The sequence below is a fragment of the Nocardia sp. PE-7 genome (assembly GCF_030486425.1).
Lineage (GTDB): Bacteria > Actinomycetota > Actinomycetes > Mycobacteriales > Mycobacteriaceae > Nocardia > Nocardia salmonicida_A.
This window is the reverse complement of sequence record NZ_CP129614.1, coordinates 920175-1376723: the sequence shown is the minus strand read 5'-3', so window position 1 is coordinate 1376723 and position 456549 is coordinate 920175. Positions and strand designations below refer to the sequence as shown.

The 456549-nt window shown below is 67.6% G+C and carries 436 protein-coding genes, 9 tRNA genes and 4 pseudogenes (2 of these 449 running past the window's edge); 203 read left to right on the top strand and 246 right to left on the bottom strand.

Features of this window, described 5'->3' with window-relative positions:
- The 4 genes from QX204_RS06480 to cobC form a co-directional block, all read right to left on the bottom strand.
- Positions 1–987, bottom strand: partial view of a bifunctional RNase H/acid phosphatase gene (locus tag QX204_RS06480; protein ID WP_301905663.1) — the 5' portion only. It extends 144 nt beyond the left edge of the window; the window shows 987 of its 1131 coding nt (coding positions 1–987); the start codon lies at positions 985–987; its stop codon lies off the left edge, out of view.
- A gap of 16 nt (positions 988–1003) precedes the next feature.
- Complete coding sequence (locus tag QX204_RS06475) at positions 1004–1741, bottom strand: zinc ribbon domain-containing protein (protein WP_301905662.1); 738 nt, start codon at positions 1739–1741, stop codon at positions 1004–1006.
- Between the two features lie 144 nt (positions 1742–1885).
- On the bottom strand, positions 1886–3001 hold the full coding sequence (locus QX204_RS06470) for a Nif3-like dinuclear metal center hexameric protein (protein ID WP_301905661.1): 1116 nt from the start codon (positions 2999–3001) through the stop codon (positions 1886–1888).
- 100 nt (positions 3002–3101) lie between these two features.
- Positions 3102–4187, bottom strand: a complete 1086-nt coding sequence (cobC, locus tag QX204_RS06465; RefSeq protein ID WP_301905660.1) for an Rv2231c family histidinol phosphate aminotransferase CobC — start codon at positions 4185–4187, stop codon at positions 3102–3104.
- Between the two features lie 44 nt (positions 4188–4231).
- Here cobC and QX204_RS06460 point away from each other — a divergent pair, with 44 nt between their 5' ends.
- Positions 4232–4735, top strand: coding sequence for a low molecular weight protein-tyrosine-phosphatase (locus QX204_RS06460; RefSeq protein WP_301905659.1), 504 nt, complete (start codon positions 4232–4234; stop codon positions 4733–4735).
- The gene (locus QX204_RS06455; protein ID WP_301905658.1) at positions 4735–5607 is read left to right on the top strand and encodes an SURF1 family cytochrome oxidase biogenesis protein; all 873 of its coding nucleotides are present in this window, start codon (positions 4735–4737) and stop codon (positions 5605–5607) included. The genes QX204_RS06460 and QX204_RS06455 overlap by 1 nt, the downstream gene beginning before the upstream one ends.
- 24 nt (positions 5608–5631) lie before the next feature.
- On the opposite strand, the gene QX204_RS06450 is transcribed toward QX204_RS06455, so the two are convergent.
- Positions 5632–6594, bottom strand: coding sequence for a cobalamin biosynthesis protein (locus QX204_RS06450; RefSeq protein WP_301905657.1), 963 nt, complete (start codon positions 6592–6594; stop codon positions 5632–5634).
- Between the two features lie 117 nt (positions 6595–6711).
- Here QX204_RS06450 and sigJ point away from each other — a divergent pair, with 117 nt between their 5' ends.
- Positions 6712–7638 carry an RNA polymerase sigma factor SigJ gene (gene sigJ / locus QX204_RS06445; protein WP_301905656.1) on the top strand — a complete coding sequence of 309 codons (927 nt, stop codon included), beginning with the start codon at positions 6712–6714 and terminating at the stop codon, positions 7636–7638.
- A gap of 10 nt (positions 7639–7648) precedes the next feature.
- On the opposite strand, the gene ald is transcribed toward sigJ, so the two are convergent.
- Both ald and QX204_RS06435 read right to left on the bottom strand, forming a co-directional pair.
- Entirely contained in the window at positions 7649–8761 is a 1113-nt protein-coding gene (ald, locus tag QX204_RS06440; protein ID WP_301905655.1) for an alanine dehydrogenase, read from the bottom strand.
- A gap of 747 nt (positions 8762–9508) precedes the next feature.
- Positions 9509–10279, bottom strand: a complete 771-nt coding sequence (locus QX204_RS06435) for an MBL fold metallo-hydrolase (RefSeq protein WP_301905654.1) — start codon at positions 10277–10279, stop codon at positions 9509–9511.
- A 71-nt stretch (positions 10280–10350) separates the two neighbouring features.
- Between QX204_RS06435 and QX204_RS06430 the strand changes: the two genes are divergently transcribed.
- The 4 genes from QX204_RS06430 to QX204_RS06415 all read left to right on the top strand — a co-directional run bounded on the left by QX204_RS06430 (position 10351) and on the right by QX204_RS06415 (position 12756).
- Entirely contained in the window at positions 10351–11307 is a 957-nt protein-coding gene (locus tag QX204_RS06430; protein WP_301905653.1) for a GlxA family transcriptional regulator, read from the top strand.
- A gap of 8 nt (positions 11308–11315) precedes the next feature.
- Entirely contained in the window at positions 11316–11831 is a 516-nt protein-coding gene (locus QX204_RS06425) for a gamma carbonic anhydrase family protein (RefSeq protein ID WP_301905652.1), read from the top strand.
- Positions 11832–11948: 117 nt separating this feature from the next.
- Positions 11949–12131, top strand: coding sequence for a hypothetical protein (locus QX204_RS06420; protein WP_062992070.1), 183 nt, complete (start codon positions 11949–11951; stop codon positions 12129–12131).
- 13 nt (positions 12132–12144) lie between these two features.
- Positions 12145–12756 carry a TetR/AcrR family transcriptional regulator gene (locus tag QX204_RS06415; protein ID WP_301905651.1) on the top strand — a complete coding sequence of 204 codons (612 nt, stop codon included), beginning with the start codon at positions 12145–12147 and terminating at the stop codon, positions 12754–12756.
- Here QX204_RS06415 and QX204_RS06410 read toward each other — a convergent pair.
- Positions 12724–14484, bottom strand: coding sequence for an Eco57I restriction-modification methylase domain-containing protein (locus QX204_RS06410; RefSeq protein ID WP_301905650.1), 1761 nt, complete (start codon positions 14482–14484; stop codon positions 12724–12726). The two genes, QX204_RS06415 and QX204_RS06410, sit on opposite strands and share 33 nt — an antisense overlap.
- A gap of 194 nt (positions 14485–14678) precedes the next feature.
- On the opposite strand from QX204_RS06410, the gene QX204_RS06405 reads away from it, so the two are divergent.
- Together QX204_RS06405 and QX204_RS06400 are read left to right on the top strand one after the other, a co-directional pair.
- A complete protein-coding gene (locus QX204_RS06405; RefSeq protein WP_301905649.1) occupies positions 14679–16514 on the top strand; it encodes a vWA domain-containing protein in 1836 nt (611 codons plus the stop codon).
- Between the two features lie 115 nt (positions 16515–16629).
- Positions 16630–17322 carry a nitroreductase gene (locus tag QX204_RS06400; protein WP_301905648.1) on the top strand — a complete coding sequence of 231 codons (693 nt, stop codon included), beginning with the start codon at positions 16630–16632 and terminating at the stop codon, positions 17320–17322.
- Between the two features lies 1 nt (position 17323).
- Here the strand turns inward: QX204_RS06400 and QX204_RS06395 are convergent, their stop codons facing one another.
- The 7 genes from QX204_RS06395 to aceE all read right to left on the bottom strand — a co-directional run bounded on the left by QX204_RS06395 (position 17324) and on the right by aceE (position 26240).
- The gene (locus QX204_RS06395; protein WP_301905647.1) at positions 17324–17788 is read right to left on the bottom strand and encodes a winged helix-turn-helix transcriptional regulator; all 465 of its coding nucleotides are present in this window, start codon (positions 17786–17788) and stop codon (positions 17324–17326) included.
- Positions 17789–17860: 72 nt separating this feature from the next.
- A complete protein-coding gene (locus tag QX204_RS06390; protein ID WP_056821154.1) occupies positions 17861–19291 on the bottom strand; it encodes an acyl-CoA carboxylase subunit beta in 1431 nt (476 codons plus the stop codon).
- 118 nt (positions 19292–19409) lie between these two features.
- Positions 19410–20666, bottom strand: a complete 1257-nt coding sequence (locus tag QX204_RS06385; protein WP_266299014.1) for a KasA/KasB family beta-ketoacyl-ACP synthase — start codon at positions 20664–20666, stop codon at positions 19410–19412.
- A gap of 9 nt (positions 20667–20675) precedes the next feature.
- The gene (gene acpM, locus QX204_RS06380) at positions 20676–20981 is read right to left on the bottom strand and encodes a meromycolate extension acyl carrier protein AcpM (protein WP_056821158.1); all 306 of its coding nucleotides are present in this window, start codon (positions 20979–20981) and stop codon (positions 20676–20678) included.
- Positions 20982–21062: 81 nt separating this feature from the next.
- The gene (locus tag QX204_RS06375) at positions 21063–21977 is read right to left on the bottom strand and encodes an ACP S-malonyltransferase (RefSeq protein ID WP_056821160.1); all 915 of its coding nucleotides are present in this window, start codon (positions 21975–21977) and stop codon (positions 21063–21065) included.
- Between the two features lie 127 nt (positions 21978–22104).
- Positions 22105–23406, bottom strand: coding sequence for a PucR family transcriptional regulator (locus QX204_RS06370; protein WP_174551937.1), 1302 nt, complete (start codon positions 23404–23406; stop codon positions 22105–22107).
- A gap of 44 nt (positions 23407–23450) precedes the next feature.
- The gene (gene aceE / locus QX204_RS06365) at positions 23451–26240 is read right to left on the bottom strand and encodes a pyruvate dehydrogenase (acetyl-transferring), homodimeric type (protein ID WP_301907931.1); all 2790 of its coding nucleotides are present in this window, start codon (positions 26238–26240) and stop codon (positions 23451–23453) included.
- 308 nt (positions 26241–26548) lie between these two features.
- On the opposite strand from aceE, the gene QX204_RS06360 reads away from it, so the two are divergent.
- The 5 genes from QX204_RS06360 to ligD (QX204_RS06340) all read left to right on the top strand — a co-directional run bounded on the left by QX204_RS06360 (position 26549) and on the right by ligD (QX204_RS06340) (position 29452).
- Complete coding sequence (locus tag QX204_RS06360) at positions 26549–27097, top strand: Rv2240c family protein (RefSeq protein WP_301905646.1); 549 nt, start codon at positions 26549–26551, stop codon at positions 27095–27097.
- 127 nt (positions 27098–27224) lie between these two features.
- Positions 27225–27647, top strand: coding sequence for a DUF3052 domain-containing protein (locus QX204_RS06355; protein WP_056821168.1), 423 nt, complete (start codon positions 27225–27227; stop codon positions 27645–27647).
- A gap of 73 nt (positions 27648–27720) precedes the next feature.
- The gene (locus tag QX204_RS06350; RefSeq protein WP_056821170.1) at positions 27721–28185 is read left to right on the top strand and encodes a peroxiredoxin; all 465 of its coding nucleotides are present in this window, start codon (positions 27721–27723) and stop codon (positions 28183–28185) included.
- A gap of 32 nt (positions 28186–28217) precedes the next feature.
- A tRNA-Val gene (locus tag QX204_RS06345) sits at positions 28218–28289 on the top strand.
- A gap of 179 nt (positions 28290–28468) precedes the next feature.
- Positions 28469–29452 (top strand): non-homologous end-joining DNA ligase, encoded by a 984-nt coding sequence (gene ligD, locus QX204_RS06340; RefSeq protein WP_301905645.1) that lies wholly within the window; start codon positions 28469–28471, stop codon positions 29450–29452.
- A 176-nt stretch (positions 29453–29628) separates the two neighbouring features.
- On the opposite strand, the gene QX204_RS06335 is transcribed toward ligD (QX204_RS06340), so the two are convergent.
- Complete coding sequence (locus tag QX204_RS06335) at positions 29629–30744, bottom strand: serine hydrolase domain-containing protein (RefSeq protein WP_301905643.1); 1116 nt, start codon at positions 30742–30744, stop codon at positions 29629–29631.
- A gap of 728 nt (positions 30745–31472) precedes the next feature.
- On the opposite strand from QX204_RS06335, the gene QX204_RS06330 reads away from it, so the two are divergent.
- A complete protein-coding gene (locus tag QX204_RS06330) occupies positions 31473–32156 on the top strand; it encodes a DUF8020 domain-containing protein (RefSeq protein WP_301905642.1) in 684 nt (227 codons plus the stop codon).
- 480 nt (positions 32157–32636) lie between these two features.
- Here the strand turns inward: QX204_RS06330 and QX204_RS06325 are convergent, their stop codons facing one another.
- Positions 32637–33377 carry a GTP-binding protein gene (locus QX204_RS06325; protein WP_301905640.1) on the bottom strand — a complete coding sequence of 247 codons (741 nt, stop codon included), beginning with the start codon at positions 33375–33377 and terminating at the stop codon, positions 32637–32639.
- Between the two features lie 143 nt (positions 33378–33520).
- Between QX204_RS06325 and QX204_RS06320 the strand changes: the two genes are divergently transcribed.
- Positions 33521–33943 (top strand): Zn-ribbon domain-containing OB-fold protein, encoded by a 423-nt coding sequence (locus QX204_RS06320; RefSeq protein WP_301907930.1) that lies wholly within the window; start codon positions 33521–33523, stop codon positions 33941–33943.
- The gene (locus QX204_RS06315) at positions 33936–35138 is read left to right on the top strand and encodes a lipid-transfer protein (protein WP_301905639.1); all 1203 of its coding nucleotides are present in this window, start codon (positions 33936–33938) and stop codon (positions 35136–35138) included. Before QX204_RS06320 ends, QX204_RS06315 begins: the two co-directional genes overlap by 8 nt.
- 67 nt (positions 35139–35205) lie before the next feature.
- On the opposite strand, the gene QX204_RS06310 is transcribed toward QX204_RS06315, so the two are convergent.
- Complete coding sequence (locus QX204_RS06310) at positions 35206–35859, bottom strand: FMN-dependent NADH-azoreductase (RefSeq protein ID WP_301905638.1); 654 nt, start codon at positions 35857–35859, stop codon at positions 35206–35208.
- A 133-nt stretch (positions 35860–35992) separates the two neighbouring features.
- Here QX204_RS06310 and QX204_RS06305 point away from each other — a divergent pair, with 133 nt between their 5' ends.
- The 6 genes from QX204_RS06305 to QX204_RS06280 all read left to right on the top strand — a co-directional run bounded on the left by QX204_RS06305 (position 35993) and on the right by QX204_RS06280 (position 40460).
- Positions 35993–36334 carry a winged helix-turn-helix transcriptional regulator gene (locus QX204_RS06305; RefSeq protein ID WP_301905637.1) on the top strand — a complete coding sequence of 114 codons (342 nt, stop codon included), beginning with the start codon at positions 35993–35995 and terminating at the stop codon, positions 36332–36334.
- A 138-nt stretch (positions 36335–36472) separates the two neighbouring features.
- Positions 36473–38320: a hypothetical protein gene (locus QX204_RS06300; protein ID WP_301907929.1), complete on the top strand. Its 1848-nt coding sequence runs from the start codon at positions 36473–36475 to the stop codon at positions 38318–38320.
- Entirely contained in the window at positions 38320–38505 is a 186-nt protein-coding gene (locus QX204_RS06295; RefSeq protein ID WP_301907928.1) for a hypothetical protein, read from the top strand. Before QX204_RS06300 ends, QX204_RS06295 begins: the two co-directional genes overlap by 1 nt.
- Entirely contained in the window at positions 38502–38870 is a 369-nt protein-coding gene (locus tag QX204_RS06290; RefSeq protein WP_301905636.1) for a hypothetical protein, read from the top strand. The genes QX204_RS06295 and QX204_RS06290 overlap by 4 nt, the downstream gene beginning before the upstream one ends.
- Positions 38867–40195 (top strand): hypothetical protein, encoded by a 1329-nt coding sequence (locus tag QX204_RS06285; protein WP_301905635.1) that lies wholly within the window; start codon positions 38867–38869, stop codon positions 40193–40195. Before QX204_RS06290 ends, QX204_RS06285 begins: the two co-directional genes overlap by 4 nt.
- A 22-nt stretch (positions 40196–40217) precedes the next feature.
- Positions 40218–40460, top strand: a complete 243-nt coding sequence (locus QX204_RS06280; protein WP_301905634.1) for a GNAT family protein — start codon at positions 40218–40220, stop codon at positions 40458–40460.
- A 51-nt stretch (positions 40461–40511) separates the two neighbouring features.
- Here QX204_RS06280 and QX204_RS06275 read toward each other — a convergent pair whose 3' ends face one another.
- The 3 genes from QX204_RS06275 to QX204_RS06265 form a co-directional block, all read right to left on the bottom strand.
- On the bottom strand, positions 40512–40784 hold the full coding sequence (locus QX204_RS06275) for a hypothetical protein (protein WP_301905633.1): 273 nt from the start codon (positions 40782–40784) through the stop codon (positions 40512–40514).
- On the bottom strand, positions 40777–41340 hold the full coding sequence (locus QX204_RS06270; RefSeq protein ID WP_301905632.1) for an RNA polymerase sigma factor: 564 nt from the start codon (positions 41338–41340) through the stop codon (positions 40777–40779). Before QX204_RS06270 ends, QX204_RS06275 begins: the two co-directional genes overlap by 8 nt.
- A gap of 268 nt (positions 41341–41608) precedes the next feature.
- Positions 41609–43027: a PucR family transcriptional regulator gene (locus QX204_RS06265; protein ID WP_301905631.1), complete on the bottom strand. Its 1419-nt coding sequence runs from the start codon at positions 43025–43027 to the stop codon at positions 41609–41611.
- Between the two features lie 269 nt (positions 43028–43296).
- Between QX204_RS06265 and QX204_RS06260 the strand changes: the two genes are divergently transcribed.
- Positions 43297–44262: a CE1 family esterase gene (locus QX204_RS06260; protein WP_301905630.1), complete on the top strand. Its 966-nt coding sequence runs from the start codon at positions 43297–43299 to the stop codon at positions 44260–44262.
- A 57-nt stretch (positions 44263–44319) separates the two neighbouring features.
- Here the strand turns inward: QX204_RS06260 and QX204_RS06255 are convergent, their stop codons facing one another.
- Positions 44320–45081, bottom strand: a complete 762-nt coding sequence (locus tag QX204_RS06255) for a class I SAM-dependent methyltransferase (protein ID WP_301905629.1) — start codon at positions 45079–45081, stop codon at positions 44320–44322.
- A 115-nt stretch (positions 45082–45196) separates the two neighbouring features.
- Between QX204_RS06255 and QX204_RS06250 the strand changes: the two genes are divergently transcribed.
- Both QX204_RS06250 and QX204_RS34390 read left to right on the top strand, forming a co-directional pair.
- Positions 45197–45913, top strand: a complete 717-nt coding sequence (locus QX204_RS06250) for an MBL fold metallo-hydrolase (protein ID WP_367620160.1) — start codon at positions 45197–45199, stop codon at positions 45911–45913.
- 27 nt (positions 45914–45940) lie between these two features.
- On the top strand, positions 45941–46087 hold the full coding sequence (locus tag QX204_RS34390; protein WP_367620159.1) for a hypothetical protein: 147 nt from the start codon (positions 45941–45943) through the stop codon (positions 46085–46087).
- A gap of 40 nt (positions 46088–46127) precedes the next feature.
- Here the strand turns inward: QX204_RS34390 and QX204_RS06245 are convergent, their stop codons facing one another.
- Both QX204_RS06245 and QX204_RS06240 read right to left on the bottom strand, forming a co-directional pair.
- The gene (locus QX204_RS06245) at positions 46128–46547 is read right to left on the bottom strand and encodes a hypothetical protein (protein WP_301905628.1); all 420 of its coding nucleotides are present in this window, start codon (positions 46545–46547) and stop codon (positions 46128–46130) included.
- Positions 46548–46617: 70 nt separating this feature from the next.
- Positions 46618–47271, bottom strand: a complete 654-nt coding sequence (locus tag QX204_RS06240; protein ID WP_301905627.1) for a TetR/AcrR family transcriptional regulator C-terminal domain-containing protein — start codon at positions 47269–47271, stop codon at positions 46618–46620.
- 93 nt (positions 47272–47364) lie between these two features.
- Between QX204_RS06240 and QX204_RS06235 the strand changes: the two genes are divergently transcribed.
- On the top strand, positions 47365–47736 hold the full coding sequence (locus QX204_RS06235) for a nitroreductase family deazaflavin-dependent oxidoreductase (protein ID WP_301905626.1): 372 nt from the start codon (positions 47365–47367) through the stop codon (positions 47734–47736).
- A 38-nt stretch (positions 47737–47774) separates the two neighbouring features.
- Here QX204_RS06235 and QX204_RS06230 read toward each other — a convergent pair whose 3' ends face one another.
- Together QX204_RS06230 and QX204_RS06225 are read right to left on the bottom strand one after the other, a co-directional pair.
- Positions 47775–48311 (bottom strand): DUF3145 domain-containing protein, encoded by a 537-nt coding sequence (locus QX204_RS06230; protein WP_301905625.1) that lies wholly within the window; start codon positions 48309–48311, stop codon positions 47775–47777.
- Positions 48312–48414: 103 nt separating this feature from the next.
- Positions 48415–49230, bottom strand: a complete 816-nt coding sequence (locus tag QX204_RS06225; RefSeq protein ID WP_301905624.1) for a serine hydrolase domain-containing protein — start codon at positions 49228–49230, stop codon at positions 48415–48417.
- 39 nt (positions 49231–49269) lie between these two features.
- Here QX204_RS06225 and QX204_RS06220 point away from each other — a divergent pair, with 39 nt between their 5' ends.
- Complete coding sequence (locus QX204_RS06220) at positions 49270–50466, top strand: serine hydrolase domain-containing protein (protein WP_301905623.1); 1197 nt, start codon at positions 49270–49272, stop codon at positions 50464–50466.
- Between the two features lie 81 nt (positions 50467–50547).
- Here QX204_RS06220 and aztD read toward each other — a convergent pair whose 3' ends face one another.
- The 3 genes from aztD to aztB form a co-directional block, all read right to left on the bottom strand.
- Positions 50548–51708: a zinc metallochaperone AztD gene (gene aztD, locus QX204_RS06215; RefSeq protein ID WP_301905622.1), complete on the bottom strand. Its 1161-nt coding sequence runs from the start codon at positions 51706–51708 to the stop codon at positions 50548–50550.
- A 27-nt stretch (positions 51709–51735) separates the two neighbouring features.
- Positions 51736–52608, bottom strand: coding sequence for a zinc ABC transporter substrate-binding protein AztC (aztC, locus tag QX204_RS06210; protein ID WP_301907927.1), 873 nt, complete (start codon positions 52606–52608; stop codon positions 51736–51738).
- Positions 52609–52700: 92 nt separating this feature from the next.
- Positions 52701–54782, bottom strand: a complete 2082-nt coding sequence (gene aztB, locus QX204_RS06205) for a zinc ABC transporter permease AztB (RefSeq protein WP_301905621.1) — start codon at positions 54780–54782, stop codon at positions 52701–52703.
- A 48-nt stretch (positions 54783–54830) separates the two neighbouring features.
- On the opposite strand from aztB, the gene aztA reads away from it, so the two are divergent.
- Positions 54831–55508, top strand: a complete 678-nt coding sequence (gene aztA, locus QX204_RS06200; RefSeq protein WP_301905620.1) for a zinc ABC transporter ATP-binding protein AztA — start codon at positions 54831–54833, stop codon at positions 55506–55508.
- 10 nt (positions 55509–55518) lie between these two features.
- Positions 55519–55875 carry an iron chaperone gene (locus QX204_RS06195; protein WP_301905619.1) on the top strand — a complete coding sequence of 119 codons (357 nt, stop codon included), beginning with the start codon at positions 55519–55521 and terminating at the stop codon, positions 55873–55875.
- On the opposite strand, the gene QX204_RS06190 is transcribed toward QX204_RS06195, so the two are convergent.
- The 3 genes from QX204_RS06190 to QX204_RS06180 form a co-directional block, all read right to left on the bottom strand.
- On the bottom strand, positions 55876–57006 hold the full coding sequence (locus QX204_RS06190) for an NDMA-dependent alcohol dehydrogenase (protein WP_301905618.1): 1131 nt from the start codon (positions 57004–57006) through the stop codon (positions 55876–55878).
- Positions 57007–57110: 104 nt separating this feature from the next.
- On the bottom strand, positions 57111–57635 hold the full coding sequence (locus QX204_RS06185; protein WP_301905616.1) for a DinB family protein: 525 nt from the start codon (positions 57633–57635) through the stop codon (positions 57111–57113).
- 71 nt (positions 57636–57706) lie between these two features.
- A complete protein-coding gene (locus QX204_RS06180) occupies positions 57707–58696 on the bottom strand; it encodes a phosphotransferase family protein (RefSeq protein ID WP_301907926.1) in 990 nt (329 codons plus the stop codon).
- Positions 58697–58841: 145 nt separating this feature from the next.
- Between QX204_RS06180 and pabB the strand changes: the two genes are divergently transcribed.
- Positions 58842–60902, top strand: a complete 2061-nt coding sequence (gene pabB, locus QX204_RS06175) for an aminodeoxychorismate synthase component I (RefSeq protein ID WP_301905615.1) — start codon at positions 58842–58844, stop codon at positions 60900–60902.
- A gap of 3 nt (positions 60903–60905) precedes the next feature.
- On the opposite strand, the gene QX204_RS06170 is transcribed toward pabB, so the two are convergent.
- Positions 60906–61400, bottom strand: coding sequence for a hypothetical protein (locus tag QX204_RS06170; protein ID WP_194828566.1), 495 nt, complete (start codon positions 61398–61400; stop codon positions 60906–60908).
- A gap of 216 nt (positions 61401–61616) precedes the next feature.
- On the opposite strand from QX204_RS06170, the gene QX204_RS06165 reads away from it, so the two are divergent.
- A complete protein-coding gene (locus tag QX204_RS06165; RefSeq protein ID WP_301905614.1) occupies positions 61617–63380 on the top strand; it encodes a TerD family protein in 1764 nt (587 codons plus the stop codon).
- Here QX204_RS06165 and QX204_RS06160 read toward each other — a convergent pair.
- Entirely contained in the window at positions 63377–63667 is a 291-nt protein-coding gene (locus QX204_RS06160) for a hypothetical protein (RefSeq protein WP_062988118.1), read from the bottom strand. The genes QX204_RS06165 and QX204_RS06160 overlap by 4 nt on opposite strands.
- A 205-nt stretch (positions 63668–63872) precedes the next feature.
- On the opposite strand from QX204_RS06160, the gene QX204_RS06155 reads away from it, so the two are divergent.
- Positions 63873–64145, top strand: a complete 273-nt coding sequence (locus QX204_RS06155; protein WP_101469239.1) for a hypothetical protein — start codon at positions 63873–63875, stop codon at positions 64143–64145.
- A gap of 164 nt (positions 64146–64309) precedes the next feature.
- On the opposite strand, the gene QX204_RS06150 is transcribed toward QX204_RS06155, so the two are convergent.
- Positions 64310–64798 carry an FBP domain-containing protein gene (locus QX204_RS06150; protein ID WP_301905613.1) on the bottom strand — a complete coding sequence of 163 codons (489 nt, stop codon included), beginning with the start codon at positions 64796–64798 and terminating at the stop codon, positions 64310–64312.
- A 105-nt stretch (positions 64799–64903) separates the two neighbouring features.
- Entirely contained in the window at positions 64904–66010 is a 1107-nt protein-coding gene (locus tag QX204_RS06145) for an alkene reductase (RefSeq protein WP_301905612.1), read from the bottom strand.
- 66 nt (positions 66011–66076) lie between these two features.
- Here QX204_RS06145 and QX204_RS06140 point away from each other — a divergent pair, with 66 nt between their 5' ends.
- A complete protein-coding gene (locus tag QX204_RS06140; RefSeq protein ID WP_301905611.1) occupies positions 66077–66448 on the top strand; it encodes a MerR family transcriptional regulator in 372 nt (123 codons plus the stop codon).
- On the opposite strand, the gene QX204_RS06135 is transcribed toward QX204_RS06140, so the two are convergent.
- The 6 genes from QX204_RS06135 to QX204_RS06110 form a co-directional block, all read right to left on the bottom strand.
- Positions 66441–67670, bottom strand: coding sequence for a vWA domain-containing protein (locus QX204_RS06135; protein ID WP_301905610.1), 1230 nt, complete (start codon positions 67668–67670; stop codon positions 66441–66443). The two genes, QX204_RS06140 and QX204_RS06135, sit on opposite strands and share 8 nt — an antisense overlap.
- Before the next feature lie 59 nt (positions 67671–67729).
- Positions 67730–68350, bottom strand: coding sequence for a response regulator transcription factor (locus QX204_RS06130; RefSeq protein WP_301905609.1), 621 nt, complete (start codon positions 68348–68350; stop codon positions 67730–67732).
- Positions 68347–69489 carry a sensor histidine kinase gene (locus tag QX204_RS06125; RefSeq protein ID WP_301905608.1) on the bottom strand — a complete coding sequence of 381 codons (1143 nt, stop codon included), beginning with the start codon at positions 69487–69489 and terminating at the stop codon, positions 68347–68349. Before QX204_RS06125 ends, QX204_RS06130 begins: the two co-directional genes overlap by 4 nt.
- The gene (locus QX204_RS06120) at positions 69489–70301 is read right to left on the bottom strand and encodes an ABC transporter permease (protein ID WP_301905607.1); all 813 of its coding nucleotides are present in this window, start codon (positions 70299–70301) and stop codon (positions 69489–69491) included. The genes QX204_RS06125 and QX204_RS06120 overlap by 1 nt, the downstream gene beginning before the upstream one ends.
- Complete coding sequence (locus QX204_RS06115) at positions 70298–71224, bottom strand: ABC transporter ATP-binding protein (RefSeq protein WP_301905605.1); 927 nt, start codon at positions 71222–71224, stop codon at positions 70298–70300. The genes QX204_RS06120 and QX204_RS06115 overlap by 4 nt, the downstream gene beginning before the upstream one ends.
- A gap of 91 nt (positions 71225–71315) precedes the next feature.
- On the bottom strand, positions 71316–71993 hold the full coding sequence (locus tag QX204_RS06110; RefSeq protein ID WP_301905603.1) for a hypothetical protein: 678 nt from the start codon (positions 71991–71993) through the stop codon (positions 71316–71318).
- 39 nt (positions 71994–72032) lie between these two features.
- Here QX204_RS06110 and QX204_RS06105 point away from each other — a divergent pair, with 39 nt between their 5' ends.
- From QX204_RS06105 to QX204_RS06095, 3 genes are all read left to right on the top strand, one after another.
- Positions 72033–72653, top strand: coding sequence for a TetR/AcrR family transcriptional regulator (locus QX204_RS06105; RefSeq protein WP_301905601.1), 621 nt, complete (start codon positions 72033–72035; stop codon positions 72651–72653).
- A gap of 69 nt (positions 72654–72722) precedes the next feature.
- Entirely contained in the window at positions 72723–73250 is a 528-nt protein-coding gene (locus tag QX204_RS06100; protein ID WP_301905599.1) for a nitroreductase family deazaflavin-dependent oxidoreductase, read from the top strand.
- A 126-nt stretch (positions 73251–73376) separates the two neighbouring features.
- Positions 73377–74156 (top strand): ATP-grasp domain-containing protein, encoded by a 780-nt coding sequence (locus QX204_RS06095; RefSeq protein WP_301905597.1) that lies wholly within the window; start codon positions 73377–73379, stop codon positions 74154–74156.
- 7 nt (positions 74157–74163) lie between these two features.
- Here the strand turns inward: QX204_RS06095 and QX204_RS06090 are convergent, their stop codons facing one another.
- The gene (locus tag QX204_RS06090; protein ID WP_301905595.1) at positions 74164–75183 is read right to left on the bottom strand and encodes an aldo/keto reductase; all 1020 of its coding nucleotides are present in this window, start codon (positions 75181–75183) and stop codon (positions 74164–74166) included.
- 126 nt (positions 75184–75309) lie between these two features.
- Between QX204_RS06090 and QX204_RS06085 the strand changes: the two genes are divergently transcribed.
- Positions 75310–75882, top strand: a complete 573-nt coding sequence (locus QX204_RS06085; RefSeq protein WP_301905594.1) for a TetR/AcrR family transcriptional regulator — start codon at positions 75310–75312, stop codon at positions 75880–75882.
- Positions 75883–75994: 112 nt separating this feature from the next.
- Positions 75995–76471: a DUF1772 domain-containing protein gene (locus QX204_RS06080; RefSeq protein WP_301905593.1), complete on the top strand. Its 477-nt coding sequence runs from the start codon at positions 75995–75997 to the stop codon at positions 76469–76471.
- A 236-nt stretch (positions 76472–76707) separates the two neighbouring features.
- Here the strand turns inward: QX204_RS06080 and QX204_RS06075 are convergent, their stop codons facing one another.
- The 3 genes from QX204_RS06075 to QX204_RS06065 form a co-directional block, all read right to left on the bottom strand.
- Positions 76708–77313, bottom strand: coding sequence for a hypothetical protein (locus QX204_RS06075; RefSeq protein WP_301905592.1), 606 nt, complete (start codon positions 77311–77313; stop codon positions 76708–76710).
- Positions 77314–77368: 55 nt separating this feature from the next.
- A tRNA-Ile gene (locus QX204_RS06070) sits at positions 77369–77442 on the bottom strand.
- Between the two features lie 361 nt (positions 77443–77803).
- The gene (locus QX204_RS06065; RefSeq protein WP_301905590.1) at positions 77804–78808 is read right to left on the bottom strand and encodes a zinc-binding dehydrogenase; all 1005 of its coding nucleotides are present in this window, start codon (positions 78806–78808) and stop codon (positions 77804–77806) included.
- A 37-nt stretch (positions 78809–78845) separates the two neighbouring features.
- Between QX204_RS06065 and QX204_RS06060 the strand changes: the two genes are divergently transcribed.
- Complete coding sequence (locus tag QX204_RS06060) at positions 78846–79094, top strand: hypothetical protein (RefSeq protein ID WP_301905589.1); 249 nt, start codon at positions 78846–78848, stop codon at positions 79092–79094.
- Between the two features lie 234 nt (positions 79095–79328).
- Positions 79329–79832, top strand: a complete 504-nt coding sequence (locus QX204_RS06055) for a UCP032817 domain-containing protein (protein ID WP_301905588.1) — start codon at positions 79329–79331, stop codon at positions 79830–79832.
- Positions 79833–79837: 5 nt separating this feature from the next.
- On the opposite strand, the gene QX204_RS06050 is transcribed toward QX204_RS06055, so the two are convergent.
- The 5 genes from QX204_RS06050 to QX204_RS06030 all read right to left on the bottom strand — a co-directional run bounded on the left by QX204_RS06050 (position 79838) and on the right by QX204_RS06030 (position 85525).
- The gene (locus tag QX204_RS06050; protein WP_301905587.1) at positions 79838–81610 is read right to left on the bottom strand and encodes an SDR family oxidoreductase; all 1773 of its coding nucleotides are present in this window, start codon (positions 81608–81610) and stop codon (positions 79838–79840) included.
- A gap of 43 nt (positions 81611–81653) precedes the next feature.
- Positions 81654–82748, bottom strand: a complete 1095-nt coding sequence (locus QX204_RS06045) for a PDR/VanB family oxidoreductase (protein WP_301905586.1) — start codon at positions 82746–82748, stop codon at positions 81654–81656.
- The gene (locus QX204_RS06040; protein ID WP_301905584.1) at positions 82745–83644 is read right to left on the bottom strand and encodes a metal-dependent hydrolase; all 900 of its coding nucleotides are present in this window, start codon (positions 83642–83644) and stop codon (positions 82745–82747) included. Before QX204_RS06040 ends, QX204_RS06045 begins: the two co-directional genes overlap by 4 nt.
- A 115-nt stretch (positions 83645–83759) precedes the next feature.
- Positions 83760–84758 (bottom strand): YdcF family protein, encoded by a 999-nt coding sequence (locus QX204_RS06035; RefSeq protein WP_301905583.1) that lies wholly within the window; start codon positions 84756–84758, stop codon positions 83760–83762.
- Between the two features lie 101 nt (positions 84759–84859).
- The gene (locus QX204_RS06030; protein WP_357370990.1) at positions 84860–85525 is read right to left on the bottom strand and encodes a rhomboid-like protein; all 666 of its coding nucleotides are present in this window, start codon (positions 85523–85525) and stop codon (positions 84860–84862) included.
- 117 nt (positions 85526–85642) lie between these two features.
- On the opposite strand from QX204_RS06030, the gene QX204_RS06025 reads away from it, so the two are divergent.
- Together QX204_RS06025 and QX204_RS06020 are read left to right on the top strand one after the other, a co-directional pair.
- Positions 85643–85927: a plasmid stabilization protein gene (locus QX204_RS06025; protein WP_301905582.1), complete on the top strand. Its 285-nt coding sequence runs from the start codon at positions 85643–85645 to the stop codon at positions 85925–85927.
- A gap of 21 nt (positions 85928–85948) precedes the next feature.
- Positions 85949–86908 (top strand): TIGR03557 family F420-dependent LLM class oxidoreductase, encoded by a 960-nt coding sequence (locus QX204_RS06020; protein ID WP_301905580.1) that lies wholly within the window; start codon positions 85949–85951, stop codon positions 86906–86908.
- A gap of 97 nt (positions 86909–87005) precedes the next feature.
- Here QX204_RS06020 and QX204_RS06015 read toward each other — a convergent pair whose 3' ends face one another.
- On the bottom strand, positions 87006–89039 hold the full coding sequence (locus tag QX204_RS06015; RefSeq protein WP_301905579.1) for a CocE/NonD family hydrolase: 2034 nt from the start codon (positions 89037–89039) through the stop codon (positions 87006–87008).
- Between the two features lie 156 nt (positions 89040–89195).
- On the opposite strand from QX204_RS06015, the gene QX204_RS06010 reads away from it, so the two are divergent.
- Positions 89196–89876, top strand: coding sequence for a TetR/AcrR family transcriptional regulator (locus QX204_RS06010; RefSeq protein WP_301905578.1), 681 nt, complete (start codon positions 89196–89198; stop codon positions 89874–89876).
- A gap of 3 nt (positions 89877–89879) precedes the next feature.
- Here QX204_RS06010 and QX204_RS06005 read toward each other — a convergent pair whose 3' ends face one another.
- The gene (locus QX204_RS06005) at positions 89880–90797 is read right to left on the bottom strand and encodes an alpha/beta fold hydrolase (RefSeq protein ID WP_301905577.1); all 918 of its coding nucleotides are present in this window, start codon (positions 90795–90797) and stop codon (positions 89880–89882) included.
- A gap of 61 nt (positions 90798–90858) precedes the next feature.
- On the opposite strand from QX204_RS06005, the gene cynR reads away from it, so the two are divergent.
- Complete coding sequence (gene cynR, locus QX204_RS06000) at positions 90859–91740, top strand: transcriptional regulator CynR (RefSeq protein ID WP_301905575.1); 882 nt, start codon at positions 90859–90861, stop codon at positions 91738–91740.
- A 37-nt stretch (positions 91741–91777) separates the two neighbouring features.
- Here the strand turns inward: cynR and QX204_RS05995 are convergent, their stop codons facing one another.
- Positions 91778–92533 carry an ankyrin repeat domain-containing protein gene (locus QX204_RS05995; RefSeq protein ID WP_301905574.1) on the bottom strand — a complete coding sequence of 252 codons (756 nt, stop codon included), beginning with the start codon at positions 92531–92533 and terminating at the stop codon, positions 91778–91780.
- Between the two features lie 183 nt (positions 92534–92716).
- Here QX204_RS05995 and QX204_RS05990 point away from each other — a divergent pair, with 183 nt between their 5' ends.
- From QX204_RS05990 to QX204_RS05945, 10 genes and pseudogenes are all read left to right on the top strand, one after another.
- Entirely contained in the window at positions 92717–92935 is a 219-nt protein-coding gene (locus QX204_RS05990) for a three-helix bundle dimerization domain-containing protein (RefSeq protein WP_301905573.1), read from the top strand.
- 57 nt (positions 92936–92992) lie between these two features.
- Entirely contained in the window at positions 92993–94078 is a 1086-nt protein-coding gene (locus QX204_RS05985; RefSeq protein WP_301905572.1) for an S-(hydroxymethyl)mycothiol dehydrogenase, read from the top strand.
- On the top strand, positions 94072–94698 hold the full coding sequence (locus tag QX204_RS05980; protein WP_301907924.1) for an MBL fold metallo-hydrolase: 627 nt from the start codon (positions 94072–94074) through the stop codon (positions 94696–94698). The genes QX204_RS05985 and QX204_RS05980 overlap by 7 nt, the downstream gene beginning before the upstream one ends.
- Before the next feature lie 127 nt (positions 94699–94825).
- Positions 94826–96094 carry an acyl-CoA dehydrogenase family protein gene (locus tag QX204_RS05975; protein ID WP_301905571.1) on the top strand — a complete coding sequence of 423 codons (1269 nt, stop codon included), beginning with the start codon at positions 94826–94828 and terminating at the stop codon, positions 96092–96094.
- A complete protein-coding gene (locus QX204_RS05970) occupies positions 96091–97524 on the top strand; it encodes an LLM class flavin-dependent oxidoreductase (RefSeq protein WP_301905570.1) in 1434 nt (477 codons plus the stop codon). The genes QX204_RS05975 and QX204_RS05970 overlap by 4 nt, the downstream gene beginning before the upstream one ends.
- A gap of 160 nt (positions 97525–97684) precedes the next feature.
- On the top strand, positions 97685–99067 hold the full coding sequence (locus tag QX204_RS05965) for a styrene monooxygenase/indole monooxygenase family protein (RefSeq protein WP_301905569.1): 1383 nt from the start codon (positions 97685–97687) through the stop codon (positions 99065–99067).
- Between the two features lie 133 nt (positions 99068–99200).
- Positions 99201–99563: pseudogene (locus tag QX204_RS05960) on the top strand (zinc-binding dehydrogenase); the annotation flags it as partial.
- Positions 99564–99712: 149 nt separating this feature from the next.
- A complete protein-coding gene (locus QX204_RS05955; RefSeq protein WP_301905567.1) occupies positions 99713–101380 on the top strand; it encodes a fatty acyl-AMP ligase in 1668 nt (555 codons plus the stop codon).
- An 11-nt stretch (positions 101381–101391) separates the two neighbouring features.
- Positions 101392–101658: an acyl carrier protein gene (locus QX204_RS05950; protein WP_301905565.1), complete on the top strand. Its 267-nt coding sequence runs from the start codon at positions 101392–101394 to the stop codon at positions 101656–101658.
- Positions 101655–105977 (top strand): type I polyketide synthase, encoded by a 4323-nt coding sequence (locus tag QX204_RS05945; protein WP_301905564.1) that lies wholly within the window; start codon positions 101655–101657, stop codon positions 105975–105977. Before QX204_RS05950 ends, QX204_RS05945 begins: the two co-directional genes overlap by 4 nt.
- Positions 105978–105989: 12 nt before the next feature.
- On the opposite strand, the gene QX204_RS05940 is transcribed toward QX204_RS05945, so the two are convergent.
- Positions 105990–107246, bottom strand: a complete 1257-nt coding sequence (locus QX204_RS05940) for a reverse transcriptase family protein (RefSeq protein ID WP_301905563.1) — start codon at positions 107244–107246, stop codon at positions 105990–105992.
- Between the two features lie 287 nt (positions 107247–107533).
- Here QX204_RS05940 and QX204_RS05935 point away from each other — a divergent pair, with 287 nt between their 5' ends.
- The gene (locus tag QX204_RS05935; RefSeq protein ID WP_301905562.1) at positions 107534–108679 is read left to right on the top strand and encodes a DUF2254 family protein; all 1146 of its coding nucleotides are present in this window, start codon (positions 107534–107536) and stop codon (positions 108677–108679) included.
- On the opposite strand, the gene QX204_RS05930 is transcribed toward QX204_RS05935, so the two are convergent.
- From QX204_RS05930 to QX204_RS05890, 9 genes are all read right to left on the bottom strand, one after another.
- A complete protein-coding gene (locus QX204_RS05930; RefSeq protein ID WP_301905561.1) occupies positions 108674–109990 on the bottom strand; it encodes a diacylglycerol/lipid kinase family protein in 1317 nt (438 codons plus the stop codon). The genes QX204_RS05935 and QX204_RS05930 overlap by 6 nt on opposite strands.
- Before the next feature lie 9 nt (positions 109991–109999).
- Positions 110000–110353: an amphi-Trp domain-containing protein gene (locus QX204_RS05925; RefSeq protein WP_301905560.1), complete on the bottom strand. Its 354-nt coding sequence runs from the start codon at positions 110351–110353 to the stop codon at positions 110000–110002.
- A gap of 104 nt (positions 110354–110457) precedes the next feature.
- Complete coding sequence (locus tag QX204_RS05920) at positions 110458–112092, bottom strand: serine/threonine-protein kinase (RefSeq protein ID WP_301905559.1); 1635 nt, start codon at positions 112090–112092, stop codon at positions 110458–110460.
- A 222-nt stretch (positions 112093–112314) separates the two neighbouring features.
- A complete protein-coding gene (locus QX204_RS05915; protein WP_301905558.1) occupies positions 112315–113205 on the bottom strand; it encodes a DUF4231 domain-containing protein in 891 nt (296 codons plus the stop codon).
- A 3-nt stretch (positions 113206–113208) separates the two neighbouring features.
- Positions 113209–117483 carry an nSTAND1 domain-containing NTPase gene (locus QX204_RS05910; RefSeq protein ID WP_301905557.1) on the bottom strand — a complete coding sequence of 1425 codons (4275 nt, stop codon included), beginning with the start codon at positions 117481–117483 and terminating at the stop codon, positions 113209–113211.
- A 5-nt stretch (positions 117484–117488) separates the two neighbouring features.
- Positions 117489–118643 (bottom strand): S8 family peptidase, encoded by a 1155-nt coding sequence (locus tag QX204_RS05905; RefSeq protein ID WP_301905556.1) that lies wholly within the window; start codon positions 118641–118643, stop codon positions 117489–117491.
- A gap of 12 nt (positions 118644–118655) precedes the next feature.
- On the bottom strand, positions 118656–119675 hold the full coding sequence (locus QX204_RS05900) for a trypsin-like serine peptidase (protein ID WP_301905555.1): 1020 nt from the start codon (positions 119673–119675) through the stop codon (positions 118656–118658).
- A 544-nt stretch (positions 119676–120219) separates the two neighbouring features.
- Positions 120220–120375, bottom strand: coding sequence for a hypothetical protein (locus QX204_RS05895; RefSeq protein ID WP_301905554.1), 156 nt, complete (start codon positions 120373–120375; stop codon positions 120220–120222).
- A 181-nt stretch (positions 120376–120556) separates the two neighbouring features.
- Entirely contained in the window at positions 120557–120802 is a 246-nt protein-coding gene (locus QX204_RS05890) for a hypothetical protein (protein ID WP_056821808.1), read from the bottom strand.
- 210 nt (positions 120803–121012) lie between these two features.
- Between QX204_RS05890 and QX204_RS05885 the strand changes: the two genes are divergently transcribed.
- A tRNA-Asn gene (locus tag QX204_RS05885) sits at positions 121013–121085 on the top strand.
- A 345-nt stretch (positions 121086–121430) separates the two neighbouring features.
- On the opposite strand, the gene QX204_RS05880 is transcribed toward QX204_RS05885, so the two are convergent.
- Positions 121431–122015 (bottom strand): maleylpyruvate isomerase family mycothiol-dependent enzyme, encoded by a 585-nt coding sequence (locus QX204_RS05880; RefSeq protein ID WP_301905553.1) that lies wholly within the window; start codon positions 122013–122015, stop codon positions 121431–121433.
- Positions 122016–122079: 64 nt separating this feature from the next.
- Entirely contained in the window at positions 122080–123096 is a 1017-nt protein-coding gene (locus QX204_RS05875) for an RNA polymerase subunit sigma-70 (RefSeq protein WP_301905552.1), read from the bottom strand.
- A 63-nt stretch (positions 123097–123159) separates the two neighbouring features.
- Here QX204_RS05875 and QX204_RS05870 point away from each other — a divergent pair, with 63 nt between their 5' ends.
- The 3 genes from QX204_RS05870 to QX204_RS05860 all read left to right on the top strand — a co-directional run bounded on the left by QX204_RS05870 (position 123160) and on the right by QX204_RS05860 (position 125892).
- A complete protein-coding gene (locus QX204_RS05870) occupies positions 123160–124425 on the top strand; it encodes a glycosyltransferase family 87 protein (protein WP_301905551.1) in 1266 nt (421 codons plus the stop codon).
- A gap of 190 nt (positions 124426–124615) precedes the next feature.
- The gene (locus tag QX204_RS05865; RefSeq protein WP_301905549.1) at positions 124616–124969 is read left to right on the top strand and encodes a DUF4870 domain-containing protein; all 354 of its coding nucleotides are present in this window, start codon (positions 124616–124618) and stop codon (positions 124967–124969) included.
- Between the two features lie 167 nt (positions 124970–125136).
- A complete protein-coding gene (locus QX204_RS05860) occupies positions 125137–125892 on the top strand; it encodes a class I SAM-dependent methyltransferase (protein WP_301905548.1) in 756 nt (251 codons plus the stop codon).
- Between the two features lie 12 nt (positions 125893–125904).
- On the opposite strand, the gene dnaG is transcribed toward QX204_RS05860, so the two are convergent.
- From dnaG to QX204_RS05840, 4 genes are all read right to left on the bottom strand, one after another.
- Positions 125905–127830 (bottom strand): DNA primase, encoded by a 1926-nt coding sequence (gene dnaG, locus QX204_RS05855; RefSeq protein WP_301905547.1) that lies wholly within the window; start codon positions 127828–127830, stop codon positions 125905–125907.
- A 25-nt stretch (positions 127831–127855) separates the two neighbouring features.
- Positions 127856–129073 (bottom strand): deoxyguanosinetriphosphate triphosphohydrolase, encoded by a 1218-nt coding sequence (locus tag QX204_RS05850; RefSeq protein WP_301907923.1) that lies wholly within the window; start codon positions 129071–129073, stop codon positions 127856–127858.
- Between the two features lie 37 nt (positions 129074–129110).
- A complete protein-coding gene (locus QX204_RS05845; protein ID WP_301907922.1) occupies positions 129111–129689 on the bottom strand; it encodes a YdcF family protein in 579 nt (192 codons plus the stop codon).
- A gap of 119 nt (positions 129690–129808) precedes the next feature.
- Entirely contained in the window at positions 129809–130732 is a 924-nt protein-coding gene (locus QX204_RS05840) for a LysR family transcriptional regulator (protein ID WP_301905546.1), read from the bottom strand.
- Between the two features lie 83 nt (positions 130733–130815).
- Between QX204_RS05840 and QX204_RS05835 the strand changes: the two genes are divergently transcribed.
- A complete protein-coding gene (locus tag QX204_RS05835) occupies positions 130816–131232 on the top strand; it encodes a DoxX family protein (RefSeq protein WP_301905545.1) in 417 nt (138 codons plus the stop codon).
- 14 nt (positions 131233–131246) lie between these two features.
- Here QX204_RS05835 and QX204_RS05830 read toward each other — a convergent pair whose 3' ends face one another.
- A complete protein-coding gene (locus tag QX204_RS05830) occupies positions 131247–131924 on the bottom strand; it encodes an MBL fold metallo-hydrolase (RefSeq protein WP_301905544.1) in 678 nt (225 codons plus the stop codon).
- A 69-nt stretch (positions 131925–131993) separates the two neighbouring features.
- Here QX204_RS05830 and QX204_RS05825 point away from each other — a divergent pair, with 69 nt between their 5' ends.
- Both QX204_RS05825 and QX204_RS05820 read left to right on the top strand, forming a co-directional pair.
- Positions 131994–133979 carry a TPM domain-containing protein gene (locus QX204_RS05825; protein ID WP_301905543.1) on the top strand — a complete coding sequence of 662 codons (1986 nt, stop codon included), beginning with the start codon at positions 131994–131996 and terminating at the stop codon, positions 133977–133979.
- Between the two features lie 45 nt (positions 133980–134024).
- Entirely contained in the window at positions 134025–134843 is an 819-nt protein-coding gene (locus QX204_RS05820; protein WP_301905542.1) for a MerR family transcriptional regulator, read from the top strand.
- A gap of 89 nt (positions 134844–134932) precedes the next feature.
- Here QX204_RS05820 and QX204_RS05815 read toward each other — a convergent pair whose 3' ends face one another.
- Positions 134933–136243, bottom strand: a complete 1311-nt coding sequence (locus QX204_RS05815; protein ID WP_301905541.1) for a phthiocerol/phthiodiolone dimycocerosyl transferase family protein — start codon at positions 136241–136243, stop codon at positions 134933–134935.
- 205 nt (positions 136244–136448) lie between these two features.
- A complete protein-coding gene (locus tag QX204_RS05810) occupies positions 136449–137834 on the bottom strand; it encodes a glycine--tRNA ligase (protein WP_056821815.1) in 1386 nt (461 codons plus the stop codon).
- A 204-nt stretch (positions 137835–138038) separates the two neighbouring features.
- Here QX204_RS05810 and QX204_RS05805 point away from each other — a divergent pair, with 204 nt between their 5' ends.
- The 11 genes and pseudogenes from QX204_RS05805 to QX204_RS05750 all read left to right on the top strand — a co-directional run bounded on the left by QX204_RS05805 (position 138039) and on the right by QX204_RS05750 (position 145958).
- Positions 138039–138389 (top strand): ArsR/SmtB family transcription factor, encoded by a 351-nt coding sequence (locus tag QX204_RS05805; protein ID WP_056821345.1) that lies wholly within the window; start codon positions 138039–138041, stop codon positions 138387–138389.
- Between the two features lie 4 nt (positions 138390–138393).
- Positions 138394–138843, top strand: coding sequence for a Fur family transcriptional regulator (locus QX204_RS05800; protein ID WP_301905540.1), 450 nt, complete (start codon positions 138394–138396; stop codon positions 138841–138843).
- Between the two features lie 106 nt (positions 138844–138949).
- Positions 138950–139243, top strand: coding sequence for a type VII secretion target (locus QX204_RS05795; RefSeq protein ID WP_301905539.1), 294 nt, complete (start codon positions 138950–138952; stop codon positions 139241–139243).
- Positions 139243–141101, top strand: a pseudogene (locus QX204_RS34385) (hypothetical protein). The gene QX204_RS05795 and the pseudogene QX204_RS34385 overlap by 1 nt, the downstream one beginning before the upstream one ends.
- Entirely contained in the window at positions 141098–141604 is a 507-nt protein-coding gene (locus QX204_RS05780) for a hypothetical protein (protein ID WP_301905536.1), read from the top strand. Before QX204_RS34385 ends, QX204_RS05780 begins: the two are co-directional and overlap by 4 nt.
- A gap of 56 nt (positions 141605–141660) precedes the next feature.
- A complete protein-coding gene (locus QX204_RS05775; RefSeq protein WP_367620158.1) occupies positions 141661–142272 on the top strand; it encodes a DUF3558 domain-containing protein in 612 nt (203 codons plus the stop codon).
- Between the two features lie 9 nt (positions 142273–142281).
- Positions 142282–142662 (top strand): hypothetical protein, encoded by a 381-nt coding sequence (locus QX204_RS05770; protein WP_301907920.1) that lies wholly within the window; start codon positions 142282–142284, stop codon positions 142660–142662.
- On the top strand, positions 142659–143996 hold the full coding sequence (locus QX204_RS05765) for a hypothetical protein (RefSeq protein ID WP_301905535.1): 1338 nt from the start codon (positions 142659–142661) through the stop codon (positions 143994–143996). Before QX204_RS05770 ends, QX204_RS05765 begins: the two co-directional genes overlap by 4 nt.
- Positions 143983–144753: an ESX secretion-associated protein EspG gene (locus tag QX204_RS05760; RefSeq protein WP_301905534.1), complete on the top strand. Its 771-nt coding sequence runs from the start codon at positions 143983–143985 to the stop codon at positions 144751–144753. Before QX204_RS05765 ends, QX204_RS05760 begins: the two co-directional genes overlap by 14 nt.
- Before the next feature lie 74 nt (positions 144754–144827).
- A pseudogene (locus QX204_RS05755) lies at positions 144828–145025 on the top strand (DUF4172 domain-containing protein); the annotation flags it as partial.
- A gap of 114 nt (positions 145026–145139) precedes the next feature.
- Positions 145140–145958: a Fic family protein gene (locus QX204_RS05750; RefSeq protein WP_301907919.1), complete on the top strand. Its 819-nt coding sequence runs from the start codon at positions 145140–145142 to the stop codon at positions 145956–145958.
- Positions 145959–146030: 72 nt separating this feature from the next.
- On the opposite strand, the gene QX204_RS05745 is transcribed toward QX204_RS05750, so the two are convergent.
- Positions 146031–146984 (bottom strand): hypothetical protein, encoded by a 954-nt coding sequence (locus QX204_RS05745; protein WP_301905533.1) that lies wholly within the window; start codon positions 146982–146984, stop codon positions 146031–146033.
- Between the two features lie 103 nt (positions 146985–147087).
- Between QX204_RS05745 and QX204_RS05740 the strand changes: the two genes are divergently transcribed.
- A complete protein-coding gene (locus QX204_RS05740) occupies positions 147088–147696 on the top strand; it encodes a TetR/AcrR family transcriptional regulator (RefSeq protein ID WP_301905532.1) in 609 nt (202 codons plus the stop codon).
- A 111-nt stretch (positions 147697–147807) separates the two neighbouring features.
- Positions 147808–148560: an LGFP repeat-containing protein gene (locus QX204_RS05735; RefSeq protein ID WP_357217565.1), complete on the top strand. Its 753-nt coding sequence runs from the start codon at positions 147808–147810 to the stop codon at positions 148558–148560.
- Between the two features lie 60 nt (positions 148561–148620).
- Here QX204_RS05735 and QX204_RS05730 read toward each other — a convergent pair whose 3' ends face one another.
- The 5 genes from QX204_RS05730 to QX204_RS05710 all read right to left on the bottom strand — a co-directional run bounded on the left by QX204_RS05730 (position 148621) and on the right by QX204_RS05710 (position 152243).
- Positions 148621–148974, bottom strand: coding sequence for a YbjN domain-containing protein (locus QX204_RS05730; RefSeq protein ID WP_301907917.1), 354 nt, complete (start codon positions 148972–148974; stop codon positions 148621–148623).
- Between the two features lie 83 nt (positions 148975–149057).
- Positions 149058–149879 (bottom strand): isoprenyl transferase, encoded by an 822-nt coding sequence (locus QX204_RS05725; protein ID WP_301905531.1) that lies wholly within the window; start codon positions 149877–149879, stop codon positions 149058–149060.
- A 75-nt stretch (positions 149880–149954) separates the two neighbouring features.
- The gene (gene recO / locus QX204_RS05720; protein WP_301905529.1) at positions 149955–150743 is read right to left on the bottom strand and encodes a DNA repair protein RecO; all 789 of its coding nucleotides are present in this window, start codon (positions 150741–150743) and stop codon (positions 149955–149957) included.
- Positions 150744–150790: 47 nt separating this feature from the next.
- Positions 150791–151390 (bottom strand): TetR/AcrR family transcriptional regulator, encoded by a 600-nt coding sequence (locus tag QX204_RS05715; RefSeq protein ID WP_301905527.1) that lies wholly within the window; start codon positions 151388–151390, stop codon positions 150791–150793.
- Complete coding sequence (locus tag QX204_RS05710) at positions 151377–152243, bottom strand: alpha/beta fold hydrolase (protein ID WP_301905526.1); 867 nt, start codon at positions 152241–152243, stop codon at positions 151377–151379. Before QX204_RS05710 ends, QX204_RS05715 begins: the two co-directional genes overlap by 14 nt.
- Before the next feature lie 140 nt (positions 152244–152383).
- Between QX204_RS05710 and QX204_RS05705 the strand changes: the two genes are divergently transcribed.
- Positions 152384–153811, top strand: coding sequence for an amidase (locus QX204_RS05705; protein WP_301905525.1), 1428 nt, complete (start codon positions 152384–152386; stop codon positions 153809–153811).
- Between the two features lie 13 nt (positions 153812–153824).
- Here QX204_RS05705 and QX204_RS05700 read toward each other — a convergent pair whose 3' ends face one another.
- From QX204_RS05700 to hrcA, 9 genes are all read right to left on the bottom strand, one after another.
- A complete protein-coding gene (locus tag QX204_RS05700) occupies positions 153825–156665 on the bottom strand; it encodes an ABC transporter substrate-binding protein (protein WP_301905524.1) in 2841 nt (946 codons plus the stop codon).
- Between the two features lie 89 nt (positions 156666–156754).
- Entirely contained in the window at positions 156755–157666 is a 912-nt protein-coding gene (gene era, locus QX204_RS05695) for a GTPase Era (RefSeq protein ID WP_301905523.1), read from the bottom strand.
- Positions 157659–157994: a cytidine deaminase-like protein gene (locus QX204_RS05690; protein WP_301905522.1), complete on the bottom strand. Its 336-nt coding sequence runs from the start codon at positions 157992–157994 to the stop codon at positions 157659–157661. Before QX204_RS05690 ends, era begins: the two co-directional genes overlap by 8 nt.
- Positions 157987–159357: a hemolysin family protein gene (locus tag QX204_RS05685; protein WP_301905521.1), complete on the bottom strand. Its 1371-nt coding sequence runs from the start codon at positions 159355–159357 to the stop codon at positions 157987–157989. Before QX204_RS05685 ends, QX204_RS05690 begins: the two co-directional genes overlap by 8 nt.
- Positions 159354–159902 carry an rRNA maturation RNase YbeY gene (gene ybeY / locus QX204_RS05680; RefSeq protein ID WP_056821384.1) on the bottom strand — a complete coding sequence of 183 codons (549 nt, stop codon included), beginning with the start codon at positions 159900–159902 and terminating at the stop codon, positions 159354–159356. Before ybeY ends, QX204_RS05685 begins: the two co-directional genes overlap by 4 nt.
- Positions 159903–159984: 82 nt before the next feature.
- Positions 159985–161049: a PhoH family protein gene (locus tag QX204_RS05675; protein WP_056821830.1), complete on the bottom strand. Its 1065-nt coding sequence runs from the start codon at positions 161047–161049 to the stop codon at positions 159985–159987.
- Positions 161050–161216: 167 nt separating this feature from the next.
- Positions 161217–161957, bottom strand: coding sequence for a 16S rRNA (uracil(1498)-N(3))-methyltransferase (locus QX204_RS05670; protein WP_301905520.1), 741 nt, complete (start codon positions 161955–161957; stop codon positions 161217–161219).
- 4 nt (positions 161958–161961) lie between these two features.
- On the bottom strand, positions 161962–163116 hold the full coding sequence (dnaJ, locus tag QX204_RS05665) for a molecular chaperone DnaJ (RefSeq protein WP_301905519.1): 1155 nt from the start codon (positions 163114–163116) through the stop codon (positions 161962–161964).
- Positions 163117–163246: 130 nt separating this feature from the next.
- Positions 163247–164281: a heat-inducible transcriptional repressor HrcA gene (gene hrcA, locus QX204_RS05660; RefSeq protein WP_062988249.1), complete on the bottom strand. Its 1035-nt coding sequence runs from the start codon at positions 164279–164281 to the stop codon at positions 163247–163249.
- A 356-nt stretch (positions 164282–164637) separates the two neighbouring features.
- On the opposite strand from hrcA, the gene QX204_RS05655 reads away from it, so the two are divergent.
- Together QX204_RS05655 and QX204_RS05650 are read left to right on the top strand one after the other, a co-directional pair.
- On the top strand, positions 164638–165048 hold the full coding sequence (locus QX204_RS05655; protein ID WP_301905518.1) for a hypothetical protein: 411 nt from the start codon (positions 164638–164640) through the stop codon (positions 165046–165048).
- A 149-nt stretch (positions 165049–165197) separates the two neighbouring features.
- Positions 165198–166493 (top strand): hypothetical protein, encoded by a 1296-nt coding sequence (locus QX204_RS05650; protein ID WP_301905517.1) that lies wholly within the window; start codon positions 165198–165200, stop codon positions 166491–166493.
- 66 nt (positions 166494–166559) lie between these two features.
- Here QX204_RS05650 and QX204_RS05645 read toward each other — a convergent pair whose 3' ends face one another.
- The 3 genes from QX204_RS05645 to QX204_RS05635 form a co-directional block, all read right to left on the bottom strand.
- Positions 166560–166802 carry a hypothetical protein gene (locus QX204_RS05645; RefSeq protein ID WP_067456243.1) on the bottom strand — a complete coding sequence of 81 codons (243 nt, stop codon included), beginning with the start codon at positions 166800–166802 and terminating at the stop codon, positions 166560–166562.
- Between the two features lie 233 nt (positions 166803–167035).
- Positions 167036–168223, bottom strand: a complete 1188-nt coding sequence (gene hemW / locus QX204_RS05640; RefSeq protein WP_301907916.1) for a radical SAM family heme chaperone HemW — start codon at positions 168221–168223, stop codon at positions 167036–167038.
- Between the two features lie 84 nt (positions 168224–168307).
- Positions 168308–168736 carry an SgcJ/EcaC family oxidoreductase gene (locus tag QX204_RS05635; RefSeq protein ID WP_301905516.1) on the bottom strand — a complete coding sequence of 143 codons (429 nt, stop codon included), beginning with the start codon at positions 168734–168736 and terminating at the stop codon, positions 168308–168310.
- 435 nt (positions 168737–169171) lie between these two features.
- Between QX204_RS05635 and QX204_RS05630 the strand changes: the two genes are divergently transcribed.
- From QX204_RS05630 to QX204_RS05605, 6 genes are all read left to right on the top strand, one after another.
- Positions 169172–170956, top strand: coding sequence for a nitrite/sulfite reductase (locus QX204_RS05630; RefSeq protein ID WP_301905515.1), 1785 nt, complete (start codon positions 169172–169174; stop codon positions 170954–170956).
- 44 nt (positions 170957–171000) lie between these two features.
- Positions 171001–171696 carry a phosphoadenylyl-sulfate reductase gene (locus QX204_RS05625; protein ID WP_301907915.1) on the top strand — a complete coding sequence of 232 codons (696 nt, stop codon included), beginning with the start codon at positions 171001–171003 and terminating at the stop codon, positions 171694–171696.
- Positions 171675–172652: a sulfate adenylyltransferase subunit CysD gene (gene cysD / locus QX204_RS05620; RefSeq protein WP_228537684.1), complete on the top strand. Its 978-nt coding sequence runs from the start codon at positions 171675–171677 to the stop codon at positions 172650–172652. Before QX204_RS05625 ends, cysD begins: the two co-directional genes overlap by 22 nt.
- Positions 172652–173947, top strand: coding sequence for a sulfate adenylyltransferase subunit CysN (locus QX204_RS05615; RefSeq protein WP_301905514.1), 1296 nt, complete (start codon positions 172652–172654; stop codon positions 173945–173947). The genes cysD and QX204_RS05615 overlap by 1 nt, the downstream gene beginning before the upstream one ends.
- Positions 173947–174843 (top strand): sirohydrochlorin chelatase, encoded by an 897-nt coding sequence (locus QX204_RS05610; RefSeq protein ID WP_301905513.1) that lies wholly within the window; start codon positions 173947–173949, stop codon positions 174841–174843. The genes QX204_RS05615 and QX204_RS05610 overlap by 1 nt, the downstream gene beginning before the upstream one ends.
- 306 nt (positions 174844–175149) lie before the next feature.
- Positions 175150–176088 (top strand): DUF8832 domain-containing protein, encoded by a 939-nt coding sequence (locus QX204_RS05605; protein ID WP_301905512.1) that lies wholly within the window; start codon positions 175150–175152, stop codon positions 176086–176088.
- A gap of 310 nt (positions 176089–176398) precedes the next feature.
- Here QX204_RS05605 and QX204_RS05600 read toward each other — a convergent pair whose 3' ends face one another.
- A complete protein-coding gene (locus tag QX204_RS05600; protein WP_301905511.1) occupies positions 176399–177022 on the bottom strand; it encodes a TetR/AcrR family transcriptional regulator in 624 nt (207 codons plus the stop codon).
- Between the two features lie 101 nt (positions 177023–177123).
- Here QX204_RS05600 and QX204_RS05595 point away from each other — a divergent pair, with 101 nt between their 5' ends.
- Positions 177124–178542, top strand: a complete 1419-nt coding sequence (locus QX204_RS05595; RefSeq protein ID WP_301905510.1) for an MFS transporter — start codon at positions 177124–177126, stop codon at positions 178540–178542.
- A 14-nt stretch (positions 178543–178556) separates the two neighbouring features.
- Positions 178557–179252, top strand: a complete 696-nt coding sequence (locus QX204_RS05590) for an SGNH/GDSL hydrolase family protein (protein WP_301905509.1) — start codon at positions 178557–178559, stop codon at positions 179250–179252.
- Between the two features lie 21 nt (positions 179253–179273).
- Here the strand turns inward: QX204_RS05590 and QX204_RS05585 are convergent, their stop codons facing one another.
- The gene (locus tag QX204_RS05585) at positions 179274–180212 is read right to left on the bottom strand and encodes a helix-turn-helix transcriptional regulator (protein WP_301905508.1); all 939 of its coding nucleotides are present in this window, start codon (positions 180210–180212) and stop codon (positions 179274–179276) included.
- A gap of 94 nt (positions 180213–180306) precedes the next feature.
- Here QX204_RS05585 and QX204_RS05580 point away from each other — a divergent pair, with 94 nt between their 5' ends.
- The gene (locus QX204_RS05580; RefSeq protein WP_301905507.1) at positions 180307–180705 is read left to right on the top strand and encodes a VOC family protein; all 399 of its coding nucleotides are present in this window, start codon (positions 180307–180309) and stop codon (positions 180703–180705) included.
- Between the two features lie 4 nt (positions 180706–180709).
- Here QX204_RS05580 and QX204_RS05575 read toward each other — a convergent pair whose 3' ends face one another.
- From QX204_RS05575 to QX204_RS34380, 9 genes are all read right to left on the bottom strand, one after another.
- Positions 180710–181504, bottom strand: coding sequence for an HAD family hydrolase (locus QX204_RS05575; RefSeq protein ID WP_301905506.1), 795 nt, complete (start codon positions 181502–181504; stop codon positions 180710–180712).
- Between the two features lie 414 nt (positions 181505–181918).
- On the bottom strand, positions 181919–184159 hold the full coding sequence (locus QX204_RS05570; RefSeq protein WP_301905505.1) for an Hsp70 family protein: 2241 nt from the start codon (positions 184157–184159) through the stop codon (positions 181919–181921).
- Between the two features lie 546 nt (positions 184160–184705).
- Positions 184706–186292, bottom strand: coding sequence for an FAD-dependent oxidoreductase (locus QX204_RS05565; protein ID WP_301905504.1), 1587 nt, complete (start codon positions 186290–186292; stop codon positions 184706–184708).
- Between the two features lie 12 nt (positions 186293–186304).
- Positions 186305–187309 (bottom strand): AurF N-oxygenase family protein, encoded by a 1005-nt coding sequence (locus QX204_RS05560; RefSeq protein ID WP_301907914.1) that lies wholly within the window; start codon positions 187307–187309, stop codon positions 186305–186307.
- A 370-nt stretch (positions 187310–187679) separates the two neighbouring features.
- Positions 187680–188675 carry a sulfate/molybdate ABC transporter ATP-binding protein gene (locus tag QX204_RS05555; RefSeq protein WP_301905503.1) on the bottom strand — a complete coding sequence of 332 codons (996 nt, stop codon included), beginning with the start codon at positions 188673–188675 and terminating at the stop codon, positions 187680–187682.
- Positions 188672–189478: a sulfate ABC transporter permease subunit CysW gene (gene cysW, locus QX204_RS05550; RefSeq protein WP_301905502.1), complete on the bottom strand. Its 807-nt coding sequence runs from the start codon at positions 189476–189478 to the stop codon at positions 188672–188674. The genes QX204_RS05555 and cysW overlap by 4 nt, the downstream gene beginning before the upstream one ends.
- Entirely contained in the window at positions 189475–190320 is an 846-nt protein-coding gene (gene cysT, locus QX204_RS05545) for a sulfate ABC transporter permease subunit CysT (protein ID WP_301907913.1), read from the bottom strand. The genes cysW and cysT overlap by 4 nt, the downstream gene beginning before the upstream one ends.
- A gap of 98 nt (positions 190321–190418) precedes the next feature.
- Entirely contained in the window at positions 190419–191471 is a 1053-nt protein-coding gene (locus QX204_RS05540) for a sulfate ABC transporter substrate-binding protein (protein WP_301905501.1), read from the bottom strand.
- Positions 191472–191682: 211 nt separating this feature from the next.
- Positions 191683–191772, bottom strand: a complete 90-nt coding sequence (locus tag QX204_RS34380; RefSeq protein WP_019045829.1) for an Ms4533A family Cys-rich leader peptide — start codon at positions 191770–191772, stop codon at positions 191683–191685.
- A 74-nt stretch (positions 191773–191846) separates the two neighbouring features.
- Between QX204_RS34380 and QX204_RS05535 the strand changes: the two genes are divergently transcribed.
- On the top strand, positions 191847–192896 hold the full coding sequence (locus tag QX204_RS05535; RefSeq protein WP_301905500.1) for a M48 family metallopeptidase: 1050 nt from the start codon (positions 191847–191849) through the stop codon (positions 192894–192896).
- A gap of 111 nt (positions 192897–193007) precedes the next feature.
- Here QX204_RS05535 and QX204_RS05530 read toward each other — a convergent pair whose 3' ends face one another.
- Positions 193008–193244 (bottom strand): hypothetical protein, encoded by a 237-nt coding sequence (locus QX204_RS05530; RefSeq protein ID WP_301905499.1) that lies wholly within the window; start codon positions 193242–193244, stop codon positions 193008–193010.
- Between the two features lie 141 nt (positions 193245–193385).
- Between QX204_RS05530 and QX204_RS05525 the strand changes: the two genes are divergently transcribed.
- The gene (locus tag QX204_RS05525; RefSeq protein WP_301905498.1) at positions 193386–195353 is read left to right on the top strand and encodes a glycoside hydrolase family 15 protein; all 1968 of its coding nucleotides are present in this window, start codon (positions 193386–193388) and stop codon (positions 195351–195353) included.
- A 4-nt stretch (positions 195354–195357) separates the two neighbouring features.
- On the opposite strand, the gene QX204_RS05520 is transcribed toward QX204_RS05525, so the two are convergent.
- Together QX204_RS05520 and QX204_RS05515 are read right to left on the bottom strand one after the other, a co-directional pair.
- The gene (locus tag QX204_RS05520) at positions 195358–197160 is read right to left on the bottom strand and encodes a P-loop NTPase family protein (RefSeq protein WP_301905497.1); all 1803 of its coding nucleotides are present in this window, start codon (positions 197158–197160) and stop codon (positions 195358–195360) included.
- 44 nt (positions 197161–197204) lie between these two features.
- On the bottom strand, positions 197205–199223 hold the full coding sequence (locus QX204_RS05515; RefSeq protein WP_301905496.1) for a hypothetical protein: 2019 nt from the start codon (positions 199221–199223) through the stop codon (positions 197205–197207).
- Positions 199224–199504: 281 nt separating this feature from the next.
- Between QX204_RS05515 and QX204_RS05510 the strand changes: the two genes are divergently transcribed.
- Genes QX204_RS05510 through QX204_RS05500 form a run of 3 tightly spaced genes read left to right on the top strand, consistent with a single transcriptional unit; the run spans position 199505 to position 201938 of the window.
- On the top strand, positions 199505–199933 hold the full coding sequence (locus QX204_RS05510; RefSeq protein WP_301905494.1) for a hypothetical protein: 429 nt from the start codon (positions 199505–199507) through the stop codon (positions 199931–199933).
- Between the two features lie 35 nt (positions 199934–199968).
- On the top strand, positions 199969–200661 hold the full coding sequence (locus tag QX204_RS05505; RefSeq protein WP_301905492.1) for a response regulator transcription factor: 693 nt from the start codon (positions 199969–199971) through the stop codon (positions 200659–200661).
- Positions 200658–201938, top strand: coding sequence for a HAMP domain-containing sensor histidine kinase (locus QX204_RS05500; RefSeq protein WP_301905491.1), 1281 nt, complete (start codon positions 200658–200660; stop codon positions 201936–201938). Before QX204_RS05505 ends, QX204_RS05500 begins: the two co-directional genes overlap by 4 nt.
- Before the next feature lie 23 nt (positions 201939–201961).
- Here the strand turns inward: QX204_RS05500 and lepA are convergent, their stop codons facing one another.
- Positions 201962–203800, bottom strand: coding sequence for a translation elongation factor 4 (gene lepA / locus QX204_RS05495; protein WP_301905490.1), 1839 nt, complete (start codon positions 203798–203800; stop codon positions 201962–201964).
- A 106-nt stretch (positions 203801–203906) separates the two neighbouring features.
- On the opposite strand from lepA, the gene QX204_RS05490 reads away from it, so the two are divergent.
- A complete protein-coding gene (locus QX204_RS05490) occupies positions 203907–204458 on the top strand; it encodes a type II toxin-antitoxin system PemK/MazF family toxin (protein WP_056821455.1) in 552 nt (183 codons plus the stop codon).
- Positions 204459–204513: 55 nt separating this feature from the next.
- Here QX204_RS05490 and QX204_RS05485 read toward each other — a convergent pair whose 3' ends face one another.
- From QX204_RS05485 to QX204_RS05470, 4 genes are all read right to left on the bottom strand, one after another.
- Entirely contained in the window at positions 204514–205290 is a 777-nt protein-coding gene (locus QX204_RS05485; protein WP_301905489.1) for an aquaporin, read from the bottom strand.
- 66 nt (positions 205291–205356) lie between these two features.
- Entirely contained in the window at positions 205357–206199 is an 843-nt protein-coding gene (locus QX204_RS05480; RefSeq protein WP_056821458.1) for a transglutaminase family protein, read from the bottom strand.
- Complete coding sequence (locus QX204_RS05475) at positions 206196–207173, bottom strand: alpha-E domain-containing protein (protein ID WP_056821459.1); 978 nt, start codon at positions 207171–207173, stop codon at positions 206196–206198. Before QX204_RS05475 ends, QX204_RS05480 begins: the two co-directional genes overlap by 4 nt.
- A 4-nt stretch (positions 207174–207177) precedes the next feature.
- Complete coding sequence (locus QX204_RS05470; protein ID WP_301905488.1) at positions 207178–208803, bottom strand: circularly permuted type 2 ATP-grasp protein; 1626 nt, start codon at positions 208801–208803, stop codon at positions 207178–207180.
- A gap of 310 nt (positions 208804–209113) precedes the next feature.
- Between QX204_RS05470 and rpsT the strand changes: the two genes are divergently transcribed.
- Positions 209114–209374: a 30S ribosomal protein S20 gene (gene rpsT / locus QX204_RS05465; protein ID WP_056821462.1), complete on the top strand. Its 261-nt coding sequence runs from the start codon at positions 209114–209116 to the stop codon at positions 209372–209374.
- Positions 209375–209484: 110 nt separating this feature from the next.
- Positions 209485–209745 carry a hypothetical protein gene (locus QX204_RS05460; RefSeq protein ID WP_301905487.1) on the top strand — a complete coding sequence of 87 codons (261 nt, stop codon included), beginning with the start codon at positions 209485–209487 and terminating at the stop codon, positions 209743–209745.
- On the opposite strand, the gene QX204_RS05455 is transcribed toward QX204_RS05460, so the two are convergent.
- From QX204_RS05455 to QX204_RS05435, 5 genes are all read right to left on the bottom strand, one after another.
- On the bottom strand, positions 209746–211038 hold the full coding sequence (locus tag QX204_RS05455; protein ID WP_301905486.1) for an LCP family protein: 1293 nt from the start codon (positions 211036–211038) through the stop codon (positions 209746–209748).
- 81 nt (positions 211039–211119) lie between these two features.
- On the bottom strand, positions 211120–211530 hold the full coding sequence (locus QX204_RS05450) for a bleomycin resistance protein (protein ID WP_301905485.1): 411 nt from the start codon (positions 211528–211530) through the stop codon (positions 211120–211122).
- Positions 211531–211535: 5 nt separating this feature from the next.
- A complete protein-coding gene (gene holA / locus QX204_RS05445) occupies positions 211536–212507 on the bottom strand; it encodes a DNA polymerase III subunit delta (protein ID WP_301905484.1) in 972 nt (323 codons plus the stop codon).
- Positions 212504–215275: a ComEC/Rec2 family competence protein gene (locus tag QX204_RS05440; protein WP_301905483.1), complete on the bottom strand. Its 2772-nt coding sequence runs from the start codon at positions 215273–215275 to the stop codon at positions 212504–212506. The genes holA and QX204_RS05440 overlap by 4 nt, the downstream gene beginning before the upstream one ends.
- Positions 215276–215719: 444 nt before the next feature.
- Positions 215720–216718: a ComEA family DNA-binding protein gene (locus QX204_RS05435; protein WP_301905482.1), complete on the bottom strand. Its 999-nt coding sequence runs from the start codon at positions 216716–216718 to the stop codon at positions 215720–215722.
- Positions 216719–216896: 178 nt separating this feature from the next.
- Between QX204_RS05435 and QX204_RS05430 the strand changes: the two genes are divergently transcribed.
- The gene (locus QX204_RS05430) at positions 216897–217859 is read left to right on the top strand and encodes a DUF2332 domain-containing protein (protein WP_301905481.1); all 963 of its coding nucleotides are present in this window, start codon (positions 216897–216899) and stop codon (positions 217857–217859) included.
- Between the two features lie 5 nt (positions 217860–217864).
- Here QX204_RS05430 and lexA read toward each other — a convergent pair whose 3' ends face one another.
- The 12 genes from lexA to QX204_RS05370 form a co-directional block, all read right to left on the bottom strand.
- Positions 217865–218515 (bottom strand): transcriptional repressor LexA, encoded by a 651-nt coding sequence (gene lexA / locus QX204_RS05425; protein ID WP_301905480.1) that lies wholly within the window; start codon positions 218513–218515, stop codon positions 217865–217867.
- Between the two features lie 33 nt (positions 218516–218548).
- Entirely contained in the window at positions 218549–219043 is a 495-nt protein-coding gene (locus QX204_RS05420; RefSeq protein ID WP_301905479.1) for a GNAT family N-acetyltransferase, read from the bottom strand.
- 72 nt (positions 219044–219115) lie between these two features.
- The gene (locus QX204_RS05415) at positions 219116–219958 is read right to left on the bottom strand and encodes a DegV family protein (RefSeq protein ID WP_301905478.1); all 843 of its coding nucleotides are present in this window, start codon (positions 219956–219958) and stop codon (positions 219116–219118) included.
- A gap of 3 nt (positions 219959–219961) precedes the next feature.
- Positions 219962–221560 (bottom strand): diglucosylglycerate octanoyltransferase, encoded by a 1599-nt coding sequence (octT, locus tag QX204_RS05410; RefSeq protein ID WP_301905477.1) that lies wholly within the window; start codon positions 221558–221560, stop codon positions 219962–219964.
- Positions 221550–222209 carry a histidine phosphatase family protein gene (locus QX204_RS05405; protein WP_056821470.1) on the bottom strand — a complete coding sequence of 220 codons (660 nt, stop codon included), beginning with the start codon at positions 222207–222209 and terminating at the stop codon, positions 221550–221552. Before QX204_RS05405 ends, octT begins: the two co-directional genes overlap by 11 nt.
- On the bottom strand, positions 222206–222622 hold the full coding sequence (gene rsfS / locus QX204_RS05400; RefSeq protein WP_301905476.1) for a ribosome silencing factor: 417 nt from the start codon (positions 222620–222622) through the stop codon (positions 222206–222208). Before rsfS ends, QX204_RS05405 begins: the two co-directional genes overlap by 4 nt.
- A 46-nt stretch (positions 222623–222668) precedes the next feature.
- Positions 222669–223310 (bottom strand): nicotinate-nucleotide adenylyltransferase, encoded by a 642-nt coding sequence (nadD, locus tag QX204_RS05395; protein ID WP_056821473.1) that lies wholly within the window; start codon positions 223308–223310, stop codon positions 222669–222671.
- A 44-nt stretch (positions 223311–223354) separates the two neighbouring features.
- Complete coding sequence (locus QX204_RS05390; protein WP_301905475.1) at positions 223355–224146, bottom strand: hypothetical protein; 792 nt, start codon at positions 224144–224146, stop codon at positions 223355–223357.
- Positions 224147–224586: 440 nt separating this feature from the next.
- Positions 224587–224928, bottom strand: a complete 342-nt coding sequence (locus tag QX204_RS05385; protein ID WP_301905473.1) for an MmcQ/YjbR family DNA-binding protein — start codon at positions 224926–224928, stop codon at positions 224587–224589.
- An 11-nt stretch (positions 224929–224939) separates the two neighbouring features.
- On the bottom strand, positions 224940–226331 hold the full coding sequence (locus tag QX204_RS05380; protein WP_301905472.1) for a vWA domain-containing protein: 1392 nt from the start codon (positions 226329–226331) through the stop codon (positions 224940–224942).
- Between the two features lie 2 nt (positions 226332–226333).
- Positions 226334–227206 carry an AAA family ATPase gene (locus QX204_RS05375; RefSeq protein ID WP_301905471.1) on the bottom strand — a complete coding sequence of 291 codons (873 nt, stop codon included), beginning with the start codon at positions 227204–227206 and terminating at the stop codon, positions 226334–226336.
- A gap of 2 nt (positions 227207–227208) precedes the next feature.
- Positions 227209–228474 (bottom strand): glutamate-5-semialdehyde dehydrogenase, encoded by a 1266-nt coding sequence (locus QX204_RS05370; protein ID WP_301905470.1) that lies wholly within the window; start codon positions 228472–228474, stop codon positions 227209–227211.
- Positions 228475–228647: 173 nt separating this feature from the next.
- Here QX204_RS05370 and QX204_RS05365 point away from each other — a divergent pair, with 173 nt between their 5' ends.
- The 10 genes from QX204_RS05365 (at position 228648) to QX204_RS05320 (ending at position 239780) form a co-directional block, all read left to right on the top strand.
- Positions 228648–229523 (top strand): ribokinase, encoded by an 876-nt coding sequence (locus QX204_RS05365; protein ID WP_301905469.1) that lies wholly within the window; start codon positions 228648–228650, stop codon positions 229521–229523.
- An 81-nt stretch (positions 229524–229604) separates the two neighbouring features.
- A complete protein-coding gene (locus QX204_RS05360; protein WP_301905468.1) occupies positions 229605–230828 on the top strand; it encodes an RtcB family protein in 1224 nt (407 codons plus the stop codon).
- A 143-nt stretch (positions 230829–230971) separates the two neighbouring features.
- Positions 230972–233095 carry a RecQ family ATP-dependent DNA helicase gene (locus tag QX204_RS05355; RefSeq protein ID WP_301905467.1) on the top strand — a complete coding sequence of 708 codons (2124 nt, stop codon included), beginning with the start codon at positions 230972–230974 and terminating at the stop codon, positions 233093–233095.
- Between the two features lie 75 nt (positions 233096–233170).
- Positions 233171–233560 (top strand): hypothetical protein, encoded by a 390-nt coding sequence (locus QX204_RS05350; protein ID WP_245661366.1) that lies wholly within the window; start codon positions 233171–233173, stop codon positions 233558–233560.
- Positions 233561–233769: 209 nt separating this feature from the next.
- On the top strand, positions 233770–234189 hold the full coding sequence (locus QX204_RS05345; protein WP_301905466.1) for an EXLDI protein: 420 nt from the start codon (positions 233770–233772) through the stop codon (positions 234187–234189).
- A gap of 28 nt (positions 234190–234217) precedes the next feature.
- Positions 234218–236389: an MMPL family transporter gene (locus tag QX204_RS05340; RefSeq protein WP_301905465.1), complete on the top strand. Its 2172-nt coding sequence runs from the start codon at positions 234218–234220 to the stop codon at positions 236387–236389.
- Between the two features lie 78 nt (positions 236390–236467).
- Positions 236468–237427 (top strand): non-homologous end-joining DNA ligase, encoded by a 960-nt coding sequence (ligD, locus tag QX204_RS05335; RefSeq protein ID WP_301905464.1) that lies wholly within the window; start codon positions 236468–236470, stop codon positions 237425–237427.
- Positions 237428–237569: 142 nt separating this feature from the next.
- On the top strand, positions 237570–238520 hold the full coding sequence (locus tag QX204_RS05330; RefSeq protein WP_301905463.1) for a D-isomer specific 2-hydroxyacid dehydrogenase family protein: 951 nt from the start codon (positions 237570–237572) through the stop codon (positions 238518–238520).
- 118 nt (positions 238521–238638) lie between these two features.
- Positions 238639–239370, top strand: a complete 732-nt coding sequence (locus QX204_RS05325; protein ID WP_301905462.1) for an ESX secretion-associated protein EspG — start codon at positions 238639–238641, stop codon at positions 239368–239370.
- A 35-nt stretch (positions 239371–239405) separates the two neighbouring features.
- A complete protein-coding gene (locus tag QX204_RS05320; protein ID WP_301905461.1) occupies positions 239406–239780 on the top strand; it encodes a hypothetical protein in 375 nt (124 codons plus the stop codon).
- A gap of 61 nt (positions 239781–239841) precedes the next feature.
- On the opposite strand, the gene QX204_RS05315 is transcribed toward QX204_RS05320, so the two are convergent.
- From QX204_RS05315 to QX204_RS05270, 10 genes are all read right to left on the bottom strand, one after another.
- The gene (locus QX204_RS05315) at positions 239842–240243 is read right to left on the bottom strand and encodes a hypothetical protein (RefSeq protein ID WP_301905460.1); all 402 of its coding nucleotides are present in this window, start codon (positions 240241–240243) and stop codon (positions 239842–239844) included.
- A gap of 1421 nt (positions 240244–241664) precedes the next feature.
- Positions 241665–242780, bottom strand: a complete 1116-nt coding sequence (proB, locus tag QX204_RS05310; protein ID WP_301905459.1) for a glutamate 5-kinase — start codon at positions 242778–242780, stop codon at positions 241665–241667.
- A 106-nt stretch (positions 242781–242886) separates the two neighbouring features.
- The gene (gene obgE, locus QX204_RS05305) at positions 242887–244350 is read right to left on the bottom strand and encodes a GTPase ObgE (protein ID WP_301905458.1); all 1464 of its coding nucleotides are present in this window, start codon (positions 244348–244350) and stop codon (positions 242887–242889) included.
- A gap of 118 nt (positions 244351–244468) precedes the next feature.
- The gene (rpmA, locus tag QX204_RS05300) at positions 244469–244735 is read right to left on the bottom strand and encodes a 50S ribosomal protein L27 (protein WP_056821498.1); all 267 of its coding nucleotides are present in this window, start codon (positions 244733–244735) and stop codon (positions 244469–244471) included.
- Positions 244736–244759: 24 nt separating this feature from the next.
- Entirely contained in the window at positions 244760–245071 is a 312-nt protein-coding gene (gene rplU, locus QX204_RS05295; RefSeq protein ID WP_056821499.1) for a 50S ribosomal protein L21, read from the bottom strand.
- 261 nt (positions 245072–245332) lie between these two features.
- Positions 245333–248545 carry a translation initiation factor IF-2 N-terminal domain-containing protein gene (locus QX204_RS05290; protein WP_301905457.1) on the bottom strand — a complete coding sequence of 1071 codons (3213 nt, stop codon included), beginning with the start codon at positions 248543–248545 and terminating at the stop codon, positions 245333–245335.
- Positions 248546–249078: 533 nt separating this feature from the next.
- Positions 249079–249495 (bottom strand): nucleoside-diphosphate kinase, encoded by a 417-nt coding sequence (gene ndk, locus QX204_RS05285; RefSeq protein WP_056821502.1) that lies wholly within the window; start codon positions 249493–249495, stop codon positions 249079–249081.
- Positions 249496–249657: 162 nt separating this feature from the next.
- Complete coding sequence (locus QX204_RS05280; protein WP_301905456.1) at positions 249658–250053, bottom strand: DUF4233 domain-containing protein; 396 nt, start codon at positions 250051–250053, stop codon at positions 249658–249660.
- Entirely contained in the window at positions 250050–251420 is a 1371-nt protein-coding gene (locus tag QX204_RS05275) for a bifunctional tetrahydrofolate synthase/dihydrofolate synthase (RefSeq protein WP_301907912.1), read from the bottom strand. Before QX204_RS05275 ends, QX204_RS05280 begins: the two co-directional genes overlap by 4 nt.
- A gap of 107 nt (positions 251421–251527) precedes the next feature.
- The gene (locus tag QX204_RS05270) at positions 251528–254206 is read right to left on the bottom strand and encodes a valine--tRNA ligase (protein ID WP_301905455.1); all 2679 of its coding nucleotides are present in this window, start codon (positions 254204–254206) and stop codon (positions 251528–251530) included.
- A gap of 300 nt (positions 254207–254506) precedes the next feature.
- Between QX204_RS05270 and QX204_RS05265 the strand changes: the two genes are divergently transcribed.
- On the top strand, positions 254507–255199 hold the full coding sequence (locus tag QX204_RS05265; RefSeq protein WP_301905454.1) for an AAA family ATPase: 693 nt from the start codon (positions 254507–254509) through the stop codon (positions 255197–255199).
- Here QX204_RS05265 and QX204_RS05260 read toward each other — a convergent pair whose 3' ends face one another.
- Both QX204_RS05260 and QX204_RS05255 read right to left on the bottom strand, forming a co-directional pair.
- The gene (locus QX204_RS05260) at positions 255200–256147 is read right to left on the bottom strand and encodes a diacylglycerol kinase family protein (RefSeq protein ID WP_301905453.1); all 948 of its coding nucleotides are present in this window, start codon (positions 256145–256147) and stop codon (positions 255200–255202) included.
- 76 nt (positions 256148–256223) lie between these two features.
- Positions 256224–257852, bottom strand: a complete 1629-nt coding sequence (locus tag QX204_RS05255; RefSeq protein WP_301905452.1) for an FAD-binding oxidoreductase — start codon at positions 257850–257852, stop codon at positions 256224–256226.
- A 196-nt stretch (positions 257853–258048) separates the two neighbouring features.
- On the opposite strand from QX204_RS05255, the gene QX204_RS05250 reads away from it, so the two are divergent.
- Together QX204_RS05250 and QX204_RS05245 are read left to right on the top strand one after the other, a co-directional pair.
- A complete protein-coding gene (locus QX204_RS05250; protein ID WP_301905451.1) occupies positions 258049–258666 on the top strand; it encodes a TetR/AcrR family transcriptional regulator in 618 nt (205 codons plus the stop codon).
- Positions 258656–260215, top strand: coding sequence for a glycerol-3-phosphate dehydrogenase/oxidase (locus tag QX204_RS05245; RefSeq protein WP_301905450.1), 1560 nt, complete (start codon positions 258656–258658; stop codon positions 260213–260215). Before QX204_RS05250 ends, QX204_RS05245 begins: the two co-directional genes overlap by 11 nt.
- Before the next feature lie 37 nt (positions 260216–260252).
- Here the strand turns inward: QX204_RS05245 and QX204_RS05240 are convergent, their stop codons facing one another.
- Positions 260253–261335, bottom strand: coding sequence for a GNAT family N-acetyltransferase (locus tag QX204_RS05240; protein WP_301905449.1), 1083 nt, complete (start codon positions 261333–261335; stop codon positions 260253–260255).
- 183 nt (positions 261336–261518) lie between these two features.
- Between QX204_RS05240 and QX204_RS05235 the strand changes: the two genes are divergently transcribed.
- A complete protein-coding gene (locus QX204_RS05235) occupies positions 261519–262703 on the top strand; it encodes a hypothetical protein (RefSeq protein WP_301905448.1) in 1185 nt (394 codons plus the stop codon).
- Positions 262704–262781: 78 nt separating this feature from the next.
- Here the strand turns inward: QX204_RS05235 and mihF are convergent, their stop codons facing one another.
- A complete protein-coding gene (gene mihF / locus QX204_RS05230; RefSeq protein WP_019045768.1) occupies positions 262782–263096 on the bottom strand; it encodes an integration host factor, actinobacterial type in 315 nt (104 codons plus the stop codon).
- Between the two features lie 476 nt (positions 263097–263572).
- Between mihF and QX204_RS05225 the strand changes: the two genes are divergently transcribed.
- Positions 263573–264388: a hypothetical protein gene (locus QX204_RS05225; protein WP_301905447.1), complete on the top strand. Its 816-nt coding sequence runs from the start codon at positions 263573–263575 to the stop codon at positions 264386–264388.
- 67 nt (positions 264389–264455) lie between these two features.
- Here QX204_RS05225 and clpX read toward each other — a convergent pair whose 3' ends face one another.
- The 5 genes from clpX to QX204_RS05200 all read right to left on the bottom strand — a co-directional run bounded on the left by clpX (position 264456) and on the right by QX204_RS05200 (position 269506).
- Entirely contained in the window at positions 264456–265736 is a 1281-nt protein-coding gene (gene clpX / locus QX204_RS05220; RefSeq protein WP_056821517.1) for an ATP-dependent Clp protease ATP-binding subunit ClpX, read from the bottom strand.
- Positions 265737–265977: 241 nt separating this feature from the next.
- Positions 265978–266643, bottom strand: coding sequence for an ATP-dependent Clp protease proteolytic subunit (locus QX204_RS05215; RefSeq protein ID WP_194828737.1), 666 nt, complete (start codon positions 266641–266643; stop codon positions 265978–265980).
- Positions 266644–266689: 46 nt separating this feature from the next.
- Complete coding sequence (locus QX204_RS05210; protein ID WP_056821854.1) at positions 266690–267265, bottom strand: ATP-dependent Clp protease proteolytic subunit; 576 nt, start codon at positions 267263–267265, stop codon at positions 266690–266692.
- A 167-nt stretch (positions 267266–267432) separates the two neighbouring features.
- Positions 267433–268797, bottom strand: a complete 1365-nt coding sequence (gene tig / locus QX204_RS05205; RefSeq protein WP_357217723.1) for a trigger factor — start codon at positions 268795–268797, stop codon at positions 267433–267435.
- A gap of 160 nt (positions 268798–268957) precedes the next feature.
- Positions 268958–269506 carry an FKBP-type peptidyl-prolyl cis-trans isomerase gene (locus tag QX204_RS05200; RefSeq protein WP_301905445.1) on the bottom strand — a complete coding sequence of 183 codons (549 nt, stop codon included), beginning with the start codon at positions 269504–269506 and terminating at the stop codon, positions 268958–268960.
- Positions 269507–269670: 164 nt separating this feature from the next.
- Here QX204_RS05200 and QX204_RS05195 point away from each other — a divergent pair, with 164 nt between their 5' ends.
- Together QX204_RS05195 and QX204_RS05190 are read left to right on the top strand one after the other, a co-directional pair.
- Positions 269671–272139 (top strand): phosphoketolase family protein, encoded by a 2469-nt coding sequence (locus QX204_RS05195; RefSeq protein ID WP_301905444.1) that lies wholly within the window; start codon positions 269671–269673, stop codon positions 272137–272139.
- An 80-nt stretch (positions 272140–272219) separates the two neighbouring features.
- A pseudogene (locus QX204_RS05190) lies at positions 272220–272957 on the top strand (metallophosphoesterase); the annotation flags it as partial.
- Positions 272958–272996: 39 nt separating this feature from the next.
- Here the strand turns inward: QX204_RS05190 and QX204_RS05185 are convergent.
- Positions 272997–273401 (bottom strand): DUF1801 domain-containing protein, encoded by a 405-nt coding sequence (locus QX204_RS05185; RefSeq protein WP_301905443.1) that lies wholly within the window; start codon positions 273399–273401, stop codon positions 272997–272999.
- 193 nt (positions 273402–273594) lie between these two features.
- On the opposite strand from QX204_RS05185, the gene QX204_RS05180 reads away from it, so the two are divergent.
- Complete coding sequence (locus QX204_RS05180) at positions 273595–273954, top strand: hypothetical protein (RefSeq protein WP_301905442.1); 360 nt, start codon at positions 273595–273597, stop codon at positions 273952–273954.
- A 7-nt stretch (positions 273955–273961) separates the two neighbouring features.
- Here the strand turns inward: QX204_RS05180 and fabG are convergent, their stop codons facing one another.
- From fabG to QX204_RS05165, 3 genes are all read right to left on the bottom strand, one after another.
- A complete protein-coding gene (fabG, locus tag QX204_RS05175) occupies positions 273962–274720 on the bottom strand; it encodes a 3-oxoacyl-ACP reductase FabG (protein ID WP_301905441.1) in 759 nt (252 codons plus the stop codon).
- 35 nt (positions 274721–274755) lie between these two features.
- Positions 274756–274832, bottom strand: a tRNA-Pro gene (locus tag QX204_RS05170).
- Positions 274833–274874: 42 nt separating this feature from the next.
- Positions 274875–274945 (bottom strand) — tRNA-Gly (locus tag QX204_RS05165).
- A gap of 682 nt (positions 274946–275627) precedes the next feature.
- Here QX204_RS05165 and QX204_RS05160 point away from each other — a divergent pair.
- Entirely contained in the window at positions 275628–276581 is a 954-nt protein-coding gene (locus tag QX204_RS05160) for a GGDEF domain-containing protein (RefSeq protein ID WP_056821857.1), read from the top strand.
- Positions 276582–276623: 42 nt separating this feature from the next.
- Here the strand turns inward: QX204_RS05160 and QX204_RS05155 are convergent, their stop codons facing one another.
- Together QX204_RS05155 and QX204_RS05150 are read right to left on the bottom strand one after the other, a co-directional pair.
- Positions 276624–277430 (bottom strand): Fpg/Nei family DNA glycosylase, encoded by an 807-nt coding sequence (locus QX204_RS05155; RefSeq protein ID WP_301905440.1) that lies wholly within the window; start codon positions 277428–277430, stop codon positions 276624–276626.
- A 152-nt stretch (positions 277431–277582) separates the two neighbouring features.
- A complete protein-coding gene (locus QX204_RS05150) occupies positions 277583–278047 on the bottom strand; it encodes a ribose-5-phosphate isomerase (protein ID WP_301905439.1) in 465 nt (154 codons plus the stop codon).
- 327 nt (positions 278048–278374) lie between these two features.
- Here QX204_RS05150 and QX204_RS05145 point away from each other — a divergent pair, with 327 nt between their 5' ends.
- A complete protein-coding gene (locus QX204_RS05145; protein ID WP_301907911.1) occupies positions 278375–279301 on the top strand; it encodes a M48 family metallopeptidase in 927 nt (308 codons plus the stop codon).
- A 41-nt stretch (positions 279302–279342) separates the two neighbouring features.
- On the opposite strand, the gene QX204_RS05140 is transcribed toward QX204_RS05145, so the two are convergent.
- Positions 279343–279987, bottom strand: coding sequence for a mycothiol-dependent nitroreductase Rv2466c family protein (locus QX204_RS05140; RefSeq protein WP_301905438.1), 645 nt, complete (start codon positions 279985–279987; stop codon positions 279343–279345).
- Between the two features lie 151 nt (positions 279988–280138).
- Between QX204_RS05140 and QX204_RS05135 the strand changes: the two genes are divergently transcribed.
- The 5 genes from QX204_RS05135 to QX204_RS05115 all read left to right on the top strand — a co-directional run bounded on the left by QX204_RS05135 (position 280139) and on the right by QX204_RS05115 (position 284048).
- Positions 280139–281359 (top strand): NAD(P)/FAD-dependent oxidoreductase, encoded by a 1221-nt coding sequence (locus QX204_RS05135; protein WP_301905437.1) that lies wholly within the window; start codon positions 280139–280141, stop codon positions 281357–281359.
- 94 nt (positions 281360–281453) lie between these two features.
- Positions 281454–281852, top strand: coding sequence for a YciI family protein (locus QX204_RS05130; protein WP_062985225.1), 399 nt, complete (start codon positions 281454–281456; stop codon positions 281850–281852).
- Positions 281849–283066, top strand: coding sequence for an RNA polymerase sigma factor (locus QX204_RS05125; RefSeq protein ID WP_301905436.1), 1218 nt, complete (start codon positions 281849–281851; stop codon positions 283064–283066). The genes QX204_RS05130 and QX204_RS05125 overlap by 4 nt, the downstream gene beginning before the upstream one ends.
- Before the next feature lie 53 nt (positions 283067–283119).
- Positions 283120–283596: an NUDIX hydrolase gene (locus tag QX204_RS05120; RefSeq protein WP_301905435.1), complete on the top strand. Its 477-nt coding sequence runs from the start codon at positions 283120–283122 to the stop codon at positions 283594–283596.
- A gap of 20 nt (positions 283597–283616) precedes the next feature.
- Positions 283617–284048 (top strand): nitroreductase family deazaflavin-dependent oxidoreductase, encoded by a 432-nt coding sequence (locus QX204_RS05115; protein ID WP_301905434.1) that lies wholly within the window; start codon positions 283617–283619, stop codon positions 284046–284048.
- 54 nt (positions 284049–284102) lie between these two features.
- On the opposite strand, the gene QX204_RS05110 is transcribed toward QX204_RS05115, so the two are convergent.
- A complete protein-coding gene (locus tag QX204_RS05110; RefSeq protein ID WP_301905433.1) occupies positions 284103–285050 on the bottom strand; it encodes an AraC family transcriptional regulator in 948 nt (315 codons plus the stop codon).
- A 68-nt stretch (positions 285051–285118) separates the two neighbouring features.
- Between QX204_RS05110 and QX204_RS05105 the strand changes: the two genes are divergently transcribed.
- Complete coding sequence (locus QX204_RS05105) at positions 285119–285913, top strand: NAD(P)H oxidoreductase (RefSeq protein WP_301905432.1); 795 nt, start codon at positions 285119–285121, stop codon at positions 285911–285913.
- 105 nt (positions 285914–286018) lie between these two features.
- Here the strand turns inward: QX204_RS05105 and QX204_RS05100 are convergent, their stop codons facing one another.
- The gene (locus QX204_RS05100) at positions 286019–286837 is read right to left on the bottom strand and encodes an NAD(P)-dependent oxidoreductase (protein WP_301905430.1); all 819 of its coding nucleotides are present in this window, start codon (positions 286835–286837) and stop codon (positions 286019–286021) included.
- 126 nt (positions 286838–286963) lie between these two features.
- Here QX204_RS05100 and QX204_RS05095 point away from each other — a divergent pair, with 126 nt between their 5' ends.
- Entirely contained in the window at positions 286964–287320 is a 357-nt protein-coding gene (locus tag QX204_RS05095; protein WP_301905429.1) for a winged helix-turn-helix transcriptional regulator, read from the top strand.
- Positions 287321–287350: 30 nt separating this feature from the next.
- Here QX204_RS05095 and QX204_RS05090 read toward each other — a convergent pair whose 3' ends face one another.
- Entirely contained in the window at positions 287351–288187 is an 837-nt protein-coding gene (locus QX204_RS05090; RefSeq protein ID WP_301905428.1) for a phosphoribosylaminoimidazolesuccinocarboxamide synthase, read from the bottom strand.
- 185 nt (positions 288188–288372) lie between these two features.
- Between QX204_RS05090 and pepN the strand changes: the two genes are divergently transcribed.
- From pepN to QX204_RS05075, 3 genes are all read left to right on the top strand, one after another.
- Entirely contained in the window at positions 288373–290964 is a 2592-nt protein-coding gene (gene pepN, locus QX204_RS05085; protein ID WP_301905427.1) for an aminopeptidase N, read from the top strand.
- A gap of 165 nt (positions 290965–291129) precedes the next feature.
- Positions 291130–291735, top strand: a complete 606-nt coding sequence (locus QX204_RS05080; protein WP_301905426.1) for a ClpP family protease — start codon at positions 291130–291132, stop codon at positions 291733–291735.
- A gap of 40 nt (positions 291736–291775) precedes the next feature.
- On the top strand, positions 291776–292366 hold the full coding sequence (locus QX204_RS05075; RefSeq protein WP_301905424.1) for a ClpP family protease: 591 nt from the start codon (positions 291776–291778) through the stop codon (positions 292364–292366).
- An 87-nt stretch (positions 292367–292453) separates the two neighbouring features.
- On the opposite strand, the gene QX204_RS05070 is transcribed toward QX204_RS05075, so the two are convergent.
- From QX204_RS05070 to QX204_RS05060, 3 genes are all read right to left on the bottom strand, one after another.
- On the bottom strand, positions 292454–293287 hold the full coding sequence (locus QX204_RS05070; RefSeq protein ID WP_301905423.1) for an SDR family oxidoreductase: 834 nt from the start codon (positions 293285–293287) through the stop codon (positions 292454–292456).
- A 34-nt stretch (positions 293288–293321) separates the two neighbouring features.
- On the bottom strand, positions 293322–294797 hold the full coding sequence (locus tag QX204_RS05065; RefSeq protein ID WP_301905422.1) for a flavin-containing monooxygenase: 1476 nt from the start codon (positions 294795–294797) through the stop codon (positions 293322–293324).
- 187 nt (positions 294798–294984) lie between these two features.
- On the bottom strand, positions 294985–295977 hold the full coding sequence (locus QX204_RS05060; RefSeq protein ID WP_301905421.1) for a patatin-like phospholipase family protein: 993 nt from the start codon (positions 295975–295977) through the stop codon (positions 294985–294987).
- Positions 295978–296037: 60 nt separating this feature from the next.
- On the opposite strand from QX204_RS05060, the gene QX204_RS05055 reads away from it, so the two are divergent.
- The gene (locus QX204_RS05055; protein WP_301905420.1) at positions 296038–296652 is read left to right on the top strand and encodes a TetR/AcrR family transcriptional regulator; all 615 of its coding nucleotides are present in this window, start codon (positions 296038–296040) and stop codon (positions 296650–296652) included.
- 67 nt (positions 296653–296719) lie between these two features.
- Here the strand turns inward: QX204_RS05055 and QX204_RS05050 are convergent, their stop codons facing one another.
- The 8 genes from QX204_RS05050 to QX204_RS05015 all read right to left on the bottom strand — a co-directional run bounded on the left by QX204_RS05050 (position 296720) and on the right by QX204_RS05015 (position 304060).
- A complete protein-coding gene (locus QX204_RS05050) occupies positions 296720–297121 on the bottom strand; it encodes a helix-turn-helix domain-containing protein (protein ID WP_301905419.1) in 402 nt (133 codons plus the stop codon).
- Positions 297122–297302: 181 nt separating this feature from the next.
- Positions 297303–298502 (bottom strand): alpha/beta hydrolase family protein, encoded by a 1200-nt coding sequence (locus tag QX204_RS05045; RefSeq protein WP_301905418.1) that lies wholly within the window; start codon positions 298500–298502, stop codon positions 297303–297305.
- A gap of 77 nt (positions 298503–298579) precedes the next feature.
- Positions 298580–299446 carry an alpha/beta fold hydrolase gene (locus QX204_RS05040; RefSeq protein WP_301905417.1) on the bottom strand — a complete coding sequence of 289 codons (867 nt, stop codon included), beginning with the start codon at positions 299444–299446 and terminating at the stop codon, positions 298580–298582.
- 74 nt (positions 299447–299520) lie between these two features.
- Complete coding sequence (locus QX204_RS05035) at positions 299521–300627, bottom strand: MFS transporter (protein ID WP_301905416.1); 1107 nt, start codon at positions 300625–300627, stop codon at positions 299521–299523.
- A gap of 245 nt (positions 300628–300872) precedes the next feature.
- Complete coding sequence (locus QX204_RS05030; protein WP_301905415.1) at positions 300873–301337, bottom strand: DUF5130 domain-containing protein; 465 nt, start codon at positions 301335–301337, stop codon at positions 300873–300875.
- Complete coding sequence (locus QX204_RS05025; protein ID WP_194829561.1) at positions 301324–301602, bottom strand: aa3-type cytochrome oxidase subunit CtaJ; 279 nt, start codon at positions 301600–301602, stop codon at positions 301324–301326. The genes QX204_RS05030 and QX204_RS05025 overlap by 14 nt, the downstream gene beginning before the upstream one ends.
- A gap of 74 nt (positions 301603–301676) precedes the next feature.
- Positions 301677–303278 carry a glycoside hydrolase family 13 protein gene (locus QX204_RS05020; RefSeq protein ID WP_301905414.1) on the bottom strand — a complete coding sequence of 534 codons (1602 nt, stop codon included), beginning with the start codon at positions 303276–303278 and terminating at the stop codon, positions 301677–301679.
- A 368-nt stretch (positions 303279–303646) separates the two neighbouring features.
- The gene (locus tag QX204_RS05015) at positions 303647–304060 is read right to left on the bottom strand and encodes a globin (RefSeq protein WP_301905413.1); all 414 of its coding nucleotides are present in this window, start codon (positions 304058–304060) and stop codon (positions 303647–303649) included.
- A 164-nt stretch (positions 304061–304224) separates the two neighbouring features.
- On the opposite strand from QX204_RS05015, the gene QX204_RS05010 reads away from it, so the two are divergent.
- Entirely contained in the window at positions 304225–304938 is a 714-nt protein-coding gene (locus tag QX204_RS05010) for an HNH endonuclease (protein ID WP_235569835.1), read from the top strand.
- A gap of 19 nt (positions 304939–304957) precedes the next feature.
- Here the strand turns inward: QX204_RS05010 and QX204_RS05005 are convergent, their stop codons facing one another.
- Complete coding sequence (locus tag QX204_RS05005) at positions 304958–305527, bottom strand: helix-turn-helix domain-containing protein (protein WP_062985185.1); 570 nt, start codon at positions 305525–305527, stop codon at positions 304958–304960.
- A 67-nt stretch (positions 305528–305594) separates the two neighbouring features.
- Between QX204_RS05005 and QX204_RS05000 the strand changes: the two genes are divergently transcribed.
- Complete coding sequence (locus QX204_RS05000; protein WP_301905412.1) at positions 305595–306287, top strand: AzlC family ABC transporter permease; 693 nt, start codon at positions 305595–305597, stop codon at positions 306285–306287.
- Positions 306284–306604, top strand: a complete 321-nt coding sequence (locus tag QX204_RS04995) for an AzlD domain-containing protein (RefSeq protein ID WP_056821560.1) — start codon at positions 306284–306286, stop codon at positions 306602–306604. Before QX204_RS05000 ends, QX204_RS04995 begins: the two co-directional genes overlap by 4 nt.
- A gap of 15 nt (positions 306605–306619) precedes the next feature.
- Here QX204_RS04995 and QX204_RS04990 read toward each other — a convergent pair whose 3' ends face one another.
- From QX204_RS04990 to QX204_RS04960, 7 genes are all read right to left on the bottom strand, one after another.
- Positions 306620–307291, bottom strand: a complete 672-nt coding sequence (locus tag QX204_RS04990; RefSeq protein WP_301905411.1) for a DUF8185 domain-containing protein — start codon at positions 307289–307291, stop codon at positions 306620–306622.
- Positions 307292–307295: 4 nt separating this feature from the next.
- Positions 307296–307721 (bottom strand): acyl-CoA thioesterase, encoded by a 426-nt coding sequence (locus tag QX204_RS04985; protein WP_364713813.1) that lies wholly within the window; start codon positions 307719–307721, stop codon positions 307296–307298.
- A gap of 41 nt (positions 307722–307762) precedes the next feature.
- On the bottom strand, positions 307763–312649 hold the full coding sequence (locus tag QX204_RS04980) for an NAD-glutamate dehydrogenase (RefSeq protein ID WP_301905410.1): 4887 nt from the start codon (positions 312647–312649) through the stop codon (positions 307763–307765).
- Positions 312650–312881: 232 nt separating this feature from the next.
- Complete coding sequence (gene ettA, locus QX204_RS04975; protein ID WP_301905408.1) at positions 312882–314558, bottom strand: energy-dependent translational throttle protein EttA; 1677 nt, start codon at positions 314556–314558, stop codon at positions 312882–312884.
- Between the two features lie 69 nt (positions 314559–314627).
- Entirely contained in the window at positions 314628–315194 is a 567-nt protein-coding gene (locus QX204_RS04970; RefSeq protein WP_301905406.1) for a single-stranded DNA-binding protein, read from the bottom strand.
- Between the two features lie 126 nt (positions 315195–315320).
- Entirely contained in the window at positions 315321–316298 is a 978-nt protein-coding gene (locus tag QX204_RS04965; RefSeq protein ID WP_301905404.1) for a serine/threonine dehydratase, read from the bottom strand.
- On the bottom strand, positions 316295–318343 hold the full coding sequence (locus QX204_RS04960) for a bifunctional copper resistance protein CopD/cytochrome c oxidase assembly protein (RefSeq protein ID WP_301905402.1): 2049 nt from the start codon (positions 318341–318343) through the stop codon (positions 316295–316297). Before QX204_RS04960 ends, QX204_RS04965 begins: the two co-directional genes overlap by 4 nt.
- 137 nt (positions 318344–318480) lie before the next feature.
- Here QX204_RS04960 and QX204_RS04955 point away from each other — a divergent pair.
- Positions 318481–318554 (top strand) — tRNA-Arg (locus QX204_RS04955).
- A 94-nt stretch (positions 318555–318648) separates the two neighbouring features.
- Here QX204_RS04955 and QX204_RS04950 read toward each other — a convergent pair.
- Positions 318649–319620 (bottom strand): antibiotic biosynthesis monooxygenase, encoded by a 972-nt coding sequence (locus QX204_RS04950; RefSeq protein ID WP_301905400.1) that lies wholly within the window; start codon positions 319618–319620, stop codon positions 318649–318651.
- Between the two features lies 1 nt (position 319621).
- Positions 319622–320221, bottom strand: a complete 600-nt coding sequence (locus QX204_RS04945) for a nucleoside deaminase (protein ID WP_301905399.1) — start codon at positions 320219–320221, stop codon at positions 319622–319624.
- A 245-nt stretch (positions 320222–320466) separates the two neighbouring features.
- Between QX204_RS04945 and QX204_RS04940 the strand changes: the two genes are divergently transcribed.
- From QX204_RS04940 to QX204_RS04920, 5 genes are all read left to right on the top strand, one after another.
- The gene (locus QX204_RS04940) at positions 320467–322110 is read left to right on the top strand and encodes an MFS transporter (RefSeq protein WP_301905397.1); all 1644 of its coding nucleotides are present in this window, start codon (positions 320467–320469) and stop codon (positions 322108–322110) included.
- Between the two features lie 58 nt (positions 322111–322168).
- Entirely contained in the window at positions 322169–322708 is a 540-nt protein-coding gene (locus tag QX204_RS04935) for an OmpA family protein (RefSeq protein ID WP_301905396.1), read from the top strand.
- Positions 322709–323056: 348 nt separating this feature from the next.
- Complete coding sequence (locus QX204_RS04930; RefSeq protein ID WP_301905395.1) at positions 323057–323845, top strand: ABC transporter permease; 789 nt, start codon at positions 323057–323059, stop codon at positions 323843–323845.
- Positions 323838–324671 (top strand): ABC transporter permease, encoded by an 834-nt coding sequence (locus QX204_RS04925; RefSeq protein WP_301905394.1) that lies wholly within the window; start codon positions 323838–323840, stop codon positions 324669–324671. Before QX204_RS04930 ends, QX204_RS04925 begins: the two co-directional genes overlap by 8 nt.
- Complete coding sequence (locus tag QX204_RS04920) at positions 324672–325667, top strand: ABC transporter ATP-binding protein (RefSeq protein ID WP_301905393.1); 996 nt, start codon at positions 324672–324674, stop codon at positions 325665–325667.
- Between the two features lie 2 nt (positions 325668–325669).
- On the opposite strand, the gene QX204_RS04915 is transcribed toward QX204_RS04920, so the two are convergent.
- Positions 325670–325990, bottom strand: a complete 321-nt coding sequence (locus QX204_RS04915; protein WP_194829575.1) for a hypothetical protein — start codon at positions 325988–325990, stop codon at positions 325670–325672.
- Positions 325991–326321: 331 nt separating this feature from the next.
- On the opposite strand from QX204_RS04915, the gene QX204_RS04910 reads away from it, so the two are divergent.
- On the top strand, positions 326322–326852 hold the full coding sequence (locus QX204_RS04910) for a DUF4254 domain-containing protein (RefSeq protein WP_301905392.1): 531 nt from the start codon (positions 326322–326324) through the stop codon (positions 326850–326852).
- 3 nt (positions 326853–326855) lie between these two features.
- Here QX204_RS04910 and QX204_RS04905 read toward each other — a convergent pair whose 3' ends face one another.
- The 3 genes from QX204_RS04905 to QX204_RS04895 are packed head-to-tail and all read right to left on the bottom strand — an operon-like array spanning position 326856 to position 329507.
- Complete coding sequence (locus QX204_RS04905) at positions 326856–327224, bottom strand: hypothetical protein (protein ID WP_301905391.1); 369 nt, start codon at positions 327222–327224, stop codon at positions 326856–326858.
- The gene (locus QX204_RS04900) at positions 327225–328376 is read right to left on the bottom strand and encodes a fatty acid desaturase family protein (protein ID WP_301905390.1); all 1152 of its coding nucleotides are present in this window, start codon (positions 328374–328376) and stop codon (positions 327225–327227) included.
- Positions 328377–328415: 39 nt separating this feature from the next.
- Positions 328416–329507, bottom strand: a complete 1092-nt coding sequence (locus QX204_RS04895; protein WP_301905389.1) for a ferredoxin reductase — start codon at positions 329505–329507, stop codon at positions 328416–328418.
- A 170-nt stretch (positions 329508–329677) separates the two neighbouring features.
- Between QX204_RS04895 and QX204_RS04890 the strand changes: the two genes are divergently transcribed.
- The gene (locus QX204_RS04890; protein ID WP_301905388.1) at positions 329678–330298 is read left to right on the top strand and encodes a TetR family transcriptional regulator; all 621 of its coding nucleotides are present in this window, start codon (positions 329678–329680) and stop codon (positions 330296–330298) included.
- 51 nt (positions 330299–330349) lie between these two features.
- Here QX204_RS04890 and QX204_RS04885 read toward each other — a convergent pair whose 3' ends face one another.
- Positions 330350–331687, bottom strand: a complete 1338-nt coding sequence (locus QX204_RS04885) for an MFS transporter (RefSeq protein WP_301905387.1) — start codon at positions 331685–331687, stop codon at positions 330350–330352.
- A gap of 149 nt (positions 331688–331836) precedes the next feature.
- Between QX204_RS04885 and QX204_RS04880 the strand changes: the two genes are divergently transcribed.
- A complete protein-coding gene (locus tag QX204_RS04880; protein WP_056821580.1) occupies positions 331837–332391 on the top strand; it encodes a PadR family transcriptional regulator in 555 nt (184 codons plus the stop codon).
- Positions 332388–334418, top strand: coding sequence for an NADPH-dependent 2,4-dienoyl-CoA reductase (locus QX204_RS04875; protein ID WP_301905386.1), 2031 nt, complete (start codon positions 332388–332390; stop codon positions 334416–334418). Before QX204_RS04880 ends, QX204_RS04875 begins: the two co-directional genes overlap by 4 nt.
- A gap of 167 nt (positions 334419–334585) precedes the next feature.
- Here QX204_RS04875 and QX204_RS04870 read toward each other — a convergent pair whose 3' ends face one another.
- Positions 334586–335710 (bottom strand): phosphotransferase enzyme family protein, encoded by a 1125-nt coding sequence (locus QX204_RS04870; RefSeq protein ID WP_301905385.1) that lies wholly within the window; start codon positions 335708–335710, stop codon positions 334586–334588.
- A gap of 98 nt (positions 335711–335808) precedes the next feature.
- Between QX204_RS04870 and cmrA the strand changes: the two genes are divergently transcribed.
- Both cmrA and QX204_RS04860 read left to right on the top strand, forming a co-directional pair.
- Entirely contained in the window at positions 335809–336612 is an 804-nt protein-coding gene (cmrA, locus tag QX204_RS04865; RefSeq protein ID WP_301905384.1) for a mycolate reductase, read from the top strand.
- A gap of 142 nt (positions 336613–336754) precedes the next feature.
- Positions 336755–338047, top strand: a complete 1293-nt coding sequence (locus QX204_RS04860; RefSeq protein ID WP_301905383.1) for a diaminopimelate decarboxylase family protein — start codon at positions 336755–336757, stop codon at positions 338045–338047.
- An 82-nt stretch (positions 338048–338129) separates the two neighbouring features.
- On the opposite strand, the gene QX204_RS04855 is transcribed toward QX204_RS04860, so the two are convergent.
- Positions 338130–339818, bottom strand: coding sequence for a helicase HerA-like domain-containing protein (locus QX204_RS04855; RefSeq protein ID WP_301905382.1), 1689 nt, complete (start codon positions 339816–339818; stop codon positions 338130–338132).
- A 197-nt stretch (positions 339819–340015) separates the two neighbouring features.
- Here QX204_RS04855 and orn point away from each other — a divergent pair, with 197 nt between their 5' ends.
- Both orn and QX204_RS04845 read left to right on the top strand, forming a co-directional pair.
- A complete protein-coding gene (gene orn, locus QX204_RS04850) occupies positions 340016–340654 on the top strand; it encodes an oligoribonuclease (protein ID WP_063056000.1) in 639 nt (212 codons plus the stop codon).
- A gap of 55 nt (positions 340655–340709) precedes the next feature.
- Positions 340710–340782, top strand: a tRNA-His gene (locus QX204_RS04845).
- Positions 340783–340839: 57 nt separating this feature from the next.
- Here the strand turns inward: QX204_RS04845 and QX204_RS04840 are convergent.
- Positions 340840–341385: a CGNR zinc finger domain-containing protein gene (locus QX204_RS04840; RefSeq protein WP_301905381.1), complete on the bottom strand. Its 546-nt coding sequence runs from the start codon at positions 341383–341385 to the stop codon at positions 340840–340842.
- Between the two features lie 25 nt (positions 341386–341410).
- Here QX204_RS04840 and QX204_RS04835 point away from each other — a divergent pair, with 25 nt between their 5' ends.
- The gene (locus QX204_RS04835) at positions 341411–341581 is read left to right on the top strand and encodes a hypothetical protein (RefSeq protein ID WP_301905380.1); all 171 of its coding nucleotides are present in this window, start codon (positions 341411–341413) and stop codon (positions 341579–341581) included.
- Positions 341582–341690: 109 nt separating this feature from the next.
- The gene (locus QX204_RS04830; protein ID WP_301905379.1) at positions 341691–342032 is read left to right on the top strand and encodes a hypothetical protein; all 342 of its coding nucleotides are present in this window, start codon (positions 341691–341693) and stop codon (positions 342030–342032) included.
- A gap of 70 nt (positions 342033–342102) precedes the next feature.
- Here the strand turns inward: QX204_RS04830 and QX204_RS04825 are convergent, their stop codons facing one another.
- Positions 342103–343311, bottom strand: a complete 1209-nt coding sequence (locus QX204_RS04825; RefSeq protein WP_301905378.1) for a L,D-transpeptidase — start codon at positions 343309–343311, stop codon at positions 342103–342105.
- Positions 343312–343626: 315 nt separating this feature from the next.
- On the opposite strand from QX204_RS04825, the gene QX204_RS04820 reads away from it, so the two are divergent.
- Positions 343627–343702: transfer RNA gene (locus QX204_RS04820), tRNA-Lys, on the top strand.
- Between the two features lie 127 nt (positions 343703–343829).
- Positions 343830–344426 carry a TetR/AcrR family transcriptional regulator gene (locus tag QX204_RS04815; protein ID WP_301907909.1) on the top strand — a complete coding sequence of 199 codons (597 nt, stop codon included), beginning with the start codon at positions 343830–343832 and terminating at the stop codon, positions 344424–344426.
- On the opposite strand, the gene QX204_RS04810 is transcribed toward QX204_RS04815, so the two are convergent.
- Positions 344393–344884 (bottom strand): SRPBCC family protein, encoded by a 492-nt coding sequence (locus tag QX204_RS04810; RefSeq protein WP_301905377.1) that lies wholly within the window; start codon positions 344882–344884, stop codon positions 344393–344395. The two genes, QX204_RS04815 and QX204_RS04810, sit on opposite strands and share 34 nt — an antisense overlap.
- A 634-nt stretch (positions 344885–345518) precedes the next feature.
- Here QX204_RS04810 and QX204_RS04805 point away from each other — a divergent pair.
- On the top strand, positions 345519–346145 hold the full coding sequence (locus QX204_RS04805) for a transglycosylase SLT domain-containing protein (RefSeq protein WP_301905376.1): 627 nt from the start codon (positions 345519–345521) through the stop codon (positions 346143–346145).
- Between the two features lie 117 nt (positions 346146–346262).
- Positions 346263–346601, top strand: coding sequence for a hypothetical protein (locus QX204_RS04800; protein WP_056821605.1), 339 nt, complete (start codon positions 346263–346265; stop codon positions 346599–346601).
- A 10-nt stretch (positions 346602–346611) separates the two neighbouring features.
- Here the strand turns inward: QX204_RS04800 and QX204_RS04795 are convergent, their stop codons facing one another.
- Positions 346612–347232 (bottom strand): LysE/ArgO family amino acid transporter, encoded by a 621-nt coding sequence (locus QX204_RS04795; RefSeq protein WP_301905375.1) that lies wholly within the window; start codon positions 347230–347232, stop codon positions 346612–346614.
- A gap of 71 nt (positions 347233–347303) precedes the next feature.
- On the opposite strand from QX204_RS04795, the gene QX204_RS04790 reads away from it, so the two are divergent.
- A complete protein-coding gene (locus QX204_RS04790) occupies positions 347304–348200 on the top strand; it encodes a LysR family transcriptional regulator ArgP (RefSeq protein WP_301905374.1) in 897 nt (298 codons plus the stop codon).
- Here QX204_RS04790 and QX204_RS04785 read toward each other — a convergent pair whose 3' ends face one another.
- From QX204_RS04785 to QX204_RS04770, 4 genes are all read right to left on the bottom strand, one after another.
- Positions 348201–348350 carry a hypothetical protein gene (locus QX204_RS04785; protein ID WP_301905373.1) on the bottom strand — a complete coding sequence of 50 codons (150 nt, stop codon included), beginning with the start codon at positions 348348–348350 and terminating at the stop codon, positions 348201–348203.
- Between the two features lie 23 nt (positions 348351–348373).
- Positions 348374–349180 (bottom strand): alpha/beta fold hydrolase, encoded by an 807-nt coding sequence (locus QX204_RS04780; protein WP_301905372.1) that lies wholly within the window; start codon positions 349178–349180, stop codon positions 348374–348376.
- A 59-nt stretch (positions 349181–349239) separates the two neighbouring features.
- Positions 349240–350088 (bottom strand): hypothetical protein, encoded by an 849-nt coding sequence (locus QX204_RS04775; RefSeq protein ID WP_301905371.1) that lies wholly within the window; start codon positions 350086–350088, stop codon positions 349240–349242.
- A gap of 65 nt (positions 350089–350153) precedes the next feature.
- The gene (locus QX204_RS04770) at positions 350154–350618 is read right to left on the bottom strand and encodes a MarR family winged helix-turn-helix transcriptional regulator (RefSeq protein ID WP_301905370.1); all 465 of its coding nucleotides are present in this window, start codon (positions 350616–350618) and stop codon (positions 350154–350156) included.
- A 71-nt stretch (positions 350619–350689) separates the two neighbouring features.
- Between QX204_RS04770 and QX204_RS04765 the strand changes: the two genes are divergently transcribed.
- Complete coding sequence (locus QX204_RS04765) at positions 350690–351667, top strand: pirin family protein (RefSeq protein ID WP_301905369.1); 978 nt, start codon at positions 350690–350692, stop codon at positions 351665–351667.
- 134 nt (positions 351668–351801) lie between these two features.
- Positions 351802–352098 (top strand): excalibur calcium-binding domain-containing protein, encoded by a 297-nt coding sequence (locus tag QX204_RS04760; protein ID WP_056821625.1) that lies wholly within the window; start codon positions 351802–351804, stop codon positions 352096–352098.
- Positions 352099–352164: 66 nt separating this feature from the next.
- Here the strand turns inward: QX204_RS04760 and QX204_RS04755 are convergent, their stop codons facing one another.
- A complete protein-coding gene (locus tag QX204_RS04755; RefSeq protein ID WP_301905368.1) occupies positions 352165–352392 on the bottom strand; it encodes a DUF3618 domain-containing protein in 228 nt (75 codons plus the stop codon).
- Positions 352393–352473: 81 nt separating this feature from the next.
- Between QX204_RS04755 and bcp the strand changes: the two genes are divergently transcribed.
- On the top strand, positions 352474–352947 hold the full coding sequence (gene bcp, locus QX204_RS04750) for a thioredoxin-dependent thiol peroxidase (RefSeq protein ID WP_301905367.1): 474 nt from the start codon (positions 352474–352476) through the stop codon (positions 352945–352947).
- Here the strand turns inward: bcp and QX204_RS04745 are convergent, their stop codons facing one another.
- Entirely contained in the window at positions 352948–353673 is a 726-nt protein-coding gene (locus QX204_RS04745) for a TetR/AcrR family transcriptional regulator (RefSeq protein WP_062985126.1), read from the bottom strand.
- Positions 353674–353782: 109 nt separating this feature from the next.
- Here QX204_RS04745 and QX204_RS04740 point away from each other — a divergent pair, with 109 nt between their 5' ends.
- Together QX204_RS04740 and QX204_RS04735 are read left to right on the top strand one after the other, a co-directional pair.
- On the top strand, positions 353783–354736 hold the full coding sequence (locus QX204_RS04740; RefSeq protein WP_301905366.1) for an ABC transporter ATP-binding protein: 954 nt from the start codon (positions 353783–353785) through the stop codon (positions 354734–354736).
- Complete coding sequence (locus QX204_RS04735) at positions 354733–355500, top strand: ABC transporter permease (RefSeq protein ID WP_301905365.1); 768 nt, start codon at positions 354733–354735, stop codon at positions 355498–355500. Before QX204_RS04740 ends, QX204_RS04735 begins: the two co-directional genes overlap by 4 nt.
- Before the next feature lie 47 nt (positions 355501–355547).
- On the opposite strand, the gene QX204_RS04730 is transcribed toward QX204_RS04735, so the two are convergent.
- On the bottom strand, positions 355548–356729 hold the full coding sequence (locus QX204_RS04730; RefSeq protein WP_301905364.1) for a hypothetical protein: 1182 nt from the start codon (positions 356727–356729) through the stop codon (positions 355548–355550).
- Between the two features lie 319 nt (positions 356730–357048).
- Between QX204_RS04730 and QX204_RS04725 the strand changes: the two genes are divergently transcribed.
- Positions 357049–357669, top strand: a complete 621-nt coding sequence (locus QX204_RS04725; protein WP_082844012.1) for a TetR/AcrR family transcriptional regulator — start codon at positions 357049–357051, stop codon at positions 357667–357669.
- A 13-nt stretch (positions 357670–357682) separates the two neighbouring features.
- On the opposite strand, the gene QX204_RS04720 is transcribed toward QX204_RS04725, so the two are convergent.
- Entirely contained in the window at positions 357683–358111 is a 429-nt protein-coding gene (locus tag QX204_RS04720; RefSeq protein WP_056821637.1) for a holo-ACP synthase AcpS, read from the bottom strand.
- Positions 358112–358122: 11 nt separating this feature from the next.
- A complete protein-coding gene (locus QX204_RS04715; RefSeq protein WP_301907908.1) occupies positions 358123–367365 on the bottom strand; it encodes a type I polyketide synthase in 9243 nt (3080 codons plus the stop codon).
- 460 nt (positions 367366–367825) lie between these two features.
- Here QX204_RS04715 and QX204_RS04710 point away from each other — a divergent pair.
- A tRNA-Leu gene (locus QX204_RS04710) sits at positions 367826–367907 on the top strand.
- A gap of 260 nt (positions 367908–368167) precedes the next feature.
- Here QX204_RS04710 and QX204_RS04705 read toward each other — a convergent pair.
- From QX204_RS04705 to QX204_RS04695, 3 genes are all read right to left on the bottom strand, one after another.
- Positions 368168–369364 carry a PucR family transcriptional regulator gene (locus tag QX204_RS04705; protein WP_301905363.1) on the bottom strand — a complete coding sequence of 399 codons (1197 nt, stop codon included), beginning with the start codon at positions 369362–369364 and terminating at the stop codon, positions 368168–368170.
- Between the two features lie 93 nt (positions 369365–369457).
- Positions 369458–370336: an SGNH/GDSL hydrolase family protein gene (locus QX204_RS04700; protein ID WP_301905362.1), complete on the bottom strand. Its 879-nt coding sequence runs from the start codon at positions 370334–370336 to the stop codon at positions 369458–369460.
- Positions 370337–370560: 224 nt separating this feature from the next.
- On the bottom strand, positions 370561–371070 hold the full coding sequence (locus QX204_RS04695) for a DUF1269 domain-containing protein (RefSeq protein ID WP_301905360.1): 510 nt from the start codon (positions 371068–371070) through the stop codon (positions 370561–370563).
- Positions 371071–371395: 325 nt separating this feature from the next.
- On the opposite strand from QX204_RS04695, the gene QX204_RS04690 reads away from it, so the two are divergent.
- Positions 371396–371842, top strand: a complete 447-nt coding sequence (locus tag QX204_RS04690; protein ID WP_301905359.1) for a DUF7144 family membrane protein — start codon at positions 371396–371398, stop codon at positions 371840–371842.
- 21 nt (positions 371843–371863) lie between these two features.
- Here the strand turns inward: QX204_RS04690 and QX204_RS04685 are convergent, their stop codons facing one another.
- The 4 genes from QX204_RS04685 to QX204_RS04670 all read right to left on the bottom strand — a co-directional run bounded on the left by QX204_RS04685 (position 371864) and on the right by QX204_RS04670 (position 376934).
- A complete protein-coding gene (locus QX204_RS04685; RefSeq protein WP_301905358.1) occupies positions 371864–373441 on the bottom strand; it encodes an MFS transporter in 1578 nt (525 codons plus the stop codon).
- A gap of 131 nt (positions 373442–373572) precedes the next feature.
- Complete coding sequence (locus QX204_RS04680; RefSeq protein ID WP_301905357.1) at positions 373573–374109, bottom strand: hypothetical protein; 537 nt, start codon at positions 374107–374109, stop codon at positions 373573–373575.
- Between the two features lie 519 nt (positions 374110–374628).
- Positions 374629–376146, bottom strand: a complete 1518-nt coding sequence (locus QX204_RS04675; RefSeq protein WP_301905356.1) for a cellulase family glycosylhydrolase — start codon at positions 376144–376146, stop codon at positions 374629–374631.
- Between the two features lie 170 nt (positions 376147–376316).
- Entirely contained in the window at positions 376317–376934 is a 618-nt protein-coding gene (locus QX204_RS04670; RefSeq protein ID WP_301905355.1) for a TetR/AcrR family transcriptional regulator, read from the bottom strand.
- Between the two features lie 116 nt (positions 376935–377050).
- Here QX204_RS04670 and QX204_RS04665 point away from each other — a divergent pair, with 116 nt between their 5' ends.
- Both QX204_RS04665 and QX204_RS04660 read left to right on the top strand, forming a co-directional pair.
- Positions 377051–377242 (top strand): hypothetical protein, encoded by a 192-nt coding sequence (locus QX204_RS04665; RefSeq protein ID WP_301905354.1) that lies wholly within the window; start codon positions 377051–377053, stop codon positions 377240–377242.
- 82 nt (positions 377243–377324) lie between these two features.
- Positions 377325–377795: an NUDIX hydrolase gene (locus QX204_RS04660; protein WP_301905353.1), complete on the top strand. Its 471-nt coding sequence runs from the start codon at positions 377325–377327 to the stop codon at positions 377793–377795.
- Between the two features lie 31 nt (positions 377796–377826).
- Here the strand turns inward: QX204_RS04660 and QX204_RS04655 are convergent, their stop codons facing one another.
- The 3 genes from QX204_RS04655 to QX204_RS04645 all read right to left on the bottom strand — a co-directional run bounded on the left by QX204_RS04655 (position 377827) and on the right by QX204_RS04645 (position 379183).
- Complete coding sequence (locus QX204_RS04655; RefSeq protein WP_301905352.1) at positions 377827–378348, bottom strand: OsmC family protein; 522 nt, start codon at positions 378346–378348, stop codon at positions 377827–377829.
- A gap of 98 nt (positions 378349–378446) precedes the next feature.
- The gene (locus QX204_RS04650; protein ID WP_301905351.1) at positions 378447–378908 is read right to left on the bottom strand and encodes a DUF8821 family protein; all 462 of its coding nucleotides are present in this window, start codon (positions 378906–378908) and stop codon (positions 378447–378449) included.
- A 95-nt stretch (positions 378909–379003) separates the two neighbouring features.
- Entirely contained in the window at positions 379004–379183 is a 180-nt protein-coding gene (locus QX204_RS04645; RefSeq protein WP_056821658.1) for a hypothetical protein, read from the bottom strand.
- 164 nt (positions 379184–379347) lie between these two features.
- Here QX204_RS04645 and QX204_RS04640 point away from each other — a divergent pair, with 164 nt between their 5' ends.
- From QX204_RS04640 to QX204_RS04630, 3 genes are all read left to right on the top strand, one after another.
- Complete coding sequence (locus tag QX204_RS04640; RefSeq protein WP_301905350.1) at positions 379348–379842, top strand: GtrA family protein; 495 nt, start codon at positions 379348–379350, stop codon at positions 379840–379842.
- A 138-nt stretch (positions 379843–379980) separates the two neighbouring features.
- A complete protein-coding gene (locus QX204_RS04635; RefSeq protein WP_301905348.1) occupies positions 379981–380370 on the top strand; it encodes an adenylyl-sulfate kinase in 390 nt (129 codons plus the stop codon).
- The gene (locus QX204_RS04630; RefSeq protein WP_301905346.1) at positions 380367–381131 is read left to right on the top strand and encodes a sulfotransferase family protein; all 765 of its coding nucleotides are present in this window, start codon (positions 380367–380369) and stop codon (positions 381129–381131) included. The genes QX204_RS04635 and QX204_RS04630 overlap by 4 nt, the downstream gene beginning before the upstream one ends.
- A gap of 58 nt (positions 381132–381189) precedes the next feature.
- Here the strand turns inward: QX204_RS04630 and QX204_RS04625 are convergent, their stop codons facing one another.
- Positions 381190–382131, bottom strand: coding sequence for an SDR family oxidoreductase (locus tag QX204_RS04625; protein WP_301905345.1), 942 nt, complete (start codon positions 382129–382131; stop codon positions 381190–381192).
- Positions 382132–382273: 142 nt separating this feature from the next.
- Here QX204_RS04625 and QX204_RS04620 point away from each other — a divergent pair, with 142 nt between their 5' ends.
- Entirely contained in the window at positions 382274–383113 is an 840-nt protein-coding gene (locus tag QX204_RS04620) for a helix-turn-helix transcriptional regulator (protein ID WP_301905343.1), read from the top strand.
- Here the strand turns inward: QX204_RS04620 and QX204_RS04615 are convergent, their stop codons facing one another.
- Together QX204_RS04615 and QX204_RS04610 are read right to left on the bottom strand one after the other, a co-directional pair.
- A complete protein-coding gene (locus tag QX204_RS04615; protein ID WP_301905341.1) occupies positions 383114–383929 on the bottom strand; it encodes an ABC transporter permease in 816 nt (271 codons plus the stop codon).
- Positions 383926–384864, bottom strand: coding sequence for an efflux ABC transporter ATPase subunit, DrrA-related (locus QX204_RS04610; RefSeq protein WP_301905339.1), 939 nt, complete (start codon positions 384862–384864; stop codon positions 383926–383928). The genes QX204_RS04615 and QX204_RS04610 overlap by 4 nt, the downstream gene beginning before the upstream one ends.
- 118 nt (positions 384865–384982) lie before the next feature.
- Between QX204_RS04610 and QX204_RS04605 the strand changes: the two genes are divergently transcribed.
- Positions 384983–385621, top strand: coding sequence for a PadR family transcriptional regulator (locus QX204_RS04605; protein ID WP_301905337.1), 639 nt, complete (start codon positions 384983–384985; stop codon positions 385619–385621).
- Between the two features lie 16 nt (positions 385622–385637).
- On the opposite strand, the gene QX204_RS04600 is transcribed toward QX204_RS04605, so the two are convergent.
- The 5 genes from QX204_RS04600 to QX204_RS04580 form a co-directional block, all read right to left on the bottom strand.
- Positions 385638–386276, bottom strand: a complete 639-nt coding sequence (locus QX204_RS04600; RefSeq protein WP_301905335.1) for an RBBP9/YdeN family alpha/beta hydrolase — start codon at positions 386274–386276, stop codon at positions 385638–385640.
- 27 nt (positions 386277–386303) lie between these two features.
- Entirely contained in the window at positions 386304–387599 is a 1296-nt protein-coding gene (locus tag QX204_RS04595) for an MFS transporter (RefSeq protein WP_301905333.1), read from the bottom strand.
- Positions 387600–387678: 79 nt separating this feature from the next.
- The gene (locus tag QX204_RS04590) at positions 387679–388731 is read right to left on the bottom strand and encodes a beta-keto acid cleavage family enzyme (RefSeq protein ID WP_301905331.1); all 1053 of its coding nucleotides are present in this window, start codon (positions 388729–388731) and stop codon (positions 387679–387681) included.
- Between the two features lie 43 nt (positions 388732–388774).
- Positions 388775–389641, bottom strand: coding sequence for a TauD/TfdA dioxygenase family protein (locus QX204_RS04585; protein ID WP_301905330.1), 867 nt, complete (start codon positions 389639–389641; stop codon positions 388775–388777).
- 26 nt (positions 389642–389667) lie between these two features.
- Positions 389668–390639, bottom strand: a complete 972-nt coding sequence (locus QX204_RS04580; RefSeq protein ID WP_301905329.1) for a quinone oxidoreductase family protein — start codon at positions 390637–390639, stop codon at positions 389668–389670.
- A 106-nt stretch (positions 390640–390745) separates the two neighbouring features.
- On the opposite strand from QX204_RS04580, the gene QX204_RS04575 reads away from it, so the two are divergent.
- Complete coding sequence (locus QX204_RS04575) at positions 390746–391750, top strand: AraC family transcriptional regulator (RefSeq protein WP_301905327.1); 1005 nt, start codon at positions 390746–390748, stop codon at positions 391748–391750.
- On the opposite strand, the gene QX204_RS04570 is transcribed toward QX204_RS04575, so the two are convergent.
- The 4 genes from QX204_RS04570 to QX204_RS04555 all read right to left on the bottom strand — a co-directional run bounded on the left by QX204_RS04570 (position 391751) and on the right by QX204_RS04555 (position 396541).
- Positions 391751–394000 carry an acyl-CoA dehydrogenase family protein gene (locus QX204_RS04570; RefSeq protein ID WP_301905326.1) on the bottom strand — a complete coding sequence of 750 codons (2250 nt, stop codon included), beginning with the start codon at positions 393998–394000 and terminating at the stop codon, positions 391751–391753.
- 43 nt (positions 394001–394043) lie between these two features.
- On the bottom strand, positions 394044–394853 hold the full coding sequence (locus QX204_RS04565; protein ID WP_301905324.1) for an enoyl-CoA hydratase/isomerase family protein: 810 nt from the start codon (positions 394851–394853) through the stop codon (positions 394044–394046).
- Positions 394850–395863, bottom strand: coding sequence for a TIGR03617 family F420-dependent LLM class oxidoreductase (locus QX204_RS04560; protein WP_301905322.1), 1014 nt, complete (start codon positions 395861–395863; stop codon positions 394850–394852). The genes QX204_RS04565 and QX204_RS04560 overlap by 4 nt, the downstream gene beginning before the upstream one ends.
- A gap of 90 nt (positions 395864–395953) precedes the next feature.
- Positions 395954–396541 (bottom strand): TetR/AcrR family transcriptional regulator, encoded by a 588-nt coding sequence (locus QX204_RS04555; RefSeq protein WP_301905320.1) that lies wholly within the window; start codon positions 396539–396541, stop codon positions 395954–395956.
- Positions 396542–396631: 90 nt separating this feature from the next.
- On the opposite strand from QX204_RS04555, the gene QX204_RS04550 reads away from it, so the two are divergent.
- On the top strand, positions 396632–397759 hold the full coding sequence (locus QX204_RS04550) for an oxidoreductase (protein ID WP_301905318.1): 1128 nt from the start codon (positions 396632–396634) through the stop codon (positions 397757–397759).
- 48 nt (positions 397760–397807) lie between these two features.
- On the opposite strand, the gene QX204_RS04545 is transcribed toward QX204_RS04550, so the two are convergent.
- Complete coding sequence (locus QX204_RS04545; protein WP_301905316.1) at positions 397808–398836, bottom strand: phosphotransferase family protein; 1029 nt, start codon at positions 398834–398836, stop codon at positions 397808–397810.
- On the bottom strand, positions 398836–399951 hold the full coding sequence (locus QX204_RS04540; RefSeq protein ID WP_301905314.1) for an Rv3169 family protein: 1116 nt from the start codon (positions 399949–399951) through the stop codon (positions 398836–398838). Before QX204_RS04540 ends, QX204_RS04545 begins: the two co-directional genes overlap by 1 nt.
- Positions 399952–400077: 126 nt before the next feature.
- On the opposite strand from QX204_RS04540, the gene QX204_RS04535 reads away from it, so the two are divergent.
- From QX204_RS04535 to QX204_RS04525, 3 genes are read left to right on the top strand one after another with little or no spacing between them, the layout of a single operon-like run.
- Positions 400078–400686 (top strand): TetR/AcrR family transcriptional regulator, encoded by a 609-nt coding sequence (locus QX204_RS04535; RefSeq protein WP_301905312.1) that lies wholly within the window; start codon positions 400078–400080, stop codon positions 400684–400686.
- Entirely contained in the window at positions 400683–402233 is a 1551-nt protein-coding gene (locus tag QX204_RS04530) for an LVIVD repeat-containing protein (RefSeq protein ID WP_301905311.1), read from the top strand. The genes QX204_RS04535 and QX204_RS04530 overlap by 4 nt, the downstream gene beginning before the upstream one ends.
- Positions 402230–402841 (top strand): DUF305 domain-containing protein, encoded by a 612-nt coding sequence (locus QX204_RS04525; RefSeq protein WP_301905309.1) that lies wholly within the window; start codon positions 402230–402232, stop codon positions 402839–402841. The genes QX204_RS04530 and QX204_RS04525 overlap by 4 nt, the downstream gene beginning before the upstream one ends.
- Positions 402842–402874: 33 nt before the next feature.
- Here QX204_RS04525 and QX204_RS04520 read toward each other — a convergent pair whose 3' ends face one another.
- Complete coding sequence (locus tag QX204_RS04520) at positions 402875–404179, bottom strand: helix-turn-helix domain-containing protein (protein WP_301905308.1); 1305 nt, start codon at positions 404177–404179, stop codon at positions 402875–402877.
- 145 nt (positions 404180–404324) lie between these two features.
- On the opposite strand from QX204_RS04520, the gene QX204_RS04515 reads away from it, so the two are divergent.
- The 3 genes from QX204_RS04515 to QX204_RS04505 are packed head-to-tail and all read left to right on the top strand — an operon-like array spanning position 404325 to position 409395.
- Positions 404325–405317 (top strand): poly(ethylene terephthalate) hydrolase family protein, encoded by a 993-nt coding sequence (locus QX204_RS04515; protein WP_301905306.1) that lies wholly within the window; start codon positions 404325–404327, stop codon positions 405315–405317.
- A 22-nt stretch (positions 405318–405339) separates the two neighbouring features.
- Complete coding sequence (locus tag QX204_RS04510) at positions 405340–407724, top strand: beta-glucosidase (RefSeq protein WP_301905305.1); 2385 nt, start codon at positions 405340–405342, stop codon at positions 407722–407724.
- Between the two features lie 51 nt (positions 407725–407775).
- A complete protein-coding gene (locus QX204_RS04505; protein WP_301905303.1) occupies positions 407776–409395 on the top strand; it encodes an MFS transporter in 1620 nt (539 codons plus the stop codon).
- A 40-nt stretch (positions 409396–409435) separates the two neighbouring features.
- Here QX204_RS04505 and QX204_RS04500 read toward each other — a convergent pair whose 3' ends face one another.
- The 3 genes from QX204_RS04500 to QX204_RS04490 are packed head-to-tail and all read right to left on the bottom strand — an operon-like array spanning position 409436 to position 412439.
- Positions 409436–410059 (bottom strand): ABC-2 transporter permease, encoded by a 624-nt coding sequence (locus QX204_RS04500; protein ID WP_301905301.1) that lies wholly within the window; start codon positions 410057–410059, stop codon positions 409436–409438.
- A gap of 28 nt (positions 410060–410087) precedes the next feature.
- The gene (locus QX204_RS04495; protein WP_301905299.1) at positions 410088–411770 is read right to left on the bottom strand and encodes a SulP family inorganic anion transporter; all 1683 of its coding nucleotides are present in this window, start codon (positions 411768–411770) and stop codon (positions 410088–410090) included.
- Between the two features lie 12 nt (positions 411771–411782).
- Positions 411783–412439, bottom strand: a complete 657-nt coding sequence (locus QX204_RS04490) for a GAP family protein (RefSeq protein ID WP_301905298.1) — start codon at positions 412437–412439, stop codon at positions 411783–411785.
- Positions 412440–412560: 121 nt separating this feature from the next.
- Between QX204_RS04490 and QX204_RS04485 the strand changes: the two genes are divergently transcribed.
- Entirely contained in the window at positions 412561–412983 is a 423-nt protein-coding gene (locus QX204_RS04485; protein WP_301905296.1) for a DUF6325 family protein, read from the top strand.
- 12 nt (positions 412984–412995) lie between these two features.
- Positions 412996–413304: an SHOCT domain-containing protein gene (locus tag QX204_RS04480; RefSeq protein WP_301905295.1), complete on the top strand. Its 309-nt coding sequence runs from the start codon at positions 412996–412998 to the stop codon at positions 413302–413304.
- Between the two features lie 55 nt (positions 413305–413359).
- Here QX204_RS04480 and QX204_RS04475 read toward each other — a convergent pair whose 3' ends face one another.
- Both QX204_RS04475 and QX204_RS04470 read right to left on the bottom strand, forming a co-directional pair.
- The gene (locus tag QX204_RS04475; RefSeq protein ID WP_301905294.1) at positions 413360–414325 is read right to left on the bottom strand and encodes a DUF389 domain-containing protein; all 966 of its coding nucleotides are present in this window, start codon (positions 414323–414325) and stop codon (positions 413360–413362) included.
- Between the two features lie 61 nt (positions 414326–414386).
- Positions 414387–414764 carry an SHOCT domain-containing protein gene (locus QX204_RS04470; RefSeq protein ID WP_301905293.1) on the bottom strand — a complete coding sequence of 126 codons (378 nt, stop codon included), beginning with the start codon at positions 414762–414764 and terminating at the stop codon, positions 414387–414389.
- A 186-nt stretch (positions 414765–414950) separates the two neighbouring features.
- Between QX204_RS04470 and QX204_RS04465 the strand changes: the two genes are divergently transcribed.
- Positions 414951–415352, top strand: a complete 402-nt coding sequence (locus QX204_RS04465; protein ID WP_301905292.1) for a DUF7144 family membrane protein — start codon at positions 414951–414953, stop codon at positions 415350–415352.
- Positions 415353–415383: 31 nt separating this feature from the next.
- Here the strand turns inward: QX204_RS04465 and QX204_RS04460 are convergent, their stop codons facing one another.
- The 5 genes from QX204_RS04460 to QX204_RS04440 form a co-directional block, all read right to left on the bottom strand.
- Positions 415384–415773: a nuclear transport factor 2 family protein gene (locus QX204_RS04460; protein ID WP_301905291.1), complete on the bottom strand. Its 390-nt coding sequence runs from the start codon at positions 415771–415773 to the stop codon at positions 415384–415386.
- A 101-nt stretch (positions 415774–415874) separates the two neighbouring features.
- On the bottom strand, positions 415875–417680 hold the full coding sequence (locus tag QX204_RS04455) for an alkyl/aryl-sulfatase (protein ID WP_301905290.1): 1806 nt from the start codon (positions 417678–417680) through the stop codon (positions 415875–415877).
- A gap of 167 nt (positions 417681–417847) precedes the next feature.
- Positions 417848–418423 (bottom strand): TerD family protein, encoded by a 576-nt coding sequence (locus QX204_RS04450; RefSeq protein WP_056821714.1) that lies wholly within the window; start codon positions 418421–418423, stop codon positions 417848–417850.
- Between the two features lie 82 nt (positions 418424–418505).
- Positions 418506–420461 carry a hypothetical protein gene (locus tag QX204_RS04445; protein WP_301907907.1) on the bottom strand — a complete coding sequence of 652 codons (1956 nt, stop codon included), beginning with the start codon at positions 420459–420461 and terminating at the stop codon, positions 418506–418508.
- A 90-nt stretch (positions 420462–420551) separates the two neighbouring features.
- Positions 420552–421592, bottom strand: coding sequence for an ATP-grasp domain-containing protein (locus tag QX204_RS04440; protein ID WP_301907906.1), 1041 nt, complete (start codon positions 421590–421592; stop codon positions 420552–420554).
- A 346-nt stretch (positions 421593–421938) separates the two neighbouring features.
- On the opposite strand from QX204_RS04440, the gene QX204_RS04435 reads away from it, so the two are divergent.
- The 4 genes from QX204_RS04435 (at position 421939) to QX204_RS04420 (ending at position 423872) form a co-directional block, all read left to right on the top strand.
- A complete protein-coding gene (locus QX204_RS04435; protein WP_301905289.1) occupies positions 421939–422217 on the top strand; it encodes a hypothetical protein in 279 nt (92 codons plus the stop codon).
- 49 nt (positions 422218–422266) lie between these two features.
- On the top strand, positions 422267–422848 hold the full coding sequence (locus tag QX204_RS04430; protein ID WP_301905288.1) for a TerD family protein: 582 nt from the start codon (positions 422267–422269) through the stop codon (positions 422846–422848).
- 154 nt (positions 422849–423002) lie between these two features.
- Positions 423003–423332: a hypothetical protein gene (locus QX204_RS04425; RefSeq protein WP_056821718.1), complete on the top strand. Its 330-nt coding sequence runs from the start codon at positions 423003–423005 to the stop codon at positions 423330–423332.
- Positions 423333–423359: 27 nt separating this feature from the next.
- Complete coding sequence (locus QX204_RS04420) at positions 423360–423872, top strand: DUF1990 domain-containing protein (protein WP_301905287.1); 513 nt, start codon at positions 423360–423362, stop codon at positions 423870–423872.
- Here the strand turns inward: QX204_RS04420 and QX204_RS04415 are convergent.
- Positions 423869–424906, bottom strand: coding sequence for a beta-ketoacyl-ACP synthase 3 (locus QX204_RS04415; protein ID WP_062985037.1), 1038 nt, complete (start codon positions 424904–424906; stop codon positions 423869–423871). The genes QX204_RS04420 and QX204_RS04415 overlap by 4 nt on opposite strands.
- 89 nt (positions 424907–424995) lie before the next feature.
- Between QX204_RS04415 and QX204_RS04410 the strand changes: the two genes are divergently transcribed.
- Positions 424996–425577, top strand: a complete 582-nt coding sequence (locus tag QX204_RS04410; RefSeq protein ID WP_056821725.1) for a TetR/AcrR family transcriptional regulator — start codon at positions 424996–424998, stop codon at positions 425575–425577.
- A 3-nt stretch (positions 425578–425580) separates the two neighbouring features.
- On the opposite strand, the gene QX204_RS04405 is transcribed toward QX204_RS04410, so the two are convergent.
- Positions 425581–426483 (bottom strand): alpha/beta hydrolase fold domain-containing protein, encoded by a 903-nt coding sequence (locus tag QX204_RS04405; protein ID WP_301905286.1) that lies wholly within the window; start codon positions 426481–426483, stop codon positions 425581–425583.
- A 100-nt stretch (positions 426484–426583) separates the two neighbouring features.
- Positions 426584–427126, bottom strand: a complete 543-nt coding sequence (locus QX204_RS04400; RefSeq protein ID WP_301905285.1) for a YaeQ family protein — start codon at positions 427124–427126, stop codon at positions 426584–426586.
- A gap of 86 nt (positions 427127–427212) precedes the next feature.
- On the opposite strand from QX204_RS04400, the gene QX204_RS04395 reads away from it, so the two are divergent.
- Positions 427213–427644 carry a DUF8021 domain-containing protein gene (locus QX204_RS04395; RefSeq protein ID WP_301905284.1) on the top strand — a complete coding sequence of 144 codons (432 nt, stop codon included), beginning with the start codon at positions 427213–427215 and terminating at the stop codon, positions 427642–427644.
- A 32-nt stretch (positions 427645–427676) separates the two neighbouring features.
- Here QX204_RS04395 and QX204_RS04390 read toward each other — a convergent pair whose 3' ends face one another.
- The 5 genes from QX204_RS04390 to QX204_RS04370 form a co-directional block, all read right to left on the bottom strand.
- On the bottom strand, positions 427677–428015 hold the full coding sequence (locus QX204_RS04390; protein WP_301905283.1) for an MmcQ/YjbR family DNA-binding protein: 339 nt from the start codon (positions 428013–428015) through the stop codon (positions 427677–427679).
- Positions 428016–428055: 40 nt separating this feature from the next.
- Positions 428056–428940, bottom strand: coding sequence for a metal ABC transporter permease (locus tag QX204_RS04385; protein ID WP_062985031.1), 885 nt, complete (start codon positions 428938–428940; stop codon positions 428056–428058).
- The gene (locus QX204_RS04380; protein ID WP_301905282.1) at positions 428937–429671 is read right to left on the bottom strand and encodes a metal ABC transporter ATP-binding protein; all 735 of its coding nucleotides are present in this window, start codon (positions 429669–429671) and stop codon (positions 428937–428939) included. Before QX204_RS04380 ends, QX204_RS04385 begins: the two co-directional genes overlap by 4 nt.
- Positions 429668–430540 (bottom strand): metal ABC transporter substrate-binding protein, encoded by an 873-nt coding sequence (locus QX204_RS04375; protein WP_301907905.1) that lies wholly within the window; start codon positions 430538–430540, stop codon positions 429668–429670. Before QX204_RS04375 ends, QX204_RS04380 begins: the two co-directional genes overlap by 4 nt.
- 133 nt (positions 430541–430673) lie before the next feature.
- Positions 430674–431048: a cupin domain-containing protein gene (locus tag QX204_RS04370; protein ID WP_301905281.1), complete on the bottom strand. Its 375-nt coding sequence runs from the start codon at positions 431046–431048 to the stop codon at positions 430674–430676.
- An 80-nt stretch (positions 431049–431128) separates the two neighbouring features.
- Between QX204_RS04370 and QX204_RS04365 the strand changes: the two genes are divergently transcribed.
- Together QX204_RS04365 and QX204_RS04360 are read left to right on the top strand one after the other, a co-directional pair.
- Positions 431129–431569 (top strand): MarR family winged helix-turn-helix transcriptional regulator, encoded by a 441-nt coding sequence (locus QX204_RS04365; protein WP_301905280.1) that lies wholly within the window; start codon positions 431129–431131, stop codon positions 431567–431569.
- Positions 431570–431781: 212 nt separating this feature from the next.
- Complete coding sequence (locus QX204_RS04360) at positions 431782–432015, top strand: hypothetical protein (protein WP_056821736.1); 234 nt, start codon at positions 431782–431784, stop codon at positions 432013–432015.
- Here QX204_RS04360 and QX204_RS04355 read toward each other — a convergent pair whose 3' ends face one another.
- On the bottom strand, positions 432016–433440 hold the full coding sequence (locus QX204_RS04355; protein WP_301905279.1) for an amidase: 1425 nt from the start codon (positions 433438–433440) through the stop codon (positions 432016–432018). It lies immediately after the preceding gene.
- A gap of 107 nt (positions 433441–433547) precedes the next feature.
- Between QX204_RS04355 and QX204_RS04350 the strand changes: the two genes are divergently transcribed.
- From QX204_RS04350 to QX204_RS04305, 10 genes are all read left to right on the top strand, one after another.
- Positions 433548–434825, top strand: a complete 1278-nt coding sequence (locus QX204_RS04350) for an ATP-grasp domain-containing protein (protein ID WP_301905278.1) — start codon at positions 433548–433550, stop codon at positions 434823–434825.
- Positions 434822–435649 carry a hypothetical protein gene (locus QX204_RS04345; RefSeq protein WP_301905277.1) on the top strand — a complete coding sequence of 276 codons (828 nt, stop codon included), beginning with the start codon at positions 434822–434824 and terminating at the stop codon, positions 435647–435649. Before QX204_RS04350 ends, QX204_RS04345 begins: the two co-directional genes overlap by 4 nt.
- Positions 435646–436683, top strand: coding sequence for a pyridoxal-phosphate dependent enzyme (locus QX204_RS04340; protein ID WP_301905276.1), 1038 nt, complete (start codon positions 435646–435648; stop codon positions 436681–436683). Before QX204_RS04345 ends, QX204_RS04340 begins: the two co-directional genes overlap by 4 nt.
- Positions 436684–436744: 61 nt before the next feature.
- Positions 436745–438034 carry an MFS transporter gene (locus QX204_RS04335; RefSeq protein ID WP_301905275.1) on the top strand — a complete coding sequence of 430 codons (1290 nt, stop codon included), beginning with the start codon at positions 436745–436747 and terminating at the stop codon, positions 438032–438034.
- Positions 438024–438971, top strand: a complete 948-nt coding sequence (locus QX204_RS04330; RefSeq protein WP_301905274.1) for a GHMP family kinase ATP-binding protein — start codon at positions 438024–438026, stop codon at positions 438969–438971. The genes QX204_RS04335 and QX204_RS04330 overlap by 11 nt, the downstream gene beginning before the upstream one ends.
- On the top strand, positions 438968–439819 hold the full coding sequence (locus QX204_RS04325) for an ABC transporter ATP-binding protein (RefSeq protein WP_301905273.1): 852 nt from the start codon (positions 438968–438970) through the stop codon (positions 439817–439819). The genes QX204_RS04330 and QX204_RS04325 overlap by 4 nt, the downstream gene beginning before the upstream one ends.
- Positions 439816–440907 (top strand): FecCD family ABC transporter permease, encoded by a 1092-nt coding sequence (locus tag QX204_RS04320; RefSeq protein ID WP_301905272.1) that lies wholly within the window; start codon positions 439816–439818, stop codon positions 440905–440907. The genes QX204_RS04325 and QX204_RS04320 overlap by 4 nt, the downstream gene beginning before the upstream one ends.
- Before the next feature lie 50 nt (positions 440908–440957).
- Entirely contained in the window at positions 440958–441935 is a 978-nt protein-coding gene (locus QX204_RS04315) for an ABC transporter substrate-binding protein (protein WP_301905271.1), read from the top strand.
- Positions 441932–442486, top strand: a complete 555-nt coding sequence (locus QX204_RS04310; protein ID WP_301905270.1) for a GNAT family N-acetyltransferase — start codon at positions 441932–441934, stop codon at positions 442484–442486. Before QX204_RS04315 ends, QX204_RS04310 begins: the two co-directional genes overlap by 4 nt.
- Before the next feature lie 88 nt (positions 442487–442574).
- Positions 442575–444038: an AIM24 family protein gene (locus QX204_RS04305; protein ID WP_301905269.1), complete on the top strand. Its 1464-nt coding sequence runs from the start codon at positions 442575–442577 to the stop codon at positions 444036–444038.
- A 63-nt stretch (positions 444039–444101) separates the two neighbouring features.
- Here QX204_RS04305 and QX204_RS04300 read toward each other — a convergent pair whose 3' ends face one another.
- Positions 444102–445397, bottom strand: a complete 1296-nt coding sequence (locus tag QX204_RS04300; protein ID WP_301905268.1) for a hypothetical protein — start codon at positions 445395–445397, stop codon at positions 444102–444104.
- Positions 445398–445819: 422 nt separating this feature from the next.
- On the opposite strand from QX204_RS04300, the gene QX204_RS04295 reads away from it, so the two are divergent.
- The 3 genes from QX204_RS04295 to QX204_RS04285 all read left to right on the top strand — a co-directional run bounded on the left by QX204_RS04295 (position 445820) and on the right by QX204_RS04285 (position 448322).
- On the top strand, positions 445820–446380 hold the full coding sequence (locus tag QX204_RS04295) for a hypothetical protein (RefSeq protein WP_301905267.1): 561 nt from the start codon (positions 445820–445822) through the stop codon (positions 446378–446380).
- Positions 446381–446492: 112 nt separating this feature from the next.
- Positions 446493–447638 carry an acyl-CoA dehydrogenase family protein gene (locus tag QX204_RS04290; RefSeq protein ID WP_301905266.1) on the top strand — a complete coding sequence of 382 codons (1146 nt, stop codon included), beginning with the start codon at positions 446493–446495 and terminating at the stop codon, positions 447636–447638.
- Positions 447639–447716: 78 nt separating this feature from the next.
- A complete protein-coding gene (locus QX204_RS04285) occupies positions 447717–448322 on the top strand; it encodes a DUF4254 domain-containing protein (protein ID WP_301905265.1) in 606 nt (201 codons plus the stop codon).
- A gap of 54 nt (positions 448323–448376) precedes the next feature.
- Here the strand turns inward: QX204_RS04285 and QX204_RS04280 are convergent, their stop codons facing one another.
- Both QX204_RS04280 and QX204_RS04275 read right to left on the bottom strand, forming a co-directional pair.
- Positions 448377–448742, bottom strand: a complete 366-nt coding sequence (locus QX204_RS04280; RefSeq protein ID WP_301905264.1) for an Rv3235 family protein — start codon at positions 448740–448742, stop codon at positions 448377–448379.
- 257 nt (positions 448743–448999) lie between these two features.
- Positions 449000–449842, bottom strand: a complete 843-nt coding sequence (locus QX204_RS04275) for a DUF72 domain-containing protein (protein ID WP_301905263.1) — start codon at positions 449840–449842, stop codon at positions 449000–449002.
- Between the two features lie 132 nt (positions 449843–449974).
- Between QX204_RS04275 and QX204_RS04270 the strand changes: the two genes are divergently transcribed.
- The 4 genes from QX204_RS04270 to QX204_RS04255 all read left to right on the top strand — a co-directional run bounded on the left by QX204_RS04270 (position 449975) and on the right by QX204_RS04255 (position 454368).
- Entirely contained in the window at positions 449975–451195 is a 1221-nt protein-coding gene (locus QX204_RS04270) for an MFS transporter (RefSeq protein ID WP_301905262.1), read from the top strand.
- A 42-nt stretch (positions 451196–451237) separates the two neighbouring features.
- Positions 451238–451432 carry a hypothetical protein gene (locus QX204_RS04265; protein ID WP_174551936.1) on the top strand — a complete coding sequence of 65 codons (195 nt, stop codon included), beginning with the start codon at positions 451238–451240 and terminating at the stop codon, positions 451430–451432.
- A 141-nt stretch (positions 451433–451573) separates the two neighbouring features.
- Positions 451574–452782, top strand: a complete 1209-nt coding sequence (locus QX204_RS04260; protein ID WP_301905261.1) for a L,D-transpeptidase — start codon at positions 451574–451576, stop codon at positions 452780–452782.
- On the top strand, positions 452746–454368 hold the full coding sequence (locus QX204_RS04255; RefSeq protein ID WP_301905260.1) for an LCP family protein: 1623 nt from the start codon (positions 452746–452748) through the stop codon (positions 454366–454368). The genes QX204_RS04260 and QX204_RS04255 overlap by 37 nt, the downstream gene beginning before the upstream one ends.
- Positions 454369–454419: 51 nt before the next feature.
- On the opposite strand, the gene fadD32 is transcribed toward QX204_RS04255, so the two are convergent.
- Positions 454420–456300, bottom strand: a complete 1881-nt coding sequence (gene fadD32, locus QX204_RS04250; protein ID WP_301907904.1) for a long-chain-fatty-acid--AMP ligase FadD32 — start codon at positions 456298–456300, stop codon at positions 454420–454422.
- Between the two features lie 58 nt (positions 456301–456358).
- Positions 456359–456549 carry the 3' end of a KasA/KasB family beta-ketoacyl-ACP synthase gene (locus QX204_RS04245; protein WP_301905259.1) on the bottom strand. The gene runs 1030 nt beyond the window's last position, so 191 of the gene's 1221 nt are visible here — the last part of the coding sequence; its start codon lies beyond the right edge, outside the window; the stop codon is at positions 456359–456361.

Sequence of the window (456549 nt, the reverse complement as noted above, 5' to 3'; positions counted from 1 at the left end):
GATCGGGGTCACGTGGCTGACCACCACCACGTTCTGGCCCGGGTACAGCGCGACCAGATCGCGGCGCACCCCCTCGACGCGTTCGCGCACCTGATCGAAACTCTCGCCGCCGGGCGCGGGAATCGAGGGGTCGCCGAGCCAGTCGCGGTGCAGCTGCGGATCGCGCTGGGCGGCTTCGGCGAAGGTGAGACCTTCCCAGTCACCGAAGTCGGTCTCGGTGAGGCCGTCGAGGATGCGCAGCGGCACGTCGAGGGCGCTCGCGGCGGCTTCGGCGGTGGAACGGGCCCGCTGCAGCGGGGAGCTCACGACGGCGGCGATATCGCCTTTGGCGGCAAGCATTTTCGCGGCGCGTTCGACTTGCTCGCGACCCAGGTCGGTCAGTGGCGGGTTGCCTCGGCCGGAGTAGCGGCGCTCCACCGACAGGGCCGTCTGGCCGTGGCGCAGCAACAGCAGGCGGGTCGGCTTGCCGAGGGCGCCGGTCCAGCCGGGCGAAACCTTGTTCGCGTCAACCGCTTTCGGCACCGAGACTTCGTCACCGGCGGCATGTCCGGCCGCGACGGCCGCGCGCACGGTTCCGGTGAGTTCACCGTCGTCCATCGCCTCGTTCGCGAGTCGGTCGGCGTGGGAGTTCTCCGCGCGTGGAATCCAGGTGAAGCTCACCCGGTCGAATCCGGCGACCAGTGCCCGTGCCTGCTCGGCGAGCGGAATCATCGAGGCGTGCTTGATCTTCCAGCGTCCCGACATCTGTTCGACGACGAGCTTGGAGTCCATCCGCACCGTGACGACGCGCGCGCCCAACTCGGCTGACGCCGCCAAACCCGCGATGAGACCGCGGTATTCGGCCACGTTGTTGGTGGCGACGCCGATGAACTCCTTGCGTTCGGCGAGCACCCGCACGTGATCGGCGGCGAACACCACCGCGCCGTAACCGGCCGGACCGGGATTGCCGCGCGAGCCGCCGTCGGCTTCGACGATCACCTCGGTCATCGACGCGCCGATCCGGTCACAGCCCCGATTCCTTGGTACGCACCATGATCGCGCTGCACTCCGGGCAGCGCAGGACCGCGTCGGGCGCGGCCTTGGCGATGCGCTGCATCTCGCCGCGGTCGATCTCGATCCGGCAGGCGCCGCAGCGACGGGCCTGCAGCAGGGCCGCGCCGACACCGTGCGCCGCGCGCTGCTTGTCGTAGACGGCGATCAGCTCGTCGGGGAACAGGCCGATCAGCTCGGAACGGTCCTTCTCGCAACGCTGCTGCGCCACTTCGAGATCGGCCATCGCCTCGTCGCGCAGGCGTTCGGCGTCTTCGAGGTCGTGGTCGGCCTTGCTCAGCCGCGCACCCGCGTGGTCGTGGTCGGCGAGCATCGCCTCGCGCTGCTCCATCACGGTCAGCAGTTCGTCCTCGAGCACCGAGCGGCGACGCTCCAGGCTGCCCAGTTCGTGCTGGAGCTCGGAGAGCTGCTTGGCGGCGACGGTGCCCGCGGTGAGCATGCCGCGATCGCGGTCCTCACGCTTGCGGACGGCGTCGACCTCGCCCTCGAGCTTGCGGATGTCGCGGTCCAGATCGTCGATGCCGATCTCCACCGCCACGGCCGCGTCCTTGTAGCCGTTGCGCTCGGCCGCCAGACGTGCCACTTCCTGCTGCTCCGGCAGCGCGGAACGGCGATGGGCGATGCGCGTCAACTCGGCATCGACTCCTGCGAGCTGCAACAGCTTGGTCTGGACCGACGGTTCGACATTCAACGCGCACGAACTCCTGAACACAGTGGACGGATGGATCGATCAACCGTACCGCGCCGCGGGGTGTGATCACGCCATGACCCGAAGACACAGGAACCGAATGCGCTCGGCGTGCGTCGGTCTACCTCCGATATCGGCGGCGAGGGATTAGCCGCTGACCGTCCACGGGTCGGTGCGCAGGGTGCTGACGCGGGTCTGTACCGCGGGGAGGGCGGTGTTGACGAACTGTTCGGCCTGACCGCACCAGGGGAACTCGGTGGCCCAATGAGCGGCATCGACGAGGGCGGGGCCGCCGCGGCGGAGGTGTTCGTCGACGGGGTGGTGGCGTAGGTCGGAGGTGAGGTAGGCGTCGACGCCGGCGCGGATGGCCTTGTCGAGATAGGAGTCGCCCGCGCCGCCGCAGACGGCTACGCGTTCGATGACGCGTTCGGGATCGCCCGCGGCGCGCACGCCCCAGACGGTGCGTGGCAGGCCGACGCCGACGCGGGCGGTGAACTCGCGCAGGGTTTCGGGCTGTGCGAGTTCGCCGATGCGGCCGATGCCGAGCGAGGAGGGCAGGGGTGCGCGTTCGGTGACGTGGTAGGCCGGTTCCTCGTAGGGGTGGGCGGCGCGCAGGGCGGCGAGTACGGCGAGGCGGGAGGTGGGGGGCGCGATCACCTCGACGGCGTCCTCGGTGACGGTTTCGACGGCGCCGATCGCCCCGATCGCCGGGTTGGCGCCTGCGAGCGGCAGAAATTGTCCGGTGCCCGCGGTGTACCAAGCGGCCTCGCGGTAGTCGCCGATCGAGCCGGCGCCCGCGGTGAACAACGCCGACATCAGGGAAGCCGTATGGGTCTGGGGCACCTGGATGACCCACTTGTCCACGGAGGCGAGCGGTTTGGGGTCCAGCGGGCCGGTGACGGTGAGGCCGACGGCGGCGGCCAGCGCGTCGCTCACGCCCGGGTCGGCGGAGTCGGCATTGGTGTGGGCCGAGAACAGGGCACAGCCGGAGCGGATCAACCGATGCAGCAGTGCGCCTTTCGGCGTATCGGCGGCGACGGTGTCGACCCCGCGCAACAACAGCGGATGATGCACGACCAAAGCCTGTGCGCCCCAACCGATCGCCTCGTCGACAACGGCGGCGGTCGCGTCGACGGCGAACACCACCTTGGTGATCGCCTGCGCGGGGTCACCACAGACGAGCCCCACCGAATCCCACGATTCGGCGAGTCTCGGCGGGTACGCCGCGTCGAGTACCCCGATCAGTTCGGCCAGGTCGGTCACCGCTGTCTCCTTCGCTGCGTCGGAACATTCTGCACTGCCCGCAGGTCACCCGGATCGGTCTGGCCATGATCCGGTCGCGCGTCGAGCATTCGGGATCGAGTCACCACAGCGCCGCGCTCAGCGCGTGGATCAACCGGTCGACCTCGGCGGCGCCACGCACCGCGACACGGAGGTGGTCGGGACCGAGCCCGGGGAAGGTGTCGGCGCGGCGCACCGCGATGCCGAGGTCGGCGAGGTGTTTGCGCAGCAGTGCGCCGTCGGGGACGCGCAGGAGCAGGAAGGGGCCGGTGGCCGGGGTGTGGACGTCGACGCCGAGCGCGGCGAGTCGGTCGATCATGGCGGTGCGGTCCGCGGCGATGCGGTCCGCGTGCTGCCGGGATTCGGCGACCGCGGCGGGTTCGGCGGTGGCGATGATCGCCTCGAGCTGGAGGGTGCCGAGTGGCCAGTGCGGGCGGCCATGGGTGAGCCGGGCCAGGACTTCGGGAGCGCCGAGGGCGTAGCCGCAACGCAGACCGGCCAGTGCCCACGTCTTGGTGAGACTGCGGAAGACGAGGACGTCGGGAGCGGAGAGACCGGCCAACGACTCCGGTTCTTCGGACGCGGGGCCGGATCGCCCGTCGCCTGAACCATCGACGCCGTGACCGGCGACCGCATCGGCGAAGGCCTCGTCGATCACGATGGTGCGGCCTGGTCGGCGCAGTGCCCGCATCGTCTCGGCGGGATGCAGGATCGAGGTGGGGTTGGTGGGATTGCCGACGACCACGAGGTCGGCGGCGTCGGGGACCAGGACGGGGTCGAGGGTGTACGGGCGTTCGAGGATCACTCGGGCGACCGGGACATCGGCCTCACGTAATGCGAGTTCCGGCTCGGTGAAGGACGGGTGGATGACGGCGGCGAGCCGGGGTGCCAGGCGTGGCAGCATCGCGAAACCCTCGGCGGCGCCCGCCAGCAGCAGCACCTCGTCCGGCGAGCGGCCGTGGCGGGCGGCGACGGCCGCGCGGGCGGCGCGTTCGTCGTCGGAACTCGGGTAGCGGCCGAGGTCGCCGAGCCGGGCCGCGAGGCGTTCGCGCAGCCAGTCCGGTGGAGCCACGCCCTGGACGTTCACGGCGAAATCGAGCATGCCCGGGCGCGCTTCCACGTCGCCGTGGTGGCGCAACATCGCGGGGTCGACAGAGTCCTCGAGCACAACTGAACACCCTACGTGGCGGCGAATCGGCGGCACGGGCGACAATGGCTCCCGTGGGTCCCTTACATGTCTCGTTCATTTGCACAGGCAATATCTGCCGGTCACCGATGGCCGCGAAGATGTTCGAGGCGCACCTCTACCGTGCCGGCCTCGCGAACCGGGTGCGAGTGAGCAGCGCGGGCACCGGTTCGTGGCATGTCGGCGATGCGGCCGACCCCCGCACCGAGGCGACCCTGCGCCGGGCCGGCTACCCGACCGAGCACACCGCGGCGACCTTCGGTCCCGAGCACAGCGACGCCGACCTGATCATCGCCCTGGACACCGGGCACGACCGCGAGCTCGCGCACCGCGGCGTCCCCACCGACCAGCGCAGGTTGCTGCGCAGCTTCGACCCCGCTGCGGACGGCCCCGACGTGCCGGACCCGTACTACGGCGACCAGTCCGACTTCGACCTGGTTCGCGACCAGATCGAGGCCGCCATCCCCGGCCTGCTCGACTGGGTCCACGCCGAACTGGACGCCCGCGAGCCCGCCGACGTGCCGCTCTGATGCGCAAGATCGCCTTCCTGCTGCGCCCCAGCTGGCTCATCCTCGCGGTGGTCGTCGCCGCCTTCGCCTACCTGTGCTTCACCGTCCTCGCGCCATGGCAGCTCGGCAAGAACGACAGCACCGAGCACCGCAACCAATTGATCGCCGACTCCGTGCAGGCCGACCCCGTGGCCGTGACCGAGGTCCTCGACGGCGACACCGGCACCCACACCGAATGGCGCAAGGTGACCGCGACCGGCGCCTTCGTCCCCGAGTCGACCGTCCTGGTCCGGCTACGCCACCTCGACGGCGCCCCCGGTTACGCGGTCCTGGCCGCCTTCCGCCTCGACGACGGCCGCACCCTGCTGGTCGACCGCGGCTTGGTCGCGTCCGTGGACGGCACCCGCCCACCCGCGATCGCCGACCCACCCGCGGGCCCACAACGGATCGAGGCCCGAGTCCGAGCGTCCGAGGGCGTGGTCCCCGACAAGACTCCCAGCACCCAGGACGGCTTCCGCCAGGTGTACACCGTCGACACCACCCAGGAATCCACGGTCATGGGCACCCCCCTCACCCCCATCCCGACCGGCACCGACAAGGGCGGCTACCTCCAACTGGCCGCCGACCAGCCGGGCGCCTTCACCCCCACCCCGCTCCCCCAACTCGACGCGGGCCCCTACCTCTCCTACGGCCTCCAATGGCTCGCCTTCGGCTTGATGGCACCCCTGGGCCTCGGCTACTTCGTAGTCGCCGAACTCAAAGCCCGACGCCGAGACCGCGGCCGACCGTCGGCACCGACGAACCCCACACCCACGCCGACCACAGACACCCCTACCCCCGCCCCACCCACCACCGAAGCTCGCCTAGCGGACCGCTACGGGCGCAACCGCTGACAGCTGTTCCGCTTCTCCGCGCATTCAGCAGGTCCTCCGGTGGCCGGACCGGCGCGCACGGCCCCGCACCAGGCTGATCCCGACAGCCACCACAAGCGCCGCGACCTGCACGCCCGCCGACATCCGCACCGCCCGCCGCAGATCCGCGGCCGTAGGCGTGGGTCCGTCACCCAGAGTCGGCCGAAGCTCGATCCCGTGCCGATACTGCGTGCGCCCGCCGAGCCCGATCCCGAGAGCTCCCGCCATGGACGCTTCGACGACCCCCGCATTGGGACTCGGATGACCAGCCGCGTCACGTCGCCACGTCCGCAACGCCCCCGCCGAACTCCCGCCGACAAGCGGCGCGAGGGCTGCGGTCAGCAACCCGGTCACGCGAGCGGGCACGAGATTGGCGACATCGTCGGTCCGCGCGGCAGCCCAACCGAACCGTTCGTACCGCTCGTTCCGGTAACCGATCATCGCGTCGAGAGTGTTGACCGCGCGATAAGCGAGCACCCCCGGCACCCCCGCCACAGCACCCCACAGCAGCGGGGCAACCGTCGCGTCCGAGGTGTTCTCGGCGATGGATTCGAGAGCGGCGCGCGCGAGTCCATCGGCATCGAGGACCGACGGGTCGCGTCCACACAGCGACGGCAACAGTTCGCGGGCACCGGCGAGGTCGTCGGCCTCGAGGCGGTCGGCCATGGCGAACCCGGCGCGCACGAGGCTGCGGCCACCCAGCGCGGTCCACGTCGCCGACGCGGTGACCAGGACACCGCCGCGCCCCCGACCGCGGGTGGCGAGCAGCCCGATTGCGACGACCGAGCCGACCGCGATCACCTCGTGCACCACCCCGGCGCGACGATCGTCGACGTAGGTCTTCGCTTCCAATGCCGCTGCCGCCGAACCGAATCCGGCCACCGGATGCCACCGCCGCGGATCGGCGAATACCCGATCGAGCACGAACCCCAGCACCAGCCCGACCGCCGTCGATGTCGCTTCTCGCACCGGCCGAGGGTAGCGGGCGGCGGGGATGTCACACCGGCGACCGCTGGTTCGTCATCACTGTGACGGCACTTCTAGACTCGCCGGGACCGAGCAAGATCAACCGAACGGGCGCACACCATGACCTCATCGCAGCCTCTGGATCAGTCCGAACTGGCTCGCCGCTTCGAGGAACATCGCCCCTACCTGCGCCGACTCGCCTACAGCACGCTCGGCAGCCTCACCGACGCCGAGGATGTGGTGCAGGACGCGTGGCTGCGCCTGCAACGCCAGTTCGACGCGGGCAAGGCCGACGAGATCGACAACCTGCGCGCCTGGCTCACCACGGTCATCGGCCGCCTCGCCCTGGACCAGCTCGGGTCCGCGCGTGCCCGCCGCGAACAGTACGTCGGCGAGTGGCTGCCGGAACCGGAAGTCACTTCCTGGGACGATCCCGCCGACCGCATCTCCCAGGACGAACGCGTCACCACGGCGCTGCTGGTGGTCCTCGAGTCGCTCTCGCCCGCCGAACGCACCGCGTTCGTGCTGCAGGATGTGTTCGGCATGACCGGCCCGGAGGTCGCCGAGGTAGTCGGGCGCACGCCCGCCGCGGTCCGCCAGCTCGCTTCTCGCGCCCGCAAGCATGTCGAGAACGGCACGCCACGTTTTCCCGCGTCCCCGGTCGAACAGGAGAAGGTCGTCTCGGCGTTCGCGCTGGCCTGGCGGTCGGGTGATCTGAGTTCGCTGCTCGGCGTACTCGACCAGAACGTGGTCCTCACCGCCGACGGCGGGGGCAAAGTGCCCGCCATCCGTCGGCCGGTGCGCGGCGCGGAGCTCATCGCCAAGATGCTGCTCGGCTGGTACGACACCGCGAACGGCTGGGGTCGGGCGGTGCTGGTCAACGGCATGCCCGGCCTGGTCGTCTTCGACGGCACCAATGTCGGCGTCTTCTCGTTCGTCATCGACGCGGGCCGCGTCGTGGCGATCAATGTCGTCCGCAATCCCGACAAACTCCGCGACCTGCCCACCGAGGGCGACCCGGACTGGTACCTCGGCGGCGGCGAGTAGCCCGTTGCGGTCAGGCGCCGATCGAATACCCGTGCGCGGCCGCGACTTCGGCGGACAGCAGTTTGCCGTCGACAGCGGTGAGACCCGCGGCCAGACCGGGGTCCGCGGCGCATGCGCCGCGCCATCCTTTGTCCGCGATCACCAGCGCGAACGGCAGGGTGGCGTTGGTGAGTGCCACGGTCGAGGTATGCGGCACCGCACCCGGCATATTCGCCACGCAGTAGAACAGCGAATCAGCGACGGGGAAGGTCGGATTCGCGTGCGTGGTCGGCCTGGTCGAGGCGAAGCAACCGCCCTGATCGACGGCGATGTCGACGAGGACCGAGCCGGGCCGCATCCGCGCGACGAGTTCGTCGGAGACCAATTTCGGCGCCTTGGCTCCCGGCACCAGGACCGACCCGATCACCAGATCTGCCGCGACCACGGCCTTGTCGATCTCCAGCGCGTGGGAGGCGAGGGTGCCGACCCGGCCGGCGAAGCGTGCGTCGAGCACCCGCAACCGCGCGAGATTCGTATCGAGCACGTTCACCCTGGCTCCCATGCCGACCGCGATACTCGCCGCGTTCGTTCCCGCGACGCCGCCGCCGAGCACCACCACGTCGGCCGGTCGCACCCCGGGCACACCACCGAGCAGTACGCCGCCGCCACCCATCGGCGCCATCAGGTGATAGGCCCCGACCTGCGCGCTCAGCTTGCCCGCCACCTCGCTCATCGGCGCGAGCAGCGGCAGTGATCCGTCGGGCCCGCGCACGGTCTCGTAGGCGATGGCGACGATCCCTGAGGACAGGATCGCGTCGGTGCATTCCCTCGACGCCGCCAGATGTAGAAAGGTGAACAGCACCTGATCGCGGCGCATCAGCGGATATTCCCGCGCGACAGGTTCTTTCACCTTCACCACCAGATCCGATCGAGCCCAGACCTGGTCGGCGTCGGCCGCGATCCGCGCACCCGTGCCGAGATAGTCGTCGTCGGCGAATCCCGACCCGACCCCGGCGCCGGCCTGCACGAGCACCTCGTGCCCGTGCGCGACCAGTTCAGCGGCGCCCGCCGGAGTGAGCGCCACCCGGAATTCCTGCGGCTTGACCTCCGTCGGCACCCCGACGACTACGCCCGTTCGCGTCATCCGGCAAGCCTAGGACCTGCACCGGAGCTCACCCGCCGCCTCGATCGCGTGTCGCGACCGCCCCGACTACGCCGGGGCCGCGGTCGCCGGGCTCGACGTCGTTTCCGGGGCGGTCGCCGGAGCCGTGGTGGCGGACGGCGATGTTGTTTGCTCCGTTGTCGTCACCGGAGGCGGGGTGGTGGTAACCGGGGCCACGGTTGTCGTGACCGGTGGGGCCGTCTCGCCGCACTCGTTGTGACCACAGGTGTCTGTTCCACAATCCGGGCCCGGCATGCACGTGTGCCCGGGCGGGAGTCCACATTCGTTGTGACCGCAGGAATCCGTTCCACACTCCGGGCCGGGCACACAGGTGTGGCCGGGCGGAATCTCGCCCTGCGCGGGCGCGCCCGGCGCAGCCTGGGTGGGCGAGTGATAGTACGACGACTCCGGCGTCGAACCGCCGCCCGAACCTCCCGGATCAGTCGGGGCCGCAGGCGAACTCGTCGGCGTCGCCGATGTCGTCGCGGTCACCGAAGTCTTCGACGCCGAACTCGATCCCGACCCACCGGAATCGCCGCCATCCGACGAACACGCACCGACCGCGAAGACGACCAAGGCCATCAGCACGCCGAGAACTACGCGAGACAGGTTGCCCCTCAGTAACTTCCGCAACACGTCTTCTCCTCAGCACACGGACCCGCGCCTACCGGAAGCAGGCGCGGGTCGACGAAAGATGTTAGATAGCAGAACTATTCAAGGAATCGCCGCTCACACCGAAAACATTTCACCCCGCACCGGAACGATCAGTTGGTGCGCGCGATCGGCGTAGGCGAAGGTGCGCTCGAGGTAATCCAGCGACTCGCTGAAGTGACCCCAACCCTCCGCGTGCACGGCGACGATCACCGCGTCCCCGAGCACCTCGGCGGCCGCGACGGCGGTGCGGGCATTCAACGTGACATCGCTGTCGCCGAACCGCCCCACATTGGCCCCGCCGATGTTCAACACCGCGGCGTCGATTCGTCCGATCCGCTCGACGATCCGCTGCACCAACTCCACCGACGCGTTGTCACCGGAGACGTACACCGTGGGCTCCCCCGGCGCACGCAACACGAATCCGGTGACCACACCGCTGAGCGGCTCGCACCCCGGCGGCCCGTGCAGCGCGGGCACCGCCGTGATCTCCACCGCTCCGACGGTCACCGTCTCCCACGGCACCAGAGGGCGCACACCCTCGATCCGGGCCGCGGCGTCGGGGGTCGACAGGACCGTGTCGACTTCGGTGAGAAGCGCGCGACCGGCGTTGTCGAGGTTGTCGGCGTGCTGATCGTGCGAGAGGAGCACGACATCGATCGTCCCGATCTCCTCGACCGGCACAGCGGGACCGCTGAGCTTGTGCAGGGTGATCGGCCCCGGGTAGTCGCCGGGCTCATCGAAGGTGGGATCGGTGAGCCAGGTCAGTCCGCCATAGCGGAAACGCAAGGTCGGACCGCCGATATGCAAGGCGGCGGCGAGAGCGGGGCGGGTGATCATCTCGGTCATGTGGACAACTTTCGCCCAGCGAACCCTGTCTCGACAGTGGCCTGCAGGCCGTACACCGATAAGATCGGGCCATGACCTCGGTGGCCGTGATCGCGTTCGACGGAATCAGCCCGTTCCACCTGTCGGTGCCGACCCTGGTGTTCGGCAGATCCGGCATCGGCGTCGAAAACGCCTCCCCCTATGACGTACGGGTATGCGCCGAGGAGCCCGGAACACTGTCCACGGCAGCAGGTTTCGACATCACGGTCAGACACGGACTCGATATCGTGAGCACCGCCGATCTGGTGGTCTTCCCCGGCTGGCTACGCGACCGAGGAATTTCGCCCGCGCTGAACGAGGCGGTCCATAAAGCCCACGCCAACGGCGCTCGGCTGATCGGGCTGTGCCTCGGCTCCTGGGCGATTGCGGCGACCGGTCTCGCCGACGGCCGCGACGTCACCACCCACTGGGCCGCCGCCGACGCCCTCGCCCTGGCCTACCCCGCGGTCAACGTGCGCGCCGACACCCTGTGGAGCGACCTGGGCGACGTGATCACCTCCGCCGGCGTCGCCGCGGCCCTCGACTGCTGCCTGCACATCGTCCGCACCGACCTCGGCGCACGCGCTGCCACCGAACTGGCGCGATCGTTGGTCACCGCCCCGCACCGCAACGGTTCGCAGGCACAGTACATCCCGATCGCGGTACCCGACGAAGACCCCGACGACCCGATCGAATGCGCGATGGCCTGGGCCCGCGCCCGCCTCGATACCGCCGTCGACCTCGACAACTGGTCGCGCGAGGCGCTGATGTCGCGACGCACCTTCACCCGCCGCTTCCGCGATCGCACCGGCACCAGCCCTCAGCAGTGGCTGCTGCAGCAGCGCATCGACCATGCCCGGCTGCTGCTGGAGTCGACCGACGACACCGTCGACCGAGTCGCTCGCGACACCGGTTTCGGCAGCACGGTGAGCCTGCGCCACCACTTCCACCGCATGCTCGGCACCTCGCCCGCGGCCCACCGCGCGCAGTTCCGCGGCGCGGCGCAATAATGACGTTCATGATCATCAAGGTGAGCGGGTTCACTCCCGAGATCGACGACACGGCCTGGATCGCGCCGAACGCGACCGTGATCGGCCGGGTGCGCCTCGGCGCCGAGGTCGGGGTCTGGTACTCGGCGGTCCTGCGCGGCGACCTCGAACAGATCAGCATCGGCGCCCGCACCAATATCCAGGACGGCTGCGTGCTGCACGCCGACCCCGGTTTCGCCCTCACCGTCGGCACCGGCGTTTCGGTGGGACACAACGCGATTCTGCACGGCTGCACCATCGGCGACGATGTTCTCGTCGGCATGGGCGCGACGGTGCTCAACGGCGCGGTGATCGGTGCGGGCAGCCTGATCGCGGCCAATGCCCTGATTCCCGAAGGCGCGCAGATTCCGCCCGGCTCGCTCGTGGCGGGCGTGCCCGGCAAGGTGCGTCGTGAGCTCACCCAGGCCCAGCAGGACGGGATCAAGCTCAACGCGGCGGTGTATCTACACAATCTGACCAATCACCGTGATGCCGAGGTGTTGTGACTAGTCACACTGAGCAAGTGTCCAGTAGGTTTCCCTGATACCATTTGTCCTGCGTATTGCGTGCCGATCATGAGAGTGGCGATCGGCAACCGGATACGCGAGGCAGGAGGTATCACGGTGGCATACATGCATTCCGGTGTGCACCGAGCGACGGGTCGGCTCAGCGTTGCCGATATCGCCGCCCAGCCCGGTGGCATCGAGGCACTCCACATCCGCGTTCACGAACTCCGTTCTTCCGGAGTGCATTTCGCGGCCAATGCGATCGAGCAGGAGATGGCCGCGTTGGATCTTTCCCCATAGGGATAATGGGGTAATGCCTACTGTTTCGTCGATCCTCGCGCGGATACTCGACAAGCCCGTCACCGATGGGGAAAAGCTGCTCGACAGTGCGCTGTCGGCGTTCCTGGACTACGGGATCAAACGCACGAGCATGGGCGAGATAGCGCGGCGGGCCGGCATCAGCCCGGCCACCCTCTACCGGCGCTACGAGTCCAAGAACGACCTGGTCGAAGCCGTCGGCGTGCGCGAAGCGCAGCGCTACGTGACCGATATCGACGAGCGGGTACGCGCGGTCACCGCACCCGACGAACAGCTCGTCGAGATCTTCGTCGCCTTCGTCACCACCATCGCGGGCAACGAACTACTACGCCGGTTGCTCAGCACCGAACCGGAGATCATCCTGCCCCGCCTCACCACCGAGGCCGGACCGATTCTCGCCGTCGGGCGCGCGTATCTGGCCGAGAAGCTGCGCGAGCTGCAGGTCCCCGAATTCGACCCCGATCTGGTCGCCGAGATCATGGCGCGGCTGGCCCTGTCGCTGGCGCTGACCCCGGACGGGCTCATTCCGCTCGACGACGCGGAAGCCGGGCGGGAATTCGCGCGGCGCACACTGCTACCGATGGTCGGTATCCGCGACCTCCCCTGACACCCCGAACGCCGCCGCCACCACCTCATCGATGCCCGCGTCAGCCACCGGCACACCCTCTTCCAGCAGAGCGCGCACCCTTCGCACGACCTCACCCGCCGCCGCGCAGGCCGGATCGGGCAGCGGCAGTCGCGCGACGTACTGGGTGATCCAGCGGCGTCGACCGGAGTAGAGCCGGTTACCGCAGACGGCATCGTAGAACCGCAGCCCCAGCGCCGAATTCGCCACGCCCATCAGCAGATACGCCAGGTCGGTGGCCGATCGGCCACTGCCGAGATCGGTGAGCGAGATCCAGTAGCAGTCGCCGTTGACGACCGCGCCCGACCGATCGAGTGCGAAGCGTGGACGTTCGCTGATGTCGGGGAACACCAATTTCGGGGCGCCCCAGAGGTGTGGGCGCTGCGGCACCCAGATCTCGAACCACTTCCGGCCACCGTCGAGGACATAGCGTCGACCCGACAGCACCTGTTCGTGAGATCGCAGATAAGCAGCCGCACCGGGGAACTCGGCGAGATCGATCGGGGTGCGCCGGGGCTTGCGCAGATCGTAGGGATAGAGCACCCTCGTGCCACGCGCCATCGCGACTCGCCACGGTTGCAGATCGTGGTGGGTGATCAACTCCCGCAGCAGCTCGGGCTCCGGCGTCGGATCCATCTGGTCCCACCGGTCCGAGATGAACACCCGATCCGCCGTGGTCTTGATCCCCACCCTGATGCGCGCCGCCTCCCCGAACGAACGCCAGGTGCGATCGGCGATGCGGCCGAGCCAGTGATCGACCGACGGGCGCGACATGCGCCAGGCGGTGTCGCAGGGACGATCGGACCGACCACCGTCGACCGGGTCCACCACCGCAGGGCCGGGTAACGACCCGCCTGTCGGGAGCGTTGCGACGCTCGCCGATTCGCCGGTCGCCAGCACGCCGACCTCCACCGCGAACACCCGCCCTCCTTCGCGGACACGACAGGCGTCTTCGCCCGCCAGCGCGTCGAAAAGCGTGGTAGCGCAGTCGGATTCGACTCCCAGCTCCTCATAGACCGAGACATAGCGGCAGTCGGGTGGGCCGGTGGCGCGCAGAGCCACGGTGATCGCGGGCAGCACCGCGGCGGCGAAGAGTTTGGTGTCACCGAGGTCGTAGAGCTCCACCGGTGTCAGTTCGGCGGTGAGGATTCGGCGCAGGTTCGCCCCTGCCCGGGTGGTGAGAAACCGGTTGGCACAGAGCAATCCGAGCACTCCCCCGGCAGCCAACAGCCTCGGCGCGATGGCCACGAAGGGATGGGTGAGATCGATCCGACCGCGTAGGCCGAACTGCTTGCTCAGCAGTTGGGCGGTCGCCCCACCCAATTGCTGGGTCCGGACATACGGCGGGTTGCTGATGATCAGGTCGAACGAGCCGTCGGCCAGGTGAGCGGATGCCGCGAGGAAATCGCCCGCACGGCAGTCTATTTCGACACCGAGCGCGGCCGCCCGCCCGGCGGTTTCGTCGACCGCCTGTCGATCCAGGTCATATCCTGTGAGATGAACCGTGACATCCGGTGCGCTCGAGGCGATTTCCCGATGCACCGCCAGTAACAGCTCGCCGTCCCCGCACGCCGGGTCGAGCACACGCAGTTCCCCGGCGCGGGGGGCGTAGCGCAGCGCCCGTCGCGCCAGGAACCGCGCGAGCTCCGGTGGCGTGTAGTGCCTGCCGTGCCGTTTGCGCTCCTGCGCGTCGCGGGCCTGCAAAGCCATGCGGTCGATTGTGCCCCGGAACCGCCCCGATGCGGCGCAGGCGCGAGCCGGGCCGCACTGCGGCATCCTCACCTGCGCAAACGCGATCGAGTGTTTCAAACGGTGGTTTGCACCACTTCGGCAGGGGTAGAGCGACAAGTGGTCGATAGGTAACGTCTGTCCGGTTTCACCCCGCTGCACCGAAGCCGAGGACGATGTCGAGACTCAGCACGCTGACCGCCGCACTCACCGCCGTAGCCCTCGCCGCGCTGCCTGCGTCTGTCCCGGTCCTCGCGCACGCCGACCCCGGACAATATGCGCCGACCATGGTGATCCTCGACGCCTCCGGCTCGATGGAGCGCCCCGATCAGGGCGGCACCATGATGGACTCCGCCAAGCGGGCGATCCGTAGCTTCGTCGCCTCCGCGCCCGCCGAATCCTCCGTCGGTCTCACCACTTACGGCACCGGCACCAGCAATTCGGAGGCGGACAAGGCGGCGGGCTGCCGCGACGTGCAGGTGCTGCAGCAGCCGAACACCATCGACAAGCCCGCCCTCATCGTCGCTGTCGACGGCATCCAGGCACGCGGCTGGACTCCGATGGGCACCGCGCTGCGCCAGGCCGCCGACGCGCTGCCCGATGCCGGGCCGCGTTCGATCGTGCTCGTCTCCGACGGTGACGACACCTGTTCGCCGCCGGACCCGTGCGAGGTCGCCCGGGAATTGAAGCAACAGGGCCTCGACCTGATCGTGCACTCGATCGGATTCGCCGTCGACGACAAGGCACGCGCCCAGCTCACCTGCATGGCGCACGCCACCGGCGGCACCTACAGCGATGCCGCCGACGGCGCGGCGCTGGAACGCATTCTGCCGCGGGTCAGTTCGGCCGCCCTGCGCAATTACCAGGCCGCCGGCACGCCCATCACCGGCACCGACGAATACCGGACCGCCCCGGTCGCGAAGCCCGGCCAGTACCTCGACACCATCGGCCAGCAGCAGAAGCGGTTCTACGCGGTCGACGTGCCCGCGGGCGCCACCGCCTATTTCACCGGGATCGTCTCGTTCCCCCGGGCGAAGGGCGTTTCCACGACCGAGGACATGAACGCGCTGGAACTGCGGGTCTACGGCCGCGACGGCGTGGACTGCACCATCCGCGAGCGTGAACTCGAGACCAGAGCCAGCGATGGTGTGGCGCTCACCGTCGCAACATCTTTCGAGGGAGCGACCGAGGAACCCACCAGCGCTGATTCGGCGAAGTGCAAGGGTGCGGGTCTCTACTACTTCGAGCTGAACTGGGATCTGGTGGCCAAGGGCTCGCCCGCGCGACTGCCCGTGGAAGTGCTCGTCGGCGTCGAACCCGGGGTCACCGATCCCGGACCGGCCGCGGCGAGCACCCCGGTCACCTTCACCGACCCGGCCGGGCCCGCGCAGCCGGTGAGCGGTGCGGGCTCGTTCACGGCCGCCGCCACCTTGCCCGGCAGCGGCAACTTCACCGACACGCTGCAGTCGGGTGAGTACGTCTTCTATCGCGTCAGGCTCGACTGGGGACAGGGACTGGCCTACCGCGTGCGGTTCGCCGAGACCGGCGGCGCGAACAGTACCGCCGCGTCGAATGTGGAAACCACCCTGTATTCGCCGCTCGGTCGCAAAATCGACTCCGACACCGCCGCGTACACCGGCAGGTCGAGCGCCGAACTCGCGCTGGCCTCGGTGCCGGTGCGATACGCCAATCGGGAAGAGTCCGACGCGCAAGTCCAGCGGGAGTCGGTGGCCGGTTGGCACTACATCGCCGTCAAACTCGGCATCCCTCTGGGCGCGGACGCGATGCCGCCGACTCCGGTTCAGCTCGACGTCACCGTGTCGGGCACGGCCGAACCCGGGCCGACCTACCTCGGTGTCAGCACGCAGGCGGTGCAAGAACAGCCAGTCGCCGTGAGCGGTCCGGCCACAGTCGCCCGGCCGTGGGCCCTGTATGTCCTGATCGGGGCAGGAGCGGCGCTGGTCGTCGGCATCGGTGTCGCGATCGTGGTCGTCGCCCGTCGACGCGACTGAATCCGGCTCCGCCGACACCCCGAATTCGCGGTGTCGGCGGGTTCCGCGGCGGTGACCCACCTGCTAAGTTAGTCTCAAAATGAGACTAGTTTTCCGTAGCCAAGGGAGCCGCGCGATGGCGCAGACCGACCACGACAGCGATTTCGCCACCCTGCGCCGGTTGGCCGACGAACGCTGGACCTGCCGCCAATTCGCCCCCGAACAGGTCGACCGCGCGACCATCGAAGAGCTGCTGACTCTCGCGCAGCGCACCCCCTCGTGGTGCAACACCCAGCCGTGGCAGGTCGTGGTCACCACGGGCGAGGGCACCGACCGATTCCGCAAGGAACTCCTTGCCCACATCCAAACAGTCGGCACCACACCCGATTTCGAATTCCCCGCCGCCTACGAGGGCATCTACCGCGACCGTCGCCGCACCTGCGGTTTCCAGCTCTACGACAGCGTCGGCATCGTCAAGGGCGACCACGAGAAGACCATGCGCCAGATGGTGCGCAACTTCGAATTCTTCGACGCCCCGCACGTCGCCATCGTCACCTCCGAAGCCGACCTCGGCATCTACGGCGCCATCGACTGCGGCCTCTGGCTCGAGAACTTCCTGCTCGGCGCCCAGGCCCTCGGCCTCGGTGCCGCCCCCCAGGCGGCCCTGGCCTCCTACGCCCCCTTCATCCGCGAGTACTTCGCCATCCCCGACACCCGCAAGGTCGTCTTCGGCATCTCCTTCGGCCACCCCGACCGCGACCACCCCATCAACAACTTCCGCACCGATCGCGCGCCTCTGGAGGACCAGATCACCTGGCATACGTCCTGAGTCAGGCGGGACGTGCGGCCGAGGTCATTCCGGGACCGGCTTCCAGCTCGATATCGCGAGCGGTGACCTCCAGGTCGCACTTGTCGCAGGTCAGATGCGCGTGCGCCTCACCCGTGCAGCCGCGGTGCCGGTATTCCACCGGCGGCCCGTCCGGTGCCATATAGGTGTCGCCCCAGTCGCGGATCGCCATCAGGATCGGATAGATGGCGTGGCCTTTCTCGGTGAGGCGATACTCCTCGTAGGCACCGTCGTCGGCCGGGCGTTTCACCAGGATCTCGTGCTCGACCAGTCGCTCGAGGCGATCGTGCAATCGGCTCCGTGAGATGCCGAGCGCGCTCTGGAACGCGTTGAAACGACGCACTCCGGCGAAGCAGTACTTCAGGATCAGCAGGGTCCAGCGATCACCGAAGATCACCAGCGGCCGCGTGATCGAGCACGGGACATCTGCGAGTTCTTCATAGCGCACCCTGCCATTATGCGCGGTAGCCCCCGTCGCTGGTTCGAACCAGCGACGGGGGCTACCGGAGAACGGGTCGGATCAGAGCGGGATGTTCTTGTGGTGGCTCTTGCGTGCCGGTGCCGACGCCAGGGCCGCGGCGATGATGCTGCGGGTTTTCGCGGGGTCGATGACCTCGTCGACTACGCCGATGGCTACCGCGCGTTCGACGCCGCCTGCGAGCTGCTCGTGTTCGGCGGTGAGGCGCTCGTGGAGGGCTTCGCGCTCGGACTCGGGGGCGGCGGCGAGTGCCTTCTTGTGCAGGATGCCGACGGCGGCCTTGGCGCCCATCACGGCCACTTCGGAGCCGGGCCAGGCGTAGACGGCGGTGGCACCGAGGGAACGGGCGTTCATGGCAATGTAGGCGCCGCCGTAGATCTTGCGAGTCACCAGGGTGACGCGGGGAACGCGGGCTTCGGCGAAGGCGTGCAACAGCTTCGCGCCGCGGCGGACCACGCCCTCGAGCTCCTGACCGACGCCGGGCAGGTAGCCGGGGACGTCGGTGACCACGACCAGCGGGATACCGAAGGCATCGCACAGGCGCACGAAACGTGAAGCCTTCTCGGCACTTTCGGAGTTGAGGCAGCCGCCCAGGCGCAGCGGGTTGTTGGCGAGGACGCCGACGGTGCGACCGCCGAGACGACCGAGGCCGGTGACCATGCTGCGGGCGTAACCACCCTGGAGTTCCTCGAACGAGGATTCGCCGTCGACGTTGTCGAGCAACTCGTGCACGATCGGCTTCACGTCATAGGCGCGCTTGGCCGACTCCGGCAGCATCGCCTTGAGGTCGACGTCGCCGTGCTCGGCCGCGATCAGGTCGAAGTCGCCCTGCTCGGCGAACATCGAGACCAGCCGACGCGCGCGGTGCATGGCATCGGCCTCGTCGTCGGCGGCGATGTGGCAGACGCCGGACTTCTTGAAGTGTGTGGTGGGACCACCGAGGGTCTCCATGTCGACGTTCTCGCCGGTCACCGAACGCACCACGTCGGGTCCGGTGACGAACACGCGGCCCTCGGGCGCCATGATGACCACGTCGGTCAGCGCGGGACCGTAGGCGGCGCCACCGGCGGCGAAGCCGAGCACCACCGAGATCTGGGGCACGAGACCGGACGCGCGAACCATGGCCTCGAAGACCAGGCCTACCGCGTGCAGCGCCTCGACACCCTCGGCCAGGCGCGCACCACCGGAGTGCCACAGCCCGACGACGGGAATGCCGGATTCGATCGCGGTGTCGATCGCGTCGACGATGTGCTTGCAGCCCTCCACACCCATCGCGCCGCCCATGACGGTCGCGTCGGAGCAGTAGGCCACGGTGCGGACCCCGTCGACCTCGCCGATCGCGGCGAGCACGCCGGAGCGGTCGCGCGGATGCAGCGGCAGGACGGTGCCGGGGTCGAAGAAACGTTGGAGCCGACCCAGTGGGTCGCGCGGATCGGTGGTGGTGTCTTGAAACGCGGGAGCAATGATGGTCATCGCGCTCACTCCTTCGAAAGAGATTGCCGCTGCGGCGGCTGCTGTGGCGAACCGCCGGTGGGGGTCGAACCATTCAGTTGGCACGACCCCCACCGGGGATCGGAATGCAGTCGGCGGCTTATGCCCGACCGAAGGCGAGCGCGACGTTGTGCCCACCGAAACCGAAGGAATTGTTGATCGCGTACTCGATTTCCTGGCGACGGGCTTCCCCGTGCACCACATCGAGATCGATCTCCGGATCCTGGTTGTCCAGGTTCAGTGTCGGCGGAACAATGCCGTCCCGGATAGCGAGCACCGTGAGGATCGACTCGAGGGCGCCGACGGCACCGATCGAGTGACCCAGTGCCGACTTCGGCGCGTACACCGAAGCGTGCTTACCGATCGCCTTGTGGATCGCGTTCGCTTCGGCGGAGTCGCCGATGGGCGTCGCGGTCGCGTGGGCGTTGATGTGGGTGATGTCGCTCTTGGTCAGACCAGCGGTCTGCATCGCACGCGTCATCGCCCTGGCCGCACCGGTGCCCTCGGGATCGGGAGCGACCAGGTGGAAACCGTCGGACGTGATACCGGCACCCAGCAGACGAGCGTGGATGGTGGCACCGCGAGCCTTGGCGTGCTCTTCGGTCTCGATGACCATGAGCGCGCCGGCCTCACCGAAGACGAAACCGTCGCGATCCTTGTCGAAGGGACGCGAAGCGCCCTTGGGGTCGTCGTTGCGGGTACTCATCGCACGCATCATGGAGAACGCCGCGATCGGCACCGAGTCGATGAAGCCCTCGACACCACCGGTGACGACGATGTCGGCGTCACCCATCACGATCATCCGCCACGCGTTGGCGATGGCCTCCGAACCCGACGAGCACGCCGAGACCGGAGTGACCACTCCCGCCCTGGCCTTCAGCTCGAGACCGACGACCGCCGACGGACCGTTCGGCATGACCATCTGAACAGCCAGCGGCGAGATCTTGCGATAGCCACCGTTCTTCAGCTTGTCGACCGAGTCGATCAGGGCGTCGCCGCCGCCGAGTCCGGTGCCGATCGCGACGCCGAGACGGTCGTTGTCGACCTCAGGGCTGCCCGCGTTCTTCCACACCTCACGACCGAGGACGGTCGCCAGGCGCTCGACATACGCCATGCGGCGGATCTCGACCCGGCTCAACAGGGTGTCGGGGCTGACCTTCAGGTGACCGCCGATTCGCACCGGCAGGTCGTATTCCTCGATGAAGGAATCCTCGAGAACGTCGATTCCGCTCTCACCGTTGAGGAGTCCCTTCCACGTCGCATCGACATCACCTGCGATCGACGTGGTCGCCGCCATCGACGTGACGACGACGTTGGGGAAGTTCCCGTTCAAAGTACTGGGAGCAGGAGTGGTCAAAGTTCGGCCCTACTCGCCGGCGCTGTCGAACTTGGCCTTGAGCTCGGCGGCGACGTCGGCGTTCTCGGCCTCGAGCTTCTGGACGTAAGCGACGGAGTCGCCGACGGTCTTCAGGCTGGCCAGATCCTCATCGGGGATCTTGACGCCGTACTTGTCTTCCATCTGCACAGCGATCTCGACCATGGACAGCGAGTCGATGTCCAGGTCGTCGACGAAGGACTTCTCGAGGGTCACCTCGGAGGGTTCGATACCCGTAACCTCTTCGATGATCTTGCCGAGTTCTTCGACGATCTGTTCCTGGGTCAGAGCGGCCACTTTGGTGGCTCCCTTCTTGTTGCTATTTGTAGGGTTCGTGAACGGCCTGCACTTCGCTGTGCACGACCGCCGGGGGGAAAGCTAGCCCGAGGTGGTCAGTTCGACCAACGCGGGGAGGTCTTCGGGGGTCTTGAGGGCCAGATTGGGCGTGCCCTTCAATTCCCGCTTGGCGATGCCGACCAGCGTGCCCGCGGGCGGCAACTCGACCACGGCCGAGACGGCCGCGGCGCGGATGGTCTCGTTGCACAGGTCCCAACGCACGGGGCGAGTGACCTGAGCGGCGAGCTTTTCGATCGCGTCGGCGCCCGAGGTGACCGGTTGTCCGTCGAAGTTCGACAGCAGCGTCCGGATCGGGTCGCTGGGCGAGATCTGGGCGATGGCATCGGCGACAGCTTCCTGTGCCGGGGCCATGAAGACGGTGTGGAACGCACCGGCGACGGGCAACGCGCGGACCCGTGCCTTCTCCGGCGGGTTCGCGGCGAGCTCCGCCAGAGCTTCCAGGCTGCCCGCTGCCACGATCTGGCCCACCGCGTTGCGGTTGGCCGGGACGAGATCGAGTTCGGCGAGCCGTGCGAGCACGGTGGCTTCGTCACCACCGAGCACCGCGGACATACCGGTCGGCTCCAGCGCACAGGCCTTGGCCATCTCCCGGCCGCGGATGGCGGCGAGGGCGACTGCCTCGTCGGCGGTGATGACACCGGCGACAGCGGCTGCGGCGAATTCACCGACGGAGTGTCCGGCGACGACTGTATCCGCCGGAATCGACCCGGGGGCGATTTCGGCGAACGCGAGCAGTGCGGCGGCGACCACGAGCGGCTGCGTCACCGCGGTGTCGACGATCTCCTCGGCCGTCGCGGTGGTGCCGAGACGGACCAGGTCGAGGCCGGCGGCCTTCGACCAGAGCTCGAGGCGATCAGTCGCACCGGGAAGTGCGAGCCACGGCGTGAGCATGCCGGGTGTCTGGGACCCCTGTCCAGGGGTAAGCAACGCGATCACCCCCTAAGACAACACTGTGACCCCCGCCGCATGAGATGTCGGCGCGAATGAAGCTTTCCGATCGCTTTTGTAGGGGTCCCACAAAATCCGAGGTGGGGTGTCGGGATCGACCGTTTCCCCGATCCCGTTACAGGGGGTCCTTGGCCATTGGGATGGGTGGGGTTTCTGTGACAGGAGGAGACGATTCGTTATGCGTTCGTGTCAAACGGCCCACTGTTGCTGCAATTCGGAGCACATACGCGTCGCGAGGATTCATCGGATCACGGCCGGTGACTTCGCCGATTCGCTTGAGTCGGTACCGGACGGTATTTGGATGGACGTACAGCTGCCGAGCGCAAGTTTCTACTGCTCCGCCACAATCCAGGTACGCGTCGAGTGTGTCGGATAACGAAGATCCGGCAGCGGCCAACGGGAGCACAAGATACTCGTTCAACGCCTCTATCGCAGCTCTATCGCCCAGCAACGCGCGTTCGGGCAACAACTCCGTCGCGTGAACGGGCCTTGGCGCCCCGCGCCAGCCGACAACGGCCTCCATCCCCGCCAATGCCTCGATCGCCGACGCGTGCGCGGCGCCGAGGGTGCGCATCGTGGGGCCGATCACCACCGGGCCGTCGGAGAACACCTCGGCCAGCAGATCGGTGAGGAACGGCGAGCCGATGCCCGACTCCCCCAGGTGCCCGCTCACCACCATCACCAGTCGCGCACCCTGCACCACCGCCAGCGCGGCCCTGCCGTGTTTGGTCGCGATCGTGTGCACGGCGCCGACCGTCGACACGCCCTGGTCCAGCGGCGGTGTGCCGACCAGCACCGTGGCGGGCGCCGTGGCGTCCCAGTTCAACGTGGCGGCCCGCGAAAGCATGTCCGGACCTGTGTCGCCCCGGACCACCGCGTCGACCACCAGGGCCTCCAGGCGGGTATCCCAGGCGCCGCGCGACTCGGCGGCGCTGGCATACACCGAGGCGGCCGCGAAGCCGAGCTCACGCCCGTATCGCAGCACCGCCTCGGTGAGCGCCACCAGCTGACGATCGTTGCGCGCCAGCGCGGGCAGCCACTGTTCGAAGAAGTCCATGGCCACCCGCACCATGTCCACGGTCTGGCGCAGCGTGAGCCGCCGCGCCAGATCCTGCGGAATCACCTGGAACGCGTCCAGGCTGAAGCGGATATCGGAATCGGGATCCTGCAACCACTCCAGGAAGTTCACGACCGCCGTCTGCACCAGCATCTGCACGCCCGCTCGCTGCGCGGCGTCCAGATCGGCGAAGAACGGCAGCCGATCCTGCATCGACCCCACCGCCTCGGTGGACAGCCGGCCCGAGAACTGCTTGACCCGCTTGAGCAGCGTGTCGGGCAGCGGATCACGGGTCTGCCGATTCGGGGACAGAGCCCCCGTCGGCAGATAGACCTCGTGTTCGCTGGTGCCCTCGGTGATCCGACGGGGCCGCGGCGGTTTGCGCTCCACAGTCCAATAGTCCGCTACGCGAGTTCCTCTGCCGCGTCCGCACTCGGCTTCGGCGCGGCGGACACGCTGTCGATGCCGTATTTCGCGGCCGCTTCCACCGCCTTGGCCTTGTCGAACGTGCCGTCCCTGACGAGACCTTCCAGCACCGCGACCACGATGGACTGCGCGTCGACGTTGAACACCCGGCGCGCGGCCGTGCGGGTGTCGGAGAAGCCGAACCCGTCGGTGCCGAGGGTGATGTAGTCGCCGGGCACCCACTGCCGGATCTGATCGGGCACCGCACGCATCCAGTCCGTCGCGGCGACCACCGGGCCACGCGCGGCCGAGAGCGCCTGGGTGACATACGGCGAACCCGAATCGACATCGGGGTGCTTGAGCGCCGCGATCTCCTTGTCGAGCGCCTCCCGGCGCAGCTCGCCGAACGAGGTCACCGACCACACATCCGCGGCCACACCCCACTCCTGCGCCAGCATCGCCTGCGCGCGCAACCCGTCGGGCACGGTCACGCCGGAGACCAGGATCTGGGCACGGACCTCGCCCTCACCACCATCCTGGTACAGGTACAGACCCTTGAGCAGACCCGCCACGTCGAGGTCGTCGGGCTCGGCCGGCTGCTGGTAGGGCTCGTTGTACAGGGTGATGTAGTAGAAGATGTTCTCCCCGCCGAACGTGCCGACCGCGGACACCTCGGTACCGGGCAGCTCACTGGCCGGAGCCTCGCCGCCGCCGTACATCCGGCGCAGTCCGTCACGCACGATGTGCGCGATCTCGAACGAGAACGCCGGATCGTAGGTCACCACCGCGGGATTCGACGATGCCAGCAGCAGCGACTGCCCGTCGTTGTGCTGCAAGCCCTCACCGGTGAGGGTGGTGCGGCCCGCGGTGGCGCCGAGGACGAATCCGCGCGCGAGCTGGTCGGCCGCGGCCCAGAAGCTGTCGCCGGTGCGCTGGAACCCGAACATCGAATAGAAGATGTAGAGCGGGATCATCGGCTCGCCGTGGGTGGCGTAGGAGGTGGCGACCGCGGTGAACGAGGCGGTGGAACCGGCTTCGTTGATGCCCTCGTGCAGGATCTGGCCGACCGCGCTCTCCTTGTAGGCGAGCATCAGTTCCGCGTCGACCGAGGTGTAGAGCTGGCCGTTGCGGTTGTAGATCTTCAGCGTCGGGAACCACGAGTCCATGCCGAAGGTGCGGGCCTCGTCGGGGATGATCGGCACGATGCGCTTGCCGATCTCCTTGTCGCGCAACAGTTCCTTGACCAGGCGCACCAGGGCCATCGTGGTGGCGACCTTCTGCTTGCCCGAACCCTTGCGCACCGAGCGGTAGGCCTCGTCGCCCGGTAGTTTCAGCGGTGCGGCGGGCGAGCGTCGCTCCGGCACGAAACCGCCGAGTGACTTGCGCCGGGCCAGCATGTACTCGATCGCCGGATCGTTCATGCCGGGGTGGTAGTACGGCGGCAGGTACGGGTCCTTCTCCAGCTCGGCATCGCTGATCGGGATGCGCTGCAGATCGCGGAAGTCCTTGAGGTCCTGCAGCGCCAGCTTCTTCATCTGATGGGTGGCGTTGCGGCCCTCGAAGTGCTTGCCGAGGGTGTAGCCCTTGATCGTCTTGGCCAGGATCACCGTCGGCTGGCCCTTGTGCGCCATCGCCGCCGAGTACGCCGCGTAGACCTTGCGGTAGTCGTGGCCGCCGCGCTTGAGGTTCCAGATCTCGCTGTCGGACATGTTCTGCACCAGCGCCTTCGTGCGCGGGTCGCGGCCGAAGAAGTGGTCGCGCACGTACGCGCCATCGTTGGCCTTGTAGGTCTGGTAATCACCGTCGGGGGTGGAGTTCATCAGGTTCACCAGCGCGCCGTCGCGGTCGGCGCCGAGCAGCGCGTCCCACTCGCGGCCCCAGACCACCTTGATCACGTTCCACCCGGCGCCGCGGAAGAACGACTCCAGTTCCTGGATGATCTTGCCGTTGCCGCGCACCGGGCCGTCGAGTCGCTGCAGGTTGCAGTTGATCACGAAGGTGAGGTTGTCGAGCGCCTCGTTGGCGGCCACCTGGATCAGGCCGCGCGACTCGGGTTCGTCCATCTCGCCGTCGCCGAGGAAGGCCCAGACGTGTTGGTCGGAGGTGTCCTTGATGCCGCGATCGGTGAGGTAGTGGTTGAACCTGGCCTGGTAGATCGCGTTCATCGGGCCAAGGCCCATCGACACCGTCGGGAATTCCCAGAAGTCCGGCATCAGCCGCGGATGCGGGTAGGACGGCAGGCCCTTGCCAAGGCCGCCGTGGCTGTATTCCTGACGGAATCCGTCGAGCCGGTCCGTGCTGAGGCGGCCCTCGAGGAAGCCACGCGCGTAGATGCCGGGCGAGGCGTGGCCCTGGATGTAGACGTGGTCGCCGCCGCCGGGGTGATCCTTGCCGCGGAAGAAGTGGTTGAAACCCACCTCGTAGAGCGCCGCCGAGGACGCGTAGGTCGAAATATGACCGCCGACACCGATTCCGGGGCGCTGCGCGCGATGCACCATGATCGCGGCGTTCCACCGGATCCAGGCGCGGAAGCGGCGCTCGACTTCCTCGTCACCGGGGAACCACGGCTCGTTCTCGGTGGGAATCGTATTGACGTAATCGGTGGAGGTGAGCGCCGGAATCGAGACACGGCGTTCGCCTGCGCGCTCGAGCAAGCGCAACATCAGGTACCGCGCGCGGCCGGGGCCTTCGCGGTCGAGCATGTCATCGAAGGATTCCAGCCATTCGCTGGTCTCCTCGGGATCGATATCCGGTAGATACGACGCCACTCCTTCGCGGATGACCCGCACCCGTTCACCAGTGGGTTTGGTGGTGGATTCACCGCCCGCGGCGGAGGTCGCTACTGGATCGTTGGAAGCTGCAGAGTGGATCAGGTCGGTCAAATCTGCTCCTCGTGATGGGGGCTGAACTGCTTGGTCGGCGTCGCTATCCCCGGGCCTGCCCGCTTGGTGTGCGGACCACCCGTTACGAAAGGTTCGGGTGCACCCCCATCCTTACCGAAACGGCTGCCCAGGTCATCACCTGAGCGGGAATACCATTAGGTAGGTTCTGCGGGGGAATACGAGTCGCGCAGGTGAGTGAGAGGGAACGCCGAACGATGAGGGTGCTGCACGCGCGTCGGCTGGGGCTGATCTGCGCCTTTGTCGCCGTGACCGCGGGGTCGGTGATAGCCGGTTGTGCCGAGCAGATCCCCGGTACGCCGACGACCGACGCGGCCGAAGTGGCCGCCTACAAAACCGCGGCCGCCGCGTCTTCCTCGGCAGCCGCGTCCTCGCGCGCCGCGGCGGCGCGAGAGCGGGCGATCACCGACAACTGTGGGCAGTTCGCCACCACCACCGGGGCCGGCGTCACCGCCTACAACGACTTCGTCTCCGCGCACGACGCGAACGCCCCCGACTACGCCGCCAAGCGCGAGTCCGCGGCTACCACCCTCGACAACGCGGCGACCAAGGTCGAGTCGGGCATCGTCACCGCGGCGGGCGCCTTGCCGACCGAATTGGCCGACAAGTTCACCGCCTACGTCGTCGCGGCGCGTGAGCTGGCCGCGCAAACCAGAAAGATGACCTACAACTCACCTGTCGGCAAGCTCAACGAGGCCAGTCGGGCCATCAACCAGGCACGAACGGCCGTCCACGACGCCTGCTGAGACGGCCGATTTTGCCCTGCCGACACGCGGCATACGGTCCCAATTCATCCGATCAGCTTGCGCTGCGGCCGATAACCATGTTCGCTTGCACCTATCTTACTGTCGGAAGTTTAGGGAGGACACCACCGTGGTCGCCGCGGCGGACGCGCAGAACTACGCTCAGAAGCTTGGCATTTCTCACGGCTTGGTTGTTCAGGAATTGGGCTGGGACGAGGACACCGACGACGCATTGCGCGCCGAGATCGAGGAGGTCAGCGGCGGCGAAATGGTCGACGAAGACTCCGATGAGGTCGTCGACGCCGTCCTGCTGTGGTGGCGAGAAGGTGACGGCGATCTGGCCGACGAGCTGATGGATGCCATCAGCCCGCTGGCCGATGAAGGCTTCATCTGGGTCCTCACCCCCAAAACCGGTCAACAAGGCCATGTCGATCCGAGCGAGATCGCCGAAGCCGCACCCACGGCCGGCCTGACCCAGACATCCACCATCAGCCTCGGCAGTTGGACGGCCTCACGGCTCGTCCAGCCGAAGGCACCGTCCAAACAGCGCTGAATCCGCCGTTCGCTAGGGTCTCAGTTGGGCTCGCGAGCCCGGCTGGGACCCGACACGACGGAGGATTCGTAGTATGCCGCTAGAGGTTGGCACTCTCGCGCCGGATTTCACGCTCAAGGACCAGAACAACCAGCCCGTCACCCTGTCGGACTATCGCGGCAAGAAGAACGTGCTGCTGGTGTTCTATCCACTCGCCTTCACCGGCATCTGCCAGGGCGAGCTGTGCAAGGTCCGGGACGAGCTGCCCAAGTTCCAGAACGACGACGCCGAGATCATCGCGATCTCCGTCGGCCCTCCACCCACCCACAAGATCTGGGCCGCGGAGCAGGGCTACCTGTTCCCCCTGCTGTCGGACTTCTGGCCGCACGGCGCCGTCACCCAGTCCTACGACGTCTTCAACGAGAAATCCGGCTACCCCAACCGCGGGACCTTCGTTGTCGACAAGTCCGGCTACATCACTTTCGCGGAGATGAACGGCCCCGGACAAGCCCGTGACCAGGCGGCTTGGGAGAAAGCCCTCGCCGCGCTAGATTCATAACCCGACACCGCCGGTACTCCCCGGCGGTGCCAGGGCGTATAGCTCAGCGGTAGAGCACTGGTTTTACACACCAGCGGTCGGGGGTTCGATCCCCTCTGCGCCCACCTAGGAAGTTGCAGGCAGCAGACCTGCAAGATGGCCTGAACGTTTGCGTCTGCCCCACGCCATGGGCAAACGTGGGGCAGGGTAACCGTCCATAGTGGCCCTTGGCGGTTGGTCCGACGCCGCGCCGAGCATCCATCGCCCGAGCGGCACGACTCCGGGACCGGCATAAGCTGATCTTGTGGGTCTCACGGTGCCTGCACCGATGCTGGCGAAGGCCGGACGGCCACCACAGCCGCCAGGCGGCTGGTACGCGGAAATGAAATGGGACGGCGTCCGCGCGATCGCGCACTGCACCCCGACCAGGATCAGCCTGTTCAGCCGCAACTTACGCGAGATCACCGGGTCCTACCCCGAGATCGTCACCGCGCTGACCGAGATCACCGACGGACGCACCATGCTGCTCGACGGCGAACTCGTCGCCCCCGACAACCACGGCGCCCCCTCCTTCTCCCGATTACAACGACGCATGCACGTCCGACGCCCCACAGCCCTGCTGATCGACCAGGTACGAGTCGACTACATCGTGTTCGACCTCCTCGGCGTCGACGACCAGACACTGCTCGACGACCCCTACCACACCCGCCGCGCCGAACTCGCCGACCTCACCCTCGACGACGGTGAGCACGTGCGGGTTCCCCCGATGTGGCCGTTGGCCGAAACCGCCGCCGAGGAACTGCTGCGGGTCGCCGCCGATTCCGGGATGGAAGGCATCGTCTGCAAACACGGCGACTCGGTCTACGAACCCGGCCGCCGCTCGCCCGCGTGGACGAAGGTGGTCTTGCGGCGCACGACCGAGGCCGTGATCGTCGGCGCGGTCCCCGGCAACGGCGCCAACGCCGCCACCTTCGGCGGCCTCGTCCTCGCCGGACACACCCCCGATGGACGCCTGCGCTACATCGGCGGAGTCGGCACCGGTTTCACCGCGGCATCACGACGCAGCCTCCGCGCCGCACTCGACAAGGTCCGCCGCGAAACCAGCCCCCTCGACAACCCACCACCGCCGCCCATCGAACACACCGCGTGGTGGGTCGAACCGATCTTCGTTGCCGACATCGAGTACCGCGAGATCAGCGGCGACGGCCTACTACGACACCCCAGCTTCCGGGGAATCCGAACCGACAAAACTCCACAGGAGATCACCCTCCCCGATGCGGACGGATAGCGATCGGCCCCAAGCTTTTCGAGGTGTCCCACGCAGTCCGGGGCAGGAGCGCTTCCGATTTCGGCGGGTGACGATCGTCCCGGAGAGAACCGGAGCACCGCGTGATCGGCACCTGCCGTCATTTCGCGGTGATCAGCTGCACGATGACGGCCCCGGGCCGGACTTCGACACTGGCCCTAGGGTGCCGGGCAGGCGGCAGCGTCCAAGGCGCGGGAGCCTTCGTCGTAGCGGTCGTCCATCAGGTCCTGGTTGAGGGCGATGGTTACGGCGCGGCCGGTGGCGGGGACTACGCCGTCGTAGGTCACCGTGCCCGAGAGGCCGCCGGTGTGGCCCCAGAGTTCGTTGCCGCACGACATGGTGATCCGCGCCAGGCCGAGGCCGTATGCCCATGTGCTGTCCACTCCGGTCGACCGGACGTTCTTCATTTCCGCCAATTGCGTGGGGGGAAGCAGCTTTCCGTCCAGCAGGGCGATGAAGAAGCGGTTCAGGTCCGCGCCGGAGGCGACCATTGCGCCTGCCGCGCCGGCCCACGAGACGTTCTGGCTGGTGTAGTCGACTCGCACGCCACCGATTTCGGTGTAGCCCTGGGGATGTGGGCCACGGATGTCGACTTCGTCGGGACTCGGATAGTAGGTGTCGCGCAAGCCGAGCGGCTCGATGATGCGGTGGGTGATCTCGGTGCCGATCGGATTTCCGGTGATCTTCTCGATCATCATCCCGGCGACGGCGTAGTTCGTGTTGGAGTACGCCCATTGCGCATCGGGCTCGAAATCGGCGGGCGTGGTGAGCACGGTGCGGATCGCTTCGGCGATATCCGTTGTCCCCCATCGGACTTCCTCGGTGAGCCCGGCGATCTGGCCCGGTTCGGGTGGGGTCCCGAACTCGGCCGCGTATTCGGGGAGGCCACTGGTGTGCTGCAACAGGTTTCGGATGGTGATCCGATTGCCGTCGATGCCCGGCCCGTGCACCACGCCCGGAAGATACCGTTCCACCGGCGCATCCAACTCGACCTTGCCCTCGGCCACCAATTGCAGCATCACGGTGGCGACGAACGGCTTGGTGTTGCTGGCTATCCGGAGCCGAGCACCGTCGGGGAACGGCCTGCCCGTATTCAAGTCCGCTACCCCTGCGGTGACCGTCCAGGTGTGGCCGCCATCGGTGATCACCGCCTGACCGCCCGGATAGCCCTGGCGCACCGCACTGTTCAGCGCGTCGGTGACCTGTGCTCGGCCCGCCTCCATGGCATCGGGCGCATTGTCCAGGCCGCACGATGTGGCCATCACAACCGTCATCCCCAGCATCGCAAGTCTCATTCGCATCCCATGAAACTAGGGCGAACGACCTGCTCTGAGGAGCCTGCAGCCACCCCGATACCCGGTGGTGCCTGCACCACTACCGACCAGCCACCACAGGTGACCTCCCTGCAGGGAGAGATGAGCTGCTGTCCGAACCCGGAGGGATTGCGCGGCGGCAGTGACCAGTCCAGCGGCGATGGCGAGGGCCCGCGGTGCGCAATGCCCGGTTGGAGAGAGTTCACCGGACAGCGGGAGGCGGGCAAGGGCGGAACTCGTCACGCAATGGAACTCAGTCCGGGAATCGACTATTACGTATAACAACTCACGCAATAAACGTCGCTGGTGTTCCACCGACAATAAGCCGAATAGCGGCAGGTGTTGATGTGAACCATCACTGAATTGCTCGACGATGGCAACGAAATCGAGGAGCATTTCAACGAGGCCGATCACCCTTCTCAGTGTGCCCTCGGCGATACCGCCACGACGCACGGGCTGAGCGGGCTTTCAGCTCGGCCGTCGGGCCCGTCCGGACAAGTCTCCATAGCCGTCCCGAAAGTGAAACACTTCCGCTACACTTCCATTCTCGATGATGCCGATTTCGGATAATCGCAACGCGCAGTGGCTATTTCGTCGCACAGTGCGCGGTGTGGTGGTTGCGTCGCAGCCGGCTTCGGCCTTTCCAGCCGGGCTTCGTCGGATCGCCACGTGAATGGGAGAACGCAACGATGCGTAAGGTTCGAATTGCACTGGCGTCGGCTCTGACCGGCGTCGCGATGCTGGGGACAATGGTGAGTGCTACCGGATCCGCCTCGGCAGCTCCGGTAGCACAGATCAATTGGGATACCCGCGTCGAAGGGGCGACGGTGGTCGCCGAAGTCAGTTCCGGGAGTTTCCGGCGCGCTGGAAATGCGGTCGAGCTCACCGACTCGGCCGGGACGGTAGTCCTCCGGGTGCCGTTGACGTTCGAGCTCGCCGGTCGGTCGATCCCGTTCGCCGCCGATATCAGCGACGGCACACTGCGATTGACGGCCGATCAGGCACAATCAGCCGCGCTCGAGCTTGCACCTGTGTCGCCGGTACCCGCCGAAACACCGGTAGCCGCAGCCGTGACCGCAATCAGCAGCCCGTCAACCGAGAGCCGTCAGCGCGACATTCCCGGCGCCATCGAATTGGGGCGAGTCATCGGTGCCGCAGTGGGCGGTGCGATCGGTTTCGCCGCCGGCTGCGCGCTCGGCGGGCTCGGAACCGGTGCCGCAGTAGGTGCCACGACCGCTGGAATCTTGGCCGTCGCCGGTGCGATTATCGGCTGCGTCACGGCGGGAGTCAGCTTCGTGCAGGTCGGATCCGTAGCAGGTAGCGCGGTCGGCGGTGGGGTCGGCGCCGTAGTCGGTACCCTATTGCCCGCGTGATCCTCCCAACCCCTTCGGGCAGCAGCTCGTTGGGCACCGGCTCCTCCAGCCTGTTGCAGTCGGTGTTCACCGCGATCGGATGCGCCGTCGGCGCCAACTCCTGCGGGTCCATCATCATCCCCACATAATCGGCCCGCACAGCAGCTCCTTTTTCGACGGCGCAGAACTAGTGCTCGCAATCGGTGTGAATCGGCGGACAGTAGATGGTGGTGGAACAGGCGAGACAGGTGTGCGTTCGGTGATGTCCGCCGATCCGGCGGCAGGGCATCACGCTGACGAGCGAGCGCCCCGCCCCGAGTCGGTGCCCATTCGGGCAGAAGCGCGGCGCTGGTTCCGTCCAGCGTCCATTGCGCAGGTAGAGCCGAATCGAGTCGCACATATGTTCGATTATGCACTTCGTCGGATAGGTCCTACGACCGGGCACACCGACCCCGCGGCGAGCAGGGCGCGCCCGTCCGCTCATGCCCCCAACTGCGGCTGTCAGTAGTCGAGGGCGTGTTCCGGCTGGCAGACGTACAGGGGGGATGGCAGGTAGCGGACGATGGCGTCCAGCAGTGGGGCGATGTCGTCGCTCGCGAGGGGCGTGTCGCACAGGATGGGCACGACGTCACCGTTGCGAGTGCGGCGGCGGATGCGGTTGTGCAGGTCTCGGAGAAGGAGATAATCCGCGGGGTCTCGGTCGGCCAGGGTCTCGACGAGTTCGCGGTACCACCGCTCGACGGGTTCCCCATGACTTCCTACGGATCCGGGCAACACCATCGTGACCAGGTCGAGGACGCCGTCGAAGTCGGCACAGGTGCCCGCGGGGACCTGCAATACCAACGGCGCCGCCCCGCGAATCTCGGCGATCGTGCGAACACAGCGGTCGAAGTCCGCGCCCGGGCGATCGAGTCCGGTGATCAGGCACAGACGGGCGACCTGGTGGTCGTCGGCGACTCGCAGCATGGTTTCGAGCCGCGGGGTGCTGTGCGCGGCGGCGTTCACGACCGCGATCACTCCGTCGGCTACGCGGATGGCGCGTTCCAGGTCGGCTACGGGGGCCTCGCTCGACAACTCGACGACGCGAATCGTGTGCTCGAGGTGATCTGTCGACCAGTGGACCGTGTTCTCCGTGTCGCCGAAACATCGGCGCAGACGTTGGACCACCCGGGCCGTCCCGTCGGCGTCGCCGATGATCGTGACGTTGCGAATCGACTGCGGGTCAATAGCTTTCGTGCCCATCGCGCGGTACTCCAGATCGATGTCATCGCATCCTCGATCCGCTCACCGTACCCGCGCCCGAGCAGCGCTGGAACGGAATTCCGCCCCAAAGTAGAACGTGTTCCTATACCGTCGGCCACGTGCAGAAAGAACAACGCCCCGCCGTGGCTGACTGGTTCACTGCGGACGACGGCCAGGTTCGCCTCGTGGGAACTCGCTGCAACGACTGCGGCACGCCGTACTTCCCGAAGAACACTCTCGCCTGTCGCAATCCGCAATGCACGGGTACCCATGACGGCTCCGAGCTGGTCGAGTACCTGTTCTCCACGCGTGGCCGGATCTGGTCCTATGCCGACGCTCGATACAAGCCGCCCGCGCCCTACGTCTCGGCCGATCCCTTCGTGCCCTACGTCGTCGCGGCGGTGGAGCTCGAGGTCGAGCAGATGGTGGTTCTCGGGCAGGTCGTGCGCGGTCTCACGGTGGACGACCTGGCCGTCGGCATGCCGGTCGAATTGACCGTCGGCACGCTGTACGAGGACGAGGACGCGGAGCACACGGTGTGGATGTGGAGGCCGGTCAATGACTGATACGAACGATCGCGACATCGCCGTCCTCGGTGCGGGTATGCACCCGTGGGGCAAGTGGGGGCGCAATTTCGTCGAATACGGTCTGGTGGCGGCGCGCGCGGCGCTGGCCGATGCCGGGTTGAATCATCGCGACGTCGGCTACATCGCCGGCGCGGACACCATCCGCAACGGCTACCCCGGATTCGTCTCGGGCGCGACGTTCGCGCAGGCGCTGGGTTGGTCGGGTGCGCAGATCTCGAGCAGCTACGCCGCCTGCGCCTCCGGCGCACAGGCCATCGCCAACGCGCGCGCCCAGATCCTGGCCGGGCTGTGCGAGGTGGCGCTGGTGGTCGGCGCGGACACCACTCCGAAGGGCTTCTTCCAGCCGGTCGGTGGCGAGCGCCGCGACGACCCCGACTGGTTGCGTTTCCATCTGCTCGGCGCCACCAATCCCATCTATTTCGCGCTCTACGCCCGCCGCCGCATGGCCTTGCACGGCGCCACCCTCGACGACTTCGCCGCGGTCAAGGTGAAGAACTCCCGGCACGGCCTGAACAACCCGAATGCGCGCTACCGCAAGGAAGTCTCGGTCGAGGAGATCTCCGCCTCGGCGATCGTGTCGGACCCGTTGCGGCTGCTCGACATCTGCGCGACCAGCGACGGCGGAGCCGCCTTGGTGCTGACGTCGATGGATTACGCCCGCCGCCACGGCATCGCGGATCCGGTGCGCATCTCCGCGCTGTCGACGGTCACGCCGACGTTCCCGAAAACCGTGCTCGACCTGCCGGATTTCTCGACGGATTCCGCCGTGGCCGTCGAGCCCCCGTCACGCACCTTCCGGTCCGCCATCGCCCACGCCGCCTACGAAGAGGCCGGAATCGGTCCCGCCGACCTGTCCTTCGCCGAAGTCTACGACCTCTCCACCGCTCTGGAACTGGACTGGTACGAGGACATCGGGCTCTGCGAGACGGGCGAAGCGGAGGCTCTGCTGCGCAGTGGCGCAACAACATTGGGCGGACGAGTACCGGTGAATCCCAGCGGCGGCCTTGCCTGCTTCGGTGAGGCCATCCCCGCCCAGGCCATCTCCCAGGTCTGCGAACTCACCTGGCAGTTGCGCGGCCAGGCCGACGGCCGCCAGGTCGACAACGCCCGCGCGGGCATCGCGGTGAACCAAGGTCTGTTCGGTCATGGATCGGCGATCATCGCCACTCGCTGACCCTGGAGATCTACCGAAACCCCGGGCTCTGTCCGGGGTTTCGGCATCCCCGCGCACCGACGCTGGTTCAGCTCGCTATTTCGGCCGGTTCGCGCTCAGCAGTCAGGTCGGCGACTCGGCTTCGGGCATGTTCGAGAGACCGCAGTAGGCGCTCACCGCCGAATTCATCGTTGCCCGTGTAGACGAACTCGACGTCATCGACACCGATGAAGCCCAGCGCCGTGCGCAGATACGGCTCTACGTGATTCATGCTCGCCAGCGGACCACCCATCTCGTACCCGGCATCGCCGGTGCCGACGATGACGAAGGCGCGCTTGCCCGAGGTGAGTGGTGTGTACGGTGCCGCGGCATCGGGGTCGAAGGAGAACGTGCGACCGACCCGGACGATCTGGTCGATATAGGCCTTCAGCATCGCCGGTACCCCGAAGTTGTACATGGGCACTCCGAGCACCAGCACGTCGGAGGCGAACAGCTCGTCCACCAGCCGGTCGCTGTGGGCAAGAACCTCGCGCATCTGCGGGGTGCGCTGTGCCGGTGCGGTGAAGGCGGCGGCGATCCACTCCTCGGTGAGGTGCGGCGGCGGTTCGTGGCCGAGGTCGCGGCGGATCACCGTGTCACCGGGTCGGCCCTCGCTCCAGCGCGCGACGAACTCCCCGGTCAGCGTGCGGGTGTGGGAGCGCGAACGGCGTGGGCTCGCGTCGAGCTGAAGTAGCTGGGCCATCTCTGATGCTCCTGTCGGGACCGGGTCGGTGTACGGGATCGAGCCTGCCCGAGGGGGAATATCCGCGTAAGAACGCACATTTCTGTTACCCAGTACCCTTTTCCATACCTTTGCCGGTGAGACGAGGACGTGCGTGACGAAACGTAAGCGGGATCTCGATTTCGACTGCCCCGTCGAAGTCACCCTCGATGTGATCGGCGGCAAATGGAAGGGCATGATCGTCTTCCATCTGAGTGAGGGAACGGCGCGGTTCAACGAGATGCGCCGCGCCATGCCGCACGTGACCCAGCGAATGCTGACCGCGCAGCTGCGCGAACTCGAGCGCGACGGCGTGCTCACCCGCACCGTGTATCCGGAGGCCCCGCCCCGCGTCGAGTACGAGCTGACCGACTTCGGCCGCGGTCTCGTCCCGATCATCGGGCTGATGGAGACCTGGGGCGAGCAGTATCGGAAGCAGTTCCCGCAGGCCGGGTAGTCGACCGACACGCGTGCGCCGGATCCGAGCCGGACCCGTGCGCGCGGGGTATCGGTACCGCGCGGAATTCGGGATACTGTTCGTTACCCCGCAGACCGGGCGCTTCGACACATCGGAGGAACTGCCGTGGCCACAGCGATGACCGATCCGTCCACCATCATGGTCGCGCAGGGCACCGAAGGCGGTGGCGCTGCCCTCGATCAAGTCGCGCTGATGACCGGCGCGTCCGCGGTGGTCGGTGCGGTTCTGCTGTGGGTGGCCTACCTGCATCGGACGCGGCGCATCACCTGGCTGCAGCGGCTGGCCGACTTCAGCGGTCGCATCATGAACCGTCCCGGCTGGGTGGCGCTGCCGATCGCGATGTTCCTCGCGACCATCCTGACCGCGTTCCTCGGCTTCATCTGGGACGTGAGCCTGCATGTGGGCAAGGGCCGCGACGCCGGACCGCTGGCCAATCCGGCGCACTACTTCATCCTGGTCGGCCTGTTCTTCCTCTTCATGGCGGGCATGCTGGCCGTGATCCTGCCGCTCGACGAGAAGCCGGGCAGGGCCGCGGTGAAGATCACCCGCGACTGGTACGCCCCCGTCGGCGGCATCTTGATCGCCGGTGCCGGTTTGTACGCGCTGATCGGCTTCCCGCTCGACGACATCTGGCATCGACTGTTCGGCCAGGACGTCACACTCTGGGGACCCACCCACCTCATGCTCATCGGCGGCGCGGGTCTGTCGCTGATCGGCGTCCTGCTGCTCGAACTCGAGGGCCGATACAACCGGCCCGATCCCGAGCGGATCGACGGGCGGTTCCTCTGGGCGATTCAGGCCTTCGCCTTCGGCGGCCTGGTGATCGGACTGTCGGTGTTCCAGGTGGAGTTCGACTTCGGCGTCGAGCAGTTCCGGCTGGTGCTGCAACCGATGTTGATCGTCTTCGCCGCCACGATCGCCCTGATCTCGGCGCGGTTGACGCTGGGCCCACTCAGCACGTTGCTGCTCGTGGCCTTCGCCTTCTGTGTGCGCTACATCGTCGCGGTCCTGGTCGGCACCGGATTCGAGGCGCCGCGCAACGTGTTTCCGCTCTATCTCGGCGCCGCGATCGTGGTCGAACTGCTCGCCGTCGTGCCGCTGATCCGCCGTCCGCTCTGGTGGGGCGCGCTCACCGGGCTCGGTGTGGCGACGGTGGGCATCTGGCTCGAATCCCTGTGGATCGAGCGGATGTTCGTCAATCCCTGGGTCGGCGGGATGTGGGTGGAACTGCTCGCGATGGCGGTGCCGGTGGGTGTGGCGGGCGGTCTGATCGGCGCGATGCTCGGCACCGTCTTGCGCGGCGAGGCACTGCCCAAGCCCGCGGTGCGGCGCGGGATCGTGGTCGCCGCCGTGGTGATCGCGGCCGCGGCGACCGCGAACGGGGTGATCATCCGGGTGCCGGAGAACGCGTCGGCGACCGTCGCGCTCACCGATGCCGATCCCGAACAGGGCGGGCGAATGGTCACCGCCGACATCCGGCTCTCCCCCGGGGATCTCATCGGTCCCGATCCGGAATGGGTGGAGATCCTGGCCTGGCAAGGCGGTACCGGCGACGACAGTCCCGGCCACGGCCTCGTCGTGGACAAGCTGCGTCGCGTCGGCGACGACCACTTCGTGTCCACCCGGCCCGTACCCGTGCACGGCACCTGGAAAACGGTGCTGCGCTTGCAGGACGGGCGCATGCAATCCGCGCTGCCGATCTTCATGCCGCTCGATCCCGGCATCGGCGCCGCGGAGGTGGCCGCGCCCGCGAGCTTCACCCGGCCGTTCGTCGAGGAGATCTCGGTGCTGCAGCGCGAGCGGTCCTTCGACCATCCGTCCTGGCTGATCGCCCTCGCGGGCCTGGTGGTGCTGGCGTGCTCCCTGGCTTTGATCGCGGCGATGGCGTGGGGCGCGGCCCGGGTCAACGACCGCTACCTGGCGGCGGGCAGCACACCGGACCAGAAGGCAACGGTCGAACCTTGATCCGCCAGGAGAACGTCGATCTGCTCGCTGACCATTCCATCCTGCTGGCGATTCCGGCTTTCCTGCCCGCGGTCGCCTTGGTGGGTGTGATGCTGTTCATCGCGATGCGCGACCGACGCGCGGAGAAACGCGAGAAGGACGGCACAGAATCCGCGCAGACCGACCGCACCGAGGAGATTCCGTGACCCTTCGTCGGCTCCGGTTCGGCCTGCTCACGGTCGCCGCGGGTGCACTGCTGGTGGGCTGCTCGTCGAGCGAACCGACCACCGAACCCGTGACGACAGTCCGCACCATCGACATCCGGATCGCGAACGGCGCGGTGTCCCCGACCAATACCCGCACCGAAGCCCAGGTCGGGCAACGCATCGTGTTGCGGGTCGACAGCGACGCCACCGACGAACTGCACGTCCACTCCGCGCCCGCGCACACCTTCCCCGTCGCCGCGGCGGCCGGCCAGGAGTTCGACTTCACGGTGACGGTGCCGGGCCAGGTGGAGATCGAACTGCACCGGATCGGACGGACGGTGACGACGCTGCTGGTCCGGCAGTGAGTCCGCTCGCCCACGGCCTCAACGGCGCCACGGACCTGCCGATTCCGCTCACCTACGCGTTGATCGGCGCGGCGTGGGCGCTGACCTTCTCGTTCGCGCTGCTGTTCTTCGCCTGGCGTGAGCCGCGCCTCGACCCCGACTCGTCGGGATTCGTGCTGCCCGCGCCGGTACGCCGGTTCATCGACGCTCGCGCGACGCGGACGGTCATCGCCACGGCGAGCGTGCTGGCCACTGCCTGCGTGATCGTCATCGCGATGTTCGGTTCCTCGGATCCGGCACGGAATCCCGTGCCGGGAGTGCTGTACATCGGCGTCTGGGTCGGGGTGATGGTGGCGTCCCTGCTGATCGGACCGGTCTGGAAGGTCCTCTCCCCCGTCAGGGCGCTGCACCGCTTCGGTTGCCTACTTCTCCGACGCCCGCCGGAGCACGGAATTCTCCGCTATCGCGACGAATGGGGTTATCTCCCAGCCGCTCTCGGCCTGTTCTCCTTCGTGTGGCTGGAATTGGCTTGGCGCGCACCAGGGTCGGTGGGCTCGGTGCTGACCTGGCTGCTCGGCTATCTGGTCGTGACCTCGATAGGGCTCGCGCTGTTCGGCACCGCCTGGGCAGAGCGAGCCGATCCACTCGAGGTGTACAGCACGCTGCTGGCGCACCTGAGCCCCTACAGCCGCGACCGCACGGGGCAGCCGGTGTTGCGGATGCCGCTGAACAATCTCGCGGGGACTCCCGGACTCGCTGGATCTGTCGCGGTCGCGGCGACACTGCTCGGATCCACTGCCTTCGACAGCTTCTCCAGCTTCCCGTGGTGGCGCGAACTGGTCGACGACCTGGCTCCGGTCGTCGACGCGACACTGGTGCGCACGGCCGGACTGCTGGTCTTCATCGGGGTGGTCGGCGGGCTGTTCTCCGTCGCCGCGCGTGCCACCGGCGGTGTCTCCCCCGCCGATCGCGCGCTGCTACCGCGGCGGCTGGCGCTCAGCCTCACTCCGATCGTTGCGGGCTATCTGATCGCCCACTACCTCACGTTCCTCGTCGAGAAAGGGCAGGCGACGGCACTGCTGTTCGCGGACCCGCTCGACCGCGGATGGAACCTCGCGGGCCTGGCCGACCGAGACGTGGCCTACGTGCTGTCGAGTCATCCGACGGTGCTCGCCACCTGCACAGTGCTCGCGGTCCTGACCGGCCACATCCTCGGCGTAGCCGCCGCTCACGACCGCTGCCTGCAACTTCTCCCACCTCGTCACCGCCTGACCGGCCAGCTGGCGTTGATGCTGACCATGGTCGGCTTCACGTTCACCGGGCTGTATCTGCTGTTCGGTGGTTAGCCGCGCCTCCGCGAAAAAGGGGATGAGCACCGGGCTGCGGGCCACCGATGCGGTCTCGGGTGCGTTCGCCGACAACCCGTCCTCGTTCCGAGTCTCCGAGAAACTCGGCTACGAGCCCGACGGAATCCAGCGCCTGACGGTGCGCGAGAAAGTCACGGTCATGCGCCGGGTGCGGCTCTCGCGCACGAGATGGGAGAGCCACCAGCGAACAACCGTCAGGATCGACGGGCTCACCCCCTGCCTGCCCTTGTTCGGCGCCGCATGAACTGCTTCGAGCGACCGGCTGGGTTTGTCGGCCGCTCGAAGGCGTCAGCTTCTAGGAAGTGACTCGATGGGTCTCGCCGACGGTCAGCGTGCACTGGCCGTCGGCACAGGAGCGCTGCAGCCGACCCCTCGACAAGATCTGCATCAGCCCGATCGCCCAGCACGTCGGGCAGCCGCGCAGCGCGATCAGACCGACGGGCAGCAACAACACACTGAACAGCCCGGCGACCGGGATCAGGGCCACCGATCCGACCAGCGCACCGAACCCCACCGCGCCGCGCACCAGGTGCTCGGGCACGGACTTGCTCGCGAAATCATCACTCATCATGTCCTCCGGCAACGTCGGCAGACGTGACCTGTAGTGCCTGTTGAACTGCCGCCCGAGCGCGGTGCAGTCGCGATTTCATCGCCGCGGTACTGAGCCCGAGCGCATCGGCGACCATCCGGCCGCTATGGCCCTGAATGTCGCGCATGATCAACACGCTGCGCTGGTCCGCGGGCAAGCCGGCAACCGCGGCCGCCACCCGACCCGCCTCCAGGCGTCGCAATACCTCGTCCTCAGCCGAAACAGCCGAGGTGTTGTCCGGCAAAGGGATTCGACCCGACAGACTCGTCCGAGCCCGACGCAGACACTCGTTGCGAACGATCCGGAACATCCACGACGCCAGCGCACCAGAGGCCCGCAACATCCCGATCTTGCGATACAGGATGATCAGCGCCTCCTGCGCCGCGTCCTCGGCGTCTTCCGTTGTCGCACAGAGGGAATGAGCGAATCGCTGGATATGCGGATGCGAACCCGACACCAACGCCGCGATCGAATCCACGTCACCACCCTGCGCGGCGACGATCAACCCCTGGTCGGGCCAGCGCGATTCACCCACGCCCGGCTCGTTTGCGCCGCACGACGACCATGCACGTGCACAGCAGCACCACACCGACGACCACACCGATACCGATGACCACAACAAACCTCCGTGTCCCGTCCCGACGTCCGTCGCGACACACATAAGAGGCACCGGCGACGCGAAAGGATTCACCGCACCCGAAACCAGCCCGCGCTATGTTCGCTCGACCCAACCGGAGCGGCAGGAACTCTCGATAGCGCCCTGACCGATCGATCGGTGGTCACGATCGCTCTCTGCGCACGTTCTAGGTGCCGCCGGTTTCCACAGTATCCACGCCCGGGTCCGCGGTTTCCGACCGGTAAGCGCGGGCTACGAGCGCGGCGCGCAGTCCCCACTGACCATCGGCGCGGGCGGGATCGAGGCCGGTGATCCCCGCTATGCGCTTGAGTCGATGGTCGATGGTGTTCGGGTGGATGAACAATCGCCGTGCCGCTCGCTGGCGGTTCTGATCGCTGAGCATGTAGACGGTGAGCGTTCGCAGCAACAGGGGGTTGGCCACCAAAGGGTCGAGTCGGCGTGCCATGGACTCCCTGACCGCCCCCGGCCGGGTGAGCTGGTATTCGGCGGCCAGCTCAGCGAAATCGTAGAGGCGGGTCTCGGGCTCGGCCGAGAGCACGCGGGTCAGCCGATTGGCGACGTCGACCATGTCGTGCAGCGTCGGTGACATCTGCGGGATCGCGTCGACGGCCACTTCGAGGTGGACGGCGGTGACGACGGCGTCGGCGGCCTCAGCGACTACCCTGACGAGTGGTTCCAGCTGATCAGCGGGCAGCGCGGTACTGGGGATCAGGATCGTGCCGCCGCTGTTGCTCAGCAAGGACAAGACCTCCTTGCCGCCCCTTTCGGCGAGATCGGCCCGGATTCGCCGAATCACCCGCCCGGAAGCTGCCCGGCGATCCACGCCGCCCTCGACCCCCGAGGAAGAAGGCAGGATGGACAGCGCCAGCAGGTGGTAGTGCTCGGCGATCGACAAGCCGCATTCACGCGCCATCGCCGTCGCCACGCGGCCGTTGAGCAGCGCGGTGGTGAAAGTGTTGACCGCACATCGGTGTTCGTGTGCGGTGCCGCGATATTCGCGCAGGTAGGCCATGGTCACTGTGGTGGTCATCAGATCGAGCAGATCGACGGTGCGTGCTCCGATGTCCACGCATTCGGCGACTGAGTCGACCGCCGACCTGCTGGCCACCAGTTCATGGGCCATTCTCGAACCCTCGTGCAGGGCATGCAGGATCACATCGATGGGCACACCGCCTCTGGCCCACTGCGCGGCGGCCGATTCCAGTTGCGCCACTTCGCGTTCGGTAGGAGCGCCGCGCCCGTCGAGAATCGTGGTGGCGATCCGCAAGCAGTTGACGGTCACCGCGGTGATATCGCCACGGAGCGCTTCGTCGGGCAGGGTCAGGCATCTGGCGACGGTCAGCTTGAAGTGCCGGACCATCTCCTCGGCAAGAGATCTGGTGTCGCGCAACGATATCGCGGCAGGTCCGAGAGATCCCGCGGTTCCGGAACCAGACGACACCCCTGCCGGCGGCGCCGACTTTCCCGTCGGCGACGGCGCGATCAGTAGACCTCCTTGCCCATGCGTCCCGTTGCGCTCGCGCTCCTCCATCGACAACTCCTCTTCGAGTCGTGTGGTCTCGCCGGCCACACCATAACCGGACATCTGAATCCGGTTACTGACTGGTAGTGTGTCCGACATCACCTCATCAGTCAAGGTGCGACCTCTACCGCGACCACCGACCGACCCTGCGGCCGCCTGTGATCGCTCCAGGTAGGACCGTGGGATAACCGTCAGAATTTCCGACAGGTGCCGCGAACCCGGGAAGAATCGGGCATCAATCTGAGAGTCTTCCTCTCATGTTGAAGAGTTATATTTCGCGAGTCGGAGGCGGGACTTCCCGACGCCGTCGAAGCGTCCGATCCGGACTGCGGGTGGTTACCACGGCGGCTTTGCGAACGCTGTGTGTCGCCGCGTTGCTCGCCGCCGCCGGCGGCGTAGCGCACGCCGACGATCCGGCGCCCGCACCCGCACCTTCTGCTGGGTGTGGCCGACCGGTTCCCGCTCGCGGCGAAACGACCGTGCAATTCCGGGGCACCGAGAAAACGGGCCAGTATCGGCAGCATGTCCCCGCCGGAGCCGATCGCCCGCTGCCGGTCGTGATCGCCCTGCACGGCCTCCTGGAAAATATCGACATCGCCGATGCGGGTAGCGGCTTCGGCGAATACGGAGACCGAGAAGGGTTCGTCACGATCACCCCTCAGCTCGATCGGCTCGGTTTCGCACAGTGGGAGTACGGTCTCGGCTCCGCCGACATGACCTGGATCTCGGAAGTGCTGACAGCTGTGGAGTCCAGCCTCTGCGTCGACACCCGCCGCATTTTCATCGCGGGACTGTCGATGGGCGCCTTCGCCACCAGTTCCCTCGGCTGCCAGTTCGCCGATCGTGTCGCCGCCATCGCCCCGGTGTCGGGGCTACGAGATTTCAGCTGGTGTCAGCCCACCCGGCCCGTGCCGGTCATCGCCTTCCACGGCACCGATGACGCGATCGTTCCGTATGCGGGACAATCGGATTCCGGTTCAGCCTCCAGGCCTGGCGGTGGCGAGGACAGCGGCGTAGGCCGGCACCCGGTGACCGACAGTGCGGCGGCCTGGGCGCGGCGCGATGGGTGCACCGGCGCTCCGGTGCGGGCCACGATCGCCGCCGACGTCGTGTTGGATCGATACTCGTGCCCGCCCGGCGTCGACGTTCAGCTGTACACGATCACCGGGGGCGGGCACATCTGGCCCGGGACCAGTTCCCCGCTGTACCCGGAATTCATCGTCGGCAAGAACACGAAATCGATCAACGCCACCGCCCTGATCTGGGACTTCTTCCGCACTCATCCGATGAACACCTGAGCGAACCACCCCGCCGACACGAGCGCACGCAATACTTTTCCATCCCGCCACTCGCCGTCAAGGACGACGAGCGGTGACGATCCAAGCGCGGGATTCGAAGTACACGCCGCTGTCGGTCTGATGGTCGGCCAGGATCTCGCGGAGTCGCGTGCGGGCTTGTTCGGCTTCGGCGGGCCCGAGATCGGCGAGGGAGGCGGTGAATCCCGTTAGGCGGAGCAGGTTGTCGTAGGCGGCGCCACTGTCGGGGCCGTAGTACACGGGCTCGTCGATCTCGGTGAAGTCGATGTCGACGAAACCCGCTGTCGCCAGCATGGATTCGGTGACAACGGGGTCAGCGAGTGAAAACGGACCGCGACCCGGCGTGGGGATCGTGGTGGCGAGAACGTCACTGAACACAGACGCCCATTCGTTGCGGTCGTGGCCTTGCCAGACCAGCCACGCGAGACGACCCCCGGGACGCAATGCGCGCGCGATATTGGTGAACGCCGCGACCGGATCGTCGAAGAACATCACACCGAACCTGCTGATACAGAGGTCGAAAGATGTTGGAGGAAAAGGATTCACCTGGGCGTCCGCCAGCTCGAAGCCGATATTCGACGGTCCTTCGTCCTCGCTGATCCGACGGGCCCGTTCGAGCATCACCTCCGAGATGTCGACTCCCACCGCGCTCCCATCTACGGCCGCACGGGCAGCCTCACGGGTGGTCTGCCCTGTGCCACAACCGATGTCGAGCACGCGATCATCCGGGCCGACCTTCGCGGCAGCGAAGAAGCGCGCAGTGTGCAGCCTCAGTTCGGCGTCGTAGTCGAACAGATCCATCGTCGTCCTCCGGAAGCTGTGTCCTCGGTGCGAGCTGCGACAGTCGGCACGCACTCGGCCTGTCCCGCATTCATTTCTACGTGACACCGACGCGGCGACCCGCCAGGATGGGTCGATGTCGACACGAGAACTCGTCGTCCTCGGCACAGCCGGGGCTGTGCCCACCCGCCGCCGCAACCACAACGGCTACCTCCTGCGCTGGGACGGGCAGGGCGTGCTGTTCGATCCGGGCGAGGGCACACAGCGTCAGATGTCGCATGCGGGCGCTTCGGCGACCGAACTGCATTGGCTGTGTATCACCCATTTCCACGGCGACCACTCGCTGGGCGTCCCCGGCATCGTGCAGCGACTCGGCCGCGACGGGGTGCCCCACGACGTGCACGCTGTGTACCCCGCCGAGGGCGCCGAGTATTGGGAACGACTGAGATACGCGACGAGCTATTACGGCTCGCCCAGCGTCGTCGAACACCCGGTGAGCGGGCCCGGCGAAACGTTGCAGGGCAACGGTTTCACCCTCACCGCACTCGCGCTGGCCCACAGCATCCCCACCTACGGCTACCGCCTCGCCGAACCGGACAGCCGAACATTTCTGCCCGAGAAGCTCCGCGAGCACGGCATCTCCGGCGCCGCGATCCGAGAGTTGTCGGGGCCCCTGCTCGAGGAATGCTCGACACCGAGACCGGGCCAGAAGGTGGCTTTTATCATGGATACTCGCCTGTGCGACAACGTTTTCGAGCTCGCCGATGGCGTCGACATGCTGATCATCGAGTCCACCTTCCTCGACTCCGAGACTGATCAGGCGCACGAACGCGGCCATCTCACGGCACGTTAGGCGGGCGAGGTCGCACGCTCCTGCGGGGTGAACACCCTTGTTCTGACCCACTTTTCGGAGCGCTACACCGCGAGTGAGGATCACCTGTTCATCGAGCAGGCCGCCTTTCCCGGCGCCGTTCTCGCCCACGATCTCGACCGCGTCGCCCTTCCGGCACGCCGCACGGGCAGCTGAAGGCAGCCGCGGCATTCCACCGCGGCCGCCCGCGGATCCGCTAGAAGCCGAAGCTTCCGGTCGACGGCGTAGCGGTCGGAACGTTGACGGTGACCAACTCCGAGAACGCGAACTCGGCGCCGTTGACGCAGCCGCCGCGTGCGGTGATCGTGGTGCCGGGCCCGAGGCCGTCGAGCGAGGTCACGACCGTCTTGCCGGGGTCGGCCAGCGATTCCGGTGCGCTGTCACCGAAGAAGACGTGGTTGTTCTCGGGGCCGACGCCCGCTTCGGCCCAGCACTGCCCACGGTCGTTGGGGTTGCGCAGAGTGGCGGTGACGGTGCCCGCCGCGGTTCCGGCGAAGGTGATCTCGGGTGCTACGAACGGCGTTGCCGCGCCCGCGGGCGCGATCGCGACGGGACCGAATGCGACTACGGCGGCGGATGCGGCGAGGAATGCTCCAGAAATTCGTCTGTTCATCATCTCTTCGATGCTGCACGACAACGAATTTCGATACAAGGAAAGTGGTGCCCCTGCAATCAGGGGCTGGCGCTCAGCGCTGACCTCGGCGCGCTTCGAGCGCGTCCAGGATCAGGTCCAGCCCGAATCCGAACTCGCCCGAGTAGTCGTACCCCGGTTGCAGGGCGTGGTCGACGATCATCTCCGTGAGATAGGGTAGCTCGTCTGCCGGCAGGTTCGCGAGAATGCCGCCCGCGACTGCCTCGACGTCCGCCGGTACAGCCACGGGCAGGTTCGCCTCCTGCAGGACGAAACCGCCCACATAGCTGTCGATCAGCGAGACCGCGTGCGCGGCCATCGGCAGCGAGAACCCGGCCCGGCGAAGAACTCCCAGGACCGCGTCGTGATGACGCAGGGTCGCCGAGCCGGGATTCCGACGCGAATCCATCAACCCGAGCGCCCAACTGTGTTGCGCCAGCACCGAACGTGCCGAGCGGGCCCGCGCCCGGATCGCCTCCCGCCAATCAACACCTCCGGCCGCCGGCAACTCGATCGCCGCGAACACCGCGTCGACAACGCCGTCGAGTATCGCGTCCTTGTTCGGCACATGGTTGTAGAGCGACATCGCCTCCACCCCCAACTCCTGCGCCACCCGCCGCATCGTGATGGCCTCCACTCCCCCACGGTCGGCGACCCGAATCGCGGCATCCAGCACACGATCGCGACTCAGCGGTTGCCGTACGGGCATGGGACCTCCTCGGTGACGAAGCGTTGACAAGCTTACAGATGTAAGTCAGCCTTACAGTTGTAAGTCACGCTGGCCCGAACAAGGGAGCACCTCATGCCTATGCCGATCTGGTGGGGCAAAATCAACAAACGCGTCTTCAATCCCCGCGCCGTCGCAGGTGGAAAGTGGCCGGTCCTCACCCACACCGGCCGCACCTCGGGAAAGACCTACCGCACCCCGCTCGACGCCCACCCCGTCGACGGCGGCTACCTGTTCGTCCTCGTCTACGGATCGACCTCGGACTGGGTGCGCAACATCCTGGCCACCGGCACGGCGCAGCTCCGCAAAGACGGCCGAGAGATAGCCCTCACCGCACCACGCGTCGTCGGCAGAGACGAAGCATTTCAGGCACTGCCCCCAGAAATCCCCCGCCCCCCGAAACTCCTCCGCATCAGCGAGTTCCTCCGCATGGACCTCGCCGACTGACTTCGCCCCCGATCATCGGGATGGTCGTGGATCAGGTGTCAACCGACGTCCCGCCGCAACCAGGTGACTTCCGCGCCGACGCTGTCGGTCCCCTGCCGGTACGCCTCGAGGTCCTCGTCCCACGGCGCGCCCAGGGCTCGGTCGAGCTCGGTGGACAGGTCGAAAGTTCCGTGGACGTCGAGTTCCTTGGCGGCCTGGAGTAAGGCTCGTAATCGCATTTCGCCCAGCATCACGTCACCGTTGGCGCCGGTGGATCCGTGCCAGAGCCCGAGGGCGGGGACAAAGCTGTAGCGCTCGCCGTCGACGCCTTCGCTGGGGTCCTCGGTGACTTCGAAACGCAGCACAGGCCAGGTTCGCAATGATTGGGCAATCCGGGCCGCGGTACCGACGGGGCCGACCCAGTCACTGCTGGCGCGGAGGTGCCCGTCGGCTGGTTGGGTGTTCCAGCGTAATTTCGCGGGGGACGACAGCGCGGTGGACAGCGCCCATTCCACGTGAGGGCACAACGCGGCGGGCGATGAGTGGATGTAAACCACACCCGCCGTCGCGTCAGCGAACTGACTCGATGCGCGCACTTACCAACACCTCCAGCCTCGACAAGGAACGTCTTCCCCAACGGCCCGTCGTGGTCTGGCGTGGCACGAGTGTACTGAAGTGTGCAGTGTTGCGCGTGTTACTTTACTGCGTGTTATGTGTCTCTGCGATAACGGAATCGCTGAATTTCGGCCACGCTGTTCTGGCCCAGTCACCGAAATTCTCGTCGCTCAGCGCGATTGTCGCCACCGCAATTTCCGGGTCGACCCACAGGAACGTGCCGGACTGGCCGAAGTGCCCGTAGGTGCGGTCGGAATTGGCTGAACCCGTCCAATGCGGGGTTTTTCCGTCGCGGATTTCGAATCCCAATCCCCAGTCGTTGGGACGCTGGGAGCCGTATCCCGGCAGCACTCCGTTGCGGTCGGGGAATTGCACCGAGGTCGCGTCGTCCAAGGTTTGCCGAGATATCAATTGAGGTGCCAGCAACTCGGTGGCGAATAGCGTGAGGTCAGCGAGGGAGGCGCTGCCCGCGTGGCCGGCGGAACCATCGAGGACCGCGGTGGCCATGCCGAGCGGCTCGAAAACCGCTTCGCGCAGATATCGCGGAAATTCGATACCGGTCTGCGCGGTGAGGAAATCGGCGAGCAGTTCGAAGCCCGCGCTCGAGTAGATGCGGCGGGCGCCGGGTTCGGCGAGCACTTCGGGTGTGGCGAACGCGACGCCGGAGGTATGGGCGAGCAGGTGCCGCACGGTCGAACCGGGCGGGCCCGCCGGTTGGTCGAGTTCGACCGCGCCTTCCTCGATCGCCACGAGCGTGGCATAGGCGACGAGCGGTTTGGTGACCGAGGCGAGCCGGAACACCCGCTCGGTATCGCCGATGCTCGACACACCGTCCGCGGTGACCACGGCGGCGGCGGCGTTCTTGACCGGCCAGTGCTGAACCTGCTGCAACGATCGCATATCGGCAGCGTACGAGACGCGGCTACGATCGAGGACACCATGAGTCCCGCACCATCGATCCACGGCGACGTGGCGGCCGGTTTCGGCCCCGTCGCCGACGCCTTCCGCCGCAACTTCACCCACCACGGCGAGATCGGCGCCGCCGTGGCCGTCTACGCCGGCGACCAGCCACTGGTCGATCTGTGGGCAGGCCATCGCGATCGCAAACGCGAGGTGGCGTGGGAGCGCGACACGATCGTGCCGGTGTTCTCGTCGTCGAAGGGGATGTCGGCGTTCACCCTGGCGACGGCGGTCTCGCGGGGGCTGCTCGACTACGAGGCGCCGGTGGTGAAGTACTGGCCGGAATTCGGCGCGCAGGGTAAGGAACGTGTCACCGTGCGTCAGCTGATCGACCACCAAGCCGGCCTGTCCGGGCTGGACCGGATCGTGAAACTGCGCGAGCTGATCGATCGTGACGCTCTCGGTGCGCTGCTCGCCGCGCAGAAACCGGCGTGGGAGCCGGGCACCCGCCACGGTTATCACGCGCTGACGCTGGGTCTGTATCAGAGCGAATTGCTGCGGCGGGTGGATCCGGCGGGCCGCAGTCTCGGCCGATTCTTCGCCGAGGAGATCGCGGGCCCGGTCGGCGCCGATCTGTTCATCGGCCTGCCCGAGACCGAACCCATGGAACGCGTAGCCCAGCTGTCGGCGACCAAGGGCTTGGACATCTGGCGCTACGAGCGCCGCGATATCCCGCTGCGGATCGGCGGCGAGGTCTACGCCAAGCGCGGCTATTCCTATGCGGCACTGACCAATCCGCGCCCCGGCGCACCGGCGCGTGCCGCCCGGCGGGAGTTCCTCGAGATCGAGTGGCCCGGCATGAACGGTGTCGGCAATGCCCGCGCGCTGGCGAAGGTCTACGGCGCCGCGGCGGGGCGGACCGGCGCGCTGCCCATCGACGACGATGTTCTCGACCTGCTCGCCGCCGCCGACACCGCCGACGATGTGCCCGCCGATGATCTGGTCCTGCACACCAAGAGCCGATACCACCTCGGTTTCCGTAAGTCGCGCGGCACTTTCCGTTTCGGCTCGGACAAACGTGCTTACGGCACAACCGGTTTGGGTGGCTCCTTCGGATTCGCCGATCCGACGACCGGATTGGGCTTCGGTTACAGCATGAACCGCCTCGGCATGGCGATTCTCGACGATGTGCGCAGCCGTAACCTGCGCGAGGTCGTCGTGCGGTGCGCCGACTGACCTGTTCGTCAGGCACGGACGAGGTCACCACGCTCTAGGCGGAGTGTTTCCGGACAAGCGTGGTGACCTCGATCGGTGCGCTCAGTGCGCGGTGACGCCGGTGATTTCGTTCGGCGTGCCCGCCACAGTGGCGGTGGCGGTGACGTTTCCGGCGGCCAGGTCGACGCGGTGCACCTGCTTGGCGGCCGGGTCGCTTACGTAGGCGATGCCGTCGCGGACGAACAGAGCCGGGCGAGCGGCTTGCCAGTCGAGCGGCTCCTGCCAGGCGCCGAGCACGGGAACGGTGCGAACCACCTTGCCCGCCAACGGATCGATCACGTGGATCTTGCCGTCGGTGCCGAGCACCAGCGCCTCACCCTGCGGGCCGCGAGCCAGCGAACGGAAGGTGTAGCTGGTGCCGAGATCGACCAGGCGCAGTGTGCCGTCGGTGGTGTTCACCAGCGACACCTGCTGCGGGCGTTCGAGTTCGGCGTCCTTGTCCTGCTTGTAGTCACCGAGCACGATCGGCGACGCCTCGCTGCCGGCCATGTTGCCGATCCGGCCGTAAGGGGTCGGGCTGGTGACCTTGGTGATCTTGCCGTCGCGGTACACGACTGCGCCGGTCTGGCAACCGATCACGACCGCCTCGCCCTGAGCAGCGGCCTCGCCGTGCACGCCGGGGCAGTCCTCGTTACGGGTGAGTTCCTTGCGGTCCTTGTCGAGCGCGACGACGCCGACGCGCTTGTCCTCGGTGCCGAGGGTGAGCACCAGATTCCCGTTGCTCAACTCGATCGCGACGCCGTGGTGCGGTGCGGCGGCCTTGTAGACCTCCATCGGCTTACCGCTGTCGACCTGCGCGGTCTCGAGAATGGTGACCTCACCGGACCCGTCGGCGAACAACACGGTCTTGCCCGCGTGCCGGACGACGTGGCCCGGCTTGGCGGCGGGGAACTGGGTTCCGGTGAACGCGCCGTCGTAGGCGTCGAAGACGCGGAAGCCCTCCTTGGTCGACACCATCAGATGGTCGTCGTCGCCGACTGGATTGAGCCGGTTGTATCCGTCGATCTTCACGTCGGCCCGCTGGGTCAGTGACGCGCCGTCGAGGACGTAGATCCCGCCGTCGTAGGTCAGGGCGATCGGTTCGGCACCCGGCGTGCGCTGATGTTCGTGGCCGGAATCCTCTGTGCCACAACCGCTCAGCGCCACCACCGAGGCGAGTACCCCGGACATGGCCACCATCGTGGTGGTCCGTGACCTGTTCATGTAATGCTCCATCTCTTTGTGCGTGAATTAAGCTGTCGGCCCGGATAAACCACGGGCGATGGACTCGGTGTTGACGCGAGCCATCTCCAGATAGGTGCCCGCGCCGCCACCGGGTGGGGTGAGCGATTCGGTGTGCAGGGCGATCACCTGCACCTGCAGACCGGTGTGTTCGGCGAGGACGCGCGAAAGCCGGTCTGGCTGTGCGGAATCGGCGAAGATCGCCCGCACCCCGGCGGTCCTGATCGCGGTCGCGAGGTCGTCGAGATCGGAGGCGCTGGGTGAGGCGAGGGTGGTGCCGCTGGGGATCACCGCGCCGATCACCCGGAACCCGAATCGCTGTGCGAGATAACCGAAGACGTGATGGTCGGTGACCAACTGCCTGCGCTCGGCCGGGACGGCCGCGAACCGCTGGGTCATCCACCGGTCCAACTCGTCGATTTCGCCGAGGTAGCGCTGCGTATTCGCCCGCACCGCCGCGGCATCGACGCCGTCGACTTCGGCGAGCACCTCGGCGCTGATCGCCTCGACGGCCATACGCACCCGACGGGGATCGGTCCAGAAGTGCGGATCAGGTTGCCCCGCCGACTCATCGGAGGTGTACGCGATCGGATCCACCCGCTCGGCCACGGCCAGGGTGGGGACCCCGGCTGCCGCGGCGGCCCCCACATGCCGCGCGACGCCTTCCTCGAGCCCGAGCCCGTTGTGCACCACCAGCGCGGCGCGCTCGATATCAGCCGCCTGACGTGCGGAAATGGCGAACGAATGCGGATCTGCCCCCGCCTGCATCAACACCGTCACCGGCACGGTGTCACCGACGACGGCCCGGGTCAGATCGCCGAGAATGTTCGTGGTCACCACGATCCCGGACCGCTCGCTCCCGCTGGTACACGCGCTCACCAACGGCACGAGAAGTGCTGCGGCAGCCAGCAACTGAATCAGCCTGCGTAGTCGATCGGTTCGTGAGGTCCGACGGTCATCGGGGAACAGGTGCTTCACAGGCCCGTCTCCACCATCAGCGAGGGCGCGATGTCCAGTGAGAACGTGCGCGCGACGCGGAGGTTGTCGTTGTAGGCGATCTCGTGGACGACGCGTTTCCGAGAATCGTTGATATAGGCCCGTTCCGAGTCGACGCGGATCACCGGATCGCCTTCGACGGGCCCTCCGAGCAGCGGGGTACGCGCTGTTTCCGTGCCGGTTGCGGGGTCGATCCCGTGCAGCACGCCGTCGCGGGTGAGGACCAACAACGCCGATCCCTCGCCCGCGGTGTTCACCGCGATCGGTTCGGCGATCGGAGTCCGCGTCCAGTTCCTCTTCCTGATGTCGAGCGTCCAGACGGCGTCGCGGCCTGCGATCGCGGTCAGGGTGGTGCTGCCGGGGCGATGGGTGAACGCGGTCGCACGCTCCGCAGTGGGCGCCGGATAGGGGACCTTCTCGGCGACGAAAGCGTCGTCGCGCTGCGCCACCACGAGCGCTCCGTCGGCACAACCGAAGACGACTCCGCGCCTGGTCACAGCCTGGCCCTTCGGCTGCGGACACGGGGTGGACTGGACCTGCCCCGCCGCGCCGTCACGCCCGCGCACCTCGACCCGGCCCGAGCTGTCGGCGACGACGAGCCGCTCGGCATAGGGCACCGCGATGCCATCGACCCGACGTTGCGTTCGGGCGATACCGCCGTCCAGCTCGGCACGGTCGAACACGATCGTCGCACCGGAGCCGAGCACCACCGTCGCGACGGCGGCATCGCTGTACGCGCCGACCACTCCGGAACCACCCGAAGTTCCGGGGCTCGCATCCGCCGGCTCGCTTGTCGCCGTATCGCCGGCGACCGCACCGACATCGCGGCTCGGCGCGCGGTAGTAGTGCCGGTGGTCGCCGTGGTCGACGGTCCATGCCCCGCTGTCCACGATCTGTACCGACGCACCCGCGCTCAGATACGCGAAGCGCCCGTCACCGACCGCGCCGACGGTGGGGACCCGCCGGTCACCACCGCTCGGCGACGGCGCGGTACTTGGCGATGAGCTCGGGTCCGGTTGCGCTCGCACACTTTCCGGGCCGATCGGCGTGACCTCCTCGGTCAGCAGATCGATCACCCGGACGGCTCCGGTCGCATCGGCGACCACCACTCGTTTCTGGGCCTCGCTCATCTCCTCCGCGCCGGCGACGAACCCGTGCGGCACGGCCTCCTCGACGACCGGCGCCTCCCCCGCCCCGCAGCCGACCAACGGCACGGCGGCGAGGGCGAGTACTCCCACCCGACCGACCCGTTCCCGCAGCGCGGAGACGATCGCGGACAGGAAGAACGAGCCGACGGCCACGGCCGCGATGGTGGCCCCCGCCGCGGTTCCCGCATGCCACGAAATGACCAGTCCCCCCACGGTGGACAGCCCGCCGATCAGCGCGGCGATCGCCATGACCACCGGTACCCGGTTCGACCAGAACACCGCGGCGGCGGGCGGCGCGATCAGCAGTCCGAAGACCAGCAGCGTCCCCACGACATGAAACGACGCCACGATCGCCAAGGCCACCAACCCCACCAGCGCCGCGTGCGCCAGTTTCGGATGCAGTCCGAGGGTGTGCGCCTTGCGCGGATCGAAGGTCAGCGCCACGAACGCACGATGACCGAGCACTGCCACCACCAGCGAGATACCAAGGGCTGCAACGAGATACCACAGGTCGACGGCTCGCACGGCCAGCACATCGCCGAACAGGAACCCGGTCAGATCCACCGCGAACGACTGCGAGCGCGACACGATGATCACCCCGGCTGCGAGCATCCCGACGAACAACAGCCCGATCGCGGTATCCGGCGCGAAGCGCTTGCCACGGCTCAGCACCGACACCCCGGCAGCCATGGCGGTGCAGCTGACCGCGGCGCCGAGCATCAGGTTTCCCCCGAGCAACGCCGCCACCGCGACGCCGGGCAGCATCCCGTGCGCCATCGCGTCACCGAGAAATGCCATGCCGCGCACCACCACCCAGGTTCCGGCGAGCGCGCACACGCACGAAACGAGCAGCCCACCCCACAGCGCGCGTTGCACGAATGCCACCTCGAACGGGGCGAACAGCCAATCCATAGCGCGAAACGATATACTGAAAATGATTATCGTTTCAATTGAGGTGAGATGAACCACACAGATGACGCGGCGATCCGGATCGAGCGCCTGACGGCCGGTTATGCCCGACGACCCGTGCTCCACGAGGTGACCGCCACGATCCCGCGCGGGCAGGTGACCGCGATCGTGGGACCCAACGGCTCGGGAAAATCGACCCTGCTCGGCGTCCTCGCCGGAACCGTGCGGGCGCAGGAGGGAACGGTGCACCGCGGCACCACCCGGCGTCCCGCCTTCGTGGTGCAGCACACGGCGATTCCGCCCACCCTGCCGATCACCGTGCGTGAAGCGGTCTCGATGGGACGCTGGGCGCACCGCGGACCGTGGCGGCGACTGACTCGGGCAGATCGCGAGATCGCGCGCACCTGCCTGGAAAGAATGGAGCTCACCGATCTGGCGACTCGGCGGCTCGACACCCTGTCGGGCGGACAACGCCAACGCACCCTGCTCGCCCAGGCGCTGGCGCAGGAATCCGATCTACTGCTGCTCGACGAACCGGCGGCGGGCTTGGACGAGACCTCGCAGGCCGAGATCTCCCGCGCTCTGGCGCAGATCAGCGCGGCCGGTGTGACCGTTGTGCAAGCCACCCACGATCTGGACGAGGCAGGCAGGGCCGACCACTGCCTGCTCATGCGCGACGGCCGGCTGAAGGCCGCGGGTCACCCCAAGAAAGTGCTGGTCAGAGCCTAGAGTCGAGAGCATGACCGAGAAACCCGACTCCGTCGACGCCTACCTGGCGGCCCAGCCGCCGGCCGAACGCGCCATCCTGCAGCAGATCCGCGACACGATCCATCGCGCGGTACCGGACACGGGCGAGAAGATCAGCTACGCGATCCCGGCCGCCACCATCGACGGCCGGGTGTTCATCTTCTTCGCGGGCTGGAAGTCCCACGTGAGCGTGTACCCCGTCCCCGAGGGGGACGAGGCGCTCCAGAAAGCCATCGAGCCCTACAACTCGGGTCGTGGCACCTTGAAATTCCCACTCGGCGAACCGATCCCGTACGACCTGATCGCTCAGGTGGCGGTTCGTCTCGCCGAGCGGGTCGGCGAGCGCTGACTACCAGTCGGCTTCGGTGTAGCGGATGATCCCGCGAATGTTCTTGCCGTCCAGCATGTCCTGGTAGCCCTGGTTGATCTCTTCGAGCGAGTAGGTGCGGGTGACCATGTCGTCGAGATTGAGCTGGCCCGCCTTGTAGAGCGAGAGCAGTTGCGGCGCGTCCTGGCGGGCGTTGCCGCCGCCGAAGATGCAGCCCTTCACCGTCTTCTGCAACATCGACAGCAGGAAGGTGTTCATCTTGACGTCGCCCGCGTCCATGCGGCCCATCGAGGTGACGACGAGGGTGCCCGCCTTGCCGGTGAGGATCAGACCCTCTTCGACGTAGTCGCCGTGCATCTCACCCATGGTGAGGATGACCTTCTCGGCCATCCGGCCCTCGGTGGCCTCGATCATCGGCATGATCGCGGCGGCCATGCTCTCGTAGGTGTGGGTGGCGCCGAACTTCTGCGCCTGTTCCAGCTTCCACGGATTCGGGTCGATGGCGATGACCTTCGAGGCACCGGAGAGCACAGCACCCTGCAGCGCACTCATGCCGACGCCGCCGATGCCCGCGATCACCACGGTCTCACCCGGCTGCACCTGCGCGACATGGGTCGACGATCCGAACCCGGTCGGCACGCCGCAGCCGACGAGGCACGCGACCTCGAACGGGATGGTGGGATCGATCTTCACCACGGAGGTGTGGTGCACCGTCATGTACGGGGCGAACGTGCCGAGCAGGCACATCGGGATGACGTTCTCGCCACGCGCCTGGATGCGGTAGGTACCGTCCGAGATCGCCTGTCCCATCAGCAGTCCGGCGCCCAGGTCACACAGCGCCATGTTCCCGGCGACACACGCGGGACAGCGGCCGCACGCGGGGATGAACGACAGGATGACGTGGTCGCCCACGGCAAGGTCGGCCGGACAGTTCGGGCCGAGCTTGGTGATCACACCCGCACCCTCGTGTCCGCCCATCACGGGGTAGGCCGGCATCGGCGTCGCGCCGGTGACGATGTGATGGTCGGAGTGGCACATGCCCGCCGTTTCCATCCGAATCTGCACTTCACCGGCGACGGGGTCGCCGACCTCGATCTCCTCGACCGACCATTCCTGATCGGTGCCCCACAGGATCGCGCCCTTCGTCTTCATGCCGGTAGACCTCTCGCCAAGCTCGTGCCTCGTTGTGACTGCACTCACCCTAGCCACAAATCACCGGTTTCTGAAACACGTTCTAGAAAATTTCCGAGAGTTTTCTATCCGCGCACGTCATGGACGTGGTGGACGAGGTCGTGCAGGAAGTACCGACCCAGCGAGCTGACCGTGAACAGCGATCCGTCGCTGCGCGCACCCCGCAGCCCGAGCCGATCCGACGGCACCGAGGCGAACGCGGCAGCCACCCGATCAGCGGCGACAGTCAATTCCCGCGCGACGACCGCGGGGTCCTGCTCACCGTAGCGCTCGGCGACGGCGGTCGCGTCCTGATCCCAGTTCTCGAACCGCGGCACCTCGACGCCGTCGCCGCCGAGCATCAGCGCGAGCCTGGTGTCGAAGATTCGGCACACGTCGCGCACGTGGGCGCCGTACTCGAGAACAGACCAGGTGAGCTCGTCGGGACGCACCCGAGCGTCGTCGCGTTCGAGCGCCGAGCCGATCCGGGCGGCGCTGTCGACGACGATCTCGGGAACGGCCGCGTACGCGGTGTGCTCGGCCTCGAATCCACATTCGGAGCAGGCACGTTCGAGGACCCAGGTCCAGTTCTTGGTGTCGGGGACGATCATGGGAGTGAGCCTAGGATGTCTTTTTCTTGCGCTCCATCAATATCGAGCCAATTATCGGCGAGATCCGGGCATCATTCCGCGAGCTGGTTCGCTTGCTCGAAGAGTTCCAGCGTCACCGCGTGGAGGAAGTCGCCGACCTGTTTGGGCGCCTTGCCCGCGAACGCCCGCGCATAGGTGCCTTCCAGGACAATGCCCAGCTTGAAGCAGGCCAGCACGGTGTACCAGGTCACCGCGCCGAGGTCGCGGTCGGAGAACTTGCCGTAGTGCTCGATCATCTCCGCCGCGCTCGGCAGGCCGCCGACGGTGCCGAGGGTGCCCATCAGGCCCGCGCCGACGGTACCGGGTTCGGGTCGGGTCGCCAGCTGCCAGCCGAGGTCGAGCAGCGGGTCGCCGATGGTCGACATCTCCCAGTCGACCATCGCCGCCACCTCGGGACTGTCGTAGTCGAACATCATGTTCGCCAGGTGGCAGTCGCCGTGCATGATGCCGGGCGTCGGGTCCGTCGGCCGGTGCCGTTCGAGCCAGTCACCGATCTGCTCGAGACCGGGGATCTGCGGGCCGGGGTAACCCTCGTTGCCGCTGTAGGAGTCGAGCTCGCGCAGCCAGCGCGGTACCTGCCGTTCGAGGAAACCCGCGGGGTGGCCGTAGTCGTCGAGGCCCAGCGCCTGGTAGTCGAGCGAGCCGAGCCGGGCGATGGCCTCGACCGCGGACAGGCCCATCTGACGCCGGATCTCGGGATCACCGGCGTGCAGGGCGGGCAGTTCGGTCTGCGGGTTGAAGCCGTGGATGGGTTGCATCAGGTAGAAGACCGCGCCGATCACCGACTCGTCGTCGCAGGCGGCGATCACCCGCGGCGAACGCACCTCGGTGTCGGCGATCGCGCCGAGCAGCCGCGATTCCCGGCCGATCACCTCGTTGCTCTTGGCGCGCAGATGCTTGGGCCCGCGCCGCAACACGTAGTCGCGCCCGCCCCGGGTGAAGCGCAGCATCACGTTCTGCGTGCCGCCACCGAGCGCGGTGACCGCCTCGAACTCCGTCCCGGGCAAGCCCTGCTCGTCCATCCACCGCCCGATCGCCACGAAATCGGCGATCGCCGGGTCAACATCGACAGGTTGAGAAACAGCCATGGGGCACATTGTGCCCCGGCAGCGGTGGGGACTGCGAGGGAATGCGCGCGCGCACGCCCGGCGTAATGTTTCTGCCACGATGCGCACGCTCTTGATCGACAACTACGACTCGTTCACCTACAACCTCTATCAGCTGATCAGCGAGGTCAACGGGAGCGAGCCGACCGTCGTGCGCAACGACGAGGCCGAGGGCGCCCTGAACCTGGACCACTTCGACAATGTGGTGATCTCGCCCGGACCCGGCCGGCCGGACCGGGCGCGGGACATGGGCGTGTCGACCTCGCTCATCGAGCGGACCGAACTGCCGCTGCTCGGCGTGTGCCTCGGTCATCAGGGGATCGTGCTCGGCGCGGGTGGGACGGTGGAGCGCGCGCCGCAGGCCAGGCACGGCTTTCTCGATCAGGTGACCCATGACGATCGAGATCTGTTCGCCGGTCTGCCACAGGGCTTCACCGTGGTGCGCTACCACTCGCTCGCGGCGCGCAGCCCGTTGCCCGCGACGCTCGAGGTGACCGCCTCGACCAGCGACGGGGTGATCATGGGGGTGCGTCATCGCGAGCGGCCGCAGTGGGGTGTGCAGTTCCATCCCGAATCGGTGTCGAGCGAGTTCGGTGCCGCGCTGCTGCGCAACTTCGCCGACCTGACCAAGGCGCGCGCGCAGGTTTCCGCGCCCGTCGTCGTGCGCGGGCCCTCGGCGGCAGTGCCGACCTCACCCGAACGCTCATTTCGCTTGCAGCACAAGGTGATCGAACGAGCGATCGATACCGAAGCGATCTTCCTGCGCCGCTGCGCCGACGCCGCGAGCGCGTTCTGGCTCGACAGCGAACACGTCGAACCAGGACTCGACCGGTTCTCCTTCCTCGGTGACGCGAGCGGACCGCACGCCGAAATCGTCGGCTACCGGGTCGGTGACGGCTCCGTCACCGTGACGGACGTCGAGGGCACACGCACCGTCGCGGGCACGGTCCTGGACTATCTCGACCGCGAACTCCGGGCTCGGCACTGTGAGACCCCACCACTGCCTTTCGATTTCGCGGGTGGCTACGTCGGCTATCTCGGCTACGAGGTGAAAGCCGATTGCGGTGGGCGCAGTGCGCACCGCTCCCCCACTCCCGATGCCCAGTGGATCTTCGCCGACCGGCTGATCGTCGTCGACCACGAGGCAGGACGAACCCACCTGCTCGCGCTGAGCGAACCCGCCACCGAGCACGACGCGCAGCGGTGGCTGCGCGAGACCGGCGACGCCCTTGCCGATCTCCCGACCTGGGCCAACCCCGCCGACCTGCACGTGCCCGCCGATCCCGACGCCGTGCAGGCGCATCTGGTGCGTGGCCGCGACCGCTATCTCGCCGATATCGCGGTGTGCCAGGACCGGCTGCACGCGGGCGAGTCCTACGAGATCTGTCTCACCGACGCGGTCGTCGTCGCCGCGGCGCCCGATGACGGACTCGACTTCTACCGGCGACTACGCCGCTGCAATCCCGCCCCGTACGCCGCCTACCTGCGCTTCGACGGGCTCGATGTGGCCTGTTCCTCGCCGGAGCGGTTTCTCGAGATCGACCGGGACCGGGTGGTCGAGAGCAAGCCGATCAAAGGCACCGCCCCGCGCGGACGGACCGCCGACGAGGACGAGCGCCTGCGTCGCGCCCTGGCCGACGACCCGAAAACGCGCGCCGAGAATCTGATGATCGTCGACCTGCTGCGCAACGACCTCGGCCGCGTCTGTGAGGTGGGTTCGGTGCACGTCCCGAAGCTGATGGATACCGAAACCTATTCCACCCTGCACCAATTGGTGTCGACCGTGCGCGGGACGCTGCGTCCCGACGCCGGCGTGATCGACTGCCTGCGCGCCTGTTTCCCCGGCGGTTCGATGACCGGCGCCCCGAAGCTGCGGACCATGGAGATCCTGGACGAACTGGAAACGCAAGCGCGTGGAATCTATTCGGGAACCATCGGCTTCCTCGGCCTGAGCGGCACCGCCGACCTCAATATCGTCATCCGCACTGCCGTGCGCTACGACGGCGAGTGGCGGATCGGCGCGGGCGGGGCGATCGTGCTGGATTCCGATCCCGAGGACGAGTACGCGGAGATGGTGCTCAAGGCCGCGGCAACGTTCCGCGCGCTGCCGCCCGGAACGTGAGCATCACCGCCGACGGCGGCCGCGCTTGTCCGGCTCCGGTTCCGGTGCGGGTTCCTCGCCCCCACGCCCGGTGATCCGCCCGAGCAGGCCGACGCCGGGCAGCTTGGCCACCGCGCCGAACACGTCCTCACCCAGCGAGATCATCGCCTCGAGCCGCGGCAACAGCCGGTCGTAGGTGGCGAACACCGGATCGGCCAGCGCCAATGTCCGATCGAGCCGATCAATGGTGCTGTTGAGCCGATCGACCGCGATCGAGAGGTTCTCCACCAGATCCGGCAACTGCGCGGCCAGCTGCGCCGAGGCGGGCGGCAGCCGCACCGCCGCGTCGAAGGCATATCCGGCCGTCTGCTGAGCGGCATCGATGGCCTGCCCCGCCGCGGTCTGCGCAGCCCCCACCGCCGCCTGAGCCGCCGACAACAATTCGGCCCCCGGCACCTTCCGCGCCTGCGCCGCCGGAGCAGCCTCCTGCGCGCGCCCCCGTTTCCTCGGGTTCGTCATGACACCACTGTGCCGCAAGGACGCCGCAGACGCAGGGAGGAACACCAAGGCCCTTCGCTTCGTGTCCTTCCCCCTGACCGCACTCTCAACCACCACGACCCGACCTCGAGGAGGGTCCGCCGCGAAGCGGCGGTTCGCGGACCGGCGGGGCCGCGAACTCGAGCGAGCCAGCGCTCCAACAAACCTGTCGTACCGACATGGCATCATGCGAGCACCATGGAACTACGCAAGGGTGCGCACGCGCCGGTCCCGACATCGCTTCTCGCCGTGGTCGTTTCATGGCGGTCGGCACATGCCGTAGACGCGCACGCCCTGCTGGTCACCGAATCGGGCCTGGTCCGCGGTGACCGGGATTTCGTCTTCTTCAACGCGCCCCGCCACGCCTCCCAGGCGGTCACCCTCGACCAGGAGCCCGCCCCCGGCACCGCGCGACTGAGCGTTTCGCTGCCCCGCACCGAATCCGAGGTGGCACGCATCGTCATCAGCGCGTCCCTCGACGACGCCACCTTCGACCAACTCCCCGACCTCACCTTGACCGTGCACGCCGCCGACGGCCCGATCGCCCGGTTCACCATCGACGGCATCGAGGATGTCCAGGCGATGATGTTCGGCGAGTTCTACCGCCGCGACGGCCAATGGCGCTTCCGCGCGATCGGCCAGGGTTGGGCGGGCGGATTGGCCGGGTTGGCCACCGAATTCGGGGTCACGGTGGACGAACCCGGCGCCGGCCGTGCTGCCACCGAATCGAGCACCCCCGCGCGACCGACCCACGCCGTCATGGGCCGGTACGAAGGCTCGCCCGACCAACGGCACCGAGCTGTCACCCCCGCTGCCGCCTATCCACTCGACGAAGTCCCGACGACTCACGCGCCCGCACTCACCCGCCGCGTCATCGAGGTCCCCCCGCCACCACCGCCGGATCCGGAGCTCGCCGACTGGCACCCCGATCCGGAAACCCCCGATCAGCTCCGGTGGTGGGACGGCGACGAGTGGACCTCCAGCGTCCACCCACACATCCACGATCACCGCACCCGATGCACGCGGTGCGGCAATCCCTTGCGGCGCAAGCTTTTCGGCGGTCACGGACCGTGCAAGAACTGCGCCGAGGAGATCGAGGAATTCCTCACCCACTGGCGCAACAGAGCCAGGCGCGTGCTCACGGGCCCCGGCACGATGTCGCAGGAATGGACCGAGGTGTGGGCCGCCCTGCGCTTCCAGCGCATCGACGAGGAGCGCGGCCGAACACTACTGCGCGACGCGGGCTTGACCCAGGTCGAGCGCATGGTCGCCTTCGCCTTCGCCGACGGTGAGGTGTTCGCCGACGAACTGGATGCCTTCGAACACGTCGTCAGCGAGCTGGCGCTGTCGGGCGCCATCGTCGAGGATCTGCGCCGCCGAATGCATCGCGGCCGCACCCTGTCCCGCCTCCGCGCCGGCGAACTGCCCACCCTCAACACCCCCGGCCTGCACCTGGACCCCGACGAGCGCGTTCACCTCGACCTGCCCGCCGTCCACATCCGCATGCTCGCCCGCGGGCCACGCAACACCGAGGGCCGACTCATCGGCAGCTCGAAGAAACTGCGCTTCGTCGGTGACGGCACCGGCATCGAATTGCCGTGGAACCGAGTGGTTTCGGTGCATCCCGAGCACGGCACCGTCGTGCTCGCGGCGACGTCGGCGCGGGGCGGCGCGACGTTCGGCGTCACCGACCCCGACTATGTTGCGGCAGCACTGGAGGGTGCGCTGCGCGTGTCGAAACGCCTGGTCCTGACGCCGGGACAGCTCGACAGCCGCAGTATCCCCCAGGATGTGAAAGCCCAGGTGTGGCAGCGCGACGGCGGCGCGTGCGTCGAGTGCGGCGACGGCCACTACCTGGAGTTCGACCACATCATCCCGCTCAGTCGCGGTGGTGCGACGAGCGCGACGAATCTGCAGATCCTGTGCCGGGCCTGCAATCGCGCCAAGGGCGCGCGGATCTAGCTGAGGATCGCGTTCATGATGGTGCCGCCGCTGGTGGCGATCACACCGCCGATCATGGCGCCCGCGATCATCTTCGGCGACTCCATCGCGCTACCGTTCCACTTCTCCCAGGCGAACTTTCCACCGGCGACGGTGATGGCGAGCACGCCCGACAGGATCATGAACCAAGTCAGGTACTGGACCATTTTCATGATCTTGTCCGACAGCGGAGGCGCTTCCGGCGTCGGGTTGCCGATCTGCGCGTACGTGGTGATGGTGTCGGCCATCGACGTCAGAATGATGCTCATAGCCTGCTCCCCTATCGCGTGACGCGAACTGCGTTCCAGCCCTGCCGTATTCGAACGTGGTCCAGGATACGGGCGCGAACCCGCTGCACACCAACAAAACCGATCGGTTCGATCGGATGGGCGCCGACACGGCGGCACAGGACCGGATACCATCAGTGCAGAGTTCATCGTCCTCCCGTTCCTCCGAGATACCGAGTGAGACCCCATGCTCCTGGCCGCCGTCACCGATACCTTGGCGCAGATCGGCAATCCGACCCCCGAAGCACCGCCACTGGCGGACAAGATCATGCAGCTGGTCAGGTACCTGACCTGGTTCATCTTGTTGTCCGGCATCATCGCCATCACTGTCGCGGGCGGAAAGTTCGCCTGGGAGAAGTGGACCGGCAGTTCCATGGAGTCACCGAAGATGGTCGCGGGCGCGATGATCGGCGGCGTCGTCGCCACCAGCGCCGGCACCATCATGAACGCGATGCTCTAGGTTCCTGCTCCGTTCGGCACGGCCCGGGATCAGCCCGGGCCGCCTCGACCGGCCAGGAAAGAATCGACCCGAGTCCTGTCGAGGATCGACAGAACTCGGGCCTGATGAGCTATCGAGTGTCGGCGCACAGCATCTACCTCCTGTCGTCGCATGGGCCGGTTCGGCTAGGTGTAGAGCCGGTCCACGAAGGCGTTCAGGTTTTCCACCACGCGCTGCGCCTTCTCCTCCGGCGTCAGGTCCTCGCGGTACCGACTGCCCATCGACGGCCGCTTCTTGTTGCGGGCATACAGCGAACAGGCCAGATCGGTGCACATGTAGCTGCCGACCGTGTTCCCCTTGCGCCCCGACTCGCCCGTCTTGCTCGCGGTCATCAGCGAAACGCCGCCACCCGAGTGCGTGGTGAGACAGATCGTGCACATCTGCGTCTTGCCCGATCCGCCGGTCTCGTGCCGCAGCGCGACACTGACCAGCCCGTCCTCTCTCGGCACCGAGATATAACAGCGCCCCGCGTACGACGGGTCGGTCCAGCCGAGGAAGTCGAGATCTTCCCAGGGCCGTTCACCCAGGTCACGCGGCACATTCAACCGCTTGGCGTCGCCCTTCGAACAGTTGACGAACGACGACCTGATGTCGCGTTCGGTAATGGGTTCCATGCGTTGATCCTTCCAGTCTGCGAACAGCAAACGGTAGACACGCTAACGATCCCCACCTGCGGAGACAACCGAATTTCCGGCAGCCGGTGACGAGCATCGCAGTGCCTAGCGCGTTGCCGGTTCGAGTACGGGGTAGTCGGTGTAGCCGGTGGCGTCGCCGCCGTAGAAATGGGCGTCGTCGAACGGGTTGATCGGGGCGTCGTCGCGCAGCCTGGCGACCAGATCCGGGTTGGCCAGGAACGAGCGACCCAGTGAGATCAGGTCGGCGCCCGCCGCCAGGAGGTCCTCGGCCGCCGCCTTGCCACCGTCGGCGGGCAGCGGAGCGCCCCAGCCGAGGACGGGGTTGGCGATCAAGGGGCCGGTCCAGTCCTGACGGATGCGCTGGAAGACCGGCGACCGCGGATCGGCGAACACGACATGCAGGTAGGCGAGACCGCGAGCGTTCAGCGCGGCCACCAGCTCGGGATACATTGCGGCCGTGTCGCTTTCGACGATGTCGTTGGCGCCGACACCGGGCGCGATGCGCACACCCACCCGCTCGGCGCCGATATCGGCGACGACCGCGTCGACCACCTCGAGGGTGAATCGGATGCGATGTGGGATCGATCCGCCGTAGCCGTCGGTGCGCCGGTTGGTGTTGTCGGACAGGAACTGGTGCAGCAGCATCCCATTGGCGCTGTGCACTTCGACCCCGTCGAACCCGGCCGCGATCGCATTTCGGGCGGCGGTGGCGAAGTCGGCCACGGTGGAACCGATGTCCTCGACGGTCATCTCGCGCGGCACGACCGCGTCCCGCGAGCCCGCGGCGGTGTGGATCGTGCTCGACAAGCGGACCGGCGACGGCGCCAGCGGCACCGCGCCACCGTTGTCGGGATGACCGACCCGGCCGCCGTGCTGCAGTTGCAGGAAGGCGCGGCCCGATGCGGCGTGCACCGCCGCTGTGACCTCGCGCCAGCCGGCGATCTGCGCGTCGGTGTAGATACCGGGGATACCCGCGAAGGTCGTGCCGACGCGGTTCGGGCTTGCGGCCTCGGCGATGATCAGTCCCGCGGTGGCGCGCTGGGCGTAGTAGGTGGCCATGAGCGCGGTCGGGCTGCCGTCCGCGTCGGCGCGGTTGCGCGACATCGGCGCCATCACCAGTCGGTTCGGCAACGTGAGTGCGCCGAGGGTGGCCGGATCGAAAATGCTGGGTTGTGCTGCGGTGTTCGTCATGGCAGGTACCGTAAATCCTGACACCCATGTGAGATTCAAGTCCGAGCGGGAAAGACCAGGTGGCGCATGCGAATCGGAGAGCTCGCGAAGCGGACCGGGGTGAGCGAGCGGTCGCTGCGCTACTACGAGGAGCAGGGCTTGCTGGTGTCCGGTCGCACGCCGGGCGGGCATCGCGACTACCCGGACGCGGCCGTCGACCGCGTCATCCACATTCAGGAGTTGTACGCGGCGGGGCTGTCGAGCAAGAAGATCGCGCTGATTCTGCCGTGCATGCGGGACGCCGACGGCCGGGCGAACGAACGCGCCACTCCTGAACTGGTCGACGAGCTGCGCGTGGAACGCGACCGGATCGATCGCGCGATCGCCGACCTGGTGCGATCGCGTGGCGTTCTCGACGAGGTGATCGACCGGGCCGCCGACGGGCTACCCGTCAGCTGATGATGCCCGCCGTCCGGGCGGCGCGCAGCCAGTCCGGGAATTCGCCGAGCAGGCGGCGGTAGAGCTCGGCGTCGTCGACCTGGTCGATATCGTCGAGGGCGAAGAAGCCCGCGTTGTCGACGACGCGGCCATCGAGTTCGTCGAGGGTGCGCAGTACGCCGAAGTTGGCTTTGCCGAGGCCGATGAACTGCCAGAAGGCGGGCAGGTGGGCGGCCTCGCGCATCAGTGCGGCGATCTCGCGCTTCTTCGCGAAACCGCCGTCGGTGAAGAACAGCACCAGGGTGGGCTCGGTCAGGGTGTCGATGATCGCGCGCATGATCGGCAGTTCGTCGTTGCGACCGCCCATGGCGTCGTAGTCGATGCCCTCGTGCGTGCCGGTGAGGTGGAGGTAGGTCTGCGCCCATCGCTCCCCGTCCGCGACGGTGATATCGGGCAGCTTCGCGTAGGTCAGTGCGTAGAGGTAGGCCTCGAGCGTGCCGTCGTCATCGAGTTGGGTGGCAACCGGAATCATCCGTTCGACGACCCGATGCACGGTGCCGCCGCGATACATCTTCTGCATGCTGCCGGTCTTGTCGATCACCAGCACCACGCGCGCTCTGGCACCGAACGCGCTCTTGTCGATCAGCACCTTCGCGACCTCACGCTTGCGCATGTCCAGCGTCTGCCGCTTGTCGAACGACAGCGCCGCCTCCCCCGGCACGGTCCGAACCTCGGGCGCCGCGACAACGTCCGGCTCGTCGTCGACGCTCACCCCGTGATCGGTGACCAGGTCGGCGAACCCGCCCGCGTAGCCCTGCCCGACAGCGCGGACCTTCCATTGGTCGCCCCGGCGATACAGCTCGAGCGCGATCACCACCGACTCGCGATCGAGTCCGTCGATCACGTACTCGTGCAATACATTCCCCGCACGATCAGCGACCGATGCCACCGGCGACGCGGCGGTTCCGAACGTGTCGCCCTGCGCCGCGACAGTGATCACCGCGCGAATCTGCGCGATCTCGCCCGGCACCGCGCCGAGTGAGATCTCGAGCCCCGCACCGTTGAGCCGAACACCCGGCGCCTGTGGCTGATTGAAGAAGACGAAGTCGGCATCCGAGCGAACTTTCCCCGCCTCGGTCACCAACAGCGCCGAGAGATCGGCCGCGACCCCGCCCCGAACCGACAGCACCACCTCGCCCGGAGCCAGGCCGGCGTTCTGCCCCTTCACCAGCGCAGCAGCCACTGTCGCTCCTCATCTCACACCGTGCTCGGCCGTAATGCCCACACCCTAGCGAAAACGAGCTAGATCCAACCCTTCTCACGAGCTTTGAGTGCTGCTTCGTAGCGATTCGACACGCCGAGCTTGGTCATCGCCGAGGACAGGTAGTTGCGAGTGGTGCCCGGGGAGAGGTGCGCGCGTTTGGCGATGTCCTCCACCGACGCGCCGTCGGCGGCGAATTCGAGGACGTCGGCCTCACGGGCAGTGAGGACGGTGTCCCCCGCGCTGATGGCCTCGGCCGCGAGTTCGGGATCGACGTATCGACCCCCGTCGTGCACCGACCGGATCACCTCGGCCAGCGTCGCCGCCGAGGTCGTCTTGGGCAGGAACCCGCGCACTCCCGCCGAAAGGGCCCGCTTGAGATAGCCGGGCCTGCCGTGACTGGTGACGATCAAAGTGCCTGCGCCAGGGGTGATCCGCAGCAATTCGACGGCGGTGTCGATGCCGTCGATGCCCGGCATCTGCAGATCGATGACGGCGACCGCGGCGGGCTCACCTTCCTCGGCCCTGCGACGCCATGCCGCGACGAGTTCCGCACCGGAGCCGACGTGGGCGACGACCTCGAGATCGGGTTCGAGGCCGAGCATCGTCGCCATCGCGGCGCGGATGAGGGTTTCGTCGTCGGCGAGAAAGACGGGAATCACTGATTCTCCCAATGGATTTCGAGGGTGAACTCGTCGCTGGACGTGGCGATGTCGAGGGTCGCGCCGACGGCGGCGAGTCGTTCGCCCAGGCCGCGCAGCCCGGACCGTTCACCGATCGCGCCCTGCGGGCGATCGTTGCGCAGCGACATGCCCGACCCGCCGAGGGTGAGCGTCGCGGTCGTCGCGGCCGAGTGTTCGACGATATTGGTCGTGCCTTCCCGCACCACCCAGGCCGCGACTTCGTGGAAGGCCGCGGGCACCTTGGCCGCATCTCCCTCGACGACGAGTGCGCATCCCGCCGCCGACAGCAGTGACCGCGCCCCGGCCACCTCGCCACGCAGGTCGATATTGCGGTAGCCGCGCACCAGGGTGCGCATCTGCCCCATCGACTCGACCGCCAGCGTTCTGACCTCTTCCATCTCCGCTGTCGCCCGCTCGCTGTCACCCGCTCGCGACAGCGCCACCGCCAGTTCGCTTTTCACGGCGATGGCGGAGAATCCGCGCCCGACGACATCGTGCAGATCCCGGGAGAAACGCAGCCGTTCCTCGGCGACCTGGAGTTGCGCCTCGACACCTTTGGTTCGCTCCAACTCGTCGATGATTCCCAGGCCCCATACCGTGAGCCGGGTCAACACGATCGCGCATATCCCGGTGATCAGAAGCGTCGCCGTCCCTTGCAGGCCCGTGCGCAGCGGCGTTCCGAGGACCAGCAGCGGGGTGGCCACACTGAGTCCGATCAGAATCCACCACTTGTGGCGCATGAACGGGATGACGGAGAAGATCGCCATGATCACCGCGGCCATGCCCACCATGCGCGCGCTGACGACGATCGCCTCGTCGCCGGCCACTCGGGCGACCACCCCGCTGATCGCCCACAGCGCGGCCAGCACCGCGATGGCCATCGGCAACATCCGTGGTCGCGTCACCACACCGGGGTAGGTCGCGAAATCGGGCTGCGCCTCCAGTGCGACAGCGGCCGCGATGCCACCGACGACGATCCCGAGTACCGACGGCACCGACTCGGCACCGATCGCCAGCACCACGACCAGTACGGCGATCACCGCCTGGAACGAGCCCCGGGTGTAGAGCCGGAACTTGGCTGCCCCCGACAACTCGTGCCACCAGGCGGTCGCGCGCATCACCCGCGATCGTCCCAGCGGAAGCTCTTGCGGGTCAGCGCGAGCGCCAGCACGGTCCATAGCGCCAGTGTCGCAAACGGTCGGCCGGATTCGGTGACGGTGTCCACGAAGCTCAGCGCGGCGTCGGATTCGGCGACCGCCGACGTCGTGCCCGCCGCGCCGAGGGAGATGAGGTCGGAGACGGCGGCGAACGGGGTCCAGTCGGCCAGCTGTGCCAGCCGGTCCGGCAGCACACCGCGGATGGAGGACATGCCGAGCATCGCGATGATCATCACCGGCAGCGAAGTGATCTGCGCCGCCTCCGCGTTCTTGGTGTACGCGCTGGTCGCCAGCGCGAGCAGCGAGAACAGCACCGTTCCGCCGACCAGTGCGACCACGATCGCCAGCGGGTTGACCGGCGCGGGGGTGCCGGTTCCGTAGACCACCGCGGTGACGACAGCCGTGCACGCGACCGTCATGATCGCACCGGGTATCGCCGGAGCGAGCTGGATCTGCCAGTCGGTTGCCTCACCGGTGCGCAGCCGTTTCAGCACCCCTTCGCTGCGGCGGGTGGTCACCATCGACAGCACCGAGTAGTACTGCACGAACAGCAAGGCCAGCAGCGCGAGCAATTCGAAGGTCACGGCCGCCATCGCCGCTGTCGGCTCGGCATCTTTGCGGGCGATGAAGAAGGTGGCCACCGGAATGCCGATCGGGAACACCGTCGCCATGTAGACGAGAGTCTTGTTGCGCCGGAACTGCAGCCACTCCGCCTTGGCGAGAGCGGTGAGCGGTCGACGGCGGAATCCATTGGCGGGCAGGGTGGTAGTCATCGTGCTCCGATCAAGGTGGGAGTGGTGGTCTCGGCGATATCGAGGAAGACCGATTCCAGCGACGCGGCCCGTGCTTCGAGCCCGGTCAACCGCACGCCCGCTTCTCGTGCCCAGCCGAGCAGCTCGAACAGGTGGCCCTGTAAGTCGTCGGTGCTGATGGTGACTCGCGCGTGCGCGTCCACGCGGGCGCCACGGAACTGCGGCACGGGCAGTCCCGGGTGGTCGAACGCGATCCGCGCCGGATGGTCGTCGACGATGTCGCGCAGCGTGCCCCTGCGGGCGATCGCGCCCTTGTGCATGATCGCGATCTGATCGGCGAGTGCTTCGGCCTCGTCCAGATAGTGCGTGGTGAGAACCATCGTCACCCCCGACGCTTTGAGGTCGGCGAGCAATTGCCATGTCCCACGGCGACTTTCCGGATCGAGGCCGGTGGTCGGTTCGTCCAGGAACAGCAAGCGCGGCTGCCCGAGCAGGGCGCACGCCAGATCGACGCGGCGTTGCTCACCACCCGAGAGCGAGCCGACCCGCACGCTCGCCCGGTCGGTCAGGCCGACCTGGGCCAGCACGGCCTCGGCGGTGGTCGGATCGGTGCACGTGCCCCGCCACATCTCCAGCGTCTCGGCGACGGTCAACTCGGCGGGCAGCCCACCGGACTGCAACATGATGCCGAGCCTCGCGCGGACCTGGGCGCGGTGTCGGAGGGGGTCGAGGCCGAAGACTTCGACCTCGCCCGCCGAGGGGGCGACGAGCCCTTCCAGCATGTCCAGCGTCGAGGTCTTGCCCGCACCGTTCGTCCCGAGCAGCGCGAACACCTCCCCCTCGTGCACCTCGAGGTCGACACCTTTGACGGCTTCGAATGCGTCCTCGCCGCGACCGTACGTTCGGCGCAGCCCGCGTGCGGTGATGACGTCTGTGTTTCCCATGCCTTCTACGGTGGTCGATGCAAGGTGTCACCAGTAGTAAGCGCAGTCACCGATGTGCGATGGGATTCGCACGGGTCGGTCATGACATACGTCATCGGTCCCCGGCTGTGCGCAGGAGCGCGACGCCGTAGGCGATGAACCAGACTGTCCACAGCAGCCAGCCGGACAGGCCGATGAGACCGAGTGGACCGCTGTGGTCGATGATCGCGGGGGTGATCGTCGCGGCGGTGAATTGCAGTGCGGCAGCGAGGAATCCGACTGCCGCGTGCCAGGGTTTCACCAGTCCCCCGAGTCGGCCCGCGATGGTCAGGCCGACCAGTGCCGTCGCGAGGAATGTGCCGTTCAGTGCGAGCAGGGCGTCCTGCAGAGCCCACAGCACCGCACCCTCCCCGCTCGAAGCGCCCAGGGCGTAACGGATTCCGACGATCACGGTGAAAGTCGCGTTCTGCAGAAGCAATCCGGCGAAACCGACCGACGACCACCCTGTGCCCGCCGCCCGCTCGGCCGGGCGCAGCGCCGCCAGCGCACCGGCGCCGAACAACACGGCACAGAACCAGCCCAGCGGCACCGGCGCCATCGCCAGCGCGACTAGGTCACGGTGCTCGACGAAGAACGCGGCGGCCGTGTGCGAATCGGTCCCCGGCTTCGGCAAGCCCGCCGGTACCAAGATCAGATTGGCACCCAGGATCACCAGCGCGAAACCGATCCCGGCGACGCCTGCGACCCGCCGAAACGTCACACCGCTCGACAGATCAGATTTATCACTCATACTTTGAATATAAGTACCGTAAACCGAAAGAGGAACCCCGTGGCCACCGACCCACCTCGCCGTCGCTACGACTCTCTTCGCCGCACCCTGCAAGCCCAGGCGACCAGCATCGAGATCGCCCACGCCGCCCGCCGCCTCTTCGTGGAGCACGGCTGGGCCGCCACCACAGTCCGTGATGTGGCCCGCGAAGCAGGCGTCTCCGTTCCCACCGTCTACTCCGCCTACGGCAACAAAACCGGCCTCATCCAGGCGATAGTCGACGCCGCCGACCTCTCCGCCGACGCCCCTCTCATGCTCGACGCCCTCGAATCCGCCGCAGGCGACCCACGCGCCCAACTGGCCGCCATGGCCGCCTACGACCGCCGTCTCTACGAACGCGCCGCCGACGTCATCGCCCTGATCCGCGAAGCGGGTCGCACCGAACCCGCCCTGGCCACCACCTACATCGACGCCCGCCACCGGGCCGACCACACCCGCGTCGAGGTCTTCGGCTCGTGGCCTCCCGGCACCCTCCGCGAGGATCTCCCCACCTCGGTCGACATCTACGCCGCCCTCTGCACCATCGACGTCTACAACACCCTCATCACCGAACGAGGCTGGTCCCCCGACCGAGTCGAATCCTGGTGGACCACCACCCTCGCCCGCGAACTACTCGCTTGAGGATTCACGATCCACCGGTCGAGCACCAGGTCTACTATTGAACGTAGTAGAACAAACATCGGAGGGGCGATGAACGATCAGAACAATGCCGATCCCCGGCGTGCGGCCGAGAGGTCTTTGATGGCACGTCTGGTGGAGTCGAGTTCTCAGTTCCTGAACAAGCGCGGGATCTTCCTGGGCCGCCGATCGACGAAACTCCATGTGGCCCTGTACCGCCGGACCAACGGCCGAGTGGGCGGCCACCTACCCGCCTGGCCCGACGCCCGAATACTGCTCCTCGACCACGTCGGCGCCAAGTCCGGCACCCACCGAACATCACCGTTGATGTACCACGCCGACGGCGACCTCATCGCCCTAGCCGCATCCAATGCCGGCCAACCGACCCACCCGGCCTGGTTTCACAACCTCAAAGCCAACCCGGACACCACCATCCGAATCGGCGCCCGATCCCACCCCGTCCGAGCCCGCGTCGCCACCGACGCGGAACGAAACCTCCTGTGGCCGAAGTTCATCGAGTTCTTCCCGAGCTACGACTTCTACCAACGCCACGCAGGCAACCGCACAATCCCGATCGTCATCCTCACCCCGCGCACCTAGGTGCCGTCCGAGCAGCATCACCGATCGGCCCCCTCCGCTGCCGTGCGGCGAAGACTTCGATTGGCGCACAAGAATTTCCCAGCCATTTGCTGAAGCCACAACGCTTCCGAGATGCATCATCAATGCATGAGTTTTACGGTGGCCTACCTGCAGTACGCCGGATCTGGTCCGATGCGGCACGAAGAGAAGCTCCTCACGGAGGGCCTCGGAAAACTCGACGTCCCCGTCCGCCACTACAGCCTGAAGCGCATTCAGCGCAGGCAGTTGGCGTTGGGGCCCGGCATTTTCATCGCCGGGGACATGGATGCGATGCACGGCGCGATGCGCCAACTGGGCATCCCGATACCGCCACCCGACGACTATCCCGCAGTGCTTCGCGGCTTCCTCGGACGGAAGGTGTGGGCGTCGACGCTGGGTGAGATCGAGCGCTCGATGGACGGCGGCTCCTCCCCACCGGTTTTCGTCAAACCCGCGGACCGCCGAAAGGCCTTCACGGGCTCGGTCTGCTACTCGGAACACGATTTCGCCGCATGGGGGAACACCAGTCGGCGCCAGCGCGTCTGGTGCTCCGAGGTCGTCACCTGGGTGTCGGAATACCGCGTCTACGTCATCGGCAGGCAGATCGTCGCCGTCGACCACTACGAGGGTGACAATTCCGTGCCGCTGAACATGGAAGCAGTCGAGTCAGCGGTCACCGCCTACTACCGTTCCGGAACCGCCCCCATCGCCTACGCCATCGATTTCGGCGTACTGGCCAACGGTGAAACGACACTCGTCGAGGCCAACGACGGCTACGCCCTCGGCGCCTACGACATCACCGCCGACCAGTACACCGCGCTGCTGATGGCCCGATGGCGCAATCTACTCACTTCCGAGGCACGGCCGACAAGCACCACGAGCTTCTAGCGTCGACTCATCGACGCCGGAGGGAGGGGTCGAGTAGAGCCGGTGGGGTGTCGTGTTTTTCGTGTGGGGCGAGGTCGGTGCCCGGGGCGACGATGGCATCGATCGCGTCGAGGACTTCCGGCGGCAATACGGTGTCGGCGGCGGCCAGTTGGGAGTGCAAGTGGTCCATGGTGCGTGGGCCGATGATGGCGCTGGTGACGGCTGGGTGGGCGGTGACGAAACCCAGGGCTAGTTGGATCAGGGTCAGGCCCGCCTGGTCGGCCACTGTGGCGAGTTGTTCGACGGCGGTCATCTTGGCGCGGTTGGTCGGGGTGGTGGTGTCGTAGCGGTCGGGCATGAATGTCGAACGGCTGGTGGTTATTTCGCGGTCGGCACGGATCGCGCCCGAGAGCCAACCCGAAGCCAGTGGGCTCCAGGCGAGCACGCCGAGGCCGTATTCCTCGGTGACCGGCAGGACGTGAGTTTCGATGCCGCGCTGGAGGATCGAGTAGCCGGGCTGTTCGGTGACGTATCGGCTCAGGTGGTGTTCTTTGGCGGCCCACTGCGCCTGCACGATGCGGTAGGCGGGAAACGTCGAAGATCCGAAGTAACGGATCTTGCCCGCGCGCTGTAGATCGGTCAGTGCCGCGAGAGTTTCCTCATCGCTGGTTTCGGGGTCCCAGCGGTGGATTTGATAGAGGTCGACGTGATCGACATCGAGTCGGCGCAGGCTGTCGTCGAGTGCGGTGGTCAGCCATCGGCGCGAACCGCCGCGGTGGTTGCGCTCCTCGCCCATCGGCATGCTCGCCTTCGTGGCCAGCACGATGTCGTCGCGACGGCCCGCGATGGCCTTGCCGACCAGTTCCTCGGATTCGCCCTGGCCGTACATATCGGCGGTGTCGATGAGATTGACGCCGCCATCGATGGCGACGTCGATCATGGCGGTGACCTCCTCCTGTGTGGACTTTCCCAGCTTGCCGAAGTTCATCGCGCCGAGCACGAGCGTGCTGACCTGAACGCCGGTACGGCCCAGAGTGCGGTATCGCATGGCGGTTCCTCCCAGATGAGCTTGGTTCGGTTCGCCGGTTCTGGCATCCTCAACCAAGCGGAACGATGTTCCGCTATTCAACATACGGAACACTGTTCCGTTTGCCAAGAGGAAGGCTTCGCGACCGTGGTCGACAACCCGATCGAGGCGCCGCGTAAACGCGCGGACGCCCGGCGCAATCAGCAAGCCCTACTCGACGCCGCCGCGGCCGCCTTCGTCGCCTCCGGCGTCGACGTCCCCGTCCGCGAGATCGCCACCCGAGCCGGCGTCGGCGTCGGCACCATCTACCGCCACTTCCCCACCCGCGCCGACCTCATCGTCGCCGTCTACCGCCACCAGGTCGAAGCGTGCGCCGAAGCCGGTCCCACCCTCCTCGCCGCCCACGGCTCCCCTCAAGCCGCACTCGGCGAATGGATAACCCTCTTCGCCGACTTCCTCACCACCAAACACGGCCTGGCGGAAGCACTGCAATCCGACGCGGCGACCTTCGAAACCCTCCACACCTACTTCCTCGACCGCCTGGTCCCCACCTGCGCCGCCTTGCTCGCCGCTGCCACCGCGGCAGGTGAAATCCACCCCGACATCGACCCGTACGAACTACTCCGCGCCGTCGGCAATCTCTGCATCGGCGGCAGCACCCCCCGCTACGACCCGCGCCGAATGGTCGCCCTGCTCGTCGCGGGACTGAGCGCGAAGTAGACGCGGAGCCTGGCACTCCGCCTCAAATCTAGCAACGCTAGACAGACTAGCGAGCGAATGTTATCTTTGCTCCAGCTTCTAGCGTTGCTAGATTTTGGAGAGGGAGCTCGGAATGCTTATCGTCACCGGCCAGATCATCGCCGTCGTCGCCGTTCTCGCGAATGCCGTCGTCTACGGCACCGATGTCTGCGGGGCCGTCATCATGCGGTCTGTGTACCGCAAGCTCGACGACGCGACCGTGACCGTCAGCGCGGGATGGGGTCACTACTACGGCGACAAGCGGATGCCGATCGTCGGGGCGGGCGGTGTGGTCGCCGCGGTGCTCACCCTGCTGATCGCACTGCTGGCCGGCCAGATCGGCGCCGCTGTCGCGGCAGGCATCACGGTGGCAGCACTGCTCACCTGGCTCGCCTTCTACGTGCGCGTCGCCAAGCCGATCAATACCCAGCAGACAGCCGCCGCTCTGAGCGGCATCATTCCGGCCGATGCCCGTGCGCTGCAGGACAAGTGGGACAGCATTCTGAAGTACCGGGTCGCGCTGCAGTTCACTGCCCTCGCCGGACTGTGTGCCGCGCTGATCCTGTTCTGATCCCAGAAGTCACAGCGCCGCCTTGACCGTGCCTACGGCACGATGGGGTCGTGGGCGAGAACTCAGTCGGGCCGCTGCCGCGACCCTCGGCTTCCGAACGATCATGGTCGCCGACGCCAATGCCGCACGAAACGACCACGAACGCAACGCGACCCTCCACACGATCCACCGCTCGTACGGGGACGTACGCCCGTCCTCCGACGTGCTCGAGATGCTCGACCCAGCCCAACGAACTGCTAACGCGAGTAATTGATTTCAACGATGTCGTCCTCCAGCTCGGAGACTTCCACCTCTGGGTTGAGACCCGCGACAATATCGGCCGTCAGCGGACGCAGCGCGTAAATATGCTCAGCACAGGAGAGATTGACGCTGGCCCCGTAGTAGTCCTCGGCCCAGGCCTTGTACGCGTCGGGAGTGCCTTCGAGTACTAGATCGAGTAGGTCGTGAGCACCGTGGCCAGTCGCCGAAACGCTCCAAGCAGCGGCGTCGGCCGCCCGCCAGAAGCACCCGGTGACGGCCGGGGAGCCTGTGTGATCGGCGAAGGCAGGCTCGGTGACATAAGGCCCGAAGACGGAGGGCACAGCCTCGAGAACCTGTGGAGCATTGGAGGCTTCGTGGTCGAAACTCTGGCCGTAGACGCCCACCGCGGAGAAGACGATGAACCAGTTGTCGCCGGAGCCATTTCGCATCGAAGCGAGTGCCTCGCCGTCACCCCAAGCCGCGTTGTAGGAGTAGTAGCGACCCTCCCATTCGGGGCTGAGAACGGCATCGAGCATCGCCATCGCCTGACAACGCCGACGAAGAGTCGCAATGTCGGGCAGGCCGGGGATCAGCTGGTTCACGGTTCGATCCAACCCGAGGATCCACGGAGCGACAGCATCGGGTGGGGAGGGGAAGTGGGGCGGGTGGGGCTCGAACCCACGACCAGCGGATTATGAGTCCGCGGCTCTAACCGACTGAGCTACCGCCCCTCGCCGCGGGGGTCTCCGCGGGCGAGTCGCATGGTACCCGGCGGAGTGCGAGGTTGACCACTTGGCGTGGTGGTCGTGTCGGGCCGGGTACAGGAACGGCGATCGGGACGCGGCTTCCGAGGAAGGCGCGGCGACCGATCGCCGTTGTGTGCTACACCCGAGGGTAAGGGTTACGAGCGCTCGGCTCGTTGGCCTCCCCGCACTCGAACTTCGCGTTCGCGACGCTCGATGCTGCCCCCTGGGTTGCTGGCCACTTTGATGACTCCTACTACCAACAACAGAACCGCAGCTATCACTGCGACGATAATCAGTCCCTGCACGAACATAACTTAACGTGTATTCCGTTGCGGCGCACAATAAGTTACAATGACGCGCCGAGCGTCAACAAGGTACGACCAAGGGCGGAACGGTCTTCGATCGCCGCATGAGCCTGGCGCACGTCCTCGATCGGGAAGGTCTGCCCGATAACGACTTCGAGCGAGCCCGTGGCTACCGCTTCTTGAGCACGGGCGGTGATGCCGACCCAGTCGACGTCGCCGCCGACGATATCGAACAGGCCGAGTACCGTGACGTCACGCGCGACCGCCGCATCGGTGTCCCCCTGCGCGAAATCTCCTGCGGCGGAACCATATCCGAGGAACAGACCCTTGTCGGACGCGGCGATCAACGCAGCGCCACCGATGGCGCCACCCGTGCCGTCGAACACGACCGACGCTCCCCCGCCGGTGATCTCGCGGACTTGCTCCTCCCAACCCTCGGCGGAGTAGTCGACTACCGCGGTGGCGCCCAATCGTGTTGCGAGTGCCAACTTTTCCGGACCGCGAGCCGCGGCGACAACCTGCGCACCCGCCGCGACGGACAGTTGGATGAGTAGGGTGCCGAGTCCACCCGCGGCGGCGGTGATCAACACCCACGAATTCGGTTGCACTGCAGCCTTGTCGAAGACAGCAAGGGCGGTGCGGCCGTCATGGGCGAGGCCGACGGCCTGCTCGGTGGTGAGTCTGTCGGGGATCTCGGTCAGCGTGGCGGCCTTGGCAAGGGACTTCTCGGCGTAGCCGCCGATGGGCAGGCCCCCGCCGATACCGCTCGCGGCGGTCTGGGTGACCACACGCTTGCCGATCCAGCCGGGATCGACCTCGGCGCCGACCGCGCTCACCACGCCACCGATCGCACCACCGGGGACGTAGGGCAGACTCAGCGGGAAGTAGTCCTGACCCCATCCGCTGCGCAGCCGGGTGTCGAGGAACATCACGTCGGCGACCTCGACGTCGACGACCACTTCGGCCGAATCCGGTTGTGGGGTGGGGAATTCCACTACTTCCAGAACCTCTGGCCCACCGAATTCCTTGACCTGCACTGCACGCATGGCGACTCCTTCGTGACGTTGACCGAACGGGTCAAGGATGAAACCTCGAGCCGAGTTCAGGTCAAGGGCACTAGGACGTAGGTCACACGATCAGGACCCGCCGCCGCAGCTGCTGCTGCTCCCACCTCCGCAGCTGCTGCTACTCCCGCCGGAACAACTGCTGCTGCTCCCGCCGGAACAACTGCTGCTGCTCCCGCCGGAACAGCTACTGCTGCTCCCGCCGCCGCAGCCACTGTTCGAACCGCCACCGCAACCACCGGACGGACCGCCCGGATCCCAGGGCTGACCCGAGGTCCCGTCGACATATCCGGTCATCCCGGCCGACCCGGCCACCCATCGCCGATCCAGCGGCGGCGCACCCTGCGACTCAGTCGACTTCTTGATCAGCCACACGATGGTCGTCACCACCACGCCGATACCCACCGCTATGAAACCGAGCACGAGCATTATCACCATGCCCGCAGGCTAACGCCCGAACCCGCTCGCAGCACCCCCACCTCCGGTGGCCTTACAGTGAATTGTGGCGTTCTCCTTCCTCCGACCAGGCACACGGCAAGTCGACCTCCCCACCGTCGACCGCACCGTCGCCGCCCTGCGTCTGCCCGAAGCGATCTTCAAGACCTCGCCCTGGCAGCCTCGCGACCTCGTGGAAACCGGTCTGCGCCAATGGTTACGGTGCTGCGGCGCCGCCATTCGCGACGACCAGGTGATCGGCATGCCCTCGCACGCGGTCGACGAGGCGTGGCACGGATTCATTCTCTGCACCCAGCTCTACGCGAACTTCTGCGAGCAGGCTTACGGACGATTCCTGCACCATTTCCCGGAGGGCGTCGGGGAGAGCACGCAGAATCACGGCACCATGGTCGAACAACTGGGCCGCACCGTGGTCGCCTGGTCGCTGGTGGCGCACCCGGACGAAGAGTGTGTGCTGTGGGACCTGGACCGCAAGGTCGGCGTCGAGGACCCGTGGGGCGTGGACGCCCGGCACGTTGCCGCCGTGGAGGAGCAACTGCGCCGGGCGTAGCCGACTCAGACCAGCTTCATCCGGCGGGCGGCGAATCGCACCGCGCCGGGTGCGATCCGGTTGATCCGATACTGCACCCACGATTCCGGCGTCACCGGCACGATGTCGCGCCCGGTCCGCACCGCCTTCACGATCTGCGTCGCCACCCGGTCGGGGGTGTAGCCGCGCCGCTCGTAGAGCTTGTCGAACTTCTGCTGCGCGGCCGCCTCCTCCTGAGCGGAGACACCCGAGATGCGGGTGGTGGCGACGATATTCGTATGCACGATGCCCGGGCACACGGTCGACACCGAGATGCCGCGGTCGGCGAGTTCGGCACGCAGGCAGTCGGAGAACATGAACACCGCCGACTTGCTGGTGGCATAGGCCGCCATGTCACGCTGCGGACTGTAGGCGGCCATGCTGGACAGGTTCACGATGTGCCCGCCGAGCCCACGATCGGCCATCGCCGCGCCGAAAGCCCGGCAGCCGTTGACGACACCGCCGAGGTTGATCCGCAGCACGCGGTCGAACTCCTCCGACGGGGTGTCGAGGAATCCGCCTGCCTGGCCGACGCCGGCATTGTTGACCAGCACATCGGGCACGCCGTGCGCGGCGATCACCGTATCGGCGTGCGCGCGCACCGCGTCCTCGTTCGACACATCGAGCGGGTAGGAGTGCGCCACACCACCTTCCGATGCGACGAGCTCGGCGGTGGCCTTGGCGGCGAGCTCGTTGACATCGGAGACCACCACTTCGGCACCGAGCCGCGCGAAGGCCAGTGCGGTCTCGCGGCCGATGCCGCTACCCGCACCGGTGACGACAACCAGCTTGTGCTCGAATTCCCTGCTCGCAGTGCTTACTTCGGCCTTGGCCAGTCCGCGCGCGGTGCCCGCACCGTCGAGCGCGTCGATCAGCTCGGTGGTCGCGGTCGCGAGGAGCTCCGGATGTGAGAACGGCATCCAGTGCCCGGCGGGAACATCGCGACGCCAGAGCCGGTCGGTCCATTTGCTCGCATCGTCGTAGCCCGCGGGCCGTACGGCGACATCGCGTCCTGCCACGATCAACTGCACCGGCACCTCGGTGTGGCGCTCGCGCGGGGACAGCATCCTGGCCACGATGTTGGCGCGATAGATGAGCAGCCCGTCGACCATGTCGCGGCGGAAGGTCGGGCCGAGCTTCACATTGACGGCGGGGGTGTCGTTCATGAGGGAAACCGCGCGCTGCCACACCTTTTCGGTGCCGATGGCGTTGAACGTGGCGCGCGGCAGCCCGGGAGTCATGAAGAAGAAGGTGTAGGCCGAAGAGGCGAGCTGGGTCATCGGCTGCCACACATTGCGCAGGGTGGGGCGGGAGAGCCGGTCGCGCACCCAGCTGGACAGGTGGTCGAGGTTGGGGCCGGAGACCGAGGTGAACGAGGCGACGCGCGCGGTGGCCTGCGGCTCGCACACCGCTTCCCACACCTGCACCGAACCCCAGTCGTGGGCGAGGACGTGCACGGGACGGTCGGGGCTCACCACGTCGATCACGGCGAAGAAGTCGCGCGCGAGTTCGTCGAGGCGGAAGTCGCCGGTGCGCTGGGTGCGGGTGGACGCACCGTGGCCGCGGGTGTCGTAGGCGACCACGTGGAAACGCTCGGTGAGCAGCGGAATCACCCTGTCCCACAGGTGATGGGTGTCGGGCCAGCCGTGCACGAGCACGATGGTGTCGGCGGCCGGGTCACCGTATTCGAACACGGCGATGTCGAAATCACCGCTGCGGACGGTGCGCTGGTTCGCAGGCTGCGGGCTGTCGTTCGTCATGATCTGTCGGACTCCCTGTCCACTGAGTTTTCCCCGAAAAGGTTCACAGGTCGAGCACCAATCGCTCACCGCGGGAACGGGATACACACGCGAGCATGGCGCCCTCGGCACGATCGGCAGCCGAGAGCACGGTCTCACGATGGTCCGGTTCGCCTGCGCGGACCCGCACCACGCAGGTGCCGCAGAAACCCTGCCTGCACGAATAGGGCTGGTCGGGGCGCGTATCGAGAATGGTGTCGAGCACGGTGCGGTCGGCATCGACGGTGACCACCTCACCGCTGGAGGCGAATTCGATCTCGAACGGCGTGCCGTCGACGACCGGCGGCGGCGAGAACCGCTCGAAATGCAGCTCCACTTCGGGCATCTCGCGCACCGCGGCGACGATCGCCGAGGTCATCGGGGTCGGGCCGCACGCGTAGACGGCGGTGCCGGGACCGACGCCGGTCAGCAGATCCGCCGCGCCGGGCAGACCGTGTTCGTCGTCGGTGCGCACGACGACATTCGCGCCGAAACTCTCGATCTCGGCCAGGAACGGGATGGTGTCGCGGCTGCGCCCGCTGTAGACCAGCGTCCACGGCACACCCAGCCGGTGCGCGAGCCGGGCCATCGGCAGAATCGGCGTGATGCCGATGCCGCCTGCGACGAAATGCAGCCGCCGCGAAGGTGATCCGTGCCCCGGCACCGCGAACGGGAAGGCATTGCGTGGCCCGCGGACCACCAATCGACTGCCGACCGGCAGTGCGTCGTGCACCTCGATCGAGCCGCCGCCACCGCCGGCAATCCGGCGCACCGCGACCCGGTAGGCGCGCTGGTCCGCGGGGTCGCCGCACAGCGAGTACTGCCGTAGCTTGCCCGACGGCAATTCGAGGTCGAGGTGCGCGCCGGGCCGCCAGCGCGGCAGGACTCGGCCGTCGGGTGACTCGAGGCGCAGGCTCACCACGTCCTGGTCGTGCGCTTCGATCCGGCGTTCGGTCACCACCACGGGCAGGCGGCGGTCGGCGACGCGCGGTCGCAGATCATTGCGGTTGACCAGCGCGGTCCAGCGCAGCCGGGCGGTCGCTACGGCATCGATGATCCTGATCGCCGGGTCGTGGCGACGCTTGCCGTAGAGGTCGGCCGGGATGTCGCGAGTGGTCACGACGCCGCCGCACGGGCACCCGGCGAAGCGGCCAGGTAGGCGATGGCCTGAGCCGTGGAGCCGACCGACTGTGGGTTGTATCCGGGCTGGAAGGTCGACAGCGCACTCACCAGCAACGACGGAACACCGGGCAGCGCACCACGCCACATCGCCGCGAACACCCCGCCGAGCAGCCGCGTGTAGCCCCGATCGGACATCCGCGGGTCCTGCTGCACGAGGAACCGCGCCCCACGCACCAACACCACGAGGAAGATCGGGAAGACCAGCGTCATCGCCGCGCAGCGGCGCACGTACCCGACCCCGAAGTACTCCGCGACGTCGTGGGCGACATTGCGATGCTCGACTTCTTCGGCACCGTGCCAGCGGAACAGGTCGACCATTCGCGGGTCGGCGCCGAACTTCTCCAGGTCGGCATTGAGGATCCAGTCGCCGAGCCAGGCGAAGAAGTGCTCGAGGCAGGCGATGAAGGCGAGCCGTTCCACCAGCATCTGGCGGCCGACGCGATCGTCGCCGCGCGCTCCGAGCGAGATGCGGAACAGGTATTCCATCTGCCGCAGATAAGGCTCCGCATCGACGCCGTGCGCGGTGAAGACGTCCTCGAGCACCTTGCCGTGGGTCTGCGCGTGCATGGACTCCTGGCCGATGAAACCGAGCATGTCCTCGCGCAGCTTCTCGTCCTTGACGTAGGGCAACGCCTCGCGATAGGTCTCGATGAACATGCGCTCGCCCTCGGGCAGCAGCATGTTCAGCGCGCTGATCAGATGACTGGCGACGGGTTCGGCGGACATCCACTGGAGGTCGACGCCGGACCAGTCGAAGGTGACATTGCGCGCGTGCAACGCCACCACGCCCGGATCGATCTCCGGGCGTTCTCTTCCCCAAGGAAATAGCTTCATCGGTACTCCTCGATCAACCGCGCACGGTTACCCGCGCACCAGGTCGCGCCGTTGCGTCCTACTCGGTAGCTCCGATGATACAACTATCCATAACTTTACGTAACACTTAAATTTGTCAGGCGGCTTCGCCGAAGATCGCCAGCGCGACCGGCGCCGCCACCAACAACGCGCATATCACGGCATTGACGACCTTGTACTCGACCAGAATCCCGACGTATTCGCGCAGGACGGCACTGGGGAGGTAGTAGCGTGCCGTCGGGGCGCCGACGGCCTGGGCGTCGAGCCCGACCTGACGGGCGAGCACGGCGGTCCGCAGGACATGGAAATTGCTGGTGACCAGCAGAATGCGGCTGTCGATCCCGCGCCGGGCGAGCAGTTCCCGGCTGTACAGCAGGTTCTCGCGGGTGGTCGTCGAGCGGTCCTCCCGCAGGATCTCGTCGTCGCGCACACCGTGCTCGACCAGGTAGTCGGCCATGGCCGTACTTTCGGCGACCTTCTCGTCGGAACCCTTGCCGCCGCTGGTGACCAGCAGCGGCGACGGGCCGTGCGCAGCGCGCCAGATGCCCAGCGCGCGGTCGAGCCGGCTCGCCAGCAGCGGCGGGACCCGGTTGCCCAGCAGGCCGGAGCCGTGCACGACGATCGCGGCGGCGTCGTCGGTGCGGGTCACCCCGCTGTAGACGACCGAATAGAACAGGAACGCCACCAGCACGAAGCCGAGATAGGCGGCGACGAGCACGACCGCCACCAGCAACACACCGAACACCGTCCCCTCAGCGATCACCGCCATCAGCAGCAGCACATACGGAACCAGCAGCGCGAGGCCGAGGCCGAAGGAGAGCATGTTCGCCGGGCGCACACCCTCGCGGCGCAACATCACCACGCCGTTGAGCATCAACAGCCCGGCCAGAGTCAGCACCAGCAGCGGCGACAGCGCGAGCGCGAAGAAGACCAGAGTTCCGGCGGCAGCTCCTTCGGCGCCCGAACCGATCAGCGCGGCGCCGACACACAGAATTCCGAGCAGCAGCACCACTCCATTGCTGAATCGGCGCCGCTCCTGACGGAAACACAGCGCGAACACACCGAGCAGAACCACACCTATCGCCAGCAAGATCACCAGCCCACCCTAGTGAGCGCCAGGCTCGCAGCCATCGCCAGTCCTCGACGGGTGGCCTGAGCAAAACACGGAAATGGACTCGACCAGCTAATAACAAGCAATCAACGCTCGGCGGCGAACCGTCGTTTCAGCAGTACGCCGGGATTCCACCGGCGTCCGCGACCGCGCGTCAGCGGGTAGCAGGCGAACCCGATGGCGGCCGCGCTCGCGTGCCCGATATCGGTGAACGTGCGGTTGAGGAAGATCGGCGGAACCACCACCGCGAGCACCCCGAGCACGTACACCCAGCGCCACGGCGTCACGAACCGGTACGCGAGCACCGCGGCGACACCGGCCAACCCGTAGCTGACGCCCACATCGAGGATGTACATCGCCCGTTCGGGCGCGTCCTCGCTACGGATCGCCCACAGCACCACGCCCTGGCTGAGATAGGTGGCGCCCACGTGCGCGAGCACCACGACCACGAGCCAGCGCAGGGTGCCGAGCCAGCGTTCGGCATTGGCGTGAAAGAGCGTGAACAGCACCGCGTAGGCGAGCCATCCGCTGCCGTCGGTCCAGAACGCGCTGGTGATCAGCACGCGCACGGGGTCTTGGCCGAGGTGGTGCAGGTTCGTCGACCGGTGATCGAGCCACTGCCTGGCCTCCTCGGGCGGGAGGAGATCGATGATCACCGTCGTCACGGCGAGAGCGGTCAGCCACAGGTAGGTGCCGGGCGCGCTGCGGATCCACCGCCACCCTCGGTTGGCCATCCTGCTCGGTGCGCCCACCAGAACAGTGTGCCAGGCACCGATTGCCACAGCATTGCTGTGGACTCCTGTTTCCTCGGCCGATCCGCGGGTAGGCGGCCATCAGAGTCGACATCCCGATCGGAGGAGGTGCGGGTTATGCCCCAGCAAGCGTGGAGCGACAAGCGCGAACGGCAGTACAAGGACATCAAGAAATCGGAGCGCGAGCGTGGCCGCAGCGAGAAGCGCTCCGAGGAGATCGCCGCGCGGACGGTGAACAAGACCCGCGCCGAGCACGGCGAGACGAAGGGGTCGAGCGGTCAACGGAGCCAGGGCAACGGCAAGACCCGTGATCAGCTCTACGAGGAAGCCCGCCGCCGCAATATCGACGGCCGCTCCAAGATGAACAAGCAGGAATTGGCCAACGCTCTCGGCCGCAGCTGACCCCACTGCGAAAGGTGCGCCATGCAGCTCGGATTCAAGTTGGCGGCCGAGGCTTTCGGCCCGAAAGAGCTTGTTCGACAGGCGGTTCGGGCCGAAGCCGCCGGTTTCGATTTCGTCGAGATGAGCGACCACTTCCACCCGTGGCTCGACAATCAGGGCCACTCACCGTTCGCGTGGACCGTCCTGGGAACGATCGCGGCCCGCACCGAGCAGATCGGGCTGGCCACCGGCGTGACCTGCCCGATCATCCGCTATCACCCGGCGATCATCGCTCAGGCCGCCGCCACCACGGCGCTGCTGTCCGACGGGCGGTTCACCCTGGGAATCGGTTCGGGCGAGCGGCTCAACGAACACATTGTGGGCCATGAGTTTCCGCCGGTGGCGATCCGGCAGCGGATGTTGCGCGAGGCGCTCGAGATCATCCGATTGCTGTGGCGCGGCGGTTACCGCAGCTACTACGGCGAGTTCCTGGAGCTGTCGGACGCGCGGGTGTTCGATCTGCCGCAGACCCTGCCGGTTATCGCGGTGGCCGCGGGTGGGCCCAGCGCGGCGAAGATCGCCGCCGAACTCGGCGACGGGCTGTTCGCCACCGAGCCGGATCCCGAACTCGTGCGGACCTTTCAGCAGGAAGGTGGCTCCGGCCCACGCTACGTCGAAGTGGGTGTCGCCTTCGCCGAGACCGATCGCGAGGGCGCCGAAGCCGCGCTGTCGACGAACCGGTGGTCGACCGGGGGCTGGAAGGTGATGAGCGAGCTGCCCAATCCCGCGAACTTCGCCGCCGCCTCGAGCACCGTGCGCGTCGACGACATGCTCGAATCCTTTGTCTGCGGCAATGATCCGAAACGCTACGTCGAGGCGGTACGCCAGGCCACCGACGCGGGGTTCGATCATGTGGTGCTGATGAACGCGGGACCCGACATGGACGCGTTCCTCGACTTCTACAGCAGCGAACTCGCACCCCTGTTGCGGTCGGAGATCTGACGACCCGCGCTCCGGAGATGCCGGAAACGGCGAACCCCGCCTCGAGGCCGCGTGATCGAGGATTCGTCGCGCGGCCGGAGGCGGGGTCGACCGGATGTCACCAGCCGGGATCGGTGTCCAGGGGGACGTTGATCCAGCTCGGGCGGGACGGGTCCAGCTCGAGGTGCTGGGTGCGCAGGCCGCTTTCGTTCAGCAACGGGCGCAGCGGGATTCCGCTGGGGAAGTTGCTCGCGAAGACGTCGACGCGCAGGCGGTGACCGGGCAGCAGGACACCGTCGGTGGCGCGGACGCCGATGTCGATCGTCGTCGGCTCGCCGGGCACGATCGGCTGACGGGTATCCAGGGTGAGGTAGGGATACGGGTCGGTGTAGTCGCCGTTCGGTGAGCGGGTTGCTTTCGGCTCGTCGATCGTGCGCAACGACGCCGTCAGCTGACCCTGCGACCAGACCGTCGAAGTACCGTCGGGCGCCACATCGTTCACCGTCACCGTCCAGTAGCCGTCGGTGGCGTCGAGCACGGTGTTCAGGTGTGCGGCGATCGGTCCGGAGATCCTCGTCGGCTCCGATACCGGCGCCGTGGTGAAGGTGAGCGCGGCCCCTTCACTGATCCGGGCGTCCTTCGAACAGACGTCGGGGAGCGGAAGAATTCCGGCCGTGCCCTGTGCGGCGTCACGCGAGCAGATGGTGGTCAGGCTCGGGTCCACCGAGAGACGCTGTGCGGCACCGGGAGCGGTGCGCAGGCTGCCGTCGTGGCGAGCGCCCGGCGCGGTGCCGGAGGAGGCCGGGTCGAGGTACAACCGCCGGTGCTGCATGCCGGGCCGAGGGAAGGCGACGTCGGTGGTCCACTGCTTACTTCCCTGCTGCCACAACGTGACCGGGTCGTAGCGATCGATGCCGTTGTCGATTCCCTTGAGCCACTTGTCGAACCACGCGCGCTGCAACGATTCCAGCGGAGCGGGCGCACCCGGCTGACCGAGGCCCGAGCTCACCGTCACGTGGTAGACGTCGTCCATGACGAGCTTCTTCTGCTCCGCGGGCACGTTCACCGCGTTGTAGATGCGCGGGGTGGAGTAGGTGAAGATGTCGTGCCAGCCGCCGTAGAGGAAGGTCGGCACCCGCACCTGTTCGGGCGCGCCGACCCATGCGGTCCGCAGCGGGCTCTCGTCGTCGAGGATCGCGCCCATCTCCGGCGGGATCTGCTCGATGTTCGGCGTGGTCAGTGCGGCGATGAGCACGTTGAAGAAGGTGAACGGATCAGTCACCCTGTCGCGCAGCCAAACCCAGTCGAATTTCCCGTTCAGCATCGACATCAGGTCGGGCAGCAGCTTCGCGCCGTCGACAGCGAGCAGCCAGGCCGGGATGAACCCGATCCCGAGCGCACCACCGGGGGCCGCGACATCGCGGATCAGGTCGCTACCCGGCACGACCGGGAAGATCGCCTTGAGCGCCTCGGGATGCCGCTGCGCGGTCTGGAGCTGGTTGATCCCCGAGTAGGAGATGCCGCTCATCCCGATCTTGCCGTCGGACCAGCGCTGTTTCGCCGCCCAGTCGACGACTTCCACGCCGTCGATCTGCTCGCGTTCACCGAACACCTGCCAGGTGCCCTGCGAGAAACCGGTGCCGCGCACGTCGACGACCACCTGGGTGTAACCGCCGCGGATCAGGTTCCGGTCGACGCCGAAGGTGCGCGCCGCGCCGCCGGGCAGCGCGCGCATGATGTCGCTGAGGCTGCTGAAACCGAACGGCGTGAAGTCCAGGTTCTGCAGCACCGGCAGCAGCAGGTCCGACAGGCCGGGCACCGCGAGCGCCGAGTCGGCGAGGTTGGAGACCAGCTTGGTGTAGGGCGTCATGTTGACGATGGTGGGCGTCGGCTCCGCGATGGGCTGACCGTCCGCACCGGCCGGGTGATAGACGTTGGCTTTCAATACGGTGCCGTCACTCATCGTGATCGGCACGTCCCACTCGATGAAGACGTTGGGGTACTGCTGCGGTCCGTTGTGAGTGGCGACGAATTGCGCGTCGAGCCCCTCGGCGTTCGGCGATGCCTGCCCGAACGGCGCGAATGCGACGGCGCCCGCCAAGATGACGACGGACGCGGCCAGCGCGGCCAGTCGCCCACGATGTTTGATCATGCTTCGGTTCAGCCCTCCACCATCGGGAACCACGACGTTCCCGTACCGGGAAGTAACGTAGCGTGCGTCACGTTCGATCGCAAGAACATGTTCTGGGCGATCCACGATCAAGCGCCCGCGCGCACCCCGCCGCGGCCGCCTGAAACAATTGACACCGTGACAGCGTCCGAACTCGACGACGGTCGCCGCTACCGCGGCGCCGCACCGGGGCAACGTCAACAGGAACGCCGCGCTCGGCTGATCGAAGCGGCCACCGAGGCCTTCGGCGTCGACGGCTACCGCAACACCACGGTCACCACGATCTGCACGGCGGCCGGCGTCGGCAAACGCTACTTCTACGAATCCTTCACCGATAGTGAAGATCTGCTGCTCGAGGTATATCGCGAGACGGCCGCCAGGATGATCGAGGCGATCCATACCGGGCTCAGCGCTCCCGACACCGACGTCGATACCCAGGTGCGCGTCGGCCTGACCGCTTACTTCCAGCTCATCCGCGACGACCCACGGGTTCCCCGGATCGCGTTCTTCGAGATCCTCGGCGTGAGCCCCGCGGTCGACCGGGCCTACTACAGCGTTCTCGATGCCTTGGTCGACATCTGCATGGCCTTGGTCGCCCCGCACGTCGACCTGGAAACCCATCCCGCCGTCAGTGTGCGGACGGTGCTGTTCGGACTGGTCGGCGCCATCGTGATCATCGCCCAGAAGTGGGTGCTCGACGAATACCGCCTACCGCTGACCGATGTCGTCGAAAGCGGGTGTCTGGTGATCAGCGCGGTATTGGCGCGGATCGGACCGGAGGACAAGGCGACCCGCTCCGTCGAACACGGCGCGAACTGACCGTCAGAGTCCACTGGTGAATTCGGCGAATCGCCGGGCGATCCGCTCGGGGTATTCACCGTTGATCGCGTGCGACGCGTCCGGCCAGACCTCCACCTGCGCGCCGGGGATCAGGCGGGCAGTGGCGGCGGCCTTCGCCGAGTCGTGGACGATGCTGCGGCCCGCGAACAGGGCAAGAGTCGGCACCGTGAGTGCACGCAACTGGTCCTCGGTAGGGCGGGCCGGCAACGGCTGAGCGCCCCGGTAGTCCTTCATTCCGGAGGCGATCAGCCGACCTTCCGGCACCGACTCGTCGACCGGGACGCCACCGGAGATCCAGCTCAGCAGCTTGTTGCGCAGACTCGCGGGCATCATCGGGATCGCGCTGCCGAGCGAGACGACGATCATCTTCCAGCTCAACGACGCGAAGGTATTGGCCGGATCGAGCAGAGTGATCGAGGCCGTGCACTCGGGACGGTGCAGCGCGGTCTGCACGGCGAGGTTCGCCCCGATGCTCACACCGAGCAGATGTGCACGCGGAACGCCCAGTCCCGCAATGGTTTCCGCCACCCAGGATGCCTGGTCGGCCCCGTCGGTCAGCTCGCGGTGCTGGGTGCTCGCGCCCGGTTCGCCGATGCTGTCGACCGACCACACCGTGCGCTGCTCCGCCAGACTCGCCAGGTTCGACCGCCACATCGGTGTCGAAGCCTGGCGCCCGGACAGGAGCACGACGGGAATGTCACCGCCGGGTCCGAATCGATACGCGCGGACCGGACCGAAGGAGGTCGAGATCGCCGCCATCGCATCGGGTTTCGGCAGTAATGCCATGCCGTCCACGTAGGCGGCGGCGAATCGGTCGAAGCCCGGCCGATCGGCGAAGTATCCGACCTTGCCCGCGGGTCGCCCGATCGTGGGATCCAGGAACAACGAGTCCTCGGCCATGGGGCGAGGATAGCCGTCGGAGGTCCACGGTGAAGCCGGCCATCGCGCGTATTCTCGGGCGGTGACGCCAGAACTTCGGCACCTGCGCTATCTGGCCGCCGTCGCCGAACACGGGAATTTCACCAGGGCCGCCGAGGAACTGCACGTGTCGCAGCCGACGCTGTCGCACCAGATCAAGCAGCTCGAGCGCGCCGTGGGGGCGGTGTTGCTCGACCGGGCCGGGCGCAGTGTGCGGCTCACCGACGCGGGCGCGGCCTACCTCGCGCATGCCCGCCGGGCCGTCGACGAGGTCGCCGCGGCACAGCGGGCCGTGCACGACGTCACCGATCTCAGTCGCGGCGTGCTCCGCTTCGCCGCGACCCCCACCTTCACGCCGTATCTGATCGGCCCGCTCATCGCGCGATTCCGGGCGCGCTATCCGGGGATCGCTGTCGAGTTCGGCGAGTCCTCCCAAGATGTGATCGAGTCCGAGCTACTCGACGACCACATCGACCTCGGTATCGCCTTCGATCCACCGCGTCTGCCCGGCATCGCGGCCGAAGCGCTGTACGAGGAGGCCTTGGCCACCGTGTTGGGCATCGCCGCGCACCCCGACCGACCCGAGACCATCGCACCCGGCGATCTGGTCGGCCACGATCTCGCTTTGCTCAATTCGTCTTTCGCGACCCGCCGCCACATCGACAGCTACCTCCACACGCACGGCGTCTCGCCACGAATCACGGTGGAGGTCGATTCGATTCAGGCGCTGCTCGAGGCGGTATCCGACTCGAACCTGGTGACGATCCTGCCCGAGGCGGTCACCGACACCCACCCGCGGCTTGCTCGAATCCCGTTGCAGCCCGGCATGCCGCGACGAACCGTCACCCTGTTGCGCGCAGCGGAAACCTACCGCAGCGCCGCCGCGACGGCTTTCGCCGAACTGCTGCGCGAACACGTGCGGTAAGCGCGCGAAAGCGCGGTGCCCGAAACGGCGGTCCGGTTCAGCGCAGCAAGGCCACGATCGCGTCTTGATCGAGGCGTTCGGCGTTCTGGAGCGCGGTGCGGCCGTCGGCGTCGCGGATCTGCGGATCGGCACCCGCGGCGAGCAGCGCGGTGACGGTTTCCTGGTAGGGCTGCGAGCCGTCGCCGTAGACGATCGCCTCCTGCAGTGCGGTCCACCGCGGTGTGTTCACGTGGTCGACGTCGACTCCCGCGGCGATCAACATCCGCACGGTGCTCACATGCGCGTGCTCGCTCGCCGGGATGAGCGCCGTACCGCCGTAGCGGTTCACACTGCGCAGGTCCGCGCCATGGCGCAGGGTCGCGGCGAGGATCTCGTCGAGGCCCTCGGCGCCGGCGTACAGGTAGGCGGAGTCCTGGAGGTCGTCCACGGCGTTCACGTCGGCGCCCGCCTCGATCAGCGCCACCGCGGCCGCGCTCGCCGTGTTCTTGGTAGCGGCGACCAGTGGCGTGCGCCCGTTGTCGCCACGCGTCTCCATGTCGGCGCCGCGGGCGATCAGGTCGCGGACCCGGGCGGCGTCGTCGGCGACTGCCGCGTCGTAGAGGTCGTCGTCGAGTGCGTGGTCGAGCTGCCGGGTCTGCGGTGCGGCGGTGGATTCGCCTGGCGCCGCCGAAGCCGGTGGTGCGGTTTCCGGGGTTCCCGGGTCGGCGGAGCAGGCGCCGATCCCCACCGCGAGAACCGCGAGCGCGAGCACGGCCGCGCGGGGGCCACGAGCTGTCGGACGAGCCGCATTCATCAGGTGTCTCCTCTGGTCAGGTCACCCTCCACCGTGCCGACCCGGCGCCACCACGTCCAGGACGCAGCGCCGATCACCACCATCGACAGCATCTATGTCCCGAACGAGCACCACCGATCTGGTTCCCGACGAAAAGTAGGCACCGACCCGTTGATCGACGTCGTCTCCGGGTAACCCTCGAATATGACTACTCACGAGAACCGCCAACTCGACGAGGTCATCGAGCGGTTGATCATCCGGTACCCGACCATCGCGCCCGCCGAACTGGCCGACATCGTGCACCACGTGTACGACGCGTTCGGCAAAGTGCACATCCGCGACTATGTTCCGTTGCTCGTCGAGCACCACGTCAAGGAAGAACTCGGCCCGCCGACGGGCGAGATCCCACCCATCCCGAACTGATCGGGCGCGCGGCACCGCTAGCGTTGACGTCGATACGTCAACCATGAGGAGGTCCGCATGCCAGACACCGTCCGCGCGGTCATAGCCCGCGCGAAGGATGCGCCCGTCGAAACCGTCGACATCGTGATTCCCGATCCGGGACCCCATGATGTAGTCGTCCGCGTTCAGGCCTGCGGTGTTTGCCACACCGACCTGCACTACCGCGACGGCGGGATCAACGACGAGTTCCCGTTCCTGCTCGGGCACGAGGCTGCCGGTGTGGTCGAGACCGTGGGCGCGGCCGTGACCCACGTGGCCGAGGGTGACTTCGTCGTCCTCAACTGGCGCGCGGTGTGCGGTGAATGCCGAGCGTGTCGGCGCGGACGACCCTGGTACTGCTTCGACACCCACAACGCCAGCGTCCCGATGACGCTCACCGACGGCACCCCGCTCACCCCCGCCCTCGGGGTCGGCGCGTTCGCCGACAAGACCCTCGTGCACGAAAAGCAGTGCACCAAGGTCGATTCCGAGACCGACCCGGCCGTGGCGGGTCTGCTCGGCTGTGGCGTGATGGCCGGGATCGGCGCCGCCATGAACACCGGCAATGTCTCGCGCGGCGACAGCGTCGCGGTGATCGGCTGTGGTGGCGTGGGTGACGCGGCGATCGCCGGTGCGCGCCTCGCCGGTGCGGGCACGATCATCGCGGTCGACCGTGATCAGCGAAAGCTGGACTGGGCCAAAGACTTCGGCGCTACCCATACCATCGACGCGACCAGCGAGGACGTGGTCGAGCGGATCAAGGAACTCACCGGCGATTTCGGCGCCGATGTGGTGATCGACGCGGTCGGTCGTCCGGAGACCTGGCAGCAGGCGTTCTACGGGCGCGATCTGGCCGGCACGGTCGTGCTCGTCGGTGTGCCGACTCCCGACATGAAGCTGGAGATGCCGCTCATCGACTTGTTCTCGCACGGCGGCGCGCTGAAATCCTCCTGGTACGGCGACTGCCTGCCCGAGCGCGACTTCCCGATGCTCATCGACCTCTATCGCCAGGGCCGACTGCCGCTGGACCGGTTCGTCACCGAACGGATCGACATCGACGGGGTCGAGCAGGCGTTCGCCGCGATGGCGCAGGGCCAGGTGCTGCGTTCGGTGGTGGTCTGGTGACCCGCATCGAAAGAGTCGTCACCTCGGGCACTTTCGCGCTCGACGGTGGTACCTGGGATGTCGACAACAATGTGTGGCTCATCGGCGACGACACCGAGGTGCTCGTCATCGACGCCGCCCACGACGCCGACGCCATCGCCGCCGCGGTCGGCAACCGTCAGGTCACCGCCATCCTGTGCACGCACGGCCACAACGACCATGTGACCGTCGCCCCGGAACTGGCCGAGCGCCTCGACGCCCCGGTCCTGCTCCACCCCGGCGACGAGCCTCTCTGGCGCATGACCCACCCGGACGCCGACTACCGCTCCTTGGCCGACACTCCGCGAATCACGGTGGCGGGCATCGACATCGACATTCTGCACACCCCCGGCCACTCCCCCGGCTCGGTCTCCCTGCACCTCCCCGATCTCGCTGCCCTGTTCACTGGCGACACCCTCTTCGCGGGCGGCCCCGGCGCCACCGGCCGCTCGTTCTCCGACTTCGACACGATCATCGATTCGATCCGTGACCGGTTGCTCACGCTCCCGGAGGAGACGACGGTCCACACCGGCCACGGCGACACCACCACCATCGGCACGGAGCGGCCCGCGCTCGCGGAGTGGATCGCCCGAGGACACTGACCGGACGCCGCCCGATCGTTGCTCGCCATAAGCGCGGGCGCGGTCGCGGCCGTCGTCGGCGGCGGCCGTTGAGATCGCGCTGCGCGCAACCCGTGAATCCGGCATCGCCCTGCGCGATCGTGGGTGGATGACTTCCACCGCCGCGCCATCGACCACCGATTCCGAGCTGGACGCCGTCTTCGCCCCGATCTTCGACCGGATCGCCACGGGCGCGGTCGAGCGGGAGGTCGACCGGCGGTTGCCGTTCGACGAGGTGGGCTGGCTGAAGGAAGCCAGATTCGGGGCGTTGCGGGTGCCGGTCGAGTTCGGCGGGTACGGCGCCAGCGTGCGACAGCTGTTCCGGCTGCTCATCGACCTGGCCGCGGCCGAGTCGAATCTGCCGCAGGCACTGCGGGTGCACTGGTCGTTCGTCGAGGATCAGATCCTGGCGGAGGCGGGGCCGGAGCGGGAGCGGTGGTTGCGGGCGGTCGCGGCGGGCACTCTCGTCGGCAACGCGATCACCGAGCCGGGGGTCGGCGCGGTCGACCGGTATCGCACCCGGTTGACCCGCGACGGTGACCGACTGCTGCTCAACGGCGTGAAGTACTACAGCACCGGATCGCTGTTCGCCGATCACATCCTCGTCGCGGCCGACCGTGACGGTGAGCGGCTCGGCGTGCTGGTCGACGCGAATGCCGAGGGGGTGGTGCAACACGATGACTGGGACGGTTTCGGGCAGCGGCTCACCGCGAGCGGCACCACCGAGTTCACCGATGTCGTTGTTGCCGAAGACCGTGTCCTCGGCCCCGGTTACGGTGTCGCGGGCCCCACCTACGGCACCGCCTACCTGCAACTGGTACAGCTCGCGGTGCTCGCGGGGATCGCCGCGCGCGCCGAACGCGATGCCAGGGAATGGGTGAGCGCGCGCACCCGCACCTACACCCACGGCTCCGCCGATCTCCCGCGCGAAGACCCGCTCGTCCAGCAGGTGATCGGCAAGCTGTCGGCCGCGGCGTTCACCGCGCGCGCGACGGTGCTCGCGGTGGCAGATGTGCTCGACCGGGTACTCGACGCCGGAGCGAAAGACGAACAGGATCTCGTGGCCGCCGAATTGGCCGCCGCGCAGGCACAACTCGGGGTGATCGACATCGTGCTCGCCGCCACCACCCAGTTGTTCGAACTCGGCGGGGCCTCGATCGTGTCCGAACAGCTGCGCCTGGATCGGCATTGGCGTAACGCCCGCACCATCTCGGTCCACAATCCCGCCATCTTCAAAGCGCGTGCGGTCGGCGACTACCTGCTCAACGGCACCGAGCTGCCGTTCGGCTGGAGCGCGGGCGAGCGGAACACCGGCACACCGGCTTCCGCGAATCCGGAGGATTCGAGCGCGGCGCGTCCCGAGGCCGCATCGCGATGAGCAGGCCGATCCGGTTCAACGCCTTCGACATGAACTGCGTCGCCCACCAGTCGCCGGGGCTGTGGCGACATCCGGCGGACCAGTCGCACCGCTACACCGACATCGGCTACTGGACCGAGCTGGCGAAACTCCTGGAGCGTGGGCGCTTCGACGGGATCTTCATCGCCGACGTCCTCGGCACCTATGACGTCTACGGCGGCAACGACATCGCCGCACTGCGCCAGGGCGCGCAGACACCCGTCTCCGATCCGCTGCTGCTGGTGTCGGCGATGGCGGCGGTGACCGAGCACCTCGGTTTCGGGATCACCACCGGTACCGGATTCGAGCATCCGTTTCCGTTCGCCCGTCGCCTGTCCACCCTCGATCACCTGACCAACGGCAGGCTCGGCTGGAATGTCGTGACCGGGTATCTACCCTCCGCGGCAAGGAATTTCGGCGCCGACGATCAACTCGACCACGACGAACGCTACAACCAGGCCGACGAATACCTCGAGGTGCTCTACAAGCTCTGGGAGGGTTCGTGGGAGGACGACGCGGTGGTGCGCGATGCCGAACGCGGCATCTACACCGATCCGGCGAAGGTGCACCACATCGGCCACTACGGCAAGCACTACACGGTGCCGGGGATCCACGTCTCCGAACCGTCACCGCAACGGACGCCGGTGATCTATCAGGCGGGCGCCTCACCGCGCGGTGTCCGATTCGCGGCCGAGAACGCCGAGGCGATCTTCATCGCAGGTCCGTCGAAACGAGTGCTGGCGCAGACCGTTTCACGCGTGCGCGACGCGCTCGAGGCGGCGGGGCGTGACCGGTACGCGGCCAGGATCTACGCGTTGGCCACCATTATCACCGACGAGACGGACGAGGCGGCGCGGGCCAAACGCGAGGAGTACCTGTCCTACGCGAGCATCGAAGGCGGGCTCGTGTTCATGTCCGGCTGGATGGGAATCGACCTGTCGCGCTACGACCTCGACGACCCGATCGGCGACGTGCGGAGCAACGCCATCCAGTCGGCGGTCGCGGCGTTCCAGGAATTCGACGACGACGGCCGCGAGTGGACGGTGCGCGATATCGGGCGCTGGGCGGGCATCGGCGGGATGGGTCCGGTGTTCACCGGATCCGGCGAGACGGTCGCCGACCTGCTGCAGGAATGGGTCGCCGACACCGACCTCGACGGGTTCAACCTCGCCTACGCGATCACGCCGGGAACATTCGAAGACATTGTGCGCCACGTTGTTCCGGTGTTGACCAAACGTGGGGTCTACCGCACCGACTACGAGCCGGGCACCTTGCGCAACGCCCTGTTCGGGGCCGGTGATCGGCTCCCGCCCGAACATCGCGGCGCCGAATATCGTCTGGGCGGCCCCCGGTCCACCGTGCTGCCGCACTCGGAGTCGCGACCCGAATCCGTGGAGGCACCCGCCGGCTAGCCTGCCGTCGCCGCCGATGATCAGCGCCGGGACCGACCGTCCCGGCGCGATCGGCGCGCGCCGGTCAATTGTCCGAATACGTTGATGCACTGAATATTCGGATCGATTCCCGCTGATTGCAACACTCATCATCGAGCGAACGTAAGCGCACCATTCCGGTATGACATCGCAGACACCCGTTTCCCGCTCCATTCGTTCGGCCGCGGTAATCGGCGCCGGCCAAGCCGGCGTCACTGCGGCGCTAGGACTTCTCGACGCCGGTTTCACCGTCACCCTCTACAGCGACCGAGATCAACGCTCCCTCCGTAACGACGTGCCCGCCACCGGCACCGCCCTGGAATTCGGCGAGACCCAGCAGGCCGAGGCCGCGCTCGGACTCGACAGCTACACCGGCCGCGCACCCCGCCACACCGGGCTCAGCGTGCGCATCGCCGGACCGGAGAACGCCGAACTGATCGCCTTCGACGGCACCTTCGACGGTTACGTCGGCGTCGCCGTCGACACCCGCCTCAAGGCCGATGAACGCCTCACCACGTTCATCGAACGTGGCGGAAACTTCGTCGTCGAACCAGTCACCGTCGAATCCCTCGACGCGATCGCCGCCGCCAACGAGCTCACCCTCGTCGCCACCGGCCGCGGCGGACTGGCCGATCTGTTCCCGATCGACGAAGAGCGCACTGTCTACGACAAGCCGCAGCGCTCGCTGCTCACGGTCACCGTGACCGGCCTCGGCTTCGACTCCGGGGTGTTCGCGCACCGCAGCCCGGCGGGCGGCGCCCACAGCCTGTTCTCCATTCTCGCCGAACAAGGCGAGGCGTGGTGGGGGCCGTACCTGCACAAGGACGCGGGCCCGAGCTGGGCGTTCCTGGGCTGGGCCCGACCCGGCAGCGATTGGGAAACCCGTTTCGCCGCCGCCGATTCCGCCGAATCGGCGCTGCAGATCGTGAAGGACCTCTACCGCGACTACATCGACTGGGACCTGCCGGAGGTGCAGGCCACCCAGGTGATCCCCGAAGACCCGCACTCCTGGCTCAAGGGCGCGGTCCGACCGGTCGTGCGGGCCGGGGTGGGACGCACGGCGGGCGGCCATCTGGTCGCCGCCCTCGGTGACACCGCGGTCGCCTACGACCCGGTCGCGGGCCAGGGCGCGCAGAGCGGGCTGATCCAAGCCCAGCGCCTGGTCGCGGCCGCCGCCGTGCACGACGGACCGTTCGACGAGCAGTGGATCACCGACCAGTACGCCGCGTTCCTCGCCGCCCGCAGCGACGCCGCCGCCAAGGTCACCCGGCTGTTCCTCAGCGACCCCGAATTCGGCGACATCGGCGGCCAGTTCTTCGCCACCGCCGCCGTCGACCCGAAGTTCGCCTCGGCCCTGGTCGGCCTGCTGCACCGTCCACAGCCGTTCCTGCCCATCGACTCCCCCGCCGACGCCGCCGCCTACATCACCGAGGTGACCGGGGCCGACGCGGGCGAGCTGCTGGCTAAGTTCGCCCCGGCAGGCCGCTTCGAACGCTCGACGTTCGCCCCGGCCGCCGTCGGGTAACAGCCACCATCGGGCCGACCGTGGGCGTGTACGCCCACGGTCGGCTTGTTCCACAGCGGCCGAGCCCTGGGAACTAGAGGCAACACCGACGCGAGTGACCTCCCTGGCCACCGAGAAGGCGTCGATCACGAATCGCGCGATCGTCGCCCTCGCCGTGGCGGTCCGGCGAAGGCTGGGTCGAGCGGGTGCGGCAGCTCGGCCCTGTCGACGCGGCCTTCGATCTGGCGGGCTCGGGGTGATCGGCGGGCTGGTCGAGCTGACCGGGGGCCCACAGGCGGTTGTCTCCATCGCCGATCTCGATGCGCCGAAGCTCGGGGTCAGATTCTCCGGGGTCGCGAGGAGTGTGCCGGACGCACTCGTCGAGGCCGCCGCCCTCATCGCGCAGGGAAAGTTGCGCATCCCGGTCGAGAAGTCGTACCCCCTGTCCGAGGCGGCCGCGGCGCACGTCGACAGCCAGGCCGGCCACTCCCGTGGACGGCGGGTCGTCGTGGTGTGAGGCGCGGGTTCGGCTGCCACACCCAGGGGTGGACGGAGGCCACCCCTGGGTTCGCTGGGTGATACCTGCGGGCACTATCCCCATCGCCACAGAGAGCGGATAGTCATAGTCAACCCCTATGACTTTCTCCCCTGTGAAGGAATGGCGACATGCAGCCCAGTTACGTGCACCACGTCAGGCAGCAAGTTCTCGCCTACGGAGAGACCCGCTCCTACACCTACCTCCGTGAGGCGGGTCGCGAGCTCGTCGAGGAGACCGCCACCTTCCGCGACCTCGATCGCGACGCCCGGGCTGTGGCCGCGTGGTTGGCCGCCCGCCCGGAATCGTCGGAACCCGTCGTCCTGCTCTACCTCGACGGTATGGCCTTCCTGCGGGCCTTCCTCGGCTGCCTCTACGCGGGCGTCATCGCGGTGCCCGCCCCCCTGCCGCACGACGAGCGCAGCACCCGACGCGTCGCGGGCATCGTCGCCGACGCAGGCGCCCGCTTGGTTCTCACCACCGCCAACTTCCAGCCGATGGTCGCGGCGGCGACCACCGCCGTCGTCGCGGCGACCGACGAAGAATACGGCGACCCCGACGCGTGGCAGATGCCCGATATCGACACCGGGACCATCGCGTTCCTGCAGTACACCTCCGGCTCGACCGGCACGCCGAAGGGCGTCGTCGTCACCCACGGCAACCTGCTGCACAACGAAGCCGCGATCTGCTCCTCGATCGGGATCGACGACGCCTCGACCGGCGTCACCTGGATCCCGCAATTTCACGACATGGGCCTGATCGGATCGCTGCTCGCCTCGATCTACGCCGGCGCGAATCTGGTGTTCATGTCGCCCACCACCTTCCTCAAGCGCCCCGTGCGCTGGCTGCAGGCGATCGACAAGTACCGCGCGACCTGCACCGCCGCCCCGAACTTCGCCTACGAACTGATCGCCAAGCGAGTCACCGACGAGCAATTGGCCACCCTCGACCTGTCCACCCTCGAGGTGGCGTTGTGCGGCGCCGAACCGGTCCGGGAACGGACCGTCGCCGCGGTGCGCGAACGATTCGCGAGCGCGGGGTGGCGCCCGACCGCGCTGCTGCCCGCCTACGGTCTGGCCGAGGCCACGCTGCTCGTCACCGCGGGACCGATCGACGCACAGGCTGTCGTCACCGATGGGACCGACAGCGTGCTGGTCGGTTGCGGACAACCGGCGCGCGGTCTCACCGTCCGCATCGTCGACCCGCATACCGGGCAGCAGGCCGTCGACGACACCGTCGGCGAGATCTGGATCCAGGGCGACAGCGTCGCCGCCGGCTACTGGAACCGGCCCGAGGAGACCCGGCACACCTTCGACGCGCATCTCGGCGAGGAAGGACCGTTCCTGCGTACCGGCGATCTCGGAATGCTGCGTGATGGCGAGCTGTTCGTCACCGGGCGGCTCAAGGACCTGATGATCATCAACGGCCGAAACCTCTACCCCCAGGATGTCGAGGAAGTGGTGGAGCAGCTGCACCCCGCGCTGACCACCGGCGTCGCCGTCTCCATCGAGGCCGGTGGCCGGGAACGACTCGTCGTCGTGCAGGGCGTCAAGACAGCGCTGCTGCGCGATACCACCCTCGCCGAGCTGACCTCGACGATCAAGATCGCGGTCGCCCGCGGGTTCGACGTCCCCGCGCCGAGCGTCGTCCTCATCGAAAGCCGCTCCGTGCACCGCACCACCAGCGGCAAGGTCCAACGGGCCTCGATGCGCGAAGCCTTCCTCGACGACAGCCTCTCGACCGTCCTGCACGAAGATCTCGAACCGGCCCTGAGCCGATCATCGACCGCAACCCGCTGAGGAGCCGAAATATGTTCAGCACCATCGACACCCACGCCACGACCGTCCAGGACTGGCTCATCGACCGCGTCGCGGACTACACCGAACGCGCACCGCACCAGGTGGATCCCACGATCCCGCTCGCCGAACTCGGCATGGATTCGGTGTCGGCGGTGGCCCTGTGCGGTGAGATCGAGGACCGCTGGATGCTCGACATCGACCCGACCCTGGTCTTCGAATACCCCACCATCGCGGCCATCGCCACCTACCTCACCGCCGAAATCGCCGTCGCGGCATGACCGACATCGCTGTCGTCGGCCTCGACTGCCGCTTCCCCCACGCCGCCGACCCGGCGCAGTTGTGGCAGTTGCTGATCGACGGCCGCGACGCGATCTCCGAAGTCCCCTCGAGCCGCTGGAACGCCGACGACTTCCACGACCCGGCGGGCGCGCCCGGCACCATCAACACCCGCAGCGGCGGATTCATCGACGACGCCGACGCCTTCGACGCGGAATTCTTCGGCATCACCGCCCACGAAGCCGAGTCGATGGACCCGCAACAACGCCTGCTCCTGCAGGCCACCTGGCGAGCCTTCGAGGACGCCACGCTCGACCCCCGCGCGCAATCCGGCTCGCGGACCGGGGTCTACGTCGGGGTGATGGCCAACGAATGGGCCAACCTGCAGATGAGCGACTACGCCGCGATCACGCCGCAGCACGGATCCGGCAACGGATATTTCATGACCGCGAACCGGCTGTCGTATCAGTTCGACCTCGCGGGGCCGAGTATCGCCGTCGACACGGCATGCTCCTCGTCACTGGTCGCGGTTCATCTCGCGTGTAATGCCCTGGCGGCGGGCGATTGCGACCAAGCCGTCGCCGGTGGCGTCAATCTCGTGCTGACCCCGGCGGTCGGCGTGTTCTATACCCAGGCAGGTCTATCGGCCCCGGACGCGCGGTGTAAACCGTTCAGCGGCAACGCCGACGGGATCGTGCGCGGGGAAGGCGTGGCGGTCCTCGTCCTGCGCCGCCTGGCCGATGCCGAGGCCGCGGGGCTGCCGATCTACGCGGTGATCAAAGGCAGCGCGGTCAATTCCGACGGGCGCAGCAACGGCATCACCGCACCGAATCGGTGGGCCCAGCAGAAGGTGATCGGCGAGGCGTATCAGCGGGCGGGCGTCCAGCCCGAGGACATCGACTTCATCGAGGCGCACGGCACCGGAACAGTTCTCGGCGACATGATCGAGGTCAAGGCGCTCGGCAAGCTGCACGCGAGCAACCGGGCGCGGCCCTGCGGAATCGGATCCATCAAGGGCAACCTCGGCCACACCGAGGGGGCGGCCGGTGTCGCCGGACTCATCAAGGCTGTCCTCAGCCTGCATCACGGCGTGGTCCCGCCGTCGAGGTTCGCCGACCAGGAGAATCCGCGGCTACAGATGACACAGCAGGGCTTGCGTCTACTCGCCGACCCCATGCCCCTGGACGGCCCCGCGCACGGCGGTGTGAGCAGCTTCGGCCTCGGCGGCACGAACGTGCACATGGTGCTGGCGAGCGCCCGCACCACCGAGCATCCCGCGACAGCCGGGGCGGGGGTGCTCACGCTCTCGTCGGACAGCGAAGACGGCCTGCGACGCAACGCGCTTCGAATGTCCGAAGAGTTGAAGTCACTGCGGCACAACCACTTCGATCAGCTCTGCTGGACGAGTAATCAGGTGAAGTCGTCGGGCCGCCACCGGCTCGCCGTCGTCGCCCACGATCGCGACGAGGCGATCGCACAGCTGAGCAACGGTCCGCTGTCCGGTGTGGCGCGACCGGCGCGCATCGGCTGGATGTTCACCGGTCAGGGGTCGCAATTCCCCGGCATGGGGCGCACCCTGCACGCGGCGAGCCGCGGGTTCCGGCAGGCGCTCGACCTGGTCGATGCCGCGATAGCCCCCTATCTCGGCCGCTCCATCCGAGAGCTGCTGCTCGACGAGCACGCCGACGTCGACCCCACCGCGCTCGCCCAACCGGCGATCTTCGCCATGGAATACGCCGTCGCCAAGACCCTCGCCGACCTGGGCATCCGGCCCGCCTGGCTGATCGGGCACAGCATCGGCGAATTCGCGGCCGCCGCCGTCGCGGGCGTGTTCGATCTCGACGACGCCTGCAAACTGGTCACCGCGCGTGGTCGGCTGATGCAACGTCTGCCTGCGGGCGGCGCGATGCTGGCCGTCCGCGCCACCACCGAGCGGATCGCCGATCTGCTCGCCGCCGAACCCGCTGTGGTGCTTGCCGCCGTCAACGGCCCGGAGGATCTAGTCCTCTCCGGCGAGGCCGAGGCGCTGTCCCGGATCGGTTCGGCGCTGCGCGCGCGATCGGTGATCGCGAAGCCGCTCACCGTGTCCCACGCGTTCCACAGTCCGCTGATGGCGCCGATGCTGGCCGAGTTCGAAGCCGTCGCCAGTACCTGCGCCTACCGCACCGCCGCCCTGCCGATCTACTCGACCGTGTACGGCCGACCTCTCGACCCCGACGAGGTGATGGATGCCAAGTACTGGACCGAACACGTCCGTGCCACCGTCCTTTTCGGCGATGCCGCCCACGCCGCGCTCGGCACGGACCCGACCCATGTCGTCGAGATCGGACCGCGTCGGATCCTCGCCGCGTCGGTGCGCAGGATCGATCCCGAGCTCGGCGCGCGCTACCTGTCCCCGAGTCCCGGCCCGAGCGCGACCGGCGACGAACTCGCCGCCACCGTGGCCGCGCTCTACTGCGACGGTCTCGACCCCGAATGGAACGAACTCTACGAACCCGGGCAACGTGTCCGTCGGCGCCTGCCGGTGTACGAGTTCTCCGTCGCGCACCGATTCTGGGTGGAACCGCCCGCTGTCAGCGAGGTCGGCGCCTCGGCATTCGATCCGAAATCCCTACCGGCACAGGCACAGAACGAGGCAACCATGATCGATCCACTGATCGCGCTCTTCCGTGAACAGAACGCCGTGCTGGCAAGCCTGCTGGCAACTCCCGCCGAGGCACGTGGCCGGGATCTCGACATCGGCACCGCGCGCGGTGCTCTCGCGCCGGACGCGGTCGCGGGGATCGTCCGCGCGGAACTGGCCAGGGTGAGCGGGTTTCCCGCCGACCGGCTGCACGACGCCCGAACACTCGGTGACGGACTGGGTTTCGACTCGCTCATGCTCACCGACCTGTTCGCCGGTCTGGCCCGCAAACTCCCCGGCACGACCATCGACCCGACCCTCATCACGGGGGAAACGACCCTGGGCGACGTCATCGCCCACTTCACCGGGCAACTCACCGATTCGCCCGCCGAGACGAACATCCCTGCCGCCCCGCTCACCTACTCGCCCGAAACCGTCTCCCCCGCAGCCGAAGCCAGGCCGACCACCGTCGAACCCGAATATCTGATCTCCGACTTCGCCGAGGTGCGAGCCATCGCCGACCGGCTCGCGGGCGCCGAAGCGCTCGGCCTGTCCAACCCGTACTTCCTGATCAACGACGGCGTCACCAGGGACACCTCGTTCATCGACGGCAGCCGGGTGGTCAACTTCGCCAGTTACAACTATCTGGGCATGTCGGGCCATCCCGCGGTCGTCGCCGCCGTCCAAGACGCAGTGGCTCGCTATGGCAGCTCTGTCTCGGCCAGCCGCCTGCTCTCCGGTGAGAAGCCGATCCATCGCGAACTCGAGGCCGAACTGGCCGCCCTGCTCGGTACCGAGGACGCGATCGCGCTGGTCGGCGGCCATTCGACGAACGTGACGATCATCGGCCACCTCGTCGGACCACAAGACCTGGTGATCCACGACAGCCTGGCCCACGACAGCATCTTGCAGGGCTGCCAACTGTCCGGCGCGACCCGCAGACCGTTCCCCCACAACGATCACGCCGCGCTAGACGCGTTGCTGACCGAGATCCGTCACCAATACCGCCGGGTGCTGATTCTCATCGAGGGCGTCTACAGCCAGGACGGCGACATTCCCGATCTGCCCGCGATCATCGAGATCAAGAAGAAGCACCGCGCGCTGCTGATGATCGACGAAGCACACAGCGTCGGAGTGCTCGGCGAGACCGGCGGCGGCATCGGCGAATACTTCGATGTCGACCGCCGCGACGTCGAACTGTGGTCCGGCACGATGTCGAAAGCGCTCGCGGGCTGCGGCGGCTATGTGGCGGGCAGCGCGGACCTGGTCCGGTTCCTGAAGTACACCACCCCCGGCTTCGTGTACAGCGTCGGAATGACGCCGATGAACGCCGCCGCGTCCCTGGCAGCGATGCGCCTACTGCGTGCCGACCGCGAGCCGCTCGACCGCCTGCGACGCAACTCCGAACTCTTTCTGCGCCTTGCCCGCGAGGCGGATATCGATACCGGCGACAGCCGCGATACCCCGATCATCCCGTGCATTGTCGGCGACTCGATGCGGACGCTGAAACTGTCCACGGCGTTGCTACGGCGCGGGATCAACGTCAACCCGATCATCTATCCGGCCGTCCCGGAAGACCTGGCCCGACTCCGCTTCTTCGTCACGGCCTGCCACACCGACGACCAGATCCGCGAGACCGTCACCGCCCTCGCCGAAGAACTCGCCCGGATTTCCGCGCCCGATCTCGTCGACCACTAGGTCCGGTGCCGCTCAGCCGGTCCAGTCGACTCGCTCGGCCATGGCGAGGAGTTTGTCGCGGCGGTGCGGGCTCGTCTCACCGATCCAGGAGATCAAGCCGTACACGTGAGCACGAAAGTCGTTGTGTTCGTTGCGGTTCTGCGCGGATGCGCCCGTGCGCAGACAGTTGTGCAGGAGGGCGCGGACCGCGTCGTAGCGGTCGCGGGGTGCGGCCGGACGGTCGTTGACGACCAGACCGGCCAGCACCTGTCGCTGGTGGGCGCGACGGATCAGGGTCTTGCCGGTGTGCACGGTGAAGCCCTCGTCGCCGGCGATTCGGGTCACCGCCCAGATCAGCCGGGCGGTGTCGAGGTCGGCGTCGCCCGAGAGGGCGAGGTCGTCGGCGTAGCGGGTGTAGGTCAGGCCGTGGCGGTTCGCGTAGCCGGTCAGGCGGCGGTCGAGGCCGCGTGCGACGAGGTTGGCCAGGCGGGGCGAGGTCGGCGCGCCCTGCGGTAGGTGGCGGACACCGAGCAAGGTGCGCTGGGAATAGTCGAGTCCTCGCAGTTCGGCCACCGGTGACGCGGTGGTGCACAGCTCGGCGAGGACGCGGGAAACCACGGTGGAATAGCCGCAAGACGCGAACACCGCGCGCACCCGCGCTACCGCGATCGCCGGAAAGAAGTCGCGGAGATCCTGTCTGATCACCACCGCGGCTCCCGCATGTGGAGCGGCGAAAGTCGCGGCGTTGCAGCCCTTCTCGAAGCCGTGGCACGCGGGGTCGACGGGAATGCCCGCGAGAACCCGATGCAGGATCCGTCGCTGGATCTCGCGCAATCGCACCTTCGGCGCCTCGACCAATCGCAGCCCGGTGGACTTCGGCAATCGCCGATACCGGTAGTGCGACAACGGCTGCGACGCGCGCCGCAACCAGCCACCCCGATCGGCGAACCAGTCGAGCTCGGCCGGCGTCACATTCAGCAGCAGGGCCAGCGCGGCGAGATCCGGGATCTCGACCGCGCCGAATCGCATCGGCACCACTACGGGATCGAGAGCGACGATGGTCGTCGGCAGCTTCGGCAGGTCGACCAGTACCCGGCGCAGCGTGTTCACCGGATCGACCGGCTCGACCGGGATGAGGTCGATCACCCGTCCCGCGATCTCCTGTGCCGGACCCGGCTCGATCACGTCGGCGAATGCCTCGGCCAGCGGCGACAGACCCCAGTCGTCGTCGAGCAGCTCGAACGAGCGCGCCAGCCGCACAGCCAGCTCGCGCTCGATCGCCCGGCTCATCGGCATGCGACGGTGGCGGGGCGACCAGAATCCTTCGTCCGCGGTGCTGCGAGGCACGCGAAGCGTGCGCCCTTGCTCCGGACGCTGAGCCCAACTGACAAGACGCTCCCAGGGGTTACCCCTGAGGTGGGTCGACCCGACCCGCTCTCACCCCGCCACCGTCGCACCGAGCCACTGTAGCCACAACAGCGCGCAGGGAGTCATCCGTTTCGGGTGAGTCGATCCCGATGCCGACGTGTGACCATCGCAGGGTCCGCAGTGTCCTCGTGTGCCGACAGGAGCTGAGAGTGCGCGCCAGGATAGTCCGCACCCGTCGCCTGCGAGCCGGTCTGTCCCAGCTGGCCTTCATGCTCGTGGGGCTCGGGATAGGACTGGTCGTCCCGAGAATCGATTCGGGACCGCGCGCGCCCAGCGCCCAGGTGGCGGGCGCGCTGCTCTCGATCGGAATCGGCCTGCTCGGCGCGGTCGCCCTCATCTTCTCCATGCTTTTCCTGGTGGTGCAGTGGGTGGCCACCACTTTCACACCCCGGTTGATGATGTTCCGCGACGACCCGATCGTCTGGCGGACCTTCGGCTTCGCCCTCGGATTGGTCGCCTTCTGTGTGACCGCCGCCATCACCGTCGGCAGAAATCCCGAGGTATCGGTATTCGTACCGATACTGGCGATGCTGCTGTTGCTCGTGCTGATCGAGCAGTTGCGGACACTGCAGTTGCGAGCCTTCTCCGCTATTCAATTGGCGCCCGTGCTCGGCACGATCGCCGACCGCGGGCGCATCGTGCTCGACGCCGTGTACACCGGACACGACCGCGAATCGCGGCCCTTGCCGCCGTCGCCGACGACGATCGTCTGGCAGCGACCTCCCGTGGTGCTGCAACGGGTCGAGGTGACCCGGCTGATCGATGCCGCTACGGCCGCGAACGCGGTCATCGTCCTGCGGGCGATTCCCGGCGCCACACTGCATCACGGCAGTCCGGTAGCGGACGTGCACGGCGGCGAACTGTCCGCCGCGACGGTGCTCCGCGCGCTCGTCGTCGGCGACGAACGAACCTTCGACCAGGATCCGCTCCTCGCGTTTCGACTGCTGTCCGATATCGCGCTCCGCGCGTTGTCCCCGGCGGTGAACGACCCGGCCACTGCCGTACAGGCCTTCGACGAATTGGAAGATCTGCTCGGCTGGGTGGCCGCGAGACGTCTGGAACCGCTGCGCCACACCGACCACGCCGGCGTCGAAAGACTCGTCGTTCGACTGCCCGGATGGGAGGAATTCCTGCGAACGAGCGTCGACGATATCGCGTTCGTCATCAGCTCGCCGATGGTCGTCACCGGTCTGCGCGACGCGCTACGGCGAGTACGCGAGCGGGCCCTGGCCGAGCACACCGAACAGCTCGACAGACGATTGGCTCTGCTCGACGACAAGGCGGCCGAGCTATGACGAGGAGCGAGCCGTTCGCCACAGTCGGGCCCAGTCGAAGGCCGCGCTGGCGGGGCGCACTCCCGGCCTGTCCCTGGGTACTCGCACGCGCAACGCCCCCGGCCGGATGGTGCACCGTACCGGAGTGTCGAGGAGCAAGGATTCGCCGTCGATGCCCGCCGGAATCTCGGGGGCGTCGGCGTCGACGGTCAGCTCGATCGCCGTTGCCTGCGCCAGGCCACGAAGCCGGGTACGGCGCAGCAGGCCGACCGCGTCCCTGGTGCTGGTGACCGACAGCGTGACCGCGCCGAGCACACCACGATCGAGGCGGACACGACGGCTCAGTCCCGCCAGATCGTTGCTGCCGTACGGGTTGTTGCTCACCAGAATCGCCTGCGGTCCGTCCACCGTGATCTCACCGATCCGGGCGAGAAGTCTCGGGCCGCTGTGCCCGTTGAGCAGATCGGGCAGCAGTGCCAGCACCGTCGCGGTCTTGTCATCTCGGTAGGCCGGACTGCGCACGATTTCCGCGTACACCCCGAACGAGGCGTTGTTGACGAAGGGACGCCCGTTGACGATGCCGAGGTCGACGCGCAATTCCACCCCGTCACGCAGCGCGTCGAGTGACCGGGTGGGATCGGCGCGATCGAGTCCGAGGTCCATGGCGAAGTGGTTGCGGGTTCCGGCGCTGATCACCAGGAACGGCAGATCGTGTTCGACGGCCACCGCCGCGACCAGCGCCTGGGTCCCGTCGCCGCCCGCGACGCCGAGCAGATCGGCCCCCTCCGCGACCGCCCGTTGGGCCAGTGCGGTGACGTCGATTTCCTCGGGCCCTTCGAGGAGAGCGACTCGGGCACCCAACTCTTCGGCTTTGCGCACGAGGTCGAATTTCGACACTTTGCCGCCACCGGAGCGCGGATTCATGATCAGGAACGGACGCTGTGCCGGTGGAACGGAGTATTCGGGCATCGTCGAGTCCGTGCCGCTGCCGCGCAGAGCGATGCGAGCGGCGACGACGGTCACCAGCGCGAGCACGCCGGAGACCAGAACGACCCACAGCAGGTTCGCGCGCACGAACGAGACCACGACGACGATCGGCGCGAGCAGGGCGACGCCGAGGGCGATCCATCGCAGTATTCCGAACCGGGTGACGAACGAGTAGAGCGCCGCCACCGCGACCACGACACCGCCGACGCCGATGATGAGCAATGCCACGGCGCCGACGACGCCCGCGGCGAGCACGGGCACCACCGCCGCCGCGGCGGCGCAGACGAATGCCAGCCGCGCCCACCAGCGTCGGGCGTGGCTACCGGTCGTGTCGGTGTTGGTCATGGAGGCCGATCACTTGGCGGTCGTTTTGCGCGCCCTGGTGCGGCGCGCGGGCTTGGCCGGTGTCGACTTCGTTGCCGCCGACTTCGTTGCCGTCCTCGGTGCCGACTTCGGTGCCGCGGGGGCCGGTTCGGTGGCGGGATCGTCACGCCACTTGATCTCGATTTCGATCTCGGTCTCGTCGCCGTCGACTTCGATCTCTAATTCCCATCGAACCCGGTCGGCGACAACGATCTCGATCGAGTCGCCACCGGTTTCGAATTCCACTTCGGAACCGTGGGCGATAGCTCGGCCGATCGTGATGAGCCGCTCGCCTACCTCTTTGCGGGAGAGCTCGGATTTCCTCTTGATCTCCAACTTCGGCACGGCAACTCCTGACTGGATTCAGCGTGGATGTCTACTCACGCTAGCCGCGTCGGCGAGTCGGACGGATCACCCTTTTCGGATGAGCTGCGCCTGCCACCTGACGCTCAACCTGCCCGGGCGACGCTGGACACGCAGAAGCCGTTGGCGGCATGGTCGAGAGTGAGGTCGACCGCTGACGTCACACCGTCGGCACTGGTCACCGGCGCGCTCACGGTCACGACCGAGTCCGAGGAACCACGGATCGTGAGTGCCTTGTCCTCGAAGCGCCGCACCCCGGACAGGGCGTCGCCCGGCTGGGCGCCGTCGCACAGCAGTGGGTAGTCCGGTTCTATGTCGGCGGGGTTCACGGGGTAACCGACGACCCGGCTCAGATAGCGCTCGGCGGTATAGCGCGCTTGCTCCTCGGTGAGCCTGGGCGCCGATCGGTCGCTGACGATCGGGCAGCCGTAGACGGACCGCAACTCGCTGGGACGCAAGCTGACGTGGAGCGCGTCGTTCTCCCAATACGGTCCGAACCGGCCGAGGACGCCGGGCCGACGTACAGCGTCGACGATCTGCTCGACGTCGCCGTACATCCCGGGGATCTCGGCGGGTGACTGGGTCCAGCATTTGCGGATCAGCGCGCTCATATCCCCGGCGAGCACATCGTCGAGCCAGGGACGCAGAACCGTCGCCGCCTTCGGACTGCCCGGGACCGCACCGATCTGCGCGACCGGCGAGGTCATCGGCGCGTCCGGTCCGCCCCGATCCTCGGCGGTGAGCACAGCGAACGCGGTCACCCCGGCCACCACCGCCGCGCCGCCCACCCCGAGCAGGACTTTCCTCGTCAGCGATGCGCCGGAAGCACGCGAGAGTCGCGTTTCTCGCTGCAGCACAACGGTATCCCCCACCACCGGCTTGCCGGTGAGGGCAGCGGTCGCCGCGTCGGCGAGCTCGCCGCAGCTGGCGTACCGGTCGTCCGGGTTCTTCGCCATCGCCCGCGCGATCACCGCGTCCATGGCCTGCGGCAGCGCCGGATTACCGGCCGACGGGCGCGGCGGCGGTTCGATCAGATGCGCGCTGATCATCGCGGCCGGACTCTCCCGCTGGAACGGAACGAACCCGGTGAGCAGCTCGTAGAGGGTGCCGCCGAGGGCGTACACATCGGTGCGCACATCGAGCGGATGCCCCTCCAGCTGTTCGGGTGCCGCGTAGGCAAGCGTGCCGAGCACCGATCCCGCGGAGGTGAGACTGGTTGTCTCCCCCATACTTCGCGCGATCCCGAAGTCGGTGACCAGTACCTCGTCGGTGCCGTCGTCGGCACGCGCGATCAGCAGGTTCGCCGGTTTGATATCGCGATGCAGCAGCCCCTGCCGGTGCGCGTAGTCCAGCCCCGCGGCCGCCTCGGCGACGATGCGAACCGCCCGCTCCGGCGTGAGCACCGACAACCCGTGCCGCAGCAATTGCGCCGCGTCGAGCCCGTCCACGAACTGCATCGCGATCCACAGCCGGTCACCGTCGACCCCGCGATCGTAGATCTGCACGACATTCGGATGCCGCAGCCGCGCAGCAAGATCGGCCTCACGCTCGAATCGCGCCCGAAATGTCGGCTCCACCGCCAGCCGCGCGTCGAGCACCTTCACCGCGTCCTTGCGCGGCAGCCGCGGATGCTGGGCCAGATACACCGCCCCCATCCCCCCACCGCCGACCCTGCGCTCGATGCGATACCCCGCGAGGATCGCCCCAGGCCCGAACTCCATCACCGCTCCTTCGCGTCACGACCACCCACGTGACTGCGATCAGGCTATCCGCCGCGGCCCACGACTGCCGGAAGTCGGATTCGCCTGCGCCGGTTCAGCGATCACGCGAGCGAGTTCACTGCGTGCCCGCGGCCTCCGCGACGATGTCGCCGAGTTCCCGGCTGCGATCGAAATACGGCCCGAGCGGCCCGTAGAACCGGAACTAGGAGAACCATGAAGGCATCAGATCTCCGCGCGCTCGCCCCATTTCGCCATCCAGCTCGCGTTCTCCAGCGCGATGGTGTTCTCGCAGTCCGCGACGAACTCCGCCCACCGGACCTGGTCGGTGGGTGATCCGTCGGTGCGCCAGCGATCGAGCCGCCGTCGAAGCCGATCCGCGGTGGCCAGGTAGGTCATCACCAGGAAGTCGTACCGCTTGCCCGCGAGGTAGGCCAGCAACGATCCGCTCATCGTGGTCATGACCGCGACCCAAGGAGCGATCCGCCCCGACGCTTCCGCACCGACCCCGGTGTTGATCGCGGCGACGATCGTGGCAGCGAGGCCGAGGCCGATGGCGGCGCGGCGCAGCCGGGTGGCGCGGGTGCTGTAGCAGCGGGCGGCGGGTAGGTAGTAGTCGTCGATCTGGGCCCTTATCCGGTCGCGGACGTACTCATCGGGGTGCATCGATGGTGGCGCCTGGACGGCTTCGCCGCTGGGTACGAGCAGTGGCAGCAGGTCCTCGGCCGACTGCTCGATGTCATCGATATCGGCCTGCAGTCGGCCGTACTGTTGCGCGTCGCCGGTGGCGCGGCAGGTGAGAATTCGGTGCTTGATGCCTTCGGAGACGGCCCGCGCTCGGGTCCAGCGGCGGGTCGATTCCGCGGTGAGGTACTGGGCGGTGAGAAACGTCGCCACCGCCAGCGCCACCGCGCCCGAGAGCGCCACGATGCGGGTCGGTGTGCCCGCCGAGCGGAGGATGGTGGTGGTCGAGGCCGTGGCGATCGCGCCCCAACTCCCGAGGAACAAGACTGTGAGGCGCACGCGGTCCAAGCGGCGCTTCATCCGGGTAGCGGTGCTCGACCAGCGAGTTCGCCTCTGCCAGAGAGTGTTCAGAAGGTCGTCGTCGGTGAGCATCCGCTACTCCTCCTCACCGGCGATCGGTAGTCCCTCGCACAGCTCGATGTAGTCGATCTCCGAAGAGACCCAGGTCCGCCACATCTCTCGGCTCATGTTGTGCGTCAGTTTGGCGCAGAGTTGCTCGGGCGAGGCGGTCGGCACGGGCCATATCCGGATGGTCTCGTCCACACTCGCCGACATGATCCGAGAACCGTCGGGCGTGAAGTCGACAGCGGTGACGAGGGCGCCGTGGCCGACGACGGCCGGGCCGACCTGGTCGTGGGTCGCCACATCCCACAACCGCAACACATTATCTGTGCCGACGGTGACCAGTGTGCGGCCGTCCGGCGAGAATCGGACCATGCTGGCCGGTCCGTCCTGCACCATGGGTTCGTCGATTTCCTGGCCGGTCTCGGCGTTCCAGATGCGAATCCTTGTGTTTTCGTAGCCGACGGCGAGTAGGCGACCGTCCGGGCTGAAGCTGATGCTCTTGACCCACGCATCCCCGGCCATCGGCCGGCCGACCGGTTGGCCCGTGTCCGCGTCCCACAGCCGCACCGAATAGTCGGTCGCGCCGGTGGCGACGTGCCGTCCGTCGGCATCGATCGACACCGCTTGTACGGAGCTGTCGTCGTGGCGCAGCTCCGGTCCGATCGGCCGCATACCGGCCATATCCAGAATCCGGGTAACACCGTCGGCGTCGATCACCATCCTGCGCCGATCGGAATCGTGGGCGAAGTTTGTCGTCTTCGGTGGCAGCGAGATCGGCGGCCCGATCGCGGCGCCCGAAGCGGCATCCCAGAACTTGATATCGGTCCAGGCCAGGGACTTGGGGCTGAATTCGGCGGACTCCACCTGTGTGCCGTCGGATGTGTACCCCGCGAGCTCGAAGTGGCCCTGTTCGCCACGGATCGAAGGACCGACCTGCGCACCGGTGGCGATATCCCATTGCCGAATGGTGCCGTCCGCACCGCCGGAGACGATATGCCTGCCGTCCGAGCTCACGTCCGCGCCCAACACCCGCGTGCCGTGGTGCATGGTTCTCCCACCACCCATATCCCACTCGCGGACGGTGGAATCCATGCTGCCGGAAAGGATTCGACCCGAGTCTGGGTGCAGCGCGACGCTGGACACCATGAGCTCGTGTCCCTCCAGCGGCGCTCCGACGGGCTGGCCCGTCGTCGCATCCCACAGCCGGATCGTCTTGTCATCGCTTGCCGAGGCAATCGTGGTGTCGTCGCGACTGTAGGTCACTCGTTCGACAGCGGCAGTGTGCCCGCGCATCGGCTCCCCGATCCGCCGGTGGGTCCTGGTATCCCACTGTTGGAGATCGAATCCCGCCACCACCAGCCGGTCACCGTCGTGATCGAAGGCAAGACTGTTGACCGCGCTGTCGGTGTAGACGATCAGCGGTTCGCCCGAGGGCAGTCCCGACTCTGCGTCCCACAAACGAACAGTGCCACCGATGTCGCCCGCGGCGATCAGCCCACCCGCACCGAACGCCACCGACGTCACCGGCATACTGTTGCCGGTCATCTCGCCGATCTGCTGGTGCGTGTCGGCATCCCAGAGCAGAACGGATTTGTCCCAGCTCGCCGAGACGATGCGGCGGCCGTCCGGACTGAACCCGACGCCTATGACCGTCCCACCGTGGCCGCGCATTTCCGTACCGACCTGCTGCTGAGATCCGGTGTCCCACAGCCGCACCGTTCCGTCCCGACCCGCGGACACCAGACGGGTGCCGTCCGTGCTGAAGGCAATGCGCAGCACCTCGGTTTCATGGCCTTCCATCAGCCCACCGATCGGCTTCCAGGTCGCCGCGTCGAGAAGCTGAATCGCGGTACCACGAGTGGCCGCGATCCGCTTCCCGTCCGGGCTGTAGGCGACGTCGCTGACATCGGCCCCGTCCATGTGGACGATCTTGTGAAGTCTTCCTTGCTGATGAACAGCGTTGAGCAGAGCGAACTCCTGCTTGTTGTCAGTCGGGATTCGATACGCGGCCATGGCCATCTGCATTCCCAGGATGTCGTCACTCTTGCCCGGCCACCTGCCCGACAACATGAGCTGCGAATTCGCCGCCAACGCCACCACTGCCGCGCGACGGCTCTCGGCGACGGCGCGTTCCTGCGCCCGATCGGCGCGCACCCACAGGAAACCCGCGATCAGCGCGGCAACCATGGTCAACGCCAGCGCAGCACGCAGAATCCGCGACCGCCGGTGCAATGCCCGCGCGCTCCGCTGCGCGTCCTCCTTCGCCCGACTCTCCGTGGCCGCCAACGCTTCCGCCGCCTGCTGACGATCCCGCGCCGCCCGCAGCTCATCCTCCCGGTGCCGACGTTCCTCGTCGATACGCTCGTCCTCGGCCTGTCGCGATTCCAGCAGCAGACTCCGCACCGGGTTGAGACGCTCGCGAAATCCTGGTGCGGCGGCGAGTGATTCGGCATCGGTGAGTCGCGACCCCGACAGCAGCCATTCCTCGCGCCGCCCGTTCTCCTCCCACGCCTGCGCGGCCCGCTCGAGATTGTCGGCCGCCTCGAGATCGGCAGCCTCCACTCGCAGCCAGTCGGCGAGCGTATCCCATTGCCGCAGAAGGCTTTCCAACGCGACCTCGACGACAACGGCCCCGTCGCGCTCGTCCTTGACCAGCAACCTGCGCGCGACGAACGCCTCGAGCAGCGGATGACTCTCCGGCGGCAGATCGAACCAGCGGGCGGGGCGGCGCATCGGCTGGTCGTTGCCGGAGTTGATGGTCGCCAGCCACGGCACGAACGCCCGTCGCAGGATCGCCAGCTGCTCGGCGCGGACCTGGGGATCGTCGTCGAGCAGTTCGTCGACCTCCCGCTGGACCACGCGCCGCAATCCGCCGAGGGATTCGTAGTGCGCGAGGGTGATCTCCCCGTCCCCGTAGTCCTGATACAGCCGAGCGAGGGTGAGCGAGAGCAACGGCAGGGTGTCGGCGCCGCGCGACCAGTCGTCGAGCAGCCGTTCCACCAGGTCCGGGGCGAACGACAACTCCGCGCCCGCTTCGCTCGCCCGCCGCACCGGCCCGACGATGACCTCCTTGAACTGGGCCTGTGGCATCGGTTTGAGATCGTCGAACGGCCGCACCGCGACCGACGCCAGCATCGGCGCGGTCTGCAGCGGTTCGTACCGGTCGGAGCGAATGGTGGCGACCGCGATCATCGTGATCCCGCGCTCGCGGTCGAGCAGGCCGCCGAGCAGCGTGAGCAGCACGCCTGCCTGCTCGCCTGCCTCGGGACCGAACAGTTCCTCGGCCTGGTCGATGGGCAGGATCAGCGTCGGCACCGGATCCTCGTCGGAGTCCAGAACGCGCTCCCGTGCGGCCTGCTGGGCTTCGATCAGCCAGGCCCGCACCTGTTCGATGTCGCGGACACCGTCCTCGATCTCGGTGAGCCCGGGTCGACGCAGCCCGACGCCGACGCGCAACGCATGGATCGACCGCGCGAATCCGGCGTCGCCGGTGAGCGCCCTGCGGTGCGGACGCACGATGTCCATGGTGAGGAAGTGTCGGTCATCGCGTGCCAGACGAGGCAGCAACCCGGCCCGCACGAACGACGACTTACCGACGCCGGACGGACCGAGGACGACGAACAGGTGGCCGCCACCGAGGCCGCGTAGGCCGCGCACCGCGTCCATCGCTCGCCCGATCTGCGCATCGCGGCCGAAATATACTGCGGCATCCACGGATTCGAACGGTTCCCACCCTCGGTAAGGTGCGCGACCCGGGTCGCCGGGCGGTGGCCACGCGAAGGTGTCGGCGCCGATGCCCGCGGCCCGCAAGCCGTAACGGAGCCGCTGCAACCCCTCGGTCAGGAATTCGACCGTTTCCCCGCCCACCGAGATCGCGGTCTTCGGTCCGTCCCCGAACAGGTCGCAACGCTGCCATTCACTGGTCATGTCACGCCCCGTCAGCGGTTCGAGGCGGACGGTGAAGATCGGCTTGTTCATGGACTCCGCGTGGCGGTATTCGACCTTGCATTCATGAGAGCTGTCCCAGTTGTCCGACAGCAGACAGATGACCGCCTCGCAGCGGTCGCCGGCCCGACGCAATGCGTCCTTCCACCGGACACCGGCCGGAATCCCGGTGCCCGGGTCGAGATCGAGGAAGATCTCGCCTGCCAGACCGGGCTCCGCCTCGATCAGCCAGGCCCGCAACGCGACCGCCTCGCGGCTGTCGCGGCTCGAATGGCTGAGGAACAGCCGCGCGATCTTGCCCGAATGCGCTCGCGCCGAGCGCGGGTCGCCCCCGCGCTCGGCCGAACGATCGGCGTTCATGACAACTACATCCGCGAACGGTCGATGCCCGCTTCGACCAGCGCCGACCGCGCCACATCCTTCGCACAGGCGGTGAGCGCGCCGAACGCGCTGATCCGGCTGAACGTCTGCCCGGTATGGACGACATTGTCGTTCTCGTCGTCGCCGTCCACGATCGGCACCGCACCCGCCAGCAGCCATTTGCGAACATCGGCGACCGACGGCATCGTCCCGGCCACCCGCAGATGGAATTGCTGAATCAGCAACACGACGCCGGCGACCACGGGCGTGGCCTGACTGGTGCCGTGCTGGATCGACTCGCCGCTGTCGTTGCGGATCCCGGAGGAGGTCGTCGGAGCGCCCGGCGCGAAGATATCGGTCGCGCAGTCACCGCCCACGCTCACGTGCAGACGCTGGGAGAACGGCGTGATCCGGTCCGGCGCCGTCGAGAGTGCGGTCGCCCCGGAGCCGTAGCTGAACGACCCTTCGTCGGCGTCGTAGACCGCACCGACACTGATCGTCTGACGAAAGATCGCCGGGTAACTCATGCCTTGGCCACTGTTGTGGCCGAAGTAGTCGTTACCCGCCGCCACACAGCAGGCGACGCCGACGTCGGTGAGCTTCTGCATCGCATCGCCGATGCCATCGCCCGCGAAATCCGCGTCCGAGATGCTGTTGTCCGAAGCGCCGAGCGACATACACACCGCGGAGATACCGAGCGATGTTCGATTGGCCAGCACCCAGCGCAGCGCGTCGCGGATCGCCGAGAAACTACCGCCCCCGGAGTTGCCGAGGACCTTGACGGGCACGATCTTCGCGCGCGGCGCCATCCCGGTGTGCACGCCGCCGGCGCAGATGATCCCCGCCACGTTGGTTCCGTGCCCCTGCCCGTCGGTCGGATCGGTGGGCGAACCGTTGTTGTCGGAGGTGAAGTTCCGGCCCGCCCGAACCCGCCCGGCGAAATCGACGTGGGTGGTGCGCAGCCCGGTATCGAGGACAGCGACCGTCATGCCGGACCCGTCGACGTTGAACTTGGTGCGCGCTTCCGCCGCACGCACCAACAGATCGACCTCGAGCAGTTCGGGCATCACCGTCAGGTCGGTCTGCAGCGGCTTCTCGACAGGTACGACGGATTCGAACGCGACGCCGGCGACCGGCTCGGCAGAAATGGTGTCGGACATGATGATTCCTTCCTACAAAGCCGAGTACGCGACGATGAAGTCGTAGACGTCGCGAGTCATCCGCCGCCCGAAGTTGGGCTTGCTGTTGTCGCCGATCGCGCCGGTGGCGCCGCGCAGCACGCCCACGACATAGGGCCATCCGTCGGTGTCGTACACATAGAGTCCCGACCCGCTGTCGCCGTACCAGGCATCCATGAAGAAGTTGATGTACTGACCGTTGAGAATGCCGTTGCCCTCGTTGCCCCAGATCTGGGGTTGGGCCTTGTCACTCGGATGGCCGTAGAGGTACATCCGGTTGCCGCTCACCACGTTGTCGGGCGCGACCCACAGCCCCTTCCACCCCGACGCACGGCCGGGGAAGTCGCCGTATCCGGAGAATTCGATGACGGCGTAGTCGAACCGCGCGTCGCCGCCCGCGTTGTTGACCCAGCCGCCGGGGACCGTCACGTTGTACCCGCCATGGCTGCCGAAGGGCATCGGCGTCGGGTCCTGGCGATCGGTACCGGGTGCGACGGAGGCGAACGGAAGCCAGTTCGTCCCGTTGTGCACCACGTGCGCCGCAGTCACGGCGGTCGACGGCCCGACCATCGTCGCCGACCCGGAATATCCCCCGCTCGGGAGCGCGAGATAGGCGACCGTGCTCATCGGATACACGGTGTTGTCGCGGCGCACGACGCGGTTGTCCGAGCCGATGATTCCCGACAACGCGTGCAGCGACGAGGAATCGAGCTGTTCGGACCGGGAGCGCGACAGCGCGGTGTAGGACGCTGTGCGGCGTTCCCGTTCCTCCCGAAGCAGCTCGACGAACGTGGTGGTCGGCGCCTCGGTCGTGTACTCCTTGCCGTCGTTGTAGATCACCGGCCGCAATGCTTCGGCGAGCTCGTAGTCCGACATCTCCAGGACAGGGCCGAGTTCGTCGCCGTACGGCGGTTCGATACGGGGATACACCGAGTTCGGTGAGAACTTCGCGTCGCCGACCAGAGTCAGCGGTTGACCTTTGGGCGAAGTCAGCGTGGTCATTGCGGTAGACATTCGTGCTCCTCGATACTCGAGCGGCTCCGATGTCCCAAACGCCAACGTCAGCCGCAGATTTTCAGGCTGTTTCGAACGTACGAGGATGTGCGTGAGCTGACACGAGTACCGGGCTACCCCAATTTCGCGTGCCGTACTACGTGCTCCGAATGCGACATCGCACCCGCCGCGTATCGAGCCACTGACCGATCGTCGGCGAATAATGCTGCTAGGCAGACGCTTTCAGTCGAAGTCGGTAACTTTTTGCTGCGCAGGCTTCGAGCCGTCGGCGGTGGAGGTAACCAAAGGGTCTTCGGGTGCCAGCTTCAGAACCGATGGCAGGCCCGGCGAACGACGGGTGGACGCTGATGGCCGGACAGAGCCGCCATACGGGTGAACGTGGACGATGTCGTCACCGCGCAGCCACGACTCATAGACATCGACGATGAGCCGTATACCTACCGCAGCGCGCTCCAGGCAGCCGAGGACCTGGATGGCTGATCCCCACCGCGCTGTTCGAGTTTCCCTTCACGCTCGCGGTGAGGGCGAGAACGCGGCGTAGCGGTCAGGTGGGGTCTGGGTCTTCGACAGCGGCCAGGAAAGTCGGCAGGCGGTTGCCGGGGACCTTCTCGGCAGGTTCCGTACTTACGTCGCTGAGATTCTGGGCGCTGAACAATGACACCGGTGCGGTGCCGAAAACGTTCAGGTGCGGATCGGTCATGAGCATTCCCCCGTGTATCGGTTTGTCTGAGCTGTAGTTTCGCCGAGCCTAGTGGAGGGACTCCCCCACAATGACACCCGCCGACAACACAGCCACAACCCGCTGACTCGCGGTGTGATCACTGAGTGGTCCTGGTCCACCGACAGGGTCGCCGACCAGATCCGACATCGGCCCGGTGAGCTCAGCGGCGCAGCTGGTTGTGCGGGATCAGCACCGTGGTGCGCTCGTCGATCGGCTCCATCGGCTCCAGCTTCGGCTGGGTGCTCAGCTTGTCCGACAGCTTCTGCCGGCTCACCGACACCAGCTTCCTCGTCACCGGACTACCCGCGACCGCTCGCGAGGCCGCAGTGATCTGTTCGTAGCGCGCCCGACCGGCCTTCGTGCCAAGCACATAACCGGCCGCTACGCCGATGATCAACCGCAGCATCTCCTGGAGCTCCTCCCACGTCTGTGTGCGGGTCCATCCTGCCCCAGCCGCCCCACCCCTGTCGATCCGGCCACCGTTCGACAGCACATCGTTATACGCCGCATGTCCGCAGGTAGCGCCCCGATTTGGGTTCCCGCGACACGATGCGCTAAAGTTTCATCTCGGTCAGCCCGCCAAGGCAGACCGCCTGAGTGTAACCACCCAGGGCAATCCCCTATAGCTCAATTGGCAGAGCAGCCGACTGTTAATCGGCAGGTTTCTGGTTCGAGTCCAGATGGGGGAGCATAAAAAGCCCTCTACCAGCGCAAGCAGGTGGAGGGCTTTTCGGTTGTGCGGGGAATCTCCCCGTATCCACTACTTTTTGACTACAAACGCGGGACTACTTGCCCCTCCACGAACTGGTCGAGGGCCTTTCTTGCGTCAGGGCCGGCAGTTCGCCGTTCGAGGAAATGGCGCTCCGTTGTCGCCAGTTTGCGTGTGACAGTTGACCCTGTGCTTCCGAAGCGCCTAGGTCGTCACGGACCCCCGAGGAGTTCTTCGTCCGGAAGGCGTCCGCCGAGCCGCGGTGATGGCCGCAGCCGGCAGACTGTCTCAACTTGGAGCGTGAATCCCACCCCCATGGTGTCATTCACTGCGGCAGTAGGCGTCGTCCGGTGATTGTGAGCAGAATGTCCTTGGCAGGCAAGGCAATCGGGGCTCCCTCGCCGATGGTGTAATCGGCGTCGGTGGCCTGCAGTCGGATTCCGGTGAGGTCGACGCCGAAGAAGGACAGGCCCTTGGGCTCGACGTGGGCCAACACCGTGGCGATTCGGTCGGTCGGGGCGGCGGGCAGGCCGAGAGGTTCGGTGATGTCGAGGCCGTGGATGACGTAGTGGGACAGGGCGCCCGCGGTACCGCCGCCAGGGGGTCGCCAGGGGTGGGCGATGTTGTCGCGCAGGCTGTTGAGTAGTTCGGCGTCGCTGAGGCGGGCGGTGTCGGCGCGGGCGGCGATGTCGCAATAGCGGTTGATGTTGAAGCGGGCGCGGGCCAGGCCGAGCATCATCCGGGGCCCGCTGGTGCGGTACGGGACGGTGATGTGGGCGACGACTTCACGGATCGCCCATCCCTCGCACAGAGATGGTGTCCCCCACTGGTCGGCGGACAGGTCGGCGAGCAGGTCGGCGAGGCGGGCACGTTCGGCGACGGAGTGGTCGAGGATACTGGTGTCGGGCATGAGTTGTCCTTGATCGATCGGCAGTGTCACTAGTGGTACGTGCGCGGCCGCCGGAATTCATCGGTCAGGTCAGAACGGTCGGCAGTCCGAATTCGGGGAATCTCGGGCCGCTGCCGAAGAAGGTGATCAGCCGGGCAATCCGACCGTCGAGTGTTTCGAATGCGACCAGTGCGAAGGGGCGCGCTACGCCATCCTCGTCGAGCCGGTACTGCGCTGCGCCCGCTGCCCCGTTGAAGGTGACCGGCAGAACGCGGTCGCCGCGACAGGCGTCGGAGGTGGTCATGACGGCCGCGATGGACGCGCCGCCGTCCAGACGCCAACCGAAAGGCGGCATCGACACTCGCGCGTCCTCGTGTAGAACGGCGGTGAGTGCGGTGATGTCGTGGGCTTCGAACGCGGCGATGTAGCGCTGGAGCAGGTCACGGTCGTGGGGTGCGTCGGGGTCAAGCGCGGTCGGAGTGTCGCGGGTGGTTCGCAGGGTGGCGCGGGCGCGTTGCAGGGCACTGTTGATCGCAGCGGGGGTGGTGTCGAGGATGTCGGCGGTCTCGGCGGCGGTGAAGGCGAGCACCTCGCGCAGGACCAGGGCCGCGCGCTGTGTGGGTGGCAAGTGTTGCAGGGCCGCGAGGAAGGCCAGGCGGACGGTGTCGCGGCGGGTGACGATGTCGGCCGGGTCGGCGCCGAGGGTGTGGCTGTCCGGGGCGGGGCTGATCCAGTGCTGGTCGGGGAGGACGGCGTCGGGGTCGAACGCGGTGGCGGGGCCCTCCCAGTGCAGCATGCGACGTTGGGCGGCTCGCAGCATGTCCAGGCAGATGTTGGTGGCGATGGCGTGCACCCAGGTCGACAACCGGGCGCGGGTGGGGTCGAAGGTGTCGAGACGGGTGTAGGCGCGCAGCAACGTTTCCTGGGTGGCGTCCTCGGCGTCGGCGGAGCTGCCGAGCATGCGGTAGCAGTAGCCGGTGAGCGGGACGCGCAGGGCCGCGAGGTCGGTGGTGCCGGCGCCGGAGATCACTCCCCGATCGTGGCACGGCGGCAACCGCACTCCAGCATTGACGTAGGTCTTACCTGTGATCGCGGTGGTCATTACTCGCGTTTGCGGAAAGAGCAGTTCTACGAAACCGGACGGGTACGGATAGCGTCGGGAGCCGTGTCACCAGAAGATGTAGCGCAGTCCAGCCGTCTCACCGCCGCCATCCGGGTGGTCGCGGGTCTGCTCGTGCTCGCGTCGATCGTCGAGGTGGTGCGGCGCTTATCGAACCCCTACCCGCTGGTGGCGCCGCTGTTGTCCAACGATGTCTACGAGGTGCATGTCGACTTCGACACCTTCTGGAACTCGGCTGTGGCGCTCACCCACGGCACCGACATCTACGAGACGCCGGCGAAGCTGAGCAATCTCAATCCGCCACTGGTCTCGATGCTGCTCACGCCGTTCGCGGCGCTGGATGTGGTCACGGCCTACCGCGTCTTCGCGGTGCTGACACTGCTCATGATGGTGGGCTCGGTGGTGGCGGTGTGTTCGGAGCTGCGGTTGCGCCCGGCTGTCACCGCGCTGGCCACGCTGGCTGTGCTCGCGTCCTCGCCGCTGTATGGAACCCTGATGCTCGGCCAGATCTACCCGCTGCTGTTGGTCGGGCTCGTTGCCGGGTGGATCGCGCAGCGGCGGGGGCGGCCGGTGCTCGCGTCCGTTCTGTTCGGCATCGTGGTGGCGCTGAAGCCGTCGCTGGCACCGATCTTGCTGCTCGCGGCCGTGCAGCGGCAATGGTTGCCGTTCAGGGCCGGAATCGCCGGCGCGGCTGTCGCCTCGCTGATCGGGGTGCTCGTCGCCGGGCCGTCGAGCGCGGCGGGCTGGCTGCGCATCGCCTTCTCCGCGCCGGTGCCGGGCTGGGTGGACAACGCGTCGCTGCCGGGGCTCGCGGTGCGCTTCGGACTGCCCTCCGAGATCGGGACGGTGTTCGGGCTGGCGGTGCTGGCAGGCACGCTGTGGTGGTGTGGACGTCACCGCGACCGCATCGACCCGGGCGGCACCGCTCTGTGGGCGGTACTCGCCGCGGCCCTACTGTTCTCGCCCATCGCGTGGCACAACTACCTGATGCTGCTGTGGCCGGGTGTGCTTGTGCTGATCACGCTGGGCCGTGGCGAGATCACCGCCATCGCGCTCGCGGTGCCGGTCTTCCCGGTGTCCTTCGAGGTGGAATTGCCGCCTCACAGCAGCGTCACCGCGGCCGTGGCACGGTCGTTCTATTGTGCTGTCCTGGTGGGCTATTGGGTGGTTCTGGTGCACGGAGCGACACTGTCCGCGCCGGGCTCCTCGCGATCGTCTGGCACGGCTACGAGCAAGCCACCGGCGGCCGCGGCGCGCCCCATACCCAAGGAACAATCCGCGGTGACACACGTTGTCGCCTCCGAGCCCTGACCGTTCACGCAGTCGCCGTTCCAGCCCAGAACAGGACCTTGTCCCCCGAACTCCGGCGTAGCGAGCAGGTTGTCGGATTCCGCAGCCTGCGGTTCGTGCTGAAAGTTGGGATCGGTAGGGGGCGAGTGTGGCATCTACTTGCGCCATGACATCTTCTCAGCTTCCCCAGAACCAGCCGCAGTCCGCCGGCTTGGACAAGAAGACCAGCGCCATCCTGTCGTACGCGCTGGGCTGGCTCACCGGAATCGTCTTCCTCTTCGTGGGAAAGAACGATCCCGATGTGAAATTCCATGCTGCACAATCGATTATCTTCTTCGGGGCGGTCTCGGTGCTCAATATTGTTCTGAGCATCGTCGGCTCGCTGCTCGGAGCACTGGGGATCATCTTCAGCCTCGCCGGACTCGTGCTCGCGGTCTTCGCGGTCGTCGTCTGGATGATGGCCATGGTCCGGGCGAACAACAGCGGCGGCGTCCGCGTGGAGCTTCCCATTGTCGGGAAATTCACTGCCCCGTATGCCGATCAGTTGGCCGGTTCGGTCAGGTAGCGGCTTCCTCGAAATCCCCACAGCAGCCACGCCCTACACTCCGAAGATCAATGGCCCGAGGCTATCTCGGGCCATTGACGTCTGCGTATCTACCAGGGCAAACATCGCGATTTGTCCGCGGTTAATGCATTCGTGGTCTGGGCTGGTCGCTGGCATAGTGATTCCACATGGGACGGACGTTCGAGGATCTGGTCGATGAAGCAGCGTCGGCGCCGGTGGAGGGGTGGGACTTCTCCTGGCTCGATGGGCGGGCCAGCGAAGCGCGGCCTTCGTGGGGTTATCAGCGGCTGATGAGTAGTCGGCTGAAGACCGCCACCGCTGCGCTGGACATCCAGACCGGTGGTGGCGAGGTTCTGGGTGAGGCGGAGTCGTTTCCGCGGACCATGGTTGCCACCGAGTCGTGGCCGCCGAACATCGCCAAGGCGACGGCATTGCTGCACCCGCGCGGCGTTGTTGTCGTGGCCGCGCCCGACGAGCCACCGTTGCCGTTTGCTGATAACGCGTTCGACCTGGTCACCAGTCGGCATCCCGCGACCGTCTGGTGGTCCGAGATCGCCCGCGTACTGCAGACGGGCGGAACGTATTTCGCGCAGCACGTAGGGCCTGCCAGCGTATTCGAACTGGTCGAGTACTTCCTCGGTCCGCAACCGGAAGCACGGCGAGGGCGCCATCCCGACGACGAGGCCGCTGCCGCGCGCGCCGCCGGCCTGGAGATCGTCAGCCAACGGACCGAGCGCCTACGCATAGAGTTCGATGACATCGGTGCGGTCGTGTATTTCCTGCGCAAGGTGATCTGGATGGTTCCCGGGTTCACCGTGGAGGGCTACCGCGACCAGTTGCGTCGGCTCCATGATCGAATCCAGCAGGAGGGGCCGTTCGTCGCGTACTCCAGCCGCACACTCACCGAGGCCACCAAACCATGACCCCCAGGGCTGTCAGGCTCCGGCCGCGTAGCCCTCGTTGCCCATCGCCTGCGCCGCGAGGCTCTTGCGGTACTGCTCCAGCGCCACCAGGTCACCGAACAAGGTCATGTAGGTGTCGGGCTCTTCGCTGGCGGACAACCGCTGCAGCTTCGATTTGAGTTCGGCGATCTGGCGGCCCACCCAGGCTTCCTGGGTGCGGGCGAGGATGCCGGTGATGAAGCGCGGGGTGTCGTTCTGGGTGCGCACCGGGAGCTGCTCGTTGGCCAGTTCGGAGACCAGGGCGCGGATCATCAGGTCGTCGGTGTGGTCGGCGACGGCGGCGACCCATTCCGCGCCGCTGAGCCCGGCCGCCGTGCCGCCCGCCTGGGCGATCATGATGCGCACCGCCACATAGGCGGGGTGGGTGAAGGCGGCGGCGTCGATGGCGTCGAAGGCGACGCCCGCGATGCCGGGGTATTGCAGTGCGGCGCTGAGGGATTGGCGCTGCGCGAACAGCACCGGATCGTTGGGTGCAGGCCGCACCGAGGAACTCTCCTCGACGCGGGGCGCGGGAATCGCCGCGGCACCCGACTTCAGGGCAGGCGTGGCATTGCCGCCCGTGCGGTTCTTCTTCGCCTCTTCACCGACCCGGCGCACGACCAGCTGGATATCGTCCCAGCCGACCCAACCGGCCAGCTTGGTGGCATACCCCTTGCGGGTGGCGTTGTCTTTGATCTGAGCCACCACGGGCACCGTACGGCGCAACGCTTCGACGCGGCCCTCGACATCGTCGAGATTGTGTTCGGCGAGCAGACCACGAATCACGAACTCGTACAGCGGGGTTCGTCGCGCTACCAGATCACGCACGGCGCTGTCGCCGGAGTGCTGACGCAGCTCGCACGGATCCTGCCCGTCGGGCGCGACCGCGATATAGGTCTGTCCGGCCAGCCGCTGATCACCGCTGAACGCCTTCAACGCCGCAGCCTGGCCTGCCGCGTCACCGTCGAAGGTGTAGATGATCTCGCCGCGCCAGAAATTGTCGTCCATCAGCAGCCTGCGCAGCACCTGCAGGTGCTCCTCGCCGAAAGCGGTACCGCAGGACGCGACCGCGGTTTTCACCCCGGCCAGGTGCATGGCCATCACATCGGTGTAGCCCTCGACGACCACGGCCTGATGACCCTTGGAGATGTCGCGTTTGGCGTGGTCGAGGCCGAACAGCACCTGAGACTTCTTGTACAGCAACGTTTCCGGCGTGTTCACGTATTTGCCGGGCATGGTGTCGTCGTCGAACAGCTTGCGCGCGCCGAACCCGATCACCTCACCGCCGAGATTGCGGATCGGCCACAGCAGGCGACGATGGAACCGGTCGATCGGACCGCGCTTGCCCTGTTTGGACAACCCCGCCGCTTCCAGCTCCTTGAACTCGAAACCGAGGCGCTGCAGGTGCTTGGTCAGGCCGTCCCAGCCCGCGGGCGCGTAACCGCAACCGAACTGCTGCCACGACGCCTTGTCGAAGTTGCGGTCGGTCAGGTACTTGCGGGCGGTCTCGGCCTCGGGTTCGTGCAGCAAGGCCATGTAGTACTCGTGCGCGGCGGCATTGGCGGCGACCAGCCGCGAGCGGGTGCCGCGGTCGCGCTGCACCGAGGTGCCGCCGCCCTCGTAGTTGATCTGGTAGCCGATGCGATCGGCCATCTGCTCGACGGCCTCGACGAAACCGATGTGTTCCATCTGCTGCAGGAACTTGTAGACGTCGCCGCCCTCACCACAGCCGAAGCAGTGGAACAGCCCATGGTTGGGACGCACATGGAACGACGGCGACTTCTCGTCGTGGAACGGGCACAGACCTTTGATCGAGTCGGCGCCCGCGCGCTTGAGCGCCACGTACTCACCGACTACGTCTTCGATCCGGACACGTTCACGGATCGCCGCGATATCGCGATCTGGGATTCGTCCGGCCACGGTGAGCGAGTCTAGTCGGGTCTGCTCAGCGGCAGTCCAGCGAGGCGGCGACGCGTTCGAACCGGCTCTCGGTGTAGGAGGCGATCTGGTCGATCACCACGCGCACGCGTGCGGCCTCGGTGGTGGCGGCGTTGAACCAGGGCAGCATCTGATCGTCGAGGTGGGCGGGCGCGGTGGTGAGCAGGCGGTCGGCGACGGCCTGTACGCGGTCGCGCTGGGTCTGCTGGCGGGCGAGGTGGCCGGGGTCGGAGCGCACGTAACGCAACGCCACGGTCTTGAGGACGGCGACCTCGGCGGCCACGATCGGCGGCACGATCAGATCGGCCTCGTAGCGGATGAGCGGGCCCTCGCCGTAGCGCTCGTGGGTGGCCGCGATCGCGGCGGTGGCGAAGCGGCCGACCAGTTCGCTGGTGAGCCGTTTCAACGCCACCGAGGCGGCGAAGCTGCCGTCGTAGGTCGCGGCGTCAGCCACGATGTCGAGTTCGGAGAGCCGCTGGGCGGCGGCGGCCAGCGCGTCGATCGACTGGTCGGGGTGCTGGCCGTGGCCCTGTTCGGCGAGCGCGGCCTGTTCGGCCGGGTCGGCGAGGGCGCGCAGGTCGATGCGGCCGACGATCACGCCGTCCTCCACGTCGTGCACCGAGTAGGCGACGTCGTCGGACCAGTCCATGATCTGGCATTCCAGGCTCTGCTTGCGGTCGGGCGCGTCTTTGCGGACCCAGGCCAGGCGTTCGAGGTCGTCGTCGTAGGCGCCGAACTTGGTGCCGGAACCGCTTCTGCCCCACGGGTATTTGAGGGTCGCGTCCAGGGCTGCCCGCGTCAGGTTGAGCCCGAAACTTTCGCCGTCGGCGTCGAGGATCTTGGGCTCGAGGCGGGTCAGGATGCGCAGGTTCTGCGCGTTGCCTTCGAAACCGCCGTACTCGTCGGCGAATTCGTCGAGCGCGCGTTCACCGTTGTGACCGTAGGGCGGGTGGCCGATGTCGTGGGCAAGGCCCGCCAGGTCGACGAGGTCGGGGTCGGCGCCGACACCGTCGGCGATGCTGCGTCCGATCTGGGCCACTTCGAGGGAGTGAGTCAGGCGGGTGCGCGGGGTATCGCCCTCGCGCGGGCCCATGACCTGGGTTTTGTCGGCGAGGCGACGCAACGCGGCGGAATGCAGCACCCGGGCGCGATCGCGGGAGAATTCACTGCGATGACCCTTGTCCGCGGCACCGGGCCATGCGGTCTTGCCCGGCTCGTGGACCATCCGTTCCTGGTCGTGCGGGGTATAGCTCTGGGTCATCTCACTGTCCCGCCTCGTAGGGGAAATCCGCCGAGAAATGAGTGAGCTGGTACCAGAGCAGCGCGCCGGTTTCGCGGGCGATGCCGTGGAATTGCGACTCCCTCGTATAGACGGCCGGTCCGGTGCGGGTGGGTGCGGTCCACGCCTCCAAGCCCGCGTCACGAGCCATCGTCCTGGTTCGCAGTGAATGCCACGGATCGCTCACGAGTACGGCTGATGACATGTCGCGCTCCCCCATCGCTGTCGCGACGGCTTCGATGCTGCGCAGGGTGTCGGAACCGGTTTCCACGGCGAGGACATTCTCGCTGGGCACGCCCTTGTCTTCCAGATACCTTTTGCCCGAAGCGGCTTCGGTGTACAGGTCGCCCTCCTGCTTGCCGCCCACGGTGATCACCGTGGGCGCCACCCCGGCTTCGTAGAGCCGCCACGCCTGATACAACCGGGCCTCGAACACCGACGACGGCGTCCCCGAATACTGCGCCGCGCCGAGCACCACGATCGCGTTCGCGGAGGTGTAGTCGTCGATCCGCGCGACCTGCCAGACCCGGACCGCCGTCCCGGCCACCAGCACCAACCCCATCAGCACCGCCCCGGCGATCAACCGGACGAACCACACCGAGACCGTCGACACCAGCCCACGCGGATGCCTGACATCCAGGGCGGGCGTGGCCGTTCGCGAGAAACCCGATTTCACCCTCGTCAGTCTGCCAGGTCGGTCCGACGCGTCGTGTGGTCAGCGGTCACCAGCGGATTCCGTTCCGGTGAACTACCGATCGGCGTCCACGAGATCGTCGCCGCGACGTCGACGAACGAGCGGATCAGCGGGCTGTGCGCGGCGCTGTTCCAGGCCAGCACGAGGCTGCTCGGCGGCTTGTCGACGAGCGGGACCACCACCAGCCCGTCCGGAACCGGATGACCGAGCGGCGTGAGTCCCACGGTGCCGTTCCACAGGACTGTCTGCTGGCATTCGTGGACAGTCCGCACCACCGGCCCGGTGTCGGGATCGGTCGGGTGCGACCAATAGCCGCGCCAGATCGGGTCGGTGTCGGGAGGCAGCTGGAACCAGTGTCGATCGGCCAGCTCTCGCAAGTGCAGGTTCGGGCGGTCGGCGAATGGATCGTCCCCGCGCAGGACGACGCCGACGGGGTCGGTGCGCAGAACCTGTGTGGTGATGCCTGTTTCGTCGAAGGGCGTGCGGGTGAGAGCGATGTCGACCCGTCCGGCGCGCAGCCCCGCTGTCGGATCGGCGAAGTCACCTTCTCTGATGTGCACCTGTATATCGGGGTGCGCGGCTCGGTAAGCGGCCGCCAGTCGGGCGCCTGCCTGTTCGGCGAAGGTGCCGATGGTGACGGTGGTGTCCGCCCCGGCGGCGACCGCGACCCTGGTGCGCACTCGATCGGCCTGGACCAGCAGATCACGCGCCTCGTTGTAGAGCACGACACCGGCGGGCGTGAGGGCGACGCCGGTCGATGAGCGGCGCAGCAGTTCGTAGCCGAGGTCGGCCTCGAGCTGCTTGATCGCCCGGCTCAGCGGCGGCTGGGTCATATACAGCCGAGCGGCAGCGCGACCGAAGTGGAGTTCCTCGGCCACCGCCGTGAAGTATCGCAGGAGACGGAGGTCCATGAACTGCGACGATACCCGCTCGGTATCGTCCTCGTCTGATCGGACTTGGACGCGGGCCTTCTTCCGATGGTCAGGTGGAGCCCATGAGCGTCATAGTCCTGATCGGGCGAATCCTGTTCTCCGCGTTGTTCATCGGCGCGGCTGTCGGCCATCTGAGTGCGGCAAAGGACACCGCGCGATATGCCGCGAGCCGGGGAGTGCCGTCGCCCGTCCTGGCGGTGTACGCCTCAGGTGCGGCCATGCTGGTCGCGGGAACGAGCGTGTTCCTCGGAGCGTGGGGCGATCTCGGTTCGCTTGTCCTGGTGGTGTTCCTGGTGCCGACAGCCTTCCTGATGCACGCTTTCTGGAAGGAGACCGATACTGAGACCAAGCAACACGAGATGGTCCACTTCAACAAGGACCTCGCCCTAGCCGGTGCCGCGCTGGTCTTCTTCGCGGTCTTCGCCTACACCGCCGACCTGGGCCTGACTCTCACCGGACCGGCTCTCCCGCTGCGCTGACTCCCGAAGCAGCCTCACCAACCCCGCGCACGCCATTCGGGCAGATTCGCGCGATCGGCGCCGAGAGTGGTGTCGTCGCCGTGGCCCGGGTAGACGACGGTCTCGTCGGGGTAGCGGTCGAAGAGTTTGGTGGTGACGTCGGTGAGGAGGGTGTCGAAGTCGGCGGGACTGTGAGTTTTCCCCACTCCACCTGGGAAGAGTGAATCGCCGGTGAAGAGGTGGGTGTGGCCTGTGTTGTCGGTGAGGGCGAGGGCGATCGAACCCGGGGTGTGGCCGCGCAGGTGGATGACGTGCAAGACGAGGTCGCCGATTTCGAGGGTGTCGCCGTCCTCGAGCAGGCGGTCGGGGCGGACCGGGAGGTGGTCGGCGTCGAGGGTGTGGGCGGCGGTGGGGACGTCGAGGGACTTGGTGACCTCGGTCAGCGCCTGCCAGTGATCGGGGTGGCGGTGGGTGGTGACGAGTTGCTCGATCTGGCCGGGGGTCTCGAGCGTGGTGAGTTCGATGATGCGCTCGGCGTCGTTGGCGGCGTCGATCAGCACGGCAGCGCCGGTGGCGGTGCTCTGGATCAGGTAGGTGTTGTTGTCCATCGGACCCACCGACATCTTCACGATGCGGGCGCCGGGGACGTCGCGCTGCTGGGCTTCCTCGCCCGCGGTGACGTGACCTGTGTACTGGCGAGCGACTGTGACCATGCGTCCGATCGTAGAAGCCACGCGCTGCGATGTCGCGCTCGTGTCGGTCGCGACGGTTAGATTCGACACATGCCGCTGTCGAGTTCGGCCCCACGTTCGGTTTCCGTGCTCTGCGCGGTGTTCGCCGTGTTGAGTCTGCTGTGCGCGCCGAGTGCCGTCGCCGAACCGCCCGCGCGGATGGGTCCGCAGGTGGTCGACACCGCGAACGTGCTCAGCGCGGGCGACGAGGGGCACGTGCTCGACGCGGTCGATACCCTGTACCGCGATCACCAGGTCAAGCTGTGGGTTGTCTACGTGCGCACCTTCGGGTCGATGGCGGCACGGGATTGGGCCGCCCGTACGTCCGACCTGTCCGGCTTCAGCGATCGCGACCTGCTGTTGGCGGTGGCCGTCGACGATCGCGGCTACTGGCTCGACGGCACCCTTCCCGACGGTGTGACCGACAGCGAATTGGACTCGATACTCGCCGGCTCGGTGGAACCCGCTCTGCGAGAACAGAAGTGGGCGCAAGCTGCCATTTACACCGCCGAAGGCATCGGGTCCGCGTTGACGGGCACAAGCGTGCCGTGGGGTGTTCTGATCCTCATCGGTCTGGCCGTGGTTGTGGTGGCAGGCGGTCTGATGTTGTTCGCGCGCAAGCGCCGTGGCGACCGGGATAGGGCCGAACTGACCAACGCGCGTGCGGTCGACCCGACCGACTCGGCTGCCCTGGCGAAAATGTCGCTGCCGACCTTGCACGCGCTCTCCCGCGAGCGACTGGTCGAGATCGACGATGCCGTACGGACCAGCGCCGAGGAATTGACCTTGGCCACCAGCGAATTCGGTGATACCGCGGTGACGCCGTTTCGCTACGCGCTCGATGCCGCCCGCGCCGCCACCGCGAAGGCGTTCACGATTCGCCAGCAACTCGACGACGCCGTCCCGGAGACGCCGGATCAACAGCGCGCCATGCTCATCGAGCTGATCGCGACCGCGGGCAAGGCCGATCGCGAACTCGACGCGCAGGTCACCGATTTCGACGCGATGCGCGATCTGCTCATCGACGCGCCCGCCCGGCTGGACGCGCTCACCCGCGACATCGTCGAACTGACCGCGCGCATGCCGGGCTCCGAAGCCGAACTCGGCCGCCTGGGTTCGACCTATCCGCCCTCGGTCATCGCGCCGATCCACGACAACGTGCGAATGGCGCAGGAGCGGATCACTTTCGCCGAGAACAACATCGATTCCGCTCGTACAGCGCTCACCCAGCCTGTCGGGCAGCAGGGTGGGGCGGTCGCGGCGATCCGTGCGGCGGAGGGTGCGATCGGGCAGGCCAGGACTCTGCTCGATGCGGTCGACCAGGCCGCGACGAATATCCAGCAGGCCCGAGACGGCCTCCCCGCCGCCCTGGACGAATTGCGCGCTGACCTGAGCTCGGCGAAGAGTCTCACCGAATTCGGCGGCGCCGACCTGGCCGCCGCGGTCTCCTCCGCCACCGCGGCGCTGAATACCCCGAACTCCGACAGCGATCCCCTCGGCGCCTTCCACCACGCGGTCACCGCGGATGCCGAACTGGATCGGGCGATCGCGGCAGCCTCGGATCGCAAACTGGCAGTAGAGGATTTGCGACGCAGACTCGACCGCACCCTCACCGACGCGGCCGCGCGCATCGATGCCGCGTCCTCGTTCATCACAACCCGTCGCGGCGGTGTCGATGCCGAGGCGCGCACCCGGCTCTCCGAAGCGCAGCGTCATCTCGACGAGGCACGCAGGCTCGCGCCCGGTGACCCCGAACGCGCACTCGTCAGCGCACAGACCGCCGCCGACCTCGGCGGCCGGGCCATGCAGCAGGCGCAGGCCAGCGTGCAGGCCTGGGAGACCCGTCAGCCGATGTCAGGTGGCGGGTCCCAGACCGGTGCGGTGCTGGGCGGAATCCTCCTGAACGAACTGCTCCGCGGCGCGATGAGCGGCGGTTCGCACCGTGGTGGCTACGGCGGAGGCGGCGGTGGCTACCGCCCGGGCTCCTACGGCGGCTCGTCGGGATCACGACGGGTCAGCCGGGGCGGCAGATTCTGAGGGCTTGACTCTCTCACCGTGTGAGGCCGTACACCGGAAGGCGTCATGTTCAGTATCGGAGATTTCGCCAGGCACGGCCAGGTGTCGGTGCGCATGCTGCGCCACTACGACGCGGTGGGTTTGTTGCCGCCCGCCAAGGTCGACGCGGCCACCGGGTACCGGTTCTACGCGGCGGCGCAACTGGCTCGCCTCAACCGGCTCATCGCGCTCAAAGAGCTCGGGTTCACGCTGGAGCAGGTGGGCAGAATGCTCGAGCCGGGGCCCGACGCGGCAGAACTGCGCGGCATGCTCACTTTGCGCCGAGCCGAGTTGGAACAGCGGATCGCGGCCGACCGTTCGCGGTTGACCGAAGTCGAGGCGAGACTCCGAATCATCGAAAAGGAGGGCGTCATGCCCGATCAGGATGCGGTGATCAAGTCGGTGCCCGCGGTCAGGGTGGCCGAATCGTCGGGCTGGGCTTCGGGATTCGAACCCCAGGCCATCAGCCCGGTGATCGGGCCGCTGTTCAGCGAACTGTCCGACCGGCTGGCGAAGGCCGGGATCACGATCGCGGGCCCCGCGATCGCCTACTACGACGCGCGGGACGACGGCACGGTGGGCGTGCACGCCTGCGTGCCGGTGAACGTGGAACCCGCTGCGGCACCGGACTTCTCGATCGTCGATCTGCCCGCGCTCGAACACGTGGCGACCACCGTCCATCACGGGAATGTGAGCGGCATCGGCTCGGCGTGGCAGACGCTCGGCCGCTGGGTGGAGGACAACGGGTATCGCACCTGCGCACCGGTCCGCGAGGTCACCCTGCACTGGACGCCCGATCCGGATGGCTGGGTCACCGAGCTACAGGAGCCGCTCGCTCCGCGATGATGTCGCGTCAGCGGTCGGCGAGCGAGACCCGCGTCGCGGCGGACAGGCCGACGTGGATCGAATCAGTTCCGGGTTTGTGGCCGCCGATCTCAGGCGGTCGCGGCTTGCCGATCGGCGGACGACCAGGACAGCTCCGCTGCCACGGCATCCAGTAGTTCGGCGGCGAGCACGCCGCCGCCCAAACGGCCGATGGTCAGCCTGCCGAGATAGGTGTAGACGAGGAAGGTCACGGCCGCGGACGCCCCCGTCGACGGGCGGGGGTGTGCGGAGAGGTAGACGATCTCGTAGTCGTCGAGGATCACCCCGGCGGGTGCGCGGAACGTGGGCACCGTTCCGGTGTTGGTGAGGGCGATGTGGCCTGCGGTGGAGTGGATTCGGTGGGGTCCGAAGAAGTCGGGGAAGTGCAGGACGGACTGTTCGATCACGCCCTCGGCCAGGTCGTCGTGCAGGCTCGTGCCGATCCGGCGTGCGAGGACGACGAGATCCTCGGTGTCGGCGGCATCGGCGCGGAACGCGGCAAGGCCGGACAGGTTGGTGCCCGCTACCGCCTCGACCGGCGGGTCGAGGCGCCTGCGTAGATCGACCGGATACACGCACGAGACGCTGTCCGCACCGGAGAGATCGACATAGGCCCGCAACACCGCGGCGGTGACCAACCCGTTCACGCTCACCGCGTGCGCACGAGCCAGGTCGAGCACCCGCGCGGTCGCGACGGTGTCCAGCTGAATCCGCGCCGGCCGCGCCAGCGAGGCCGGCGCCGCTTCCGACCGCTCGACCCCGCTCACCGAGTCAGCGGCGAGGAGCGGACGTGTCACCGGCTCGAGCCCCGACCGCCGCGCACGCCGGATACCGCGCTGTGCCAACAACGCCTCCAGCGACGTCGGATACTCCGCTACTCCGGTAGCCGACTCCGCGACGGCGGTCACCGGGTCCGCTCGAGCCGCGATCTTCCCGGTCTCCACGTAGTCGGTGTAGTAGCCCCACAACCGCGCGAACAGTTCGACACAGTGCCCCGCGTCGGCCACGCTGTGGTGCACGAACAACGTGACCCGAGCCCGATCCTCTTCGGCGAGAACCACATCCAGATAGGCCAACTGAGCTCCGGGGTCCATGGACTCGGCCGGAACCCGAACCTCGTCGGGATCGCCGAAACTCACCCACGCCCCGACGGCCTCGATATCCCCGGGACGCAACAGGATTCCGTTCTCGTCGGCATCCTCGACGATCCGGCACACCAGAATCGGGAACCTCTGCTGCAGTGCCGCGAAGGCCGCGCCGAGCCCGGCCGCGTCCAGTTCCCCCAGCACCGTGACCGACCGTCCGGTGAAGGTCGCGTGCCGCACGAATCGTTGTTCTGACGGGTCGAGCACCCGCACCACATCTTCCGGTTCCCACAGCACAACGAAGATCGTGAGGCAAGCGCCCATCCAACGCAAACCGTCAGCTACGCAGTGTGATCAACGTAGCTCGATCAAGATCATCAGGTCGTGGTGGTTTTTTCCTCTCGGCCGATGTCTCCGCGATGGCCTGGTGATCATCCGTCCAGGCCACAGGCGTGCAGAAACCCGCGCCGGGTAGCCGACGCGGGTTTCTAGAGCGGGGAAATCAGGCGCCGATCAGACGGGCTGCCAGGTAGGACTCGACCTTGTCCAGGGCGATGCGCTCCTGGGCCATCGAGTCGCGCTCGCGGATCGTCACCGCTTGGTCGTCGATGGTGTCGAAGTCGACGGTGATGCAGAACGGCGTACCGATCTCGTCCTGACGACGGTAGCGGCGGCCGATGGCGCCCGCGTCGTCGAAGTCGACGTTCCAGTTGCGACGCAGCTGGGCGGCCAGATCCTTGGCCTTGGGGGTCAGGTCGGCATTGCGCGAGAGCGGCAGCACCGCGGCCTTGACCGGCGCGAGGCGCGGGTCGAGACGCAGGCTGATCCGCTCTTCGGTGGTGCCCTTCGCGGTCGGCACCTGGTCGACGGTGTAGGCGTCGACCAGGAAGGCCATCAGCGAGCGGGTCAGACCGGCCGCGGGCTCGATGACGTAGGGCGTGTAGCGGTCACCGCTGGCCTGGTCGCGGTAGCTCAGGTCGACGTTGGAGTGCTCCGAGTGCGTCTTGAGGTCGTAGTCGGTGCGGTTGGCGATGCCCTCGAGCTCGCCCCATTCGCTGCCCTGGAAGCGGAAGCGGTACTCGATGTCGGTGGTGCCCGCCGAGTAGTGCGACAGCTTTTCCTTCGGGTGCTCGAACAGGCGCAGGTTCTCCGGATCGATGCCGAGGTCGGTGTACCAGGCCAGGCGGGTCTCGATCCAGTACTTGTGCCACTCCACGTCCTCGCCGGGCTTGACGAAGAACTCCATCTCCATCTGCTCGAACTCGCGGGTGCGGAAGATGAAGTTGCCCGGCGTGATCTCGTTGCGGAAGCTCTTGCCGATCTGGGCGATGCCGAACGGCGGCTTCTTGCGCGCGGTCTCCTGCACGTTCTTGAAGTTGACGAAGATGCCCTGTGCCGTCTCCGGACGCAGGTAGTGCATGCCCTCTTCGTCGTCGACCGGGCCGAGGAAGGTCTTGAGCAGGCCGGAGAAGTTGCGCGGCTCGGTCCACTTGCCGGGCTGGCCGGTGTCGGGATCGTTGATGTCGGCCAAGCCGTTGGCGGGCGGGTGACCGTGCTTGGCCTCGTAGGCCTCGATGAGATGGTCGGCGCGGTAACGCTTGTGCGTGTGCAGCGACTCGACCAGCGGATCGGAGAAGGTGGCCACGTGGCCCGAGGCCTCCCAGACCTGGCGCGGCAGGATCACCGAGGAGTCGAGGCCGACGACATCGTCACGGCTGGTGACCATGGTCCGCCACCACTGCCGCTTGATGTTGTCCTTCAGTTCGACGCCGAGCGGACCGTAGTCCCACGCCGACTTGGTGCCTCCGTAGATCTCACCGCACGGGTAGACCAGACCCCGGCGCTTGGCGAGGTTGGCAACGGTGTCCACCTTCGACTTGGGTGCCACGCGAGATTTCTCCATCCACTGCGAGTCGGAATTGTTCGGCATGCCGTACCGGTGTTCGATGCGGCCTACCGTACGTAAGTGGGTCCAGCGTATCGGGACCCGTCCAGTGGGTTTGCAGCAGCCGAGGTGTCCGCGCGGCGCGTCATTTGACATGCGCAATTATGCATATCAAAATGGAATCTGTTTCCAATAAGGAGTTGGTTCATGACCACCGAGGCTGCGCCCGCGCACCCGCACAACCCGTACCACTCCCCCGCACCCGCCGCCGTGCCGTCGCGCACGGTGCTCGAGGACGCGGGCGAGCTGCTGCGGGCACTGGCCGCGCCGGTACGCATCGCCATCGTGCTGCAGTTGCGTGAGTCGCCGCGCTGCGTGCACGAGCTGGTCGACACACTCGGCGTCACCCAGCCGCTGGTCAGCCAGCATCTGCGCATTCTCAAATCGGCGGGCGTCGTGCACGGTGAACGCTCGGGCCGCGAGGTGCTCTACGAACTCGTCGACGATCATCTGGCCCATATCGTGGTCGATGCCGTCGCCCATGCCGAGGAAGGATAAACCGTTGGCAGACCACACCTCCGCGAAGCAGGTCGGGGTTCGCAGCACCCGTCAGCGCAGTGCCATCTCGGCCCTGCTCAGCGATACCGACGAGTTCCGTTCGGCGCAGGAATTGCACGACGAGCTTCGTAAACGCGGCGAGGGTATCGGCCTGACCACCGTCTACCGGACCCTCCAGTCCCTCGCCGACGCGAACATGGTCGACGTGCTGCGCACCGATACCGGCGAATCCGTCTACCGCCAGTGCTCGAGCGGCCACCATCACCACCTGGTCTGCCGCCATTGCGGGCGCACCGTCGAGGTCGAGGGTCCCACGGTCGAGGCGTGGGCCGAGAAGATCGCGAGTGACCACGGATTCACCGAGGTGAGCCACACGCTCGAGATCTTCGGCACCTGCCGCGAGTGCGTGCACAGCCGGGCCGACGCGAACGAGGACACACCGGCCTCCGTGTGACTCACATCACATAATGGAACCTCCGCTTCGTGTGCCCCGTCCAACCTTCACGAAGGGACCGGCCCGCACGGGCGCGTAGTCCTTCGGCATCGAAGGAGGGGCCATCGTGAGTCCGACCCTGGGCGTCGAGCCCGATCAGTTGAAGACCATGGCGACGACCTGGCGTCGGGAGGCAGGCGAAGTCGACGCGCTGAGCTGGTCGGCTGCCGGCGAGGCGACCGGCGACGGCAGTGATGTACTCGCCGCGGTGCGAGGGCTGTCCGACCCGGCTTCGCAGGCGATGGACTCGATCGCGACCCGGTACACGACGCTGGCCGACCTCGTCGACAAGTTCTCGGCCGACATCCAGGCCAAGGATGTCGAGACCGCGGGCGAGATCGGGAAGCTCGGTACCCGCTGATGCGGCCCACGATCCCTCAACTCGACACCTGGAATCTCGAGGGCCTGCACCGCGCCACCGAAGCCGCTCGCGCCAATGCCGATGTCCTGTCGACCTCGGTCGACGATTGCTCACGCGCGGTCTCGGCGGCGGGTAGCTGGCACGGCCAGACCAAGGACGCGGCCTCGCGGCGCATCGACGAGGAAGTCGATCACGGGTACGAGGTGCGCACCGTGCTGCTGCGGGTCGCCGACGATGCCGAAGATGCCTATCTGGGCCTGAAACACTCCAAAACCTATGTGCTGGAACAGAAGAACCTCGCGGTCGCGCAGGGTTTCTCGGTTGGCGCCGACGGGCGGGTGACGCATCCCGATCCGGGCAGGGAAGGCGACGCAGGGGTTTTCCAGCTCAACCTGTTGAGCGGGTTGGACGAGCTCGAACGCCTCGACAACTTTTTCGGTGCGCGCCTGCGCGAGTCCGTGGGCGACCTCGGCGCGATGCGCGACGGCCAACCCGACATCACTCTCGCCGACGGGTCGGTCCAGGATCCGGATGCCGTGGCGATCCAGTTGGCGGCGATGTCGCCGGATGAGCGGGCGACTTTCCTGGCCGGGTTGAGTCCTGAGGCGCAACGTCAGCTGGTGATCGCGGCGCCGGAGAAGCTCGGAAATCTGAACGGGGTGCCATTCGTGATGCGGATCGAGGCCAACGAGATCAATATCCGCAATGCGCTGACTTCGGAGAAGGCCGAGCCGAATCGGGACGAATCCCGGGTCAAGCAGTTGGAGGCGATGCTGGCGCCGATCCCGAATCCCGAAGTCGCGGAAGCTCACACGGATACGGCCACCGCAACCGGCAAGGACGCGACCCCGCAGCTGGGTATGGTCGACCGCAAGTTCGTCATGTTCAGCACCGAAGGTAATGGGCGGATGATCGAGATGATCGGGGACATGAAGCCGGGTGCGCCGGGCGTCGGTGTCTATGTGCCTGGCACCAGCACGAACCTGAACGGTTCCGGTTCCAATCATGTGGCCGCCTGGAACCTGGCAGACAAATCCGGAAGCCCGATATTGCTGTACATGGAAGGTGACTTCCCACAGCGTCTGACAAGTGTGTCCGACGGTGCGCCGAGTCCGCGGTTTGCGGCGGATATGGCACCCAGGCTGGTCGACTTCGGTCGCGAAATCGACAGAGAGGTCGCGGCGTCCGCACCGGGAACCCCGGTGTCCTATGTCGGTCATTCCTACGGCGGATCAATCGTCGGCTCGGCCGAGCAGTTGGGTCTACGGGCCGACCGAGTGCTGCACGCCTCGTCGGCGGGAACCGGTGTGTTCGACGTGGTTGGAACAATCCGAACCCGAACGTCCAGCGTTATTCGATGACCGCGCCCGGCGATCTGATCGGTGTCGTGCAGTCCTATCCGGATGGTGGGCTGACTATTCCCGGTGGGATCCATCTGCCCGGCAATCCGCACGCCTCGGACGTCCTCGGTGGCGATCCCGATGAGGTACCCGGCGTGACCCGCCTGGACACCGGCTATTACAGCGACGAATCCACCGACCACCGGAACGAGGTCGTGTTCGGAAGCGATGGGCACGGCGGTTACTGGGACGATCGGAACTCGACAGCGTTCGAGAACATCGTCGGCGTCATCAATGGATCGGACGCGACAGCCTACGTCGAGCGCGGGATCGAAACACCTTATGTCGACATCGGTTTGGGAGACAACGGCGACGGCCGCAAGGAAGGATTCGACGCCGCGAAGGCCGCCGCTGCCGCGGCCCTCGCGGACGCCTTCGGCAACCCGAACCTCGACCCGTACGCGAACCCTCGCATCACCGACAACCCCCGACTCGGCGAGAAGATCGACATCAAATGAGGATCATGACCGTGCTCGCGGTGCTCGCCACCACGACTCTGACCGGATGCGGCGGCTTCATCAACAAGGGTCCGACCAACCAGGAGATCGAGGACACAACGGGGCTCACCGTCGCCGAAGCGAGTCCGATTGTCGAGCACAATCTCGCACTCGTCTGGCCGCAGCAGGTGACGATCAAACGCGGCCCGCTGCCCTATTCCGGCGTCGGCTGTCGGACCAACGACTCGATGATGTCGGAGGGGCCGCCGTGGCACCTGCGCATCACGAAGGAGCAGATGAACCCGTCCCAGGAGTTCATCGACCGTGCGATGGCGAACCTCGAAGCGATGACCGCACGGGGATTCGCTCTCGAACCGAGCCGGCGACCGGACGCCGTCCCGGCGGATCGGTACTACCGCGATCCACGCGGCTACACCATCTCATCGTCCCTCGACACCGACGTCGGGCCGACAAAAGAGGTGCGGTTCTCGATGACCGCGACCTCACCGTGCGCGGCGGAGTAGGACGGAACTGTCGCGATGAGCATCGCAGTGACTACGATTTCGGAGGCGGGGGCGTCATGAACGAGCATCGGTTCTGTGGGAGGGACGAAAGCATGGCAGTTCGAGGCAGCGCAGTTCGGATGTTCGGCATGCTCGGGGCAGTGGGGTTGGCTGTCACGGGGTGCGGGGGTGGGGATCAGGGGACGGCTGGTCCGCAGACGAGTGCTGTGAGTGTGGCGGCGAGTCCTACTTCGGTGGATGCCGAGGCGAAGGTGTGGGATCCGTGTTCCTTGCCGGATTCGGCGGTGAGCGGGGCTGGTCTGAACGTCGGCAGTCGAAAGAACGAGGTGGCCGGGGTCGACTTCACAGGCTGGAAGACGTGTAGTTGGCAGGACTCTGCCAAGCAGTACACGTTCTCGGTCCTGTCGTCGGAACACACACTCGCCGAATCCCGTGCGCGAACAGACTTCACCGACTTCGCCGAGACGACTGTGGGCTCCCACAAGGCGCTCCAACTTCGGACAACCGGATCCACGTACGAACTGGGTTGCACTGTCGCCGTTGAGGTCCCGAATGGGTCTGTCCTGTTCAGGCTGCTGAACCGCGTCAGCGCATCCTCGCCGCCTGCGCCGTGTCCGGAGGTGCGCGAACTCACCGACAGCCTCGCTCGATACCTTCCCGAGAGCTAGTGGGTGACCATGCTTTTGAGCATCGATCCCAGCGAATGGAGCCAACTCTTGGTTCAGGCGGAAGCCGGTCAGCTCTCGCTCGATCCCGAAGTCGGCAAGGACCTGGACAGGGTGTGCGACGACCACCTGGATCGGCTGGAAGAGGTTTACGCCCAGGTTGACCAGGTCCGCAATATCTCCGGCTTCGGCTCGTTCGACTCGAGTCAGACGCTGGAGCGGAAGTTCTCGCTGACCGCGTCAGGAGGCGACCGCCCGCTGGACGAAGTCCTCAAGAAGCACATCGAGGCTGTTCAGACAGCGAAAGAGGTTGTCGCCAAGGCGATTGCGAACTTCGTCGCCCAAGACGAGGCGACCGGCGCCGCGATCTCCGCGACGGGAGAACACCTGTGACCTACGAGGATTACAAGAGCAAGGTGATCGCCGCACAGGAGCAGTGGAATATCGAACGGGCCAAGATCTACGAGCGGCAGATCGCGGGCAACTACTCCACGATCTTCGACGGCGACATCCAACCGCCGCACATCACCACCCCCGACAACTACGACAGCATGGCGCTCGAGCAGATGCAGGCAGCGGTAGCGGCGATGAAACCGCGACTCGTCGATGACGCTGTCACCGCGTGGGCGAATATCGGTGGTGCGCTGATGGGCACGTTCACCGGTTTCAACGAGCAGTTCGCGCGCACCGTCACCGGCGCCGACGGACACAGCGGGTGGACGGGCGCGGCGGCTTCCGCCGCTGTCGCCGCTGTGAACAACTATGCACAGCAATCGATTCCGCTCTCCCAGGCCGCGACCGCGATCAGTCTTAAACTGAGCGAGATGCGCACCGGAATCGAACAGACCCAAGCGTTGATGCCCGGCCTCACCGAGCGCACCGACGTCACCGGCAAGTCCCTGCCCGCCGACGGCGTGATGAAGGTCGACGACCACAATCGCGACGAAGCCACCCAGGAGGCCAGGCGGATCCTGCGCTCGGTGTACAGCCAGGTCGCCGGTCAGACCGACAATGGTGTCCCCTTCCTGCCCACAGCACCGACCATCGCCGGCGATGATGGCGGCCCCGGTAGCAATGGCGATACGAACACCGTTGGTAATCAAGGTGATTCGACGTCCGACAGCAAGAGGGACGAAGACCCGGCAACGGAAGCGTCCGACGACGGCGCGACGACCGATGATGTCGGCACCGAACCATCGCCCACTACAACATCTTCGACCGACACCGGCTCGACCGCACCCCAAAGCACCACCACCACCACAACGCAATCCACCACGACGACACCGGCGGCCACGACGCCGACCAGCCCCGGCGCGGCGACTCCGGTCGGCGGCAGTCCTGGCGTAGGCGGCAGTCCCGGCGGCGGCTCGGCCGGCGGCCGCCCCGGTGGCAGCAGCCAGGGCGGGAGCGCTTCGCCCTGGGGCAGCAGCGGGACCCCGACCAGCGCGTCCCCCGGCAAAGCAGTACCGGGCGGCCAGTCCCCCGCCGCGGCAGCGGCAGCAGCTGGAACCCGCTCGGGCACAACCGCCGGCGGCGGTCGCGGCGCGGCGGGCGTGGGTGGCATGGGCGCGCCCGGCGCGGGCCGCGGCGCCGCCGACCAGGACCGAACCAAAGATATCCCCGACTACCTGATCACCCAGGAAAACGGTGAGCTCCTGCTCGGCACGAACGAGATCAGGACCGTACCCCCCGTGCTCGGCGGAGACGGCGACAGTGCACCGAACTGAATTCACCGGAATCGAGTTCGAGATCCTGTGGTCCGGCTACGGCCGCGATCGCCTCCCTTACCCCCTCCAATACCGCACCGACATAGCCGAATTCGACGAACTGAAGCAGCACCGAGAAGCGGCCGTCGACACACTGCTCCGCAAATACGACCCCGCGGTAGAGCGCGCGCTGTCCGTCTTGCTCGACCCCGAGGCCAGGGTCGAATCCAAAGGCTATGTGGGCCAAGACAACGCGAACATCATCCGCTTCCACGGCGCGGTTCGCGGCACGATCGGCGCCACCCTGCAGCAAGCGCCGGGCCCCACCGAGGACACCGGCGCCGACGTCACCCTCACCTACTGCACCCCCATCCAGGTCGCCGCCCTCACCGTCGCCGCGCTCCCCCGCACGAAACCGGGCAAGAAACCCCCGGTCGAGGTCAGCCGAGACCAACTGGCCGCCGAAGAAGACCACTTCGAATACCGAGCGGGCCGCCTCAGCTCCGTCGAGCAACTGAACCGCGTCTTCCACCGCCCCCGCAAAGCCTTCGGCGAAATCTCCGCCCTCTCCGGCCCTGCCCTGGACTCCCGCCCGACCCCCGCCCGCACCTTCTGGTGGATGGATTACCCCGACGGCCGCTACTACGTGAAAACCGGCGATCCCATCGTCGCCGAACCCCTCCCCACCGACCGCATGATCGCCGGCGTCCACCGCATGCTCACCCGAGCCCAGCGCTACCACCAGGAATTCGGCACCGACGACTACCGCACCGGGTGACCGAGTAGCCCCTGCAGCGATTATCCTGCCTATTCGCTTCAAATTATGCAGCGAATAGGCGGTAGTATCGCTGCATGGCGAACCGTGGGTACATCTGGGAGGCGACGAACTGGCCTCGCCTCACCTACGATGCCGCGCTGCTCGCCAAACCGACGGCAGAGGTCGCGCTCGCGCAGGGGCGCCTGCACGGTCGACTCACGCACGCCGACGACGCCACACAGGAACGCGCGGGCTTGGAAGCCCTGACCACTGACGTCGTGCAATCGAGCGCTATCGAAGGCGAGTTACTCGATGCGGCGTCGGTCCGATCGTCCATCGCTCGCAGGCTGAGTGTCGATATCGGGGCGACAGCCCCGACCGACCGCAGGGTCGACGGTGTCGTCGACATGATCCTCGACGCGACCCGCCATCACGACCAACCGGTGACCGCGGAGCGCCTGTTCGGCTGGCACGCCGGACTCTTTCCCACCGGCTACTCCGGCATCTCACGAATCCGGGTGGGCGGCTGGCGAACCGACGAAACCGGCCCGATGGAGGTGATCTCCGGACCATACGGTCGGCAGCGAATCCACTTCGAAGCCCCACCCGCATCGCGCGTCGCCGACGACATGGATCGCTTTCTGACGTGGCTCGACGCGGAAACCCCCGAACCCGCGGTGCTGAAAGCCGGCCTGGCACACCTGTGGTTCGTGACGATTCATCCCTTCGATGACGGAAACGGCAGAATCGCCCGCGCGATAGGCGATCTCGCCTTGGCCCGTTCCGAACGCAGCCCTCGCCGCTTCTACAGCCTGTCCGCTCAGGTCCAGCGCGACCGCAAGAACTACTACGCCATCCTCGAAAGTACCCAACGCGGCGACCTCGACGTCACCACCTGGCTGCTCTGGTTCCTCGATGCGCTTCACCGGTCCGTCGACAACGCTGATCGCACCATCGACGCAGCGCTCGCGAAAGCCCGCTTCTGGCGCACTTGGGACGTCACGAGGATGAACCCCCGTCAGAGGGAAATGCTCAACCGAATCCTGGACGGTTTCAACGGGAACCTCACAACCCGCAAATGGGCAATCATCACCGAAACGTCCCAAGCTTCCGCCCTCCGCGACATCAACGAACTCATCGATCTCGGCGTATTGCGACGATCGGACTCGAGCGGCCGTAGCACATCCTACGAACTGACGGAAGCCATCAAACCGATCGAGAAGTAGCCGTTGGGCGAGATCAGCGCAAAAGATGCTCCGCACGAAAGCCGTTCGTGCGGAGCATCTTCGCGGTGACGGTCAGGCAGGAACTGCCACCGGTTCCGGAGCTGCGGTAGGGGCGCTCGTCTGGCGGGAGCGCAAGGCGCCGACGCCGAGGAGGGCGACACCGCCTGCCGCCCAGGCGAGCAGGACTGCGAGCGGGGCGATGGCGCCGGCACCGTCGAAGTAGGCGACCGAGCGGAGGAGCGAGGCCGCGGCGCCAGGGGGCAAGGCCTGGCCGATGGTGCCCCAGGGCTGGGGCAGGAGTTCGGGGGCCGAGGTGGCGGCGGAGAACGGGTTGCCGATCAGCAGCATGGCGAGGGCGCCGATGCCGATGCCGGGTCGGCCGATGACGGCGGCGACGGAGAAGGAGGCGAGGCCCGCGATGGCGGCCAGTTCGAGGTAGGAGCCGGGCAGGATCGAGAGCCAGGTGTGGAAGATCAGGGTGCTCAGGAGCCCGCCCGCGATGCCGAACGCGGCCAGACCGGCGAAGCGGGCGCCGAAGGCGGGGATCAGCAGGGTGAGCAGAACCCCCGCGGCCATGCCGGACATGACCAGGGGCAGGACCATCGAGCCGAAGCCGGCGCCGCGCTGGTCGTCGGGGTCGATGGCGATGACGTCGTGAACGGGAGCGGCGGCGACCCCGCTGAGCTGCTGGGCGACGGCGGTGAGCTGCTGGGCGACGGCAGGCGAGGCAGCGGAGGCGACCAGGACCTGCGGTGCGCCGTTGCCGGTGACGATGGCGCCGTAGATCTCGTTGTCGACCATCGCGCTTCGCGCCTCCTCCGCGTCGGCGACGGTGGTGATCTCGAAGGCATCGGGATCGCGCTGCCGTAGTTGCTGAGCGACCTGAGCGGAGGCAGGGCCCGCGACGGCGATCGGCAGATCGCGCGGGCTGATATTGACGGCGGGCCAGGCGAAGGCGATCAGCATCAGGGCCTGGATCGCGGTGGCCGCGAGGCCGAGAGCTACTGCTCGGCGGGTGATCGTCATGCGGTTCATCCCCTTAAAGCGAATGTTCGTTCTTTTTGGTGTTTCTACCGTGACACCGCCCACCTCACTTGTCAAGAACGGACATTCGTTTTACGTTGGATCCATGCCCCGAGTCAGCGAAGAACACCTGGAACGCCGCAGACAGCAGATCCTCGACGCCGCGCAGCTGTGCTTCGCCCGCAAGGGCTTCCACGAGACCTCGATGCAGGACGTGTTCGCCGAATCGCAGATGTCGGCGGGTGCGGTCTATCGGTACTTCACCAGCAAGAACGAGATCATCGGCGCGCTCGTGCACCGGACGATGGGGCCGTTGCGCGAGCGGCTCGCCGAGATCATCCGCAGCGAGCCCCTGCCTCCCCCGGCAGACGTCATCCGGCTGCTCACCACCGAGATCGTCAAGCGGAGTGGACCCGATGGGCCGCTGCGGCTGGCCCCGCAGGCGTGGGCGCTGGCGCTGGTCTCGCCCGAGGCGGCAGTCCCGGTCAGCACCGCCATCGCGTCGATGCGCGAGCTGTGGTTCGAGTACGCGGACCGATTGCGCGAAACCGGCTGGCTGCCCCCCGACACGGACTCCGACGTGATCGCCAAGACGATCATCGGGTTGCTGCCGGGGTTCATCCTGCAACACCTGCTGCTCGGGGATGTCGAACCGGACGATTTCGCCCGCGGTCTCGCGATCATGCTGCCGGGACCACCGCATCACCCCGGGTGAGCAATGACACTGTTGCCACCGGCGCCCAACGGGTAGGTTCGGGGGCGGCAACCGGAGGGGGTCCCGAGCGCCGGACATCGTTGAATACCGATCCGACCAGGGGAGTTTCCTGTGACATTGCACCGTCGAACCCTTCGATCACGCGGCCTGGCCGCACTGGCGACAGTGACCGTCGCGGCCGCACTGCCCGCGGCCATGGCCGGCACCGCGCAGGCTCGGATGATCGGCGGATTCGAGGTGGGCGGCGCGATCGAGGCCGAGTACGACCAGGCGGGCGGGCCTTCGCTGGGCGAGCCGACCTCGCCGGAGGCCGATGCGGCGGCCGGTGGCAAGTACCAGACCTTCGCCAACAACGCGGCCATCTACTGGCACCCCGACACCAATGCCAACACCGTCGCGGGCCAGATCCGCGACAAGTTCGCCGAGACGGGCAACGAGTCGGGCAAGCTCGGCTACCCGACCACCCGCGAACAGAGCACCCCGGTCGGCGGCGGTCGCTTCAACCACTTCCAGAAGGGCTCGATCTACTGGTCCGTCGGCACCGGCGCGCACCAGATCAGCGGCCCGATCCGCGACAAATGGGCTGCGCTCGGTTGGGAGTCGAGCCCGCTGGGCTTCCCGCTCACCGACGTCTCCGCGGCAGGCAAGGGCGACGGCCAGTTCACCATGTTCCCGACCGGCGCCATCTACTGGACGTCGAAGACCGGCGCGCACGCGGTCTGGGGCAGCATCCAGGCCGACTGGATCCGCGCGGGCGGCGAGGGTGGCCGCTACGGCTACCCGACCAGCGACGAATACGACTACCAGGGCGGCAAGGCCCAGGATTTCCAGGGCGGCAAGATCACCTGGAAGCCGGAGCGCTGAGTTCGACGGTGGCGGGGCCGGTCCCCGCCACCACCTCCGTTCGAACCGCGATCGGAGCTGTCAGGACGCGAGAAGCCCCTGACGAGCTCGGCTCGCGCCGGACAGAACCAGCAGCAGCATGGTGGTGAGGGCGCTGTCGTCGAGGCCTTCGGCGGGGAAGGTGTAGCGCAGGATGACATCGCCCAGTTGGCCGCGGGCGATCAGCGTGACCGAGCCGAACTGGATCTCGTTGTTGCGTTCGGCGACGCGCTTGTGCAGGGCCGCCTTGAGCGGGCGATCCCAGGCCAAGACGCTGGTCAGGGACAGGACGGTGAGGCCGGGAGCGAGGGTGACGGCGCGGATCGAGCACAGCGCGCCGTCGTATTCGAAACCCAGCGACCTGTCGGCGTCGACGCGGACTTCGATGTCCTGCATCTGCAAGCAGGCACCGGCCCGCGCCTGCAGGTCGAGTTCCGGGGTGAGTAGCGCATCCATGTCGGCTCCGTCTTGACTGTCGCTCATTTGGCGCCACCGAAGCGACGATCGCGCTTGGCGTATTCCAGGCACGCGTCCCACAGGTTACGCCGATCGAAGTCGGGGAAAAGCGTGTCCTGGTAGACGAATTCGGCGTAGGCGGCCTGCCAGATCAAGAAGTTCGAGCTGCGGAACTCACCGGAGGGGCGAAGGAACAGGTCGACGTCGGGCATATCGGGTTCGTCGAGATATTTCGCGACGGTGGCCTCGTCGACCTTCTCCGGGTCGATCTCGCCCGCGGCCACTCGACGCGCGATTTCCCTTGCGGCATCGGCGATTTCGGCACGGCCACCGTAGTTGACGCACATGGTCAGCGTCATCACGTCGTTGTCCCTGGTGAGCTCTTCGGCGACCTCGAGTTCCTTGATCACGCTGCGCCACAGGCGAGGTCGGCGACCGGCCCAGCGCACGCGCACACCCATCTCGTGCATCTCGTCCCGGCGGCGGCGGATCACGTCGCGGTTGAAGCCCATCAGGAAGCGCACCTCGTCGGGGCTGCGCCGCCAGTTCTCGGTGGAGAAGGCGTAGGCGGACAGCCACTTGACGCCGATCTCGATGCAGCCTTCGACGGAGTCCATGAGCACGGCCTCGCCGCGCTCGTGTCCGGCGGTGCGCGGCAGGCCGCGTTCCTGAGCCCAGCGGCCGTTGCCGTCCATCACCAGCGCGACGTGGTTGGGCACGAGCTCCGGCGGGATCGCGGGCGGGCGCGCGCCGGAAGGATGCTGGGACGGCGGGCGCACGGTGCGGGTGCCGCCGTCCGGCTTGCTCGCGGGAGAAGAGTCACGACGCAGGATCACGGCATCCATCCTGCCTGATCGCCAGGTGCGGGCTGCACGGGCTCCGGATTGAGGAGCGAGGCGGTAGGTGGGAGCGTCGAGCTGTCAGCTGACCCGGCCGACGACAGCGGCGTCGGACCGGTCAGTGGACGGGGATTCGATGCGGGATCGCTCGATCAGCGGCAGCGTGCGCAGCTGACGTTCCAGATGCCACTGCAGGTGGGCGGCGACGAGACCGCTGGCCTGACGACGGACGTTGTCGGGGACGCTGTCGATGTAGGCCCACTCCCCCTTCAACAGGGCCACGAGCAGATCGAGCACGCCGGTGATGGGCGTGCTCGCGCCCGGCGGTCGGCAGTGCACGCAGACAGCGCCGCCCGCTGCCACGTGGAAGGCGCGGTGCGGGCCGGGGGTCGCGCAGCGGGCACATTCGTCGAGCGCGGGCGCCCAACCGGCAAAGCCCATGGCGCGCAACAGGTATGCGTCGAGGATCAGTTCGTGCGGACGCTGCTTGGCGGCGATGGCGCGCAGGGCGCCCGCGGTGAGTACGTGCAGCTTCGGGGCGGGTGCGCGTTCTTCGCCCGCGAGGCGTTCGGCGGTTTCGAGGATCGCGCATGCGGTGGTGTAGCGGCCATAGTCGTCGATGATGTCGGCGGCGAACGCCTCGACGGTGATGACCTGGGTGACGATGTCGAGTGTGCGACCCGGGTGCAACTGCACGTCGATGTAGGAGAACGGCTCCAGCCGCGCCCCGAACTTCGACTTGGTGCGCCGCACCCCCTTCGCCACCGCCCGGACGAGCCCGTGTTGCCTGGTCAGGAGCGTGACGATGCGATCGGCCTCGCCCAGCTTGTGCTGGCGAACCACTACCGCCTCATCCCGATACAACCGCACGTGGCCAGTCTTGCATGCGGGCCCGACACCGCGGTCACGGACACGGGTCAGGATCGGAGCAGGCCGGCGATGAGCAGCAGCAGCGATTGCTGGGTTTCGAGGCGGGCGCGGTCGGGGTCATCGGCGTGGGCGACGATGAGCGAGGCTTCGGTGATGGCGCTGAGCAGCAGTTGCGCGAGTACCGGCACCGGGGCGACCGGGATCAGGCCCGCGTCGGTGGCGCGTTGCAGTTCGGCGGTGATGAGGCCGAGTCCGTGACGTGCTTCGAATTCACGGAAGGCGGGCCAGCCGAGCACGGTCGGGGCGTCCATCAACACGATGCGCAGCATCTCCGGGCGGGCACAGATGTCGAGAAACCGCGCCAGACCAGCGGTCATGCCGCCGATGATGTCGGCGCGGTCGGCAGCGGCCACGGCGCTCGCGATCTCCTCGGTGGCCTCGGTCTCGACCTGTTCGAGGACGGCGAGGAACAGTCCGCGCTTGTCGCCGTAGTGGTGGTGCAGGGCGCCGCGGGTGACGCCGGCGGCGGCCACCAACTGCTCGGCCGACGTACCGGCGAAGCCGCGCTCGGCGAACAGGCTGCGGCCTGCCTGCTCGAGCGCGGCTCGGGTAGTGCGGGAACGATCCTCCTGACTACGGCGCTGCATGCAGCCGAGTGAACTCCACGATCAGTTCGGTGAGCAACTCCGGCCGGTCCTCGGAGACGAAAGTGTAGGAATCGTCGATGGTGCGCAGGCTCGCCCGTGGCAGATCGGCGGCCAGTCGTTCGGCCAGCGCCATCGGGAACAACTTGTCCTCGGTGGACCACACCACGAGCACCGGCAGATCGACCGTGGGGAAACGCCGCGCAGCGGCGATGGTGCACCGGTTGTCCACCCCGGCGGCGAAACGACGCAGATCGTCGCGAATGGCGGCGTCGCGTCGGGCGGGCCCCAAGTAGGACTGGGCGATGTCTTGCGGCAGTGCGTGTTTGGTCACCCAGCCGAAGCCGAGTGGCAGGCGCTGCGCGAATTTCCAGCGCATCGGCGCCAGTAGTGGGCGGATCACGCCGGGGATCTTCGCCACCTTCAGCAGACCCGCGAAGGGCTGGGGCGGGAACACTTCGTAGCAGTCGACGGCGGCCAGCACGACGCGGGCGATCCGTTCCGGTCGGCGGGTCATCAGGATCTGGGTGAGCGCGCCGCCGGTGTCGTTGGCGACGACGGTGACATCGGTGAGGTCGAGTGCGTCGAGGAACTCGGCGATCAGGTCCGCGATGCCGGTGGGGCTCAGGTCGGCGTCGGGCAGCGGGATGGTGTGGGATCCGAGTGGCCAGTCGGGTGCGAGGCAGCGGTGTCCGGCGGCGACTAGGCCGGGCACTACTCCGCGCCAGATATCGGCGTTGACGAGCAGTCCGTGGACGAAGACCACCGGCGATCCGGTACCGGTGTCGTGATAGCGGATGCGGCCGGACGACAGGGCGATCTCGTGCGCCGGGCCGAGTGCTGAGCTGATTCCCATGGGTCCTCCCCTGGTCGAATGCTGAACTTCTCCACTGTTACATACATCCCGTATGTATGTCTATACCCACCCTAGGGGATGTGGACGGCTGACCAGCTTCGAGTTACCGTCGAGCCAAGTACCTGCAGAGATGGAGTCACATGTCCGTGCCCGACCACATCGCGCCGCATTCCTCGGCCGACCTCGGTCTCACCGACCTGTCCGCGGCCATCGCCGAGGGCGGCGTCTCCTCGGTCGCGGCCGTCGCCGACGCGCTCGACCGGATCGAGGCATCGCAGCCCACGCTCAACGCGTTCCGGGTCGTGCGTCGCGAAGCCGCACTCCGGGAGGCGGCCGAGGCGGACGCGCGCGTGGCGGCGGGTGTGCGGCTGCCGTTGCTCGGTGTGCCGATCGCGGTCAAGGACGACACCGATATCAGCGGCGAGGTCACCGCGTTCGGGTGCGGCGGCGAATTCGCGCCGAAGACCGCCGACGCCGAATCGGTGCGCCGGTTGCGCGCGGCGGGCGCGGTGATCGTCGGCAAGGCCAATACCTGTGAGCTGGGGCAGTTGCCGTTCACCAGTGGTGACGCGTTCGGATACACCCGCAATCCGTGGGATCGCACGCGCACGCCGGGTGGGTCATCGGGCGGGTCGGCGGCGGCGGTCGCGGCCGGATTGGTCCCGGCGGCACTGGGTTCCGATGGTGCGGGGTCGGTGCGAATCCCGGCCTCGTGGACGAACCTGGTCGGGATCAAGCCGCAGCGTGGACGCATCTCCACCTGGCCGCTGGCGGAGGCGTTCAACGGGCTCACCGTCAACGGCCCGCTGGCACGCACCGTGCGTGACGCGGCGATGCTGCTCGACATCGCCGCCGGACCCCACGACGGCGACCGGCACCGACCAGCGCCGATCGATGCGAGCGCAGCGGTCGGGCGCGATCCCGGCAGGCTCAGAATCGCCCTCTCCCTCAGCATTCCGTACACCGCGACCAAGACCGCGCTCGATCCGCAGATCGCGGCGGCCGTGCACGCGCTGGCGGGCACTCTGCGCACGCTCGGCCATACCGTCACCGTGACGGACCTGCACTACGGGCTGATGATCGGCGCGTCCTTCCTGCCGCGCTCGCTGGCGGGGATCAGTCGCGTGCACCGGGATATGCCCGGAGCCGTTGTCGACCCACGAACCACGGCCAATGCGCGCATCGGCCGAGTACTCAGCGGGCCCGCACTCACTGCGGCGCGACTCGCGGAACCACTGCTGCACAAGCGAATCGGATCGTTCTTCGACGACTACGACCTTGTGTTGGCACCGACAACGGCGACCCCTCCCCCACAGGTGGAACAGATCGATGGCATCGGCGTCGGCGCGACGAACAGCCTGATCACCGCCGCGTGCCCCTACACGTGGCCGTGGAACGTGCTCGGCTGGCCGAGCGTGAATGTGCCTGCGGGCTTCACCGAATCCGGGCTGCCGATCGGCGCGCAACTGATGGGCACCGCGGACAGCGAGCCGTTGCTGATTTCTCTTGCGGCCCAGCTGGAATCAGAACTGCACTGGGACCGCAACCGTCCTGCGCGGTGGTGGTGATTCACCGGATGCGCTAACGCCCCGGTTCGATCCACCCTTCGAGATCGCTCTTCGTACCCGACGGACAACCGTCCTGGCCGGTCTGCCGAGGAAACATCATCAGGCAGCGCTGCGGGCCTGATCCGCCGACCGCGGCGGTGACCAGGACCGCGATCGACGAGCCGTCGGCGACGCGGCTGGTCGAGAAGCCGAGCGTGCCGGTGACGCCGCGATAGTCGGACTCGCGTAGCTGGACCGCGATGGCGGTTCGGTTCGGTGGGAGGTCGGCGAGGACGCCACGACTGTTGCGCACAGCTTGGACGAACAGGCCGCTCACGTCGAAGGCCAGACCGGTGCGGTCGCCTGCCCAGGTGGGCCGGTAGTCGGTGAGCCCGGCGTAGCCACGGAGGTCCTGGATCAACCCGGCCAGTTCGGTACACAGTTGCTCGTGTTCGAACGGCACCGGCTGGCCGCCGAGTTTGCCGATGCCGCTGACACAATCGGCGCCGCCGAGCATGACCGGCGAGGCCTTGGACACATAGCGCACGGTGAGGTTGGCGGGGAGTGCGGCGGTGGCTTTCGGATCGGTGATCAGCCTGGTCACCGCGTCGTTGCCGAGGATCGCCGGACCCGCGCCGCTGAGGCAGCCGCGACTCACCGATTTGGCGAAGGTCGGGAAGTCGTCGTTGCGGCCCGCGAAGAACAGCAGGGTGCGGCGGTTGAATCCGGCGGTTTCGCACGGCGCGGGAAAGCGGTAGAGCTGCTGTTGTTCGCGCCAGCTCATACTCTCCTGCGCCACCCCGCGTTCGGTGAGTTCTTTCTGTACGTCCTCGACCAAAGTGGTCACGTACAGGTCACCGGCGGCCTCGGGGTGGTAGATCGCCACCTTGTCGTAGCGGGGCGCGCCGTTGAGATCGCGAGCACCCTGCACGTAGTCGGCGACGAGGCGGGCCTGCACCCTATTGCTCGGTGCCGCTTGGAAATACAGCGGAGAGGCCTCTTCGAGACCATCGGCGGACAGCGTTGTCGCTACCGCGGGCACACCCAGCTCGCCGAGACGGGTGATGGCCCTGCGGGTTTCGTCGTTGCTGCGATCGATCCCGACGACGCCGAGCACGCTGGGGTCATCGGCCACGAGCTCGCGCAGCGGATTGTCGACCACCCACCCGGCATGGCGCATATCGGAGCCGCCGTTGGCGATGATGATGCGCAGCAACGGTTCCGATTCGTCGGAGGCCAGTAACGCGCGACGCTGCTGCACCGCCAGACCGGCGAGTTCCTCCACCTGGGCGTGCGGGTAGCGCACATTGGTGTCGACGTAGCTGAGGCCGGCGAAGTACACCAGCGAGACCAAGGGACGGTTCGGATTGCTCGCCCGCGCGTCGGACGCGGCGACGTTGAGCCGGAACACCTCTCGCTGCATCGCCGACAGCTCGGGGTCGTCGGCGAAGGTCTGGCGGGGGTTGTCGCTGTAGCCGACGCATTCACCGCCGCGCAGACTCACCGAGACACCGCCGGTCCACGGCCAATGCGAACACTGCGCCCCGCGCAACGGCGGAAAGTAGACCAGCGTCGCGGCCACGGCGATCACGATCGGAATCAGCACGCACAGACCGACGAACCAGCTGCGCGCGGCGAGCGGCGGCGCGGGCGGCAGTGCGAGACCACGGAATCGGGCGTCGCTCACGCGCGGGGTGGTGTCGGGCGGCAGGATCGCGCGCAAGGGGAGGAACCACGCGTCGGCCTGGCGATGAGTGCGCCGGTTGTCGATCTCGCGCAGCCACTCCTGCAGCGGGTCGGGCGGCTGCGGGGTCGGCGTGTCGGCGAGACTTTCCAGGGTGCGCAGCGGGCGCAGATCACTGATGTGCGAGAGCTCACCGACCTCGCGGCTCGGCCCCTCGTCCCGCAACGCCACGACCACCAGCGGATCGAAAAGTCCCGTCTCGTTGCGGATTTCGTTGATCCAGGTGAGGATGCGCGCACCGTCGCTGCCCTCGGCGAGACCGCCGAGCAACGCCACCGGGTACGCGGTGCGCCGCCAGCTGGACGGGCGCCAGATCCGACGCCTGTAGGCGTCGCGCAGGTCCTCGAGAAACGCGTGTACGAGCAGCTTGGCGACCTGCTCCTCGTTCTCGTCGACCCGATGCGAAGCGGTGAGCCGGGACGCGAAACCCAGGAAACTGCCCGACAATTCGGGCGCCAGATAGCGCTGGTGCAGGAACCACCGCGTCACCTTCGACATACCGGGGATGCGCCCGGACACCCACAGCCACAATCGCAGCACCGGCCACAGGGCGAGCACGCCGAACACCACGCGCGAAATCGTGTCGCCCGCAACACCTTCGGCGGTATCGGAGCGGCTCGTCGGCGAACCGCTGCGCAGCAGTTTGGGCAGCCTGCGGCGCAATTCGTCGGGCGCCTCGGATTCGTCGGAGGTCACCCGCTGGCGGGTCAGCCAGTCGGCGGTGCGGTAGCGCGGGAACTTGATCGCGCCCATCGCGGTGTCGTCGGCGGCGAAACCGGCCACCAGATGCTGGACGATCGGCAGGCAGTGGCCCGGGATCTCCGGCTCATTGGCGTGCGGGCCCACGTCGATCGCGTTGAGGTCGGGGGTGAGCTGGGTGCGCGGCAGGTCGGGCGCGTGCAGGTCGAGCTTGACGCGCGGGGTCGCCCGCCTGCCGTCGGAGTCACTGAGCCAGCTGTATATTTCGCCGACCAACGCCGCATGCCCGGTGACGCCGACGATTTCGACGATCGGGCGGGGCAGCGCACGCCGCCGGCGTACCAGGGTGCGTAGCACGCGCGGGCGGGCGTCGGGAATCTCCAGCGCCCGCAGCAGCTCGAGCAGTTTGCCGACATCATTGGCATCGGACACTTCCACGGCCTCCCCCGGACGTTCAGTAACCACGCCGAACGAACCGACGTGTTCGCCGACGATACCCCGAACCGCCGACACTCAAACGGTCAAAAGCCCAGCTTCCCCAGCTGTTTCGGGTCGCGCTGCCAATCCTTGGCGACCTTCACGTGCAGGTTCAGGTAGATACGCGTACCGAGAATGTGCTCGATCTGTTTGCGAGCATTGGTGCCGACCTCTTTGAGGCGGGCGCCGTTCTTGCCGATGATGATCGCCTTCTGGCTGGGCCGCTCGACATACAGCAGGGCATGCACTTCGAGCATGTCCTCGTTGGCCGCATAGGGCTCGATGTCTTCGATGACCACAGCCAGCGAGTGCGGCAGTTCGTCGCGCACGCCCTCGAGCGCGGCCTCGCGGATCAACTCGGCCATGAGGGTTTCCTCCGGCTCGTCGGTGATCTCCCCGTCGGGGTAGAACGCCGGGCCTTCGGGCAACTGCGAGGCGATCAGGTCGACGAGCACCTCGACCTGTTCGCCCTTCACGGCCGAGACCGGAATGACCTCGGACTCGGGGCCGAGCAGCTTCACCAGCGCCATCAGCTGATGGGCGATCTCGTCACGGCCCACCTTGTCGATCTTGGTGACCACGCCGAGGATCTTGGTCTTGGGCGCCATCATCTTGATCTGCTCGACGATCCAGCGGTCACCGGGGCCGATCTTCTCGTCGGCCGGGATGCACAGCGCGATCAGGTCGACCTCGGAATAGGTGTCGCGGACGAGGTCGTTGAGGCGCTGGCCGAGCAGGGTGCGCGGGCGGTGCAGACCGGGGGTGTCGACCAGGATCAGCTGGGCGTCCTCGCGGTGCACGATGCCGCGAATAGTGTGGCGGGTGGTCTGCGGGCGCGAGGAGGTGATCGCGATCTTGGTGCCGACCAGCGCGTTGGTCAGCGTCGACTTGCCGGTGTTCGGGCGGCCGACGAAACAGACGAAGCCGGAATGGAATTCCTTGCCGGACTCAGCCACCGCGCACCTCGCTCAGCACGGCGCCGGTGCGGTCGGTGCGGACGATCGAGGCCGAAGGAGAGACCTCACGGACCGCGTCGATACCCGCGTCGTCGGCGTCACCGGCGACGACGACCGCCGCTTCGAACCCCTCCGCTCCACTCGAGATCGCGGCGGCCACCGCGGCCTGCAACGCGGTCAGGCGCAGGGCGGTCAGCGCTACCTCGCCCGCGGCGTAGGTGCGCCCGTCGGTGTCGCGCACCGCGGCGCCGCTCGAGCCTCCGGTGCGGCCGAGCGCGCCGCGCGCCAGCACCAGCAGTTTGTTGTCCTCGGCGTCCAGTTCACTCATGGTTTTCTCCGTTGTCGTCGGGCACGCGCACCTGGTCGGTGTCGGCGGTTGCCTCGTCGGTCGCACCCTTGCGGGGCTTGTCGGTCTTCTTCTCCGCTTTGTCTGCTTTGTCGGCGACCCGGCGCACCAACACGGTGTTGACGCGCATGCGACCGCGCGCGTCGGCGCCACCTTCGCCGCGCAGCACCAGCCCGTAGACGGTCACCTTGGAGCCGGGCAGCGGGACGCGGCCCAGCTCGTGCGCGAGCAGCCCGCCGACGGTGTCGACGTCGTCGTCCTCGATGTCGAGGCCGTACAGCTCCCCCAGGTCCTCCACCGACAGCCGCGACGAGATGCGGTAGCGGCCGTCACCGAGGTCCTCCACGGGCGGAGTCTCGTCGATGTCGTATTCGTCGTTGATCTCGCCGACGATCTCTTCCAGCACGTCCTCGATGGTTACCAGCCCCGCGATGCCGCCGTACTCGTCGACCAGCAGCGCCATGTGATTGCGCCGCCGCTGCATCTCGTCGAGGAGTGCGTCGAGCGGCTTGGAATCGGGCACGAAGATCGCGGGTCGCATGACCTCGCGCACCGATACCTTGCGCGCGCGATCGGCGTAGGGCACAAGGTCTTTCAGATAGACCACGCCGCGCACGTCGTCGACGTTCTCACCGATCACCGGGATCCGGGAATGGCCCGACCGCACGGCCAGCGACATCGCCTGGGCGGCGGTCTTGTCGTCCTCGATCCACACCATTTCGGTGCGCGGCACCATCACCGCGCGAGCCGGGGTGTCGCCGAGTTCGAAGACCGACTGGATCATCCGACGTTCGTCGTCGGCCACCACGCCGCGCTCGCGGGCCATGTCGACCACCTCGCGCAGCTCGATCTCGGAAGCGAAGGGGCCGTTGCGAAATCCCTTACCCGGGGTGATCGCGTTGCCCAGCAGAATCAGCAGCCGACTGACCGGGCTGAGCACCGCGCCGATGATCTGCAACGGCACGGCGGCGGCCAACGCGATCGAGTAGGCGTGCTGGCGGCCGAGGGTACGCGGGCCGACGCCGATCACGACGTAGGAGACAACGACCATCAGCGCGGCGGTGACCAAAAGCGCCGTGCTCTCGTTCCACAGGTCCAGCGTCGCCGCCGCCAGCAGCACAGTGGCAGTGATTTCGCACAGAATACGTAGCAGAACAACGAGATTCACATAGCGCGGGCGGTCGTCGACGATCGTGCGCAGCCGCGCGGCGCCGGGGCGCTCCTCGCGGACCATGTCGTCGAGCCTGGCCCGTGACACCGTGTTCAGTGCCGAGTCCACGCCCGCGAACACCCCGCCGATACCGATCAACACGATCGCCAGCGTGATCAGGGTCAGTGCTGTCACGCGGGGCCTTCACCGGGCGCGGTGAAACCTGCCTTGCCGAGTAGACGGTCGTCACGCTCGGCCAGCTCGGCGCGGCGCTGTTCCTCGCGCAGGCTCACGTACCACTCCTCGAGCAGCTGTGCCTGCAGCGCGAACATCTCCTTCTCCTCCTCCGGCTCGGCATGGTCGTAGCCGAGCAGGTGGAGCACGCCGTGCACGGTGAGCAGGGCCAGCTCGTGGTCGAGCGAATGGTCGGCCTTCTGCGCCTGACCCATCGCGAACTCCGGGCACAGCACGATGTCGCCGAGCATGGACGGGCCGGGCTCGGGGCTGTCGGGACGACCGCCGGGCTCGAGCTCGTCCATCGGGAACGACATCACGTCGGTGGGACCGGGCAGGTCCATCCAGCGCACGTGCAGGTCGGCCATGGTGTCGAGATCGACGAGCACCATCGACAGCTCGGCGGCCGGATGGACGTCCATCCGAGCGATCACGAAACGTGCGACGCTGACCAGGTCTTCTTCGGGAACGTCCATGCCCGATTCGTTGGCGATCTCGATGCTCACCTGTTCAGGGTACGGTGCCGACCCGACGCCGCCGGGAGCGGCATCGGGCCAGCTTGATCGTGTCCCGCCCCGATTCCGCCGGTTAGCGGCGGTCGGTACGGCCCGCTGCCCTGCGCTGGGCCCGATTGCCCGGGTAGTGCGGGCCGGGGACCGCGCGGGTCTCGGATTCGAAGCGGTCGTAGGCGTCGACGATGTCGGAGACCAGCCGGTGGCGCACCACGTCGGCGCTGGTGAGCTCCGAGAAGTGGATGTCGTCGATATCGGTGAGGATCTCCGCGGCCGCCCGCAGACCCGAGCGCTGCCCGTTGGGCAGGTCGACCTGCGAGATGTCACCGGTGACCACCATCCGCGAGCCGAAGCCGAGGCGGGTGAGGAACATCTTCATCTGCTCGGCCGTGGTGTTCTGCGCCTCGTCGAGAATGATGAACGAATCATTGAGGCTGCGACCACGCATGTACGCCAGCGGCGCGACTTCGATGACACCCGACGCCATCAGCTTGGGAATCGCTTCGGGGTCCATCATGTCGTGCAGCGCGTCGTAGAGCGGACGCAGATACGGGTCGATCTTGTCGTTGAGCGTGCCGGGCAGGAAGCCGAGCCGCTCACCCGCCTCGACCGCGGGCCTGGTCAGGATGATGCGCGTGACCTGCTTGGACTGCAGCGCCTGCACCGCCTTGGCCATGGCCAGGTAGGTCTTGCCGGTGCCCGCGGGGCCGATGCCGAACACGATGGTGTTGTCATCGATCGCGTCGACATAGCGCTTCTGGTTGAGCGTCTTGGGGCGGATGATCTTGCCGCGCCGCGACAAAATGTCCAGACTCAGCACCTCGGCGGGCGATTCGGACACGCCCTCGTCGGTGAGCATCGAGATGGTGTGGCGCACCGCCTCGGGGGTGATCACCCGATTGCGGCCGGTCAGCGCCACGAGCTGCTCGATAACCCGCTCGGCCAGCGCCACGTCGCCGGCTTTACCGGTGATGGTGACGGTGTTGCCGCGGACATGGATATCGGCCGGGAGCAGTTTCTCCAGCTGACGCAGGTTCTGGTCGGCCGAGCCGAGGAAACCGAAAACCGACTCCGGGGCGAGCTCGATGCTGGAACGCACGGTCCGCGCCGCGGGACCAGCATTGTTACCGCCTGCGCCGATGTCTGATACGGGGTTGGTGGGGTTGCCGATCTCGCCTGAGTTCTTCAAAAGTGGCTACAGCCTGCTTCCGGTTTCGACCTGGTGTTCGATGAGATCAGTTTACCGCCGAGCACTGACACCGCACAGTGGTTAAAAATGTGCCCGTGGTATGTCCGGCCCATTCCTGCTCACCAGCGCGAGGTCAACGCCCCCAGCGCACCGAGCGCGACAGCCGCCGCGGTGGAGGTACGCAGGACGGTGGGGCCGAGCAGCACGATGTCGGCACCGGCCTCTCCCAGCGCTGCCAGTTCGGCGTCGTCGAGGCCGCCTTCGGGGCCGACGATCAGGACCACTTCGCTAGCCTGCGCCAGCGGCAGCTCGGTGAACTTGCCCGCGCCGGATTCGTGCAGGGCCGCGACGATCGCACCGTCCGCCTTGGCTTTTCGCACCAGCTCGACCAGATCGCGGGTGCGGTGCAGGCCGGCGATCTCGGGAATGTAGGCGCGACGGGACTGCCGGGCCGCGGACTTGGCGGCGGCGCGCCATTTGTCGATTCCCTTGGCGGCCTTGGCCTCCCAGTTCGCGACGCAGCGCGCGGCCTGCCAGGGGACGATGAGGTCCGCGCCCGCCTCGGTCATCAACTCGACGGCCAGCTCGGAGCGGTCGGACTTGGGCAAGGCCTGCACCACGGTCACCTGCGGGGTGGGCGGTGTGGCCAGCCGGCGATCGCGGACCGCTAGCTCCAGGCGGTCCTTCTGGGCCGCAACGACTTCGGAGTCGGCGAGCACACCGTGCCCGTCGGACAGGGTGATCGGCTCGCCGACCTTGATCCGGCGCACGGTCGCCGCGTGGCGACCCTCCGGACCGTCCAGCACCGCGACGGCGCCCGGTTCGGGCACCTCGTCGAGGTAGAAGACCGTCGCGGCCACGGCCTCAGCGTCCGCTGAACGACGCGCGCAGCCGCGCGAACAGGCCGCTGTTGTGCTCGGACTGGGTCGACATCACCTCGGCGCGATCCTTGTCCCGCATACCCTTGAACTTGCGCAGCAGATCGGTCTGCCTGCCGTCGAGCTTGTTCGGCACCACGATGTCGAGGTGGGCGAGCAGGTCGCCGCGCGCGCCCGAACGCAGGCGCGGCATGCCGTGGGCACGCAACTGGATGACCTCGCCGGGCTGGGTGCCCGCCGCGATGCTGAGCTCGGTGGGGCCGTCGAGGATGGTGTCGACGACCACGGTGGTGCCGAGAATCGCGTCGACCATCGGCACCCGGACGGTGCAGTGCAGGTCGTCGCCGTCGCGAACGAAGGTGTCGTGGGGCTGCTCGACGACCTCGACGTAGAGGTCACCGGCGTGGCCGCCACCGGGGCCGACCTCACCCTGAGCGGCGAGGCGGACCCGCATGCCGCTGGCGACACCGGCCGGGATGGGCGCGGCGATCTCGCGACGAGCGCGCACTCGGCCGTCGCCACCGCACTTGTTGCAGGGGTCGGGAATGGTCTCGCCCGCGCCACGGCAGGTGGGGCACGGACGCGAGGTGAGCACCTGGCCGAGGAACGAGCGCTGCACCGACTGCACCTCGCCCGCGCCGTCGCAGGTCTCGCAGCGGATCGGCTTGGAGTTGCCGTTGGTGCCGGAGCCCACGCAGACATCGCACAGGATCGCGGTGTCGACGGTGAGATGCTTGGTGACGCCGACCGCGCATTCGGCCAGGCTCAGCCTGGTGCGGATCAGCGAGTCGGCGCCGGGCTGCACGCGGCCACGCGGCTTGCGCTGGCCACCGCCCTGGCCGCTCATCCCGCCGAAGAAGGCCTCGAAGACATCGCCTAGACCACCGAAGCCCGCACCGTTGAATCCTGCCCCGCCGCCGCCGTTTTCGAGCGGGTCACCGCCGAGGTCGACGATCCGGCGCTTCTCGGGATCGGTCAGCACCTCGTAGGCGGTGGAGACTTCCTTGAAGCGGGCCTGCGCGCCCTCGTCCGGGTTCACGTCGGGGTGCAGTTCGCGGGCCAGTTTGCGGTAAGCGCGCTTGAGCTCCTGGTCGGTGGCATTCTTGCCGACGCCGAGCAGTCCGTAGTAATCCCGTGCCACGTGAGTTCTCTAGTCCTTGGTCGGTGTGGGCCGGCCGAGCGCCGGGCGCATCCTTTAGTCGAATCCACTCAACTTTACCGGCCGAAGTATCGACCTTAACAGCCCGGTTGTTGTCGTTCCCGCGCTGGCTTCACCTTTCGGCGAGCACCTCGCCGATGTAGCGGGCGACGGTCGCCACCGATGCCATGGTGCCCGGGTAGTCCATGCGGGTGGGCCCGAGCACGCCCATACCGCCCAGTACGGCACCGGCGGCGCCGTAGCCGGTGGAGACCACCGAGGTGCCGCGCATCTGCTCGACCTGGGTCTCCTCGCCGATCTGCACCATCACCTGACCCGGCTGCTGCGCGGCGGCAAGCAGTTTGAGCACGATGACCTGTTCTTCCAGGGCTTCCAGCACGGTGCGTAGGGAGCCGGGGAAGCCGAAATCGGCGACATTGCGGGTGAGGTTGGCGGTGCCGCCCAGGACCAGGCGCTCTTCCGGATGCTCGACCAGCGTCTCCACCAAGACGGTGGAGACCCGGATCAGCACGTCGCGAATCTTGGCCGGCGCGCGTTCCGGCACCCCGGCCACCGCGGCGCTGGCCACCGAGAGCAGCTTTCCGTCCATGGCGCCGCCGAGCAGACCGCGCACAGCGACGAGGTCCTCGTCGGAGATCACCGCGCCCAGGTCGACGATGCGTTGGTCGACCCGGCCGGTGTCGGTGATCACCACCAGCAGCAGGCGGGCCGGATTGAGCGCGACGACCTCGATGTGGCGCACGATCGCGGCCGAGACGGTGGGGTACTGCACGACGGCGACCTGGCGGGTGAGCTGGGCCAGCAGGCGCACGCCGCGACGCAGGACGTCGTCGAGGTCGACACCGGATTCGAGGAACTCCATGATCGCCCGACGTTCGGCGCCGGAGAGCGGTTTCACCTCGGCGATCCGGTCGACGAACTCCCGGTAGCCCTTGTCGGTGGGGATACGCCCCGAGCTCGTGTGCGGCTGGGTGATGTAGCCCTCGGCCTCGAGCACCGCCATGTCGTTGCGGATGGTGGCGCTGGAAACACCCAGGTTGTGCCGTTCCACGAGGGACTTGGAGCCGATCGGCTCCTTGGTGGCGACGTAATCCGCGACGATCGCTCGCAGGACCTCGAAACGTCGATCCTCGGTGCTCGACGCCATCGACCCCACCTTCCTCGCTCGTGCCTGGTACGTCACGCCTGCCGTGCTGCGTTCGCACAGGGTCGCACGTCGACGCTCGCAGCGTCTTGTTCTCCAGTCTAATTGTCTTGTTCTCGATCCCCGGATCGCACGGCTGTCCGGCATCGAACTGTCATACGGGATATCCGGCTGTGGGGGCGGCGTCCGGTCCGCCGACTCGGTCGAACGCGGTGACGAGTTATCCACAGGCCCTAGTTGTCCACAGATGCGGTTCCGGGGGTTGTCGAGCTCGGGGGGCGGGCGTAGTTTCGGGGCTGAATCAGGTCATCTACCAGCGATTTTCAGCTATCGGCAAGTGGTGCGGGGAGGAAACTGCGATGCAACAGGGTGGGGTCGGCGAGGCGTGGCAGATCGGGTCGAGCGCGGTCGCGGTGCGACCGGCGGAGTTGGCCCGGATCGATGATGCGTGTGCGGAATTCCTGGGGGTGATCGCGCGGATTCGGGCACTTGCCGTGGAAGTCGGCGATCAGACGCAGTGGGGATTGGGCGAGGGGCAGGCACGGTTGATATCCGGTTCCGCTCTGGTGGCGCGATTGCGTTCCGTGGCAGCGGCGAAGGAGAACAGCATCGTCGCCGTCTCGGATGCGCATTCGCGGGCAGTCGGCGATATTCGCCGGTCGTTCCGGGATGCGCGCGATCTGATGGTGATCGCCGACGAAGAGTGGGCTTATCGACTTCGGTCGGTGGAAACCTTTGTAGGACAGCAGATTTCCACGGAGTCGGTGTGACCGGCCACGCGCCGAGCGGTATTCGGAGCAGCGGGAACACATATTCGGACTATTCGAGCGGCGCAACGAAATCCGGTGTTCCCGGCGGAGGAGAGAACACACATTCCTGGCGACACGGGGAGATCGTCGCGGCGTTCGCGGGCCTCGAGGTGACCGACGCGTTGAGGCAAGCGGACAGGTTCGAGCAGATCGCCCGGTGGTGGGACGACGGCTTACGCGCCTTCCGGCACGCGGTGGATGGGTCGCTCGCATCGGCATGGTCGGGTGTGGGCGCCGTCGCGGCCGGTTCCGCGGTCGAAGGCTATGTCGCGCGAGCGCACGATCTGACGCTCGCGTTGGAGGAGTTGCCGGGCGTGGTTCGGGCGGCGGCCGAGGCGATCGTGGCGACCAGGTACGCGGTCGGGTCGCCGGTTGTCGAGGATTCCGACGCCGCGGCGTGGTCGGTGAGCTCGGCGGTTCACGCCACGGGCTCAGCATCGGCGCACGGTGCGGCTTCGGCCGCGGAGGAGGATGCGCGAGCCGCGATGCGGCAGCGGTATGTATTGCCGTTCGCCGAGCTGGTCACTCGCATTCCCTTGCTGCCCATGCCGCTTCGGTCCCTCGACTCCGACGCGACGACAGGTGATCGACAGTCGCTGATCGACGGCGTGGGGCAGTCGCGGGGCGACAGACGTACACCGTCTCCGGTCGAGATCGCGACCGGAGGCGCAGAGAACGAGACCGCAGCGACCGGGGAGGACTCTGCCCTGCACGACGCGATCAGAGATTCGGAAACCGTGGGGCGGGACGGTCTCGGAACGGAGGTTCCGAACGATGGTTCGGAAGGGTTCGACAGCCAATCGGCGGAATCCGAGGACGGGGCGGTGGATTCTGGCACCGCTACGACGGTGACCTCGGCATCGACGGCCGCCACCGGCATGACGCAACCGGGCGGTACGGCTGCGCTGACAGTACCTGGCGGCTCCGGACTACTCACCGCGCCTACGGGGACTTCTTCCGCAGCCATCGACCCCTCGGTCGTTTCGACGGGGCGCGACCCATCGGCTGACCCAGTACCTGGGCGAGCCTGGCCGAACGTCAGCCCGAGCGGGGCCCGTGGCCTGACGCCGGGTGGCTCCGCGCAGTATCGGCCGCCCGGTCAGCGTGACGTGTCCAGGCCGGGGATCGGGCACAGCATCCCCGGTTCCGCAGGTCCGGTCATCGGCGCCGCACCGCCGTCAGGGCATACCCCGACGAGGTCGGGCGATCGTTACTTCCATTGCGGCGGAGCACTGCCGACAGGACCAGGCGTGGAGGCCACACGTGGTCTGCCGGAGTACTTGATCACGCAGGCGAACACCGCGGAACTGCTCGGTGAGCCACGACCGGCAATAGCCGGTGGGGTGATCGGGGGTGGCGATGATCTCGCACCCGGCGAGCAACGCTCATCGGCAACTCGAGGCTGACGGCGATGTCAGCGAGTCGGCGAGGGCGTCGGCAGTGGCCGCCCGAGTCGGGCGGCCGGTGCCGGATCAGACGCGGGCAGCAGCGCCGCAGCGAGCGGCGGAGTCGGGGGCGCCGACCTGCTTGCCCGCGAGTGCGTCGAGACCGAGCATCGCCAGCAGCGATGTGCAGTCTTCGGCGTCGTTCGAATGCGAGGCGACCGTCCGCGCGGCGACCGCGCATTGACGAGCGTTCTCCGCCTTCTCAGCAGAGCGCGCTTCGGCGAATTCGCTCTGCTCGTGGACGAGGGTGATGTGCCGTTCGGTGGACATATAACTCCCTAGGATCGACTCGAAGCCTACGCCCCTAATCGTTATCTTCCACCCGGAACCCACCGAACATACCCTTAGAGCACCCCACTGTTCCGAGCCGCTCACCAGGTGTGCATTGGATTGATACCCCACTACGACCGGGCATTCTCTGGTATCGATCCCAAGGCTGAAAAATTTCGAAATTCAGATCACGATGACATCACCGCCGCGCGATTCCTCAGCGGGCGAATTGATCAGTCGAGAAGGTCGCGGACGATGCCGTCGGCAAGGAGACGACCTCGGTCGGTGAGCACCAGGTTCTCGCCGGTGATGCTGGCGAGGCCGTCGGCGAGGATCCGGTCGAGGGCGGGGGCTGCGGACGGGGCCAGGTCGGCGAGGGGCAGGCCGGTACGCAGGCGGACGGTGAGCATGAGGTGTTCGGTGTAGCGCTCGTCGTCGGTGAGGGCTTCCCAGCCGGCGGCCGGGAGGCCGCCGAGGGCTACTCGGTCGGCGTAGCGGGCGGGGTGTTTGACATTCCACCAGCGAACGCCGCCGACATGACTGTGCGCGCCGGGGCCCGCGCCGAGCCAGTCACCACCGTCCCAGTAGCCGAGGTTGTGCCGGCAGCGCGCGGAATCGCTTGCGGCCCAATTGGATACCTCGTACCACGTCAGACCGGCGGCGGCGAGGCGGGCATCGATGCGTTCGTAGCGGGCGGCGAGGACATCGTCGTCGGGTGCGGGCAGTTCACCACGGCGGACTTTGCGTGCCAACGCGGTTCCGTCTTCGACGATCAGGGAGTAGGCAGAGACATGATCGACACCGGCCGCCAGCACCTCGTCCAGGCTCAGGTCCAGGTCGGCGTCGGTCTCACCGGGAGTGCCGTAGATCAGGTCGAGGTTCACGTGATCGAACCCGGCCGCGCGCGCTTCCTTCGCCGCGGCGACCGCGCGCCCCGGGGTATGCGTGCGGTCGAGCACCTTCAGCACGTGCTGTGCGGCGGACTGCATACCGAGCGAGATCCGGGTGTATCCGGCCGCGCGCAGCCGCTCGAAGAACTCGGGCGAGGTGGATTCCGGGTTGGATTCGGTGGTCACCTCGGCGTCGGCGGTCAGGGTGAAGTTCGCCCGCACCGCATCCAGCACCGAGGCCAGACCGTCGCCACCGAGCAGCGACGGCGTTCCGCCGCCGACGAAGATCGTCGATACCTCGGGGGTCGCGCTCGGCAGGGCACCGAACTCGGCCGCGGCGGTCGCGAGCTCGCCGCGCAATGCCTCCAGCCACGACTGGGGCGAGGCCGAAGTACCCAACTCCCCCGCCGTATAGGTGTTGAAGTCGCAGTACCCGCAGCGCGTGGCACAGAACGGCACGTGCACGTACACCCCGAACGCGCCGCCCCCGAAATCGCGCAACACCGGCCGATCGGCATCGGCCGGTGTCACGCCGGGAGCCCCGGAAGCAGCGCTGGTAGTCACGCCTCCAGTCTGCCGGGCCCCGGTACCGCGCCCCGCGCGACCCCTCTCGCGTCAGTCCGTCACGACCGGGGTGTTCTGGTTGGCGGTGAGCACCCAGCCGCCGTCCTCCTTCGTCATCACATACATCGGCGTGCCCTGACCGGACAGCTCGCCGTCGAGGGTGAAGTAGCTCTGGCGGATCTTGACGGCGGCGACATCGGGCCGCAGGAAGAGCACGTGCTCGACGTCGTAGGTCGCGGAGCCGTGCGTCGTCGCGCCGGGCAGCACCTGAGCGGTGAACTCGGCGATAGCCGGGCGGCCGAACAGGCGCTTGCCATGGCCGGTGGTCCAGATCGCGTCTTCGCGGAAGACGGCGACGAACTCCTCGGCCAGTTCGTTGGCCTGGGCGTGCGCGATGGTGTCGACGACGGCGCGGATAGCCGCGAGTTCGGCGTCGAGGTCGGCGGGGGTCTGACCGGTGGCAGTGGCGTCGTTGCTCATACGACTACTGTGCAACCTCGAGCGCGCTCCAGGTCAACCGAGCTGTGCGACACCGCACACGCGCCCGCTCGGGCGTATCACAGGTCGGTTCCGGGCGGTGGGCTATGACCCCCGTCACAGAACAGGACGGCCGTCCAGGGAATTTCCCCCAAAAGTGCGGGAAATATCTCCTTGCGGTCGGAACGACCCGGTTGACGTGGCACAATAGGCTCATGCACGCAACTGGAGTACGACTCGTGGCCCGTCGCCACGTCGACTTCCAGCGTGTCTGCAGCGCCTGTTGTCGGCCCGGTTTCCACCGGTAGCGCAGCGGCGTCCACGCCCGGGTATCCCCCGGTGCCTTCGACTTTCATCGGCCCGCTGACCGCCTGACGCGAGCCAGCCCCTCGCGCCTTCAGCACGGATGTCCAACCACCCCGCAGGAGCGACCCCACCATGACGTCGAGCACCGACGCCGGTTCGACCGAACAGTCGACGGCGCAGGCCCGCACTGAGCGTTCAGCTGCCCAGCGCCCGGCCCGCCCGAGCACCGATGCCCCGGTCGCACCGCGCGCCCGCACCGGAAAGCCGGTCCGCCGCCGCTCCGAAGGCCAGTGGGCCCTCGGTTACCGCGAGCCCCTGAACCCGAACGAACAGTCCAAGAAGGACGACAACCCGCTCAACGTGCGCGCGCGCATCGAGAACATCTACGCCAAGGGCGGCTTCGACTCGATCGACAAGGCCGACCTTCGTGGCCGATTCCGCTGGTGGGGTCTCTACACCCAGCGCGAAGAGGGCTACGACGGCAGCTTCACCGACGACGACAACATCGACCTGCTCGAAGCCAAGTACTTCATGATGCGGGTGCGTTGCGACGCGGGCGCGCTCAGCGCCGCCCAGTTGCGCACCGTCGGGCAGATCTCCACCGAGTTCGGCCGCGACACCGCCGACCTGTCCGACCGCGAGAACGTCCAGTACCACTGGATCGAGGTCGAGAACGTCCCGGAGATCTGGCGTCGGCTCGAGTCGGTCGGTCTGCACACCACCGAGGCGTGCGGCGACTGCCCGCGCGTGATCCTCGGTTCGCCGCTGGCCGGTGAGTCGCTCGACGAGATCATCGACCCGACCCCGGCGATCGACGAGATCGTCAAGCGCTACATCGGGAAGAAGGAGTACTCCAACCTTCCCCGCAAGTTCAAGACCGCGATCTCGGGCCAGCAGGATGTGGTGCACGAGATCAACGACATCGCCTTCGTCGGCGTGAACCATCCCGAGCACGGCCCCGGTCTGGATCTGTGGGTCGGTGGCGGTTTGTCGACCAACCCGATGCTGGCCCAGCGCGTCGGCGCGTTCGTGCCGCTCGACGAGGTGCCCGATGTGTGGGAAGCGGTGGTCGCGCTCTACCGCGACTACGGCTACCGCCGCCTGCGCACCAAGGCCCGGCTGAAGTTCCTGATCAAGGACTGGGGCATCGAGAAGTTCCGTCAGGTTCTCGAGGACGAGTACCTGAAGCGCAAGCTGATCGACGGCCCCGCCCCGGAGCAGCCTGCCAAGCCGATCGACCACGTCGGTGTGCAGAAACTGCGCAACGGCCTGAACTCCGTGGGGTTCTCCCCCATCGCCGGTCGTGTCTCGGGCACCATCCTGAGCAAGGTCGCCGACGCCGCGGAGAAGTACGGCTCGGATCGCATCCGCTTCACCCCGTACCAGAAGCTGATCGTCCTCGATATCCCCGACGACCAGGTCGACGCGCTGATCGACGAGCTCGAACCACTCGGCCTGCAGGCCCGCCCCTCGGTCTGGCGCCGGAACCTGCTCGCGTGCAGCGGCATCGAGTTCTGCAAGCTCTCCTTCGTCGAGACCCGCAAGCGTTCACAGGTACTCGCGCCGGAGCTCGAGCAGCGCCTGGCCGATATCAACGCCGAACTCGATGTGCCGATCACCATCAACATCAACGGCTGCCCGAACTCGTGCGGCCGGTCCCAGATCGCCGATATCGGCTTCAAGGGCCAGCTCGTCGACGACGGCACCGGGAATCAGGTGGAAGGTTTCCAGGTTCATCTCGGTGGCAGCCTCGGCCTGGACAGCGCGTTCGGCCGGAAGTTGCGGCAGCACAAGGTGACCAGCGTCGAGCTCGGTGACTACATCGATCGCGTCGTCCGCAATTTCGTCAAGAACCGGGAATCCGGGGAACGCTTCGCGGTGTGGGCTGTTCGCGCCGACGAGGCCGACCTCCGATAGTCGATGAGGAGATCCCCACTGTGACAACGAATCTCGCGGCAAAAATGTCCGAAGAAGAACTGCGTACGCTCGCCGAGCAGGGCGCGGCCGAGCTGGGCCCCGATGCCTCGCCCGCCGACCTGATCGCGTGGACCGACCGCAACTTCGGCAACGGCTACATCGTCGCCTCGAATATGCAGGACGGCGTGCTGGTTCATTTGGCCGCGCAGACCCGACCCGGTGTGGACGTGCTGTTCCTCGACACGGGCTACCACTTCGCCGAGACCATCGGCACCCGTGACGCGGTCGAGGCCGTGTACGGGGTGAACGTGGTCAATGTGCGCCCCGAGGCGAGCGTCGCCGAGCAGGACGAAGTGGTCGGCAAGGATCTGTTCGCCCGTGACGCCGCCGAATGCTGCCGGCTGCGCAAGGTCGTCCCGCTGAAGCGGTCACTGAGCGGCTACAACGCGTGGATCACCGGCATTCGCCGCGTCGAGGCGCCCACCCGCGCCAACGCGCCGCTGATCTCGTTCGACGAAGCCTTCGGCCTGGTGAAGATCAACCCGATCGCGCCGTGGTCCGACGACGAGATGCAGGCCTATATCGAGGCCAACGGCATTCTCGTCAATCCCCTGGTGGAGGAGGGTTACCCGTCCATCGGCTGCGCGCCGTGCACGCGCAAGCCCGAGCCGGGATCCGATCCGCGCAGCGGCCGTTGGGCCGGTATCGCCAAGACCGAATGCGGATTGCACCAATCATGACCATCACCACCACTGGGAGTGAGCCTGTGAGTACCAACACCACCGAACGCGAGCTCGGCCTGACCGAGTTCGACACCCTCGCGGCGCTGGAATCCGAGGCGATCCACATCTTCCGTGAGGTCGCGGGCGAATTCGAGCGCCCCGTGATCCTGTTCTCCGGCGGCAAGGACTCCACCGTCCTGCTGCACCTGGCACTCAAGGCCTTCTGGCCCGCGCCGCTGCCGTTCACGCTGCTGCACGTGGACACCGGGCACAACCTCGACGAGGTGCTCGAGTTCCGCGACAAGGTGGTCGAGCGCTACGGCCTTCGCCTGCACGTCGCCTCGGTCGAGGAATACCTCGCCGACGGCCGCCTGACCGAACGCCCCGACGGCATCCGTAACCCGTTGCAGACCGTGCCGCTGCTCGACGCCATCACCGAGCACCGCTTCGACGCGGTCTTCGGCGGCGGGCGCCGCGACGAGGAGCGTTCGCGCGCCAAGGAGCGGATCTTCTCGCTGCGCAACGCCTTCGGCCAGTGGGACCCGAAGCGTCAGCGGCCCGAGCTGTGGAACCTCTACAACGGCAAGCACGCCGCGGGTGAGCATGTGCGCGTGTTCCCGCTGAGCAACTGGACCGAGCTCGATATCTGGCGCTACATCGCCCGCGAGGACATCGACCTGGCCTCGATCTACTACGCGCACGAGCGTCCGGTGTACTCGCGTGACGGCATGTGGATGACTCCCGGCGTGTGGGGCGGTCCGAACGAGAACGAGGTCCTGGAAACCCGTTCGGTGCGCTACCGCACCGTCGGCGACGGTTCCACCACCGGCGCCATCATCTCCGACGCCGCCGACAACCAGGCCATTCTGGCCGAGGTCGCGGCGTCCCGACTGACCGAACGCGGCGCCACCCGCGGCGACGACCGTGTGTCGGAAGCCGCCATGGAAGACCGCAAGCGAGAGGGTTATTTCTGATGTCCGACCTATTGAGGCTGGCCACCGCCGGTTCTGTCGACGACGGTAAGTCCACCCTGGTCGGACGCCTGCTCTACGACACGAAGTCCGTGCTGGCCGATCAGATCGATGCCGTCACGCGCGCTTCGGTCGACCGTGGGCTGTCCACGCCCGATCTGTCGCTGCTCGTCGACGGCCTGCGCGCCGAGCGCGAGCAGGGCATCACCATCGACGTGGCGTACCGCTATTTCGCTACGCCCAAGCGGTCTTTCGTGCTCGCCGATACCCCGGGGCACGTGCAGTACACGCGCAACACGGTCTCGGGTGCCTCCACCGCGCAGCTGGTGATTCTGCTGACCGACGCCCGCAAGGGTGTCATCGAGCAGACCCGTCGCCACGCGGCCGTGCTGGCGCTGCTCGGTGTGCCGCGTCTGGTGCTCGCGGTGAACAAGATCGACCTGGTCGACAATCCGGCCGAGGTGTTCGCCGAGATCTCCGCCGAGTTCAACGACCTCACCTCGAAGCTTGGCTGGGCCGCCGAAGACGTCATCGAGATCCCGGTCTCGGCGCTGCACGGCGACAATATCGCCAGCCGCTCGGAGAACACCCCGTACTACGACGGTCCCTCGCTGATCGAGCACCTGGAATCGGTTCCGGTGGACGCGGATTCGACCGGCACGCACGCGCTGGGTCTGCGTTTCCCCGTGCAGTACGTGATTCGCCCGCGCACCGCCGAGTACCCCGACTACCGGGGCTACGCGGGTCAGATCGCGGCGGGTTCGGTCTCGCCCGGTGACGAGATCGTGGTGCTGCCCTCGGGCAAGAAGACCACCGTCGAGCGCATCGACACCCCCGACGGCGAACTGGCCGTGGCGCAGGTGGGACGCAGCGTCACGCTGATCCTGGCCGACGAGGTCGACATCTCGCGTGGCGACATCATCGCCTCGGCGCACGACGCGCCGGAGCCCATCGACACGTTCGACGCGACCGTGTGCTGGCTCGGCGACAAGGGTCTGCGACCCGGCGCCCGGCTGCTGCTCAAGCACGGCGCCAAGACCACGCAGGCCATCGTCGGCGCGCTCGTGGAGCGGTTCGACGAGCAGACGCTCACCGCGCAGCCGAACCCGGAATCGCTGGAGCTCAACGACATCGGTCGGGTCTCGCTGCGGCTGGCCGAGCCGATCCCGGCCGACGACTACCGCACCAACCGGCACACCGGGTCGTTCCTGCTGATCGACCCCGCCGGTGGCAACACCCTCGCGGCCGGCCTGGTCGGCGACGTGCTGGCTTCGGTCGAGGTCGGTACCGCGGTCTGATGTATCGCCTGTCCGCCCCGCCGCGTGGTGCCGTCCCGGCGCCACGCGGCGCAGGCGGGCCCGCGTTGATCGCGGTCGCCCACGGCAGCCGTGATCCGCGTTCGGCGGCGACCATGGCGGCCGTGGTCGCCGAAGTCGCCGCCGCCCGGCCAGATATCCCGGTTCGGCTGGCTTTCCTCGATCTCAGCGCCCCTTCGGTGAACGAGGTCGTCGACGATCTCGCCGCGCGGGGGCACACCGACGTGATCGTCGTGCCCCTCTTACTCGGCAGCGCTTTTCACGCGCGAGTCGACCTTCCGGCGCTACTGGCCGAGGCCACCCGTCGGCACTCCCGGCTCCAACTCTCCCAGGCACCTGTCCTCGGCCCCGACCCGCTGCTCATCTCGGCACTCGCCGATCGGGTCGCAACGGCGTGCGGACTCCCGTCACTCGCGGCCCCGATGGCGACAGATTCGCAACCGGCGGCAGGTCACGCCTCGATGGGACCACCGTGGCTCGCGCCGCTCAGCGTGGTGACTCCCGCGACCGGACCGCTAGGTGGCCCTTCGCTGGGGATCGCCGTCGCCGCTGTCGGATCGCGCGATGCCGCGGCCAATCGCCGGACCTCCGTCGTGGCGCGCCGGCTGGCGGCGGTCACCGGCCGCCCCACCGAAATATGCTTCGCGACAGTGGAACCCGGCCTCGCTCCGGCCGTGGATCGACTGCGCGCTCGCGGCGCGGAAAGCATCGTCGTCGCGCCGTGGTTCTTGGCGCCGGGGCTGCTGACCGATCGACTGATCGCGGCCGCGCCCGAGGTCGTGCATGCCGACGTCATCGGCGCGCACACCGCGCTGGTCGACGTGATCTGGACCCGTTACGACGTCGGCGTCGCCGCCGATCTCGAACTCTCCGCCTGATTCCAGCGCGAATGCCGACTTCCTTACCGATGTCGTAACTCGTCGTAACTCGACCTGCGATATCCTCTCCGCCCTCGCGAGTGCAGGCCATCGGAGTCTTCACCGTGACCCGCGCCCCCCATTCGATGGACGCCGTCGGCGACAAGGCCGCACGTCACCGAGATCGACGCCCCACCGACCAACAGGTCTACAGGCCCCACATGTCGGCACACCAGTGCCACGGCTCACACACCTACACGCCTTGCAACATACCCCCAGGGGGTATAAGTTCGAGTCAACACACAGCGAACTGCGAGAGGCGAAACGATGACCATCAACGCCCACGGCGATCATTTGAACCACAGCACTCACGAAGCGCCCGCCGACAACCACGGCCGACAGGAGGCCGCCGAGCACGCCGCACCCCTAACTGCCCACAGGGGGCACGGTCCGGCTACGCATACCGCCGAACACGGCGGTTCACACTCAGGACATGCGGCCGGTCACGCCGGACACGATGCGGGTTCACCCGGCGGACTGCAGATCACGCAGGACGGATACACGCTCGATCTCGATACCGCGATCGCCGAAGCGGGCAGGATCGACTTCCGGTTTCGGATCCTCGGCCCGGACGGATCGGCCGTCACCGAGTTCGACGCGATTCACGATCGGGAACTGCACCTGATCGTGACGCGACGGGAGTTGACCGGGTTCTGGCACGTGCATCCGCAGCGGGAAGCGGACGGCACATGGGCGATCCAGCTCGAACTGCCCGAGGCGGGGGCTTACCGGGTGTTCACCGATATCGCCCCGCGAACCCTCGGCCGGACGATCACACTCGGCGCGGACCTGGCCATCGCGGGACACTATGCACCGCAACCGGTTCCAGCGGAAACCCGCGCCATCGCCGTCGACGGCTATGAGGTGACCGTCGACGGCGAGCTGCGCGCCGAAGGCGATCTGCTGACGCTCACCGTGCGCGAGAACGGCGAGCCGGTAACCGATCTACAGCCCTACCTGGCGGCTTTCGGCCATCTCGTCATCCTTCGCGCAGGAGATCTCGCCTACATCCACGTACACCCCAACGGCGAACCCGGCGACGGCGTCACCCCCTCGGGCCCCGAAATCACCTTCCACACAGCGGTTCCCGGCCCGGGCGTCTACCGACTGTTCCTCGATTTCAAGCACGACGACGTAGTCCGCACCGCCGCCTTCACTCTCACCGCCGCTCCCCAGCACGCCCCCGATCACAACCACCACCAGTGATCCCGGCCGTACCCACGCACCACACGGAGCACAGACGGCGCCGCTACCCTCACCGGTGGCGGCGCTGTTGCGTTCCGCCTCCCCGTCGAAACAGTGTCATCTCCGCTGCGGCCCGATCACCCTGGAATCCCCAGCCATCACCATCGCAGAACTCCGCGCCGCGTATTCCAGCCGGAATCTGGACACGGGCGAGCTCGCCAGCTCCCGCGAGTGACCCATGCTCTCCGGAATCACTGACCGAAGCGGGTCGACGAAGCAGCGTTTCCCGTCGCGCCAGAGCTGAATACGCGCAGACCGCGAGGGTGCCCGGCTAGGCCCCACTCGACGCGTCCGACAACAAGCGAGTCGCGATGGTGCGGGCCGCTTCGACACGGGCCGAATCACCGGTCTGGCGAGCGATATTGGCGGCGCTCACGATCGCGTCGAGCTCGAAGACCAGCAGATCGGGGTCGACGTCGGCGAGTTCGCCCATGGCTTGGGCCTTGCGGACCTCAGCGGCGAGGAAGGACAGCCAGCTGTCGTGGTCGGCTACCACTGCGTCGCGCACGGGGCCGGGCTTGCTGCTGAATTCGGTGAGGGTGGCCACCCGGAAACAGCCGCCGGGGAAGGGGGGATTCTCGATGTGGGCGAACCAGCTGTCGACCATCGCGCGGACCCGGGTTCCGCCGCGCGGGGTGCGCAGGCCGGGGGCGACGACACGCTCGATGAAGATGTCGCGGCCGGCCTGGACGGCGGCGAGTTGCAGGGCTTCCTTGGTACCGAAGAGGGTGGCGATGCCGCTCTTACTGATGCCCAGGTCGGTGGCGAGCCGGCCGATGCTGAGGCCGTCGAGACCTTCGACGGAAGCAAGTTCGGCGGCGCGACGGGCGATGGTGGCGCGGGCACGGGCGCCCTTGGCCAACCGCTGGTCGCTCGATTCCGTCAGCTGGGTCATAGAAATCATTCTTCCACTGCGGGGTTGCGAAGGCGAACGATCGGTCGTACTTTTATTTGCGAACGAACGTACGTTCTTATTTCTCCCCCGAAGGACTCCGTATGACCGACGTGTCAGCTCGGCCCGAAGATCCGCTCGACTCCGCGACTCCCGACGCCAGCGCCGCGGGCGGCACCCTCGCAGTGGCCGCGGGCGCCGCATTCATCGCCTTCCTCGATCTCTCCGTTGTCAACATCGCGTTCCCGACGATCGCCCTGAGTTATCCCGGCACCTCCACCGGCACGCTGACCTGGATCGTCAGCGGCTACGCGATCGCGTTCGCCGCACTGCTCACCCCGGCCGGTCGCATCGCCGACGCCCTCGGCCGGCGGCGTCTGTTCGCCCTGGCACTGGCCGGATTCGCCGTCACCTCACTGCTGTGCGGGCTCGCACCCGGCGCGGACTGGCTCATCGCGGGACGAGTTCTGCAGGGCATCACGGCGGCATTCATGGTGCCCGCGGCACTCGGACTGGTCTTGGAGGCCACGCCTCGGGCGAAGATCGGCGCCGCCATCGGCGTCTGGTCGGCAGCCGGCGGGTTCGCGGCGGTGGTCGGTCCGGCGCTCGGTGGCGCGTTGGTCGAGGTGTTCGGCTGGCGTGCGGTCTTTCTGATCAATGTGCCGATCGCGGTGGCGTTGATCGTGCCGGGGCTGCGGCTGCCCGGCGGCGACAAGGCGGCGGGCGAGACGGCGCTGCCCGATCCGCTCGGCACGCTCGCCGTCGCGATCGGACTCGGCGCGATCGTCGCCGCCGTCACCGAGGGTCAGTCATGGGGTTGGACCGCGCCCGGCACCCTCGTCGCCTTGCTCGGCGGTAGCGCGTTGACGGTGTTCGCGCTGGTTCGCTCGCGTCGACATGCCAACCCCGCGGTCGCCGTCCAGCTCTGGCGTGAGCGGCAATTCGCGCTCGCGAACGCGGGTTCGTTCCTGTTCGGCGCCTCGATGTTCGCGTGGCTGCTGGCCGGGCCGCTCTTCCTGAACGCGATCTGGGGCTACTCCGTACTCGAGTCGGCGGCGGCGCTGACCGTCGGCGCCGTGGCATCGATGGTGACCGCCGTTGTCACCGGCCGGATCACGACACCGCGTGGACAACGGTGGGTGGGGGTGCTCGGCGGGCTGATGTCGACAGCCGCGCTGGCCTGGATGAGCACCGACGCGTTCGGGCCCGAACCCGCGCTGTGGACGACGTGGATCCCCGCCGGTGTGCTCGGCGGCGGTGGGATCGGCATCGTGGTGACGGTGCTCGGCACAGCGGCGGCGAATTCTGTTCCACCGCAGCAGTTCGCGGCGGGTATCGGGATGAACCTCACCGCTCGGCAGGTGGGAGGCGCACTCGGCATCGCCGTACTGGCGGCGATCTTCTCGGCGACCTCCGACGACCCGCTCAGCGGTTTCCACATCCTGTTCGCCGTGTGCGCGGGGATCAATATCGCCGTCGCCGTGGTACTCGCCTTGCCCGCACAGGCCCGTTCGACCAACTGAACCAGGAGATCGACATGTCTTCCAGCACACCACTGTCCGTAGAATTCACCGTCGAGGCCGAGGACCCGCTGGTGCCGGCGTCGGAGCAGCTCACCGCACTCCTCGCGGGGGCACCGTGGCAGCGTTTCGCGGTGCTCGGCGATTCCATCGCCGCGGGGACCGGGGATCGAAGCCCCGGTTACGCCCCGACCGGCTGGGCCGACCGGGTCGCGGCGAGCCTCGCGTCGGTGAATCCCACACTGGCCTACCGCAATACGGGGCGCATCGGTGCGACCAGCGGCCAGGTCATCGAGCGGCAGCTGTCCGAAATCCTGGATTTCGCACCGGATCTCGTGCATGTCAGCTGCGGCGGCAACGATCTGTTCACGGCAGGAGGCAATGTCGATCAGCTGCGAGAGAATCTGTCCACGATCCTCACGGCGCTGGCCGCCACCGGGGCGCAGCTGTCGATGTTCACGATGGCCGACGTGTGGGACGTCGAACGAATGGCGCCGATGCGCCCCATGCGGTCACAGATGATGGTGCTCAACGAGGTGCTGCGGGCGGTGGCCGACGAATTCGATGCGGTACTCACCGAATTCTGGACGCACCCACTGCGGTCGCGACCCGAGTTGATGAGCGCCGATCTCATCCACTTCACCACCAGCGGGCACGCGGTAGTGGCCGGTGAGGTGGCCAGGTCGCTGGCCGCGCGCATCGACAGGGCATAGTGGACGCACTGCGCGGGACACTCAGCTGTTGTCGCGCACCAGTCGAGTGCCGAGTGCTACCAGTTCTGATCTGACCTCGGCGGGGCCGACGACCTCGATGTCCCCGCCCCAGCCCGCCAGCTGCCGGGCGAGCATTTTCGTGGTGTCGGCGGTGATCTGCGCTCGCACCCGGCCGTCCGGGGCCGGGCCGAGCAGGGTGCAATGGCGGCCCTGTTGGTCGGCCAAGGTGGGGGCGAGACCGGCGGAGACGAGGACCGTCGCGGCGACAGCGGCGCGACGGCCCTCCATCCGCTCGACAATCTGTGACCACTGCGCCTGTAGATCGAAATCCGCAGGCCGCTCAGCTGTTTCCTCGAGGGTGACCACGTCGACGACACGGTCCAGCCGGAAGGTGCGCTGCCCGCGTTCAGTGCCCGCGACGAGGTACCAGACCGTTTCCTTCTCGACCAGGCCCCAGGGATCGATCGTGCGGACCGTGCGTTCACCCCTGCTCAGATAGTCGATGCGGACGCGGCGGCGATCCACCACCGCCCGTTGCACAGTCTCGAGCACCGCGGGCGCTTCCGGGTCGGGGCGCCCCCAGCGGGCCGGATCGACCACGACGGCGTCGGCCGCGGCGGCCGCATCGGCACGGAAGGTATGCGGGAGGGCCCGAACCAGCTTGCGAAGCGCGGACTTCAGTTCGGGCGCGGCCTGGGCCGCCGGACCAGCGAGCAGGAACAGCGCCCTGGTCTCCCCCGCCGTGAGTCCGGACAAGTCTGTGCGTGCGCCGCCGATCAGCGACCAACCGCCCCCGCGACCCGATTGCGGGTAGACCGGGATGCCCGCGGCCGACAAGGCCTCGAGGTCACGCCGGGCCGTCGCCACCGAGACCTCGAGCTCGGCGGCTACCTGGGCGGCGGTCACCCGCCCGCGCGCCTGCATCAACAACAGGGTCGCTACCAATCTATCGGCTCGCATACTCGGCAATTCTGCCGAACAAAGTGCTCATTCGGTGAGCACTTTGCCTGGCAAAGTCGTTTTCACACCGAAGCGACAACCGAATGGAGCAGACATGCTGCGCGGAATGGCCACCACCACCTACTACGCCGACGACCTCACCGCCGCCAAGGACTGGTACAGCGAATTCCTCGGCATCGCGCCGTACTACGAGGTCCCCGGTGGGTACTACGAGTTCCGGCTCGGGCCGTTGCAGGCCGAGCTGGGAATCATCAACCGCGCGTACGGCCCGGCGGGCGCGCACAATGCGCCGGGCGGGGGCGGGGTGGTGTTCTGGCAGGTCGACGACCTCGCGGCCACCTTCGCCCGACTGCTCGAGCTGGGCGCCACCGAGTACGAGCCGATCACCGAGCGTGGGGAGGGTACGGGCTTCGCGACCGCGGCGGTCCTCGACCCGTTCGGCAATGTGCTCGGGATCATGGCCAACCCCCACTTCGTGGCGATGACAACCTAGGAAATCAGGAGAACCAGCGTTCGAGGACGGTGGCGACACCGTCCTCGCTGACGTGACCGGTCACTTCGTCGGCCAGGGCCAGCACGGACTCGGGCGATCCGGCCATCGCCACTGAATGTGCTGCCCAGCGCAGCATCTCGCGGTCGTTGAAGCCGTCGCCGATGGCCAAGGTCGCCTCGGCCTCGATGCCGAGAAGAAGCCGAAGTTGTTCCAGCGCCCAGCCTTTGGATACCCCACGGCGGGAGACGGTGAGCCATGGGCCGAACTCACCGTGCACCCAGGACGCGTCGGGAACGTCGAAGGTTTGCAGCAGACGCAGCATTTCATCGGGGGTGCCGTCGGGCCACCAGCCGTTGAGGCGCGGCGTCGGCACACTGCTGAGCTCGCGGTGGTCGACGAGCTGGAAGTCGCCGATCGAGAACTCCCCCGGCCCGTGCCCGGTCGCCCAGATCCCGATGCCGACCCGTTCCGCGGCGAAGACCATCTCCGGGAACAACGCGCGCAGCGCGAGCACCGCCGGTCCCGGATCGAAGGATTGGACCGCGACCGGCTCGCCGCGCGCCACGTCGATGTGCACAGCGCCGTTGGAACACAACGCATGCCCCTCGGCGAGCCCGAGCTCGCTCAGCACCGGACGCGTGGTGAGCAGGGTGCGCGTGGTGACCACCACATGCGCCCCCGCCGACACCGCCGCGCGCACGGCGGCCCCCACCCGCGCACTGATCTCGAACCCTGTCGCCAGCAGAGTCCCATCCACATCGAGCGCGATCAGCTTCGGCGCTCCCCCGACTTCAGCCACTGTCCTATTGTGCCCGCCCCCACCGACACCCACCGCCGTTTCACCGCCGCCACGATGCGGACAACCCGGCATCCGTTGCGGCACTTACCGTCGCGGGCCTCGACGATGAACCAGCGCAAACCCGAATCGAGAACGTGCGCGACGATTATTCGCCGCGGCACCGTCTCATCGATCCTGACAGCACGTGGTTGCCGGCTCGGGCATCAGGCGAGCACTTGCCGCGCGGCAGCACTTTCATCGCGACGACGGAGGCAAGCGCCTGATCGCTGGCGGCACTCCATCAATGGAGCAGCGCTGTCGGCCTCTGGCCTGACCCGAGACCGCAGACCGACCCCGCAGCGACGCATCGAATATCGACGCACACCAGCGCGTTCCGCCGGATCAATACGGATGTACGCCAGCGTGGCCGGCTAGTCAGCGGCGAGAACCGCCGCCGCCGCCGCCACCGCCACCGCCGCCACCGCCGCCACCTACGGAGCCGCCCGAAGACGCTCCGCCCTTGGAGCCACCCGAAGAGGCTCCACCAGCCGAGGCACCGCTCGAGGAAGCACCGCCTGACGATGCACCACTGGAGGACGCACCACCAGACGACGCGCCACCGGAGGACGCGCCACTGTCGGCTCCACCACCGGACGCACCACCGCCCGACGCACCACCACCGGACGCACCACCACCGGACGCACCACCACCTGATGCACCGCCACCCGACGCACCACCACCGGACGCACCACCACCCGACGCACCACCACCTGAGGCTCCGCCACCCGACGCACCGCCACCTGACGCATTGCCGTCGGCTCCACCGCCGGATGCACCACCACCGGACGCACCACCATCAGATTCGCCGCCGGACGCGCCACCACCGGTCGAACCACCGCCACCGGTCGAAGCGCCACCGCCGGACGCGCCACCACCGGACGCGCCGCCGGAAGAATCTGTGCCGCCGGTGGTTCCACCGCCGGCCGAACCTCCTGACGCACCGCCGTCAGCGCTTCCGCCGGTCGGCGCTTCTCCCGGGGTGCTTCCACCAGGATGGGAAGCTGGTGTGTCGGTATTCGTTCCATCCGCCGAAGCAGATCCTCCGACTTCGGCAGAGGTACCACCGGTACTCGGTGCCGATGTCCCACCCGACGCGGGCGCGGTACCGGCCCCCGGAGCATGGCCAGGGTCTGTCGCACCGGGTGCGGTCGGAGTGCCCGGGGATTCCGGCGTGCCGGGGGTCGAGATCGGTCCGTTGTGGGGAAGTTCGGGCGTGCCGGGTTCGGCCGGGGTGTTCTGGGGTCGGTCGGGCTTCTGGCCGAAGGGCAAGGGGTTGATGAAGCGGGCCGGGTCGCCGTAGGTGGTGCGGGCCAGGAACGGCGACTTGCAGTCGTCGCGGAGGTCCTGACGCCCGAGAACGCCACGGTCGGCGCCGCTACCGTTGTGCGCGCCGGGACGTGATTTACCGCCGGGCACTGACGCGGGAGCGATGAAGTTCTCATAGGCGCTGCGCGCCGCGGCCACGCCCGCGACCTGGATGCGGCCGGTGACCGGGTCGATCTCGCTGACCAGGCCTGCGGTTCGAGCCGCGAGGAGGTCGGCACTCATGTCGTAGAGCAGCGCGTCGACCGGGGCGTCGAGAACGGGGAAACGGTCGAGGACCGGCATCAGGCCGGGATCGAAGGGGCTGCCGAACACCGTCATCGCCGACATGGCGAGCGCGGAAACGACTGCCGCGCTGGAGAACACCGCGACGTGCGGCACCGGACCACCGCTCTGCTGCTCGGGTGCGAAGGTGCGAGCCGCCAAACCCGCTGCACCGGAAGCGATCACCTGACCGGGGTCGGCCACGGTGACGAGCGGAACACCGAGTTCGGCGAGGGTGCGGGCGACTTCGGGCGGGCGCGAGGCGCCGCCGACGACGAGGATGCGCGACAGGTCGGCCAACCGCAGGCCCGCCGCGGCGACGCTCTTGCTGACCAGCGGGAAGGTGTCGCGGATGTGTTCGGCTCGCAGCGCGTCGATGTTCACCATGGAGGTGAGGGTCTGGGTCGCGCGGCCGAGCCCTGGTCCACTCGCGTAACGGGCGACCATCTCACCGAGCGGCTTGCCACCGAAATCGGTAGACCGCGTGGGGGTTCCGACCATCGGGTGGTGCGGCCAGTCCGGTCCGACACGCAACACCGTGAGGTCGAGACTGGTGGCGCCCAGGTCGTAGACGAGCACGAAGCCCGGATCCAAGGGGCCGCGATCGATCTCCAGCCATTCCGCGGCGGCGACCGGTTCGGGCACCAGCAGGACCTCACCGGCGCCCGCGAGATGCAGCGCCTGGCCGAGTAAGGAGACCTGTTTGTCGGTGTAGACCGCCGGATAGGTCAAGACGATTCCGGCCGGTGTCTCGGCCAGTTCGATCAGGCCGGTGACCACGGCGGCGATCAGATTGGTCGCCGAGTAGAAGCGCCCACCCATCACCATCGGCTCCGGCTCGCGGGTCAGATCCGCGAAATCCGTGATCGCCGAGGCGAATTCGTTGATCGCGCCGATGCGGGGCCTACCCGCGTCGTCGAATGTCAGTGCGGTGCGTCGTGTGCGCACCGCCGGTTTGGCCGGATCATCGGCGACTACCGCCGAAATCGCATTGACCGCACCGATACTCAAGCCCAGACCTCTGGTCATGTTTTTGCTATCCCGTCAACGCACCGTGACCACGTCCAGCACGCGAGCGCACCATGTGGCCGCGGTCGTCTTCCAAACAGCTCGCCTAGATTAACTGGCACGTCCGCGAATTGCTGCCAGATTGATACGGAATCCGCAACCATGCGCCACCACAAGGTGATTCATGCAGGTGAGATCGTTGAAGGTTAAATATCCACCCCCCTGAACGTGCTACCGATGATGCACAGACTCCGAGAGACAGCTACCTGCGAGTAATCGGACAGAGCGCCCAATAGATACATTCCTATGGTTTGTTATCCCGGGCAATAAGCACACTTACCGACCGGTAACCAATTCATTTACTACCGGGATGATTTCCCAGACGGCGAATCACATTCCCTCATAATGCAATTGACCCACTAACTGGTGACACGTCAACACAGCGACCGATTCCGACCAGCACGGCCCAGTGCCCGCCGGTTGACCGAAAGAACGGACAGATACCGTAGAAACGCCGAAAGCCCGCAGCGTCTGCCAGTGACGTTGCGGGCTTTCGGTTTCAGATGATCAGCTGCGAGCGAACAGTCGCCTCACCGAACGCTCGCGCGGCACCGCGGCGCCACCGGCGACCGCCTGCGGGCGACGGGCGCGAACCAGTCGGTCGAACTCCTGCGCGTCACGAGTGGGCTCGCGCAGCGTGCCACCGTTGAAATCGTCGGCGAGCTGCTGCACGGTCTCCTGTGCACACGACTTGTTGGTACCGATGAAGCCGGTCGGGCCGCGCTTGATCCAGCCGGTCACATAGGTGCCGGGGAAGACCTCGCCGCCAGGGGCGGTGAGCACCCGGCCCGCGTCGTTCGGGATCACCGCGCGGGCGTCGTCGAACGGCAGATCCGCGGTCGGCACGCCTCGGTAACCCACCGAGGTGAGCACGACACCAGCCTCGAGAAGCGTGGTATCGCCGGTCGGCCTGGCGGCCACCCGACCTTCGGCGTCGGTGACGAGCTCGTTGCGCTCCACCCGCACCCCGGTGACCGTGTCGGTGCCGACGATCTCCACCGGCGAGGACAGGTAGCGGAACACGATGCGCTTGCGCGCGCCGAACGGGCGATTCGCGACGCTGTGCAGCAGGCGCAGCTTCTGCTCGACCTTGTAGGGCAGATCGGGCGTGACCGCGGGCAGTTCACCCTCGATCGCGATGTCGATGTCGGCGGCCACCAGGCCGACGAACTCGGGCACCGTGAAGGCCGATTCGGCCGGACCACGACGACCGAGGATCACGACCTCTTCGATCTTGCTCTCGCGCAATGCCTTCAGCGCGTACGGCGCGATGTCGGTGTCGGCGAGCAGGGCCGGATCGACGGTCAGGATGCGGGCGACGTCGAGGGCGACGTTGCCGTTGCCGACGATGACGACCCGCTTCTGGTCCAGATCGAAACGGTCGTCGGCGTGGTCGGGATGGCCGTTGTACCAGGCGACGAAGTCGGTGGCCGACACATTGCCCGCCAACCCCTCGCCCGGGATGTCGAGCTTACGATCCGAGGACGCGCCGACGGCGTAGATCACCCCGTGGAAGTGCTCGAGCAGCTCGGCATGGCTGATGTGCTTGCCGATCTCGACATCGAGGTAGGTACCGAAGTCGTCCTGCTTCGACATGATGTCGAACAGATCCGCGACCTTGCGGGTGTGCTTGTGATCGGGCGCGACGCCGAGGCGGGCCAGACCGTAGGCCTGCGGCAGACGATCGAACATCGTGACCGCGACGCCGGGCTGGGTGAGCAGTTCGTCGGCGGCGTACATCGCCGACGGGCCCGACCCCACGATGGCGACACGCAGCGGGGAGCGCTGGGTGTCGATCGCGGGCGGCATCACCGGTGTGGCCAACGTCGGCCGGTCGCGCTGCACGCGGTAGAAGTCGGCGTTGATCTCGATGAACGGTTTCTGTTCGTCGGTCAGCTTCTTCGACGAGGTGATGGCATCGACGGGGCATGCGGTGGCACAGGCACCACAGTCCACGCAGGACGAAGGATCGACGTAGAGCATTTCCGCGGTACGGAAATCCGGCTCGTCCGGCGTGGGATGAATGCAGTTGACCGGGCACGCGTAGACGCACGAGGCGTCACTACAGCATGACTGGGTGACAACGTATGGCATCGATCTGCCGTCTCAGGCGGCGTGCTTGGCGGAGCGCTTGGGCTCCGAACGGTACCGGCTGGAGGGGCCGTCGATACCGAGCAGCTTCCACACCCTGCGCGCGACCGGGTTCATCAACCCGATCTCCTCGGCCAACGCACGCACGTCGACGTAGTAATCGGCGAAGGTCCGCTTCGATTCCTTGGAACCGTAGAACAGATCCTTACGCACCTCGGCGGGCATATCGAACTGCTTGAAGAACGTCTTCGGCGGCGTCGCGATCGCGCGACCGAGGATGAACATCACGATCGGCATAGCGATCGAGAGCACAGCCTTGTTCACCGCGGGCTGGGCGGGCACGTTCTTCTTCAAGAACTCGTGAGCGAAGGAGATATGACGAGCTTCCTCGGCCACATGGATCGCCATCACCCCACGCATGATCGGGTGGATATCGTCACCCGAGCGCAGGATGTCCTTCTGGATATGGTCGATCGGCTCCTCACCGGCGAGCACGGCCATGAAGAAGAAGTTCGGGAACAACGCACCGGCCGGCGCGGCCAGATGACGCAACTGACGCACGAGCGGGTTCATACCCGGCACGTCGGCGACGCGGTTCACCATCTCCTGGAACATCAGAGTGTGGTTGTGCTCTTCGATCATCTCGTGCGAGCAGTACCGGAACTCCGGGTCGTTGTTGTCCAGATTGAAGATGTGCTGCATCATGCCGATGATCAGGATGGCCTCGAACTGCAGGCCGACCTTGGCGACGTTGGCCTGACGGACCTTGCCGATCTCGATCTTCTTCTCCAGCGGCAGCGCCTGGTACCAGGGGTGGCGACCGATGGGATCGGCCGAGGTCACCAGGACCCAACGCTCGGGCTTGCAGTTCGGATCGAAGTCGGGGGCGTCCCAGTCGATGTCCTCGAACGGGTCGAAGTGGCGATCGACCGATGCCTCGGACAGCATCAGCAACTTCTCGGCGTACGCCTGAGCCTCCGCGACTACAGGATCGACGTCAGGGGTGGTGGGCGCAGACATCGTCGTCACTGCCTCTCCTCTAGGGACGTTTACTGTTTCCAATGGTTACACCTACAGCGAGTCACGTCAACTCTGCGCATTGCCGGATTTTGCGTGTTCGGCGCGTCGAAAGCCCTGTTGAGAAAGCTACTGGCCAGTAAAAGCGCTTCTACCTGTGACACTGCGTCATGCACAGTCTGCGACAGCCTGTAGTGGGACGCGGAAAATAGTTGTCCACCGAGCGCGTCGCTCAGGCCGACGGACCGCCGGTACCGGTTACCTGCGCCGATTCGCGTCCGGTGGCGGATCGCGGACCATCGGCGAATCCCCCGACAACGCGACCGGGGCCCCGCGACGTATGTCGCGGGGCCCCGGGTCGCAGCAGGGTGGATCAGGCGTGGGGAAGGTCCGGGATCCGGGTGGCACGGGCATAGACCGTCTCGCCCTCGGTCAGGTGTAGCGCCGCGGCGTCGCCACGGGTGACCTGGGCGGCGAACTGGTCGCCGGTCGCGGCATTGCGCAGTTCCAGGCGCACCTCGAAACCGAGACGCACGATCCGCTCGACCGTGGCCCTGGTGACGCCCGCCGATTCGGCGGTGCCCTCGTGTTCGGCCAGCGCCATGCTCGGATCGCGGCCGACACGGATGTCGTGCGGGCGGACCAGATGACCGTTGAGCCGGGCGACCGCGCCGAGGAACGACATCACGAACTCGTTGGCGGGCCGGTCGTAGACCTCCTCGGGCGAGCCGACCTGCTCGATACGGCCCTTGTTCATCACCGCGATCCGGTCGGCCACATCCAGGGCCTCCTCCTGGTCGTGGGTGACCAGCACGGTGGTCACGTGGACCTCGTCGTGCAACCTGCGCAGCCACTGCCGCAGATCGGTGCGCACTTTGGCGTCGAGCGCGCCGAACGGCTCGTCGAGCAGCAGCACCTGCGGGTCGACAGCCAGCGCGCGGGCCAGTGCCATGCGCTGACGCTGACCGCCGGAGAGCTGCGCCGGGTAACGGTGCTGGAAACCGTCGAGACCGACGATGCCGAGCAGTTCGTCGACGCGCTTGTCGATCTCCTTCTTCGGCCGCTTGCGGATGGTCAGGCCGAAGGCGACGTTGTCGCGCACGGTCATGTGCTTGAACGCGGCATAGTGCTGGAACACGAAGCCGATATCGCGCTTCTGCGGCGCCACGTGGGTGACGTCGTTGCCCGCGATCACCACCACGCCCGAATCGAGGGACTCGAGGCCGGCGATCGAGCGCAGCAGCGTCGACTTGCCCGAGCCCGACGGTCCGAGCAAGGCGGTGAGCTGGCCTGCGGGGATGTCGATGCTGACATCGTCGAGGGCGGCGAAGGAACCGTAGTTCTTGCGGCCGTTGGTCACGGTGATCATTCGGTACCCCGCTTGCGTTCGAGGAGAGTCATCAGGAGGAGTACGACCAAGGCCATGCCCATCAGCAGCGTGGCCGCGCTGTAGGCGCCGAAGGTGTTGTGGTCGTCGATGTAGCGGCCGTGGACCAACAGCGTCAGCGTCTGCGACCGGCCCGGCATCGCGGTGGAGACCATGATCACCGCACCGAACTCGCCGAGCGCGCGTGCCACGGTGAGCACGACGCCGTAGGTCAGACCCCAGCGGATGGCGGGCAGGGTGATCCGCCAGAACGTCTGCCAGCGCGAGGCGCCGAGGGTGGCCGCGGCCTGCTCCTGATCGTCACCGATCTCGTGCAGCACCGGCTCCACCTCGCGCACCACGAACGGCAGCGTGACGAAGATGGTCGCGATCACCATGCCGGGCAGGCTGAAGATCACCTTGAAACCGAGTGACTCCAGCCCACCGAACCAGCCGCCCGCACCCCACAGCAGGATCAGTGACACACCGACGACGACCGGCGACACCGCGAACGGCAGGTCGACGATGCCCTGCATCAGGCTGCGGCCGGGGAACTTGCTCCGGACCAGCGCCAGCGCCGTCACCACGCCGAAGACCACGTTCAACGGCACCACGATGATCACGATGATCATCGACAGCTGGAACGCCGAGATGGCCGCGGGCGTGGTGATCGACTCGATGAACGCGCCGATCCCCCGCTCGAACGTGCGCAGCAGGATGATCACCAGCGGCAGCACCAGCAGGATCAGCAGGTAGGCCAGCGCGACCGTGCGCAGCGAGATCCTGGTGAACGCGGACAGTTTCATCGAGCCGCCTCTTCCTTGCGCGACGTGCGTTCGGCGAGGATCCGCAGCACCAGCAGGCTGACGAACGAGATCGCCAGCAGCACCACCGACACCGCGGCGGCGTTGACCGGCCGGTCGACTTCGATCTGCTGCTGGATGTACTGCGAGGTCATCTGGGTCTCGCGCGGGATGTTGCCACCGATCAGCACCACCGAGCCGTATTCGCCGATCGCCCTGGCGAAGGCGAGGCCGCCGCCGGAGATGATCGCCGGAGCCAGGGTGGGCAGCACGATGCGGCGGAAGGTGACCCAGTTGCTCGCGCCGAGGGAAAGCGAAGCCTGCTCCACTTCCTTGTCGACCTCGATCAGCACCGGCTGTACCGATCGCACGACGAACGGCAACGTCACGAAAGCCAGCGCCACCACCAGACCGGCCTGGGTGGCGTTGAGATGGATGTCGACCGGGCTGTTCGGGCCGTAGAGCGAGAGCAGCACGATCGAGGCCACGATCGTGGGCAGCGCGAACGGGAGGTCGATCAGCCCGTTGACGATGCCCTTGCCGGGGAACTCGTCGCGCACCAGCACCCAGGCGATCAGGGTGCCCATCACGACATTGATCACGGCGACGATCACCGAGACGCCGACCGTGATGCGCAGCGAGTCGACCGCCGAGGGCGCGGTGACCGCGTCCCAGAAGCCCGACCAGCCGTCTTCGAAGGAACTGACGGTGAGCGCGGCCAGCGGCAGCAGCACGATGATGCTGAGCCACATCACGGCGACGCCGATGCCGAACGGGCCCACCGAGCCGGTGACGCGCAGCCACGACCAGCGGGGTCCGCGCGGGGTCGGCGGCTTTTTGTCCAGTTTCACGGCCACGCCGGAATCGGGGGTTTCCCCGGTCCCGGCGGGCCCACTGCTGTCAGTCACAGTTTTCCAGTATCACGTGTGAGCCGGGTCACCGACTACTTGGTGGCCTTGTCGTAGATGACAGCGACCTTGCCGGTGCCCTGCGCGAACAGATCCTTGTCGACGGCCTTCCAGCCACCGAGGTCATCGATGGTCCACAGCTTGGCCGGGGTCGGGAAGTCCTTGGCGAACTCGGCGGCGACCTTCGGATCCACCGGGCGGAAGCCGGCCTGCGCCCACGCCTTCTGGCCTTCGGCGGTGAACAGGAAGTCGCGGAACGCGGTGGCCTTGGCCAGGTTCTTGGAGTTCTTCAGCACGGCGACCGGGTTCTCGATCTTGAAGGTGGTCGGCGGGTTGATGTGCTCGATCGGGTCGCCGTTGCGCTCGGAGAAGATGGCCTCGTTCTCGTAGCTCAGCAGCACGTCGCCGGTGCCCTGGAGGAAGGTCTCGGTGGCTTCGCGGCCCGACTTGGGCTGCACCTTCACGTGTTCGGGCGAGATCAGCTGCGACAGGTAGCCCAGACCGGCCTGCTGGTTCTTGCCGCCGTCGCTCTTGGCGGCGTAGGGCGCGAGCAGGTTCCACTTGGCCGAGCCCGAGCTGAACGGGTTCGGGGTGACGACCTCGACACCCGGCTTCAGCAGGTCGTCCCAGTCCTTGATGCCCTTGGGGTTGCCCTTGCGGACCACCAGGGTGACGACCGAGCCGAAGGGGATGCCCTTGGTGGCGTCGGCGTTCCAGGTGGACTCGACCAGGCCGGCGTCGACCAGGCGGGTGATGTCGGGCTCGACGGAGAAGTTCACGACGTCGGCCTCGGCGCCGTCCTTGACCTTGCGCGACTGGTCGCCCGAGGCGCCGTAGGAGGCCTGGATCTGCACACCCTTGCCCGCGTCGGTCTTGTTGAACTCGGGCACGACCTTGTCGAAGCCCGGCTTCGGGACGGCGTAGGCGTAGAGGTTGAGGGTGCCCCCGCTGCCGTCGGCCACGGCAGCGCCGCCGTCGGTCGAGTCGCTGGCGCCACCGCCGCAGGCGGTCAGGGCGACCGCGGCGACAGCAGTGACAGCGATGGCGGCGGCGCGGCGGCGCGAGCCGATCCAGGTGTTGCGAGACATCGGGGTGAACCTTTCGGGAAAGGACCTGCGGCACAACGATTTTCGTGGCCGTAGGGAGTGCTCATGTCGATCGGTAGACCTGCCGCGTATGGATACGCGACAGTTGGCGCGACTCGGGCCCATCGGCCTCCGGAGTTACGGACAACGACTGCGAAAGGAAAGCGCGCGCCAGTCTACTGGGCAGAAACGCGCAGACGAGTCCGGTAGCCGATCATCGACAGAGGATGTCCGCGACCGCGAGGTTGCCGACAGCGATCAACGCCAACTCATGGCGGATCTGCGGGGCGACACTCGACGACACAGGCAGACTGTAGCAGATTGCGCCATGATGATCGCAATCGACGAGAGTTCTCTAACCAGGGGGGATTTCATCCTATGACCATGGCTCCAGACCGGGTGCGCACGCGTTTGCCGGAGATCAGCACGCGCGCTTGGGAACACCCGGCCGACCGCACCGCACTCGTGGCGCTGCGCTCGCTCAGCGGCTTCGACACGGTGCTGCGGGCGCTGTCGGGATTGCTGCGGGAGCGTCAGCACCGGTTGATGTATCTGGCCACCGCGGTGCGCGTCGACGATCGACAGTTCCGCACGCTGCACCAGTTGCGTGCGGATTGCATCGGCGTGCTCGACGCGCAGTCGACGCCGGAGATGTTCGTGCTGCAGGACCCGTCGGTGAACGCGTTCACGATCGGGATGGACAAGCCGTTCATCGTGCTCACCACCGGCCTGCTCGAACTGTTGGACACCGAGGAACTGCGGTTCGTCGTCGGCCACGAACTCGGGCACGCGCTGTCGGGGCATGCGGTGTACCGCACGATGCTCATGCACCTGATGCGCCTGTCGGCCTCGGTCGGCTGGATGCCGGTCGGCGGTTGGGCGCTGCGGGCGATCGTGGCGGCGCTGATGGAGTGGAGCCGCAAGTCGCAGCTGTCCGGAGACCGGGCGGGCCTGCTGTGCTGCCAGGACGTGGAGGCCTCGGTCCGGGTGCACATGAAAACCGCCGGCGGCGTGTGGCTGCACGAGATGAACCACGGCGCGTTCCTCGACCAGGCCGACGATTACATGCGCTCGGGCGACCTGCGCGACGGCGTGCTCAAGCTGCTCAACCTGGAGCTGCAGTCCCACCCGTTCTCGGTGCTGCGCGCGGCCGAGCTGCGCCGCTGGATCCAGTCCGGCGACTACGAGCGGGTGCTCGGCGGCAGCTACCCGCGTCGCGAGCAGGACAAGAACGCGAGTATCAGCGACGAGGTCAAGGAGGCGGCGCGCCACTATCGCGAGACATTCGATCAGTCCGAGGACATGCTGGTTCGCACGGTCCGTGATCTCGGCCGCGACGTGGGCTCGGCGGTGAACACGGTCGGCCAGGAATTCGGGCGGACGGTTACCGACCTCGGCAAACGGTTCGACGACTGGCGTAAGAACTAGCCGCTGGGTCGGCGCGGGCGATCGCCCGCGCCGGTCACCGCGTGAAGAACCAGGCGATGACGACGAGAACGAGCAGGGCGATGAGCGCGAGCTGAACGCGAGAACGTGGCATCAGCGGGCACCGCTGCCGACAGTGGGGCGTTCGGCGAGGGTGACCGGCATCGACGGTTCGATGCGATCGTCGCGGCGCAGTACCCGGAAGGCCATGCGCAAGCCACGGTCGAGCAGGAAGGCGATGGCGAAGCTGATCGGGACCATGCCGACCAGCACCACGAGAAACTGGGGAATGAAGGGCAGCCCGGCTACCCAGAGTTCGAAGCCGTCCCACCAACCTGCGATGCGTTGCACGTCGCCCAGCCTAGTCGGTCACCGTGACCGCCCTTGCCGTCCGCATCGGGTGCGGGAGAATTCCGGGCCACAACCAGCCGATCGACCGCGACCGCCGACTACAGCGGTGGACGCGCGCCCGTACCGCCGTGATGATGGGGTATGGAGTCTTCCAGCGCTGACAGCCTGCCGATTCTGAGTCCGGTCTCCGCCATCGGCCGCCGTGGCGCGTTTCCACCGATCGACGACTACGCCTTCCTGTCCGACTGCGAGACCAGTTGCCTGATCTCCAGCAGCGGCTCGGTGGAGTGGATGTGTGTGCCACGTCCCGACTCCCCCAGCGTCTTCGGCGCCATCCTGGACCGCAGCGCCGGGCATTTCCGGATCGGCCCCTACGGCAAGAATGTGCCGGCGGCACGGCGGTATCTGCCCGGCGGGATGATCCTGGAAACCACTTGGCAGACCGAAACCGGTTGGCTGATCGTGCGCGACACACTGGTACTCGGCCCGTGGCACAACAACAACGCCCGTTCCAAGACGCACCGACGCACCCCGATGGACTGGGACGCCGAACACGTCCTGTTGCGCACGGTCAAGTGTGTGAGCGGCACCGTCGAGGTCGAAATGAGCTGCCAGCCCTCGTTCGACTATCACCGGGGCGGAGCCAAGTGGGAGTACACGGGCAAGGTCTACGAGCAGGCGACCGCGCGGGCGTCGAGCGATCCCGAGAGCGGGCCGTCGCTGGTTCTCACCACCGATCTGCGCCTGGGCTTGGAGGGCAGGGAGGCGCGCGCCCGCACCAGGATGGCCGAGGGCGACGAGGTGTTCGTCGCGCTCACCTGGTCGGAACTGCCCGCGCCCGCCACCTACGACGAGGCCGCGCAGAAGATGTGGGCGACCACCGAGTGCTGGCGACGCTGGATCACCCAGGGTGATTTCCCCGACCATCCGTGGCGCAGCTTCCTGCAGCGCAGCGCGCTCACGCTCAAGGGCCTCACCTACGCGCCGACGGGTGCGCTACTCGCGGCCTCCACCACCTCACTTCCGGAAACCCCCGGCGGACACCGCAACTGGGACTACCGCTACACCTGGGTGCGCGACGCGAGTTTCGCGCTGTGGGGCCTGTACACCCTCGGTCTCGACCGCGAGGCCAACGACTTCTTCGCGTTCCTCGACGACGTCACCACCGGCGAGAACGGGGACGCGGTCCCCCTCCAGGTGCTCTACGGGATCGGTGGCGAACGCCACATCACCGAATACGAGCTGCCGAATCTGGCCGGCTACGACGGCGCACGCCCGGTCCGCATCGGCAACGCCGCCTACGACCAGGACCAGCACGACATCTGGGGCACCATGCTCGACGCGGTGTACCTGCACGTGAAATCGCGGGGGCAGGTGCCGGAATCGCTGTGGCCCCTGCTCGAACGCACCGTGCACGCGGCCATCGCCAACTGGCGCCGACCCGATCGCGGGATCTGGGAGGTGCGCGGCGAACCACAGAACTTCACCTCGTCGAAGGTGATGTGCTGGGTGGCGCTGGATCGTGGCGCGCGACTGGCGCAGTTGCACGGCCAGCACGAGCGCGCGGCCGAGTGGTTCGCGATCGCCGAGGAGATCCGCGAGGACGTCCTCGAATTCGGTGTCAACAAGGACGGCGTCTTCACCCAGACCTACGGCGGCGACACCCTCGACGCCTCGCTGCTGCTGGTGGTGCTGACCCGCTTCCTGCCGCCGGAAGACCCGCGCATCCGGGCGACGGTGCTCGCCATCGCCAACCATCTCACCGTCAACGGGCTGGTGCTGCGCTATCACACCGACACCACCGACGACGGCCTCGACGGCGAGGAGGGCACCTTCACGATCTGCTCGTTCTGGCTGGTCTCGGCGCTGGTGGAGATCGGCGAACTCGAACGGGCCACCAATCTGTGTGAGCGGCTGCTCGGACTGGCCAGCCCGCTGCGGCTCTACGCCGAGGAGATCGACTCACGCACCGGTCGGCACCTGGGCAATTTCCCCCAGGCTTTCACCCATCTGGCGCTGATCAACGCGGTGACCCACGTGATCCGGGCCGAGGATCAGCGCAACGCGGGTCAGTTCCAACCTGCGCACACACCGGCCAACCGGTCGTAGGGGATCAATACCCGAGACGTTCGGCGCGGGCTCGCAACCCGGCCACGGTGCGCAGGCCCGCGTCGATCTCGGTGATGCGCAGTTCGCGATGGTCGCCGTAGCGCAGGCCGGTTTCCTCGGCGGCGCGCAGGGCCTCGTCGGCGGTGCGGCCCACTTCGGCGGCGATCTCGGTGTAGTGGTCGCGCAGCACCCGCTGTAGTGCGCGCAGACGGTTCCGCGATTCCTTGCCCACCTGGAAGATCACGTCGTCGGCCAGGCGGGCGACAGCCACCTTGGCCTCGGCCTGCCTGCGCTGCTTGCGGTTCTTGCGATCGTCCCAGAGCGCGTTCACGCCGAGCAGCACACCCGCGCCCGCGGAGTACCAGTTGACCAGCGACATGCCGAGCAGACTGGTGGCCAGACCGACCATCAGGATGCCGCCGTAGGAACCACGCAGTGCGGTGAGCAGCTGTTGCCCCACACCGGCTTTGGCACTTTCCAGAGGTTCCAGCGGCTGGACCGGCTCCAGCACTTCGCCGGGGTTGGTCAGTCGCAGCTCGGGCAGCGGCGGAGTTCGGTTGTCGGGCGGGAACTTCGAGGCCACCTGCTCGGTGAGCTCGACGGCGCGGTAATGCGCCATCACGAAGTTCTCCTCGACCGCCTCACAGATGCGCGCGTCGAGTTCGGACGCGAAATCGGACCACTTGCGGGCGGGATCGGTGCGGGTGATCTCGGCCTCGGCCTCGCGGACCAGGCTGCGTAACCGGTGCCGCAGATCGTGTTCGATATCGGCGCTGAGCTCGGAACTGCCGTCGACGAGGGTGACCTGCCAGGTGGCGGTGCGCTGGCGTAGCTGATCGGCGGTGGTGCGCGCGGCGGCCAGGCGCTGGGTGATCTCGGCGCGCCTGCGCGGGTCGCGCAACGTGTCCGACTCGGCCCGCAGGGTGACGGTGAGCTGGTCGGTGATCAGCACGATATCGCGTACCGCGGCCGCCACGGCCACTGAATCAGCCTGGGCGACAACATATTCCCGCAGGTGATCGATGAGCTGGGGCACCCCCGACTCGGCATCGCGCTGCTGGTCGCCGCGCTCGGTGGCCTCACGATGCAGCAGAGCGGAAACGGGAGCCACCGCGAAGTTCAGCCCGGCACCGTCGAGCAGCGCCCGATTGCGCCGCTGGGTCAGCGACCAGTGCGGGTTGCGGTCGATCTTGGTGAGCACGCAGACCACCGACGGACACACCTGCTCGACCCGGCGCAGGTAGTCCAGCTGCGCTTCGGTGAGTTCGGCGGCGGAATCCGCGGCGTAGAGGACCACGTCGGCGGCGGCGATCATCGACCAGGCGGCCGCCTCGTGGGCGGTCGAACCCGGAGCGTCCATCACGACGAGACCGTCGGCCAGCAGGGCGCTCGGCTCGGCGAATTCGGCGCGCAGCACGCCGAGGGCGGTCAGCGCGGGCAGGGGGTTCAGCGGATCGACGGGTACCCGTTCGACTCGGCTGCCGGGCGCCGATTTCACCAGCGTCGCCTTCGGCGCCTGGCCGTATTCAACGATCACCGGAACGCTGGGCTTGCCCTCGGTGGCACTGACCGGAGAGCCGACCATGCTGTTCACCAGCGTGCTCATCCCCGCCTGCGGCTCACCGACGACGACGATCCGGACCCGTGGATCACTGAGCCTGGCCCGCACCATGCCGAGGCGGGCATCGAGATCGTTGCGGCCGCCCGAGCGGACCAGTTCCCGCAGTTCGTCGACCAGCGCGACAACGGGAGCCATCACATCCGGATGCTTCACCGTCGCGGTCTGCAGTCCGGCTGCGGCAGACAACTGTTCCTCACTCTCGTCACATCGACACGGCCGAAATCGTCGTGTCAGACCACGAAGTCATACCCATGGTGCTCGACGGGAAACGCGGCGGCGAGCAAATCGCCCCCACCGATGCCCGTATCGAACAGTCCGGCCGAGACGCCATGGTAACCGCCGTCGTGCTGGTCGAACTCGGCGGCGATCGGCTTGGTCTCGATGACCGGGGGTTTTACCGGCGCGACGGTGGGCTGCACGGTGACCGGCGGTGGGGTGACCACCGACGGCGGATCGATGTCGACGGTGGGCTGCTTGGTCGGCGCATCGATGGTCGGCTGCTTCGTGGGGGCGGTCGACTGGGTGGTGGGTACCGGCACGGTCGTGTGCGGCGTGGTCGGGCTCGGCACGTCGACGGTCGGGGTGCTCGTGCCGGTCGAGGGTGTCGTCACACTGCCGGAGGTGCCCGGCTTGGTGGTGAGGTCGTCGTCGGGGACGGTGGGCTTGGCCGGACCGGTCGGCGAGACGGTGGTCGGCACCGGCACCTTGGTGATTTCGGGCATGGTCGGGACCGTGGACGAACCGGGCAGCTTCACCGTGGTCGGGGTGTCGATATCGACCGTCGGGACCTTGGACGGGACGGTGACCGGCACGGTCGTCGAGGGTTGCGAGCCACCGGTGACATCGGGCAGCACAACGGGTTTGGTCGGCGTGGCCGGGGCGAACAGCGCGGGCACCGAGGCCGCGGGCGCGGTGAGCGGCGAAACACCCTGGTGGCCGAATACATTCGCGATCGGGGTGGAAGCGACGTCGGGCTGGATGGTGGTCTGCAACGGCGTGCTGACCACGGGGTTGACAGCGACCGGCGCGGGCGCGGCCGGCGCGATCGGGGCCGGAGCGGGAGCAATCGGCGCCGGAGCGGGGGCGAACGGGGCCGCGGCGACGGGTGCGGGGGCGGCCGACACGACAGCAGGGGCCACGGGCCCGGCGACGGCAGGGGCCGCGGGCGCACCCGGCAGACCGATGCCCGAGGACGAGGAGCCGGGCAGACCGGGGGCACCCGACGACGAGTTGCCGAGACCGGTACCACTGGACGAGGAGCCGCCGAGGCCGGGCCCGGTCGGCGAGGTGGCCGCCGGATCACCGGGAACCTTCAGGCCGTCGCCGAGCCACTGGCCGTAGTCGTCGAGCTGATCGCCGACCTGGCCGACCTGCACGTCGACCTTCATCTGTGAGGTCGCCCATACACCGTCGAGCCCGACATGGACATCGACCTGCCAGTCGGTGGTCACCATCGCGCCGATACCGTCGAACATGCCGTCCAGATCGCCGATTCCGTCGAATATGCCGGTGGTGCCGGACGGGCTGCCACCGGGCAGGCCGACGCCGTCATAGCCGGGGATGCCGAAACCGTGCCCGGGCAGACCGTCGTAGCCCGGAATACCGATGCCACCGCCCGGCACATGGTCGAAACCGGGCAGGCCGTTGCCGACGCCGGGCAGGTCGAAACCGGGGAAATCGCCGCCACCGGGCAAACCCTCGAACCCGGGGAGGTCGAACCCCGGGTCCGGAGTGGTGCCGGGCAGCGGGTGCGCGCTGTCGTATCCGGGTCCGGCCGGGGTGTGCCCGTAGCCAGGAATGCCGATGCCGCTGGACGACTCCTCGTCGGCGGGGATCCGGAATTCCCGATCACCATCGGAGCCGGGAATCTCGGGGTGCCAGCCGGATTCGTCCGGCGCGGCGACCATCGATATGTCGGGATTCGTCGGCGCGAAGAACGGCGTGTGCGGCGCCACGGGGGCGGGCGCGGGCTCGACGGCCAGGTCGGGGAAGGTCACGATCGGGCTCGGCGCGTCCGGGCTCGGGTCGGTGGGCACGGTCTGCTGCGACCAGCCCGCGTACCGGCTGTCGGCATTACTGGTGCCCGGTTCGCGCGAAGTCCCGTTGGCGGCGACCAAGGCGCCACCGGTGACATAGGCGCCGGCCCTGGCCACCCTGGCTACGCCGTTGGCGACCCGGTAGGCCGTGTCCGACCCCTCCGGCCCCTCTTCGCGCGCGGCACCGTCGTCGAAAGGCAGATCACGCGTCATCAAAGCTCCAACACTCGCATCGCTGTAGTTCCCCACCACAACAAGCGGCGAAGTGAGGCCCATCCAACACTATTTTCCGAATCTCGGCCTGTCATTTCGTGCAGGCCGGTTGGTACTCACCTTATGGCGAACAACATGTTTCGGCGAGCCCGGGGAATCAGGGGCGCCGACGATCCGAAGAGAACTCTAACGATTGCTCAACGGAGTGTGAAGTTCAGCGCCATAGCGTCGGGGCTCGCCGGCCGAGGGGTCGGCGAAACTCTCAGTCAGGAGCCCCGACCATGACCGCATTCTCGACCCGCCGACGCCGCACAGCTCTCGCGCTGCTCGGTGGCGCCGCCGTGATCACCGCCACCTCCGCGGGCATCGCGACCGCCGATCCGGGCGCACCGTCGCACGGCGGTGAGCGCACGACGATCATCTGCACCGATCCGGGCGGCGGCGTACCGGACCAGCCGCCGCTGCAGGACGGGCCGGACATCGGTTTCCACCATGCCGTTCCCGCCCAGCCGCGCGTCGAATTCCGCCACGTCGCGCCCGGTGAGCCTGTTCCCGGCCATGGCGGACCGCGGGGGGACGGTCCGGTCGAGTGCACACGGATCGCCCCCGACGGAGAGCGGACCATCGTGATCGCGCCGCGCGGGTTCTCCGAGACGGTGCCCGCCCCGGGTAGCGGCTCCGCCGACTCGACTCCCGCGCACCCTTTCTGACCAGCGACAACCATGACCGACACTAGGGTGAGTGCATGACCGGACAGCAGATCTTGGTCGTCGACGACGAGGTCCGCGTGCTCGCGTCATTGCGGCGCGGCCTCGAGCTCTCCGGCTTCGACGTGATCACCGCACCCGACGGCGCTCGCGCACTCACCCTGGTGGGGTCCGCCGCGCCGGACGCCATGGTGCTCGATGTGAACATGCCCGAACTCGACGGCGTCGGTGTGGTCACCGCCTTGCGCGCGATGGGCAACGACATCCCGATCTGTGTGCTCAGCGCGCGCAGCGCGGTCACCGATCGGATCGCGGCACTCGAGCGCGGCGCCGACGACTACCTCACCAAACCGTTCGATCTGGGCGAGTTGGTCGCCCGGCTGCGCGCGCTGTTGCGTCGCAGACCGGTGACGGCCGCCGTCACAGCCGACACGATCCAGGTCGGTGAGGTGGTGATCGATCTGGCCGGGCATCGGGTGCACGCGGGTTCGGCGCCGATCGACCTCACCAAACGCGAGTTCGAACTGCTGGCGATGCTGGCGCGCAATGCCGGGATCGTGCTCGAGCGCGAACAGATCCTGTCGACCGTGTGGGGTTACGACTTCAGCACCGACACCAATGTGGTCGATGTGTTCGTCTCGTATCTGCGCCGCAAGCTGGAGGCCGACGGCGTCGCGCGGGTGGTGCACACCGTGCGCGGGGTCGGATTCGTCCTGCGGGATCAGCCGTGAAGGCCTCGTGGTCGTTGCGGGTCCGGGTGGCGCTGGTATCGGCCGTGGTCGCCGCGATCGTGGCGGTCACCCTCGGCCTGACCTATGGCGCGCTGCTGAAGGTGGCGGGTACCAGCCAGCTCGATCAGACCGTGTCCAGCATGCGGGTGCAGGTCGCGCAACGATTCGACGGTGATCCGGAGAATCCAGGGGCTCCTCCCCTACCCGGACCCCCGGTCCTCGCACCGCCCTTCCCTCGTGAGCACACGATCGTGGTCCCCGGCAGCCCGACGGATCAGTCGCTCGCGCAGGTGCAGGGCGCGCCGGGTCTGGTGGTCCGGCTCGACCCCGATCGCGAACTCGTCGACGCCGCCATCACCCGCAGCCAGCTGATCGGGCTCGGCATCGGCGTGGCCGGGGTGATCGCCGCCGCCGTATTGGGTTGGGTACTGGCCGGATTCGCCGCCCGCCCGCTGCGCAGACTGGCCACGGCCACCCACGAGATCGACACACTCGACGAGTTGCCACCGCTGTCCGGACGCGGCGCCAAGGAAGCCGAGGAACTCTCCGACGCGATCAACCGGATGCTCGCGCGCCTCGAGACCGCGCACGGCGAGACCCGGCAGGCACTGGCGAGTGCCCGCGACTTCGCGGCCGTCTGCGCCCACGAACTGCGCACTCCACTCACCGCCATGCGCACCGATCTGCAGGTGCTCGCGGGCACCGAATTGCCCGCCGACCAGCGCGGCGGGGTGCTGGCCGACGTCCTGGCCGCCGAGGGCCAGATCGAGCGCACCCTCACCGATCTGGAACGTCTCGCCGTCGGCGAGCTCACCGATCATGACGCGTTCGAAGATTTCGAACTGTGTGAAACCCTCGACCGCGCGGTCCAGAACGCCCGCCGCGCGAATCCCGGCGTCGACATCACGCTCGCCGCCTGCGACCCGGTTCCGGTACACGGGTTGCCCGGCGGGATCATGCTGATCGTGACCAATGCCGTGGCCAACGCGGTGCTGCACGGGCACGCCACCGAGGTCACCGTCGCCGCGCGGGCCACCGGAAACGGCGCCGAGATCACCATCGACGACAACGGCGCCGGCATTCCGGAACACCTGTCCCCCACCGCTTTCGACCGTTTCGCCAAACGCCCCGGCTCCCCCGGCTCCGGCCTCGGGCTCGCCTTGGTTCGCCAGCAGGCCGAACTGCATTCCGGCACAGCCGAACTCGACAGCAGCCCGCTCGGCGGCGTCCGCCTGCTGGTGGAAATAGCTCAGGCGCCGGTGAGCACCGGCGCCTGAGAGTCGTTCTGGGACTTGCCCACCTACTTCTTCGGTTTGTCCGAATCCGAGGACAGCGCCGCCACGAAGGCTTCCTGGGGGACCTCGACGCGACCGATGGTCTTCATGCGCTTCTTGCCCTCCTTCTGCTTTTCGAGGAGCTTGCGCTTACGGCTGATGTCGCCGCCGTAGCACTTGGCGAGAACGTCCTTGCGGATCGCCCGAATGTTCTCGCGGGCAATGATCTTCGCGCCGATCGCGGCCTGGATCGGCACCTCGAACTGCTGACGCGGGATCAGTTCGCGCAGCTTGGTCGTCATCTTGTGGCCGTAGCCCTGCGCGGCGTCGCGGTGCACGATCGCGCTGAACGCGTCGACGGCCTCGCCCTGCAGCAGGATGTCGACCTTCACCAGATCGGCTTCCTGCTCGCCCGCCTCTTCGTAATCGAGGCTGGCGTAGCCGCGGGTGCGCGACTTCAGCAGATCGAAGAAGTCGAAGATGATCTCGGCCATCGGCATGGTGTAGCGCAGCTCGACGCGGGTCTCGGACAGGTAGTCCATGCCGCCCAGCTCACCGCGGCGCTGCTGGCACAGCTCCATGATCGAGCCGATGAACTCACTCGGCGAGATGACGGTGCACTTCACGATGGGTTCGTACACGTGGCGCGACTTGCCCTCCGGCCAGTACGACGGGTTGGTGACGACATGTTCGGTGCCGTCCTCCATCTCCACCCGGTACACGACGTTGGGCGCGGTGGAGATGAGTTCGAGTCCGAACTCACGCTGCAACCGCTCGCGGGTGATCTCCATGTGCAGCAGGCCGAGGAAGCCACAGCGGAAACCGAAGCCGAGTGCCACCGAGGTCTCCGGCTCGTAGGTGAGCGCGGCATCGTTGAGCTGCAGCTTGTCCAGTGCGTCACGCAGATCCGGGTAGTCGGAGCCGTCGACCGGATACAGACCGGAGTACACCATCGGGCGCGGCTCGCGGTAGCCGGTGAGGGCTTCGGTGGCGCCGTTGCGGGAGCTGGTGACGGTATCGCCGACCTTCGACTGACGCACGTCCTTCACGCCGGTGATCAGGTAGCCGACCTCGCCGACGCCGAGACCCTGGGTGGGCTTGGGTTCGGGCGAGACGATGCCGACCTCGAGCAACTCGTGGGTCGCGCCGGTCGACATCATCTTGATCTTCTCGCGCGGGGAGATCTTGCCGTCGACCACGCGGATGTAGGTGACCACGCCCCGGTAGGTGTCGTAGACCGAGTCGAAGATCATCGCGCGGGCCGGTGCGTCGGCGTCGCCCACGGGAGCGGGGACGGCCTCGATCACCCTGTCCAGCAGTTCGGTCACGCCGACGCCGGTCTTGCCCGAGACACGAAGCACGTCGCCCGGCTCGCAGCCGACGATGTGAGCCAGCTCGGCGGCGTAGCGATCGGGATCCGCGGCGGGCAGGTCGATCTTGTTCAGCACGGGAATGATCGTGAGATCCTTCTCCAGCGCCAGGTACAGGTTCGCCAGCGTCTGCGCCTCGATGCCCTGGGCGGCGTCGACCAACAGGATCGCGCCCTCGCAGGCCTCTAGCGCGCGGGAGACCTCGTAGGTGAAGTCGACGTGGCCCGGGGTATCGATCAGGTGCAGGACGTAGTCGGTGCCGTCGACCTGCCACGGCAACCGCACGTTCTGGGCCTTGATCGTGATGCCGCGCTCACGCTCGATATCCATCCGGTCCAGGTACTGGGCGCGCATGGCGCGCTCCTCGACCACACCGGTCAGCTGCAACATCCGATCGGCCAGGGTCGACTTGCCATGGTCGATGTGGGCGATGATGCAGAAGTTCCGGATCCGGGACGGATCGGTGAACGTCGTATCGGCAAAACTGGAAGCCACTCCACTCCTCGCGGGGTATAGGCGAACTGCGCCCATCGTCCCATGCGTGCCACCGCGACTGTGCCACCGGTGCGCTCCAAGGGTGGGTCGGCGTTATATTTCAGGGATGGCCAGCAGTTGGAACAGTCTCGGCAAGCAGCTCGGCGTCATCGCCAAGGAGCAGGGGCCCAAAATCGTGCGCAAGCAGGGGCCGCGACTGCTCGAGAAGCTGGTGGACGCCTTAGCGACCAAGTCCGGACCCGCCGTCGCGGTTCGCCCGACGGCCTCGACCCCCGTACCGACGGCTCATCGCGCCCGCCAGATCGTCTACTGCCCGCAGCTCGACGGGCGCGCCGACCCCGGCGAGATCGTGTGGACCTGGGTGCCGTTCGAAGAAGACCCGACCAATGGCAAGGACCGACCGGTGCTGGTGGTCGGACGCGACCGCAAGACCCTGCTCGGGCTGATGCTGTCGTCCAAGGCCGACCGCGCGCACGACCACAACTGGGTCGGGATCGGCACCGGGCCGTGGGATCACGACGGCAGGCCGAGCTGGGTGCGACTGGACCGGGTGCTCGACGTCCCGGAGGACGGCATCCGGCGCGAGGGCGCGATCGTCGAGCGCAAGACCTTCGACCTGGTCGCGCACCGCTTGGTCGCCGAATACAGCTGGAGCTGAACAACAATCGACCCCCGACCCGGGCGCGCCGGATCGGGGGTCGATCGTTCGGTAGCTAGGTGCGCACGACCTTGGACCGGCCGAAGATCAGGCCGTAGAGCAGTGCGCCCAGTGCCCCGCCGATCAGCGGGAACACGATGAACGCCCACACCTGCCCCATCGCCCCGACCTGATACGGCGCGACGCCGAGGCTGCGCGCCGGGTTCACCGAGGTGTTGTCGATCGGCAACGAGACCAGGAAGACCACGGTGAGGGTGACCCCGATCGAGAGCCCGGCCAGCGGCACGTCGGAGATCTGATCGGTCGAGGCCAGCACCACGAACACCAGCAGCGCGGTCAGCATCACCTCGATGATGATGGTGGCCGCCAAGCCGTACCCGTTCTGCACGACCACCTCACCGAGTGGCCCGGTCACCGCCGACGGGCTGTGCGCACCCCAGCCGTTGGCGCCGAGACCGTCGACGGTGCGGTCGTAGGCGGGCAGATTGTTGGCCAACGCGAACAGCACCAGTCCGGCGAGGAACGCGCCGACCAGCTGAGCGATGACGTAGCCGACCGCGCCGATCGCGCTGATCCGCCCGAGCAGCAGGTGCCCGAGCGTGACAGCCGGATTGACATGACACCCCGAGATCGGCCCGATCGCGTAGACCAGGAACATCAGCGACAACCCGAAGGCGAAGGCGACGCCGAGCGAGCCGACCCGATCGCCCGCCAGGACCATCGTGCCGACGCCACAGATCACGAGGATGAAACTGCCGAGCCCCTCGGCCGCCCACTTCTTCGGCTCGGGGACGACTTCGATTTCGACGAGTTCCTGTGCAGTGGGAGACATCGGCTGCCACCTCTCCGGGAGGAATCAACCCCGCGGCGAGCGGGGTCCGCACGAGCCTCTCGGACATTACGCGAGGCGGGTGACCTCCACAACGACCTCCAGGTCCGTCGAGCCGCCGCCGGAGAACACACCTTTCAACGGCGGCACGTCGGCGTAGTCACGTCCGACACCGACCGAAACGTGCTGTTCGTTGACGGCGAGATTGTTGGTCGGGTCGTATCCCCACCACTGCCCGGTCCAGGCCTCGATCCACGCGTGCGACTGGCCCGCCACCGTCTCGCCGATCTCCGCGCCCGGCTTCGGATGCAGATAGCCCGATACGTAGCGACTGGGAATTCCCATGCTGCGCAACAACACCAGCGTCAGGTGTGCGTAGTCCTGGCACACGCCGCGACGCTCGGCGAAGGCCTCCAGCGCCGAGGTGTGCACCGAGGTGGTGCCCGCGATGTAGTCCATTTCCTTGTGCACCCACTCGGCCGCGCGCACCACCGCCTTGGCAGGCTCCTCACCGCGCGAGAGCTGGCGCGCCACGGTCGACAGTTTGCGATCGCGCGGCACATAGGCGGTGGGACTGAGCATCTCGTCGAACCGGTCGATGACCCGCCCGCCCTGCAGCTCGTCCCAGCTCAGTTCCTCGGTGGGTTCGGCGAACGGTTCGGTCTCGACCACCGAGGACCCGGTCACCTCGAGTTCGGTGTGCGGCGCGTGCAGGTCGAAGGCCGTCACCGCGGTGCCCCAGTAGTCGGTGTAGCGATAAGCCCTGGTGGCGGGCACGGTTTCGACGCGATTGAGGATCACGTTCTGTCTGCTGTCGGCGCGCGGGGTGAGCCTGGCCTCGTTGAACGAGCGCGTCACCGGCGCGTCGTAGACATAACCGGTGGTGTGCACCACCCTGATCCGCCAACTCATAGCTCTCCCTCTACCTGCACGCGGCTGTCCTGCTTGCTGCGCACATCGGTCCACGCCACCCACGGGGCGGCATGGAAATACTGGCGTGACACGGCTTCACTGAGCTCGCGGCACGATTTCTGCAGAGCGAGCAGGCGGCTCTGCAGATCTTCCAACAACACTCCCGGCGGCAGGAATTCGAGTTCGCTGCGCGCGCGTCCGAGCACCCGCTGCGCCTCGTGCCGCGCGCCGACGCGGCTGCCGGGACGCTGATCGAGTTCGGTCAAGCATGCCTCGGCGACCCGCAGCGTGTGGAACACCGAACGCGGGAACAGACGGTCGATCAGGATGAATTCGGCGACCCTGGCGGCGTCGAGGGCGCCGCGATGGGTGCGTAGGTAGGTGTCGTGCGCGCCCGCCGAACGCAGCACGGTCACCCACGCGGGCGAGGAGGTCTTGTCACCGGCACGCGAGAGCAGCAGGCGCACCATCATGTCGACGCGTTCGATGGACCGGCCGAGCAGCAGGAAGCGGTAGCCGTCGTCGCGACTCAGGGTCGAGTCGGTCAGTCCGGTGAACATCGCCGCCCTGCCCTTGATGTAGGAGAAGAACTCGTGCGGGCCGAGGCCACGCGCTGCCCGCTCCGCCGCGGCCATGCCGTTGTAGGTGGCATTGAGGCATTCCCACATCTCGCTCGAGGTGACTTCGCGTGCGCCGCGGGCGTTCTCGCGGGCCTTGGTGATGGAGTCGCTGATCGAGACACCGTGGTCGTGGCTGTAGGCGACGAGATCGGTGACCGACCACACGTCGAGGCTCAGGCCCTCGGGCGGTTCGATCCCGAGCACCTTCAGCAGCACGCGGGAGGTGCGGTCCGCGTCGACGGTGGCGTCTTCGAGCAGTTGGTGGACTGCCACGTCCAGGATGCGCGCTGTATCGTCGGCGCGCTCGACGTATCGACCGATCCAGTAGAGGGATTCGGCGTTTCGAGCAAGCATTTCCCTATTCCCCGATCAACCGCTGTGTCTGCTGTTGTTGCTGCTGTTGCTGATTGGCCTGCGGCGTGCTGAGTTCGCGACCGAGCTCGAACGAATCCGCTTGCGGCGGTTCGCTGACGAGTTCGGGTCCGGCCAGTTCCCGGTCGACCGACCCCGCGCGCCCGGCCAGCACCCAGGTGTCCTTGCTGCCGCCGCCCTGACTGGAGTTCACCACGAGCGAGCCCTCCGGCAGCGCGACCCGGGTGAGACCGCCGGGCAGCACCCAGATGTCGTCGCCGTCGTTGACCGCGAACGGACGCAGGTCCACATGGCGAGGCGCGAGATCGTCACCGATCTTGGTCGGCACCGTCGAGAGCTGCACCACCGGCTGAGCGATCCAGCCACGCGGGTCGGCTTTGATCTTGCGCTTGATCGCCTCCAGTTCGCGCGCCGACGCGTCGGGCCCGATCACGATGCCGTAGCCGCCGGAACCCTCGACCGGTTTGACCACCAGTTCCCCGACCCGATCGAGCACTTCCTCGCGTTCGTCGTCGAGCCAGCAGCGGAAGGTGTCGACATTGGGCAGGATCGGTTTCTCGCCGAGGTAGTACTCGATGATCTTGGGCACGTAGGTGTAGATGAGCTTGTCGTCGCCGACGCCGTTGCCGACCGCGCTCGAGATCACCACGTTGCCCGCGCGCGCGGCGTTGAGCACCCCGGCGACGCCGAGCACGGAGTCGGGGCGGAAGTGCATCGGGTCGAGGAAGGTGTCGTCGATGCGCCGGTAGATCACATCGACCTGACGCTCACCAGCGGTCGTGCGCATGTAGACGACGTTGTCGCGGCAGAACAGGTCGCGACCCTCCACCAACTCGACGCCCATCTGCCTGGCCAGCAGCGAATGCTCGAAGTAGGCGGCGTTGTGCACGCCCGGTGTGAGCACCACCACGGTCGGGTCGACCTCGTTGGGCGCCGCCGAGGCCCGCAGCGCGCGCAGCAGGTGGCCCGGATAGTCGCCCACCGCGCGCACCCGGTGCGAGGAGAACAGATCGGGGAAGACCCTGGCCATCGTGCGCCGGTTCTCCATCACATAGGACACCCCCGACGGCGAGCGCAGGTTGTCCTCCAGTACCCGGAAGTCGCCCTTCTCGTCGCGTACGAGGTCGATGCCGGATACGTGGATGCGCACACCGTTGGGCGGCACCAGCCCCGCGGCCTCGCGATGGAAGTGTTCACACGAGGTGACCAGCCGCTTGGGGATCACCTGATCACGCAGGATGTTCTGCTCGCCGTAGACGTCGGCCAGGAACAGCTCCATCGCGGTGACCCGCTGTTTGATCCCGCGTTCGAGCTTGGCCCACTCCGCGGCGGCGATCACCCGGGGCACCAGATCCAGCGGGAACGGCCGCTCCTGACCGGAGAGGGAGAAGGTGATGCCCTGGTCGATGAACGCGCGGTCCAGCGCGTCGGAGCGTTTGGCCAGGTCATCGACGTCATTGGCCGCCATCGCGGCGTGGATTCCCTTGTACGGTGCCCGTACTTTTCCGGACCCGTCGAACATCTCGTCGAACGCGTCGGCGAAGCGGCCTGGGCCGTACCCCTCGAACAAACCGGTGTGCGTGTCTGTCGGATGGCCGTTCGTTCTCACCATGGCCGGTGATGCAGATCGAGCCGTACTCGGCGCAGTGGTGGAGGTCATGACAAAAACTCTGCATCACCCGGCGGCAGGGTCGTGTGTGACACAGGTAAATTCTTTGCATCACCTGAATCGGGTGAAATCGGCGTCGTCTCCCCGGTCGAGTGGATAGTAGGGCCGATTTCGCCGGGGGGTGCCGAGCTGGTAACCTCGATCTTCGGCGCGGTGTTACCCGTAGTTCAGCACCATCTGCTGCATCGTGGGCGCGCGCCCGACGAGCTTTCAAGGAATACCACCCAGCGACAGGAAACCAGAGGATACAGGCGTGGCCAACATCAAGTCCCAGATGAAGCGGATCCGTACCAACGAGGAAGCGCGCAAGCGTAACCAGTCGGTCAAGTCCGCGCTGCGCACCGCGATCCGCAACTTCCGTGAAGCTGCCTCCAGCGGTGACAAGGAAAAGGCTGCTGAGCAGCTGCAGTTCGCGAGCCGCAAGCTCGACAAGGCCGCGTCCAAGGGCGTCATCCACGCCAACCAGGCGGCCAACAAGAAGTCCGCGCTCGCGCTGGCTCTGAACAAGATCTGATCCTCGGCGAGCCTGGTGCTCGCTGGTAATACCTCGCAAGACGCAGCCGCCGTGGCCTCGATGACCACGGCGGCTTTTGTCGTTCCTTCCCACCGGCTACCATTCGCGCCATGTTGACGGTGTACGCGAATCAGACGGTGGTACGAGGCGATGACCTGGCCGAGGTGATCCGCGCGGCGGAGATCCTGAGCATCGGTCTCAAGGTCGAAAATGTGATGGTGCCCGACGAGGAGGGTGGCTACGGCGCCGCGTGGATCGTCACCCGTGAAGACGAAGTTCCCCTCTACGACGAGTGGGAGGGACGCTACGACGATCTCGACGACGCCGACGACGAGGATGTGGACGTCTCGCTCGTCGTCGCCGGCGAGTAGTCAGTTCACGCAGGGCACCTGCCCCGAGGTGATATCGCTGCGAACCGGCTTGCCCGCGTCGGGAGTCTCCGTCTCCGAGGTGGTCGTGCTGGTTCGCCAAGCGCCCGCGGTCGACTCCGACGACCAGGCGGCAGGCGGTTCCGTGCGTTGTCCGGTGCGCTTGGCGGTGGTGGCAGTCGGTACCGGCATACCGAAGGCCGCGGCGATCTCGCGGCGGATCGCGGACCGGTCGACGATGTTCACGTCCTGGCCGTTGATCACGTCGTAGCGCAGCACCGGCAGGGTGCGGAATTCGACCTGCGGATCGTCGGCGGCGCCAAGGGTACGCACGAATTCGGTCATGTTCCAACCGTCCGACAGCACGATATTGCGATGGGCCACATCCATCAGGGCCGAGAGTTTGCCCGGGTCGGTGAGCGTGCCCGCGCTCCGGAGCTGTCTGGCGACCGAGGTCAGGAACGCCTGCTGACGGTGCGTTCGGTCCAGATCACCGTTCTCCAGTCCGTGCCGCTGCCGGACGAAGGCCAGCGCCTGTGCGGGATCCAGCTGCTGACGGCCCGCGGGGAAATCGGCACCGGAGAACTCGTCGTCCTTCACCGGCTTGTTCAGGCAGACTTCCACGCCGCCGAGCGCGGCGGCCAGATCGTAGAATCCCCCCAGGGTGACCTCGGCGAACCTGTCGATCGGCGCCCCCGTCAGCTCCCGGACCGCCGCCACGGTCGAGGCCCGGCCCGCCTCCCTACCCGCCTGTTCCAGCTTGCGCTGATCGGTGACGCCCCGCGCGATCAGCTGATCCTGCACGGCGGCCTTCTTCAACCCGTACGCCTCCTTGATCTTGGCGTGGGTGTAGCCGGGTATGCCGCTGACCGGCACATAGTCGTCGCGGGGAATCGATACCGCGACGATCTTGTCCATCGCGGCCGGAATGTGCACCAGGATCAGGGTATTGGCGTTGTATCCGCCCTCGTCACCGTCGCCCGCGTGCAGTTGGTCGAGAACTTCGGACGGCAGTTCGTTGCCGTTCTGATCGCGCCTGGTGTCCAACCCGATCAGCAGGATATTGAGATCGCCCCCGAGTGAATGCGGTGCGTCGTCACCGATCGCCCGCGACCGCAAGAACCCCGCGTCGAAACTCCCCGCCGTCGACCACCCGTACGCCGTGACTACCACCACCGCGGCCGACAGCACCGCCGCGACGACCCTCACCACCTGCCGCGCTGTTCGCCCCGCCGAGCCCCGACCGCGTCGACCGCGCCCGCCTTTTCCATCCCGGCTACCACTCGGCTCAACCATCTCATGATCAACTGTGCCAGCCGCGATGGCGACCGGGCATCGCGATTCGATCCCGATTGGATGGCGGTGCGGCGCGCCGGTTCAGTGGGGCCGGGTGCCGAGATCCTGGGAAATTCGCAGCAGAATGCCGTCCGGGTCCTGCACCGCGAACTGGCGTACCCCGACCTCATCGGTGGCCCGCCGATACCAGCGGTCTTCCAACGGCAGGTAGAGGTCCCGGCCGGTCGAGGTGATCGCCGCGTGCAGGTCGGCGACGTCGTCCACGTCGATGGTGAGGTTGATGCCTCGCCCGTACGGATGCTCGAGCGGTGCGTGTGGGTAGAGCCGGTCGTGGCGGGTCGGTTGTTCGAGCATGAGATCGACGCCGTCGCGTTCGAGGTAGGCGAATCGCTCTTCGGGCCGCTCGTATCGGACACGGAATCCGAGTAAGCGGTAGAAAGCCAGGCTGCCCTGCAGGTCCGAGCAAATGAGTTCGGGGATCAGGCGTGGCACCTGGCTCAGCCGGTGGTGCGGAGGTCGAGGATGCGGGCGAGGGCGTGTTCCACGGCGTAGGTGGCGTCGGCGGCGCCACCCTTGACGTCGGCGTTGAGGGTGGCGACCACCTGTAGGGCGGTGCCGATGGTGGCGGGATTCCAGCCGCGCGCTTGGGCCTGGGCTTTTTTGATCTTCCAGGGGGGCATGCCGAGTTTCTGGGCGAGGGCGAACGGGTCGCCGCGGCCTGCCGAGCCGACTTTGGCGATGGTGTGGACGGAGTCGGCGAGGGCGTCGGCCAGCAGGACGTGTGGGACACCGCGGTCGGTGGCCCAGCGCAGGGCCTCCATCGCGCCGGGGCGGTCGCCGGCGACGGCGAGATCGGCCACGTCGAAGCCGGTGACCTCGGCTCGGCCGGAGTAGTAGCGACGGACCGCGTTCGCGTCGACCTTGCCGCCGGTGTCGGACACCAATTGTGAACAGGCGGCGGCCAATTCGCGCAGCTCCGAACCGACGGATTCGAGCAGGACCTGAACGACTTCGGCCGGTACCTTGACCCCGAGCGTCCGGAACTCGCCCCGCACGAACTCCGCCCGCTCGGCGCCCTTGTTGAGCTTCGTGCACTCGTGCACGGTCGCGCCCTTCTTCTGTAGCGCGGGTGCCAGCGCTTTGGCCCGGCCGCCGCCCGAGTGCAGAACCATGAGCACCACACCGTCGGGCGGATCGGCCGCGGCCTCGGTGATCACCGCGACAGCGTCCTTGCCCGCCTCGGCCGCCGACTCGAGCACGATCACCCGGTCTTCGGCGAACAGCGACGGACTGAGCAACTCGGCCAGCTCAGCGGTGCTCGCGTCCCCGGCGCGCAATCGATCGACCGGCACCGAGTCCGGATCGGGCGCACAGGCCCGCACCTGCGCGGTCACCTTCGCAACCGCACGTTCGACCAGCAGTTCCTCGTCGCCGAGGACCAGGTGCACCGAGGCAGGGCGTTCGCTCACCAGGCGATCCTACGTACGCCCACCGACAACCGGGACACGCGCCACCTCCCGCGATTCACCCTGAATCCATGGCCCCGCCATCGGGGTGCGGGTCTGTGACGCGCAGGTGGCGCGCGTCGGCGGGACGTCACAGTCCGCAGTTCGGAGGCGGTACCCACGATCACGACGTCACCGTCGACGTCGGTCCGAGCCACGGTGGTGCCGAGCGCGGCAAGGGCGGTGATCACCGTCGGGTGCGGGTGGCCGAAGGTATTGCCCGAACCGGCGCTGACCAAGGCCAGGCGCGGACCGACAGCACGAAGGAATTCCGCTGTGGTGGTGCGCGACCCGTGATGCGGCACCTTGAGGATGTCCGCCCTGACATCACCGCCACGCACGATCCGGTCCTGTGCCTCGGCCTCGATGTCACCGGTGAACAGGATCGTCCCGGCCGGAGTACGCGCCCGCATCACCAGCGACCGATCGTTGGCCTCATCGGCAGCCAATGATGTCGGCTCCTCCCTGCTCGGTGCCAACACACGCAATCCGACTGTCCCGAAAGTCATTTCGTGCCCTGCGTGCAGTTCCATGAGCGGAATGCCGGCCGCACCAGCGAGTTGCGCCACCCGCTCGACTCCGCCGGAGTCGTCACTGTGGCCGTGCGATTCTCGCTGGGAACCGGTGTGGTCCGTTGGCCGACTGTCACCCTTCGCCGGCCTCTCCCCCGGTGCTCCACTCGGGCAGACGACCTGATCGGTCCCCGTCCTCGGACGCGTAGGGCCACCCGCAGTCGGCGCTCGCTGCCTCTGGTGTGCGGCCGCGGCCGGCTGCGGTTCCCCTGGCGCGGTCGGTGTCGGTGCTGGGACCGACGTCACCTCGTGGGTTCGGTTCGCGACGGCGCAGGTTCGGGCGATGGCTGGGCGGAGTTCGCCCGGGGCGGTGGCTATCGCGTCGACGGTGCGGCCCCGGAGGGCGCCTGCGAGTCCATTGATGTGGTCGGCGTGTGGGTGGGTGAGGACGAGGAGGGGAATGTGGGCGATTCTCAGGCGGTCCAGGCACGCCCGCATCGGGCGAGGATCGGGGCCGACGTCGATGACGACGGCGGCACCGGGAGCGACCGACAAGGCCAGGCCATCGCCCTGGCCGACGTCGCACATCGCGAGCACCCACCCCGGTGGCGGCCAACCCGGCTGCAAGAAGCGCACCGGGAGCAGCACTATCGACACACCCAACGCCGCTACGGCGAGAAACCTGCGAGTGTGCGACCACCGCAAGGCGGCCACGACCGCCACGACGACCACTGCCGCGACCGCTCCCCCGGCCGCACCTCCCGGCACCGTTACCGCCGCGCCCGGCACCGCCGCAGCGCGATCGGCGACGCCGAGCAACCACCACATCGGTGGGCGGGCACACCAGAGCACCCACACCGCACCACCACCCCACCCGCACGCTACGACAGCGCCCACCGCACCGATCACCGTGATCAGCCCGACCACCGGTGCGACGAGCGCGTTCGCCACGATCGCCACAAGGCTCACCCGCCCCGACAAGGCGACCATCAGCGGCAAGGTGACGACGAACGCGGCCGCCGATACCGCGACGATCTCCGCCGGTGCGCGCCACCATCCGCGCGCTCGCAACCAGTCCGCCCAACTGGGCGCCAGCAGGATGAGCCCCGCCGTCGCGATCACCGACAGTGCGAATCCCGCGCTCACCGCCAATTCTGGTGCGACGGCGAGCAATCCGATCACGGCCGCGCACAACGCGGGTAGCGCCTGTTTGCGCCGTCCGGTGAGCAGAGCCAGCACTGTCACCGAACCCATCGCTGCCGCGCGCAGCACACTCGGGTCGGGCCGTGCGATGACGACGAACAGGACGACGACCCCCGCCGCCGCGGCGGCGCTGATCCGCGGACCTGCCGTGAGCAGTCGAGTGAGTGCCAACAGGGCCGTCAACACGATCGTGAAATTGGCTCCACTGACAACACAGAGGTGCTGCAGTCCAGCCACTTCGAACGCGTCACGCACTTCTTCTGACAATGCGACGGTATCGCCCACGACGAGCGCGGGCAGCAACCCCGCCGCGGTCGGCGGCAGGGCCGCGGCGGACGCCTCGACCAGGTCCGATCGCACGCTCGCCGCGAGCCGCTGCCACCACGGCGGCTCGCCGATTCGCTTCGGTGCATCGGTGGCGCGCAGGGTGGCAACAGTCAGATCCGCCCGGCTCGGCTCACTGACCTCGGCCCGGAACCGCACCAGCTGTCCGGGCGACAACTCCGCCCATTCGCTCCCCTGCGCGAGCACCACGATCGAACCGCCCGCCTGCGTCCACTCCCGACCATGACCGAATTCGCGCAGACCCGCGCGAACGATCCACCGCCGCTCACCACCGAACCCGCCGGCGCGCATCGGCTTCGCATCGTCGGTGACGACCGCGAACACATTCACCGATCGACCGAACGACTCTCGCAGCGGGTGTGATTGGACATGGTGCTCCTGCCAAGCACCCGCAGCCGCGAAGCCTGCGCCGAGCAACATCGTCGCCAACCCGGTTACCGCGACAACCCGCCACCGCTCCCGCCGATGCGCCATCGCCCACAACAGCACCACCCATAGCCCGATCGCCACCACCACGGCGCCTACCGCCACCACCGAGCCCGCAACCCACCCCATGGTCACCGCGACGATCGTCGCCACCCAACACCCGAGCGCCGCGGGCACCAGCCGCATATCGAGCACCTGATGCTCCACATCGGCGACGACAGCCTCCCCCTGCGGTCCTGCGCTCATCCGCCGATCCTGTTCCGGTCTTCCCGCTGCGTGCCGGAACCGCGCTACCCATGTCCGCCGAAGCTTCTCGGCCCTCACCCGCGGCGTGGACCTCGATGCTCGCCGCTCGGCTGACTCCTCCCGCGCTGCCTCCTCGCCCAGCGCCGCTCTCATCCGCCGACCACGTCGTCACGTCTGGACCTACTGCTATCCGAATGCCCCGTGGGTATGTTCGCGGCGCACTGTGTTTCGCCGAGTCCGATCGCGCAGGCCGCAGGAAGGTCGCCGGGATCCGAGGCCCGGTCGTCCAGCGTCCTCGCGGATCGGTCCGTGGCGCGCAGGCTTTCCTGCCGCACGCATGGCCACATCGGGCAGGTCATACGGCCGCCTCCGCTGGGTCAGCGACCACTTGGTGATCGGTCGCGGTGCGGCAGCTTTCGTGTTCTCCGCTACCGCACGGAGGCATCATGTCGTCACCAGCTCGCGCAGTCGGGCCAAGCGTGCCGGACCGATGCCGTCGACCTCGCCGAGTTGAGCGACATCGGTGAAACGGCCGTTGGTCGAGCGCCACGCGAGGATCGCTTTGGCGGTGACCGGGCCGACTCCGGGTAGGGCGTCCAATTCGGCTTCGGTCGCGGAGTTCAGATCGACGCGGGATTCGGCGCCCGGACCACCCCCGGTGCTGGGACCTGCGGAATCAGAACCCACTTTGCTCGGGCCTGCGCTGTTCGGCGCGGGTGGGGAGGCGCGACCGGCACCGATCATGATGCTGCCGAGGCGTGGTTGTCCGACCTGGGGGTCGGTGGCACCGACGACGACCTGGTCACCGTCGGAAAGTCGTTGGGCCAGGTTCAGGCCTGCCAGATCGGCGCCTTCTCGGGTCCCGCCGGCTTTCTCGAGAGCATCGGCGATCCGAGATCCGTCCGGCAGTCGGTGCAGCCCAGCACGCTCGACCAAACCGACCACGCTGACGACAACCTCAGCACTCGTACTCGGTCCTCGGCTCGACACGGCCGAAACTGCAACGGTCGGATCGGCCTGCACCGCAATGCTCTCCGACCGGAGTACCGGCACCGGTGGCACCGCCCGCGCCACGGGCTGATCGCGCAGCACCAGCACACCGGTCAGCACCACGGCGATGACTCCCACCAGGCCGAGGACTATCGCTCCGCGACGACCCGGATCCAGCCGTGCTTCACGAAAGCGCTCGGGCACCAGCCGGTTTCGTCCTCGCGAGGCACCGTCGTCGAGCCACCCCGGTGTCGCGACCGCTCCCGGTGGCCCGGACGAGGGTGCGAGTTCGTCTTCGTCCCACTGCCCTGCATCGTCGTCGACGCGCGAATCAGCCGTCCCGGAACCCCTCTCGGACTCGCGCGGCGGTCGACTGCTCGGTCGTACTCGCTCGCGAACCGCCAGACCACCCAGCCGCTGCCGTACCCGCTCGTGCTCCTCGTGTCGTGACATGGCAGCGACGCTATGCCGACGCCGAGCTGACGAAGACTCGCTGACCTGGGCCGGAAAGAAACCTGTGGATAACTCCGAGCCTGTGGACAACCCGCCCTCGGCGACCCTCACGCACGGATTCCGGCCTGCCCGAGTGGATACCGTGCGCCCATGGCCGACTCGAAGTACTCAGGTACGTATGGAACCCGCACAACGATTCCGCGACTTCGCACTCCACGAGGCGCGCGACAATTCCCCGCTCTATCACCGACGAGCACTGGATATCAGCACGGATCCGGCGACGCTGGCGCTGATCGCCGGATTGCCGACGGACAAGCAGCAACCCAACCTGATCCTGGCTGCCGCGCGAGTGAACGGTGCGAACGCGGTTCCCTACAGCGAGTTCCGCGCACAACTGCGCGAGAACTGGCCTGCGATCTCCGCCACGGCACTGACCCGGCGAACGCAGACGAACGAAGCGGGCCGAGCGGCGACACTACTGCCGGTGCTGGCCCGGCTACCCGGACCCCTGTCACTCATCGAGGTCGGCGCCTCGGCGGGACTGTGCCTGTACCCGGACCGTTTCAGCTATCGCTACGCCGGAGCCGCGTTGGATCCGTCCGACGGTCCGTCGCCGGTTGTGTTGACCTGCGAGACAACCGGTCCGGTGCCGATCCCGGACCGGCTCCCCCGAATCGTCCATCGAGCTGGAGTGGATCTGAATCCGCTCGATGCCGGCGACGAGGACGACCAGCAGTGGTTGTCTGCGCTCATCTGGCCGGGTCAGGGCGAGCGGCTGACTCGGCTGCGCGCGGCCTGTGCGATCGCCGCCGCCGATCCTGCGACCATCGCGACCGGCGACTTGAACGAGCTCGTCACCGAGTTGGTTCACGAGGCACCACGCGACAGCACGGTGGTGGTGTTCCACAGCGCCGTGCTCACCTATCTCTCGCCGCGGGCGCGCGCGGACTTCCGTGCGACGGTGCAGGATCTGCCCTGCCATTGGGTTTCGCAGGAGGGCACCGGGGTGATCGCCTCGCTTGTCGATCGGCTGCCGGCACGCGAGTCGGCGGCGGCCCGGTTGGTACTCGCCCTCGACGACGAGCCGTTGGCGTACGCCGGGCCGCACGGCCAGTCGCTGGACTGGTTCGGCCCGGCGTAGCGACCTCAGAGTCGGCGCATCACCGACACGACGCGGCCCAGGATGACCGCTTCGTCGCCGTCGATCACGGAGTAGGCGGGGTTGCGCGGTTCGAGGTGGACGTGGCCGTTGCGACGGCGGTACACCTTGACCGTGGCTTCCTCGCCGATCATGGCGGCGACGATGTCGCCGGAGTTGGCTTCTCGCTGACTACGGACCACGACGAGATCGCCGTCGCAGATCGCGGCGTCGATCATCGAGTCACCGCGTACTCGCAGACCGAAAACCTCACCGCGGCCGACCAGTTCACGCGGCAGCGTCATGACATCGTCGGGGTTGTGTTCGGCCAGGATCGGGGCGCCCGCGGCGATGTCGCCCACGACGGGCACCGACACCGAGGCATCGGAGTCGGCAGCGGGTGCGCCGCGCAGGAACAGGCGCACGTCGATGGGACGGGCCATGGTGGCGGCACGGCGCAGGAAACCGTCCTCCTCCAAGGCCTTCAGGTGTTGGGAGACCGTGGATGTGGAGCGCAGGCCCACCGCGTCGGCGATCTCCCGTGTGCTCGGCGCGTAGCCGTGGGCGAGTACCGAATCCCTGATCACGGCGAGGATATGTTGCCTGCGGGGAGGCAGGTTCGCGGCGTCGAGGTGGTCGAAGTCGTCGTATCCGGTCATCGGGGAATCCTAGATCCCCCCGCGATCACCACTTCAGTCCAGGTTCCTCGCGAAACAGTTCGACAACGGCAGGACGTGATACGGCGCGAACAACGGAATCCGGTGATAGCCGCTGCGTTCGTAGAAACGCACCGCGTCGGGCTGCAGATGCCCGGTCTGCAGGATTATCCGGGGCCTGCCCGCCGCTCGGACAGCAGCCTCGGCCGCGTGCAGGAGCGCGGTCGCGGTTCCGGTGCCGCGATAAGCGGGGCGGACGAACATCCGCTTGAGTTCGAGATCATCGGAGTTCCACCGCAATGCGGCGTGGCCGGCTGGTTCTTCCGCCGCGTAGGCGACGAAGGTTCGGTGCACGCTGGAAAGATCGACCGCATTGGGCGCGAGCCCACGCTCGGCGAGCTCGAGATAGGCGTAGCGAGGGCCGACCTCCGCCGACATCTCCGCGCGCAGCGTCTCGGCATCGGGATGTTCCCAGTCGACTTCGAGTACCCGCAGTGGGAGGTCGGTGCGTGGAGAGGTGGTGCCAGCCATGCCACCTACGGTAGGCACCGGATCGCCGCCTCCGACGGGTTTACCCTCAGCGAGATTCTGAACCGGCACCGCTCAGACACATCCGCCCGGCAACACCGCGACGGCGACCGCGCCGACACCGAGGTGCACACCGAGCGCGGGGCCGAATTCGGCGACATAGAGTTCCCGAACCTCCGGCAGCTGCTCACGCAGTTGCGCCGCGATGTTCTCGGCGGCCTCGGGGGCACCGAGATGCTGAATCCCCAGGGCCGCACCATCGGAGGCGGCCGCGTCCACCGCGGCGGCTACCAGCTTGGTGTAGGCGCGAGATCGGGTGCGCACCTTCTCGCGCATTTCGAGCTTGCCCTCCACCAGCTGCAGCAGCGGCTTCGTCACCAGTTCGCTGCCGAAGAACGCCGCGGCACTGCTCAGCCTGCCGCCCTTGCGGAGTTGCTCGGTGCGGTTGACCAGGATGAACGTGCGAGAACGGGTCGAGGCCGACACCGCGCACTCGTAGACATCGTCGAGCGCCTCGCCTGCCATCGCCCTGCGCGCGGCGGCCAGCACCGGCAGACCGGTGGCCAGACCGGCGCCGAGCGAATCGACCACGCGCACACGATCTTCGGCGTCCATGTCGCGCACCGCCTGGCGACCCGATTCCCAGGTCGCCGACAATCGGCGCGACAGATGCACCGCGACGACCCCGTCACCGTCGCTGTGGCTCAACGCGCGTTCGTAGGCTTCACGCAGTTCTCCTGGCGAAGCGGCCGAGGTGGTGACCGAGTCCGCCGTGTAGTCGATCTCGATCGGATCGACGCCCTCCCGGATCTCCCGCTCACCGACGAGCACATGCAACGGCACCACTTCGATACCGAGCTCGGCGACGAGATCAGCGGACAATCCCGCCGCCGAATCGGTGACCACCACAACGGCCACGGACTACCGGACCTCCTGCAGCGCCTTGGTCATCGCCGTCGCCACTGCCGCGTGCCCAGCCCAGCCCCAGTGGATGCCGTCCGGGTTCGCCGAGCCCGACTCGATGTCGTCGCGCACGGCCTCACCGAGGTCGACGAGCGGCACCGAGGTGCGACCGGACCACGCCTGCAAAGCCTTGACCGCCCGTGGCCTGCCCCGATGCACCCGCCCGTAGGCATCGCACTTGTGCACCGACGGCAATACCGCCACGACCGGCAGCTCGGGCCGCAGGTGGTTCAACGCGGTCCGCGACTGCTCCAGGTAGTCCACGCTCACCCTCGGCGGAAGGGCAACCGGGCGACCGAGTTTCGACAGCTTCGGCTGCAACCAGTTGTACGTCGCTCGCACGCCACGGCGCAGCCGCGGCGGACGGATGTAGCGGATCATCTCCCGCAGCGCGGTGGGCAGCGGAGACGGCAGGGTGTCCATGCCGCCGACGGCGAACACGACCGCCCCGGCACGCGGTACCGCGGCCCATACCCGCGGATCACCGATCAGCGCCCAGTACGCATCGCGACAGGTCCAGCCGATCCGCGCGATCAGCTCGACATCCCAATCCAGTTCCGCGGCGACCATATTCGGCCAGATTCGCGGATCGTCGGCGGGCAGACCGCCTTTCGGACCGTAATAGGCGAGCGAGTCCGCGATCACCAGCAGCACGGGGCGCGGTGCGGCGGACTCCACCGGCCTCGGCGAACCGGCTTCCTCGACGAGCAACGAACCGGCGGCTGCCACAGCAACCGATTCGCCCTGCGGTGCAACCGCGTTCGTAGCCGCCGCGACGACGAGATTCGCGTCGGCGGCAGGAGAAGCCGTCAGCAAGCTTTCTGCGGAGTCCAGGTCCGCGTCCAGGCGTGCAGCGGCGGGATCGATTGCAGAGGCGACCGCCGCGACCTCGACCGAAGCAGCTCCGGGATCGTCGACCGAGGTAGTGACCTCGGCATCGGACAGAACCGGATCGGCCGTCTCCGGTCGGAGTGTTTGTGGCACAGCCGAATCGATCGATCCGGCGGCCTCCGCGAGCGACTCGGTGACTACCGCCGGATCCTCGGCGGAGACGTCGCCGACGGGAGCCGAATCCGCAGCCGACTGGTCGGTATCCGTATCTACGACAACAGAGTCCACGCCGCCGGATTCGGCTTCCCGCACAGCGGAACTCGATGCGATCTCGACCGCGCCGAGTTCACCCTCGGCATCGTCACCGACCGAGCTCACCGCGCTGTCGGCGTCGACGCTGTCGTCCGAGGGAACCTCGACTGCCGACGACTCGGAATCCGCTGCCTCCGAGCCGGACTCGTCGGCCGCTGCCTCCGAGTCGACCGGCTCCGGTTCAGGTACGACCGGCGGGGGAACCGGGCCGAACAGGGCATCGGGCAGCGATCGTTCGCTGCGTGCGGTGACCTGCTTGAAGAGTTCGTCCGGTACCGAACGGATCGGCTCCTCGCGCTCCGCGCGAGCGGGTGGCGGACCGAATAGCGCGTCCGGCAATTGCCGACCGGCTTTGGCCGTCACCTGCTGGAACATCTCATCAGGTACTGATCGGTCGGGCTCTTCATTGGACATCGGGAGCTACCTTCGCCGCTGCGTTCCACACATCGAGGCGCCAGCCGGGTCGGTCGACATCCGGGCCGTGACTGGAAAGCTGCACCCAGCTGGTATTGGCCAACCCGCCGAGGGCAGGCCAGTTCTCCGGTGGCAGTTCCAGCAACGCGGCCGTCAGAGCAGCGATCAGCCCGCCGTGCGCAACCAGGATGATAGTCCGACCGGGCCAATCCTGCCGCTCGTTGTACAGTTCGCGCACCACAGGCAGTGCCCGCGCACCGACCTCGAGCTTGCTCTCGCCACCGGGCGGTGTGTAGGTGGCGTCCAGACGCCACTGCACACGCGCGCCGGGGTAGTCGGCATCGACTTCGAGGTGGGTCAGGCCTTCCCAGTCACCCAGGTTGGTCTCGCGCAGCCGCTGATCGGTGAGGACAGGCAGATCGCTGATGTCGCCGAGCGCCTGCGCGGTTTCCTTGGCACGGCGCAGATCGGAGGCGTGGATCGCGATGGCGTTGCGTGAACCCAGTTCGCGCGCAGCCTCTTTGGCCTGTTGGCGACCGAGTTCGGTGAGATCGGTGTCGATCTGGCCCTGCATCCGGTCGGCCGCGTTCCATTCGGTCTGCCCGTGCCGCAACAGGATCAGGTTGCGCACATGGGCGTACTTGCTCACTCGTCGATTCCCTCTACCTGCGCGTCGTCGTCCGCTGCCGGAGTCGGGATTGCGGCGATGCCCTCGACGGGAACTGCCGGGCAGTCACGCCACAGGCGCTCGAGTGCGTAGAAATTGCGCTCGTCGTTGTGCTGGACGTGCACGACGATGTCGACGTAGTCGAGCAGTGCCCAGCGGCCCTCACGGGTGCCTTCGCGACGGACCGGCTTGTGGCCGGCTTCGCGCAGCTTGTCCTCGATGTTGTCGACGATCGCGTTGACCTGGCGCTCATTGGGCGCCGAGGCGATCACGAAGCAGTCGGTGATCACCAACTGCTCCGAGACGTCGAGCACTACGACATCGGTGGCGAGCTTGTCGTCGGCCGCGAGTGCGGCGACCGTTGCCATCTCGATCGCTTCGGTAGAGGCACTCATACGGTCTCCTCCTGTGGGGTCAGACCCTCGATCATGTGGCTCAACGTCAGCTACCTTCCGTTCCTGCGGGCACGTAGAGGTGCCGCTTCGATATGTACTGCACCACGCCGTCGGGGACGAGGTACCAGACCGGCCGACCATCCGCTGCGCGGCGGCGGCACTCGCTCGACGAGATGGCCAGCGCGGGGATCTCGACCATCGTCACGGCGTCGGCGGGAAGGTCCCGCAGATGCTCCTCGAGATGGTCGGTGTTCAGTTCGTAACCCGGTCGGCTCACCCCGACGAACTTCGCCAGTTCGAATAGTTCGGTCCAATCCTGCCATGTCAGGATGTTGGCCAGCGCGTCCGCACCGGTGATGAAGTACAGCTCCGCGTCGGGATGCGTGTTTTGCATCTCCCGCAGGGTGTCCACCGTGTAGGTGACCTTGTTGCGTTCGATGTCGGCCCGGCTGACGGAGAACCTCGGGTTGGACGCGGTGGCGATGACCGTCATCAGGTAGCGATCCTCGGCGGGGCTGACCTGCTTGTTGACCTTCTGCCACGGCTGACCGGTCGGTACGAAGATCACTTCGTCGAGCTCGAACCGGTTCGCGACCTCGCTCGCCGCGACCAGGTGGCCGTGGTGGATCGGGTCGAAGGTGCCGCCCATGACGCCGAGCTTGCGGCGCGGCCGAGCTGTTTCGTGCATGAGGTCTGAGCTTAATCCGGCCGACCGGACCGGGGCGGACCGGACTACTGCGGGCCCTCACGGCGCTCGCGAGGCCGGGCCGCCTGCGCGCACATCTGGGCGAACTGGGCACGGGTGTGTTTCAGCTCTTCGACGAGGTGCGCGGCCGGATCGGCGGCGACCAGACGATTGAGTTCGGTCAGCAACACATCGATCGTCACCCACCACGGCCCGCGCACGCGCCCCTCTGGTCCGCGCAGTTGTAGCCAGGCGGCGGCGCGCAGGCAGCGGGCCCTCGGCACGATCTTGTCCAGTTCACCCCACAGCCCCGCGGCGCGCAGGTAGCCCCCGAGTGCCTCGGACTCCTGCCCACAGCACTCGCGGGCGACCGCGGCCGACCACACCAGATCGGCATGACGGCGGCGCTGCGCGGGCGAACCGGCGATCAGCCGGGCCGCCTCGGCGAACTGCCACGCGGCCTGGCGGTAGCGGCCGAGGTGATTCAATGATTCGGCGAACTGGGCACGGACCCGGGCGAGCTCGGTGGGTGGGTAGCCGACAGTTCCGGTGAGCAGCGGACGGTCGAAGGCGACCACCGCCTCGCCGTGTCTGCCCGCCCGATGCCAGGCACGCCCGGCGACCAGCCACAGATGGACAGAATCGGCCTGCGAGATCGACTGCCAACTGGCGGCAGCCGAGGCGGCGGCACGGGCCATCTCACGGTCACGCCCCGGCTGGGCGGCGACGGCGGTGACCAGCTGGGTGCGCATCGCGGCGAGTTCTCGGCCCTCCAGTTCACCGGCGCCGACAACGAGCGCCCGCCGCAGCTGCTCCTCCGCCGCGGCCGGAGCATCCACGAGCCGTGCCGCAGCGATCCCGGCCAGCCGCCGCGCGGCCCGGGCCCCCGAACCGGGCGCGGGGCCTCGAGGGGCACCATCCGGAGCGGCCGCTTCCCATACTCCGACCGCATCGCTCGTCGGCCCCGGCGCACCTTGCCGTCCCCGGTCTCCGGCCGCGGCTGCATCCGGCGCTGCGATGGTTCGACGTCCCGGATCTTCCACCGCGTCGGCCGGACCGCCGATGATGATGGGTTCGCCTCGAGCGCGATCGGTCTCGTTCGTGAGCGGGTCGGTCACCGAGCGAACCACGCCCAGCCGGCGAGGGAATGACCCGATCGCACCTTCCCTACGTCCGATATCCGTCGTTCGGATCGCTCGTCGTCGCTCGACGCCCCTGCCAGCATGGGCGTGATCTTCGTTGTGGCGCCATGTGAGGCGCTTAACGTCGGCTGAAAAGCTCAGGCAGTGGGGCGCTTGGACTTCGGGAGCTTGGCGACGACCGCGTCGTAGGAGGCGTCGATCAGTTCGCGCAGTTCGTCGTCGGGGACCGCGCCGCCGACGCGAATACTGTTCCAGCCGTAGCGGCCGATGTAGGCCGACGCGGTGACATCGCCCGGGTAGATGCTGACCAATTCGTCGGCTTCGGTACGGTCGCGGCCGCATTTGAGGCCGATCGACGTGCCAGCGCCGAGGAAGGCGAACACTTTGTCGCCGACCTTGGCGACGGTGTCGCCCTCCCACGGCTCGTCTTCCCAGGCACCCGGTTTCGCCAGGCAGTAGGCCAAGACGTCAACGCTCATCCTCAGCTCCTTCAGACGGGCAACAACCTGGAGACCACCTCGGTCAGCTGTCGAGCTGATCGGCATTCGTGCATCTCGATCACCGAGCCGTAGTCGCGAGCCGCCGAATCCCCTGTCCCCCACAGATTCTTGGGTTCGGGATTGAGCCAGTGCGCGTGCCGGGCGGTACCGACCAGTTCGCGCAGCGTGTCCAGTTGCGGGTTGCGGTAGTTGGTGCGGCCGTCGCCGAGGACCAGCAGCGAGCTGCGGCTGGTGACAGCCTCGCCGAAGTTCTCGGCGAAACTGGTGAGCGCGTAGCCGTAATCGGAGTGCCCGTCGGCGTCGATGATGCGCGACTCGGTGAAGATCCGGGTCATCACATCGTCGAGGCCGGCGTACGGCTCGAAGAAACCGGTGACCTCGTCGGTGCGGTCGACGAAGGCGAAGATCCGCACCCGCGAGAACTGCTCACGCAACGCGCTCACCAGCAGCAGCGTGAAGTTGCTGAACCCGGCCACCGAGCCCGAGATGTCGCACAGCAGTACCAGTTCGGGTCGGCCGGGGCGAGGTTTACGGTTCACCAGGTCGATCGGCACCCCACCGGTCGACATCGACGCGCGCAGGGTTTTGCGCAGATCGATCTCGCCGCGCCTGGCCCGTTTGCGTCGCACCGCCAGCCGGGAGGCCAGGATCCGAGCCAAACGCTGAGTGCCGCGCCGCAATTCGGTGAGCTCGCGTTCGGAAGCACGGAGGAAGTCGGCGTCCTCGGCCTGGCGGGCGACACCATAGGTCGCCACGCGTTCGCGCCCGATCTGTTCGGCCACGCGCCGGTTGGTCTCGGCTTCCACCCTGGCCCGGAACCCCGCGATGCGTTCCCTGGCGACACGGCGGGCGACCTCGGTGTCTCGCTCGCTCGCATCCGGCGGCAGGCCGAGACCCGCGAGTATCTTGGCCAGCAAGGACTGGGGCGCAACGTCTTTGAGTGCCTGGTACGCGGAGAACGACGGTCCGCGCGCGGACTGGTACTGCCCGAGTTGCTCGACTATCTGCCCGGCCAGCAATTGCTGTTGGGGGCCGCTGTCCTCGGCAGCGAGCAACTCGGCCAGTTGCTCGCGTAGCGCGGCGAGGTCGACCTGCCCGTCGGGGGTGCGCGGCAGGTCCGAAGCCTCGCCGGTGCGGTCACCGACGGCGACGGGGAACCACAGGTCGAACAGTCCGTCGAAGGTGGCGCGATGGGTGGGTCTGCGCAGCAGCGCACAGGCCAGTCCCTCGCGCACGGCCTCGCGATCGAGCAGGTCCAACACGGTCAGCACCCGGCCGGCGTCGACGGTTTCCGACGGGCCGACCGGCACGCCACGGGCCCGGAGCGCACCGACGAAACCGGCGACGTGGCCGCCGATTCCGTGCGGTGCCGGTGCGGTCATGATCAGGCCAGTTTCAGCTCGGCCAGCGCGCGCTGGTGATCGCTGCGGTGCTTGAGCACCACGCCGAGCGTGGCGCGCACGGTCGCGTCGTCGAGATCGGCGGCGCCGAGTGCGAGCAAAGTGTTGCCCCAGTCGATCGTTTCGGCGACCGAGGGCAGCTTCTTGAGTTGCATGCCGCGCAGCACGTGCACGACCCGCACCAGTTGCTCGGCCACGATGTTCGGGAGTTCCGGTACGCGACTGGCCAAGATGCGGCGCTCGAGGTCTTCGTCGGGAAAGTCCAGGTGCAGATACAGGCAGCGGCGTTTGAGCGCCTCCGACAGTTCCCTGGTGGCGTTCGAGGTGAGCACGACGAACGGCTTGCGGGTGGCGGTGATGGTGCCCAGTTCGGGCACGGTCACCGCGAAATCACTGAGCACCTCGAGCAGCAGGCCCTCGATCTCGACATCGGCCTTGTCGGTCTCGTCGATCAGCAGCACCGTCGGCTCGGTACGGCGGATGGCGGTGAGCAACGGGCGCGAGAGCAGGAATTCCTCGGTGAAGACGTCGGCTTTGGTTTCGGCCCAATCGTTTTCACTCGACGCCTGGATTCGCAGGATCTGCTTGGCGTGGTTCCACTCGTAGAGCGCGCGGGCTTCGTCGACGCCTTCGTAGCACTGCAGGCGAACCAGTTCGGCGTCGGCGACCTGGGCCACCGCTCGCGACAGTTCGGTCTTGCCGACACCGGCCGGACCTTCGATGAGCAGCGGCTTACCCAGCCGATCGGCGAGGAAGACCGACGTGGCCGTTGCCTTGTCGGCCAGGTAGCCGGTGGTCGCGAGCCGGTCGATGACATCGTCGACCGAGGTGAAGATCGGATCCTGTACGAGAGTCATGATCACACCGGCCGAGTCTGGCCGTCGCCCCACACGATCCACTTCGTGGAGGTGAGTTCGGGCAGTGCCATCGGGCCGCGGGCATGCAGCTTCTGGGTGGAGATGCCGATCTCGGCACCGAAGCCGAACTGCTCACCGTCGGTGAAGGCGGTGGACGCGTTCACCATCACCGCGGCGGCGTCCACACGAGCGGTGAACTCGCGGGCGGCGGCCAGGTCGGCGGTGACGATGGCCTCGGTGTGGCCGGTCCCCCAGGTGTTGATGTGCTCGACGGCGGCGTCGAGATCGTCGACGACCTTCAGCGCGATGTCCATGGTGAGGTACTCCTCCCCCCAATCGGCATCGGTGGCCGGGACCTGACCGGGCAGATCACCGTGGATGGTGACGCCCGCGTCGGTGAGTGCCTGGCTGAGGCGGGGCAGCGCGGTCTCGGCGACGGCGGCGTCGATGAGGACGGTCTCGGCGGCATTGCAGACGCTGGGGCGGCGGGTCTTGGCATTGAGCACGATGGCCTCGGCCATGTCCAGGTCGGCGCCCGCGTGCACGTAGACGTGGCAGTTGCCGGTGCCGGTCTCGATGGTGGGCACCTGCGCGTCGCGGACGACGGCGTTGATCAGGCCCGCACCGCCGCGCGGGATCACCACGTCGACGAGGCCGCGGGCCTGGATCAGGTGGGTGACGCTGGAGCGGTCGTCGCTGGGCAGCAGCTGCACGGCGTCGGCCGGGACACCCTGGGCGACAAGGGCTTCGCGCAAGACTTCGACCAGCGCCGCGTTGGAGTTCGCGGCCGAGGACGACCCACGCAGCAGCGCCGCGTTGCCCGACTTGAGGGCGAGGCCGAAGGCGTCGACGGTGACATTGGGCCGTGCCTCGTAGACCATGCCGACCACGCCCAGCGGAACACGGGTCTGGCGGATCTCGAGGCCGTTGGGCAGGGTGGAGCCGCGCACGATGACGCCGACCGGGTCGGGCAGCGTGGCGACCTGACGCAGACCCGAGGCGATGCCGTCGATGCGGGCCTTGGTGAGCCGCAGCCGGTCGAGCAGATTCTCCTCGGTACCGGCGGCTTGCGCGGTCGCGATGTCGGCGGCATTGGCCGCGAGCACGCGATCGGCGGCGGCGAGCAGGGCGTCGGCCGCCGCGTGCAGTGCGTCGTTCTTCTGCGCCGTGGTCAGCTGAGCCAGCACACGGGACGCGACGCGAGCCCTGCGTGCGGCGTCGTGCACCGCTGCGCGGATGTCCAGCTCGGGGGTCACTTCTACCGTCATGGGTATCAGCGTACGCAGTCCGCCGCGCGCACTCGACGCCGCCCGCCGCGCGGAATACGGCTCCGACCGGCGGCGGGACCGAGTTATCCACAGGTTCGACGGAGCGGTCGACGCAGATATCCACACCGACGCCCCGCAGGTCGGGTGGCGCCGTCACCGCTAGATTCAGCACTATGGATCGCACCGATTCGCCGACCGTCGTCGTGCTGGGCAGCGTCAATATGGACCTGGTCACGACGGTCTCGCGCAGGCCCGCACCGGGCGAGACGGTGCTCGGGACCGAGTTCGCGACGGTACCCGGCGGAAAGGGCGCGAATCAGGCGATCGCGGCGGCACGGTCCGGGGCGCGGGTGCGGTTCCTCGGTGCGATCGGCGAAGACGCGTTCGGAGCGGAACTGACGGCGACGCTGTCGGAAGCGGGCATCGATACCGCCCTGATTCGCCGGGTCGACGGTGCCAGCGGGATCGCCTCGATCATCGTCGACGACACCGGCGAGAACAGCATCATCGTGGTGGCGGGAGCCAACGGCCGGGTGACCGATCTGACGGCCGCCGAACTCGCGGCGATCGCCGCGGCCGACATCCTGTTGTGCCAGTTGGAGATCCCGATCGACACCGTGCTCGCCGCCGCCCGACACGCTCGCGCGTCGGGCACCGTCGTCGCGCTGAATCCCTCACCGGTTCAGCCGTTGCCCACCGAACTGTGGGCTGCCGTCGACCTGGCGATCGTGAATTCTCTGGAGTACGAACAGTATTCGGCCGAGCTGGCCCAGGTCACGCACGTGGTGCGCACGCTCGGCGGGGACGGGGCGGTGTATCGCAGCGAGGACGGGACCGAGCTTTCAGTCTCAGGACTCGCCGTCGATGTGGTCGACTCGACCGGCGCCGGCGACGCGTTCACCGGCGGACTGGTCGCTACCTGGAACCAGGGCACGACTACTGCGCTGAACTGGGCGAATGCCACCGGCGCACTGGCGACAACCCGCCTCGGTGCCAGCTCGGCGATCCCCGACCGCGCACAGATCGCGGCGGCGATCACCACCGACTGACCTGCCGGGCGCGGTGAAAATCAGATGCGCCACATCCGTCCCACCCATACCGTTGGTCCTTCATCAAGGAGAGGACCGACCATGTTTCCCGTCGAGCTGCGCGGTACGCGAGCGCAGACGCTCATGTGGGCCAACGAGCACGAGATCGAGCAGTCAGCACTGCGCCAGCTCCGCAATATCGCGAATCTGGAGTGGGTGCACGGGCTGCGCGTGATGCCCGATGTGCACCTCGGCAAGGGGGCGACGGTGGGCTCGGTCATCGCGATGCGTGGTGCGGTCGCGCCCGCCGCGGTCGGCGTCGATATCGGGTGCGGGATGGAGAGCGTGAAGACCGATCTCACCGCCGCCGATCTCCCCGACGATCTGCGATCGCTGCGCAGCAGGATCGAGCAAGCGGTCCCGGTCGGCTTCCAGGCGCACAAGGATGCCGTGAACGTGACGAAGCTCGGTGCGGAGCTCGCGGGTTCGCACGGGCAAGCCGCATTGCGCGCCAACAGCTGGGAGCGGTTCTGGCGCTCGTTCGGCGAGCTGCATCCCGGGGTCTCCCAGCTGGAGTCCAAGGCGCACAAGCAGATCGGCTCGCTCGGCGGCGGCAATCATTTTATCGAAGTCTGCCTCGACACCGACGATGCCGTCTGGATCCTGCTGCACTCCGGTTCGCGCAATATCGGCAAGGAATTGGCCGAGCGGCACATGGCGGTGGCGCGTGCGCTGCCGCACAACCAGTCGCTGCCGGATCGGGATCTGGCCGTCTTCGTATCCGGCACCGCGGAGATGGACGCCTACCGCCGTGATCTCACCTGGGCTCAGGAATACGCCGCGCGTAATCGTGCGGTGATGCTGTCGCTGGTGTGCCGGGCGGTGCGTGACGAATTCGCCGGGCGGGACGTGCGTTTCGACGAGCCCATCTCCTGTCACCACAACTATGTGGCCGAGGAGATCATCGACGGTGTGCCGATGCTGGTGACCCGTAAAGGTGCGGTGCGGGCCGGATCCGGCGAACTCGCGTTGATTCCCGGGTCGATGGGCACGCGGTCGTATGTGGTGCGGGGCAAGGGGAATCCCGCGTCGTTCCAGTCGGCCTCGCACGGTGCGGGACGCCGGTTGAGCCGGTCGGCCGCCAAGAAGCAGTTCACGGTCGCCGATCTGGTCGCACAGACCGAGGGCGTGGAATCGCGGAAGGACGCGGGCGTGGTCGATGAGATCCCGGCCGCGTACAAGGACATCGATCAGGTGATCGCGGCGCAGGCCGATCTGGTCGATGTGGTGGCGACGCTGCGTCAGGTGCTGTGTGTGAAGGGGTGAATCCGCGTCGATCACCACAAGGAGCAGCAGCGCGGCCGTGACGATCCGCAGGGTCGAGTCGAGTGGTCGGCGGCAGCACAGACGATGGTCCCCCGTCTGTGTTGCCGATCGAACCTGTCGGAGGGGTGCGGCACGATAGGCGCATGACCTCACCCGCAGGCAACGATGTGCTCGACCTGACGGCTCCTGACCTGCGCGAACGAGCCGAGGAGCTGCTCCGCGAGCTAGCCGGGCCCGACGCGCGGTTGCGGGAGGATCAGTGGATCGCGATCGAAGCGCTGGTGGTGCAGCGCAGGCGGGCGCTGGTGGTGCAGCGGACCGGGTGGGGAAAGTCGGCGGTGTACTTCATCGCGGCCAAGCTCTTGCGGGGGGCGGGGCGGGGGCCGACGGTGATCGTGTCGCCGCTGCTGGCGCTGATGCGCAACCAGGTGGCGGCCGCCGAGCGGGCCGGGGTGGTGGCGGCCACGATCAACTCGGGCAATGTCACCGAGTGGGACGAGATCCATCAGCGCGTGGCCGACGGCGAGGTCGATGTGCTGTTGGTGAGTCCGGAGCGGTTGAACAATCCGGACTTTCGCGATCAGGTGCTGCCGCGTCTGGCCGCCGACGCGGGGCTGGTCGTCATCGACGAGGCGCACTGTGTGTCGGACTGGGGGCACGACTTCCGGCCCGATTACCGCCGCATCCGCACGCTGATCGCCGACCTGGGCTCCGATGTGCCGGTGCTGGCGACCACCGCGACCGCCAACGACCGGGTGGTCACCGATGTGGCCGGCCAGATCGGCACCGACACGCTGGTGTTGCGCGGCACGCTGGATCGCGAGTCGCTGCACCTGTCGGTGGTGCGATTCGACGACGCGGTGCGGCGCACGGCGTGGCTGGGTGAACAGCTCACCCGGATGCCGGGTTCGGGCATCATCTACTGCCTCACCGTCGCCGCGGCCAACGATCTGGCCGACCTGCTGAATTCACACGGCCACACCGTCGCCGCCTACACCGGCCAGACCGACCCAGCCGAACGTGAACAGCTCGAAGCCGCGCTGCTGAACAACGAGGTCAAAGCGTTGATCGCGACGTCGGCGCTCGGGATGGGCTTCGACAAGCCCGATCTCGGTTTCGTCGTGCACGTCGGAGCCCCGTCCTCGCCGATCGCGTACTACCAGCAGGTCGGTCGTGCGGGCCGCGGCACCGAGCGCGCCGAGGTCGTCCTGCTGCCCGGCCCCGAGGACGCGCGGATCTGGAGTTACTTCGCGTCCGTGGCCTTTCCGCGTGAGCACATCGTGCGTTCGGTGCTCGCCGCGCTGGACACCGACAGGGCGATGTCGACGGTGGCGCTCGAACCGCTCGTCGAGCTGAATCGGTCCCGGCTCGAGATGGTGCTGAAGGTGCTCGATGTCGACGGTGCCGTGCGGCGGGTGCGTGGCGGGTGGCTCTCGACCGGCCAGGACTGGACCTACGACACCGAGCGCTACGAGGGTTTGGCCGCGGCACGCGACGCCGAGCAACAGGCGATGATCGACTACCAGTCGACGTCTACCTGCCGGATGACCTTCCTGCGCCGCCAACTCGACGACCCCGGCCTGGCCGGGCCGGCCACGGCGGAACTCGATTGCGGCCGCTGCGACAACTGCACCGGCACCCGCGCCGACACCACCGTCGACGATGCCGCGATCGCCGCCACCCGAGCCCGCCTCGACCGACCGGGTCTCGACCTCGCACCGCGCAAGCAGTGGCCCAGCGGCATGGCCAAATTGGGGATCCCGTTGTCGGGCAAGATCTCCGGTGGCGCCGAGACCGGCCGCGTACTCGGCCGGCTCACCGATCTCGGCTGGGGCATGCGTTTGCGCGCCCTGCTCGACGCCCCCGACGCACCGGTCCCCGACGCGGTCTTCGACGCCTGCATCGCTGTGCTCCGCGACTGGACCTGGACCACCCGCCCCACCTCGGTGCTGGCCCTGCAATCCCCCCGCTATCCCCAGCTCACCACCAGCCTTGCCGCGCGTCTGGCCCAGATCGGCAAACTCGACGATCTCGGCACCCTGCACACCAGACCTGACCGGCCGCCGGTCTCCGCGGCGAACTCCGCCCATCGAGTGGCCGGGCTGTTCGACTCGTGGGAGGTCCCCGACCTCTCCGGGGTCGACGGGCCGATCCTGCTCGTGGACACCCTCACCGATACCGGCTGGACCATGACCGTCGCCGCCCACGCCCTCCGCACCAGCGGCGCCGACGCAGTCCTGCCCTTCGCCCTGGCGACCCCCACCTGACCCACCCACACGCCAAATGGCCAACACGCCGCCCAGATTGTGGGCGCCGATGATCTCCGGTGCTTGAATGCGCCTATGACCAGGACCACATTTGCTCGAACCCTGATGGCCGTCGCCGCGGGCTGTGCGGCCGGATTCACCCTCTTGACCGTTCCCGCCCAGGCATCGAACGAGAACCCCCTCGACTGCGCCGGCGTCCCCGGCGCGCAGGCCGCCGCCGACCGCGAGAGCGCCATCCGCGGCATCGCGATCACGCCGTTGTGCTTCAGCGGCGGCCTCTACAGCGGCGTGCACGCCGGCATCCCGCTGGCCGTGCTCAATCCGCTGACCATGCCCGGTACCGCGAGCGTGTGCATCGCGGAACGCGAAACCGTCGAGGCGGCAGCCAGATTCGAATGGACCGACCGAGTCCATGTGATGCCGATGTGCATCCAGAACCGGGCGTTCGGGGTCTACGAGCTGTAGTTCGGCCCCCGCACGGAGCAGTCCGCACGGAGTTTATCCGTGCGGACTTTTTTGCCTCTTGATCTATACGTATACATCTACTTATAGTGGGTCAGACGGAATCCACGGACATCACCGAAACAGACCCACGACGACGGCCCGAAACGAGGGGCACGCCGCTCGTACACCCATGCCCATATGCGCACTGCATTATCGAATCGGAGCGATCGATGACCACCGAACCCCACCCCACGACCACCGACCCGGAGACCGACGGCTTCGCCCCGATCATCGTCAAGGTCGGGCCCGGCGGCGGCCGCACCCAGCGCTTCACCGGCCGACAGGTCGGCGAATCACGTCGGGTGACCCGCAAGGCCATCGACACCGTCCGGGTCTACCTCACCCGTAAGGGCAACTACCTGGTGCACAAGCAGACCTCCGCGTGGGCGGACTACAACGAGCTCGGCGACTGGACCGAGGACTGGAAGAACTGGCGCTCGATCCTCGGCAAGGGCGAGCAGAGCTGGGGCGACTACACCACCGAGGTGGTCGACTCGCTCGACGCGCTGCGCCCGCTCGTCTCGCCGAAGGTCCACCTGATGATCGTCGACCGCGTCCAGCACCCGCTGAACCACGACCTCGACGTCTGATCAGCAGGCCGGGAAAGGACCTACCACCATGTTCGCCAGACTGGGACGCGTCGTCGTTCACCACCCCTGGAAAGTGATCGGCCTCTGGGTGCTCGCGATCGTCGCCGTGTTGTCGACGGCACCGACGCTCACCGCGACCACCGACCAATCCGAGTTCCTGCCTTCGCATTACGAGTCGATTCAGGCGATGACATTGCAGGAGCAAGCATTTCCGCAGTACGCCGCGCCGGCTGCGCTCATCGTGGTGGTTCGCGCGGACGGCGCGGCGCTGACCGAAGCCGACTCTGCCGCGGTCGCCGCGACCGCCGACGCACTCACCGCGCGCGATATCAAGGGCGTCACCGGCCTTCAGGTGACGCCGCCGTCGGACAACCGTCTGGTCCAGGTCATCGCGGTACAGATGACCAAGCTGACCGACGCCGCCGACAAGACACAGGGCGCGGCGGTGAAGAGCCTGCGCGAGCAGCTGCGGGAACAGGTGCGTGACACCGGGTTGAAGGCAGGCATCACCGGAACGGCGGCACAGACCCTCGATCAGACCGAGGAGGGTGAGAAGGGCATGGCGATCATCGGCGTCGCCACGATCGTCCTGATCCTGGTGCTGCTGCTGATCATCTTCCGCAGCCCGGTGATCGCTTTGCTGCCGGTGATCACCATCGGTGCGATCTCGAGCACCGTCAGCGGCCTGATCGCGATGGCCGCCAAGGCATTCGACCTCGATATCGACACCTCGATCAGCGCGATCCTGCTGGTCGTGCTGTTCGGTGTCGGTACGGATTACATCCTGTTCCTGATGTTCCGCTACCGGGAACGGCTGCGGGCAGGCGACGATCCGAAGACCGCGATGGTCAATGCCGTAGCCCGCGTCGGTGAGGCCATCACCTCGGCGGCGGCCGCCGTGATCATCGCCTTCATGGCGCTGACGCTGTCGAGCCTCGGGATGTTCCGGGCGCTGGGTCCGGCGCTGGCGATCGCGGTCGCGGTGGCGCTGCTGGCCGGCCTCACGCTGGTGCCCGCGATCGTCTCGCTGTTGGGCACCAAGGTGTTCTGGCCGTCGAAAGCTTGGCAGGTCGAGCCGCGGGGCGCCCGGTTCGGCGCGATCGGCGCGGCGATGGGCAGGCGCCCCGGCGTGTTCGCCGTTGCCTCCGGCGGCGTACTGGTGGCGTTGGGGGTGTTCGCGATCGGCTTCGATCCGACCTTTGATCTGAGCTCGGGGTCCACCTCCGACGCCTCCGAATCGGTGGTCTTCACCGCCGAGCTGCTCGAGGGCATGCCCGCGGGCGCCACCCAGCCCTCCGATGTGCTGTTGCATTCGCCCGGCGGACCGCTGAGCGATGACCAGCTCACGACCTACCGGACAGCGTTGACCCAGGTCGAGGGCGTCGGGCAGGTCGAGCAGGCGCAGCTGTCACCGGATCGGACCATCGCGAGCTTCCAGGTGACGCTCACCGACACACCGGAATCCGACGCCGCACTCGACACGGTGGCCGGTCCGCTGCGTGAGATCGCGCATCAGGCGGCGCCCGCGGGGGCCACAGCGGCGGTCGGCGGGATGACCGCGATATTCGTGGACTTCAAGGATGCGATGAACCACGACTACGCGATCGTGTTCCCGGTGGCCGCGATCCTGATCATGCTCGTCCTGGCACTGCTGCTGCGCAGTCTCGTCGCCCCCTGGTACCTGATGGCCTCGGTGTTCCTCGGCTTCGCCGCGACGCTCGGTGCGACGGTGCTGGTGTTCCAGCAGATCCAGGGCGAGAACGGCCTGATCTTCACGCTGCCGGTGATCATGTACCTGTTCGTCGTCGCGCTGGGCACCGACTACAACATCCTCATGGTCGCCCGCCTGCGGGAAGAAGCCCGCGAAGGGCACACGCCACGGGAAGCGGCGGCGCTGGCCGTGCGCCACACGGGGCCGACGGTGGCCGCGGCCGGTCTCATCCTGGCGGGCACGTTCGCCTCGATGATGTTGGCGGGCAACAGCACCCTGTCGCAGATGGGCTTCGCCATCTCGGTGGGCATCGCGATCGCCGCGTTCGTCATGGCGCTGTTCTTCACTCCCGCGGTGACCGCGCTGCTCGGGCGCCGCGCGTGGTGGCCCGGCCACGGTGGTGACAGCGACGAGGACACCGAGTCGCGCTGGGCGCGGCACTCCTACGCCGAGAGCTACTACACGCCGCCGACGGAGCACAGCCGCTGACAACGAGCAGTCCGACGCACCACGCGAGGCAGGTCCGCTCCCCGTCGGGAGCGGGCCTGCTCGTCTATCGTTGGGCGGGTGGCCAAGTCTGCGGCGCCCGCGGTCGAACTCTCGGTGGGTGAGCACACGGTGCGGGTCAGCAATCCCGACCGGGTGTACTTTCCCGAGCTCGGCGTGACCAAGCTCGACCTGGCACAGTACTACCTGAGCGTCGGGGACGGGATCGTCAACGCCCTGCGGGATCGGCCCTGCATGCTGCACCGATTCCCCAAAGGTCTCCCTGGCGGAAAGGTGCATCAGAAGCGGGTGCCCGCCGGTGCGCCGGACTGGATTTCGACGGTGCGCGTGCATTTCCCGCGCTACGGCAGGCATGCCGACGAGCTGTGCGTGCGCGAACTCGCGGACGTGATCTGGGCGGTGCAGATGTCCACGGTGGAGTTCCATCCGTGGAATTCGCGGGCTTCCGATACCGAGTCACCCGACGAATGGCGCATCGACCTCGATCCGATGCCGGACTGCTCGTGGTCGCGGGTGCAGCGGGTCGCCGGGGTGGTGCACGAGGTGCTCGACGAGCTCGGGGCGGTCGGCTGGCCGAAGACCTCCGGTGGGTCCGGGCTGCACGTGTATGTGCGGATCGCGCCGGAGTACGGGTTCGGGCAGGTTCGCCGGGCGGCGCTCGCGTTCGCGCAGGAGGTGCAGCGGCGCGCCCCCGAGGATGTGACGACCGCCTGGTGGCGCAAAGACCGCGATCCCGCGCAGCTGTTCGTCGACTACAACCAGAACGCACGCGACCACACCATCGCCGCCGCCTATTCCGTGCGGGGCGTTCCGGAGGCGACCGTGTCGACCCCGGTTCGCTGGACCGAGATCGACGACATCGCCCCGCGCGACTTCACCATCCAGACCGTGCCCGCCCGATACGCCGAGCTCGGCGACCTGCAGGCCGACATGGACCAGGCCGTCTTCGACATCGCTCCCCTGCTGGAACTGGCTGATCGGCACGGCGTCGAGGAACCCGTCGACCTCGACGAATCGTGAGCCGTCCGGGTACGGGGAGGGTGCGGCTGCGCCGTCGACGGCGACGAGGAAGAATCAGAGTCCGGCGACCGTGTGGGGCGCCGATGACAGCGCGCGAGCCGTGCAGTGCGGCGCAAACAGCCGATCGACCCAGGAGGCACCAGTGCAGGATTCCGCGACCACGATCGCGATCGCCCCGGACCAGCCGGCGCCGCGCTTGCTCGAGAAAGCGGTGGTCGGGGCGGGCGCTCGGGTCGGTGAGCTCGCGGAGGCCGACGCACTGATCTGGACCGGCAAACCCGGCGACTTTCCGACGACCCTGCCCGCGTCGGTGCGCTGGGCGCAGTTGCCCGCCGCCGGGATCGAGGACTTCTTCGGCGCCGGGGTGTTCACCGCGCACCCACACGTGCAGTTCACCTCCGCGGCCGGGGCGTTCTCGCACAGTGTCGCCGAGCACGCGCTGATGATGTTGCTGGCCGGGGTGCGGTATCTGCCCGAGCAGTTGCGCGCGACGTCGTGGCAGCAGCGCGAGTTCTTCCCGCACATCGGCTCGCTGCGCGGCAAGACCGTGACGATCGTCGGCGCGGGCGGGATCGGGCGCGCGTTGATCCCGATGCTGGCGCCGCTGGGCGCCCATGTGATCGCGGTGAACCGGTCGGGACGCCCGGTGAGCGGTCACGGCATTCCCGCCGATGTGGAGACGGTGTCCACCGATCAGCTCGCGCGGGTGTGGTCGCACACCGATCATGTGGTGGTCGCGGCACCGGCGACGGCGCAGACCCGCCACCTCATCGGCGCGGACGAACTGGCCAGGCTCAAGCCGTCGTCGTGGGTGATCAATGTGGCCCGTGGCAGCCTGATCGACACCGACGCGCTGGTCGACGCGCTCACCGGCGGGTTGATCGGTGGCGCCGGACTCGATGTCACCGACCCGGAACCGCTGCCCGACGGGCATCCGCTGTGGACGCTGCCGAACGCGATCATCACCCCCCACGATTCGAACCCACCGCAGCTGCGGTTGGCGGCGTTCGCCGATCATGTCGGCGCGAATGTGGCGCGGTTCGTCGCGGGTGAGCCGTTGGAGGCGATCATCGACACCGCGCTGGGTTACTGAGGTACTCAGCGGCGGCAAAAGATTCCATTCGGGTGGATGGGACCTGATCGGCATGCCGGAATTCGATACCGCGGGTTAGGCTGTCCCTCGTCCTGGTTCGGTAAGGATGGGATCGGCAATGGGATGGACCTTCACCGCTGACGAATTCGCGCACGTCTGGCGGGAATCGGGTCAGGATCGCATGCCGTTTCCGCTGCGCGTGCTCGAGTCGCCGCGCACCGAGAACGATGCGGACCGATTGCGCGCGGGACTGCGCGACCGACTACCCGGGGGCGACCCCGACCTGGCCGCCTGCCTGCGGATCATCGCCGAACCGCACGTCAGGGTCGTGCTGGTGGGCGGCGCCCATACTCCCGGCAGCGAAATCCGACTGCTCGCCTGCGCGGTCTACGACCACGCGGTGCTGGTGGTGCAGGATCCGAGCACCCGGCCCGATTACGGTGGCAGCGTGCGTGTTTCGATCGGGCACACCGCGGGGATCGGCGCCCGCGTCGCGGCCTGTCTGCCCGATACACCGCCCGGTCGCGAACCCGCGCGCGAGGCCGCGACCGACGCTGTGCGCGACGAGGAAGCGGTCCTCGCGACCCATCCCGCCGTGCCGCGCATCCAGCGATTATTGCGCAAGCCGCACACCGCCGAGGGCCACATCCGCATCGAAACCGGGCTCGACCGTCCGACGCCGAGTCCGCCGGTGCACTACAGCTGGATCGATGTGGCCAACGATGGTCGATACCTGCTGCGAGCGGGCGAAACCGTGCACGTGGTGCCTGCGTCAACTGGGCAACTCGCGGCACAGTTACAGCGAAGGTTGGTGCCTGCGCACAGTTCACACAGCAGAAGGTCCGGCTAATCTGGACTCCACGCTTCATCTGGAGGGGAGACGCGATGACGATCGAGAGCAGTAGAGCCGAGATCTCCCGGTTCCGCAGTGCCGCCGTGGCGGGGACACTCACATTCGATCCCGATGCCGCACGTCGGTGCGCCGACCTCTACGAACAGCAGGCCGAGCATCTCGCCCAGTTGCGCCAAGGGCTCGAGAATGCCGCCGAGACAGAGGGTTTCGGCGGTTTCGTCTCCGCCCAGCAGTTGCAGGCAGGCTTCGCGCACAAGGCGCGTGACGCCGCCGAACTGCTCGACCGCTACATCGAGGCGGCCTACCGGATGAAAGAGGCGTTCCTGCTCAGCGCCGGCCTCTACGAGGAAGCCGACGCCGCCGCGGCCGCCGCCCTACGCGCGGTCGATACGAGGGTGCGCGGATGAGCACCGACCCCACCTACATCAGTGCGATGGAACATTTCGAATCCATGCCGCACGAACAGATCTACACGCGCGCCCAGCAGATCGACGCCGGCGCCATCCTCGGCGCATCGATGACCTGGCTGGAGACCGCCGCCACTCTCACCGGCTCGATGCCGCTGACCAAATCCGGCGCCGACCGGGTGATCAACGAAACCGGCTGGACCGGAACCGCCGCCGATGCCGCCGCCGCGAGCACCCGCAGCTTCGCCGCCTCCATCGACGAACTCGCCGCGGTGATGGCCGAAGTCGGCGCCCGCCTCGGTGGTGTCGCCGCGGCTGCCGAAGCCGTGAAGCTGGCCGTTGTCGCGCCGGGCGGGTCGGGTCCGATCGGGGCGATCGCCCGCCTGCTCGAGTCCGCGCAGGTGATCGACGCGCAGATGGCGGCCGAGGCGCTGCGCCAGGAAGCTGTGCTGGCGATGAACATGATCTACAAGCCGGCGTATTCGCTTGCCGGAACGGGTGTTCCAGCTTTGCCCATCGCGCCCGGGGAGTCGCAAGCGCCGTCGGGTCGAGGGGGCTCGCCCTCGCAGGGTAATGGGTCGACGCCGAGCCCCGGTACGAGTCCCTCGGCACCACAAGGCAATTCGCCGGAATCGTCGCAGGACCCGGAATCCACTGAGACCCCAGCGCCCGGCACCACTGTGACGCCGGGCGGAGAACCTACAGACCGGACTCCGGCACCGACGGAAAGCCCTGCGCCCCAGAGCTCTACTGCCCCGTCCCCGACTCCGGACACACCTGCTCCGACTACCGAGCCGCCAGCGCCATCTACCGAAGCGCCAGCGCCCACCAGCGAAGCACCCGCACCACCTGCCGAAGTGCCAGCGCCCACCAGCGAAGCACCCGCACCACCCGCTCCCACAACCGAGCCGCCAGCGCCACCCGCCGAAGTGCCAGTGCCTACCGGCGAAGCACCCGCGCCGCCTACCGTAGCGCCCGCTCCGACTACCGAGCCGCCAGCGCCGCCCACTGAAGCGCCCGTACCTACTTCTGAAGCGCCCGCGCCCCCGAGCGAGCCGTCTACCCAAGCGCCCGTGCCGCCTACGGAAGCGCCGGTGCCCGCACCGCCCAGCGAACCGCCCGCTCCACAGAGCCAGGCCCCGACCACTCCGCCGACGAGTTCGCCCAGCGAGACACCCACGCCCCCGCCTTCGTCGCCGAGCCAGCTACCGACACAGCAGGATTCGAATCCGCCTGCCCCGAGGCCGCCGACTGTGGAGGCTCCGCCGACGACGGAAACCCCAGCGCCACCGCCGGTCTCGCCGTCCCCGCAGCCGAACGTGCCACCGCCTACCTCGGAGCAACCGGCTTCCCCCGCCCCGCCCGGTCGGCAAGCGCCACAACCACTTCCGCTGCCAGGCATGCCCGACATGTCCGACCCCGGGGGTCAGCCCGGCGTCACCGGACCGGTTCCAGGGACCGAGGGCCCGGCGGAACCTGTCCGGCCCGCACCACCCACCGACACCGCGCAGCCGGGAGTGGTCCCACCACGGCGGTAGTTCGGCGATGCCGGTCCGTCATCAGGCCGACGCTCCCTGCGCGACCGCGAAGAGTTGGGCTCAGCTTCCGGAGCAAGATGCGCGCTCCGCATTCCTCGTAGCACCGCGGACGAAGGATTCTGCGGCAAATGACGCCGCAGAGCCGCTGCTGTATGCCGCCACCCGGCGCCGATCGCCCACCGGGGCGTCAGCGACGACCCACTCGGGATATCCGGCAAGCACCCCTCGAACGCGGCAGCCGGTCGTCTCGGTGGCGCCATCGCGGGAACCTCCACCGACCCGAGAATCGTGGCCTACTGCGTGCAGGTGCGGGACCTCGTGTGGGAAGCGGCGGTTTCGGTGCGGATCAGACCTTGACGAGGTCGTCGGCGTGGATGACCGGACGCTGCATGGTGTCGGGGAGGTCGGTGGTCGAGCGACCGAGCATGGTGGTGAGTTCGGTGCTGTCGTATTCGATGACACCGCGGGCGACGACCTCGTCGTCGGGGCCGAGCAGATCGACCACATCGCCGCCGAAGAAGCGGCCGCGAATGCCGGTGATGCCTGCCGCCAGCAGCGAATGGCGTTGCGCCACCGCGTCCACCGCGCCCGCGTCGAGCAGCACCGCGCCACGGGGGTCGGCGGCATGCCGGACCCAGAACTTGCGGCCGGACAGGCGGATCGGACGCGCGGCGAAAGCGGTACCCACCAAGCCGTCGGTGAGAGCGGACGAGGCGTCGGCGGCCGAGGCCAACAGGACGGGGATGCCCGCGTCGGCGGCCAGGCGGGCGGCGGAGAGCTTGGAAGCCATGCCGCCGGTGCCGAGCGCACCACCGCTGCCCGCGATGACGCCGTCGAGGTCGGCGCTGCCGCGCACCTCGGGGATGAAGTTGGCGGCGCCTTTGCGCGGGTCACCGTCGTAGAGGCCGGCCACATCCGACAGCAGGATCAGCGCTTCGGCACCCACCAGGTGCGCCACCAGGGCGGCCAGGCGGTCGTTGTCGCCGAAGCGGATCTCCTCGGTGGCGACGGTGTCGTTCTCGTTCACCACCGCGATCGCGCCGAGTGAACGCAACCGGTCGAGGGTGCGCTGGGCGTTGCGGTGATGCTCCCGACGGGCGAAATCGTCGGCGGAGAGCAGGATCTGGCCGACGGTGCGGTCATAGCGCGCGAACGAGGTACCCCAGGCGTGGGCGAGAGCCAACTGGCCGACGCTGGCCGCGGCCTGCTTGGTCGCCAGGTCCTTGGGCCGCTTCGACAGGCCGAGCGGTGCGAGTCCCGCCCCGATCGCGCCCGAGGACACGACCACCACGTCCGACCCCGCCCGCATGCGGGCTTCGACCGCATCGGCCAGCAGATCGAGTCGGCCGGTGTCGAGCCCGCCTTCGAGGCTGGTCAACGCCGACGAACCGATCTTCACCACGACGGTGCGCGCCGACACGATCGCCGCGCGCCCCTGACTCAGCTCCGAACCCACCTGCATCGTCCAACTCCCTGCACCGTGATCACCGAGCTACCTCGCCAACCCATCGCAGTATGCCCATCCAATGGTCTTGTCCGACAGTGAATTTCGCCGAACGCGACCACTCTCACCCTTTTCGTTCACCGTTTTCGTCGAGCAGACCGCGCCGCGCCTGCGAGGCGAGCTTGCGCTCGGCCGCGCCGATACGGTCGTTGGTCTCGAGCCGCAGGTCGGTACCGCGGCCGGTCGGCTGCATATCCACACCCGCCGAGATCATCGGCTCCCATTCGAAGGTGACACCGGCGATGGTGACCGGGCAACCCGGCTGCGCGCCCTGCTTGACCAGCTCGGCTTCGACACCGAGGCGAGCCAAGCGGTCGGCCAGGTAGCCGACGGCCTCGTCGTTGTTGAAATCGGTCTGCCGGATCCAGCGCTCGGGGCGAGTGCCGCGCACGATGAAGCCACCGGCTTCCTCCGGGTCGGCGATGACGCTGAAACCGGTCTCGTCGGTCGCGATCGGGCGGATGATGGTGCGCTTGGGCGCGGCCTTGGGGTGATCCTCGCGATACTGACGAACCATGTCGGCCAGCGCGAAAGTCAACGGGCGCAGGCCCGCGCGGCTCACGGCGGAGATCTCGAACACCGGCCAGCCACGTTCGGCGAACTCGGCCGACACCATGTCGGCCAGCTCGGCCGCATCGGGCACGTCGGTCTTGTTGAGGATCACCACGCGCGGGCGGTCGGCCAGATCGCCGAGGCTGGCGTCACCGGACAAAGCGGGCTTGTAGGCGGCGAGCTCGGCTTCGAGCGCGTCGACGTCGGAGACCGGGTCGCGGCCGGGTTCCAGGGTCGCGCAGTCGACGACGTGGGCGAGCACCGCGCAGCGTTCGATGTGGCGCAGGAAGTCCAGGCCGAGGCCGCGGCCTTCGCTGGCGCCGGGGATCAGGCCGGGCACGTCGGCGATGGTGAAGGTCGTGTCACCGGACAGCACGACGCCCAGGTTGGGTACCAGCGTGGTGAACGGATAATCGGCGATCTTCGGCTTCGCCGCGGACAGCACCGAGACCAGTGACGACTTGCCCGCGGACGGGAAACCGACCAGCCCGACGTCGGCGACCGACTTCAGCTCGAGAACGACATCGACCTCGTCGCCCTCTTCACCGAGCAGCGCGAAACCGGGCGCCTTGCGGGCCTTCGACGCCAGCGAGGCGTTGCCGAGGCCACCGCGGCCGCCACGGGCGATGATGAATCGGTTGCCCGCGCCGACGAGGTCGCAGACCACCTTGCCGTCGTCATCGACGACGACCGTGCCGTCGGGGACCTGCAGCACCAGATCGGCGCCGTTCTTGCCCTCGCGGTTGCTGCCCTCGCCCGGCTTGCCGTTGCCTGCCTTGGCGTTGGGGTGGAAGTGGAAATCGAGCAGGGTGTGGACGTTGGCGTCGACCTCCAGGATCACGTCGCCACCGCTGCCGCCGTTGCCGCCGTCGGGCCCGCCGAGCGGCTTGAACTTCTCACGATGCACCGAGGCGCAACCGTGTCCACCTCTACCGGCACGAACATGCAGCACGACGCGGTCGATGAATTTGGACATGGGTTGATCCTCCTCCTTCTGACTTGTCGTTTTCGGTAAGGGTGGACGAACACGACAGAGCGGGTCAGGAAATCCCTGACCCGCTCTGGTGTCCGTGGGGAGCGAAAGCTCCAGGCGGTCAGGCCTGGACCGGCTCCGGTACAACGATGTTCACGGTCTTGCGGCCACGCTTGGTGCCGAACTCGACCGCGCCCGCCTCGAGGGCGAACAGCGTGTCGTCGCCACCACGGCCGACGTTCACGCCCGGGTGGAAGTGGGTTCCACGCTGACGGACCAGGATCTCGCCCGCGCTGACCTTCTGGCCGCCGAAACGCTTCACGCCGAGGCGCTGGGCGTTCGAATCGCGGCCGTTCCGGGAGCTGGATGCGCCCTTCTTATGTGCCATTGCTTCGTCTCCTCGGGAAAATTCTTACTTGATGCCGGTGACCTTGATGACCGTCAGCGGCTGACGGTGACCCTGGCGCTTGTGGTAGCCGGTCTTGTTCTTGAACTTGTGGATCCGGATCTTCGGGCCCTTGGTCTGGTCGATGACCTCAGCGGCCACGGAGATCTTGGCCAGCTTGTCGGCGTCGGTGGTCAGATCGGCGCCGTCGACGACGAGAACCGGGGTCAGCGCCACGGCGGTGCCGACGGGACCCTCGATCTTCTCGACCTTCACCAGGTCACCGACCGCGACCTTGTACTGCTTTCCGCCGGTCTTGACGATTGCGTACGCTGCCATCGGTCGGCTTCCTCCACTCACATTGGTCCTGCACATGTCCACGCCGCAGCTGCGACGCGTATTCCTGGGCTCATCCCCGCAGAGCGGGGGAAGAACGTTTGCTGCCTGCGGTATACACCCGGCCTGTTCGGCCAGATGCTCAATCACTGGGCAGCGACCGACCTAGGTTACCAGAGCGGTATCCACTCCCCCAATTCGGCCGGTCAGGGCCCGAATCGGGAGCTTGCGTGCGCGGGGTGATCCGCGCACGCAAGCGTCGGGCTATTTCGATTCGGCGGCCGGAGCGCCCGCGGGACGGCCCACGGCGCGACGGCGCGGCTTGCGTTCCGGGATGACCACCGGCTCCGCGGCGAAGTCCACGACAGCCGCTGCGGGCGGCTGTTCGTTCGCCGACAGGACGAACACGGCTCCCGCGCTGTCCGGTGCGGGCGCCGCCGTCGACCGGGCTACGCGACGCCTACGAGGCGCCCGCGGCGCGGGTTCCTCGGCGACCGGAGCCGATTCTGGCTCCGGTGTCTCGACGACCGCGGCCGGTTCGGGCTGCGGGGTCTCCACGGCCACGGCCGGTTCGGGCTGCGGGGTCTCCACGACCGGAGTCTCGGCGGCGGCCTCGGCGGGCGCCGAGCTCACCGCTTCCTCCTCGACCTCGGCGGCCTCGGGTTCGGTCTCGCCGGAGATGACCCCGGTGAGCGGACCCTCGGTGCTCTGCTCGGTGTTCGCGGCAGCGGCGCCACGACCCGCCCGGCGCGAGCGCGAGCGCGAACGCGACCTGGTCGGCTCGGCGGGCGCTTCCTCGACGGCCTCGGTGTGCTCGTCGCTGTGCTCGTCGTCGTGATGGCCTGCCATCGCGAGCACGACCGGGTGGGCGCGCTTGACCGCGATGTCCTCTTCGGCGTGTTCGGCGGCCGGTGCGGTGCCGTTGGTCGCCGGGGCGGCGGTGGTGGCCGGCTTGTCGCGATCCTTGCCGCGGCGACGGCGCGAACCGCTCTCCTTCGACCTCGGCTCCTCGACGCCGGACCCGGAGTCCACCGGGTAGGAGTGCACGAGAATGCCGCGACCGTGGCAGTGCTCACAGGTGGTGGAGAACGCCTCGACCAGTCCGGTGCCCAGCTTCTTGCGGGTCATCTGGACCAGGCCCAGCGAGGTGACCTCCGAAACCTGGTGGCGGGTGCGGTCGCGTCCGAGTGCCTCGGTGAGACGACGCAGCACCAGGTCACGGTTGGATTCGAGGACCATGTCGATGAAGTCGACGACGATCATGCCGCCGATATCGCGCAGCCGCATCTGGCGCACGATCTCTTCGGCCGCTTCCAGGTTGTTCTTGGTGACGGTCTCTTCGAGGTTCGACGAGCCCGAGCCGGTGAACTTGCCGGTGTTGACGTCGACGACGGTCATCGCCTCGGTGCGGTCGATCACCAGGGTGCCGCCCGAGGGCAGCCACACCTTGCGATCGAGCGCCTTGGCCAGCTGCTCGTCGATCCGGTAGGCATCGAACACGTCGACGCCGTTGTTCTCGTGCCGGTTGACCCGTCCGAGCAGGTCGGGCGCCACGGTGCGGACGTAGGTCTCGACGGTGCTCCACGCGCGCTCACCCTCGATGACCAGCTTGGCGAAGTCCTCGTTGAACAGGTCGCGGATGACCTTGACCAGCATGTCGGGCTCTTCGTAGAGCGCCTTCGGTGCGTTGGTCTCCTTGGCGGCGGCCTCTTCGATGGTGCGCCAGGCCGCCTGCAGCCGCTCGACGTCGCGAGCCAGCTCGGGCTCGCTGACGCCCTCGGACGCGGTCCGGATGATCACACCGGCGTCGGACGGGACGATCTCGCGCAGAATCTCCTTGAGACGCTTGCGCTCGGTGTCGGGCAGCTTGCGGCTGATCCCGGTCGATGTGCCACCGGGCACGTACACCAGGAAGCGACCGGCGAGGGAGATCTGGGTGGTCAAGCGGGCGCCCTTGTGCCCGACCGGGTCCTTGGACACCTGCACCAGCACCTGATCGCCGGGCTTGAGCGCCTGCTCGATCTTGCGCTCACGACCACCGAGACCGGCGGCCTCCCAGTTCACCTCACCGGCGTAGAGCACACCGTTGCGGCCGCGGCCGATGTCGATGAACGCCGCCTCCATGCTGGGCAGCACGTTCTGCACCTTGCCGAGGTAGACATTGCCCACCATCGACGCCTGACCGGAACTGGTCACGAAGTGCTCGACGAGGATGTTGTCCTCCAGGACCGCCACCTGGGTGGTGGTCTGGTGGCCCGGTGCGTGTTCGGCGGGGTCGAACGCCTTCTCGCGCACGACCATCACCCGGTCGACCGCCTCGCGGCGGGCCAGGAACTCCGACTCGGTCAGGATCGGCGGACGGCGACGCCCGGCCTCCCGGCCGTCACGGCGGCGCTGACGCTTGGCCTCCAGGCGGGTGGAGCCGGAGATGCCCTGCACTTCGTCGGGGTTGTTCGCGCTGGAACGTTCGCGACGCTTGTTTCGGGGTTCGCGCTCGTGCACGACGGTGTTCGGCGGATCGTCTTCGGTGGCCGCCTCGGCGTCGCCGGACTCACCACCGACCTTGCGACGGCGACGACGACGGCGACGACGGCTCGCGCCATCGGAGGATCCGTCTTCGTCATCGGTCTCGGATTCGGTGTCGTCGGCCTGTTCGGCCTCGGCGCCGACCTGCTCGGCCGGCTGCTCGGCCTCGTCGGTGTCGTCGTCATCGGCGTCGGACTCGTTGTCCTCGCCGTCGGCGGACTGCTCGCCGCGACCGCGACCACGGCCACGACGACCACGACGACGGCGGCGCGGCTGGCCGTCGGCGTCGTTGTCACCGGACTGATCGGCGGACTCGTCGTCGGCCTCGGCTTCGGGCTCCTCGGCCTTCGGCGCGACGGGCTGCTCGTCGACCGGCGGTGCGGCGGGCTCTTCGGTCTTCTTGGGGGTCCGCTCGGCGCGACGGCGCTTGCGGGCCTCCTCGGCGGCGGTGGCGTCCGGCGGGAGGAACAGCGGCATGCCCACCGAGGCGGGCGCCTCGAAGGTGACCGGCTCGGCCTGCGCGGGGCTCTCGGACACCCGGTGGGTGAACAGATCGGTGTGCGCGTCGTCGCGCATCGCGGCGAACACCTCGTCGGTGCGCGCGACGTGCGGCGCGGAGAACAGCGACGCGGGCGCCGCGGAAGTGTCGGCCGGCTGCTCGGCGACGGGTGTGGACGCGGCGCGCTTCTTCGCGCGCGTAGTCGGTGCTGGTGCTTCGTCGGGAGCGCCGGGTTCGGCGTCAGCCGCGGCGATCGCGTCACGCACCGTTTCGGCGACCGAGCGGTCGACATTGGATTGCACGCTGCGCGCCTCGGCGCCCAACTCGGCCAGTTTGGCCAGGATGCGTTTGCTGGTCACTCCCAACCGTTTGGCCAGTGCATGAACTCGAATTCGCTCCGGCAATTGATCGGCATCCTGTTGTGTTGTGTCCAGCGGCTCTTTTTCGGCCACGAAGTCTCCTCGGGCCCCCGGGCGCGTCCTTCCCCGGTACGGGAGTGACGCGGCCGACGCGGGGGCATCGTCCGTGCACCTCGTACCCGATGGTACGAGGGTCATCTGGTCTCGCCCCGCGTGTCCGGTCGCACCTTGATCGATCGTCTGGCGCGCCAACCGGTCACACGGCGCCTGGCTGTACGGCGTGGCACCGCGCTTTCGAGCGCTCATCCAGCGTGCCGGTGCGGGCAACCCCAGCAACAGGGCCGTCCGTGGCAGCGATGATCGGCATCAACCGCGGTGTCAATCCGGTCATGTCCGCCGCCGCGTCACGTACCTGCGCGACAGGTCGGCGTCGAACACATCCATAGTCAGTATCCCATACGGTTCGCGCGGAGATCGCCATCGGCGCAACTCACGCGAACTCCGCCCCGCTCGCGGCCGTTGTTCATCCGGCGGATCCAGCGAGCGAGGGCGACCCGGCCGAGCGGAGTTCGATACCGCCTGACCGGGTGTCCTACTACCTTCGGTGCGCTACTGACCGCTGCGGGTCAGGCGGGAAATTCGGGGAACCAGAGGGCGATCTCGCGCTTGGCGGACTCGGGCGAGTCGGATCCGTGGACCAGGTTGAACTGGGTCTCCAGGCCGAAGTCGCCGCGGATGGTGCCGGGCACGGCCTTCTCCACCGGGTCGGTGCCACCGGCGAGCTGACGGAACGCCGCGATCGCGCGCGGGCCCTCGAGGATGGCCGCGACGACCGGGCCGGAGGTGATGAATTCGATGAGCGAGCCGAAGAAGGGCCGCTCGGCATGTTCGGCGTAGTGCTCGGCCGCGAGTTCCGCGGACACGTTCTTCAGCTCCAGCGCCTGGAAAATGAGGCCCTTGCGCTCGATGCGCGCGAGGATCTCGCCGGTGAGGCCACGGGAGACACCGTCCGGCTTGATGAGTACCAACGTCTGCTCAGTCACGGGGTAACCCTAGCGTCGGCCGTGTCGGCACGCCGATCGGGCCCTCGAGCGGTCAGGACTTGGTGCCCATTCGCTGACTGGGGAGTAGGCCTGCGTACCAGCAACCGTCAGGACTTCGTATGCATTCGCTGACTGGGGAGTAGACCTGCGTACCAGCAACCGTCAGGACTTCGTATGCATTCGCTGGCTGGGGAGTAGGCCTGCGTCCATGCGGCGCTGGACGTCCGAGCGCAGGACGAGGATGAATGCCCAGACCGCGATGAACACCACCGCGATGACGCCGATCGAGAGGTGGATGAACGCGCCCGCGAGCAGCAACACCTGCAGACCCAGGTTGAACGGGATCGCCCACGGCTTACGCTGCACCCCCGCGCCGAGAATCATCAGCACCGAGAGCACCACGAGGTAGGTCCCGGAGAACCAGGTGACGCCGCCGCCGACATCGGCGACCACCGGCAGCGCCAGCAGGACCACGATCGCCTCGAGGATCAACGTCCCCGCCATGACTCCGCGCAGACCCTTCCACGGATCGTTGGCGGGAGGAGGCACTTCACTCATGCCGGAGCCTTTCCGAACAGGGCGCGCGCGGCGCCCGCGGTGACGACCGACCCGGTGACCACCACGCCGGCGCCGGAGATCACATCGCCCTCGTCGCCCGCCTGCTCGGCCAGCGCGATCGCCGACTCCAGCGCGTCGGGCAGGGTGTCGGCGGTGATCACTCGCTCGTCGCCGAAGCGCTGCACGGCCAGGTCGGCCAGTGCGTCCACATCCATGGCCCGCGGTGAACCGTTGCTGGTGACGACGATTTCGTCGAAGACCGGCTCGAGCGCGTCGAGAATCCCGGCGGCGTCCTTGTCGGCGAGCACCGCGACCACTCCGACCAGCTTGCGGAAGTCGAACTCGCCGGTGAGCGTCGCGGCCAGCGCCTGCGCACCCGCCGGGTTGTGGGCGGCGTCGACGAAGATGGTCGGCGCGTTGCGCATCCGTTCCATCCGCCCCGGGCTCGACACTGTCGCGAAACCGGTTCGCACGGCCTCGATATCGAGCTGGCGATCCGCGCCAGCGCCGAAGAACGCCTCCACCGCGGCCAGCGCCAGCGCCGCGTTGCGGGCCTGGTGCTGGCCGTGCAGCGGTAGGAAGATCTCGTCGTAGACCCCGCCGAGTCCCTGCAGGGTGAGCAGCTGTCCGCCGACGGCGACGCCGCGTTCCAGCACCCGGAACTCCGCGCCCTCGCGGGCCACCGCGGCGTCCTCGGCCACGGCCCGGCGCAGCAGCACGTCCATCACCTCGGGCGCCTGCTCGGCGATGACCGCGACGGTGTCGGTGGGGATCAGCGCCTCGGGAGCGCGCTTGATGATCCCGGCCTTCTCCTTGGCGATCGACTCGAGGTCGGGGCCGAGGTAGTCGGTGTGATCGAGGCCGATCGGGGTGATCACCGCGACCTGGGCGTGGATCACATTGGTGGCGTCCCAGGTGCCGCCCATGCCGGTTTCCACGACCGCCACGTCGACCGGCGCCTCGGCGAACGCGGCGTAGGCCATGCCGGTGAGCACCTCGAACTTGCTCATCGCCGGGCCGTCGGATTCGGCGGAGCGCTGGTCGATCATGCCGATATAGGGCGCGAGCTCGTGATAGGTCGCCACATAGTCGGCCGGCGAGATCGGCGCGTTGTCGATGCTGATCCGCTCGGTCGCCAGCTGTAGGTGCGGGCTGGTGATCCGGCCGGTGCGCCGGTGCAGCGCGGTGAGCAGGGCGTCGATCATCCTGGTCACCGAGGTCTTGCCGTTGGTGCCCGCGATGTGGATCGCCGGATAGTTGTTCTGCGGGTTGCCCAGCAGATCCATCAGGGTGGCGATCCTGGTGAGCGACGGTTCGATCTTGGTTTCGGGCCAGCGCTTGTCGAGTTCGGCCTCGACCAGGGCCATCTCGGCGAGGTCGACCGGCGACGGCCCGGTACCGAGCTGGGCCGCCGTGTAGTCGGTGCCGCCGAAGTCGGCGTCTTCGGGGTCGAGGTCGCCGGGGCCCGTGTCGCTCACTTGGCGCTCAGCTCCGCCAGGCGGGCGCCGATGCGCGTGACTTCGGCCGCGGCCACGTCACGTCGCCCGGTGATCTTGTCGACCACCGGCTGCGGCGCCTTGGCCAGGAAGGCCTCGTTGCCGAGTTTCGCCGTGGTGGTGTCGAGGTCCTTCTGCGCGGCCGCGAGGTCCTTCTCCAGCCTGCGACGCTCGGCGTCGAGGTCGATCGCGCCGGAGGTGTCGAGCTGCACGGTGACGGTCGCGCCGGACAGCCGGACCTGCACTTCGGCGGTGGTGGCGAAGTCGTCGCCCGGTTCAGTGAGACGGGCCAGATTCGCCACCGAGTCGGCGAACCCGCCGAGCCCGGCCTCGTCGATTCCGACGAGGGTGGCCTTCACCTTCTGCTTGTCGGCCAGCCCCTGATCGCCGCGGAACCGGCGGATCTCGGTGATCAGCCGCTGCGTATCGGCCACCCGCTGAGCCGCGACTTCGTCGGTGGCGATGCCACCGGCCTGCGGCCACGGGGCGATCACCAACGATTCGCCGCCGGTGAGCGCCTTCCACAGCGTCTCGGTGACGAACGGGATCACCGGGTGCAGCAGGCGCAGCACCGCGTCGAGCACACTGCCGAGCACCACCGCGGTGCTCTCGGCGCGCGCGTCGGACTCGGCGAACTGCACCTTGGACAGCTCCAGGTACCAGTCGCACAGCTCGTCCCACGCGAAGTGGTAGAGCGCCTCGCAGGCCTTACCGAATTCGTAGGCGTCGAAGGCGGTGTCGACCTCGGCGCGCACCGCGTCGAGCCGGTCGATGATCCAGCGGTCGGCGTCGGTGAGGGTCTCGCGCGAGGGCACCTCGCCGGTGCGCGCGCCGTTCATCAGCGCGAACTTGGTGGCGTTGAACAGCTTGGTGACGAAGCTGCGCGAGGCCAGCGCGTGCGCGTCGCCGACGGACAGATCGCCGCCGGGCTGGGCGCCGCGGGCCAGGGTGAAGCGCAGGGCGTCGGCGCCGTAGGAGTTGATCCAGTCGAGCGGGTCGATGCCGTTGCCGCGCGACTTCGACATCTTCTTGCCGTGCTGGTCGCGGATCAGGCCGTGCAGGAACACGTCTTCGAACGGGACCTGCTTCTGGGCGCCCTTCCCGGCGGTGAGCACCGGATCGTCGCTGACGTACATGCCGAACATCATCATCCGGGCCACCCAGAAGAACAGGATGTCGTAACCGGTGACGAGCACGCTGGTGGGATAGAACTTCGACAGCTCGGGGGTCGAGTCGGGCCAGCCCATCGTGGAGAAGGGCCACAGGCCCGAGGAGAACCAGGTGTCGAGGACGTCGGGGTCCTGCACCCAGCCCTCCGGCGCTTCCTCGCCGGGGCCCAGGCACACGATCTCGCCTTCGGGTCCGTACCAGATCGGGATGCGGTGGCCCCACCACAGCTGCCGCGAGATGCACCAGTCGTGCATGTTGTCGACCCAGTCGAACCAGCGCGGTTCCTGGCTGGCCGGGTGGATCTTCACATCGCCTTCGCGCACGGCGTCGCCCGCGGCCTTGGCCAGGGTGTCGACCTTGACCCACCACTGCATCGACAGGCGCGGCTCGATCGGCTCGCCGGAGCGCTCGGAGTGCCCGACCTGATGCTTGTAGGGGAACTTGCGGCCGACGATGCGACCTTCGGCCTCGAGACGCTCGCGGATCTTCACGCGAGCCTCGAAGCGGTCCATGCCGTCGAATTCGGTTCCGCTGTCGGCGATCCGGCCGGACTTGTCCATGATCGTCGGCATCGGCAGGCCGTGGCGCAGGCCGAGTTCGAAGTCGTTGGGGTCGTGTGCCGGGGTGATCTTCACTGCACCGGAACCGAATTCGGGGTCGACGTAGTCGTCGGCGACGATCGGGATCTGGCGACCGGTGATCGGGTGGTAGAGCGTGGTGCCGATCAGCGCCTTGTACCGCTCGTCGTCCGGGTGGACCGCGACGGCGGTGTCGCCGAGCATCGTCTCCACGCGGGTGGTGGCCACGATCACGTGCGGTTCGTCGTCGTTCAGCGAACCGAACCGCATGCTCACGAGCTCGCCGTCGACCTCCTTGTGGTCGACCTCGAGGTCGGAGATGCCGGTCTGCAGCACCGGCGACCAGTTCACCAGGCGCTCGGCGCGGTAGATCAGGCCCGAGTCGTAGAGCCGCTTGAAGATCGTCTGCACGGCGCGCGAGAGGCCGTCGTCCATCGTGAAGCGGTCGCGGCTCCAGTCGACGCCGTCACCGAGGCGACGCATCTGCCCCTGGATCTGCCCGCCGGATTCGCGCTTCCAGTCCCACACCTTGTCGATGAACAACTCACGCCCGAAGTCCTCCTTGGACTTCCCGTCGACGGCGAGTTGCTTCTCCACCACCGTCTGCGTGGCGATACCCGCGTGGTCCATGCCCGGCAGCCACAGCACCTCGTAGCCCTGCATCCGCTTGCGGCGGGTGAGCAGGTCCATGATCGTGTGGTCGAGCGCGTGGCCCATGTGCAAGGTGCCGGTGACGTTCGGCGGCGGCAGCACGATCGAGTACGGCGGCTTGCCGGAGGAGGCGTCGGCGGCGAAGTATCCGGCGTTTACCCAGCCCTCGTACAGGTCGGCCTCTACCTCGCTGGGGTTCCAGCTCTTGGGCAGGGCATCGGCACGATTACGCGAGTTGTCAGGGGCTGCGCTGGTCACGTCCCAATCCTAAGGGGAGCGGCAACCAGCTTTTTCCCCGCCTACCCGAGGACAAGAAAAGACGGAATCTTCGGTGGATGAGGGACACCGAAGACTCCGCCTACAGCACTGATCCTACCGGCGATTAACCCCGCCGAGCGGAATCCATATGGAATTCTCAGCTTCTACACCGCACTGGTCGGCAAGGCTTGTGACGCGCCACGACGACACGCGGAAACCCTTGTCCCCCAAGCCTGGAACCCGAAAAATCCGGGTAACCACGGATTGCCGTTTTGTCCGTTTTACCGGACCCTGGAGAGGGTGACGCCCCCGCTCGATTCCTCGTCCCCCGTTTCCCCGTCGGCACCGAAGATCATCACCCCGATCGCGCTGGTGGACCTACGCGCGAGCGAGGTCGAAGAACTGCGCTACCCCAGCACCACCGTGCTGGTCTTCGCCGGCGTGCCGGGCGCGGGAAAGTCCACCGCACTACACCGCTTCTTCGGCGTGGGCCCCGATGCCGAACATCCGGTGCGCACCGCGTCCGGCGCCCTGGTTCTCGACTCGAACCACACCCGCAATCGCCTGCGCCACCGGTTGGGCTGGGCGCCCTATTCGCTGTGGCGCCCGCTGGTCCACTTCGCGCACTACCGCGCGATCCGCGACGCGATCCGCGCCGGCGACGGCCCGGTCGCCATCCACGACTGCGCGACCTTCCGCTGGAGCCGTCGCCTGATCACCCGCTGGGCCGAGCAGGGCCGCCGCGAACTGCACATGGTGCTCATCGACGTGCCCCCGGAGCAGGCCAGATCCGGTCAGATCAGCCGAGGGAGAAGCGTCAACAGCGTTGCCTTCACCGGACACTGTCGCCGCTGGGAAACCATGATGGATTCCCTCGGCGCCCGCGACACCACCCTCGCGCCGGACCCGAACCCGCTGTCCTCGACATCGGTGGTGATCATCGACCGTCCGACGTTGCACGCCGTGTCCCGCATCGCCTTCGACGCGGCCTGATCAGGGCACCAGCACGCTCAGCGCGCCCGGCATCGCCTGCACCGTCACCGGCAGCATCCCGGCCGGCTCACCGTCGGCCGTCGCGTACCCGCCCTCGGCGCCGACGGTGATCCGCCGGGCCCGATAGCGCTTCGTCGCGGGATGGTCGATCCGTTTGCCTGCCGACAGCGCGGGCAGCAGCCGCGCCATCTCCAGCCGCGACACCGCACCGACCACTGTGATGTCGAGATAGCCGTCGTCGGCGAGTGCTTCCGGACACACCAGCATCCCGCCGCCGTAGGTGCGGGTGTTGCCGATCGGCGCCATCACCGCGTCGGTCAGGATCACCACGTGCGAGTCGGGTGGATTGTCGAGCGCACCGGGCGCGAGGCCGGACAATTCGATCCGGAACGGCAGGGTGTAGCCGCGCATGAGTTCGACGACAGCGGCGGCGGTGTAGCGGAGCGGTCCGCGGGGGTAGCGCATCTTGTTGGCGCGCAGGGTGACTCGTGCGTCGAACCCCGTACCGACCACCGTCGCGAACCAGGTGGGTGCGGTATCCGGAGATTCGATCCGCCCCAGATCGATGGTCCGGGCTCGACCGCCAAGCACGATCTCGACGGCCGCCTTCGGGTCTCCGGTCGGTATGCCGAATTCGCGCGCGAGGTCGTTGCCGGTGCCCGCGGGCACCAGCCCGAGCGGCACCCCGCTGTGCGCGAGCGCGGCCAGCAGCACGTTCATCAGACCGTCACCGCCGACGCAGATCACCGCGTCCGGCCGGTCCTGGCCCGCGACGAGCGTCCTGACCTGCGTCACCGACTCGTCAGCGCTCGGCGCCCGCACCTCCACCACCTCGACACCACGGGCCAGTAGGTCGGCCAGCACCGTCTCGGCGACGCCGTCGCCGCGGCCCGCCCCGGAATGCGGGTTCGTGACGACCACCACGCGCCGCACCGATTGTTCGCTCACGACTCCGCCTCGCTAGCGCTCGGCTCCGTCGTGCGCGATTGCGCGCTGCGCATGTGGTTCACTCGCCAAGGCTCCCTCACGGCACCAGCTTCCCAGGATTGAGCACTCCGGTGGGGTCGAGTTCGCGCTTCACCGCGCGCAACACCCGAACCCCCAGGTCACCGATTTCGGCGCCCATCCACGGACGGTGGTCGGCGCCGACGGCATGGTGGTGGGTGATGGTGCCGCCCGCGGTGACCATCGCGTCGCTCGCGGCGGATTTGGCGATGCGCCACTGCGCGATCGGATCGTCGAGCTGTTTGGCCACGACGGTGAAGTACAGCGATGCCCCGGTCGGGTAGGTGTGCGAGATGTGGCACATGACCAGCGCGGGTGTGCCCTGCGCGCCGAGCGCGTCCATCAGCGCGCCGGTGACCTTCACCTTGAGATTGGCCAGATTGGCCCAGCTGGTGGCGGTTTCGAGGGTCTCGCACAGCACGCCGACATCGAGCAGTGCGTCGCGCATGTAGGGCGCGGCGAACCGACCGTGCTCCCACTGCTGTGCGGGCGCCTCGCCGAGCGCGGTGCCACCCGAAGCCGCGAGCAAGGCACTCGCTTCGGCCGAGCGGGCGGCGACGTGGGCCCGGCTGCCTTCGAAGGTGGTGACGGCGAGGCAACCCGAGACCGGGTTGCCGCCGACATCGGCGGAACGCGCCAGGTTCAGGCCCGTCTCGGCCTCGTCGGACAAACGCATCACCGTCGGCGCGGCGCCCGCCTGCACCACCGTGCGCAGCGCGGCGGCTCCGGCGGCAAAGTCAGGGAACGACCAGGCCTGGTAGCCAACGGTTTCCGGCACAGGGTGTACCCGCAGGGTGACCGAGGTGATGACGCCGAGCGCGCCCTCCGACCCGACGAACAACTCGCGCAGGTCGGGTCCGGCCGCCGACGCCGGGGCGCGACCGAGGTCGAGGGTGCCCTGCGGGGTCGCGATCACCAGGCGTTCGACCATGTCGTCGAACCGGCCGTAGCCCGCCGACGCCTGACCCGACGACCTGGTCGCGGCGAACCCGCCGATGCTGGCGAATTCGAAACTCTGCGGAAAGTGTCCGAGCGAGAGCCCGTGCGCGCCGAGCAGCTCCTCGGCCTGCGGCCCGGTGAGTCCGGCGCCGAGGGTGGCGGTGCCGCTGGCCGGATCGACCGCGGTGAGCGTGTCGAGCCTGCGCAGATCGAGCGCGATCACGGTGTCGAACTGTCCGCGCACCGGATCCACGCCGCCGACCACGCTGGTTCCGCCACCGAACGGAACGACCGCGATGCCGTGTTCGGCGCAGTACGCGAGCAGCGCGAGGACCTGTGGGTGGTCAGCGGGGAAAACGACGGCGTCGGGGGCGTCCTGCGGGGCGCTCGCGCGGCGGCGCAGCAGGTCGGGGGTGCTCTTGCCGCCCGCGTGCCGGAGCCGGTCGATGTCGGCGGTGGTGAGATGTTCGTCACCGACGATCCCGGCCAGGCCCGCCCGATCGGCGTCGGTGAGCGTGCTGGGGATCAGCGGCACCTCGTTCTCGTCGCGGCGCGTGACCGGGTCACCCGAGATCCCGAACACCTGCGATAGCAGGCCACGGATCTGCGCCGACAGCGGCTGATGACCGGCGGCGACGCCCCAGGCGTCCCACACCATGTTCGGCGCCAGGGTGGCAGACCCGGATTGTTCGCGTTGCGTCTCGACCATGCGTTACATCATGACATATAGTGTCAAGCAGTAACCAACGATATGTCCCAGAGTCGACATCCGTACCGCTGTCGGATGTCACTACCGGCCATTCGCGACGGCAACCCTGCTGGTCCGCTCGATACCCTTGGGCGATTCCAGCCCGACCACGGCGCTTCTTTCCCGGCGCCACCGAACACACCGGCGGTGAAGCACGATGATCGATCTCGCGACCCACGCTGACCAGCTTTCGCCTACCGACGTGGCGATTCTCGATGCCACGCGGGCCTGCGTCGTCGATTTCGGCGTTCGCCGAACCACGCTCACCGAGGTGGCGCGGCGGGCGGGCGTGAGCAGGCCGACGGTCTATCGGCGCTGGCCCGACACCGGGTCGCTGATCGCCGAGCTGCTGGTCCGTGAACTGCGCACGATCGTCGCCGAGACCATGCCCGACACCGGTCTCGGCCGGGATCGGCTGGTCCACGGCATCGTGTCGGGCGCGGCGGCGATTCGGTCGAACGCGGTGTTCGCCAAGATCTTCCGCACCGACACCGACCTGATGCTCACCTACGTGTTCGGCCGGTTGGGCCGTAATCAGCGCACGCTGATCGGGCTGTTCGCGACGGTGATCAAACTCGGCCACCGAGACGGATCGATCCGGGCGGGTGATGCCGAGCACATGGCCACCATGCTGCTGCTCATCACCCAGTCGGCGGTGCAGTCGGCGGGCACGGTGGAGTCGTTGCTGGCCGGTGCGGAGTTCGACGCCGAATTGTCCAGGGCTATCGAGGGTTATCTGCTCCCGCTACCCGACAAGGACCCTGATGTCTGCTGACTCCCCCTCTTCCGGCGCCACCCTGAACGCGGCGCGACGCACCACCGACCTCACCGCGCTAGGCGAGAATCCCGAGGTCGACGTGGTGGTGATCGGCGGCGGCGTGACCGGAACCGGCGTCGCCCTCGACGCCGCCGCGCGCGGTCTGCGCACCATCCTGGTGGAGCGCAACGACTTCGCGTTCGGCACCAGCCGCTGGAGTTCGAAGCTGGTGCACGGAGGGCTGCGCTACCTGGCGAGCGGACGGGTCGGGATCGCGCACGAGAGCGCGGTCGAACGCGGCATCATGTTGCGCACCACCGCACCGCATCTGGTGCGCCCGCTCCCCCAACTCGTTCCGTTGCTGCCGGGCATCAAACTGGCCCAGAGTTCGCTCATCCGCGCGGGGTTCGCCGCGGGCGACGCGCTGCGGATCGCGGCGCACACCTCCGTCGACACGTTGCCGCGCTCGCGCCGGGTGGCCGCCGCCGAGGCCCTGCGCCTGGCGCCGACTGTGCGGCGCGACGGGCTGCGCGGCGGCCTGCAGGCGTGGGACGGTCAACTCGTCGACGATGCCCGCTTGGTCGTCGCCTTGGCTCGCACCGCGGCCTCGGCGGGCGCGACGGTCCTCACCCGCGTGGAAGCCGTCAGCGCCACCGGTGATTCGGTCCAACTGCGCGACACCCTTTCCGGCGAGACCCTGACCGTGCGGGCGCGCGCGGTAGTGAACGCCACCGGCGTGTGGGCGGGCGAGGTCGACCACAGCATCGAGCTGCGGCCCAGCCGCGGCACCCACCTCGTCTTCGACGCCGCGGCCTTCGGTGGACTCGGCGCCGCGCTGACGGTGCCGGTACCGGGCAGCATCAGCCGGTTCGTCTTCGCGTTGCCCGCCGCGCACGGCCGCGTCTACCTCGGCCTCACCGACGAGGACGCGCCGGGCCCGATCCCCGACGAGCCCCAGCCCACCGAGACCGAGATCGACTTCCTGCTCGACACGATCAATACCGCCCTGCGGGAACCGTTGACGCGCGCCGACATCCGCGGCAAGTTCGCGGGCCTGCGCCCACTGCTCAAGACCGCCGACGACAGCACCGCCGACATCTCCCGCGAGCACGCGGTCCTCACCGCCCCGGACGGTCTGATCACCGTCGTCGGCGGCAAGCTCACTACCTACCGTCAGATGGCCCAGGACGCGGTCGACGCGGCGGTGGCGCAGTCAGCGCTCACGGCCGGTCCCTGCCGCACCACCGAACTCCCCCTCGTCGGCGCGGTCTCCGGAGCCGCCCGCGATCGCATCGAGGCCCCGCCGGTCCTCATCGAGCGCTACGGCAGCGAAGCGGGCCACATCGTCTCCGCCTGGCTCGCCGACCCTGCCCTCGCCGCACCGGTCGCCCCCGGAATCGACGTCACCGCAGCCGAATTCGACTTCGCCATCACCCACGAGGCCGCCCTCACCATCGACGACCTCCTCGACCGCCGCACCCGCATCGGCCTGATCCCCACCGATCGCGAAGCCGCCACCCCCGCGGCCGAAGCCGCCTTCGCCAGGCACGCCGCGATCACCCGCTGAGTACCCCGAGTCGCCGCCGGTCCGGCCGCGAGCGCCGTCAGTCGAATCTCCAGGTCGCGAGCTCGGCCCGCATACACGCGCGAGGCCATTCGTCGAGGCCATGGGCAATTTCGGCGGCACGGATCGCGCGCAGGCCCGGCGGCTCGTCCGCCACGGGGATGTAGGCGAAGCCGAGGCGTTCGTAATACGGACCGTTCCAGGGGACTTCGGCGAACGTGGTGAGCGTGATCTCGTGGAAGTCGTGGTCTTTCGCCCACCGCACCGCGTGGTCGATCAGTCGCTTGCCGATCCGCGCGCCCGCGTGGGCCGGGTCGACGGAGACCTGGTCGATGTGGGGCTGACCGTCGACGAGACCGAGAACCAGGTAACCGACCGGGTGATCGTTGTCGTCCGGCCACACCCACGCGCGCCCCTCGCGAACGAAGGTCAGCAACACCTCTCGCGGCGGCGGGTCGTCCTCGGCGATCGCGATCATGCCCACCTCGCCGAACGGCGCGCCCGCCCGCCGCTCGATCTCCTGCAGGTCCGCGATCTCCTCCGCACGCGCGAGCCGAGCAGGTCCACCGGCCACCGGGGTGGCGACGATCCCGTTGAGCAGCGTGCGCAGAGCCCAGCGCGCCCGGATGTCACCGTCGGTGTGGGTGGCGCGCTCCACCGACTCGGCCGCGATATGCCGGTAGATCAGGTCGACGGCCCAGGTGGCGGTCGCGGGGGCGAGGCCGCCTTCGCGCAGGAGGGTCCGCAACTGTTCGATCAGGCCGAGGGCGTGCTCGGTGGTCGGGAACCGGCCGAAGGTGACGAGCGCGAGACCGTCGTGGCGGCCGAGGGCCTCGATCGCGGTCTCGACCAGCTGGGTCACCCGCGCCCGCCAGTCGCCCTCGGTGGGCACCCGGACCTGGGACAGGACGTGATCGAGCATGCCGGCCAGCAGATCGTCGCGGTGGGCGACGTAGACGTAGAGCGACGCGGCGCCGGTGTCGAGTTCCTTGGCGACCCTGCGCATGGTGAGCGCGGCCGAGCCTTCGGTGTCGAGGATGTGCAATCCGGTCTCGATGACGAGATCGCGGCTCAAGGGCACTTTCGCCGGTCGGGCCCGGCGGCTGACGGGTGCGGCGTTCATGCGCCGATCCTACGCGTCCGACGAACACCGTTTGGCACGAACGCTGTTCGAAGTTCGCCTTCGAACCTTATCCCCGGGCGTCGGGCCATCTATGCTGGCGGCGGAGAGCTAGGTCGCGGTCTGACGCACAGCTGGGGGTCGGCCGTGGCGGGCGGTAAAGGCCAGTCCGACAAGGAGGCGTTGATGCACGCGCATTCGTCCACCGTGGCCATCGTGCCGGGGACCGGGATCGTCGCCAGATTCGGCGATGTCGTCGTCTATCTGGCCGGGGAGACGCCGTCGACCGATCGGTTACTCGGCGCGGTGGAAACCGTCGCCAACAACACTGCGGCGAGCGCGCCCGGTGCGGCTTTGGCACAGCGTCTGGCGGGCGTGGTGTTCGGCGGAGCTTCTGCCCCACCGCCTTTCGGCGTACTCGCCCCGACTGCCGACGGCATGCTGATCCTGTTGCGCGGCGCGGTGATCGCCGAGATCTCCGGCGCGGAGGGCAACCGCCGCCTCGCCGGCGACCGGGCCTTCACCTGGGTCGACGAGATCATCCGCGAACCGGTCCGGCGCATCGCGGTGGGCGCCGAACTGGCCGACCCCACCAGCGCCAATCCACGCACGGACCTGCGCGCAGGCATCGTCACCGGCAACGGCTTCGTACTCAACCTGGGCCGACGTCGCAATCCCCCGCCCCGCCGGGTCGAATCCGTCGACGAACCCGCACCCACCGAGGCCACCGGCTTCCAAGCCCTTCGCGCCCCGACCTCGCGACCCACCGACCCCGGCGACGCGCTCCCCGCCACCGCCGGTTTCCCGGCACCGACGCCCGATAAGCCCGCGACCTCGGGTATCCAGCCCGACGCTGGCCGACCCGAGAGCGAAACGGTGAGCACGGGCAGCCGACCGACCACCGGCGACGGTGTCACCGTGAGCACCGGCCCGCGCAACTCCCCCAATGCCGACGCGCCCCGCGCCTGGTCCCAACCGCTCGAAGCCGCCAAGCGCGCCGAACCGGTCGCGCTGAGCAAAGGCACGGCGCCCCACAGCAGTTCGCGGGGCGCACTGGTCACCGAAGAAGGGCTGAGCTACCCCTTGGACCGGCCCTATGTCCTCGGCCGTAATCCCTCGGGAGAAGAATCGGTACGCGCTTCCGCGGCGACGCCGATCCTGATCGAGCGCGATCGGCTCGTCTCGCGGGTCCATGCCTTCGTCGCCCCCGACCGTGGCAAGGTGTTCGTCCGCGAGGCTCCCGCGACCTCCGGAACGTTCTTCGCCGCCCCCGACAGCGAACGCTGGTCTCGCGTCGGCACCCTCCCGATCGAATTGCAACCGGGATGGCGCCTGCGGATCAACGACTTCCTGCTGACCTACTGCGTGTAATTCACGTACTCCAGATCACTCACAGACCATCCCGACGCCCGTGCATCCAGCTCCACGGGCGTCGGATCGCTAATCGGCTCAGGCCTCGAGGGCGTCGAGCAGGGCCGCGCGCTGACGAGCACCGAGGCCACCGATACGGCGATCTTCGGGAATCTCGGCCTGATCCATCAGCTTGGCGGCCTTGACCGGACCAACGCCCGGCAGTGCCTTGATCACGGCAGCGACCTTGGTCTTTTTCACCAGGTCATCGCTGTCGGCTTTCTTGAGCAGATCGGCGACGGTGACCTTGCCCTCCTTCACCTTGCCGATCAGTTCCGAGCGCGCCTTGCGCACGGCAGCCGCTTTGGCCAACGCCTCGGTGCGCTGTTCGGCGGTCATCGTAGGCAGTGCCATGTCTCCTCCGCTTCCACTCGTCACTCGAACATCTGATTGACGGACCGAGTAAACAGCACGAAATCGGCAGCACCAGTCCGACACACCGCGAGGATACGCCGATGAGTTTTGCGTGCCGAACCCGTCGTAATCGATGAAGGCCCCGCAAGACGGACCAAACGGACGAAAAGACCGACCAGTTCAGGCCGGAGTAACACCCCGATGACCAGCAACGACACATCATCAGAAGCACTTTTACGGGATCAAGGTTCAACGGCGAACCACGGAGGATCAACGAAGCTCCTCGGCCCCGGGCGCGACCGATTCCCGAACGGTCGTCACCGTCTCCCGTTCTGCTGCGTCAACAGCTACACAGTTGTGCGCCAGACATTTTCAGCGCCCTCGGACCGAGTAATTCGGGCCCGCGGGTGTTCTCCCCCCGCTAGATGCGCAACAATGACGCGACCCGGCGAACCCTTTTGCTACCTGGAGTTGCGATGCGCGAGGAACACCCGCTCGATCACGAGGTCACCGCACTGCCTGTGCGGGTGGAACGGGCCAGGCGCCGCATCGCCTATCAGTCCGATCCGGCCTTGACCGACGCGCTGTCCGAAGCCGAGTTGAGCGCCGAGCGCGAACTCGCCGAGAAGATCCGCACCTACGAGCGCGACCAGCGCTGGAAACAGATCAAGGCTGCCTCCTCGCACGCCGACCGCTTGCGCGACACCACCGCGGAGCTGGAGCGTGCCGAGATGTCGGACCTGATGCTGGCCCGCAAGGCCATCGCCGCGCAGCGCCGCGAGTCCAACCCGCGCGCTCGCCTCGCCTCGCTCTATCAGCACCGCACCTGGTCGCTGCGGGCGCTGGCAGGGGTGGTGATCACGGGCATGCTGTGGTCGGCGGTGAACGTCCAGCACAACATCGCCCCCGGCGGGCCCACCGATCCGCTCTACTGGGCCAGTTTCGGCCTGGAGGCGATGATCAGCGTGTGCCTGATCATCATCATGATCGGCACCACGCGGGTGGCCGAGTGGGGCGTGATGGGCAACCGCAACCAGGTGCTGATCGCCGAGCTGTTCCTGCTCACGCTGACCATCGCCCTCAACACCTACCCACACCTGAGCGCAGGGCACTGGTACGACGCCGCTGTGCACGCGGTGGCCCCGGTGATGATCGGTGTCGCGCTACTCATCCACAATGCCGCCAGCGCCCGCTACAGCACCGCGATCGTCCGTGCCAGCGCGGAGATCCCGGCAGACGAGGCCGACAATCTCCTGTCCGCGCCGAGCATGGGCAATCCGGCCGCCACCTAGCATCCACCGATACACAGCGAAGGGCCCCTCCGGATCAGATCCAAAGGGGCCCTTCGCTGTTGGTTTGTTACGCCGACTTCTCGCGACGCTCGGGACGCTGCGCCTTCCGCGGCACGATCGTCGGGAGGACGTTGTGCACGACGGTGTCGGCGTTCACGACCACCTTGGCGACGTCGTCGCGGCCGGGGATGTCGTACATCACCGGCAGCAGAACCTCTTCCATGATGGCGCGAAGGCCACGAGCACCGGTGCCGCGCAGGATCGCCTGATCGGCGATCGCCTCGAGGGCGTCGGTGGTGAACTCGAGGTCGACGCCGTCCATCTCGAACAGGCGAACGTACTGCTTGACCAGTGCGTTCTTCGGCTCGGAGAGAATAGTGACCAGCGATTCCTTGTCCAGGTTCGTCACCGAGGCGACGATGGGCAGGCGGCCGATGAACTCGGGGATCAGACCGAACTTGATCAGATCCTCCGGCATCACGTCGGCGAAGTGGTCATCGGTGTCGACCTCGGCCTTGGAGCGCACCTCGGCGCCGAAGCCGATACCGCGGTGGCCGGTGCGGTCGGAGATGATCTTCTCCAGGCCCGCGAACGCCCCCGCGACGATGAACAGCACGTTGGTGGTGTCGATCTGGATGAACTCCTGGTGCGGGTGCTTACGACCGCCCTGCGGCGGCACACTCGCCTGGGTGCCCTCCAGGATCTTCAGCAGCGCCTGCTGCACACCCTCGCCCGAGACATCGCGGGTGATCGACGGGTTCTCGCTCTTGCGGGCGATCTTGTCGACCTCGTCGATGTAGATGATGCCGGTCTCGGCGCGCTTGACGTCGTAGTCGGCGGCCTGGATCAGCTTCAGCAGGATGTTCTCGACGTCCTCACCGACATAGCCCGCCTCGGTGAGCGCGGTGGCGTCGGCGATGGCGAACGGCACGTTCAGCATCTTGGCCAGGGTCTGCGCGAGGTAGGTCTTGCCGCAACCGGTGGGGCCGAGCATCAAGATGTTCGACTTCATCAGTTCGACGGCCTCACCGCGGCTGTCGCGGCCCTTGTCGCCTGCCTGGATGCGCTTGTAGTGGTTGTAGACCGCGACGGCGAGGGTCCGCTTGGCGGTGTCCTGGCCGATCACGTAGTTTTCGAGGAAATCCCGAATCTCCGAAGGCTTGGGCAACTCGTCGAGCTTCACTTCGCTCGACTCGGCCAACTCTTCTTCGATGATCTCGTTGCACAGATCGATGCACTCGTCGCAGATATAAACCCCAGGGCCCGCGATGAGCTTCTTGACCTGCTTCTGGCTCTTTCCGCAGAACGAGCACTTCAGCAGATCGCCGCCGTCTCCGATGCGCGCCATCTCGTAGGTCCCTACTTCCTTGTCCGAGTGCGACCGTCGTCCCCCGATTGGGCCGGAAATACGTCTCGGTGCCGTCAATCAGAGCAATGGTCCCTGAGTCGACCGTACCTGTTGTGCGCGAATGAGGTCGACAACTCGCGCATGTTTGTCATGAGTGCTGTGCGGGTCCTCACCATTGTGAGCCACCGCGGGTGAAAAAGCCGGGCCCGCCGCCCAGATCAGGACAGCGGGCCCGGGCGTGTCACTTCTGTCCGCTGAGCTTGCGGTAGTCGAAGACCTGATCGATGATGCCGTATTCCTTGGCTTCCTCGGCGGTCAGGATCTTGTCGCGGTCGGTGTCCTTGCGGACCTGCTCCTCGGGCTTGCCGGTGTGGCGCGAGATGGTGACTTCCATCAGGCGACGCATCCGCTCGATCTCGGCCGCGGCGATCTCGAGGTCGGACACCTGACCCTGCACACCGCCGGAGGACGGCTGGTGGATCAGGATGCGCGCGTTGGGCAGTGCGGCACGCTTGCCGGGGGCGCCGGCGGCCAGCAGCACCGCGGCGGCCGAGGCGGCCTGACCCAGGCAGACCGTGACCACGTCGGGGCGCACGTACTGCATGGTGTCGTAGATCGCCATCAGCGCGGTGAACGAGCCACCGGGCGAGTTGATGTACATGGTGATGTCGCGGTCGGGGTCCTGGGACTCCAGCACCAGCAGCTGCGCCATGATGTCGTTCGCCGAGACGTCGTCGACCTGGTTGCCCAGGAAGATGATGCGCTCCTCGAACAGCTTGTTGTACGGGTCGGAGGTCTTGACGCCGAACGAAGTCTGCTCGGTGAACTGCGGCAGGATGTAGCGCGACTGCGGGTTGGCGGCAGCAGTGCCGCCCAAGCCTGCGCGCGGGTCGATCAGATTGGCCATCTTGGTCTCCAAGCTTGTCTCGAGTGTGATGGGGCGCGGGCCTGCGCTACTTCGCCTGGTTCGCGTGGGCGACCACGTGGTCGATGAAGCCGTATTCCAGGGCTTCCTTCGCCGTGAACCAGCGGTCGCGGTCCGCGTCCTCGGTCACCTGCTCCACCGACTTGCCGGTGTGCAGCGACTGCAGTTCGTTGAGCTCACGCTTGGTGTGGGCGAACTGCTCGGCCATGATCGCGATGTCGGCGGCCGAACCACCGATGCCCGCCGAGGGCTGGTGCATCATGATCCGGGTGTGCGGCAGCGCGAAACGCTTGCCCTTGGTGCCCGCGGTCAGCAGGAACTGCCCCATCGACGCGGCCAGACCCATCGCGACGGTCTTGATGTCGCACTCGGCGAATTGCATCGTGTCGTAGATGGCCATGCCGGCAGTTACCGAGCCACCGGGCGAGTTGATGTAGAGCGCGATGTCCTTCGTCGCGTCCTCGGCCGAGAGCAGCAGGATCTGCGCGCAGATCTTGTTCGCGATCTCATCGTCGACCTGGGTGCCCAGGAAGATGATGCGCTCGCGAAGCAGCCGTTCGTATACGGAATCACTGAGGTTGAGTCCAGCGGTAGCGGCTGTCATGACCCCTGCCTGGTTGATCGTCACGGATACCTGCCTTCTCTTCTCACCGATTGCTACGGCCATACGAATACGGTTCGTCGTCACAAACACTAACGAAGCAGGGCGGCACCGAACTCCCGGTACCGCCCTTCTTCGCTCACAGCGCAATCAAATCACGCCGCCGAAACCTACTCAGCAGCGGCTTCGTCGAGCTCGACTTCAGCGGAATCCGCAGGGTCACCGAACATTTCGGTGGTGTCGACCACGTTGCCGTCGGAGTCGGTAACCTTCACCTGACCGACAACTCCGGCCAGCGCCTTGCCGCGTCGCACATCGGCGAAGACCGCGCCGAGCTGACCCGCCTGCTGCACCTGCTGGATGAACTGCTCCGGCGACATGCCGTACCGCTGTGCCTGGAACAGGATTCGCTCGGTCAGCTCCTGCTGGCCGACCTGGGTGTTCTCGGCCTCGGCGATGGCGTCGAGCAGCAGCTGGGTCTTCACCGACTTCTCGGCGGCTTCCTGGGTGTCCTTGTCGAACTCCTCGCGGGAGGAGCCCTGCGCCTCGAGCGCCTCGGCCAGCTTGGCCTCGTCGTGATCGAAACCGTGCACGGCGTCGTGGACCACGGCGTCGACCTCGGCCTTGACGACGGCCTCCGGCAGCGGGACCTCGACGGTCTCGAGCAGGGTGTCGAGCACCTTGTCGCGGATCGAACCGGCCTGCTCGACCTTCTTGACGCGCTCGACGCGGCCCTTCAGGTCTTCCTTGAGCTCGTCGATGGTGTCGAACTCACTGGCCAGCTGGGCGAACTCGTCGTCGGCCTCGGGCAGCTCGCGCTCCTTGACCGACTGCACGGTCACGGTGATCACGGCTTCGGAGCCCGCGTGGTCGCCGGCGACCAGGGTGGAGGTGAACTCGGCGGACTCGCCGGCCTTCAGGCCGATGACCGCCTCGTCGAGACCCTCGATCAGCTGACCCGAACCGACCTCGTGCGACAGGCCGGTGGTGGCCGCCTCGGGGACGTCCTCACCGCCGACGGTCGCCGACAGGTCGATCGACACGAAGTCGCCATCGGCCACGGCGCGCTCGACACCGGTGAGGGTGCCGAAGCGCTGACGCAGCGAGGTGAGCTGCTCCTCGATGTCGTCGTCGCCGATGGTGAAGGAATCGACACTCACCTCGATGCCCGAGTAATCGGGCAGGGTGATCTCGGGGCGCACGTCGACCTCGGCGGTGAACGCGAGCTCTTCGCCGTCTTCGATCTTGGTGATCTCGATCTCGGGCTGGCCGATGACCTTGACCTCGGTGGTCTGCACGGCCTCGGCGTAGCGGGCGGGCAGCGCGTCGTTGACGACCTGCTCCAGCACGGCGCCACGGCCGACACGGGTCTCGATCAGCTTGGCCGGAGCCTTGCCGGGACGGAAGCCGGGGATCTTGACCTGCTGCGCCAGCGCCTTGTACGCCTTGTCGAAGTCGGGCTTCAGCTCCTCGAAGGGCACCTCGACGTTGATCCGGACCCGGGTCGGGCTCAGCTGCTCGACGGTGCTCTTCACGGACATACTCCTTGGTTCGTAGTTCATGGTGGTGTCCCCACAAGGGGCGTCGCGCCATAGTCAGGCACGGCTAAGCCAGGTGCGGCGCATAAAGCGCATCCCGACCAGGGTAGTTGACCGCCCGCGCGGTCGCGCAATCGGTGTTTGGTTGAGGGTGCCGCTACCGGCCGACCTGCACGGCGTCGGTCACGAAGACCAACGTCTCGTTCGGCGGCACACCGTTGCCGCCTTCGCCGTAGCCGAGGTTCGGCGGCACGATCAGCAGCCTGCGGGTGCCCTGCTGTACGCCGATCAGGCCCTCGTCCCAGCCCTGGATGACCTGGCCCGCGCCGAGGGTCAGCCCGAACGGCTTGCCGCGCTGGAAGGAGCTGTCGAGTACCTGCTTGTCCGACCAGGTGACCAACTCGTAGTTCATGGTCAGCGGCTGTCCGGCCGCCGCGCCGGGGCCGTTGCCGACCACCAAGTCCTTGACGATCAAGGACTTGGGCGGATCGCAGGTCTCGGGGATGGTGATCTTGGGCGCCTCGCCGAAACCGCCGCTGACCTTCACGTCGTCGGCGGTGCATTCGAGACCCGTGCTCGCGGGATTCCCGCCGACCGAGCTCGAGCTCGACGAGCTGGTCGAATCCGCGTCGGAGCCGCAGGCCGCTGTCGTGATCGCGGCAGCCGCGACGAGTCCGATTCCGATGATCCTGCCGAGAGAATGCATGGCCCGCACAGTAATCGACTGTCGTAGCCGGGTCGGAAACCGGCACGACGGTAGGCTCGGCGGTGCGATTCCCTACCGGGTGTCACCGGTCCTCGATCGGCGCCCGTACATGCACCGCGGCGCGGACGGCGCTGCGAACTCACCGATTTCGAGGAGAGTCCGCGATGACCGGGAACAGCTCGGGCGACACCGCCGCCGACAACGTGGGAGACGCTCGGGGCGAGACCATCGCTCCCACGCCCTACGTCCTCACCGACGCACCGGGTCCGCTCTCGCGCACCGAGCTCGTCGCGGTCGACACGTGGTGGCGGGCGTCGAACTATCTCGCGGTCGGCCAGATCTATCTGATGAGCAATCCGCTGCTGCGCACCCCGCTGGTCGCCGAGGACATCAAGCCGCGCCTGCTCGGTCACTTCGGCACCGTGCCCGGACTGAATCTGGTGTGGGCGCACGCCAACCGGGTGATCCGCGATCGCGGCCTGAACGCGGTATACGTCGCGGGCCCCGGGCACGGCGGGCCCGGGCCCAACGCCTGCGCGTGGCTCGAAGACGCCTACACCGAACTGGAACCCGACATCGCACGCGATGCCGACGGCATGCGCAGATTCTTTCACCGGTTCTCCTTCCCCGGCGGCGTGCCGAGTCACTGCGCGCCGGAGACGCCGGGGTCGTTCCACGAGGGCGGTGAGCTCGGCTACAGCCTGCTGCACGCCTTCGGCGCCGCCCTGGACAACCCCGACCTCATCGTGTTCTGCGTGGTCGGCGACGGCGAGGCCGAAACCGGGCCACTCGCGGGCAGCTGGCACGCGAACAAATTCCTCAACGCGGGCCGCGACGGGGCGGTGGTGCCGATCCTCGCGCTCAACGAGTACAAGATCGCCAATCCGACGATCCTCGCCCGCATCCCCGAGGCAGAGCTGGTCGAACTGCTGCGCGGCTACGGCTACGAGCCGCTGATCGTCTCCGGCGACGACCCCGCACCGGTCCACCAGGCGATGGCCGAGGCGATGAACACCTGCCTGGACCGGATCGCGAAGTTCCAGCGGGCCGCGCGCGAGGACGGTGACACGAAACGTCCCCGCTGGCCGATGATCGTGATGCACACGCCGAAGGGCTGGACCTGTCCCCCGGTGGTCGACGGCGAACAGGTCGAGGGCACCTTCCGCGCCCATCAGGTGCCGTTGCCCAACGCGCGCACCGACCCTGATCACCGGCGGGTGCTGGAGTTGTGGTTGCGGTCGTATCGGCCGGAGGAATTGTTCGACCACGACGGCTCGCCGGTGCCCGCGCTACTGGAGCAGGTTCCGGCGCATCCGATGAGCCTGAATCCTGTCGCGAACGGCGGCTCGCTGATTCGCGATCTCGACCTGCCCGATTGGCGCGACTACTGCGTGGATGTCGTGGCGCCGGGGGCGGGTCAGCACGAGGCGACCAGGGTGCTCGGCAGCTGGCTGCGCGATGTCACCGCCCGCAATCCGCACAACTTCCTCACCTTCGCGCCCGACGAACTGGCCAGCAACCGGCTCCAGGACATCCTCGAGGTGACCGGGCGCGACTGGCAGGAAGAAGTCGGACGCTGGGATGTCGATCTCTCGACGGTGGGTCGCGCGGTCGAGGTGCTCTCCGAGCACATGTGCGAAGGCCTGCTGGAGGGTTACCTGCTGACGGGCCGACACGGCGTCTTCACCTGTTACGAGGCGTTCATCCACATCGTCGACGCCATGTTCAACCAGCACGCCAAATGGCTCGACGCCAGCCTGAAGGTGCCGTGGCGGCGCAAGATCCCCAGCCTGAACTACCTGCTCACCTCGCACGTGTGGCGCCAGGACCACAACGGATTCACCCATCAGGATCCTGGTTTCCTCGATGTGGTGGCGAACAAGAGCCCCGATATCGTGCGCGTGTATCTGCCGCCGGATGCCAATACCCTGCTGTCCACCTACGACCACTGCCTGCGGTCGCTGCACTACGCGAACGTGGTCGTGGCGGGCAAACAGCCGGGGCCGGACTGGCTTTCGGCCGAGGAAGCGGGGCTGCACTGCACGCGCGGCCTCGGGATCTGGGAGTGGGCGTGTCACAACGACGACCTCGGAACCACGCCCGATGTGGTGCTGGGATGCGCGGGCGATGTGCCGACCCTGGAAGCCCTGGCGGCGGTGGCGATTCTGCGAGATCGGCTGCCGGACTTACGCATTCGATTCGTCAATGTCGTCGACCTGATGCGCATGCTGCCCGCCGACGAACACCCGCACGGCCTGCCCGATGCCGAGTTCGACGCCCTGTTCACCACCGACCGTCCGGTGATCTTCGCCTTCCACGGCTACCCGTGGCTGGTACATCGGCTCACCTACCGCCGCACCAATCACGCCAACCTGCACGTGCGCGGTTACAAGGAGAAGGGCACCACGACCACCCCCTTCGACATGGTGATGCTCAACGATCTCGACCGCTTCCATCTGGTGCTCGATGTGATCGACCGCGTGCCCGGACTGCGTGAGCGGGCGGCGGGTCTGCGCCAGGAGATGGTCGACGCCCGGTTGATCGCGCGCCGCTGGACCCGCGAACAGGGCGCCGACATACCGGTCGTCGCCGACTGGGTCTGGCCCGACTCGGCGATCCCCACCGCGGGGTAACGCGGTTGCGGCGCGGGCCCGCCCTACACGACGATGGAGGGGATATGACCGAACCCCGCCGCACCGACCTACTCCCCCGCGACCGCCGCGACCTGACCGGACCGTTCGACGTGATCGGCGACGTCCACGGCTGCCGCAGCGAATTGGAGACCTTACTCGGCGAGCTCGGCTACGCCATCGACCGCGACGATCGTGGTCGTCCGATCGGCGCCTCCCATCCCGACGAGCGCACCGTGGTCTTCGTCGGCGATCTCGTCGACCGGGGTCCCGACACCCCCGGCGTGCTGCGCCTGGTGATGGGGATGGTGGCCGCGAAGACCGCCCTGTGCGTCACCGGCAACCACGACCACAAGCTGATGCGCGCACTCGACGGTCGCAACGTCCGCATCGCGCACGGCCTCGAACAGTCGCTGTCCCAGCTGGCAGACGAAGACCTCGAGTTCCGCGCCGCCGCACACACTTTCCTGCGCGGCCTGCCGAGCCACTACTTGCTCGATCGCGGCAAACTCGTCGTCGCCCACGCCGGTCTCCCGGAAAGCCTGCACGGCAGCACCTCCGGCCGAGCCCGCTCCTTCGCCCTCTACGGCTCCCCCACCGGCGAACTCGACGAACACGGCTACCCCATCCGCTACGACTGGGCACAGGACTACCGAGGCGCCGCCACCGTCCTCTACGGCCACACCCCGGTGCCCACCCTCGCCTGGGTCAACAACACCCTCTGCCTCGACACCGGCGCCGTCTTCGGCGGCACCCTCTCCGCCCTGCGCTACCCCGAGCTGACCACGATCTCGGTCCCCGCGGAACAGGTCTGGAGCGAACGCGCGGGCATCACCCCGACCGTCTGATGAGCACAGGGCCTAACCCTCACCGCGCTCCTTCTTGATCTTGCGCCAGCCACCCGCCCGGTTGTCGGCGATGATCTGTTTCAGCATCGTCGACAGCGCCCGTTCGTTGATGGCCTGACCCTCGTAGACGGCGACCGTTCGGGCGGTCTTGTTGTCGTGGCCCCCGGTGATGATGTGGTCGGGGTCGGGGACGATCGCGCCGTCGTAGAGGAAGATATTGACGTGCGTCTTGGCGGCGAGCAGCGCGCAGATATTGCCGTCGAGCACGAAGTAGGGCTGGATTCGACGTTTGACCGTCTCGGTGACCGCCGGGTCGGCGGCGTGGACGAGTTCGCGCACCTGGCGACAGATTCCCTGCTGCCAGACGGGCAGCGCGTCGATGTAGGCGTCGACTCGCGGATCGGCGACATAGGTCATCGACCGATCCTGACACATCGGATGTCGCTGTCCGACCAGGTCGGACCAGCGGTTTCTCACCAGGCGACAGGTTCGCCGCGGCCGGATCGTCGCCGAATCGTCAACGCCGAATCCGGGTGTGACGTGCGGATTCGGACCCCGATGGGCCTACGATCAGCAGCGGACGACCCGACTCATCGATGAGGAGAGGTTCATGCGCCGTACATTTCTCGCACTGTCCGTACTCGCTCCGCTCGTGGTCAGCGGTGTCGCGAGCGCCGATCCGGCGCCCGCGGGGACGGGATCGCTGACGGTGTGGACGTTCACCGGCCGGGAGCCGGTGCCGGTGAATCGGGCCGATATCGCGGTCACGCCGTGCGATGCGAAGCAGGTGGTCGCCACGCTGGTCAGTGGGGCCGACGGGCGGGCCACGGTGGCGCTGCCGGTGGGCTGCTACGAGGCGAAGGTGGTAACCGTGCCCGGCGGCTGCGGTTTGGCCGTCACAGAGCCGGTCCGGGTCACCGTGGCAGCGGGCACCGAAGCGCGCGCGGACTTCCGGTTCGGCTGCGCCTGAGGCGACTTCAGTCCTTCGGGCCACCTGCCACATAGATGACCTGACCCGACACGAAGCCGGCGCCCTCGCTGGCGAAGAACGAGGCGGTGTTGGCGATGTCGTCGGGCGTGCCGACCCGGTTGACCGGGATCTGAGCGGCGGCAGCCGCTTTGAACGCCTCGAACTCGACGCCGACGCGGGCGGCCGTCGCAGCGGTCATCTCGGTTTCGATGAAACCGGGTGCGATCGCGTTGGCGGTGACGCCGAATTTGCCGAGTTCGAAGGCGAGAGTCTTGGTGAAGCCCTGCATGCCCGCCTTGGCCGCAGCGTAGTTGGCCTGGCCGCGATTGCCGAGCGCCGAGGTACTCGACAGGTTGACGATACGACCGAACTTCGCCTCGACCATGTACTTCTGCACGGCACGGGTCATCAGGAAGGCACCGCGCAGGTGCACGTTCATGACGGTGTCCCAGTCGTCGACCGACATCTTGAACAGCAGGTTGTCGCGCAGCACGCCCGCGTTGTTGACCAGCACGGTCGGCGAGCCGAGTTCGGTGGCGATCCGCTCCATCGCGGCGGCGACGGCCGCTTCGTCGGCCACATCGGCGCCGACCGCGAGAGCTTCGCCCCCGGCTGACGCGATGGTGGCGACGGTGCCCGCGCAGGCGGCTTCGTCGAGATCGAGCACGGCGACGGCGTATCCGTCGGCAGCCAGCTTGACCGCGACCGCGGCGCCGATGCCACGGGCCGCTCCGGTGACGATCGCGACCTTACGTTGCGTGGACATCCGTCTCCTACAAGCCTGAGCTGGGCGAATGGTGATGGTCGGGGTGACAGGATTTGAACCTGCGACCCTCCGCTCCCAAAGCGGATGCGCTACCAAGCTGCGCTACACCCCGATACCTCACCGGCGAGAGAACCGTCGAGGCAATACATGTTTGAGCGGGTGACGGGAATCGAACCCGCACCATCAGCTTGGAAGGCTGAGGTTCTACCATTGAACTACACCCGCAGGCATACGACATCGATGGGATCGCCACGATGTCGTGTGCGCCACGACTGTACCGAACCCCGCGCGAAAAATGCCAATCCGGCCCCTGCCTGCCCGATTGATGCGCCTCGGCCAGCGGTGTACCCAACTTCTCCGCGATCAATCGCTGCTATGCCCGATTAGGGCCTAATGACCCTAGCCCCGAAACGTCGTCCCGGCGACGATGGTTCGTGCGCCCATGGGGACCGGCGTCTGCTCCACCGGGGGATTAAATAGGATAATTTTCCTTGAAAACCCGCCACGTGGGCGGCGAGTAGGCCACCATGAGAGTGCGCGTGACGACTACTGCCACATCGTCACAACCCGCATCCCGTGCCAGGAGGGACCCATGGCGACGCAACGTCCACCGCCCCGCGGAGGGCATCACGCTGCACGTTCAGGGCTCCCGAAAAAACTTTCGGAAAGTGTGTAACGCCCGAGGCTCTGCAGCGATGTCATAGCCGATCGCCATTCGCGAGAGACCAGAGAACACGTTTCAGAACGTGAATTTTCAGTCTCGGGTGGCTTGCTAGGATCCTTTTTGCCGGACGGGGGTATCTGGAAAGGGGGCGGTGAGCGTGTGCCGAACTCGGTGGACCCAACCGCGTAGCAGTGCGAATGATCGAGGTGGCAAGACCGTCGCCACCTGCCACCGGTGATCTCGATGACCCACATCGAGCCACCGGTCGCCGCGATGGCCCGCGCCTGGGCCCGCGCGGTATGCGCCGAACCGGGCTCTTCTACGGCGCCGCACCAGTTGGAGCCGGTGCTCGTCGACATCGTCGAGCGGCTGCTGCACCTGGCTCGGACCGAACCGTTCCCGGTACCACAGGCGCGCAAGCTCGGCGCACGGTTGGCCGAGGCACCCTTCGAACGCACCAGGATGCTGGCCCATGCCAGTCGCTGGCTGCTCGGCTTCCCCTCGGGGGTTCCGGGTTCGCTGGTGGCGACCCGCTGGCCGCTGGTGGCCAGCCAGGCCATCGACAGCTACGCACAGGCACTTCAGGAACGCGCTCTGGCGCAACAGGAACAGAACATCTCGGCGAAAGTGTCACTGCGCGTACAGGAGATCGCCGCGCTGCAGCACCGCTTGCGCCACGAGGCGACCCACGACGCACTCACCGATCTGGCGAACCGCACGCTGCTACAGGAACGGGTGCGCGCGTTCGCCGCCGACCCGAGCCGCGGTGTCGGTGTGCTGGTGGTGGACCTCGACCGCTTCAAACAGATCAACGACGGCTACGGACACGCGATCGGCGACGAGGTACTGGTCGAACTGGCCAACCGGCTGCGTGAGGTGTGCCCGCCCGACACGGTGATCTGCCGATACGGCGGCGACGAGTTCGTGGTGGCGGCCAACCCCCGCCGCGACACCCTCGGCGAGCTGGCACACCGTGTGGTCGCGGCACTGCGCGACCCGGTGTGGTCGAGCGCGGGCCCCGTACCGGTTTCGGCCAGCGTGGGCACCGCTTTCTGCCCACCGGGAAAGACGTGCGATTTCACCGACCTGTTGCGTCGCGCCGACCGCGCGATGTACTCGGCGAAGTCGGCGGGCGGGCGGCGTTTCGCGCTCGCTGAATCGGGCGACCCCGAACTGGGAACGGCGGTCGCCGGCTGAGTCGGATCGCGAAGCCTGCACTTCGCGGTCCGGCTCAGCCGATTACTCTGCGGGCTGACAGGTGGGGCACCAGAAGAGGTTTCGGCCTTCCATGACCTTGTGCGCGATGGGGGTGGCGCAGACTCGGCAGGGTTCGCCCTGGCGGCGGTAGACGTAGGTGCGGGGGCGGTCTTTGCTGTACGACGGTGCGCCGATGTCGTGTTCGGGGCGGACCACGTGCATGCGGCCGGTGGTGACGCCGATCGGCATGAGCTCGACCAGGTCGGCCCAGAGGGCGTCCCATTCGCCGGCGGTGATCGAGGTGCCGGGACGGAACGGTGAGATGCCGTGGCGGAAAAGGACTTCCGCGCGGTAGACGTTGCCCACGCCGGCGATCAGAGCCTGATCCATCAGCAACGCGCCGATTGCCCTGCGGGAGCGCCGAATTCGCGTGCCCGCGCGTTCGTGGTCGGCGTCGGCACGCAACGGGTCGGCGCCGAGGCGCGCGGTGAGCGCGTCCACTTCGGGCGGCGACAACACTTCACACGCCGTGGGTCCGCGCAGGTCGGTACCGAAATTCGTTGCGGCACCGACCATTCGCATCCGCACCTGTCCGACCGGTGCCGCCATCGGCAACTCGACCTCGCTGAAGATGCCGTACAGCCCGAGATGCACATGCACCGTCAGCCCGGACGCGTAGTGATGCAGCAGATGCTTGCCGTAGGCCTCGGCCCGCTCGAACACCTGCCCGTCCACGAGCGCGGCGCCTTCGGTGAACCGCCCCTGCGGACTCGAAACCCGTACCACCCCACCGGAAAACCGCTGCTGATGGAGCTGTGCAATCCGATGAAGAGTGTGCCCTTCAGGCAAGGAAACACACCCTCCTCGAAAACTCACCAACTGATTTCGCTAGCACACGGGTAACTCACCGGGTACGGGCTGACCTGACACGCACCTCACCGTCGGCCGCGTCAGCGACCCGGTCCGTGCCGAAGTCTGGCCAGAATACCCGGAGAGGCGGCTCAGATCTCGGGGGCGATGCCGGTCTTCTCGTAGTCGGCGAGGATGTCGATGCGACGCTGGTGGCGCGCCTCGTCCGACCAAGAGGCCGCGAGGAACGCGTCGACGATGGCGAGCGCTTCGGCGGTGGAGTGCATGCGGCCGCCGATGCCGATCAGGTTGGCATTGTTGTGTTCGCGGGCCAGCACGGCGGTTTCGACGCTCCAGGCCAGGGCACAGCGGGCGCCCGCGACCTTGTTGGCGGCGATCTGCTCGCCGTTGCCGCTGCCGCCGAAGACCAGGCCGAGCGAGCCCGGATCGGCGACGGTGCGCCGCGCCGCCTCGATGCAGAAGGCAGGGTAGTCGTCGAGAGCGTCGTATTCGAGGGCGCCGCAGTCGACGACCTCCACTCCGGCCTCCTGCAGATGGGCCTTCACGTGATTCTTCAGTTCGAAACCGGCATGGTCGGCACCCAGGTAAACGCGCATGGCTGCGATTGTCGCAGGCCCGCTTAGAGTCGTTTCATGCACCCGCACGAACCGCATTCCCCGCATTCGGCGGGTTCCCCGCCGGAGCACACGGGCAGCCAGCCCGAGCGAACATCGTCACCGAACTCCGACACTGCGCCGCCGTCGCCGTGGGCACAGTCTGATCCACGGACCGGCGGTTTCCCCGCGCACGACAGCCCACCGCAGCCGCCGACCGGCTCGTATCCGCCCGTCGCCCCTGCTCAGTACGCTCCGGGTCAGTACGCCCCCGGCTACTACCCGCCGAGCGGTCCGCCCGCGCCGCCGCAGCACCGACCGCGCGGACTGATGCCGTGGGATCGGCCCGCCCGGCATCCGTGGGAGATCCCGCTGCTGATCGTGGTCATCATGATCACCACGGTCGCGTACCTGCTCGCGCTCCTGCTCATGACGGTCGAACTGTTCACCGATCCCGTCGTCGACGAGAAGGGCGTGGAGCAGACCGGTTCCCTGGTCACCAGTCCGTATGTGCTGCTGCTGTTGTTCGCGCCGGTACTGCTGTGGGCCGGTCGTGGCCTGAACTTCGCGACCCAGCGCGTGAACGGCGTGAAGATGTCGCCCACCCAGTTCCCCGAGGGATACCGCCTCGTGCAGGAGGCGGCAGCGCGATTCGGGATGCACAAGGCACCGGACGCCTATGTGATCCTGGGCAACGGCCAGATCAACGCCTTCGCCTCCGGACACGGGTTCCGCCGGTTCGTCGTGGTCTACAGCGACCTGTTCGAAATCGGCGGCGCCGCACGCGAACCGGACGGCCTCGCGTTCATCATCGGCCACGAAGTGGGTCATATCGCCGCTGGCCACGTGTCCTATTGGCGTCAGCTCGGCATGTTCGTCGCACCGTGGTTGCCGGTGCTCGGGTCGTCGCTGATCCGCGCCCAGGAGTACACCGCCGACAATCACGGCTTCTGCTTCCGACCGCACGGCGCGGCCGGCGCGATGGCGACTCTCGCCGCGGGCAAGTACCTCAACAGCGATGTCGGCGTCGACGAGATGGCCGACCGGGCCGCACTCGACAGGGGTGGTTTCATCTGGCTGGTCAACGCCATGGCCAGCCACCCGGTGCTCACCTGGCGGATGTGGGCGCTGCGTGACCGCAGCAGGCCGGGGCCGATGTTCTGGCGACCGAGCGCACCGCACCCCGGGATGATCCCGCCGCAGCGCGGTTATCCGCTGAACTCGGCGCCGCCCCCGCTGCCGCCGAAGCCGGTCTGATCGGTCGGGGGTGCTGTGAGCGGCGCCCCCGACCCGCACGATCAGTCGAAGACCGGGTCCTCGGTCCTGGTGCGCTTGAGCTCGAAGAAGTGCGGGTACGAGGCCAGCGCGACCACGCCGTCCCACACCCGGCCCGCGTCCTCACCGCGCGGAATCCGCGAGAGCACCGGCCCGAAGAAGGCGGTCCCGTTGATGTGGATGGTCGGCGTGCCGACATCGGGGCCGACCTTGTCCATGCCCGCGTGGTGGCTGGCCCGCAGCGCCTCGTCGTAGTCGGTGCTGTTCGCGGCCTCGGCGAGTTCGGCGGGCAGTTCCAGTTCGGCGAGCGCGTCGGCGACGACCGCGTCGAAGGTCTCCTGCCGCGTCTCGCGCTCGTACTCGGCCTTGCGGTCGTGGATCCGGGTGCCCAGCGCGGTGTAGAGCGGCGAGAGGATCTCGTCGCCGTACTTCTGACCAGCGGCGGTGACGACCCGAACCGGACCCCACGCGGCGGCCATCAGCTCGACATAACGCTGCGGGAGGTCGTCTTTGCCCTCGTTGAGCACCGCCAGGCTCATCACGTGGAAGCGCGCTTCGATATCGCGCACCTTCTCCACTTCCAGGATCCACCGGGAGGTGATCCAGCACCACGGGCACAGCGGGTCGAACCAGAAATCGGCGACATCCTTGGTGGCCTGCTCGCTCACGATGGGTTCCTCTCGGGTCAGCTGTGGCGGGCCGGGTCTGCCCCACCGACTGGTGCAACCGCATCGCCGCCGGAATCGTTCCCGTGGGCGAAAACGCGCACTAAGCTCGGGTTGCGAGGAGTCCGGGTCGTCCGCGAGAAGGGGTCCGTTCATGAGCTCGAATCAGCATTTCGTCGTTATCGGTGGAGGTCTGGGCGGAGCGAAGATCGCCGAAGCCCTCCGCGCCAACGACTTCGACGGTCGCGTCACTCTGCTGGCCGCCGAAGACGAGCTGCCGTACGAGCGCCCGCCACTGTCCAAACAGCATCTGGCGGGCACCCAGCAACTGCCCGATTTCACCGTCGACTCGGCCGCCTGGTACCGCGATCACCACATCGACCTGCGGCTGGGCACCACCGCCACCGCGTTCGATCCGATCGCCAAGACGGTGACGCTGCCCGACGGTTCCACGCTCGACTACGACAAGCTGGCCCTCGCCACCGGTTCGCGAGCCCGCACGCTCGATATTCCCGGCGCCGACGCCCCGAATGTCTACACGCTGCGCACCATCGGCGATTCGAACGCACTGCTCGAGATCCTGCGCACGGATCGGCGCCTTGTCATCATCGGGGCCGGGTGGATCGGACTCGAGGTCGCCGCGCAGGCCCGCGCCAAGGGCTCCGAGGTGACGGTGATCGAAACGGCCGAGCTGCCGCTGGTCGGTGTGCTGGGTCCGGAGATGGGCAGGTTCTATGCCGATCTGCATCGCGCGCACGGCGTCGACCTGCGCGTGAACACCTCCGTCGACGAGATCCTGACCGACGACGGTGAGGCGACGGGCGTGCGGCTCGGCGACGGCACGGTGGTGCCCGCGCAGGCGGTGCTGGTCGCGGTGGGGGCGCAGCCCAATATCGAGACGGCGACCGCGGCCGGACTGGCGAGCGACGGCGGCGTGCTGGTCGACGCCGCGCTGTGCACCAGTAACCCCGATGTGGTCGCGGTGGGCGATATCGCCGAGCAGGAGCATCCGCTGTTGCACCGGCCGGTCCGCGTCGAGCACTGGGCGACCGCGCTGAACCAGCCCGCCGTCGCCGCGAAGACGATGCTGGGCAAAGCCGCTGTCTACGATCGGCTGCCCTACTTCTTCAGCGATCAGTACGACGTCGGGATGGAGTACTCCGGCTATGTCGGGCGCGGTGACGACGTGCGGGTGGTGGTGCGCGGCGATCTGGACGAGCGCGAGTTCGTGGCGTTCTGGCTCGACGCGCAGAACAGGGTGCGTGCGGGGATGAACGTCAACGTCTGGGACGTGACCGACCGGATCAAGGAGTTGATCGGATCGGCGCAACCCGTCGATCCCGACCGGCTGGCGGACACGAACATTACCCTGTGACCCAGTTCACACAGATGAGAGTGTCGAAGACCGCGGATCAGCTCCGACCAACTGTCGAACGCGCCACATGGGCGCACCGAACAGGAGCCGAACCATGAAATTCATGCTGGTCAAGACCTATTCCGAGGCTGCCTACTGTGACATCGCGCTGCCGGATTGGGCACCTGAGGACATCGCCGCCCACATCGACTTCCAGCGGGCGCTGGGCGAACAGCTCGCCGCCGCGGGTGAACTCGTCGACGCGCAGGGCCTTGCCGCACCCGATCAGGCGATGATCGTGTGCTCCGACGGCCGCTCGGCGCCGGTCGTGACCGACGGGCCGTTCCCGGAGACCAAGGAGTTCCTGGCCGGTTTCTGGGTGGTCGATGTCGATTCGGTCGAGCGCGCGGTCGAGATCGCCGCGCAGGCCTCCGCGGCGCCCGGCCCCGGCGGCAAGCCGATCGGTGAATACATCGAGGTGCGTCAGATCATGAGCGCGCCCGACGTCGCGTGACCGAGACCCTGCCACGCGTCGAGGACCTGCTGCGTGAACTCTCACCGCAGGTCCTCGGCGTACTGGTCCGCCGCTTCGGCGATTTCGACCTCGCCGAGGACTCGGTGCAGGATGCGCTGCTCGCGGCGGCGACCCAGTGGGATCGCGACGGACTTCCGGACAATCCGCGTGGCTGGCTGATCCAGGTCGCCCAGCGGCGGATGGCCGACGCGGTGCGGGCCGAGGTGGCGCGGCGACGCAGGGAAACAACGGTTTTCGTGCGGGAGGTGCCCGTCGACGCGATCGAGCGGGACGACACCCTCGATATGTACTTCCTGTGCTGTCACCCCGACCTGCCGCCCGCCGGGGCCGTCGCGCTGACCTTGCGCGCGGTCGGCGGGTTGAGCACCGCCGAGATCGCCACTGCCTTCCTGGTACCGGAATCGACCATGGCGCAAAGGATCTCGCGGGCGAAGAAATGCCTGGCCGAATCCGACCGACCGTTCGCCGACGGCGCGCACGACAGCACTCGGGTCGGTGCGGTGCTGCAGGTGCTGTACGTGATCTTCACCGAGGGCCACACCAGCAGTTCCGGTGCGGGCTTGCGGCGCGGCGATCTGTCGGCCGAGGCGATCCGGCTCACCCGCGCGCTGCGCCGGCTCCTGCCCGACAACACCGAGGTCACCGGGCTGCTCGCGCTGATGCTGCTCACCGACGCGCGCCGGGCCGCCCGCTCCGGACCGCACGGCGAACTGATCCCGCTCACCGAACAGGACCGCTCCCGCTGGGACCGCGCGCAGATCACCGAGGGCCTGCGGCTGCTCACCGCGACCATGCCCGCCGGGTTGACCGGGATCTACCAGATGCAGGCCGCCGTCGCGGGTCTGCACGCCGAGGCCCACCGCCCCGAAGACACCGACTGGGCACGAATCCTGCAGCTCTACACCATGATCGAGCGCCTGACCCCCAACCCGATGATCACCCTCAACCGGGCCGTCGCCACCGCGATGGTGCACGGTCCAGCCGCGGGGCTGGCGGTAGCCGACAGCGTCGCCGAACCACTGTCCCGCTCGCATCGCCTCGCAGCCGTCCGTGGACACCTCCAGGAGATGGCCGGTGATCACGTTGCGGCTGTCGTCGAATATCGCCGCGCCGCACAGCAAACGGCGAGCGTGCCCGAACGCGACTACCTGCTGCTCCGCGCCGCGCGCCTGCGCGTCGGCGACGCGAAGTGACACCGGCGATCGAGCGGTGTGACGCACTGTCCGCACCTGGCAGACTCGGTCGGATGACGGACGTTTTCAGCGCGGGTGTGCTGGTGTATCGGCGGGGCGAGGCCGGAATCGAAGTGCTGCTCGGGCACATGGGTGGGCCGCTGTGGGCGAAGAAGGACGCGTCGGCATGGTCGATTCCCAAGGGTGAGTACGTGGCCGAGGAGGAGTCCGCGCGCGATGCGGCCCGGCGCGAGTTCACCGAGGAGCTCGGGCTGCCGGTGCCCGAGGGCGAGTGGACCGAACTCGGCGAGGTGAGTTATCGCAGCGGGACCAAGCGCAAGTTCCTCACCGTGTGGGCGGTCGAGGGCGATCTCGACCCGGCCGAGGTCGTGCCGGGAACCTTCGAGATGGAGTGGCCGCCGAGGTCGGGCCGGGTCGCGGAATTCCCCGAGATCGACCGGGCCGACTGGTTCGACCCCACTACCGCGGCGGAGAAACTCGGCAAGGGCCAGCGTCCCTTCCTCACCCGCCTCACCGATCAGCTGAACTGAGATCGGAGTAGATTTCGACTATGCCCACCGACCTGCAGCTGAAGATCACGAACAGAGTTCACCGCGTGCTGCTGACGGTGAGCGGCGGCCGCCTCGGCAACTCGTTCTTCGGGATGCCGTCGCTGCAACTCACCACGATCGGCCGCAAATCCGGGGAACCGCGCAAGGTCATGCTGACCGCGCCGATCATCGACGGCGACACGATCGTGATCGTCGCCTCGCGCGCCGGCGATCCCACCCATCCTGCCTGGTTCCTGAACCTGCGCGACAACCCGAACGTCGAGGTGTCGTTGCGCGAGGGCCCCGAGCGCCCGATGACAGCCCGCGTAGCCACTCCCGACGAACGCGCGACGCTGTGGCCTCGGGTCACCGCTGCCTACAAGGGCTACGCCGACTATCAGACGAAAACCACGCGCGAGATCCCCTTGGTCCTGCTCACGCCGAGGAACTGACCCATCTGCCGACGGGCACACGGGGACGCGGCGGGCATCGATCACGATGCCGCCCTAAACCAGCGCGGCCCGGAACTCGGTGGGGCTGGTCCCGCGTAGGCGCTTGAAGGCCGCGCTGAAGCCGAACGCATCGGAATAACCGACGGTGGTCGCCACTTGGGCGACGCTGCGCGCCGGGTCGGCGAGCAGTTCTTCGGCTTCGGCCATCCGCCATTCGGTGAGGTAGGCCAGTGGCGGTTCACCCATCACTTCGGTGAAGCGTCGAGCGAACAGGGCGCGCGAGACCGCCGCCTCGGTGGCCAGGCCCGCCACGGTCCAGCGGTGGAACGGCCGGTCGTGGATGGCGGTGAGCGCCGGGCCGACGATCGGGTCGGCCATTCCCCGGTACCAGGCAGGCGCGCAGTGCTGCTGTTCGGCGAGCCAGGTGCGCAGCGTGCAGACCAGCGCCCAGTCGAGCAGCCGGTCCATCAGCGCCTGCGAGCCCGCGCTGAACCGGACCGCGTCGGCGGCGGATTGTTCCAGCCACAAGCACATTTCAGGGTCTTCGTGGACCACCATCACCGGCGGTAGCGCGCGCAACAGCCGTTCGTGGCGTCGCCCCGACGCCCGGTAGGCTCCGACGAGCAGCGAAGTCTCCCCTGGCACACCGGTTGTCGACGGCGTGACGATCAATTCCGATGTCGCGCAACTGGTATCGGTGGGGCCGAATCCGTCCGGCACGAAACAGGACAGCTCGTAGCGCTCGTGCGGACGGTCGAGCGCGGCGGGCGTGTCCGCCAGGTAGAAGGGTTCACCCGCCTGCACTAGCGCGGTGTCGCCGGCGACCAGACTCGTGCGTGATCCATCGGCGAGCACCAGCGTGCCGCCGCCGCGCAGCACCGTCACCATGATCAGCGGCGCACGGTCGGCGAAGCGAATCGTCCACGGCGGGCGCAGCACGGCATGGGCCACGACCGATCCTTCGGCACGAATGCCACTCAGCAATGAACTCAACGGATCCACTTCACCAGCGTAGACGAATTCCTATCGACTAGAGATGATCGCCCATAGATCGTCCACATGATTCGCGGTTGACTCTAGGGACCGGGCCGACCAGCCCGGACCCGATCGAACAGGAGCTCACCGTGACCCAGTCCGCCGCCACCACGACTGCCACCGCCGAACTGACCACCACCGGATCGAGCACCACCGAGACCTCCACACCGAGCCCCACCGCGCTCGTGGTGCTCGGTCACCACCGCTCCGACTCACTGTCGGCCCATGTCGCCGACCGCGCCGTCGGGCGTCTCACCGCCGCCGGGTACACGGTGGATTTCCTCGATCTGCATGCCGAGAATTTCGACCCGAGGATGACCGTGGCCGACCAGCCCGAGTGGGGCAATCGCGACAAGGTCTACTCCCCCACCGCCGAGGCGCACATGCGGCGGATGCTGGCCGCCGACGTCGTTGTCGTCGTGTTCCCGGTCTACTGGCAGAGTGTGCCCGCCCTGCTCAAGGGCTGGATCGATGCCGTCTGGAACTACGGTTTCGCCTACGGTCGCAGCAAGCCGCGACTGGCGGGCAAGCGCATCCTGTGGCTCGGATTGGCCGGCGCGACAGCCGATGACGCGATCGTCCCCGGGATGCAGCAGTTGCTGGAAGCCCAGCTCAACGAGGGCCTGGCCTACTACAGCGGTTTCGCGGACTCCCGGGTCGGCCTGCTTCCCGACGCCGAGGAGCAGCCCCAAAGTCTCGACGCCGAGGGCAATCTCGTGATCGGCGAGGCGATCAGCGGAGACGCGCGAACCGCCCACTACGCCGCCTTCGACGCCAAGGCCGAGGGCTTCGTCGACGCCTTGCTCAGCGCGAGTCGCGTCGCCGCCTGAACCGACCGTTCGGCCGACCGGGAACCTGCTCCGGTCGGCCGAACACGAGGCCTCACGCACTGATCCCGTCGCGCACCGAAGCTCTCGGTAGCGACGTCGAGCGGTTCAGAGCCCGGTGAGCGTGCGGCGCAGCACACTGTAAAGCTCTGTGGGCGTGCCCGATTCGACCGCGGCCTTGTCGATCAGGTCGATGGCCGCGGCGGTGAACTCGTCGCTCTGGATCTGTACGTAGTCGTCGGGGGTGTCGATGCCGACGGCCTGCCCGGCCAACGAGGTCGCTATCGCCTGCAGGAACGGGATCGTCAGCGCGGCCAGGTGCGCGGCGGTACCGCCGGTGGTGCGGACCATCGTGGCGCCCTGCTGGAACGCGGCGAACATGGCGTACATCGCGCCCAGGATCGACACGTCGTACATGGCGGCGGCGCCGAGATCCTCGCCGACGAATTCGGCCCTGCCGAACAGTTCCAGCACCGACCGGTGACGATCGAATGCCGTGCTCACCCCGCTGTAGATCACGAGGGAAGCCGGGCCGCCGATCATCTCCGGCGATGCCATGATGCCGCCGTCGATCAACTCGACCTCGGCGGCCGCGGCCCACCTGCCCAGCGAGCGCGCCTGCTCCGGAGTCGTGGTGGTCAGGTTGACCACCGTTCGCCCCCGCAACACCGCCGCGGTGGGCTCGATGTGCTCGCGCACGGCAGCGTCGTCGAGGACACACAGAATCACCAGATCGGCCGCCGCCATCGCCTCGGCCGCGCTCCCGGCTACCCGCGCACCCTGTGCCGCCAGTGCCTCGGCCCGCGACGCGGTGCGGTTCCACACCACCACCTGATGACCGCCCGCCAGCAGCGCCTTCGCCAGCGCGGTGCCCATCGCCCCGAGACCGATCACCGAAACATGCTGCGCTGCCAGTGAATTCGTCATAACTGCCTTTGCGTCGAAGTTCTCGTTGCCCGTTCGGGAACGCACTTCTAGGTTCGCCTTCTGCACTACAATCGACAAGTACCGACTATGAAGTGCAATACCCACCAAAAGGTAAGTAAGGACATCATGAAGCAGCGCGTGCGTCCGTATTCCTGCGAACTCGACGCCGCGCTCGACGTCGTCGGCGGCAAGTGGAAAGCGCTGATCCTGTGGGCCCTGTCCACCGGCACCCAGCGCTTCGGCGACCTGAAACGCCTGATACCCGGCGTGACCGAGAAGATGTTGATCCAGCAACTGCGCGAGCTGGAGCACGACGGGATCATCCATCGCGAGGTCTACGCGCAGGTTCCCCCGAAGGTGGAGTACTCGCTCACCGATCGTGGGGTGTCACTCAACGCGGCCCTCGCCACACTCGGCGCCTGGGGCAGGGAGAACATGACCCATATCTGCGCGGTCAAAGGAGTCGACGCACCCGTGCACTGAAGCGCCGACGCAAGGCCGGCGCCGCTCAGGTCACGCCTGAATTCCCGCCCACTTCTGACCGGTGATGCGCTCGTAGGCCTCTTCGTACTTGCGGCGAGTGCCTTCGACGACCTCGGCGGGGATCTCCGGGCCCGGGTATTCCTTGTTCCACCCGGTGGAGGTCGACCAGTCGCGCACGAACTGCTTGTCGAAGGAGCTCTGGGCGCGGCCCGGCTCCCACTCGTCGGCAGGCCAGAAGCGCGAGGAGTCCGAGGTCAGCACCTCGTCTCCGAGGGTGAGCACCTCACCGTCCCACCCGAATTCGACCTTCGTATCGGCGACGATCACGCCCGCCTTCGCCGCGTGCTCGGCCCCGCGCGAGTAGATCTCGAGGGTCAGATCGCGCAGCTTCTCGGCGACCTCGCGGCCCTCCTGGTTCACCACATCGGCGAAGCTGATCGCCTCGTCGTGCCCCTCGGAAGCCTTCGTCGACGGCGTGAAGATCGGCTCGGGCAGCTTGTCGCCGTCGCGCAGACCCGCGGGCAGCGCGATCCCCGACACCGTCCCCGACCGCTGGTACTCCTTGAGCCCCGACCCGGTCAGGTACCCGCGCGCGATGCACTCGACAGCCAGCATCTTCAGCGGCTTCACCCGAATCCCACGCCCGGCGAACTCCGCGGGCACGTCGGTCGCCGAGATCACATGATTCGGAATCCCGGTGAAGTACTCGAACCACCAGTTCGACAGCTGCGTCAGCAACGCGCCCTTGTCCGGAATCGGCGTCGGCAGCACCACGTCGTAGACCGACACCCGGTCCGACGCGACGAGCAGCAGGGTGTCGCCGTCCTCGTAGAGGTCGCGAACTTTCCCGGCGTGCACATGCTTCAACGTCGAGCCTCCGAATCTCCGGTGCGGTACCTGCGGGTTTCCCCGAACTCTACCGGCCCACCCGCGGCCGCTCTCAGGCCTACCCGGCCCACCCGTCGACGGAAACTCGTGAGCGGGCGCCGACGGCAAGTGGCATTGTGGACGCCGAACTACCGTGCCGTGTTCGTCGACGACGAAGGAGATCAATGTCCGCCCCGAATCTCACCCGCGACCAGGCGGTCGAACGCGCGGCCGTGGTGGCCGTGCAGAACTACCGGATCGAACTCGACCTCACCGATCAGCCGCGCGGAGCGGGGTCCGAGGTGTCGGACACCTTCGGGTCGAAGACCACTGTCGCCTTCACCGCCACCCCTGGTGCGAGCACCTACATCGATCTGGTGGCGCACCGAGTGCGGTCGGCGGTGCTCAACGGCGTCGCACTCGACGTGAGCGCCTACGACGAGTCGACCGGCATCGCGTTGCCGGGGCTGGCCGAGAACAACGAGCTGGTCGTCGAGGCCGATTGCGAGTACTCGCATACCGGTGAGGGCCTGCACCGGTTCGTCGATCCGACCGACGACAAGGTGTACCTGTACTCGCAGTTCGAGACCGCTGACGCCAAGCGGATGTTCGCCTGCTTCGACCAGCCCGATCTCAAGGCCACCTTCGACATCGTCGCCACCGCGCCCGCGGACTGGGCCGTCATCTCCAACGGCGCCGATATCGAGCAGCACGAGATCGGCGCGGTCGTGCGCCACACCTTCGCCACCACCCCGCGGATGAGCACCTACCTGGTCGCCCTGATCGCGGGCCCGTACGCGAAGTGGTCCGACACCTTCACCGACGCGAGCGGCGAGATCCCGCTCGGTCTGTACTGCCGCGCCTCGCTGGCCGACCACATGGACGCCGAGCGACTGTTCACCGAGACCAAGCAGGGTTTCGAGTTCTACCACAACAACTTCGGCGTGCCCTACGCCTTCGGCAAGTACGACCAGCTGTTCGTGCCGGAGTTCAATGCGGGCGCGATGGAGAACGCGGGCGCCGTCACCTACCTCGAGGACTACGTGTTCCGGTCCAAGGTGACCCGCGCGTCCTACGAGCGTCGTGCCGAGACCGTGCTGCACGAGATGGCGCACATGTGGTTCGGCGATCTGGTCACCATGAAGTGGTGGGACGACCTGTGGTTGAACGAGTCGTTCGCGACCTTCGCCTCGGTGCTGTGCCAGGCCGAGGCCACCGAATACACCAGCGCCTGGACCACTTTCGCGAATGTGGAGAAGTCCTGGGCCTACCGCCAGGACCAGCTGCCCTCGACCCACCCGATCGCCGCCGACATCCCCGACCTGCACGCGGTGGAGGTGAACTTCGACGGCATCACCTACGCAAAGGGCGCTTCGGTGCTCAAGCAGCTGGTCGCCTACGTGGGGCTGCAGCCGTTCCTGGCCGGCCTGCGCGACTACTTCGCCGACCATGCCTATGGCAACGCCACTTTCGATGATCTGCTCGCGGCGCTGGAGAAGGCATCGGGGCGTGACCTGTCGGACTGGGGCACGCAGTGGCTCAAGACCACCGGGCTCAATATCCTTCGCCCCGATTTCGCCGTCGCTGCCGATGGCACGTTCTCGAGCTTCGCGGTCGAGCAGGAAGGCGCCGCGCCGGGCGCGGGCGAGTACCGCGTGCACCGGATCGCCGTGGGTATCTACGACGATGTCGACGGCAAGCTGGTGCGCACCAAACGAGTCGAACTCGATCTCGACGCCGCCGGGCGCACCGAGGTACCCGAGCTCGTCGGTGTGCCGCGCGGTGCGCTGGTGCTGGTCAACGACGACGACCTCACCTACTGCTCGCTGCGCCTGGACCCCGATTCGCTCGACGTGGTCGTGCAGCGCGTCGGTGACATCGCCGATTCGCTGCCGCGCACGCTGGCCTGGTCGGCGGCCTGGGAGATGACCCGTCAGGCCGAGATGAAGGCCCGCGATTTCGTCGCGCTCGTGCAGCGTGGAATCGGCTCCGAATCCGAGATCGGCGTGGTGCAGCGGCTGCTCATGCAGGCCAACACCGCCATCTCGAGCTACGCCGACCCGGCATGGGCCGACCAGGAGGGCTGGGCGGCATACGCCGACCGGCTGCTCGAGCTGGCCCGCGACGCCGAGGCGGGTTCGGATCATCAGCTCGCCTTCGTCAACGCGTTGACCGGGACGAAGCTGGAAACGCGCCACACCGAGGTGCTGGCGCAGCTGCTCGACGCCGACCCGGCGGCGGCCGGCCTGCCCGGTCTCACCGTCGACACCGACCTGCGCTGGCGCGTCATCACCGCGCTGGCCGCGGCGGGTCGGATCGACGCCGACGGTCCGGCCTCCCCGACCATCGACGCCGAACTGCAGGGCGATCCGACCGCGGCGGGCAAGCGTCAGGCGGCCACCGCGGCCACCGCGCGCCCGATCGCCGAGGTCAAGGCTCAGGCGTGGGACAAGGTGATCGGCGACGACTCGGTGCCCAACATCACCGCCCGCGCCATCGTCGGCGGGTTCGCCCCCGCCGGTCAGGGTGACGTGCTCGCGCCGTACGTGGACAAGTACTTCGCCGAGATCCCCGCGGTGTGGGACCGCCGCTCGAGCGAGGTCGCGCAGACCGTCGTGATCGGCCTGTACCCGCACTGGGCGATCACCGAGGAAGCGGTTGCCAAGGCCGACGAGTTCCTGGCGGGCGACCACCCGCCTGCCCTGTACCGCCTCGTCTCCGAGGGCCGAGCTGGCATCGAACGTTCCCTGCGCGCACGGGAATTCGACGCCAAGTAGTTCGACCGAAGGGGCCCGGTGTCGCGATGTCGCCGCACCGGGCCCTTGCCCTGTCCGGAGCTGGATGACTGTCGCGCCCGCGCTGGACGGTCTTGCTGCTGTGAGCGGATCTGCTGGGGGCAGCAACGGCGGCGCGCGGGGGTGTGCGCGGGGCACCGTGGACTCATGGCACACGACGACAAGAACCCGATGTTCAGCTGGCGAGCCCGCGAACAACTGTTCGGCCGCCGAATCCTCGTCCTCGACGGCCCCCTCGACGACGACAACGGCACCCTGCTCATCACCCAATTACTCACCCTCGCAGCACAATCCCCGGAAGCCGGAATATCGCTGTGGATCCACTCCCCCGGCGGTTCGGTCCCCTCGATGCTCGCGATCCGCGATGTGATGCGACTCGTTCCCTGCGAGGTCTCCACTCTGGCTCTCGGCTTGGCTTGCAGCGCAGGTCAATTCCTGCTCTCCTCCGGAACGCCGGGTAAGCGCTACGCCCTGCCCCATGCGCGGGTCCTGATGCACCAGGGGTCGGCGGGGATCGGCGGCAGCGCGGTGGAAGTGGAGGTGCAGGCCGACGATCTGCGCCACACCGTCGACACGGTGCTCGGCCTCATCGCCGCCGACACCGGCCAACCCTTCGACCGCATCTACGAGGACTCACTGCACGACCGTTGGTTCACCGCGCCCCAGGCACTCGAGTACGGGTTCATCGACCACATCGTCGAATCCTTCGACCAGGTCGTCCCGAACCGGCATCGCATCGGGATCACCGCATGAGAGCCGGTCCCCGAAACACCATCGCCAGGAAGGCGAGCTCATGACCTACACCATTCCCAATGTCGTGTCGCAGCATCGCGGCGGCGGTGAGCGGATCACCGACATCTACTCGCACCTGCTCAGCGAACGCATCGTGTACCTGGGCACCCCCATCGACTCCGGCGTCGCCAACGCGCTCATCGCCCAGCTGCTGCACCTGGAATCCGACAGCCCCGGCCAGGCGATCAGCCTCTACATCAACTGCGAAGGCGGCGACCTGTCCGCCATGCTCGCCGTGTACGACACCATGCGATTCATCAAGGCGCCGGTGCACACCACCTGCGTCGGCCAGGCGATCGCCGTCGGCGCCGTCCTGCTCGCCGGCGGCGCGCCCGGCCACCGCGCGATGCTCCCGCACACTCGAATCGTGTTGCACCAACCGGCGACTCGCGGCCAGGGCACCATTCCCGACCTGATCCTGCAGGCCGACGAGATCGTCCGGATGCGCGCGGCGATCGAGGCGATCCTGTCCGAGCACACCGGCCAGACCCCGGAAACCCTGCGCCGCGACACCGACCGGGACCGGGTCTTCACCGCCGAGACCGCGCTCGAATACGGGTTGGTCGACCGGGTCCTGCACGAGCGCGAGTGATCGCCCCGCTCCCGCTTCGCCGACCACGTCGGTCGGTCACTGTCCACCGGATCCCGGCCACAGTGACCGCCCAGCGCGGTGGTTACCTCACTGCTTTTCGATGCGGTCCAGGTACACGCGGCGGGTGGTGTCGTCGACGCGAGTGATGGCGGCGTCGTCGTGGGCCGCCTTGCGCAGGGCCCGCAGCACCGGCTCCGGCACGAGACCGGACGCATTGGCCAGCACGCCGACATACCCGGGCACCGCGGTCTCGGCCGCGCGGGTCCTGACCGTGCGGACCACGGCGGCGGCGATGTCCTCGGGGTCGACGGCGGGCAGGATGCCGTAGTCGATACCGGAGCTGAGTTCGGTGCGCACCGCGGACGGGAGGACCGCGCTCACACTCACTCCGGTGGCGTCCATCTCCAGCCTGGTGGCGGCGGTCAGGCCGACCACCGCGTACTTGCTGGCGTTGTACACGGCCAGCCCCTTGATCGGGAACTTGCCCGCCAGCGAGGCCACATTCACGACGTGGCCGTAGCCTCGCGCGACCATCCCTGGCAGGGCGAGGCGCATGCCGTGGATGACGCCGTAGACGTTGACGTCCATCGTGAGCTGGTCGATGCGGTCGGACTGGTCGAGGAACGGGCCGTTCGGCATCACGCCGGCGTTGTTCACCAGCACGTCCAGCGGGCCGCGCCACCGGGCGGTCGCATCGAGAAACGCCGCGTAGGAGGCCTTGTCGGTGACGTCGAGCGCGTGGCCGATCGCGTGGTCGCCGATCTCGGCGGCGGCCTGCACGGCCAGCGCTTCGTCGAGGTCACCGAGCGCGACGTACGCGCCGTGCTCGACAAAGGCTTTGGCCGTGGCGAGTCCGATGCCGCGCGCGGCGCCGGTGATCGCGATGGTGGCGCCTTCGAGGTCGATCCGGGGGTAGCTCATGTCGTGGCCTCTCGTCGGTGGTGTGCGTGTGCGCTCATGCGGACACCGCTACGTCGTGGGTGATGGTGAAGTCGGCGGGGTCGAACGCACTGACGCGGGTGGTGAGCTCGCCGGTGGACCAGGGCCAGCTGAAACTGTTGCGGCCGTTGGCATCCATGTAGTAGCTGTGGCAGCCGCCCGCGTTGTAGACGGTGCTCGCCAGCGCGGCTTGCACCTGGTCGACGTAGCGCGCCTGCACTTCGGGACGCACGTCCAGCCCCGCCCAGCCTTCGCGCCGGGCGCGCTCGATGGCCGAGACGAGGAAGGCGACCTGGGCTTCGAGGATGGCGAACGCCGAGGAGTGGCCGGTGCCGAGGCTGGGGCCGAGCACGGTGAACGCGTTGGGGAAACCGGTGGTGACGGTGCCGAGGTAGGCCTCGGGCGAGCCCTGCCAATGCTCGGCCAGCGTGCGGCCGTCGGCGCTGCGGACGATGTCGGCCAGCGGGGTGTCGAGGATGTGGAAGCCGGTACCGAGGATCACCGCGTCGACCTCGGCGGTGGTGCCGTCGGCGCCGATCACGGTGTTGCCGCGGAATTCGGCGACGCCGGTGGCGTACACGTCGACGTTGCTCTTGGTCAGCGACTGGAGGTAGCTGTTGGAGAACAGGATTCGCTTGCAGCCGAGCAGATAGTCCGGCGTCAGCTTCGCCCGCACCGCCGGATCGCGCACCACGACACGCAGATACGCCGAGCCGACGGTCTGGACGGCTTGCATCAGCGGTCGCGGATGCCGGAAGGCGACCCCGAGACCTTCCATCATCGCGTATTCGATCGCGCGCAAGACCTTGTGCGCGACCGGGAATCGTCGCATGACCGCCTTCTCGAAACCGGGCACGGGATGATCGAGTTTCGGCAGCACCCACTGCGCGGTGCGCTGGAACAGATGTAGCTCGGCGACCTCGGGTTGGATCGCGGGCACGAACTGCACCGCCGACGCACCGGACCCGACCACCGCGACCCGCTTGCCACGCAGGTCGTAATCGTGGTTCCAGCGCGCGGAATGGAACACCTCGCCGGGGAATTCGGCCAGACCCGGAATCTCGGGTAGGCGCGGTTCGTTCCACGGACCAGCGGCCGAGACGACGAAACGGGCACTCAGCGGACCTTCGCTGGTCTCCAGCCGCCACAGCTGCGCGGCATCGTCGAACTGCGAACCCTCGACCGTCACGCCGAAGCGGGTGTGCTCGGCCAGCCCGTGCTCACGCGCCACCCTGTCGACGTAGTCGAGGATCTCGGGTTGGGTCGCGAACAGCCGCGACCACTCGCTGTTGGGCGCGAAGGAGAACGAGTACAGCCCGGACGGAACATCGCACGCGCAGCCGGGATAGGTGTTGGCCCGCCAGGTGCCGCCGAAGGTGTCGGCTTTCTCGACGATCACCACGTCCTCGACCCCGGCCTCGATCAACTTGATCGCGGCACAGATGCCGGACACCCCCGCTCCGATCACAACGACCTCGTGGTGGCGACTCATACGATTTCTCCTTCGAACGAAACGAGCGGCGCGCCGATCACGGCGCGAGTGGATACGGAACCGGCTGCCCGACACGAGGGGCCCGCGCGGCGACGGCGTCGGCCCACCCGACCCCGAGTCGGGAATGCGCTGCGTGGTCGTCGGCCGCTGCCGAGAGCTCTCGGACGGCGCTTCGCGAAAGGGCGATTCACGCGAGTCGGCCCGCGGAATCACGCAGCGCATCGGCGACTCGGGTCGCCACAGCGCGGCGGGCAGCGGCGACAGTGGCCGGGCGGCGGGCCGAATCCATGAAGTTCGGACCCATGGCGGCGAGTTCTTCCGGGCCGGGTTCGACGCGGATCACCCGGGTGCCCGCGGCGCGCAGCAGGGCCACTTCTCGGTCGAGACCGCGGGTCATCTGTTCGCGGAGCAGACGTTCGACCCGGTTCAGGCCGGTGGCCGGTGCGCCGCCCTCGGACGTCATCGGGGCGATCACCACCACCTCGTCGAGTTCCAGCGGCCCCAGCAGATCGGCCGACACCGACGACACCGAACCGCCGTCGACGTAGTCGTGGCCGCCGATCCGCACCGGGGGGAACCACCCGGGAATGGCCCAGGACGCGGCGATCGCGTCACCCAGCTCGACCGGTTCCGCACCGGACGCGCCCGATGTCCCGACTGTCACGATGCCGTCGGCCGTTTGGTTCGCACCGAAGGCGACTCGCTCACCCGTTGCCGCGTCGGCGCCGACCACCCAGGTCGCGGGGTGACTCACCCAGCCGCTCGGCCCGCTCAGCGCCTGACCGAAGGAACGCAACCACCCGGCGTCACCGCGACCGCGCGGAAGGAGGCCGGCCAGCGCGGTGTAGGGCGAACGCGCGCGCAGACCGGCGCCGACCAGACCGAGGCCGGGGAAGCCGAGTCCGGGCAGCGGCGGAATTTTGCCGGGGTCGACGGCGACGTGCGCGGCCAGGACCGGGTCGGCGTCGGGAGCCGCGTCGAGGGCGGCGAGCAGGTCGGCGGGGGTGCGACCGGAGCCGAGCGCCGCCACGAGTTCGGAGCCCGCGGAGGTCCCGATCAGCACATCGGCGGTGCGGGTGTCCCAGTTCATCGCGCGTTCGACGGCGTCGAGGGCTACGGCGGTCCAGGCGAACCCGAGGAGGCCACCGCAGCCGATCGCTAAGCCACGTCGTGTTGTCATATTTCGAATACTAACGGTATTTGAATTCCAGCGGTAGTCCATCTTGCTAAACTCCTGCACATGGCCAGGATGACGCGCAAGGAGTCGCACGCTCTCACGCGTGAACGACTGGTCGAGACAGCCAAGCGGCTGTTCATGGCCGACGGCTACAACGTGACCCCGCTGGAGAAGGTGGCCACCGAGGCCGGGTTCTCCAAGGGCGCGGTGTACTCCAACTTCGCGACCAAGCACGAATTGGGCCTGGCCGTGATCGACGTCGTCCACGTGGAGCGCGCGCAGTCGCTCGTGGACGCGATGCTGCCGCACGACGACATGGCGGAGCGGATCGAAGGGTTCGCGCGATGGGCCGACGAGAACATCGGTGATGTCGGCTGGACCGCGCTGGAAGTCGAGTTCGCGACGAGCACCCGGCACATGCCCGAGATCCGCACCGAACTCGCCGATCGCCGACGTACCCTCACGGCGATGCTCGCCACCGTGATCCAGACACAGGCCGATCAACTCGGCCTCGAACTCCCGCTTCCCGCGGAAGACGCAGCGCTGCAACTACTCTCGCTCGGTATCGGCCTCGGCGTGCAGCGCGCGATCGACCCAGAACTCCCCGTCAGCGCGATCGTCGACCTACTCCGCAGCCAGATCGCCGCCGCCCGGACGAAAACGTCGGTGGACAGTTGATCGCCTGAGCGTCACGCGACCATCGCCCGAGTGCGAAGGCCGGTTGATCGGCCGGCGAGTAGGTGAATCAGGCTGCGAGCAGGACCGCGTTCGGGGCCAGGGCGATCGGGGCGGAGTGGGAGGGGGCGATCTGACGGTTGCCGCCGAGCACCACCGCACGCGTAGGCACCAGCGCGTGCCTGCGCAGGGATTCCGCCACCTGGGCCACAAGATCGCCCAGCGAGGTATCGAGAGCGCCCGCCAAGGCCGCGATCATCTCGCTCGACGGCTCTTTGAGACCGCGCTCGACCTCGGAGAGGTACTGCGGCGAGATGCCCGCGCGCCCCGCGGTGTCGACGAGGGTGGAGCGCTGTTCCAGGCGCAGCGCGCGCAGGCGTTCACCTAGCGCCTCACGCCAGAGTGGTTCCGGCCGCGACCGCTGTTCGCCGCGTCCGCCTGGAATCACCCGCAACCCGCTGTGCTCGCCCATATTCCGAGCGTAGGGATCCCCGGACCGAAACACCCGACTCTTCTGCTCTGGGCGTAACCCGAGCCCTGAAGGGGCCCGCCCTGATCTGGACTGAGCGGAGGGTGCGACGAAGGAGTACCCGGAGGGAGGGAAGATCAGGGGCCCGAAGGGCCCCGCTCGAGCGCGCCAGCGCTCCAAAAACTCAGCGGGTGATGCCGAAGCGGGCGTCCGCCCAGCCGAGCGCGTCGGCGAAGGACGCGGAGACGATCTCACTGTGGTCGATGTTGTCGTATTTGCGGTAGTCGACCGACTCGCCCCGCCCCTGCTGTTCGGCGACCATCGCGTCGGTCGCCTGCAGCGGGACGGTGAGGTCGGCGCGACCCTGGAGAACGAGAACCGGGACGGTGAATCGCAGCCCGCTCGGGTCGTTGTCGTCGAGGACTCGCAACAGCCCGGAGACGTCGCCGTCGGCGGTGAACACATCCTTCGGCGACAGACCGCCCCACTTGTCTTTGTCGCGCAGCCCGCCGGTGCATTCGGAGTCGGCGACCGGCAGCAGGGACTGCGCACGGCCGGTGAGGAATCGGGCGGGGTCCACATCGGTCACCGTCTGGGCGCCGCGAACCAGCAGCGGCAGGTACACCGACACATCGCCGGTACCGAGCTTGCCCAGCGGATTCGACGCCGCCCATTTCGCCATGCGCACCTGTTCGCCGAGGTGTGAGGCGGGCGCCAGCGCGATGGCGCCGAGCAGGGGCGTGTTCGGCGTCCACCCCGCGGCGTCGACAGCGGCGAACAGTGCCGCGTGGCCACCCTGCGAATGCCCCATCGCCACCCAGCGCGAGCCGACAGATTTGTCGACTGCCCTTGCCGCCGTAGCGATGTCGGCCATCGCGCGCAGCTCGGTCTCGCCGATCATGTACCCGTGACCGCCCGGCGTCCCCAAGCCCTGGTAGTCGGTCCTGGCGACCGCGTACCCCTTGGCCACCCAGCGAGCCTGTTCGTCCCTGCTCGGGGACGAGCCTTCCGAGCGCGAGGCCGCGCAGACATCGGCGACTCCGGTACTACCGGGCCCCCAGGAAATGAGCGGCCAACCACCCTCGGGCGCATCCCCTTCGGGCACCGCGAGCGTCCCCGACACCGCGACGGGCTTCTCCTGCGCATCCAGTGACCGGTACAGCGTGAGGTAGTTGCGGGCGCCGGGCACCGCTTGCGCACCGGTGAGCGACTGCGTGCGGATCACCGAACCACGCTGTCCCGGAATCGATTCCGCACCGGGGTTGTAGAACGCGGAAAGCGGTGCGGCCGCCGCGAATTCGGCCGGTCGGCTGTCCTGGGCGCAGGCCGATGCGAACAGCGCGAGGCACCCCGCCGTGATCACCCGAGCAATACGTGTGTGCAAGTTTCCCCCGATACGCCGACGGCCTATGACGTGGCCGATAAACCGCCGACCAGGTTACTCGATGCCGTCCAACGGATTCAGCGCAGGACCCGACCGAGGAAGTCGCGGATCAACGCGGCGATCTCGGGTCCGTGCGTCTCCAGCGCGAAGTGACCCGCGTCGAGCAGATGCAGTTCGGCATCGGGCAGGTCGCGCAGATACGCGCGGGCGCCATCGGCGCCGAAGATCTCGTCGTGGGAACCCCAGGCGATGAGTGTCGGCGGCCGGTGCTCGGCGAAGTACTTCTGGAAGGCGGGGTAACCGTCGAGGTTGTTCTTGTAGTCGAAGAACAGTTGCAGCTGGATCTCCTTGTTGCCCGGGCGGTCGAGGTAGGCCTGATCGAGGGTCCACGCATCCGGGCTCACCAGCGCGAGCCGGTCGGCCGGAACACCGTGCGTGTACTGCCATTTCGTCGCGTCGAGCTCGAGCAGCTCGCGCACCTGCGGCTCGTGGGTGACGCGGTCGTTCGCGTGCGCGAACAGCACCTCCCAGAACGGGGTGAACCCTTCGAGGTAGGCGTTGCCGCTCTGGGTGATAATCGCGGTGATCCGCTCGGGGTGACGCGAAGCGATGCGCAGGCCGATGGGGGCGCCGTAGTCCTGGATGTAGATCGCGAATCGGTCGACGCCGAGGGTGTCGAGCAGTTCCAGGGTGATCGCGGTGAGTGCGTCGAAGCTGTAATCGAATTCGTCGACCGTCGGCATGGCCGACTGGCCGAAGCCGAGATGATCGGGCGCGATCACGTGGTAGTCGTCGGCCAGTGCGGGGATCAGGTTGCGGAACATGGCCGAGCTGGACGGGAAGCCGTGCAGCAGAAGCAGAGTCGGCTTGTTCGCCTCGCCTGCCTCGCGGTAGAAGACCGAGCGGCCCTGGATCTCGACCGTGCGGTGGCTGATCTGGTTCATCGTGGATCTCTTTCTGTGGGGGGTGATACTCGCGCCGAGCCCGGGATCTCCGGCACGCTCGGCCGGGGCGGGATTCAGACGGTGACCGGTTCGCGACGGCGAGCCGGGGTGATCAGTCCGACGGCGACGACGGAGAACACCAGGCCGAGGGCGAGATAGCCGCGATAGCTGTCGGTGAGGGCGTGCACGACGGTGGCCACGCCGAGCCCGGAGGCGGCGGCGAGCTGGTGGATCACCCAGGCGGGCGCCAGTGTGCGGCCCATCCGAGCGGGGTCGAGACCACGCGACAGGATCGCCATGGTCAGCGGGATGACCGGGAACGAGGCGATGCCGAACAGCACGGCGACCACGGCCAGCACCTGCGGCCCCGGTACGAACACCGCGGGAAGCAAGGCGGCCAGGCGCACCGAATACAGCACCCGCAGTAATGATTCCGGTGGGTAGTGCCGCAACAGCCGCACCATCGCGGCCGAGGTCAGCCCGGCCGCCAGCGCGGCCGACGCCACGAGCCTGCCCGCACCGGCCACCGACCAGCCCTGTTCCACCGCGTGTTTCGGCAGCATCAAGACCACCACGTACATCGTCGCTGCGTGGAAACCGAAGGACACCAGCACTTTCCACCGGTCGGCCAGCGATTCTCCGACGCCCGCGCCGGTGCTCACCCGCTGGCCGGCGGGCAGCAGCAGCCACAGCACGGCGGTGGCGGCCAGGCCGATCGCGCCGAGCAGCGCGAAGGTGGCGCGCACACCGATCGGGTCGAACAGCGCGGTCGCCGCCCACGGCGTGATCAGCTGGCCGAGGTTGATGCCGATCGCGGCCCGTGCCATGGCCGGGCCTACCTGCGCACCGTGTGCCCGCCCGAGCAGGGTGGTCACGGTGAGGGTCGACGAGGCCGCGAAGCCCAATCCGCCGAGCACCATGTAGGCCGCGACGAACTGCCAGGTCTGGGTGACCCAGGCCAGCATCACGTAGCTGCTCGAGATCAAGGTGAGCCCGCCGATCAGCACGCGTTCGGGACCGAGCAGGTCGAGCAACCGGCCGATGCCCTGCTGGGCCAGACCGGTGACCGCGGTGCTCATCGCCGCGGCCATGGCCAGGGCGGTCGCCGAAACGCCGTACGCGGCGGCGGTGGGGGCGAAGAACACGCCCATGGTGAAGTTCAGGCCGAATGACACGGTCATCGCCGCCAGTCCTGCCCACGCGAGATGCTCACGCCGCATACCCGTCACGTCCTAACTCGCTAAATCAATTTCAGCGGTTAGAACACGACGATCAGGAATCGTATTTCCTTCGTCTCGGAAGCCATCGGCGCGAAATCGCTTCGCAGCCGGGCAATCTCGGATTCAGCGGCGCGCAGGTCTCCTACGCCGCAGACACGAACGGCGCGTTCACCAGGAGGTGAACGCGCCGGACGGTGGAGAACGGACTAGCGACCGATCGCCGCTGCCATCACGCGGGTGGCCGAGATCAGACCGTCGATCAGGTTGCCCTGACGGAACGAGGCAAGGGCGGCGGTGACCCCGAGCTGGCAGATGCGGTCGTTGGCGCGCTCGGCCACATCGGCACCGGAGCGAACCTCGATCGCGCCCTGGTTCGGGGACACGGCGATGAGCACCGAATCGGCCGACTCCGGGGTGTTCGGCAGGATCGCGTCGGCACCGGCCGCCGGATCGGAACCGAGATCGCCGAGGTAGATGTTGAAGCGGATCTTGGTGGCGCGGGTCGCCTCGGTGAGCGCGTTGTCGAGGGAGATGCGCTCACGATCGGTGAACGGCACCTCGTCGAACACGGTGCCCGGCTCGTGCACGCCGGACACTCGGCCGCTGCTGGTCAGGGCGAACCCGTGCGGCAGGTCGGCCTCGACCACCGCGGGCCAATTAGAACTTGCCACTTGCCCGGCCTCCGATCAGCTCCGCGTGCGCGGTTTCGAGAGCCGCATGACTGCCATGCGGCTCGGCGGTGTGGTGGCCCGCCGCGGCGGTCACCTCATCGGTAGCACTCCACAGCACCGGCCGGTGGGTCCACTTCTGCCCGAGTGCGAAGTGGGCCGGCTTCTCACCGGGGAATGGCTTACCGAGATAGGACAAACCCGCGATCGCGAAGTAGATCGCGGCCGGGATGCCGACGAAGATCAGCACTGTCTCGAGAATGCTCACGCACCAACGGTAGACGATGCTGTGTAGTAGTTCATCCTCCGGCTGGCAGTTCCCGCGCCGCGTGTCCGGTGCGGCTATACCAACCAGGCCGCCGCGTTCGGTGGCAACCGGTCGTCGGCGACCGGCGCGCTCGACAGCAGCACCTCCCCCGGCGGCAGCTGGATCGGGCCCTCGGAGGCATTGAGCACGCAGATCAGCCCGCCCGGACGACGGAACGCGAGACAGCCGTCGGGACTGCCGTACCACTCGATCCGCTGGCCCGCGAACTCCGGCCGGGTGGCGCGCAGGTCGATCGCCAGGCGGTACAGCGACAGCGTGGAGTGCAGGGTTTCCAGTTGCGCTTCGACGGTGCGGTCGGCCCAGTCGGCGGGGATCGGCAGCCACGGCTCGCCCTCGGTGAAACCGAACGGCACGGCCGCGCCCTCCCACGGCATCGGGACCCGGCAACCGTCACGACCGCGTTCCTGGTGGCCCGTGCGCTCCCACACGGGGTCCTGCAAGACCTCGTCGGGCAGATCGTCGACGTTGGGCAGGGCCAGTTCGGCGCCGTTGTAAATGAACACCGCACCGGGCAGCGCGAGTTCGACCATCATCATCGCCCGCGCCCGCGCGACGCCGGTATTGCCGCCGCCGTAGCGGGTCACTTCGCGTTCGATGTCGTGGTTGGACAGCGTCCAGGTGGGTGGGGCGCCCGCGTCGGCGACGGCCTCGAGGGAGTGCGTGATCGCGTCGTGGACGCCCTGCGCGGTGAAAGGGGTCTCGGCGAGACGGAAATTGAACGCCAGGTGCAGCTCGTCCGGGCGGACGTATTCGCCGAAGCGGACGTTGTCGTCGACCCACACCTCGCCGATCGACACCGCGTGCGGGTAATCGTCGAGAACCGTGCGGATGCGGCGATGGATGGCGTGCACGCCGGGGTTGTTGAAACGGGGATCGTCGTCGTCGTGCACCAGCATCTTGGTCTCGACCTTGTCCATGTCGGGCAAGCCCTCGGGTTTGGCCATGCCGTGCGCGACATCGAGGCGGAAACCGTCGACGCCACGGTCGAGCCAGAAGCGCAGGGTCTTCTCGAAATCGTCGGCGACCTCGGGGTTGTCCCAGTTCAGGTCGGGTTGTTCGGGTGCGAAGATGTGCAGGTACCACTGCCCGGGAGTGCCGTCGGGCTCGATGATCCTGGACCAGGCGGGGCCGCCGAAGATGCTGGGCCAGTTGTTGGGTGGCTCGTCCCCGTTCTCGCCGCGACCGTCGCGGAAGATGTATCGGGCGCGTTCGGGGCTGCCCGGCGCCGCCTCCAGCGCCTCGGCGAACCACGCGTGCTCGACGCTGGTGTGGTTGGGCACCAGATCCATCGTCACTTTGATCTCGCGGTCGTGCGCCTCGGCGATCAACTCGTCCAGCGCCTCCAGCCCGCCGAAGAGCGGGTCGATATCGCGCGGATCGGAGACGTCGTAGCCGCCGTCGGCCTGCGGTGACCGCATCACCGGACAGATCCACAGCGCGTCGACGCCCAATAGCTCCAGGTACCCCATCTTCTCGCGTACACCGCCCAGATCGCCGACACCGTCACCGTCGGAGTCGGCGAACGAACGTGGATAGACCTGATAGAACACGGCGGTTTTCCACCACGGAGCGGTGCTTGCTTCCCCCGGCACCGGCGAGGCAGGTGTCTGTGTCACACCCGCAATATTGCCAAAGATCGCCCGCAATATTCATGTGGGGCGAGACTTTCTGCGAATCTGGCAAATCACCAGCGTTCGCCACGCCATGACGAAACATCATGGTAAAAGGCGGAATGCGCGCGAAACCGGCCCGCCACCTGCCGGTCATCAGCGAACAGCGGGCACCCGCGGGGTCACGCGAGGTCGGAAAGGCGCTGTTCGCCTGGTCACATCGGGGTGTTTTGCAGGGATGCTGCGGGAATCCCGGTGTACGCCTGGGTCACATCGGGGAGTTTTGCAGGGATGCGGCGGGAAACCCGGTGTACGCCTGGGTCACATCGGGGAGTTTTGCAGGGATGCGGCGGGAAACCCGGTGTACGCCTGGGTCACATCGGGGAGTTTTGCAGGGATGCGGCGGCCATTTGGAAGTAGTCCAGCAGCGCCTTGCGGTGTTCGTCGTCCAGGATCGACGGTTCGATCTCACCGACGGCGATCCGCATGCACCGCATCCAGGCGTCGCGCTCGAGCGGCCCGATGACGAACGGGTTGTGGCGCATGCGCAGGCGCGGGTGGCCGCGCTCGTCGGAGTAGGTGCGCGGACCACCCCAGTACTGTTCGAGGAACATCCGGAACCGGCGCTCGGCCGGACCGAGGTCCTCCTCGGGGTACAACGGACGCAGGATCTCGTCGGCCGCGACCTCGCGATAGAAGACCGACACCAGACGGCGAAACGTCTCCGCGCCGCCCACGGCTTCGTAGAAGGAGGTCGTTGTCTGCTCACCGGAAGTCACGCGTTCCATTGTGCCCCGTTCACCACGGTCACGAACGCGCTGCCCTTCAACCACAGTTCATCCGGAAGTTTGAAAAATAGCCGTGCAATACCGCCGGAACCATGGTCAACTGAGGGCAGTATCGGCCCCAGATACCACATGATCCTGCCAATCATGAAATTGAGGTCAACAGGATGAAGCAGCGACCGGGCGCCCGTTCACACGAGGCGCGAACGCACCGACAACTCCAGCCCGCCGACGTCCACAATCGTGGCTCGGGGGCTGTTCCGCTGCATATCCTGTCCGATCACCATCCGGGCGCACACGGTCTTCACGACCTGCCGCATATCCCCGCGCCGCTGCATCTCGCCGGAGACCACGACGCCGCCGCATGGCGCAAACGCCGGGTCCTCCTCCTCAACGCCACCTACGAGCCACTCACCGCGCTGTCCGCGCGTCGCGCTGTCGTGCTGCTGATCTGCGCCAAGGCCGACGCCGTCCACGACGATCCCGAAGGCCCGGTCCTGCACTCCGCGGGCTCCGAAGTGGCGATTCCGTCCGTCATCCGCCTGCGCACCTACGTGCGGGTGCCCTACCGCGCCCGCGTGCCGATGACCCGCGCCGCGCTCATGCATCGCGACCACTACCGATGCGGTTATTGCGGCGGCAAGGCCGAGACCATCGATCACGTGATCCCCCGCAGCCGCGGCGGCGAGCACTCGTGGGAGAACTGCGTCGCCAGCTGCGCCCCCTGCAATCACCGCAAGGCCGACAAGATGCTGGCCGACCTGGGCTGGCACCTGCGCCACCCGCTGGTCTCCCCCAAGGGCCCGCACTGGCGGCTGCTGTCCACCACCGCCGATCTGGACCCGATCTGGTTGCAGTACCTCGGCGAAGGAGCCGCCTGACACACCGCGCGCGAGCAGTTCAGGCGCTCTCGATGACCATCGTCGCCCAGGTTCCCGGTTCGAGGGCTTCGAAAATGTGGGGGAGATCACCCAGGTAGCGGATGTAGTCGCCCGGGCGCATTTCCACGGGCTCGTCGGCCGGACCGACCATGGCGTGACCCGCCGCGAGCACGACGTGTTCCACGACGCCGGGAGTGTGCGGCTCCGAGCGCCGGGTGTGGCCCGGTTCGGCCGCGATGCGATAGACGTCGCAGCGGGTGTGCGACTGGCCTGCTGCGAGCAATGTCACCCGATAGTCGGCGTCGGCCGCCGGTACCGGCGAACCCTCGTCGGCGCGGATCACCTGGACGTTGGATCGAGGCGGGTCGAGCAGCCGGGAGAACGGCATCTCCAGGGCAACGCACAGTGCCCACAGGGTTTCCAGGCTGGGATTGCCGGTACCCGATTCCAGTTGGGACAGTGTGGATTTCGCGACGCCTGCCCGATTGGCGACCTCGGTCAGCGATAAGCCGGCGCGGGCGCGCTCACGGCGCAGCGCCGCGGCGATCACCGCCTGGGGCGGTCCGACGACGGGGTCCTGCCGGTCCATCTACGCCTCCTGGGGGCTGGCGATACCGCGTTGACTTTACCCACCCAGTGCGTTCAATATAAACAACATGCGTTCGATCTGGCGAACACTCGACCGAGGAACCGTGGCTGCCGTTGCCGCGGCGTGCTTTGCCGTCGGCCTGTTCGGGGTGTCCTACGGCGCTTCGACGATCGCGGCTGGATTCCCGATGTGGATGCCGATCGTGATGGCGGTGACGGTGCTGGCAGGTGGGTCGGAGCTGCTGTTCTTCGGGATCGTCGCGGCCGGGGGCAGTCCGCTGGCGGCGGTGGTGGCCGGACTGCTGCTCAACGCCCGGCATCTGCCGTACGGGTTGTCGGCGCCGGAGGTGTTCGGGCACGGCTGGAAACGGGTGCTCGGCATCCACGTCCTCAACGACGAGTCGGTGGCCTTCGCCGCCGCGCCGGGCGATCAGGAACGCAAACGCGCCGCGTACTGGGCGTGCGGGATCGGGGTCGCGCTGTGCTGGCCGCTCGGGGCGGCCCTCGGGGCGGCGCTGGGTTCACTGGTGCCCGACACCTCGGCGCTCGGACTGGACGCGGTGTTCCCGGTGATCCTGCTGGCGTTGATCCTGCCCGCCCTGCGCGATCGGGCGACATTGCGGCCGGTACTGGTCGGTGCGGGGTTGGCGGTGGTGGTCGCACCGTACGTACCGGCCGGACTTCCGGTGCTGATCGCCTTGGGCGGGCTGGTCTTCGCGCTGCGCCCGCCGACGCCTACCGCCGAGCCGGTTACGCCATGAACGCGCCGTACCTGCTCCCCGCCATGCTGGCACTGGCCGTGGGAACGTACGCCCTGCGATGGACCGGCCCCGCGATGCGCCATCGACTGCGGCTGTCCCCCAGGACAATCCATCTCCTGGACACCGGCGCCCTCATCCTGCTCGCCGCCCTGGTCGCGACAGCCACGCTGCCGACCGGCTCCGGCCACCTCGGCATCGCCCTGCCCGCCGGCGTCGGCGTCGGCGGAGTCCTCGCGTGGCGGCGAGCTCCCCTGCTCGTCACGGTGCTCGCCGCCGCCACGACGACCGCCCTGCTGCGACTGGTCGGCGTGCACTGACCCCGACCACGGCAGTCAGCTGGGCGACAACGGTATTCCCCCACCGAGCCGTCGCGCGACGGACCCGTACCGGGCATCCAACCGCAACCAGGTGCGGGTAGCACGGACCCGAACCAGTTCCGAGGGCTGGATCCGACGTGACTCCGTCTTCTCCCCCGCGTGCGGAATGAAATCCATCGCGGTGAGCGCGAAGACGACGCGCATCGGTACCTGGACCTCGATATCTCCGGGGCCGGTGACAGTGAGAACCGACTGGTCGAGCAGGGAGGCGGGCGGCCCCTTGGGACCGCCGTGTTCGCGGGCCACATCCGCGCCGCGCTCGGCCAGCTCGACCAGGGTGCGTGCCGGGACGTCGTCGACATGGGTGAAGCCGTCGGTGGGCGGGAGGGCGCCACGCCAGGCGGAATCCATCGAGTAACCGAGGTCTATCGGGTGCCCGGTTCCCAGTCCCGCGAGAACCGCGTCCGCACCGACAGTGACATCGTCGACGCCGAGTTCAGCGGTGATCGTACGCACCGCGAGAGTCTCGAACCCCGTTGTTACCCAAGCTGATACGAGGCTCGATCCCCGCCGCCGCAACCGGACGACAGCGGCCGGGTCGAGGCGGATGGCGCGGGTGAGGAAGGTGGCCAGGTTCTCGCGTTCGGCCGGGTCGGGCGTGTGTAGCACCCGCTGTTCGGAGCTCACGAAATCAGGCCCGCCATAGTGCCAGGTAGTCGCGTTCGGACTCGCTGAGCCTGCGCAGCCGCTGGGTGTCGATGTCGAACGCGGCGAGCTGGGTGGTCGCGAGCACCGCGGGCGGCGAATCCGGGGCCGCGCCGTTGGCACGCACCTCGTAGCCGACGGTGAAATCGACCGCGCGCAATTGCTTGACCCACATGGCGATGTCGAGCGGGGTGTCCTCGTGCCGCAACTGCCCGCGGTACTTCACGTGCAGGTCGACAAGCACACAGCCCTGCCGCCCCATCGACGCCGTCGGCTTGTCGTCTCCGAACAGCCACGGAATCCGCGCCTCTTCCAGCAGGGTCACCATCCGAGCATGGTTGACATGCTGGAACACATCCATATCCGACCAGCGGATCTCGACCTTCGCGTGAAAACGCTGCGGCAACACCAGATCCGGTGCGGGCGTGGCGGTGTTGCCGTTCGGCGAACTCGTCACCGTGGTACCTCCGATTGGGCGCCCACCCCGCTCACCATGCTCCGCACCTGTCGCGCGGCAACCGACAGTGTGGCGAGGTCGTGGGTCCCGGACTCGAACAATTCCGACAGTGCCGCGCGCGCACGGCCCAGCCGGGACTGGTTCTTCGACTCCCAGTATGCAATTTTCTCGTCCGGCGTTTCCTCCGGGTCACCCGCGGACAGCACATCGAGGGTGAGCGAGCGCAACGAACCGTACATGTCGTCGCGCAGGGCGAGCCGGGCCAGCGCATGCCAGCGGTCGCCGCGTTCGAGGTGGCTCACCGCCTCGAGCAGCCAATCGATCTTGAGATGGTCGTTGAGCGCGTAGTACAGGGCGCCCACTTCGGCGCCGTCGCGGTCGGTGATATCGGCGATGTCGACGATGTCGAGCAGTGGGAACATTCCGAGCAGCCCGAACACCTCGGTGGACAGGTCGGTCGGTGCGCCATGGGCGATCAACTCGGCGGAGCCCTGCGTGAGCGAGGTGACGTGGTGCCCGCGCAACCACCCCGGTACCTGCGGGGCCAGCTTCTGCACCCGGCGGTGGTACCGGTTGATCTCGGCGCCGACCGCGATCGGCTGTGGCCGGTTGCTCAGCAGCCAGCGCGATGCGCGATCCAATGTTCGCTTGGATTCCAGTTCCAGCAGGTCACAGACCCCGGCGGGAGCGTCGGCGCTGCGGATGCGCGACCACACGTCGTGCAGCTGGAAGATCTCGGAGGCAGCGGCGAACGCGCGCACTGTGTCGGAGGTGGTGGCCCCGACCTCTTCGTTGAGGCGATGGGCGTAGGTGATGCCGCCGTAGTCGACGACCTCGTTGACGATCATCGTGGTGATGATCTCGCGACGCAGCCGATGCTTCTTGATCGCCGCACCGAACTGTTCACGCAGCGGTGTCGGGAAGTAGAGCGGCAACTTGCTCGCGAAATAGGTGCTGTCGGGCAGGTCGGTATCGAGCAGGTCGGCCTTGAGTCCGAGCTTGACGTGTGCGAGCAGGTTGGCCAGTTCGGGTGAGGCGAGCCCGGTGCCCTCCTCGACGCGACGAGCGAGTTCGGCCTTCGACGGCAGCGCTTCGAGTTCCCGATCCAGGCCGCGCCGCTGTTCGAGGTCGGCGATCACCCGGCCGTGCACATTGAGCATCTGGGGCGCGTCGGTGCGTGCGATGCCGATCAGCACGTTCTGATCGACGTTGTCCTGCAGCACCATTCGGGCGACCTCGTCGGTCATCGAGGCCAGCAGCGGATTGCGGTCGGCGGGGGCGAGACCCCCGGCGCTGACCACGCCGTCGAGCAGGACCTTGATATTGACCTCGTGGTCGGAGCAGTCAACGCCCGCCGAGTTGTCCAAGGCGTCGGTGTTCATCTTGCCGCCGCCGCGGCAGAACTCGATTCGGCCGAGCGCGGTGGCGCCCAGGTTGCCGCCCTCACCGATCACCTTGACCCGCAACTGGTTTCCGTTGACGCGCACCGCGTCGTTGGACTTGTCGCCCACCTCGGCATTGGATTCGGTGCTCGCCTTCACATAGGTGCCGATGCCGCCGTTCCACAGCAGCTGCACCGGCGCGAGCAGAATCGCGCGCACCAACTCCGGCGGAGAGAGCGTCTGCACCGAGTCGGGCAGGCCGAGCGCGGTGCGTGCCTGCGGCGAGATCGGCACCGACTTCACGGTCCGCTCGAAGACGCCGCCGCCCTCGCTGATCAGGCTCCGGTCGTACTCGGCCCACGAGGATCGCGGCAGCGCGAACAACCGCTCACGTTCGGCGAAGGAACTCGCGGCATCGGGGGTCGGGTCGAGGAAGATGTGCCGGTGGTCGAACGCGGCGACCAGCCGGATGTGCGGCGAGAGCAGCATGCCGTTGCCGAATACGTCACCGCTCATGTCGCCGACGCCGACAACGGTGAATTCCTGGCTCTGGGTGTCGATGTCCATCTCACGGAAGTGGCGTTTGACCGCTTCCCACGCGCCCTTGGCGGTGATGCCCATCGCCTTGTGGTCGTAGCCGGCGGAGCCGCCGGAGGCGAAGGCGTCGCCGAGCCAGAAGCCGTAGCGCAGGGCCACATCGTTGGCGATATCGGAGAAGCTGGCGGTGCCCTTGTCGGCGGCGACCACCAGGTAGGTGTCGTCGCCGTCGCGGCGCACGACCCGGTCGGGCGGCAGCACCGCACCGGTGGCCAGGTCGACATTGTCGGTGACGTCGAGCAGCCCGGAGATGAAGGTGCGGTAGCAGGCCACGCCCTCGGCGACGCTCGCCTGACGGTCGACGGCCGGGTCACCGATCGGCGCTGGCGGACGCTTCACCACGAAACCGCCCTTGGCGCCGACCGGCACGATCACCGCGTTCTTCACCGCCTGCGCCTTGACCAGCCCGAGAATCTCGGTGCGGAAGTCTTCGAGCCGGTCCGACCAGCGCAGACCGCCACGCGCCACCGAGCCGAAGCGCAGGTGCACGCCCTCGACGCGGGGCGAGTACACGAAGATCTCGAATTGCGGTCGCGGCTTGGGCAATTCGGCGATCTCGCGCGGCTCCACCTTCAGCGCCAGGTATTCGCGCGGGTGACCTTCGGCGTCGAGGACGTAGTTGTTGGTTCGTAGCGTGGCCTTGATCAGGCCGAGTATGGCGCGCAGGATGCGGTCGGCGTCCATGCTGACCACTTCGTCGATCCCGGCCCGCACCCGTGTCTCGAGCTCGACGGCGGCTTCGGCCGAAACCGTGGCCGGATCGAATCGGGCGGCGAACAGGTCGACGAAATCGCGCGCGACCTCGGGATGGGCCAGCAGCACCCGCGCGATATTGACCTGGGAGTAAGGGAAACCGGCCTGCTGCAGGTACTTCGCGTACGCACGCAGGATCGCGACCGACCGCCACGGCAGGCCCGCACGCAGCACGAGTTCGTTGAGACCGTCGGCTTCGGCACGGTCGTACCAGACCGCTGCGAAGGCATCGGTGAACAAGGTGCGCAACGCGTCGACCTGACCCGGCGCTTCGAGTAGTGCGGCGTCGAGGTCGCCGCCCAGTGCGTTGCGCACGAGTTCGGGACGGGCCTGCAGGCCGAAATCGTAGATCCAGCGCTCGGTGCCGACCTCGCGTTCGAGCTGGTAGGGCCGTTCGTCGACCACCTCGACGCCCAGGCTCTGCAGCACCGGAAGGACCTGGCTCAGCGATACGCCGGAGCCGGCGATGTAGAGGCTGAACCGCCACGAACCCGGCTCCGCTTCGGGCCTGCGGTACAGGTACTGGTCGATTCCGCCCTCGGTGAGCTGTTCGAGGCGAGCGATGTCGGCCAGCGCGCGAGCGGGCGCGAAGTCTTCCTTGTAGCTCTCGGGCAGTGCGTCCGAATACCGTTTCACCACAGCGGGATCGAGCACGGTGGAGGAGGCGACCGCGTCACCGATCCGGTCGTCCCAGGTATGGCTGGCCGCGTTGAGCAGGTTCTGCAGGCGCAGCCGGTTGTCCTCGGAGGTGTCGGGAGCGGCCTCGCCGCTCGCCTCGCCGGGCAGCATCACCGTGAAATACACACTGGCGAGCTCGCTTTCGCTCACCCGCGCCGAGTAGTCGATATCGACACCGCCGAGTTCGGCGACCAGGATCTCCTGCATCTCCAGGCGCACCGCGGTGGTGTAGCGATCACGCGGCAGGTACACCATGCAGGCCACGAAGCGGCCGTAGCCGTCGCTGCGCAGGAAAAGCCGTACCTGCCTGCGCAATCCGACGCCGAGCACCGCGACGGCGGTGCGGCGCATGGTCTCGGTGTCGGCGGAGAACAGTTCGGTGCGCGGGAAGGACTCGATCACCTCGAGCATCGCCTGCCCGGAATACGAATCCTTGTCGAACCCCGCCCCCTCGATCGCCGTGCGCACCCGACGGTTGATCACCGGGATGTCGAGTACGTTCTCGTGCACCGCACTCACGGTGAACACCCCGATGAACAGGTGCACACCCACCTCGACGCCCGCGGCGTCGACATCGGCGACACCGACGAAGTACGGGTACACCGAGCGGTGCACGGTCGCGCGCACCAGGCCCTGGGTGAGCAGCAGCAGCGGACGGTCTTCACCGTTGATGGGCACCTGGAAGTCGGTTCCGACATCGGGGCGAAGGACGCCGAGGCTCGCGCCGGGCACCGAGGTGGACACCGTGTGGCCTGCCTCGACGCCGCGCCGGTAGCGGGCATAGCCGAGCAGGGTGAAGTTACCGGCGGCCAGCCAGCGCAGCAGCTGGGCGCAATCGGCCACATCCACGCCGGGGAACGGCGTGGAGCCCGCGGCGGCGGCACGGTCGAGCTCGTCGGCGAGCGAGCTCTGCACCGCGGCCATGGCCTCGGTGTCGTCGATCACCTGCCGGACGTCGTCGATCACCTCGGGCATGGTGCGTTCGATGTGATCGAGCTGGGCCCTGCTCGTCGACGGGTGCAGCTGCAGGTGCATCCACGATTCGGTCAGCCCGGTCGCGCCCTGGCCGTCCACCTCGTGCGCCGCGGCGCCGGTGAGGTGGCCGTTCTCGTCGCGGGTGACCTCGAAGATCGGATGGATCACCTCGGAGACACTCACCTGCATCCGGCCCAACGCCGCGGTGATCGACTCCACCAGCAGCGGCATGTCGTCGGTGACGACCTGTACCGCCGCACCCATCCCGGTCCCGTCCTCGGGGTGGTGCACTCGCACCGTGGCCTTGCCGGGGCGACGAACGGCGGCCAATTCCATGTGGTGCCGGAAGATCTGGGTGATGCCGGGGATCGGGAAGTCCACGTCACCGGCGTCGACGTGTCGGAAATACGCCTCCTCGAGAGTCGCGAGATCGCCGCGCAAACTCTGCGGCATCCCCGCAGCCCACGCCGCGCTGGAGATTTCCGACGAGACCGTCATCGTTTAGCCCACTCCCATGGATTGTGGTTCGCTTCGATTTCGCAACTCAGGTGACGCATTTTCGAGACTAGCTCCGGCTAAGCGAACCCGCTGAGGGAATTCGGGCTTGCCGCGCCGGTAACTTGCGGAATGCTGGGTGAACGCCCGTGGCTCCGATCGGCACAACGCCGACGGCCCGGCGGAGCGACCGTTCACAGATCGTTCCACCGGGCCGTCATGTCGGCCGCGCGAATCAGTCGCGCGTCAGCTTACGGTGCGTAACACGGTGCGGGCGTGCGGCTTCGGCGCCGAGACGCTCGATCTTGTTCGCCTCGTACGCTTCGAAGTTGCCCTCGAACCAGAACCACTTGGCGTCGTTGTCGCTGTCGCCCTCCCACGCCAGGATGTGGGTGCAGGTGCGATCGAGGAACCACCGGTCGTGCGAGATCACGACGGCGCAGCCGGGGAACTGCTCGAGCGCGTTCTCCAGCGAACCGAGAGTTTCCACGTCGAGGTCGTTGGTCGGCTCGTCGAGCAGGATCAGGTTGCCGCCCTGCTTGAGGGTCAGCGCCAGGTTCAGTCGGTTGCGCTCACCACCGGAGAGCACCCCGGCCGGCTTCTGCTGATCCGGACCCTTGAAACCGAACGCGCTCACATAGGCGCGCGAGGGCATCTCCTGGTTGCCGACCTGGATGAAGTCCAAGCCTTCGGAGACGACCTGCCAGACATTCTTCTTCGGGTCGATGCCCGCGCGGTTCTGGTCGACATAGCTCAGCTTGACCGTCTCGCCGACCTTCACCTCACCACTGTCGGCCGATTCGAGACCGACGATGGTCTTGAACAACGTCGTCTTACCGACACCGTTGGGTCCGATGACGCCGACGATCCCGTTGCGCGGCAACGTGAACGACAGATCCTTGATGAGCTGACGGTCGCCGTAGCCCTTGTCCAGGTGCGATACGTTGACCACGATGTCACCCAGTCGCGGACCCGCGGGGATCTGGATCTCCTCGAAGTCCAACTTGCGGTGCTGCTCGGCCTCGGCCGCCATCTCCTCGTAGCGACCCAGTCGAGCCTTGTTCTTGGCCTGGCGGGCCTTGGCGCCGGAGCGGACCCAGGCCAGCTCGTCCTTGAGGCGCTTCTGCAGCTTCTGGTCCTTCTTGCCCTGGACCTCGAGCCGCTGCGCCTTCTTCTCCAGGTAGGTGGAGTAGTTGCCTTCGTACGGGTAGGCGCGACCACGGTCGAGCTCGAGGATCCACTCGGCGACATTGTCGAGGAAGTACCGGTCGTGGGTGACGGCCAGCACGGCGCCCGGGTAGTCGGCGAGGTGCTTCTCGAGCCAGAGCACACTCTCGGCGTCGAGGTGGTTGGTGGGTTCGTCGAGCAGCAGCAGATCGGGCTTGCTCAGCAGCAACTTGCACAGCGCGACGCGGCGACGCTCACCACCGGAGAGGTTGGTGACCGGCTCGTTCGGCGGCGGGCAGCGCAGCGCGTCCATGGCCTGCTCGAGCTGGGAGTCGACATCCCAGGCGTCGGCGTGGTCGAGGAACTCCTGGAGCTTGCCCATCTCGTCCATGAGCTCGTCGGAGTAGTCGGTGGCCATCAGTTCGGCGATCTCGTTGAACCGGTCCAGCTTGACCTTGACCTCGCCGAGGCCCTCTTCCACGTTGCCGCGGACGGTCTTCTCCTCGTTCAAGTGCGGTTCCTGCATGAGGATGCCGACCGTGGCGCCCGCGCCGAGGAACGCCTCACCGTTGTTCGGCCGGTCCAGGCCCGCCATGATCTTCAGCACGCTGGATTTACCCGCGCCGTTGGGACCCACCACACCGATCTTGGCGCCGGGAAGGAAGTTCAAGTACACGTCGTCGAGGATGACTTTGTCGCCGTGCGCTTTGCGAACCTTGATCATCTGATAAATGAACTCAGCCATACGCGGAAGCCTATCGGTGGGAGAAACGGGGACGGGATACGGAAGGGTCGAGTGCCGCGGAAACGACCCTCATGCGTCGACCTGCTCGGCACCGTTGGTACTCGACACCACGTCCGGCGATCGCGCGGGGACAGCATCCGCCACGGTCGTACAGGCTACGGCAACGGCTTCGGTCGACGCATACCCGGTGGCAGCGTCGTCGGCCTCCGGTAGGGCAGCGCCGCGGGACTCGGAAATATTCCGCACCGCGGCGTGCGGCAGCGATCGCATGCCTTCGGACCGGCGAACAACGCTCGCGTGGCACCGCGCCAGATCCGGCCCGACCGCGATCGCGCGCATCTCCAGATCCCGCCGCTCGGTGCCGTCCTTGCCGCGGTACTCGTGCGAGCGGAGTTGCCCGTAGGCGATGACCGGGTCGCCACGGTGCAGCGATCGATCCACCCCCGCCACCAGCCTGCGCCAGCACGAGACCGTGAGATAGAGCGTGCCGCCGTCGGTCCACTCCCCCGTTTCGGCGTCGAAGCGGCGCGAAGTGCTCGCCATCCGGAAGGTCAGCATCTGCTCACCGTTGCGGAGATCGCGCCGCATCGGGTGGGTGATGACGGTCCCGACCACCGTCGCGTGTGCCTCGTACATCCTGTTCGCCCCCGCTCGAATCCACCGTTGTTGCTCTGACCACCCAACAATGACGTGGGGAACGGGGGTGTGGGAGGCGCCGAGTGAATCTGTGGATGAAACGGGCGGTTGTGGATATCGACCGTGTCAGAGGACCGGAAGCTCGGTATTCGCCCCGCACAGGACCACAATCGGGCGTACGCCGGGCTCCGGTAGGTACACGCCGCTCTGCACGGCGGCCAGCGCGGCGGCGCCTTCGAGCTCGACCACCACACGGAACTCACGCCAGAGGTATTCGCGTGCGGCGCCGACCGCGTCGTCGGCGACCGCGAGAGCGGGCATCTGGTGTCGCCGGGCGATATCGAAGGCGATATCGCCGACTCGGGTCGCACACAGCAGCTCGGTAGCTCGCGGCGGTACGTCGATGTCGACCGGTTTGCCCGCCGCGAGGGCCGCCGAGAGCACCGGGATGTGCTCGGATTCGATGCCGACGATCTCCCTGCGCCTGCCCAACGCCGCGCCGAGGCCCGCGATCAGCCCGCCCCCGCCGACCGCGGCCAGCACCGGTGGCCTGCCGCGTACCTGTTCTTCCAGTTCCAGCCCGATGACACCGGCGCCGGCCACCACGGCAGGCATGTCGTAGGCGTGGAGATGTTCGGCCCCACGCTCAGCCGCCAGGGTAAGGGCCCGCCGTTGCGCCTCGGCGTAGCTCGTTCCGTGCCACAGCACTTCGGCACCGTGCGCCCACATCGCGGCCACCTTGGTGTGCGGCGCGGACTCCGGCACGACGATCGTGCATTCCTTGCCCAGCTGCGCGGCGGCCAAGGCCACCGCGATGCCCGCATTGCCCGCTGAGGCCACAACCACGTGGTCGGCGCCGCTCTCGGTGGTCAGCAGTGCGTTGAGCGCGCCACGCACCGTGAACGTGCCGCCGTGCTGCAGGAATTCCATTTTCAGTGAGACCGGCACCGGCCCGTTCGGCCCGTCCACACTCGTGTGGAACACCGGTGTCTTGCGCACCCGACCGGCCAGCCGCCGTCGCGCCGCTCGCACATCGGTGCGCAGCACCCGCTCCGGCTCGGCTCGCTCGGTCGATTCACTCGCCGACACGCCGGATCGGCTCACCGGCGGACCTCGCCGTCCCGACGCGCCAGCTCGGCGTACATCGCGTTGTAGGCGGACAGGTCGGCGTCGTTGTCGCGGTCGGCGGCCCGGTCGGTGCGCTTGGCCAGCTTGCTGTCGCTGCGTGACCACTGGATCAGCAGCGCGAGCATCACCACGACCAGCGGAACCTCACCGCTGGCCCAGGCGAAACTGCCGCCGTTGCGCTGGTCTGCGAGCAGGTCGATATTCCAGCCCAGGTCGAGGGTGCGATAGAACCAGTCGCCGAGCACGGTCGTCATGCTCATCAGCGCGATGCCGAAGAACGCGTGGAACGGCAGCGTGCCGAACACCATCGCGAGCTTGGTCAGCGGCGCCACCTCACGCGGCTTGGGATCGATGCCGATCACCACCCAGTAGAACAGGTAGCCGCTGAGCAGGAAGTGCGTGTTCATCATCAGATGGGCGGCGTGCGAGTCGACATAGGTGTCGAAGATCCCGCCCAGGTACAGCGCGTAGAACCCGGCGACGAAGATCACCGACGCCACCACGGGCTGGGTGAGGAAGCGCGAGACCGGGTTGTGCACGGCCGCCAGAATCCACTCGCGCGGGCCGGGCACACCGCCGCGTCCGGCGGGTGGGAGCGCGCGCAATGCCAAGGTCACCGCGCCACCGAGGGCGAGCAGGATCGGTCCGAGCATCGACAGCGCCATATGCGCGCCCATGTGCACGCTGAACCTCGCCGGTGCGTAGCGCCCGACCCCCGACGAGGTGGCCAGCAGCAGCACCAGGCAGCCGCTGCACCAGGCGATGGTGCGTCCGACCGGCCAGGCGTCCCCGCGCTTGCGCAGCCGATGGACGCCGAGCAGATAGAGCGCGGCGAGCACGATCGCCAAGGTTCCGAAGATCAGGTCGAAGCGCCAGTCGAACAGCAAACGACTCACCGTGGGCGGGCCCGCGAGGTTGTAGCCCAGTTCCACTTCGACCGGCGTCGGCACCGTGGTCGGTGGCGGCGGCGGAGTTCGGCCGAGGCCGACGGCCAGCCCGATGGTCGCGGCGAAGATCAGCATCTCCACGCCCGCGAAACGGATGAGCGCGCCGCGGTCGCGCGGGTCGGCGGCCAGCGCGGGCAGCGAGGCCCGGCGCTGCAGGTAGCCGATGGCGCCGAGCACCAACAGCGCGGCCGCTTTCGCGAGGACCAGCCTGCCGTAGGTGGTGGTGAACAGGTCCGACACCGGCACTCGCACCCAGGCGTTGACCACGCCGCTGATGCCGATCACCACGATCGAGATGGTCGCGGCCACCGAGAATCGCCGGGCGGCGATATCGGTATTCGCGCCGCCGCGCATCGCGTGCGCCAGGACCGCGACCAGGCCGCCCACCCAGACCGAGGCCGACACCATGTGCAGGATCAGCGAATTGGTCGCCACATCGTGGGACCCACCGGAGGACGAATGCCCGGTCAGCGCCAGCGGCATCATGGTCACGAACGCACCGACCAGCAGCACCGGCGTCCAGCCCCACCGCAGCGCGCAGCGGCAGCCGATCGCCACGATCAGCGCGAACAACACCGTTGTCCGCCAGGCGCCCGCCACCTCGACCTGTGTGATCACCGGCCACAACACTTCGGGGCGCCAGAGGGCGCTCACCGGCTGACCGGTCGTATCCGACACCGTCAACGGCACCAGCAGCGCAGCACTCGCGGCCCACACCAGCGCGGCGTCCGAGGCCCGCCGAACCGCCCGATATCCGCCGACGTCGAGCAAACCCCCGTCCCGCGGGGGCAGCAGAAACGCCGCGAACAACAGGGACCCGACGGTCACCGCGGCAGCCAGATCGGCCACCGCGCGCAACGCGGGCAAGCCATATGTTGTCAACGCCCCCGGATCGGGTATACCGAGCAGGCTGAGCGCATGCGCCGCCGACAATCCGACCACCATGGCCGCGACCACCGCGGCGATACACCCGGCCACGACACTGAGCAGACCGAACGACGCCGCCGGACCCGATTCCGCCGGTGGTCCGCCGTCGACGGCGGGTCCCGCGGAGGAGTCCTGCGATAACGACATGACAACGAGGGTAGTTCGGTGTGCCCGGCCACGCCCTCATGGGGCGTCACACCCGAGCCCCCGCTCGACGATCCGGTCAGTCGCTATACTTTTCGAGCTGGACAGCATGGCCGACTTCGGCCAAGGTGGATGCGACTGCCTCCGTAGCTCAGTTGGATAGAGCAAGGGCCTTCTAATCCCTAGGTCGCAGGTTCGATTCCTGCCGGGGGCGCAAAGCGGCCCTGACCTGCATGAACATGCGGTCAGGGCCGCAGCTGGTTCCGAGCGCGACGCTCTACCAGCCAGGAACTCTCACATCGGTGACCTCACGGGAGCGTCCAGAACACCCTCGTCACCAAGTAGAAGAAGATCGCGGCGAAGGTCAGGAAACCCACCGAACAGGCGAGTCCGACCAGGTCGGTGCGGGGGTCGGGGCGTGGGTCCGATCGCATCCAGAATCCCAGCGCGCGGGTGACGATCGGCATCACCACCCAGGTCAGCAGGCTGACCGACAGGATGTTCCCGACCAACAGGCTGATCCACAGCTGTGCGCCCGGCCAGATCTCGGCGATGGCCACGGTCAGGATCACGACCGTCGGGTACAGCCCTACCAGCACCGACAGTGCCGTCTTCCACGCCGCGGGACCGCCTTCCTCGCCGGTCCGGCTCGGCGGAAACCAGGACCCGTAGGGGTTGGCGATGCGGTGCACCTCGAACTCGCTGAAGTCCGGCGCTTCCTCGAGCAGCGCCTTGCGCTGGGGCGATTCGAGCCAATGGTCGAGATGCTCGGCCGAGGCGAAGGAATAGATGATCGTCCAGTCACTCTGGACACCGGGAATCGGCCGATGCAGCCCGGATCCGCGAAAGCCTCGAAAGGTCCGCTCGACCTCGGTCACGCGTTCCTGCCAGGCGATGAACTCCGTCTCGCGTTCGGGCGCCACGGGATGCGAGACGACGACAGTCACCACCTCTTCGTCCGGCTCGTCGACCAGCACATGCTGCGTAGACGGCTGCTCGAACAGCGCCGTTCCCCTCGCGATGAGTTCGTCGCGCGTATCGCTGGCGAGCCAGCGCTCGAGGTCGACGATGCTGTCGAACCGATACACCACCGACCAATCGGACTCGGCGTCACCCGGTGGCGTCACCTCGGCGCCGAGGAATCCCGGGAAGGCCGCCGCGGCGTCGTTGACCTCGGCCTGCCACCGTCGGAACTCGCCCTCGCGGCCGACTCGAGGCTGCTGAGTGATAACCACCGTCGCCGAGGCGGGCCTCGGCGGCAGCGCTTTCGACGCCGACATGTCAGTACGGGTGCTTATCGGGTTTTTCGGCCCAGGTCTTGTACGCTTCGGCGCCCAGATCCCTGCGGAACTGCTCGATTTTCACGGACCGCTCGGACAGCGGCCTCGTGAAGTCCTCGTATTGGTACGCGTCGTCGAAGCCGATTTCGCTGGTGTCGGCCAGATCGCTCGCGAAATGCACGGCATCGAGTCGCGCCCAATAGATGGCACTCATGCACATGGGACAGGGTGCGCCGCTGATGAATATCTCCATCCCCATCAACATTTTCGCGCGTTCGGGAACCTTGTCGGCCGAGCCCTCGGGTCGCGGGACCAATTCGAGCGTCGCGTCGTTCTGGTACTCCTTGGCAATGGTCGGGGCCTCGTCGTTGAGGACCAGGGCAGCCTTGCGGATGGTTTCGATCTCGGCATGCGCGGTGGCGTCACCGGTGAGTAGCACTCGATTCTGCCCTCGCGCGACGATCACTCCGTCCTTCGCGATGACGGCGCCGAACGGTCCGCCCCAATTGTTGTCGACAGACTCTTTGGCCAGTCTGCAGGCCTCTTCCATGAGTTGATCCGGTGTCATCGGATAGTGCACCTCGCAGTGTGGTTCGGACATCGTTCACCTGACGGCTGTTCGATGCCGTCGCGGCTCCGACCACACAGAAGAAATTCGGCCTCCGCCGCACATCGAATCTACCTCCGGCCGGACCGCTGCGGAATAGCTATGAAATAGCGAGGCGTTGACGTCGGGTTCTGCCGACTCACCCTTTTCGGGTGAGCCGCGCCAGCTGTCGGTGTGTGAATCTGAGTTTCGTCCCTCTGGTCACAGAAGCGAGGCCCGATGCCCGAGAGCCCTGGCCCATGAGTTCGAGCGGCCCGTCGCGTGCGGTGGCCGCCGGATCCGGGGTGGTGCTGCTGGTGCTGGCGTCCGGTCAGTTCCTGATGACGCTGGACACCTCGGTGATGAACGTGTCGATGGCGCAGGTCGCCGAGGACCTCGACACCACCATCACCGGCATCCAGACGGCCATGACCCTGTACACACTCGTCATGGCGACCTTGATGATCACCGGCGGCAAGGTGGGCACCATCATCGGTCGGCGTCGAGCGTTCGCGATCGGTCTGGTCATCTACGGGGCGGGTTCGCTGACCACCTCGTTGGCGCCTAGCCTGCCCGTGTTGCTGCTGGGCTGGTCACTGCTCGAAGGCATTGGCGCCGCCCTGATCATGCCCGCGATCGTCGCCCTGGTCGCGGGCAACTTTCCGCCCGAGCGCCGCAGCGCCGCCTACGGCCTGGTCGCGGCGGCCGGTGCGATGGCCGTCGCCGCGGGGCCGCTGATCGGTGGCGCGGTGACCACGTTCGCGTCCTGGCGGTATGTGTTCGCCGGCGAGTCGGTCCTAGTCGTGATCATCCTTTTCGCATTGCGCCGGATCAACGACGTCGCGCCGGCGAAGGTCCGGATCGACCTGATCGGTTCCGTGCTCTCCGTACTCAGTCTCGGCATGATCGTCTACGGCGTGCTGCGTTCGAGTGAGTGGGGTTGGGTCCAACCCAAACCAGGCGGCGCCGATATCGCCGGGCTCTCGCCGGTCGTGTGGCTGCTGCTGGGCGGAATGCTGCTGCTCTATGTCTTCGCGCGCTGGCAGAACCACCTCGCCGATACCGGTGGCGAGCCGTTGGTCGACCCCGCGCTGTTCCGCAATCGGCAGCTCACCGGCGGGCTCACGATGTTTCTCGGCCAGTACACCGTGCAAGCCGGGGTGTTCTTCACCGTCCCGCTGTTCTTGACCATTGTCCTGGAACTCGACGCTTTGCAGACCGGAATTCGCCTGGTTCCGCTGTCGGTGGCCTTGCTGCTGTCGGCAGTCGGAATACCGAAGATCTGGCCGCGCGCCAACCCTCGCCGCGTCGTCCGGGCCGGAATGGCCGCCATGATCGTCGGCATCCTCTTCCTCGTGGCGGGCATGGATCCCGGCGCCGACGCGAGTGTGGTCGCCATCCCCATGTTGTTGATGGGAGTGGGATTGGGAGCCTTGGCATCCCAGCTCGGCGCGGTCACCGTGTCGGCCGTGCCGAACGAGCAGAGCGCCGAGGTGGGCGGGTTGCAGAACACGGCGTCCAATCTCGGTGCGTCGCTGGGCACGGCGTTGGTGGGATCGGTACTCATCGCGACGCTGAGTACCTCGGTCATCGCCGGGATCAACGACGACCCCGATGTGCCGACCTCGGTGAAACAACAGGCCACCATCGAATTGGCCGCGGGCGTCCCTTTCCTGTCCGACACCCAACTGCGAGAGGCGTTGCAAGGCAACGCAGTCCCTGAGCCGCAGGCCACCGAGATCCTCGAGGTCAACGAGCAGGCCCGACTGGACGCGCTGCGAGTCGCCTTCTCCCTGACCGCCCTTCTCGCCATCGCGGCACTGTTCGGCACCGGGCGGATCCCCCGGCATCCCCAAGTCGGATCCGCTCCAACGAGTTCGCAGCCGCGTGCTCCGGGCGGCTGATCGAAGCACCACGCACGCAAGACCCATTTGTCCGCCGTTCAACAGACGAGGAGAATCCATGAACGTCAGAAACAGCATCTGTGGGATCGCATCGATCGCGGTGGTCGTGTTGATGACCGCGGCGTGCAGCTCCGACGATGACACATCAGCCCCGGCGGTCACCTCGACAGTCACCTCGACGACCACCGACACCAACGCGATGCGCAGCAGCGTCGCCTCGACCGCGTCCTCGGTCGTGAGCTCCGTGCGCGCCACCGCGCAACAAGCGGTGCAAGACGCGATCAACACGGTCTTGTCCGCCGCACCGATCACCTTCGCCGAGGGCAGTTCCGACCTCAGCACTGTCGCCGTCACGACCCTCAAAGCGGTAGCGCTGCCGTTGCAGGGCAACGACACCGAGATCCAGATCACGACCTACGCCCAGGATTCGAATGTCGCCTCGGCCAAGACCCTGGCCGAAGCCCGCGGTGACAACATCGCGGCCGCGCTCGAAGGTGCCGGCGTCGACAAGTCGCGCATCACGGTGAAGTCCGACGCGAATCCCTCCGACCCGGAGGTCGATCCCAACGAGGCCACGATCACCGTGGTCGACGAATAGCTGGTCGTCGCCTGCCTTACATATCGTTGTGACCTGCGCCGATGCCGACCACGGAGGTGCGATGCCGGGACAGGGTCCGGGGCCGGGTAATCTTTCGCCCCATGTGGATCATCCTTGCCATCTCCGTGGTCAGCTCGGTCGCCATCGCGATCTTGTTCGCGACGGGCTTCCCCAAGGACTGAGCTTGTCCCGATAGCCCCGCGCGCGGCGAGCGCCAGCGATCCGTGCCGTTTTCGTCCTGACTGGTGGCGATCGGCCTAGAGTTGACTGATTGTGCGGGGCAATGTGGTGGGGGATGGTGGGCTTGCTTTCGCAGTGCGGCGTCGTCGCAAGCCTGGGGCTTTCCGGGTGTATTGGACGCTGGCGCGGGCGGGGTTCAAGCGACAGGCGCAATACAAGCTGGCGATGTTCGCCGGGCTGTTCACCAACTGTGTGTTCGGATTCGTTCGTGCGGCCGTGATGGTCGCGGCGGTGCGGGCCGCCGGTGATTTCGGCGGGTACGACGAGGGAACCATCGGCGCCTATGTGTGGTTGTCGCAGGCGCTGTTGGGCGCCACCCAGTTCATGGGACCGCAGATCGACCTGGTCGACCGGATCAAGTCCGGTGACGTGGCGATCGATTTCCTGCGCCCGATCGATGTGCAACTCGGCTATCTGGCCACCGATATGGGCCGCGCCGCCTGCACGATCCTGCCGCGTGGGGTGCCGAGCATCGTCATCGGCGCTGCCACCTTCGGCCTGTCGATGCCGAGCACGCCGGTGGCCTACGTACTCGGCCTGATCAGTGTGCTGCTGGCGGTGGCGTTGTCGTTCCTCTGTCTGTTCGCGGTGGCGCTGATCGGGTTCTGGGTGGTCGAGATCCGCGGCATCCGGGTGCTGTATCAGATCGTCGGAACGTTCCTTGCCGGGCTTTTCGTCCCGGTGCACATGTTCCCCGACTGGCTGCGTGTCGTAGCCATGTCTACGCCGTTTCCCTCCATCCTGCAGGCCCCGATCGATACCCTGTCAGGGCGGGCCGCTGGGTCGGAGGCCCTGATCATCGTTGCGATACAAGGCTTCTGGGTGCTGGCGATCGGACTGCTCGGCAGGGTGTTGCTGCGGGCGGGACAACGCAGGCTGGAGGTACAGGGTGGCTGAACCCGATTCCGCGCGCGTTGTTGCCGGGACCTGGTTCACGCCCTATCTCGCAGTATTGCGTTCGCGTGTGAAAGCCCAGCAGGTGTACCGACTCTCGTTCGCCACCGAGGTGTTCAGCGCCTTCCTGATCGGGCTGGTGGAGTTCGGTGAGGTGTGGGTGATCTTCCACAATGTCGGCACCCTCGGCGGCCTCGATGTCGACGCGGCGCTGCTGCTGTTCGGGTTGTCCAACACCTCGTTCGCGCTGGCCCAGGTCGCGGTCGGGCACTTGGACTCGCTGCCGTCGATGATCCGGATGGGCACCCTCGACGCGTATCACCTTCGCCCGCAACCACTTCTGTTGCAGCTGGTGACCAGCGACATCTCGTTACGCAGACTCGCGCGGGCCGCGGTCGCGGTGATCGTGCTCGGGATCGGGCTGTGGCGCAACGATATCGACTGGGGCATCGCCCCGGTTACCTTGATCGTGATCACCCTGCTGAGTGGAATTGCGCTGTTCTGTGGCCTTTTCGTATGCGCAGCCGGACTACAGTTCTTCCTGATAGACGGTGCCGAGCTCACCAACAGCTTCACCTACGGCGGTTCGTTCGCCGCGATGCAGCCGGCCTCTGTGTTCCCGACACCGCTGAAACTGTTGTTCGGGTTCGCGATTCCCGTCGCGTTCACGGCGTACGTGCCGACCATCGCCCTACTCGGACTGCCGGGGCCGCCGCTGCTGCCCGCGTGGTCGGCGTGGCTCACGCCACTCGCCGCGGCGTGGGTGTGGCTGCTCGCATCGGCGGCATGGCGGATCGGTACGAGGCACTATCAGGGAGGAGGGGGATAGATGATGGACGAGCACGAGAACCAGGAACCGATCATCGACATCGATGACCTCACCCGGCAATTCACCGTCTACCGCAAGAACGGCCGGCGCTGGCGCCGACATCGCGACACCATCACCGCTGTCGACCGCATGAGTTTCCGGATCGAACGCGGCTCGGCGGTCGGCTATATCGGCGCCAACGGCGCGGGCAAGTCGACGACCATCAAGATGCTCACCGGCATCCTCGTGCCGACCACCGGAACCGTGCGCACCTGCGGCCTGGAGCCGGTGCGTCAGCGAAAGGAACTCGCCTCGCGCATCGGGGTCGTGTTCGGGCAGCGTTCGCAACTGTGGTGGGATCTGCCGCTGCACGAGTCGTTTTCGATCCTGGCGGCGATCCACCGCCTCGATCCCGATATCGCCGACAAGCGAACCCACGAACTGGTGGAACAGCTGGAAATGGCCGACACCCTCGACACCCCGGTCCGCCAGCTCTCGCTCGGTCAGCGGATGCGCGCGGAAGTGGCGGCCGCACTGTTGCATTCGCCCGAGCTGGTGATCCTCGACGAGCCGACGATCGGCCTTGACGTGCTGTCCAAACAGCGATTACGTGAGTTCCTGCGCGCCGAACGGATCGAGCGCGGCACCACGCTGCTGCTCACCACCCACGATATGGGCGATATCGAACGACTCTGTGATCGGGTGCTCGTCGTCGATTACGGCAGGTTGGTGTACGACGGTTCACTGACCGGGCTCGGTGCCACCGTCGGCGCGCGCCGGGTACTGGTGGTCGACCTGGCCGCTCCCACACCGGATCTCGATGATCTGCCGTGCGGGGCCCAGTTGCTCTCCAGCGAGGCGGGCGGCATGCGCCAGCGCCTGGCCTTCGACGCCGAGAAGACCACCGCGGCGGCTTTACTGGCGGCGGTGTCGGACCGGGCGCAGGTGCGCGATCTGTCGATCGAGGAACCCGATATAGAGGACGTGGTCCGCCGGATCTACGAGTCGACCCGCTGAATTCAGCTCGGCCCGTCCGGGTTTCCCGCGTACATGCTCACCTCGCCGCCCTCCCCCAGGAAGGCATTGACCAGCATGATTCGCTGCGCGCGCAGTTCCTCGTCGGCGGGGGCTCCGGTGGTGATCGAAATCTGCGGGATGGCCGCCCAGTTCACGACGTAGCGCTCGGGTGGACCGTCGTCGTCGGACAGGCGAGCGAGCCGGAACACCGACACCGCACGACGTTCCATGAGGCCGCGCACGACATCGGCGATGCGCTCCGGGGCTTCCAGGGCGAACAGGAACCCGAAGGTCAGCTCAGGCGAGGACACGTAGGCGGGCACAATTATCGAGGTTAGTGCATTCGGCGCCGAAATGATTGCCGGAAATGTGCCCCGGGGTTATCGGGGAGTACTCACCGGGAGACCCGGCCGTAATGGTGGATAACAATTTCTGCCGACAACCGGGTTTGTCCACCGTGCTATTGCGCGTCGCCGCCGGATCGCGCTTTCCTGGGAGAGTCCCGATTTTCCCCGGGCCGTCTTCTCCACCCGCAGCGTCGCGGACTTTTGTCGGCGTCCGGGCGGGGCTACGCCGGTGCCGGGGAGCGCACGCCGACACCGCCTCCTCGGCCCTGGCGTATCCATGTACACAGCGTTGTCAGGGGCAGCCACCATGCCGATCGATCACGGCCACCGTCTGGACGCCGCACAGTTACCGACACCCTCGGCACTGTTGCGGGCTTTCCTCGGAACCGACCACCCCGACCCGACGCGACACCGCGTTCTCGACGCCGCCCGCGACCTGGCGAGCTGCCACGATCGCCGCCGCCGAGCCCTGGAGCAGGCACGCGACCCCGCCGCGTCGAGCAGCACCGGCGCGGCATACGGACGCCTCGTCGACGACATCGACAACGACCGCATCGCGCTGATCGCCCACATCGACGAGTGGGTCGCCACCCATGTCGAACACCGCGTCGGCGCCTCGCTGCACACCGAGACCCTCGGCGCGGTGATCGATCGGATGGCCGCGAAATGGATCGCCGCCCAGCAGGCCATGGCCGGACCGGCACCAACGAAGACGACACCACGGCAGCGGGAGGCTCGCACCCATCTGCAATGGTGTCGTCTTGCGGAACTGACCGACGGCTATCGAGATCTGATCACCGATGTCACCGAGCACCGCAGGCGGTTGCCGGTGTGGTGAGGATCAGGCCTGCTCGCCCGTCACCGGGGCCTTGTTGTCCGTAGCCGGGGCTTTGTCGTCGTCGGCCGGGGCTTTGTCGCCCACGACCGGCTCCGCGAACGCGGCCCGCGCGCCGAAGTCATCCGCTACCGGAGCGTCGAGGTCGACGAACTCGGTCTCGGTGTCCACGAAAGCCGCATCCCGCTCGGCATCTCGACGAGCGGCTGCCGCGGCTTCGCGCATCTCGATCGCATCGGTGAGGAACTCACCGATCTCACGAGCGACCTCGGCGACGGTCCCGGTGATCAGCGAGGCGATTTTGCCGACTCGCTGCGCACCGGAAGCCGTCAATTCCTGGACCAGATCCTTGTTGCTTTCGAATTTCCCGACCATTTACCCGCTCACCGTGGAGGTTTCCGGCTGATTTCGCATAACGATAACACCGGGCTTGGGGTCACTCTTCGTGAAACGATCGGGCAGCGCGAGCTTGAAGATCTTGGCCCAGACCGAGCCGATCTGCTTGGAGAAACGGCCGGTGTTGTAGGGCAGGCCGTACTTCTCGGCCAGCGCCTTCACCTCGGGCGCGATCTCCGGGTACCGGTTGGCCGGGATATCGGGGAACAGGTGGTGCTCGATCTGGTGCGAGAGGTTGCCCGACATGATGTGGAACAGCCGCGAGCCGTTGATGTTGGCCGAGCCGAGCATCTGGCGCACGTACCACTCACCGCGGGTCTCGACCTCGGTCTCCTCCTTGGAGAACGTCTGCACGCCCGAGGGGAAGTGCCCGCAGAAGATGATCGAGTAGGTCCACACATTGCGCACCAGGTTGGCCGCCGCGTTGCCCGCCAGGGTGGAGACGAACAGCGGGCCGGTCAGCGCCGGGAACATCACGTAGTCCTTGAGAACCTGCTTGCCCGCCTTCTTGCCCTGCCCCTTGAGCAGTGGCTTGATGTCGGACCACTTGCGCTTGCCCTTGATGATGTTGTCGGCCTCGAGGTCGTGCAGCATCACGCCCCACTCGAAGAAGGTCATCAGCAGGAACGCGTAGAGCGGGTTGCCCAGGTAGTAGGGGTTCCACTTCTGCGCCTCGTCGATCCGCAGGACGCCGTAACCGATGTCGCGGTCCATATCGACGATGTTCGTGTAGGTGTGGTGCATGTAGTTGTGCGAGTGCTTCCACTGGTCGGCCGGGCAGACCGTGTCCCAGTCGAATTCGCGGGAGTTGATACCGCGCTCACGCATCCAGTCGTACTGGCCGTGCATGACGTTGTGGCCGATCTCCATGTTGTCGAGGATCTTCGACACACCGAGCGCGGCGACGCCGGCCAGCCAGAACGGCGGCAGGAAGCCCAGGTACATCAGACCGCGGCCGGCGATCTCGAAGCCACGCTGGGTCTTGATGATGTTGTAGATGTAGTCACGGTCGCGTTCGCCGAGGTCGTCCACGACGCGGGCGCGCAGCGCGTCGAGCGCGGCGCCGAGTTCTTCGACCTGATCCGGGCTCAGGATGACCGGACCGTCTTTGCCTTCGGTGAGGATCGTCATGGCTGTATCTCCCCTTGTTGGTTCTGGGTAATCGGTTGGCTAGAGCGCGATGTCGACGTCGCCGACAGGGGCGTTGATGCAGATCTGGATAGGCTTGTCGGGGTCGGCGTCGAGCTCGCCGGTACGGACGTTGCGGGTGCAGCCGGAGACCTTGGTCGCGGTGCAGGAGAAGCAGATCCCCATGCGGCAGCCGTATTCCGGGGTCAGGCCGGATGCTTCGGCCTGCTCGAGCAGCGTTGCTCCGGTGTTGTCGGCGGCGACGTCGCTGCCGGAGAAGGTGACGGTGCCGGTGGCCTCGGACGGATCGGTCGGGACCGTGGTGAGCGTGAATTCCTCACTGAGCACCCGATCTTCGAGACCCTCGGCTTCGAAGATCGTCTTGACCGCCCGCATCAGCGGCGGCGGCCCGCACACGAAGGTCTGCGCGTCGGCGTACCAGGGTGCGACCCGCTCGAGCTCCTCGTAGTCGAAGAATCCACTGCCGGTGGAGGTCTCACCGTCGATCACCGTGCCCGGCTCCACCGGGTAGCGGTACTCGATACGGAAGTTGGCGCGACGCTGCGCGATCGAGGACAGCTCGGCCCGATGCGGCACCATCTCGGGCTGACGGGCGTAGTGCAGGAAGGTGACCTGCCCGGTGTAACCCTCGGCGTCGAGGGTCCGCAACATCGACAGTACCGGCGTGATGCCGCTGCCGCCGCTGACCAGCAGCAGCTTGTCGGGCCGCTGCTGCGGTAGGTGGAAAACACCGGAGGCGGGCGCCAGGTCGACGACCATCCCGGGCTTGGCATTGGCGTGCAGGTAGTTCGACACCAGCCCGCCCGGGTGCGCCTTGACGGTGAGCTGCAGGTAGCGCTCGCCCCGGCTCTCGGGGTCGATCGGCGAGTAGCAGCGGGTGTGGCGCACGCCGTTGATCGAGACGCCGATCTGCACGTACTGCCCGGCGGCATGGCCGCGCCACTGCCGCGAGGCGCGCAGGGTGAGGGTCACCGAGCCCGGCACCGCGTGCGAGACATGGGTGACTTCGGCGCGCAGCTCCCGGGCGGTGAGCCCGGGATTGACGAGTTCCAGGTACCGGTCCAGCGGATGCGGCGTCGTCAACGTCTGCACCAGGTCGATCAGTCCCACCATGTCGCGTTGCCCCTTTGAGAAGTCCTTCGACGTGCGCTTCAAATTTCAGTGCACGTCTGTACACTCACCAGTGTGCCCGATGACCCCGGGCCACTGTCAACCGGCAATAATGTGAGGCGGACAACATAATGACAAAGGCCGCTATGGTGAACGGATGTATGCTCACCGATGTGACTGAGCAGGCAGGAACCCGCAACGAGCGCAAAGCGCATACCCGGGCAGCCCTCCTCGACGGCACCTTGGCCTTGGCCTCGGAGCGCGGATTCGCGGCATTGAGCCTGCGTGAGATCGCCCGTTCTGCCGGCATCGTGCCGACGGCCTTCTACCGCCACTTCGCCTCGCTCGACGACCTGGGCGCGACGATCGTCGATGAGGGTGTCACCGCATTGCGCTTGGCATTGCGCGAGGTCAGGCGCAAGCCCGACGCCCATCTGGCCGATACGGTCCGCTTCGTCTTCGAGCAGGTACGCGTCAAACGCGCACTGTTCGGTTTCCTCATTCGCGAGCGTCACGGTGGGCCTGCCCCACTGCGTCAGGCGATCGCGATGGAGATGCAGCTGATCGTGCGTGAGATCGTCGCCGATCTCTCTCGCCTGCGTGCGCTGGATTCGTGGAGCACCACCGAGCTGGAGATCGCCGCGGATCTGCTCGTTACCACTGTTACCGACGGTATTGCCGCTTTCGTCGCGTCCACCTCCCGGGAGGAATCGGCGATCGTGGAACGCACCGTCATGCAGATGCGCCTGATCGCGTTGGGCATCTCAGGTTGGGTACCCAAAAACGCGGACTGAACTCGGAGCACGGGCGTTCACACAACTCGGCGGCATCCCGCCCGTGATACGTCACATATCGGCGGAAACCGCGCGCGACGGCGCGTGTACCGGGAGCAGGACCAGCAGGCCCACCGCCAGCACGACCAGTAGTCCGGCGATTCCGGCGCGGTCGCTGTGGAAGACGGAGACGAAAACGCCGAACAGGGCGGGCGCCAGGAACGACACGGCCCGACCGGTGGTGGTGTACAGGCCGAACAACTGACCCTCCCGTCCCGGCGGCGCCAGGCGCGCCAGGAACGACCGAGCCGAGGCCTGCGCGGGACCGACGAACACGGTGAGCGCGAGCCCGAAGATCCAGAACATCGTCGAGCCCGACACCAGCAGCAGCGCGACGCCGCAGACGAGCATCCCGACCAGCGACGACACGATCACCCGCTTGGGCCCGATCCGGTCGTCGAACCGTCCGGCCACCACGGCGGCCAGCCCGGCCACGACATTCGCGGCGATCCCGAACAGCAGCACATCGGCGTCGGCGAACCCGTACACCGTCACCGCGAGCACCCCACCGAAGGTGAACACGCCCGCCAGCCCGTCCCGGAACACCGCACTGGCCAGCAGGAAGTACACCGTGTGCCGATCCTGGACCCACAGTTCCCGCACGTCACGCCACAGCACCCGGTAGGAACCGAGGAAGCCGACCTTCGCCGCCCCCGGGTCGGCGCCGGTGCGCGGCATCTCGGGCACCGCGAACAACACCGGCAGCGCGAACACGGTGAACCACACCGCCGCGAGCACGATGACGAGCCGGACATTGAGTCCCTGATCGGTGGGCATCGCGAGCAATCCGCGGGTGTCACCGTCACCGGCGAGGAATCCCACGTAGCAGATCAGCAGCAGCACGATGCCGCCGAAATAGCCCATCGCCCAGCCGAATCCGGAGACCCGGCCGACCGTGGCCGGAGTCGACACCTGCCGCATCATCGCGTTGTAGGGCACGCCGGCGAGCTCGAAGGTGGCCGAGGCGAACGCGAGCAGCGCCAGACCGAGCCAGAGATCGTCGTAGTCGTCGCGGACGAAGAACATCAGCGACATCGCGCCGACCGTCAACGCCGTCAAGGTCGCCAAGGCCCGTTTACGCGAGCCGACCGCGTCGAAGTACTGCCCGCAGACCGGCGCCGTCAGCGCGACGACCAAACCGGCCCCCGCCAGCGCCCAGCCCAGCCACGCACTCGCCGGTGTCGTACCCGGCAGATCCTTGCCCACCTTGTCGGTGAGATACACCGAGAACACGAAGGTCAGCGTCACGGCCTGGAATGCCGACGACCCCCAGTCCCACAGCCCCCACGCCAATACCTGCCCGCGTCCGGCCGCCTCGCCGACGGTCTCGGCCGCGTTCACCTCGGTCATAGGCCGAAGAGTAACGGCGAACGAACAACCACGCGGCCCATAACGCGTGCACCCGTGTTTCGACGGCCCCACGCCGTTTACCGCATCGGCGCCGTCAACTCATATGAACCTGGTTGCATAGTACCCAGCGTTCCGGATACTCTCGTGCCATGGCACTGGAGCACGCGCTACTGGTCTCGCTCACCGAGCGGGCCGGCTCGGGGTATGAGCTCGCACGCCGATTCGACAAGTCGATCGGCTACTTCTGGAGTGCCACCCACCAGCAGATATACCGGGTTCTCAAGCGGATGGAGTCCTCCGGCTGGGTCACCGTCGAATCGGTGAACCAGCAGGGAAAACCCGACAAGAAGGTGTACTCGGTGGCTCCGGCCGGTCAGGCCGAGATAGCCCGCTGGCTCGCCGAGCCCACCGACGCCACCCCCGCCCGCGACGAACTCGGCGTGAAGATCCGCGCGGCCGCGTACGGCGACATCGATGCGATCTGCGCCGAGGTGGAGCGCCATCGTGGCCAGCACGCCCAGCGCCTCGACGAGTACCGCCTCAGCGAAAAGAAATTCTTCCCGGTGCCGGACCAGCTCTCCGGCACCGCTCTGCACCAGTATCTGGTGCTTCGCGCGGGCATCCGCGCGGAGTCCGGCTACCTCGAATGGTGCGACGAAGTACTGCAGGCCCTGCGACCGCGAAAAGGTGACGACCGCCCATGACTGCCTATCCCCATCTGTTCGAGCCACTCGATCTCGGCCACACCACGCTGCGCAACCGCGTGGTCATGGGCTCCATGCACACCGGTCTGGAAGACCGCGCCTGGGACACCAACAAGCTCGCCGCCTACTTCGCCGAACGTGCCCGCGGCGGCGTCGGCCTGATCATCACCGGCGGCTACGCCCCCAACCGCACCGGTTGGCTGCTACCGCTGGGCGGCAAGCTCACCAACAAGACCGAGGCCTACCGGCATCGCACGATCACCAAGGCGGTACACGCCGAGGGCGGCAAGATCGCCATCCAAATTCTGCACGCGGGGCGCTATTCCTATATGCCGACCAGCGTTTCGGCTTCGGCGATCAAGTCCGCGATCAACCCGTTCAAGCCGAGGGCGCTGTCGTCGAAGGGCGTGGAAAGCACCATCGACGACTACGCGCGCTGCGCGGGCCTGGCCAAGTTCGCCGGATACGACGGCTGCGAGATCATGGGCGGTGAGGGCTACTTCCTCAACCAGTTCCTCGCGCCACGGGTGAACAAACGCACCGACAAGTGGGGCGGCTCGCCGGAGAATCGGCGTCGGCTGCCCGTCGAGATCGCCCGGCGCATCCGGGCCGAGGTGGGTCCCGATTTCATCATCGTGTTCCGGTTGTCGATGGCCGAACTCGTGGAAAAGGGCCAGACCTTCGACGAGATCGTCGCTCTGGCACAGGAATTGGAGGCCGTCGGCGTCGATATCCTCAATACCGATATCGGTTGGCACGAGGCGCGGGTGCCCACCATCGTCACCTCGGTGCCGCGCGCGGCGTTCGTCGAGTTCACCGCGAAGATCGCGCGCAAGGTGAACATCCCGGTCTGCGCGTCGAACCGCATCAATATGCCCGAGATCGCCGAGGAGATCCTCACCCGCGGCGACGCGGCGCTGATCTCACTGGCCCGCCCACTGCTGGCCGATCCCGAATGGGCCAACAAGGCCAAGGGCGACCGCGCCGACGAGATCAACACCTGCATCGCCTGCAATCAGGCCTGCCTCGACCACGCCTTCGGCAACAAGAAGGTGTCGTGCCTGGTCAACCCGCGTGCGGGCAGCGAGACCACCCTCAACCTGCTGCCGACTCGCCGGGCCAAGCGGGTCGCCGTCGTCGGCGCGGGTCCGGCCGGTCTGTCGGCGGCGGTGAGTCTGGCCGAGCGTGGCCACCACGTCGACCTGTTCGAGGCCGACGACAAGATCGGCGGCCAGTTCGACATCGCCCGCCGCATCCCCGGCAAGGAGGAGTTCGACGAGTCGATCCGCTACTTCCGCCGCAAGATCGACCTCACCGGTGTCACCCTGCATCTCGAAAAGCGGGTCAGCGCTGAAGAATTGATCGCGGGCGAGTACGACGCGGTGATCCTGGCGACCGGTGTGCGCCCGCGCATCCCCAATATCCCCGGCATCGACCACCCGATGGTGCTGTCCTACGCCGAACTGGTGAAGGAGGAGAAGCCGGTCGGCAAGAAGGTCGCGGTGATCGGTGCGGGCGGTATCGGTTACGACGTGAGCGAATACCTCACTGTCGAAGGACATCCCACACTCAAGCTCGACGAGTGGAAGGAGGAGTGGGGCGTCGACTCCGAGAACGAGCAGGTTCCCGGCCAGCTCAAGAAGCCCAAGCCCTCCCCCGCGGCCCGCGATGTGGTTCTGCTGCAACGCAAGTCGACCCCGTTCGGCAAGGACCTCGGCAAGACCTCCGGGTGGGTACACCGCGCGGCTCTCAAGGCCAAGGGCGTCGAGCACGTCGGCGGCGTGAATTACGACCGCATCGACGACGCGGGCCTGCACATCAGCTTCGGCGAGAAGCACGAGAACCCCCGCGTGATCGAAGTCGACAACGTGATCGTCTGTGCCGGACAGGAATCCGTCCGCGAACTCGAAGAACCCCTGCGGGCAGCGGGGGTCGACCTGCACCTCATCGGCGGCGCCGACCTGGCCGCCGAGCTCGACGCCAAGCGCGCGATCGACCAGGGCACCCGCCTGGCCGCACGCATGTAGTTTTGGAGCGCTGACGCGCTCGAGCGCGGCCCCTGAGGGCCGCGAGTCAGCCACCGTTGCTGGCGGCTTCGCCGCGGACGCAACGGTGGCTGACTCGCGGCCGGGCCGCTTCGCCGCTTTGCGGCGGACCCTCCTCGAGGTCGGGTCGTGCGGGGCTGGGAGTGTGGTCAGCGCAGAGCGAGGTCGCGTATTGCGTCGCGTAGTTCGTGGCCTTCTTCTGTTTCGTACCAGCGGAGGTGTCCGAGAAGCCAGTCTTGATAGGCGATTTCGGCGTTGCGTGGGTCGTGGGCGACGCTGAGGAAGTAGTCGATCTCGGAGAGTTCGTAGCCGATGTGGATCAGCGGGAGCAGGTCTGGGAGCAGGGTCTGTTCGGCGGTGGACAAGGGTCGTACCGATCGATATCCCTGGATCAGAGCGGCGATCTGGTCCGCGCGGACGTGCGCGGGTCCGCCCTCGCGCAGCGACACCCAGTCGATCGCCGTGCGTTCGATGGCGGTGGCGAGGTCGAAGACGGCCGTCGTCCGGTCCGCCAGCCCGAAATCGATCACCGAGGTCACCTCGTGGTGGTCCCACAGCAGGTTGGTTCCGTGCCAATCCCCGTGCGTCCACAGCGGTTCGACATCGGTGAGTTCGGCCCGAAACCGGGGAACCTCAGCGCGCCAGTCTCTTTCCCCGAGGAACCGAGCGACGGCCGGTCGGCGGGCGATGTGCCACTCGAACGCGCTCACCACGTCACCGTGCATGCTCGCCAGCAACGGTCGAGCTGGTCGGGCGGGAGCGTCGAAACCCGTTGCGGCCTGATGCAATCGCCCCAGCATCACTCCCGCGCCCACCGCATCGTCGACGTCGCGATAGGGCGACCACGAGAAGTCCGCGCGATACCGGTCCTGGCCCGCCCCCGCGTGGTGCACCTCGTACACGAACTCCGGCGCAGGATGATCGTCAGCGCGAGACGGCTGCGCCCAGTCACCCACGGCGGCAAGCGCTTCGGGCACCGGAATCCCTCGGTCACGCAGATGCGCCATGAACCGGTGTTCCTCGCCCAGCGCCACCTCGTCGCGCAATCGCACCGGCATCCGCTTCACGACGAGCCGCGCACCGTCGGCCGAGCGCACCCCCACCGTGGACGACAGCGGTCGCGCACCACGCCATTCGATCTCCGCGGGCGCCGATCCGTTCCAGGTCGCGGCGATCGCGCGGGCGATCTCGTCCTCGGTGAGCGCGGGCCACGTCGGCTCGGCCAGCGGGTCGTCACCCATGCCGAACACCTGCGGGCTCGAGTCAGTTGCCATAACGCCACTCATGCTATTGCCGGGTGCCCGTGTTCCCGCGGTGCCACCCGTCGACGCGGGCACCGCGCGGCCTGAGCCGATCCCTTAAGCTCCCCCTCGTGAGCTTGCCCTCCCCCACTGCAGACAATCGTGCCGTCGTCACCGGCGCGTCCTCCGGCATCGGCACCGCGCTGGCCGCCGAACTGGCCGGGCGCGGCTATTCGCTGATCCTGGTCGCGCGCCGCGGTGAGATCCTCACCGAGCTGGCCCAGCGGTTGACCCTGGCCCACGGCATCACCGCCGAGGTCCGCGCCGTCGACCTGGCCGATCGCACCCAGCGGGCCGGCCTCGTCAGCGAGCTCGCGGTCCGCGATATCGCCGTCCTCTGCAACAACGCGGGCATCGCGACCTTCGGCCCGGTCGCCGAGCTCGACTTCGCCTACGAGCGCATGCAGATGGAGCTCAACGCCACCGCCGTGCACGACCTGTCCCTGGCGGTGCTGCCCGGCATGATCGAGCGCAAGGCGGGTGGGATCCTGATCAGCGGTTCGGCCGCGGGCAATATGCCGATCCCGAACAACGCGACCTACGCGGCGTCCAAGGCGTTCGCCAACACCTTCTCGGAGTCGCTGCGCGGCGAGCTCAAGGGCACCGGCGTGCACGTCACCCTGCTGGCCCCGGGCCCGGTCCGCACCGAGACCCCTGCCCCCGAGGACCAGTCGATCGTCGACAAGATGGTCCCCGATTTCCTCTGGGTGTCCTCCGAATACACCGCCAAGGTCTCCATCGACGCGCTGGCCCGCAACAAGATGCGCATCGTCCCCGGCTTGATCAGCAAGGGCATGAGCGTCGCGGGCAACTACGGCCCGCGCTCGTTCACCGCGCCGATCGCGGGTGCGTTCTACAAGAAGCTGGGCGGCTGACGCCCCCGTCAGCAAGTCGTCAGGAACGGTCGCCGGGTGGTCAAGGACCCGTAAACACCGAGTTCAGCAGCCCGCGAACGGCGTAGTCCTGGAAGCGGCCCCGCCGTCCGAGTGCGGGGGCGTCCTCCTGGAGGAGACCACCGTGACGTTGCTCGATATCTTCCCGTCCCTGCGCGCGAGTACGGTTCCCCGGCTCGACCCCGCGGTCTGGCCCACCGACACCCACTACGACGGCGAGGGCCGGATCACCCTCGCCGGCGTGGCGCTGCACGACATCGCCGACCAGTACGGCACCCCCGTGCGCGTGCTCGACGAGACCGAGGTGCGCGAACGCTGCCGGGCCTACCGCAAGCTCTTCCCCGATACCGAGATCGTCTACGCGGGCACCGCGCTCATGCTGCGCACCGTGGCCCGCTGGGTCGCCGAGGAGGGCCTCGCGGTGCAGGTCGGGTCGGCCGGTGAACTGGAGGTGGCGCTCGCGGCGGGGATCGACCCCCGTCGGATCATCTTGCAGGGCAACGGAACTCCGTTCGACGAACTCCGCACCGCGGTGAACGCGGGCGTCGGCCGGATCGTGGTCTCCTCGCTCACCGAGATCACCTTGCTCGCCTCACTGGCGACCCGCCCGCAGCAGGTGCTGTTGCGGGTGGCACCGGGGATCGAGGTACCGGGACGCTCACGATTCGGATTCCCGCTCGGCAGCGAGTCCTGCGCGGCGGCCGTCGCCCGGATCATCGCGCAGCCGAAGCTGATCCTGTCCGGACTGCACTGCCATCTCGGCGCGCAGATCCACGATCCCGACCTGTACGGCGAGGCGATCCGCCGGATGATCGGCGAGATGGCCTGGATCCACGCCGAACACGGCATCCTGCTCACCCACCTCGATATCGGGGGCGGGCACGCGGTGGCTCGGCGTGGCGGCGACGCGGAGCTCAACCTCCATGAACTCGCCGACATCCTCGAAGACGCGCTCGACGCGGGCTGCGCACGCCACCATTTCCCCCGTCCCGTCCTCGCGATGGAACCGGGGCGCGCGATCGTCGCCCGGGCGGGTGTCACGCTGTACCGGGTGCTCGCCATCACCGAGGTCGCCGACGGCGGCACGTGCGTGATCGTCGACGGGGATACCGCGGGGCGCGACGATGTCAGCGCACTCGTGGTCAACCGGCATCCGGCCGGGCCCCAGCTCACCGCCTCGGTTGCGGGCAGGCACGGGGCCGCGGGCGAGCTCATCGCCGCCGAGGTCAGGATTCCGGCCGATCTGCGGGCGGGCGAGGTGCTCGCGGTGCCGTGCACCGGCGCCTATCACCCGTGCGCGGCCGGATATCGAACAGCGGGCAGGCCGCCGGTCGTCGCGGTCGCCCACGGCCGCACCGAGCAGCTGCTCCGGCGCGAGACGACCGCCGACCTGCTGATGCGCGAGCTCGCCCGATGACGCGCTGATACCCGAGCATCCGTGACGACCCGCTCAGCCGAGCCCGGCGCGTGCGGCCCGCCGATCGACGGGCCGCACGCGATCACCTGCGACGGGTGCCGAAAATGCTGCGGCTGATCTCACGTCCGGCCGCACTCGCCGCCGAACGCAGGAAACTCTTCACCGCCGGGTTGGCCATGATCCGCTCGGCGGCCGAGTCCTCGTCCCGCTGGGACGCCGAACGCTCCGGTATCGGCGGCGCGGATTCGGGTGCGGGCTCCGCGGCCGCCACGCTGGCCAGCAGCATCTCGTAGGCCGATTCCCGGTCGACGCTCTGCCCGTACTTGCCCTGCAGCGCGCTCGACAGCGCCTTGGACTTGATCGCCTCGTCGCCGACGGTGTCCATCAGCGAGCGTGGCGGCGCGATCTTGGTCCAGGCGACAGGTGTGGGCGCGCCGGTCTCGGAGAGCACGGTGACGATCGCCTCGCCGGTACCGAGCGAGGTCAACGCTTCTTCCAGGTCGTACACCGACGACTTCGGGTACGTGCGCACCGTCTTGGACAGCGCCTTCTGATCGTCGGGGGTGAAGGCGCGCAAGGCGTGCTGGACGCGGGCCCCGAGCTGGGAGAGCACGGGGTTGGGGATGTCGGTGGGCAACTGGGTGCAGAAGAACACACCGACGCCCTTGGACCGGATCAGCTTCACCGTCTGCTCGACCTGCTGCAGAAACGCCTTGGACGCCTCGGCGAACAGCAGATGCGCCTCGTCGAAGATGAACACGAGCTTCGGCTTGTCGACGTCACCCACCTCGGGCAGCGTCTGGAACAGATCGGCCAGCACCCACATCAAGAATGTGGAGAACAGCGCGGGTCGCGCCGCCTGCTGACCGAGTTCGAACAGCGTGATCACGCCGAGCCCGCCCGCGGTGCGCAGCAGATCGACCGGGTCGAGTTCGGGTTCGCCGAAGAAGGTATCGCCTCCCTCGGCCTCCAGATTCACCAGCGCCCGCAGGATCACCCCGGCCGTCTGCGAGGACACGCCACCGATGCCCTTGAGGTCTTCCTTGCCTTCGGGGCTGGTCAGGTGGGTGATGACCGCGCGCAGGTCCTTCAGATCCAGCAGCGCCAGGCCGCGCTGATCAGCCCAGTGGAAGATCAGGCCCAGCGTGGATTCCTGAGTGTCGTTGAGGCCGAGCACCTTGCTGAGCAGGATCGGGCCGAAGGAGGTGATCGTCGCCCGGATCGGTACCCCGATGCCTCCGGTACCGAGCGAGACGAACTCGGTAGGGAACGTCCCCGGCGCCCAGTCGGTCGCGCCGGTCTCCGCCGCGCGCGCCCGGATCTTCTCGGTGTCGGCGCCGGGCTCGCTCAGGCCCGACAGATCGCCCTTGACGTCGGCCATCACCACGGGAACGCCCGCGCGGGACAGATGTTCGGCGATGCCCTGCAGGGTCTTGGTCTTGCCGGTGCCGGTCGCACCCGCGACCAGTCCGTGCCGGTTCATCATCCGCAACGGAATACGCACGCGCGCAACAGGATCGGCGACGCCGTCGACCATCACCGTGCCCAGTTCCAACGCAGGTCCGCTGAAGGCGTAGCCCTCGGCGATCTCCGCGGCCGCGACGGATGCGCTCGGCTCGCCGGATGACGGTGGCTTCGAGGCGGATTCCGCGCTCGCCGCCGCGGCTTCCTGCTCGGCGGCCTCCGCGGCTGCCATGGCCTCGGCGGCGACGCGTGCCGCGTCTTCGGCCGCCTTGCGTGCCGCTGCCGCCTTCTCCTGTGGGGTGGTCATTCGCGCGTCCTCCGTCTGCTCACTGGCACGTACGCAAGAAATGCTCGAAACGTCTGTGGTCAATCCCAGGCAAACTGTATCCGGGCCGGTCACCAGGGTGGCGAACATCTGGCTATGTCGTCGGCAAACCTCGTACGCCTCGCCCACGCGACACACCTGCCGACCCGGTTCGCGGACCCACCATTAGGGTGACTCCCGTGTCAGACAAACTCTTGGTCTGGATGGATTGCGAAATGACGGGGCTCCGTCTCGACAGCGACAAGCTGATCGAGATCGCCGCGCTCGTAACCGACAGCGACCTCAACATTCTCGGTGACGGTGTCGACATCGTCATCCACGCCGACGACGCCGCCCTGGCCTGCATGCCACCGGTCGTCGCCACCATGCACGCGAAATCCGGTCTGACCGAAGAGGTTCGGCGATCCACCGTCACCCTCGAGCAGGCGCAGCAGCAGGTACTCGACTACATCCGCGAGTACGCGCCCACCGCGCGCACGGTGCCGCTGTGCGGCAACTCGATCGGCACCGATCGCGGCTTCATCGCTCGCGACATGCCGGAACTCGACGCGCACCTGCACTACCGGATGGTCGATGTGAGCTCGATCAAGGAACTGTGCAGGCGCTGGTACCCGCGCATCTACTTCGGTCAGCCGGAAAAGGGCCTGGCCCATCGCGCGCTGGCCGACATCAAGGAATCCATCCGCGAGCTCGAGTACTACCGGCGTACCGCGTTCGTGCCGCTGCCCGGACCGACCACCACCGAGATCGCCGCCGCCGCACAGGCCGCCACCGATGCCGTGGATGTCACCGGTTCGAGCCCTCTACCAGCGGATTAGGGCCTGACGCCAAAGTCACGCTAGTATCGACGGCGCCGGTGATTCACCGGTGATGGTGACCGTAGTTCAGTTGGTAGAGCACCAGGTTGTGATCCTGGATGTCGCGGGTTCGAGTCCCGTCGGTCACCCCGAAGAGAAGGCCCGGTCCTCTGGACCGGGCCTTCTTTGCTTCCCAGTAGCCGCGGTTACGGACCGACTCGGGCGGCCCCGTTCTCGGCGCGGCTCGCTCGGTGCCTTCGGACGGCCGAGCGGTTCGCACAGGCCGGGCTGCAGAAGCGTTGTCTGCCGTTGCGCGAGGTGTCGGCGTACACCTGCGAGCACCCCTCCGCCGCGCAGGCGCCGAGGCGGTCCATACCGAGCCCGGTCAGGTGCAGTGCGGTGCCGACGGTGATCAACGCGGCGATCTGACGATCCGTCGCCACGCCGGGGTCACGAAAGTGCAGATGCCAGCCGTCGCCCACATGGTCGGTCAGGCGGGGCGGAGACGCGTACTCGGCCAGCAGCACATTGAGCAGGGTCGCTCGCTCGGCGCGGTCCGCGCACTCCACTACCCCGCGCCAACGCCCCAGAAAGGCCGTCACCGCCGCGAGATCACCCTCGGACACCGGCGCACTCAGCACCAAGCCTGCGTCCACACAGCGCCGCGCCAGCTCCGCGGCGCTCGCACACGGATCGTTGAGCAGGCCGATACCCAACAGCACCGGCTCCCGGCCGTAATGGTTGTAATGCACAATGCCATTACATCAGACTCGAACCATGAGCAGCCACCCCACACACACCTGGCAGATCGAGTCGCGCCACCGGACCAGCGAGGGCCTCGTGGCCTATCAGCGCTGCGGCTGCGGCGCCCGCAGAGTGGTTGTCGACCACCTGAGCGTCGCGTCCGAGATCCATCGCGACGAACCCGACCTCGCCGAGGCCGGATAACCCGCACCACCATGACGAAGGTCACGTTTGACCGCTACACTTTGGACCGCTGCCCAGATGTGGGGCAGATCTCGCCATCGCGTCAGCGCTCGACCGGAAAGACCCCTTGATGAAGCGTTCCACCGTCGTCGCCATCCTCGCCGCCACTGTGCTCGGCCCCGTCGCGGGGACCGCAACAGCATCGCCCGGCCTGCCCCTCACCGACTTCGCGGCGGAGACCCCCATCGGCGACTTCGGCCTGCCGAGCGATCAGCCCGAATCCGGTTCGGCACAGAGCGGCTCCACCACCGGCCTCGAGACCACCGGATCCTCCGGCACCGGCTCGGCCGGCCTACCCAACCTCGACCGAATGCTGTTCGGCGGACGCATCCTGTGCGGCGCCCTCGGCAGCGCGCTCGCCGTCGCGGGCGAGGCGATGATGGACTGCAGCCAGCTGCCCACGCCGAAGTGAGATAGCCACGGACACAACGAAGGGGCACCGGAAACCTCCGGTGCCCCTTCGTTGTTCGCGCTTTGCCCGACTACGGAGCGTCGGCGTTGCCCGCCTTCCATTCCGGCCACGCGATGTTCCAGTCGCCCAGCCCGTCGACACCGGACAGGGTGCCGCCGACCGTGTTCTTGATCACCGTGATGTCACCGCGCTTGGCGTTCTCGTAGACCCAGCGCGCGTTCGCCGGACTGAGATTCAGGCAGCCGTGGCTCGCGTTGGAGTAACCCTGCTGCCCGACAGACCACGGCGCCGAGTGGAAGAAGATGCCGCTGTAGGAGATTCGCGTCGCGTAGTCGACCGGCGTGCGGTACCCGTCGGACGAGTTCACCGCCACACCGTAGGTCGAGGAGTCCATGACGATCTTCTCGTGCCGGTCGCTGACGATGTAGACGCCGTTGTCGGTGGGCGTGCTGTCCTTACCCATTGAGGTGGGCATGGTCATGATCACCTGACCGTTCTTCTCCACCACCACCTGCTTGGTGTTGTCGTCGGCGGTGAAGACCACCGCGTCACCGATGGTGAAGAACGAATGGATGTTGTCCTGGCCGTACAGACCCTTGCCCAGGTCTTTGCCGTAAACGTTCACATCGATGGTCACCTTGGTTCCCGGTGTCCAGTAATGCTCTGGGCGCCAACGCACTTCGCGATTGTTCACCCAGTAGAAGGCACCCTCGACAGCGGGCTCGGTGGTGATCTTGATGGCCTCTTGCACGGCACGGCGGTCGGGGATGTTCTCGTCGAACTGGATCGCCACCGGCTGACCGATACCGACCACCTCGCCCTCCCCGGGCAGCAGGTACGGCTTGGTCTGACTCTTCGGCGAGCTGGTGGTGAAGCTCAGCGTCGAGGAGTTGGCGCCACCGAGCCCGATGGCCGAGGCGGTGAGCTTGTAGGTCTTGCCGTAGCCGAGCACCTCGGCGGTCGACCACGAACGCCCATCCGCTGCCAGCTGACCCGCGACGGCGGTGCCCTGCTGATTGGTCAGCGTGACGTCGGTGAACTTGCCGTCCTCGACCTGGAAAGCCATCGGCATGCCGGGCGAGACGCCGACCTGCCCGTCCTTGATGGTCGAGACCAGCTTCGGCTTGATGAGCTCGGCGAGGGGGTTGCGATCGATCGCCACCTCCACCCCGGTGCCCTCCGCAGCCGAGCACGCCGACGCGCCGAGCGCGAACACCGCCAACAGCACCACCGGAACGATCGTCCGTAGCGACCGAGGTCGCCCCCGCTTCTTACCCATGTCAACCCCGTTTCCGTACCGACGCGATTACAGTGCGCCGCAGATCCCACCGACCGAATCGCTAGAGCCATCCGTGTAGGCGGGGGGCGTTACGAACTCGACGTCTCGCCCATTCTGCCAGCTAGTCCGGCCGGTTCCAACGGGAAAGCCCCCGCGACACGACCAAGTCACAATCGTTAGATACGCGCGGAGGCCGCCGGTGTTAACAACACTCAGGATGCGGCATTGTTGCTGGTCAGCGCCCGATTTCACTTTCCGCCCCACCGCCTGCTAATGTTTGTTCCGCACCGGAGACGGGGCAAAGAACAAAGACATGCGCCATTAGCTCAATTGGCAGAGCAGCTGACTCTTAATCAGCGGGTTCGGGGTTCAAGTCCCTGATGGCGCACCACAACGAGGCCTTTGACCAGGTAATTCGGTCAAGGGCCTCGTTTGTTTGCTCTGCCGTTACCGGAAGTTCGCCGGCCGAGCATCGAGGCCGACATCCGCGCTCGACCATTCGGTAGCGTACGGCGGTGATGTCGACAGGGAAGCCGTCCCGCAGGCTCAACGCGGAGGACTGGGTCACCGCCGCGATCGCGGCGCTCGGCGAGAGCGGGCTCACCGGGGTCGCCGTGGAACCGCTGGCGAAGCGTCTGGGAGCCACCAAAGGCAGTTTCTACTGGCACTTCAAAGATCGCGGCGCCCTCGTCGACGCCGTGCTGGCGCGATGGGAGCAGCTGGGCACCGACGAGGTGATCGCCCGGCTCGACGCACTGCCGGACCCCGTCGAGCGGTTGCGACTGCTGTTCACCGAAGTCATCGAGTACGCAACCGAGGGCAGGGAGGAACTCGCCCTGCTGGCCGCCATCGACCAGCCCGTGGTCGCAGACGCCATGCGACGGGTCGCGGCGCGGCGGATCGAGTACGTGGCAGCCCAGTTGCAGCTGCTCGCGGTGCCCGCGCGGCAAGCGAGTACGCGTGCGGCAGTGGCCGTCGGCATCTATCACGGGATCAACCAGCTGGCACGTGTCGCACCCGAGACCCTGCCCGCCACCGGCGAACTGGTGGACGACATCGTCGGACGGCTACTCGGGCCCGCTCAGTCGAGCCCGAGACGCAGCGAGACCCAGTAGAGCAGCCGCGCCCGCATCGGCCGGCGATACGGCTCGGGCGGGGTGCCGACGGCGGTCTCCGCGTTGTCCAGCAGTTCTTCCAGCAGTGCGTCGTGCAGTGGGCGAACAGCCAGATGCCAGCCGAGCAAACCTGACAAACCCCTGGTCTCGGCACGGATCACGTGGCGCAGGGAACTGGCCGCGCCTTTGTCGACCACCTCGAAGGCATGGGTGCCGTCCAGCATGAATCCCGGCGCGAAAGTGAACTCGACGAACTCACCGGGCCGATAGGCGGTGCAGGTATACGGCACGGAGCCGTGGCCGCCCGCGGCGCCGGCGGCCAACGGTCCGTCCAGCTCGAGCGGCGGCCAGGCGGGGCTGGGCCACAACGAATTTCCCGCGACAGCGACCTTGTCGATCAGCTCGCCGACCTGGGCGGCGGGCGCATCGATCGTTCGCTCGTGGATGTTCTCGATCATGATTCGACCTCTCAGCAACCGTCCGCCAACCATACGCATGCGTACGGAGCGCGTAAAGGTCGGACGCCCCCTCGACCGCTTGCCAGATAACGGTCACGGTCTCGTTATCGAACCGCCATGGATAATCCCGCGCCGATGCGCTCAGAGCCCGATTCGAACTCCCCCGAACTGCGAAAACCCCCGCGAAACCTGATTCGGGCAAACTTTTTATGTGACGGCCGCCACGCAGATCAGGCTCGCAAACCTCCTGCATACATAACGATTCTGCAACTGCCCGGCAATGAACCAAGATCGGCAACGTTTGCCGTTCAAGTTTCGTTCACCTTGCGTTAACCCGTCGTGACCATTCTGTCATCAGGTCACAAACGGACCTGCGGTTTGGTTAGCCCGGAAGTATCCAACCTCCGATAGCACCGAACAGCGCGTGGTCTCCCCGCAGCCAGCTGTGGAGCACCGTGCGACGCCAGCGATGAACTGCCATCGAGCGTTCGTCCCCCGACAGTGTCGCACCTTCCCATACAGACAGAAACAACGCATCGCCTGACCGGCGTGTACTCCCGTGCGCGCTGCGCGATCCATCGCGCCCTGATTCAGGGCCTGCGTCGCCAGACAGAGATGAAGGAACAGAAAAGCAATGCTCAACAAAGACAAGCTCAGCACCGTTATCGGCCGTCGCTCGCGCCGTGAGGCGTTCACCGTGGCAGTCGCCGCGGTCGGTCTGGTCGCCGTAGCCGCGTCCTCCGCCGTCTCGTTCGCCGACGACAGCGTTCCCGAGCGTGCCGCCATGGTCGTCGAGCAGGCGGAGAACATCCCCGCTGCCGCCGCACCCGCCATCCAGGCCATCCCTGCCCCGGCGCCCGCGCCGGAAGCCGCCCCCGCACCGGCCCCCGAGGCCGCTCCGGCCCCGATGCCCGAGCCCGCACCGGCCCCCCGCGCCTACGAGAACAACCTCGACGGCTGGATCCGTGAGGCGCTCGACATCATGGCGGCCAAGGGCATCCCCGGCACCTACGAGGGCATCCACCGCAACATCATGCGCGAGTCGACCGGTAACCCCCAGGCGATCAACCTGTGGGACATCAACGCGATCAACGGCATCCCGTCCAAGGGCCTGCTCCAGGTGATCGACCCCACGTTCGCTTCCTTCCACGTCGAGGGCACCCCCTTCGACGTCTGGAACCCGGTGTCCAACATCGTCGCGGCCTGCAACTACGCGGCCAACCGCTACGGCTCGATGGACAACGTCAACAGCGCGTACTGATCCACCGTCACCAGGCGCTCGACGTCGACAGCGCCTCCTGAACTACCTGACGGGTGAACGCCCGCGCCCCGGTCATCGCCGACCGGAGCGCGGGCGTTTCGTCGTAGAATCACCGTCGTGCCAGACAGCGCCGATCAGGCACCCGATCACGCGCATTCCGACGCGGCTACCGCCAGCCGCGTCGCCAAGGCCCGCCGCATGGCCGCCTACGCCTGGTCACGCGATATCCGCAGCGCCGAACTGCTCGCCCTGCCCACGGCCACCCTGCGCAAGCTGGCCCGTGCCGCCGACACCAACCCGCCGAGCACCGGCGAGACCTGGCAGGTGGTCGCCGACCTGCTCGACCAGAAGGACGCCTGGGCCGCTCGCAACCCCGAGCACGCCGCCGCGGTGCGCACCCACGCCGACGAGAAACTGCTGTGGGTCAAGCCGCCGGTGAAGCCGTGGGAGTCCTAGCGCTCACGCCTCACGCGAGCAGCAGCCCGAGGGCCAGCGCGAGCATGACCACCGCGATCAGCGAGTCCAGGACCCGCCACGCGATCGGGCGCGCGAAGAGCGGACCGAGCCGGCGAGCACCGTAACCGAGCGCCGCGAACCACAGGACGCTGGCGAGCATGGCGCCCCCGGCGAGGAACCAGCGATCGGGCGTCGCGTAGGTGCTGGCGAAGGAGCCGAGCAGGACCAGTGTGTCCAGGTACACGTGCGGATTGAGCCAGGTGAGCGCCAGACAGGTGAGGACGGAGGCGCCGACGGCCACCGAGGCGCCCGCCGCTTCGGCGATCAGGCTCGACGAACCGAGGGCGCGCCGAGCCGCCGACAGCGCGTAGCCGACCAGAAAAGCCGCCCCCGCGTACCTGGCAACGGTCAGAACCGCCGGAAACGACTCGACGACCGTGCCGAACCCGGCCACTCCCGCGCCGATCAACACGATGTCGGACACCGCGCACACCGCGATCACCGGCAGCACGTGCTGCCCTCGCACCCCTTGGCGCAGCACGAACGCGTTCTGCGCGCCGATCGCCACGATGAGCGAGAGCCCGAAGCCCAATCCGGAGAGGGCGGCCAGTGCCGCCGATGATGCCGTCACACCCTCGACGCTAAGATCCCGCCAATATTCAGTCCAGCTAATGATTCTTAACAACCATTAGAGTTGCTTAGGTGGATCTCCAGTTGGACCAGCTGCGCGCCCTCGACGCCGTTCTCACCGAGGGCACCTTCGACGCGGCCGCGCGCCGACTCGACCTCACCCCGTCGGCGATCAGTCAGCGGATCAAGGCACTGGAGGAATCGGCGGGGCGCGTGCTGGTGCAACGCTCGAAACCGGTGCGTCCCACCGAGTCCGGGCTCGCGGTGCTGCGGCTGGCCAGGCAGGTGGAGCTGCTCGCCGGCGACACCGCGCGCGAACTCGGCGATGCCGACCGCCTCGCCGACCGGCCGATCCGCATCCCGATCGCCGTCAACGCCGACTCCCTCGAATCGTGGGTGATGCCCGCGCTCGCGCGCGTGCCCGCCGGGATCACCTTCGACCTGCACCGCGAAGACGAGGAACACACCACCCGGTTGTTGCGCGACGGCACGGTGACGGCCGCGATCACCGCGACCGCGACGCCGGTACAGGGCTGCACCGTCACCCCGCTGGGCGCGATGCGCTACCGCCCGACCGCGACACCGCAATTCGTCCGTACCTGGTTCCCCGACGGCCCGACCCCGGCCGCCTACACCCACGCGCCGGTCGTGCACTTCGACCGCAAGGACGACCTCCAGCTGCGCCAACTGCGCCGCCGCACCCGTCGCCGGGTCGACCCACCCGGTCACTACGTGCCGTCGTCGAGCGCGTTCGCCGACGCGGTGCGGCTCGGACTCGGCTGGGGCATGCTGCCCGACCTGCACACCGAGAAAGACCGCACCGCAGGTACTTTGGTGAACATCGAGGGCGATTCCCACATCGATGTCCCGCTGTACTGGCAGCAGTGGAAACTGCACTCCCCCGCGCTCGCCGCGCTCGCCACCGCGATCGGCGCGGCCGCGGCGGCAGCACTGACGATGCCGGGTTAGCTATCCGTCACGTCGGCTGGGCGTCTCGTCGAGATCCGGAACCACTCGCAGCCCCCACTGATTGGCGCAGTTGGTACACACCCACGTTCCGTTCATCTCCTTGTAGGTGTACTCGTTGTCACAGGCGGGGCAGTTCGACGAATCGTTCATGGCAGATCCTTGTGAGTCGTGAATTATCTAGCAGCGGAGAGGAATTCGATGAGAACCCGATTGACCTCGTCGGGCCGCTCCAGATACCCGTAGTGCCCGCACCGCTCGATCTCGGCATAGGTGGCCGTCGGGATCGCCTCGGCGACCTCCCGGCAGAACCGCGGCGGCACCATCTGGTCATCGGCGAACCCGACGACCAAGCTGGGCACCGAGATTCCCCGATAGGCCGCCCGCCGATCCTGGGACCGATCCATTCCCGCTTGCGCCCGAGTGCCGGGAGTTCCCTTCCCCGAGGTGAATTCGAAGATGTCGAGCCACTCCTGGGCCTTGGCCGGATCGGCCAGCGTGTGCGGCGACAGATTCACCATCGCCTTGACCGCCGCCGCGTACTCCGGCGGCAACTGAATTCCCTTGTCGAACAACGCCTGCTCGCCCTTGCTGAGCGTGCTCGTCACCGGATGCGGACGCGCGGTAGCGGCGAACATCACTGCCTTGCGCAGCAGCTCCGGTCGAACCAGCGCGAGTTCGGCGACGATCCGCGACCCCATCGAGGTGCCGACCACATGCGCCGGGGCGCCGAGGTGCTCGATCAGCGCGGCGGTATCGCCGACCAGTTGCGCCATGGTGATCCCGGCAGCCGACTCCGACGACGGCGCGATCCCCCGGTTGTCGACAGTGGCGACGGTGAAGCCCGCCTTGACCAGAGCGGGCACCTGATAGGTGCGCCAGACACGTCCAGGACTTCCACTACCCATCACGAGCAGGACCAGAGGTCCCGAACCGGTGACGTCGTAGCTGAGCTGAATGCCGTTGAGCGAGGCGATGGGCATATCTCAAACTACCGCCACGGCAGGACGGGGTCGCCAGTGAGGACAACCGCGCGGCCGACTCAGCTCGTCGCGGCGAAATAGGCGGTGCGAACAGCGACAGTCGCGGGGGCCGGGAAGTCGGGTGCGCCGGAGCCCAGTGGACCGACCTTGACCACCCAGGTACTGGTCGAGGTATCGATGGCCGTGCGGGCGGTGGACGGCTGCAGGACCACGTCGTTGCCGCCGTCGCAGGAATAGGCGCCGACCAGACCGTCGGAGCGGCCACCCCAGGCGCCGCCGACGCGGATGCGGCAGTGGCGGCCGTCGGCGAGTTCGAGTGCCCACGGCTCGGGCGATGCGGTTTTGCCGATGTCGGCGACCGGCGGGTCGACGGTGTACAGGCGCAGCCCGCGCTGCCACGGGTCATTCGCACACAGCAGCGAGGCCCTGTCGGGAGCCGCCCAGCACACATTGGCCGAGTCGGCGGAAGCACCGCATTCGTAGATCCCCGCGGTGGTCGCCGAGCGGCTCGGCGACATGTAGGAGCAGTCGAGGGTGCCGACCGGGGTCGGACTGGTCAGGGCGAAGCCGTTAGCCGGTTGACCCGCGGCGTCGACGGCGACCAGCGAGACGACATCGGTCGCGACCGGCGGCCGGGGCACGGTGGAGGCAGGTGCGCCGCTCGGTACGCCCGAACCGGTCGGGCGAGGGCCCGGCGTCGTCGGGGCGATGATGACCGGTGGCAACTGATCCGGCGCCGTCGTCGGACCGCCGGCGCCGGGCAGTTCGGTGACGGGTGCGCCCGAACCCCACGAGTCACCCCGGGCGGTGGTCGTCGCCGGTTGCGCGGTGCCGCTGTCCGTCGAGCATCCCGCGACCGACACTGCGCACAGCATGCCCACTGAAACGATGAACCCGGCTGCCTTCATGCCACCACCCCTGTGTGCGAAGTTCGAGCCCTGTCTACAACGCATCGGGGGCTGGGCGCGAATCGTTAACCGGCCGAATCGTTTCGGGCCTCGCCGGCCGCTTTCACCTTCTCGGCCAGCGAGCAGATCGCCGCGCTTTCCGCGTCGGACATCCGGTCGATGAACACCTCCCGCACCAGTTCGACGTGCTCGGGCGCGGCCTCACGCAAGATCGTGCGTCCGGCCTCGGTCAGCGACACCACGATTCCGCGCGCATCGTCCTCGGCGGGTACTCGATCGACGAGTCCGCGCGTCGCCATCCGGGCCAGTTGTTTGGACAACCTGGACTTGTCCCAGCAGACCTCGGCGGCCAGGTCCTTGGCTCGCAGGCATCCGCTGGGAGCCGCCGACAGCGGTACCAACAGCTCGTAGTCGGCCATCGATAGTCCGTGTTCGCCCAGGCCCGCGGCTAGGACGGCGTCGAGACGCTGACGCATGAGGATGTAGGACCGCCAGGTCTTCTGCTCTTCTTCGGACAACCATCGGGGCACGGGAATGATTCTAAGGCCATGATGGTTGACATGGAAACCAACTGACTTGCGAAGCTCCCAGGAGGCACCCCATGCCAGCTATCACCGTCGACGACATCATGGTGCTGCCCCGGCTGCCCCGCCCCGATGTCACCGAGACCCAGCGTCCGGTTCGCCAGATCGTCACCGCCGCGCGCCAGCAGGAAGGCGCCGGGTTCGAGGTGACCCGGCCGTTCCCCAGCGTCGACCTCCGTTCGGCCGACCCGTTCATCCTGCTCGACCAGATGGGCCCGGTGGCCTATGAGCCGTACGCGGCCAAGGGTGCGCCCTGGCATCCGCATCGCGGCTTCGAGACCGTCACGTACATGCTCGACGGCACCATGGTCCACCACGATTCCCAAGGTGGCGGCGGCGTGATCGGAGAGGGCGATACGCAGTGGATGACCGCGGGCTCCGGCATGCTGCACGACGAACTGCCCGAGGAGAAGCTCGTGATCTCCGGCGGCACGTTCCACGGAATCCAGCTGTGGGTGAACCTGCCGAGGGCGAACAAGTTCGCCACCCCGCGCTACCAGGATCTGCGCGCGAGCGAACTGACCCTGGTGAGCTCGCACGACGGCGGTGCGCTGGTGCGCGTCATCGCCGGTGAGGTCGCCGGCTACTCCGGCCCCGGGTCCACCTACACCCCGATCGCCTACGCCCACGCCTCGCTCGTGCCCGGCGCCCAGCTGGAAACACCGTGGCCCAAGGACTTCACCGCGATGGCCTATGTGCTGTCGGGCAGCGGCACGGTCGGCGTCGATCGCAGGCCGATCAGCGCGGGGCAACTGGTGGTCTTCGGCAAGGGCGATGCCCTCACCCTGACCGCCGATCTCACCCAGCACAGCACCACCGGCGATCTCGAGGTCCTGCTACTGGGCGGAACTCCCTTGCGCGAGCCGGTGATTCAATACGGGCCGTTCGTGATGAACACTCGCCAGGAAATCATCGAGGCGATGGAAGATTTCAACGCGGGTCGCATGGGCACGATCCCGGCCGAACACCTGACCGGGCGCAGACTGGGTGAATAACCGACCGCTACTCGCGGCGAATCCTCGGGCCGCATGCGGTTGACAATCGGTCGCCCCGTCACAAAGGTGGACGGGGCTACCGGCCACATCGTGGCCGTCACCACTCCCGAACCGCAGCAGACATAGAGGAATTCATGAACGTTAGTCGGCTCACCGTCAGCCTTGCCGCCGCAGGGCTCGCCCTGATCGCCGCACCGGTCGCCCACGCCAACCCGTTCGCGGGCTCAGCGGGCACCGGATCGTCGAGCTTCGACTCCATTCTCGGAGCGACCGGCTCGGCCAACCTGGTCCAGTCCGGTTCGGCCGGTGGCGCGTTCCGCAGCTGCGACGATGCGATGGCCGCCGGCCGCGCGCCGTTGTTCCGCGGCGAGGCGGGCTACTCGCCGCACCTCGACCCGGACGGCGACGGCCTGGCCTGCCCCACGCAGTAGAAACACAAAAAACACCCGATGTGACTCGTTGGCACATCGGGTGTTTTTGTTGTCCGGCCGGCTGATTCAGCGGCGGAAGATCTTGATCAGGACCAGGCCGGCCACGAGGGCGCCCGCTCCGATCAGCGTGTATTTGACCTTCGGCTCGTTCAACTTGGCGACCACCATATTCTTGGTGTCGTCCGCGATCCGTTGCGGATCCGCGCGCACCGCCAGTTCGTCGAGCGTGGTCGCCAACCGGGTACGCGCGATCTCGATCTCGCGTTCTATCCGGTCGGTGTCGTCCTTGGCCACCGTCACCTCCAGGTAAATGTCTGCTGCTCGTCACCGAGTCTATCCATGCGCCTCGCCGACCCTGTCGGTTACCGTGCGGTGGTGACCGACAACCATCGCCTCTCCCCCGGAGACACCGCCCCCGAGTTCACGCTGCCCGACGCCGACGGCAACGACGTATCGCTGTCGGACTACCGCGGCCGCAAGGTGATCGTCTATTTCTACCCGGCCGCCAGCACCCCCGGCTGCACCAAGCAGGCGTGCGACTTCCGCGACAACCTGGCCGACCTCGGTGGCGCGGGACTCGAGGTCATCGGGATCTCCCCCGACAAGCCCGCCAAGCTGGCGAAATTCCGCGACAACGAGGGCCTGACCTTCCCGCTGCTGTCGGATCCCGAGCGCGAGGTGCTCAAAGAATGGGGCGCTTTCGGTGAGAAGATGATGTACGGCAAGACCGTGACAGGCGTGATCCGCTCGACCTTCCTGGTCGACGAGAAGGGCAAGATCGAACTCGCCCAGTACAACGTCCGCGCCACCGGCCACGTCGCCAAATTGCGCCGCGATCTGTCGGTGTAATCAGTCGCCGAAAGTGGCGATGAACACCTCGTAACCGTCGAGCAACCGGGCCAGGCCGAATTCGAAATCGGCCTGCTCCCACTCGATATCGCCATCGTCGAAAGCAGCGGCGGACAGGGCGGCCGATACCCATGGGAAACGCTGCGGGTCGAGGACCCTGGTCATCACCGAGGGAAAGTCGCCGCCCTCTTCCTCCTCCAGGTCCCGCAGGAACCGCCGTTTTCCCACTACGAACATCGACACGTTCATCACCAGTTGCAGCTTGACCGGATCCGGCACCGCTGCTTCGGCGAGCACCCCCAACGCCGTCTCGAGCCAGGCCATATTGTTCGGTCCCATCGGCGGGCGACTCAGTGGAATGTCCATCCACCAGGGATGACGACCCAGCCGCGCGAACTCGGCCCGCGCCCACTGCTCGAGCCCTGACCGCCACGGCGTCTGCGGCGCGATCACGGGCGGCACCCCGACGACCCGGTCCATCAGCAGGTCGACCAGCGTGTTCTTGCTGTCGACGTACCGGTACAGCGACATCGCGGTGTAGCCGAGCTGCTTGGCGACCCGGTTCATCGACAATGCCGCGAACCCCTCCGCATCGGCCACTTCCGTGGCGGCGTCGAGGATCTGATCGAGGGTCAGCGCCCGCTTGGGGCCGCGACCACCGGGTTGCCCGAGCCCCCACATCAGCTCGACCGATCTCGGGAGCGCCGTGTCACCGGACGTCGTCATCTGCCTCCTCTGCTCGCTTCGACTCTAGTCGGACCACTCTTGCGCTCGAAAACTGTTTAGCCTATAAACTGTGTCTACGACATAAACAGTTTTTGAGCGGAGAGAACTCATGGCACCCGAACGACCGCCCGCCCTCTCGATCCGGCAGCTTCGCAAAGCCTTCGGCGCCCACGTCGTCCTGGACGACCTCGACCTCGACATCAGCGCGGGCAGCGTCTTCGCGCTTCTCGGCCCCAACGGGGCGGGCAAGACGACCCTGGTCCGCATCCTGGCGACCCTGAGCCTGCCCGATCGCGGCGACATTCAGGTCCTCGAGCACGATCTGCGACAAGCCCCCGATACGATCCGGCGACTGATCGGCGTCACCGGCCAGAACGCCTCCGTCGACGGAGTACTCACCGGCACCGAGAACCTGCGGCTGACCGGCCGGTTGCTGCACCTGGGCAAGGCCGAGACCGCGCGTCGCGGCGCCGAACTCCTCGAGCGTTTCGACCTGGTCGACGCCGCCGACAAGCCGGTCGCCTCCTACTCCGGCGGCATGCGTCGCAGGCTCGACCTCGCGATGAGCCTGATGGGCAAGCCACGCATCGTCTTCCTGGACGAGCCGACCACCGGCCTCGACCCGCGCAGCCGACGCGACCTGTGGACTGCCATCAGAGAATTGGCCGCCGAGGGGACGACCATCCTGCTCACCACGCAGTACCTCGAGGAAGCCGATCAGCTCGCCGACCGGATCGCCGTGCTCGACGGCGGCCGCATCGTCGCCGACGGCACCCCCGAGGAACTCAAACGCCTGGTGCCGGGCGGACACATCCGATTCCGCTTCGCCGACCGCGCACTACTCGACGCCGCCGCTCGAGCGCTCGACAGCGGCTCCGGTGGTCACGCCGATCCCGAACAGCTGACCCTGCAGGTGCCCTCGGACGGCAGCGCCGTCGAGATCAAGCAGCTCCTCGACCGATTCGCCGAGCTCGACATCGCGATCGACCAGCTCACCGTGCACACCCCCGATCTCGACGATGTCTTCTTCGCACTCACCGGACGCACCGAGGTAGCCGCATGAGCACCACCCGCACACTCCAGGATTCGGCCACCATGCTGGATCGCAATATCCGCCACACCCTGCGCAGTCCCGACACGATGATCATGACGATCGCGCTGCCGGTGATGATCCTGCTGATGTTCGTCTATGTCTTCGGCGGCGCGATGAACGTGGGCGCCGGCGACTACATCGACTACGTGGTGCCCGGAATCATCCTGCTGTGCGCGGGTTTCGGCGCGTCGACCACCGCGGTCGCGCTGTCGACGGACGTGGCCGAGGGCATCATCGACCGGTTCCGCACCATGGCCATCGCCCGCTCGGCGGTACTCACCGGGCACGTCGCCGAGAGCGTGATCCGCAACCTGATCACGTCGGCGATCGTCATCGGGGTGGCGGTGGCGCTCGGCTTCCGGCCGACCACCGATCCGCTGCGCTGGCTCGGCGTCTTCGGTGTGCTCGCGATGTTCGTGTTCGCACTGTCGTGGTTGGCCGCCGCGCTGGGCTTGCTCGCGCGAAACCCGGAGGCGGCCAACGGTTTCACCTTCGTGTTCATGTTCCTGCCGTACGTGAGCTCGGCGTTCGTACCGACCTCGTCGATGCCGGTCTGGCTGCACCGGTTCGCGGAGAATCAGCCGGTGACGCCGGTGATCGAAACGACGCGCGGGTTGCTGATGGGCACGCCGATCGGCGACAGTGGGCTGCTCGCGGTGCTCTGGTGCGCGGGAATCGCGCTGGTCGGGTACCTCGCGGCGGGAATCCTGTTCCGGCGCCGTACCAGCGTCTGAAACCACGAAGGGGCAGCGCACGCGCTGCCCCTTCACTGTGGAGACGATCAGTCGGCGGACGCCGTGCGCGGATCTTCCGGCGTGACAGCCTGCGCCGGCTGCATGCTGAGCGGAATGCCCGTGCCAGGCAGGGTCGGGGCCGCGGCGGGAATCTGCGGCACCACAGGCGCGACAGGCTCGAGCGGCAGCGGATCCTCCTGCGGCGCGTCTCCGTACAGCTGGGTCGGGTAGTCGAGGGGGAATTCGCCCGGGTTCACCAGTTGCGGATTCGGCGACACCGTCTCGTACGGCGAGGTGGTCGACTCTTCCGTCACGCCCCCGGTCTCGACCGAGGCGGCCTCGTGTGTCTGGGGGGCTTGCGGAATAACCGGCGCCGACGCGGCGCCGGGCTCCGACGACACGGCGGTGTTGTCGACCACCGGCCGACCGCTGTTGACCACCGCATACGATCCACCCGCGACGAGCCCGCCGGCCAGCACACTCGCCGCCGCCGCGACCATCGCTGTCCCCCGCTTGGAGCGCGAGCCGGTGGAGATCGGCACCACGACCGTGTCACCGAGCGCGACCAGCGCGGCGCCGGCGGCGGGCGCGAACGGCGCCAACCGACAGGGCAGCACCGGTACACCGAACCCGGCGACCGCGTCGCGCACCGCGGGCGCGTCCGACGACGAACCGACCAGCACCACCGCGCCGGGCTTCACCGACGCCGCCTCGAACTGATCCCACGCTGCCGATACGCCCGCACGCAGGGCATCGGGCGTCGGCGCGCCGGTCTGCGCGTAGGCGGCGAGCACGCGATGGCGACCCGGGTCGACCAGTGTCATCGCCTGGTACCCGGGCACGGCCTCGACGATGAGCAGATTGTCGAACTCGTCCAGCCAGGTCATCGCGCCCGCGACGAACAGATGCGCCGACTTCGCCGAAACCAGCGAGGCGGTGCGCCATTCGGTCTCCGCCAGTCGGGTGACGATCGCGCGCCGCTCGTTCGCGTCGCGGTAACTCACTGCCACCCCGGCGATCTCGTGCTCGTTGTCGAGTTCGGCCGCGATCGCGTCGAGTGCGGTGTGCACCGCCGCCGCGACATCGGCCTTGCCGTCACCACCGGCACGGACGGTGCGCCGCAGCAGCATCCGATCCGTGAGAGTGACGCCCGATTCGGCGAACGCGACCGCGTGCACGGCTCCACGCTCGGTGCTGACGCCGAGGGTTACCACAGATCCTGTTGCCACAAGTCTTGCCTTCCCCTGTGCGAAACGGTGCGGGACGAGACCACACGGGGTCCGTCACTTCGCGGTAGGTCTGGTGCGGCGTGAGCTGGCTAGCCGCGAACAAGCGTGCAGATAGACGCACACTTATCTGATGATTCGTCACCGGTCAGGACATGGATGGGTCGGGATTTCTGCCAGTTGTTGACACGCTGTCGGTAGAGGCGTGTCGCGGATGTGCGGATACCGCTAGCCTGGATGGGTGGAAGTACACGCGCAGGCCCGGTCACCGCAGAGCCGTCCGGACCCTGCGCTGGAATTGCAGGACGACCCGCAAGAGTTGATGCCGCGCAAGCGGCCGACACAGGAGCGCAGCAAGCGCAAATTCGACGCGCTGCTGGCGTCTTCGCGCGAGCTGCTGGTCGAGGTGGGGTTCGAATCGTTCACCTGTGAAGAGGTCGCGCAGCGCGCCGAGGTGCCGATCGGCACCCTGTACCAGTTCTTCGCCAACAAGTACGTGATCGTCTGCGAACTCAATCGACAAGACCTGGTTGCGGTTTCCCGCGAGCTGGCCGACTTCCACGGTGAAGTGCCCTCGCTGGACTGGCTGCGGCACATGAACCAGTTCGTCGACCACATGGCGAACCTGTGGACCACCGACCCGTCGCGGCGCGAGGTGTGGCTGGCGATGCAGTCGACCCCCTCCACGCGGGCCACGGGCGCGCTGCACGAGAAGGAATTCGCCGCGGTCGTCTCGCAGATGCTGCGGCCGCTGACGCCGCGCACACCGCGCGCCCGGCGCACGATGATGGCCGAAGTGCTGGTGCACGTCGTGTATTCGATGCTGAATTTCTCGGTGCAGGAAGATCAATCGAACACCGATGCCGTCGCCGAACTCAAGCGCCTGATGGTGGCGTATCTGCTTGTGGCGGAAAAAGAATCGCGAACCGCCGAAGAGAAATGACGGTTCGCGACTGCTAGTTTCGGCCTTCGATCAAATCGGCCAACTCGCCCGGGTCCTCCAGCACCACCATCGCCGCGGCGGTGTCGCCGTCGTGGGTCAGCGACAGGTGTACCCGCACCCGGGGCAGGAATTCCGCGGCCAGGCCGTGCAGTTTGATGCTCGGCCTGCCCCAGGCGTCGTTGACGACTTCGATGAGCGGGTACGGATTGTCGCCGATCTGCGGGCTGCGGGCGAAGCGAGACGATGCCCAGGCTTTGAGCACCGCCTCCTTCGCGGCCCACCGTGCGGCGAAGCTGCGGGCCGGGTCGGTTTGCTTGCTCTGGCAGTAGCGACGTTCACCAGCGGTGAATGTCTCCCTGAGCATGGTCGACCCGGGCCGTTGCAGCTGTTCGGAGAACTCGGAGATGGTCACCAAGTCCAAGCCGATACCGAGAATCGTCACGAAGCGGCAGCCTACGACGCTTCGGTCGACTGCGGGGCGATTTGCCCGGTGCCGCAGCCCCATCCGTTCGCGCTGTAGACACCGTCGCTGTCGAGACGGGCCTGCGGCGAGAGCAGCATGTCGGCCTCGAGCTGACGGATCTGCTTGGCCGGCGTGCCGTCGGCGCCGAGGCGACGATCGGCGGGCTTCTCGTACAGTGCCGACCCGCCGCACATGGCCTCGGCGAAGCGCTGCCTACCCGCGAGCTGACGCGTCTGCGCCCGCTCCTGGTACTCCGCCCGCGCGGCCGGGTCGATCGCGGCCAGGAACGCCTGCGGATGGACCACCGCGAGCAGACCGGACACGTGGCCGAAGCCGAGCGAGGTCACCAGACCCGCCTTGAGCGCGAACTTCTCGCCGAAACGCAGCGGCTCGCGCGCCCACACCAGGTGCGGGTAGCCGGCCATCTTCTCGTCGACACAGTCCAGGCTGCGGTTCGGCGGCACCACGCCGTTCTCCAGCACCTGGCACAGGCCGATGAGCTGGAATGCCGCCGCGCCGCCCTTGGCATGGCCGGTGAGGCTCTTCTGCGAGACCACGAACAGCGGTGCGCCGCTGGTACGACCCAGCGCGCCTGCGAGCCGCTCGTGCAGCTCCGACTCGTTGGGGTCGTTGGCCGCGGTGGAGGTGTCGTGTTTGGAGATCACCGCGATGTCGTCGGGGGTCACGCCGAGCTTGCGCAGTTCGGCCGCCAGTCGCGACTCGCTGCCGCCACGCCCCGCACCCAGCGCGCCGAGACCCGGCGCCGGGATGGAGGTGTGCACGCCGTCGGCGAAGGACTGGGCGAAGGCGACGACGCCGAGCACCGGCAGACCCATCTCCACGGCCACGTCACCGCGGGCCAGCAGCACGGTGCCGCCACCCTGCGATTCCACGAACCCGCCGCGACGGCGATCGTTGGCGCGGGAGAAGTAGCGGTCGCTGATTCCCTTGGCGCGCATGCTCGCCGAGTCGGCGGTGGCCGACATGTCACCGAAGCCGACGATGCCTTCGATACCCAGGTCGTCGAAACCGCCGGCGACCACGACCTCGGCCTTGCCGAGCCGGATCTTGTCGACGCCTTCCTCGACCGAGACCGCCGCCGTGGCGCAGGCCGCGACCGGGTGCACCATGGCGCCGTAGCTGCCCACGTAGGACTGCACCACGTGCGCCAGAGCGACGTTGGGCAGTGCTTCCTGCAGGATGTCGTTCGGGCGCGGTTCGCCGAGCAGGTTGTCGACGTAGAGCGAGCGCATCGAGGACATGCCGCCCATGCCGGTGCCCTGGGTGTTGGCCACCAGGCTCGGGTGCACCCAGCTCATCAGCTCGTCGGGACTGAAGCCCGCGCCGACGAACGCGTCGACGGTGCAGACGATGTTCCACAGCGCGACCCGGTCGATCGAGGCAGCCATGTCGGCCGAGACGCCCCAGATGGTGGGGTCCCAGCCGGTCGGGATCTGGCCGCCGACCACGCGGGAGAGCTTCGCCTTGCGCGGCACGCGGATCTCGGTGCCGGCCTGACGGGTGACGGTCCAGTCGCCCGAGCCCTCGACCGGGCTGATCACCGTGTGCTCGGGATCGGCGGTGGCGAAGGCCCGTGCCTCGGCCTCGTTGGCGACCGTGAACGTCAGGTCCTGATCGAGGAACACCGAGGTGAGCAGCGGGGCCGCGTTGTCGAGCATGGCGCCGTCGTCTTCGTAGCGGCGCACACCGCAGCGTTCCACGACGGTGTCGTGGTACCGCTCCGCCACCTCGGCTTCCGGCACGAAGTCGCCGGACTCGGTGTCGTACCAGCCGGGCTTCGGCTCGTTCTCCCAGCGGATCAGACCGGTGGTCCAGGCCAGTTCGAGCACGCCCGCGGCCGAGAGCTGGTCTTCGACCTCCATCTCGAAGCGGGTGCGCGAGGAGCCGTACGGGCCGAGTTCACCGGCGCCGACGATGACGACCATGTCGCGCAGTTCCGCGGTGACCGGAGCCCAATCGGGCACGGGCAGCGCCGAACTCAGGGTGGGCGGTGCGGGCAGCGCGGCGATGGTCGCGGTGGTGGCGGCTTCCTCGATCTGCTCGGCCGCGGCCTCCTGCGCCTGCTTGGCGAGCGCGGGCAGGTCGAGCTTGGCGCGAGCCAGACCGCCGGTGAGGTCGATCTGCTGCGGGCCGGTGAGCGTCACCTGACGAGCGCGCGAGGTGCACCATTTGAGCAGTTCGTCGGCCATCTCGGTGGTCGACCAGGTCTGCACGCCCGCCTTCTCCACGGCCTCGACCATGGGGTCGTTGTGACCCATCAGCCCGGTGCCGCGCACCCAGCCGATCAGCGCGTGCACCAGCGTCACCCGGGTGGCCCAGGACTTCTCGGCCTTCCACTTGGTGACGACCGCGTCGAGCGCGGCCTTGGCTTCGCCGTAGGCGCCGTCGCCGCCGAAGAGGCCACGATTGGGCGAACCCGGCAGCACGACATGCAGTTTCGCGTCGACGTCGTGGTCGGCGTTGAGGGCGGACAGGCCGCCGATCAGCCGTTCCACCGACCAGAGCAGGACCCGCATCTCCATTTCGGCGCGGGCGCCCGCGTCGGCGAGGTCGCCCGCGACGCGCGGCGCCGCGAACGGCAGCAGCATCGTCGGGGTCATGGCGTCCTTGACCTTGATCTTGGCGCCGCCCGCGTTGTCGACCTGCTCGGTGCCGACCCACTCGATCAGCGCGTCGAGGTCCTGGTAGGAGGCCATATTGGCCGGGACCACCCACAGCGCCGCGCCGTGGCGGGCGTTGTCGCGGTAGAGCGAGCGGTAGAACCGCAGCCGCTGGTCGTCGAGACCGGAGGTGGTGACCACCACGGTCGCGCCACCGGAGAGGAGCTTGCCGGTGACGGCTGCCGCGATGGAACCCTTGCTGGCGCCGGTGATCACGGCGAGGTCGTCGGACCACAGACCCGGCTCGGTGGTGTCGAGCGCGGCTTCGGCGATCTTCGCGTACACCCCGGCCAGCACCGAACGGGCCTCGTGCATGGCCCGCTGACGCCACCAACTGGCCTGGGCGGCAACAGCTTCACCGGCACCGACGAAACCGTCGATCGACTGCTCCGCGGTGGCGGCATCGTCGCCGAGCCACATCTTCGCGAGGTCTTCCCTGGCGGTGGCCCAGCGGTCGTCGATGAGCACGGCCTTGCGGGCGTCGAACGCGGGAGCGACCAGACGCGGCCAGTCCGAACCCAGTTCGGCCGAGACGAGGTCGGCGAGCGTATCGGGGGTCGCCTCGGGTGCGCTGATCTTCTCGCTGAGGCCGAGCTGTTCGAGCACGACCCTGGCCGCGGTGGCGAGCACGCCGTCGCGTCCGGTGATCTGCTCGGTGAACTCGCCGAGCGCGGCAGCGTCGACGGTGCCGCCGGTGGCGCCGCCCGCCGAGGGCATCGAGACCGCGACACCGCGCCGTGCGGCCACAGCCTGCACCGCGGCGTCGATGGCGGCGTCGACCGAAGCCGCATCGCTGAGCGCGCCGCCTGCGAGACCGCCGAGGTCACCGCCGCGCACGCTCGCACCTTCACGGGTGCCGAGGGAGACCTCGGCGGTGACGTGGCTGGCCCAGCCGTCGCCGAGTTCCCAGACCTTCTTGACCCGGTCGGCGATGGCGGCGGGCCGCTTGCCGGAGGGGCCGAAGACCTTGCGCAGGTGGTCGCCGATGGCGTCGGTGAGCACGGTGCCGAAGGGCTTGTAGGTGCGGGCAAGGCGTTCGACGGTGGCGGCCAGTGCGCCCATGTCGGCGTCGGCGGCGCCGTCGATGGCACCGAGGGAGAGTTCGGCGCCGAGGTCGACGAGCAGCTGGTTACGCCGCGAGGAGACACCGTCGCAGAGACCCTCGATGGTGTCGACCGGGCCGATCTGGTCCATCCGCAGCTTGGTCCACAGCGCGATGAGCACGCGGGTGGCGTCGGCGGCGCTGAACGCGATGTCGTCGGGGCGCGGGCCGCCGGTCGCCACCGGAGCGGCGGCAGCAGCCACGGGGGCCGCGGCGGTCGGCGCGGCCGCGGTCTCGACCGGGGCGTCGTCGATGTCGTCGACCGGGGCCGGATCGGTGTCGGTGGAGTAGACGACCGCCGCGTCACGTTCGACGTTGACGACCTCCACGGTCACCCCACCGAACCCGGGCAGCTTCAGCGTCTGCGAGGCCAGGTTCGCCACGGTCGGGGTGGCGCCGAGGCCGATCTCGACGAACCGCTCCACGCCGAGACCACCGTGGGCGGTGTCGGAGAAGAGCAGGTCCTGGGTCTCGATCCAGCGCACCGGGCTGGCGAACTGCCAGGCCAGCAGCTCGATCAGCACCACGCGGCACAGCTCGGCATCGCGCGTGGCCCAGCTGTCGAAGTCGGCCAGCACGGCCGCGAGAGGCTCCGACGGCACGAGTTCGGCGATCTCGGTGAGGAAGGCGCGGTCCAGCGAGAACGGACGGGGCACCAGGTTCGGAATGTAGCGTCCGACCAGCACCTCCGGGCGCACCTCGGCGGGCAGCAGCTGCTCGAGCTTGTGCCGGAACTCCGGCACGCCGTCGCGCAGCACCGAGGAGTGGAACGGCACGTCGATGCCGGGCACCAGGATGAAGGCTCGCTTGCCGCCGAATTCGGCACGGCGACGGTCGATTTCGGTCTCGAGTGCCTCGAGCCCGGCGACCGTGCCCGCGATGGCGTACTGGGAGCCGCGCAGGTTGAGATTCACCACCTCGAGGAATTCGCCGGTCTCCGCGCCGATCCCGTTGACGAAGTCGATCACCTCGGGGTCGGGCAGTCCGATCTGCGAGGGGCGGATGGCGGCCATCCGGTAGTCGCTGCGGCCCTGCGCGTCACGCGGCACCAGTTCGTGCATGGCCGAGCCACGCTGGAACACGACCTCGAGCACGGCTTCCAACGGCAGCACCCCGGCGACGGCGGCGAGGGCGTTGTACTCACCGACCGAGTGACCGGCCAGCATCGCGCCTTCGACGAACGCGCCCGATTCCCGCAGCTCGGCGACCTGGGCGACGCCGAGGGTGGCCATCGCGACCTGGGTGAACTGGGTCAGGTGCAGCACGCCGTCCGGGTGCCGGTGTTCGACACCGCGCGCCTTGAGGTAGGTCGGGTTGTCGCGCACCACCGCCAGGATCGAGAAACCGAGGGCGTCGCGGGTGTGCGCGTCGGCACGCTCCCATACCCGCTTGGCCGCCTTCGAGCGGGTCAGCGCGTCCAGGCCCATCCCCTTGCGCTGGATGCCCTGGCCCGGGAAGGCGTACACGGTCTTCGGGGCGGCGGTGCGCCCGGTCGCGGTCATGACCAGGTCACCGTCGACGCGGCAGGAGACCTCGACGATCTCGGCGCCCGCGTCCACCGCGATCCGCTCCACCCGCACGTCCACGGTCGCGCCGGGGCGCACCATGCCGAGGAACCGGGTGGTCCATGCCGTGAGAGTGCGTGCGGGAACGGAGCTTTCGGGATCCACCGCCACCACCGCGTGCTGGGCGGCGGCCGAGAGCCACATGCCGTGCACGATCGGGCTGCCGAGGCCGGCCAGCTTGGCGGCGGCGTCGGAGGTGTGGATCGGGTTGTGGTCGCCGGAGACCGCGGCGAACGCGTGCATGGCGCGCGGGGCGGCCATGCTCACGTCGCGGCGACGGCGGCGGGGGGTGTCGGTGGCGTCGTCGGAGACCGCACCGGCCGCGCGCGGCGGATCGGTGAGCTCACCCGCGCCGTTGCGGCCGCGGATGGCGAAGCGTTCGACGAGTCGGGCCAGCGGGGTGGCGTCGAGTCCCTGATCCAGGATCAGGCCGATGTTCACCTCGACCTCGACCACCCGGCCCATGTCGGTGTCGATCACCGCGCCGCCTTCGGCGCGAACGACAAGAATGCTGGTCTCCGAGGGCAGTTCGTTCAGCAGTTCGATCTGGTGATCCAGGTGGACCAGGTCGAGCATGCCCTCGATGACGGAGCCGCCGACCGGGGTGCGGGCCGCGCCGAGCACCGCGAAGACCGCGGGCCAGCAGGCGCCGACGAGCACATCGGGAGCGGTACGGCCGAGAGTGCTGAGGGTGTCGGGCAGGCCCGAGCCCGTGACACCGGCGTGGTCGGCGATCAGATCCGGCATCCAAGCCAGGTTGAGGTGCGCCACACCGGCTTTCACCTCAGGCAGCGACTTTCCGGCGGCGACGCCGAGCAGGGCCGACATCGCGGTCTCGGCATCGGCGTCGGTGATCACCGGCGCGCCACCGGAATACACGCTCGCGGGCACGGTGATGCGGATCCGCACGGAATCGCGGACCAGCGGCACCGTCAGCTCCACGTAGCCGAATTCGGCTTCGGGACCGGTGGTTTCGGTCAGGGTGGCGCCGGTGGCGCGATGCACCGCACTCCCCTGCTCGACGATCCATTCCGAGACGTCACCGAGGCGATGCACCGGGTTGACGGTGGTGCGACCGGCCCACTGCACGTCGGGGGCGGCGAGCACGGTGTCGATCGGTCCCGCCACCACACCGGCGACGCGACGCGCGTCCACCGGCTCGGGGACGACACCGGCCCGGACCAGGCTGTACGCGGTGTCCTGTTCGAAGCGGTCGAGCAGCTCACCGACGGGCTCGTCCACGCGGGTGATACCGGCGACGGCGACGGTGCCGGGGATGACGCACACCTGATCGGCCGAGTACCGCGGATCGTGGGCCTGCCACAGCGAGTCCGAACGCCACCAGCGACGCACATCGGCGTCGACGACGGGCACGAAGTTCACCGGCTTGCCCGGCGTCTTGCACAGCGAGACGAAGAACGGCACGTCGGCCGGGTGCAGCACGGTGTCGGCGATCGCCGGGTACTGCTTCTGCAGCGCGCACAGTGCCTGCACCGGGTGCTCGAAGGCCTCGTCGTCGGCGAACAGGGTTTCGATCTCACCGCTGTCGGCCGGGTTGAGCCGGGACTCGGTGCGGCGCATCATCTCCGCGAACCGGTCGCGCCAGCTGATGTCGAGCCAGTCCGAGCGGGTGGCGTCGCGGATCGCGTCACCGATATCGCTGCCGCAATCGAACGAGATCGGCACTTCGCTCGTCACGGCCAGGGAGACATAGCGTTCCAGCCACTGCTGGTAGGTCATGGTGGCGACATCGCCGAAGTAGGGCTTGGCGGTGGCGTCGAGCGCCGCGATGATCTCGGCGCGACGGCTCGCCACGGCATCGGCATCGCCGGCGACCTCGTCGAGCAGGCGGCCGGTCCGCGAGGCGGCATTGTCGATCTCGTGGATGTCGGCGCCCAATTGGCTGCGCCCGGAGGCCATTCCACCGCTGGCGGTGCCCGCACCGACCCAGTCGGGGGTGCCGGGGGTGTCGACGAGCAGCTGCTTCACCGCGGGGGCGGTGGTCGCTTCGAGGGTAGCCATGGCCGCGGTGCCGACGAGCACGCCGTCCAGGGGCATGAGCGGGTAGCCGTGGCCGGTGGACCAGGTGCCGGTGAGGTAGTCGGTGGCGCGTTCGGGAGTGCCGATGCCGCCGCCGACGCAGATCACCACGTTGGCGTGGCCGCGCAGCTCGGCGTAGGTGGCCAGCAGCAGGTCGTCGAGGTCTTCCCAGGAGTGGTGCCCGCCGGCCTTGCCGCCTTCGATGTGCATGATCACCGGGTAGTCCGGAACGGCGTCGGCGATGCGCAGCACGGCCTTGATCTGGGCGACGGTGCCCGGCTTGAACGCGACGTGGCTGATGCCCGCCTCGGACAGCTCACCGATCAGCGCGACGGCCTCGTCGAGTTCGGGGATGCCCGCGGTGACGATCACTCCGTCGATCGGCGCACCCGCCGCCCGTGCCTTCTGCACCAGGCGCTTGCCGCCCAGCTGCAGCTTCCACAGGTAGGGGTCGAGGAACAGCGAGTTGAACTGCACGGCGCGACCCGGCTGCAGCAGCTGACGCAGCTCGGTGACCCGATCGGCGAAGATCTGCTCGGTGACCTGACCGCCACCGGCCAGCTCGGCCCAGTGGCCCGCATTGGCCGCGGCCGCGACGATCTTCGCGTCGACGGTCGTCGGGGTCATGCCCGCGAGCAGGATCGGCGAGCGGCCGGTGAGCTTGGTGAACGAGGTCTCGACGACGATGCGCCCGTTGGGCAGACGCACCGGCTTCGGCGCGAAGGCCGACCACGGCGTCGACGGCTCCGGCGCGGCGCCCGGGGTGAGCAGGCTGCGCTGACCGGCGCGGGTGGCGGCGGCGATCACGCCGACACCGGTGCCCTTGAGCGAACCGCCGGTCACCCGCGAGAGCAGGTCGCCGGGGCCGAGGTCGAGGATCCACTGCGCGCCCGCTTCGACCACGGCGTCGACGGTGGCGACCCAGTCGATCGGGTCGACGAGCACCTGCTGGGTCAGCGCGGCGGCGAGATCGGCGTCGATCTCGCACTGGCGGGCCCAGCCTGCGACCAGTTCGACGGTCTCGGCCAGCGCCGGGTGGTGGAAGGCGACGTCGACGGAGATGTCTTCGAACACGGGCGCGAACACCGCGCCACCACGAGCCTTGCTCTCGCGCTCGCGGGTCTGCTCGTCGTGCAGCTGCGCGCAACGAACGCGCACCCGATCGATCTGCGCGGGCGCACCCGAGATCACGACGCGCCTGCGTCCGTTGCGGATCGACACCACCGCGGCGATGGCGGGATCGACGCCCTCGGCGACCTCGGCGACGATCGCCCGCAGCTGCTCCGGATCCACATTCGACACGGCCACCATCGGCGAGCGCTCGCCCACCGGCATCAGTCCACGCCTACGCGCGACGAGCCCGGCGGCCGCACCCACGAGCTGAGAAATGGCCAGCAGCTCCGCGTCACGCGTGCCGCCCGCTTCGACCGCGGCGGCGGCGAACAGCCCCTGCGAATGTCCGACGATCGCGACCGGCGCGTGCTCGGCCGGGTCGAGACCCTGCAACCGCAATGCCCTGGTCGCGGCGAGCTGGGTCAGCAGCACACCCGGCATGGAAACGGGCACCGACCGCAGCACCGAGTCCGCGGGCGCGGACGAGGGCTCCTCCGGCTCGTCGAGCTCGCTCTCGAGCACCCAGCCCATCGGGTCGAATCCACCGGGGCGCACCACCAGCAACTGCGCCGCAACCGGCTCGATCAGCGCGGCCGCGTCATGGACCAGCGCGGCCAGCTCGGACTCCAACGCGCTGTCGCGCCCGATCTCCTCGAGCTCGCGCAGCCACTGGGCACCCTGTCCGCCGAACGCCAACGCGTAGCCCGCTCCGGTGCGCAGCTGCTCCAGCAGCGCCGCGCGGACGCCCCTGGCCTGGCCGCGACCATTCGCTTTCGTGGTCGCTTCCGTGCCGATTTCGGTGCTCTCGTTGATCGTCAAGACGCTCGACTTCCTTCTCCTGGCGTGTCGCCCACCGACGGCACGCACACGTATCCGGCAGCCCCTTGGGCCTGTTGAGAGCCACGATCGCACAAAATCATGAGGAAAGCCTCACGTTTCCAGCCCAGTAGCGAGCTACCGCCCAGTATTTTCGTACGTCCGTACCAGAATAGTGCGAAACATGACGCAGCCTCATGTTTGAACGCGCAGGTCCGGCCTGTTACTCGGGTTCTCAAACATGAGTGCCCCTCACATTGAGGTTTACCGAATCGTTATAACCCCAGGTCGTGTTACCCACGAGTACGCCACGCCGCCCCTACGCTTCGCACAGCCCGATTCGCCCGGTAGAGTTTGGACGGTCGTACACATCCAAGCGCGAGTGGCGAAATTGGCAGACGCGCCAGATTTAGGTTCTGGTGTCCACGGACGTAGGGGTTCAAGTCCCCTCTCGCGCACAGATTCCTGGCTTTCGAGCCGGATCAGGGCCTCTGCGCACCAGCGGGTGCGCGAGCGCCCGGGGTGATCAGCGATGATCGAGCCGCCGACTCCTCCACTGCCCGGGCCGGCAGAACGTATCCACGGCCCGTTGCCAGCGTTCGCCGTTCCCCGATCAGCCAACAACAACCTTGTCTGCGGGATAGCTGTAGTCGGCGAGTCCGGACGTGTCGCCGACCCAGCCCGAGGCCATGTTCGTGGCGTCGACACCACCAGCGCCTTATCGGCCTTCCGAGCCAATCGGTGACGAGCGCCGAAGGCGTCGATGGGCCAATACCCACCACACCGTCATCAGGTCGTGGGTGTGCGCGAGATCCAGGCGGGTCAGTTCCTGGAACCGCGAAAGCCGATAGCGCACCGTGTTGCGATGGACGATCAGCGCGGCGGCGGTCGCGTCGGTGTTCCTGTCGTGTTCGAGGAAGGCCCAGACGGTGTCTTCCATGTCGCGGCGTCCGGCTCGTCCGTCGTCGAGCACTGCGCAGTGTCGGCGCTCGAGTCTTTCGACATCGCCGGTCCCCAGCATCGCCAGGGGATACGGTCCGAGATCGGCGAGGGTGACCACTCCCCTGCGACCGAAAACCTGGGCCAGTCGCAGCGTCGTGGTGGCCTCGTCGAAGGAGCTCGCCATGGCGGTGAGCGGTGCGGGTTCGGCGAGGGCGACCAACCACCGATCCTCGACAACCGGCGGCCGCGGTACCACCCCGAACAACTCCCCCTCGGCGACCGCGACGACCGGTCGCCGCTCGCCGGTAGCACTCGTGCGGGCCACCAAGGCCATCAGCGCGGGCAGGTCATCGACGTCGTCCGGTCGCGCGCGCAACGGTTGATAGAGCGTGGCCAGGTCGATCCCGAACACACAGGCATCGGTGGCCAGACGTTGCGTGGACAGATGTCCGCCCAACAGTGCGCGGAGGAACTGCACGCGCTGTCCGGCGTTCCGGCGCGGGCCCTCCGCGATCATGTCGTGCTGGATTTCGGCGATGACTCCGGCGGCGTCGTTGGCGAACTCCCACGCCACGTCGTGAGCCCGGAGCACCACTCTTGGCGGCAGCCCGCGCCGGGAGGCTTCCTCGTCGAGGGCCGCGAGCACGAACCGGGCGACGAGTTGGATGCTGCGAGTGAGGGTTTCCAGCGGGAAGCCCTGCCGCATCCGTCGGCGGGCCAGCTCACGCACCGCGCTGATGTTGCAGGCGGCGGGCGCGGTGAGAGTCGCCGACACGTGCTCCAAGACCGATCGGACGATGGGCGCGGTGAAGAAGGCGATGTCGGAGGATGTCAGGACCGTGTACTCGGGCACCTGCACGCGCAGCTGGGCGACCAGCCGTTCGACCCGCTCGTCGATACCGGTCACATAGTCGGTCAACAACACACGCAGCTCGTCGAAATCACTCGACTGCTCGAGGCTGGATCCACTCACGAAAGCAGCAATCTGGTTCGGACTGTGCACTGCTCGAATCCTGTCGTTGCTCGCGCCGTGCCTACCGAGCCCATCGCACGCTTGTGCGGGTTGTCAGCGGGGAACGGCGTCGGTGGACCGGATGGTGGCCACGATCAGCGCGGCAACTCCCCGATGCCCGGCGAAGGTCGGGTGGTAGGGCAGCATGGTGTCGCCACCGACCACTGGATCGAACCAGCGGGTATCGGCCGCCGAGCACATACCGTGACCGGTCGAAGCCTGGCGCGTGTCGATGTAGATCGCGCCGTGGGCGGTGGCCTCGCGACTGACCACGGCGTTGAGGCGGTCGAACTTCGACTGGATGTAGGCCGCGTCGTCGGCGAGCAGCCCCACCATCGCCGAGCAAGTTCCCGGGTCGAAGTAGGTGGGCCAGCCGTCGACGAAGATCGTGGCCTTCGGCGCGCGGCGGTGGATCTCATCCAGCGCGGACGTGTAGGCGGGAGTGATGGCATCGATGGCGGCGTCCCAGGCAGGATCGGCCGCCGCCGCGCAACTTCCGGTGACCGCGGCGGCATGGCAGCTGCCGATGAACTTGGTCATGTCGGCGTCGTTGGCGCCGATGTGCAGTGTGACGATGTCGGTATCGGGTCCGAGCGCCTCGAACTGCGGCGGGACTACCCCCGACTGGCGCCCGCTCAGGTCGCGGATCTTCGCCGAACTGCACGTGCGGTCCTCGTAGCTGATCCCCAGTGCGTCGGCGATCAGGGCCGGGGCGTTCGCTGTCGAGCGCGCGCACAGCAGCGGTGCCGTCGGATCGATGTTCAGCACACCCGTGGTCGCCGCGCCCGAATCGCCCAAGGCGACATAACGGGCCCCACTCGCCGGTGACGGCTGGGCACCGGCGGTAGGCACGGCGATCAGCGCGAGCACGGCCGCGCCGACGGCGGCTCGGCAGAGCCGGCGAGTGATCAGCTTTCTCATCATCGAGTTCATGTGATCTCTTTCGATCTACGTCTGCGCCATCCCACGCGAAAGCGCCTCGCGCGCGTTGAGACGTAAGCGTCTCAACGATGGCCACTATGGCACGAGTGTGGCGTAGATCGCAATCACCCACCGAGAGATCCCACCGGTGCTCGCGCGCGACGATGCCGTCGGTCGACTCCGCGCAGGTCGGCAGGGTCGACCACGGCACCGGCCCGCGGCGAACGACCAGGTAGCTACAGCCCCTTCACAGCCTCCTGCAACACCCGATCGATGTCCGCGGGCGCGACACCGAGCTCTTCGGCGATTTCCTTCTCTGCCCTGGTCACAGCCTTCTCGATGGCTTCTTTGACCTTGAGCTCCCCGATGACGACGAGTCCGGCCTGGCCGGGGTCGATGAAGTCGCCGAGTTCTTTGACCTTCGAACGCGATATCCCCTTGGCGAGGTGCCCGCCGACACTGCCGATGACGCCGCCGACAGCTGCCGATGCGAGGATTCCGGGCGGGAAGATCAGTCCGAGGACCGCGCCTGCCGCGATACCGCCCCAGGCGCCGTGGCGGGTGGCTGTCTCGTCCTTGTTCTCGTGCACCTTGCCGTTGGCGTCTTTGGTGACCACGGCCGCGTCGTAGGAGCCGACCAAGCCCTCGCTGTGCAGATCCTTGACGACCTGGTAGTCGTCGCGAGCGGCGGCCTCGTTCGCATAGGTCGCGAGATAGATGAATGTCTCGTCGTCTTTCTTTGCCACAGGATCCTCCGTTTCCGGCGTACGCGGTCGGTCGACCACACCGCAAGGCTTCCCCGCCGGCGTCGGCCGGTCGTCACCCGCGAGGGATGAGATCGCGAAACCGACGGCCGCCCGGGACGGTTGCGAACCTGAAACATCGCGGTATCGACGGGAATGTGTCCGATAAACTCGCTGCGTGTCGAGATCGACGGATCGTGGGCGATCGACCCGGATCGCGAGCACCACCCTTTAATCGGCGCTGCGCGGATTCGTGCGCGCACTCTGCCGTCCCTACCGGAATGCGCGACAGCCCGTATCCGGTGTTCGCTGCAGCAAGGGGCAAGCCATGACCGAGCACAATCCTTCCGTACATCGTCCCGTTCCCGAGGAAGAGCCTTTCGAGCGGCAAGCCGCTGCCGCGGGGATCGCCATTCTGGCCGCGATCATGCTGTTCATCACCGCGGCGGCCTCCATACTCGAGGGAATCGCCGCGATCGCCGAAGACGAGTTCTATGTCGCCGGTATCAGTTATGTCTACGAATTCGACGCGACCACGTGGGGATGGATCCATGTCGTCCTCGGGGTGATCGCGATCATCTGCTCGATCGGTTTGATGTCGGGCGCCGCGTGGGCCCGATACTCGGCCGTGGGTATCGCGGCGCTGGTGATGATCGCGAACTTCTTGTCCCTGCCCTACTACCCCGCGTGGTCCATCTTGATCATCGCGCTGAGCGTCGTGGTCATCTGGGCTGTCACCGCCTGGCAGCCGGTTCCCCATCATCGTCGGCGGTGACGGCCGATATCGCGATCTGAATCAGGATGGCGTCGCCAGGCCTTCCGGAACGCGTCTCATACGGAACGAATTGAGCAATCCGATGAGACCGGCCAGGAGCGGAACCAGCAGCGCCACCTGCAGAGCGAAGGGCCGAGCGTCGGTGTTGATGCGGATGATCTCGTCACGGATCTGCGGAGGTTCGTCGACGAGCAGCTGATCGAGTTGGGTATTGCTCATGACCTCGGCGTCGTCCTCCAGTGCCTGCGCCACCTGTTGTTGCTGTGCCTGCGGGAGCACCGTGCTCGATTCCGCCATGCTCGTGAACGTGATCGACAAGGTCGCCAGCATGATGGCACCGGCGAACGCCAGGCCGAAGGACAACCCGAACGACCCGGCCGCCGAATTGACGCCGGCGGCTTCGCTGATCCGCTCCTCCTCGATCGGGGCCAGTGTGTAGTTGTTGAGCTGCGACACCAGCAGCCCCAACCCCGAACCCGCGATGATGAGCGGGAATACCAGCCCCCAGCCGAATTCCGCTCGCGGAACGATCGGAATGAGCACCACTATCCCGACCGTGAGGAGCACGAATCCCCACCGGATGATGGTGCGCGCCGGCCGATCGCCCGCGTATCTGCCTGCGAGCAGCGCGACGGCGAACATGCTCAACGACAGGGGTGCGATGGACAGGCCCGCTTGCATCGCGTTGTACTCGAGCACCATCTGCAAATAGATCGGCAGGGCGATCATCGTGCCGCCGAGGGCGATCTGCTGGAGCATCTGCCCTGAGATACCCAGCCGGAAGATCTTGGATCGGAACAAGTCCGGGTCGAGCAGCGTCGGCTTTCCCGCGCGCTTGCGCCGGACCAGCCAATAGGCGAGGCCGGCCAGCGCGATCGAGCCGAGAGCCAGGAGCGCACCGACCGATTCGCCGCCCTCCTGCCACACCAGGATTCCCAGCACTATCCCGCCCATGCCGAAAACCGACAGCACCGCCCCGACCATGTCGACGCTGCGGGGGCCGGTGTAGGACACATCGCGAACAATTCCCATCCCGGACAGCACGATCGCGATAACGACGACCTCCAACACGAACCCGACCCGCCACGACAGGTAGGTGGTGATGAAGCCTCCGAGCAGTGGGCCGATCGCGGCCGCGATCGCAGCCGCCGCGCCGACGAGGGCATAGACCTTCTTCTGCGCCGCTCCTTCGAAGTTGCCGTGGATCAGCGATTGCATGGCGGGCAACAACAGCGACGCGCCGATCCCGCCGAGCACGGCCCAGAAGATGACGATCGCGGCCAGGCTCTGCGCGAACGCCATCGCCGACGCCCCCACCGCGTAGCCGATCAGACCCAGCGCATAGGCCCGCTTGCGTCCGATCAGATCGCCTACTTTGCCGCCGATCAGGATGAACGCGGCCGAAACCAGCGCTTCCAAGGCGATCGCCGCTTGGACCCCGCTGACAGTGGTGTCGAGATCGCGTACTACCGCCGAGATCGACACGTTCATCAGCGATGTGTCGACGACGAGCACGAACATCGCCATCGCCAGCATCGCCGCCAGCAGACGTCGAGTGCGCGCCTGCCCCGCCGAATTGTTCGTCGACCCGTCGCTCATCGAAGCCCGCCCGTCTCGGCAGTTGTGACGTACTCCTGGAAAGCGACCACGGCCGCCGCGGCGATCGGATTCGGATCTGTCGCCCGAAGGCCGGCCGGGAGTTGCCGCTCCTCGGCCGGATGTCCGGCGATTTACACCAGCTCGGGAACTCGCAGGTGTGCGAAGCCGAGTCTGAACTCCGCCACCTCGAGGACGTCGGCTTTCATCACCCGGGTCGTCGAGTCCCGCAGTCGATCCACGTGGGGGCGGCTGTTGTCCAATTCCTCGCGGCTGGACCAGACAGTCGATCCCACTCCTCGTCCGGTCGCCCGGTCGACGAACAGGCTGGCGCTGCGGAATCCTTCGATCTTCTCCAGCTCCGGCAGCAAGCCGGACTTGAACGTCTGGATCGCCAAGTCGACTCCGGCCGGGTCGACCTGGATCCAGGTGCAGCGGGTGCAGGCACTCGCGCCGGCCAGGTGATCGCGGTGCATGACCGCGACTTCCCATTCCTCGATTTTGTCGACCGAGCCGTTCAACGCCTCGGCCAGACCATCGCGCAGCGATCGGACGCGCATACTGCTGTCGTGCATCGCGGTCTCGGATTCCCACGCGGTGGTGGCGATGCATCGGCCTGTCGCCCTGTCCACCATCAGCGACATACCCACCCACCCGTGGAGCTCGGGCATATTCGGCATCACCGCGTTATGGAGGTATGCGATACCGCGGTCGATCGACGACCGCTGGGCCGCAATTGTGCTGGAACGTGCGTACACGGGGCCACCTCCTACTTTCAGGAAGGGCGGCGCCCCGGTGGGCGCCACCGGACATATCTACTGTCCTCCGAAGCGACGATCCGCACAATGCGATGGATGGTCTCCATTGCGCGGATAATTTCGGCCGTATCGAGTAGTGCCGAGGTATTGACATCGAGCGAATCAGGAGCAGACTGGATGAATACCGGAACACCGGAAATGAGCCATTCAGCCGACGGAGACGTTCGCCGACCGTAGTGACTTCGTTTTCAGGATCTGGCTAAGCCCCCGGCAAGCCAGTCGAATACCGGAGTTGTCAGCGACGACTGATCTCATGGTTTCGATGGAGACTACCGGGGACTGTTCTGTGTGGGGGCCGAGGAGCCCGGCAGAAGACAGGGCGTGCCCTTCGACAACGGCCGCCGCTTACCTCCCGTGCGACAGGTCGTCGCCTCAACTTTGGCCCCGATCGCGGACCGTCACCGAGATCGGCCCCGTGGTGTCGGCCTCGATGCGCACCAGATGGTCCGGGCCTATCCCGCTCGCGCGTCCACCCTCGACGGTGATCTCCGGTCCGTTCGGATAGTGAAGGGGGCTGATGAAGATCTCGGTCGGGGCTCCCTTCGAAGCGGGATCGTAGGTGTAGTGGAATTCTCCGGTTCCCGCGTCGAAGGACAGCGAGCGCGGAATTCCGGCGGTGGCTTGGGGATAGGTGCGGACCAGGGTGCGTAGCTTGTCGGGCTTGGTCGAGGAGAGATCACCGTCCGCGGTGAACAGGCCCTGGGCGGTGTCGGCGGTGGTGGGGTCGTTCCAGTGTTTGTAGGCCCAGTGCATCCAGCCGGTCAGGGCCTGGTCGGCGGCGGCGGTGTCGATGGCGAGCGCCCGGATATTGTCTGTCGCACCGAATTCGGTCATCAGTCCCACCGCGCCCATGCGATCGGCCTGATGCAGGGCGCGTTCTTGCGCCTGACCGCTGTAGGCGAGGCAGCCCTCGGCGTCGGTGCCGGGCAGGCCCTGTGATTGCAGGAAGATCTGGGGGCAGTAGTTGTGCCAGGAGTAGCCGATCTGTGCATCGTCGGCGATCGGCTCGAAGAAAGTCGCGACGTCACGTCCGCCCGCGAGCTGCTGGGGTTCGTACCAGACGATGCCGGACGGATCGACCTGTCTGATCGCGGCGCGGACGCGGTCCATCGCCGGTTGTAGTTCGGTGCGGTAGTGCTGTGCGCAGCCGGTGAGCGCGCACTCGGCGAACTCCGAGCCTGCCCACGGCTCGTTCATCAGGTCGTATCCCATGGAGTAGGGCTGATCTCGCCAGCGCTGGGCCACCGCCTGCCACGCCTGAGCCCAGCCGTCGAGCAGACCGAAGCGGTCGGCCCAGAAGTCGTCCCAGAGCGCGGATTGCTCGGGCGTCCAGTAACCCCAGGGGAATTCGGCTGTCGTCACCGGAAAGGGACCGAAAGCGGCCGGTCGTCGCACCGCCCAGTTCGGTACGCCTTCACCACCGTAGATTTCGTGCCACTGATCCTGATGGAAGTCGAATTGTGTCCAGATCCGGTTCGCTGCCAGTTGTCCGACGACGCGGTCCCAGCTGTCCAGGTAGTCGTTGTCGACCACGCCGGGTGCGGTGGGAGTGACTCCCGCCCACAGGGTTCCGATCCGCGCGCCGTTGAAACCGTGCTCGGCCAGCCAGGCGGCGTCGGCCGCGGTGAAGCCCTCGGCGGTGTCGGGCGGCACATACGGCGCCCGCTTCCAGACCAGGTTGACCCCGTGCACGATGACGACCCGACCGTAGTGGTCGACCAGCCACCGCCCGTCGCGACGAAGTTGCGGCACGGCGTCCACGGGAGCCGCGGTGACAACGCGCGCCTCGGTCGAGAGCAACAGGAACACGAACACGACGAGCCCGAACCGACGCAGCCACCGAGCGCTACGGAACCTGCCGCGATCGATGGTTGCCGGGTCTGTGCGCATCTGCACGACTCCTCATGGTCGATGAGTGCGAGACATGCATATATGCACCAAGGCATCCGAATACACTCGCGTATCTCTGATGAGTTTGGGGAGGCCGGTCCGAGTTGTCAAGACCCGACGATGACCCGAGCCGCAGGCCGATCCGGGGCTCGATACGCCGGTGGGCGACGTCAGCTTTCGGCGGCGGCCAGCGCGGTGAGCGAGCGGTTGAGCAGGGTCAGCGCATCGAGGAACGAGTCGTGCGGGATCCGCTCGGGGTCGGTGTGAGCGAGGGTGGCGATGCCGTGCTCCAGGGCGAGTACGAGGAGCGCGATCTGCTCGGTGGGCGCGGGCAACCGAATACCGGACGCCTCGGCGACCTGTTCCACGGTGGAGCCGAACCAGTCGATCGTGGCTCGGTCGTAGTCGCGCAGGCGATCGGCCACCTCGGGATGACGCAGAGCGTAGAGCCGGAACTCGATCAGCAGAAGGAACCGTTTCCGGTCGGCGAATCGGTTTCCGCCGTGCCCGTCGAGTGCATCGATATCCTGCTGCGCGGTGTTGCCGGAGGCGGTCAGCCTGGTGCCGTTGTCGATTTCGCGTTGTAGCCAGTTGTCGAGCAGCGCCAGGAACAGATCGGTCTTGTTCGCGAAGTTCGCGTACACCGCCCCGCGGGAGAATCCGGCGCGTTCGGCGATGTCGTCCAGTGCGGCATCGGCGAATCCCTTGTCCGCGAACACATCCTCGGCCGCGCTCAGGAGCGCGGCACGAGTCCGTTGCACGCTTTCGGCGCGAGTGAGTCTCGGCAACGGTGATCTCTCCCTCGGACTCGACAGGGCAGGGCGCGACCATCACACTACGGCCGATCGCCGCGGCACGACATCGGCGGCCACCATCGAAACCGCCGATCCGCTAGATTCATGGGATGAATTCTCCGGCCGTCTCGATGCCGCGCCCGCTGCTCGACTTCTCCCTGCTCACCGGAACCGCCATCCTGCTCGACCAGTCGGCTTACCTGGGAACGATGCTCCCGGTCCTGGTCTACCCGATCCTGGCCGTCGTCCTGCTGCTCGAGCGCAACGCCATCGAACCGGCCGCGCAGGCCCCGAACCCGTAATCCGAGACATCTTCTGCCACCGTATGATTCGTCGTCGCCGGATTCGCGACCTCCGCGAACCCGGACGAAGTAGCCTCGCGGAGTGAGCGAACAGTCGCGGGTCGCCGCCTACGCCGTCTGCGTGCGGGAAGTCGCCGGTGTCGTCGAGATGCTGCTCGCCAGGTGGGTGTCGCCCGACGGCGCCAAACAGTGGACGTTGCCGGGCGGCGGCATGCACCACGGCGAGGATCCGATCACTACCGCTGTTCGTGAGGTCGACGAGGAGACCGGATACCGCGTCGAGGTCGTCGAGCTACTCGGCATCGACTCGGTCACCTATCGATATCCGCGCGCCGGAGGTGATTTCGTGGACTTCCACGGCCTGCGGATCGTGTACGAAGGTCGGATCACCGCCGGGGAACTCCGCCACGAAACCAACGGCTCGACCGACCTCGCCGCCTGGCACCCGCTCGACGATGTCGCCCACCTCGACCGAGTCGACCTGGTGGACATCGGGATCGAGCTGTGGCGAACGAAGCCGGCCGACGGCCGCGCTTGCTCGACCCTGACGTAGCGACCGCGTTCGCAGTCGCCGGTCGGTACGCCTAGGCGAGGGTCACGTCGAGCGGCACCGCATTGCGCAAGGTGTGCCCCACCGGGGAACTGGACTGCACCTTCGCGTGCAGTTCCTCGAGCTGCTCCCGGGAGGCGTCGGTTTCGATCGACACTGTCGCGGTGATCGATTCGAAACCCGCGTGGCCCTGGGCGAGGCCGAGGAATACGTGCAGGTCGAGGTCGCCCTTCACATCGATGCGCAAGTTGTCGAGGCGAATACCGGCGACGGTGGCATTGGCCGCGTAGCCGACCGCGAGGCAGTTGCCGAGAGCGGCGAGCAGTTGTTCGACCGGGTTGGGGGCGGTGTCGCCGCCGCCGAGGGCCGCCGGTTCGTCCGAAGGGATGGCCGCGAACTTACGGATACGCGCCTCGGAGGAAAACCCTCCGTCCCACGCGACATGCGCCGCCCAGGTGGTCTGCGCCTTGGCCGGGTCGGCTTGAACCGCGGCCACGAGACCGCCTACGGCCTCGATGTTCACGTCGTTGAGGCGGGTACTGGCGTCGACGGTCATGGGAGTCTCCTTGCGACAACGGACGGGAATACTCGGACCACCACAGGGTCCTCGCCACAGCCGTCTTCCCAACAGGGTTTGCCGCAGGGTGAGTTCAGTCAGTACTCGTGCTTGATGACGAAGTAGGAGCCGCGAATGGTGCCTGCGAGCTTCGACTTCTGCCGCGCGAACTTGAACGAGTCGAGCTCGGCGGGCACGTCCATGCCCTCGCTGAGTTTGAACCCGACCGCCCGCTTCTTCGCGTCGTCGATCGAGTACATGACATTGATCGACAACCCGCTCTCGTAGAAGACGTAGTCGATCCGAAGGTTCTCGACCTGGAAAGACGTGGCCTCCAGCGGGCGAGAAGAGATCACGATGTCCCGTTCTTCCGCGAGTATCCGGCTCACCCGGTCGACGGTCGCTGCCGCCTCGCTCGCGGGCTCCACCGTGAAGATGTGATCGTATTTATTCTTGAAGTACCGCGCCTCGTTCGCCCGCAGTCCGGCGAGCGCGTCCATGACAGGCGACGACTCCAGCCCCTGGGTCGACACGGTTGCGAAATCCACGACATAGGCCACAGCGAACTCCTCAGCGGGTCCATCACGTCACCGGCAGCATCGACATCGTCGAACCTCGCGCCCCGCCGAACCGGGGCGCGCATTACGTCGCAGCGTCAGTGCGAGTAGTCCCGAAACGTCATGACGCCGCCGACCAGGATACCCATCACCGCCAGGATGTAGACGGTGACGCGAACCCAGGTCGGCCCGTAATAACTGACCGCCATCGCGGCCCCCAGCGCTACCAGAATCAGCACCACCCCGTAGAAGGGCGTGCGTTGCTCCCTGTCAACCATCACTCCAGTGTCCGCCGACCGGGCTGCGGGTGCGATGACGATTGCGACGCGGTCTGGAAACGCACTCACCGATCGCCGCCTCTTGTTTATACGTATACATCTACATATAGTCACAAGCGTCGCCCGGCACTCCGCCGACATCCGCACGCTTGATCGGAACGAACATGACCGCACCGCAGATCACCCGTCCGGTAATGCTCCCCACCAGCGTCTACACCGGATGGGCCGGTCCCGGGCCGCGCATCGATCCCGCCCTGCGATACCTGCGCAGCGATCACACCTTCGCCCAGCTGGTCCGCTTCGCCCTGGTCGGCGGGGCCAGCAACATCGCCTATATGCTGCTGTTCCTGACCCTGCACGGCAGCGGCCCGCTGGTCGCCAATGTCGCCGGATCGATGGTGAGCACCGTGATCGCCAACGAATTGCACCGACACCTCACCTTCCGGGCGGGGAGCAGAGTCGGCGGGTTCACCGCGCAGTGGGAGGGCGGCGGATTGGCGCTACTCGGCCTCGGAATCAGCACGGCGGCCTTGGCCGGACTGGATTTCCTGGCGCCGAGCCTCGGCGAGACCGCCCAAGCGGGCGCCGTGCTGGTTGTCATGGCCGTGGTGGGCGGGCTGCGATTCCTGGTCCTGCGCAATTTCGTCTTCGGTCAGTAGGCTCGAGCTGCGCTGATTCATTATCGGTGGCGCCGTATCCGTGATCGCCCCAGGACGAATTCCTCTGGGCAGCAGTCGTTTACGCGTCGATCCCGCAATCGATACCCGCGCATAATCTCGTCCTGTCAGAACTGTCTGATGAATGACGGGCCCTGTAGACCGGGCGGGACAGTTCTGCTGGCCGGTCACGGTGTGCTCGTTCTCGTAGCGGCCATCGCGCCGTACGCCGCCGATCGTGCGCTGATGCGGGCCCGCCACGATGACGCCGGCCTGGACTTCGCCGAGGTCCATGTCGCCACCGCGCTCTCGGCCTGCGAGCAGCGCGACGTCAAAGGCCTGTACGCGCGCCGGGCACGGGGCGAGCTGACCCAGCTCACCGGGGTCGATGCGGCCTACGAAGAACCGCTGCTCCCCCAACTGCGGATAGACACCGCTGCCGAGACGGTCGCCGAGTCCACCGATCGCGTGCTCGAACTCCTGATCCGACGGGATCTGTTCGCCGCCCCCGTACCGAGCCGACAACCGTGAAGCAGGCAACCCGCCTCGTGCCGGCGCCGATCTTCATCCTGTCCGCGCCCCGATCCGGTTCCACCCTGCTGCGCTCGGTGCTGAACAGCCATTCACGCATTCACGCCCCGCACGAACTGCACCTGAATCTGCTGACCGTCCAGGAACTCGAGTGGACCGCCGACGACATCACCGAGCGCTACGCGAGTATCTCGCTGGACGCGCTCGGCCTGACGATCCGTGAGCTCGAACATCTGCTCTGGGACCGCCTCCTGCACCACGAACTGGAACGCAGCGGTAAGGACCGGATGGTCAACAAGACGACGAGCAGCGTGTTGACCTGGCGACGGATCGCCGCGTGCTGGCCCGATGCCCGCTACGTGTTCCTCCTGCGTCACCCGACGCAGATCGCCGACTCCTTGGGCCGTGCCTGGTCGGATCGCCGTGGAATCGACCCGGTACGAAGAACTTTGGAATTCGTGGCGGCGATGAACGAGGCCCGTGCGGCGCTCGACGGCCACGAGGTTCGCTACGAGGACCTGACCCGCCGCCCCGAGGAGACCGTGCGCGGGTTGTGCCGCTTCCTCGAGGTGGAGTGGCAGCCCTCGATGCTGGACTACGGCCGATTCGACCACGGAAGCTATGTCCGAGGTATCGGCGACTGGGGCGAGACCATCCGCTCCGGCGTCATCCAGCCGGCACGTCCGCTGCCCGCCGACCCGACCGTCCCGAACGCCCTGAAGGCGGCGTGCCGAGAATGGGGCTATCCGGCTCGTCCCTAGACACGCCCGGTCGGCGACGCGCGGGTCGACCTCGGCCCGGCGATGCGCACCGTTCTGGTCAGACCGAGATTCGGACGTCGGTGAGTTCCTCGGAGATCTGCCAGATGCGCTGAGCGTCGTCGAGGCTGCGCAGGCGACCGTAGAGTTTCTGCTCGGCGGGAGGGCCGCCGAGGTGTCCGGGTCCGCTGGGTCCGTAGAAGCGCTCGGTCTCGGCGTCGGGCGCGGTGGCGGCGTAGAGGGCGGGTAGCTTCGCCGACTCGACGGTGCCGAGGAGGATGCCCCGGGCCGACAGCCACCGGATGAGCTTGACCCCCGTGGTGTCCTCGGCGCGTCCGACCTCGGGCCGGGCGGCGAGCAGGTTCGTCGGCGCGACGCCCGGGTGAGAGAGATTGCTGGTGATGCCCCAACCGTTCGCTCGGCTGCGTCGGCCGAGTTCGAGCCCGAACAGACCGAAGGCGATCTTGGACTGGCTGTAGGCGTGCCCGCCGTTGTAGGAGCGCTCCCAGTTCAGGTCGTCCCACTTGATCCCGTGCTGGTTGGCCGCGACGCTGACCTGCGAGGTGACTCGCGCGTTCCCTGCGCGGAGCAGGGGCAAGAGGTGCCCGACCAGGGCGAAGTGCCCGAGGTGGTTGGTGCCGAACTGCAATTCGAATCCGTCGGCGGTGACCTGTCGATCCGGAGGGGTCATCACGCCCGCGTTGTTGATCAGCAGCTGGATCGGGTTGCCCTCCGCTCGTAGGGTCTTGCCGAGCGCCGCAACGGAATCCAACGAGGACAGGTCGAGTTCGCGCAGCGACACCCGAGCTTCGGGGCTCGCTTGCCGGATACTGTCGAGCGCCGCCTCGCCCTTGCGCTGATTGCGCACCGGGAGTACCACTTCGGCCCCGGCTGCCGCCAGGCGCGCCGCGATCCCCACCCCGATGCCATCGCTGGCTCCGGTGACCACCGCGCGTTGTCCGGTGAGGTCGGGAACAGTGATGTCGGGTTGCCGACGTGGCATGTCGCTTCTCCTGTGCTCGGTGTGCTGGGCTGGTGGTATCCACGATCGTCCGGCCGAGCGGCGACATCCAGGGACTGTCGATCAGTGGATACCCGCGAGCCCCGACGGTAGAACCGAACCAGTCACACAAAGGAGATCTCTGGTGATCGATCGCGCGGAGCTGGCGGAGTTCCTCAGACTACGTCGGGAGTCGCTGCAACCCGAGGACGTCGGGTTGCCGCGCGGGCGTCGGCGCAGGACCAGCGGGTTGCGGCGGGAGGAGGTCGCCGTCCTGTGTCACATGTCGACCGATTACTACGCGCGATTGGAACAGGAACGCGGGCCGCACCCGTCGGAGCAGATGATCGCCTCCATCGCACAGGGCTTGCACCTGTCGCTCGACGAACGCGACCACCTGTTCCACCTCGCCGGCCACAGCCCGCCCGCACGCGGCGCTGTCAGTGAGCACATCAACCCCGGCCTGCTGCGAATCCTCGATCGCCTCTACGACACGCCTGCCGAGATCGTCACCGAGCTCGGGGAGACGCTGCGTCAGACTCCGCTCGGCACGGCGCTGACCGGCGACACCACGCACTACACCGGATTCGCTCGCAGCATCGGCTACCGCTGGTTCACCGATCCCGCCGAACGCGACCGCTACGCACCCGAGGACCATCCGTTCCTGTCGCGGATGTTCGTCTCCGGACTCCGCGAAGTCGCCACCCGGCGCGGTCCCGATTCCCGCGCCGCGCAGTACGCGGCCCTGCTGCTCGCCGAGTGCGAGGAATTCCGAACGCTGTGGCAGACCCACGAGATCGGGGTCCGGCCCCGGGACGTGAAGCGTTTCCGCCATCCCGAGGTCGGCGCCATGGATCTGAACTGCCAAACACTGCTCGACCCCGAACAGTCACACCTGTTGCTGGTCTACACCGCCACACCCGGTACCGAGAGCTACGAGAAATTGCAGTTGCTCTCGGTGGTCAGCACCGAGATGCTCCGCTGACTAGCGACTCAGATCTCTGAACCGCTTCACCGCCAGCGGGAAGAACACCGCGATCATGGCCAACGGCCAAGCCACCGCCAGCATCTCGGCGTGTGCCGCGGCCCAGGAATCGCCGACCGCACCCGGATTGCCGAGCAGGCCGCGCACCGCCGTGGCCGTGGCCGACATCGGGTTCCACTCGACGACCGCGCCCAGCCAGGACGGCATCGATTCGGGCGAGGCGATGGCATTGGAGAGGAAGCTGATCGGCCAGACCAGGATCTGCACCGCCTGCACCAGTTCCGGCTTGCCCGCGACCATCGCCAGATAGATGCCGATCCACAACATCGCGAACCGGAACAGCAACAGCAGCCCCACGGCCGCCAGGAACGCGGCGGCCCCGTCGTGCCAGCGCCAGCCGATCGCGTACCCGACCGCGATCATCACGGCCAGCCCGACCGCCGACTGCAGCATGTCGGCGACGCTGCGCCCCACCAGCACCGCGGCCGAGTTCATCGGCATCGAGCGGAATCGATCGATGACCCCCTTGCCCAGGTCCTGGGTCACCGCGAGCATGGTCGCCTCGAGGCCGAAAGCCATTGTCATGGTGAGAATTCCGGGGACCAGGTAGTCCTTGAAGTCACCGTCGATGCCGCGCCCGCCGCCGATCAGGTAGCTGAACATCAGCAACAGCATCACCGGGAACACCAGGCCGACGACCACCTGAACGGGCTGGCGGGCCCAGTGCGCCAGCTCGCGTCTGGTCATCGTCCAGGAATCGGTGAGCGCCGTGCTCAGCGTCGACCCCGGGTGATTCGTTTGATAAGTCGCGCTCACGCCGCGTCCTCCTTGGTCAGGTGCATGAAGACTTCGTCGAGAGTCGGCCTTCTGATCGCGATGTCCTCGGCGTCGATGCCGTTGGTCTCCAGTGCCCGGACGGTCTCGATCAGTGCCGCCATCCGGTCGCCGACCGCCGCACTGACCATCCGCCGATCCTCGTCCACCACCGCGTCACCGGGGATGAGCGCGGCCGCGAGCGTCAGTTGGGTGGAGTCGTGAAGGACCACGTCGATGCGGTCGCCGCCGGTCTTGGATTTCAGCTGGTCGGCAGTGCCTTCCGCGATAACCCTGCCGCGGTCGATCACCGAGATCTGGTCGGCCAGCTGATCGGCCTCCTCGAGGTATTGCGTGGTCAGCAGCACGGTGGTGCCGCCGTCGACCAGGGAACGCACCGAACTCCACACCTCGGCGCGACCGCGAGGATCGAGCCCGGTCGTCGGTTCGTCCAGGAACAGCACCTGGGGTTCGGAGATCAGGGACGCCGCAAGGTCGAGCCGGCGCCGCATACCGCCGCTGTAGTGCTTGACGGCCTTCTTCCCGGTGTCCGAGAGCCCGAATCGCGCGAGGAGTTCATCGGCCCGGATGCCCGCGCGGCGCGCCCCCAGGTGGTACAGGCGCCCGAACATCTCCAGGTTCTGTCGCCCGCCGAGTTCCTCGTCGACAGCCGCGCTCTGGCCGAGCAGCCCGATTCGTGAGCGCACCTCGTCGGCTCGCGTGCGCACGTCGATGCCCGCCACCTCGACACGCCCCGTGTCGGGGCGGAGCAAGGTGGACATGATGCGCACCGCGGTGGTCTTGCCCGCGCCGTTCGGGCCGAGTACCGCGTGCACGGTACCGGCTCGAACAGCCAGATCGAGTCCGTCGAGAGCCTGCTTCGCCCCGTACTTCTTCCGCAGGCCTTCGACGACGATCGAGAGATCGTGGTCAGTCAAAACACCCTCCATCACCAGTGGTCAAACTTGACTAGACGGCCAAGGTACCGGGACCGGTTCGGTTAGTCAAACTTGAATACTGCTATTTTGATCGCACTCACTCGGAAGGGAGGCGTCCATGTCAGCGATCCGGCTGCTGGTCCTCGGCGCGGTCCGTCAGCATGGACGAGCGCACGGCTATCAGGTGCGCAACGACCTGGAATTCTGGGGCGCCCACGAATGGTCCAACGCCAAGCCCGGCTCGATCTACCACGCCCTCAAGCAGATGGCCAAGCAGGGACTTCTCCTGGCGCACGAGGTGGCCCCGAGCACCGTGGGCGGACCGCCTCGCGTCGAGTACGAGATCACCGACAAGGGCACCGAGGAGTTCCTCGCGCTGCTACGCGAGGCACTGACCTCGTACGACCAGCAGATGGACCTGATCTCGGCCGCCATCGGGTTCATCGTCGACCTCCCCCGTCACGAGGCCGTGGCGCTCCTGAAGCAACGGATCGTCGGCCTCCGACAGTGGCGCGCCTCGGTCACCGAGTACTACACACCAGAGCAGGGGCCGGGCCAGCTCGGCCACATCGGCGAGATCATGAACATGTGGGTGCACTCCGCCGACAGCGAAGCGGCCTGGACCCACGGCCTGATCGACCGTATCGAAGGTGGCGCCTACACCTTCGCCGACGAGGGCGAACCCTTCGTCGGCATCCTCACCCAGGACGAACCGAACCCCTTCGCCACCGGCCCCCACCCCGACGACCTCCGCTGAGCGAGCCGCCAGCCGGTCATCGGCCCTGCGCGAGCGTTGCCGAGGAGACGGGTTCTTCGCTCGGCGCACCTGTTCGCCGGACAGCTACCGGCCCGTCCAGCAGTTCGTCGAGCAACTCCTGGGCGCGCGGCCACGGTCCGTAGCCCGCTGCCGGATTCAGGTGGCCGACGTCGCCGAGGTCGACCAGCCTGCTCCCCCACACCTCGGCCATGCCGGCGACGCGGCGAGCCGTGGCCAAGGGGTCGGTGCTGCTCGCGGCGACGATGCTGGGGAAGGGCAACCGCCTGCGCGGAATCGGCGTCCAGCCGTTGGCCGCGAGTTCCTCGGCGGTCGGATAGCCCTGCGGCAGTGGAGTTTCGAAATCGGGCGGCGTGGCTAGTAACGCGCCGAGCACCGGCCGGTCGGACTGGTGCGCCCAGTGGACCGTGATCATCACGCCCGCGCTGTGCGCGACCAGGACGACGGGTCCGTCGATATCGGCGAGCACCGCGTCGAGTGCGGCGACCCGTGCGGCCAGGCTCAGCCCATCGCGTTCCAGCGGCGGCACGATCGCCACCTTCCAGAGCGTGTCGGCGAGCAGGCTCTGCCAGTGGTCGGCGATGTGATCGCGCAGGCCGGGAACGATGACGACGGTGGGTTCGGGAAGAGCATTCATGGGGTGCGGCAGTCCTTTTCGACGGGATCAGTGCGAGGCGTGGACGGTGGCGAGCTTGCGCAGCCCGAGCGGGTAGACCCGGCGGCCGAGCAGCAGGGCGGCGATCGCGAGGACCGACACCACCGGCGTCACCCGCAGCGCGTTCTGCAGACCGAGATGGTCGGCGAGGACTCCGACGACGAACGGGCCCAGCGCCAACCCGAGCAGGCTGTTGGCGAGAGTGAGGGTGCCGAACGCCGACGCGCGGACCGAGGGGTGGGTGAGATTGGCGACCATCGCCACGGTCGGACCGGCCGAACCGCCGGAGAAGAACGCGCCGATGCCGAGCAGAACCAGCTGTGGCGCACCGGTACTCATGCTGAAACCGAGGCCGAGGGTGACGAGCGAGATCAGACAGAACACGATCGCGGTCGTCCACTTGCGCGCCATGTCGGCGCGACCGACCCGGTCGGTGATCACACCGCACACCACCATGCCTGCGCCGACGAGAGTCACGATCACCGCCGCCAGACCCGCGGCCCGGTCGGGCGCCAGCCCGTAGTAGCGGTTGAAGAAGCTGGGCATCCAGGACAACAGCACCGCGGCGGTGAACATCTGCAATCCGCTGCCCACGTAGGCGCACAGCACGGCCGGATTGGTGAACAGCGTCGAAATCGGTGCACGGAAAGCGATTTCGGGGGTGGGCTCGGTGGCGTGGGCGGCATTGCTCTCCTCGGTGACCACCGCACGGAACGCGACGGCCAGCACCAGCCCGAAGACCGCCATGGTGGCGAACGACCACCGCCACCCCAGGTGTACGGCGATCACCCCGCCCGCGGCGACGCCGAGCACCGAACCGAACGAACCACCGGCCATGAACGCACCGCTCAGTGCCGCGTGCCGACGGGCCGCGAACACGCTGAGCACCAGCGCGACCCCGACGCTGCCGTAGGCGGCCTCACCGACGCCGACGAAGAAGCGGGCGACGAGCATCTGTGGATAGTTGTCGGCCAGAGCGCACACCAGGGTCGCGATGCTCCACACCACCGCCATCACCACCAGGCTCCTGACCCGACCCCACCGGTCGGCCAGCACCGACAGCGGCAAGGTCAGCAGACCCACCATCAGCGCCACCACGCTGCTGAGCGAGGCCAGCTGCGAATCCGACAGTGTCCATTCGGTTTTCAGGAACGGGAACACCGCGCTCAGCACTTGGCGGGACATGTAGTCGGCCAGTAGCAGACCGAAGGCGAGGGCGAATACCAGCCACGGATAGTTGCGGGTGACAGACGAGGAACGGCGCGGCGCCGACGCGAGGGGCGCGACGGTCGTGGTGTGGTCCATGGGTGCTCCTGCGAACCGGTTGACGTCGTCGCTGACGTCCACCGGGTTGTCGAGACAGGGAAGGTGATCCCCGGAGGGGTCAGGCGTGGTGGGTGAACCCGACCTGGCCGGGCTGACGGTTCGGGGCGAACCCGATCTTGGCGAGCGTCTCGTCGGCGTCGGCGTAGCGCTCGTCGAGCCTGTAGATCTCGCGCGCTTCCTTACCGGTGGCGACCTCGCGGCCGAGTTCGCCCGCGATCCGGACCAACTGCTGGATCTGCTGGACCGAGGTCATCTTCTCGCCCTTGCGACCCCACAGGGTGTCCTCGTTGCCGCAGCGCGCGTGCAGACCCATCGCGATGGCCATCGTGTTCACCGGCAGCACGCTGCGCATCAGCGTCTCCAGGGTGAGCACCGCGCCGTCGGGAGTGCGGCGGATGAACTCCATCATGTTGTAGGGGTTCGGGCCGTCGAAGCCGCCGCCGATGCCGACCCAGGTCAGCATGAGCGGGCCGGTGTAGACGCCGCGCCGGATCAACCGCTCGACGGTCTCGAGCTGCGGAATGCTCGACAGCTGGAAATGCGGCTGAATACCATTGGCCTGCAAGCGCTTCAAATGCTCGGCAACCCAGGTCGGGCCCGCCGGGACATACATCTCCCGGTACGCCTCGTACACCTCGGGCCGTTCGAAGGACGTGCCCGCGATGTCGTCTTCGGTCATCAACTCGACGATGTTCATCTGACTGGTGTTGATCGCGATGGTGACCTGGTCGGGCTTGGGATCGAGTTCGGCGAGCAGGTGCCGCGCGTCGTCGGTGAGCCACTTCGCGTCGGCGCCTTCGCCTTCGGGCGAGAAGGAGATCGAGCCGCCGACCTGCAGGATCATGTCCGGCACCGCCTCGCGCAGGCGGGCGAGCAGTTCGTTGAACTTCGACAGGCGCTTGGAGCCCTTGCCGTCGAGTTCACGCACGTGGATGTGCAGCACGGTGGCGCCGGCCTCGTAGCAGTCGACGGCCGCCTGGACGTGCTCGTCCATGGTGAGCGGGAGGTCGTCGCGGAAATCGTCGAGTTCCCATTCCGGGCCGTAGGGCGCGGCGGTAATGACCAGCTTTTCCTGGTTCTCGGGGAACAGTGCGTCGTCGTGAAAATGCATGGGGGTACTCCGATCGGAATTGCGGGCTACTCGAAAGTGGAATTCAGAAGGGACGGTCGCCGACGATCCCGGCGCGCTCCATCTTGCGGACGGCGGGCCAGTAGTCCTGTACCGCGTAGTGCTGGGTGCACCGGTTGTCCCAGATCGCGAAGCTGTTCTCGGTCCAGCGCCAGCGCACCTGGTATTCGGGGATACTCGCTTGGCGCATCAGGTAATTGAGGAGTTCACTCGCACCCGGCGCGTAGTCGGCGCCGAATCGAACATTCTCGGGCGTGTGGTAATTGACCAGGTGGGTGGTGAAGGAATTGACGAACAGAATGTCCTCGCCGGTGTCCGGGTGGATACGCACCACCGGATGTTCGGCATCGGGGAAACGCTCGTGCAGGGCGAGTCGTTTCTCCGCCGAGAGGGCGGCGCCGAAACTGGCCTCGATACTGTGGCGGGCCCGCAGATGCGCGATCCGCGATTTCACCGACTGCGGCAGTCGCCTGTACGCCTCCACCATGTTCACCCAGATGGTGTCGCCGCCGACGGGCGGTGATTCCACGCAGCGCAGGACCGCGCCCATCGGCGGATTGACCCGCCAGGTGGCATCGCAGTGATAGGCGTTCTCGTAGTGCTCGGGCGCGCTGTCGAGGTCCTTGTAGATGCGGACCAGACCGGGATGGTCGGGATCGCTGCTGAGTGCGGGGTGATCCTCGAGCGGGCCGAAACGTTCGGCGAGCGCGACATGTTCGGCACGGGTGATGTCCTGATCGCGGACGAAGAGCACCTTGTGGCGCAGCAGCAAAGTGCGCAGTTCGGCGAACAGGGCATCGTCGGCGGCGACCTCGGCGAGGTTCACCCCGTGGAGTTCGGCGCCGATGGTCGCGGTCAGTGGCGCCGCGCGCATCGCGGTTCGAACGGTCATTGGCTTGTTCCTTTCCGGTGGACGCCTCAGAGCGCGAAGACCGACGCGCCGACGCTGCGGCCCGCTTCGAGGTCGCGATGGGCCCGCACGGCGTCGGCGAGTTCGTAGCGCTGGTTGATCTCGACCCGCAGACGGCCCGCGGTGAGGTGGTCGTGCAGTTCGCCGGCGAGTTCGGCGCGTTCGGCCGGGTCGGCGATGTAGTCGGCGAGCGCGGGCCGGGTGACGAACAGCGAGCCCTTCACCGCCAGCTGCATCGCCTCGATCGGCGGCACGGGTCCCGAGGCGGTGCCGAAGCACACGAGCATGCCGCGCCGAGCGAGGGAATCCAGCGACGACTGGTAGGTCGTCTTACCGATGCTGTCGTAGACCACGGGAACGCCCGCGCCATCGGTGATCTCACGCACCCTGGTCGCGACGTCCTCCCTGGTGTAGATGACCACGTGGTCGCAACCGTTGGCCCGCGCGACCGCGGCCTTCTCCTCGCTGGAGACGGTGCCGATCACGCTGACGCCGAGCAGCTTCGCCCACTGGGTGAACAGCTGCCCGACCCCGCCCGCCGCCGCGTGCAGCAGCACCGTGTCGCCCGCGCGCAGCGGGTGGATGCGGCGCAGCAGGTAGGCGGTGGTCAGTCCGCGCATGGTGGTCGCGGCCGCGGTGTCGAACGCGATGCCGTCGGGCAGCGGAATCAGGTGCTCGGCGGGCATGATGCGTTCGGTGCTGTACGCGCCGAGCGGACTGCCGGTGTAGGTGACGCGGTCACCGGCCGCGAAGTCGACGCCGGGGCCGACGGCCTCGACGACGCCGGCCCCCTCCACGCCGAGTCCGGCCGGCAACGCCGCCGGGTACAGACCGGTGCGGAAGTAGGTGTCGGCGAAGTTGAGCCCGACCGCCTCGTGCCGGATCCGGACCTCGCCGGGCCCCGGCGCGCCGACCTCGGTGGACTCCCACCGCATCACGTCGGGACCACCGGTTTCAGCGAATCGAATTGCGTGTGCCACAGCTTCTCCTCCTATGTGATGGACATAACAGTAGGCTCGAACACGCATCAACGCTTATCCTGTCGGGACAGAAAACTATTCCCCTCGGGACACTTGGAGGCACTGGATGAAGCCGCTGTCCCGGTACGCGTCGTTGAACGATTACGTCGAACTGGCCGGGTCACTCGGCCTGGAACCGGCGCGGTTGATCCGTGACTGCGGACTCGACCCGGCCGGTTTCGGCACGCAGGACCGGTGGATTCCCGCCGAGGCCGTCGCCGAACTGCTGGAACGCTCGGCCGTCGAATCAGGCCGGGAGGACTTCGGCCTGCGGTTGGCGCAGCTGCGGCGGTTCTCCAATCTCGGCCCGCTGAGCCTGGTCATCCGCGAGGAACCGGACGTGCGCAGCGCGCTGCGGCTGCTGTCGCGCCACGAGCACATGTACAACGAGGCGCTGCACACCGAGGTCATCGAGGCGAACGGCATGGCGACCATCCGGGTGAACGTGGACGTCGGCCGAGCGGTCCCGGTCCGGCAGGCCGTCGAGCTCACCACCGGCGTGCTGTACGGGCTGCTTCGCGGATTCGCCGGACCGACCTGGCGCCCGACGCAGGTGTGCTTCGCCTACCCCGCCCCGCGTGACCGGACCACCTATCACAAGATGTTCGGCCCACACGTCGAGTTCGATCAGGATTTCAACGGAATCCTTACCTACAGTGGCGATCTCGACGCCGAGAACGCGATGGCCGATCCGCTCCTGCGCGCCTACGCGCAGCAGTTGCTCGCCATGGCGCCGTCGCGGGAGGCCACGGTCACCGACCGAGTCCGCGAGCTCGTCGAATTACTGTTGCCGACGGGCCGTTGCACCGTCGAGCAGGTGGCTCGCAGCCTCGGGGTCGACCGGCGCACAGTGCACCGCAAACTCGCGCAGGACGGCACCACGTTCACCGCGTTGGTCGACGATATCCGCGGCGCGCTGGCCGAACGGATGGTGGCCAACCGCCGTCACTCCCTCACCGAAGTCGGCGATCTGCTCGGCTTCTCCTCGGTGAGCAACTTCTCGCGGTGGTTCAGTGCGAGGTACGGGATGAGCCCGCGGCAGTGGCGGCAGCGGGAAGCCGCCCGTCACTGACTAGTGCGGCAGTCTCAACACGCGTCGAGCGATGATGTTGAGCTGGATTTCGATGGTGCCACCGCCGAAGAGGATGGCCGGCAGGCCGAGGAAGTCGAAGGTATAGGGCTGTTCGGGGTGCCCGATGGCGGCGCGTGGGCCGAGGATCGAGGCGAGAGCGCGGGTGGCGTCGCGTTGGGCGATGGCGTTCCAGACTTTACGAGTGCTGTTGCTGGAACCGTTGCCGTCGGTCCTGTCGTTCATCCTGGCGACGACGTGGCGCAGGTTCAGCGCGGCGACGGACAGCTCGAGCGCGGTGTTGCGGCCGAGGACGCGGACCGCGTCGTCGCGGGTGCCGGTGTGGTCGCCGGATTCGAGCAGGCGGCGGACCAGGGTGCTCGAGCCGTGGCCGAAGGTGGCCGAGCCCATGGCGACCCGCTCGTTCGACAAGGTGGTGACGGCGATCCGCCAGCCGTCACCGGGCTTCGCGACGACCTGGTTGTCGGGGACGAAGACCTCGTCGAGGAAGACTTCGTTGAACTCCCAGATGCCGGTGACCTGACGCAGCGGACGGACCTCGACTCCGTCGGCGTTCATCGGGATCAGGAAGTAGGTCAGGCCGGCGTGTCGAGGGACATCGGTATCGGTGCGCGCCAGGCACACGGCCCAATCCGCTTCCTGTGCTTGGGAATTCCACACCTTCTGGCCGTTGACGATCCAGCCGCCGTCGACTTTGCGTGCGGCGGTGGACAATCCGGCGAGGTCGGAGCCCGCACCGGGTTCGGAGAACAGCTGGCACCAGATGATGTCGCCGAGCATGGTCGCGGTGACGAATTGTTCGCGCTGTTCGTCGTCGCCGTGTTCGATCAGCGTCGGCAGTACCCAGGCGCCGATTCCGAGTTCGGTTCGCGCCAGCCCACGCCGCTCGAGTTCCTCGGCGATCACCGCTTGTTCGGCGGGTCCGGCGCCGAGTCCGTACGGGCGTGGCCAGTGCGGGGCGACCAGCCCGGCTTCGGCGAGCACGGCGCGTCGGGCACCTCCGCGCGCGGGGGCCCATCCTTCGGAGGGGATTTCGTCATCCGCGAGCGCGGCGACCGCGTCGAGCACGCCGCCGACCGTGGCACGCAGTTCGGGCAGTGTGTCGGCGTCGACGAACGAGAAGTCGCGTTCGGCGAGCAGCGCCCGCTCCCCCAATGCCCTGGCCGCCGCGTCCTCGCCGCCGACGACAGCGGCCAGCGCGATCGCGCGCCGCCAGTACAGGTGGGCGTCGTGCTCCCAGGTGAATCCGATGCCACCGAGCAGGCTGACGCAGTCCACCGCCTGATCGATCGCGGCGGGCAGCACGGTCAGCGCCGCATTCGCGGCGGCCAGCAGCCGCTGCTCGGTCGGCTGGGTCTCGGCGCGGGCGGCGTCCCAGGTCACCGCACTCGCCACGTCGGCGCGGACCAGCATGAGCGCCGCTTTGTGCTGCACGGCCTGGAAACTGCCGATCGGGCGGCCGAATTGGTGTCGCACCCGGATGTAGTCGACGGTGGTGTCCAGGCACCAGCGACAGATCCCGGTCGCCTCCGCCGCCGCCAGGGTAGTCGTCCACAGCTCCGCGACGGCGGGGTCGATGCCATCGAGCACCTGCCCCGCATCGATCGGGTAGGCATCGAATTCGGCGCGAGCCAGTGATCGAGTCAGGTCGACAGCCTCTGCGGGCGTCATGCGGATCGAAGACACTGCGCCCACCTGGGTAACCAGATCGGCGGGGGCGAGCCAGAACCACAGGCTCGCTTCGGGATCCCCGTCGACGGCGGCGCGCACCACGACTCGTTCGGCATCGGTCAGCCCGAGCGCCGGATCGGAAACGCCCGACACGACCCAGCCCTCGCCAGCACGCGTCGCCCGCAGGTCGGGCCCGATCACGACCGCTCCCGTCATGCCTGCCCCGAAGTCCGCGAGCAGCGCACCGGCGTCGGTAGCGGCCATCACGAGCGCGCTCGCCGTCACTGTCGACAGATAGGGGCCGGGAAACAGGGCAGCACTCAACTGCTCGACCACCACCGCGAGGGTGTCGAGCCCGCAGTCGTCGCCGCCGTACGCGGCGGGAAGGTGGAGTGCGTGTAACCCCGGCTCGCACAACGCAGTCCACACTCCGGTCGGCATGACCCCGGCCGCGTAGTCGGACAGGTGCTCGCGCGTCTGCGACAGCGGAGCGATCTTACGGGCGAACGCGGCAACCGATTGCGCCAGCGCGTGCTGGTCGGCGTCTACGGCGAGCGACATCTGTGTACTCCTGAACGGTGAATCAACGGGTGGGGCCGGGTTTTCAGAACTCCGGCAGGTCGTGCCAATCGCGCGACAACCGCGCCGACCAGACCGGAGCGCGCCGGTCGACGCAGGCCCGCAGGCCTTCGCGAGCATCGGGTCCGCCCATGACCCGTAGGTGCAGCTCGGTTTCCAGCTCGGCCACCCGGGCGGGTTCGTAGCCGTGGATCGCGGTGTCCCACAACAGTCTTTTGCTTAGGGCCGCCGACATCGGCGCGACGTTGACCGCCATGTCGCGCGCCATCGCGAGGGCCGCAGGCAGCACTTCGGTGGCGGGGAGACAGCGGCCGGCGAGGCCGAGGCGGACCGCTTCGTTGCCGTCGAAAGTACGTCCCGACAGCAGGATGTCGGCCGCGACCGATATACCGGCGACCTTGGCCACCGTCCAATGCGCCATCGCGTCGGGCAGAACACCCAGCCGCACTTGCGGAACGGCGTAGCGCGCGTCCTCGGCGACGATGCGGATGTCGGCCTGCAGGGCGATGGTCAGGCCGATGCCTATCGCGTGCCCGTTCACCGCGGCGATCACCGGCTTACGCAGAGCGAAGGCGGGCGGGTCGACCGGGGACGCGGAAAACGCTGTGCTGTCGGGCTTGTCGAAGGTTGTGTCGCCACTACCGATGTCCGCGCCCGCGCAGAAGGCCGGTGGTGCGCCGGTGAGCACGATGACCCGCACCGAGTCGTCGGCATCGAACGCGCGATAGGCCTCGCCGAGCGCCCGACCCATCGCACCGGTGAACGCATTCCGTCGCTCCGGCCGATCCAAGGTCACCACCGCTACGCCGTCGGTGATCTCGATCCGCACGCTCATGGGGCCTGCAATGCGGTGACCAGGTCTTTGATGTACTCGTTGGACACGTCGTAACCCGGGAAATAACAGCAGATCCGGTCGGCGTAGGCACCGAAGCGCGCGATGATCGCCGCCGCGCACTGCTCCGGTGTCCCGTGCACCGCCAAGGTGTCGAGCATCGTCTGATCGATGAGGTCGGTCATCGCCGCGACCGCGCCGCGCTTGGACAGCGCGTGCAATTCCGGTTGCAGCTCACCCCAGCCCTCGGCGTCGAGGACAGGGCGGTACGCGGGCGTCGACCCGTAGAAGCCGAGCAGACCTCGCGCGCCGACGGCGGCGGCGGCAAGCTCGCTCGGCGTGCGGCCCATGGCGACGATCACCTGTGGATAGATGGCCAGGTCGGCGGCCTCGCGCCCGGCACGGTCGAGCCCCTCCTCGATGGCGGGCATGGTGTGTTCGGTGAAGTGGCGGGCACTGTTGAACGGCATGACCAGCAGTCCGTCTGATACTTCCGCCGCGGTCCTGGTCATGATCGGACCGAGCGCGCCGAGGCAGATCTGTGGCAGCCCATAGGGATTGGGGCCGGGGTCGAAGGTGGGCGGCATCAGGGTGTGCCGGGTGAACTCTCCTTCGAAGCGCAGCGGGGTGCCCTCCTGCCAGGAGCCGAGTACGGCCTTGATCGCGAGCACCATGTCCCGCATGCGCGCGGCCGGGCGCGACCACTCAGCGCCGTACCGCTTTTCGATGTGCGCGCGGGTCTGCGAGCCGAGCCCGAGACGGAACCGGCCGCCGCTGAGCAGGTGCAGGTCGTAGGCGGTGTGGGCCAGGTGGATCGGGTTGCGCGGGAGGGCGATGGCGACATCGGTCATCAGGTCGACCGGTTCGGGACCGGCGGCGGCCAAGGTCAGCGGAAGGAAGACATCGTGGGCCCCCTCGAAGGTGAACAGGCCGTCGACCCCGCAGGCGATCAATTCGGCAGACCGCGCGATCACCTCGTCGGGCCGTGCGCCCAATTGCAGGTCGACCTTCATCCGCACGCCCCACGCAGCTCTCGAATCACAATTACATACTAGCATGTAACGTTATTCGAGAGCGGCCCGAGCCGCGCCGGAACGGCCGTCTCAGCGCCCCGCGGACGCCAAGGCATACAGCGCGTCCGCCAACCGGGCGACGAAGACCTCCCCCTCCTCGGCGCCACGGAGCAACGCGTGGAATGTCGTAGTGCCCGAGAGAATCTCGAAGATCAGGTCCACATCGGCGCCCGGGGCAATCCGGCCGTCGTCGACCGCACTGCCGAGCAACTCGGCGAAAGCCTTGCGCACGGGCGCGCCGATGGCGAGCAACCTGCCGCGAGCCTCCTCGGTCTGCGAATCGGCGAGCAGACCGGGCACCCCCGCACGGGCGGCCGGACTGTCGGCGCGCGCCAGGAAGATGCGCACCCAGGTCGCCAGATCGGCCCGGAGGTCGCCGGTCGGCTCGGGCAGCGCGTGCCCGCCGGGGCCGTGAATGGCCTCTTCGAGCAGCGCTTGACGCGTCGGCCACCGGCGATAGATGGCGGGGGTGTTGACCCCGGCGCGCTTGGCGATCGCGACGACAGTCGCCTGGGGGTAGCCGACCTCGGCGAGCAACTGCCTGGCGGCGATGAGAACCGCGAGGTCCTTGTCGGCATCGCGGGGCCTGCCGGGGCGGGGCGTCGTTTCCGAGGGCATCATTACATATTAACCTGTTACATAATTCACCGATGCCGCTCAACGGGCCTGGCGATTGCCCCTGGCCGACAACGCTGGGAGCGTGAGGATATGACCACCGCCGACGTCCTGTTCGACCCCTTGCGCATCGGGCCGTTGGCATTGCCGAACCGCATCGTCATGTCGCCGATGACCCGACAGCACTCCCCCGGCGGCACACCCGGTGACGATGTCGCCGCGTACTACCGCAGGCGCGCCGAAGGCGGCACAGGGCTGATCATCACCGAGGGTGTCGCGATCGATCATCCGACGGCGGTCGACAGCACGAAAGTGCCTCGGTTACACGGCGAATCAGCCCTGTCCGGGTGGCGCCGCGTGGTCGACGGCGTGCACGAAGCGGGCGGCAGGATCGTGCCGCAGCTGTGGCACGTCGGCCCGCTGTGGGGCGCGATGGCCCGCGTGGACCCGGCGCTCACACCCCTGCGCCCGTCGGGCCTGTGGGGTCGGGTCGGGCGCACGACGTACTCGCAGCGCTACCTGTCGACGGTGACCACACCGACCGCCCCCATGACCGAACACGACATCGAGGACGTGATCGCCGCCTACGTGCGCTCGGCCCGCAACGCGATCGCGGTCGGTTTCGACGGCATCGCCATCCACGCGGGCCACGGCTATCTACTCGACGCGTTCGTCTGGGAGGCCACCAATCAACGCACCGACCACTGGGGCGGTGACCTGGTCCGACGCGCCAATTTCCCGGTCGAGGTCGTGCGCGGGATCCGCCGGGAAATAGGCCCGCGACTGCCGATCTTCTACCGCTTCTCCCAACACAAGCAGCAGGACTACGGCGCACGCATCGCCGAGACACCCGACGACCTCGGCGTGATCCTCACCGCGCTACGGGAAGCCGGCGTCGATGTATTCGACGCCAGCAGCAGGTACTTCGACCGACCGGCCTTCGACGGGAGCGAGCTGACCCTGGCGGGCTGGGCGAAGAAGCTGACCGGCGCGTACAGCATGGCCGTCGGCAGCGTCGGACTGAGCACGTCCTTGCACGAGCGAGACAGTCCCGAACCGGCCGCACTCGACGGTCTCTACCGACGGCTGGCCGACGCCGAATTCGACCTGGTCGCCCTCGGTCGTCTGCATCTCGCCGAGCCCGCGATCGCCCGCATCCTGCGCACCGGCGCTCCCCTGCCCACCTTCGACCGAGATCGTCACCAGCGCGAACTCACCTGACCAGCTCGAATACGGACGCACCGATCCGTATTCGAGTCGGCGCCTGTCCTATTCGTCGCCGAGCAACTGCTCGACCCGCTGGGTGCAGAATGCGGTGATGTCGATCTCCGACGGCAAGTTCAGACGATGGGCCATGCGCAGCAACGGAATACTGAGCAGCACCGCGGCCAGGACCTCGTTGTAGCGCAGGTTGCGGATCTTCATGCCGCTGCGTTCCTCGTACCGGGCGATCGACTCCTCGCGGGAGGGAGTACCCGCGAGTCGTTCGGTTCCCTGGAATTCCGAGCAGGCCCAGTCCAGGAACAACATCCAGGCGAGGTCCGCCTCGTGGTCGCCGATGTAGGCGATCTCCCAGTCGAGCACGCCTGATACGCGGAATTCTTTGTCGTAGAGGATGTTCGACATTCGGGCGTCGCCCCAGCAGAGGGTGATGTGTTCGGGTTCGTAGAGGTTGGTGCGCAACCATTCGACAGCCCGGCGCAGCGCGGGCGGCTGTGTGGTGGTGGCCCAGGCCAACGCCGAATCGACGTAGCCGATCATCTGCTCGAGCGGTGCCGCGCCGAACTTCGGGAAGGACAGGAAGTCCAAGTTCAGCGTGCGCCAGTCGAGTTGGTGGATCTCGGCGATGGTGTCGACGCAGCCCCACCACATCTTGGCGCGATCGGTGGGCTCGGCGTCGAAGTACAGACCCGCCGAGTGATAGGAGGGCAGGTCACCGGGCGCCGAGCCGTCGATGCGGTCCATCACGAAATATGGACTGCCGAGCGCCGCGTCGTCGCGGTCGAGCCAGCGCACCGCCGGAACGGCGATCGAGGTCTCGGCCAGGCGGCGCATGACCAGGACCTGGCGCAGCAGGTCGTAGTCGGGAAACAGCGCCACCTCGGGCGGGCGACGCAGCACCAGCGAGACCGGCTCGGCGTCGGCGCGTTCGAGGTCGAACAGGAAGGTCTCGGTGGCCAGACCACGCGGGCTGGCCGACCAGTTCGTCACCCGCGCGGACTCGGCATCGGGAAAACCACTGCGCAGCACAGGGACGACAGCGTTCGGCAGATCTTCTGCGGTGGGGCGAGTGGTCATCAGTACCCCTCGTACCCGTACCGGGCATTGCGGCCCATGAACACCATCTCGACCAGTCCGTAGCCGACCTTGCCGTCGCTGGACTCGACCTTGACGAAGGTCTCGGTGAGCATGCTGACCGGGCGCAGTTCGGCGGTGTCGGAGAGATCGACGGTGAAGCCGTCGCTGAAGGACTCGCCCTTCCAGATCCCCGACGCGTAGCCGCGATACATGTCGTATCCGGCCAGGCCGGGCCAGAAATCGTGCAGTGCGGTGACCGAGTAGGTGCGCTCGGTGCCGTCGGCGGCGTTTGCCGTGAACGAGCCCTCCGACACGATCCGGAAGTCGTCGCGGAACTTCAGATCGTGGGTCACGCTGACGATCGGCACGGTCGGCACGTCCGCCTCGATCGGGCGCTGGATCGACCCCTCGAAGTGCCAGCGCTGCCCGTCGGCGGTCTCGCGCTGGGCGAAATGCACCAGCTCGTCGTCGAACTGGAAGATGCCCATGAAGTACAGCACGCCGTCGGGGATCTCCGAGGGCTGTAGGCCGCCGCCCTCGCCGAGGCTGCCGCCACCGCCGCCGTGGCGGGTGCCCCACGAGTGGTCGCGGCCGAACCACCACGTGCTGGGATCGATCTCGATGCGTTCGCCGTCGACTTCGAGCCAGCCGGAGATCTCGCCGTTCTGGTAGTAGCGGCGGGCGTCCTCACGGACCCGGCCACGGGTGCGGAAGAAGGCGGGTTCCTGCTCGTAGGCGGGGAACTGGCCGGCGAAGTTCAGTTCCAGGCGCAGGCCGTGATCGTTGTCGCCGAGGGTCGCGCGTACGCCGCGCAGCGGCTCGGTGATCTCGTAGCGGTAGGGGCCGATCTGCCAGGCGCCCAGGTCGTCGTACTTGCCGCTGATCTCGCGCGAGAGCCGCGCCACGTGCGCGGTGCCGTCGATGGTGACCATCGCGTAGGCATCCATCACATTGCGGTTGGGGTAGCGGGCCATGCCGGTCATGACGCTGACCCGGCCGGTGGTGTCGAAGCCGTAGAGCACGATCCGCTCGGTCCAGCGCAGATCGCTCTGGACGACGTGGTCGAACGTCGTCGGCAATTGGTGGCAGAGCAGCTCGTCCTGGGGAGTCAACATGGGCCATTCCTTCGAGAGTGGGGGTGGAACACGTTTCAAGTTAGCTAATTCGAATACGCCATGAAGCGTTTTTAATAAGATCCACTTCTCGGCTACTCTCAGCCGAACCCAACGGAGGAGTGAACGGTGAGTGAACGTCGCGAGGCACGACAGGGGCCGGGCCGCCCTCGTGACCCGCAACTGGATGATCAGGTGCTGCGTGCCACCCAAGAGCTGCTGGTGGAGCAAGGTTTCCAGGCCACGACCATCCAGGGAGTCGCGCGGCGGGCAGGGGTGGTCGCCACCTCGATCTACCGTCGGTGGCCCAACAAGATCCACCTCGTCGAGGACGCGATCTTCGCCCTCGAGACCGGCGTCGTCCCGCAGCCGACGGGCGATATCGGCGCGGATCTGCTCGGGTGGACCGAGCTCTTCTTCGCCGCGGCCACCCATCCGGCGGCTCGGTCGGGCATACCGGGCCTGCTCTCGGCCTATCACGACGACGAGGCGAGCTACCGCAGGCTGCGCGAACGCGGTGAGGGCTTGGCCCGGGTGGGGCTGCGCGCCACCATCGACGCGGCGATCGAGTCCGGCCAGGCTTCCCCCGACTGCGATCCCGACCTGATCTTCGAATTCCTGCGCGGCACAACGCTGCTGCGCGCCCTCACCCGCGGCGACGAGGACGGCGAGCAGTTCTGCCGCCAGACCGCCGCGGCCCTGGTCACCCTGGCCACTCACCACGAAAGCGCGAAATGAGAACTCCGTTCCGCCAGCTGTTGATCGCTACCGCGGCGGTGCTGCTGGTGCCCTCCGCGATCGGCCTCGCCCAGTCCGATTCCGTGGGAGTCGTCCTGGAAGACCGCGGCCTCGCCGATACCGCCGTCGCCCGCGCGAGTTGCGCGGACGGCTCGCTCCCCGAGCCCGGCCTCCAGGGCGATGTGCCCGCCGCCGATCGTGACAGCGGACGCAGCACCCAGGGTTACCGCTGCAACATCAACCGCATCGGCGGCTACGCGGGCCGTGGCGCGGGAATCACCTCGACGCAGTTCGATCACTGCGTGTACCTGGGAAGCTTCTTCCCCGGCAACCTGCTCGGTCCCGCACAGGGCGTGCAGGTGATCGACGTCGCCGATCCGGCCAACCCGGTGCTCACCGCCACGCTCACCGAACCCGCGATGCTGGCGGGTACCTGGGAGAGCCTCAAGGTCAACGTCGCGCGAAAGCTGCTGGTCGGCACCGGAGCTCCCGCGTTCACCGGCGCCGGTCTGATCTCGATCTACGACATCTCCGACTGCGCGCACCCACGCCTGCTCAACCCGGGACCCGGCACCGATGTGAGCCTGCCGGTCCCGATCACGGCGCACGAAGGCGGCTTCTCCCCCGACGGCCGCACCTACTGGGCCTCGGGCGTCATCCCCGGCATCGTCAGCGCCGTCGACCTGACCGACCCGGCCGACCCCCGCGTGATCTGGCAGGGCATGCCGGGCCAGTCCATGCACGGGATGGGCTTTCGCGCCGACGGCAACCGGATGTACCTGGCCAACAATATGGGCGGGTTGACCATCCTCGACACCTCCGCGGTGCAGCGTCGCGACCCCGATCCGCAGGTGCCGATCATCTCCCAGCTGACCTGGACCGACGGCTGGGCGACCCAGCAGAACGTCCCCGTCACCTACAACGGCGTGCCCTACCTGTTCACCACCGACGAGGCGGGTTCCGGCGGCGTCAAACTGATCGACATCTCCGACGACGCGCATCCGCGCGTGGTGAACTCGATCAAGCTGGAGATCAATCTGCAGCAGCACCGCGACAGCGCGCTCGCCTCCGGGATGGGCGGGTCGCTGTTCGCCTACGACGCCCACTACTGCTCCGCCGACCGCGCGGTGGACCCCACCGCGCTGGCGTGCGGCTGGATTTCCTCCGGTGTCCGGATCTTCGACGTGCGCGACCCGCTGAAGGTGCGCGAGATCGCCTACTACAACCCCCCGGCGCGCACCGGTCAGAACGCCGAACTGTGGAACTCCCCGCACGCGCTGGCCTCGATCATCGGCCTGCCGCTGCTCAGCGCGCCGTCGGTGATGCAGGCCGTCGAGGCGGGCGTTCTCGATCCCGAGCAGGCACTGAGTTCGCGCACCGGCGACGTGGCCTTCGGCGACCTCTCCACCGACTGGTGCTTCTCCGCACCCGAGTGGCGCGGCAATCAGCTGTGGACCACCTGCGCCGACAACGGGTTGCTCACCTTGGAGTTGTCCCCCGAGGTGTACACCCCGCCCGCCGATCAGCGGTCGACGGTCGGCTCATGAGCCGACGGGTGCTGTTCGGGGTCGCGGGTGCGGCGACGGTACTGCTGCTACTGGTCGTCGGGGCGGCCGTCCGACCGCTCTTCGTCTCCGAAACTGCCACTGTCACACCGGTATTGACGCCTACCGAGATCGGCTTCGTGCAGGACATGACCGGTCACCATCAGCAGGCGCTCGTCCTGGTCGAGCGCCTTGCCGCCGATGTCGATCCCACCGTACGGCGGCTGGCCGACCAGATCGCCGATGCCCAGCGCCTCGAGATCGGCATGATGCTCGGCTGGCTCCGGTTGGCCGCGGCGACCCCGACCAACCCGCACCCGATGTCGTGGATGCCCTCCGGCCACCACGGCGTCGCCTCCACGACCATGCCCGGTATGGCCACTCGCGCCGACCTCGACGCCCTGTCTGTGGCCCGCGGCGCCGAGGCCGAAGCGATGTTTCTGCGGTTGATGTATCGCCACCATCAGGGCGGGGTCGCCATGGCCCAGTCGTTCGACGAGCTGTCCAGAGGTGGGCCGGTCGAACAGGCGGCCCGCGACATGATCAGCACACAGAGCCAGGAGTCCGGGCTCATCGGGATGCTGATGTCCCAGCGCGCCGCGACGAGCTGAGGACCGGACGGCGAAGGGCACGTGCACCCAGCCCTACAGCTCTATGACCGACTCAGGTCCGAAGTTGGGGTGCCCGACCAACTCGCCGATCGCGGCGCGCATCTCGCCGACCACCGGGACCGTCGCGAATTCGACCGACTCGTGCCAGAAGTCCGACAGTCGGGCGGCGGTACGGCCGGTCGGGCGCCCGTCCAGCGACAACGCCTGACCGACCTGTGCGGCGGCCTGCTCCGGCTCGGCGAGCATCAACTGCAGGCGAGCCGAGGAGATGGCTGCCATCGCGGGTGTCACGAACTCCGCGGGAAGCGGCGCGTCCAGGTCACCGAAGGCGACGCGAGCCAGGTCGGGACGGGTGGCGATGAGGTGGCGGTAGCTCTTGCCGAGCAGCCGCGACTGTTGCCCCGGTCCCGGCCAGTCCCGGCGCGGTCCGAGGAGCATGCTCATGGTCGCCGCGGTCAGACACCGGCCGGCGGCGCGGTCACCGGCGGCGATCTCGGTGGCTTCGGCCCTGCTCGAGGCGGTCTCGGCGGCTTCGCACCGACACTCCGCGGCGACGACGATCGCCCGCGCGAAGGCCGCGTGTTCGCCGAGGATTCCGTGCGCGTAGGCCTCCAATTCGGCCAGGGCGACCCGCAGCGCGGGCGGGGCGGTGCGGCGCGCCAGATACTGGGCGAGCTGCGCCACCTCCAGCCCTTCGGCCGGCCTACCGCTGTCGAGCAGCTGCCAGGACGCCTCGGCGAGGATCGCGGCGGTCAGCACCTCCTCGCCCGCGGCGTGCGACAGCCGTGCGGCGGCGACCGAGTACCGGCGAGCGGCGGCGACGTCCTCCACATCCCAGCTCATGGCGGCCGCGATATCGGCCAGCTCGGCACCGGCCCGGAAGGCGCGTCCATGCGCGCCCGCGGCCGAGAGCTGCTGTAAACGCGGCAGATTCACCGACAGCCAGGCCGTCACGGCACGGCGCGGCGTCGCTCCGTCGTCCCACTGTCTGGCACGCGCCCAGGTGGCGAGCTGCTCGGCGTCGGCCAGCTCTGTCGCGGCGAAGGTGGGGTGATCGCCGCGCGGGTGCGCGACGGGCGGCAGCAGCAGCGACGACAGTTGCGTGGGCAGATCGTCGAGTTCGTTGACAGATTCGACGCTCAGCCGGTCGCGTAGGTGATCGAGCGGAGTGGCCAACGCCGATTCGTAGGCGACCACGTGCTCGACGCGCACCATCCGCGCGCCGGTCTCGAGCTGGCCCAGATACGGCTTCGAATAGTTGGTGCGCGCGGACATGCCCTGCAGGCTGATCCCCGCCGCTGTTCTGGCCGCGCGCAGCGCCGAGCCGACCTCGGTCATCCGAGGTCCGCACCGGTGCGGGTCGACTCGTTCATCAGTTCGAGAATACGTCGCGGGGAGCCGGCGGCGCCGGGTGTCTGCAACATGTCTGCAAGACGGTGCGGCCAGGCATGGACACCTGTTGACCTGCCTACCGTCGGTGATCGTGAGCAACAGAACTGTCCGGCGGGCGCAACGAGGCGCCCGCATCGCCCTGACCGCCGTCGCGTTGGCCGCGGTCGTGTCGGCGGCACCGGCCACGGCCGCGCCGTCCTATCAACCTGCCGCACCGCTCGAGGCGACCTATTACGCGCCGGGGCCATGGGCGGTGGCCGAGCGATCCGGTGCCGACTGCTGCACCTCGACCGGCGAGACCTACGACATCTGGTACCCGGCGGATCTCGGCGCGGGCGTCCACCCGGTGATCACCTGGGGCAACGGCACCCTGGCACACCCGCGCGAATACGCGTACCTGCTCTCCCACCTCGCGTCGTGGGGATTCATCGTCATCGCCGCCGACCGGACCGACACCGGAACCGGCGTGCAGATGCTCGACGCCGTGCGCTATCTCGCCGAGCAGAACAACGACCCGAGCAGCGTCTTCCACGGCAAGGTCGATATCGATGCCGTGGGCGCGGCGGGTCATTCCCAAGGCGGCCTCGGTGCGCTGAACGCGCTCGCGCGCGGGTCCGGCCTGGTCGATACCGCCGTGACGCTGGAGATGCCGCTGGCCGCGGTGTGTTCGTCGCTGCCGACGGTCGACGGTCAGAGCGCGTGTGTCGACACCAGCGCGATCACCTCGGGCTCGGTGCTGCTGGTCAACGGTTCCGCCGACGGCATCTCCCCCGGAACGCAGACACTCCCGGCCGAGGTGATCGGGCAGCAGTCGATGCAGGCGTACTACGACGCGCTGCCCGCGCAGGTACCCAAGGCTCGCGCCGCGCTGCTCGGCGCCCAGCACAACGACATCCAGGGCCAGCCCGGCTGCACCAACTACAGCTGCACCGAAGGCGTCCACCGCTACCTCGGTTACCTGGCGGCGTGGTTCTCCGGCCGGCTGCGCGGCGACCCGGCCGCCCGTGGCGCCTTCCTCGCCGGCACCGGCGAATTCCTGCACAACCCGCACTGGTCCGAACAAGCAAGCACCATCACCCGCTGATCGAGGAAAGGCTGCATCTTTCATGGAAGACCGCATCAAGGAACTACTGGCCGAACTGGACCTCGAGGGCAAGCTCCGGCTGATCTCGGGCGCGGGCCTGTTCCGGATGGCCGGTGACCCCGCGATCGGACTCGCCGAGATGCCGGTGTCCGACGGCCCCTCCGGGGTACGTGGCGAGAACTGGGACGAACGCGATCCCTCGGTCAGTCTCCCTTCCGGCACCGCGGTCGCCGCGACCTGGGATCCCGAGCTGCTCACCGAGATCGGCGCGCTCATCGCCGCCGAAGCGCGCCGCAAAGATGTCTACGCGGTTCTCGGCCCGACGATGAACCTGCACCGTTCGCCGTTGGGCGGCAGGCATTTCGAATGCTTCTCCGAGGACCCGCTGCTCACCGCCGAGATGGCCGCGGCCTACGTGCGGTCGGTGCAGGCGCACGGGGTCAGCGCGTGTCCGAAGCACTACGTGGCCAACGACTCCGAGACCGACCGCTTCACCGTCGACGTGCGCGTCGGCGACCGCGCACTGCGTGAGCTGTACCTCTACCCGTTCGAGCGCACCGTCGAGGCGGGCGCGTGGATGCTCATGGACGCCTACAACTCGGTCAACGGCACCACCATGACCGAGAACCCCCTGCTCGACGAACCACTCAAGGGCGCATGGGGATTCGACGGCGTGGTCGTCTCGGACTGGACCGCGATCCGCAGCACCGAGAGCGCGGCCAACGGCACCGATCTGTGCATGCCGGGACCATGGCACCTGTGGGGCGACCCGCTGGCCGAGAAGGTCCGGTCCGGCGAGATCGCCGAATCCGTGATCGACGACAAAGTCCGTCGCATCCTGCGTTTCGCGCACCGCGTCGGCGCGCTCGACGGAACTCCTCAGCCCACAACGGCTTTCAGCGACGCAGAAGCGCAGGAGCTGGTCCGCCGGGTCGCCGCCGAGGCGATGGTCCTGGTGCGCAACGACGGAATCCTGCCGCTCGCACCGGAAACCACCGTCGCCCTGCTCGGCCCGTCGGCGGGTGAACCCCGATTCCTCGGCGGCGGCAGCGCCACCGTCATTCCGGGCCACACCACGACGCCGGTCGAAGGTCTCACCGGCCGCCTTCCGCTGACGCACACCGCGGGCGTGCACCTGTCCGAAGCGCTGATCCCCGCCCCGCTCGCCATCATGACCGACCCCGAAACCGGCGAGCCCGGCTTGTCCGCTCGCTATTTCAAGGACAAGACCGAGCTCGGCACCCAGCACCGCACCACCAGCCGACTGGTCCTGCTCGGCGATGAGCTCGCGGCGCGGTCGAACACGATCGAACTGCACACGCGCCTGTGCGCCGACATGGCCGGGGAATGGCAGATCGGTTTCGGCGGGGTCGGCCACATCCGGCTCGACCTCGACGGCGAGACCGTACTCGACGAGAATATGGTCCTCGACGGCGGCGACCCGGCCGCGGCACTGCTCAACCCGCCGCAGCGCCACGTCACGCGCGCACTCGCCGTCGGCGACGAGGTCGATGTCCGCGTGGTGACCAGCATCGAGGAAGCGATGCCGGGCCTGGGCATCATTCTCGGCGCGACACTCGGTATCCGCCGTCCCCAGCGTGCCGACGACGAAGAGTTCGCGGCCGCGGTCGAGCAGGCCAGGGCCGCCGAGGTGGCCGTAGTCGTGGTCGGCACCACCGAACAGATCGAGAGCGAGGGCGTCGACCGCACCTCACTGCGGTTGCCCGGCCGCCAGGACGAGCTGGTCTCGGCGATCGCCGCCGCGAACCCCCGCACCGTGGTCGTGGTGAATTCCGGTGCGCCGGTGGAGATGCCGTGGCGCGACGATGTCGCCGCCGTGCTGCTCGCCTGGTTCCCCGGGCAGGAGTTCGGCGCCGCGTTGGCCGATGTCCTCACCGGCACAGTCGAACCCGGTGGTCGTCTGCCGACCACCTGGCCCAAGACCATGGCCGAGGTCCCCGTGCTCGACACCACCCCCGTCGACGGCGTGCTCGACTACACCGAGGGCATCCACATCGGCTACCGCGCCTGGTTGAAAGCGGGCATCGAACCGGCCTACCCGTTCGGTCACGGTCTCGGCTACACCACCTGGGAGACCAGCGACCTCACGGTCCAGGGGCGAAACGTCACACTGACGATGACCAACACCGGCGACCGGCCAGGCAAACAGGTTGTGCAGGTGTATCTCTCGCGTCCCGACAGCGCCATCGACCGTCCCGTCCGGTGGCTCGCCGGCTTCACCGCCGTCAGCCTCGCGCCCGGCGAAACCCGCACGGTGACTGTCACAGTGCCCGCTCGTGCCTTCCAGCACTGGGGCGAGCACGGCTGGGAGAGCGAACCGGGCGAATTCATCTTCCGGGCAGGCACTTCCGTGGCCGACCTGCCCCACACCGCCTACATCTACTGACCGTCCTGATCCACCATCTCGAACGCAGTTCCCGAACAACGGAGCGTGGCCATGTCCACCAGTACCATCAAACCCGATAGCAACGACACCCCGGAGAACAACGACACCGGAAGACTCGAAGGCGCTTCGCGCGCGAGGATTTTCACGGTCCTAGCCGTGATCGTGCTCTTCTCCGAGATCGCCCCGATGCAGTACACGATCGTCGCGGCGGCACTACAGAAGATCGCGCCGAGCTTCCCCGGCGTCGGGGCCAATATCAACTGGGCCATCATCGTTTTCGGTTTGATCGGCGCGGCCGCGTCTCCGTTGATCGGCAAGATGAGTGATGTCTGGGGCAAGAAGCGGATGTTCCTCATCTGCGGCGCCCTGTTCGTCATCGGCTGCGTACTCGACGCGACCACCTCCCACTGGGGCGTGTTCCTGTTCGGTCGCTGCCTGCAGGCCACCGCCATCGCGACCGCGGTGATCGCCTACGGTCTCATCCGGGATCTGATGCCGCGCAAGATGGTTCCGCTCGCCCTCGGTCTCACCGCGACCGGCTTCGGCGTCGCCTCCATAGCGGGCCCGCTGCTCGGCGGCTACCTCGTCGACAACCACAGCTGGCGCGCCATCTTCTGGGTACTGGGGGCGTTCACCGTGGTGATGTTGCCGCTGGTGTGGATCATCGTGCCCGAATCCAAGCTGCGGGTCACCGAGCGCATCGACATCGTCGGCGCCGCGCTGCTCGCCGGTGGCGCCGCGCTCACCCTGATCTACGTCGACAAGGGTCACGACTGGGGTTGGTCGAAGCCGACCACGCTGGCCTGGCTGATCGCGGGCCTCGTGCTGCTCGTGCTGTTCGTCCTCGTCGAAAAGCGGGCCACCACACCGATCATGGACATGGGGCTGCTGTTCCATCCGCGCGTCGCGCTGGTGCTCGCCGGTGCGCTCTTCGCGTCCCTGCAGATCGGCATCGTGTCCTACGCCATCGCCTACATGTCCCAGACTCCCCCGGAGTCGACGGTCGTCGCCGGTGTTCAGCAGGGCACCTTGGCGCAGATCCAGCAGATGACCGGTCAGGCGCTACCGATCGAGGCCGTGCAGGTGACCCTCGATCCGGGCTACACCTACGGCAGCGGATACAGCCTGCTCGAGTTCGCGGTCCGCATCGCGCTGCTCGGTTCGGTGATCACGATGCTCTTCGGCGCGGTCGCGGGTCTGCTGGCCAGGCGAATCGGCGCCCGGTTGCCGCTCGTCGTGGCCCTTGTCATCTTCGCGACAGCGGCCGTCGCGTTCGCGGTCCTGCCGCTGACCGCCACCAACTTCCTGATCGTGAACTCGATCTTCAGCATCGGCTTCGGCATGTACTACGCCTGTATGCCGATCCTGTTGGTGGAGGCGGTTCCGCAGGAACAACAGGGCGTCAGCATGGGCATGCTCGGCGTGATGCAGTCCATGGGTGTCGCGATCGGCCTCGCGATCGTCACCGCGTTCCTGCACAGCAACGGCATGACCGCCCTGGTGAGCGTCGGTGGCCAGGCCCAACCGCCCACCCCGCTGCCCGACCTGTTCGGCGACCGCGGCTACCAACTGGGCTTCTGGGTCTGCGCGGCGGCCTCGGCCGTCGCCCTCACCTTCGCCCTGGTGATGAAGCACGGCCGCACCCCGGCCACGGGCGGCACCGCCCACTGACCTGAGAACCGACCAGCCGGTGGTGTCGACCGCCGGCTGGTCACTTCGTGGGCCAGCCGCCGTTGCGGTCGCTCATGTCCGGCTCGTCGTCGTCCCCGACCAGGTGCTGGATGCCGAGCTTGTCGGCGAACAGGTGGCGCTGGGTGATCCAGCCGAGGATCGACAGACCCACCCAGGCCAGGGTGGCGGTGACCTGCTGCCAGCCCGGCTCCGGGTCGCGCAGGAACGACAGCGAGTCGCTGAACAGCGCCACACCGCTGCACACCATGCTCGCGCCGCCGATCGAGGTCAACCACAGCAGTGCGCGGGCCCGGAACTTCTGCGCCAGGAACGCGCCCGACACACCCACCGCGAGTGCGACGATCATGCTCAAGGCGACGTTCTTGTCCCCGGGCTGCAACACCGTCGCCAGCTTGGTACCGATCATCACGCCGGTGAGACCGCCGATGAAGTACGAGGCGAACCGGAACACCAGCGAGGTGACCACCCAGACCGACACCGCGCCGATCAGTGCGGCCAGCAACAGCCACCAGAAGCTCGCGTTGAACAGGTCGGCGATCAGCCAGCCGAGACCGAACCCGATCGCGAGCAGGCCCAGGTGGACCGATCGAATCCCGTAGAAGCACAACAGCGCTCCGACGAGTGCGACCAGAATGCCGTTCATCTGCGTTCCTTTCGACGGGCGAGCACGATCACGACCCGGACAGTGCGGCGGTCGCGGCGGCGACGGTGGGATAGATCGGGACCGGGACGTCACCGTGCTCGGCCGAGCCGAGTGCGTCACCGAACTGGGCGATCGGTCGCGCGATGGCGAACCTGATCCGCCGGGCGGCCAGCGTGTCTCGCAGGGCGAGCAGCATCGTCGCGGCGGTCACGTCGACCGACGGCGAGGTCTCGGCATCGAGGACGACCATCCGAGTCCGGTCGGTGCACAGCCCTTCGATCCGATCCTTCACATAATCGGAGTTGGCGAAGAACAAGCCGGATTCGACCCGGACGACCAGCACATCGGGGCGCGTCGCCGCGTCCGGGTGCCGGTCGGCGGCGACCCACAACGACCCTTCCTTGCCGAGCTCGACCACATGCGGTTGCGAGGCCCGGTACACCAGCAGCACTATCGCCGCACCGATGCCGATGAGCAGGCCCGGCAGCGTATCGAAGACCAGCACACCCAGCATCGCGGCCATCGCGGCGAGGAAGTCGGCGCGCGCCGCTCTGCCGTAGATGCTGGCGAGCATGTGGGTCCAGACCCGATAGAGGCGGCGCAGGGCGGCGATGTCGACCAGCTCGATGACGGCCGCGATCACGACCGCCGCCAACGTGGCCTCCGGCAGATTCTCGAAGAGCCCGGTCAGAAACAGCAGGGTGACGACGGTGAGCCCGGCCACAACCAGCCCGCTGAGCTGAGTCTTCGCCCCGGCGCCACCGTTGACCGCCGTCTTGGACAGGCTGCCGTTGACGACCATCCCGGAACTGAACCCCGACCCGAGATTGGCGAGACCGAGACCGAACAGTTCCCGGTTCGCGTCGATGGGGTAACCGGCTTTGGCCGCATAGGTTTTCGCGGCGCCGAGACCCTCGGCGAAGCCGATCAACAACACCCCGACAGCTGGTCCGAGCAGGTCGAGGCAGTCGCCGAAGGACACCCCGGACGGCATGCCGAGCGTGGGCAGTCCCGCGTCGATATGGCCGACGATCGCGACACCCTTGTCGTCGAGTCCGAACACCGCCACGGCGACGATGCCGACCAGCACCGCCACCAATGCGCCGGGGACGAACGGCAGCCACCGGCGCAGCGCGAAAACCACCGCGAGGCTGATCAGGCCGACCGTCACGGTGCGCCACTGGACGTTCCCCAGCTCGGTGACGACGCCCCACGCCTGCGTGAAGAAGTTGCCGTCGCGTTCGGGGACGCCGAGCAACTTCGGCACCTGTCCGGCGATGATGACAAGGGCCAGCCCGACGATGAAGCCCTTGAGCACCGGTTCGGAGATGAACGCGGCGATGAAGCCGAGCCGGACCAGACCCGCGAGCAGACCGACGATGCCGGTCGCGATGGCCAGCGCGGCCGTCAGCGCGATGTAGCGGCCGCCATCGGCGCCCGCGAGCGGCGTGATGATCGCGGCCGACAGTGCCGCTGTGGCCGACATCGGGCCGACCACCAGGTGCCTCGAACTGCCTGCCAGCGCGTAGAGCACCAGCGACGGCACCGCCGCGTACAAGCCGACCACCGGCGGCACCCCGGCGATCGAGGCGTAGGCCAACGCTTCGGGAACGAGCACCGCCCACACGGTGAGACCGGCGATCACGTCGGGTCGCAGCCAGGCCCGCCGATAGCCGTGCAGTGACTCGAACACCGGTATCGACAGTGCCACGATTCCTCCTCGCTACAGCCCGCCGATGCCCTTGCCGACGACCACCGCGCCCATGATCAGCAGCACGATCGCCATCACCGCATGGTTGTTGAGCTGCAACCACTCCCGCAGACTGTCGAGCATCGGACGGAGTCTGTCGGCCGCGACCATGTACCCGAGGACCACCGCCAAGACGGTGACCGAGGCGAGCAAGGTGAACACCACGATCGCGACCAGGTCGCCGCCCGCGCTCAGACCGCCTGCCCCGATCGCGACGCCCGCCGAGACACACAGCAGCAGATTCTTCGGGTTGACGCCCGACAGCAACGCTCCCAGCCCCAGCGCCTTCACCGGTGTGAGCGTGTCGATCGCCTTCATCCAGCCGGGCACCTCGGTCTGCGACCGTTCCTGCCACTGGATCACCGCCAGCACCACCAGCGCGACGCCGAGAATGATCTTCACGATCGAGGCGCCCGTCGACGGTTCACTGTCCGTGCCGCCCAACGTTCCGGCGAGCATGGTCATCACGCCGGTCACAAGGAGGATTCCGGCCACCCAACCCACGGCGAAGCCCTTCGCGGCACCGCCCGCGTTCTTCGACAGGATCATCAGGATGGCCGCGATGATCGGGATCGGCGAGACCGCGACACCCACCGCCAGTGGTAACAGACCGCCGATTACTGAGCCCATGAAACGACGCTAAGCGGGCCGTTCCCGGCGCGCCTCACACCTTCCGGGTGAACTGCGCGCCGCTGTTTTCATCCGAATCGGGTGAAGCAGCCGGGCACTCGCCGACGGCATGATTCGGCCCATGGGATCACCAGCAACGCTCGGACCGGTCGAATTCCTCGTGCTCACCTTTCCCGGCACCGCGATCGACGAATCCGTCTCGGCGGCACTGGCCGAGGTCGTCACGCAGGGCACGGTCACGCTGCTCGACCTGGTAGTGCTGTCCATGGACGCCGCGGGCACCGTCACCGAACGCGAAATCGACGACGACATCTCCGCGGTGGGCCTGACGGGTCTGACCGCGGCCGATATCGACCTCGTCAGCGACGACGATCTCGACGTCGTCCGCGCGTCGATGGAACCGGAAACGACCGCTGTCGTGGTGGTTTTCGAGGAAACGTGGGCTCGGAGCCTGGCCGGCGCGGTGCGCGCGGCCGACGGCGAGGTCGCCCTGCACGTGCAGGTACCGCGCGATGCCGTCGACGCCGTGCTCGCCCTCACCTAGGAAGGAACCGATATGCCACTTCGGGGAGGTCGCCTCGGGCGACCAGGACTTCTCGGCACCGTCGCGAGGACGGCCGTTGTCGCGGGTACCGCCACCGCGACCTCGAACGCGGTGAACCGCCGGGGCGCGCGGCGGGCCGCGGAACAGCAGGCCTACTCCGAGCAACAGGCGCCGCCGCCCCCACAGGCTCCCCCGCCGCCCGCTGCCGCGAGCGCGGGCCAGGACACCGTCGCCCAGCTCGGACAGTTGGCCGAGCTGCACTCCTCCGGGGCGCTGTCGGACGCCGAATTCACTGCCGCGAAGGCAAAACTGCTCAGCTGAGCCCCACACGACGATGCCCCCGTCAGCCGACGGGGGCATCGTCGTGTGCCATCGGTTACTGCACCCGTCCACCGACCGTGTGGATGATGACAACCTTCGGATTCCACGGAACGAGGTTGTTCACCGCCTGTTGCAACTCCGCGCGCGGCGGCAACTGCTGAGGCCCGAGCACCGAGACCGTCGCGGTGCCGCCCTGCAGGGTGACGTCGGTGACCTGCGCGTCCGGTGCGTCGCCCAGCCAGAGGACGGCCGCGTCGGCGATCTGACCAGCCCACAGCGTGGACAGCGAATTGAGCACCATCGGAATCGACACCAGCACAAGGGCAATGCCGAGCGCCAGGTACGCCCTGCCGCGGCGCACAGTCGTCGGATCCGCAGCATCGGCGTAACCGGCGACGAGAAGCACCATCGTCGAGGTGATGATCATCGCGACCACGTTGGACGCGAACAGCACGAACGCGCCACCGGCGAGTGCGGGCGCGTGCGAACCCAGACACACCCCGACCACCCCGAGGGGCGGGACCAGCGAAATCGCGATCGCCACGCCGGGCAGCACGTCGCCCACATCACGACGAGCGATCGCGATCGCCGCCACGAGGCCGGTCGCTATCGCGGCGGTCAGATCCATCAGCGTCGGCGAGGTCCGGCCGACCACCTGCGGGTTGGACAGTACATCGACGGGATTGGGCAGGAACTGCGCGAAGAGGAAACCGAGCGAGACCACCACGACGATTCCCGACACGACCAGAAGCAGGCTCCGGCCGAGCAACGGCGCACGACCGGTCACCACCCCCAGCGCGACACCGAGGATCGGTATCGACAGCGGCGCGACGATCATCGCGCCGATCACCGTCGCGGTGGAATTGCCGATAACGCCCGAGATCGCGATCACCGCCGACATCACCAGCATGATCCAGAACGCCGACCGCTTCGAGTCGACCTGGCCCACCGACAGATCCAGCTTGTCGGTCAGCTCGTCCAGCGATCGGCGCTGTTCCTGGGGGACCAGAAAGCTCAGCATGACGGTCCTGCCACGCGCCATGTCACGCGCTGCGACACCGAATTACGGCGCGCTGCGGATATCAGCCGAGGGCCTTGGCCTTGAGTTGCTGGAATTCCGCCTCGGTGATGGCGCCGGCGTCGAGCAACTTCTTCCCGTCGGCGATCTGAGCGGCGGAATTGGTGCCCGCGGTCTGCCTGATGTATTCGTCGGCCTCCGTGCGTGCCTGCTTGTGCGCTTCGGCGGTCCGTTCCGCCATACTGGCGCCCCGGAAGATCAGATACAGCAGGCCGGTGATCAGCGGGAACAGAATCAAACACACCACCCACAGAGCCTTCACCCAGCCCGAGGTCGACCGATCACGGAAAAGATCGGTGAGGATGTAAAACATCAACATCAGGTAGGCGACGAAGCAGAAACTCACAATGATGACCCAGAGAACGTCCCACACTGACGACATATTCGACCCTCACTTCTGTGAGCGTGACCACCGGCCGGTGGTCACGGTTCCATCCATGCCGTCATCGTCGCGAAAATCCCCGGTCGCACACATCATCCGAATCGGGTGAATCCGTCCGAGCCGCCGCGCGAGTTCACCCGGAACGGGGGATCCGGATAGTCGGCGATGCCCCCTACCGTCGATATCATGACGACCACCTCGCATCCCGTCCGCCAGGTTCTCGCGGCCGGCATCACTATGCTCGCAGTGATCTTGCTTCTGGTGGCGGGCATTCTGAGCATCGTGCGCGGCATCGCCGGCGTCACCAAGGACGAAGTTTTCCTGATTCCGAGCGAATACAGCTACCAGCTCGACGTCAGCAACTGGGGCTGGATCCACCTGGCGCTCGGCGTACTCCTCGTAGCCGTCGCGATCGGGATGATGCTGGCCGCGGCCTGGGCCCGAATCTTCGCCTACTGCCTGGCCTCCCTCTCGATCATCGCCAATTTCTTGTCCCTGCCGTACTACCCGTGGTGGTCGGCGATCATCATCGCCATCGACCTCACCGTCATCTGGGCCGTCGCCACCTGGAGCCCCGACCGAGTCTGAGCGGGCGGGCCGGGCCCAGCGGCCGACCTCGCTACTTCTTGGTGGCGGTGATCTGGGTCAGCAGGCAGCGCCATCGGCCGTCGGTGTGCAGGAAGGCGTCGGTGGTCCATTCATCGGCGTCGAATCGAATGCCTTGGTAGTGGGCGGTATTGGTGACTCGGGTCGTCAGAAGGACGAGGTCGCCGTGGTAGCGGATTCTCGGGTCGCCGACGCGCTGCATCGCCGAATGCGTGAGGTCGCCCGAGCGGACGAACGCCAGGAACTGTTCGGCGGTGGTGATGCCGTTCTCGGAGACCATGATCCACTCGTCGGCCATGTACGAACCGATCCGGTCCGCGTCGTTGGCGACGATCGCCACCTGCCACTCGTCGAGCACGGCCAGGAGTTCGTCGTCTACCGCGTGCCCAGGGGAAGTTGTCATGAGACAACGCTATGACCGAGCGCCGTTGTCGGTCTTGGACGAATGGAACGAACTACCGGCCCGGCGATGCGGCAGCAACCAGCTGCCGCATCGCCGGGTGGTCACGGTGTGACGACCGCGAAGTTCGGGTCGGGGGTGTCGAGCAGGCCGAACAGTCGCTGCAGGACGCCGGGGTCGCCACTGTGGTCGATCCCGTCCAGGCCCTTACCCGCGAGGATCCCGAGCAGTTGCGCCTTGGTGAGCGTCAGCGTGAGATCGATGTCGGCTTTCGACCGCGGATCGGGAGTCTGGATCAGAACACCGTTGGACAGGGTGAGGCGCACGACGGAATCCTGATCGGTGAAATGACATTCGATCCGGAACGAATCCTTCGCCGCGCGCGGACCGTTCACCCGGATCGCGATCGAGTCGAACAGCTGCTCCACCGACAGCGCCGCCGCCATCCCGCCACCCAGGTCGAGCTCGGTCCGTTGGATTCCGTGGCGCAATTCGTTGTTGCCGGTGAGGTAGAAGCAGCGCCAAGTGGCATTCTCCGCACCGAATCCGAGCTGTTGATAGGTCTGGGCGAGTGCCTCTTTCGCGGCCTTGTTGTCCGGTTCGGCGAAAACGGCGTGGGTGAGCAGTTCGGCGGCGAAGCGCAGATCGCCTGCGTCGGCGTAGGCCCTGCCCTTCTCGATCACCGCGTCGATGCCGCCGATGGTCTCGACATAGCGGACCGCCTTCGCCGTGCGCGGGTGCTCCCAGAGCGAGGTCGGGTTCCCGTCGAACCAGCCGAGATAGCGCTGGTAGACCGCTTTGACGTTGTGGCTCACCGACCCGTAATAGCCACGGGCGCTCCACGCATCGGCCAGGGCGGGCGACAATTCGAACTGTTCGGCGATCTCCGGGCCGTTGAGTCCCACGTTCATCATCCGCAGGGTCTGGTCGTGCAGGTACATGTACAGATCGCGCTGCAGCGACAGGAATTCGATGATGTTGTCGGCGCCCCAGGTCGGCCAGTGGTGCGAGGCGAACGCGACATCGGCGTCGACGGCGAACATCTCGATCGCCTCGTCGATGTAGCGAGACCAGATGCGCGGATCGCGCACCTGGGCGCCGCGCAGGGTCAGCAGGTTGTGCAGGTTGTGGGTCGCGTTCTCGGCGAGGCACAGGGCGCGGTGGCGAGGGAAATAGAAGTTCATCTCCGCGGGCGCCTCGGTGCCCGGCGTCATCTGGAAGACGATCGGGACGCCGTCGACGGTCTCCTGCTGGCCGGTGTGGGTGATGTCGACGGTGGGCGGGATCAGACCGAAGGTGCCGTGGGAGGCCTGGATACCCAGCCCGGTGCTGCACTGGCCTTCGGGTCCGGGTGTCATCCCGATGCCGTACATGTAGGTACCGCGCCGAGTCATCGCGATGCCCGCGTAGACGTTCTCCGAGACGGCCTCCGCCATGAAACCGGCGGGCGCGAGAATCGGGACCTCGCCACGACCGTCGGGCAGCACGCCGTCGACGCCACCGAAGTGGTCGCCGTGGGAGTGGGTGTAGATGACGCCGGTCACCGGCCGGTCGCCGCGCTCCTGGCGATACATCGCCAGCCCGGCTGCCGCGCACTCCGCCGAGATGAGCGGATCGATCACGATCACGCCGGTATCGCCCTCGACGAGGGTCATATTGGAGAGATCGAAGCCGCGGATCTGGTAGATGCCGTCCACGACCTCGAACAGCCCGTTCTTCACGCAGAGCTGGGCTTGCCGGAACAGACTCGGGTTGATGGTCTCCGGACACGGCCCGTCGAGGTATCCGTACCCGCTGGTATCGAAGACGACCGTGCCGTCGGCCTTGCTGATCCGCATGGGCGTCAGGGTCTTGATGAACCCACGATCGGCGTTCTCGAAATCGGTGCGATCGTCATAGTCCAATGCCATCGTGCATCCGCTCCTCAGCTCGGTCGACGCGTCGACTCGATACTGGGCACCCACCCCGGGCTCCGCATCACCCCGCAAGGGTGAATCGGACCGATCAGGTCGACGGTCAGCCGCGTGATCGCCCCGCTCTCGCAGGGTTCACGCAGCTGACCGGCAGTGCTAGCGGGTCAGAGGTTGACGCCGAAATCGCGGGCGATGCCTTCCAGACCGGAGGCGTAGCCCTGGCCGGTGGCGCGGAACTTCCACTCGGCGCCGTTGCGGTACAGCTCGCCGAAGACCATGGCGGTTTCGGTGGACGCGTCCTCGGACAGGTCGTAGCGAGCCAGTTCCTCGCCGTTGCTGCGGTCCAGGACGCGGATGTAGGCGTTGCGCACCTGACCGAAGGACTGGCTGCGGGCGGCCGCGTCATAGATCGAGACCGGGAAGACGATGGAGTCGATCGTGGCCGGGGTGTTGGCCAGGTCGACGTTGATCGTCTCGTCGTCACCGTCGCCGGCACCGGTGGTGTTGTCGCCCGCGTGCTCGATCGCGCCCTCGGGCGACTTCAGGTTGTTGAAGAAGACGAAGTGCCCGCTCGACACCACCTTCTTGTCGGCGCCGAGGCCGATGGCGCTGGCATCGAGGTCGAAGTCCGTGCCGGTGGTGGTCCGTAGATCCCAGCCCAGGCCGACCGCGACGGCGGTGAGGTTCGGCGCCGCCTTGGTCAGTGAGACATTGCCGCCCTTGGACAAGCTGACACCCATATCGAAATCTCCCCTTGATCATCGCGGCACCAAGCGCGCCGACGCCCACACCCTAGCGTTCGACTCTGAACGTTTGCTGTGATCAATCCGCCTCGGCCGCACCCGATTCCACGGGCATACGGTCGGCGCCCCAACTGCGGTGGATGTAGCCGATCACCCGGTCCAGTTCGGCACGCTCGACGGCCGCCAGTTCACCGGGCTCGAGTGGATCGAAGTGGAAGATGTAGAGACGCGAGGCGAATTGCTCGAAGGGCAGCGACGCTTCGCCGAAACGCTCACCGTGCCCGGCTGTTCCGACGACCACCCCGTCGCCCCAGTCCTGGCCGCTGTCGTTGTTCGGGTTGTAGAAGTACACCCGCATCGTGTCCTGCGGATCGAGACTGACCCGGAGCACGGTGATCGCGTGCCACCCGACGAAGCGGGCAGCGCTGTCGGTCACCGCGATTCCGGCGGGCTGCGGATGGATCACCGGCTGGTTGCCGTTGTAGAAGGGGTGGTAACCGGCGTAGAAGTGGCGCAGGAATTCGTCGAGGTCGGTCAGATTGCCGGTGGCCACGTCGACATTGATCCGGAAGCCGCGCCCGGACCACCAGCCGTGGAACTCGGGATTGATCCAGCGATGCGGATCGCCTTCGCGGCCGATGCAGCGCTGTCCCATCTCCGCGTAGATCCGGTCCAGGTGCGGAACCACCAGCAGCGATACCGGGTCCAGATCCAGTTGCAGCACACTCGATTCCGCGTCAGCGGCCGCACGTGAGGAAATCGGCTGCCCCTCGAAGTGCATGACGATCTCGTCGTCGCGCGCGGCCCACACCAGTGTCTGCAGCAGATAGTCGGGATCGTTGTAGGCCCACATCGACAGTGCCCGCGCCGATTGACAGGTGGGGTTGTCGCCCTGCCCGATGCCCAGCGGCAGACCGAGCACCGACAGCATTCCCGACAACAACCACGACCGCGGTTCGGGTGTCGGCCCGAACACCGCGGTCAGCCGTGCGCGCGAGTGCGGCGAAAGCCGTAGCGCCAGTTGGCGCCACAGCGCGGGCGCGACCGGCGGCTGATAGAGGATGCCGCGTTCGAGCATCAAGGTGAGTCCGTAGACGCACTGCGCGGTTTCGGCGTGCACCGCCTGCTCGATGAGGCTGTGCACCAGTTCGTGATAGCAGAGCAGGCTGTCGCGGCCGGTGCTGGACAGGCCCATCGCCTCACCGAGCAGATACGCGCCCTTGGTGAGCAGGAACCGCAGCAGCACAGCGTGATACGGCGAGACCAGACCGGTGTCGTGCATGGACCGCGCGAATCCCGTTGCCTCGTACTGCAACGCGCTGTCGTCCATCGATTCCAGGCGCGTGCGGTAGACCTCGACGCCCGGGTCTTCCCTGCACCCCTCGGTGGTTCCGTAGAGGCTGCTGATCAGCCGATCGGCGCCGAGACCACTGGCGCCGAGATCGACATCGGGATTCGCACGGGCGACGGCGATCTGGGTGATCATCCGCTTCACCCCGTCGACCTGGATCGGCCGTTGCCGCAGGATGCGCCAGATCTCGTCGACCAGATTCTCGAGCACCTTCTCGTACCCGACCTCGGCGACGAGGTAGTGCAGCAGCTCGCGCGAGACCTGCGCCATCCGCCCCTGCTGTTCCCGCTCGGCCTCGGTGGGCGGGGAGAACAGCAGCGACAGATTCACCGCGAGCACCTGCGACAGATGATCATTGGCCTGTTCGGCCGAAACCAGCGCGTGCTGGTAATCACCCTTGGCGACCGCGAGCAGCCGCAGATCACTCACCGCCTCCAACACCATGGTGTCGGTATTGGCGCTACGCAACGAGCCGGTGCTCAGTGCCGGGATGAGGATCTGCGGCTGTGCCCAATCCGTACCGAGGAACAGGCCGGCGGTCTCCAATTTCTCGGCACGTTCGCGCACCGCCGCGCAACCGCCGGGCTGCAGCAACACCCGCCGCAGGGAATCCATCACCCTGGGCAGTTTGACCTGCTTGCCGAAATCGCCTGCGTCCGCGAGGGACTGTGTGGCGTGGTCCATCGTGGCGAGGCGCCGGTCCAGGCTCGTCCCGTCGTGGCCATCCGGACTCAATCGCCGATCCCTTCGCACACCGTTGCCCCTGGCAACGGATCAAATGTAGAAGTCGAGCTCTTCTTGTCGCTTCAACAGATCCCGCAGAGTGTACGGGTCCTCGCCGAAGAAATAGAGCAGACCCCAGTGATTACCGAATGCGGTCCGTTTGGTGACCTTTTCGGCTTGTGGCGCCGTGAGTTCGTGCGTCTCGAAGTAATCGTGATCCTCGGTCTCGGGCGGCACCGACAGTCGGCTGACCACGCGTCGACGGGGATACACGCCGAAGCAGCCCGCGTGGCCGGTGGCATCGACCACTTCCTTCGGGAAGAACGCTTCGATCTCCTCGTCGGTGGTTTTCGGGTCGAAAGCCAGCACCAGCGCGTGGTAGGCGTTGAAACCGTATGTCCGTTCCAGCAGCTCGAACACCTTGAAACCCGGCGGCCGATAGGCGACCTCGCCGAAATACATCTCCCCGTCGCTGGTGACGAAGTACTCCGGATGGATGAAGCCGAACTCGATGTCGAAGGTCTTGATCAGCTTTTCGACCTGCCGAGTGATCTCGGGCCGGTATTTCTCCAGCTCCGGCGTCGCGGGCACGAACACCGAGTATCCGAGCGTCACGTACTCCGAGATGTTCAGGAAGCAGATGCGGCCGTTGTGGACCCAGGCCTCGACCGCGAACTCCCAGCCGTCCAGATGCGATTCCATCAGCATCGGGAACTCGTCGTCGGGGATGGTGTCGACCTCGTCGGGGGTCCGGATGATCCGATGGCCGAGGCAGCCCGCCTTGTCGAAGGCCTTGAGGTGAATCGGATCGTTGGGATCACCGTCGAGCTTGAGCAGGGTCTGATTGACCCGCTTCAGGAAGCGGATCACATCGTCGCGCTCGTGCGCCTCTTCGAAGATGCCGACCCGGATGCCGCCGAGTTGCGCGCGCCGTTTCATCAACGACTTGTCGCGCAGGAGCATGGACTGCCCGAGCAGCCGAGGATTGTCGAGCAGGACGGAATTGATCGCACCCGCCCACTCCACCGTCTCCTCGAAGATCGGAATGGCGACGTCGACCCCCTTTTTCTTCAGGGTATCCGCGATCTCCATCGAACGGTCGTTGAGCCGCTCGAAATCCCAGGGGATATATGGAATGTCGTGTTCGGTACAGTAACTTTCCGCCCATTCGGGCGCGACTACGATATAGCGTCGGTCGAACCGGTCGATCGCCTCGACCGCATTCAAACTCCAGCCCAAGAGGGCTACATAACCTTTGTCCGGGTTTCGACTTTTCGATTCGTCACCTGAAATCGACAAACCTTATCCCCTTTCGAACTACACAGCCCGGAAATCCGGGACTCTGAGTGAATCCCCGCAGGGCTGCCATTTCCATGGAGTACCCGACCCCCGCGCGACCAACCATGACGAAGCTGTGACCGAGGGCTACGCTCATCCCATGCCCGGTCCCGAGACCCTGCCGCCGCCACGCAACGGCGCCGGCCTCGCGGCGTTGGTGCTCGGCATCATCGCCTGCGCGGTTTCGTTCATTCCCGTGGTCAGCGAGTTCGTCGCCGCCCCCGCCGGCATCGGGGCCGTGGCCGCCGCGTTCATCGGCTGGGACCGGATCGAGAGCGGGGTGGCCACCAACCGCGCCGACACGATCGCGGGCGGGATCCTCGGCGCGATAGCCCTGGCGGTGACCGCCCTCGTCTACCTCGCGACCCATTCCGGCTGACCGATTCCGCCGCCCTGCGCGTGACGAGCGAAGTCCGTAGCCTGAAATCGTGATTACTCTCAAGAAAGAAGACGGCGCAGCCGATCTCGCCGGTATCACCAAGATGAGCGTGGGGGTGAGCTGGGATCCGTCGGCGGGTTCCAGCGGTGGAATTCTCGGAATTGCCCGCCGCAAGCGCGGTGTCGACCTGGATCTGATCGCCGTGCTGTTCCAAGGTGGTGAACCGGTGCGGTTCGCCGGTCTGGATTCGCTCGACCCGCTCGCCAACGGATCGGTGCTGCACACCGGCGACGAGCAGACCGGCGCGGCCGCGGGCGACGACGAGACCGTGCACGTCACGTTCAGCAATGTTCCCCCCGCCATCGACTCCATCGTCTTCGTCGCCGTCGCGTTCAAGAAGGGCAGTTCCTTCGAGAAGGCGAACAACGTCTCGTTCAAGATCTACGACGCCACCGGCGGCGATTCCCAGCCCGTCGCCGACATCTGGCCGTCGCTGCTCGGCGCGGAGAACGCCAACGCGATCGCGCGGACCTTCCGCAACGGTCCGGTGTGGCAGCTGGAGGTCCTCGACCGCAAGGGCAAGATCAAGCAGGGCGATCGCCAGGCGTTGCTGCGCTTCGCCATCGGCTGACACCGCGGCGGCATGGCCCGGCGCGCACTGCGCCGAGCTCCGCCGTGGTGCGGCGACGACCTCGCCCTTTCTCGCATTTGCGACATCAGCGAAGTTCGTCAAGACCACGCGATTTCGGTGTTCCCTGAATAGTTGCTGCGATACGGTTTTCCGCATGGACGACATCGAGTTGGATTTGCCGAGCGTCGCTACTTCTCGCAACGCCGGACGAATTCTGGAAATCGGCGCGGTCGGTCTGCGCAACCCGTTGCCGGTCGACGGAGAGCAGACCCACGCCTACGTGTGCTGCGTCGACGGCACCACCCTGCAACTCCCGGATTCGCTACAGAACTGGGCCATGCAAACCCTCGCCGCGAACTTCGACCTACGGGCGACCGGCCTACCCTCACTGTTCCCCTGCCGCTTCGAATTCGGCATCCGCGACGGTGCGGCCTACGCGGTCCCGGTGACCCAGCGGTCGCTGCGCGAGAAGGCGAACGCATGACGACCTGACGGCACCTATCGTCACCTCATGCACGAGGAACTCACCTACGCCCCGGCCGGCGCGACCAGCCCGGCCGACGAGATCTGGACCGGCGAATTCCCCGGGTTCCGCCGGTTCGACGCCACCGTGGTGATCGGCTACGGCGAGCCGACGTGGGCTGCCGCGTCCGAGGCCGTCAAGACGTGGGGCATCAAGCGCCGCAGCGGCTTTCGCGTCGCTCCCGATGTCGCGGTGTCGACGGGCGCGAAGTACCGGATCAGCGTGGGACGGGGCCCTGCCTCCGTCCACGAGCCGGTGCGCGTAGTCGCGGTGGTCGATACCGAGAACCGGTGCGGCTTCGCCTACGGCACCTTGCCCGGCCATCCGGTCAGCGGCGAGGAAGCCTTTGTCGTGCATCGAGATTCGGTCGGCACCGTCTCGCTCACTCTTCGCTCGCTGACGAGACCGGCACCGACCGGACCATGGCGCTTCACTTTCCCGATACTGCTTCTCGCGCAACGCTTCTACCGTCGCCGATATCTGCGCGCGCTGATGGACTAGGCGATCGGGGGCAGATGAACAACCTGGCCCGCGTACGCCAGACCGGCGCCGAAGCCGAGCAGTAGCGCCGTGTCGCCAGGGTTGGCGGCGCCGGAGCGCACGAGTTGTTCCATGGCCATCGGAATGGACGCGGCGCTGGTATTGCCGGTTTCGATGATGTCGCGAGCGACGGCGACCTTCTCGGGCAGGCCGAGGGTGCGGACCAGCGCGTCGGTGATGCGGATATTGGCCTGATGCGGAACGAAAGCGTCGAGGTCGGCGGCCGTGAGCCCCGCGTGGTCGAGCGCGTCACGACAGGCTTTCTCCAAGAACGTGACGGCCCAGCGGAATACCTCGGTGCCGTTCATCCGAATATAGGGACGTTGCGAAGTACCGCCACTGGCCTCGGCCGCGGCGACTTCGGCGAAATACTCGAGAAAGTCCTTGTCCTGCTTGATCGCCGAGGTCCGCGAGCCGTCCGAACCCCATGCGACCGGGCCGATCCCCTCCTGTTCGGCCGCGCCGACGACGACCGCACCGGCGCCGTCGGCGAAGATGAACGCGCACCCGCGGTCGGTGGTGTCGAGCAGATCCGACAGCCGCTCCACCCCGATCACCAGCACCTGCCGCGCCTGACCGGAGCGCACCAGATTCGCCGCATCGGCCAACGCGTAACAGAAGCCCGCGCAACCGGCGGAAATGTCGAAGGCTGCGGTGTCGTGCATGCCGAGTTCGGTCGCCACCACCGCGCCCGCCGACGGCCCGAGCACCATCTGCGACGACGTCGCGAGCACCACCGCATCGACCTGCTCGGCGCTCACCCCCGCCGCCGCGAGCGCGTCGCGCGCGGCCGCTACGCTCATCGAGACAATCGTCTCGTCGGGCTCGGCCCAGTGCCGGGCGGCGATCCCGGAACGGGTCTTGATCCATTCGTCCGACGACTCGATCGCGTCGACGATCTCGGCATTGGGCACGACACGGCGCGGGCGGTACACGCCGAGGCCGAGAATTCCCGCGTGGGTGACCGGAACCGCGGTGGCAATGGGGGTGGGCATGGCATCCTCTCCATATGAACCGATCGGTTCACGTACAAATAGGTCTAACATGAACCGATCGGTTCAATCAAGGGGTAGGAGAAGATCGGATGGCTGCCGGACCACGCGCCCGACTGATCGAGCACACGATCAGCACCGTCCAGGAACACGGTGTGCACGCGGCCGCGCTGAGTGAATTACTCAAGCGCAGCAGGACCTCGCGTAATTCGCTGTACCAGCACTTCCCCTCCGGCAAGGGCGAATTGGTGCAGACAGCGGCACGGATCGTCGCCCGGCTGGTGTACTCGCACGTGAGTTCGATGGCCGACGCCCTCCAGACCGCGCCCTCGGCCCAGCAGTGGCTCACCGACCTGCTCGCCTTCTGGCGGATTCCGCTGGAGAAGTCCGACTACGCCGCGGGCTCGTTCATGATGGCGGCCGCTCTCGACGAACTCGACCCCGCCGTGCAGTCCATCGCGGGCCAGGCCTTCGCCGAATGGACCGCCCGGTTGGCCGACGGAATCGTGGCCACCGGGATCGAACGCTCCACCGCGGTGTCGCTGGCCGGTTTCCTGCTCACCACCATCGAGGGCACGATCGTGCACAGCCGCGCGCTCAAGTCGTCACACCCGTTCGACCAGGCGGTCACTCAGCTGACGATCCTGTTCAAGGTGCATCTGTCCGAGCGTTGAGACTCACGAGATGCTGTGCGCCGCATCCAGTTCGGTGCGCAGGATGGTGATGATCCGGCGGCGGGCCGTCGCGCCTTCGGCGCTGGGCGTGAGCGGGTAGACGTGCACGAGTCCGGGTTCTTCGTGGTAGTCGAGGTCGACGCCCGCCGCACGCGCCTTCGCCTCCAGCAGGCGGGCATCGGGGTTCAGGATGTCGTCGGTTCCGGTGAACAGGGTGATCGGCCCCAACCCGCCGAGTTCGCCGAACAGTGGGCTGACCAGGGGATCTTTCATCGATAGTTCGCCGCTCCACATCCTGCCGAACACCAGCCCGCCGTCACGACCGAGCCACGGGTCACGTCGCAGCACCGCGTCGATCTCGGGATTCTCGAGGGTGAGGTCGAGGGCAGGCGAGATGAGAATCGTGCGGGGCACGGTATGGCCCGCGTCGCGCAGGTGCAGCGCGGTCGACAGTGCGATCTGACCGCCCGCGGAGTCACCGGCGAGGAAAGTCGGGCCGTAGCGCTTGTCGGCCGCCGTGACCAGTTCGGCGAAGCGGGGAACCACCTGCGCCGCGGTGCCGAAGGGGATCAGCGGATAGATCGGGACCGTCACGACGAGATGCGTCTGCGCGGCGATACGGGCCGCGAGTTGCCAATGTTGCGAAGCGATTTCGCCTACCCAGCCACCGCCGTGCGCGTACACGAGGCCGCCACGCGAGATGCCGTCCGAGGGGGTCAAGGTGTAGATCGGCCAGCCGCCCTCGTGCACCACCGAGATCTCCACACCACGGAGTTTGCGCGGCGGACCGTAGGTGACGGGCCGCAGCCCGCGTTCACGCACGTGTGCGGTGGCCATCTCGGCATCGATGTAGTTCCGGTTACGCCGGGTGACCCGCAGGAATCCCGGAATCACGAACCGACTCATCACACCGGGCACCGCGACCTCCACTCGACGACGAGACCGGCACAATCACAGCGCTCGGGCCGAGCGTCGCCGGTGCACGCCAAGCTACCCCGTTCGGGGGTCAGCCGAGGGGTTGCTCGGTGACATCGGTCCGCAGGCTGGTGCCGTTGAGGTCCAGGTAGAGCACACCCTCGGTGACCGAGAGGGTGGCGGTATTGCGGCGATCGACCAGCGCCGCCGCCTCGTCGATGAACGCGCGATCGAAACTGACAAGCGGAATCCGCGCGGCGTTGTGAATCTTCTTCCCCGCATATTGCGCGAGTACCTTCGCCGGGTCGCGATGGGTATAAACCACCGCTCGACCTGCGAGTTTGCTCCCACGATGAATACGATCGGCGTCGGGCGCGCCCACTTCGATCCACGCGGTGGTCTGCCCGGTCATATCGCGAACCTGCACCGCGGGCTCATCGGTCGCCGAAATCCCGCCGTCGCTGAACACGATCCCCTCCTCGTACTGCAGGCAGTACGCGAGGATCCGCGTGATCATGTATTCCGGCGTTTCCGACGGATGCCGAGCCACCCGCAATTCGAGATCCTCGTACACCCCCCGATCCACATCGGCGAGCTGAACGGCGAAATTGTGCAGTGTTGCGCTGAGTGCCATAGGAGTTCCGACCCTACCGGGCCGCGACCTCGCCTACTCGCGCACTCCCGGTTGCACTTACCGGTCCGGACCGCCAGCATCACTACATGAGAATCACTCACGTTTCGGCTCTGGCCGCCGTTTTCCTCGCACTCGGCACGGCAACCGCTGCGGCACAACCGAATGCGGCCGACTCACCCCGCCAGGCCATTGCCCGCGCCTACCTCGACGCCCTGGTTTCCCACGACGCGAGCGCGGTCCCCTTCGCCCCCGACGCCACCCGCGTCGAGGTCGGCCTCCAGACCGGCTACTCGGGCCCGCAACTGAGCGCCGACCTGGAGAACGGCATCCAGTACCGCATCATCCAAGGCATCCGCGACCTGACCATGTCCGAATCCGGCGACACGGTCACCACCCACTACCTGCTCGACACCGGAGTCGGCGACATCCGCCTGACCACCGTGGAGATCACCGAGACGTTCGTCATCCCGGTGGACTCCATCCAGACGATCGAGGCCACGATCACGCCGGTGCTGTAATCGATCTCGCGGACCGGTGGGCTGTCACGCACTCACTGGTCCGCCTCCAGCAGGGCCCTCGGGGCCGCCTGGCGCCAGGAGTCGGTGACTATGGCTTCCAGTTCCTCGCGATCGTCGAGTGCCGCCAGCCGGACGCGGACCCAGGGGTTACCGGACTCGTGCGAGGCGATCCAGAATTTGTCGGGTTCGGCGAGAACCAGTTCGTCGCGGTCGAGGATCGGGCAGCGGACCGCCATGGAGGTCTCGTCTTCGGGGAGGGTGAGGAACAGTTTGCCCGCGACCCTGAAAATCGGCATGCCCCAGGCGAATTGCTCTGTCGTCTGCGGTAGCGACAGGACGTAGGCGCGGACATCGTCCCCGGTGACCTTCATGATCTACATCCTGACAGCACACACCGACACCCGTCGGACCCTAGTCGACGACCCCGATGGTGGTCACCGACTTTCGGGCGCGCGAGGCGGTGATCCGCCGGCCGATCACGCCGTGGCGGGGGGCGAAGAGGTAGACGAAGGTGAAGGCGACGCCCTGGGTCACCACGACCATGCCGCCCGCAGCGGTATCGAGGTGGTAGCTGATGTAGAGGCCGGTCACCGCGCACAGCACCGACACGGTGGGAGCGATGACGAGCATGCGGGAGAAACGGTCGGTGAGCAGGTAGGCGGTGGCGCCGGGGATGATCAGCATGGCCACCACCAGGACCACGCCGACAGCTTGCAGCGCGACCACCGAGGTCAGCGCCAGCAGGGCCAGCAGAGCGGTGCCGAGGACACGGGGGTTGAGGCCGATGGCGTGGGCATGGGTGGCGTCGAAGGCGTAGAGGGTGAAGTCGCGCCGTTTGAGGACGAGGGCGACCAGGACGATGGCGGCCAGGATCATGATCTGGACCATCTCGCCGCGGCTCACGCCGAGCAGGTTGCCGAAAACGATGTGGTTCAAGTCGGTTTGGCTCGGCGTTACCGACACCAGCACCAAGCCGAACGCGAACAACGTGGTGAACACGATGCCGATCGCGGCGTCTTCCTTCACGCGGCTCGTATCGCGGACGACCCCGATCAACGCGACCGCGAGGAACCCGAAGATCACCGCGCCGACGGCGAACGGCCAGCCGACGATGTAGGCCAGCACCACCCCGGGCAGCACCGCGTGCGACACCGCGTCACCCATCAGCGACCAGCCGATCAGCACCAACCAGCACGACAGCACCGCGCACACCACCGCCGCGGTGACGGTGGTGGCCAGCGCGCGCACCATGAATTCGTAGCGCAGCGGGTCGATGAAGAATTCCTCGAGGCTCATCGGTCTCCGTCCACATCCAGGCCGAAGGCCTTGGCCAGGTTCTCCGGACGCAACACCACCTCGGGGTCGCCGTGTTCGAGCACCCGGCGGTTCAACAGCACTGCCTCGTCGGCCAAGTGGGGCAACGCGTGCAGATCGTGAGTGGAGACCAGAATCGTGGCCCCGTCCGCGGCGAGCTCACGCAACAGCGCGGTGATGGTGGCCTCGGAACGCTTGTCGACACCGGCGAACGGCTCGTCTAGCAGCAGGATCGTGGCCTCCTGGGCGATGCCGCGCGCGACGAACGTGCGCTTCTTCTGACCACCGGAGAGCTGACCGATCTGCCGGTCGGCCAGGTCGGTGAGCTCGACGCGGGCCAGCGCCGCGTCGACGGCGGCGCGGTCGGCCTTGCTCGCCCGGCGGGTGAACCCCATTTTCCCGTAGCGCCCGGTCATCACGACATCGCGCACCGACAGCGGAAAACTCCAGTCCACGTCCTCGGACTGTGGCACGTATCCGAGGCTGCCGGCCTTGCGCGCGGCCGCCGGGGCGCGACCGTTGATCAGCACCCGGCCCCGGTCGGGCGTCACCAGACCCATCACGGTCTTGAACAGCGTCGATTTACCCGAGCCGTTCATGCCGATCAGCCCGCAGACCCGACCCGATTTCAACGTGAGTTCGACAGTGTCGAGCGCGAGCACGTCACCGTAACGGACTGTCACGTCCTGGATTTCGACCACCGGCGCGGTCATTTCGGCGCTCCGGCGAGTGCGGTCGCGATGGTGTTCGCGTCGTGGCGGATCAGCTGCAGATAGGTCGGCACCGGGCCGTCGGCCTCGGAGAGCGAGTCGACGTAGAGGACGCCACCGAACCGCGAGCCGGAGGCTTCGACCACGCGTTGCATCGGCGCGTCGGACACGGTCGATTCGCAGAACACGGCGGGCACACGGCGCTGACGGACGAAGTCGATGGTCGAGCCGATCTGCTGCGGGGTGGCCTGCTGTTCGGCGTTGACCGGCCAGATGTATTTCTCGGTCAGCCCCGCGTCACGAGCGAGGTAGGAGAACGCGCCCTCACAGGTGACCAGGGCGCGCTGGTCGGCGGGCAGGGTGTTCACCGCGGCGACGAGATCGTCGCGCACCGCGCCGAGCTGGGTTTTGTAGGCGTCACCGTTGGCACGGTAGGCGTCGGCGTGTTCGGGGTCGAGATCGGTGAACGCGCGAACCATGTTGTCCACGTAGATCTGCGCGTTCACCGGCGACATCCAGGCGTGCGGATTGGGCTTGCCCCGATAGGCGTCCTCGCTGATGTCCATCGGCGCCACCCCCTCGCTGACCACCGCGTGCGGCACCTCGAGATCGGCGACGAACTGGTTGAACCAGGCCTCGAGGTTGAGCCCGTTGTCCAGGATCAGGTCGGCCTTGGCCGCCTTCTTGATGTCGCCGGGGGTGGGCTCGTAGCCGTGGATCTCGGCCCCGACCTTGGTGATCGACTCCACCCGCAGGTGCTCGCCTGCCACATTCCGAGCCATATCGGCGAGCACGGTGAACGTGGTCAGGACCACTTTTCGCTCGTCGTCATCGGAGGTGATCCCACCGCAGGCGGTGAGCGCGAACGCCATGACACTCAGAACACACGCCGCAAGCACCCGGCGTCGCACCGGCGAACGGTAGAACCCAACCCTCATTCCAGAATTATATTGTTCGGGTAGCCGAACTTTCAAGTTCTGGCCTTGAAACAGTCGCGAAGACGGCTCAGGATGCCCAGGGCGGGGTGAAGGTGGAGCCATCGGGGAGTTCCGCCGCGAAGCCGACGCGCACCGTCACCACCAGCGTGGCCGACTGGTCGGTCGAGTTCGCGAGGGCGATCATCGAGCCCGCGGGCGCGACCGCCGCGTCACCCGGTTTCATCGGCGCGGATTCACCGTCGATGGTCATGGTCACCTCGCCGGACAGCAGCACGAAGGCCTCCTCCCCCAGGATGCGGTGCGGCACGCCGACCGAATCGGCGGCGACCTCCGTGCGCCAGACGCACAGTTCGGCACTGCCGGTGCCGGGACGGACCAGAGACGTGAACCGAGCGTTGTGTACCTCGTGCACCTGCGCGTCGGCGGAACGGATTACCGGCATTCGAAACCTCCATAAAGTCAAGCAGCTTGTCCATATAGTCAAGTAAATTGACTATCATGTCAAGTGCCAGAATGACTGTCGTGCCCGCGAACGCAGACCTCCCCCTCCTGCTGCTCGCGGCAGCGGCCGAAGTGACCCAGGCGGTGCACGCCGGGGTCACCGCCGCGGGATTCACCGATGTCCGGTCGACGCACGGCTTCGCCTTCGTGCGCATGGCGCCCGACGGCGCGACGGTCGGCGAGATCGCCGAGCACCTCGGCGTCACCAAACAGGCGGCCAGCCAACTGGTCGACGAGCTGGTCACCAAGGGCTACGCCGACCGCAACCCACACCCGCGCGACGCGCGCGCCCGCCTGATCACCCTCACCGACCGCGGCTGGGCGTGCACCAGGGCCGCCGACGCCGCACTGGCGGAATTCACCCAGACCTGGTCGGACACCCTCGGCGCCGCGACTCTCGCCCAGGTCGGTGCGGTACTGAGCCAGGTCGTCGCCCCAGGACGGGTCCGCCCGAGCTGGTGAACAGTCACCACCCCCGTAACCAATCGACGCGTCCCGACGATTTCATATCGGGTACTCAATTAATCCGAAGAACTGGATTTTCAAAACCTGCGCGGTGACACGGCGAGCGGCATACTCTCGGATCGAGCGGTGACGCGCCACCGCAGCACCCGGGCCGACGGCTCGGGTAGCGCACTCGTCACGCCATCGTTCGCCCCGATCCCGGAGGGTCAATGTCAGTCCTAGCCACCGCTTCATCCACCGTCGACACTGTCACCCGGCACAAATACGAGCGGCTGCAGTACACCGGCTCGGCCGGCGTCGTCGCCTCGCTGGAAGACGCGCGCCTCGTCGATCGTTGGCGTGCCGATTACCCCGGCTGGGACGGCGAGCACTGGGCATTCGACGCGGGCACCGACAGCCCGGGACGGCTGCGCCCGATCAATGTCGCGGTACGCAACAACTGATCAGGCGGCACCCGCGGCGGCGGCCCGATCGACGATCCGTGGAAACGGGCTCGCCGCCTCCAGCTGGTAAGCCAGGTCCAGCAGGGTCCGCTCGTCACCACGACGAGCGGCGAACTGGATCGAGCCGGGCAGACCGCTCGGCAGTAGCCCGTGCGGCAGCGAAATGCCGGGTCCCCCACCGACATTGTTGAGCGGGGTGAAGCCCACGTAGTCGGCGAGTTTGGTGAACAGCGCGTCGAACGGCTGGCCGGGCGCGAGTTCGCCGATGCGCGGCGCGGGATGGGAAAGCACCGGGGTGAGCATCACGTCGATGTCGGCGAAATGCTTGTCGTAGGCGGCGACGCCCCCGCGCAACCGCCACGTCGACGCGACCACACCGAGCGGATTGCGCTTGGCCAGCCCGATCAGACCGGTGGTGAACGGGTCGAGTTTGCGCGGATCGAAGTGCCCGCGATGCCCGAGCCGGAACGACAGCGCCATCGCCGCGGCCATCACCGCCCAGTACTGCTTGAAGTCCTCGACGAAGCGCGGATCCACGTCGAGGCGCATCTCGACGATCTCGTGGCCGAGGCCTTCGAGCACCTTGGCCGCGGATGCCAGGATCACGCCGTTGTCGGCGTGCACCGGGCGGCCGAGGATATCGGCGGTGATCAGACCGATCCGCAACCGTCGCGTACTCGGCCCCTCGACCAGCCCGACCGGCGTCAGGCTGGAATGCGGGTCGAATCGTTCGACGGCGGCCAGGTAGTGCGCGGTGTCGCGGACCGAGCGGGTGAGCACGCCCTCGGCAACCAGGTGCACCGGCAGTTTGCGGGCGCCCGGCTGGTCGAGCAGGCGATTGCGGGTGGTCTTCAGGCCGACGAGACCGTTGGCCGCGGCGGGGATGCGGATGGAGCCGCCACCGTCGTTGGCATGCGCGATCGGCACCACGCCCGCCGCGACGAGGGCCGCCGAGCCGCCCGAGGACGCGCCCGCCGAGTACTCCGGATTCCACGGATTGCGGGTCGGCGCGCGATGGGTGAACTCGGTACTCGCGGTGAGGCCGAACTCCGGCAGTGTCGACTTACCGAGCACGATCACGCCCGAATGCAGGAACTGCGCTCCGGGGCCGCTGGTCACCGTGGCCGGGTGCGGGGTGAACGCGGCCGAGCCGTGGCAACTCGGCAGGCCCGCGATATCGGTGTTGTCCTTGACGAACGCGGGCACGCCCGCGAACACGCCCGCGGTTTCCGGGGTCGACGCGGCGCGCTCGAAACAGGTCATCTGCACGGCGTCCAGACTCGGATCGACCCGCCGGGTCCTGGCGATCGCGGCGTCGATCACCTCCGCCCGACTCACCTGCCCCTCCCGCAACGCCGCGGCGACACCGACCGCGTCCAGCGTTCCGAGGGCATCGTCGGTGAATCCGTGCACGGCAGAGCTCATACCCGCAGCGTAATCCGAGCAGGCGGCCCTTTGCAGCGGTAACGAGATTCCCCTGACCACGTCGCTCGACTATCGCAAATCTAACGATAATGGTTATCATTAGCATCTTGCTCGAGCTTGGAGGACATGTGGGACACCTGTTGATGGTGGAGAGCTGGGTGGGCTCGATGAGCACCCTGCTCCCGGCGGGAATCAAGAACAGCGGACACGAATTCAGCCTCCTGACACGAGATCTCGGGCACTATCTGCGGGCCGGGACCCCGGTCCCCCACCCACTGCTCGGTGCGGTCAACGTCTTCACCGCCGAGACCAACGACGAGTCGACCCTGCTGCCCTATGTGCGAAAACTGCAGCAGGCCTTCGGTTTCGACGGCGTGCTCACCTCGTGCGACTACTACCTGCCGACCGTCGCCGCGATCGCCGCCGATCTGGGGTTGCCGGGTCCGGGGCGCACAGCGGTGGCCGACGCGTGCGACAAGTACCGGACCAGGCAGATCTGCCGGGCCGCCGGTGTCGCGGGCCCCGCCTTCGCCGTCGCGCGGGAATGGGACGAGATCCTGCGCGCCGCAACCGAACTCGGCTATCCGCTGGTGGTGAAGCCGGTCGACCTGTGCGGCGGGATGTTCGTCCGCCGGGTCGACAACGACATCGAACTGCGCGCCGCCGTCGACGCTGTCGCCGGATTCCCGGTCAACGCCAGAGGACAACTCCGCTCACCACACATCCTGCTCGAAGAATGTGTGGACGGACCGGAATTCAGCGTGGAGACGGTAACCGTCGCCGGGCAGACGACCGTGATCGGGGTGACCGACAAACAGATCACCGGCGCCCCCGCCTTCATCGAGTCGGGTCACATGTTCCCCGCCGCGCTGTCCCGCGCCGACACGACCGCCGTGGCCGACCTGGCCGTCGCGGCGGTCACCGCACTCGGTCTCGACGCGACCGTCGCGCACACCGAGATCAAACTCGGCGCACAAGGCCCCCGCCTGATCGAGGTGAACCCCAGGCCCGCGGGCAACCGCATCACCGAACTGGTGCGACGAGTCACCGGAGTCGACCTCACCGCGGTGCACGCCGACGCTGTCGCGGGCGGAAAGCCCGACGTCACGCCACGAGACACCGGCATCGCCAGCGCCGCCGTCGCCTTCGCCGTGCCCACCCGCAGCGGGCTGCTGACCGGGGTGGACGGCGCGCAGAGCTGGGCGGCCGACACCAGAATCGTGGAGCAGAAGCTGGCGGAGCCCGGCACCGAGGTCCGCCCCGCCACCGACAACAACACCTACCTGGGCCACGTCATGGTCGTGGACGAAACGCACAGCTCCACTGGTGATCTCGCGCAGCGTTTGATCGCCGATCTGCGCTTCGAACTCGAGGGCGCGCGATGATCGGTTCCGCCCTTCGCCCCGAATCCGTCGCCGAACTCACCACCTGGGCACGCAGGGGCCGACTCGGGCCCGAGCCGACCACCCTGCGCGCCTCGACGGCGTTTCGCACCACTTACGGCACCCGGCACGCGGGCCGCACCACCGGATACCGCAACGAGGTGCTGAGTCTGCGGATCGGCGCGGCGGTGGGCTCGTGTGGGCTCGAACCCGGCACGGCCACCGACGATCTGGTCGACAGCTGCGTCGCGGCGACCATCGCGGAACTGCTCGACCATCCGGTGCCCGCGGTCCGGATCGCGGCGCTCGACGCCTATCTGATGCATGTCCGTCCGCATCCCTACGCGGGCGGGGTGGACGGCGCACCGGTGCTGATCGACGGGCCGACCTCGTTGACGAAGTCGCGTCGCCGGGCCGCCGCCGTGGTGGATCTGCTGCCGGCCGGGGTATCCCGGGTGCTGGTCGTCGGTGTGGTCGGTTCGCTGCTCGCCGAATTGCGGGCGCGCGCGATCGGGTACCTGCCGTGCGACCTCGCCGGTGGCGTCACCGAATGGGGTGAGCCGGTGTTCGAGTCGGTCGACCGGGCTCCGTCGGACTACGACGCGCTCCTGGTCACCGGAATGTCCTTGGGTAACGAGACATTCGATGATTTCCGCGCCGTGGCGAAGCTGCGCGGCCTGCCGCTGGTGTTGTTCGCGCAGACCGGCAGCGCGGTGCTGCCCTGGTTCCTCGGCGCGGGCGTGCACGCGGTCTCGGCCGAGCCCTACCCGTTCTTCTCCCTCGACGGCGGGCCGAGCACCATCGTCACCTACCGAGAGCTGTCATGACCCCACCACAGCCCGCGCTCCTGCAGCTGATCGGCGGTACGCCCGCCGTGCCCATCGCATCCGGAAACACCTGGTACACCGCGAAACTCGAAGCGGCGAGCATCGCGGGCATGAAAGCCCGCGCGGCGGTATCGATGTTGGGTGCAGCGACGGCCAGAGGCGACCTCGCACCGGGCGCGACGATCATCGAATCCACCAGCGGCACGCTGGGACTCGGGCTCGCGCTGGCCTGCAAGGCGCTGGGCCATCCGGTGGTGCTGGTGGTCGACAACGAACTGGAACCCGATCTCCGCGCGCTGTTCTCGGCCTTCGGGATCCCGCTCGACGTGGTCACCGAACCCCACCCGACCGGCGGCTGGCAGCAGGCCAGGCTGGATCGGCTGGCCGAGCTCCTCGCCGCCACACCGGGCGCGTACTGGCCCGACCAGTACGACAACCCCGACAACGCGGGCGGCTATCAGGCGATGGGCGAGGAGATCCTCGCCCAGGTCGACGCCGTCGACGTGCTGGTCGCCTCGATCGGTTCCGGTGGGCACTGCGCCGGACTCGCCCGCGTACTGCGAACCCGATGGCCTCGGCTGCGGGTGATCGGGGTCGACGCCGTCGGTTCCCGGATCTTCGGCCAACCCGACCGGCGCCGACTCATGCGCGGGCTCGGCAGCAGCATCCTGCCGCGCAATGTCGCCTACGCCGACTTCGACGAGGTGCACTGGGTCGACGCCGCCGAAGCGGTCGCGTCGTGTCGTCGGCTCGCGGCCTCGACCGGCATCGCGGGCGGCTGGAGCACCGGCGCCGCCGCGCTGGTCGCGGGCTGGGCGGCCGAGCGCGAACCGGACGCGCGGGTACTGACGGTGTTCCCCGACGGTCCACACCGCTACCTGCGCACCATCTACGACGACGACTGGTGTCGAACCAACGACCTCTTCCGACCGCCCACCACCGAACCCACCGCCATCGCCACCCCCGACAGCGCCGAGGTGGTCGGCTGGGGCCGATGTTCGATCGTCCGTGACCCGGCCGAGGTCAGCGCATGACGCTCACCACCGAGTCGGCTCGCGCCCGCGCGACCACGGCATCGCTACCAGGGATCTCCGGATGAACGGCCTCGACACCTTCCGCGCACTACCCGGCGCGGTGCGGCTGCTGCTGGTGAATCACTTCGTCGGCCATATCGGTTTCTACCTGCTCGTGCCGTTTCTGGCCGACTACCTGCTCGACGACCTCGCGCTGTCGGCAGCTGTCGTCGGCATCGTGCTCGGGGTGCGCAACCTCAGCCAGCAGGGCCTGTTCCTCGTGGGCGGTTCGGCCGCCGACCGGCTCGGTGCACGCGGCGTCATCATGGTCGGCCTGGCGATCAGGGCGCTCGGCTTCGCGTTGTTCGCCGTCGGCGGTTCGCTGCCGGTGGTGCTGGCGGCCTCGGTGCTCACGGGTTTCGCCGGGGCACTGTTCAATCCGGCGGTCCGCGCTTTCATCGCCAGGGACAGCGGTGCGCACTCGGCGCAGGCGTTCGCGCTGTTCAATGTCTTCGGCAATGCGGGCTCCGCGATCGGACCGGTGCTCGGCACGGTGTTGATCGCCGCCGGGTTCCGGATATCGGCCCTGGTCGCCGCCGCGATCTTCGCGGTACTGGCCGTGGTGCAATGGTTGCTGCTGCCCGCGCGACCGGTGCCCGCGCACGAGGGTGGGGTCGGCGCCGACTTCGCGACGGTGTTCACCGATCGCCGGTTCTGGGCGTTCACCCTCGCGCTGATGCCGATGTTCGCTTTGCTGAGCCAGATCTATTTTCTGTTCACCCTCCAGGCGCAGGACAGTGCCGGGCCCGGTCACGGTCCCGCCGCGGTGGCCGCGTTGTTCGTAGTCGAGACGATCGCCGTGGTCGCACTACAGGTTCGGGTCACCACGGTGTTGTCGCGCCGGCCACAGCGCGGACCCGCGATGGCACTCGGGATGGCGATCATGGGCGCCGCATTCCTGCTGCCGCCTGCCGCGGCCGACGTCGTCGCATTCGAAGGAAACAGCTTGGCGGACACAGTAATTCGAGTCGCGCCCGTAGTGATGGCCGCCGTGCTGCTCGCGATCGGCGTGACCGCGGTCCAGCCCTTCGTCAACGAGGCGATCGGTCGCTTCGCGGGAACTCGGCTGACCGGAACCTATTTCGGCGCGTTCTACCTCGCGTCCGGACTGTTCACCGTCGTCGCCACCTCGGCCACCGGCGCGGTGCTCGACCGCACCGGCGGTCCACTGAGCTGGCCGCCCGCGCTGTTGTGCGCGGCGGCCGGTCTGCTCTCCGCCGTCGCACTGATGCGACTACACCGGCGAAACCTGCTGCCCGGACCCCTGCCGGTCCGCACTCCCGCGAAAGGCGCTGAAACCGATGACGAGTGATCTCGCCGTGCCGAGTATCGGTGTCGGACGCTCCTACGGCAGCTGCGGGGAGCTCCTGCAAGGCGTCACCGAACAGGATCGGCACTTCCTGGTCACGCTGCCCATTCGGCGCGGCACGGTGGCGGTGTTCGAACCCGGAGGCGACGGCATATCCGTAGTGCCGGAGGGGAAATCGAAGGCGCGGCGTCTCGCCGGCGCGATGGTGGCGCGGTCCAGGGTGCTGCGCGGAGGACAGCTCACCCTGCACAGCGAACTGCCCGAGGGCAAAGGACTGGCGAGCTCCACCGCCGATCTCGTCGCCACCGCCCGCGCGGTGGCCGACGCCGAGGGGCGCACCGTCCCCGTCGGCGAACTCGAAGCCGACCTACGCGCCATCGAACCGTCCGACGGTGTCATGTACCAGGGCGCGGTCGCCTACTTCCATCGTGAGGTCCGGTTGCTGGCCCGGCTGGGTCCTCTCCCGGCGCTGACGATCGTCACCGGTGACGAAGGCGGTTCGGTCGACACCGTCGAATTCAACCGGTGCGAACCGAGTTTCACCCGCGCCGACAAGCGGGAATTCGACCGGCTGCTCGCCGAACTCGGCACGGCGATCAGCCACGGCGACGTCACCGCCATCGGCGCGGTGGCCACTCGCAGCGCCGCACTGAGCGCGATCTCGCGTGCGCGGCCGCATCTGGACGCGACGATCCAGGCGGCGCGCGCGATCGGCGCGGCCGGCGTCGTCGTGGCCCACAGCGGCACGACCACCGGAATCCTGCTCGCCGACAACGATCTACGGCTGCGCGAGCAAGTCCTCGCGGCGCGACAGATCTGCGCCGAGTTCGCGTGTTCGGTCACGGTGCACCACTCGTGGCGACCCGGCGCCCAGCGCGTTCCCGCTGTCGACCATCCACACCTGCCTGCCGTTCCCCGAACAGAGAGCACGCCGCGATGATCACCGTCGAGAAGATCCAGTTCACCTACGACGGCCGAATCACCCTCGACGACATCAGCTTCCGAGTCGAATCCGGCAGCACGCTCGGGTTGATCGGGCCCAACGGATCGGGCAAGTCCACCCTGTTGCGGCTGATGTATCGGGCACTTCGACCGGCGGGCGGCTCCGTGGTCATCGACTCGACGCCGGTGCGACAGTTGCGCGGGCGCGAACTCGCGAGCCGACTCGCCGTCGTCGCGCAGGAGGCTCCGCCGGACACGCCGATCACCGTGGCCGAGACAGTGCTGCTCGGCAGATCGCCGTGGGTCGGCGCGTTCCAAGGGTATTCGCGGGCCGACCGGATCGCCGCCGCGGCCGCGCTCGAGCACGTGGGAGCGCGGGCGCTGGCCGAGCGTCGTTTCGCGACACTGTCCGGCGGCGAACGTCAGCGCGTCCTGATCGCCAGAGCGCTGGCCCAGCAGGCCGACCACCTGCTCCTCGACGAACCGACCAACCACCTCGACATCCGCTACCAACACGAATTGCTCACCCTGGTCCGCGGTCTCACCACGACCACCACCGTCGTGGTGCTGCACGAATTGAACCTGGCCGCCCGCTACTGCGACCACCTCGTCCTGCTCGACCAGGGTCGAATCGCCGCCGCGGGAACCGTCGACGAGGTCCTGACCCCGCAGGTCCTCGAACCCGTCTACCAGATCCCGGTCCGCCGAACCTCCGCCTTCGGCGCCGTCCAACTGCTCTTCGGCCCGGCGACCGACGAGGAAGCCGACCGTGGGCCCGAGCACGACCCTCCCACCCCGAGCGCCGGTTCCCCCACGGCCGATACGAGAGAGGCGGCCACGCGATGACCGCGACGACCCTGGTGGCCGACCCGGCCGTCGACGACCTCGACCATGCCCGTCACCGGGCCCGGACATTGCTGCTGACCACGGGACTGACCGTCGCATTGGCCCTCACGCTGGTGGTCGCGGCCGGGCTCGGGCCGGTCGCGGTCCCACCGGGCACGGTGGCGCGGATCATCGGGCACCACACCGTCGGTCACCCGGTGACCGTCGATTGGAGCGCCGCACAGGACTCGATCGTCTGGCTGGTGCGGGTGCCGCGCGTACTGCTCGGCGCGCTCGTCGGCGCCGCACTGGCGATCACCGGCGCGGTCCTGCAGACCATCGTGCGCAATGTGCTCGCCGACCCCCACATCCTCGGCGTCACCTCCGGCGCGTCCACCGGTGCCGCCGTGTACCTGCTGTTCGGGGTCGCGGCGGCGACCACAGCGACCGCGCTGGCGGCGAGCGCGTTCGCCGGCGCACTGATCGCCACCGCGCTGTTGTTCGTGATCTCGCGCATCAACGGGCAGCTCACCTCGCTGCGACTGTTGCTCGGCGGGGTCACCATCGGCTACATCTTCTCGGCCGCCACCAGCTTCCTGATCTTCGCCTCCGACCGGCCCGAAGGCGCACGCACCGTGCTGTTCTGGCTGCTCGGGTCGCTCGCGCCCGCCGCCTGGTCCTCGGTGGCCACGACCGTGGCCGTCGTCGCGGTGTCGCTGCTCGCGGTGCTGCTGATGGCTCCTCGCCTGGACGCATTGGCCGCAGGCGATGACACCGCGCGCACGCTCGGCATCGCACCGAACCGGATTCGGCTGTGGGCGCTGCTGATCGTGGCGCTCGCGGTCGGCGCGGTGGTCGCCGTCGCGGGGGCGATCGGTTTCGTCGGGCTGATCGTGCCGCATGTGGCCCGGCTGTGCACCGGCGGAACCCATCGGCACCTGCTGGTGGTCAGCGCGCTGATCGGGGCACTGTTCCTGGTCGTGGCCGACGTGGCGGCCCGCACCGTCTTCGCGCCCCGCGAACTGCCCATCGGCATCGTCACCGCCGCCGTCGGCGCACCACTGCTGCTCGTCCTGATCCGCCGCTTCCAGGCGACCGGGGCGTCCTGAATTCCGCTCGTCCGATCCTTCCCCACCATTGATTAGGAATATCGATCACCGTGTTCACTCGTGTCATCTCCGCGCGCCGTTCCGCGATCCCCGTACTCGCCCTTCTCACCAGTGCGATCGTTACCGGTTGCGGCACACCGGCTCCCGTTACCACGTCAACCGAAAGCGGCTTTCCCCTGACGATCTCGAGCTGTGGCCGCGACGTCACGTTCACCGCAGCGCCACAGCGCGTCGTCACGGTCGGCTCCATCGCCGCACCGCTGATCGCGGCCGCGGGCGCCGCCGACCGCATCGTCACCCGCACCTTCGAAGCCGCGGCGTTTCCCGGCCAGTACGGCGACGCGCTGAAGAACATCGAAATCACCGCGCCCACAGCTGAACTCGCTCGCGAGGAGATCATCAGCCGATCCCCCGACCTGGTCGTGAGCGTCGAAGGGCTCTCGGTGACCCCCGACGACCTCGCCCAGGTGAACATCCCGCTGATCGTCACCCGTGGCTACTGCCGTGACGCGGCAGGCACCTTCGAGGACGTCTTCGCCGACATCACCCTCTACGGAAAGCTCTTCGGCACGGCCGACGCGGCCGATGCCGAGGTCGCCACGCTGAAGAAGCGGGTACAGGCCGTGACCGAACGCCACAGCGGCGCAACGACTCCCCGCCCCGCCGCGGCACTGATCCTGTCGCGCGACGGCGCCCAGCTCAAGGCCTACGGCGCCAAGAGCACCGTCCACGAACAGATGGCGATCCTCGGCCTCGGCAATGTCTACGGCCAGATCGACAAGCGCAATTTCGAAGCCAACACCGAAACCCTCATCGCCGCGAACCCCGAGGTGATCATCCTGCTCACCCAGGGCGACCAGACCCCCGACTCGGTGCGCACCGCCCTGCGCCAACGCCCCGAACTGGCCGGGCTGCGCGCGATCCGCGAGAACCGGATCATCGTGGCGCCCTTCGGTTACACCGGACCGGGGCCGGTCGCCGTCGAGGGTCTGGAAGTGCTCGACCGCGAACTGACACAGCTCCGATGACCACCACCACCGGCTACCTCATCCGCCAGGCGAGCGCCGCGGACCTTCCCGGCGCACGCAGCGTCATGCTCGACACCTTCTACCAGGTCTTCGGGATCGGCTATCTGCCTGAGTACCACCAGGACGTGATCGACCCGGACACCGCCTACCTGCGGCATCCGCGACATCGGCTGTGGGTGGCCGAGCACGAGGGCGTGATCGTCGGCACCACCGCGATCCGGGCGCAGGGACCCGCCCATCCGCCGCATCCGGCCGAGCTCGCGCGCCGCTACCCCGACGAGACGACCGCGCAACTGTTCCGGGTCTACGTGCGGCCGGAGCACCACCGACGCGGCCTTGCCACCCGCCTGGTGACCACGGCGGTCGAGCACGTTCGCGCCACCCCGGGTTTCGAGCGGCTGTACCTGCACACCGACACCAGGACGCCCGGTGCGCTGGAGTTCTGGTCGACCTTCGGCCACATCGTGCACGACGCGCGGGGCCCGCACGACGGTTTCCAGACGGTGCACCTGGAGATACCGCTGGGGCGCGGCGGCGAACAGCCGCACTGACAGGTCGCTGCTGGCGCGGTGACGGCATACACGGCACTATCGAACTCGTGGAACACCTACGAATCGCCCGCCCTTCGGGTGCTGTGTCGTGACCGCGCTGGCTCCCGGCGAGAACCGGCCCGCGCCCGGTGATCAACTGACCGTCACCGTGGCGAGTTCGGCGTCGGTCGACGTGTCCGCGCTACTGGTGAACAGCGCGGGCAAAGTTCGCTCCGACGCCGACTTCGTCTTCTTCAATCAGCCCACCGGACCCGGCGTGGTGTACCGGCACGGCAATGGTGGGCCCGACGTGGTGGGCGTGCAGACCTCGGCGCTGCCCGCCGACGTGGACAAGGTGGTGGTCACCGCGAGTCTCGACGGTCGCGGGCCCACGACCTTCGCCGCGGTCGGCGCCCTGACCGCCACTATCGAATCCGGCTCCACCGCACTGACTTTCCCGATCTCAGGGCTCACCACCGAGAGCGGTGTGGTGTGCGTGGAGATCTACCGGCGCAACGGGGCGTGGAAGGTTCGGGCGATCGGGCAGGGCTACGACGACGGATTGGCCGGGATCGCTTCGGCTTTCGGCGTGAATCTCGACGACGAGCCCGACGTTGCAGCCCCACAGAGTGCACCGACACCGCCGAGTCAGCCACCTGGCCACCCCGCCGCTCCTGCGCCGACCTACACCCAGGGCAACCCCGTTCAGCAGGGACAGTTCGCGCAGCCGACCACTCCCCCACCTCCCTACCCCGGTCACGGCGCTCCGGGCCAACCGGCCCCGTTCGCCCCGCCACCCGCGCCACAGCAGCAACCCTCGTTCTCTTCTCAGCAAGGAGCACAGCCCGTGCACAGCGATCTGTTCGACCCCTCGCATGCCGAGGTCAACGGCCTCGGAATCCAGAAGCAGGGCGGCAAGATGGTCAAGGTCGGCATGAACGGGGAGGTGATGGCGCGGTCCGGATCGATGGTGGCCTACCAGGGTGACCTGAAATTCGAAGCGCTCGGCTCCGGCGGCATCGGCCGCGCCATCCGTCAGCACCTCACCGGCGAAGGCGTACCGCTGATGAAGGTGAGCGGCCGCGGCGATCTGTTCCTGGCCAACAGCGCCGCCGACGTGCACATCATCGACCTCGACGGCACCGACGGCCTCACCATCAACGGCGCCAACGTGCTCGCCTTCGACTCCACGCTGCGCTACGACATCGGCCGGGTCCAGGGCGCCGCGGGCTACGCCTCCAACGCGGGCCTGTTCAACTGCGTCTTCACCGGACGCGGCCGCATCGCCATCACCACCCACGGCAGCCCCGTCGTCCTCACCGTCGACCAGGCCACCTACGCCGACCCCAACGCCGCCGTGGCATGGTCGTCGAGCTTGCAAACCGGCATCAAGCGCAACGACTCCTTCGGCCTCGGCCGGCTGATGGGCCGCAGCACCGGCGAGGCGAGCACCCTGGCCTTCTCGGGCCGCGGCTTCGTCATCGTCCAACCCTCCGAACTGCCGCCGGGCGGGCTCGTCGGCGGCACCGGCGGCGGCCAGCAGGCAGGAACCGGCGGCAGCATCTTCGGCTGACCCCGCACAGAGCGAAAGGCCGATACCCGCTCAGTCGCGGGTATCGGCCTTTCGTCTTGTCTGCTAGTTCGCGCGCTCCTTGCGGGCCTGGCGGCGGGCTTCACGCATGTCGTTGAGTTCCTGTTCCAGGCTCTCCGCGATCCGGAACTGGCCGGTGTCGTAGATGCTGGTCGGCTCGATCGCCTCGTAGCCGAAATTGGCTTCGGCGAACGCCTTTTCGACGCGCGCCTCGATATCGGAGATGGCGCTCTTGCGGGCGGCGGGGACCGAGTCGGTGGCCGGCTCCGGCTTGACCGGTTCCTTGGGGGGCTCCGGTGCCACGACGGGCGCGGCGGCGGATTTCTTGGCGGTGGCCTTGTCGGCGGAGGACGGTTTGCCGATGCCGAAGCGCTTGCGCTTCTCCGGGCGGCCGTTGCCGTTGGTGATCGGCTCGGTGGGCGTCCACGCGGGTTCGCGGCTGACAGGGGTGGTCGCGGCGGCGGCCGTTTCGGCGGCGGCGATCGCTTCCGCCCGAGCCATGCCCGTCATCGGCGGGGTGTAGGTGAGGCGGACGCCTTCGGTGGCCTGGCGGCCGAGGAGGTTGTCGGCTGGGTCGGGCAGGTCCCTGACCTGGCTGGTCGCGCGTGTGATGGCCAAGCCGTAGCGGGCGCTGACCGCGTCGTGGATCAGGAGCGCGACACCGATCATCACCGGCGCGACCGCGTGCACGGCGACGTCGTACCACCGCCCGTCACGCACGTAGGGATAGGTGTTGAGGGTGACGGTGAGGCCGAGCAGCGACAGCTCGGCGAGCGCGACCTGGCGCCGGTTGTCGATCACGCCCCACTCGGCGACCTTGTTCGTGCCGACCATGATGATGATCAGACACACGCTGATCATCGCCTCGAGCAGATAGCTGAACCAGAACAGCGGATCACTCGGCCCACCAGGCGCGATGTTCTGCTGCACGTTCACCGCCGACCACAGCATGCCCGCGCCCACGACGCCCGCCAATGCCTTCAGCGACCACGACCGGTGCCGATACAGCGAGGCGAGCTTCGCGTGGGGGCTCGATTCGCGACGCTGGGACGCCATCGCCTTCCTGGCGAGCAGCAGATCTCGCATGTCGGCCTTCTCGATCGCTTCGGTGGTCTGTCGGCTGCGGTCCGATGCGGACGCCATCGCCTGGGTGTGCTTCCAGCGCTGCTCGCGATCCTGTTCACGGATGCGTTCGGCGAGTTCACGTTCGGCGCGCAGCTCGTCTTCGGAGAGCGCGTCGGTGAGGGCCGGATCGAATTGGTAGGCGAGGCGACCCCGGGCGCGTTCGACTCGCTGGGCGAGCTGGCTGACGTCGTCCTCGAGACCGGACTCGATCGTCATGCCAGACCACCGCCCCGGGCGCGCGAAGGCAGGCAGGTGACCACAGGTGTGAACGGCACAGGCCATTCTTAGTCGATATACCCTCGAGCGCGAAACCGATGCTCCCACACGGCTGCCCGTACACGGCGCGCCGCGCGCGACACGCCCAACAATTTCGGCCGGTGGCCGGATCTGAGAAGATAATCCCCCGCCGCCGCCGGAGCCGGAGTTTCCAGCGGTTCGGTGCCCGACCGTTGCGCGCCGACCACCCGACCCGACCGGATCAGCGCCCCGTGGGCCGTGGCGGCCACGCATGCTCCGACCGTCGCCCGTCCGGGTGAAACTTTGTTTCCTCGGACGTCGCGAACCATGGGCACCTAGGGTTGGGTCGGGGGTGCCGGGGGGTTCGCGCACGCCCGTGAGATCGACTCCGGAGAAGCGAATTGACCCAGCACACAAGCGAACTCGACCGAGCGATCGCCGAACGGCTCGAACCGTGGACCGGACGGCTCGGCGCCGACCGCAAGGCCTACTTCCATCACGTGCTCCGGGTACTCCGCTCAGCCGACCTGCTGTTCGCCCGCAGCGGCGAGCCGGGGCCGCCACCGAGTGCGCGCGAGGAGTTCCGCACCGCGGCGACCTTCCACGATCTCGGCATCTGGGCGGCTGCCACGTTCGACTATCTCGAACCGTCGTGCGCGCTGGCGGGCGACTGGCTGATCGCGCACAACCGCGAGGACATCGCCGAGCTCGTCGCCGAGATGATCCGCGACCACCATCGCGTGCGCTCGGCGGGCAAGGCCACCGACCCGGTCGAGCTGTTCCGGCGGGCCGATCTGATCGACGTCACGTTCGGCGCGCGCCGCTACGGCCTGCCCTACGCGGCCTACTCCGCGCTGATGCGGCGCTACCCCGACAGCGGCTTCCACTTCAAGCTGGTGGAGCTCACGGTACGGCGCGCACTCATCCATCCCCTCTCACCGCTGCCCATGATCCGCTGGTGAGAGGCCATTTCGCCGGTGCTATTGTCACTACGCCAATACTGCGGCACACTGGTGTCCGTAACCACCGGTCACGCCTGGACCGGTGCTGTACCGAGCCGAACAAGGAGACTCGATGGCCGCCAATCGGTCCAGCTGGATGAACGAGGACCTGGACGCCCTGCGTGACATGACCCGTGCGTTCATGGCCAAGGAACTGGTCCCCAATATCGACAAGTACCGCGAGCAGCACCACGTCGACCGCGACCTGTGGAACAAGGCAGGCGAAGTGGGCCTGCTGTGCATCTCGATCCCGGAGGAGTACGGCGGCGGTGGCGGCACCTTCGCGCACGAGGCCGTGCTCATGGAGGAGCAGGCCCGCGCGGTGGACACCTCCTGGGGCATCAGCCTGCACAACGGCATCGTGGCCCACTACCTCCTCGCCTACGGCACCGAGGAGCAGAAGAAGCACTGGCTGCCCAAGATGGCCAGCGGCGAGGTCGTCGGCGCCATCGCGATGACCGAACCCGGCACCGGATCCGACCTGCAGGCGGTCAAGGCCAAGGCGATCCGCGACGGCGACGAGTACGTCATCAACGGCTCCAAGACCTTCATCACCAACGGCGCGCAGGCCGACCTGATCATCCTGGTCGCCAAGACCGACCCCACCCAGGGCGCGGCAGGCGTCTCGCTGGTGCTGGTCGAGGCCGACCGCGAGGGTTTCCGTCGCGGCCGCGTGCTCGACAAGATCGGCCAGAAGGGCCAGGACACCTCCGAGCTGTTCTTCGAGGACGTGCGCGTCCCGGTCACCAACCTGCTCGGCACCCAGGAGGGTCAGGGCTTCATCCAGCTGATGCAGCAGCTGCCCCAGGAGCGCCTGATCGTGTCGATGGGCGCGGTCGCGGGCATGGAGGTGGCCCTCGATCACACGCTGCGCTACACCAAGGAGCGCGAGGCGTTCGGCCGCGCGGTGTTCGGTTTCCAGAACACCAAGTTCAAGCTGGCCGAGGTCGCCACCGAGGCGCGGATCGCGCGCGTGTTCATCGACGACTGCGTCGAGAAGCACCTGCGCGGCGAGCTCGACATCCCGACCGTCGCCATGGCGAAGTGGTGGACCACCGACAAGGCGATGCAGATCGCCGACACCTGTCTGCAGTTGTTCGGTGGCTACGGCTACATGAACGAGTACCCGATCGCACGCATGTGGGTCGACAACCGCGTCCAGCTCATCTACGCGGGCACCAACGAGATCATGAAGGAAATCATCGCCCGGAGCCTGTGATACACCAGCTCGATAGATGATCCCGACCGGCCGCGAACAGTTGTTCGCGGCCGGTTTTCGCTGTTGAGGGGTCATTTCGTGACCTATCCGTCGTCCCCGCCGAGACGAATGTCCTTCGACAAGCGGTACAGATCCGACGGCGAGGACGGTGCGGCGACAGTGGACACGGACGGCAGCGGTTCGACGGGACGACCCGGACCGGAACCGGTACTGCCGGACCGAACACAGATGATGCAGGCGGTCTGCGGGGTCGCCGGTGACGGTGATGCCGTCCTGGCCGCCGCACACGAACTCGCCACCCTGCACGAACGCCGCGAACAACAGATACCCGGTGATACCAGCGACATCGATTGGGCGCGTGCGCGTCTGGTCTGCGAGATCGACCGCTGGGTCGTCCTGCGCTCCCCCACTCCGGCGACGTCGGCGCCGATGCACACCGAGAGCATCGGGGCCGTCGTCGACCGCATGGCTCATTTCGCCGCGCTCACCTACCGCGCGCTGGCCTACGGCGCCGAAGCCGAACTGCACGCCGCGCAGCTACGCCTGCACGAATTGGCCTGTGGCTACGACGATCTCATCGCCGAGGTGGCCAGCGGAGCTCGGCGGCTGCCCGACGGACTCGACGGCGACACCCCGGAAAACGGTGGGGCACAACCGAGCCGGAACACGCCACGATCGGAGTAGCGGCGCTCCGGCTCGAGGTGTCGGCGACTGCCATCTCGGCCGCGTGCGACACCGTCAGAACATGCGCACCGCGACCAATCGCCAACTGTCCTTGGAAGATTCGATGCGACCCGCGATAGCCAAGGTCCGCGGGCCGCGTTGGTACGACGCGAAGACTTCGGCGGCATCGCCCTCCACCGGGGTCAGATGGACGCGAGTCAAGGTGGCGGTCCCGAGATTCCGGTCGGGAACCGAATCCTGCGCGAGCATCGTATTGATGGCCGCCAGCGCCTTCGCGTCGGTGAACGCGCGCAGATGCGTGGACGATCTGCGCCGATCGACGACCTCGAGCAGCAGCCGCAAGACCTGCTCGGTGAATCGCTTCGCACTCGTGGACGGTCCGGCGGCGGGCGGCGCGCCCTGCGGGCACGAGGCCCGCACTGCCCTGCGGATACCGGCCGGTGTGCCCCCTGTCGGCCTGCGCCGCAACGATCCCCTGACCGGTTGAGGCCCACCAACATTCACAGTCTCCGACCGATGTACCACGGCCCCGCCCTCCAGCTGCGGCTCGCAGTGCGGCGCGGGCGACAACAACACTCCATCCGTCGACATACTCGTCCCCTTCGAGTTCGCCCACCCACTCCCCAGCGGTGGCGCACAGCATGACACGGGGGTACGACAAGTGTTCGCGAAATCGGTCAGAAGAGCGTCATCGGCTCATCGGGCTCGGGGACGGGCTGCTCGGGCAACTCGGGGACGATCGCGCGGACCTCGTCGTGGAAGCGGCGGGCCAATCCACGGGCGGCGGCGTTGTCGGGAGTGTGCACGAAGACCGTGGGCGAGCGACCTTCGCGCAGCCATCCGGCGACGGTCTCGATCCACGGCTGCCAGCCCGCTACGGTGCGTTCGGCGTCGGCGCGGCCGTGGTAGCGCACGATCGGGAACTCGGTCAGCGCCCGCATCCGGCGCGGCACCCGCGGCTTCTTCGCCCTCGCCTCGTATTCGGACGGGTCGCCGGGCGGACCGTCGAACAGGACCGTCGTATCGAACGGCACCCATTCGGCCCCGATTCGCCCGAGCACCCGTTCCAGCTGCACCGCGGCCCGCTCGTCGTCGAAGAACGCCGGATGACGCACCTCCACGGCACACCGCAGCCCACCGGGCAGCTCCCGCTGGAAGCGGGCGAGCGCGCCCAGATCGGTCGGTCCGAACGACGCGGGCAACTGGATCCACAGCGCGTGTACCCGTGGCCCGAGCGGCGCCATCACATCGAGAAACGCGCCGAGGTCGGCACCGGCGTCGACGAGCCTGCGCTCGTGCGTCACCGCCCTCGGCGGTTTGAGCACGAACCGGAAATCGGGTGCGGTCTGGCGGGCCCACGACTCGACGGTGGACGCGGACGGCGTCGCGTAGAACGTGGTGTTGCCCTCGACCGCACCGCAGTGCCCGGCGTAAGCGCGCAACCGCTCCCCCGTGGCGGGCATCCGCTGCTGCCACTGCGGATGAGTCCACATCGCACACCCCATCCGCAGCTCACGCACAGGCCGACGGTAATACAGCGACCGGCCGCCCTTAAAATGAGACCGGTTGCCACCATTTCGCCCATGCGCGGGTGGCGGGAGTAGCCGCCACATCCATGAAGTCCGGTGCGCGCACAACAGAAAGGGCCTGTGATGGCGATTCTCACCACCGAGCGGCCCAGTGCTGTCTCCGTCAGCCGCGCCTGGCTCGGCGTGTCCGCCGCCATGGTGGCGATCGCGTGGGGCGGCAACGAGTTCACACCGCTGCTGGTGATGTACAAGGCCCACGGTCTCGCACTGACCGCGGTCGACCTGCTGCTGTTCTACTACGTCCTCGGCATCGTGCCCGCCCTGCTCATCGGCGGCCCGCTCTCGGACAGGTTCGGCCGCCGCCCGCTGATGCTGCCCGCACCGCTGATCGCCGCGGCCGGTTCGCTGCTGCTCGCGGCGGGCGCGGCCTCGGTGCCGATGCTGGCTGCCGGGCGGATGCTGTGCGGTGTCGCGCTCGGACTGGCGATGGCGGTCGGCGGCAGCTGGCTCAAGGAACTGTCGCAACCGCCGTTCGCCGCGGCCGCCACGGGCAAAGGGGCCCGCCGATCCGCGATGAGCCTGACCGCAGGCTTCGCCCTCGGCGCGGGTGTGGCGGGAACCCTGGCGCAGTGGGGTCCGCTGCCGGATTCGACCGCCTACCTCGTGAACGCGGCGCTCTGCGTCGCGACCGCCTTCTGGGTGGCCCGGACACCGGAGACCGTGACCCGCCGAGCGAGCCCGGGCAGGCTGCGCGACGACCTGAAGATCCCCGCCGCCGGGCACCGACGATTCCTGCGCGTGGCGGTGCCGATCGCGCTGTGGTTGTTCACCGCCAACGCCACGGCCTACGCCGTCCTGCCGACCCTGATGTTGCCTCGCGTGCAGCAGGCCCCGATCGCCTTCTCCGCCCTGGTCACCATGGTGACGCTCGGCTGCGGATTCACCATCCAATCGGCGGCGCGACGCATCGACCGCCCCGGCACCGCACGCGCCGGGGTGATCGCGCTGGTACTGCTCACCACGGGCATGGTCCTGGCCGCGTGGACCGCGGCCACCCTGAGCATCTGGGTGACGCTGCTGACCGCCGTCGTGCTCGGCAGCGGCTACGGCATCGGTCTCGTCGCCGGCCTCCAGCAGATCGAACGCATCGCGGGCCCCGGCGATCTGGCCGGCCTCAACGCCGTTTTCTACTCGGTGAGCTACCTCGGCTTCGGCGTGCCCGCGGTCCTGTCGGCCCTGCACAGCAGCCTCGGTTTCGGCTACCCCGCCATGTACCTGGTCACCGCCGCGATCGCCGCATGCTGTCTCGCGCTCGTGGCCGCGAATTACCGCGAACGAACCTGAGCGACAACCCGTCCGCCTTCGCGGCGCATTACGGTGGATCGGGTGAGCGCCGACCCTGTCGAAACCCTTCTCCGCTGGCAGGATTCCGGCGCGATCTGGCGGGTCGTCGGGCGCCGACCGGACGCGGTGACCATCGCCCTCTACGAATGCACCGGCGGACAGGAAGTAGACCGCTTCACCTCCACCGATCCGGCCCTGCTCCGGTTTCTCGGCGAACGCGCCACCAGCGAGGACTGACCCGCCCGTGGTGAACGGAGCTACGCTGGTTGGCGCTATCGCTTCACGCCCGCCGGCCGCACGCGGCCGGGTCGCCCAGTGAGGAGAGATCGGGGTCGAGGTCAGCTGCGGAGCTGAGCGGCGCCGAGCACAGGAGAGCGCATGTCAGGACGACGTTTTCGCGCAGGCCTCGCCGCCGCGCTCATGGTGCTGGTCGCGGCCTGCGGTAGCTCGCCCACCGACTCCGAGCCCGAATCCGCCGCCCCACCGCCACCGGCGATCTCGGTCGCGCCGGTCGACGGCGCGACCGAGTTCGATCCGCTCGCTCCGGTCCGGGTCAGCACCAGCGACGGGCAACTCACCGCGGTCACGATGACCAACGAGCAGGGCGGCGCGGTCGAGGGCATCCTCACCCCCGACCAGTCGGCCTGGAAGCCGTCGGAACCGCTCGGCTACGGCCACACCTACACGGTCACGGCCGAGGCGGTCACCGTCACCGGCCGGGTCGGGCCGATCACCTCGTCGTTCACCACCTTGGCGCCCAACAACCAGACCAAGGTCTATTTCCGAACCACCGGCGGTACAGAACTCTCCCCGGCGAGCACCTTCGGCGTCGGCACCGTCGTCGTCGCGCACTTCGACGAGGACGTGCCCGATCGCGCGACGGCAGAGAAGTACCTGTCGGTCACCACCGACCCGCCCGTCACCGGCTCCTGGTACTGGCTCGACAATCGCAACGCCCATTGGCGCCCCGCGAACTACTACGCGCCGGGAACGAAAGTCACACTCGCCGCCGACATCTACGGCAAGGACCTCGGCGGCGGTCTCTACGGCCAGGAAGACACCAGGACCAGCTTCACCATCGGCCCCTCGCACGTCTCGATCGTCGACGACAACGACAAGCAGGTGCAGGTGTACGAGAACGGCACGCTGATCAAGACGATGCCGACCTCACTGGGCATGGGCGGCAGCCAGACCGTCGCGGGCAAGACCATCACCTTCTGGACCCAGCCGGGGGTCTACACCGTGATGGACAAGGCGAACCCGGTGATCATGGATTCCTCCACCTACGGCCTGCCGGTGAACTCGCGGCTCGGCTACAAGGAGTCCATCGGCTGGGCGACCAGGATCAGCACCGACGGCATCTACCTGCACCAACTCGACGACACAATCTGGGCGCAGGGCAACACCAACGTCTCACATGGCTGTCTCAATCTCAGCGGCGAGAACGCGCGCTGGTTCTACGATTTCTCCCGACCCGGCGACGTGGTCGACATCAGGAACACCGGCGGCGCCCCGCTCGAGGTGTGGCAGAACGGCGACTGGAGTGTGCCGTGGGAACAGTGGCAGGCAGGCAGCGCACTGCGGTGAACGGGGACAACGCATTCCCGGTGGGGGCGCCCCGCGAACCGACGAGGCGCGGGCCACAGCGCGTCGGCAGTCGCATCGCCGACCACCGCGCGCCCCGGCGTGGGCGCGCCCGCCGCGCCGGATTGATCCTGACCAGGATGCTCGTGGCGACGACCGCGCTGGCCGTGCTCGCGGGCACCGGCCTCGCCTGGTCGGCCAAGCAGGACTTCGATTCCGGCTTCACCCATTCCACCGCGATCGGTGAGGATGCTCCGCGTTCGGGCGGCGGCGCCGTCAACATCCTGTTGATCGGCTTGGACACCCGCAAAGACCTCAACGGCAACGACCTACCGAAGGAGATTCTCGACCAGTTGCACGCCGGTGACGGCACCGAGGGCGGCTACAACGCGAATTCGCTGATCCTGCTCCACATTCCGGCCGACGTGAGCAAGGTCGTCGCCTTCTCCATCCCGCGCGACGACTACGTTGCGGTGACCGGTATCCCCGGGTACCAGCAGATCAAGATCAAAGAGGCGTACGGCCTGAAAAAGGCCGCGGTGCAGGCGAAGTTGATCGAGCAGGGCGAGAAGGATCCGGTGGTGCTGGAGCGTCGCGGCCGCGAGGCCGGACGCGCGTCCATCGTCACCACCGTCCGCAATCTCGTCGGCGTGCCGATCGACCGGTTCGCCGAGATCTCCCTCGCGGGCTTCTACGACCTGGCCACCGCGGTCGACGGCGTCGACGTCTGCCTCAACCACGCCGTCGACGACAGCGAGTTCTCCGGTGCGGTCTTCCCCGCAGGCAGACAGCATCTCAACGGTTCGCAGGCCCTCGCGTTCGTTCGTCAACGCCACGGTCTGCTCAACGGCGACCTCGATCGCACCCACCGCCAGCAGGCGTTTCTCACCTCGGTCGCCAAGTCGCTCAAAGACTCGGGAACGCTCACCAACCTGAGCAAGCTCTCGGCGCTGATGGATGTGGCGCACCGCGATGTGGTGCTCTCCGACGGCTGGAATCTGTTCGACTTCGCCCGCGACCTCGGCGCCGCCGGGTCGGTGCCGGTGGAGTTCCACACGCTGCCGGTGCTGCGCTACGACGTGATCGACGGTCAGGACGTGAACATTGTCGACCCGGCCGCGATCAAACGCGAGGTCCGGGCCGCTTTCGGCCAGGAAGTACCGAAAACCTCGACCGCGGCCGCGATTCCGACGAGCGTGGTGGATGTGCACAATGTGGGCTCGGCGAACGGTCAGGCCGCGGCGCTCTCGGCCGCACTGACAACCCGCGGCTACGGTGCGGGCGTGCTCGGCAACGGTGACTCGAGCGACGGTCCGTATTCGGCCATCACCTACGGCCTCGGCGCCGAAGACGACGCTCGCGCACTGGCGGAACTCCTCGGTGGACTACCGGTGTCCGCGTCGCCGTCGGTGGAGGACGGGCGGGTCCGGATCGCCCTCGGCGCCGACTTCACCCTGCCCACCGAGCTGAGCCCCTCCACATCGACGACCACGGCCCCGACCACCACGACATCTGGATCGACGCCGCTGCCCGACGCGGGGAAACCGCTGTCCACCAATATCGACAGCACCATCCCCTGCGTCAACTGAGTTGCCCGGTGACACGTTCGGCCACCGGAATGTCCAGTGGCCGAACGGTTCTCAATCCTCCGGCGCGTCCGGATATGCCTGCTGCCGGTATCCACCGCGCAGCGTGCCGTCCAGATACGCGGCCTTGCAGGCTCGTCGGGCGATCTTGCCGCTCGACGTCCGCGGAATCGACCCCGCGGGCACCAGCAACAGATCCCGCACCATCACCCCGTGCCTGCGCGCGATGGCCGCACGCACCGCGTCCGTGATCGGCCCCGGCTCGAGTTTCGCCGCGCCCGTGCCTCTTTCGGCGACGATCACCAATTGCTCCGCCGCCGGATCGGACACGGTCCCGGCCTCGAGCACCGGCGCGGGCAGTTGGCCAGCCTGCACCGAGAAGGCCGCGATGAATCCGGGCCGCAGGGCGGTACTGGCTTCCTGCGCCGAGTACTCGAGATCCTGCGGATAGTGGTTGCGCCCGTCGACGATCACCAAATCCTTCACGCGACCGGTGATGAACAGCTCGCCGCCGTGATAGGCGCCGTAGTCGCCGGTCCGCATCCACTTCGCGTCATCGGGCGCACCCTCGGCGCGACTACCGACCGGCATGCGCGCGATCACCCGGTTGTGGAAGGTTTCCTCGGTCTCCTCCGGCCGCCCCCAGTACCCGATGCCCATATTGTCACCGTGCAACCAGATCTCGCCGACCTCGCCGTCGCGGCGCTCGATCCCGGTAGCGGGATCGACGATCACCGCCCACTGCGACCGCGCGACGTGTCCACACGACACCTGCGCCACCGCGTTCGGGGCATGCTCGTCGCACTCCACCATCCGGCCGTCGTTCAGCTGGCCACGATCGACATAGACCACCCGCGCCTCGTCATCGCGCTTGGTCGCCGAGACGAACAGCGTTGCCTCGGCCATCCCGTAGCACGGCTTGATCGCGGTCTTGGACAGCCCGTACGGCGCGAAGGCCTCGTTGAACTTGCGCATAGAGGCCACCGACACGGGCTCACTGCCGTTGATCAGGCCGATCACATTCGACAGGTCGAGGCTCTCATCACCCTTGGGCAACCCGCGCATCGCCGCATGTTCGAAGGCGAAATTCGGTGCCGCAGAATAGATTTCGGCGCCGTCGGCCTGTGCGGCCAGTTCCTTGATCCAGCGCGCGGGCCTGCGCACGAACGCGCTCGGCGACATGATGGTGATGAACTTGCCGCCGATGGTCGGCAGGATCACCGTGAGCAACCCCATGTCGTGGAACAGCGGCAGCCAGGTGACCCCGCGCGCGTTCTCCGTGATCCCGATGGCATCGATCATCTGCAGCAGGTTGGTCCCCACCGAGCGGTGGGTGATCTCGACACCGGCGGGCACCCGAGTGGATCCCGAGGTGTACTGCAGGTAGGCCACGCTGTCGATATTGATATCCGGCCTGCGCCAACGCGTGCCGACGGTGTCGGGAATCGCCTCGACCGCGATGATTCTCGGCCGTTGCGCGGCGGGCTGTTCGCGGAAGAAGTTGCGCACCCCCGCGGCCGCGCTGCCGACGGTGAGCACCGCGGCGGGTTCGCAGTCGCCGAGGACGGCATGCAGCCGGTCGCTGTGGCCCTGCTCCTCCGGATCGAACAGTGGCACAGCCACATTCCCCGCGTACACCGCCGCGAACAGCGCGACGACGTAGTCCAGCCCCTGCGGCGCCAGCACCGCCACCCGGTCACCGGGTTTTGTCACCTGCTGCAGTCGCGCGGCCACCGCGCGCAGCCGCACGCCGAATTCGCGCCAGGTCAGTTCCTGGTATTCCCCCTCACGTTCGGTGGAGTAGTCGATGAAGCGGTAGGCCAGGTCGTCCCCGTTGGCCTCGCTGTGTTTGTCGACGAAGTCGATCAAGGTCTGATCGCCGGGAATCCGGATAGTCCCCAGTTCGTCTACATAGTCGTCGAAAGTCTCGCCGATCATTCCCAATCCTTTTCAACGCACATTGACTCCGAACCCGCCACGGATAGGCGAATCGTCAATACCGCCCGAACGAGATCGCCACGTTGTGACCGCCGAAACCGAAGGAGTTGTTCACCGCGTAATCGATGCGACCGCGCCGCGCCTGACCGGAAACGACGTCCAAATCGATAGCGGGGTCCTGATTGTCCAGATTCAGGGTCGGCGGAACGATACTGTCGCGCACACTGAGCACGGTCAGTACCGATT

What these genes read in the sequence shown, in the direction of transcription:
- QX204_RS04320 (WP_301905272.1), top strand. Translation starts at nt 439,816, where the DNA reads ATGACCGCGACGACCCTGGTGGCCGACCCGGCCGTCGACGACCTCGAC.
- QX204_RS04290 (WP_301905266.1), top strand. Translation starts at nt 446,493, where the DNA reads ATGGCCGCCAATCGGTCCAGCTGGATGAACGAGGACCTGGACGCCCTG.
- QX204_RS05320 (WP_301905461.1), top strand. Translation starts at nt 239,406, where the DNA reads ATGACGATCGAGAGCAGTAGAGCCGAGATCTCCCGGTTCCGCAGTGCC.
- QX204_RS04960 (WP_301905402.1), bottom strand. Translation starts at nt 318,343, where the DNA reads ATGTCGTTATCGCAGGACTCCTCCGCGGGACCCGCCGTCGACGGCGGA.
- QX204_RS04355 (WP_301905279.1), bottom strand. Translation starts at nt 433,440, where the DNA reads ATGAGCTCTGCCGTGCACGGATTCACCGACGATGCCCTCGGAACGCTG.
- QX204_RS05805 (WP_056821345.1), top strand. Translation starts at nt 138,039, where the DNA reads ATGACCACCGAGGCTGCGCCCGCGCACCCGCACAACCCGTACCACTCC.
- QX204_RS05375 (WP_301905471.1), bottom strand. Translation starts at nt 227,206, where the DNA reads ATGACTCTCGTACAGGATCCGATCTTCACCTCGGTCGACGATGTCATC.
- QX204_RS05480 (WP_056821458.1), bottom strand. Translation starts at nt 206,199, where the DNA reads ATGAGTTGGCGGATCAGGGTGGTGCACACCACCGGTTATGTCTACGAC.
- QX204_RS04360 (WP_056821736.1), top strand. Translation starts at nt 431,782, where the DNA reads ATGTCAGTCCTAGCCACCGCTTCATCCACCGTCGACACTGTCACCCGG.
- QX204_RS06100 (WP_301905599.1), top strand. Translation starts at nt 72,723, where the DNA reads ATGAACGATCAGAACAATGCCGATCCCCGGCGTGCGGCCGAGAGGTCT.
- QX204_RS04810 (WP_301905377.1), bottom strand. Translation starts at nt 344,884, where the DNA reads ATGATCGAGAACATCCACGAGCGAACGATCGATGCGCCCGCCGCCCAG.
- QX204_RS04400 (WP_301905285.1), bottom strand. Translation starts at nt 427,126, where the DNA reads ATGGCACTCAGCGCAACACTGCACAATTTCGCCGTTCAGCTCGCCGAT.
- QX204_RS05515 (WP_301905496.1), bottom strand. Translation starts at nt 199,223, where the DNA reads ATGACGCGTGATCTGCCTTTCGACGACGGTGCCGCGCGCGAAGAGGGG.
- QX204_RS05725 (WP_301905531.1), bottom strand. Translation starts at nt 149,879, where the DNA reads ATGGATGCCGTGATCCTGCGTCGTGACTCTTCTCCCGCGAGCAAGCCG.
- QX204_RS04830 (WP_301905379.1), top strand. Translation starts at nt 341,691, where the DNA reads ATGAAGCGTTCCACCGTCGTCGCCATCCTCGCCGCCACTGTGCTCGGC.
- QX204_RS05245 (WP_301905450.1), top strand. Translation starts at nt 258,656, where the DNA reads ATGTCTGCTGACTCCCCCTCTTCCGGCGCCACCCTGAACGCGGCGCGA.
- QX204_RS05730 (WP_301907917.1), bottom strand. Translation starts at nt 148,974, where the DNA reads ATGCAGGACATCGAAGTCCGCGTCGACGCCGACAGGTCGCTGGGTTTC.
- QX204_RS06095 (WP_301905597.1), top strand. Translation starts at nt 73,377, where the DNA reads ATGAGTTTTACGGTGGCCTACCTGCAGTACGCCGGATCTGGTCCGATG.
- QX204_RS05490 (WP_056821455.1), top strand. Translation starts at nt 203,907, where the DNA reads ATGGCCAGCAGTTGGAACAGTCTCGGCAAGCAGCTCGGCGTCATCGCC.
- QX204_RS05280 (WP_301905456.1), bottom strand. Translation starts at nt 250,053, where the DNA reads ATGAGTGAAGTGCCTCCTCCCGCCAACGATCCGTGGAAGGGTCTGCGC.
- QX204_RS05350 (WP_245661366.1), top strand. Translation starts at nt 233,171, where the DNA reads ATGACCAGGACCACATTTGCTCGAACCCTGATGGCCGTCGCCGCGGGC.
- QX204_RS04405 (WP_301905286.1), bottom strand. Translation starts at nt 426,483, where the DNA reads ATGAGTCGGTTCGTGATTCCGGGATTCCTGCGGGTCACCCGGCGTAAC.
- QX204_RS06330 (WP_301905642.1), top strand. Translation starts at nt 31,473, where the DNA reads ATGCGTAAGGTTCGAATTGCACTGGCGTCGGCTCTGACCGGCGTCGCG.
- QX204_RS05240 (WP_301905449.1), bottom strand. Translation starts at nt 261,335, where the DNA reads ATGAACGCCGCACCCGTCAGCCGCCGGGCCCGACCGGCGAAAGTGCCC.
- hrcA (WP_062988249.1), bottom strand. Translation starts at nt 164,281, where the DNA reads ATGGCGTCGAGCACCGAGGATCGACGTTTCGAGGTCCTGCGAGCGATC.
- QX204_RS04785 (WP_301905373.1), bottom strand. Translation starts at nt 348,350, where the DNA reads ATGAACGATTCGTCGAACTGCCCCGCCTGTGACAACGAGTACACCTAC.
- QX204_RS04550 (WP_301905318.1), top strand. Translation starts at nt 396,632, where the DNA reads ATGACCACCGCCGACGTCCTGTTCGACCCCTTGCGCATCGGGCCGTTG.
- QX204_RS04435 (WP_301905289.1), top strand. Translation starts at nt 421,939, where the DNA reads ATGCCCGGTCCCGAGACCCTGCCGCCGCCACGCAACGGCGCCGGCCTC.
- QX204_RS05210 (WP_056821854.1), bottom strand. Translation starts at nt 267,265, where the DNA reads ATGACAGCCGCTACCGCTGGACTCAACCTCAGTGATTCCGTATACGAA.
- QX204_RS06185 (WP_301905616.1), bottom strand. Translation starts at nt 57,635, where the DNA reads ATGATCGTCCCCGACACCAAGAACTGGACCTGGGTCCTCGAACGTGCC.
- QX204_RS06060 (WP_301905589.1), top strand. Translation starts at nt 78,846, where the DNA reads ATGAAACCTCGAGCCGAGTTCAGGTCAAGGGCACTAGGACGTAGGTCA.
- QX204_RS04300 (WP_301905268.1), bottom strand. Translation starts at nt 445,397, where the DNA reads ATGACGATCGAGTCCGGTCTCGAGGACGACGTCAGCCAGCTCGCCCAG.
- QX204_RS05435 (WP_301905482.1), bottom strand. Translation starts at nt 216,718, where the DNA reads ATGTCACGACACGAGGAGCACGAGCGGGTACGGCAGCGGCTGGGTGGT.
- QX204_RS05135 (WP_301905437.1), top strand. Translation starts at nt 280,139, where the DNA reads ATGAGCTCGAATCAGCATTTCGTCGTTATCGGTGGAGGTCTGGGCGGA.
- QX204_RS06220 (WP_301905623.1), top strand. Translation starts at nt 49,270, where the DNA reads ATGAGTCCCGCACCATCGATCCACGGCGACGTGGCGGCCGGTTTCGGC.
- QX204_RS04595 (WP_301905333.1), bottom strand. Translation starts at nt 387,599, where the DNA reads ATGGACCACACCACGACCGTCGCGCCCCTCGCGTCGGCGCCGCGCCGT.
- QX204_RS05255 (WP_301905452.1), bottom strand. Translation starts at nt 257,852, where the DNA reads ATGGTCGAGACGCAACGCGAACAATCCGGGTCTGCCACCCTGGCGCCG.
- QX204_RS05185 (WP_301905443.1), bottom strand. Translation starts at nt 273,401, where the DNA reads ATGACCTATGTCGCCGATCCGCGAGTCGACGCCTACATCGACGCGCTG.
- QX204_RS05160 (WP_056821857.1), top strand. Translation starts at nt 275,628, where the DNA reads ATGACCCACATCGAGCCACCGGTCGCCGCGATGGCCCGCGCCTGGGCC.
- QX204_RS06115 (WP_301905605.1), bottom strand. Translation starts at nt 71,224, where the DNA reads ATGGGAAACACAGACGTCATCACCGCACGCGGGCTGCGCCGAACGTAC.
- QX204_RS04540 (WP_301905314.1), bottom strand. Translation starts at nt 399,951, where the DNA reads ATGTTGACTCCCCAGGACGAGCTGCTCTGCCACCAATTGCCGACGACG.
- QX204_RS06280 (WP_301905634.1), top strand. Translation starts at nt 40,218, where the DNA reads ATGAGCACCGGGCTGCGGGCCACCGATGCGGTCTCGGGTGCGTTCGCC.
- rplU (WP_056821499.1), bottom strand. Translation starts at nt 245,071, where the DNA reads ATGGCAGCGTACGCAATCGTCAAGACCGGCGGAAAGCAGTACAAGGTC.
- QX204_RS04470 (WP_301905293.1), bottom strand. Translation starts at nt 414,764, where the DNA reads ATGTCGTCAGTGTGGGACGTTCTCTGGGTCATCATTGTGAGTTTCTGC.
- QX204_RS05845 (WP_301907922.1), bottom strand. Translation starts at nt 129,689, where the DNA reads ATGGGGTTGGTGCTGGTGGCCGGGACGGCGGTCCGGGTCTGGCAGGTC.
- QX204_RS05645 (WP_067456243.1), bottom strand. Translation starts at nt 166,802, where the DNA reads ATGTCCACCGAACGGCACATCACCCTCGTCCACGAGCAGAGCGAATTC.
- QX204_RS06180 (WP_301907926.1), bottom strand. Translation starts at nt 58,696, where the DNA reads ATGGACGAGCAGGGCTTGCCCGGGACGGAGTTCGAGGCGGTCACCGCG.
- QX204_RS05920 (WP_301905559.1), bottom strand. Translation starts at nt 112,092, where the DNA reads ATGGAGTTCGGGCCTGGGGCGATCCTCGCGGGGTATCGCATCGAGCGC.
- QX204_RS04760 (WP_056821625.1), top strand. Translation starts at nt 351,802, where the DNA reads ATGAACGTTAGTCGGCTCACCGTCAGCCTTGCCGCCGCAGGGCTCGCC.
- QX204_RS04640 (WP_301905350.1), top strand. Translation starts at nt 379,348, where the DNA reads ATGACCGCACCGCAGATCACCCGTCCGGTAATGCTCCCCACCAGCGTC.
- QX204_RS04765 (WP_301905369.1), top strand. Translation starts at nt 350,690, where the DNA reads ATGCCAGCTATCACCGTCGACGACATCATGGTGCTGCCCCGGCTGCCC.
- QX204_RS05975 (WP_301905571.1), top strand. Translation starts at nt 94,826, where the DNA reads ATGACTTCCACCGCCGCGCCATCGACCACCGATTCCGAGCTGGACGCC.
- QX204_RS06225 (WP_301905624.1), bottom strand. Translation starts at nt 49,230, where the DNA reads ATGCGATCGTTGCAGCAGGTTCAGCACTGGCCGGTCAAGAACGCCGCC.
- QX204_RS05840 (WP_301905546.1), bottom strand. Translation starts at nt 130,732, where the DNA reads ATGGACCTCCGTCTCCTGCGATACTTCACGGCGGTGGCCGAGGAACTC.
- QX204_RS04310 (WP_301905270.1), top strand. Translation starts at nt 441,932, where the DNA reads ATGACCACCACCACCGGCTACCTCATCCGCCAGGCGAGCGCCGCGGAC.
- rpmA (WP_056821498.1), bottom strand. Translation starts at nt 244,735, where the DNA reads ATGGCACATAAGAAGGGCGCATCCAGCTCCCGGAACGGCCGCGATTCG.
- QX204_RS05195 (WP_301905444.1), top strand. Translation starts at nt 269,671, where the DNA reads ATGACCGGGAACAGCTCGGGCGACACCGCCGCCGACAACGTGGGAGAC.
- QX204_RS04570 (WP_301905326.1), bottom strand. Translation starts at nt 394,000, where the DNA reads ATGTCGCTCGCCGTAGACGCCGACCAGCACGCGCTGGCGCAATCGGTT.
- QX204_RS06040 (WP_301905584.1), bottom strand. Translation starts at nt 83,644, where the DNA reads ATGAAGCTATTTCCTTGGGGAAGAGAACGCCCGGAGATCGATCCGGGC.
- QX204_RS04260 (WP_301905261.1), top strand. Translation starts at nt 451,574, where the DNA reads ATGTCAGGACGACGTTTTCGCGCAGGCCTCGCCGCCGCGCTCATGGTG.
- QX204_RS04505 (WP_301905303.1), top strand. Translation starts at nt 407,776, where the DNA reads ATGTCCACCAGTACCATCAAACCCGATAGCAACGACACCCCGGAGAAC.
- QX204_RS06405 (WP_301905649.1), top strand. Translation starts at nt 14,679, where the DNA reads ATGTCGAGACTCAGCACGCTGACCGCCGCACTCACCGCCGTAGCCCTC.
- pabB (WP_301905615.1), top strand. Translation starts at nt 58,842, where the DNA reads ATGCGCACGCTCTTGATCGACAACTACGACTCGTTCACCTACAACCTC.
- QX204_RS04510 (WP_301905305.1), top strand. Translation starts at nt 405,340, where the DNA reads ATGGAAGACCGCATCAAGGAACTACTGGCCGAACTGGACCTCGAGGGC.
- QX204_RS04945 (WP_301905399.1), bottom strand. Translation starts at nt 320,221, where the DNA reads ATGTCCGAACCACACTGCGAGGTGCACTATCCGATGACACCGGATCAA.
- QX204_RS04485 (WP_301905296.1), top strand. Translation starts at nt 412,561, where the DNA reads ATGGGATCACCAGCAACGCTCGGACCGGTCGAATTCCTCGTGCTCACC.
- QX204_RS04745 (WP_062985126.1), bottom strand. Translation starts at nt 353,673, where the DNA reads ATGACGACGTCCGGTGACACGGCGCTCCCGAGATCGGTCGAGCTGATG.
- QX204_RS05565 (WP_301905504.1), bottom strand. Translation starts at nt 186,292, where the DNA reads ATGCCATACGTTGTCACCCAGTCATGCTGTAGTGACGCCTCGTGCGTC.
- aztD (WP_301905622.1), bottom strand. Translation starts at nt 51,708, where the DNA reads ATGAACAGGTCACGGACCACCACGATGGTGGCCATGTCCGGGGTACTC.
- QX204_RS04560 (WP_301905322.1), bottom strand. Translation starts at nt 395,863, where the DNA reads ATGAAGGTCGACCTGCAATTGGGCGCACGGCCCGACGAGGTGATCGCG.
- QX204_RS04875 (WP_301905386.1), top strand. Translation starts at nt 332,388, where the DNA reads ATGACTGCCTATCCCCATCTGTTCGAGCCACTCGATCTCGGCCACACC.
- QX204_RS06315 (WP_301905639.1), top strand. Translation starts at nt 33,936, where the DNA reads ATGACTGATACGAACGATCGCGACATCGCCGTCCTCGGTGCGGGTATG.
- QX204_RS05370 (WP_301905470.1), bottom strand. Translation starts at nt 228,474, where the DNA reads ATGACGGTAGAAGTGACCCCCGAGCTGGACATCCGCGCAGCGGTGCAC.
- QX204_RS05595 (WP_301905510.1), top strand. Translation starts at nt 177,124, where the DNA reads ATGACCGACGTGTCAGCTCGGCCCGAAGATCCGCTCGACTCCGCGACT.
- QX204_RS05715 (WP_301905527.1), bottom strand. Translation starts at nt 151,390, where the DNA reads ATGCAGCGCCGTAGTCAGGAGGATCGTTCCCGCACTACCCGAGCCGCG.
- pepN (WP_301905427.1), top strand. Translation starts at nt 288,373, where the DNA reads ATGTCCGCCCCGAATCTCACCCGCGACCAGGCGGTCGAACGCGCGGCC.
- QX204_RS05880 (WP_301905553.1), bottom strand. Translation starts at nt 122,015, where the DNA reads ATGCCCGACACCAGTATCCTCGACCACTCCGTCGCCGAACGTGCCCGC.
- QX204_RS04335 (WP_301905275.1), top strand. Translation starts at nt 436,745, where the DNA reads ATGAACGGCCTCGACACCTTCCGCGCACTACCCGGCGCGGTGCGGCTG.
- QX204_RS04475 (WP_301905294.1), bottom strand. Translation starts at nt 414,325, where the DNA reads ATGCTGAGCTTTCTGGTCCCCCAGGAACAGCGCCGATCGCTGGACGAG.
- QX204_RS06425 (WP_301905652.1), top strand. Translation starts at nt 11,316, where the DNA reads ATGATCATCAAGGTGAGCGGGTTCACTCCCGAGATCGACGACACGGCC.
- QX204_RS05625 (WP_301907915.1), top strand. Translation starts at nt 171,001, where the DNA reads ATGTCCGAAGAAGAACTGCGTACGCTCGCCGAGCAGGGCGCGGCCGAG.
- QX204_RS04270 (WP_301905262.1), top strand. Translation starts at nt 449,975, where the DNA reads ATGGCGATTCTCACCACCGAGCGGCCCAGTGCTGTCTCCGTCAGCCGC.
- QX204_RS05985 (WP_301905572.1), top strand. Translation starts at nt 92,993, where the DNA reads ATGCCAGACACCGTCCGCGCGGTCATAGCCCGCGCGAAGGATGCGCCC.
- QX204_RS04520 (WP_301905308.1), bottom strand. Translation starts at nt 404,179, where the DNA reads ATGACCGAGGTCGGCTCGGCGCTGCGCGCGGCCAGAACAGCGGCGGGG.
- QX204_RS06350 (WP_056821170.1), top strand. Translation starts at nt 27,721, where the DNA reads ATGCCGCTAGAGGTTGGCACTCTCGCGCCGGATTTCACGCTCAAGGAC.
- QX204_RS06195 (WP_301905619.1), top strand. Translation starts at nt 55,519, where the DNA reads ATGACCGAGAAACCCGACTCCGTCGACGCCTACCTGGCGGCCCAGCCG.
- QX204_RS05540 (WP_301905501.1), bottom strand. Translation starts at nt 191,471, where the DNA reads ATGTCTCGCAACACCTGGATCGGCTCGCGCCGCCGCGCCGCCGCCATC.
- QX204_RS04600 (WP_301905335.1), bottom strand. Translation starts at nt 386,276, where the DNA reads ATGAATGCTCTTCCCGAACCCACCGTCGTCATCGTTCCCGGCCTGCGC.
- QX204_RS06050 (WP_301905587.1), bottom strand. Translation starts at nt 81,610, where the DNA reads ATGACGAACGACAGCCCGCAGCCTGCGAACCAGCGCACCGTCCGCAGC.
- QX204_RS04970 (WP_301905406.1), bottom strand. Translation starts at nt 315,194, where the DNA reads ATGTACGAGGCACACGCGACGGTGGTCGGGACCGTCATCACCCACCCG.
- QX204_RS04345 (WP_301905277.1), top strand. Translation starts at nt 434,822, where the DNA reads ATGATCGGTTCCGCCCTTCGCCCCGAATCCGTCGCCGAACTCACCACC.
- QX204_RS05355 (WP_301905467.1), top strand. Translation starts at nt 230,972, where the DNA reads ATGACCTCACCCGCAGGCAACGATGTGCTCGACCTGACGGCTCCTGAC.
- QX204_RS05615 (WP_301905514.1), top strand. Translation starts at nt 172,652, where the DNA reads ATGTCCGACCTATTGAGGCTGGCCACCGCCGGTTCTGTCGACGACGGT.
- QX204_RS06065 (WP_301905590.1), bottom strand. Translation starts at nt 78,808, where the DNA reads ATGCGTGCAGTGCAGGTCAAGGAATTCGGTGGGCCAGAGGTTCTGGAA.
- QX204_RS05890 (WP_056821808.1), bottom strand. Translation starts at nt 120,802, where the DNA reads ATGCTGCGGTTGATCATCGGCGTAGCGGCCGGTTATGTGCTTGGCACG.
- QX204_RS04625 (WP_301905345.1), bottom strand. Translation starts at nt 382,131, where the DNA reads ATGCCACGTCGGCAACCCGACATCACTGTTCCCGACCTCACCGGACAA.
- QX204_RS05690 (WP_301905522.1), bottom strand. Translation starts at nt 157,994, where the DNA reads ATGAGTGAACTGGACGCCGAGGACAACAAACTGCTGGTGCTGGCGCGC.
- QX204_RS04905 (WP_301905391.1), bottom strand. Translation starts at nt 327,224, where the DNA reads ATGGTCGGGAAATTCGAAAGCAACAAGGATCTGGTCCAGGAATTGACG.
- QX204_RS05510 (WP_301905494.1), top strand. Translation starts at nt 199,505, where the DNA reads ATGACCGCATTCTCGACCCGCCGACGCCGCACAGCTCTCGCGCTGCTC.
- QX204_RS04490 (WP_301905298.1), bottom strand. Translation starts at nt 412,439, where the DNA reads ATGGGCTCAGTAATCGGCGGTCTGTTACCACTGGCGGTGGGTGTCGCG.
- QX204_RS04450 (WP_056821714.1), bottom strand. Translation starts at nt 418,423, where the DNA reads ATGGGTGTCAGCTTGTCCAAGGGCGGCAATGTCTCACTGACCAAGGCG.
- QX204_RS05780 (WP_301905536.1), top strand. Translation starts at nt 141,098, where the DNA reads ATGAGGATCATGACCGTGCTCGCGGTGCTCGCCACCACGACTCTGACC.
- aztA (WP_301905620.1), top strand. Translation starts at nt 54,831, where the DNA reads ATGAACCACACAGATGACGCGGCGATCCGGATCGAGCGCCTGACGGCC.
- fabG (WP_301905441.1), bottom strand. Translation starts at nt 274,720, where the DNA reads ATGTCCACGCAACGTAAGGTCGCGATCGTCACCGGAGCGGCCCGTGGC.
- QX204_RS06265 (WP_301905631.1), bottom strand. Translation starts at nt 43,027, where the DNA reads ATGTCCGGTTATGGTGTGGCCGGCGAGACCACACGACTCGAAGAGGAG.
- QX204_RS05275 (WP_301907912.1), bottom strand. Translation starts at nt 251,420, where the DNA reads ATGGCCCTGGTCGAGGCCGAACTCGACAAGCGCTGGCCCGAAACCAAG.
- QX204_RS05635 (WP_301905516.1), bottom strand. Translation starts at nt 168,736, where the DNA reads ATGAGCAACGACGCCACTGCCACCGGTCAGACCCCCGCCGACCTCGAC.
- QX204_RS04700 (WP_301905362.1), bottom strand. Translation starts at nt 370,336, where the DNA reads ATGAACTCGATGATGAGAAAGCTGATCACTCGCCGGCTCTGCCGAGCC.
- sigJ (WP_301905656.1), top strand. Translation starts at nt 6,712, where the DNA reads ATGACCTCATCGCAGCCTCTGGATCAGTCCGAACTGGCTCGCCGCTTC.
- QX204_RS05525 (WP_301905498.1), top strand. Translation starts at nt 193,386, where the DNA reads ATGGAGTCTTCCAGCGCTGACAGCCTGCCGATTCTGAGTCCGGTCTCC.
- octT (WP_301905477.1), bottom strand. Translation starts at nt 221,560, where the DNA reads ATGTCCAATGAAGAGCCCGACCGATCAGTACCTGATGAGATGTTCCAG.
- QX204_RS05325 (WP_301905462.1), top strand. Translation starts at nt 238,639, where the DNA reads ATGGGATGGACCTTCACCGCTGACGAATTCGCGCACGTCTGGCGGGAA.
- QX204_RS06165 (WP_301905614.1), top strand. Translation starts at nt 61,617, where the DNA reads ATGGAACTACGCAAGGGTGCGCACGCGCCGGTCCCGACATCGCTTCTC.
- QX204_RS04420 (WP_301905287.1), top strand. Translation starts at nt 423,360, where the DNA reads ATGCACGAGGAACTCACCTACGCCCCGGCCGGCGCGACCAGCCCGGCC.
- cysW (WP_301905502.1), bottom strand. Translation starts at nt 189,478, where the DNA reads ATGAAACTGTCCGCGTTCACCAGGATCTCGCTGCGCACGGTCGCGCTG.
- QX204_RS06090 (WP_301905595.1), bottom strand. Translation starts at nt 75,183, where the DNA reads ATGCGATACCGCACTCTGGGCCGTACCGGCGTTCAGGTCAGCACGCTC.
- QX204_RS05770 (WP_301907920.1), top strand. Translation starts at nt 142,282, where the DNA reads ATGCTTTTGAGCATCGATCCCAGCGAATGGAGCCAACTCTTGGTTCAG.
- obgE (WP_301905458.1), bottom strand. Translation starts at nt 244,350, where the DNA reads ATGTCCAAATTCATCGACCGCGTCGTGCTGCATGTTCGTGCCGGTAGA.
- QX204_RS05945 (WP_301905564.1), top strand. Translation starts at nt 101,655, where the DNA reads ATGACCGACATCGCTGTCGTCGGCCTCGACTGCCGCTTCCCCCACGCC.
- QX204_RS05180 (WP_301905442.1), top strand. Translation starts at nt 273,595, where the DNA reads ATGCGCCGTACATTTCTCGCACTGTCCGTACTCGCTCCGCTCGTGGTC.
- QX204_RS04555 (WP_301905320.1), bottom strand. Translation starts at nt 396,541, where the DNA reads ATGCCCTCGGAAACGACGCCCCGCCCCGGCAGGCCCCGCGATGCCGAC.
- QX204_RS06400 (WP_301905648.1), top strand. Translation starts at nt 16,630, where the DNA reads ATGGCGCAGACCGACCACGACAGCGATTTCGCCACCCTGCGCCGGTTG.
- QX204_RS06155 (WP_101469239.1), top strand. Translation starts at nt 63,873, where the DNA reads ATGCTCCTGGCCGCCGTCACCGATACCTTGGCGCAGATCGGCAATCCG.
- QX204_RS06325 (WP_301905640.1), bottom strand. Translation starts at nt 33,377, where the DNA reads ATGGGCACGAAAGCTATTGACCCGCAGTCGATTCGCAACGTCACGATC.
- QX204_RS05145 (WP_301907911.1), top strand. Translation starts at nt 278,375, where the DNA reads ATGCCGTGGGATCGGCCCGCCCGGCATCCGTGGGAGATCCCGCTGCTG.
- QX204_RS05250 (WP_301905451.1), top strand. Translation starts at nt 258,049, where the DNA reads ATGATCGATCTCGCGACCCACGCTGACCAGCTTTCGCCTACCGACGTG.
- QX204_RS05830 (WP_301905544.1), bottom strand. Translation starts at nt 131,924, where the DNA reads ATGGTCACAGTCGCTCGCCAGTACACAGGTCACGTCACCGCGGGCGAG.
- QX204_RS04410 (WP_056821725.1), top strand. Translation starts at nt 424,996, where the DNA reads ATGGCTGCCGGACCACGCGCCCGACTGATCGAGCACACGATCAGCACC.
- QX204_RS05010 (WP_235569835.1), top strand. Translation starts at nt 304,225, where the DNA reads ATGAAGCAGCGACCGGGCGCCCGTTCACACGAGGCGCGAACGCACCGA.
- QX204_RS04545 (WP_301905316.1), bottom strand. Translation starts at nt 398,836, where the DNA reads ATGACCACTCGCCCCACCGCAGAAGATCTGCCGAACGCTGTCGTCCCT.
- QX204_RS06455 (WP_301905658.1), top strand. Translation starts at nt 4,735, where the DNA reads ATGCGCAAGATCGCCTTCCTGCTGCGCCCCAGCTGGCTCATCCTCGCG.
- QX204_RS06025 (WP_301905582.1), top strand. Translation starts at nt 85,643, where the DNA reads ATGCCCCAGCAAGCGTGGAGCGACAAGCGCGAACGGCAGTACAAGGAC.
- QX204_RS05580 (WP_301905507.1), top strand. Translation starts at nt 180,307, where the DNA reads ATGCTGCGCGGAATGGCCACCACCACCTACTACGCCGACGACCTCACC.
- ettA (WP_301905408.1), bottom strand. Translation starts at nt 314,558, where the DNA reads ATGGCTGAGTTCATTTATCAGATGATCAAGGTTCGCAAAGCGCACGGC.
- rsfS (WP_301905476.1), bottom strand. Translation starts at nt 222,622, where the DNA reads ATGAGTGCCTCTACCGAAGCGATCGAGATGGCAACGGTCGCCGCACTC.
- QX204_RS06360 (WP_301905646.1), top strand. Translation starts at nt 26,549, where the DNA reads ATGAGGGTGCTGCACGCGCGTCGGCTGGGGCTGATCTGCGCCTTTGTC.
- QX204_RS05600 (WP_301905511.1), bottom strand. Translation starts at nt 177,022, where the DNA reads ATGACCCAGCTGACGGAATCGAGCGACCAGCGGTTGGCCAAGGGCGCC.
- QX204_RS06120 (WP_301905607.1), bottom strand. Translation starts at nt 70,301, where the DNA reads ATGACTACCACCCTGCCCGCCAATGGATTCCGCCGTCGACCGCTCACC.
- QX204_RS04680 (WP_301905357.1), bottom strand. Translation starts at nt 374,109, where the DNA reads ATGCCCGAGCTCCACGGGTGGGTGGGTATGTCGCTGATGGTGGACAGG.
- QX204_RS05710 (WP_301905526.1), bottom strand. Translation starts at nt 152,243, where the DNA reads ATGGGAATCAGCTCAGCACTCGGCCCGGCGCACGAGATCGCCCTGTCG.
- QX204_RS04455 (WP_301905290.1), bottom strand. Translation starts at nt 417,680, where the DNA reads ATGGCATTGGACTATGACGATCGCACCGATTTCGAGAACGCCGATCGT.
- QX204_RS06190 (WP_301905618.1), bottom strand. Translation starts at nt 57,006, where the DNA reads ATGAAGACGAAGGGCGCGATCCTGTGGGGCACCGATCAGGAATGGTCG.
- QX204_RS06255 (WP_301905629.1), bottom strand. Translation starts at nt 45,081, where the DNA reads ATGGATCTGTTCGACTACGACGCCGAACTGAGGCTGCACACTGCGCGC.
- QX204_RS05900 (WP_301905555.1), bottom strand. Translation starts at nt 119,675, where the DNA reads ATGTCTACCGCAATGACCACGCTGACTTCGCCCAAAGGTCAACCGCTG.
- QX204_RS05130 (WP_062985225.1), top strand. Translation starts at nt 281,454, where the DNA reads ATGAAATTCATGCTGGTCAAGACCTATTCCGAGGCTGCCTACTGTGAC.
- QX204_RS05080 (WP_301905426.1), top strand. Translation starts at nt 291,130, where the DNA reads ATGGCACACGACGACAAGAACCCGATGTTCAGCTGGCGAGCCCGCGAA.
- QX204_RS04370 (WP_301905281.1), bottom strand. Translation starts at nt 431,048, where the DNA reads ATGCCGGTAATCCGTTCCGCCGACGCGCAGGTGCACGAGGTACACAAC.
- QX204_RS04775 (WP_301905371.1), bottom strand. Translation starts at nt 350,088, where the DNA reads ATGAAGGCAGCCGGGTTCATCGTTTCAGTGGGCATGCTGTGCGCAGTG.
- QX204_RS04395 (WP_301905284.1), top strand. Translation starts at nt 427,213, where the DNA reads ATGAGAATCACTCACGTTTCGGCTCTGGCCGCCGTTTTCCTCGCACTC.
- QX204_RS04375 (WP_301907905.1), bottom strand. Translation starts at nt 430,540, where the DNA reads ATGGCGTTCGCGCTCACCGCCTGCGGTGGGATCACCTCCGATGACGAC.
- QX204_RS05420 (WP_301905479.1), bottom strand. Translation starts at nt 219,043, where the DNA reads ATGGCTGGCACCACCTCTCCACGCACCGACCTCCCACTGCGGGTACTC.
- QX204_RS04735 (WP_301905365.1), top strand. Translation starts at nt 354,733, where the DNA reads ATGAGCACCACCCGCACACTCCAGGATTCGGCCACCATGCTGGATCGC.
- QX204_RS05895 (WP_301905554.1), bottom strand. Translation starts at nt 120,375, where the DNA reads ATGACCGATCCGCACCTGAACGTTTTCGGCACCGCACCGGTGTCATTG.
- ald (WP_301905655.1), bottom strand. Translation starts at nt 8,761, where the DNA reads ATGACGCGAACGGGCGTAGTCGTCGGGGTGCCGACGGAGGTCAAGCCG.
- QX204_RS04910 (WP_301905392.1), top strand. Translation starts at nt 326,322, where the DNA reads ATGCCGATCGATCACGGCCACCGTCTGGACGCCGCACAGTTACCGACA.
- QX204_RS04635 (WP_301905348.1), top strand. Translation starts at nt 379,981, where the DNA reads ATGAATGACGGGCCCTGTAGACCGGGCGGGACAGTTCTGCTGGCCGGT.
- QX204_RS05315 (WP_301905460.1), bottom strand. Translation starts at nt 240,243, where the DNA reads ATGTTCATCGCCAGCACAGCTTCCTGGCGCAGCGCCTCGGCCGCCATC.
- QX204_RS05950 (WP_301905565.1), top strand. Translation starts at nt 101,392, where the DNA reads ATGTTCAGCACCATCGACACCCACGCCACGACCGTCCAGGACTGGCTC.
- QX204_RS04645 (WP_056821658.1), bottom strand. Translation starts at nt 379,183, where the DNA reads ATGGTTGACAGGGAGCAACGCACGCCCTTCTACGGGGTGGTGCTGATT.
- QX204_RS04380 (WP_301905282.1), bottom strand. Translation starts at nt 429,671, where the DNA reads ATGACCGCGCCGGTGGTCGAAATCCAGGACGTGACAGTCCGTTACGGT.
- QX204_RS06460 (WP_301905659.1), top strand. Translation starts at nt 4,232, where the DNA reads ATGGCTCCCGTGGGTCCCTTACATGTCTCGTTCATTTGCACAGGCAAT.
- QX204_RS04825 (WP_301905378.1), bottom strand. Translation starts at nt 343,311, where the DNA reads ATGGGTAAGAAGCGGGGGCGACCTCGGTCGCTACGGACGATCGTTCCG.
- QX204_RS05455 (WP_301905486.1), bottom strand. Translation starts at nt 211,038, where the DNA reads ATGGTTGAGCCGAGTGGTAGCCGGGATGGAAAAGGCGGGCGCGGTCGA.
- QX204_RS05235 (WP_301905448.1), top strand. Translation starts at nt 261,519, where the DNA reads ATGCACGCGCATTCGTCCACCGTGGCCATCGTGCCGGGGACCGGGATC.
- QX204_RS05430 (WP_301905481.1), top strand. Translation starts at nt 216,897, where the DNA reads ATGGAACCCGCACAACGATTCCGCGACTTCGCACTCCACGAGGCGCGC.
- QX204_RS05750 (WP_301907919.1), top strand. Translation starts at nt 145,140, where the DNA reads ATGATCCTCGACGCGACCCGCCATCACGACCAACCGGTGACCGCGGAG.
- QX204_RS05535 (WP_301905500.1), top strand. Translation starts at nt 191,847, where the DNA reads ATGACCATGGCTCCAGACCGGGTGCGCACGCGTTTGCCGGAGATCAGC.
- QX204_RS05005 (WP_062985185.1), bottom strand. Translation starts at nt 305,527, where the DNA reads ATGGACCGGCAGGACCCCGTCGTCGGACCGCCCCAGGCGGTGATCGCC.
- QX204_RS05705 (WP_301905525.1), top strand. Translation starts at nt 152,384, where the DNA reads ATGTCCGTGCCCGACCACATCGCGCCGCATTCCTCGGCCGACCTCGGT.
- QX204_RS05860 (WP_301905548.1), top strand. Translation starts at nt 125,137, where the DNA reads ATGGGACGGACGTTCGAGGATCTGGTCGATGAAGCAGCGTCGGCGCCG.
- QX204_RS05910 (WP_301905557.1), bottom strand. Translation starts at nt 117,483, where the DNA reads ATGAACGCCGATCGTTCGGCCGAGCGCGGGGGCGACCCGCGCTCGGCG.
- QX204_RS04940 (WP_301905397.1), top strand. Translation starts at nt 320,467, where the DNA reads ATGAGTTCGAGCGGCCCGTCGCGTGCGGTGGCCGCCGGATCCGGGGTG.
- QX204_RS05200 (WP_301905445.1), bottom strand. Translation starts at nt 269,506, where the DNA reads ATGCATTCTCTCGGCAGGATCATCGGAATCGGACTCGTCGCGGCTGCC.
- QX204_RS05340 (WP_301905465.1), top strand. Translation starts at nt 234,218, where the DNA reads ATGTTCGCCAGACTGGGACGCGTCGTCGTTCACCACCCCTGGAAAGTG.
- QX204_RS06335 (WP_301905643.1), bottom strand. Translation starts at nt 30,744, where the DNA reads ATGACGGTTGTGATGGCCACATCGTGCGGCCTGGACAATGCGCCCGAT.
- QX204_RS04340 (WP_301905276.1), top strand. Translation starts at nt 435,646, where the DNA reads ATGACCCCACCACAGCCCGCGCTCCTGCAGCTGATCGGCGGTACGCCC.
- QX204_RS06170 (WP_194828566.1), bottom strand. Translation starts at nt 61,400, where the DNA reads ATGACGAACCCGAGGAAACGGGGGCGCGCGCAGGAGGCTGCTCCGGCG.
- QX204_RS06250 (WP_367620160.1), top strand. Translation starts at nt 45,197, where the DNA reads ATGTCGACACGAGAACTCGTCGTCCTCGGCACAGCCGGGGCTGTGCCC.
- QX204_RS04525 (WP_301905309.1), top strand. Translation starts at nt 402,230, where the DNA reads ATGAGCCGACGGGTGCTGTTCGGGGTCGCGGGTGCGGCGACGGTACTG.
- QX204_RS05365 (WP_301905469.1), top strand. Translation starts at nt 228,648, where the DNA reads ATGGATCGCACCGATTCGCCGACCGTCGTCGTGCTGGGCAGCGTCAAT.
- QX204_RS04665 (WP_301905354.1), top strand. Translation starts at nt 377,051, where the DNA reads ATGAATTCTCCGGCCGTCTCGATGCCGCGCCCGCTGCTCGACTTCTCC.
- QX204_RS05915 (WP_301905558.1), bottom strand. Translation starts at nt 113,205, where the DNA reads ATGCTCACCGACGACGACCTTCTGAACACTCTCTGGCAGAGGCGAACT.
- QX204_RS05345 (WP_301905466.1), top strand. Translation starts at nt 233,770, where the DNA reads ATGACCACCGAACCCCACCCCACGACCACCGACCCGGAGACCGACGGC.
- QX204_RS04740 (WP_301905366.1), top strand. Translation starts at nt 353,783, where the DNA reads ATGGCACCCGAACGACCGCCCGCCCTCTCGATCCGGCAGCTTCGCAAA.
- QX204_RS05610 (WP_301905513.1), top strand. Translation starts at nt 173,947, where the DNA reads ATGTATCGCCTGTCCGCCCCGCCGCGTGGTGCCGTCCCGGCGCCACGC.
- QX204_RS05215 (WP_194828737.1), bottom strand. Translation starts at nt 266,643, where the DNA reads ATGGCCAATCTGATCGACCCGCGCGCAGGCTTGGGCGGCACTGCTGCC.
- QX204_RS05655 (WP_301905518.1), top strand. Translation starts at nt 164,638, where the DNA reads ATGCAACAGGGTGGGGTCGGCGAGGCGTGGCAGATCGGGTCGAGCGCG.
- QX204_RS04500 (WP_301905301.1), bottom strand. Translation starts at nt 410,059, where the DNA reads ATGAACGGCATTCTGGTCGCACTCGTCGGAGCGCTGTTGTGCTTCTAC.
- QX204_RS05470 (WP_301905488.1), bottom strand. Translation starts at nt 208,803, where the DNA reads ATGGTGAGAACGAACGGCCATCCGACAGACACGCACACCGGTTTGTTC.
- cysD (WP_228537684.1), top strand. Translation starts at nt 171,675, where the DNA reads ATGCGGATTGCACCAATCATGACCATCACCACCACTGGGAGTGAGCCT.
- QX204_RS04950 (WP_301905400.1), bottom strand. Translation starts at nt 319,620, where the DNA reads ATGTCGGCGTCGAAAGCGCTGCCGCCGAGGCCCGCCTCGGCGACGGTG.
- QX204_RS05035 (WP_301905416.1), bottom strand. Translation starts at nt 300,627, where the DNA reads ATGACCGTGTCATTCGGCCTGAACTTCACCATGGGCGTGTTCTTCGCC.
- QX204_RS04805 (WP_301905376.1), top strand. Translation starts at nt 345,519, where the DNA reads ATGCTCAACAAAGACAAGCTCAGCACCGTTATCGGCCGTCGCTCGCGC.
- QX204_RS05100 (WP_301905430.1), bottom strand. Translation starts at nt 286,837, where the DNA reads ATGACGAATTCACTGGCAGCGCAGCATGTTTCGGTGATCGGTCTCGGG.
- QX204_RS05955 (WP_301905567.1), top strand. Translation starts at nt 99,713, where the DNA reads ATGCAGCCCAGTTACGTGCACCACGTCAGGCAGCAAGTTCTCGCCTAC.
- QX204_RS05095 (WP_301905429.1), top strand. Translation starts at nt 286,964, where the DNA reads ATGAAGCAGCGCGTGCGTCCGTATTCCTGCGAACTCGACGCCGCGCTC.
- QX204_RS06145 (WP_301905612.1), bottom strand. Translation starts at nt 66,010, where the DNA reads ATGACGAACACCGCAGCACAACCCAGCATTTTCGATCCGGCCACCCTC.
- QX204_RS05590 (WP_301905509.1), top strand. Translation starts at nt 178,557, where the DNA reads ATGTCTTCCAGCACACCACTGTCCGTAGAATTCACCGTCGAGGCCGAG.
- QX204_RS06415 (WP_301905651.1), top strand. Translation starts at nt 12,145, where the DNA reads ATGCCTACTGTTTCGTCGATCCTCGCGCGGATACTCGACAAGCCCGTC.
- QX204_RS05225 (WP_301905447.1), top strand. Translation starts at nt 263,573, where the DNA reads ATGCGCGAGGAACACCCGCTCGATCACGAGGTCACCGCACTGCCTGTG.
- QX204_RS04480 (WP_301905295.1), top strand. Translation starts at nt 412,996, where the DNA reads ATGCCACTTCGGGGAGGTCGCCTCGGGCGACCAGGACTTCTCGGCACC.
- QX204_RS06005 (WP_301905577.1), bottom strand. Translation starts at nt 90,797, where the DNA reads ATGGCCGAGGACTCGTTGTTCCTGGATCCCACGATCGGGCGACCCGCG.
- QX204_RS05475 (WP_056821459.1), bottom strand. Translation starts at nt 207,173, where the DNA reads ATGCTTGCTCGAAACGCCGAATCCCTCTACTGGATCGGTCGATACGTC.
- QX204_RS05775 (WP_367620158.1), top strand. Translation starts at nt 141,661, where the DNA reads ATGAACGAGCATCGGTTCTGTGGGAGGGACGAAAGCATGGCAGTTCGA.
- QX204_RS04425 (WP_056821718.1), top strand. Translation starts at nt 423,003, where the DNA reads ATGGACGACATCGAGTTGGATTTGCCGAGCGTCGCTACTTCTCGCAAC.
- QX204_RS04725 (WP_082844012.1), top strand. Translation starts at nt 357,049, where the DNA reads ATGCCGCGCAAGCGGCCGACACAGGAGCGCAGCAAGCGCAAATTCGAC.
- QX204_RS05995 (WP_301905574.1), bottom strand. Translation starts at nt 92,533, where the DNA reads ATGAATGCGGCTCGTCCGACAGCTCGTGGCCCCCGCGCGGCCGTGCTC.
- QX204_RS05930 (WP_301905561.1), bottom strand. Translation starts at nt 109,990, where the DNA reads ATGACCAACACCGACACGACCGGTAGCCACGCCCGACGCTGGTGGGCG.
- QX204_RS05990 (WP_301905573.1), top strand. Translation starts at nt 92,717, where the DNA reads ATGACTACTCACGAGAACCGCCAACTCGACGAGGTCATCGAGCGGTTG.
- QX204_RS06300 (WP_301907929.1), top strand. Translation starts at nt 36,473, where the DNA reads ATGACCGATCCGTCCACCATCATGGTCGCGCAGGGCACCGAAGGCGGT.
- QX204_RS04690 (WP_301905359.1), top strand. Translation starts at nt 371,396, where the DNA reads ATGACCGAGCACAATCCTTCCGTACATCGTCCCGTTCCCGAGGAAGAG.
- QX204_RS05360 (WP_301905468.1), top strand. Translation starts at nt 229,605, where the DNA reads ATGTTTCCCGTCGAGCTGCGCGGTACGCGAGCGCAGACGCTCATGTGG.
- QX204_RS04995 (WP_056821560.1), top strand. Translation starts at nt 306,284, where the DNA reads ATGAACGCGCCGTACCTGCTCCCCGCCATGCTGGCACTGGCCGTGGGA.
- QX204_RS05115 (WP_301905434.1), top strand. Translation starts at nt 283,617, where the DNA reads ATGCCCACCGACCTGCAGCTGAAGATCACGAACAGAGTTCACCGCGTG.
- QX204_RS05850 (WP_301907923.1), bottom strand. Translation starts at nt 129,073, where the DNA reads ATGGTCCACGAGCCGGGCAAGACCGCATGGCCCGGTGCCGCGGACAAG.
- lexA (WP_301905480.1), bottom strand. Translation starts at nt 218,515, where the DNA reads ATGACCGGATACGACGACTTCGACCACCTCGACGCCGCGAACCTGCCT.
- QX204_RS05385 (WP_301905473.1), bottom strand. Translation starts at nt 224,928, where the DNA reads ATGAGCGTTGACGTCTTGGCCTACTGCCTGGCGAAACCGGGTGCCTGG.
- QX204_RS06275 (WP_301905633.1), bottom strand. Translation starts at nt 40,784, where the DNA reads ATGAGTGATGATTTCGCGAGCAAGTCCGTGCCCGAGCACCTGGTGCGC.
- QX204_RS05605 (WP_301905512.1), top strand. Translation starts at nt 175,150, where the DNA reads ATGACCATCAACGCCCACGGCGATCATTTGAACCACAGCACTCACGAA.
- QX204_RS06410 (WP_301905650.1), bottom strand. Translation starts at nt 14,484, where the DNA reads ATGGCTTTGCAGGCCCGCGACGCGCAGGAGCGCAAACGGCACGGCAGG.
- QX204_RS05905 (WP_301905556.1), bottom strand. Translation starts at nt 118,643, where the DNA reads ATGTCCGACACCATTTCTGCCGAGCCGGTCGCCGGCGTCGCGTTCGAA.
- clpX (WP_056821517.1), bottom strand. Translation starts at nt 265,736, where the DNA reads ATGGCGCGCATCGGAGACGGCGGCGATCTGCTGAAGTGCTCGTTCTGC.
- QX204_RS06125 (WP_301905608.1), bottom strand. Translation starts at nt 69,489, where the DNA reads ATGCGCGCGACCGCCTGGTGGCACGAGTTGTCGGGGGCAGCCAAGTTC.
- QX204_RS06160 (WP_062988118.1), bottom strand. Translation starts at nt 63,667, where the DNA reads ATGAGCATCATTCTGACGTCGATGGCCGACACCATCACCACGTACGCG.
- QX204_RS05000 (WP_301905412.1), top strand. Translation starts at nt 305,595, where the DNA reads ATGCGTTCGATCTGGCGAACACTCGACCGAGGAACCGTGGCTGCCGTT.
- QX204_RS05015 (WP_301905413.1), bottom strand. Translation starts at nt 304,060, where the DNA reads ATGGAACGCGTGACTTCCGGTGAGCAGACAACGACCTCCTTCTACGAA.
- QX204_RS04675 (WP_301905356.1), bottom strand. Translation starts at nt 376,146, where the DNA reads ATGCGCACAGACCCGGCAACCATCGATCGCGGCAGGTTCCGTAGCGCT.
- QX204_RS04530 (WP_301905311.1), top strand. Translation starts at nt 400,683, where the DNA reads ATGAGAACTCCGTTCCGCCAGCTGTTGATCGCTACCGCGGCGGTGCTG.
- QX204_RS04880 (WP_056821580.1), top strand. Translation starts at nt 331,837, where the DNA reads ATGGCACTGGAGCACGCGCTACTGGTCTCGCTCACCGAGCGGGCCGGC.
- QX204_RS05065 (WP_301905422.1), bottom strand. Translation starts at nt 294,797, where the DNA reads ATGAGTCGCCACCACGAGGTCGTTGTGATCGGAGCGGGGGTGTCCGGC.
- QX204_RS05505 (WP_301905492.1), top strand. Translation starts at nt 199,969, where the DNA reads ATGACCGGACAGCAGATCTTGGTCGTCGACGACGAGGTCCGCGTGCTC.
- QX204_RS05740 (WP_301905532.1), top strand. Translation starts at nt 147,088, where the DNA reads ATGCCCCGAGTCAGCGAAGAACACCTGGAACGCCGCAGACAGCAGATC.
- QX204_RS06140 (WP_301905611.1), top strand. Translation starts at nt 66,077, where the DNA reads ATGCGAATCGGAGAGCTCGCGAAGCGGACCGGGGTGAGCGAGCGGTCG.
- QX204_RS05875 (WP_301905552.1), bottom strand. Translation starts at nt 123,096, where the DNA reads ATGACCACCGCGATCACAGGTAAGACCTACGTCAATGCTGGAGTGCGG.
- QX204_RS06110 (WP_301905603.1), bottom strand. Translation starts at nt 71,993, where the DNA reads ATGAGTGATAAATCTGATCTGTCGAGCGGTGTGACGTTTCGGCGGGTC.
- QX204_RS04465 (WP_301905292.1), top strand. Translation starts at nt 414,951, where the DNA reads ATGACGACCACCTCGCATCCCGTCCGCCAGGTTCTCGCGGCCGGCATC.
- QX204_RS05835 (WP_301905545.1), top strand. Translation starts at nt 130,816, where the DNA reads ATGAGCGTCATAGTCCTGATCGGGCGAATCCTGTTCTCCGCGTTGTTC.
- QX204_RS06150 (WP_301905613.1), bottom strand. Translation starts at nt 64,798, where the DNA reads ATGGAACCCATTACCGAACGCGACATCAGGTCGTCGTTCGTCAACTGT.
- QX204_RS04330 (WP_301905274.1), top strand. Translation starts at nt 438,024, where the DNA reads ATGACGAGTGATCTCGCCGTGCCGAGTATCGGTGTCGGACGCTCCTAC.
- QX204_RS05120 (WP_301905435.1), top strand. Translation starts at nt 283,120, where the DNA reads ATGACGGACGTTTTCAGCGCGGGTGTGCTGGTGTATCGGCGGGGCGAG.
- QX204_RS05380 (WP_301905472.1), bottom strand. Translation starts at nt 226,331, where the DNA reads ATGACCGCACCGGCACCGCACGGAATCGGCGGCCACGTCGCCGGTTTC.
- QX204_RS04385 (WP_062985031.1), bottom strand. Translation starts at nt 428,940, where the DNA reads ATGAGCCTCGAGGAATTCTTCATCGACCCGCTGCGCTACGAATTCATG.
- QX204_RS06430 (WP_301905653.1), top strand. Translation starts at nt 10,351, where the DNA reads ATGACCTCGGTGGCCGTGATCGCGTTCGACGGAATCAGCCCGTTCCAC.
- QX204_RS04415 (WP_062985037.1), bottom strand. Translation starts at nt 424,906, where the DNA reads ATGCCCACCCCCATTGCCACCGCGGTTCCGGTCACCCACGCGGGAATT.
- QX204_RS06235 (WP_301905626.1), top strand. Translation starts at nt 47,365, where the DNA reads ATGCCTATGCCGATCTGGTGGGGCAAAATCAACAAACGCGTCTTCAAT.
- QX204_RS04685 (WP_301905358.1), bottom strand. Translation starts at nt 373,441, where the DNA reads ATGAGCGACGGGTCGACGAACAATTCGGCGGGGCAGGCGCGCACTCGA.
- QX204_RS05825 (WP_301905543.1), top strand. Translation starts at nt 131,994, where the DNA reads ATGCCGCTGTCGAGTTCGGCCCCACGTTCGGTTTCCGTGCTCTGCGCG.
- QX204_RS04855 (WP_301905382.1), bottom strand. Translation starts at nt 339,818, where the DNA reads ATGACCACCCCACAGGAGAAGGCGGCAGCGGCACGCAAGGCGGCCGAA.
- QX204_RS04920 (WP_301905393.1), top strand. Translation starts at nt 324,672, where the DNA reads ATGATGGACGAGCACGAGAACCAGGAACCGATCATCGACATCGATGAC.
- QX204_RS04980 (WP_301905410.1), bottom strand. Translation starts at nt 312,649, where the DNA reads ATGACGGTCTCGTCGGAAATCTCCAGCGCGGCGTGGGCTGCGGGGATG.
- QX204_RS04325 (WP_301905273.1), top strand. Translation starts at nt 438,968, where the DNA reads ATGATCACCGTCGAGAAGATCCAGTTCACCTACGACGGCCGAATCACC.
- QX204_RS05070 (WP_301905423.1), bottom strand. Translation starts at nt 293,287, where the DNA reads ATGAGCTACCCCCGGATCGACCTCGAAGGCGCCACCATCGCGATCACC.
- QX204_RS06080 (WP_301905593.1), top strand. Translation starts at nt 75,995, where the DNA reads ATGCTTATCGTCACCGGCCAGATCATCGCCGTCGTCGCCGTTCTCGCG.
- nadD (WP_056821473.1), bottom strand. Translation starts at nt 223,310, where the DNA reads ATGCACGAAACAGCTCGGCCGCGCCGCAAGCTCGGCGTCATGGGCGGC.
- QX204_RS06015 (WP_301905579.1), bottom strand. Translation starts at nt 89,039, where the DNA reads ATGATCAAACATCGTGGGCGACTGGCCGCGCTGGCCGCGTCCGTCGTC.
- QX204_RS04835 (WP_301905380.1), top strand. Translation starts at nt 341,411, where the DNA reads ATGAGCAGCCACCCCACACACACCTGGCAGATCGAGTCGCGCCACCGG.
- proB (WP_301905459.1), bottom strand. Translation starts at nt 242,780, where the DNA reads ATGCAGGTGGGTTCGGAGCTGAGTCAGGGGCGCGCGGCGATCGTGTCG.
- aztB (WP_301905621.1), bottom strand. Translation starts at nt 54,782, where the DNA reads ATGGATTGGCTGTTCGCCCCGTTCGAGGTGGCATTCGTGCAACGCGCG.
- QX204_RS04460 (WP_301905291.1), bottom strand. Translation starts at nt 415,773, where the DNA reads ATGACAACTTCCCCTGGGCACGCGGTAGACGACGAACTCCTGGCCGTG.
- QX204_RS04780 (WP_301905372.1), bottom strand. Translation starts at nt 349,180, where the DNA reads ATGCCCATCGCCTCGCTCAACGGCATTCAGCTCAGCTACGACGTCACC.
- QX204_RS04815 (WP_301907909.1), top strand. Translation starts at nt 343,830, where the DNA reads ATGTCGACAGGGAAGCCGTCCCGCAGGCTCAACGCGGAGGACTGGGTC.
- QX204_RS05075 (WP_301905424.1), top strand. Translation starts at nt 291,776, where the DNA reads ATGACCTACACCATTCCCAATGTCGTGTCGCAGCATCGCGGCGGCGGT.
- QX204_RS04390 (WP_301905283.1), bottom strand. Translation starts at nt 428,015, where the DNA reads ATGAAGGTCACCGGGGACGATGTCCGCGCCTACGTCCTGTCGCTACCG.
- QX204_RS04655 (WP_301905352.1), bottom strand. Translation starts at nt 378,348, where the DNA reads ATGACCGTCGACGCCAGTACCCGCCTCAACGACGTGAACATCGAGGCC.
- QX204_RS04895 (WP_301905389.1), bottom strand. Translation starts at nt 329,507, where the DNA reads ATGGTGGGACTGATCGACCTGGTGCAGACGTTGACGACGCCGCATCCG.
- QX204_RS05555 (WP_301905503.1), bottom strand. Translation starts at nt 188,675, where the DNA reads ATGATCACCGTGACCAACGGCCGCAAGAACTACGGTTCCTTCGCCGCC.
- QX204_RS04935 (WP_301905396.1), top strand. Translation starts at nt 322,169, where the DNA reads ATGAACGTCAGAAACAGCATCTGTGGGATCGCATCGATCGCGGTGGTC.
- QX204_RS05560 (WP_301907914.1), bottom strand. Translation starts at nt 187,309, where the DNA reads ATGTCTGCGCCCACCACCCCTGACGTCGATCCTGTAGTCGCGGAGGCT.
- QX204_RS04565 (WP_301905324.1), bottom strand. Translation starts at nt 394,853, where the DNA reads ATGAGCGTGCGGATCGAGATCACCGACGGCGTAGCGGTGGTGACCTTG.
- QX204_RS05965 (WP_301905569.1), top strand. Translation starts at nt 97,685, where the DNA reads ATGACATCGCAGACACCCGTTTCCCGCTCCATTCGTTCGGCCGCGGTA.
- QX204_RS05745 (WP_301905533.1), bottom strand. Translation starts at nt 146,984, where the DNA reads ATGACGATCACCCGCCGAGCAGTAGCTCTCGGCCTCGCGGCCACCGCG.
- QX204_RS05440 (WP_301905483.1), bottom strand. Translation starts at nt 215,275, where the DNA reads ATGAGCGCAGGACCGCAGGGGGAGGCTGTCGTCGCCGATGTGGAGCAT.
- QX204_RS06390 (WP_056821154.1), bottom strand. Translation starts at nt 19,291, where the DNA reads ATGACCATCATTGCTCCCGCGTTTCAAGACACCACCACCGATCCGCGC.
- QX204_RS06245 (WP_301905628.1), bottom strand. Translation starts at nt 46,547, where the DNA reads ATGATGAACAGACGAATTTCTGGAGCATTCCTCGCCGCATCCGCCGCC.
- QX204_RS04585 (WP_301905330.1), bottom strand. Translation starts at nt 389,641, where the DNA reads ATGACCGTTCGAACCGCGATGCGCGCGGCGCCACTGACCGCGACCATC.
- QX204_RS05630 (WP_301905515.1), top strand. Translation starts at nt 169,172, where the DNA reads ATGACGTCGAGCACCGACGCCGGTTCGACCGAACAGTCGACGGCGCAG.
- QX204_RS04870 (WP_301905385.1), bottom strand. Translation starts at nt 335,710, where the DNA reads ATGGCAACTGACTCGAGCCCGCAGGTGTTCGGCATGGGTGACGACCCG.
- QX204_RS05050 (WP_301905419.1), bottom strand. Translation starts at nt 297,121, where the DNA reads ATGGGCGAGCACAGCGGGTTGCGGGTGATTCCAGGCGGACGCGGCGAA.
- QX204_RS04900 (WP_301905390.1), bottom strand. Translation starts at nt 328,376, where the DNA reads ATGACGATCCTCACCGAAGGCAAAGACGGTCCGGTCATCCTGAGCCCG.
- QX204_RS05485 (WP_301905489.1), bottom strand. Translation starts at nt 205,290, where the DNA reads ATGTCTCCCACTGCACAGGAACTCGTCGAAATCGAAGTCGTCCCCGAG.
- QX204_RS04445 (WP_301907907.1), bottom strand. Translation starts at nt 420,461, where the DNA reads ATGGACCACGCCACACAGTCCCTCGCGGACGCAGGCGATTTCGGCAAG.
- QX204_RS05970 (WP_301905570.1), top strand. Translation starts at nt 96,091, where the DNA reads ATGAGCAGGCCGATCCGGTTCAACGCCTTCGACATGAACTGCGTCGCC.
- QX204_RS05055 (WP_301905420.1), top strand. Translation starts at nt 296,038, where the DNA reads ATGGCCAGGATGACGCGCAAGGAGTCGCACGCTCTCACGCGTGAACGA.
- QX204_RS05150 (WP_301905439.1), bottom strand. Translation starts at nt 278,047, where the DNA reads ATGCGCGTTTACCTGGGTGCCGACCATGCCGGTTTCGAACTGAAGAAT.
- QX204_RS05060 (WP_301905421.1), bottom strand. Translation starts at nt 295,977, where the DNA reads ATGACAACACGACGTGGCTTAGCGATCGGCTGCGGTGGCCTCCTCGGG.
- QX204_RS06240 (WP_301905627.1), bottom strand. Translation starts at nt 47,271, where the DNA reads ATGCCCGTACGGCAACCGCTGAGTCGCGATCGTGTGCTGGATGCCGCG.
- QX204_RS05940 (WP_301905563.1), bottom strand. Translation starts at nt 107,246, where the DNA reads ATGAGCCGGGCGATCGAGCGCGAGCTGGCTGTGCGGCTGGCGCGCTCG.
- QX204_RS06435 (WP_301905654.1), bottom strand. Translation starts at nt 10,279, where the DNA reads ATGACCGAGATGATCACCCGCCCCGCTCTCGCCGCCGCCTTGCATATC.
- QX204_RS05585 (WP_301905508.1), bottom strand. Translation starts at nt 180,212, where the DNA reads ATGCGAGCCGATAGATTGGTAGCGACCCTGTTGTTGATGCAGGCGCGC.
- QX204_RS04590 (WP_301905331.1), bottom strand. Translation starts at nt 388,731, where the DNA reads ATGCATTTTCACGACGACGCACTGTTCCCCGAGAACCAGGAAAAGCTG.
- QX204_RS04885 (WP_301905387.1), bottom strand. Translation starts at nt 331,687, where the DNA reads ATGACCGAGGTGAACGCGGCCGAGACCGTCGGCGAGGCGGCCGGACGC.
- QX204_RS06020 (WP_301905580.1), top strand. Translation starts at nt 85,949, where the DNA reads ATGCAGCTCGGATTCAAGTTGGCGGCCGAGGCTTTCGGCCCGAAAGAG.
- QX204_RS05820 (WP_301905542.1), top strand. Translation starts at nt 134,025, where the DNA reads ATGTTCAGTATCGGAGATTTCGCCAGGCACGGCCAGGTGTCGGTGCGC.
- mihF (WP_019045768.1), bottom strand. Translation starts at nt 263,096, where the DNA reads ATGGCACTGCCTACGATGACCGCCGAACAGCGCACCGAGGCGTTGGCC.
- QX204_RS04575 (WP_301905327.1), top strand. Translation starts at nt 390,746, where the DNA reads ATGAAGCCGCTGTCCCGGTACGCGTCGTTGAACGATTACGTCGAACTG.
- QX204_RS05570 (WP_301905505.1), bottom strand. Translation starts at nt 184,159, where the DNA reads ATGACCAGAGGTCTGGGCTTGAGTATCGGTGCGGTCAATGCGATTTCG.
- QX204_RS05040 (WP_301905417.1), bottom strand. Translation starts at nt 299,446, where the DNA reads ATGAACCAGATCAGCCACCGCACGGTCGAGATCCAGGGCCGCTCGGTC.
- QX204_RS04440 (WP_301907906.1), bottom strand. Translation starts at nt 421,592, where the DNA reads ATGGAGATCGCGGATACCCTGAAGAAAAAGGGGGTCGACGTCGCCATT.
- QX204_RS05460 (WP_301905487.1), top strand. Translation starts at nt 209,485, where the DNA reads ATGTTGACGGTGTACGCGAATCAGACGGTGGTACGAGGCGATGACCTG.
- QX204_RS06310 (WP_301905638.1), bottom strand. Translation starts at nt 35,859, where the DNA reads ATGGCCCAGCTACTTCAGCTCGACGCGAGCCCACGCCGTTCGCGCTCC.
- QX204_RS04605 (WP_301905337.1), top strand. Translation starts at nt 384,983, where the DNA reads ATGTCAGCGATCCGGCTGCTGGTCCTCGGCGCGGTCCGTCAGCATGGA.